The sequence below is a fragment of the Methylolobus aquaticus genome (assembly GCF_054172105.1).
In genome coordinates this window covers 1-461373 of sequence record NZ_JBSYXP010000001.1, presented here as the reverse complement: position 1 = coordinate 461373, position 461373 = coordinate 1, and the positions used below count along the sequence as shown (strand labels likewise).

The 461373-nt window shown below is 62.6% G+C and carries 419 protein-coding genes, 4 tRNA genes and 1 riboswitch (1 of these 424 only partly in view); of the genes, 151 read left to right on the top strand and 272 right to left on the bottom strand.

Translation table 11 applies throughout. The features are described from left to right. The 3 genes from leuD to ACW73L_RS02105 form a co-directional block, all read left to right on the top strand. Positions 1 to 32: the final stretch of a 3-isopropylmalate dehydratase small subunit gene (gene leuD, locus ACW73L_RS02115; RefSeq protein ID WP_498919686.1), read on the top strand. 616 nt of this gene lie to the left of the window's left edge; the window shows 32 of its 648 coding nt (coding positions 617-648); its start codon lies beyond the left edge, outside the window; it ends in the stop codon at positions 30 to 32. A gap of 133 nt (positions 33 to 165) precedes the next feature. Then, a complete protein-coding gene (locus ACW73L_RS02110) occupies positions 166 to 1191 on the top strand; it encodes an aspartate-semialdehyde dehydrogenase (RefSeq protein ID WP_498919684.1) in 1026 nt (341 codons plus the stop codon). A 149-nt stretch (positions 1192 to 1340) separates the two neighbouring features. Then, complete coding sequence (locus ACW73L_RS02105) at positions 1341 to 3938, top strand: FimV/HubP family polar landmark protein (protein ID WP_498919683.1); 2598 nt, start codon at positions 1341 to 1343, stop codon at positions 3936 to 3938. A gap of 59 nt (positions 3939 to 3997) precedes the next feature. Here the strand turns inward: ACW73L_RS02105 and mrcB are convergent, their stop codons facing one another. The 17 genes from mrcB to rpoE all read right to left on the bottom strand — a co-directional run bounded on the left by mrcB (position 3998) and on the right by rpoE (position 20154). Continuing rightward, a complete protein-coding gene (gene mrcB / locus ACW73L_RS02100) occupies positions 3998 to 6322 on the bottom strand; it encodes a penicillin-binding protein 1B (RefSeq protein WP_498919682.1) in 2325 nt (774 codons plus the stop codon). A gap of 152 nt (positions 6323 to 6474) precedes the next feature. Then, the gene (gene hemH / locus ACW73L_RS02095) at positions 6475 to 7470 is read right to left on the bottom strand and encodes a ferrochelatase (protein ID WP_498919681.1); all 996 of its coding nucleotides are present in this window, start codon (positions 7468 to 7470) and stop codon (positions 6475 to 6477) included. Between the two features lie 5 nt (positions 7471 to 7475). Beyond that, positions 7476 to 8021 carry a GTP cyclohydrolase I FolE gene (gene folE, locus ACW73L_RS02090; RefSeq protein ID WP_129882641.1) on the bottom strand — a complete coding sequence of 182 codons (546 nt, stop codon included), beginning with the start codon at positions 8019 to 8021 and terminating at the stop codon, positions 7476 to 7478. A gap of 40 nt (positions 8022 to 8061) precedes the next feature. After that, entirely contained in the window at positions 8062 to 9081 is a 1020-nt protein-coding gene (gene dusA, locus ACW73L_RS02085) for a tRNA dihydrouridine(20/20a) synthase DusA (protein ID WP_498919680.1), read from the bottom strand. Between the two features lie 152 nt (positions 9082 to 9233). Beyond that, positions 9234 to 9926 carry a hypothetical protein gene (locus tag ACW73L_RS02080; protein WP_498919679.1) on the bottom strand — a complete coding sequence of 231 codons (693 nt, stop codon included), beginning with the start codon at positions 9924 to 9926 and terminating at the stop codon, positions 9234 to 9236. Positions 9927 to 10039: 113 nt separating this feature from the next. Further along, positions 10040 to 10807: a pyridoxine 5'-phosphate synthase gene (pdxJ, locus tag ACW73L_RS02075; protein ID WP_498919678.1), complete on the bottom strand. Its 768-nt coding sequence runs from the start codon at positions 10805 to 10807 to the stop codon at positions 10040 to 10042. Beyond that, on the bottom strand, positions 10804 to 11514 hold the full coding sequence (gene recO, locus ACW73L_RS02070; RefSeq protein ID WP_498919677.1) for a DNA repair protein RecO: 711 nt from the start codon (positions 11512 to 11514) through the stop codon (positions 10804 to 10806). Before recO ends, pdxJ begins: the two co-directional genes overlap by 4 nt. A gap of 20 nt (positions 11515 to 11534) precedes the next feature. Continuing rightward, positions 11535 to 12416 (bottom strand): GTPase Era, encoded by an 882-nt coding sequence (era, locus tag ACW73L_RS02065; protein WP_498919676.1) that lies wholly within the window; start codon positions 12414 to 12416, stop codon positions 11535 to 11537. Continuing rightward, a complete protein-coding gene (gene rnc / locus ACW73L_RS02060; RefSeq protein ID WP_129882326.1) occupies positions 12413 to 13105 on the bottom strand; it encodes a ribonuclease III in 693 nt (230 codons plus the stop codon). The genes era and rnc overlap by 4 nt, the downstream gene beginning before the upstream one ends. Further along, positions 13102 to 13512, bottom strand: coding sequence for a DUF4845 domain-containing protein (locus tag ACW73L_RS02055; RefSeq protein WP_165370043.1), 411 nt, complete (start codon positions 13510 to 13512; stop codon positions 13102 to 13104). Before ACW73L_RS02055 ends, rnc begins: the two co-directional genes overlap by 4 nt. A 5-nt stretch (positions 13513 to 13517) precedes the next feature. Beyond that, entirely contained in the window at positions 13518 to 14294 is a 777-nt protein-coding gene (lepB, locus tag ACW73L_RS02050) for a signal peptidase I (protein WP_498919675.1), read from the bottom strand. An 11-nt stretch (positions 14295 to 14305) separates the two neighbouring features. After that, positions 14306 to 16111 carry a translation elongation factor 4 gene (lepA, locus tag ACW73L_RS02045; RefSeq protein ID WP_498919674.1) on the bottom strand — a complete coding sequence of 602 codons (1806 nt, stop codon included), beginning with the start codon at positions 16109 to 16111 and terminating at the stop codon, positions 14306 to 14308. A 4-nt stretch (positions 16112 to 16115) separates the two neighbouring features. After that, entirely contained in the window at positions 16116 to 17555 is a 1440-nt protein-coding gene (locus tag ACW73L_RS02040) for a DegQ family serine endoprotease (protein WP_498919839.1), read from the bottom strand. A gap of 49 nt (positions 17556 to 17604) precedes the next feature. Continuing rightward, positions 17605 to 18030 carry a SoxR reducing system RseC family protein gene (locus ACW73L_RS02035; RefSeq protein WP_498919673.1) on the bottom strand — a complete coding sequence of 142 codons (426 nt, stop codon included), beginning with the start codon at positions 18028 to 18030 and terminating at the stop codon, positions 17605 to 17607. A 32-nt stretch (positions 18031 to 18062) separates the two neighbouring features. Beyond that, positions 18063 to 19016, bottom strand: a complete 954-nt coding sequence (locus ACW73L_RS02030) for a MucB/RseB C-terminal domain-containing protein (protein ID WP_498919672.1) — start codon at positions 19014 to 19016, stop codon at positions 18063 to 18065. A 65-nt stretch (positions 19017 to 19081) separates the two neighbouring features. Then, entirely contained in the window at positions 19082 to 19561 is a 480-nt protein-coding gene (locus ACW73L_RS02025; RefSeq protein ID WP_498919671.1) for a sigma-E factor negative regulatory protein, read from the bottom strand. Positions 19562 to 19581: 20 nt separating this feature from the next. Further along, a complete protein-coding gene (rpoE, locus tag ACW73L_RS02020) occupies positions 19582 to 20154 on the bottom strand; it encodes an RNA polymerase sigma factor RpoE (protein ID WP_129882333.1) in 573 nt (190 codons plus the stop codon). Positions 20155 to 20403: 249 nt separating this feature from the next. Here rpoE and nadB point away from each other — a divergent pair, with 249 nt between their 5' ends. Beyond that, positions 20404 to 22023 (top strand): L-aspartate oxidase, encoded by a 1620-nt coding sequence (gene nadB, locus ACW73L_RS02015; protein ID WP_129882334.1) that lies wholly within the window; start codon positions 20404 to 20406, stop codon positions 22021 to 22023. A 76-nt stretch (positions 22024 to 22099) separates the two neighbouring features. On the opposite strand, the gene ACW73L_RS02010 is transcribed toward nadB, so the two are convergent. Both ACW73L_RS02010 and ACW73L_RS02005 read right to left on the bottom strand, forming a co-directional pair. Next, a complete protein-coding gene (locus ACW73L_RS02010) occupies positions 22100 to 22786 on the bottom strand; it encodes a TMEM165/GDT1 family protein (RefSeq protein ID WP_498919668.1) in 687 nt (228 codons plus the stop codon). A gap of 11 nt (positions 22787 to 22797) precedes the next feature. Further along, the gene (locus tag ACW73L_RS02005) at positions 22798 to 23721 is read right to left on the bottom strand and encodes a ZIP family metal transporter (protein ID WP_498919667.1); all 924 of its coding nucleotides are present in this window, start codon (positions 23719 to 23721) and stop codon (positions 22798 to 22800) included. Positions 23722 to 23967: 246 nt separating this feature from the next. On the opposite strand from ACW73L_RS02005, the gene surE reads away from it, so the two are divergent. From surE to ACW73L_RS01980, 5 genes are all read left to right on the top strand, one after another. Continuing rightward, positions 23968 to 24723: a 5'/3'-nucleotidase SurE gene (gene surE / locus ACW73L_RS02000; RefSeq protein ID WP_498919666.1), complete on the top strand. Its 756-nt coding sequence runs from the start codon at positions 23968 to 23970 to the stop codon at positions 24721 to 24723. Next, entirely contained in the window at positions 24720 to 25379 is a 660-nt protein-coding gene (locus ACW73L_RS01995) for a protein-L-isoaspartate(D-aspartate) O-methyltransferase (protein ID WP_498919665.1), read from the top strand. The genes surE and ACW73L_RS01995 overlap by 4 nt, the downstream gene beginning before the upstream one ends. 31 nt (positions 25380 to 25410) lie before the next feature. Continuing rightward, positions 25411 to 26049 carry a DedA family protein gene (locus tag ACW73L_RS01990; protein ID WP_498919664.1) on the top strand — a complete coding sequence of 213 codons (639 nt, stop codon included), beginning with the start codon at positions 25411 to 25413 and terminating at the stop codon, positions 26047 to 26049. A gap of 107 nt (positions 26050 to 26156) precedes the next feature. Then, positions 26157 to 28835 carry a bifunctional acetate--CoA ligase family protein/GNAT family N-acetyltransferase gene (locus tag ACW73L_RS01985; RefSeq protein WP_498919663.1) on the top strand — a complete coding sequence of 893 codons (2679 nt, stop codon included), beginning with the start codon at positions 26157 to 26159 and terminating at the stop codon, positions 28833 to 28835. A gap of 20 nt (positions 28836 to 28855) precedes the next feature. Then, positions 28856 to 29335, top strand: coding sequence for a hypothetical protein (locus ACW73L_RS01980; RefSeq protein ID WP_498919662.1), 480 nt, complete (start codon positions 28856 to 28858; stop codon positions 29333 to 29335). A 93-nt stretch (positions 29336 to 29428) separates the two neighbouring features. On the opposite strand, the gene lpxC is transcribed toward ACW73L_RS01980, so the two are convergent. The 19 genes from lpxC to smc form a co-directional block, all read right to left on the bottom strand. Next, complete coding sequence (gene lpxC / locus ACW73L_RS01975) at positions 29429 to 30343, bottom strand: UDP-3-O-acyl-N-acetylglucosamine deacetylase (RefSeq protein ID WP_129882341.1); 915 nt, start codon at positions 30341 to 30343, stop codon at positions 29429 to 29431. 148 nt (positions 30344 to 30491) lie between these two features. Next, on the bottom strand, positions 30492 to 31637 hold the full coding sequence (gene ftsZ / locus ACW73L_RS01970; RefSeq protein WP_129882342.1) for a cell division protein FtsZ: 1146 nt from the start codon (positions 31635 to 31637) through the stop codon (positions 30492 to 30494). A gap of 30 nt (positions 31638 to 31667) precedes the next feature. Then, a complete protein-coding gene (ftsA, locus tag ACW73L_RS01965; RefSeq protein ID WP_139557614.1) occupies positions 31668 to 32903 on the bottom strand; it encodes a cell division protein FtsA in 1236 nt (411 codons plus the stop codon). Then, positions 32897 to 33700 carry a cell division protein FtsQ/DivIB gene (locus tag ACW73L_RS01960; protein ID WP_498919661.1) on the bottom strand — a complete coding sequence of 268 codons (804 nt, stop codon included), beginning with the start codon at positions 33698 to 33700 and terminating at the stop codon, positions 32897 to 32899. The genes ftsA and ACW73L_RS01960 overlap by 7 nt, the downstream gene beginning before the upstream one ends. Before the next feature lie 64 nt (positions 33701 to 33764). Beyond that, positions 33765 to 34691 (bottom strand): D-alanine--D-alanine ligase, encoded by a 927-nt coding sequence (locus ACW73L_RS01955; protein WP_498919660.1) that lies wholly within the window; start codon positions 34689 to 34691, stop codon positions 33765 to 33767. Next, positions 34688 to 35635, bottom strand: coding sequence for a UDP-N-acetylmuramate dehydrogenase (gene murB / locus ACW73L_RS01950; protein WP_498919659.1), 948 nt, complete (start codon positions 35633 to 35635; stop codon positions 34688 to 34690). The genes ACW73L_RS01955 and murB overlap by 4 nt, the downstream gene beginning before the upstream one ends. Beyond that, the gene (gene murC, locus ACW73L_RS01945) at positions 35622 to 37064 is read right to left on the bottom strand and encodes a UDP-N-acetylmuramate--L-alanine ligase (protein ID WP_498919658.1); all 1443 of its coding nucleotides are present in this window, start codon (positions 37062 to 37064) and stop codon (positions 35622 to 35624) included. The genes murB and murC overlap by 14 nt, the downstream gene beginning before the upstream one ends. Beyond that, a complete protein-coding gene (murG, locus tag ACW73L_RS01940; RefSeq protein WP_498919657.1) occupies positions 37064 to 38131 on the bottom strand; it encodes an undecaprenyldiphospho-muramoylpentapeptide beta-N-acetylglucosaminyltransferase in 1068 nt (355 codons plus the stop codon). Before murG ends, murC begins: the two co-directional genes overlap by 1 nt. After that, positions 38116 to 39318: a putative lipid II flippase FtsW gene (gene ftsW / locus ACW73L_RS01935; protein ID WP_498919656.1), complete on the bottom strand. Its 1203-nt coding sequence runs from the start codon at positions 39316 to 39318 to the stop codon at positions 38116 to 38118. Before ftsW ends, murG begins: the two co-directional genes overlap by 16 nt. Then, the gene (gene murD / locus ACW73L_RS01930) at positions 39315 to 40679 is read right to left on the bottom strand and encodes a UDP-N-acetylmuramoyl-L-alanine--D-glutamate ligase (protein ID WP_498919655.1); all 1365 of its coding nucleotides are present in this window, start codon (positions 40677 to 40679) and stop codon (positions 39315 to 39317) included. Before murD ends, ftsW begins: the two co-directional genes overlap by 4 nt. Positions 40680 to 40697: 18 nt before the next feature. Further along, on the bottom strand, positions 40698 to 41780 hold the full coding sequence (gene mraY, locus ACW73L_RS01925) for a phospho-N-acetylmuramoyl-pentapeptide-transferase (protein ID WP_498919654.1): 1083 nt from the start codon (positions 41778 to 41780) through the stop codon (positions 40698 to 40700). Positions 41781 to 41991: 211 nt separating this feature from the next. Beyond that, positions 41992 to 43488 carry a UDP-N-acetylmuramoyl-L-alanyl-D-glutamate--2,6-diaminopimelate ligase gene (locus ACW73L_RS01920; RefSeq protein WP_498919653.1) on the bottom strand — a complete coding sequence of 499 codons (1497 nt, stop codon included), beginning with the start codon at positions 43486 to 43488 and terminating at the stop codon, positions 41992 to 41994. Positions 43489 to 43492: 4 nt separating this feature from the next. Further along, entirely contained in the window at positions 43493 to 45121 is a 1629-nt protein-coding gene (locus tag ACW73L_RS01915) for a peptidoglycan D,D-transpeptidase FtsI family protein (RefSeq protein WP_498919838.1), read from the bottom strand. A 110-nt stretch (positions 45122 to 45231) separates the two neighbouring features. After that, positions 45232 to 45495: a cell division protein FtsL gene (gene ftsL / locus ACW73L_RS01910; RefSeq protein WP_129882351.1), complete on the bottom strand. Its 264-nt coding sequence runs from the start codon at positions 45493 to 45495 to the stop codon at positions 45232 to 45234. Further along, the gene (gene rsmH / locus ACW73L_RS01905) at positions 45492 to 46448 is read right to left on the bottom strand and encodes a 16S rRNA (cytosine(1402)-N(4))-methyltransferase RsmH (RefSeq protein WP_498919652.1); all 957 of its coding nucleotides are present in this window, start codon (positions 46446 to 46448) and stop codon (positions 45492 to 45494) included. Before rsmH ends, ftsL begins: the two co-directional genes overlap by 4 nt. Next, positions 46448 to 46906 carry a division/cell wall cluster transcriptional repressor MraZ gene (mraZ, locus tag ACW73L_RS01900; protein ID WP_498919650.1) on the bottom strand — a complete coding sequence of 153 codons (459 nt, stop codon included), beginning with the start codon at positions 46904 to 46906 and terminating at the stop codon, positions 46448 to 46450. Before mraZ ends, rsmH begins: the two co-directional genes overlap by 1 nt. Positions 46907 to 47591: 685 nt before the next feature. Beyond that, positions 47592 to 49637: an NAD-dependent DNA ligase LigA gene (ligA, locus tag ACW73L_RS01895; protein WP_498919649.1), complete on the bottom strand. Its 2046-nt coding sequence runs from the start codon at positions 49635 to 49637 to the stop codon at positions 47592 to 47594. A 4-nt stretch (positions 49638 to 49641) separates the two neighbouring features. Next, positions 49642 to 50343: a cell division protein ZipA gene (locus ACW73L_RS01890; RefSeq protein WP_498919647.1), complete on the bottom strand. Its 702-nt coding sequence runs from the start codon at positions 50341 to 50343 to the stop codon at positions 49642 to 49644. Between the two features lie 9 nt (positions 50344 to 50352). Continuing rightward, positions 50353 to 53883, bottom strand: coding sequence for a chromosome segregation protein SMC (gene smc / locus ACW73L_RS01885; RefSeq protein ID WP_498919646.1), 3531 nt, complete (start codon positions 53881 to 53883; stop codon positions 50353 to 50355). 166 nt (positions 53884 to 54049) lie between these two features. On the opposite strand from smc, the gene queF reads away from it, so the two are divergent. Then, on the top strand, positions 54050 to 54418 hold the full coding sequence (queF, locus tag ACW73L_RS01880; RefSeq protein WP_498919645.1) for a preQ(1) synthase: 369 nt from the start codon (positions 54050 to 54052) through the stop codon (positions 54416 to 54418). Positions 54419 to 54501: 83 nt separating this feature from the next. On the opposite strand, the gene rnhB is transcribed toward queF, so the two are convergent. The 8 genes from rnhB to prsK all read right to left on the bottom strand — a co-directional run bounded on the left by rnhB (position 54502) and on the right by prsK (position 63905). Beyond that, positions 54502 to 55107: a ribonuclease HII gene (gene rnhB, locus ACW73L_RS01875; protein ID WP_498919644.1), complete on the bottom strand. Its 606-nt coding sequence runs from the start codon at positions 55105 to 55107 to the stop codon at positions 54502 to 54504. Positions 55108 to 55127: 20 nt separating this feature from the next. Next, positions 55128 to 55898 carry an acyl-ACP--UDP-N-acetylglucosamine O-acyltransferase gene (gene lpxA / locus ACW73L_RS01870; protein WP_129882359.1) on the bottom strand — a complete coding sequence of 257 codons (771 nt, stop codon included), beginning with the start codon at positions 55896 to 55898 and terminating at the stop codon, positions 55128 to 55130. Then, positions 55895 to 56335 carry a 3-hydroxyacyl-ACP dehydratase FabZ gene (fabZ, locus tag ACW73L_RS01865; RefSeq protein ID WP_129882360.1) on the bottom strand — a complete coding sequence of 147 codons (441 nt, stop codon included), beginning with the start codon at positions 56333 to 56335 and terminating at the stop codon, positions 55895 to 55897. Before fabZ ends, lpxA begins: the two co-directional genes overlap by 4 nt. Positions 56336 to 56398: 63 nt before the next feature. Continuing rightward, positions 56399 to 56905, bottom strand: coding sequence for an OmpH/Skp family outer membrane protein (locus ACW73L_RS01860; protein ID WP_201276221.1), 507 nt, complete (start codon positions 56903 to 56905; stop codon positions 56399 to 56401). 192 nt (positions 56906 to 57097) lie between these two features. Continuing rightward, the gene (bamA, locus tag ACW73L_RS01855; RefSeq protein WP_129882361.1) at positions 57098 to 59377 is read right to left on the bottom strand and encodes an outer membrane protein assembly factor BamA; all 2280 of its coding nucleotides are present in this window, start codon (positions 59375 to 59377) and stop codon (positions 57098 to 57100) included. Between the two features lie 161 nt (positions 59378 to 59538). Next, a complete protein-coding gene (phoU, locus tag ACW73L_RS01850) occupies positions 59539 to 60279 on the bottom strand; it encodes a phosphate signaling complex protein PhoU (protein ID WP_129882362.1) in 741 nt (246 codons plus the stop codon). 174 nt (positions 60280 to 60453) lie between these two features. Continuing rightward, entirely contained in the window at positions 60454 to 61800 is a 1347-nt protein-coding gene (prsR, locus tag ACW73L_RS01845) for a PEP-CTERM-box response regulator transcription factor (RefSeq protein WP_129882363.1), read from the bottom strand. Beyond that, positions 61800 to 63905, bottom strand: a complete 2106-nt coding sequence (gene prsK / locus ACW73L_RS01840) for an XrtA/PEP-CTERM system histidine kinase PrsK (RefSeq protein ID WP_498919837.1) — start codon at positions 63903 to 63905, stop codon at positions 61800 to 61802. Before prsK ends, prsR begins: the two co-directional genes overlap by 1 nt. A gap of 306 nt (positions 63906 to 64211) precedes the next feature. On the opposite strand from prsK, the gene ACW73L_RS01835 reads away from it, so the two are divergent. Together ACW73L_RS01835 and ACW73L_RS01830 are read left to right on the top strand one after the other, a co-directional pair. Next, the gene (locus tag ACW73L_RS01835) at positions 64212 to 64997 is read left to right on the top strand and encodes a DUF4410 domain-containing protein (RefSeq protein WP_498919643.1); all 786 of its coding nucleotides are present in this window, start codon (positions 64212 to 64214) and stop codon (positions 64995 to 64997) included. A gap of 44 nt (positions 64998 to 65041) precedes the next feature. Next, the gene (locus ACW73L_RS01830) at positions 65042 to 65314 is read left to right on the top strand and encodes a hypothetical protein (RefSeq protein WP_498919642.1); all 273 of its coding nucleotides are present in this window, start codon (positions 65042 to 65044) and stop codon (positions 65312 to 65314) included. Between the two features lie 31 nt (positions 65315 to 65345). Here ACW73L_RS01830 and ACW73L_RS01825 read toward each other — a convergent pair whose 3' ends face one another. Together ACW73L_RS01825 and ACW73L_RS01820 are read right to left on the bottom strand one after the other, a co-directional pair. Further along, positions 65346 to 66134: an ABC transporter permease gene (locus tag ACW73L_RS01825; RefSeq protein ID WP_498919641.1), complete on the bottom strand. Its 789-nt coding sequence runs from the start codon at positions 66132 to 66134 to the stop codon at positions 65346 to 65348. Beyond that, positions 66131 to 67072 (bottom strand): ABC transporter ATP-binding protein, encoded by a 942-nt coding sequence (locus ACW73L_RS01820; RefSeq protein ID WP_498919640.1) that lies wholly within the window; start codon positions 67070 to 67072, stop codon positions 66131 to 66133. The genes ACW73L_RS01825 and ACW73L_RS01820 overlap by 4 nt, the downstream gene beginning before the upstream one ends. 124 nt (positions 67073 to 67196) lie before the next feature. Here ACW73L_RS01820 and ACW73L_RS01815 point away from each other — a divergent pair, with 124 nt between their 5' ends. Then, positions 67197 to 68696 (top strand): Ppx/GppA phosphatase family protein, encoded by a 1500-nt coding sequence (locus tag ACW73L_RS01815; RefSeq protein ID WP_498919639.1) that lies wholly within the window; start codon positions 67197 to 67199, stop codon positions 68694 to 68696. A 20-nt stretch (positions 68697 to 68716) separates the two neighbouring features. On the opposite strand, the gene ppk1 is transcribed toward ACW73L_RS01815, so the two are convergent. Then, positions 68717 to 71044: a polyphosphate kinase 1 gene (ppk1, locus tag ACW73L_RS01810; protein ID WP_498919638.1), complete on the bottom strand. Its 2328-nt coding sequence runs from the start codon at positions 71042 to 71044 to the stop codon at positions 68717 to 68719. 144 nt (positions 71045 to 71188) lie between these two features. After that, complete coding sequence (gene msrB, locus ACW73L_RS01805) at positions 71189 to 71650, bottom strand: peptide-methionine (R)-S-oxide reductase MsrB (RefSeq protein ID WP_498919637.1); 462 nt, start codon at positions 71648 to 71650, stop codon at positions 71189 to 71191. 248 nt (positions 71651 to 71898) lie between these two features. Next, a riboswitch (cobalamin riboswitch) is annotated at positions 71899 to 72102 on the top strand. A gap of 129 nt (positions 72103 to 72231) precedes the next feature. On the opposite strand from msrB, the gene ACW73L_RS01800 reads away from it, so the two are divergent. After that, entirely contained in the window at positions 72232 to 74229 is a 1998-nt protein-coding gene (locus tag ACW73L_RS01800) for a TonB-dependent receptor plug domain-containing protein (protein WP_498919636.1), read from the top strand. 128 nt (positions 74230 to 74357) lie between these two features. On the opposite strand, the gene ACW73L_RS01795 is transcribed toward ACW73L_RS01800, so the two are convergent. Further along, positions 74358 to 74924 carry a hypothetical protein gene (locus ACW73L_RS01795; RefSeq protein ID WP_498919635.1) on the bottom strand — a complete coding sequence of 189 codons (567 nt, stop codon included), beginning with the start codon at positions 74922 to 74924 and terminating at the stop codon, positions 74358 to 74360. A gap of 180 nt (positions 74925 to 75104) precedes the next feature. Between ACW73L_RS01795 and ACW73L_RS01790 the strand changes: the two genes are divergently transcribed. Continuing rightward, entirely contained in the window at positions 75105 to 75434 is a 330-nt protein-coding gene (locus ACW73L_RS01790; RefSeq protein ID WP_498919634.1) for a DUF1820 family protein, read from the top strand. A 22-nt stretch (positions 75435 to 75456) separates the two neighbouring features. On the opposite strand, the gene ACW73L_RS01785 is transcribed toward ACW73L_RS01790, so the two are convergent. The 12 genes from ACW73L_RS01785 to mtnA form a co-directional block, all read right to left on the bottom strand. Further along, positions 75457 to 75843: a ClpXP protease specificity-enhancing factor gene (locus ACW73L_RS01785; protein ID WP_129882648.1), complete on the bottom strand. Its 387-nt coding sequence runs from the start codon at positions 75841 to 75843 to the stop codon at positions 75457 to 75459. Further along, on the bottom strand, positions 75843 to 76463 hold the full coding sequence (locus ACW73L_RS01780; protein ID WP_498919633.1) for a glutathione S-transferase N-terminal domain-containing protein: 621 nt from the start codon (positions 76461 to 76463) through the stop codon (positions 75843 to 75845). Before ACW73L_RS01780 ends, ACW73L_RS01785 begins: the two co-directional genes overlap by 1 nt. 246 nt (positions 76464 to 76709) lie before the next feature. Next, positions 76710 to 77801, bottom strand: a complete 1092-nt coding sequence (gene hisC, locus ACW73L_RS01775; RefSeq protein ID WP_498919632.1) for a histidinol-phosphate transaminase — start codon at positions 77799 to 77801, stop codon at positions 76710 to 76712. Beyond that, positions 77798 to 79111 carry a histidinol dehydrogenase gene (gene hisD / locus ACW73L_RS01770; protein ID WP_498919630.1) on the bottom strand — a complete coding sequence of 438 codons (1314 nt, stop codon included), beginning with the start codon at positions 79109 to 79111 and terminating at the stop codon, positions 77798 to 77800. The genes hisC and hisD overlap by 4 nt, the downstream gene beginning before the upstream one ends. A gap of 3 nt (positions 79112 to 79114) precedes the next feature. Further along, the gene (hisG, locus tag ACW73L_RS01765; protein ID WP_498919628.1) at positions 79115 to 79756 is read right to left on the bottom strand and encodes an ATP phosphoribosyltransferase; all 642 of its coding nucleotides are present in this window, start codon (positions 79754 to 79756) and stop codon (positions 79115 to 79117) included. A gap of 4 nt (positions 79757 to 79760) precedes the next feature. Beyond that, positions 79761 to 81026 (bottom strand): UDP-N-acetylglucosamine 1-carboxyvinyltransferase, encoded by a 1266-nt coding sequence (gene murA, locus ACW73L_RS01760; protein ID WP_498919626.1) that lies wholly within the window; start codon positions 81024 to 81026, stop codon positions 79761 to 79763. A gap of 27 nt (positions 81027 to 81053) precedes the next feature. Continuing rightward, complete coding sequence (locus tag ACW73L_RS01755) at positions 81054 to 81431, bottom strand: STAS domain-containing protein (protein WP_498919625.1); 378 nt, start codon at positions 81429 to 81431, stop codon at positions 81054 to 81056. Beyond that, a complete protein-coding gene (gene mlaD, locus ACW73L_RS01750; protein ID WP_129882381.1) occupies positions 81428 to 81931 on the bottom strand; it encodes an outer membrane lipid asymmetry maintenance protein MlaD in 504 nt (167 codons plus the stop codon). Before mlaD ends, ACW73L_RS01755 begins: the two co-directional genes overlap by 4 nt. Positions 81932 to 81934: 3 nt before the next feature. Then, on the bottom strand, positions 81935 to 82717 hold the full coding sequence (gene mlaE, locus ACW73L_RS01745; RefSeq protein WP_129882649.1) for a lipid asymmetry maintenance ABC transporter permease subunit MlaE: 783 nt from the start codon (positions 82715 to 82717) through the stop codon (positions 81935 to 81937). A 2-nt stretch (positions 82718 to 82719) separates the two neighbouring features. Then, on the bottom strand, positions 82720 to 83568 hold the full coding sequence (locus ACW73L_RS01740) for an ABC transporter ATP-binding protein (RefSeq protein WP_498919624.1): 849 nt from the start codon (positions 83566 to 83568) through the stop codon (positions 82720 to 82722). A 94-nt stretch (positions 83569 to 83662) separates the two neighbouring features. Further along, positions 83663 to 84940, bottom strand: a complete 1278-nt coding sequence (serS, locus tag ACW73L_RS01735; protein ID WP_498919623.1) for a serine--tRNA ligase — start codon at positions 84938 to 84940, stop codon at positions 83663 to 83665. Positions 84941 to 85029: 89 nt separating this feature from the next. Continuing rightward, entirely contained in the window at positions 85030 to 86085 is a 1056-nt protein-coding gene (gene mtnA, locus ACW73L_RS01730) for an S-methyl-5-thioribose-1-phosphate isomerase (RefSeq protein WP_498919622.1), read from the bottom strand. A 193-nt stretch (positions 86086 to 86278) separates the two neighbouring features. Between mtnA and ACW73L_RS01725 the strand changes: the two genes are divergently transcribed. Beyond that, positions 86279 to 86509, top strand: a complete 231-nt coding sequence (locus ACW73L_RS01725) for a hypothetical protein (protein WP_129882385.1) — start codon at positions 86279 to 86281, stop codon at positions 86507 to 86509. Here ACW73L_RS01725 and rlmB read toward each other — a convergent pair. Then, complete coding sequence (gene rlmB, locus ACW73L_RS01720) at positions 86485 to 87252, bottom strand: 23S rRNA (guanosine(2251)-2'-O)-methyltransferase RlmB (protein WP_498919621.1); 768 nt, start codon at positions 87250 to 87252, stop codon at positions 86485 to 86487. The two genes, ACW73L_RS01725 and rlmB, sit on opposite strands and share 25 nt — an antisense overlap. Continuing rightward, a complete protein-coding gene (gene rnr, locus ACW73L_RS01715) occupies positions 87249 to 89486 on the bottom strand; it encodes a ribonuclease R (RefSeq protein WP_498919620.1) in 2238 nt (745 codons plus the stop codon). Before rnr ends, rlmB begins: the two co-directional genes overlap by 4 nt. A 229-nt stretch (positions 89487 to 89715) precedes the next feature. On the opposite strand from rnr, the gene ACW73L_RS01710 reads away from it, so the two are divergent. Then, a tRNA-Leu gene (locus tag ACW73L_RS01710) sits at positions 89716 to 89800 on the top strand. A gap of 11 nt (positions 89801 to 89811) precedes the next feature. On the opposite strand, the gene ACW73L_RS01705 is transcribed toward ACW73L_RS01710, so the two are convergent. The 6 genes from ACW73L_RS01705 to hfq form a co-directional block, all read right to left on the bottom strand. Next, positions 89812 to 91104 carry an adenylosuccinate synthase gene (locus tag ACW73L_RS01705; RefSeq protein ID WP_498919619.1) on the bottom strand — a complete coding sequence of 431 codons (1293 nt, stop codon included), beginning with the start codon at positions 91102 to 91104 and terminating at the stop codon, positions 89812 to 89814. A 151-nt stretch (positions 91105 to 91255) separates the two neighbouring features. Continuing rightward, positions 91256 to 92479 carry an ATP phosphoribosyltransferase regulatory subunit gene (locus ACW73L_RS01700; protein WP_498919618.1) on the bottom strand — a complete coding sequence of 408 codons (1224 nt, stop codon included), beginning with the start codon at positions 92477 to 92479 and terminating at the stop codon, positions 91256 to 91258. 138 nt (positions 92480 to 92617) lie between these two features. Next, complete coding sequence (gene hflC / locus ACW73L_RS01695; protein WP_498919617.1) at positions 92618 to 93478, bottom strand: protease modulator HflC; 861 nt, start codon at positions 93476 to 93478, stop codon at positions 92618 to 92620. After that, positions 93475 to 94668: an FtsH protease activity modulator HflK gene (gene hflK, locus ACW73L_RS01690; RefSeq protein ID WP_139557572.1), complete on the bottom strand. Its 1194-nt coding sequence runs from the start codon at positions 94666 to 94668 to the stop codon at positions 93475 to 93477. The genes hflC and hflK overlap by 4 nt, the downstream gene beginning before the upstream one ends. A 132-nt stretch (positions 94669 to 94800) precedes the next feature. After that, positions 94801 to 96090, bottom strand: a complete 1290-nt coding sequence (gene hflX / locus ACW73L_RS01685; RefSeq protein WP_498919616.1) for a ribosome rescue GTPase HflX — start codon at positions 96088 to 96090, stop codon at positions 94801 to 94803. Between the two features lie 55 nt (positions 96091 to 96145). Further along, positions 96146 to 96397: an RNA chaperone Hfq gene (gene hfq / locus ACW73L_RS01680; protein ID WP_129882651.1), complete on the bottom strand. Its 252-nt coding sequence runs from the start codon at positions 96395 to 96397 to the stop codon at positions 96146 to 96148. Positions 96398 to 96660: 263 nt separating this feature from the next. Here hfq and nagZ point away from each other — a divergent pair, with 263 nt between their 5' ends. Genes nagZ through ACW73L_RS01665 form a run of 3 tightly spaced genes read left to right on the top strand, consistent with a single transcriptional unit; the run spans position 96661 to position 98996 of the window. Then, positions 96661 to 97698, top strand: a complete 1038-nt coding sequence (gene nagZ, locus ACW73L_RS01675; protein ID WP_498919615.1) for a beta-N-acetylhexosaminidase — start codon at positions 96661 to 96663, stop codon at positions 97696 to 97698. Then, complete coding sequence (locus ACW73L_RS01670) at positions 97695 to 98243, top strand: hypoxanthine-guanine phosphoribosyltransferase (RefSeq protein ID WP_498919614.1); 549 nt, start codon at positions 97695 to 97697, stop codon at positions 98241 to 98243. Before nagZ ends, ACW73L_RS01670 begins: the two co-directional genes overlap by 4 nt. Positions 98244 to 98258: 15 nt before the next feature. Continuing rightward, complete coding sequence (locus ACW73L_RS01665; protein WP_498919613.1) at positions 98259 to 98996, top strand: S-methyl-5'-thioinosine phosphorylase; 738 nt, start codon at positions 98259 to 98261, stop codon at positions 98994 to 98996. A 4-nt stretch (positions 98997 to 99000) separates the two neighbouring features. Here the strand turns inward: ACW73L_RS01665 and ACW73L_RS01660 are convergent, their stop codons facing one another. Then, entirely contained in the window at positions 99001 to 99360 is a 360-nt protein-coding gene (locus ACW73L_RS01660) for a thiosulfate oxidation carrier protein SoxY (RefSeq protein WP_498919611.1), read from the bottom strand. A gap of 238 nt (positions 99361 to 99598) precedes the next feature. Between ACW73L_RS01660 and soxZ the strand changes: the two genes are divergently transcribed. From soxZ to ACW73L_RS01625, 7 genes are all read left to right on the top strand, one after another. Continuing rightward, on the top strand, positions 99599 to 99910 hold the full coding sequence (soxZ, locus tag ACW73L_RS01655) for a thiosulfate oxidation carrier complex protein SoxZ (RefSeq protein ID WP_498919609.1): 312 nt from the start codon (positions 99599 to 99601) through the stop codon (positions 99908 to 99910). A gap of 344 nt (positions 99911 to 100254) precedes the next feature. Next, positions 100255 to 100908, top strand: coding sequence for a lipocalin family protein (locus ACW73L_RS01650; RefSeq protein ID WP_498919608.1), 654 nt, complete (start codon positions 100255 to 100257; stop codon positions 100906 to 100908). Positions 100909 to 101064: 156 nt separating this feature from the next. Next, positions 101065 to 102360, top strand: coding sequence for an MFS transporter (locus ACW73L_RS01645; protein WP_498919606.1), 1296 nt, complete (start codon positions 101065 to 101067; stop codon positions 102358 to 102360). A 118-nt stretch (positions 102361 to 102478) separates the two neighbouring features. Continuing rightward, on the top strand, positions 102479 to 103030 hold the full coding sequence (locus ACW73L_RS01640; protein WP_498919604.1) for a hypothetical protein: 552 nt from the start codon (positions 102479 to 102481) through the stop codon (positions 103028 to 103030). 46 nt (positions 103031 to 103076) lie between these two features. Beyond that, positions 103077 to 104255, top strand: a complete 1179-nt coding sequence (locus tag ACW73L_RS01635) for a glycosyltransferase family 2 protein (RefSeq protein ID WP_498919603.1) — start codon at positions 103077 to 103079, stop codon at positions 104253 to 104255. Further along, positions 104234 to 106570, top strand: coding sequence for a cytochrome P450 (locus ACW73L_RS01630; protein WP_498919602.1), 2337 nt, complete (start codon positions 104234 to 104236; stop codon positions 106568 to 106570). The genes ACW73L_RS01635 and ACW73L_RS01630 overlap by 22 nt, the downstream gene beginning before the upstream one ends. 189 nt (positions 106571 to 106759) lie before the next feature. Beyond that, entirely contained in the window at positions 106760 to 108013 is a 1254-nt protein-coding gene (locus ACW73L_RS01625; RefSeq protein WP_498919601.1) for a VOC family protein, read from the top strand. Between the two features lie 123 nt (positions 108014 to 108136). Here ACW73L_RS01625 and ACW73L_RS01620 read toward each other — a convergent pair whose 3' ends face one another. Next, a complete protein-coding gene (locus ACW73L_RS01620) occupies positions 108137 to 108604 on the bottom strand; it encodes an HMA2 domain-containing protein (RefSeq protein WP_498919600.1) in 468 nt (155 codons plus the stop codon). Beyond that, positions 108601 to 108888 carry a DUF5132 domain-containing protein gene (locus tag ACW73L_RS01615; RefSeq protein WP_498919599.1) on the bottom strand — a complete coding sequence of 96 codons (288 nt, stop codon included), beginning with the start codon at positions 108886 to 108888 and terminating at the stop codon, positions 108601 to 108603. Before ACW73L_RS01615 ends, ACW73L_RS01620 begins: the two co-directional genes overlap by 4 nt. Before the next feature lie 478 nt (positions 108889 to 109366). On the opposite strand from ACW73L_RS01615, the gene ACW73L_RS01610 reads away from it, so the two are divergent. Next, a complete protein-coding gene (locus ACW73L_RS01610) occupies positions 109367 to 109762 on the top strand; it encodes a hypothetical protein (protein WP_498919598.1) in 396 nt (131 codons plus the stop codon). 54 nt (positions 109763 to 109816) lie between these two features. Here ACW73L_RS01610 and ACW73L_RS01605 read toward each other — a convergent pair whose 3' ends face one another. The 3 genes from ACW73L_RS01605 to ACW73L_RS01595 all read right to left on the bottom strand — a co-directional run bounded on the left by ACW73L_RS01605 (position 109817) and on the right by ACW73L_RS01595 (position 115339). Then, the gene (locus ACW73L_RS01605; protein ID WP_498919596.1) at positions 109817 to 110755 is read right to left on the bottom strand and encodes a response regulator; all 939 of its coding nucleotides are present in this window, start codon (positions 110753 to 110755) and stop codon (positions 109817 to 109819) included. Positions 110756 to 110757: 2 nt separating this feature from the next. Next, positions 110758 to 114141, bottom strand: a complete 3384-nt coding sequence (locus ACW73L_RS01600) for a response regulator (protein ID WP_498919594.1) — start codon at positions 114139 to 114141, stop codon at positions 110758 to 110760. 403 nt (positions 114142 to 114544) lie between these two features. Further along, on the bottom strand, positions 114545 to 115339 hold the full coding sequence (locus ACW73L_RS01595) for a hypothetical protein (RefSeq protein WP_498919592.1): 795 nt from the start codon (positions 115337 to 115339) through the stop codon (positions 114545 to 114547). A gap of 448 nt (positions 115340 to 115787) precedes the next feature. On the opposite strand from ACW73L_RS01595, the gene ACW73L_RS01590 reads away from it, so the two are divergent. The 13 genes from ACW73L_RS01590 to ACW73L_RS01530 all read left to right on the top strand — a co-directional run bounded on the left by ACW73L_RS01590 (position 115788) and on the right by ACW73L_RS01530 (position 128562). Beyond that, positions 115788 to 117083: a putative porin gene (locus ACW73L_RS01590; protein ID WP_498919590.1), complete on the top strand. Its 1296-nt coding sequence runs from the start codon at positions 115788 to 115790 to the stop codon at positions 117081 to 117083. A 54-nt stretch (positions 117084 to 117137) separates the two neighbouring features. Next, positions 117138 to 118439: an urea ABC transporter substrate-binding protein gene (urtA, locus tag ACW73L_RS01585; RefSeq protein WP_498919588.1), complete on the top strand. Its 1302-nt coding sequence runs from the start codon at positions 117138 to 117140 to the stop codon at positions 118437 to 118439. Positions 118440 to 118507: 68 nt separating this feature from the next. Continuing rightward, the gene (gene urtB / locus ACW73L_RS01580; protein ID WP_498919587.1) at positions 118508 to 120253 is read left to right on the top strand and encodes an urea ABC transporter permease subunit UrtB; all 1746 of its coding nucleotides are present in this window, start codon (positions 118508 to 118510) and stop codon (positions 120251 to 120253) included. A gap of 3 nt (positions 120254 to 120256) precedes the next feature. Then, the gene (gene urtC, locus ACW73L_RS01575; protein WP_498919586.1) at positions 120257 to 121348 is read left to right on the top strand and encodes an urea ABC transporter permease subunit UrtC; all 1092 of its coding nucleotides are present in this window, start codon (positions 120257 to 120259) and stop codon (positions 121346 to 121348) included. Next, positions 121345 to 122169, top strand: a complete 825-nt coding sequence (gene urtD, locus ACW73L_RS01570) for an urea ABC transporter ATP-binding protein UrtD (protein WP_498919585.1) — start codon at positions 121345 to 121347, stop codon at positions 122167 to 122169. The genes urtC and urtD overlap by 4 nt, the downstream gene beginning before the upstream one ends. Continuing rightward, complete coding sequence (gene urtE, locus ACW73L_RS01565; protein ID WP_498919584.1) at positions 122169 to 122864, top strand: urea ABC transporter ATP-binding subunit UrtE; 696 nt, start codon at positions 122169 to 122171, stop codon at positions 122862 to 122864. Before urtD ends, urtE begins: the two co-directional genes overlap by 1 nt. A 104-nt stretch (positions 122865 to 122968) precedes the next feature. Further along, on the top strand, positions 122969 to 123505 hold the full coding sequence (locus ACW73L_RS01560; RefSeq protein WP_498919583.1) for an urease accessory protein UreE: 537 nt from the start codon (positions 122969 to 122971) through the stop codon (positions 123503 to 123505). A 434-nt stretch (positions 123506 to 123939) separates the two neighbouring features. After that, entirely contained in the window at positions 123940 to 125346 is a 1407-nt protein-coding gene (locus ACW73L_RS01555; protein WP_498919582.1) for a DUF6513 domain-containing protein, read from the top strand. Continuing rightward, positions 125343 to 125921, top strand: a complete 579-nt coding sequence (locus ACW73L_RS01550; protein WP_498919581.1) for a DUF447 domain-containing protein — start codon at positions 125343 to 125345, stop codon at positions 125919 to 125921. Before ACW73L_RS01555 ends, ACW73L_RS01550 begins: the two co-directional genes overlap by 4 nt. After that, a complete protein-coding gene (locus ACW73L_RS01545) occupies positions 125918 to 126673 on the top strand; it encodes a (5-formylfuran-3-yl)methyl phosphate synthase (RefSeq protein WP_498919580.1) in 756 nt (251 codons plus the stop codon). The genes ACW73L_RS01550 and ACW73L_RS01545 overlap by 4 nt, the downstream gene beginning before the upstream one ends. A 5-nt stretch (positions 126674 to 126678) precedes the next feature. Beyond that, entirely contained in the window at positions 126679 to 127713 is a 1035-nt protein-coding gene (locus ACW73L_RS01540) for a quinone-dependent dihydroorotate dehydrogenase (protein ID WP_498919578.1), read from the top strand. Between the two features lie 162 nt (positions 127714 to 127875). After that, positions 127876 to 128271, top strand: coding sequence for a hypothetical protein (locus ACW73L_RS01535; protein ID WP_498919577.1), 396 nt, complete (start codon positions 127876 to 127878; stop codon positions 128269 to 128271). An 84-nt stretch (positions 128272 to 128355) separates the two neighbouring features. Continuing rightward, a complete protein-coding gene (locus ACW73L_RS01530) occupies positions 128356 to 128562 on the top strand; it encodes a hypothetical protein (RefSeq protein WP_498919575.1) in 207 nt (68 codons plus the stop codon). A 34-nt stretch (positions 128563 to 128596) separates the two neighbouring features. Here the strand turns inward: ACW73L_RS01530 and ACW73L_RS01525 are convergent, their stop codons facing one another. The 3 genes from ACW73L_RS01525 to ACW73L_RS01515 all read right to left on the bottom strand — a co-directional run bounded on the left by ACW73L_RS01525 (position 128597) and on the right by ACW73L_RS01515 (position 131888). Next, a complete protein-coding gene (locus ACW73L_RS01525; RefSeq protein ID WP_498919574.1) occupies positions 128597 to 129244 on the bottom strand; it encodes a DUF2231 domain-containing protein in 648 nt (215 codons plus the stop codon). Between the two features lie 66 nt (positions 129245 to 129310). Continuing rightward, positions 129311 to 130717 (bottom strand): c-type cytochrome, encoded by a 1407-nt coding sequence (locus ACW73L_RS01520; RefSeq protein ID WP_498919572.1) that lies wholly within the window; start codon positions 130715 to 130717, stop codon positions 129311 to 129313. A 43-nt stretch (positions 130718 to 130760) separates the two neighbouring features. Next, positions 130761 to 131888, bottom strand: coding sequence for a lipocalin-like domain-containing protein (locus tag ACW73L_RS01515; protein ID WP_498919570.1), 1128 nt, complete (start codon positions 131886 to 131888; stop codon positions 130761 to 130763). Between the two features lie 93 nt (positions 131889 to 131981). On the opposite strand from ACW73L_RS01515, the gene ACW73L_RS01510 reads away from it, so the two are divergent. After that, positions 131982 to 132551, top strand: a complete 570-nt coding sequence (locus tag ACW73L_RS01510) for a hypothetical protein (protein ID WP_498919568.1) — start codon at positions 131982 to 131984, stop codon at positions 132549 to 132551. 27 nt (positions 132552 to 132578) lie between these two features. Here ACW73L_RS01510 and ACW73L_RS01505 read toward each other — a convergent pair whose 3' ends face one another. After that, positions 132579 to 133607, bottom strand: coding sequence for a zinc-dependent alcohol dehydrogenase family protein (locus ACW73L_RS01505; protein ID WP_498919566.1), 1029 nt, complete (start codon positions 133605 to 133607; stop codon positions 132579 to 132581). Between the two features lie 43 nt (positions 133608 to 133650). Further along, positions 133651 to 136305 (bottom strand): aminopeptidase N, encoded by a 2655-nt coding sequence (gene pepN, locus ACW73L_RS01500; RefSeq protein WP_498919565.1) that lies wholly within the window; start codon positions 136303 to 136305, stop codon positions 133651 to 133653. A gap of 139 nt (positions 136306 to 136444) precedes the next feature. On the opposite strand from pepN, the gene ACW73L_RS01495 reads away from it, so the two are divergent. Beyond that, a complete protein-coding gene (locus ACW73L_RS01495; RefSeq protein WP_498919564.1) occupies positions 136445 to 136606 on the top strand; it encodes a hypothetical protein in 162 nt (53 codons plus the stop codon). Between the two features lie 10 nt (positions 136607 to 136616). Here ACW73L_RS01495 and ACW73L_RS01490 read toward each other — a convergent pair whose 3' ends face one another. From ACW73L_RS01490 to ACW73L_RS01420, 15 genes are all read right to left on the bottom strand, one after another. Continuing rightward, positions 136617 to 137030, bottom strand: a complete 414-nt coding sequence (locus ACW73L_RS01490) for a DUF423 domain-containing protein (RefSeq protein ID WP_498919563.1) — start codon at positions 137028 to 137030, stop codon at positions 136617 to 136619. 60 nt (positions 137031 to 137090) lie between these two features. Beyond that, a complete protein-coding gene (locus tag ACW73L_RS01485; protein ID WP_162560095.1) occupies positions 137091 to 137249 on the bottom strand; it encodes a hypothetical protein in 159 nt (52 codons plus the stop codon). Positions 137250 to 137462: 213 nt separating this feature from the next. Then, positions 137463 to 138077, bottom strand: coding sequence for a TadE family protein (locus ACW73L_RS01480; protein ID WP_498919562.1), 615 nt, complete (start codon positions 138075 to 138077; stop codon positions 137463 to 137465). Beyond that, on the bottom strand, positions 138074 to 138634 hold the full coding sequence (locus ACW73L_RS01475) for a TadE/TadG family type IV pilus assembly protein (protein WP_498919561.1): 561 nt from the start codon (positions 138632 to 138634) through the stop codon (positions 138074 to 138076). Before ACW73L_RS01475 ends, ACW73L_RS01480 begins: the two co-directional genes overlap by 4 nt. After that, on the bottom strand, positions 138634 to 139824 hold the full coding sequence (locus ACW73L_RS01470; protein WP_498919560.1) for a TadE/TadG family type IV pilus assembly protein: 1191 nt from the start codon (positions 139822 to 139824) through the stop codon (positions 138634 to 138636). Before ACW73L_RS01470 ends, ACW73L_RS01475 begins: the two co-directional genes overlap by 1 nt. A gap of 86 nt (positions 139825 to 139910) precedes the next feature. Then, entirely contained in the window at positions 139911 to 140858 is a 948-nt protein-coding gene (locus ACW73L_RS01465) for a tetratricopeptide repeat protein (protein WP_498919559.1), read from the bottom strand. A gap of 55 nt (positions 140859 to 140913) precedes the next feature. Then, the gene (locus ACW73L_RS01460; RefSeq protein WP_498919558.1) at positions 140914 to 141828 is read right to left on the bottom strand and encodes a type II secretion system F family protein; all 915 of its coding nucleotides are present in this window, start codon (positions 141826 to 141828) and stop codon (positions 140914 to 140916) included. Positions 141829 to 141863: 35 nt separating this feature from the next. Further along, the gene (locus tag ACW73L_RS01455; RefSeq protein WP_129882428.1) at positions 141864 to 142838 is read right to left on the bottom strand and encodes a type II secretion system F family protein; all 975 of its coding nucleotides are present in this window, start codon (positions 142836 to 142838) and stop codon (positions 141864 to 141866) included. 23 nt (positions 142839 to 142861) lie between these two features. Beyond that, positions 142862 to 144313 (bottom strand): TadA family conjugal transfer-associated ATPase, encoded by a 1452-nt coding sequence (locus tag ACW73L_RS01450; RefSeq protein WP_498919557.1) that lies wholly within the window; start codon positions 144311 to 144313, stop codon positions 142862 to 142864. 106 nt (positions 144314 to 144419) lie between these two features. Beyond that, on the bottom strand, positions 144420 to 145601 hold the full coding sequence (locus ACW73L_RS01445; protein WP_498919556.1) for a CpaE/TadZ family protein: 1182 nt from the start codon (positions 145599 to 145601) through the stop codon (positions 144420 to 144422). A 121-nt stretch (positions 145602 to 145722) separates the two neighbouring features. Next, positions 145723 to 146067 (bottom strand): hypothetical protein, encoded by a 345-nt coding sequence (locus ACW73L_RS01440; protein ID WP_498919555.1) that lies wholly within the window; start codon positions 146065 to 146067, stop codon positions 145723 to 145725. 1 nt (position 146068) lies between these two features. After that, positions 146069 to 147697 (bottom strand): type II and III secretion system protein family protein, encoded by a 1629-nt coding sequence (locus tag ACW73L_RS01435; protein ID WP_498919554.1) that lies wholly within the window; start codon positions 147695 to 147697, stop codon positions 146069 to 146071. A 2-nt stretch (positions 147698 to 147699) separates the two neighbouring features. Then, positions 147700 to 148614: a Flp pilus assembly protein CpaB gene (gene cpaB, locus ACW73L_RS01430; RefSeq protein ID WP_498919553.1), complete on the bottom strand. Its 915-nt coding sequence runs from the start codon at positions 148612 to 148614 to the stop codon at positions 147700 to 147702. 109 nt (positions 148615 to 148723) lie between these two features. Next, positions 148724 to 149314: an A24 family peptidase gene (locus ACW73L_RS01425; protein ID WP_498919552.1), complete on the bottom strand. Its 591-nt coding sequence runs from the start codon at positions 149312 to 149314 to the stop codon at positions 148724 to 148726. Positions 149315 to 149370: 56 nt separating this feature from the next. Next, a complete protein-coding gene (locus ACW73L_RS01420; RefSeq protein WP_162560089.1) occupies positions 149371 to 149580 on the bottom strand; it encodes a hypothetical protein in 210 nt (69 codons plus the stop codon). A 190-nt stretch (positions 149581 to 149770) separates the two neighbouring features. On the opposite strand from ACW73L_RS01420, the gene ACW73L_RS01415 reads away from it, so the two are divergent. Then, positions 149771 to 151321 (top strand): hypothetical protein, encoded by a 1551-nt coding sequence (locus ACW73L_RS01415; protein ID WP_498919551.1) that lies wholly within the window; start codon positions 149771 to 149773, stop codon positions 151319 to 151321. 13 nt (positions 151322 to 151334) lie between these two features. On the opposite strand, the gene ACW73L_RS01410 is transcribed toward ACW73L_RS01415, so the two are convergent. The 3 genes from ACW73L_RS01410 to ACW73L_RS01400 form a co-directional block, all read right to left on the bottom strand. Next, positions 151335 to 152819, bottom strand: coding sequence for a glycosyltransferase family protein (locus tag ACW73L_RS01410; RefSeq protein ID WP_498919836.1), 1485 nt, complete (start codon positions 152817 to 152819; stop codon positions 151335 to 151337). A 123-nt stretch (positions 152820 to 152942) separates the two neighbouring features. After that, positions 152943 to 153113 carry a rubredoxin gene (locus ACW73L_RS01405; protein ID WP_498919550.1) on the bottom strand — a complete coding sequence of 57 codons (171 nt, stop codon included), beginning with the start codon at positions 153111 to 153113 and terminating at the stop codon, positions 152943 to 152945. A 79-nt stretch (positions 153114 to 153192) separates the two neighbouring features. After that, positions 153193 to 153693 carry a DUF1269 domain-containing protein gene (locus ACW73L_RS01400; RefSeq protein ID WP_498919549.1) on the bottom strand — a complete coding sequence of 167 codons (501 nt, stop codon included), beginning with the start codon at positions 153691 to 153693 and terminating at the stop codon, positions 153193 to 153195. 210 nt (positions 153694 to 153903) lie between these two features. Here ACW73L_RS01400 and ACW73L_RS01395 point away from each other — a divergent pair, with 210 nt between their 5' ends. The 6 genes from ACW73L_RS01395 to ACW73L_RS01370 all read left to right on the top strand — a co-directional run bounded on the left by ACW73L_RS01395 (position 153904) and on the right by ACW73L_RS01370 (position 159460). Continuing rightward, positions 153904 to 154320, top strand: a complete 417-nt coding sequence (locus ACW73L_RS01395; RefSeq protein ID WP_498919547.1) for a nuclear transport factor 2 family protein — start codon at positions 153904 to 153906, stop codon at positions 154318 to 154320. An 18-nt stretch (positions 154321 to 154338) separates the two neighbouring features. Beyond that, positions 154339 to 155589 carry an NAD(P)/FAD-dependent oxidoreductase gene (locus ACW73L_RS01390; RefSeq protein ID WP_498919546.1) on the top strand — a complete coding sequence of 417 codons (1251 nt, stop codon included), beginning with the start codon at positions 154339 to 154341 and terminating at the stop codon, positions 155587 to 155589. Next, positions 155586 to 156329 (top strand): DUF1365 domain-containing protein, encoded by a 744-nt coding sequence (locus tag ACW73L_RS01385; protein WP_498919544.1) that lies wholly within the window; start codon positions 155586 to 155588, stop codon positions 156327 to 156329. The genes ACW73L_RS01390 and ACW73L_RS01385 overlap by 4 nt, the downstream gene beginning before the upstream one ends. 109 nt (positions 156330 to 156438) lie before the next feature. Further along, complete coding sequence (locus tag ACW73L_RS01380; protein ID WP_498919542.1) at positions 156439 to 157638, top strand: class I SAM-dependent methyltransferase; 1200 nt, start codon at positions 156439 to 156441, stop codon at positions 157636 to 157638. Next, positions 157602 to 158429, top strand: a complete 828-nt coding sequence (locus tag ACW73L_RS01375; protein ID WP_498919540.1) for a DUF1295 domain-containing protein — start codon at positions 157602 to 157604, stop codon at positions 158427 to 158429. Before ACW73L_RS01380 ends, ACW73L_RS01375 begins: the two co-directional genes overlap by 37 nt. Next, complete coding sequence (locus tag ACW73L_RS01370; RefSeq protein ID WP_498919539.1) at positions 158402 to 159460, top strand: SAM-dependent methyltransferase; 1059 nt, start codon at positions 158402 to 158404, stop codon at positions 159458 to 159460. The genes ACW73L_RS01375 and ACW73L_RS01370 overlap by 28 nt, the downstream gene beginning before the upstream one ends. A gap of 32 nt (positions 159461 to 159492) precedes the next feature. Here the strand turns inward: ACW73L_RS01370 and pgl are convergent, their stop codons facing one another. From pgl to ACW73L_RS01345, 5 genes are all read right to left on the bottom strand, one after another. After that, positions 159493 to 160188, bottom strand: a complete 696-nt coding sequence (gene pgl / locus ACW73L_RS01365) for a 6-phosphogluconolactonase (RefSeq protein ID WP_498919538.1) — start codon at positions 160186 to 160188, stop codon at positions 159493 to 159495. Positions 160189 to 160293: 105 nt separating this feature from the next. After that, complete coding sequence (locus ACW73L_RS01360; protein ID WP_498919536.1) at positions 160294 to 161238, bottom strand: GGDEF domain-containing protein; 945 nt, start codon at positions 161236 to 161238, stop codon at positions 160294 to 160296. Positions 161239 to 161386: 148 nt separating this feature from the next. Then, positions 161387 to 162034 carry a retropepsin-like aspartic protease family protein gene (locus ACW73L_RS01355; protein ID WP_498919535.1) on the bottom strand — a complete coding sequence of 216 codons (648 nt, stop codon included), beginning with the start codon at positions 162032 to 162034 and terminating at the stop codon, positions 161387 to 161389. Between the two features lie 52 nt (positions 162035 to 162086). Next, entirely contained in the window at positions 162087 to 162392 is a 306-nt protein-coding gene (locus ACW73L_RS01350) for a hypothetical protein (protein WP_165370055.1), read from the bottom strand. A gap of 65 nt (positions 162393 to 162457) precedes the next feature. After that, entirely contained in the window at positions 162458 to 162991 is a 534-nt protein-coding gene (locus tag ACW73L_RS01345; protein ID WP_498919835.1) for an RNA pyrophosphohydrolase, read from the bottom strand. A 196-nt stretch (positions 162992 to 163187) separates the two neighbouring features. On the opposite strand from ACW73L_RS01345, the gene ACW73L_RS01340 reads away from it, so the two are divergent. Continuing rightward, on the top strand, positions 163188 to 163841 hold the full coding sequence (locus ACW73L_RS01340; protein WP_498919533.1) for a histidinol-phosphatase: 654 nt from the start codon (positions 163188 to 163190) through the stop codon (positions 163839 to 163841). Between the two features lie 30 nt (positions 163842 to 163871). On the opposite strand, the gene ACW73L_RS01335 is transcribed toward ACW73L_RS01340, so the two are convergent. The 9 genes from ACW73L_RS01335 to ACW73L_RS01295 all read right to left on the bottom strand — a co-directional run bounded on the left by ACW73L_RS01335 (position 163872) and on the right by ACW73L_RS01295 (position 174467). Further along, positions 163872 to 164129, bottom strand: coding sequence for a sulfurtransferase TusA family protein (locus tag ACW73L_RS01335; protein ID WP_498919531.1), 258 nt, complete (start codon positions 164127 to 164129; stop codon positions 163872 to 163874). A 75-nt stretch (positions 164130 to 164204) separates the two neighbouring features. Beyond that, positions 164205 to 164972 (bottom strand): cell division protein ZapD, encoded by a 768-nt coding sequence (gene zapD, locus ACW73L_RS01330; RefSeq protein ID WP_139557513.1) that lies wholly within the window; start codon positions 164970 to 164972, stop codon positions 164205 to 164207. 131 nt (positions 164973 to 165103) lie between these two features. Continuing rightward, positions 165104 to 165712, bottom strand: coding sequence for a dephospho-CoA kinase (gene coaE / locus ACW73L_RS01325; RefSeq protein ID WP_498919529.1), 609 nt, complete (start codon positions 165710 to 165712; stop codon positions 165104 to 165106). 10 nt (positions 165713 to 165722) lie between these two features. Beyond that, a complete protein-coding gene (locus ACW73L_RS01320) occupies positions 165723 to 166595 on the bottom strand; it encodes a prepilin peptidase (protein ID WP_498919528.1) in 873 nt (290 codons plus the stop codon). A 14-nt stretch (positions 166596 to 166609) separates the two neighbouring features. Then, a complete protein-coding gene (locus ACW73L_RS01315) occupies positions 166610 to 167824 on the bottom strand; it encodes a type II secretion system F family protein (RefSeq protein ID WP_129882452.1) in 1215 nt (404 codons plus the stop codon). 5 nt (positions 167825 to 167829) lie between these two features. Then, the gene (gene pilB, locus ACW73L_RS01310; RefSeq protein WP_498919527.1) at positions 167830 to 169542 is read right to left on the bottom strand and encodes a type IV-A pilus assembly ATPase PilB; all 1713 of its coding nucleotides are present in this window, start codon (positions 169540 to 169542) and stop codon (positions 167830 to 167832) included. A 122-nt stretch (positions 169543 to 169664) separates the two neighbouring features. Further along, on the bottom strand, positions 169665 to 172433 hold the full coding sequence (locus tag ACW73L_RS01305; protein WP_498919526.1) for a valine--tRNA ligase: 2769 nt from the start codon (positions 172431 to 172433) through the stop codon (positions 169665 to 169667). 88 nt (positions 172434 to 172521) lie between these two features. Continuing rightward, positions 172522 to 172968, bottom strand: a complete 447-nt coding sequence (locus ACW73L_RS01300) for a DNA polymerase III subunit chi (RefSeq protein ID WP_498919524.1) — start codon at positions 172966 to 172968, stop codon at positions 172522 to 172524. After that, the gene (locus tag ACW73L_RS01295) at positions 172965 to 174467 is read right to left on the bottom strand and encodes a leucyl aminopeptidase (protein ID WP_498919523.1); all 1503 of its coding nucleotides are present in this window, start codon (positions 174465 to 174467) and stop codon (positions 172965 to 172967) included. Before ACW73L_RS01295 ends, ACW73L_RS01300 begins: the two co-directional genes overlap by 4 nt. Before the next feature lie 103 nt (positions 174468 to 174570). Here ACW73L_RS01295 and lptF point away from each other — a divergent pair, with 103 nt between their 5' ends. Beyond that, positions 174571 to 175713 carry an LPS export ABC transporter permease LptF gene (gene lptF, locus ACW73L_RS01290; protein ID WP_498919522.1) on the top strand — a complete coding sequence of 381 codons (1143 nt, stop codon included), beginning with the start codon at positions 174571 to 174573 and terminating at the stop codon, positions 175711 to 175713. Continuing rightward, positions 175710 to 176780, top strand: a complete 1071-nt coding sequence (gene lptG, locus ACW73L_RS01285) for an LPS export ABC transporter permease LptG (RefSeq protein ID WP_498919520.1) — start codon at positions 175710 to 175712, stop codon at positions 176778 to 176780. Before lptF ends, lptG begins: the two co-directional genes overlap by 4 nt. 19 nt (positions 176781 to 176799) lie before the next feature. Here lptG and ACW73L_RS01280 read toward each other — a convergent pair whose 3' ends face one another. The 4 genes from ACW73L_RS01280 to ACW73L_RS01265 all read right to left on the bottom strand — a co-directional run bounded on the left by ACW73L_RS01280 (position 176800) and on the right by ACW73L_RS01265 (position 179219). Continuing rightward, entirely contained in the window at positions 176800 to 177240 is a 441-nt protein-coding gene (locus tag ACW73L_RS01280) for an RDD family protein (protein ID WP_498919519.1), read from the bottom strand. 126 nt (positions 177241 to 177366) lie between these two features. Next, positions 177367 to 177576 (bottom strand): hypothetical protein, encoded by a 210-nt coding sequence (locus tag ACW73L_RS01275; RefSeq protein ID WP_498919518.1) that lies wholly within the window; start codon positions 177574 to 177576, stop codon positions 177367 to 177369. A gap of 181 nt (positions 177577 to 177757) precedes the next feature. After that, positions 177758 to 178648, bottom strand: coding sequence for a 4-hydroxybenzoate octaprenyltransferase (gene ubiA / locus ACW73L_RS01270; protein ID WP_498919517.1), 891 nt, complete (start codon positions 178646 to 178648; stop codon positions 177758 to 177760). After that, the gene (locus tag ACW73L_RS01265; protein ID WP_498919516.1) at positions 178632 to 179219 is read right to left on the bottom strand and encodes a chorismate--pyruvate lyase family protein; all 588 of its coding nucleotides are present in this window, start codon (positions 179217 to 179219) and stop codon (positions 178632 to 178634) included. Before ACW73L_RS01265 ends, ubiA begins: the two co-directional genes overlap by 17 nt. A gap of 138 nt (positions 179220 to 179357) precedes the next feature. Here ACW73L_RS01265 and ACW73L_RS01260 point away from each other — a divergent pair, with 138 nt between their 5' ends. Together ACW73L_RS01260 and ACW73L_RS01255 are read left to right on the top strand one after the other, a co-directional pair. Then, entirely contained in the window at positions 179358 to 179741 is a 384-nt protein-coding gene (locus ACW73L_RS01260) for a DUF6394 family protein (protein WP_129882463.1), read from the top strand. A 7-nt stretch (positions 179742 to 179748) separates the two neighbouring features. Beyond that, entirely contained in the window at positions 179749 to 181488 is a 1740-nt protein-coding gene (locus ACW73L_RS01255) for an NAD-binding protein (RefSeq protein WP_498919515.1), read from the top strand. A gap of 278 nt (positions 181489 to 181766) precedes the next feature. Here the strand turns inward: ACW73L_RS01255 and ACW73L_RS01250 are convergent, their stop codons facing one another. Beyond that, positions 181767 to 183401, bottom strand: coding sequence for an FG-GAP-like repeat-containing protein (locus tag ACW73L_RS01250; RefSeq protein WP_498919514.1), 1635 nt, complete (start codon positions 183399 to 183401; stop codon positions 181767 to 181769). Positions 183402 to 184924: 1523 nt separating this feature from the next. Here ACW73L_RS01250 and ACW73L_RS01245 point away from each other — a divergent pair. Next, positions 184925 to 186016: a hypothetical protein gene (locus tag ACW73L_RS01245; protein ID WP_498919513.1), complete on the top strand. Its 1092-nt coding sequence runs from the start codon at positions 184925 to 184927 to the stop codon at positions 186014 to 186016. Positions 186017 to 186189: 173 nt separating this feature from the next. On the opposite strand, the gene ychF is transcribed toward ACW73L_RS01245, so the two are convergent. After that, positions 186190 to 187281, bottom strand: a complete 1092-nt coding sequence (gene ychF, locus ACW73L_RS01240; RefSeq protein WP_498919512.1) for a redox-regulated ATPase YchF — start codon at positions 187279 to 187281, stop codon at positions 186190 to 186192. Between the two features lie 16 nt (positions 187282 to 187297). Further along, positions 187298 to 188770 carry a mannose-1-phosphate guanylyltransferase/mannose-6-phosphate isomerase gene (locus tag ACW73L_RS01235; protein ID WP_129882468.1) on the bottom strand — a complete coding sequence of 491 codons (1473 nt, stop codon included), beginning with the start codon at positions 188768 to 188770 and terminating at the stop codon, positions 187298 to 187300. A 369-nt stretch (positions 188771 to 189139) separates the two neighbouring features. On the opposite strand from ACW73L_RS01235, the gene ACW73L_RS01230 reads away from it, so the two are divergent. Further along, positions 189140 to 192046, top strand: coding sequence for a bifunctional diguanylate cyclase/phosphodiesterase (locus ACW73L_RS01230; protein ID WP_498919510.1), 2907 nt, complete (start codon positions 189140 to 189142; stop codon positions 192044 to 192046). On the opposite strand, the gene waaA is transcribed toward ACW73L_RS01230, so the two are convergent. The 10 genes from waaA to ACW73L_RS01180 form a co-directional block, all read right to left on the bottom strand. Beyond that, a complete protein-coding gene (gene waaA, locus ACW73L_RS01225) occupies positions 191950 to 193299 on the bottom strand; it encodes a lipid IV(A) 3-deoxy-D-manno-octulosonic acid transferase (RefSeq protein ID WP_498919508.1) in 1350 nt (449 codons plus the stop codon). The two genes, ACW73L_RS01230 and waaA, sit on opposite strands and share 97 nt — an antisense overlap. 42 nt (positions 193300 to 193341) lie before the next feature. Then, positions 193342 to 193788, bottom strand: coding sequence for a 50S ribosomal protein L9 (rplI, locus tag ACW73L_RS01220; protein ID WP_129882661.1), 447 nt, complete (start codon positions 193786 to 193788; stop codon positions 193342 to 193344). Positions 193789 to 193841: 53 nt separating this feature from the next. Next, positions 193842 to 194747, bottom strand: a complete 906-nt coding sequence (locus ACW73L_RS01215; protein ID WP_498919506.1) for a hypothetical protein — start codon at positions 194745 to 194747, stop codon at positions 193842 to 193844. A gap of 54 nt (positions 194748 to 194801) precedes the next feature. After that, positions 194802 to 195038: a 30S ribosomal protein S18 gene (gene rpsR, locus ACW73L_RS01210; protein ID WP_129882472.1), complete on the bottom strand. Its 237-nt coding sequence runs from the start codon at positions 195036 to 195038 to the stop codon at positions 194802 to 194804. A gap of 54 nt (positions 195039 to 195092) precedes the next feature. Beyond that, positions 195093 to 195500, bottom strand: a complete 408-nt coding sequence (rpsF, locus tag ACW73L_RS01205; protein ID WP_498919504.1) for a 30S ribosomal protein S6 — start codon at positions 195498 to 195500, stop codon at positions 195093 to 195095. A 140-nt stretch (positions 195501 to 195640) separates the two neighbouring features. After that, complete coding sequence (gene tyrS / locus ACW73L_RS01200) at positions 195641 to 196864, bottom strand: tyrosine--tRNA ligase (protein WP_498919502.1); 1224 nt, start codon at positions 196862 to 196864, stop codon at positions 195641 to 195643. Positions 196865 to 197118: 254 nt separating this feature from the next. Further along, the gene (erpA, locus tag ACW73L_RS01195; RefSeq protein ID WP_129882475.1) at positions 197119 to 197454 is read right to left on the bottom strand and encodes an iron-sulfur cluster insertion protein ErpA; all 336 of its coding nucleotides are present in this window, start codon (positions 197452 to 197454) and stop codon (positions 197119 to 197121) included. Between the two features lie 125 nt (positions 197455 to 197579). Then, a complete protein-coding gene (gene radA / locus ACW73L_RS01190; protein WP_498919500.1) occupies positions 197580 to 198947 on the bottom strand; it encodes a DNA repair protein RadA in 1368 nt (455 codons plus the stop codon). Continuing rightward, positions 198944 to 199714, bottom strand: a complete 771-nt coding sequence (locus ACW73L_RS01185; protein WP_498919498.1) for a class I SAM-dependent methyltransferase — start codon at positions 199712 to 199714, stop codon at positions 198944 to 198946. The genes radA and ACW73L_RS01185 overlap by 4 nt, the downstream gene beginning before the upstream one ends. A gap of 36 nt (positions 199715 to 199750) precedes the next feature. Next, entirely contained in the window at positions 199751 to 200875 is a 1125-nt protein-coding gene (locus tag ACW73L_RS01180) for a PQQ-dependent sugar dehydrogenase (RefSeq protein WP_498919496.1), read from the bottom strand. Positions 200876 to 200970: 95 nt separating this feature from the next. Between ACW73L_RS01180 and htpX the strand changes: the two genes are divergently transcribed. From htpX to ACW73L_RS01165, 3 genes are all read left to right on the top strand, one after another. Continuing rightward, the gene (gene htpX / locus ACW73L_RS01175; protein WP_498919494.1) at positions 200971 to 201861 is read left to right on the top strand and encodes a protease HtpX; all 891 of its coding nucleotides are present in this window, start codon (positions 200971 to 200973) and stop codon (positions 201859 to 201861) included. A gap of 67 nt (positions 201862 to 201928) precedes the next feature. Next, on the top strand, positions 201929 to 202906 hold the full coding sequence (ygfZ, locus tag ACW73L_RS01170) for a CAF17-like 4Fe-4S cluster assembly/insertion protein YgfZ (RefSeq protein WP_498919492.1): 978 nt from the start codon (positions 201929 to 201931) through the stop codon (positions 202904 to 202906). Positions 202907 to 203044: 138 nt separating this feature from the next. Continuing rightward, on the top strand, positions 203045 to 204049 hold the full coding sequence (locus ACW73L_RS01165; RefSeq protein WP_498919491.1) for a COX15/CtaA family protein: 1005 nt from the start codon (positions 203045 to 203047) through the stop codon (positions 204047 to 204049). A 512-nt stretch (positions 204050 to 204561) separates the two neighbouring features. Here ACW73L_RS01165 and ACW73L_RS01160 read toward each other — a convergent pair. The 3 genes from ACW73L_RS01160 to ACW73L_RS01150 all read right to left on the bottom strand — a co-directional run bounded on the left by ACW73L_RS01160 (position 204562) and on the right by ACW73L_RS01150 (position 209757). Next, entirely contained in the window at positions 204562 to 206448 is a 1887-nt protein-coding gene (locus tag ACW73L_RS01160) for a multicopper oxidase family protein (RefSeq protein WP_498919490.1), read from the bottom strand. Between the two features lie 318 nt (positions 206449 to 206766). Beyond that, entirely contained in the window at positions 206767 to 209130 is a 2364-nt protein-coding gene (locus ACW73L_RS01155) for a PAS domain S-box protein (protein ID WP_498919489.1), read from the bottom strand. A gap of 18 nt (positions 209131 to 209148) precedes the next feature. After that, the gene (locus ACW73L_RS01150) at positions 209149 to 209757 is read right to left on the bottom strand and encodes a cysteine hydrolase family protein (protein WP_498919488.1); all 609 of its coding nucleotides are present in this window, start codon (positions 209755 to 209757) and stop codon (positions 209149 to 209151) included. A gap of 351 nt (positions 209758 to 210108) precedes the next feature. Between ACW73L_RS01150 and ACW73L_RS01145 the strand changes: the two genes are divergently transcribed. Beyond that, positions 210109 to 210831, top strand: coding sequence for a response regulator (locus tag ACW73L_RS01145; RefSeq protein ID WP_498919486.1), 723 nt, complete (start codon positions 210109 to 210111; stop codon positions 210829 to 210831). Between the two features lie 89 nt (positions 210832 to 210920). Here ACW73L_RS01145 and ACW73L_RS01140 read toward each other — a convergent pair whose 3' ends face one another. From ACW73L_RS01140 to tusD, 6 genes are all read right to left on the bottom strand, one after another. Beyond that, on the bottom strand, positions 210921 to 211487 hold the full coding sequence (locus ACW73L_RS01140) for an HMA2 domain-containing protein (protein WP_498919485.1): 567 nt from the start codon (positions 211485 to 211487) through the stop codon (positions 210921 to 210923). Between the two features lie 119 nt (positions 211488 to 211606). Then, positions 211607 to 212275, bottom strand: a complete 669-nt coding sequence (locus ACW73L_RS01135; RefSeq protein WP_498919483.1) for a DUF2076 domain-containing protein — start codon at positions 212273 to 212275, stop codon at positions 211607 to 211609. A gap of 138 nt (positions 212276 to 212413) precedes the next feature. Beyond that, positions 212414 to 212743, bottom strand: coding sequence for a TusE/DsrC/DsvC family sulfur relay protein (locus tag ACW73L_RS01130; RefSeq protein WP_498919481.1), 330 nt, complete (start codon positions 212741 to 212743; stop codon positions 212414 to 212416). Between the two features lie 3 nt (positions 212744 to 212746). Next, positions 212747 to 213055 (bottom strand): DsrH/TusB family sulfur relay protein, encoded by a 309-nt coding sequence (locus ACW73L_RS01125; protein WP_498919480.1) that lies wholly within the window; start codon positions 213053 to 213055, stop codon positions 212747 to 212749. Beyond that, a complete protein-coding gene (locus ACW73L_RS01120; protein WP_498919479.1) occupies positions 213055 to 213417 on the bottom strand; it encodes a DsrE family protein in 363 nt (120 codons plus the stop codon). Before ACW73L_RS01120 ends, ACW73L_RS01125 begins: the two co-directional genes overlap by 1 nt. Beyond that, entirely contained in the window at positions 213414 to 213782 is a 369-nt protein-coding gene (gene tusD / locus ACW73L_RS01115; protein ID WP_498919478.1) for a sulfurtransferase complex subunit TusD, read from the bottom strand. Before tusD ends, ACW73L_RS01120 begins: the two co-directional genes overlap by 4 nt. A 65-nt stretch (positions 213783 to 213847) precedes the next feature. Here tusD and ACW73L_RS01110 point away from each other — a divergent pair, with 65 nt between their 5' ends. Continuing rightward, positions 213848 to 215377 carry a beta-barrel assembly-enhancing protease gene (locus ACW73L_RS01110; protein ID WP_498919475.1) on the top strand — a complete coding sequence of 510 codons (1530 nt, stop codon included), beginning with the start codon at positions 213848 to 213850 and terminating at the stop codon, positions 215375 to 215377. Between the two features lie 5 nt (positions 215378 to 215382). Here ACW73L_RS01110 and ACW73L_RS01105 read toward each other — a convergent pair whose 3' ends face one another. Together ACW73L_RS01105 and ACW73L_RS01100 are read right to left on the bottom strand one after the other, a co-directional pair. Next, positions 215383 to 216930, bottom strand: a complete 1548-nt coding sequence (locus ACW73L_RS01105; protein ID WP_498919473.1) for a long-chain-fatty-acid--CoA ligase — start codon at positions 216928 to 216930, stop codon at positions 215383 to 215385. A 38-nt stretch (positions 216931 to 216968) separates the two neighbouring features. Next, positions 216969 to 218186, bottom strand: coding sequence for an FAD-dependent monooxygenase (locus ACW73L_RS01100; RefSeq protein WP_498919471.1), 1218 nt, complete (start codon positions 218184 to 218186; stop codon positions 216969 to 216971). A 284-nt stretch (positions 218187 to 218470) separates the two neighbouring features. On the opposite strand from ACW73L_RS01100, the gene gltB reads away from it, so the two are divergent. From gltB to ACW73L_RS01085, 3 genes are all read left to right on the top strand, one after another. Further along, positions 218471 to 223099: a glutamate synthase large subunit gene (gene gltB, locus ACW73L_RS01095; RefSeq protein WP_498919469.1), complete on the top strand. Its 4629-nt coding sequence runs from the start codon at positions 218471 to 218473 to the stop codon at positions 223097 to 223099. A gap of 115 nt (positions 223100 to 223214) precedes the next feature. Further along, complete coding sequence (locus ACW73L_RS01090; RefSeq protein ID WP_498919468.1) at positions 223215 to 224654, top strand: glutamate synthase subunit beta; 1440 nt, start codon at positions 223215 to 223217, stop codon at positions 224652 to 224654. A gap of 237 nt (positions 224655 to 224891) precedes the next feature. Continuing rightward, positions 224892 to 226349, top strand: coding sequence for a TrkH family potassium uptake protein (locus ACW73L_RS01085; protein WP_498919466.1), 1458 nt, complete (start codon positions 224892 to 224894; stop codon positions 226347 to 226349). Between the two features lie 87 nt (positions 226350 to 226436). Here ACW73L_RS01085 and ACW73L_RS01080 read toward each other — a convergent pair whose 3' ends face one another. From ACW73L_RS01080 to ACW73L_RS01060, 5 genes are all read right to left on the bottom strand, one after another. Beyond that, entirely contained in the window at positions 226437 to 226829 is a 393-nt protein-coding gene (locus tag ACW73L_RS01080; protein ID WP_139555762.1) for a hypothetical protein, read from the bottom strand. Positions 226830 to 227112: 283 nt separating this feature from the next. Next, positions 227113 to 227556: a universal stress protein gene (locus tag ACW73L_RS01075; RefSeq protein ID WP_498919464.1), complete on the bottom strand. Its 444-nt coding sequence runs from the start codon at positions 227554 to 227556 to the stop codon at positions 227113 to 227115. An 82-nt stretch (positions 227557 to 227638) separates the two neighbouring features. Beyond that, the gene (locus tag ACW73L_RS01070) at positions 227639 to 228139 is read right to left on the bottom strand and encodes a hypothetical protein (protein WP_498919463.1); all 501 of its coding nucleotides are present in this window, start codon (positions 228137 to 228139) and stop codon (positions 227639 to 227641) included. Continuing rightward, on the bottom strand, positions 228139 to 230058 hold the full coding sequence (locus ACW73L_RS01065) for an ABC-F family ATP-binding cassette domain-containing protein (RefSeq protein ID WP_498919462.1): 1920 nt from the start codon (positions 230056 to 230058) through the stop codon (positions 228139 to 228141). The genes ACW73L_RS01070 and ACW73L_RS01065 overlap by 1 nt, the downstream gene beginning before the upstream one ends. A gap of 45 nt (positions 230059 to 230103) precedes the next feature. Beyond that, positions 230104 to 230637: a YcxB family protein gene (locus ACW73L_RS01060; RefSeq protein WP_498919461.1), complete on the bottom strand. Its 534-nt coding sequence runs from the start codon at positions 230635 to 230637 to the stop codon at positions 230104 to 230106. A gap of 159 nt (positions 230638 to 230796) precedes the next feature. Here ACW73L_RS01060 and bfr point away from each other — a divergent pair, with 159 nt between their 5' ends. Then, complete coding sequence (gene bfr / locus ACW73L_RS01055; protein ID WP_498919460.1) at positions 230797 to 231264, top strand: bacterioferritin; 468 nt, start codon at positions 230797 to 230799, stop codon at positions 231262 to 231264. 105 nt (positions 231265 to 231369) lie between these two features. Continuing rightward, complete coding sequence (locus tag ACW73L_RS01050; RefSeq protein ID WP_498919459.1) at positions 231370 to 231576, top strand: (2Fe-2S)-binding protein; 207 nt, start codon at positions 231370 to 231372, stop codon at positions 231574 to 231576. 291 nt (positions 231577 to 231867) lie between these two features. Here ACW73L_RS01050 and ACW73L_RS01045 read toward each other — a convergent pair whose 3' ends face one another. From ACW73L_RS01045 to glgC, 18 genes are all read right to left on the bottom strand, one after another. Continuing rightward, positions 231868 to 233337, bottom strand: coding sequence for a porin (locus ACW73L_RS01045; protein WP_498919457.1), 1470 nt, complete (start codon positions 233335 to 233337; stop codon positions 231868 to 231870). A 233-nt stretch (positions 233338 to 233570) separates the two neighbouring features. Beyond that, positions 233571 to 234749 carry a polysaccharide deacetylase family protein gene (locus tag ACW73L_RS01040; protein ID WP_498919456.1) on the bottom strand — a complete coding sequence of 393 codons (1179 nt, stop codon included), beginning with the start codon at positions 234747 to 234749 and terminating at the stop codon, positions 233571 to 233573. A 119-nt stretch (positions 234750 to 234868) separates the two neighbouring features. After that, a complete protein-coding gene (locus ACW73L_RS01035; protein WP_498919455.1) occupies positions 234869 to 235645 on the bottom strand; it encodes a TatD family hydrolase in 777 nt (258 codons plus the stop codon). Positions 235646 to 235696: 51 nt separating this feature from the next. Then, complete coding sequence (locus tag ACW73L_RS01030; RefSeq protein ID WP_498919453.1) at positions 235697 to 236053, bottom strand: PilZ domain-containing protein; 357 nt, start codon at positions 236051 to 236053, stop codon at positions 235697 to 235699. A 19-nt stretch (positions 236054 to 236072) separates the two neighbouring features. After that, positions 236073 to 237071: a DNA polymerase III subunit delta' gene (gene holB / locus ACW73L_RS01025; protein ID WP_498919451.1), complete on the bottom strand. Its 999-nt coding sequence runs from the start codon at positions 237069 to 237071 to the stop codon at positions 236073 to 236075. Further along, the gene (tmk, locus tag ACW73L_RS01020) at positions 237055 to 237681 is read right to left on the bottom strand and encodes a dTMP kinase (RefSeq protein ID WP_129882663.1); all 627 of its coding nucleotides are present in this window, start codon (positions 237679 to 237681) and stop codon (positions 237055 to 237057) included. The genes holB and tmk overlap by 17 nt, the downstream gene beginning before the upstream one ends. After that, the gene (gene mltG / locus ACW73L_RS01015) at positions 237674 to 238678 is read right to left on the bottom strand and encodes an endolytic transglycosylase MltG (RefSeq protein ID WP_498919450.1); all 1005 of its coding nucleotides are present in this window, start codon (positions 238676 to 238678) and stop codon (positions 237674 to 237676) included. The genes tmk and mltG overlap by 8 nt, the downstream gene beginning before the upstream one ends. Beyond that, complete coding sequence (gene pabC, locus ACW73L_RS01010) at positions 238675 to 239508, bottom strand: aminodeoxychorismate lyase (protein WP_498919449.1); 834 nt, start codon at positions 239506 to 239508, stop codon at positions 238675 to 238677. The genes mltG and pabC overlap by 4 nt, the downstream gene beginning before the upstream one ends. A 131-nt stretch (positions 239509 to 239639) precedes the next feature. Next, positions 239640 to 240881, bottom strand: coding sequence for a beta-ketoacyl-ACP synthase II (fabF, locus tag ACW73L_RS01005; RefSeq protein WP_498919447.1), 1242 nt, complete (start codon positions 240879 to 240881; stop codon positions 239640 to 239642). A 79-nt stretch (positions 240882 to 240960) separates the two neighbouring features. Next, a complete protein-coding gene (gene acpP / locus ACW73L_RS01000; RefSeq protein ID WP_129882511.1) occupies positions 240961 to 241191 on the bottom strand; it encodes an acyl carrier protein in 231 nt (76 codons plus the stop codon). Between the two features lie 231 nt (positions 241192 to 241422). Beyond that, positions 241423 to 242160 (bottom strand): 3-oxoacyl-ACP reductase FabG, encoded by a 738-nt coding sequence (gene fabG / locus ACW73L_RS00995; RefSeq protein ID WP_498919445.1) that lies wholly within the window; start codon positions 242158 to 242160, stop codon positions 241423 to 241425. Then, on the bottom strand, positions 242157 to 243107 hold the full coding sequence (gene fabD, locus ACW73L_RS00990) for an ACP S-malonyltransferase (RefSeq protein ID WP_498919444.1): 951 nt from the start codon (positions 243105 to 243107) through the stop codon (positions 242157 to 242159). The genes fabG and fabD overlap by 4 nt, the downstream gene beginning before the upstream one ends. A gap of 20 nt (positions 243108 to 243127) precedes the next feature. Beyond that, the gene (locus ACW73L_RS00985; RefSeq protein WP_498919443.1) at positions 243128 to 244093 is read right to left on the bottom strand and encodes a beta-ketoacyl-ACP synthase III; all 966 of its coding nucleotides are present in this window, start codon (positions 244091 to 244093) and stop codon (positions 243128 to 243130) included. Further along, entirely contained in the window at positions 244090 to 245115 is a 1026-nt protein-coding gene (gene plsX, locus ACW73L_RS00980) for a phosphate acyltransferase PlsX (protein ID WP_498919834.1), read from the bottom strand. Before plsX ends, ACW73L_RS00985 begins: the two co-directional genes overlap by 4 nt. 60 nt (positions 245116 to 245175) lie before the next feature. Further along, positions 245176 to 245367, bottom strand: a complete 192-nt coding sequence (gene rpmF / locus ACW73L_RS00975) for a 50S ribosomal protein L32 (RefSeq protein ID WP_129882516.1) — start codon at positions 245365 to 245367, stop codon at positions 245176 to 245178. A gap of 20 nt (positions 245368 to 245387) precedes the next feature. Beyond that, complete coding sequence (locus ACW73L_RS00970) at positions 245388 to 245909, bottom strand: YceD family protein (protein WP_498919442.1); 522 nt, start codon at positions 245907 to 245909, stop codon at positions 245388 to 245390. A gap of 81 nt (positions 245910 to 245990) precedes the next feature. After that, a complete protein-coding gene (gene malQ, locus ACW73L_RS00965) occupies positions 245991 to 247568 on the bottom strand; it encodes a 4-alpha-glucanotransferase (protein WP_498919440.1) in 1578 nt (525 codons plus the stop codon). Between the two features lie 172 nt (positions 247569 to 247740). After that, positions 247741 to 249015 (bottom strand): glucose-1-phosphate adenylyltransferase, encoded by a 1275-nt coding sequence (gene glgC, locus ACW73L_RS00960; protein ID WP_498919439.1) that lies wholly within the window; start codon positions 249013 to 249015, stop codon positions 247741 to 247743. 145 nt (positions 249016 to 249160) lie between these two features. On the opposite strand from glgC, the gene glgB reads away from it, so the two are divergent. Together glgB and glgA are read left to right on the top strand one after the other, a co-directional pair. After that, complete coding sequence (gene glgB, locus ACW73L_RS00955) at positions 249161 to 251374, top strand: 1,4-alpha-glucan branching protein GlgB (protein WP_498919833.1); 2214 nt, start codon at positions 249161 to 249163, stop codon at positions 251372 to 251374. Next, positions 251371 to 252855, top strand: a complete 1485-nt coding sequence (gene glgA / locus ACW73L_RS00950) for a glycogen synthase GlgA (RefSeq protein ID WP_498919437.1) — start codon at positions 251371 to 251373, stop codon at positions 252853 to 252855. Before glgB ends, glgA begins: the two co-directional genes overlap by 4 nt. A 40-nt stretch (positions 252856 to 252895) precedes the next feature. On the opposite strand, the gene ACW73L_RS00945 is transcribed toward glgA, so the two are convergent. Genes ACW73L_RS00945 through rluC form a run of 4 tightly spaced genes read right to left on the bottom strand, consistent with a single transcriptional unit; the run spans position 252896 to position 256173 of the window. Then, a complete protein-coding gene (locus ACW73L_RS00945) occupies positions 252896 to 253513 on the bottom strand; it encodes an NUDIX domain-containing protein (protein WP_498919435.1) in 618 nt (205 codons plus the stop codon). Between the two features lie 17 nt (positions 253514 to 253530). After that, positions 253531 to 254517 (bottom strand): signal peptide peptidase SppA, encoded by a 987-nt coding sequence (gene sppA / locus ACW73L_RS00940; protein WP_498919434.1) that lies wholly within the window; start codon positions 254515 to 254517, stop codon positions 253531 to 253533. Between the two features lie 43 nt (positions 254518 to 254560). Further along, positions 254561 to 255220 (bottom strand): HAD-IA family hydrolase, encoded by a 660-nt coding sequence (locus tag ACW73L_RS00935; protein WP_498919433.1) that lies wholly within the window; start codon positions 255218 to 255220, stop codon positions 254561 to 254563. Further along, on the bottom strand, positions 255217 to 256173 hold the full coding sequence (rluC, locus tag ACW73L_RS00930; RefSeq protein ID WP_498919432.1) for a 23S rRNA pseudouridine(955/2504/2580) synthase RluC: 957 nt from the start codon (positions 256171 to 256173) through the stop codon (positions 255217 to 255219). Before rluC ends, ACW73L_RS00935 begins: the two co-directional genes overlap by 4 nt. Before the next feature lie 598 nt (positions 256174 to 256771). Here rluC and ACW73L_RS00925 point away from each other — a divergent pair. Continuing rightward, positions 256772 to 259450 carry an Rne/Rng family ribonuclease gene (locus ACW73L_RS00925; RefSeq protein WP_498919431.1) on the top strand — a complete coding sequence of 893 codons (2679 nt, stop codon included), beginning with the start codon at positions 256772 to 256774 and terminating at the stop codon, positions 259448 to 259450. Between the two features lie 156 nt (positions 259451 to 259606). Here the strand turns inward: ACW73L_RS00925 and ACW73L_RS00920 are convergent, their stop codons facing one another. Further along, positions 259607 to 260674, bottom strand: a complete 1068-nt coding sequence (locus tag ACW73L_RS00920) for an AI-2E family transporter (protein ID WP_498919430.1) — start codon at positions 260672 to 260674, stop codon at positions 259607 to 259609. A gap of 384 nt (positions 260675 to 261058) precedes the next feature. Here ACW73L_RS00920 and ACW73L_RS00915 point away from each other — a divergent pair, with 384 nt between their 5' ends. From ACW73L_RS00915 to ACW73L_RS00880, 8 genes are all read left to right on the top strand, one after another. After that, positions 261059 to 262618: an NCS2 family permease gene (locus tag ACW73L_RS00915; RefSeq protein WP_498919429.1), complete on the top strand. Its 1560-nt coding sequence runs from the start codon at positions 261059 to 261061 to the stop codon at positions 262616 to 262618. A gap of 1 nt (position 262619) precedes the next feature. Then, on the top strand, positions 262620 to 263393 hold the full coding sequence (locus ACW73L_RS00910; protein WP_498919428.1) for a ceramidase domain-containing protein: 774 nt from the start codon (positions 262620 to 262622) through the stop codon (positions 263391 to 263393). Between the two features lie 416 nt (positions 263394 to 263809). Then, positions 263810 to 265732, top strand: coding sequence for a PrkA family serine protein kinase (locus tag ACW73L_RS00905; protein WP_498919427.1), 1923 nt, complete (start codon positions 263810 to 263812; stop codon positions 265730 to 265732). A gap of 15 nt (positions 265733 to 265747) precedes the next feature. Beyond that, positions 265748 to 267010 carry a YeaH/YhbH family protein gene (locus ACW73L_RS00900; protein WP_498919426.1) on the top strand — a complete coding sequence of 421 codons (1263 nt, stop codon included), beginning with the start codon at positions 265748 to 265750 and terminating at the stop codon, positions 267008 to 267010. After that, positions 267007 to 268491 (top strand): SpoVR family protein, encoded by a 1485-nt coding sequence (locus ACW73L_RS00895; protein ID WP_498919425.1) that lies wholly within the window; start codon positions 267007 to 267009, stop codon positions 268489 to 268491. The genes ACW73L_RS00900 and ACW73L_RS00895 overlap by 4 nt, the downstream gene beginning before the upstream one ends. A gap of 648 nt (positions 268492 to 269139) precedes the next feature. Further along, complete coding sequence (locus tag ACW73L_RS00890; protein ID WP_498919424.1) at positions 269140 to 270825, top strand: hypothetical protein; 1686 nt, start codon at positions 269140 to 269142, stop codon at positions 270823 to 270825. 83 nt (positions 270826 to 270908) lie between these two features. Next, the gene (locus ACW73L_RS00885) at positions 270909 to 272576 is read left to right on the top strand and encodes a hypothetical protein (protein WP_498919423.1); all 1668 of its coding nucleotides are present in this window, start codon (positions 270909 to 270911) and stop codon (positions 272574 to 272576) included. Positions 272577 to 272710: 134 nt separating this feature from the next. Next, positions 272711 to 274489 carry a hypothetical protein gene (locus ACW73L_RS00880; RefSeq protein ID WP_498919422.1) on the top strand — a complete coding sequence of 593 codons (1779 nt, stop codon included), beginning with the start codon at positions 272711 to 272713 and terminating at the stop codon, positions 274487 to 274489. Positions 274490 to 274555: 66 nt separating this feature from the next. On the opposite strand, the gene ACW73L_RS00875 is transcribed toward ACW73L_RS00880, so the two are convergent. Next, positions 274556 to 274891, bottom strand: a complete 336-nt coding sequence (locus ACW73L_RS00875) for an SMR family transporter (RefSeq protein ID WP_139555797.1) — start codon at positions 274889 to 274891, stop codon at positions 274556 to 274558. A 113-nt stretch (positions 274892 to 275004) separates the two neighbouring features. Here ACW73L_RS00875 and ACW73L_RS00870 point away from each other — a divergent pair, with 113 nt between their 5' ends. From ACW73L_RS00870 to ACW73L_RS00860, 3 genes are all read left to right on the top strand, one after another. Beyond that, positions 275005 to 275247, top strand: a complete 243-nt coding sequence (locus tag ACW73L_RS00870; RefSeq protein ID WP_139555798.1) for a BolA family protein — start codon at positions 275005 to 275007, stop codon at positions 275245 to 275247. Between the two features lie 281 nt (positions 275248 to 275528). Next, a complete protein-coding gene (locus ACW73L_RS00865; protein WP_139555799.1) occupies positions 275529 to 275762 on the top strand; it encodes a hypothetical protein in 234 nt (77 codons plus the stop codon). Continuing rightward, positions 275759 to 276304: a hypothetical protein gene (locus tag ACW73L_RS00860; RefSeq protein ID WP_498919421.1), complete on the top strand. Its 546-nt coding sequence runs from the start codon at positions 275759 to 275761 to the stop codon at positions 276302 to 276304. Before ACW73L_RS00865 ends, ACW73L_RS00860 begins: the two co-directional genes overlap by 4 nt. A gap of 45 nt (positions 276305 to 276349) precedes the next feature. On the opposite strand, the gene alr is transcribed toward ACW73L_RS00860, so the two are convergent. From alr to ACW73L_RS00835, 5 genes are all read right to left on the bottom strand, one after another. Beyond that, the gene (gene alr / locus ACW73L_RS00855; RefSeq protein ID WP_498919420.1) at positions 276350 to 277429 is read right to left on the bottom strand and encodes an alanine racemase; all 1080 of its coding nucleotides are present in this window, start codon (positions 277427 to 277429) and stop codon (positions 276350 to 276352) included. Between the two features lie 2 nt (positions 277430 to 277431). Beyond that, positions 277432 to 278820: a replicative DNA helicase gene (dnaB, locus tag ACW73L_RS00850; RefSeq protein WP_498919419.1), complete on the bottom strand. Its 1389-nt coding sequence runs from the start codon at positions 278818 to 278820 to the stop codon at positions 277432 to 277434. Continuing rightward, positions 278817 to 280241 (bottom strand): bifunctional D-glycero-beta-D-manno-heptose-7-phosphate kinase/D-glycero-beta-D-manno-heptose 1-phosphate adenylyltransferase HldE, encoded by a 1425-nt coding sequence (hldE, locus tag ACW73L_RS00845; protein WP_498919418.1) that lies wholly within the window; start codon positions 280239 to 280241, stop codon positions 278817 to 278819. The genes dnaB and hldE overlap by 4 nt, the downstream gene beginning before the upstream one ends. A gap of 124 nt (positions 280242 to 280365) precedes the next feature. Further along, the gene (gene pip, locus ACW73L_RS00840) at positions 280366 to 281325 is read right to left on the bottom strand and encodes a prolyl aminopeptidase (protein WP_498919417.1); all 960 of its coding nucleotides are present in this window, start codon (positions 281323 to 281325) and stop codon (positions 280366 to 280368) included. A gap of 184 nt (positions 281326 to 281509) precedes the next feature. Further along, positions 281510 to 282445: a hypothetical protein gene (locus ACW73L_RS00835; protein WP_498919416.1), complete on the bottom strand. Its 936-nt coding sequence runs from the start codon at positions 282443 to 282445 to the stop codon at positions 281510 to 281512. 361 nt (positions 282446 to 282806) lie between these two features. Here ACW73L_RS00835 and ACW73L_RS00830 point away from each other — a divergent pair, with 361 nt between their 5' ends. From ACW73L_RS00830 to dtd, 5 genes are all read left to right on the top strand, one after another. Continuing rightward, positions 282807 to 283778: an HpcH/HpaI aldolase/citrate lyase family protein gene (locus ACW73L_RS00830; RefSeq protein ID WP_498919415.1), complete on the top strand. Its 972-nt coding sequence runs from the start codon at positions 282807 to 282809 to the stop codon at positions 283776 to 283778. 73 nt (positions 283779 to 283851) lie between these two features. After that, positions 283852 to 285015, top strand: coding sequence for an ADP-forming succinate--CoA ligase subunit beta (gene sucC / locus ACW73L_RS00825; RefSeq protein WP_129882553.1), 1164 nt, complete (start codon positions 283852 to 283854; stop codon positions 285013 to 285015). A 3-nt stretch (positions 285016 to 285018) separates the two neighbouring features. After that, positions 285019 to 285906: a succinate--CoA ligase subunit alpha gene (sucD, locus tag ACW73L_RS00820; protein ID WP_129882554.1), complete on the top strand. Its 888-nt coding sequence runs from the start codon at positions 285019 to 285021 to the stop codon at positions 285904 to 285906. 65 nt (positions 285907 to 285971) lie between these two features. Beyond that, on the top strand, positions 285972 to 286295 hold the full coding sequence (locus ACW73L_RS00815) for a rhodanese-like domain-containing protein (RefSeq protein WP_498919414.1): 324 nt from the start codon (positions 285972 to 285974) through the stop codon (positions 286293 to 286295). Between the two features lie 9 nt (positions 286296 to 286304). Continuing rightward, on the top strand, positions 286305 to 286751 hold the full coding sequence (dtd, locus tag ACW73L_RS00810) for a D-aminoacyl-tRNA deacylase (protein WP_129882556.1): 447 nt from the start codon (positions 286305 to 286307) through the stop codon (positions 286749 to 286751). A gap of 487 nt (positions 286752 to 287238) precedes the next feature. Here the strand turns inward: dtd and ACW73L_RS00805 are convergent, their stop codons facing one another. The 3 genes from ACW73L_RS00805 to ACW73L_RS00795 form a co-directional block, all read right to left on the bottom strand. Continuing rightward, the gene (locus ACW73L_RS00805) at positions 287239 to 287403 is read right to left on the bottom strand and encodes a hypothetical protein (RefSeq protein ID WP_165370064.1); all 165 of its coding nucleotides are present in this window, start codon (positions 287401 to 287403) and stop codon (positions 287239 to 287241) included. Positions 287404 to 287711: 308 nt separating this feature from the next. Further along, complete coding sequence (locus ACW73L_RS00800) at positions 287712 to 288758, bottom strand: transporter (protein ID WP_498919413.1); 1047 nt, start codon at positions 288756 to 288758, stop codon at positions 287712 to 287714. 275 nt (positions 288759 to 289033) lie between these two features. Further along, positions 289034 to 289489, bottom strand: a complete 456-nt coding sequence (locus tag ACW73L_RS00795) for a hypothetical protein (RefSeq protein ID WP_498919412.1) — start codon at positions 289487 to 289489, stop codon at positions 289034 to 289036. 270 nt (positions 289490 to 289759) lie between these two features. On the opposite strand from ACW73L_RS00795, the gene ACW73L_RS00790 reads away from it, so the two are divergent. The 11 genes from ACW73L_RS00790 (at position 289760) to ACW73L_RS00740 (ending at position 299140) form a co-directional block, all read left to right on the top strand. Beyond that, positions 289760 to 289924, top strand: a complete 165-nt coding sequence (locus ACW73L_RS00790; RefSeq protein ID WP_498919411.1) for a hypothetical protein — start codon at positions 289760 to 289762, stop codon at positions 289922 to 289924. 129 nt (positions 289925 to 290053) lie between these two features. Further along, on the top strand, positions 290054 to 290293 hold the full coding sequence (locus tag ACW73L_RS00785; RefSeq protein ID WP_498919410.1) for a HypC/HybG/HupF family hydrogenase formation chaperone: 240 nt from the start codon (positions 290054 to 290056) through the stop codon (positions 290291 to 290293). 7 nt (positions 290294 to 290300) lie between these two features. Beyond that, positions 290301 to 290702 carry a hydrogenase maturation nickel metallochaperone HypA gene (gene hypA / locus ACW73L_RS00780; protein ID WP_498919408.1) on the top strand — a complete coding sequence of 134 codons (402 nt, stop codon included), beginning with the start codon at positions 290301 to 290303 and terminating at the stop codon, positions 290700 to 290702. A 1-nt stretch (position 290703) separates the two neighbouring features. Then, positions 290704 to 291576: a hydrogenase nickel incorporation protein HypB gene (gene hypB, locus ACW73L_RS00775; RefSeq protein ID WP_498919406.1), complete on the top strand. Its 873-nt coding sequence runs from the start codon at positions 290704 to 290706 to the stop codon at positions 291574 to 291576. Further along, entirely contained in the window at positions 291573 to 292697 is a 1125-nt protein-coding gene (gene hypD, locus ACW73L_RS00770) for a hydrogenase formation protein HypD (RefSeq protein WP_498919404.1), read from the top strand. Before hypB ends, hypD begins: the two co-directional genes overlap by 4 nt. 18 nt (positions 292698 to 292715) lie before the next feature. Next, on the top strand, positions 292716 to 294992 hold the full coding sequence (gene hypF / locus ACW73L_RS00765) for a carbamoyltransferase HypF (protein WP_498919402.1): 2277 nt from the start codon (positions 292716 to 292718) through the stop codon (positions 294990 to 294992). Positions 294993 to 295050: 58 nt separating this feature from the next. After that, positions 295051 to 296070, top strand: a complete 1020-nt coding sequence (hypE, locus tag ACW73L_RS00760) for a hydrogenase expression/formation protein HypE (protein ID WP_498919401.1) — start codon at positions 295051 to 295053, stop codon at positions 296068 to 296070. Between the two features lie 140 nt (positions 296071 to 296210). Further along, positions 296211 to 296582: a small metal-binding protein SmbP gene (gene smbP, locus ACW73L_RS00755; protein ID WP_129882565.1), complete on the top strand. Its 372-nt coding sequence runs from the start codon at positions 296211 to 296213 to the stop codon at positions 296580 to 296582. Between the two features lie 107 nt (positions 296583 to 296689). Beyond that, a complete protein-coding gene (gene ypfJ / locus ACW73L_RS00750) occupies positions 296690 to 297550 on the top strand; it encodes a KPN_02809 family neutral zinc metallopeptidase (protein ID WP_498919399.1) in 861 nt (286 codons plus the stop codon). A 145-nt stretch (positions 297551 to 297695) separates the two neighbouring features. Then, a complete protein-coding gene (locus ACW73L_RS00745; RefSeq protein ID WP_498919397.1) occupies positions 297696 to 298013 on the top strand; it encodes a hypothetical protein in 318 nt (105 codons plus the stop codon). A gap of 131 nt (positions 298014 to 298144) precedes the next feature. Then, positions 298145 to 299140, top strand: coding sequence for an HAD family hydrolase (locus tag ACW73L_RS00740; RefSeq protein ID WP_498919395.1), 996 nt, complete (start codon positions 298145 to 298147; stop codon positions 299138 to 299140). A gap of 52 nt (positions 299141 to 299192) precedes the next feature. Here the strand turns inward: ACW73L_RS00740 and ACW73L_RS00735 are convergent, their stop codons facing one another. The 7 genes from ACW73L_RS00735 to dapC form a co-directional block, all read right to left on the bottom strand. Continuing rightward, on the bottom strand, positions 299193 to 299912 hold the full coding sequence (locus tag ACW73L_RS00735; RefSeq protein WP_498919394.1) for an SAM hydrolase/SAM-dependent halogenase family protein: 720 nt from the start codon (positions 299910 to 299912) through the stop codon (positions 299193 to 299195). Positions 299913 to 300032: 120 nt separating this feature from the next. Further along, entirely contained in the window at positions 300033 to 300803 is a 771-nt protein-coding gene (tatC, locus tag ACW73L_RS00730; protein ID WP_498919392.1) for a twin-arginine translocase subunit TatC, read from the bottom strand. After that, positions 300796 to 301134 carry a Sec-independent protein translocase protein TatB gene (gene tatB, locus ACW73L_RS00725; RefSeq protein WP_498919390.1) on the bottom strand — a complete coding sequence of 113 codons (339 nt, stop codon included), beginning with the start codon at positions 301132 to 301134 and terminating at the stop codon, positions 300796 to 300798. The genes tatC and tatB overlap by 8 nt, the downstream gene beginning before the upstream one ends. Positions 301135 to 301140: 6 nt before the next feature. Then, on the bottom strand, positions 301141 to 301353 hold the full coding sequence (tatA, locus tag ACW73L_RS00720) for a twin-arginine translocase TatA/TatE family subunit (protein WP_498919389.1): 213 nt from the start codon (positions 301351 to 301353) through the stop codon (positions 301141 to 301143). Between the two features lie 117 nt (positions 301354 to 301470). Further along, a complete protein-coding gene (locus ACW73L_RS00715) occupies positions 301471 to 301878 on the bottom strand; it encodes a hypothetical protein (RefSeq protein ID WP_498919388.1) in 408 nt (135 codons plus the stop codon). 76 nt (positions 301879 to 301954) lie between these two features. Then, positions 301955 to 302770 (bottom strand): 2,3,4,5-tetrahydropyridine-2,6-dicarboxylate N-succinyltransferase, encoded by an 816-nt coding sequence (dapD, locus tag ACW73L_RS00710; protein ID WP_498919387.1) that lies wholly within the window; start codon positions 302768 to 302770, stop codon positions 301955 to 301957. Positions 302771 to 302775: 5 nt separating this feature from the next. After that, positions 302776 to 303975 (bottom strand): succinyldiaminopimelate transaminase, encoded by a 1200-nt coding sequence (gene dapC, locus ACW73L_RS00705; RefSeq protein ID WP_498919386.1) that lies wholly within the window; start codon positions 303973 to 303975, stop codon positions 302776 to 302778. A gap of 422 nt (positions 303976 to 304397) precedes the next feature. Between dapC and ACW73L_RS00700 the strand changes: the two genes are divergently transcribed. Further along, positions 304398 to 304979: an FxDxF family PEP-CTERM protein gene (locus ACW73L_RS00700; RefSeq protein ID WP_498919385.1), complete on the top strand. Its 582-nt coding sequence runs from the start codon at positions 304398 to 304400 to the stop codon at positions 304977 to 304979. Positions 304980 to 305159: 180 nt separating this feature from the next. Here the strand turns inward: ACW73L_RS00700 and ACW73L_RS00695 are convergent, their stop codons facing one another. The 13 genes from ACW73L_RS00695 to ACW73L_RS00635 all read right to left on the bottom strand — a co-directional run bounded on the left by ACW73L_RS00695 (position 305160) and on the right by ACW73L_RS00635 (position 317201). Continuing rightward, positions 305160 to 306335, bottom strand: coding sequence for an MFS transporter (locus ACW73L_RS00695; protein ID WP_498919384.1), 1176 nt, complete (start codon positions 306333 to 306335; stop codon positions 305160 to 305162). Between the two features lie 28 nt (positions 306336 to 306363). After that, positions 306364 to 307464, bottom strand: a complete 1101-nt coding sequence (aroC, locus tag ACW73L_RS00690; RefSeq protein WP_498919383.1) for a chorismate synthase — start codon at positions 307462 to 307464, stop codon at positions 306364 to 306366. A 25-nt stretch (positions 307465 to 307489) separates the two neighbouring features. Continuing rightward, positions 307490 to 308449, bottom strand: a complete 960-nt coding sequence (gene prmB, locus ACW73L_RS00685; RefSeq protein WP_498919381.1) for a 50S ribosomal protein L3 N(5)-glutamine methyltransferase — start codon at positions 308447 to 308449, stop codon at positions 307490 to 307492. Beyond that, positions 308446 to 309477, bottom strand: coding sequence for an N-acetyl-gamma-glutamyl-phosphate reductase (argC, locus tag ACW73L_RS00680; RefSeq protein ID WP_498919380.1), 1032 nt, complete (start codon positions 309475 to 309477; stop codon positions 308446 to 308448). Before argC ends, prmB begins: the two co-directional genes overlap by 4 nt. Positions 309478 to 309575: 98 nt before the next feature. Then, entirely contained in the window at positions 309576 to 309998 is a 423-nt protein-coding gene (locus tag ACW73L_RS00675) for a secondary thiamine-phosphate synthase enzyme YjbQ (protein WP_498919379.1), read from the bottom strand. A gap of 97 nt (positions 309999 to 310095) precedes the next feature. After that, complete coding sequence (locus tag ACW73L_RS00670) at positions 310096 to 310422, bottom strand: integration host factor subunit alpha (protein ID WP_129882582.1); 327 nt, start codon at positions 310420 to 310422, stop codon at positions 310096 to 310098. Positions 310423 to 310426: 4 nt separating this feature from the next. Next, positions 310427 to 312805, bottom strand: coding sequence for a phenylalanine--tRNA ligase subunit beta (gene pheT, locus ACW73L_RS00665; RefSeq protein ID WP_498919378.1), 2379 nt, complete (start codon positions 312803 to 312805; stop codon positions 310427 to 310429). 30 nt (positions 312806 to 312835) lie between these two features. Then, positions 312836 to 313834, bottom strand: a complete 999-nt coding sequence (gene pheS / locus ACW73L_RS00660) for a phenylalanine--tRNA ligase subunit alpha (RefSeq protein ID WP_498919832.1) — start codon at positions 313832 to 313834, stop codon at positions 312836 to 312838. Between the two features lie 122 nt (positions 313835 to 313956). Continuing rightward, positions 313957 to 314304 (bottom strand): 50S ribosomal protein L20, encoded by a 348-nt coding sequence (gene rplT / locus ACW73L_RS00655; RefSeq protein ID WP_129882585.1) that lies wholly within the window; start codon positions 314302 to 314304, stop codon positions 313957 to 313959. A 36-nt stretch (positions 314305 to 314340) separates the two neighbouring features. After that, positions 314341 to 314538, bottom strand: a complete 198-nt coding sequence (rpmI, locus tag ACW73L_RS00650; protein ID WP_129882586.1) for a 50S ribosomal protein L35 — start codon at positions 314536 to 314538, stop codon at positions 314341 to 314343. 28 nt (positions 314539 to 314566) lie between these two features. Beyond that, a complete protein-coding gene (gene infC, locus ACW73L_RS00645) occupies positions 314567 to 315094 on the bottom strand; it encodes a translation initiation factor IF-3 (protein WP_129882587.1) in 528 nt (175 codons plus the stop codon). Between the two features lie 19 nt (positions 315095 to 315113). Beyond that, on the bottom strand, positions 315114 to 317036 hold the full coding sequence (thrS, locus tag ACW73L_RS00640) for a threonine--tRNA ligase (protein WP_498919377.1): 1923 nt from the start codon (positions 317034 to 317036) through the stop codon (positions 315114 to 315116). Between the two features lie 88 nt (positions 317037 to 317124). Next, positions 317125 to 317201: transfer RNA gene (locus ACW73L_RS00635), tRNA-Val, on the bottom strand. 169 nt (positions 317202 to 317370) lie between these two features. On the opposite strand from ACW73L_RS00635, the gene ACW73L_RS00630 reads away from it, so the two are divergent. Continuing rightward, positions 317371 to 318078, top strand: coding sequence for a glutamine amidotransferase (locus tag ACW73L_RS00630; RefSeq protein ID WP_498919376.1), 708 nt, complete (start codon positions 317371 to 317373; stop codon positions 318076 to 318078). A gap of 41 nt (positions 318079 to 318119) precedes the next feature. Here the strand turns inward: ACW73L_RS00630 and uvrB are convergent, their stop codons facing one another. Next, the gene (uvrB, locus tag ACW73L_RS00625) at positions 318120 to 320171 is read right to left on the bottom strand and encodes an excinuclease ABC subunit UvrB (RefSeq protein WP_498919375.1); all 2052 of its coding nucleotides are present in this window, start codon (positions 320169 to 320171) and stop codon (positions 318120 to 318122) included. Positions 320172 to 320357: 186 nt separating this feature from the next. Here uvrB and ACW73L_RS00620 point away from each other — a divergent pair, with 186 nt between their 5' ends. Both ACW73L_RS00620 and mtaB read left to right on the top strand, forming a co-directional pair. Then, on the top strand, positions 320358 to 321542 hold the full coding sequence (locus ACW73L_RS00620; RefSeq protein WP_498919374.1) for a pyridoxal phosphate-dependent aminotransferase: 1185 nt from the start codon (positions 320358 to 320360) through the stop codon (positions 321540 to 321542). Positions 321543 to 321588: 46 nt separating this feature from the next. Further along, entirely contained in the window at positions 321589 to 322914 is a 1326-nt protein-coding gene (gene mtaB / locus ACW73L_RS00615) for a tRNA (N(6)-L-threonylcarbamoyladenosine(37)-C(2))-methylthiotransferase MtaB (RefSeq protein ID WP_498919373.1), read from the top strand. Positions 322915 to 322984: 70 nt separating this feature from the next. Here the strand turns inward: mtaB and epsI are convergent, their stop codons facing one another. The 11 genes from epsI to ACW73L_RS00560 form a co-directional block, all read right to left on the bottom strand. Beyond that, positions 322985 to 323668 carry an exosortase-associated protein EpsI, B-type gene (gene epsI, locus ACW73L_RS00610; protein ID WP_498919372.1) on the bottom strand — a complete coding sequence of 228 codons (684 nt, stop codon included), beginning with the start codon at positions 323666 to 323668 and terminating at the stop codon, positions 322985 to 322987. Beyond that, positions 323665 to 324555, bottom strand: coding sequence for an exosortase B (xrtB, locus tag ACW73L_RS00605; RefSeq protein ID WP_498919371.1), 891 nt, complete (start codon positions 324553 to 324555; stop codon positions 323665 to 323667). Before xrtB ends, epsI begins: the two co-directional genes overlap by 4 nt. Positions 324556 to 324593: 38 nt before the next feature. Then, positions 324594 to 325487, bottom strand: a complete 894-nt coding sequence (gene epsG, locus ACW73L_RS00600; RefSeq protein WP_498919370.1) for a chain length determinant protein tyrosine kinase EpsG — start codon at positions 325485 to 325487, stop codon at positions 324594 to 324596. Between the two features lie 140 nt (positions 325488 to 325627). Then, on the bottom strand, positions 325628 to 326500 hold the full coding sequence (rapZ, locus tag ACW73L_RS00595) for an RNase adapter RapZ (protein ID WP_498919369.1): 873 nt from the start codon (positions 326498 to 326500) through the stop codon (positions 325628 to 325630). A gap of 85 nt (positions 326501 to 326585) precedes the next feature. Further along, complete coding sequence (gene hpf, locus ACW73L_RS00590) at positions 326586 to 326882, bottom strand: ribosome hibernation-promoting factor, HPF/YfiA family (RefSeq protein ID WP_129882596.1); 297 nt, start codon at positions 326880 to 326882, stop codon at positions 326586 to 326588. 38 nt (positions 326883 to 326920) lie between these two features. After that, the gene (locus ACW73L_RS00585) at positions 326921 to 328378 is read right to left on the bottom strand and encodes an RNA polymerase factor sigma-54 (RefSeq protein ID WP_498919368.1); all 1458 of its coding nucleotides are present in this window, start codon (positions 328376 to 328378) and stop codon (positions 326921 to 326923) included. A gap of 144 nt (positions 328379 to 328522) precedes the next feature. Next, positions 328523 to 329248: an LPS export ABC transporter ATP-binding protein gene (gene lptB / locus ACW73L_RS00580; protein WP_129882598.1), complete on the bottom strand. Its 726-nt coding sequence runs from the start codon at positions 329246 to 329248 to the stop codon at positions 328523 to 328525. Between the two features lie 12 nt (positions 329249 to 329260). Beyond that, positions 329261 to 329767, bottom strand: coding sequence for a lipopolysaccharide transport periplasmic protein LptA (lptA, locus tag ACW73L_RS00575; RefSeq protein WP_498919366.1), 507 nt, complete (start codon positions 329765 to 329767; stop codon positions 329261 to 329263). A gap of 22 nt (positions 329768 to 329789) precedes the next feature. Further along, positions 329790 to 330437, bottom strand: coding sequence for an LPS export ABC transporter periplasmic protein LptC (gene lptC, locus ACW73L_RS00570; RefSeq protein WP_498919365.1), 648 nt, complete (start codon positions 330435 to 330437; stop codon positions 329790 to 329792). Further along, positions 330434 to 331000, bottom strand: coding sequence for a KdsC family phosphatase (locus ACW73L_RS00565; protein ID WP_498919364.1), 567 nt, complete (start codon positions 330998 to 331000; stop codon positions 330434 to 330436). Before ACW73L_RS00565 ends, lptC begins: the two co-directional genes overlap by 4 nt. 42 nt (positions 331001 to 331042) lie before the next feature. After that, positions 331043 to 332056, bottom strand: coding sequence for a KpsF/GutQ family sugar-phosphate isomerase (locus ACW73L_RS00560; protein ID WP_498919363.1), 1014 nt, complete (start codon positions 332054 to 332056; stop codon positions 331043 to 331045). A 244-nt stretch (positions 332057 to 332300) separates the two neighbouring features. Between ACW73L_RS00560 and ACW73L_RS00555 the strand changes: the two genes are divergently transcribed. After that, positions 332301 to 332717 (top strand): septal ring lytic transglycosylase RlpA family protein, encoded by a 417-nt coding sequence (locus ACW73L_RS00555; protein WP_498919362.1) that lies wholly within the window; start codon positions 332301 to 332303, stop codon positions 332715 to 332717. Between the two features lie 286 nt (positions 332718 to 333003). Here the strand turns inward: ACW73L_RS00555 and ACW73L_RS00550 are convergent. Further along, positions 333004 to 333080, bottom strand: a tRNA-Arg gene (locus ACW73L_RS00550). A gap of 1039 nt (positions 333081 to 334119) precedes the next feature. Between ACW73L_RS00550 and ACW73L_RS00545 the strand changes: the two genes are divergently transcribed. Next, positions 334120 to 335610: an alkaline phosphatase PhoX gene (locus ACW73L_RS00545; RefSeq protein WP_498919361.1), complete on the top strand. Its 1491-nt coding sequence runs from the start codon at positions 334120 to 334122 to the stop codon at positions 335608 to 335610. 137 nt (positions 335611 to 335747) lie between these two features. On the opposite strand, the gene ACW73L_RS00540 is transcribed toward ACW73L_RS00545, so the two are convergent. From ACW73L_RS00540 to nhaD, 4 genes are all read right to left on the bottom strand, one after another. Continuing rightward, positions 335748 to 336893 carry a glycosyltransferase family 2 protein gene (locus tag ACW73L_RS00540; RefSeq protein ID WP_498919360.1) on the bottom strand — a complete coding sequence of 382 codons (1146 nt, stop codon included), beginning with the start codon at positions 336891 to 336893 and terminating at the stop codon, positions 335748 to 335750. Positions 336894 to 337116: 223 nt separating this feature from the next. Then, on the bottom strand, positions 337117 to 338571 hold the full coding sequence (locus ACW73L_RS00535; RefSeq protein WP_498919359.1) for a glycosyl hydrolase family 57: 1455 nt from the start codon (positions 338569 to 338571) through the stop codon (positions 337117 to 337119). 232 nt (positions 338572 to 338803) lie between these two features. After that, entirely contained in the window at positions 338804 to 339202 is a 399-nt protein-coding gene (locus ACW73L_RS00530) for a hypothetical protein (RefSeq protein WP_129882605.1), read from the bottom strand. A gap of 234 nt (positions 339203 to 339436) precedes the next feature. Beyond that, a complete protein-coding gene (nhaD, locus tag ACW73L_RS00525; RefSeq protein WP_498919357.1) occupies positions 339437 to 340837 on the bottom strand; it encodes a sodium:proton antiporter NhaD in 1401 nt (466 codons plus the stop codon). A gap of 264 nt (positions 340838 to 341101) precedes the next feature. Between nhaD and ACW73L_RS00520 the strand changes: the two genes are divergently transcribed. Together ACW73L_RS00520 and ACW73L_RS00515 are read left to right on the top strand one after the other, a co-directional pair. Continuing rightward, positions 341102 to 342757 (top strand): nitrite/sulfite reductase, encoded by a 1656-nt coding sequence (locus ACW73L_RS00520; RefSeq protein ID WP_498919355.1) that lies wholly within the window; start codon positions 341102 to 341104, stop codon positions 342755 to 342757. After that, positions 342744 to 343232 (top strand): DUF934 domain-containing protein, encoded by a 489-nt coding sequence (locus ACW73L_RS00515; protein ID WP_498919354.1) that lies wholly within the window; start codon positions 342744 to 342746, stop codon positions 343230 to 343232. The genes ACW73L_RS00520 and ACW73L_RS00515 overlap by 14 nt, the downstream gene beginning before the upstream one ends. 121 nt (positions 343233 to 343353) lie before the next feature. Here the strand turns inward: ACW73L_RS00515 and ACW73L_RS00510 are convergent, their stop codons facing one another. Beyond that, positions 343354 to 344679, bottom strand: coding sequence for a S41 family peptidase (locus ACW73L_RS00510; RefSeq protein WP_498919353.1), 1326 nt, complete (start codon positions 344677 to 344679; stop codon positions 343354 to 343356). Positions 344680 to 345222: 543 nt separating this feature from the next. Here ACW73L_RS00510 and ACW73L_RS00505 point away from each other — a divergent pair. The 4 genes from ACW73L_RS00505 (at position 345223) to ACW73L_RS00490 (ending at position 347629) form a co-directional block, all read left to right on the top strand. Next, positions 345223 to 345534 carry an ArsR/SmtB family transcription factor gene (locus ACW73L_RS00505; RefSeq protein ID WP_498919352.1) on the top strand — a complete coding sequence of 104 codons (312 nt, stop codon included), beginning with the start codon at positions 345223 to 345225 and terminating at the stop codon, positions 345532 to 345534. A gap of 69 nt (positions 345535 to 345603) precedes the next feature. Continuing rightward, positions 345604 to 346047, top strand: coding sequence for a rhodanese-like domain-containing protein (locus ACW73L_RS00500; RefSeq protein WP_498919350.1), 444 nt, complete (start codon positions 345604 to 345606; stop codon positions 346045 to 346047). A 46-nt stretch (positions 346048 to 346093) separates the two neighbouring features. Beyond that, entirely contained in the window at positions 346094 to 346567 is a 474-nt protein-coding gene (secB, locus tag ACW73L_RS00495) for a protein-export chaperone SecB (RefSeq protein ID WP_498919349.1), read from the top strand. Between the two features lie 51 nt (positions 346568 to 346618). Next, positions 346619 to 347629, top strand: a complete 1011-nt coding sequence (locus ACW73L_RS00490) for an NAD(P)H-dependent glycerol-3-phosphate dehydrogenase (protein ID WP_498919348.1) — start codon at positions 346619 to 346621, stop codon at positions 347627 to 347629. On the opposite strand, the gene ACW73L_RS00485 is transcribed toward ACW73L_RS00490, so the two are convergent. The 8 genes from ACW73L_RS00485 to secA form a co-directional block, all read right to left on the bottom strand. After that, positions 347626 to 348111 (bottom strand): tRNA (cytidine(34)-2'-O)-methyltransferase, encoded by a 486-nt coding sequence (locus tag ACW73L_RS00485; protein WP_129882613.1) that lies wholly within the window; start codon positions 348109 to 348111, stop codon positions 347626 to 347628. The genes ACW73L_RS00490 and ACW73L_RS00485 overlap by 4 nt on opposite strands. A 38-nt stretch (positions 348112 to 348149) precedes the next feature. Continuing rightward, positions 348150 to 350660, bottom strand: coding sequence for a glycogen/starch/alpha-glucan phosphorylase (locus tag ACW73L_RS00480; RefSeq protein ID WP_498919346.1), 2511 nt, complete (start codon positions 350658 to 350660; stop codon positions 348150 to 348152). A 174-nt stretch (positions 350661 to 350834) separates the two neighbouring features. After that, positions 350835 to 352241, bottom strand: coding sequence for a nitrogen regulation protein NR(I) (ntrC, locus tag ACW73L_RS00475; RefSeq protein ID WP_498919345.1), 1407 nt, complete (start codon positions 352239 to 352241; stop codon positions 350835 to 350837). Then, a complete protein-coding gene (gene glnL / locus ACW73L_RS00470; protein ID WP_129882616.1) occupies positions 352204 to 353304 on the bottom strand; it encodes a nitrogen regulation protein NR(II) in 1101 nt (366 codons plus the stop codon). Before glnL ends, ntrC begins: the two co-directional genes overlap by 38 nt. Before the next feature lie 268 nt (positions 353305 to 353572). Further along, positions 353573 to 354982, bottom strand: coding sequence for a glutamate--ammonia ligase (gene glnA, locus ACW73L_RS00465; RefSeq protein ID WP_498919344.1), 1410 nt, complete (start codon positions 354980 to 354982; stop codon positions 353573 to 353575). Positions 354983 to 355144: 162 nt separating this feature from the next. Further along, on the bottom strand, positions 355145 to 356101 hold the full coding sequence (locus ACW73L_RS00460; RefSeq protein WP_498919342.1) for a Nudix family hydrolase: 957 nt from the start codon (positions 356099 to 356101) through the stop codon (positions 355145 to 355147). Positions 356102 to 356117: 16 nt separating this feature from the next. Further along, complete coding sequence (gene argJ / locus ACW73L_RS00455) at positions 356118 to 357317, bottom strand: bifunctional glutamate N-acetyltransferase/amino-acid acetyltransferase ArgJ (protein ID WP_498919341.1); 1200 nt, start codon at positions 357315 to 357317, stop codon at positions 356118 to 356120. Between the two features lie 12 nt (positions 357318 to 357329). After that, on the bottom strand, positions 357330 to 360047 hold the full coding sequence (secA, locus tag ACW73L_RS00450; RefSeq protein ID WP_498919340.1) for a preprotein translocase subunit SecA: 2718 nt from the start codon (positions 360045 to 360047) through the stop codon (positions 357330 to 357332). 223 nt (positions 360048 to 360270) lie between these two features. Between secA and uvrC the strand changes: the two genes are divergently transcribed. Then, positions 360271 to 362112 carry an excinuclease ABC subunit UvrC gene (gene uvrC / locus ACW73L_RS00445; protein ID WP_498919339.1) on the top strand — a complete coding sequence of 614 codons (1842 nt, stop codon included), beginning with the start codon at positions 360271 to 360273 and terminating at the stop codon, positions 362110 to 362112. Beyond that, positions 362109 to 362672: a CDP-diacylglycerol--glycerol-3-phosphate 3-phosphatidyltransferase gene (gene pgsA, locus ACW73L_RS00440; protein WP_498919831.1), complete on the top strand. Its 564-nt coding sequence runs from the start codon at positions 362109 to 362111 to the stop codon at positions 362670 to 362672. The genes uvrC and pgsA overlap by 4 nt, the downstream gene beginning before the upstream one ends. Positions 362673 to 362733: 61 nt before the next feature. Here pgsA and ACW73L_RS00435 read toward each other — a convergent pair whose 3' ends face one another. The 3 genes from ACW73L_RS00435 to arsS form a co-directional block, all read right to left on the bottom strand. Beyond that, complete coding sequence (locus ACW73L_RS00435) at positions 362734 to 363075, bottom strand: hypothetical protein (RefSeq protein ID WP_498919338.1); 342 nt, start codon at positions 363073 to 363075, stop codon at positions 362734 to 362736. Between the two features lie 208 nt (positions 363076 to 363283). Further along, a complete protein-coding gene (locus tag ACW73L_RS00430) occupies positions 363284 to 364405 on the bottom strand; it encodes a methyltransferase domain-containing protein (protein ID WP_498919337.1) in 1122 nt (373 codons plus the stop codon). Then, positions 364402 to 365397 (bottom strand): arsenosugar biosynthesis radical SAM (seleno)protein ArsS, encoded by a 996-nt coding sequence (gene arsS, locus ACW73L_RS00425; protein WP_498919335.1) that lies wholly within the window; start codon positions 365395 to 365397, stop codon positions 364402 to 364404. Before arsS ends, ACW73L_RS00430 begins: the two co-directional genes overlap by 4 nt. A 188-nt stretch (positions 365398 to 365585) precedes the next feature. On the opposite strand from arsS, the gene ACW73L_RS00420 reads away from it, so the two are divergent. Then, positions 365586 to 367733: a dihydrolipoyl dehydrogenase family protein gene (locus tag ACW73L_RS00420; RefSeq protein ID WP_498919334.1), complete on the top strand. Its 2148-nt coding sequence runs from the start codon at positions 365586 to 365588 to the stop codon at positions 367731 to 367733. Next, complete coding sequence (locus ACW73L_RS00415; protein ID WP_498919333.1) at positions 367726 to 368406, top strand: TIGR04283 family arsenosugar biosynthesis glycosyltransferase; 681 nt, start codon at positions 367726 to 367728, stop codon at positions 368404 to 368406. The genes ACW73L_RS00420 and ACW73L_RS00415 overlap by 8 nt, the downstream gene beginning before the upstream one ends. 282 nt (positions 368407 to 368688) lie before the next feature. Here ACW73L_RS00415 and ACW73L_RS00410 read toward each other — a convergent pair whose 3' ends face one another. The 4 genes from ACW73L_RS00410 to ACW73L_RS00395 all read right to left on the bottom strand — a co-directional run bounded on the left by ACW73L_RS00410 (position 368689) and on the right by ACW73L_RS00395 (position 372181). Further along, positions 368689 to 369531 (bottom strand): RibD family protein, encoded by an 843-nt coding sequence (locus tag ACW73L_RS00410; protein ID WP_498919332.1) that lies wholly within the window; start codon positions 369529 to 369531, stop codon positions 368689 to 368691. Positions 369532 to 369598: 67 nt separating this feature from the next. Then, positions 369599 to 369985 carry a cupin domain-containing protein gene (locus ACW73L_RS00405; RefSeq protein WP_498919330.1) on the bottom strand — a complete coding sequence of 129 codons (387 nt, stop codon included), beginning with the start codon at positions 369983 to 369985 and terminating at the stop codon, positions 369599 to 369601. Between the two features lie 26 nt (positions 369986 to 370011). Next, positions 370012 to 370842, bottom strand: coding sequence for a hypothetical protein (locus tag ACW73L_RS00400; RefSeq protein ID WP_498919329.1), 831 nt, complete (start codon positions 370840 to 370842; stop codon positions 370012 to 370014). A gap of 100 nt (positions 370843 to 370942) precedes the next feature. Next, positions 370943 to 372181, bottom strand: coding sequence for a porin (locus ACW73L_RS00395; RefSeq protein ID WP_498919328.1), 1239 nt, complete (start codon positions 372179 to 372181; stop codon positions 370943 to 370945). Between the two features lie 206 nt (positions 372182 to 372387). On the opposite strand from ACW73L_RS00395, the gene ACW73L_RS00390 reads away from it, so the two are divergent. Then, a complete protein-coding gene (locus tag ACW73L_RS00390; RefSeq protein WP_498919327.1) occupies positions 372388 to 372561 on the top strand; it encodes a hypothetical protein in 174 nt (57 codons plus the stop codon). 360 nt (positions 372562 to 372921) lie between these two features. Here the strand turns inward: ACW73L_RS00390 and ACW73L_RS00385 are convergent, their stop codons facing one another. Next, entirely contained in the window at positions 372922 to 373407 is a 486-nt protein-coding gene (locus tag ACW73L_RS00385; RefSeq protein ID WP_498919326.1) for a nucleoside deaminase, read from the bottom strand. Positions 373408 to 373620: 213 nt separating this feature from the next. On the opposite strand from ACW73L_RS00385, the gene ACW73L_RS00380 reads away from it, so the two are divergent. Continuing rightward, positions 373621 to 374136: a methyltransferase family protein gene (locus ACW73L_RS00380; protein WP_498919325.1), complete on the top strand. Its 516-nt coding sequence runs from the start codon at positions 373621 to 373623 to the stop codon at positions 374134 to 374136. Between the two features lie 311 nt (positions 374137 to 374447). On the opposite strand, the gene ACW73L_RS00375 is transcribed toward ACW73L_RS00380, so the two are convergent. The 5 genes from ACW73L_RS00375 to ACW73L_RS00355 form a co-directional block, all read right to left on the bottom strand. Beyond that, complete coding sequence (locus tag ACW73L_RS00375) at positions 374448 to 375914, bottom strand: OmpA family protein (protein WP_498919324.1); 1467 nt, start codon at positions 375912 to 375914, stop codon at positions 374448 to 374450. Positions 375915 to 376145: 231 nt separating this feature from the next. Beyond that, positions 376146 to 376233 (bottom strand) — tRNA-Ser (locus ACW73L_RS00370). 48 nt (positions 376234 to 376281) lie between these two features. Continuing rightward, a complete protein-coding gene (dnaQ, locus tag ACW73L_RS00365) occupies positions 376282 to 376995 on the bottom strand; it encodes a DNA polymerase III subunit epsilon (protein ID WP_498919323.1) in 714 nt (237 codons plus the stop codon). 11 nt (positions 376996 to 377006) lie between these two features. Next, positions 377007 to 377468 (bottom strand): ribonuclease HI, encoded by a 462-nt coding sequence (rnhA, locus tag ACW73L_RS00360; RefSeq protein WP_498919322.1) that lies wholly within the window; start codon positions 377466 to 377468, stop codon positions 377007 to 377009. A 3-nt stretch (positions 377469 to 377471) separates the two neighbouring features. Then, positions 377472 to 378239 carry a class I SAM-dependent methyltransferase gene (locus tag ACW73L_RS00355; RefSeq protein WP_498919320.1) on the bottom strand — a complete coding sequence of 256 codons (768 nt, stop codon included), beginning with the start codon at positions 378237 to 378239 and terminating at the stop codon, positions 377472 to 377474. Positions 378240 to 378284: 45 nt separating this feature from the next. On the opposite strand from ACW73L_RS00355, the gene ACW73L_RS00350 reads away from it, so the two are divergent. Next, positions 378285 to 380051, top strand: a complete 1767-nt coding sequence (locus ACW73L_RS00350) for a transglycosylase SLT domain-containing protein (protein WP_498919319.1) — start codon at positions 378285 to 378287, stop codon at positions 380049 to 380051. Between the two features lie 228 nt (positions 380052 to 380279). Here the strand turns inward: ACW73L_RS00350 and ACW73L_RS00345 are convergent, their stop codons facing one another. Further along, a complete protein-coding gene (locus ACW73L_RS00345; RefSeq protein WP_498919318.1) occupies positions 380280 to 381293 on the bottom strand; it encodes a tryptophan--tRNA ligase in 1014 nt (337 codons plus the stop codon). Between the two features lie 270 nt (positions 381294 to 381563). Between ACW73L_RS00345 and ACW73L_RS00340 the strand changes: the two genes are divergently transcribed. Further along, entirely contained in the window at positions 381564 to 381857 is a 294-nt protein-coding gene (locus ACW73L_RS00340; protein WP_498919317.1) for a PilZ domain-containing protein, read from the top strand. A gap of 89 nt (positions 381858 to 381946) precedes the next feature. Next, positions 381947 to 382408 carry a DUF1249 domain-containing protein gene (locus tag ACW73L_RS00335; protein WP_498919316.1) on the top strand — a complete coding sequence of 154 codons (462 nt, stop codon included), beginning with the start codon at positions 381947 to 381949 and terminating at the stop codon, positions 382406 to 382408. 62 nt (positions 382409 to 382470) lie between these two features. On the opposite strand, the gene ACW73L_RS00330 is transcribed toward ACW73L_RS00335, so the two are convergent. After that, the gene (locus ACW73L_RS00330) at positions 382471 to 383607 is read right to left on the bottom strand and encodes a 5-(carboxyamino)imidazole ribonucleotide synthase (protein ID WP_498919314.1); all 1137 of its coding nucleotides are present in this window, start codon (positions 383605 to 383607) and stop codon (positions 382471 to 382473) included. Next, positions 383604 to 384089, bottom strand: a complete 486-nt coding sequence (gene purE / locus ACW73L_RS00325) for a 5-(carboxyamino)imidazole ribonucleotide mutase (protein ID WP_498919312.1) — start codon at positions 384087 to 384089, stop codon at positions 383604 to 383606. The genes ACW73L_RS00330 and purE overlap by 4 nt, the downstream gene beginning before the upstream one ends. A 117-nt stretch (positions 384090 to 384206) precedes the next feature. On the opposite strand from purE, the gene ubiG reads away from it, so the two are divergent. The 4 genes from ubiG (at position 384207) to ACW73L_RS00305 (ending at position 388542) form a co-directional block, all read left to right on the top strand. After that, entirely contained in the window at positions 384207 to 384974 is a 768-nt protein-coding gene (gene ubiG, locus ACW73L_RS00320) for a bifunctional 2-polyprenyl-6-hydroxyphenol methylase/3-demethylubiquinol 3-O-methyltransferase UbiG (RefSeq protein WP_498919311.1), read from the top strand. A 105-nt stretch (positions 384975 to 385079) separates the two neighbouring features. Further along, positions 385080 to 385454: a thiol-disulfide oxidoreductase DCC family protein gene (locus tag ACW73L_RS00315; protein ID WP_498919310.1), complete on the top strand. Its 375-nt coding sequence runs from the start codon at positions 385080 to 385082 to the stop codon at positions 385452 to 385454. Continuing rightward, on the top strand, positions 385447 to 386988 hold the full coding sequence (locus ACW73L_RS00310; protein ID WP_498919309.1) for a cryptochrome/photolyase family protein: 1542 nt from the start codon (positions 385447 to 385449) through the stop codon (positions 386986 to 386988). The genes ACW73L_RS00315 and ACW73L_RS00310 overlap by 8 nt, the downstream gene beginning before the upstream one ends. Before the next feature lie 102 nt (positions 386989 to 387090). Continuing rightward, positions 387091 to 388542, top strand: coding sequence for a cryptochrome/photolyase family protein (locus ACW73L_RS00305; RefSeq protein WP_498919308.1), 1452 nt, complete (start codon positions 387091 to 387093; stop codon positions 388540 to 388542). Between the two features lie 28 nt (positions 388543 to 388570). On the opposite strand, the gene cysZ is transcribed toward ACW73L_RS00305, so the two are convergent. The 4 genes from cysZ to ACW73L_RS00285 form a co-directional block, all read right to left on the bottom strand. After that, the gene (cysZ, locus tag ACW73L_RS00300) at positions 388571 to 389311 is read right to left on the bottom strand and encodes a sulfate transporter CysZ (RefSeq protein WP_498919307.1); all 741 of its coding nucleotides are present in this window, start codon (positions 389309 to 389311) and stop codon (positions 388571 to 388573) included. A 95-nt stretch (positions 389312 to 389406) separates the two neighbouring features. After that, positions 389407 to 390762 carry a sigma 54-interacting transcriptional regulator gene (locus ACW73L_RS00295; RefSeq protein ID WP_498919306.1) on the bottom strand — a complete coding sequence of 452 codons (1356 nt, stop codon included), beginning with the start codon at positions 390760 to 390762 and terminating at the stop codon, positions 389407 to 389409. Next, the gene (locus ACW73L_RS00290; RefSeq protein ID WP_498919305.1) at positions 390755 to 391450 is read right to left on the bottom strand and encodes a hypothetical protein; all 696 of its coding nucleotides are present in this window, start codon (positions 391448 to 391450) and stop codon (positions 390755 to 390757) included. The genes ACW73L_RS00295 and ACW73L_RS00290 overlap by 8 nt, the downstream gene beginning before the upstream one ends. 19 nt (positions 391451 to 391469) lie before the next feature. After that, on the bottom strand, positions 391470 to 392987 hold the full coding sequence (locus ACW73L_RS00285; protein WP_498919303.1) for a sensor histidine kinase: 1518 nt from the start codon (positions 392985 to 392987) through the stop codon (positions 391470 to 391472). 179 nt (positions 392988 to 393166) lie between these two features. Between ACW73L_RS00285 and ACW73L_RS00280 the strand changes: the two genes are divergently transcribed. Together ACW73L_RS00280 and ACW73L_RS00275 are read left to right on the top strand one after the other, a co-directional pair. Then, positions 393167 to 393910, top strand: a complete 744-nt coding sequence (locus ACW73L_RS00280; protein WP_498919302.1) for an ABC transporter permease — start codon at positions 393167 to 393169, stop codon at positions 393908 to 393910. Then, a complete protein-coding gene (locus tag ACW73L_RS00275) occupies positions 393907 to 394653 on the top strand; it encodes an ABC transporter ATP-binding protein (protein WP_498919301.1) in 747 nt (248 codons plus the stop codon). The genes ACW73L_RS00280 and ACW73L_RS00275 overlap by 4 nt, the downstream gene beginning before the upstream one ends. 79 nt (positions 394654 to 394732) lie before the next feature. On the opposite strand, the gene ACW73L_RS00270 is transcribed toward ACW73L_RS00275, so the two are convergent. Next, on the bottom strand, positions 394733 to 395065 hold the full coding sequence (locus ACW73L_RS00270) for a hypothetical protein (protein ID WP_498919299.1): 333 nt from the start codon (positions 395063 to 395065) through the stop codon (positions 394733 to 394735). A gap of 198 nt (positions 395066 to 395263) precedes the next feature. Here ACW73L_RS00270 and ACW73L_RS00265 point away from each other — a divergent pair, with 198 nt between their 5' ends. After that, the gene (locus ACW73L_RS00265) at positions 395264 to 395683 is read left to right on the top strand and encodes a secondary thiamine-phosphate synthase enzyme YjbQ (RefSeq protein WP_129882941.1); all 420 of its coding nucleotides are present in this window, start codon (positions 395264 to 395266) and stop codon (positions 395681 to 395683) included. A 25-nt stretch (positions 395684 to 395708) separates the two neighbouring features. Here the strand turns inward: ACW73L_RS00265 and ACW73L_RS00260 are convergent, their stop codons facing one another. From ACW73L_RS00260 to ACW73L_RS00250, 3 genes are all read right to left on the bottom strand, one after another. Further along, positions 395709 to 396647 carry a GIDE domain-containing protein gene (locus ACW73L_RS00260; RefSeq protein ID WP_498919297.1) on the bottom strand — a complete coding sequence of 313 codons (939 nt, stop codon included), beginning with the start codon at positions 396645 to 396647 and terminating at the stop codon, positions 395709 to 395711. 6 nt (positions 396648 to 396653) lie between these two features. Beyond that, on the bottom strand, positions 396654 to 397241 hold the full coding sequence (locus ACW73L_RS00255; RefSeq protein ID WP_498919295.1) for a LemA family protein: 588 nt from the start codon (positions 397239 to 397241) through the stop codon (positions 396654 to 396656). Between the two features lie 63 nt (positions 397242 to 397304). Further along, entirely contained in the window at positions 397305 to 398351 is a 1047-nt protein-coding gene (locus ACW73L_RS00250) for an AI-2E family transporter (protein WP_498919293.1), read from the bottom strand. A gap of 146 nt (positions 398352 to 398497) precedes the next feature. On the opposite strand from ACW73L_RS00250, the gene glyQ reads away from it, so the two are divergent. The 7 genes from glyQ (at position 398498) to ACW73L_RS00215 (ending at position 408797) form a co-directional block, all read left to right on the top strand. Beyond that, the gene (gene glyQ, locus ACW73L_RS00245; protein WP_498919291.1) at positions 398498 to 399433 is read left to right on the top strand and encodes a glycine--tRNA ligase subunit alpha; all 936 of its coding nucleotides are present in this window, start codon (positions 398498 to 398500) and stop codon (positions 399431 to 399433) included. Further along, positions 399426 to 401501: a glycine--tRNA ligase subunit beta gene (gene glyS, locus ACW73L_RS00240; RefSeq protein ID WP_498919290.1), complete on the top strand. Its 2076-nt coding sequence runs from the start codon at positions 399426 to 399428 to the stop codon at positions 401499 to 401501. The genes glyQ and glyS overlap by 8 nt, the downstream gene beginning before the upstream one ends. 37 nt (positions 401502 to 401538) lie before the next feature. Next, a complete protein-coding gene (locus tag ACW73L_RS00235; protein WP_498919288.1) occupies positions 401539 to 402315 on the top strand; it encodes a lysophospholipid acyltransferase family protein in 777 nt (258 codons plus the stop codon). 276 nt (positions 402316 to 402591) lie between these two features. Next, a complete protein-coding gene (locus tag ACW73L_RS00230; RefSeq protein WP_498919287.1) occupies positions 402592 to 404010 on the top strand; it encodes a TolC family protein in 1419 nt (472 codons plus the stop codon). A gap of 13 nt (positions 404011 to 404023) precedes the next feature. Next, complete coding sequence (locus tag ACW73L_RS00225) at positions 404024 to 405100, top strand: efflux RND transporter periplasmic adaptor subunit (protein ID WP_498919285.1); 1077 nt, start codon at positions 404024 to 404026, stop codon at positions 405098 to 405100. Beyond that, entirely contained in the window at positions 405100 to 408339 is a 3240-nt protein-coding gene (locus tag ACW73L_RS00220) for an efflux RND transporter permease subunit (RefSeq protein ID WP_498919284.1), read from the top strand. Before ACW73L_RS00225 ends, ACW73L_RS00220 begins: the two co-directional genes overlap by 1 nt. A gap of 47 nt (positions 408340 to 408386) precedes the next feature. Then, the gene (locus ACW73L_RS00215) at positions 408387 to 408797 is read left to right on the top strand and encodes a Dabb family protein (protein ID WP_498919283.1); all 411 of its coding nucleotides are present in this window, start codon (positions 408387 to 408389) and stop codon (positions 408795 to 408797) included. Between the two features lie 27 nt (positions 408798 to 408824). Here ACW73L_RS00215 and ACW73L_RS00210 read toward each other — a convergent pair whose 3' ends face one another. Next, on the bottom strand, positions 408825 to 410063 hold the full coding sequence (locus ACW73L_RS00210; RefSeq protein WP_498919282.1) for a DUF1015 domain-containing protein: 1239 nt from the start codon (positions 410061 to 410063) through the stop codon (positions 408825 to 408827). A 202-nt stretch (positions 410064 to 410265) separates the two neighbouring features. Here ACW73L_RS00210 and ACW73L_RS00205 point away from each other — a divergent pair, with 202 nt between their 5' ends. Genes ACW73L_RS00205 through ACW73L_RS00185 form a run of 5 tightly spaced genes read left to right on the top strand, consistent with a single transcriptional unit; the run spans position 410266 to position 414946 of the window. Next, on the top strand, positions 410266 to 411405 hold the full coding sequence (locus tag ACW73L_RS00205) for an ABC transporter permease (RefSeq protein ID WP_498919280.1): 1140 nt from the start codon (positions 410266 to 410268) through the stop codon (positions 411403 to 411405). After that, complete coding sequence (locus ACW73L_RS00200; protein WP_129882954.1) at positions 411402 to 412172, top strand: ABC transporter ATP-binding protein; 771 nt, start codon at positions 411402 to 411404, stop codon at positions 412170 to 412172. Before ACW73L_RS00205 ends, ACW73L_RS00200 begins: the two co-directional genes overlap by 4 nt. A gap of 1 nt (position 412173) precedes the next feature. Then, on the top strand, positions 412174 to 413097 hold the full coding sequence (locus tag ACW73L_RS00195; RefSeq protein ID WP_498919278.1) for an MlaD family protein: 924 nt from the start codon (positions 412174 to 412176) through the stop codon (positions 413095 to 413097). After that, entirely contained in the window at positions 413094 to 413720 is a 627-nt protein-coding gene (locus ACW73L_RS00190; RefSeq protein WP_498919276.1) for an ABC-type transport auxiliary lipoprotein family protein, read from the top strand. The genes ACW73L_RS00195 and ACW73L_RS00190 overlap by 4 nt, the downstream gene beginning before the upstream one ends. A 44-nt stretch (positions 413721 to 413764) precedes the next feature. Further along, positions 413765 to 414946, top strand: a complete 1182-nt coding sequence (locus ACW73L_RS00185; RefSeq protein WP_498919275.1) for a hypothetical protein — start codon at positions 413765 to 413767, stop codon at positions 414944 to 414946. A 9-nt stretch (positions 414947 to 414955) separates the two neighbouring features. Here the strand turns inward: ACW73L_RS00185 and ACW73L_RS00180 are convergent, their stop codons facing one another. From ACW73L_RS00180 to ACW73L_RS00165, 4 genes are all read right to left on the bottom strand, one after another. Then, entirely contained in the window at positions 414956 to 416299 is a 1344-nt protein-coding gene (locus ACW73L_RS00180; RefSeq protein ID WP_498919274.1) for a POT family MFS transporter, read from the bottom strand. A gap of 518 nt (positions 416300 to 416817) precedes the next feature. After that, positions 416818 to 417507: a DUF1294 domain-containing protein gene (locus ACW73L_RS00175; RefSeq protein WP_498919273.1), complete on the bottom strand. Its 690-nt coding sequence runs from the start codon at positions 417505 to 417507 to the stop codon at positions 416818 to 416820. A 100-nt stretch (positions 417508 to 417607) separates the two neighbouring features. Continuing rightward, positions 417608 to 419575: an asparagine synthase (glutamine-hydrolyzing) gene (asnB, locus tag ACW73L_RS00170; protein WP_498919272.1), complete on the bottom strand. Its 1968-nt coding sequence runs from the start codon at positions 419573 to 419575 to the stop codon at positions 417608 to 417610. A 3-nt stretch (positions 419576 to 419578) separates the two neighbouring features. Then, positions 419579 to 421291: an ArnT family glycosyltransferase gene (locus tag ACW73L_RS00165; RefSeq protein WP_498919271.1), complete on the bottom strand. Its 1713-nt coding sequence runs from the start codon at positions 421289 to 421291 to the stop codon at positions 419579 to 419581. Positions 421292 to 421662: 371 nt separating this feature from the next. Between ACW73L_RS00165 and ACW73L_RS00160 the strand changes: the two genes are divergently transcribed. Then, complete coding sequence (locus ACW73L_RS00160; RefSeq protein WP_498919269.1) at positions 421663 to 423957, top strand: glycosyl hydrolase family 28-related protein; 2295 nt, start codon at positions 421663 to 421665, stop codon at positions 423955 to 423957. 27 nt (positions 423958 to 423984) lie between these two features. Here ACW73L_RS00160 and ACW73L_RS00155 read toward each other — a convergent pair whose 3' ends face one another. The 7 genes from ACW73L_RS00155 to ACW73L_RS00125 all read right to left on the bottom strand — a co-directional run bounded on the left by ACW73L_RS00155 (position 423985) and on the right by ACW73L_RS00125 (position 431057). Next, positions 423985 to 425481 (bottom strand): efflux transporter outer membrane subunit, encoded by a 1497-nt coding sequence (locus ACW73L_RS00155; RefSeq protein ID WP_498919268.1) that lies wholly within the window; start codon positions 425479 to 425481, stop codon positions 423985 to 423987. Further along, positions 425478 to 426464 (bottom strand): efflux RND transporter periplasmic adaptor subunit, encoded by a 987-nt coding sequence (locus tag ACW73L_RS00150; protein ID WP_498919266.1) that lies wholly within the window; start codon positions 426462 to 426464, stop codon positions 425478 to 425480. The genes ACW73L_RS00155 and ACW73L_RS00150 overlap by 4 nt, the downstream gene beginning before the upstream one ends. 23 nt (positions 426465 to 426487) lie before the next feature. Further along, complete coding sequence (locus ACW73L_RS00145) at positions 426488 to 427201, bottom strand: ABC transporter ATP-binding protein (protein WP_498919265.1); 714 nt, start codon at positions 427199 to 427201, stop codon at positions 426488 to 426490. 2 nt (positions 427202 to 427203) lie between these two features. Then, positions 427204 to 428364: an ABC transporter permease gene (locus ACW73L_RS00140; RefSeq protein WP_498919264.1), complete on the bottom strand. Its 1161-nt coding sequence runs from the start codon at positions 428362 to 428364 to the stop codon at positions 427204 to 427206. A 3-nt stretch (positions 428365 to 428367) separates the two neighbouring features. Further along, the gene (locus ACW73L_RS00135) at positions 428368 to 429012 is read right to left on the bottom strand and encodes a CerR family C-terminal domain-containing protein (RefSeq protein ID WP_498919263.1); all 645 of its coding nucleotides are present in this window, start codon (positions 429010 to 429012) and stop codon (positions 428368 to 428370) included. A gap of 179 nt (positions 429013 to 429191) precedes the next feature. Then, positions 429192 to 429584, bottom strand: coding sequence for a response regulator transcription factor (locus ACW73L_RS00130; protein WP_498919261.1), 393 nt, complete (start codon positions 429582 to 429584; stop codon positions 429192 to 429194). Positions 429585 to 430205: 621 nt separating this feature from the next. Further along, positions 430206 to 431057 carry a class I SAM-dependent methyltransferase gene (locus tag ACW73L_RS00125; RefSeq protein WP_498919260.1) on the bottom strand — a complete coding sequence of 284 codons (852 nt, stop codon included), beginning with the start codon at positions 431055 to 431057 and terminating at the stop codon, positions 430206 to 430208. 255 nt (positions 431058 to 431312) lie between these two features. Between ACW73L_RS00125 and ACW73L_RS00120 the strand changes: the two genes are divergently transcribed. The 5 genes from ACW73L_RS00120 to ACW73L_RS00100 all read left to right on the top strand — a co-directional run bounded on the left by ACW73L_RS00120 (position 431313) and on the right by ACW73L_RS00100 (position 439762). Continuing rightward, complete coding sequence (locus tag ACW73L_RS00120; protein ID WP_498919259.1) at positions 431313 to 432857, top strand: lipopolysaccharide biosynthesis protein; 1545 nt, start codon at positions 431313 to 431315, stop codon at positions 432855 to 432857. Between the two features lie 73 nt (positions 432858 to 432930). After that, positions 432931 to 434787: a L,D-transpeptidase family protein gene (locus ACW73L_RS00115; protein ID WP_498919257.1), complete on the top strand. Its 1857-nt coding sequence runs from the start codon at positions 432931 to 432933 to the stop codon at positions 434785 to 434787. A 132-nt stretch (positions 434788 to 434919) separates the two neighbouring features. Then, the gene (locus tag ACW73L_RS00110; RefSeq protein WP_498919255.1) at positions 434920 to 438363 is read left to right on the top strand and encodes a PAS domain-containing hybrid sensor histidine kinase/response regulator; all 3444 of its coding nucleotides are present in this window, start codon (positions 434920 to 434922) and stop codon (positions 438361 to 438363) included. A 103-nt stretch (positions 438364 to 438466) separates the two neighbouring features. Continuing rightward, positions 438467 to 439207 (top strand): secretin N-terminal domain-containing protein, encoded by a 741-nt coding sequence (locus tag ACW73L_RS00105; RefSeq protein WP_498919254.1) that lies wholly within the window; start codon positions 438467 to 438469, stop codon positions 439205 to 439207. 51 nt (positions 439208 to 439258) lie between these two features. Then, the gene (locus tag ACW73L_RS00100) at positions 439259 to 439762 is read left to right on the top strand and encodes an MOSC domain-containing protein (protein ID WP_498919253.1); all 504 of its coding nucleotides are present in this window, start codon (positions 439259 to 439261) and stop codon (positions 439760 to 439762) included. On the opposite strand, the gene ACW73L_RS00095 is transcribed toward ACW73L_RS00100, so the two are convergent. Genes ACW73L_RS00095 through ACW73L_RS00060 form a run of 8 tightly spaced genes read right to left on the bottom strand, consistent with a single transcriptional unit; the run spans position 439759 to position 447212 of the window. Further along, complete coding sequence (locus ACW73L_RS00095) at positions 439759 to 440451, bottom strand: type 1 glutamine amidotransferase domain-containing protein (protein WP_498919252.1); 693 nt, start codon at positions 440449 to 440451, stop codon at positions 439759 to 439761. The genes ACW73L_RS00100 and ACW73L_RS00095 overlap by 4 nt on opposite strands. Before the next feature lie 34 nt (positions 440452 to 440485). Continuing rightward, positions 440486 to 441223: a type III pantothenate kinase gene (locus tag ACW73L_RS00090; RefSeq protein WP_498919251.1), complete on the bottom strand. Its 738-nt coding sequence runs from the start codon at positions 441221 to 441223 to the stop codon at positions 440486 to 440488. Beyond that, the gene (locus ACW73L_RS00085) at positions 441220 to 442230 is read right to left on the bottom strand and encodes a biotin--[acetyl-CoA-carboxylase] ligase (RefSeq protein ID WP_498919250.1); all 1011 of its coding nucleotides are present in this window, start codon (positions 442228 to 442230) and stop codon (positions 441220 to 441222) included. The genes ACW73L_RS00090 and ACW73L_RS00085 overlap by 4 nt, the downstream gene beginning before the upstream one ends. After that, a complete protein-coding gene (locus tag ACW73L_RS00080) occupies positions 442220 to 443542 on the bottom strand; it encodes a replication-associated recombination protein A (RefSeq protein ID WP_498919248.1) in 1323 nt (440 codons plus the stop codon). Before ACW73L_RS00080 ends, ACW73L_RS00085 begins: the two co-directional genes overlap by 11 nt. Further along, a complete protein-coding gene (lolA, locus tag ACW73L_RS00075) occupies positions 443539 to 444201 on the bottom strand; it encodes an outer membrane lipoprotein periplasmic chaperone LolA (protein WP_498919246.1) in 663 nt (220 codons plus the stop codon). Before lolA ends, ACW73L_RS00080 begins: the two co-directional genes overlap by 4 nt. Further along, complete coding sequence (gene purB / locus ACW73L_RS00070; RefSeq protein WP_498919244.1) at positions 444191 to 445561, bottom strand: adenylosuccinate lyase; 1371 nt, start codon at positions 445559 to 445561, stop codon at positions 444191 to 444193. Before purB ends, lolA begins: the two co-directional genes overlap by 11 nt. 41 nt (positions 445562 to 445602) lie before the next feature. Beyond that, positions 445603 to 446721 carry a tRNA 2-thiouridine(34) synthase MnmA gene (gene mnmA, locus ACW73L_RS00065; protein WP_498919242.1) on the bottom strand — a complete coding sequence of 373 codons (1119 nt, stop codon included), beginning with the start codon at positions 446719 to 446721 and terminating at the stop codon, positions 445603 to 445605. Continuing rightward, complete coding sequence (locus ACW73L_RS00060) at positions 446721 to 447212, bottom strand: NUDIX hydrolase (protein ID WP_498919241.1); 492 nt, start codon at positions 447210 to 447212, stop codon at positions 446721 to 446723. Before ACW73L_RS00060 ends, mnmA begins: the two co-directional genes overlap by 1 nt. Positions 447213 to 447591: 379 nt before the next feature. On the opposite strand from ACW73L_RS00060, the gene clpS reads away from it, so the two are divergent. Then, positions 447592 to 447912, top strand: a complete 321-nt coding sequence (gene clpS / locus ACW73L_RS00055; protein WP_498919240.1) for an ATP-dependent Clp protease adapter ClpS — start codon at positions 447592 to 447594, stop codon at positions 447910 to 447912. A 27-nt stretch (positions 447913 to 447939) separates the two neighbouring features. Further along, positions 447940 to 450213 carry an ATP-dependent Clp protease ATP-binding subunit ClpA gene (gene clpA / locus ACW73L_RS00050; protein WP_498919239.1) on the top strand — a complete coding sequence of 758 codons (2274 nt, stop codon included), beginning with the start codon at positions 447940 to 447942 and terminating at the stop codon, positions 450211 to 450213. Positions 450214 to 450241: 28 nt separating this feature from the next. Here clpA and infA read toward each other — a convergent pair whose 3' ends face one another. Next, positions 450242 to 450460, bottom strand: coding sequence for a translation initiation factor IF-1 (gene infA / locus ACW73L_RS00045; protein WP_129882982.1), 219 nt, complete (start codon positions 450458 to 450460; stop codon positions 450242 to 450244). Between the two features lie 316 nt (positions 450461 to 450776). On the opposite strand from infA, the gene ACW73L_RS00040 reads away from it, so the two are divergent. The 6 genes from ACW73L_RS00040 to ACW73L_RS00015 all read left to right on the top strand — a co-directional run bounded on the left by ACW73L_RS00040 (position 450777) and on the right by ACW73L_RS00015 (position 459263). After that, on the top strand, positions 450777 to 451724 hold the full coding sequence (locus ACW73L_RS00040; RefSeq protein WP_498919237.1) for a PliI family lysozyme inhibitor of I-type lysozyme: 948 nt from the start codon (positions 450777 to 450779) through the stop codon (positions 451722 to 451724). Positions 451725 to 452066: 342 nt separating this feature from the next. Continuing rightward, positions 452067 to 452474, top strand: a complete 408-nt coding sequence (locus ACW73L_RS00035) for a hypothetical protein (RefSeq protein WP_498919235.1) — start codon at positions 452067 to 452069, stop codon at positions 452472 to 452474. 258 nt (positions 452475 to 452732) lie between these two features. Further along, positions 452733 to 454178, top strand: coding sequence for an efflux transporter outer membrane subunit (locus ACW73L_RS00030; protein ID WP_498919233.1), 1446 nt, complete (start codon positions 452733 to 452735; stop codon positions 454176 to 454178). Further along, positions 454150 to 455349: an efflux RND transporter periplasmic adaptor subunit gene (locus ACW73L_RS00025; protein ID WP_498919231.1), complete on the top strand. Its 1200-nt coding sequence runs from the start codon at positions 454150 to 454152 to the stop codon at positions 455347 to 455349. The genes ACW73L_RS00030 and ACW73L_RS00025 overlap by 29 nt, the downstream gene beginning before the upstream one ends. Before the next feature lie 11 nt (positions 455350 to 455360). Then, positions 455361 to 458639 (top strand): efflux RND transporter permease subunit, encoded by a 3279-nt coding sequence (locus ACW73L_RS00020; protein WP_498919230.1) that lies wholly within the window; start codon positions 455361 to 455363, stop codon positions 458637 to 458639. A 321-nt stretch (positions 458640 to 458960) separates the two neighbouring features. Continuing rightward, positions 458961 to 459263: a Bor family protein gene (locus ACW73L_RS00015; protein WP_498919229.1), complete on the top strand. Its 303-nt coding sequence runs from the start codon at positions 458961 to 458963 to the stop codon at positions 459261 to 459263. A 1064-nt stretch (positions 459264 to 460327) separates the two neighbouring features. Here ACW73L_RS00015 and ACW73L_RS00010 read toward each other — a convergent pair. Both ACW73L_RS00010 and ACW73L_RS00005 read right to left on the bottom strand, forming a co-directional pair. Beyond that, entirely contained in the window at positions 460328 to 460936 is a 609-nt protein-coding gene (locus tag ACW73L_RS00010; protein WP_498919227.1) for a hypothetical protein, read from the bottom strand. 237 nt (positions 460937 to 461173) lie between these two features. Further along, positions 461174 to 461373: hypothetical protein (locus ACW73L_RS00005; RefSeq protein ID WP_498919225.1), on the bottom strand; the 200-nt coding region annotated here is incomplete at its 5' end.

Genomic DNA, 461373 nt, shown 5'->3' with positions numbered 1-461373 from the left:
CCTGGCTGTTTCCGGACACGGTACCGACCTGAACACGTAGCCAATGCGGCCCCGGGGCGTCGCAGGACAAATCGCCCTTGCCGGGGTGGACGTCACTACTCCGTGCGCCCCCCCCGGCCAAAGCGCCAGCTACGCACAACTCTCGAACGACTCTGACCCAAAGCGATGAACAAGACCGTTAATGTGGCCGTGCTGGGTGCTACCGGCGCCGTCGGCGAAACAATGCTTTCGATCCTCGCGCAACGGAATTTTCCTGTCGGTGAGGTTTATGCGCTCGCAAGCGCTCGGTCCGCCGGAAAGCGAGTCGAGTTCGGTGACGAGACCCTGACGGTCACCGACGTCGAGCAGTTCGACTGGACCAAGGCGCAGATCGGGCTGTTTTCGGCTGGCGCCTCCGTATCGGCGGAATTTGCACCAAAGGCGGCGGCAGCCGGCTGCGTGGTGATCGACAACACCTCTTGCTTCCGTTACGACGACGAGATTCCGCTGGTCGTGCCCGAAGTCAACCCCGAGCGCATCGCAGATTTTCGTCACCGCGGCATCATCGCGAATCCGAACTGCTCGACCATACAGATGGTCGTTGCTCTGAAACCGATCTTCGATGCCGTCGGGATTGCCCGGATCAACGTGTCGACGTACCAGGCCGTATCGGGGACGGGCCGGAAAGCCATCGAAGAACTCGCCGGCCAGACCGCCAAGCTACTCAACGGACGCCCGGTGGATCCAGCGGTCTATCCCAAACAGATCGCCTTCAACGTCCTGCCCCAGATCGACGTCTTCATGGACAACGGCTACACCAAAGAAGAAATGAAAATGGTCTGGGAGACCCGTAAGATTCTGGGCGACGACACGGTACAGGTGAATCCGACTACCGTTCGGGTACCCGTGTTCTATGGGCATTCGGAGGCCGTGCACATTGAAACGCGACGGAAAATCACCGCCGACGAGGCCCGCGCCCTCTTGTCCGCCGCGCCCGGCGTCATCGTCATCGACGAGCCACAGCCAGGCGGCTATCCCACCGCCGTGACCGAAGCCGCGGGTCATGATGCCGTCTACGTGGGTCGCATCCGGGAGGACATTTCTCATCCCATGGGCTTGAATTTGTGGGTCGTCGCAGATAACGTTCGAAAGGGCGCCGCCCTCAACAGCGTGCAGATCGCCGAGATGCTGCTCCAGCGATTTCTCGCCTAGCACGGCGCGTTGGTCCCGCGCTCGTTCCGAGTCGGTTAAATACAGCGTGGCCGCCGCGTGTGGTCGCACTGTGACCTAAGTTTGTGTGAGGGGGACCGCCCACCGCGGCTTCCCCTTCTCATTCATCGCTTGAACCGGAGATTGGCCGCGTGCACAGTTTTTCGAAAGCACTCGTCATCGTCGGATTGCTGGCCCCCGGCAGTGGACAGACGCTCGGCGTTGGCGAAATCAAACTGCATTCCTTTCTGAATCAACCCCTCGACGCCGAGGTGCCACTGGTTCTGTCCGGCGAACAACTGGATCAAATCCGCATCGGCCTAGCAGCACCTGCGGAATTCGCGAAGGTCGGTTTGACCCGCTCGCCGGCTATCGGCAAGCTGCGCTTCGATGCGGTGCAGCGGCGCGATGGGAGTTTCGCGGTTCGCATCCGCTCTCTGGATGTCATCTCCGAACCCTTTCTCAGCTTCCTGATGGAAGTGACCTGGCCCCAGGGCCGCATGCTGCGCAGCTTCACGGTCCTGCTGGACCCGCCCGATGCGTTGGCAGCGCCCGTAGTCACGGCACGCCGGGAACTGACGGCCGAGTCGGGAGGCGACTGGCAGGAGACCCGCCCCGTCTCAGGGGTTTCCGCGGATGCCGCCGCCCAACGCATGGCTCCGCGCCCTACGGGGCAAATCTATGGTCCTGTTGCTCGCAACGAGAACCTCTGGAAGATCGCCGAGCGGCTAAAGCCCGATGCGTCGATTCCGACCGAACGGATGATGACGGCACTCTTCCGTCTAAATCCTCAGGCCTTTTCCCGACCAAGCGTCAATGCCTTGAATGCCGGCACTTACCTGAGGGTCCCCGGGCAGGACGATCTCTTCGGCTCGGGAGATCCCGTACAGTCGCGACAATCGACAGAGGAATCTCCGTTTCAGCCCGAGCGACGAAATCGGTCAGCACAACATCGAGTTGCAGCATTAGCCACCTCGCCGGATGAAGCCAGCGGGGCTGCTCAGCCGAACCTTAACGGTCGTGAGTCCGTAACAGCCGGAGCCTCTTCCCAGGTACGCACACCCGACAATCCAGCTTGGCCTGCTATCGAAAAGCTCCGGCGCGAGAATGAACAGCTACGCAACCGGATGACCCAGTTGGAGTTGCGGGTGACGGATCTGACCCGTCAGCTTGAGGCGCGCGACCGCAGTGCCAGCGCGCCGGCACCAGCGGCCCCAGCCCCTGCCATCGTGCCCGCCGCGGCGTCAGGACCTGTTGTCGAAGCGGCGTCAACCACTACTTCTGCCTCGGGGACACCTGCGTCACGCGACGTGGAAGCCGCGTCGCAGCCCGTCGACGCAACAGGTCCCGCAACGGTCGCCGTGCCTGCACCGGCAGCGACTCCCACTCCCGCCCAGGTGCCAGCCGCGGACGGTGCGCGACACGTAACCGAGCCCGAAGGCGCGGGCACTGAATCAAAACCCGCGAACATTCCGATCCCGTCTCACAGACCTTCCGCACCGCTATCGGCGCGCCAGATGCAGGCCACCGCCGACGACGGTTTGCAACCCTGGCTCATGGGTCTCGCGGCAGCTCTGGTCGCAGCACTCGTCGGAGGCTACGCGCGGCGACGTATTGAGTCCCGCCGCTCGCGTCAAATGGTCGACGACGAGAATGCGTTGGCGGTGACTGCAAGCAAATCAACGGCTCGCTCGGCGCCGGCCGGACTGATCAATGCGGGGGTAACCGAACCGCCGGCCATTGCAGCCAACGCACGCCCAGACACCACTACGGTACAAACAGCGCCGGAATTTGCCCGGAACGAACCGCTGGAAGGAGACGCGTTGTTCGAGGCGGAGATCTATCTGTCCTATGGCAAATTCCGCCAGGCCGAGGAGTCCATCAGGCGCGCGATTGAACTCGCCCCCGAACATCCCGAGCCCTACCTCAAGCTTCTTCAAGTCTACGCGGCCACGCAAGACCGCGACGCCTTTCGGCTTTTGACCGAAAAGCTAAAGACGGAACACCCGATCGCCGACCCTGAGTTCTGGGCTCGTGCCGACGCCCTGGCGGAAAAAATAGGTCTGCCCTTGGGAACGCTCGAACAGACACTGTCGGACAGTGAGGACGACAGCACCCCAGCCAACGCAGCGCCTGACGAAACCGATCAATTGATTGCCAAACTGAAGCATTTCAGTTTGGAAAGCCGCATACTGGACGAGGAAATTCCGAGCGCCACGCTTGACGATGCAAGTCAGGGCAAGGGAACCGTCCCTCCCCTGTCATCGACGACTGACGGAACGGCCGGCCAGTTGCAGAGTGCCGCTTCTCCAGAAGAGGCGCCGACCGAGTCTACGACAGGTACCGGCGAACAGGCCGAGGATGCGCACGTGATTCCCTACACGCCCATCCCGTTTTCCAAAGAATCGGCACACGAAACGGTCGAATCGGCTCTCGACACCGATGCTGCGCGGTCGATCGAGGACCTGCTTAAAGAGCTGTCGGCCATGCATTTCGAGGAACACCTCGCCGCGGCCCCGGACGGCATGAGTCCTGCGGTGACCAATCGCTCGCTCGCTGCCCAAACGAACGATGGCAGTCATCCCGCCGCAACTGAAGTCGAAGATCTCGAGTCGAAGCTGGATCTGGCTCGGGCCTATGCCGACATGCAGGATGTCGTGCAGGCCCGCATCATCTTGAATGCAGTCATTACCGCTGGAACGGCAGAGCAACGCCGGGAAGCACAGGCCCTGCTGACGCGCCTTGGTTGAGGCCTGCAGCTTGCCGTGACACGAGCCCGTCCGTTGCCCCTCGCGGCGGAAGGCAAGCGTCAGAACAGACTGTCACTTACGGAAGGGGCCGTCCTGGCGGTTGCACCACAGGCACCACCGTTAGGCGGCTCCGAGCCCTTTATGAACGGCATGCGGGTCGCCGTGGGGCAGCCCGACTCGGAGCGCAGCCCCGTTTCGCGATCTATCCAGACCTCCGCCACGTTCTGCGGCCGCGCCAGGGTCACCGGTTCACGCGCGATTTGCTTCATGGTCAGCCCCCAGATCCGCATCGCGCCCTGCGCGCCCGTGAGTCGAGCCGGCTGGTTGTCGTCGCGCCCCACCCATACCACACCCAGATAATCGCCGGTAAACCCGGCGAACCAGCTGTCGCGGAGATCGTTCGTGGTGCCGGTCTTCCCTGCCACATTGAAGTGCCGCGGCAGGAGCGCATAAAGCGACTTCCCGGTGCCTTGCGACACGGCTTCCTGCAACACGGTATTGACCAGGAACACCGCCGACGTATCGAGTTGCTGCCGGGGCTTGAGTGCGTGGCGCTGCAATACCTTGCCGTCGCGTGAGGTGACCGCTCGTATGGTGGTCAGCGGCATCAGGAAACCCTCGGCAGCCAGCGTTTGGTACGCCTGCGCCACCTCGATCGGCGTCATGCTGACGGCACCGAGCAACACCGACGGGAACGTGGGCCCCTTGCGCGACACGCCCATCCGCCGCAGCGTTTCCAGAGTGTGTTCGACACCGACACTGAGGCCAAGCCGGATGGTCGCCAGATTATAGGATTGAGCAAGTGCCGTGCTCAGCAATACGGTCCCATGCTCCTTGCCGTCGTAATTGCTCGGAAGCCACGGCCGACCACCTTCGGCCTTCAGTCGCAGAGCCCGATCCGACAGCGGCGAGGCGATCGTATAACGCTTCGAGTTTCTCAGAGCGGTCAGGTACACCACTGGCTTGTACAGTGATCCGATCTGCCGCTCGGCATCGAGCGCACGGTTGAAACCTGCGGACAGCGGATTCCGCGACCCGACCAGCGCGACGATCTCGCCGCTGTCGCGGCGCGTAACAATCGCGGCCGTTTCAAGTCCACGACGACCTGCCCGCTGTTCCAGTTGCTTGATACCGTCGCCCACGGCCGCTTCCGCGGCACGCTGCGCATCGACCTCGAGAGTCGTAAAGATGCGCAGCCCCTCCGATGTCAGATCCTCGTTCTGATAGTCCTTGGCCAACTGGCGTTTGAGCAGATCGAGAAAGGCCGGGTACTGGCTGATCGGTTGATGGGGATCGGCGAGGACGTCGAGCGCCTTCGCCTTGGCCTCGGCGGCTTGGGTGGGCGAGACGTAATGCTGTTCCGCCATCGCATCGAGCACGACATTGCGGCGCTTCACGACGCGATCCGGCGCCTGGAAGGGATCGTAGTAGGAAGGGCCTCGCACCAAACCTACCAACGTCGCGATATGCTGCAGCTGCAGTTCACTCAGCGAGCGACCAAAGTAATACTGGCTGGCCAGAGCGAAACCGTGGATCGCGCGTGCACCGTCCTGCCCCAGGTAGATCTCATTCAGATAGGCTTCCAGGATCTGCTGCTTTGAGTAGCGCGCCTCAAGGATCAGCGCCATGAAAGCCTCGTTGATCTTGCGCCACCACGTGCGCTGCGATGTAAGGAAGAGATTCTTGACCAGTTGCTGGGTCAGCGTGCTGCCGCCCTGAACGATGGACCCCGAGCGGGCGTTGACCCAGACCGCTCGCAGGATGCCTCGCGCTGATATTCCCGCATGCTGATAGAAGTCGCGATCCTCCACGGCAAACAATGCTTTCAACAGCAGGTCGGGAGCTTGGGCCAGCTTGATGAGAATGCGATCCTCCTTGATCGTCGGGTAGAAGCTACCGACCTGCAGCGGCTCCAGGCGCAACACCGCCAGGCTGCGCCCCTTGTCCAAATCGGTCAGCGCCGAGATGCGATCACCGTCGAAGTCGACGCGAACGGTGCGGGCGGGCTCGGCCCTATCGGGAAAGCGGAACGCACGAGTCTTGACCAGTAGCGACGTTCCGCGTCGCGCATAGCTCGCGCGTGTCGCGAGGAGCGGATCGGGCCGAAATTTGAGGTCCGCAAGGCGCTGCTCGAGACGCTCAGGCCCGCTTCCGGCGCCGACGAACAATTCCATCGGCGCTGCGTAGATCCGCGCCGGGAGGGACCACTTCTTCCCCTCGAATTCCTCCCGAATGCGGTAATCGAGGTAGGCAAGGTAGGCCCCAAAACCAACCACGAGAAAAGGCAAGAAAACGAGGATCTGGCGCAGCAAAAAGCGACGGAACCGTCCGCCGCGCGCGCGTCTGCCTTTCGGTGGTACTCGCTTGCGCTGCTGGCGTGTCATCGCGCTCGAACCGGCATCGCTAGAAAGCAGCCAAGTGCGAACTCAGCCCACCAAAGAATCGCGCGCATTTCCACCGAACGATCACCAGAGCTCGCGGATGCCGCTGTGCAACGGCGCCGGCCGGGGCCGTGCCGATGTCCGGAGTTCGTCCGTCAAGCCCCTCGTGCAACAAGGTCGGCAATGACCGACGCGTGCTGTGGGCTGGAGTTCAGGGCCGGAATGTAGCGATACTGGGAACCTCCTGCACCGAGGAAGACTTCCCGGTTGGCCACGGCAATTTCCTCCAGGGTTTCCAGACAGTCCACCGCAAAGCCAGGGCAGACCACATCGACTGCGCTGACTCCCTGTTTTGGCAACTCCGCCAAGACCTCGACACAGTAGGGCTTTAGCCACTCCATCGGGCCGAAGCGCGACTGGAAGACCAGTCGCCAGCGGGACTCGTCCAACCCGAGGCGACCGGCAATGGCCGATGCGCTCGCGACACATTGATCATAGTAGGGATCGCCCAACGCCCGGCTCCGGGCCGGCAGACCGTGAAATGAGAACAGCAACATACCGGAGGGCTGACCGTGGCTCTTCCAATACTGGCTTATGCTGCTCGCAACGGCATCGGTATACGCCGGCTCGCGGAAGTAGTCGGCGATGAAGGCATGGGACGGGACGTGTCGCCAGGTGCGGAGCACCTGCGTTAGCGCGTCGTAGGTCGAGGCGGCCGTGGCTGCCGAGTACTGGGGATACAGCGGCAAGATGACCAATTCCTCGACGCCCTCTGCTTTCATGGCATCGAGTTGACTCCGCACACTGGGATTGCCATAGCGCATACCCAACCGGACGAGATACCGTGTCCCATTAACGGCTTCGCGCTCCAGATGCTCCTGCACCGCCGCGGCAAGATCGGACGAATGAAAAAGGAGCGGCGAGCCGCGCTCGGTCCACACCGTAGCGTAAGCGTGGGCCGACTTCGGGGCGCGCAGGGGCGCGATCACCAGATTCAGTACGAACCACCAGATCGCTCGCGGAATCTCCACGACCCGCGGATCGGCCAGGAACTCGCGCAAGTAGCGCCGGACCGCAGCCGGTGTGGGGGCATCGGGCGTACCAAGGTTGACCAGCAACACCCCGACTTTTCGCTGTGACTCAGCCGTCATGGCACTCACTTCCGGTTGATCAAGCCAAGAAACTCGGATCGCGTGCTGATCTGGCGCCTGAACAAGCCCAGCATCGAAGAGGTCGTCATCACCGAGTTCTGCTTCTCGACGCCCCGCATCATCATGCACAGGTGTTTGGCCTCGATCACGACGGCCACGCCAGCCGGCTGCAACGCAGTCTGGATGGCATCGGCGATCTGCTTCGTCAGGCGCTCCTGAATTTGCAGTCTCCGCGCATACATCTCGACGATGCGCGCCACTTTGGACAAGCCGATGACTTTACCCTTGGGCAGATAGGCAACGTGGCACTTGCCAATGAACGGTAGTAGATGATGTTCGCACAACGAGTACAGTTCGATATCCTTGACGATGACCATGTCCTCGGTATCGGCCTCGAACAGGGCATTGTTCAGCACGTTGTCGAGAGATTGGGCGTACCCGCTGTTCAGGAACCGAAATGCAGCGGCTGCCCGCTTCGGGGTGTCGATCAGGCCCTCACGGGTCACATCCTCGCCGAGTTCCTGGATCAGGTCAGAAAACACGGCTTCCATTCGCTTGCTCATGGCTCAGTCTCTTCGGAAAGTCGAAAAATTACCCGGCGGCTCCGGTCGGTGAGGTCAGCGCCGATTCGGAGCACAACCGCGCGGCTTCGATCAGCGCGGCCGCGCTCGCTTGCCGGCCGGTGGCGTTCTCAGTCAAGTAGCGCCGCCAGCGGCGTCCACCGGGTGCTCCGTGATATAGACCGAGCACATGGCGGACCATTGCATGTAAAGGTGTACCCGCGCTTAGCTCGCGTTCGACGTAAGGGAGCCATTGGTCGATAACGCTGCGTCGCGTGACGGGTGGAGTCTCGGCGCCGAAGATTTGCTGATCCGCACGGGCCAGCAGGAAAGGGTCTCGGTACGCCGCGCGGCCAATCATGACACCGTCGAAGCTGCGCAACTGCGCGTTCGCCTCTTCGAGCGTGAGAATTCCGCCGTTCAGAATGATCTCCAGATCCGGTCGATCCTCCTTGAGTCGCGCGACCACGTCGTAGCGGAGTGGCGGCACCTCTCGATTTTCCTTGGGGGATAGTCCCTTCAACCAGGCTTTCCGCGCATGCACGACGAAAACACGACATCCCGCCGAAGCCACCGTATCGATGAATGCCAACAGCTCTTCGTAGGAATCACGCTCGTCGATACCGATCCGGGTCTTGACCGTCACCGACAAGCGCGTGCATGCCCTGATGGCTGCAACGCCCGCCGCGACCAGTTCGGGCTCCGCCATTAGGCAGGCACCGAAACGGCCGTTCTGCACCCGGTCGCTGGGGCAGCCGACATTCAGGTTGACCTCATCGAACCCGGCCGCGTCGGCCATCGCGGCGCAGGCTGCCAAGGCCTCGGGATCACTGCCTCCGAGTTGCAACGCCAGCGGCTTTTCCTCCGGGCTGAACGCCAACAGGCGACCGCGGTCACCGTGCAACAGCGCCGACGTCGTGACCATCTCGGTGTAGAGCAAGGTGCGTTTGGACAGCAGCCGCAAGAAAAACCGGAAGTGGCGGTCGGTGCGATCCATCATCGGCGCGACGGACAGACGCCTATCCAGAATGCAGAAAGGTTCAGTGGTCATTCAGCACGGGTGATGGATTGTAGGCCGGGTTGCCGGGAGCCTGCCCGAGCGCCCCGTACGGCGCGCTTTCAGGATGACGGAGTAGGGATCACACCCAGGATCGAGCGGCCGGCCGGGGCCTCGTCATCACGGCAGCAGCACAGGTGGTCGGCTTAAGTGCCCCGCTGGTTTTCGCGGCTCGGACGCATCGCCGGCAATTGGTGACGGGGAGACGCGGAAATCATTCTGACCTGTCTCGAGGTGCTGAACCACAAACCGACCGCCAAAAGCAGCAACAGCGCTACGCAAACCACCACGGCATAAACGATGGCACGCAATTCCTCGACCTGCCCTAGGGCATCCGTCCCCGTAGCGGTCGCAGGGGCCTGGACGGAACGATATCGGGGATGCTCGGTGGTACGATCTTGCCCCATGCCGCCCTGTGGCTGAGAACGCAGGAGCCTTAATTCACCCGCTGCCGCCTCGAGCAGTTGCAGATCCTCACCGCCGAGCGTACCCCTTTCCACACTCTGCTCCAGTCGTCGTAGCTTGCTTTCGACCGAGGCGCTCAGGACGCGCGCCAGACGGCCCTCCAGCGTTTTCACTTCCGGACTTGGCTGTGGTTCTTGGCCGATGGCTGCGAGAGCCGGAGCGGAAATCCCGCCTTCCAAGCGGGCAAGCGAGGATTGTACGCGGTAAAGCCACACGACGATCAGGAACATCATGGCAATGATCCCGAGTGTCCAGATCAGCTGCTGCAAGCGCAGCAACCATGCTGGCATGGCCCGCGTCAGGTGATGACGGTCGCCCTCTATCGTGTACAGAGCGCGCCGATATGCCGCATCGTCCGGAGGTAAATCAGCCATCGAATGCTCTCATCGGCCGCTGCCCAGGAAATCAGCCCCCCGTCAGCCGGCTTACGGAAACGCTCGGACCATCCTGAGAAAAGATATCAATATGGCAGATCGCGGCTGCCCGGTCAATTCCGCCCGCAGGTCGCACCGCCGACCAACAAGGCCTTCATCTCCCGGACGGCCGCATCGATTCCACAAAAGACGGCGCGGGCAATAATGGAATGCCCGATGTTCAATTCGCGAACGGCCGGGAGGCCGCAGATAGGCCCGACATTGTGGTAATGGAGGCCGTGCCCGGCGTGCACGGCCAATCCGGCCTCGGCCGCCGCTTGTGCCGCGCGTTCCAGGCGGTGCAACGCCAGGTCACGTTCGGCGTCGTGCGCGGCATCCGCATAGGTTCCGGTATGCAACTCGACTGCGGGTACCCCAATTCGAATCGCCGCATCGATTTGACGCAGATCGGCCTCGACAAACAGGGAAACCTGGATATCGGCCGCGCTGAGTCGTGAACACGCAGCCTGAACCGCGGCAAAGTGCCCCTGCACATCGAGCCCGCCCTCCGTCGTCAACTCCTCCCGCCGCTCCGGAACCAGGCAGACAGATGCCGGACGCACCCGGCAGGCCACCGCGACCATCTCGTCGGTAACGGCCATTTCCAAGTTCAGCCGGGTCGACAGGTGCTCCTGTAGCGCGTCGATATCACGGTCCTGTATGTGTCGCCTATCCTCCCGCAAATGGGCGGTAATGCTGTCCGCACCTGCCTGCTCGGCGGCAAGTGCCGCTAGCAATACGGAGGGGTAGCGCGTACCGCGCGCCTGCCGCAGCGTCGCGACATGATCGATGTTGACGCCCAGTGCAATGGACTTTCGAGCTGTGGAGTTCGTCGTACTCATGTTCGCGAATATTTGAAGAGCTCCCTACTTTTCAACGAACGCCCGCCCAAGTGATGGGCTATCACACCCCGCATCAGCCGCTTGGCGTCCTTGAGGTCGGAAGCGCTCGAGAAAACGCCCGTCCGCAGCGCGATCAGCGCCGATCCCCGGACGGCCCCGGCCTCCGGCAAGGCTGCGATGGGGCCTTGTTCAACGACATAGCGATAGTATCGGCTCGGATCCAATCCATCGCCCGTGGCGATGTCGCATTCCAGCGGCAACTCGTAGCCGAGCTCCGCGAGCAACAAGACTTCAAAGTTGCGCAGCACCGCTTCCCGTTCATCCGCCGCTGCGAGCCGATGCAGCGCTTGACCGTAGACTTCGAAGATCGGCGGATGTGGATCATGCGGCGCCAACAGACGAAGAATCAGCTCATTCAGGTATAAACCACAGGCGAGCGCCGTGGCGTCCGCCAACGGCTGAGCAGCGACGACTTCGACATCGGTCAAGATCGGCAATTCGCCCCGGGCTGACCATGAAACACGCAGCGGCGCGAACGGAAAGAAAACCGCACTGGCAGCGCCCTTTTTTCGGCGCAATCCCTTGCCGAGCACCGAGACCCGGCCGTGCTCGCGGGTCAGGAACTCAAGAAACAGGCTGGTTTCACGATAACTCGTCCGATGCAGCAAGTACGCCGGTTCGAGCAGTATCCGCCCGGTGTCTGTCATGTTCCCCGGGGCTTGCTGGTTCAGTCCGAATAACCGAAGCGTCGCAACGCTGCGGCGCTGTCGGACCACCCTTCCTTAACTTTCGCCCAGAGCTGGAGATTGACCTTCTTCTCGATCATGGCCTCCAACTCGCGCCGCGCAGCGGTGCCGATCGCCTTGAGGACCTCTCCCTGTCGCCCGATGACGATAGCCTTCTGGCCTGGGCGTTCCACCCAGATGGTTGCGTGTATCGTCACCAGACCCGGGGTTTCGGTGTATGACTCGATCTCGACGGTCAACGCGTGCGGCACTTCCTGACCGACCCGGTACAGCAGCTTTTCACGGATCAGTTCGCTGGCAAAGAAGCGCATCGACCGATCGGTCACCTGATCGCCCGGGTATATGGGATCACCTTCCGGCATCAGTGCGATCAGGCACTGTTCCAAAGCCTCGATGTTGATGCCCTTGGTCGCAGAAATCGGGATGATCTCGTGAAACTCACGACCCTCATTGGCGCTTCCCAGAAAGGGGAGCAAACTCGTCTTGTCGGTCACCCGGTCAATCTTATTGATCGCCAGCAGGATGGGTGCGGACACATCGGCCAGCCGCCGGCGTACGGGTTCGTCCGAAGGCTTCCAGCGTGGACCGTCGATGAGCCAGACGACCGCGTCCGCATGACTCAGCGCCGACTCGGCAGTCCGGTTGAGCGCTTGATTGATGCCGCGTCGTATGCCCGCGTGGAGTCCCGGAGTATCGATAAACACCAGCTGCGCGCGAGGTGTCGTCTTGATGCCGAGAATCCTGTGGCGTGTCGTCTGCGGTCGAGAGGAGACGATACTCAGCTTCTGCCCCACCAGACGGTTGAGCAGCGTTGACTTGCCGACGTTTGGGCACCCAACCAGCGCAACGTAACCGACTTTCATGCGGACGCCTTGGTTCCCTCGGTAAGCTGCCTCAGCATTTCCTGCGCCGCCTGCTGCTCCGCCCGCTTGCGCGAACTGCCAGTGCCGGTGGATGGCTCGGCCGACAGCGGAATCCGGCACTCAACGACGAAGCTCTGGTCGTGCGGGCGTCCCGTCAACGACAGGAGACGGTATTCGGGAAGATCCAGCCCCCTGGCCTGCATCAACTCCTGAAGTTGGGTCTTCGGGTCCTTTTTCCAATCGGCTACCGTAAGGCGCTCGAAGGACTCTCCAAATAGCCTCAACACCAGATCGCGGCAGACTTCATATCCCTGGTCGGTCAACACGGCGCCGATGATCGCTTCGAAAGCATCTGACAGGATCGAGTCACGCCGGAAACCGCCGCTGCGCAACTCTCCTGCCCCCAGAATCAGATAATCACCAAGCTCCAGCGTCCGCGCAATCTGGGCCAGTGAAGTCTGGTTGACCAGCGCGGCGCGGAGCCGGCTCAACACCCCCTCATCCGCGCTGGGAAAACGGTCGAACAGGGCCTGAGCGATCACGAAACCGACGACCGAATCGCCAAGGAACTCCAGTCGTTCATTATTGATGCCGCCGGCGCTGCGATGCGTCAGCGCCGACCGCAGCAGCCTGGGGTCGGTGAAGCGCAAGCCCAGTTTCTGGGCCAGCAAGTCTTCAGGGTGCCTCATGGCTTCAGTTCGATGACGACCACGTCATCGAAGCGCGCGACCACATCGAGATTGCCCAGCACGTGCCGTACGACGTCGTATTGCAACCTCAGTTTCAGGTTCTTGTCGTCCCTTTCGAGCTTTACGTTGCCGGTGGTGACGTCTTCGACGTTATTGATCTCCCAGCGCCGCCGCAGCAAATCGAAGATCTCTTCGCGCGACTTGTTGCCGAGATCGCGATCACTCTCCAGTGATTGCAGAGTGGAGCGGATCATGTAGTGCTCGAAGTAGATCGGCGCCACCCTGACCAAGACCACGGCGCATAGGCCGAGGAACCCCAACAAGAGCAGAAAGCTGATCAGCGTCATGCCGCCCTGCACGGTACGCGCAGACGCGAGATGACGCCGTTGTGAGTCGGCGCGCGTCACGGCGGTCACTGCAGGCTATCGCCCAAACGATCCAGAGCCACGCCGTGGTTGTCCCAATCCCAGTTCATCCAGATCAGAAAGGCCTTACCGACCAGATTGGCTTCAGGTACCGTGCCCCAATAGCGACTGTCATTGCTGTTGTCGCGATTGTCGCCCATGACGAAGTACTGCCCCTCCGGCACTCGAAACTCCCCCTGGACGCCGGGCTGACCCTCGCGAATCAGAATATCGTGCGTCACGCCGGTCAGGTCTTCGTTCAGCAGTGCGGCACCGCTCATGCTTGCGCCCTGACCCACCCCGACGTATTCGCCGAGGCGCGTCTGCGGAACCGGCTTGCCATTGAGGTAAAGCTGCTTGTTGTAGTAAGCGATACGGTCACCGGGCAAGCCGATGACGCGCTTGATGTAGTCGACCGAAGGATCCTGCGGGAACTTGAAGACGACGATGTCACCGCGACTTGGCTCACCCATGGCGAACACCTTAGTTCCGAGCACCGGGAGCCGGATTCCGTAGGTGAACTTGTTGACCAGAATGAAATCGCCGATCAACAAGGTCGGCATCATCGATCCGGACGGAATCCGAAATGGCTCGACGATAAACGATCGCAGCACCAGTACGACGAACAGTACCGGGAAGAAGGAGTGCGCATATTCAACCAGCCAAGGTTCCTTCGCATCGCTCGTCGGAGCGCCACCCCATCGCTGCCATAGCAGATAGCCACCCCAGATCACGCCGCTCGCCAGCGTCGCGAAGACCAGCACGAACTCAAAATCGACATCCATCGCGCGCCCTCTCAGGAATCCTTGCCTACCCGCAACACCGCGAGGAAGGCCTCCTGCGGAATCTCGATCCGACCGACCTGCTTCATGCGCTTCTTGCCGGCCTTCTGTTTCTCAAGCAGTTTCTTCTTGCGCGTGATATCGCCACCGTAGCATTTCGCAAGAACGTTCTTGCGCAACGCCTTCACCGACGAGCGCGCGATGATTTTGGAACCGATCGCTGCCTGAATCGCGACTTCGTACATCTGGCGCGGGATCAAATCCTTCATCTTATCGACGAGATCCCGGCCACGTGTCTGACTGTTGTCGCGATGGACGATCAGCGACAACGCATCGACCTTGTCGCCATTGATCAGCACGTCGAGCCGCACTAGCGGCGCCGCCTGGAAGTGCTTGAACTCATAGTCGAAGGAGGCAAAGCCCCGGCTGACCGACTTGAGCCGGTCAAAGAAATCCAGCACGACCTCGCTCAACGGCAGGTCGAAGCTCAGCGAAACCTGACCGCCGATGTACTGCATGCTCTGCTGAACCCCGCGTTTTTCGATGCACAAGCCGATGACGGCACCGAGATGCTCCTGCGGTACCAGGATGTTGGCACGGATGATGGGTTCGCGAATCTCGGAGATCTCATTCAGGGGCGGCAGTTCGGATGGATTGTCGACCGCGACGACCTCTTCGTTGGTCTTCAGTACCTGGTAGACGACGGTCGGCGCGGTCGAAATCAGGTCCAGGTCATACTCTCGTTCCAGCCGCTCCTGAACGATCTCCATGTGGAGCATGCCCAGAAAACCGCAGCGAAATCCGAAGCCCAGCGCCTGGGACACTTCCGGCTCGAAGTTCAACGCGGCATCGTTCAGTCGGAGTTTGTTCAGCGCTTCGCGCAGGTTCTCGTAGGCGTCCGACTCGACCGGATATAACCCCGCGAACACGCGCGGCTGCACCGTTTGGAAACCCGGCAGCGCCGTTTGCGTCGGATTGTCAGTCGCGGTGATCGTGTCACCAACTGGCGCACCGAAGATCTCCTTGATCCCGGCGACAACGAAACCGACTTCGCCCGGCCCGAGGCTCGCCTTATCCAGAGGCTTGGGCGTGAATACACCCAATTTCTCGACCGTATGGCTCTTGCCCGTGGACATCATCGTGATGCGTTGACGCCGGGCAATGCGGCCGTTCATCACCCGAACGAGCGACACCACGCCGAGGTAGTTGTCGAACCAGGAATCGATGATGAGCGCCTGGAGCGGCTGATCCGGGTCGCCTTCCGGCGCCGGAATCGCTCCGATCAGTTGTTCGAGCAGATCATTGACCCCGAGGCCAGTTTTCGCACTGATCCGGATCGCGTCCTGCGCCGGCAGACCGATGATTTCTTCGATCTCGCGCGAGACTCGTTCCGGCTCGGCGGAAGGCAGATCGATCTTGTTCAGGACCGGCAAGACTTCCAGCCCCTGCTCGATGGCGGTATAGCAGTTGGCAACGCTCTGCGCCTCGACCCCCTGGGCCGCATCGACGACCAGCAGGGCGCCCTCGCACGCGGCCAACGACCGGGAAACCTCGTACGAGAAGTCGACGTGCCCCGGCGTATCGATGAAGTTCAACAGATACTCATCGCCTGCCTTCGACCGATAGGTCAGAGTGACACTCTGCGCCTTGATCGTGATGCCTCGCTCCCGCTCGAGATCCATCGAGTCGAGAACCTGTTCAGCCATCTCACGATCGGCGAGGCCACCACAGATCTGGATCAGACGGTCGGCCAGAGTCGACTTGCCGTGATCGATATGCGCGATGATCGAAAAATTGCGAATATGAGTCCGATCAGTCACGCAGTCATTCCTTGATCTTCATCGGCAGAAACAGCGAGTTGCCGCCCCTCAGCACGAGCACGGCCACCGTCTTGCCCTTGGCGAGTCCCTTGGCAAGGTCCTGCAGATGGGCGACGTCCCTTACCGACTGGTCCTGCAGGCGCTGGATCACGTCTCCCTTCCGCAAACCCGCCTCGAAAGCCGGCGAGCGCTGCACGACATCGGTGACCAGTACGCCGAACTTTGTCACTTCGAGCTGTTCGCGCATTTCTGCGGTGAGGTTGGCCACGCGGACACCCAAGCGGCTCACCATTTGCCCTTCGAGTTCGCCCTTGGCGAGCACGGGCTCGTCGTCATCGGTCGGCAACGCACCAATCTTGACCACCAGTTCCTTATTGGCACCCTCGCGCAACACCTTCAGTGTTGCCGTCTCGCCGATCTTGGTCATACCCACCAGAGGGGGCAATGCGCTCGAGTTGGTAATTTCGGTCCCGTTGTAGGCAAGGATGATATCGCCGACCTGAATCCCGGCGGCCTCAGCAGGGCTCTTGGGCAGGATCTTGGCGACGAGCGCCCCCTGCGGCTTCTTCATACCGAAGGATTCCGCCAGTTCCCGGTTCACGTCCTGAATGTTCACGCCGAGCCAGCCGCGCGACACCTTGCCAGCGGATTTGAGCTGGGCCACGACCTGCGTGGCGACTTCCGTCGGGATCGCGAAGGAAAGCCCCATGAAGCCGCCGGTGCGACTGTAGATCTGCGAATTCACGCCGACGACCTCGCCGTCAAGGTTGAACAGAGGGCCACCAGAATTTCCGGGATTAATCGCAACGTCGGTCTGAATGAAGGGCACGTAATTGTCGCTCGGCAGACTGCGGCCCTTCGCGCTGACAATGCCGGCCGTCGCCGAGTGCTCGAAACCGAATGGAGAGCCTATAGCCAGCACCCATTCCCCCACCTTCAATGCCTCGGAGGAACCGAGCTTTACGGTGGGCAAGTCAACGGCATCGATCTTCAGCAGCGCGATGTCGCTTCGCTTGTCTGAACCGACCAGCTTGGCGACGAGTTCGCGACGATCCTGAAGCCGCACAATGATTTCGTCGGCGCCCTTTACGACGTGATGGTTGGTCACGACATAACCATCCGAGGACAGAATGAATCCCGAGCCCAGGGATTGGGCCTCGCTGGGTTCACCGCCACCACCACCACCGCCCTCGCCAAAGTAGCGCTTCAGAAAATCGTCGAAAGGGGTGCCCTCGGGAATCTCCATGCCCTCTGGGAGCTGAGGCTCGGACGCGGCAACCTTTTGCGTAGTGCTGATATTGACAACCGCCGCATTGTTTCGCTCGACCAGCTCCGTAAAGTCCGGAAGCTGCGCTAACGCGTTGTTCGACAGCCAGAGCGACAGTCCCATGCCGACCACCATGAGACGGACGACGCGAGGCACCTCGACGCAAAAATGAGGCATGATCTTCATGGAAAACCCTGAGAAGAAAAATATGACTGACCTGACATACTCAGGTCACGAGACGCCGGGAAATAACCGGCGCCGAGGCCAGTGATTCGATGAAACCCCATTTCTTGGCTGTCCACAAGCCCAGCGAAAAGGCAAGCGCACCTCCACTTAGCGCGCCGAAATCGACCGCCGGGGGCCAGATCCTGCCCACGGCGAAGTGGCCAACGGAAGCTCCGATGAAGAGCGCCAGCAGCGACCCCAGGTAAAAGACTCCGGCCGCAAACATGGTCCGACGGGCCGAAAGACTTACGACGACATGATCTCCCAGCTGCAGGTCGAACTCTGGTTTACGAATGGTGAGCTTGCGCGAAAGCCGCTCACTGCCAGCCGCGCAGCGGGTCTGACAACCACCGCATGCGTCTGCAGCACCGAGTTCAACGACGCACGAATCGCCGTCGACCGCAACGATGATACCGACTTCCTCCACCGTAAGGCAGCTACAGGGCTCGAACGCCGCCGTCAATCGGCTGACGCGCCACGATGCCGTATGCCATTCGCGATGGCCTGCGCGGTTCTTGCCGGAATTTCACCGATTGCGGTCACGAGGAAGTCATCGATCTTGCGAGAAAAGGAGTGAATCGCGCCCGATGCCGTGGGTTGGCCAACTACCAACTTCTCACCGACCTCGTCGAAATAGACCGAGACCGAGGTCAGACCATCGCTGAGCAACAGATGTTCGACAGGCCGGTTCATCGCCCCGTTTCTAATCCGACGAAATGACGCGATCTGAAAACCGACCGGAACTCCATGTAGGGTCCATCGCAATGAATCGATCGGCAGGCCCACTTGTTCTCGAGTCTCCCAATCGTTTGGCCCTGTTTTCGTCGAGGGCTCAAGCTGCTCGGCAGACACGGGCGTCGCAAGGTCCAGCGACGAAAAAACCATCTGCTCCACCACGGTATCCGTACCATCGATGATTTCGACCTTGAGAGGCAGATTCGAAGAGGAATCGACCCACACGCGCCGTCCGTAGCGCATGTCATCCCTCGCGATAATGGCAACGGCTTGCGCATCCCGCTGGGCAATGCGATCCCGTCCGCCCAGGATGAATATGTAGTTCGGACGAAGCTGTTGGAAGTTGGCCGGCAAATCGAACAAATCTCGCCCGGCCGTCCTCGTCTCGACCAACACGGTGCGGCTGTCATGGAGGTAGCATCGAACTTCCTGTCCTTGCCGGATTACCTCGCGCATGGGCCCGCTGAGCGACACGAGCCGCTCATGCTCCACTCCGTTGCTGACCGCGTGAATGAATTCGATGTTTTCGACTTTGTTATCGCGGGAATATGCAATTATGCCGCGATATTGCAATTCGCTCATCGCCGTCCGCATCTTTTCCAGTAGCGCGACGGCGACATCGGCCTCGTCCCCGCCCTGTGTCAGATCCGTCGCCAAAGCCTGGAGACAGCATGCCATCGCAAGGAAACCAAGGGACCAGCGGCGGAGCCGTGTCGCCGCGAGGAACAAGCGGATCACGCTAACTACCGGCCTGCTCTGTCGCTACTGACCACACGCAAATAGGGCATAAGGCCACCATTGGCTGCGAGGTAGGCCGTTTCGTTGTGCGTCACCAGATAATCATGCAACTGGGCTGTCGAGGCGGGGTCCGTGGAGGCCACGGTCATCGGGTTCGCTTCCCGCTCCTGCAGTACCGAACCGCCCACAAATACGGCCAAACCGGCCAGAGTGGCCGCCAACGCAAGCGTAATCGCCTGATCACTCACGCGCTTCCGCCAATCGGGGACGACAATCGCAGGTTCGTCTTCTATCGCCGCGTGCACGCGCGATACGAAGTTCGCATCAGCAATCACAGGCTTTCGCGAGCGCAACACTTCCTTCGCGAGAAGGAAGCGGGAAAACTTTGCGGCATCTTCCGCACTCGATTCCAGCCCTTTCATGAGCTTCGTTGCCGCCGCTACGTCCATCTGGTCATCGACCAGCAGCGACAGCTTTTCGGACATGTCATCTCTCTTCATTGCAATCACCCCAATACAGTTTGCATTTTTTTGTCGATGGCTTCGCGAGCCCGAAAAATACGCGACCTGACCGTTCCAACGGGACACTCCATGACAGATGCGATCTCTTCGTAGCTAAGCCCATCGAACTCACGCAGGGTTATGGCAACTCTGAGTTCTTCCGGAAGTTCGTCAAGTGCCGATTGTATCACGGAAGCCAACTCGTTACTCAGAGCCAAGCCCTCGGGCGTCTCCAGATCCTTTAGACGCGAGGCGCTCTCGAATTGTTCCGCCGCATCGATGTCGATTTCGTCGTCTGTAGGACGGCGAGCCCGCATTGCCAGGTGATTCTTTGCGGTATTGATCGCGATCCGGTAGAGCCAGGTGTAGAACGCACTTTCACCACGAAAACTCGGTAGGGCACGGTAGGCTTTGATGAAAGATTCCTGGGCGACGTCAAGCGCTTCGTCGGCATCCTTGACGTAGCGATTGATCAATTGCGTGATCTTGTATTGGTACTTCCTGACCAGACTGTCGAAAGCCTTCTTGTCACCCTTCTGTACGCGTCGGACCAGTTCTTCATCCAGGAGTTCGTTCATGCTTTGTTCTTTACAATGTCGGTATCCGACCCGACCACGGGGAGGGGCTGTTACTGGTCCGGTCGCCGAGCGAGCCGGCCGCCACCTCGCGCCAGGAACGCGTTCTTCGAAGGACGGTCCCGGAATGCGGATGAAGTCTGATTTGCGCCGATTATGGATTGTCGCCCCGAAGCGTTCAATCCCGCTGGCTTTTTCGGTAGCATCGTAATCACTCTGTAACTGGTCGATACTCCTGCAACGACAAGCGCGATGTCTCCTTCCTTCGATGTCCTGATCATCGGCAGCGGCGCCTCCGGTCTTAGCCTGGCGCTGCGGCTGGCCGACCACTGCCGGGTCGCCGTCGTGTCGAAAGTCGCGCTCAGCGAGGGCAGCACGATCTATGCCCAGGGCGGCATCTCAGCCGTGCTCGACGCCCGCGATTCCGTCGAGTCTCACATTCAGGACACGCTCGTCGCGGGTGCCGGGCTGTGTGATCCCGAGATCGTCCGCTTGGTGGTCGAGCGCGGAAAGACATCGATCGATTGGCTGCGACAGCGGGGGGTACCCTTTACCGAGGTGGAAAACGATCAGGGCACGTCGGAACTGCACCTGACGCGCGAGGGCGGCCATACCCATCGGCGCGTCGTGCATGCCGCGGACGCTACGGGCAGGGCCGTAGAAACGTCCCTGGAGCGCCACGCTCGGGCACATCCGAATATCGAGTTGTTCGAACATCACAACACCATCGACCTGATCACAACCCGCAAGCTCGGCGACGCGTCCGACCAGCGGGTCGTCGGCGCCTATGTACTGGACACGCGGCGGCAACGCGTCCTGACCTTCCGAGCGCGACTGGTTGCTCTGGCCACCGGCGGCGCAAGCAAGGTGTACCTCTACACGAGCAACCCGGACGTCTGCACGGGCGATGGCATCGCGATGGCATGGCGTGCCGGCGCGCGCGTGATGAACATGGAGTTCATCCAGTTCCACCCAACCTGCCTGTTCCATCCCGAGTCTCGTTCTTTCCTGATCAGCGAGGCCGTCCGCGGCGAGGGCGGACGCCTGCTGCTGCCCGACGGGTCACCTTTCCTGAGCCGTTTCGACCCGCGCGCGGAACTGGCGCCGCGCGACATCGTCGCCCGCGCGATCGACTACGAGATGAAACGGCTGGGGATAGACTGCGTCTACCTGGACATCACTCATAAGCCGGCTGATTTCGTGCGGAGTCACTTCCCGACGATTTATGCGCATTGCCTGAGCTTGAATATCGACATCACACGCTCTCCCATCCCGGTCGTTCCGGCAGCGCACTACACCTGCGGCGGAATCGCTACAGACCGGGATGCCCGCACGGACATTCCGGGCTTGTACGCCATCGGGGAAGTGGCCTGCACGGGACTTCACGGCGCAAACCGCATGGCCAGTAATTCGCTTTTGGAATGTCTGGTGTTCGCCGAGCAGGCAGCCCATCACATGCTTGCGGCCCTGCCGGCCACGCAGCCTCCCGCGGAACTGCCAACGTGGGACGAATCGCGTGTCACGGATTCAGATGAAGAAGTCGTCGTGGCACACAACTGGGACGAGGTGCGGCGATTCATGTGGGACTATGTGGGCATCGTCCGAACCAACAAGCGCCTGGAGCGGGCGCTCCGACGGGTGGAACTGCTGAAACAGGAGATTTCCGACTACTACGGACACTTCCGCGTGACGAGCGATCTGCTCGAGTTACGGAATCTTGTGATCGTCGCCGAACTGATCATTCGATCTGCTTTGGCGCGGCACGAAAGCCGCGGCCTGCACTTCACGCTCGACCATCCCAAACCGGACGACACCCGCGCTCCGCTGAATACCGTGCTGGCGCCGGCAGACTTCGCCGGGCGCGAGGGATGATATCCAGGCGACGCATCCTCGCCTGCCCGGACAAGCCCCCGACACCGACACAGCCCGCGCAAGACCAGCACCGTAGCTAAAACGCCCGGGGAAACAGTTGATGCAGGAAAGCCGTGACCCTGACGTCGGCCAACCCGCTCGCCAGCGCGTAGCCTGCCAGCATCAGGAACATCACTCCACTGATGCGATGCAGCAGGCGTAAGGGGATGCGCTGCAAGACGGTGCGCCCCGCGTAGATCCCAAGCGCAGAGGTAAAGCCAAGCCCCAGCGTCGCACCGGTCCAGACCGGCAATGGCGCCGCACCGACACTGAGCCCGGCCGTCGCCAACTGCGTCTTGTCGCCGAACTCGGCCAGCACGAGCATCAGGAACGTGGTCGCAAACACACCGTGACCCCGCATTTCGCGGAACTCGTCGGCCGCTTCGTCCTCACGCGACAGCAGCGCAATGGCCCCGAAGACAGCGAACAGCGCCGCGACGCCGAACAGCAGCAAGGGCCGCGGGATCCACTCCGCGATCGCAGCCCCGAACACGACCGCCATCAGGTTCAGCAGCGCGAATGCCGCGAGGGCACCGAGCATCACCGGCAAGCCCCGGTGGCGTGCCGACAACATCATGCACACGAGTTGGCTCTTGTCGCCGATTTCCGCGGCCGCGATCACCAGGAAGGTCGTGGCAACCACAGTGAGCCAGCGCCACACCTCTGCATCGAAAACTTGATCGTGCAGCCAGCTATGGAGTTCCGTGGACAGGGGGCACGCCATCGCCGACGCAATCAGCCCAGCAGGTTGTCCAGAACCATCATCACGACAAAGCCGAAGACAAAGGCGAAGGTCGCGGATCGCGCCTTACCCTTCGATTGCGTTTCGGGGATGATGTCATCGGCAATCACGAACAGCATCGCGCCCGCCGCGAAAGCCATTCCTATAGGCAACAGAGGAAAGAAGAAAGACACGGCAGCTACCCCGAGCAACCCGCCGAGCGGCTCAACCAGCCCGGTCAAGGTGGCGATGAAGACGGCCTGACTGCGCGGATAACCGAGCCCCACCAGCGGAAGTGCGACGGCCAGTCCTTCGACGATGTTCTGCAGTCCGATCGCGATCGCGATGACGAGACCGTTGTGCCAGTCGCCGCCACCGAAACTGACGCCGACGGCCATGCCCTCCGGAAAATTATGCAGCGTGATGGCGGCGATGAACAGCCAGACCTTACGCAACGAGGTGATCAGGTCGCCACGATCCGCGAGAAAGCGTTCATAGGGCAGAAAGCGATCCGCGAGTTCCAGAAACCCCGCTCCCGTCAACAAGCCTCCGGAAACGATGAAAATCCCCTTCCCCGGCCAGATCTGGTTGCCGTACTCGATCCCGGGCACCAGCAGGGAGAAAGCGGTCGCCGCGAGCATGACGCCGGCCGCGAAGCCCAGCATGATGTAAAGCAGGCGCTGTGAGACCTGCCGGAAAAACAACGCAGGCAATGCGCCCAGACCCGTCGCGAGCCCTGCTGCGATGCTGGCCACTGCGCCGACCGCGATGACGGGGCTGACAAAAAAATAGACGATGGCGAGCGCTGCCGTCAGCACGGTCGCCAATGCGGCCACGACCGCAAGGCGCTGCGCCAGCAACGGCAAGGCACGGAACCTTTGGTACGCAGTGCAGGCGCCGAGTCGTTGCACGACCGCCGCCTTGATAGTGTTCAGCATGAAGGCTTACTCAATTTCAGGACAGATCGTTGGGCGCATTGCGCGATCCGGGCGACAGCACACTACCCTCAACATACGCTGGCATCGCACAACGGACGCGACATCCTAGCGATCCACCGTCAGCGCGGCAAGGTTGACTCGAGAGAATGGCCCTACGCCGGGTCCGGACCGCCACGAGGGTGAGCAAGCGGCAGGGGAAAAGCGCCTGCGGTGTGGTACCATTTGGTCTTAGAACCTGCCCCACCGATGCACATTCTGCTAAGCAACGACGACGGTTACGCTGCCCCGGGTCTGATTGCGCTCGCGGAGGCACTGCGTCCGCTGGTGGACCTCACCGTCGTGGCGCCCGAACGCAATCGCAGCGGCGCCAGTAATTCGTTAACCCTCGAGAGACCACTGCGCGTCGCCGCTGCACCCAACGGGTTCATCAAGGTCGACGGCACCCCGACCGACTGCGTACATCTCGCGATTACCGGCCTGCTGGAGCGGGAACCCGACATGGTGTTCGCCGGTATCAACCATGGTGCGAATCTTGGCGACGACGTGATCTACTCCGGCACCGTCGCCGCTGCGACCGAAGGGCGCTTTCTCGGTCTGCCGGCGGTCGCGATTTCGCTCGGTTCGTCGAATCCGACGCACTTCGACACAGCGGCCCGGGTTGCGGTGAACCTTCTGGAACGCGTCCTGAAGGATCCACTACCGCCGGACACGATTCTGAACGTCAACGTCCCCGATATTCCTTACGCGGAACTCAGAGGATTCCAGGCGACACGTCTCGGCCAGCGTCACAAGGCCGAGCCCGTGATCAGGTCGCTGGACCCTCGCGGCCGCGAAATCTACTGGGTTGGATCCGCAGGCCCCGAACAGGACGCGGGACCGGGCACCGACTTCTTCGCGGTGCGCAGTCATTACGTGTCCGTTACGCCGTTGCAGATCGACCTGACCCGTTATGAGCGCGTCCCTTTGATCGCGGAATGGCTGTTGGCGGGGAACAACTCTTGAATCTGCGGCTGGAGGGTAGCGGGATGACGTCGCGCCGGACGCGCGAGCGGATGATTCGGCGCCTTGAGGACCAGGGCATCAAGAGCCGCATCGTCCTCGACACGCTGCTCGCCACACCGCGGCACATCTTCGTGGAAGACGCTTTTGCAAGCCGAGCGTATGACGATACGGCGTTGCCGATCGGTTTCAATCAGACGATTTCCCAGCCCTACACCATTGCCCGAATGACCGAGTTGCTGCTGGAGCGGCGCACACCCGAGAAGGTGCTGGAGGTCGGTACCGGCTCCGGCTACCAGACGGCCGTGCTCGCCCAGTTGGTCAAACGGGTCTATTCGGTGGAGCGAATTTACCCCTTGCAGCAACGCGCCCGGCGCTGTCTCCAGGACATGGGACTGCGCAACGTGCGCCTCAGGCACAGCGACGGCGCCTGGGGCTGGGATGATTACTCGCCGTTCGACGGTGTGCTCGTCACCGCCGCGCCCACCGAAGTCCCTCAAGCCTTGCTCGACCAACTCGGCCGGGGTGCCGTGATGATCGTGCCGCTCGGAGCGGGGCGAGAGCAGATGCTGCACCGCATTACCAGAACGGAAACCGGATTCGAGATGGAGGCGATCGAGCCCGTGACCTTCGTGCCGCTCGTCCCGGGTACCGTCTAAGTCTGTTCCAACCACCAAGGATGCTCCGACTGTGCTGCATGAACTGATCAACTGGCTTGTCACCACCATCGGCTCCATGGGCTACTGGGGGATCTTCCTCCTCATGGCCATGGAAAGCTCGGTGATTCCCATACCCAGCGAAATCGTCATGCCGCCAGCGGGTTACCTGGTACAGCAAGGCCAGATGAATATGACGCTGGTGATTCTCAGCGGAACGCTCGGCAGCCTGGTAGGTGCATACGCCAACTACTTCGCTGCGCGTTATCTGGGGCGACGCCTGCTGCTCCGCTACGGCCGATACGTGATGATCACCGAAGAGCACTTCGCCAAGGTCGAACGCTTTTTTCGCGACCACGGAGAGATTTCGACTTTTGTCGGACGCCTGCTCCCGGTCGCGCGGCATCTGATCTCGCTGCCCGCCGGTTTGGCACGGATGGATCACTGGAAGTTCACCCTGTATACGCTGGCCGGCGCCGCGCTGTGGGTTTCCGTACTCACCTGGATCGGCTATTTCATCGGAGCCAACCAGGATCTGATAGAACGCTACTCAAAAAACGCGGTCATCGACATCCTCGCGTTCAGCGCCCTCCTGATCGCGGTCTATGTGATGTTGCACCGGAGGAAGCTCGCGCGCGCCGCTCGCGAGACTACGGCAGAGGACACGGATTAGGAATCCCTAGCGGCACCTTTCCGGCCGCGTCGGAAATTTCCCCGGATCGGTATCGGCGGCGGCGCCCCGTCTCCTGCGTTCCGCGGCCAAACCAGGGAGTACTCGACATGAGCCGACATTACCTGGAACCCCTGTTCGCGCCACGATCGATCGCGGTCTTCGGTGCGAGCGAGCGTGCCGACGCCGTCGGCACCCGTCTCTACGCCAATCTCCTGGATGGGGGGTTCGGCGGCCCCATCTTCGCCATCAACCCGAGATACACCGAGGTCAGGGGTATGCCCTGCACACCCTCGATCGAGGCGCTGGGACAAGATGTGGATCTGGCAGTCATCGCGACCCCCGCCTCGACGGTGGTCCCGATCCTGCGCGCCTGCGGGGAACGCCACGTCCGCGCCGCCGTCGTCCTGTCTGCGGGCTTCGGCGAGCGCGACGCCGCGGGCAAGCGCCTGGAGCTGACAGTCGCCGAGGAATGTCGACGCGCTGGAATTCGGCTGCTCGGCCCGAACTGCCTCGGGTTCATCCGCCCGAGCGCTCGGCTCAACGCGACCTTCAGCAATAACGTCGCCGAACCCGGCTCCATCGCATTGATATCCCAATCCGGCGCAATCTGTACCGCCATTCTCGATTGGGCCGGCGCGCACGGCATCGGCTTTTCTCTAATCGTTTCGATCGGCGACGCGGCCGACGTCGGTTTTGGGGAGGTGCTGGATTACCTGACGCTCGATCCCAAAACCCGCAGCATACTAATGTACGTCGAAGGCGTCACGAACGCCCGCCCCTTCCTCAGCGGCCTGCGCGCCGCAGCGCGCCTCAAGCCGGTCATCGTGATCAAGTCCGGGCGTCATGCCGAGGGATCTCGCGCTGCCATGACTCACACGGGAGCACTGGTCGGTGCGGACGACGTCTTCGCAGCCGCGCTCGAGCGCGCCGGTGTCGTCCGCGCCGCCACGATAGAGCAGTTGTTTGCGGCAGCCCAGTTGCTGTCGTCGCCGCCGCGGATTCGCGGCGACCGATTGGCCATCGTTACCAATGCGGGCGGACCGGGTGTCATGGCTACCGACTGGGCCATCGACAAGGGACTCGAACTCGCCGTTCTCGGTCCCGACGCGCTAAACACTCTGAACCAGCAACTGCCCGAAAACTGGTCTCGGTCCAACCCGGTAGACATCCTCGGCGATGCGTCACCGGAACGGTATCGCACAGCGGTTGAGACCTGCGCCCTGGATCCCGCTGTCGACGGACTCCTGGTGATGCTGACACCGCAGGCCATGTCGCAGCCAGCCGAGGCCGCAGAGGCGGTGATCGCGGCCGCAGGCCGCACGGACAAGCCGCTCCTGGCCTGCTGGCTCGGCGAGCGCCAGGTTCAGGCGGGCCGGGCGCTCTTCCGGGCCGCGCAGATTCCGGATTTCGTCAATCCCGAGACGGCGATCGAGGCTTTCGGATACCTGGTCGAGTACCGACGGAACCAGCGCCTTCTGATGCAGGTGCCTGGGCCGCTAGCCGAGTTGGAACGACCCGATCTCGCCGGTGCCCAACTGATCATTGATGGCGCACTGGCGTCGCGGCAGGGGCTGCTGACCCCACTCGAGACACGAGCGGTCCTGGGCGCCTTTCATATCCCAACGGGCGCGGCGATCGACGCACGGTCACCTAACGAGGCGCTGGCGGCTGCCGAATGCCTGGGCTTTCCCGTCGCGCTGAAGATCCGGTCCCCCGACATTGTGCACAAATCCGACGTCGATGGCGTCCGGCTGAATATCGACAGCGCCGCATCGATCCGCCACGCTTACTCCGACATGCTGTCACGCGTGCAGGCGTTGCGTCCGGAGGCCACACTGCTCGGCGTCACCGTCGAGAGTATGTACCAGCCGGCGAGCGGGCGGGAACTCTTCGTCGGCGTCGTCCAGGACCCGGTATTCGGTCCGGTCATCAGCTTCGGAGCGGGAGGCACTGCAATCGAGGTCCTTCGGGACCGGGCCATTGCGCTACCGCCGCTCAACGAGGATCTCGCTCGGAATCTGATCGCCAAAACCCGAATTTCTCGGCTACTGGGCCAGTTCCGTAACCTTCCGCCAATCAATCTGGACGCTCTGATCCATGTGCTGCTGCGGATTTCCGAGATGGTTTGCGAACTGCCGCAGATCGAGGAACTGGACATCAATCCACTGGTCGCCGATGAGGATGGCGTTCGCGCGCTGGACACACGCATCATGGTACGCCCGCCCATTGCCGGTCGACGTCACTTCGACCACATGGCGATTCATCCGTATCCGAGTAACTGGATCAGCCGCTTCCAGTTGCCGGAGGGACAGGACATCACGATCCGGCCGATCCGGCCGGAAGACGCCGCGATCGAGCGCGCCTTCGTACGAAAACTGTCCCCGGAGGCACGCTACCTCCGCTTCAACCAAGCCCTGAGGGAGTTGAGTCAGGAGTTGCTGGTGAGGTTCACCCAACTCGATTACCACCGGGAACTCGCTCTAATCGCAACCACCCCCGTCGCGGGCGAGGAAACCGAAATCGCAGTCGCCCGTTTTTTTCCGAATCCGGACGCGCGCAGCGCCGAATTCGCCGTGGTCATCGCCGACGACTGGCAACGGCATGGCCTGGGCACGCGACTGATGAATCAGTTGATCGCAGCGAGTCGGGAAAAAGGCTTCGAAACACTGGAGGGCGAAGTGCTAGCCCGCAACACGGCGATGTTGCGCTTCACGGAGAAGCTTGGCTTCCGGGCGAGCGAAAAAGAGGATGATCGGGATGTACTCCGTGTCACACTGGTGCTGTGAGCCAACAATACCACCCGCGCATGGCTGAGCGACCCGCACAGCCAACCAAGCGCCGCCGGCGCGGGCGCGAACTTGGCCAAATCGTTTCGCAAACACCGGGTCTGGCCGACTTCGTCGCACGCTGCCAGATTCACGCTGCAATCGAACAGGCCGTTCGCTCGTCAATACCCGAGCGTCTTGCGAAGCACTGCGTGCATTGTGTCTCACACCACGACCATCTGGTCGTGTTCGCTGACGCGGCGATCCATGCCACCGCGCTCCGTTTCGCGCTGGCGCCAGCGCTCCCGACGCTGAACCACCGGTTCGAGTCGCGTTGGCGACATGTACAGATCCGCGTTTTTCCGGCCTGGCAAATCGACCGGAGGCTCCGCGACCTTGCACTTCCGACCCGCGCGATCGCCGAGCAAGTCGAAACGGCGGCCAGATACTCTCCAAGCGACGAGATTCAGGCCGCGCTGGCGCGTTTGGCGAAGACGCTCCGCGACCCGGAACGCCGCTAGCGCCGGCTTCCCGCAGCGCTAGCTAGCGCTGCGGGAAGGAAGAGAACGAGGGTTGCGAGCGAATAGCGCCGCCCCCGTTCCGCAAGCATGGGATCAGCGTGCGACCTGGGCCGGACGCATATAGGAAATCGGCAGCGCCTCGTCGTCACGGAACGTGATCATTTCCCAGGCATCCTTCCGGCGCAACAGTTCCATCAGGAGCTTGTTGTTCAGCGCATGCCCGGACTTGTAACCCACGAAGGCGCCGATCAGACTGTGGCCGAGCAGGTAAAGATCCCCGATGGCGTCGAGAATCTTATGCTTCACGAACTCGTCCGCATAGCGCAGGCCGTCTTCGTTCAGGATCCGATAGTTGTCCACGACAATGGCATTGTCCATGCTGCCGCCCAGGGCCAGTCGACGCTTGCGCAACGCCTCGATGTCGCGCATGAAGCCGAAAGTGCGTGCCCTTGCAACTTCCTTGACGAAGGACGTCGAGGAAAAATCGATGCTCGCCGTCTGGCTGTCGGTGTGAAAGGCAGGATGATCGAAGTCGATGGTGAAGGTCACCTTGAAACCGTCGTAGGGCTCGAACCGGGCATACTTCTCGCCATCCTGAACCATCAGGCGACGCTTGATGCGGATGAAGCGCTTCGGCGCTTCCTGCTCCTGAACGCCCGCTGACTGAATCAGAAACACGAACGGGCCAGCACTTCCGTCCATGATCGGGACCTCCGACGCACTGACGTCCACGTAGGCGTTGTCGATGCCGAGCCCCGCAAACGCCGACAGCAGATGTTCGACGGTCGAGATGCGGACATCGCCTTGCATCAGCGTCGTCGACAAGGTCGTCTCCCCCACATTTTCGGGCCTGGCCTCGATGACCACGGGCTCGGGCAAATCGACCCGACTGAATCGGATACCGGTATTCGGTGCCGCGGGACGGAGGGTCAGATAGACCTTTTCGCCCGTATGCAGGCCGACGCCAGTCGCCCGAATCATGTTCTTCAGCGTTCGTTGTCTGATCATCTGACTCTCCTCATTGTGACGGGAACGTCTGCCCCCACCGATGTCGAACGGCGTGCCGCGCCGCGGCAGGGCGGCACGTCGAATACGCCGGTGTCTCTCTTGCAATCCTTGGGTCGGGCACGGATTGCCGCGTAGCAAGCGGCGGGCATCAGTCCGCTTGGCGCCGCAGGAACGCGGGGATATCCAGGTAGTCCATGTCCATCTCCTTCGCCGTCTCCGCACGCGGCTCATGCTTCGGTTGGCGCCGGTGGACAGCCGGTCGCTGCAACTGCTCGTAGTCAATCTCCCCGGTGTTTTTCTGCACCAGTTTCAGAGCGGTCTCTCCCGAGGCGTGTGAACCGGTCAGGCCTGTGGCGACCACCGTCACGCGCACTTCATCGACCAAGTCGGGGTCGATCACGGTACCGATCACGACGACGGCGTCGTCGGATGCGAACTCCTTGACCTTGTTGCCGACTTCGTCGAACTCGCCGATGGCCAGATCCAGACCACCGGTAATATTGACGAGAATGCCGCGCGCCCCCTGCAGGCTCGTATCTTCGAGCAGCGGGCTCGCGATCGCGCGCTCCGCCGCCTCGCGTGCCCGGTTCTCACCATTGGCAACACCCGTCCCCATCATCGCCATGCCCATCTCAGCCATGACCGTCCGAACGTCGGCAAAGTCGACATTGATGAGGCCGGGGCGGGTGATCAGGTCGGCGATACCCTTGACGGCCCCGAGCAACACGTCGTTCGCAGCGGCGAACGCCTGCATCAGACTGACATCCTTGCCAAGGACGGGTAGCAGTTTGTCGTTCGGAATCGTAATCAAAGAGTCGACGAACTGGCTCAGTTCCTCAACGCCTTTGTCCGCAATCTGCCGCCGTTTGCGTCCCTCGAACATAAACGGCTTGGTGACAACCGCGACCGTCAGGATACCGGCTTCCTTGGCGATCTCCGCGATCACTGGCGCAGCCCCCGTACCGGTACCACCACCCATTCCGGCGGTGATGAAAACCATGTCCGCGCCGTCGAGTACTTCCTGGATCCGTTCGCGGTCATCGAGTGCCGCCTGGCGGCCGATGTCCGGATTGGCGCCGGCGCCCAGCCCCTTGGTCAGAGCGCTACCCAACTGGATTACGGAGCGCGCATTGATGCTCTTGAGCGCCTGGGCGTCCGTGTTCGCGCACAGGAACTCCACGCCCTCGATGTGGTTAGTGACCATGTGGTTGACGGCGTTGCCACCGCCTCCGCCGATACCAACCACCTTGATCACGGCATTCTGACTGTATGAATCCACGAGCTCGAATTTCATGCTCAATCCCTCACGTTCGGTTTGATATGCCTAAAAACTCCCACTGAACCAGTTCCGCATCCTGGTCCATACGCCCTTGAATCCCGGCCCCGCCACGAACTGCCGGTCTCCTCCGCCCTGATGCTGGCGAGCGAACAGCAACAACCCGGCACCGGTTGCATAGATCGGGTTGCGCACGACATCGGTCAGACCCGTGACATGCTGCGGCACCCCGACGCGCACCGGAACATGGAAGATCTCTTCCGCGAGCTCGGTCAGACCTTCGACGCGCGCACTGCCGCCCGTAATCACCAAGCCCGCTGCGATCAAATCTTCAAACCCGCTGCGCCGCAACTCCCCCTGCACCAGCAGCAGAAGTTCCTCATAGCGTGGTTCCACGATTTCGGCCAGATTCAGGCGCGAGATCTTGCGCGCCGGACGGTCGCCAATACTCGGTACCTCGATCGTATCTTCGAGTTTGGCCAGCTGAGTCAGCGCGCAACCGTGGCGAAGCTTGATGTCCTCGGCGAACTGCGTGGGCGTGCGCAGGGCCACGGCGATGTCGTTGGTGACCTGGTCCCCGGCGATCGGAATGACGGCGGTGTGGCGGATGGCGCCATCCGTGAATACGGCGATGTCGGTGGTGCCGCCGCCGATGTCGACGAGACACACACCGAGATCCTTCTCGTCCTCGCTGAGCACCGCGGTGCACGATGCCAACTGATCGAGAATGATGTCCTCGACCTCTAGGCCGCAACGCCGTATGCACTTGACGATGTTCTGCGCGGCGCTGACCGCGCCGGTGACGATGTGCACGCGGGCTTCCAGGCGGATGCCGGACATGCCGATCGGCTCGCGGATGCCCTCCTGGCGGTCGATGACGAATTCCTGCGGCAGGATGTGCAGAATTTTCTGGTCGGCCGGTATGGCCACCGCGCGCGCCGAATCGATCACGCGGTCCACGTCGGCCTGCGTGACTTCCTTGTCGCGGATGGCCACGATGCCATGCGAATTCATGCTCGTGATATGGCTTCCGGCGATGCCGGCATAGACCGAATTGATTCGGCAACCCGCCATCAACTCGGCCTCCTCGACCGCCCGCTGAATCGAGAGCACGGTCGTTTCCAGATTCACGACGACACCTTTCTTGATGCCCCGCGACGGATGCGTGCCGATGCCAACCACCTCGATATCGTGATCGCCGTTCAGTTCGCCGACGATACAGGCGACCTTGGACGTTCCGATATCCAGGCCGACGATCAAGTTTCTGTCTGCTTTTCTTACCATTGAAGCGCCGCGAGATGTGAGTTTGGACGTTGCATGAACGGCTGGAGAGAGGCACCCGTACCCTCAGCTGCGCCGTTTTCATCAGGCGCCGGCGCCGGTTCGGTTGCCAGACCCCAGACCACGGCAAAACCGTTGCGGTAGCGCAGGTCGACTCGCTTTACCAGGGCCCCGCGCCGCCGCTGTAGGCTCGGCAACCACCGCCGAAGGCGCTCGAAGCTGGCTACCGGATCCTGCCGCCCGATGACGATTTCCTGGCCGTCGGAAAGCGTCGCGGTCCAGCTCTGTCGGGCGGTCAATTGCAGCCTACCGACGCGGACGTTGTCGCCCTGGATCATCGCATTCAGCTTGCTAAACACCGCGAAGACTTCGCGTTCCTGCCCTTCGGGCCCGGACAGGACGGGCAATGCATCGAATCCTTCGCGGCTCGCCGGGGTAAAGCGGAAACCACGGTCGTTCAGGAGGCTCCCCTGATTCCAGCGCGCGCTAGGACGATGCTCGCTGACGTTAACGATCAGTGTATCCGGCCATTGCCGCACCACGCGGAGGTCTTCCACCCAGGGGAACGACCGGCCAACCGACTCGATTGCCGAAAGGTCCACGTCAAAAAAACCCCTCTGCGCCAGGGGTGAGATCGCCGAACTGAGCTCGCTCTCGTCGAGTTGGAGAATCTTGCCTTCGATTCGAACGTAGCGGATCGGATAGGCATGGCGCAAGCTCTGATCCCAATAGGCCCACGCGCCGCAGCCAATGACGCCCAGCAGCCCGAGACTCACCAACGGCGGCAGCCAGCGTGCCATGCGCGACGAACGCAGGCTCTGTTGCGGCGCTCTGCGCCGCGTCACTGCTGTTCTGGGTCTCATATCAACAGCTGGTTTCCAGAATCCGCCAGACGAGTTCGTCGAACGGGATTCCTGCCGCCTTGGCGGCCATGGGCACCAAGCTGTGGTCAGTCATGCCAGGGACCGTGTTGACCTCGATCAGCCAGGGCTGACCATTGCCGTCGACCAGCAGGTCGACGCGCCCCCAACCCTCGACGCCGACGGCCCGACATGCCCCCAAAGCCAACTGCTGAAAACGACGCTCAGTCGCCTCGTCGAGCCCGCTGGGGCAGTGGTAGCGCGTCGTATCAGCCCGGTATTTCGCGTCGAAGTCATAGAACGCGTTGGGCGTCTCCAAACGAATCAGCGGCAGCGGCTCGTCATCCAGGATCGCGGCCGTGTACTCCCGGCCCTCGACCCACCGCTCGGCGAAGACGCGACAATCGAAAGCCGATGCCGCCTGCCAGGCGGCCTGCAGCTCGCCGAGCGTCTCCGCACGACTCATGCCGATGCTGGAACCCTCGGCGGACGGCTTGACGATCACCGGGAAGCCTATGGTCTCGGCACAGCGCTGCAAATCGGACTCGTCGTCCAGCGCGCACCATGCCGGGGTCGGGATGGACGCTCCCATCCAGCACAACTTGGTCCGGAGCTTATCCATGGCCAGGGCCGATGCGAGCACCCCGCTGCCGGTGTACGGCAGGCATAAGGACTCCAATGTACCTTGCAGCACTCCATCTTCGCCGCCCCGTCCGTGAATGATATTGAAGACACGGTCAAAGCCTTGATCAAGTACGCTGGCAACGAGATTCCCCCGAACATCGACTCCGGTCGCCCGGATCCCTCGCTGTTGCAGGGCGGCCAACACCGCTTGTCCGCTCCTCAAGGATACCTCGCGCTCGGCGGCCGTACCGCCCATCAGCACGGCGACGTGCCCGAACTCCTCAGCCTGCCGCACCCGATACTTCACTTGCTACGCCCTCCCGTCGCCCCCAGCCTCTCCCCGACGATCCGCACTTCCGGATGCAGGGTCACGCCGCATAACCGGTTAACTTCAGATTGAACATGCAAGATCAACCGCTCGATATCCTCTGCCGTGGCATTCCCCAGATTCACGAGAAAATTTGCGTGCTTGGTCGAGACCTGAGCACCGCCGACCTGGAAACCCTTAAGTCCGCAGGCTTCGATTAGTCGGCCGGCGTGATCGCCGGGAGGGTTGCGAAAGGTGGAGCCGCAGCTAGGCAGATTCGTGGGCTGGGTACCGGCACGCCGCGCGAGCAATTCCCGAATCTTGCTGCGCGATGCCGAGGCATTGCCCGGCTGCAGGCGTAACTCGGCGCCGATGAACCATTCATCCACCGGAAGCCCGACCACCGAGCGATAGCCCACCGTGAACTCGGCCGCCGCGCGCCACCGGCAGACGCCTGTGCGATCCATGGTCTGCACGCGTTCGACCAGTTCCCACGTCTCGCCACCGAAAGCACCGGCGTTCATGGCCAATGCGCCGCCCACGGTGCCGGGGATGCCGGCGAGGAACTCACCGCCACCGCACGCGGCATCGGCGCAGAAGCGCGCCACGTGCGCACAGGGGACGCCGCTCTGGACGAACACGCGCAGGCCATCGCGACGTTCAATCGACTTCAACCGATTTTTCGTACAAATCACGACACCCCGGATACCCCCATCCCGAACCAGGAGGTTGCTTCCGAGACCCAGCCAGAAGATAGACTCCGTCGGCGCGAGTGTCTGCAGGTAAAGGCTGAGATCGGACGCATCGGCGGGCAGATACAGCCGGTCGGCTGGTCCGCCAACGCGCCAAGAGGTAAAGTCGGCCAACGGCGCATTGAAAGCCTCGGTACCGGGCGGGCCAGCCCGCCCGGCCGGGTGCTCCACGCCGAAACTAGCGGTCGCCATGCCACCTCTCCGCAAGCGCTTTCGGCAGCGCAGCCGCGGCCGCACCGATATTTCCAGCACCCAGCGTCAGGACGACGTCACCCGGTTCGATCAGGGGGGCCAGCACTTCCGCCAACTCGTCCAACTCTTCGACGAAAATCGGGTCGATCCGCCCTCTGACACGGATGGCGCGGCTCAACGAGCGCCCGTCGGCACCCGCGATCGCCGCCTCGCCGGCGGCGTAGACGTCAAGCAGGACCAGAAGGTCAGGCTTCGAGAGCACCCGGACAAAGTCTTCGAAGAGATCGCGGGTACGCGTATAGCGATGAGGTTGGAAGACCATCAGCAGCCGGCGGTCCGGCCATGCTTCGCGCGCGGCGTCAAGGGTTGCCGCCACTTCGCGCGGATGATGGCCATAGTCGTCGACGAATGTAACGCTCCGTTCGCCCCGCGGGACTTCGGCGTTGATCTGAAAACGGCGGCCGATACCGCGGAAGTTGCGTAAGGCCCGCAGAATAAGGTCGTCCGGCACCTCCAGTTCGGACGCGACCGCAATGGCGGCCAGCGAATTCTGAACGTTGTGCCGCCCGGGCAGATTGAGCGTGACGTCGAGGTGCCCCGTCCGCCCCTCGCGCACGAGTTCGAAATGACTCGCCAACCCGACCTGACGGATATTCTCGGCACGCACGTCTGCATCTTCAGAGATGCCATAGGATCTCACGGGCTTGCTGATGCGGGGCAACGCTGCCCGAACGCCGGGATCATCACGGCATAGTACCGCGAGGCCATAGAACGGCAATTGATGTATGAATTCGATGAAAGTGTCCTGGAGCTTGCCGAGGTCCCCACCGTAGGTCTCCATGTGGTCCTGATCGATGTTCGTGACAACAGCGATCATCGGCTGTAGGTGCAGGAAGGACGCATCGCTTTCGTCAGCCTCTGCGACCAAATACTGTCCTGCCCCCAACTGGGCGTTGGTGCCTGCGCTATTCAGCTTCCCGCCGATAACGAATGTCGGATCGAGCCCTGCCTCGGCCAATATACTGGCCGTAAGGCTGGTCGTCGTGGTCTTGCCATGCGTGCCTGCGACGGCGATCCCATAGCGAAACCGCATTAGCTCGGCCAGCATCTCCGCCCGCGAAATCACCGGGATACGTTGCTCACGCGCAGCAACAACCTCGACGTTCGCCGACGCCACGGCGGTGGATGTTACCACGACCTGGGCGCCTTGGACATTCGCGACGGCGTGGCCTATCGCAATTTCCGCCCCCAAATGGCGCAGATGCACGGTGGCAGGACCTTCTTTCAGATCAGACCCCGACACCTGGTATCCGAGGCCCAGCAGCACCTCGGCAATCCCGCTCATGCCGGCACCGCCAATACCGACGAAATGGATACGGCGAATCCGACGCATGGGCGAACCGCTCAGCGGGGCCTCGAAACTGGTCATCATCGTGCCTCCTTCAGAGCGATATCCGCTACCCGTTGCGCCGCCTCCGGCTTGGCGAGATTGCTCGCCTGGCGGCCCATTGCCACCAACGTCTCGGGATCGGCGGCCAGTTCACGAATCAGCGCAGCTAGGCCGGCGGCGGTTAAGTCGTTCTGAGGGACACAGCGACCGGCGCCTCCTTTCTCGAAAAACCGAGCGTTGGCGGTCTGATGATCATCGATCGCGTACGGATAGGGCACCAAGATCGCCGGCAAGCCGACGACTGCCAGTTCGCTGACGGTCATGGCACCGGACCGGCAGACCGCCAGATCCGCCCAGCAATAGGCACTGGCCATATCGTCAATGAAGGCAACGACTTCCGAAGCCACCCCCAGACGACGGTACAAGGCAGCCGTCTGATCGCGCATCGCTGTCCCGGTCTGATGCCGGATCTCGCAAGGGAGGTCAAGCTGGGCCAAGGCCTCCGGGACAATCTCATTCAGGGCTTGTGCGCCGAGGCTTCCGCCGAAGACGAAGATGCGGAGCGGAGCATCAGGCAGTCGGGATGCGCGTTGCGCGGCAATCTCGAGCAGGGCCCGCCGCACCGGGTTCCCGGTGCACTCCGCTTGCCGCTCCTTCGGAAAACTGCCGGGAAAGGCTTCCAACACCCTGCGGGCGCTTTTCGCAAGCCAGCGGTTGGTGGTTCCGGGGATGCAGTTCTGTTCATGTATCACGAGCGGGACGCCCAACAAACGGCTCATTAGCCCGCCCGGGCCCGAGACGAACCCGCCGAATCCCAGCACCACTTGCGGCCGATGGCGTCGAAGGATGCCGATGGCCTGCAGACAGGACTTGAGCAACAAAAACGGCCCGGTGACGCGTTCGCGCCAATTCTTGCCGCGAAGACCTGCGACACTCAGTGTCTCCAATGCGAACCCAGCGGACGGCACGACACGCGACTCCAGGCCTCGTTGCGTCCCCATCCAGACCAGCTTGCACCCGCGGCTGCGCAATTCCTCCGCGACGGCGAGCGCCGGGTAGACATGTCCGCCGGTACCACCGGCCATGATGACTACGCGCGTGCCCATGTCGTCCGGATCCGGGGTCCGCCGAGTCGCCGCTCGACGGCTTCTGAGCGCACACGCAGCAATAGCGCCAGCGCCGCGCAGGTCACTATCATACTGCCGCCGCCGTAGCTCATAAGGGGCAAGGTCAGGCCCTTGGTCGGCAGCATACCCATGTTAACGCCCATGTTGATAAAAGCCTGCAGGCCGAACCAGATCCCGATGCCATACGCAAGATAGGCACCGAAGCGCAAACCCTGCTGCTCGGCCAACCGACCAATCGCGAAGGCCCGCCACACGACGACGGCGAACAGCAGGATCACGGCGCAGGCGCCCAGGAGACCCAACTCCTCGCCGATTACGGAAAACAGGAAATCCGTGTGGGCCTCCGGCAGATAAAAGAGTTTCTGAACACTCGATCCCAGTCCCACGCCTGTCCATTCCCCACGGCCGAAGGCGATTAGCGCCTGAGTCAACTGGAATCCGGTGTTCAGCGGATCCGCCCACGGGTCCAGAAAGCTCAACACGCGCTTCAGGCGATATTCTGCCGTAACGACGAGAGCGACCGCTGAAACTACCACCAGGCCGGCCAAAACCCCGAAAGGCCAAAGACGCGCACCCCCGATGAACAGCATGCCCAGCGCCGTCGCCATGATCACCGCGGAAGCTCCGAAATCGGGCTCCATCAACAGCAAACCGCAGGCGATCGCCAGCAAACCAAGGGGGTACACCATCCCGAGCACGGACGAGCGGACAACCTCCAGATGTCGCGTCAGATAACTGGCAACGTAGACGACCGCGATGAGTTTGAAGATCTCGGAAACCTGGATCCGGACGCCGAACAGGTTAAGCCAGCGTATAGCACCATTGACGCGGGTGCCCAGCCCTGGAATCAGCACGATCAGCAATAACAGAATGCCGAAACCAAATAGAACGAATGAGGACTTCTGCCAAGTATCCAGTTTAACCGTGGCGACCGTCACTGCCAGGAGAAAGCCGGCAAGGATATGGGCCAACTGATGCTTGGGAAAAAAGAAGCTGTCGTCCGCAAATTTATCGCCCAGATGGAGCGAAGCCGACGACACCATGATGAAACCAAGAATCAGCAAGCCACTCGCCGCGAGCAGGAGTAAGGTATCGACGTAAAAACGATTCTGCCCCCAGGCCAGGACCACCCCTTGGCTGCGTTGCGCTACGACCGCATGCTTCATGCCGGCAAACTCCGAACGGCTTCCACGAATACCTGACCCCGATGCTGATAATCGCGATACTGATCAAGGCTGGCACAGGCCGGGGCGAGCAAGACCGTATCCCCGTCCTGTGCCAGAGCCGCGGCGGCGGCGACCGCCTCATGCATCGTGTTCACTCGAGAGACCGGCACCACGTCACACAGGGCCCCTTGCAGCAGCGCCGCATCCTTGCCCATCAACACCGCGGCCCGTAGGTGTTTGGCCGCGGCGTCCCGCAGGATGCTGAAGTCGGCACCCTTGCCGTCCCCGCCCGCAATCAGCACGGCCTTTCCGGTCAGGCCCGAAAGCGCCGCCAAGCAGGCTCCGACGTTGGTTGCCTTGGAGTCGTTCACGTAAGTCACCCCGTGCCGCTCGGCAACCCACTGCATCCGGTGTTCCAGTCCGGGGAAGGTTTGCAAGGCGACGATCATGGCCTCATCGGAAAGCCCCGCAGCCGTCCCCAGGGCCAGCGCCGAGAGCGCATTGCTCAGATTGTGCTGCCCGCGAATCCGAACCTCGCCCGCCGGCATCAGGAACTGCTCACCCCGGGTCAGCCACGCCTGTCCCTCGCGCTCCTGGAGACGGAAATCAGCCGCGCCGTTCAAGCCAAACCAGACGACCCGGCGGCCCGGCTGCGCCATAGCAGCCACGATGGGATCATCCTGGGTCAGCACCATGACACCGTTTCCATTGAAGATGCGCGCTTTGGCCGCCGCGTAGGCCTCCAGATCCGCGTAGCGATCCATATGGTCGGGCGTGACGTTCAGAACGGTTGCGGCGAGCGGCTCCAGCAGCGACGAGCGTTCCAGCTGAAAGCTCGACAACTCCAACACATAGAGATCGGCTTCGTCGTCCAGCAGATCAAGCATGGGCTCGCCCAGGTTGCCGCCGACCCGGACTCGGCGTTGGTCGCGCTCTGCCATCAGCCCGAGCAGCGCCGTCACGGTGCTCTTGCCGTTCGAGCCGGTAATGCCAACCACCGGCGCGTTCGCGCAGCAGGCAAACAGGTCCACATCACCCAGGACTCGCGCCCCCCTGGCAGCCGCCGCCGCGATGGGAGGAATATCCAACGCCACGCCGGGATTCACGATCAGATGCGTCGCGGCGGCAAAGGCCGCTGCGGCGAAATCACCAAGGAAAACCCCGACGTCAGGGAATGCTTCCCGCAACGCATTCAGGCCCGGAGGGTCGGAACGGCTGTCGACCACGGCGAAACGGATACCTTTCCCGGCCAGGAAACGGGCGACCGACAAACCGGTCTTGCCGAGACCGACGATCAGCGCCCGCGAATCGGGGCTTAGCCCGGCGGCAGCCAGACGGGAATCGGTCGGATTACGGGTCAAGGCGGACTCCCTTTTGGCTCAGCGCAGTTTCAGGGTCGCCAGACCGGCGAGCACCAGAATGACGGTGACGATCCAGAAACGAACGATCACGCGTGGCTCCGGCCAGCCCTTAAGCTCGAAATGATGATGCAGCGGCGCCATGCGGAAAATTCGCTTTCCGGTCATCTTGAAGGAGGCGACCTGCAATACGACCGAGACCGTCTCCATCACGAAAACGCCGCCCATGATCATCAGCACAACTTCCTGGCGGACGAGGACGGCCAGGACGCCGAGTGCCGCGCCGAGAGCCAGCGCGCCCACGTCGCCCATGAAGACCTGAGCCGGGTAGGCATTAAACCAGAGAAACCCGAGACCCGCACCGACCAGTGAGCCGCAGAACACAACCAGATCGCCAGCCTTCGGTACGAACGGAATACCCAGATATTCGGCAAAGCTCGCGTGCCCCGACGCGTACGCGAAAATACCGAGCGCCCCTCCGACCATCACGGTTGGCATGATAGCAAGACCATCGAGGCCATCGGTCAAATTCACGGCATTGCTAGTACCTACGATGACGAAATAGGTCAGCAATACGTACCCTGGACCGAGATCGATCACGACGTTCTTGAAGAACGGCACGATATATTGTGTTTCGGCTGGCGTCGACGCCGAATGATAAAGGAACAAGGCGGCTGCCAGCCCGAACACCGACTGCCAGAAATACTTCTCACGAGCCAGGAGCCCTTTACTGTTTCGCAGTACCAGCTTGCGGTAGTCATCGACGAAGCCGACGATGCCAAACGCAAGTGTGACCGACAGCACGGTCCAGATATAACGATTGGTCAGGTCTCCCCAAAGCAGGGTGCTGGCGGCGATTGAAACCAGTATCAGTGCCCCGCCCATGGTGGGCGTGCCGGCCTTCGAGAAATGGCTCTGCGGACCATCCTCGCGAATGCTTTGTCCGATCTTGTAACGGCTCAGCCGCCGAATCATCGCCGGCCCAACCAGGAACGAGATCAGCAAAGCTGTAAGTACCCCAAGAATCCCCCGGAAGGTCAAATAGTTGAAAACACGAAAAATGTCAAAATAGTTTTCGAGCCAGCGGGTGAGAGTCAGAAGCATGGTGAGCTCCAGCGGCGAATACCCGCGGCAAAACGACTCGATGACCCAGGTCCCCGAGGCGGGCGAGAACCCGGATGTCGCGGTAAGTCACGTTTTATTTCGTCTTTGTAAAGCATGAAACCTCGATTGGTACCGACGGTCGCGTCCTCGAGTCGTGCACCCGTATTCAAGTCGCTTCGCCGTCGCCCCGCCGGCTTGCACCACACACTATTCACTGCAGTAACTCGCGCGCTACCACGCGGTCATCGAAGGGTGTTTTGGTCCCGTTGACGTCCTGCACGACCTCATGGCCTTTTCCGGCGATCAAAACCACGTCGCCCGCGGCGGCCGCCTCGATTGCGATCTGCATGGCCTGGCGCCGATCACGCTGAACCCGGACGTCGTTTCCAACGCACCCTGCCAGGATATCGGCGACAATGGCGTCACCGTCCTCGTGGCGGGGATTATCGTCTGTAATCACGACATGGTCTGCGAGTTCTCCGGCGATGCGCCCCATTAATGGTCGCTTTCCCCGATCGCGTTCACCACCACACCCGAAGACGACCCAGAGATCGCGGGCGCAGCCGCGACGGAGGCTCAGCAGAACACGTTCGAGCGCATCCGGCGTGTGGGCATAGTCGACAACGATGTTGGCACCGGCGGCGCTGCGAAAATGTTCCATGCGACCGGGAACCGGTCGCACGTTCCCGAGACGCTCCACGGAGTCGGTAAGCCCGAAGCCCAAGCCGAGCATTACCGCAAGAACACCAAGAATGTTCTCGGCGTTATAGTTTCCGAACAGGGGCACGACGAGCTCGGCATCGCAACCGGTATATTCGACCGAGAGGCGCAGGCCGTCGTCGCGCTGTTCGATTCGCCGCGCCACCACGCCGGTGGGCTCAGCCGTCTTGCTCCCCGCCACACTGAAGGGAATCCCGACCACCCCTGAGGGCAGGCGCTCGCCAACGTGGCGGGTTACCGGGTCATCCGCGTTGAAGGCGACGGTCTCCAGACCGGCAAAATCCAGCAATCGCATTTTCGCGGAAACATAGGCCTCGTGCGTGCCGTGGTAATCGAGATGGTCCCGCGTGATGTTGGTAAACAGGGCAGCCTTCGCCAAGACCCCGTTGAGCCGACCCTGCGCCAACCCGTGCGACGAGGCCTCCAGTGCCACGGCCCGCACCTCTCGTGCCCTGAGCTCCGCGAGAATCGCGTGGATACCGATAGCGTCCGGGGTTGTCTGGTCGGTGGGCATCAGACGACCAGGAACTCCCCAACCCAGCGTGCCGATCACGGCCGCAGGATCACCATTGGTCAGCGCATTGGCCAGAAAATGGGTGCATGAGGTCTTTCCATTCGTGCCAGTCACGGCAATGACGTCCAGGTGCGATGAGGGATGTCCAAAAAAACGGTCGGCTATGAAGCCGACCTTTGGGAGGAGTCCTTCGGCGGGAACGCAGACCACATCTCGCAGCGCCCCGGCGTAAGCCTCACCGCCCCCCGCCGGATCATACAGGATGGCGCGAGCCCCTCGTCGAACCGCTTCGGCGCTGAACTGCATGCCATGTTGCTGATGGCCTGCTACTGCGACGAAAAGGTCCCCCGGACGAACGGCGCGACTATCAAGGCACAGCCCACTCACTTCCACCGCGCCGCCAACGCTCGCCGGAACGAGACCACCGAGCAATTCGCTCAGCGGAATCGACTGCCGGCCCTTTCCGAGAGCCATCGACTCAGTCCCCCTGGGCTGTCAGCAAGGGAAAGCTTGCCGGTTCGTCAGGGACGACGTTCAACAGCCGCAACGCTCCCTCCATGACGCTCGAAAAAACCGGCGCCGCCACGGTGCCGCCGTAATACTCACCGGCCGAGGGCTCGTCGATCATGACCACCATGACGAGGCGGGGGTCACTGGCCGGTGCCAGCCCGGCAAAAACCGCCGAATGTGCAGCCGACGCATAGCCCCGTCGCCCCATCGCCTTCTTGACGGTGCCGGTCTTGCCTGCGACGCGGAACCCAGGAACGGCGGCGCGCAGCGCAGTCCCCTCCCGCGTGACGACCTGCTCCAACATGGTGCGAACCGAAACCGCCGTCTTCGCCGACATCACCTGATAGCTTTTCGATGCCTCGCGCTGAGCGACGAGGTTCACGGATGGAACGCGCCCCTCGTTGGCGAAGGCGAGGTACGCACGCCCCAAATGGAGCACCGAGGTGGAAAGCCCGTAACCGAAGGACAGCGTGGCCTGCTCGAAATGGTTCCAACCTCGGTGATGCGGCAACCGCCCCTGTGCCTCTCCGGGGAATCCCGTGTGGAGAGGCTGGCCGAAACCGAGATTATTGTAGAAGGCGTAAAACTTCGCTGAAGGAATAGAAAGTGCGATGCGGCTCACGCCAACGTTGCTGGACTTTTGAAGAATGCGGGTCACGTTCATGACCCCGTAATTGTGCATGTCCTTGACAACATTGGTGCCGACACGCAGGGAACCCGGATTGGTGTTAATCACCGACTCGGGCCTAAACAGGCCGAGCTCGAGTCCACAAGCGACGGCGAATGGCTTCATGGTGGAGCCTGGCTCGAACAGATCCGTGATCGCACGATTACGGAACAGATTTCCTTTCAAACCCTGCCGGCTGTTCGGATTGAAAGAGGGCTGATTGACCATCGCGAGAATGTCGCCATTGCGCGCGTCCAGTAGCACCAGGCTCCCCGACTTCGCGCGGTTTTTCTGCACGGCCGCCTTTAGTTCCCGGTAAGCAAGGTACTGGAGCCGCTGATCGATCGTCAGCCGGACATCCTTGCCTGCTACCGGTTCTGTGACTTCGTCGAGATCCTCGATAATACGTCGACGGCCGTCACGGATGATTTTCCGACCACCCTCAACACCTCTCAGGGAGCGGTCATAAGCCAGCTCAATCCCCTCTTGGCCGCGGTCATCAATATCGTTGAAACCGACGACATGAGCGGCAACTTCGCCACTCGGATAATAACGCTGATACTCCCTGTCGGCATATACGCCCGCGACCCCGAGAGCCAGAACGCGATCCGCCAGCTCCGGGCTCGTGCGCCTCCGCAGAAAGGCAAAAGTACCGTCGTCCTGCCCCGTGACATGCGCTCGCACTCCCGTCACGGGCAAGCGCAGAATGCCGGCAATCAGCCGCAACTGCTCCTCGGTCGGATTGAACTCCCGAGGATTGACCCATACCGACTTCACGGGAGAACTGATGGCGAGTAATTCGCCATTGCGGTCGAGAATGCGCCCGCGATGCGCCGGAATCGGCATCACGCCCACATGGCGTCGATCACCCTCGTTCTGCAGAAATTGCCGGTTCAGCACCTGGAGGTAAGAAGCACGCACCATAAGCACGAGCAAACCTGCCAGTATCAGGAACAGCAGAACCTGCCACCGCACCGCGTATTCATCATCGTCGAGGCGCTTCGAGGAAGTAGGGTAAATCATCATGATCGTAACCCGCGCTATTGTCCGACGTGAAGGTAAATGATCGATTCCCGGGACGGCAGGATCATGCCGAGCCGTGTATGGGCCAGCTTCTCGATACGACTGTGCTCGGCCCAAGTATTCTGTTCAAGCTGCAACTGACCCAATTCGACATCGTAGGCCTCAAGCGACTGTTCCAGCCGCTGAACCTCGGTAAACAACATCCGCGATCGGTACTTCGCGTAGATGACCCCCAACGCTGAGGCCACCAGCACGGCAATCAAGATGGCGACCACTTTCACGACGGCAGCCTCTCGGCAATGCGCAGCACCGCACTGCGCGCGCGCGGGTTGGCGGCGATTTCGCCGGCCCCGGCCCGAATCGCCCGCCCCACGCGCCGCAGCCGCGGCGCCTGCCAACCCGTCATTGCGGGCCAACCCAACGCGGCGTCATCAGCATGCCCGCCTCGACTCTCGTCACGCAGAAAACGTTTGACGATACGGTCCTCCAAAGAGTGGAACGCGATGACGACCAGACGCCCGCCGGTCGCGAGCACGTCCACCGCCTGTTCGAGTACCGCCTGAATGTCGTTCAGTTCCTGGTTGATATGGATACGAATCGCCTGGAAAGTACGCGTTGCGGGATGTTGACCTTTCTCCCGTCGCGGCATCGCGGCCGCGACCAGGGAAGCAAGCTGCGCCGTGCTCACCAGAGCACCTCGCGCGCGGCGTTCCACAATGGCGCGCGCAATCCGGCGAGCATAGCGTTCCTCTCCATATTCCTTTATCACCCGGCAAAGTTCCGCTTCACTGACCACGGCCAACCACTCTTCAGCCGTCATCCCCTGGCTCTGGTCCATACGCATGTCGAGGGGCCCATCCCGCATGAAGCTGAAGCCCCGGCCGCCGTCGTCCAGTTGGGGCGACGAGACGCCCAAATCCAATAAGATGCCCGATACACGCCCCGCCCAACCGGCCTCAGAGGCAAGCGCGCCGAGTTCGCCGAACCGCGCATGCGCGATGCGGAACCGGCGATCCTGAAGCAATCCCCACGCGCTGACCGAACCCACAGCTTCGGCATCGCGGTCCAGCGCCAGCAGCCGACCGGACTCGCCAAGGCGGTCAAGCACGGCCGCGCTGTGCCCGCCGCGCCCGAAGGTGCCGTCGATGTAAAGGCCGTCGGACTGGATCGCCAGACCTTCGATACACTCTTCCAGCAAGACCGGGGCGTGGCGGAACTGATGTCCGGCTGCCATCAAAAGGTGAGGGATCCAAGCTCGGGAGACAGCTCCCGCAAGTCATCGAGGCTAACCACCCCATGCCATTGTTCGCGGTTCTGATGCCAAGACTCTTCGTCCCAGATCTCGAACACGTTGCCCTGCCCAACCAGCGCAACCCGCCTGGATATACCGGCAAAACTTCGGAGCAGCTCAGGCACCAGGAACCGACCTTGCCCATCGAGTTCGCATTCCGCCGCGTGCCCGATCAGCAGCCGTTTCACGCGCTGCACGCGGGCATCCATCATCGGCAGCTTCATCAGCTTGCGTTCGACGTCTTCAAAGGTCGGCAAAGGCAGCAACAGCAGGCATCGGTCGAAGCCAATCGTCAGGATCATCTGCCCGTCACATGACTCCGCCAATTCGGCACGGTAGCGGGTCGGAATTGCCATCCGCCCCTTCTCGTCCAAATTGATGGCGTTGATGCCCCGAAACAAAGCCCCCCCTTACACCACTGTTCCCCATTTCTCCCCACTTTTCCCCACGCGCACGACTATAGAAACCTGCCTGATGCAAGTCAAGGAGAAGTTTCGACAAGGTTTTGTGGCGGAGACTGCGGTCAGACACGAAGGCGGGTTCCATCCGGTAACGGCAATGGGCGACGCAGAAATAACATCTTTTATTTCAGAATCTTAAACAACCAACCAAACACAACACGCCTTGCCACAGCGCAATCACGCTGATTCTTCCGAGGTCTCGAGTGGGTTAATCGCGGGCGATTCACCGGGCGCAGGGAGGTGCCTGCCCAGATACCCGAATGGAAAATTCGTTTCGGTCGCATCGGACACTCCCCACAACTGGTTGCTCTCCAGGAGTTCCTCCGAATACCGGCGACTTCTTTAAGCGTCACTATAAAATGTGGTCATAGATATCGTCAAGCACAAGATACTGTATAGATTACGATTGATGGACGCTGTTGAAGCGTGTCGGGACGGTGCCGCCATCAGGGACAAACCTGGCGCAGATACCGCGATTTCGGGTTGTCCCCGATGAGTTGGGTTGTTCGAGTCGGACGTTCGCGGCTTATGCACGCGCGTCTAGAGAATGCGTCGACAGATCAGACCCAGTGGGGTATGAAGCACGAAGTGCGGCCCGACGCAGTGCGCGGACTACGCAAGGGGCTTATTCGGGGGTCATGCCGCCCGCTTCGGCACGGCTGAGAAGAGCGATGAACGCAGGTTCCAGGAGGATCGGAATCCCGAGGGACTCTGCTTTGGAGTGCTTGGAGCCCGGGTCTGCGCCGACAACCAGATAGCTGGTCGCCGAAGAAACCGAGCCGACGACCTGTCCCCCGAGCGCCTCAATGCGCCGTTTGGCCTCGGCGCGAGGCATCGACTCCAGCGTTCCAGTCAGCACGAAACGTTGTCCGGAGAGGGGACCCGCACCCGCAACAACCGTTTCATCGGGCCAATGCACGCCGGCCGCCCGCAGATGCGCGATGACGTCCCGGTTGCTCGGCTGGGCAAAAAAGGTCTCTATGTGAGCCGCCACCGTCGGGCCGATGTCACGCGTTGCCATGAGGCGCACCCGGTCCGCCGCCATGATCGCCTCGAGCGTGCCGAACTCCCGCGCCAGTATTTGCGCGGTGACCTCTCCGACCTCGCGTATACCCAGTGCGTACAGGAAGCGCGCCAAGGTGCTCGACTTGCTGGTCTCGAGCGCTGCGATGAGGTTCTGCGCCGACTTGCGCCCCATGCGGTCCAGTGACTCGAGATCCTCGGTCGAGAGGCCGTAAAGATCGGCGACGGTGCCAACCAACTTCCGACCCAGTAACTGGTCGATCAGTCTGTCACCGAGGCCGTCGATATCCATGGCGCGGCGCGACGCAAAGTGCTTGATGGCCTCCTTATGCTGCGCCGGGCAGTACAGCCCTCCACTGCAGCGGGACACTGCTTCCCCAGGGATCGTTTCGACCACTGACCCACACGCCGGGCAAGACTCCGGCATCACGAACTTGGGCGCACCCGGCGCGCGCTGTTCCGGCAGAACCCTGACGACTTCAGGGATCACATCGCCGGCGCGCCGAACGACTACCGTATCCCCCACACGAACATCCTTGCGATGCACTTCGTCGATGTTGTGCAGGGTCGCATTGGTGACCGTGACGCCCCCGACGAACACCGGCGACAGACGCGCGACCGGAGTCAACGCGCCAGTGCGCCCGACTTGAACCTCGATCGCCTCAACCCGAGTCGTAGCTTCCTCGGCCGGGAACTTGTGGGCGATGGCCCACCGGGGGGCGCGGGCAACATAACCGAGCAGGGTCTGATAGCGGTATCGGCTCACCTTGTAGACAACCCCGTCTATCTCATACGGCAGCGTGGGTCGCTTTGCGGACAGTCGCTCGAAGTAATCAAGGCAGCCTGCAATGCCCGACACTTTCTCGACTTCCGGACAGACCGGTAGTCCCCAGGCCTTCAGCGCAGCGAGCAACTCGTCGTGCTCCGCCGGCAATGCGTCGCTGGGAAAGAGGCCGAGCCCATAGGCGAAAAAGGCCAGCGGCCTGGCTGCGGTAATCCGGGAATCGAGCTGCCTCAGGCTCCCGGCCGCCGCGTTGCGCGGATTCACGAAGGTCTTTTCGCCTGCCGCGCGCGCCCGTTCATTCAACCGGCGGAAGCCTTCCCTGGGCATGAAGACTTCGCCGCGGACTTCGAAACGGTCGGGAACGTCGGGACCGCTCAGGCGGGCTGGAATCTCCTCTATCGTCAGCACATTCGTGGTGATGTCTTCGCCGGTTCGTCCATCGCCCCGGGTCGCACCCCGCACCAACCTGCCCCCTTGGTAGAGCAGACTCACAGCCAGACCGTCGAGCTTTGGCTCGGCGACGTAGCCCACCTCCGCCGATTCCAGTTCCAGACGCTCCCTGACGCGGCGATCGAAAGCGGTCACTTCGTCCGCAGTGAAGGCGTTGTCCAGTGACAACATGGGCACGTCATGCTGCACTGGCGCGAAGGTTCGCAGCGGCGCTGCACCGACGCGTCGCGACGGCGAATCAGCCGTTACCAGATCGGGAAATTCGGCTTCGAGGTCGCGCAACTGACGCACGAGTTGATCGTACTCGGCATCGGTGATCTGCGGGGCATCGAGCTGATGATATTGCCGGTCGTGAAAACGGATCTGCTCACGCAGATCCGTGGCGCGCCGGCGCGCCGAGTCGGGTGCTGGCACCGGGTCAGCCGCAGGCCGCTTCGACCCGTTCGCGCAGGGCCCGCACGCTCTCTTCGGTCAGCGGCTCCCGGTGCTCGTCCCACTCGATGCCGTCGAGCTTTTCCGCGAGATCTCGGCTAGTCTCGAACAAGTCATCGAATACTGCGAGCGGATCCGGCACTTTGGTGGGCTGAAAAAAGAAGACGACCCCTGGGCAATCGAAGGCCTTCATGTCGTCCATAGGGAAGGTACCGGGCTTTACCAGGCTCGCGACACTGAACAACGGCTCCCGAAAGCTGCGGTCGTAGCGGTGGAAGATATCCATTTCGCCGTGCACGAGCCCCAGGTCCAGCAGCGCATCGCGCAATTCCTCGCCGGAGAAGGTCTCGCCACGCCGGGCGACCACGCTGGCCTGAATCAGGAAAGGAGCGCCGACCGCATTGTCCTGCGTCAGTCGCGAATCCTCCTCCGGCTCCGTCGAAGGCACACTCTCATTAAACCCATCGCCACGCTCATCGTCCGCCGCTTCATCGTAAACGTCCGCGGCCGACCAGTTCTCGGCGTTCGCGCCATCACCGCCGGACCAGTCCGCCGGCAGTTCCCCCAAACCATCGGACGAGCGTCGATGGCGCCCGAGCATCGAGCCGTAGCGACCATGCAGATAAATGGCCGCGATCACGACGACTCCGATGATCAGCAGAATAAGCCTAACCGTCTCTCTGTCCATCCTGTTGCCTCATGCGTTCGCCAGTTCGACCGCCGCTTCGATATCCACGGCAACGATGCGCGATACGCCCGGTTCCCGCATCGTGATTCCGGCCAGATAGTCGGCAATTTCCATAGTGACCTTGTTATGCGTGATAAACAAAAATTGTACCCTCTCCGACATTTCCTTGACCAACGCCGAAAAGCGGCCGACGTTCGCATCGTCGAGCGGCGCATCGACCTCGTCCAGCAAACAAAACGGTGCCGGGTTCAACTCGAAGATCGCGAACACCAACGCAACCGCCGTCAGGGCTTTCTCGCCCCCGGAGAGCAGGTGAATGGAGCTGTTGCGCTTGCCGGGCGGACGCGCGATCACGCTGACGCCCGCTTCGAGCAGATCGCGCTCGTTGAGTTCCAGATAGGCGTTGCCACCGCCGAACAGCTTCGGAAACATGAGCTGAAATCCCGAATTGATACGTTCGAAAGTCCCCTTGAACAGCGCGCGGCACTCTCGGTCGATTTTCTCGATGGCCTGCATCAGGATCTCCAGCGACTCGTTGAGATCGGCACGCTGCTGCTCGAGGAGATCGAGGCGCGCCTTCTGGTCGGCAAACTCTTCTACGGCGACCAGATTCACCGGGCCGAGCTTCTCGATATCCTGAGCGAGCCGGCTGATGGCCTGCTGCAGCTCCGCTTCCGTGCCCGTTTCAATGGGAAGCCCACCCTCCACCGCGTCCGGACTCACTTCCACAGTGAGCCCCAATTCCGTCAGCTGCTCTTGCAAGCCGTCCTCGCGCACCTGGTGTCCCTCGAGCTCGATCCGGGTCCGTTCGAGGCGTTCCTTGATCCGCTCGATCTCCCGTTCATGCCGGAGACGCTCTTCCGCTGCCTCGCGTGCCGCCTTGTCGATATCGCCCAACCGGCCACGATGGTCGGCCAGCAGGCCTTCGAGCCGTTCCCGTTCGCTCCTGAGCTCAGCGAGTCGTTCCTTCTCCGCCTCGACCAGCGGCTGATCTTCGAAGCGTTCGCGCAGATCCTTCAGGCGCAGGTCCGCATCGGTGGCATGGGCTTCCGCACGCTCCAGGTGACTCGCGGTCAATCGCTCATTCGAGCGCAGGGATTCATCACGGCTCTCCAGACGACGGAGCTCATCCTGGGCCAGCTGCCAAAGCCGCTCCGCTTCGGTCCACGCCTTTTCGGCGTCCGCGAGCAGTTCCCGACACCCCGTGACCTCCGCCGTCTGCGCATCCATGGCAGCCCCGGTCTCGCGGAGTTCCTGGCCCGCTTCGGCCCGCTGCTCCGCCAGATCCACCCGCAGCGCTTCCGCTTCCTCCAGTTCGCGCGTGACCGCGGCGAGACGCTTGAGCGCCTGCTGCTGGCGTGCGTTCAGTTGATGTTCCGCATTGCGCAGTTCGAGCACGCTACGTTCGAGTCGACGTCGTTCCTGTTCGTGTCGGAGCCGCTCTTCCTCGGCCGCCGACAGCTCACGCTCCAGTGTTGCGATCTTGCCGGCGAGGTCGCCTTCGTCGGCCAGCAAGCGCTGCAGCGCATCCTTGGCCTGACGCATCTCCCGCTCACGCCGGATGACGCCGCTTCTCGCATCCTCGGCCTTCTGTAACCTGACCCAACCGCGCCCGAGCCGCTCGCCCTTTTGAGTGACGACCGACTCGTGGTCGTCGAGCCAGGCGCCGGCCGCCACTGCCGCAGACAGATCGGGCGCGCAAAATACACCGGAAAGCAATGCTTCGAGCCGCCACGGAGCAGCCACCTGATCCAGCAACCGCGGTAGCGCCTTTTCCTGGGGAGAGGAACGCGGCACAGCATCGGATGTCTCGAAAAAGGCCAGAGATTCCTGCGGTGGGCTTGCCACCAATGCATTCAGATAGGGCTGCATGCTGTCGATGCACAGGGCTTCGAGATGCTGCCCCAACACTTCCTCCACCGCGGCCTCCCAGCCGAGACCGACATCCAGGCGTTCGGCCAGCCGCGGCGCCTGGTCCAGCGAGAGCTCTGCCAGCCAAGCCTGGACGGCCGCACGGTCTTTACCCATGGCGTGCTGCTGCAACAGCTCGAGAGAACTGAGGCGACCCTGCGCCGTATGGATTTCGGCGCGCACCGAGTTCAGACCCAGCCGCTGTTCTTCCAGCCGCGTCCGCCCCCCCTTCAAGGCCGCCGTCAATTCCTCGACCCGCGCGGCATGCTCCGCGACCAGCGCCTCTTCTTCGGCGATGGTCTGGCGCAGCGACTCAAGTTCATCGCCTTCGAGACCCGCTTCCAGGTCCCGTCGTTCGTCAGCCAGCCGCTGCCAGCGGACGTCGGTCTGACGCTGCTGCTCTCCGAGTTGGCGATCGCGCGCGCGAATGATCTCGGTACGGCTCGCTGCCTGGGCTAGTCGGGACTGCACGGCCTCGAGTTGTATCCGGGCCGCGCGTACCCCCTGGCCAGCGGCCTCCTTCCGGGCGGTCGCTGCCTGTGCCGTCGACCGCGACGCATCGAGAATTCTGGCGAGTTCGACAAGCTCCCGCCGAACCTCGGCGAGCTGCGCCCGATCGTGCTGAAGTTCCGCATCGGCCCGCTGCGTCTCCGCTTCCAGACGCTGAAGGTCCTTAACGGTCTCTTCCCGCGACTTCTCCGAACGGCGAATCAGGTCCTCGAGGCGGCCGATATCGGCACCGACCTCGTAGAAACTGGCCTGGACTTCCTGCATCTCGGACTGCCGACGCTCCCGCGCCAACTGCCACTCGGCCGCCTTCTCGCCACTTTCCCGGCCCGCCGAGACGGCCTCCCGCAGAGCGGCGCCCAACCCCTCCAACTCGGTATGCAACTGGGCCATGGCGGCGCGTGAGGCCTGCCAACGCAGTTGCAGCAGGCTGATCCTCGAGCGGCGCTCCTCATCGCGCAAGGCCAGGTAGCGCTCCGCCTTCTTGACCTGCCGCTGCAGGCTCTCGACCTGTTTCGTCAGTTCCCCGCGCAGATCGTCGACACGTTCCAGATTCTCCCGGGTGTGACGCATCCGGATCTCGGTCTCGTGGCGTCGTTCCTTGTAACGGGATATGCCGGCCGCTTCCTCGACGATCCCCCGGAGTTCGTCCGGCTTGGCTTCGATCAAGCGGGAGATTGTTCCCTGCTCGATGATCGCGTAACTGCGTGCGCCCAAACCGGTGCCGAGAAACAGGTCGGTGATGTCCTTGCGGCGACAGCGCGAACCGTTGAGCAGATAGGTGGATTGTCCATCACGGCCAACCTGCCGCTTGATTGCGATTTTCTGGTAGCCTGCGTATTCTGCCGTCGCGCGGCCGTCGGTATTGTCGAACAACAGCTCAACGGACGCGACGCCAACCGGTTTGCGCGTGCTGGACCCGTTGAAGACGACGTCCGCCATCGTGTCGCCCCGCAGATGTTTGGCTGAGCTCTCGCCCATGACCCATCGGACGGCGTCGATGATGTTTGACTTCCCACAACCGTTGGGACCTACCACCCCGACCAGGTTACCGGGCAAGGGCAGTGTGGTCGGATCCACGAATGACTTGAATCCGGCCAGCTTGATTTTTTCAAGCCGCATCGCGCCAAGCCTCTGCGGAATGTGGACTACCCGGGCATCGCCCGCGACACGGGAACATGGTGCCCATGCAACGACTCAAACTCGGGAATTCGCGGCGCCTGTCGTCGAGCTCGGGAGCCGGCGACACGCAGCGCACATCTGAGTTATCTGCCCAAACAAAACACCCATGATCGAAACTTTTGAAAATCCCCGAACCGACCGCGACTACACGATCCGCATCGAGATCCCGGAGTTCACCTGCCTCTGCCCCAAGACCGGCCAGCCGGATTTCGCGACGATCGTGCTCGAATACGTACCCGACGGACTCTGCATCGAATTGAAGGCGCTCAAACTCTACATCTGGAGTTTTCGCGATCAGGGCGCGTTTCACGAAGCGGTCACCAATCGCATACTGACTGAACTTTGCGACTGTTGCCGGCCACGCTTCATGCGAATCACGGCTCGCTTCAATGTGCGAGGCGGGATCTATACGACCGTGGTAGCCGAGCATCGAGCCCAGGACTGGATTCCCAGCCCAGCGGTACAACTTCCGTAAACCGCGGGGACCTCGCCGGGCGCCGCTCGCACAGTGCGCCGCTGCGGGGGAACAACAGGGTTTTCGGCCCCTCTCAACATATGTCACGAACTTGACGGCCCCTCGGCGCAGGCCCGGACGGGGGCAAATGTTCGCCTATGGACTGCGCAAGGCCCGTAGGCAAGCAAGCGCTGCCTGTGTGCGCGGGTCGGGTAGCCCTTGTGCTGGAGAAATCCGTAGTGTGGATAGAGCGCGTCCAGCAACACCATTTCCCGATCCCGAGCGACTTTCGCCAGGATCGATGCCGCCATGATCGCGGGGATGGTGCCGTCCCCACCGACGACTGCGCGGCCGTTGCAGCCCAACGGCGGAAAGCGATTGCCATCGACGAGAACCTCGTCGGGCACCACGGTCAGGGACCGATAGGCGCGTTCCATCGCGAGCATCGACGCCTCTAGCACGTTGACCCGATCAACTTCGCCTGCTTCGGCACGACCGATGGCCCATGCCACTGCACGGTCCTTGATCAGACCTTCCATCACTTCACGGCGCATCGGCGGCAAGCGCTTCGAGTCGTCCAGACCTTCGATCGCGCCCGCGGCGGGATCCCATAGCACAGCCGCGGCAATCACGGGACCCGCGAGAGCGCCCCGCCCCGCCTCATCGATTCCCGCAATGAGTGGCCCAGATGAAACGGAACGAACGACCATAGGGACCCGACGCGCGCGAATCAGCGCATGATGCTGCGGCCGGTGGTCTTCAGGAAATCCACCAGCGGCACGATCTCCGGATGCTCGACGGTAACTTCGTCCAGTAGCTTGATGGCCTCATCCAGCTTGAAACCGGCCTTGTAGATGATCTTGTAAGCCTTTTTGATCTGGCGCAGGGCTTCCGAACCGAAACCATTGCGCTCCAGTCCGACCGAGTTGATCCCGTAGGGCTTCGTCGGCCGCCCGCCGACCATGACATAGGGAGGGATATCGCGCGAGATGACGCTCCCCATCGCAGAAAAACTGTACTGCCCGATCCGGCAGAATTGATGCACCAGGCTGAAACCGCCCAGAATCGCGAAGTCATCGACCTCCACGTGCCCGGCCAAGGAAGCCGCGTTCGCCATGATGATGCGGTTACCCACCACGCAATCGTGGGCGACATGGGTGTAGGCCATGAAGAGATTGTCGCTACCGATCCGCGTAATGCCCCGATCCTGAGCCGTGCCGCGATGGATCGTGGCGAACTCCCGAACCACATTGCGATCGCCGATTTCCAGTGTGGTCGACTCGCCGCCGTATTTCTTGTCCTGCGGGTCTTCGCCGACGGACGCGAACTGGAAGATGCGATTGTCGCAACCGATGCGCGTAGGACCACGGATCACGACATGCGGCCCGACCTCCGTGCCGGAACCGATCGAAACCTCCGGGCCGATGATCGAAAAGGGGCCGATAGACACACCGTCCGCGATCTGCGCCGACGGATCGACGATGGCGGAGGGATGAATCAAGTCTCCTGCTCCGCGGCCGCGCACATGATCTCCGCACTGGCGACCAATTCACCTTCGACCTCGGCACGGCACGAGAAAGCCCAGATATTCCGCTTGTGCCGCAGATAGGTTGCCTCCAGCGTCAAGCGATCGCCAGGCACGACCGGGCGCTTGAAACGAACCTTGTCGAGACCCACCAAGTAGTAGGTCTTGCCCTTGCCCAGCACGCTCGGTGCAGTCTCCGCGGCCAGTAAACCCGTGGTTTGCGCCAGCGCCTCAATGATCAGCACACCCGGCATGATCGGCTGCTCGGGAAAATGTCCTGTGAAGAACGGCTCGTTGTAGGTAACGTTCTTGTACCCGACGAGACGAACGCCCGGTTCGCAGGAGACCACGCGATCGATCAGCAAAAAAGGGTAGCGATGCGGGAGGTACTCCTTTATCTGTTGAATATCCAATGAGAATTCCTGCAGTTAAAAGCCTATAGGGAGCGCATGGAGCAACTAGCTTCCCGACGCGGGTTAGCGCTTGAAACTCGCCTGCAGTTTCTGCTCAATCTTATTGGTGATATCGATGCTTTCCTTCGCAAAAACGACACCGTCTGTCAGCAGCAGATCATAGTTCTCTTCCTTGGCCAGGGACTGAATCGCCTCAAAGATGGACTTCTGCAATTTGCCGAGTTCCTCGTTGCGGCGGAGGTTGAAGTCCTCCCTGAACTCATCTTGTACGCGCTTGGCATCACGCTTGCGGTTCATCAGGTCGCGCTCTAGTTTTTGCCGCTCGGCTTCGTTCATGACAGCCTCGTCCTTAGCCAGCTTTTCCTCCAACGCCTTGATTGTTTTCTGCTCGCTTACCAATTTGGAGTCCCGTGGCTTGAATTCCCGCTCGAGGTCCTTCTTGGCGGCCTCGGCCTGGGGCGCCTTTTCCAGCAGCCGCGCCACGTTGACGAAGCCGATCTTGAGGTCGGCAGCAAAGGAAGGGCTCGCGAACACGAACACCACGAAAACGCTCAGCAATCTTCTACGCATGATTAAAGGTCCCATACCTACTTTATTGAATCCTGAAGCTCCGCTAGACTCCCGCAAAAAAAATCGGGAAGCATAGACTCCTGAAGCAGTGGTTTCGACTTGGACGCCGCTCCGCCAAGTGCGCTGACAGCTCGGCAATCTCCGGATTATACAAGAACTCCCCGAACGGGAGCGACTGTACAGGTCCCTCACTCAGAATCCGGAGCCGAAATTGAATTGGAAGTTTTGGATGCGGTCGCCCTGCTTGGAATTGAGTGGTTGGCCCAGACTGACCATGATCGCACCGAACGGCGACAGCCAACGGGCGGACAACCCCGCGGAAACGCGGATTTCGTTGAAGTCATATCCCCCATCAAATACGTTACCGGCATCGACGAAGGCGCCGAGACGCAGGTTCTTGCTTTCCTTGATCAAGGGCACCGGGAACAGCAATTCGGCCGAACCGATCAACTTACTGGAACCACCGATCGGACGGTTGTTCGAGTCGCGTGGACCCAGAGTGTTCTGCAAGAACCCTCGAACCGAGTTCGGACCACCGGCGAAATAGTTTTCGAAGAACGGCAGTTGGCTCGTATTACCATAGCCGCCGCCATAGGCGATTTCCCCCCCGAGCAACAGCGTGAGGTCCTGCGCGAGCGGAAAATAGTGCCGCGACCGCAGACTCGCCTTGTAGTAGTCCAGGTCGGAGAAGGGCATGGCGCCGAGCACCTGCAGCGTGTGTGAACCGCCCTGTGTCGCAAAAATCGCACGATTCAGGGTGTCGTGGGTGTAACCCAGAGCCACCGTGTACTCGTTGAACGCGTTACCGTTTTCGGAGATGAAATCCAAAATCTGCGTAGGCGTCTGGTTGGTCGTCTTTAGGTTCGTATACTCGTAATCGAGGTTGGTGCGGAGGCTGTCGAATTCGGTAAAGGGCACGCCGACGTTGACACCGACGGCGCCAACGTCAGTCAGGTACTGCGCCAGATTTGCCTGCGCGAAGTTGGTTTCCCGATAGGATGCGTCGAATCCGCCGCTAATGCCGTCCAAGGTCAGATACGGGTCGAGATAGCCGAACTGGTAAATGGTGTTGACCTGGCTGTTGTTGAAGGTCAGATTGACCCGCTTGCCCGTACCGAAGACGTTGTCCTGGGTCACCGCGGCATTGACGATGATGCCTTGCACCTGCGAGAACCCGACACCGGCGGTGATATTCCCCGACGACTTCTCGACGACGCTGTAGTTCACGTCGATCTGGTCCGCGGTGCCGGGAACGGCCGGCGTCTCGACATTGACCTCCTGGAAGTACCCCAAACGCTCCAGGCGCATTTTCGACCGCTCGATCTTCGTGGATGATGCCCAGGCCGCTTCCATCTGCCGCATCTCCCGCCGCAGCACTTCGTCACGTGTCTTGGTATTTCCCTGAAAGTTGATGCGGCGGACGTAAACCTGTTTGCCGGGATCGACGAAGAACGTGATATTGACCGACTTCTTCTCTTCGTTGATGTCCGGCACCATATTGACGTTGGCGAAGATGAACCCTTCCTCGCCCAGACGATCCGAGATGCCCTTCGATGTTTCGGTCGCCAGCTTGCGGGAAAAAGTGTCTTCCGGTCCGATCTGCACCAGCGGCATGATCTGGTCCGGCGGTACGATCATTTTGCCGGTCAGCTTCACCTCATTGACCTTGTAGACGTCACCCTCCCGAACGTTGACCGTGACGTAGATCTCTTTCTTGTTGGGCGTAATCGAAACCTGTGTGGATTCGATCTCGAACTTGATGTAGCCGCGATCCAGGTAATACGAGCGCAGTCGCTCCAGATCTGCTGAAAGTTTCTGCTTCGAATATTGGTCGTCCTTGGTGTACCAGGACAGCCAGTTGCTCGTACTGAGCTCGAACTCGTCGATCAAATCCTCGTCTTCGAAGGCGGCATTGCCTACAACATTGATCTGCTTAATCTTCGCTACCTTACCCTCGGAGATCTTGATCGTGACGGCGACCCGGTTCCGATCGAGATCGGCAACTTCCGAGTCGATTTGCAGACCATATTTCCCGCGGCTGTAGTACTGCCGCCGCAGTTCCTGTTCTACCTTGTCCAGAATCTGTCGATCGAAGACCTTGCCTTCGGAGAGGCCGATCCCTTTCAGCGCCTTCAACAACTCTTCCGAACTCAGATCCTTGTTGCCCTCGAGGGTGATGCTGGCGATGGCAGGACGCTCTTCCACCAGAACCACCAATTGACTGCCATCATGCTCCAGACGCACGTCCTTGAAGAAACCGGTCTTGAACAGCGCCTTGATCGATTCGGTCGACTGTTTCTGGTCGAAAACGTCGCCCACCTTGACCGGCAGGTAGTTCAGTACCGTGCCCTCGGACACCCGCTCGAGCCCTTCGACGCGAATCGAGTCGATCACAAACGAATCAAAGGCCCAGACCGTCGTTGAGGTGACCGCCAATAACAGCAACGCGGCCGCCAGTCGCAAACGCTTCATAGGGTGGAATCAGAGACTGCCGGGGGGAGGACAACAAAGCGGAAAACGATAACCGCTTCGGCACTGCAGATCCGTATTGTATTGATCGGTGCACAAAAGCGCCACTGGGCACGAGCCGGGCGCCGATTCGAAGCCGCCGCTGCAGCGTCGAGCAGGGACACCTAGTCCCGGCGTCCGCGGCCCAACAAATCCTGCTGCACCTGCTCCAGGCTGATATGCCGGATGTTCTTTCCCTTGACGTAGTAAATGACGTATTCACAGATATTGCAGGCACGGTCGCCAATGCGCTCGAGTGAGCGCGACGACCACATGATGGCCAGACACACCGGAATCAGACGCGGGTCCTCCATCATGTAGGTGATTTGCTGCCGCATGATGTTTTCGTAAACGCTGTCGACCTGCCTGTCCTGCTGCGCCACCTGAAGCGCCGAATCGACGTCCATGCGCGCGAACGCGTCCAGCGCCTGGCGGATCAGAGCGCGCACCAGTCGCGCCAACTGTTCGACCTCGGTCAACTGGTTGCGCTTCGGATAATGCGAGGCCAGGTCGATCCCGTGCCGGGCAATCCGTTTGGCTTCGTCACCGATGCGTTCCAGATCGGTAATGGTCTTGATGACCGCAACCACCAGCCGCAGGTCCCGAGCGGTCGGTTGTCGCAGCGCAAGAATCTGCGTGCACTCCTCGTCGATCGACACCTCCAGCGAGTTGACCTTGTAATCGTCCGCAATCACTCGCTCGGCCAGCGGAACGTTGCCTTCCATCAAGGATTGCACCGCACTCGCGATTTGTTCCTCGACGAGCCCGCCGAGACTCAGCACGCGGCTACGGATGTCGAACAGTTCGTGGTCATACTGTTTTGAGATGTGGCCGTGGGTATTTTCAGGATCCGAGATGGTCGTCATGTTGGCCTGCTGAAATGGGGCTTCACCGGCAAGGAGACCGCTGTTGCTGGTTGCTGTTCGTGACTGCGAACGCATCGTGACCGCTGGGGGCAACGTCACCGACTGCGCATTATCGGGCCTTCGCACGGCGGCGACCACCCCACGTTGACCCGGAGCGTCATCGACCTCGACGCGTCAGACCTTTAGATTGAATCGGTTCAGCAACGCGTACAGCGTCGGACGAGTGATTTCAAGCAGCTCCGCAGCCTTCGAAACGTTCTCACCCGCCTCGGTAAGCGCCGCGCAGAGGGCTTTGCGCTCCGCTGCTTCACGCGCCTCACGCAAGGGCGTGACGCGAGGTCTGGTCTCGCCCTCCGACAATTCGAGATCCTTGGGCTCGATCAGTGGCCCCGCACCCATGACCACCGCCCGCTTGACCTTGTGCTGGACTTCGCGGACGTTTCCCGGCCAGTGGTAGGCCTCGAGCGCGGCCAGCGCGCTGTCGGAGAAGCCCAGGAGGTTGCGACTGAACTGTTTGTTGAAGGTTTCGAGAAAGGCGTTTGCGAGCACGACCGCATCCCCGGTTCGTTCGCGCAGCGGCGGGATATTGATGATCATCTCATTCAGACGAAAGAACAAATCCTCGCGGAACAGGCTCTGCTCGATCAGTCGGGTAAGATTCTGGTGCGTCGCGGCAATGACCCGCACATCGACCTTGATTTCCTGCCGGCCGCCAACCCGTTCCAGGACCCGGTCCTGCAGCACGCGCAGCAGCTTGGGCTGTAGCGATAAAGGGATGTCGCCAATCTCATCGAGAAAGAACGTGCCGCCATTCGCAAGTTCGAACTTGCCCTTGGTCTGCTGCGCGGCGCCGGTGTAGGCGCCGCGCTCATAACCAAAGAGTTCGCTTTCGAGCAGCGTCTCCGGGATCGCGGCCGCATTTACCGCGATAAATGGCTTGTTCGCCCGGGGGCTCAGCCGATGCAGCGCCCGGGCCAGCACCTCTTTGCCGGTACCGCTCTCGCCGAGCAGCAGCACCGTCATGTCGGTCGGTGCCAGGCGCTCGACCATCCTGCACATCTCGTGCATCTCGGGACTCGCGGCGACAATCCCCTCCAGTGGATTCGTGATGTGCAGGCGGGACAGCTTCCGGTTCTCCTCCTCGAGCGCACGCAACCTGAAGGCACGCTCGACCACGAAAGCTAAAATCTCCGGATCGATGGGCTTCTGGTAGAAATCGTAGGCACCCAAACCAATCGAACGGGCCGGATTGACCTTATCGTCGTTGCCCGTGATCACGATGACCTTGGTATGCGGCGCAGCGGACAGGATCTCCTGCAGCGTCGCGAAGCCTTCGGAAACGCCGCCCGGATCCGGAGGAAGACCGAGATCGAGGGTCACGACGTCAGGCTCATGCTTCCGAACGGCAGCCAACGCCGATTCCCGGTCGTCTGCAACACAGACCTTGTAATCGGTAAAACTCCACCGTAACTGGCTCTGCAGACCCGGATCATCCTCAACGATCAGCAATGTCTGATCCATCACGCCAGTGCCTCCACACGCTGTTCCTGCCGATTTTCGGCGTTCTGTCTGGGGATCACGATGCGAAACGTCGTGCCCTTCCCCAGTTCGCTGGTAACCACCATTTCGCCCCCGATTGAACGCACATACTCGCGCGACTCGTAAGCGCCGATGCCCATGCCGGTCAGACCCTTTGTCGTATCGAAGGGCCGAAACAGGCGGGTCCGGATGAACTCTGCGCTCATGCCCGGTCCGTTATCTTCTATCTCTATAGCGACGCTGTCCGGTGCCGGATGCATCACGCGCAACTGTACGCGACCGTGTTTGCCAGCAGCATCCTGTGCATTGTGTACGATGTGCTCGAAGGCGGAAAACAGGCGATCGCGATTCGCCGTCACCACGACCCCTTCCGCACCGTCCTGGAATAGCGGCCCCGGCACCTGCGAAGCACGCGCGGTCGTCACCTCAGCGAGGAGCCGTCCGACATCGACAGCTTCCGATACAACACTTGGACCCGCGTTACGCAACTGGTTCATCAAACGATTCATGCGTTCCACGACGTGGTCCAGGGTCTTGAAGGCGTCGCGTACGAAAGCCGGGTTGTCGTGATGGCGTTCGGCATTCCGCAACACCAGCGTCAACTGCGCTATCAGATTCTTCAGGTCATGGATCACAAACGCCGACAGGCGGTTGAAGCCTTCGAACTGGCGCGCCTCAGTCAACTGCCGGCCGGCATCATCCAGTGCCAGGTAGCTGGCCGCCACGGTACTGGCCGTCTTCAGCAAATCAAGCACTTCCCAGTCCCATTTGATGGGCGCCCGCGGCTTCGACAGCAGCAACACGCCGTACAACCGCCCTTCGTCACGGAACATCGGCAGCAGCAGCCATGCGTTGCTTTCCGGTTTCAGCCACATGGGGGGTTGCAGCCCGTCATAGGCTTCGGGCATGGACTCCATCTCCGCCAGATTCACGATCCATTCGCGCTCCACCATGTATGCTACCACCGGATCGTCGCTCTCCAGGCGCGCGACGTCCACTTGAGGCGCGCCATAGCTGGCCCGCCAGGCCAATGCCCCGGTCGAGTCCCGCCACCACAGCACGCCGTTCTGGCTTTCGACCAGGCGCCCGATGGCGTAGATGACCCGCTCCTCGAGGCTCAAGCCCGAAGCGGCATCGGCCAGCGTACGGGTCAAAGTAAGCCACTCCTCGCGATAGTCGTAGGCGTAGTTGAAAAAATTCTTGGTCAGGTAGACCCTGACACGCGCCCGCGTCTGCGCGGAAAAGAGCAGCAACACCAACGCCAGCGAGGCCGCCGCGACGAACACGATCTGTATGACGGGCCCCCATTCTCCGCCGAACACACGGATGTAGTAGCCGACAGTGCCCATCGAGAGCAGATAGATGCCGGTCCCCAGGAGCGTTGCCGAATGGAAGACGATACGCCGGGAGATGTACAGATCGAGATTCCATTCTGGATTCTTCGCCGCCGAGGTGGCGATCAGGGGAACGATGATGCCGGCGAGGGCCCCCCGCGCCGCCCAGAGGTCGGGATTGATGCGATCGAACAGCAGCGCGTCGGTGTAGAGATAGAAGTCGTAGGCGAACATTCCCCCCAGCGCGAGACAGATCAGCTTGATCCGCCACCGCAGGTCCGGCCGGGTGTTGCGGTACACCTGCTCGACCAGCGCCAGCCCCAGAATGGACAGTGCGACCAGTCCGAACTCCTGCCAGGACTTGCTGAAAAATTGCGGAAAACTTGTTTGCAGATAGGGAGTAAGCCACGCGTAGAGCCCCATGCTCAGCACGGCCACCTGCACACTGGCGCGAACCGCGCCGATACCACGCTGCCTCGGTGGGTACGCAACGCCTTCATGCTGGCCCAGCAGCTTTCCGAAGAAAGCCAGCCAGACGTAATCGCGCAGGAGTTCGATGGTCCAGATCAGCGCGGCAGGCAGGACACCGAACGCCTCCTGTAGCGCCAGCAAAAGACACCAGACGGTCGTGACCGTTGAAGACAGGATCAGCCAGCGACCCCGCAGGCTCTGCGGTCGGCGGAGCGTCAGCAGGACTGCCAGAAACAGTTGTGCCAGCGCGCCTGAAAGGTAGCTGAGCGTACCGACGGCCATCACGGCCAACGCGCTGAATCGATGAACACCATGTTCTCCTGGGAGGGGATCGTCCTTTTGACCGAACAATAGTTGCGCGTCATCGAAGGTCCGTCAAGGTTTTGCGTAGTGCATGACCCACACGCGGCCACAGCTCGCCCGCGCCTCTCGTCGATCTCAGCCGGCGAGACAAGCCCCACCTGGCGAACACCTGCATGTTAAGATCGAGACGCGCAAGCCGTCAGAGCAAGCCGGCGAATCGGAAACGACCGCCAGACGGGCACGCGCCCCGGCTTTATGGGGTTACCACAAGAGGGACTGCGGCGGATGTTTGTTTTCGATCGCTATCGTGTGCTGGCGGGGCTTTGCGGCGCCATGTTGGCGGCTTCGGGCACCGGTTGCCGGCTTGCCCAGGAACATGCCGGGCACGGACTCAGGGGCGGTGTCGAGCTGAAAGGCGAAACGCTGGGCACCAATCCTCCGCAGCAGGGACCGCGTCAGGTCTACGTCGCGGACTTTGCTCTCGACTCAGGCGACTTCCAGGGTGATCAGGGTGTCCGAGGCATGCTTCCGGAACGTGCCCAGCAAGGTCTGCTGGGACAGGTGGGGGAGCGCCTGCCGCATCACTTTGCGACTACCGACCCCGCCGCGCGAGCCCGGGAAATCGTCGACGCGATGGCCACTTCACTGGTGAACAGCCTGCGTGATAAGGGCTTCCCATCCCAGCGTTACCAGGGATCGGACAGCGCTCTGCCGAACGACGGCTGGCTGTTGCAGGGTGTGTTCACCGAGGTTGGCGAAGGTAACCGCTTCAAGCGCGCCATCATCGGTTTCGGCCAGGGCGCCTCGACGATGGAGGTTCAGGTGGGCATCAGCGATCTTGCCGGCGCCCATCCGCGCGAACCGTTCATGGTGTTCGGCACCGTGAAGGATCCGAGCAAAATGCCGGGGGCCGCAGTGACAATGAACCCCTACGTCGCGGCCGCGAAATTCATGATGGAAAAGGATGCTACGGGTAAGGACGTGCAGAAGACCGCCGACCAGATCGTCAGCGAAATGTTGAAGTACGAAGACAAGATCCGGCAGGAAGCGCTGAACCGCAAGGCGCGCTGACCGACGAGCGTCACCGCTTCCACTGGCAGAAAAAGAGCAACCGCATGACCCTATTGACCATCGAATCCCGCGACGCGCGCACCTTCCAGGTCACAGTTCAGGGACCCAACCCAACGACCCACACTGTCGCGGTGGCCCCCGACTACGCGAGCCGCCTCACCGGCGGACGCCTCTCCTCCGCAGAGCTCGTCCGCCGTTCGTTCGAATTCCTGCTCGAACGCGAACCCAACACCAGCATTCTGCGGAGCTTCGAACTGCCCGTCATCGCGCGCTACTTCCCGGAATACGAGACGACGATTCGATCGGGGCTGGACTGACCGGAACCTCTTTGGTGATCGCAGCGCGCGGTTAACTCTTGATACCCGTGCCCCGGCGCAGCAGCACGTAGGCCCAGGTCAGCAGCAGGACAATCAGGCCGCCGATCAAGGCGAAGGCCACGTCCAAACGCACGTCCGACACCCCGACGAAGCCGTAGCGGAAGGCATTGACCATGTAGAGGATGGGATTCCCCATCGAGACGGTCCGCCACCAGGACGGCAGCAGTTCGATCGAGTAGAACACGCCGCCCAGATACACCAGCGGCGTCAGCACGAAGTTGGGCACGATGGAGATGTCGTCGAAACTGTTCGCATAGACGGCATTGATGAACCCCGCCAGCGCGAACAGCGCCGCTGTCAGCGTGCCCATGGCGAGCAGCACGCCAGCATGGGCGACCTGGAGTTCCGTAAAAAACCCGGCCGTGGCGACAACGACAGCGCCGACGACGAGCCCCCGCACCACGCCCCCGCCCACATACCCCGCCAGCACCGCCCATTCGGAGACCGGCGCCGTAATCAACTCCTCGATGTGCCGCTGGAACTTGGTCGAGTAGAACGAGGACACGACATTGCTATACGCGTTGGTGATGACGGACATCAGTGCAATGCCCGGCACGATGTAGTCAAGGTAGGCGATGCCGTGGATCGGGCCGATGCGCTGCCCCATCAGCGCACCGAAGATCAGCAGGTACAGCGCATTGGTCACCGCGGCAGGCAGTATGGTCTGCGGCCAGATCCGGAAGAAGCGGCCGATTTCCTTGAACAGAATGGTTTGCAGCGCAATCCATTGGCCTCTACCGGACCACCCGCGTCTCCTCATGCGGCGGCGCCTGCCCCATCGCGATCTCCCGATTCCGCGATCAAGCGCATGAAATACTGCTCCAGACGACTCGACCCATTCCGGATGCCCTGGACTTCGATGCCCTGAGCCGCCAGTCGCGTGAACAAGCCATGCACGCCGCCCTCGGGCGGGACTTCTGCGATCAAGGTATACGGATCCTCCCGCTCCACCGCGTAGTCTTCGATGATGGGCACTTGGCTGATCGGATGCTTGAGTTCGAGGGTATATCGTTGCGTCTGAACTTCAGCGAGCAGTTCCTGCATCCGGCGGTTCACGACGATTCGGCCGTGATCGATGATCGCGATGTGCCGACACAGATTCTCCGCTTCTTCCAGGTAGTGCGTCGTCAGAATGACGGTCGTCCCCCGCCGATTGACCGAACGCAGAAACTCCCACATCGAATGGCGGATCTCGATATCCACCCCCGCCGTGGGCTCGTCCAGGATCAGCAGCCGCGGATCGTGCACCAGCGCCCGAGCGATCATCAAGCGGCGTTTCATGCCACCCGACAGTTGCCGCGACACCACGTTGCGCTTGTCCCACAGGTCGACCTGACGCAGGCAGCGCTCGGCCCGGACGGTCGCTTCCCGGCGAGGGATTCCGTAGTAACCCGCCTGATTGATGACAATATTCGCGACCTTGTCGAACTGGTTGAAATTTACCTCCTGCGGCACGAGCCCGATACAGCGCTTGGCGGCTTCACGGTCCCGATCGAGATCGTAGCCGCAGACCTCGACACGACCGCTCGTTTTGTTGACCAGCGAACTAACGATGCTGATCAGGGTCGACTTGCCGGCACCATTGGGACCGAGCAGTGCGAAAAATTCGCCTTCCGGAATTTCCAGATCGACGCCTTTCAGGGCTTCCAGGCGGTTGCCGTAGGTCTTGCGCAGATCCCGCAGTAGCAGTGCTGACATCGGGTTTTTTCGACAGGCATTGTTTAGAATGGCGGGCATCAGCCACCCGCAGCACAAAGCTTGCGCATTCTATCAGACCGACGACGCGGCCTTCCGTCACGTCGCACCGATTCCGAGGCTCCGCGTGACCGTAACTCCCCAATCCGATTTGCTCGCCGCCGTCGACCTGGGATCGAACAGTTTCCATCTGCTCGTGGCCAGCCACCGCAACGGGAATCTCACCGTCGTCGACCGGCTTGTGGAAATGGTCCGTCTCGGAGCAGGGCTGGACGCACAAAACAACCTGACGCCCGAAGCGCAGATCCGGGCTCTCGAATGCCTGGAGCGTTTCGGGCAACGGCTGCGCAACCTCCCACCCTGCAGCGTCCGCGCCGTTGGCACCAACACCTTCCGCATGGCCCAGAACGCACAGCCCTTCCTGCACCGGGCCGAGCATGCCCTGGGCCATCAGATCGAGATCGTGTCCGGCATCGAAGAGGCTCGTCTGATCTACCAGGGCGTCGCCCGGAGTCTGGCGCCCGACGGTACCCGACGGTTGGTCATGGACATCGGCGGCGGCAGCACGGAGTTCATCATCGGCGTCGATCAGGAACCGCTGCACAAGGAGAGCTTCCGGATGGGCTGCGTGTCGATGAGTCTCCGTCACTTTCCCGGCGGAAAGATTTCCGCCAAGCGCTTCAAGCGGGCCGTGATCGCCGCACAACGCGAACTGGAGCCCATCGAATTGGCCTTCCGCCGCGGCCAATGGTCGGAAGCCGTTGGGGCATCCGGCAGCCTGCGCGCGATTCAGAAGATCATCCTGGCTGCCGGCTGGAGCAAGGAAGGCATCAGCATTGCCGGCCTGGAGCGTCTGGCCGAGGGCATGATCGCCGCCGGCGACGTCGCGAAGCTGCAGTTTCCCGAGTTGAATCCCGAGCGCGCGCCGGTGCTCCCCGGCGGCGTGGTGATCGTCTATGCGGCGTTCAAGATCCTCGGCATCGAACTGATGAAAGTCGCCGATGGCGCCCTGCGCGAGGGTCTGCTGTACGATCTCGTGGGGCGGTTACACCATGCCGACATCCGCTCCACGACAGTCGAGACGCTGGCGACGCGCTACCACGTCGACCGCGATCACGCCGAACGCGTGCGGGAAACCGCCAGGGAGTTCGCGCGCCAGGCATTGGGGAAGGAAGCGGTGGATCTGGCAACGGTGGAGCAATGGTTGGGCTGGGCCGCGGAGTTGCATGAAATCGGCTTCGACATCGCCCATAGCGCCTATCACAAGCATGGCGCGTACATCGTCGAGAATGCGGACCTGCCCGGCTTCTCGCAACAGGAGCAAAAGCTGCTTGCGACGCTGGTCCGCGCTCACCGCCGCAAGTTCCCGGTCAAGCTGTTCCGGGACCTCGCTCACCCGTGGGACGAGCTCGCGCCGCGCATTGCCATTGCCCTGCGGCTCGGGGTGTTGTTGAACCGCAGCCGGCACCCTGCCCCACTGCCCGCCGTCGAACTGCAACTCCAGGACGTTCAGGTTACGCTCCGTTTCCCGGACGGCTGGCTGACAGATCACCCTCTTACCATGGCCGACCTGGAACAGGAAGCTGAGGTCCTGCAGGCAGCGGGACTCGCCCTAAGGTTCGCGTAGGCCCTCGCAGCATCGCCCCCTCAGACTGCGCGTCGAAACTGCTCGAGCAAGTAGGACTGCGCCTCGACTCCTCCGGTCGCGTTGGGTTCGGCGCGGCGATAATGACCATCGGATTGCTGTATCCAGGCCTGGCTGTCGTCGCGCAGGTAAAGATCCAGCTCGGCTCGAATGCGGTCTGCCAGCTTCCGGTTTTCGATCGGAAAGCAGGTCTCGACGCGGCGGAACATATTCCGCGACATGCAATCCGCGCTGGAGCAGAACAGTTCCGGCTCCCCATCGTTCTCGAAACTGTACACGCGGCTGTGCTCGAGAAAGCGGCCCACGATCGACCGGACTTCGATCGTCTCCGAAAGTCCCGGAACGCCCGGCCGCAGACAGCAGATTCCGCGGACGATCAGCCTGATCTCCACCCCCGCCATCGAGGCGCGATACAGCGTTTGAATCAGCACCGGCTCGACCACCGAATTCACCTTGATGACGATGCGCGCCCGCTTGCCCTTGCGCGCGTGCTCGATCTCCCGCTCGATCTTTTTGATCAGCGTTTTATGTAGCGTGAACGGCGCCTGCAGCAGTTTGTTCAGGCGCCCCACCTTGCCGAGACTGGTCAGTTGTACGAACACGCGGCGCACATCTTCGCCGAGATCCTTGTCGGCCGTCAGCAGGCTGTAGTCGGTATAAAGTCGCGCCGTCTTCGGATGGTAGTTCCCGGTGCCCAGGTGGGTGTAGTAGCGCAGGTGCTTGCCCTCGCGACGCAGCACCAGCAGCATCTTCGCATGGGTCTTGTAGCCGACGATTCCGTAGACCACCTGCACTCCGGCTTCCTGCAGCCGGGTTGCCAGCGAGATGTTCGCCTTCTCGTCGAAGCGCGCCCTAAGCTCGACCACGACCGTGACTTCCTTGCCGGCACGCGCGGCCTTCTCCAGGGCTTCGACCACGGGTGAATTGGAGCCGGTCCGGTACAGGGTCTGCTTGACCGCAACCACCTGGGGGTCCTCGGCAGCCTGCCGGACCAGCTCGATGACCGGATTGAACGACTCGTAGGGATGGTGCAGCAGAATGTCGTGCTTGCGTATCGCCTCGAACAGCGACTTGGGATCGTTCAGCTGAGACGGACAGCCGGCAGTAAACGGTGGAAATTTCAGCTCGGGCCGGTCGATCAGATCGCAGACCTCCCGCGAACGGCTCAGATTGACCGGTCCATCCACCCGGTACAGGCGGTCCTTGGTCAGTCCAAACTGACCGAGCAGGAAGTCGACGAGATCATCGGGACAATTTGCGGCCACTTCAAGCCGGACCTCGTCCCCATAGTTCCGACTGGCCAGTTCGCCCTCGACCGCCCGCAGCAGATCGTGGATTTCTTCCTCATCCAGAAATAAATCGCTGTTGCGCGTGACGCGGAACTGATAGCAGCCGCGCACCTTCATGCCGTGGAAGAGATCATCGATGAACGCATGGATGATCGACGACAGAAACACGAAATCGTGCGGCCCGCTCTCGGTATCGGCTTGCGGGAGCTGTATGATCCTTGGCAGCGCGCGGGGCGCCTGCAGAATGGCCAGATCCAGATCCCGGCCGAATGCATCCTTGCCGGACAAGGAGATGATGAAATTCAACGCCTTGTTGAGGATGCGCGGAAAGGGATGCGTGGGATCGAGACCGATCGGGCTGAGAATCGGCAGCAATTCATCCGTGAAGTAGCGCCGTAGCCATGCCTGCTGTGATTCATTCCAGTCGGAGCGGCGGATGAAACGGATGTTCTCGATGGCCAGGGCGGGCAGCAAGGCTTCGTTAAAGACGCGGTACTGCTCCGCGACCAGCGCGTGCGCGCGACTGCTGATTTCCGCGAGGACTTCGGTCGGCGTGAGCCCGTCGGCCTCGGTCTGCAGCGAGGCCAGTTCGGACCTCTGGATCAAGCCGGCGGCTCGAACCTCGAAGAACTCGTCGAGATTCGAGCAGGAGATGCACAGGAAGTTGAGCCGCTCCAGCAAGGGAGTCCGCGAATCCTTGGACTGTTCGAGCACGCGGCGATTGAACTCGAGCAGACTCAGTTCCCGATTGATGTACCACTGCGAATCGTCGAGTGCGCGGGCGAGAATCTCACCGGACGCGGGTGTACTCCGGCCGGGACTGGCCGGCACCACTTGCGCCAAATCCGCCACCGCATCGCCCTCCCCGACCAAGTGTTTAGCTGCGCGAATCATGCGCTGAGCTTTTTGCCGGCTGAAACCCGGGATGAGAATCAACCGTTCGACGGCGACATTCGCCAATTCTTCGACCGAAAAGATGCCATGCTCGGCCAGGCATGCGCGCGTCGACTTGCTGATGCCCTTCACGTCGCTGATGATCAAACCGGATCCTCCAAAAAGCAGTCCATCCGCATTGCCTCCGGCGGAAGCAGCGAAACGGTCGGGCGATTGCGGCGAAGTCACCCTGACCGCTTACCGACATGCGCCGGAAGCCACCATTCTAATTTCCGAAGCGGAGTATCGACCTCAATTCTGCTCAAAAATGCTCAGGTAATCGCCGTAGCCTTCCGCGGCCATGTCCTCCTTAGGGACGAAACGCAAGGCGGCCGAGTTCATGCAATAACGTTTTCCGGTGGGTTCCGGACCATCGTCGAAGACGTGCCCCAGATGCGAATCGGCATGTCGGCTCCGGACTTCGGTCCGTGTCATCAGGAATGAACGGTCCGAGCGCTCGACGAGGTTGGCCGGTTCCAGCGGCTGGGTGAAACTGGGCCACCCCGTACCCGAGTCAAACTTGTCGAGAGAACTGAACAAGGGTTCACCGGACACGACATCGACGTAGATGCCCTCGCGATGATTGTCCCATAGCGGGTTCTGGAAGGCGCGTTCGGTGCTATCGCGTTGCGTCACGGCGAACTGCTCGCAGCTCAGCCGCTGACGCAACTCGTCTTCACCGGGTTTTTTGTAGCTTGACGGGTCCCAGGCCATTAGCGGTCCTCCTTCATTCAGTTTGTTCCAGATCTGGTGGTTCTTGTTCGTTGCCTGGTCGCCCGGTCATGACACCCGATCCGGGGGCGGACTACCGTCCTCATGGCGACCGATCCGAGGACGGTCAATATACGCAACTTAACGCGTTTGCGGCACTGGGGCGCAACCCGCATCGCTGCTCGCGAGTTGGATGCGCGACCGCCGCGCGACAGGCCCACTCGATTCAGCGGGCTCCCTGGGTTTGGGATAAAATATGGCCTCCTTGCTGGTGCCTGAGAACCGTTCGGTTCGAGGGTTAAACGGGAAGCCGGTGCAAGACCGGCGCTGCCCCCGCAACGGTAAATGAGTCAAGGCGGATCTCGACAAAGCCACTGTGCCATCGGCATGGGAAGGCGATCCGCCGGACGCTGTCGCTCATGAGCCCGGAGACCGGCCGCAAGGCACATTCCATCGTCGCGGAGGGCGTCGACAGGGACCGCCGCGACGTGCCTGTCGCGCGCTTTTCCCTTTTGCCTCGCGATGCATGGCCCACGAAGCCGCCGTACGGGTGGTACGGCCGAGCCCCGCAGAGGCAGTAACGCATGCACAGCCCCCTCACCCGCCTGACTGCGACCGCAGTGTTGGGCACAGCCATTGACGCGCACGCCGCCGGCCAGGAGCCGGTAGCTCGCCAACTCGACGAAGTGGTCGTCACCGCGGCCCGCACCCAGACGCCGGTGAACCAGATCGGCAGCAATGTGACCGTAGTCACCGCCGAACAGATCGCGGAACGACAGTATGTCGACGTCGCCGACGTGCTGCGCTACGTCGCCGGACTCGACGTCATTCGCAATGGCGGAGTCGGTCAGACCACGTCGGTGTTCATGCGTGGCGCGGACGCCCGCTTCTCGCTGGTCCTGATCGATGGCATCGAGGCCAACGACCCGGCCAATCCGGGCGGGCAATTCGACTTCGCGAACCTGATGGTCGACCAGATCGACCGCATCGAAGTCGTACGCGGCGGAGAGAGTGCGATTTACGGCTCCGACGCGATCGGCGGCGTCATCAACATCATCACGAAGAAGGGAGAAGGGAAACCGCAAGCCCAGATCTCGGCGCAGGGTGGCACTTATGATGAATTCAAGGTCGGTGGCGACAGCAGCGGCAGCCTGGGCCCGGTGAACTACCAGTTCAGCGCGAGCCGCTTTGAGAACCGCGGCTTCTCGGCCGCGGCACGTGACCTCGGCAACGGGGAGCGCGACGGGTATCGGAATACGACCGTTACGGCCGGCCTGAGCGGCAAGCCGCTCGACAACCTGGACCTGGACTGGACACTGCACTACAACCAAGGCCATACGAAGCTCGACAACTGCGGCGGACGCGGCTGCGACGATCCCAACAACCGCAGCACGACCAGTCAGCTATTCACGCGCGGCCAGGGCAAACTGTCGCTGTTCGATGGCCGCTGGCAGCAAACCCTGGGCGTCGCACTGAGTTCGACCGACCGTCACCTGCTCAATCCCTATGACCCGCTGAATCCGTTCGTGTTCGGCAGCAACTTCGACGGACAGAAGGTCAAGGTGAGTTGGCTGAACGATGTTGCCGTGACGGACAGGCAGGTGCTGACCTTCGGTGGCGAAGACGAACAGGACGCGATCACCAGTGACTCCACCTTTCTTCAAGGTAGCACGACGTCTGCCGAGGGCCCTTTGGACAAGAGCATGAACACGGGCGGCGTATTCCTGCAGCACCGCGCCCGTATCCAGGACAACTGGTTCAGCACGGCGGGCATTCGCTACGACGACAACAACATCAGCGGCAGCAAGGTGACCTGGCGGACCAGCCAGTCGATCGCCGTCGACCGGATCGGACTCCGCATCAAGGGGAACTACGGCACCGGCTTCAAGGTGCCGACGCTGTACCAGTTGTTTGCACCGCCAACAGTGTTCACGGTCCAGGGGCAGGAGCCGATCGTGTTCCCGGCGCTGGGCAATCCCAACCTGACGCCGGAGCGCAGCCGCAACTGGGACATCGGGCTGGAGCAGACCCTGTGGCAAGACCGCGCGCTCGTCGGCGCCTCCTACTTCCACAACGATTACTACAACCTGATCGAGGTACTGGATTTCAGCGAGGGCTACGTGAACGTCGGGCGGGCCAAGGCGGATGGGGCCGAGGTCTTCCTGCAACTGGATCCCTGGGACAGGCTGAGCCTGCGCGGGCAGTACACCTATATGGACACCGAGCAGCTACCCGATGCCGCCAATCCTCAGGACGATTTGTACGGCGGCCAGTCGCTGCTGCGCCGGCCGCGCAACAAAGGGACGTTCGAAGCGATCGTGCGCCCGACGGAGGCATCGACGGTCAACCTGAACGTGGTCGCGGTTGGACGCAAGGACGATATCGACTTTGCCGTCTTTCCGGCCCAACGCGTCACGGTTCCGGGGTACGTCATCTTCAATGCGACCGCGCGCTACTCCGTAAACGACCACGTCGAGCTGTTCGCTCGCGCGATCAATCTGCTGAACAAAACATATCAGGAAGTCTACGGCTACGGCACGGCCGGAGTTTCGGGGTTTGCCGGCTTCAACCTGCGCTTCTAGCGGGAGGGCGACCGGAAAGATGGATCACACGGAAATCGGCTTCGGCAATCCGACGTGCCGGAATCATGCCCCCAAGTGCTGCATGCCTTGGGGGCCGCGGGGCGGTCTAAAGCGACGAGCGGAGAGGTTCAAGCGGGTGATGGCGATGCGCGCCGGCTCTGTGACGACCAGAGTACAGCCAGCAGCACCGGTATCAGATAAACCAAGGCATCGCCGGCGTAAGCCGGGAAATAGCGGCCCACCGTCTCGGCGTAGGCCCATCCGCCGAGCCCCGTTGCTGCTGCCGTCGCTGCGTAAAAGCCCGCGTTCGACACAATGAACGCCGCGCTTAGGCCGAGCAGGGCCCAAAGCATCGCATTGGTCAGCCACAGATAGCCGATCGGCCCGCACTTTCCAGTCAGCCGGCCAGCGCCCCATACCAGGCCGTAAGCCGGCACCAGGAAAACATAGGCCGGTGTCAGACAGGACCAGGGTGCCAGGCCCGTCTGGAACGCGACCCAATCAGCCAGGAAGGCCACGAGCAGCAACCAGCCGAACGACCGGGGCTGCGCCAGAGCGAGGCCCCCGAGGAAGAAGGCAGCCAGAGTGGCATCCGGCAATTGGAACGAAAAAATGCCCGGTATGCGCGTCAACGCGATGGCCAGTGCCAGACCCAGAGCGAGCCGGTCATCGAGCCTACGATTCGAAAGTGTCATGGGTTTACCCCGCAATCTCTGTTGGCGTGATAGTCAAGCGGCCACGGCACCGCATGCGATGTTGCATTGTCCCGAGCGGCACGGTGACCCGCCCCGGTACATCAAGGGTTTCTGATATGATAGGGGCCTCAGACAAACCCCGCGCTGGCGCGCGGTGCCCGTTCCGCCATCCCCTCACGCATGAGCGACAACTTACTTTATCGAGTCGTTTTCGTAAACCAGCAGCAGGTTTACGAACTTTATGCGAAGCGCGTCTACCAGGCTGAGCTGTTCGGATTCGTCGTGATCGAGGATTTTGTGTTCGGAGAAGCCAGCTCGATCGTCATCGACCCGGCGGAAGAGAAGCTCCGGAGCGAATTCGAAAACATCAAGCGGTCCTTTGTGCCCATGCACGAAATCATCCGCATCGACCAGGTCGAACGACGCGGAACCGCGAAGATCATCCCGCTGGATCGCGACGCGGCGTCGGCGGGCAAGATCGCTAAATTCGCCTACCCCGACAAAGCCTGAGGCCCGACCGACCGCGGCCGCGTCACTTAACAACGCGCAGCGCCGGTTTCCCCTTCTTAGGACTTGGCGCCTCCGGCTCGGGCGGGGGCGTTTCAGGGTCCTCATCGCTGTCGAAAACCATGCCTTTGCCGGTTTCTTTGGCATAGAGCGCCAGCACCGCAGGCAACGGCACGGCAACCTGTGTTGGCGTTCCCCCGAAGCGCGCGCTGAAGGCGATGGTGTCATTGCCCAGCGACAGCCCGACCACTGCTTGAGGATTCAAATTCAGAACGATCCGACCATCCTGCACGTATTGCCGCGGCACGACGACATCCGAGCGGTTGGCGTCGACGAGCAAAAAGGGTGTCAACGCATTGTCGACGATCCAGTCGTAGATCGCCCGAACCAGATACGGCTTAAGTGGCACCATCATATGGCCCTGGCCGCGGCGGCGAAGGTGACCAGTTCCCGCTCGTGCTCGCTGAGGCTGGCCTGAAAGGCTTCGCGCTCGAATACCCGGCGCGCATACCGGCGGATCGTGTCACAAGAGCTGGGCAAGTCGACCCCGAGAGCTCCGAGCCGCCACAACAAGGGCGCGAGCACGCAATCGACCAAGGAATAGTCCTCACTGAGGAAGTACGGTTTGGCACCGAATACCGGGCTGGCGGCGATCAGGCTTTCGCGCAACCGGCTGCGGCCGTGAGCCGCGCTCGGCCCGTCCCCGGCCTCGATCGGCTCCAGGTAAGGGTACCAGTCGCGCTCGATCCGGTGTACCAGCATGCGCGATCGCGCGCGCCCGACCGGATCCGTCGGGACCAGCGGAGGGTGCGGAAACCGTTCGTCCAGGTACTCCATGATGATACGGGCGTCGTATAACACGAGATCCCGGTCGACGAGAGTCGGCATCGAACCATAAGGATTGAGGTCGATCAGATCCTCGGGGGGGTGCGCAGGATCAATGAACTCAACGCCCGAGTCGATCGCTTTCTCGTTCAGCACGATACGGATCTGGTGACCGTGAGCGCACGAGGCGGCGCAGAAAAGTGTCATCGCGGCCTTGCGGCCAGCCGAACTAGCCACGCGTCACCCTGTCGAGCCGCGAACGACGGAGATGCGGCACGGTCCGCAGCGGCCTGTCGGTTCGTTCATGCCTGTATGGATTGCTGTGCCTGATGCCGTCTATGTGTTCGCGAGCGGGCCGGACCGACGAGCCCTGGCCTACTCCCGTGACGGTCGGGCAGTATAACACGCAACCCGGGTGTCCGGCTCAGGCAGGTCCCCACAAACCGCGCTGGTTCACTGGTCCAGCGCCGCGGCCAGAGCCGCCAGGAACCGATCGTTTTCATCCGGCTTGCCGACCGTCACGCGCAGACAACGGCGCAAGTGACCACTGCCGGCGGCGAAGGCCTTGACCAGAACACCCTGTGTCTTCAGCGACTCGAAAACCGCGCGCGCATCCTGCGAGAGGAGTTCGAACAGGATGAAATTCGCATTGCTGGGAAAGGCCCGAACGGCAGAGAGCTCGGTCAAGGCCCGATAGAGCCGCTCGCGCTCTGCGAGAATTCGCTCGACCTGAGCGGCAAACACGTGCGGCTTGCTCAGCGCGAACTCGGCGCTGATCTGGGTCAGGATGTTGATGTTGTAGGGAAGACGGAGTTTGTCGAACTCCCGTATCCAGGCCGGCGCCCCAACCAGATACCCCAGTCGCAGGCCCGCCAGCCCGAGTTTGGACAGGGTCCGCATGACCAGCAGTCCGTCGTGGGCACCTACCCTCGGCAAAAAACTGGTGCCGGCGAAGGGCAGATAGGCTTCATCCACGACCACCAGCCCAGGTGCCAGTGCCAGCAGTTCCTCGATCTCTTCCGCGGCATAGAGATTCCCGGTTGGATTGTTCGGGTAGGCGAGAAAAATGACCGCAGGCGCATGCTGTGCTACGGCTTCGCGCATCGCCGGCATATCGAGGGAAAAGTCGTCTAGCCGCAGCGGCACGCCGACGAATCTGAGGCCCAAGCCTTCGGCGAGTTGCCGGTACATCACGAAGGTCGGCTCCGGTGCCATGATGACCGCTTCCCGACCGGCCACCGCCATCAGGATCAACTGAATCAGCTCGTCCGAACCATTGCCGAGCAGGATATCGGCATCGGCCGGCACGTCGGCGGTGACCCGCAGCGCCTCGCGCACCGCGTCGGCCCCCGGGTCGGGGTAACGATTCAGGGCCGCCTCGCGCAAGCAGCCCAGCCACTCGTCGATCATGGCCGGGGGCCAGGTATAGGGGTTTTCCATGGCGTCGAGTTTCACCATCCCGACGGCGGGAGGCACGTGATAGGCGGCGAGCCGCGCCAGTTCGGGGCGCAACACCCAGCGGAGCCGGTCGTCCAAAGCGCTCATCCGTCCTTCGGGATCCGATACTCCGCGGAGCGCGCGTGTGCGGTCAGCCCTTCACCACGGGCCAGCCGCGAAGCGGTTCGCCCGAGACCGGCGGCACCGTCGGCCGAGCAGAAAATCAGACTCGAGCGCTTCTGGAAGTCGTACACCCCGAGCGGTGACGAAAAGCGCGCGGTACCGCCGGTCGGCAACACGTGATTCGGCCCGGCGCAATAATCGCCCAGAGCCTCGGCCGTGTACCGCCCCATGAAGATCGCACCGGCGTTGCGGATCTTACGCACCAGGCTCCGCGGATCGGCAACGGACAGCTCCAGATGTTCCGGAGCGACTCGATTCGCGACCGCGGCCGCCTCATCCAGGTCGCGAACCAGGATCAGTGCCGCCCGCGACGACAGGGAGGCGGCGATCACGGCCGAGCGTTCCATGTCTGGCAGCAGTCGCTGTATGCTCGCTTCCACCGCATCGCGATGGGCCGCATCCGGGGTGATCAGGATGGCCTGCGCGTTCTCGTCATGCTCGGCCTGCGAGAAAAGATCCATCGCGATCCAGTCCGGATCGGTCAGGCCATCGCTGATGATCAGGATCTCGCTGGGCCCGGCGATCATGTCGATCCCCACTTGCCCGAAGACGAGTTGCTTGGCCGTCGCCACATAGATGTTGCCCGGCCCGACGATCTTGTCGACCCGCGGCACCGTCTCGGTCCCGTAGGCGAGCGCGCCGACCGCCTGGGCGCCACCGATCCGGAAAACGCGGTCGACGCCGGCCAGATAAGCGGCGGCCAGCACCCAGGGATTCGTCTCGCCGCCCGGCGTGGGCACGACCATGACGATCTCCGGCACGCCGGCCACCTTGGCGGGCACCACGTTCATCAGCACCGATGAAGGGTATGCGGCCTTGCCACCCGGCACGTAGACACCGACGCGGTCCAGCGGCGTGACCTGTTGCCCCAACACAGTGCCGTCGGGCTCCCGGTACTCCCACGATTCCATGGCCTGCCGCTCCGCATAGGCGCGGATGCGCGCCGCCGCTGTCTCCAGCGCCTCGGCACCCTCCGGGGACAACCCTTCCCAAGCCGCTTGCAACTGGCTTCGCGGAATCTCGAGCTCGGCTGCGGACGCCACGTCACACCGATCGAACTCGCGCGTGGTATCGATCAGGGCACTGTCGCCTTCCCGCCGTACGCGCGCCAGGATGGCCGTCACGCGCTCATGTATCTCACGATCGGAGGTCTCGTCCCAGGCCAGGAGGTCGTCGAGCGCATGATCGAAGTCGGAACTGCCGCTGTCCAGTCGTTTGATCGTGATGTTGACCATCGCCTACTCCGAATGCTTGCCCTGCCGCGCGACCGCCTGACCGAGCAGGTCGACGATCGCACAAACGGCCCGGTGTTTCATCTTCATGGCGGCCTTGTTGACCACGAGCCGGCTGCTGATCTCCATGATCAGCTCACGCGGTTCAAGACCATTCGCTCGCAGCGTGTTGCCGGTATCGACCAGATCGACGATGCAGTCGGCCAGCCCCACCAGGGGCGCAAGTTCCATGGAGCCATAAAGCTTGATGATATCCGCCTGTATGCCCCGTCGGGCGAAATAACCCTGCGCCGTACGGACATATTTGGTCGCCACGCGCAGACGCCGCCGACTCGCGACACCGCCGACCGGCGCCGCCGTCATCAAGCGGCAGCGAGCGATGTTCAGATCCAGCGGTTCATATAACCCTTCCGGGCCGTATTCCAACAGCGCATCCTTGCCGGCGATGCCGAGATCGGCGGCACCGTATTCGACATAGGTCGGGACATCCGAGGCGCGGACGATCAGCAACTGGACGTCCTCTCGATTGGTCGGGATGATCAGCTTGCGGCTTTTGTCGGGGTCGACGGTTGGCACGACGCCGGCTGCCGCCAGCAGCGGCAGCGCCTCTTCGAAAATTCGCCCTTTGGAGACAGCCAGGGTCAGCATGGCGTCACTGCGGCACGCGACGAATGGTTGCGCCCAACTGCGACAACTTCTCCTCGATACATTCGTAACCGCGGTCGATGTGGTAGATGCGCTGCACGACGGTCTGCCCTTCTGCCACGAGGCCCGCGAGCACCAGGCTCGCGGAGGCACGTAGGTCGGTCGCCATGACAGGCGCCGCCGTCAGCATCGGGACACCGCGGATGATCGCCGTGTTGGACTCGACCTCGATATTCGCGCCCATGCGCTGCATCTCGTGCACGTGCATGAAGCGATTCTCGAAAACCGTCTCGGTGATCACGCCGACGCCCTGGGCAATGCTGTTCATCGCCGTGAACTGCGCCTGCATGTCGGTCGGGAAGGCCGGATAGGGCGCGGTGCGGAGCGAGACGGCCTGCGGCCGCTGTCCCTTCATGTCGAGTTCGATCCAGTTTTCGCCGCAGGTGATTTCGGCACCGGCCTGACGCAGCTTGACCAGCACCGCGTCAAGCAGATCGGGACGCGTATTCTTGAGTTTAACCTTGCCCGCGGTCATTGCCGCCGCGACGAGGTAAGTGCCGGTTTCGATCCGGTCCGGCAGAATGGAGTAGTGGAGCCCGGCACCCGAGAGCGATTCGACGCCCTCGATCTCAATGATATCGGTGCCGGCACCATGGACCTTAGCGCCCATTTCATTCAGGAAGTTTGCAAGGTCCACAACCTCGGGCTCCCGGGCGGCATTCTCGATCACGGTCGTGCCACTGGCCAGCGCAGCCGCCATGACCAGATTCTCGGTACCGGTCACGGTCACCTGGTCAAGGACCAGCCGACAACCGCGAAGTCGCTTCGCCTCGGCATGGATGTAGCCGTTGCGGACGGTGATGTCCGCACCCATCGCACTAAGCCCCTCAAGATGCAGATTCACTGGTCGGGAACCGATGGCGCAACCACCGGGCAGCGACACATCCGCTCGTCCGAAACGCGCGACCAGCGGTCCGAGCACCAGAATCGAGGCTCTCATCGTCTTGACGAGTTCGTAGGGCGCGTCGAAGTTCTTGATGGTATCGGCGTTCGCCTCGATGTTGAGTTTCTCGTCGATCAGCAGCTCGACACCCATGCGCCCCAGCAACTCCATCGTCGTCGTGATGTCGTGCAGGTGCGGCACGTTGCCGATCGTCACCGGGCCTTCCGACAACAGCGTCGCCGCAAGGATCGGCAGCGCGGCGTTCTTCGCGCCAGAGATCCGCAGCTCGCCCGAAAGCGGCTGACCGCCCGTTATCAGTAATTTATCCATTGGCACCTAGCAAAAGATTCACGATTTTCAACGGCCCTTGTCCTCGCGTGGCAGCATCTCGTCGACGCCGGACACGACAGCCAGCGCCTCGACCTGCGCGGGCAGGTTACGCAGACGCAAACGCACGTCACGCTGGCACGCCAGCCGCATCGCCTCGATCAGCAACGCAAGCCCGGCGCTGTCAGCCCGGGTAACTTCCCCCAAATCCAGCAACACGTCGCCGCGTTCGCCTTCGATGACGTCCCCGATAGCCTTGAGAGCGGCACGGGCATTCAGAAAGCTCAGCGTTCCGGCAATGTGATAACAACCCTCGCCCATGCGTCGCACGGCAAAGCGCACCTCGTCATCCGCCACTTGCGCGCGCCCGGGAGCGTCGCGACCGGAACGGAACGGCGCGGCGTTCATTTCGATTCCGCGGCAGCCGATGCGTCGGCCTTCTTATCACCGCCCTCGGCCTTATTGAACAGGAATCGGCTGATCAACTGTTCGAGCACCAGCGCCGACTGCGTCAGCTCGAGTTGGTCACCGTCCTTGAGGTACGTCTCCAGCGCTCCGGCCGTCAGGCCGATGAACTGCTCCCCAAGCAGACCGGCGGTCAGGATGCTGGCGCTGGTATCCTCCGGCAAGGTGTCATATTGCGGATCGATCCGCATCTCGACCACGGCATCGTAGGTCGCTTTGTCGAAGCGGATCGATTTTACCCGCCCGATCGTCACCCCAGCCATCGAAACCGGCGCGCGTACTTTCAGATTCCCGGTGTTTTCGAATCGGGCAAAGAGCGTATATCCCTCGCGACTGGAGCTCAGCTCCCCAAGATTGCTGACCTTCATGGCCAGAAAGAACAGCGCGAGGAAACCAATCCCGACGAACAGTCCCACCCAAATTTCCACGACCCGCGAATGCATCAATCACTCTCCTCTGAGCATCAGGGCGGTCAGTACGAAATCCGATCCCAGCACCGCAAAGGCCGAGTAGACGACCGAGCGCGTCGTCGCCCGACTGACGCCCTCAGCCGTGGGTACCGCATCGTAACCTTCAAATACCGCGATCCAGGTCACTATCAGGCCGAACACCAAACTCTTGATGATGCCGTTGATGATGTCTTCCTCGAAGTCGATCTTGGCCTGCATCTGGGCCCAGAAGGCGCCCTCATCCACACCCAGCAAACCGACGCCAACGAAATAGCCACCGAGCACCCCCACCATGCTGAACAGCGCTGCCAGCAAAGGCATCGACAAAAGACCCGCAAAGAACCGGGGCGCCACCACCCGCTTGATCGGATCGACCGCCATCATTTCCATGCCGGACAACTGCTCGGTGGCCTTCATTAGTCCGATTTCAGCGGTCAGAGCCGACCCGGCCCGACCCGAGAACAGCAAGGCGGTGACCACGGGGCCCAGTTCGCGCACCAGTGACGCGGCGACCAGTACGCCCAGGCTCTGCTCGGCGTCGAATTCGGACAGCACATTGTGCCCTTGCAAGGCCAGTACCATCCCGACGAACAGGCCGGATATGGCGATCAGCAGCATGCTGAGCACGCCGACGACATACATCTCGCGCACCAGCAGTCGCAAGCGCAGCAGCAAGCCCGGCAAGCCCAAGAGCACGTGCGCCAGGAAAATGTGAGCGCGGCCGATGCGCTGGACGCCGCCGAGCGCCCAGATACCCCAGCCCTGCAACACGTCAAGCATCCTCAATGGCGGGCTCCCGGCCGGCGCCTTACCGGTCCCATCAAGTCGCCCGCATAGTCGGCGTCCGACGGGTAGTGGAACGGAACCGGTCCGTCGGCAAGACCATGAACGAACTGAGCCACGAACTGCGAAGCCGAGCGATCCAATTCTTCCGGCGTGCCCTGTCCCACGATCTTGCCTTCCGAAATCATATAGATGTAGTCGGCTATCGAGAGTGTCTCGTGCACGTCATGGGAGACCAGCACGCTGGTCAGGCCAAGACTGTGATTCAGATCGCGGATCAGCTTGACCAGCACGCCCAGCGAGATGGGGTCCTGTCCGGTGAACGGCTCGTCGTACATGATCATCATCGGATCCAGCGCAATCGCCCTGGCCAGCGCGACGCGACGCGCCATGCCGCCCGACAGCTGCGCCGGCATCAGATGACGGGCGCCGCGCAAGCCCACCGCCTGCAGCTTCATCAAGACCAGTGTCCGAATCATCGACTCAGGCAGGCGGGTATGTTCTCGCAGGGGGAAAGCGACGTTTTCGAACACGTCGATGTCGGTGAGCAGCGCGCCCGTCTGGAACAACATGCCCATTTTTCTGCGCAGCGCATACAGATCACGCAAGCCCTGCTCATGCACGACCTTGCCGTCGAAGACGACAGTACCCCGATCCGGCCGCAGCTGACCGCCAATCAATTTCAGCAGAGTCGTCTTGCCGGTACCGCTGGGCCCCATGATTGCCGTGACCTTGCCACGACGAATGTCGAGATCGATACCGTCAAAGATCTTTCTTTCATCCCGGGAAAAAACGAGATCGCGGATGGAAACCAGGTTTCCATCCCCCGAACGGTCGGCGATCGTCATGGAGGCGAGTGATTCAACGCTGCGAAAAACCGACTATTCTGATCGGCTGAGCCGGCTGGCGTCAACCTCAGAGATCGGACCTGCACGCACGACACTACTCACCGATGGTGCGTAGTCCACCCATATAGGGCCGCAGGGCATCGGGCACCACGACGCGTCCCGCCCCGTCCTGATAGTTTTCCATGACCGCAATCAGCGTTCTTCCTACCGCAAGGCCCGAACCATTCAGGGTGTGCGCCAGTTCGGGCTTGCCGGTGTCAGGGTTACGCCACCGCGCACGCAGGCGCCGCGCCTGGAAATCCCGGAAATTGCTGCACGACGATATTTCGCGGTAGGCATTCTGCCCGGGCAGCCAGACCTCCAGATCGTAGGTCTTGGCCGACGAGAAACCGGTATCGCCCGCACACAGCACGACGCGACGAAAGGGCAGATCCAGCTTTTTCAGTATCGCCTCGGCATGGGCGGTCAACGCTTCATGGGCAGCCGACGAGTCTTCGGGTCGCGTGATCTGTACCAATTCAACCTTTTCGAACTGGTGCTGGCGAATCATGCCGCGGACATCCTTGCCGTAGGACCCGGCCTCGCTCCGGAAGCATGGCGTGTGGCACACCCACTTCAGCGGCAAACGGTCGGCTTCAACGATCTCGTCCCGGACCAGATTGGTCACAGGGACCTCCGCCGTCGGGATCAGATAATACGGAGGATCGCGCACCAGCTTGAACAGGTCCGTTTCGAACTTCGGCAGTTGGCCGGTGCCGCGCAGGCTGTCGGCGTTGACCATGAACGGCACGTAGGCCTCGACGTAACCATGCTCGGCCGTATGCACGTCGAGCATGAACTGGGTCAAGGCGCGCTGCAGACGAGCCAGCGGGCCCTGCAAGGTCACAAAACGCGAACCGGTAATCTTGACCGCCGCCTCAAAGTCCATTCCGCCCAGTGCGGTGCCCAGATCGAAGTGCTCCTTTGGCGGAACCTCGAAACAACGTGGCTCGCCCCAGCGGAACATCTCGCGATTGTCGGCATCGCTCGCGCCATCCGGCACGTCCCCGTCCAATACATTCGGGATGTTCAGCAGCAGGTCCTCGAGTTCCCGCTGGATCGCGTCGAGTTGCTGCTCGTTGCGCTTCAACTCGTCGCCGAAGCCCTGCATCTCGGCCAGCAACGGGGTAACGTCCTCGCCTCGGGCCTTGGCCTGTCCGACGCTTTTCGAACGGGCGTTCCGCTCGCTTTGAAGTTCCTGAGTACGGCTCTGGACCGCCTTGCGGCGGGCTTCCAGTTCGGCGAACGCCGCTGTGTCGAGTTGAAAGCCCCGGCGCGCGAGTTGCTTGGCCACGGCATCAAGGTCGGTGCGAACTAAACGCGGATCCAACATAGTCGGGTCTAGGCTCCTTATCCTGATTCGAAAATCTGAAGGCTGTCGCGGCGAAGCATGTAACGCGGCGTGCCGCGGGCTACCATGGTCTACAGAACAGCCTGCATACCGCTGTTCGCCGGATTCCGCACCGCGCCCCTCTCCGTCACGATGACGTCGATCAGCGCAGCGGGCGTCACATCGAAAACCGGATTCCACGCGCTGATCGTACTGTTCGACCCGATGAAACAGGGCGGAAGGAATTCCCGTGGATTGCGCTCCTCGATTACGATGTCCTCGCCGGACCGGCAATTCCGATCGACGGTCGAGGTCGGTGCGACGACCATGAATTTGACCCCGTGTTGTCGAGCCAAAACGGCCAGCGAGTAGGTACCGATCTTGTTGGCCGTATCCCCATTCGCCGCGATTCGATCCGCGCCGACGATCACCCATTGCACGCCTTGGCGACGCATCAACAGGCCCGCGGCCGAATCGGCGATCAGGGTCGCCGGTATACGGTCCTGTGACAATTCCCAGGCCGTCAGCCGCGCGCCCTGCGACCAGGGACGGGTCTCGGTCGCGTACACGTCCCGCCGCGCGCGCCGGCAGAGGCTCCGAATCACGCCCAGTGCCGTGCCATAGCCACCGGTCGCCAGCGAGCCGGTATTGCAATGGGTCAGCACACCGGCAGCCTCCCCGATCAGATCGGCCCCCAGCTCGCCCATGGCCCGATTCGCCGCGACATCTTCGGCATGGATGGCCTCGGCCTTAGCCAGAAGACCCGGGACAGGCGACGTGCCCGCCACCGTTGCAGCAATGACGGAGTGCATCTGGTCAAGCGCCCAGAACAGATTCACCGCCGTCGGACGGGATGCGGCAAGAACCTCCAGGTCCGTCGCTATCGTCTGCTTCCAGTCATCGGGACTCTGCGCATATCGGGCGCGCGCCGCGAGAACCACGCCATAAGCCGCCGCTATGCCAATCGCCGGGGCGCCGCGAACCTGCATGGTGGCAATGGCTTCGGCCACACCCATGGCCGTCGAATGGCAATGGTAATCGCAGTTGTCCGGAAGCCGCCGCTGGTCCAAGACCAGCAAGCCCTCATCGGACCAACGCAGCGCGCGCACGCTATCCTCGACTGCCTCGTGGTATGGATTCGACGTCATGGAAAATACGAACCGGGGAATGAAATGACGAACTTTTCAGTCAGCGCCAGAGTCTGTTCTCGGGAGGGTCGATGGTCAGACCGATAATCTCAAAGACTGAAACCCGAGCGCCGAACGATGAAGGCGCATATTATCTTGCGGACACCCAAAACGAAATGACCCTTCACTCTAACCGGCGATGTGAGGTGCGCGCGTGATTCTCGAACTTTATCTGTGGCTATGGCCGCGCATGCAGCTGCGGTACTGTCTGCGGCGGGGCGGGTATCTTCTGGGTTTGGCGCTTCTGTTCATCGGACCGTTGATTTATGTCAACGTCGACCTGATCCGCAAGGGATTCAAGCCCTCGCAGGCGGGTTTGATGATCGAGGGCAGTCATGAGCAAGTCCAGGTCGACGGGCATTATCTGCCCGAAACGGAAGACTGAGCGGAACGCTGGCGTACCGCCTCGTAAAGCAGCACGCCGGCGGCAACCGATACGTTCAGGCTCTCGACGCTGCCCGCCATCGGGATGCGCACCAGGAAATCACATTTCTGCTCGGTCAGGCGCCGCAGGCCACGGCCTTCGGCGCCGAGCACCACGGCCAGCGGGCCGGTCAACTCGGCGCTGTGCAGTGTCTTCTCGGCGCGCCCCGAAGCTCCGACGATCCAAAGCCCTGCTCCCTTGAGCCGATCCAGACAGCGCGCGAGATTCGTGACGCGGTAGACCGGCACCGTTTCAGCAGCGCCCGAGGCCACTTTGGCCACGGTCGCCGTCAGGCCAACGGCCTGGTCTTTGGGGACCACCACGCCACAGCACCCCGATGCATCCGCCGTTCGCAAACAGGCGCCGAGATTGTGGGGGTCCTGAACCTGATCCAGCACCAACAATAACGGCGAGGCCGTCGCTGCGGCAAGGCGCTCGAACAGTTCCTCCTCACCCTGCTCTGCCGGCAAATTCAGCTCGAGCACGACTCCCTGGTGATTGCCACCGCCCGCCATACGGTCGAGTTGCCCACGGGCGACTCGTTCGATGGCGATCCCCGCCGCATCCAGGGCCTGCGCCAATCGGCCCAGGCGGGCGCCGTGCCGCTGCGCGTCAAAATAAGCCGCGAGGATAGGCACACCACCGTGCTGCTGCAGCGCGGACTCCGCCGCGTGCAGCCCGAACACACGCCGGGCCTGTTTCAACGCCGCCTTCTCTTCTTCACGCCATCGTCCTGACGACTGGCCTTGGCGGCCGGCTCCAGGTCGATCTTGCGGTCGTCGAGATCCACGCGCACCACCGTCACGCGCACCGGATCACCGAGCCGGTAACGCACGCCGGTGCGCTCCCCGACCAGCCGGTGCCCTACCGGATCGTAATGGAAGTAGTCCTTGTCGAGGCTGGAGATGTGCACCAATCCTTCGATGAAGATCTCGCGCAGTTCCACGAACAGGCCAAAGGACGTCACGGCCGAAACGACCCCGTCGAAGGTCTGGCCGACCTTGTCGAGCATGTACTCGCACTTCAACCAGCTGACGACGCCACGCGTGGCCTCGTCGGCGCGCCGCTCGGTGCTGGAGCACTGCTCACCGATCATCAGCACGTCGTTCAGCGCATACTCGAAGGTGTCCGCCTTCCCACCGTCAATGGCATGCACGATCGCACGATGGGTCAGCAGATCGGGGTAGCGCCGGATCGGTGATGTGAAATGGGTGTAGGCGGGCAACGCCAAGCCGAAGTGGCCCTTTTTTTCCGGACTGTATACGGCTTGCGACAGGGATCGCAGCAGAACGGTCTGGATCAGGTGTTCGTCAACGCGGCCGACGATCTTGTCCAGCACCTGAAAATAATGGATGGGCTCGGGGCTGTCACCGCCTTCCAGCGACAGGCCGACCTCCCCCAGAAAGGCCCGCAGGTCGGCGAGCTTCTCGGCGGAAGGGCCATCATGCACACGGAGCAGATGCGGCAATTTCGAGCGCGCGAGGAAGCGCGCCGCGCATTGGTTGGCCAGGATCATGCATTCCTCGATCAGGCGATGCGCGTCGTTGCGCTCCGCCGCGACGATGCTATCGATCTTCTTCCCTTCGCCGAAAATGATCTTGGACTCACGGCTCTCGAAATCGATGGCGCCGCGCTCCTCGCGGGCCCACCGCAGGCGCTTATAGAGCGCAAACAGTTCCTCCAGGTGCGGTACCAGCTGTCGGCGCGCGCGCCGCAGATGCTTGTCGCTGTCGACCAGGATCTTCGCCACCTCGGTATAGGTCAGACGCGCCTGCGACCGCATTAGCCCGCGGTAGAACTGGGAACGGATGACGGTGCCGTCGACGTTGACGCTCATCTCGCAGACCATGCAGAGCCGATCCTCGTCGGGATTCAGCGAACACAGCCCGTTCGACAGGATCTCCGGCAGCATCGGGATGACCCGCTGCGGAAAATACACCGAGTTGCCCCGCAATAGCGCCTCGTTGTCGAGAGCGGAACGAGGTCGGACGTAATGCGACACGTCGGCGATCGCCACGTATAGCTTCCAGCCCTTGGGGGTCCGCTCGCAGTACACTGCGTCATCGAAATCGCGCGCATCCTCGCCATCGATCGTCACGAGCGGCAGATGCCGCAGGTCGACCCGCGCCGGATGAGCATCCTGCGCAACCTGCCCTTCGAAGGGCGCGACTTCCGCCAGCACGGCCTCCGACCAGACATTCGGGAGATCGTAGCTGCGAATCGCGACCTCGATCTCCATGCCGGGCGCCATGTGGTCGCCCAACACTTCGATCACGCGACCGATGGGCTCACGGCGCAGCGTCGGCTGCTCGATGATCTCGACGACGACGATCTGGCCGTTCCGGGCTTCGCCGACGGCCGACTCCGGGATCAGGATGTCATGGTTGATGTTGCGCTGTTCCGGCACCACGAACGCGATACCGCGCTCGATGTACAGGCGGCCGACGACCCGTTGCGTGTTCCGCTCCAGGATTTCCACGACGGCACCCTCACGGCGCCCACGCCGATCGATGCCGGTCACGCTGGCCACGATGCGATCACCCGGCATCAGGGCGCGCATCTCCCGCGGCGACAAAAACAGGTCTTCGCCGCCGTCGTCGGGACGCAGGAAGCCGAAGCCGTCGGCATGACCGAGCACCCGTCCGGCTGTCAGATCCTTGCGATTGACCACACAGTAGCGCTCGCGCCGGTTGCGCAGCAACTGACCATCGCGTTCCATCGCCTGTAATCGTCGCCGTAGCGATTCGAGATCGTCCTCCTCGGTCACGCCGAGCGCCGCCGCCACCTCGTCGAGATTCAGCGGTCGCGCCTGCTCCTTCATCATTTCCAGAATCAGTTCGCGACTCGGAATGGGGCGCTCGTACTTTCCCGCCTCACGCTCGGCGAAGGGGTCCTTGAGTTTGAATTTGGCGGGGTTCGTCGAAGAGGGGTTAGTCATCTGCAAGCAAGAAGGTTGAGCCGGCCGGGATAGCCACGACCGAAAAAAGGATGGGAGATCAGATTAGCTGCGCGCCACGCGGAGTCAGGCCGCCTGTCAACCGCGGGCAAGTCGCGGTCTCTAGAACCGACATGGCGCGCGGAATACGGAAAAAATGGAAACATGGTTGACAGGTTGGCCGCGAGTCATTATTCTTTGCGGCTGTTCGAGAGCGTCAAGCGCTCGACATGCCGAGGTGGCGAAATTGGTAGACGCGCATGATTCAGGTTCATGTGGGGAGACCCTTGGAGGTTCAAGTCCTCTCCTCGGCACCACCCTTCCCCGTTCACGCGAACGGATCCCGCAAGACGATCGTATCCTGACGATCCGGCCCAGTCGAAAGAATGTCGACCGGCACCCCAACCAGATCCTCGATGCGCCGGATGTAACTCCTCGCATTGGCGGGTAATTCGTCCATCCGTGTAATCCCGGCCGTCGACTGCGACCAACCCGGCAGCGTTTCGATTACCGGCTCACACCGGGCATAGTTCTCTGCACCCTGCGGCACGACATCGATCACGGCCCCGTCGTGGCGATAAGCGACGCACAGACCGATGCTCTCCAGCCCATCCAGCACGTCCAGCTTCGTCAGACACAAGCCGCTCAGGCTATTGAGCCGGGCGGATTTACGCATCAGCACCGCATCGAACCACCCGCAACGCCGCCGCCGGCCAGTGGTGGCACCAAACTCCGCGCCGCGAGACGATAAATGCTCACCGGTCTCGTCGAACAGTTCGGTCGGAAACGGGCCGTTGCCGACTCGGGTCGAATACGCCTTCGTGATGCCGAGTACGTAGTCGAAATCGAGCAGCCCGACGCCGGTGCCGCACGGAGCCCCGCCGGCGGTGGTGTTGGACGAGGTCACGAAGGGATACGTACCATGGTCTATGTCCAGCATCGCGCCCTGGGCGCCCTCGAAAAGCACGTTGCGACCCGCCGTTTGCAGGCCATACAAGGTTTCCGCGACGTCACCCAACATCCCGCGAATATTCTCGCCGACCGCCATGACCTCATCATGCATGCGGTCGAAGTCGATGCCAGGCTCCTCGAAATACCGCGTCAGCACGAAATTATGGAGTTCCCATAGTTCGCGCAGACGCTCGCTGAACAAGGCCGGATTCAGGAAATCGCCGGCGCGAATGCCGCGCCGTGCCACCTTGTCCTCGTAGGCCGGACCGATGCCCCGCCCCGTCGTCCCGATGGCCTTGCTGCCTCGCGCCTTCTCCCGGGCCGTATCGAGTGCCACGTGCAGGGGCAGCACGATGGCGCAGGACTGGCTGATCTGCAGACGTTCGCGTACCGCCACACCAGCCTTTTCGAGCACGTCGATCTCACTGAGCAGCGCTTCGGGCGACAGAACGACGCCGTTGCCGATCAAGCACTGCACGCCTGCCCGCAGGATCCCCGAGGGCACCAGATGCAGTACGGTCTTCCGACCGTCGATCACCAGCGTATGTCCGGCATTGTGACCGCCCTGGAAGCGCACCACGGCATCCGCGTTTTCGGTCAGCAGGTCGACCAGCTTCCCCTTTCCTTCATCGCCCCACTGCGTGCCGATGACGACGACGTTTTTTCCCATGAAAACACTCTCTAGCCAATCAAAATGATGTAGGGGCCCGGAGGCTTCCGTCGGGCAGCACCCGAGCGAGCTTCACCGCCGGGACGGGGGTGTTTAAGTCCCCGCGAACCGGCGCCGGAACAGAATAGAAACCCCTGCTATGCAGACCGAATCAAGCCGGTCCGTCGAACTCCGCCACCGGTGTCAACTGCCATGCGCCCGCCCGCGACTCCAGTCGGTGGGTGCAGCCCATGGCCTGCGGCGAGGCTGCCTGACCGGGAAGCTCACAGATCACGGTGCGCCCGCCGGCTCTCAAGCGACGGATCTCGATATGCAGCGACTCGTCTTCCACGGAAGGCGCGAAGACCGTGCCCTGAAGGTCGTCACCGGCGGGCGATTGGACTCCAAGGCGCGCGAGTACCCGCAGATCCGCGCTGAATCCCGTTGCCGGTCTGGCATGACCGAAGACGCGACCGATATCGTCGTAGCGTCCCCCACGCGCGATCTCACGGCCATAGCCCGGCACGAAGGCCGCGAACACGACGCCGGTCTGGTAATGGTAACCCCGGAGTTCAGCGAGGTCGAAATGAATCGGGAGACTGGGGAAACGCCTCTGCACGGCGTGGGCGATGCTCTCCAGCTCGTCCAGCGCCCGATGCAGTGCGCCGTCGCCAGCAGCGAGGCGCTGTCGTGCCTGCGCCAGCATCTCCACCCCCCCATTGAGATCGATCAATGCGGCAAACTGGTCGGCTACCGTCGGCGGCACTGCGGCTGCGGTCAGCCACTCGCCCATTTCCGGGCGCGCCTTCCGCTGCAGGATCTCGAACAACTCCCTTTCGGTGATCGAATCCAGCCCGGCGGCTGCTGCCAGCGAGCGATAGATACCGACGTGCCCGAGGTCGAGGTGCACGCTGGAGATCCCTGCGACGGCCAGCATCTCCAACATCAGCGCCACGACTTCAAGGTCGCTGGCACCGCCAGCATGGCCGTACAACTCGGCGCCGACCTGCATCGGGCTGCGCGAGGACTCCAGCCGATCGTTGAGCGTATGCAGCACGGTTCCGAGATAGCACATTCGGGATGGCACGCCTTCTTCCGAATGGCGGGCATCGATCCGCGCCACCTGCGGTGTCATATCCGCGCGGACCCCCAACAGGCGGCCGCTGACTTGATCGATCAGCTTAAAAGTCTTGATGTCGAGATCATGCCCGGTTCCCGTCAGCAGGGACTCCATGAACTCGATCAGCGGCGTCACCACGAGGCGATAGCCCCATGTGGAAAACAGATCGAGCACTTCTCGACGCATACGTTCCAGACGCGCCGCGTCGTCGGGAAGTATTTCCTCTATGCCCTCAGGGAGCAGCCAAGTATCGTCGTGGAGGCTGGGACGAGTCATGAGATCGGCAATTGACACGGCGTTGCGCCCGGACACCGCTGCGGTGGGCCGGGCGCTGGAATGATACAGGATGGCATCTCGGTCATGAGACCGCGGCAGCGCCCGGGGATCGGGCTGCCGGGGTCCCGGTCCGGAAGTCTAGCGGAGCTGCTTGAAGTAACGGAAGAACTCGGAATCCGGATCCGTCACGATCGTATTCCCTTCGCCCTGGAATGAGCCCTTGTAAGCGCTCAGGCTGCGGTAAAACGCGAAGAAATCCTTGTTCTTGCCATAGGACTGCGCATAGGTTTCGGATGCCGTGGCATCGCCCTCACCGCGCTTCAGTTCCGCATCCCGATAGGCTTCGGCCAGGATGATCTCGCGCTGCCGATCCGCATCGGCGCGAATCCGCTCGGCGCTCTCCGCGCCGCGGGACCGGAAATCACGCGCCACGCGAGCCCGTTCGGCCTCCATTCTCCGATAGACCGACGAACTGACCTCGCTGGGCAGGTCGACGCGCATGATACGTATATCAAGGATCTCGACACCCAATTCCTCGGCCTTGGGTGCGAGCGCCTTTACGAGGATGTCGCGTAATTCGTTGCGTTCCGAAGAAAGCATCTGCCCGATCGTGCGGCGACTGAACTCGCTACGCGTGGCATCCTTGATGTTCTGGTCGAGGCGGATGTTGGCTTGCGCGATATCTCCCGAGACTTTTTTGTAATAAGTCGCGACATCCTTGACTCGCCATTTGGTGAAGGCGTCGACGATGACGTTCTTCTTTTCCGAGGTCAGGTAGCGCTCCGGACGGGACTCCAGAGTCAGCACCCGTGCATCAAACTTCTTGACGTTGTTGATCAGCGGAATCTTGAAATACAAACCCGGCGTGTAGTCGGCCCGAACGATTTCGCCCAACTGGAATTTGATCGCCTTTTCGGTTTCCGACACGGTGAACATCGACATCGACGCCAAAACCAGCAGAACGATACCGATGAGTGAAATGGTCTTTATCTGTGTCATTGCTGGCTCCTTCCCTCGCGACCACGCGCTGCAGGGCGTACGATTCTCGCGCCACTATCGGACGAATCCTGAAGCTGAGAGATTCTGTCCTCCTCCGCCATCGAGACGGCGGGAGCGCTTGCCGCTCGCAGCTTGTCGAGGGGCAGGTAGAACATGTTGTTGCCGCCCTTGACATCGACCAGCGTGACGTTCGAGCGGCTGTAGATATCCTGCAGCGTTTCGATGTAGAGGCGCTCGCGAGTGACGTCCGGGGCCTTTTCGTATTCCGCGAGCAGGCGACTGAAGCGTCCCGCTTCACCCTGTGCCCGAGCGATGACGCGCTGTTTGTACGCCTCAGCTTCCTCGGACAGGCGCGCCGCCGCGCCTCGTGCCTTCGGAATGACTTCATTGGCGTAGGATTGCGCCTCGTTCTTCAAACGCTGTTCGTCCTCGCGCGCCTTGATGGCATCCGCGAAGGCGGGCTGCACTTCCTCGGGAGGCTGGGCATCCATCAGGTTGACCGACAACACACGGATGCCCGTGCCATAGTCGTCCAGCATCCTCTGGACTTCGTTCTTGATTTCCTCGGCAACCTCGCTGCGGCCCTCGGTTAGCACGAAATCCATCGTGCTCTTGCCGATCACCGCGCGCTGGGCGCTCTTGGTGGCCTGCTTCAGCGTGGCTTCCGGGGCAAGTACCGAGAAGAGATACTCCTTGGCATCCTTGATCTGATACTGCACGGTAAGGTGCACGTCGACGATGTTCTCGTCCTGCGTCAGCATCAGAGATTCGCCGGACGCCATGTCTTGCGAGGAGCGACCACTCACGCGAGTGCCGACTTCGGTCACACGCTGTTGTTCGACATTCACGATTTGCACGCTCTCGATGGGAGCCGGAATGTGCCAATGCGGGCCGGGCATCGTGGTCTCTGCGTACTTGCCGAAGCGCGTCACGACGCCACGGTTACCTTCCTGCACGATGTAGATACCGGTCAGAATCCAGATCAGAACGAGACCGCCTGCGGCCAGTCCCACCAGCTTTCCGGGATTCCCCATGCTGCCGCCCGGGCCTGAACCGCCGCGGCCGCCGAACAGGCGGTTGAACCGGTCCTGCAAGGACCGCAGCACTTCTTCCAGATCCGGCGGAGATTCCTGCTGGTCGCGCCCACTCCAGGGGTCTTTCTTCGGGCTGCCCGGTTCGTTCCAGGACATTAGTACGCTCCTCATAAACAATCGGTGGCTACGGCCGATCCGCAAGACCGGCGATTATCCGCAAAAAACGGCGTGCTGACAAAATTAAACGCCGGCGCGGTGAGCGCGGACGCGATGCGGGGGAACTGCGTACTAGGCAGCAGCCTCGGCCACGTCGGTGCGCGGCATGACGAAACCGGATGATTCGAGACGCCGGAGTTCGAGGGTAGGTAGTTCCACCACCAGGTGCCACCCCCCGCCGTCATCGTCACGCTCTTCTAGGACTCTGCCGAGCTGATAAAGTTTGGCTCTCAAAGCGGACTCGGCCGGCGCCAGGCGCAGCCGGAGCACGGTCAGATCGGTGGTGAAGTGCTCCTCGAACGCCTGATCGAGCCATTCAAGGCCATCCCGCGACCGCGCGGATAGCCAGACTCGGGCCATGCGCCCTTCCGGATCCCGCTCGTAACGGCTACTCTCACCCTCGATCAGGTCGATTTTGTTGTAGACCTCGATCCGGGGTACCGACTCCGCTCCGATCTCTGCCAGCACGGCTTCGACTTCCGTGTACTTTTCAGCGGCGTGTTCGTCACTGACGTCGATGACGTGAAGCAACAGATCGGCACGACTCGCCTCGTGCAGTGTCGAGCGGAAAGCCGCGATAAGTTCGTGTGGGAGGTCTCGGATGAAGCCGACGGTGTCGGCCAGAATGACCGCCAGATTGGGACCGATCGGGCGCCGCCGCAGGGTCGGATCCAGCGTCGCGAACAATTGGTCGGCGGCATACACCTCGGACTGCGTCAAGGCGTTGAACAAGCTGGATTTACCGGCATTCGTGTAACCGACCAGACCGACGACGGGAACCGCGTTGCGCCGACGTGCCTGACGCCCCTGATCGCGCTGTTGCTCGACCTTGTCGAGCTTTTTCCGGATCTGCCGAATGCGATTGGCGATCAGCCGCTTATCGGTTTCCAGCTGCGTCTCGCCGGGTCCGCGGAGTCCGATACCGCCTTTCTGCCGCTCCAAGTGGGTCCAGCCGCGAACCAGTCGCGTGGACAGGTGCCGGAGCTGGGCGAGTTCAACCTGGAGCTTTCCTTCGAAGGACTGCGCGCGCTGCGCAAAGATATCGAGGATCAGGGCGGTTCGGTCGATCACCCGAACATTCAAGGCCTTTTCGAGATTCCGTTCCTGACTTGGCGTCAGCGAGTTATCGAAAAGAACGAGCTCGGCCTCGTGCGCCCGAACCACCTCGGCGAGTTCGGTCAACTTACCGCTGCCGATACAGTAGCGTGGATCCGGGCTGTGTCGCCGCGTCCGCACCGCCGCCACCGGATCGGCACCCGCCGAGACCGCCAACTCTTTCAGTTCGTCAACGTCGCTGGGTACCGGTGCCAGCTGAACGTGGACCAGGACGGCCCGCTCGCCCGCACTCGGCCTATCAAACAATCATCTGCCCCGGCGGCGAGAGTTGGACTGCCGTAAGATTCAGACCCGTGGACACTCAAGCATCCTCGCCTTCGCCCTCTGCATCGTCGCCGTGCGGAAGACGGACTTGTCGAGCGGGTACTATTGTGGAAATGGCATGCTTGTAAACCATCTGGCTGATGGTGTTTTTCAGCATGATCACGTATTGATCGAAGGAATCGATCTTGCCCTGCAATTTGATACCGTTCACAAGATAGATAGATACGGGTACATGCTCTTTCCGAAGCACGTTCAGGAAGGGATCCTGCAGATTTTGCCCTTTCGACATCCTATTTCCCCTTATTTTTAGTTCTTGCTGCGGCACCGCTCGCATCACCAAACGTCCACATTTAATCAGAAAACGCCGTTTTCCGCCATCGCGCGCGCCATTGACGCAGCGCTTCCGAACTCGCGCGACCCCTCGCTCAGCGGCGTTCATTCGCCGACACGCCAAGCCTCCCAGTGCAAGTTCGCCACTGCCGATGGACGGCGCCATCGGTCTGGCGAATGGGTTAGAATCCTTTGCCCGTAACTCGTTCCCTTAAGGCTATCGTGAAGACCCACGCGCATCTCGGACCCGTCATGATCGATCTGGCCGGCATGACGCTGGACGCGACCGAAGTTCGCCGACTGCGACACCCGGCGACCGGCGGCGTTATTCTGTTCTCGCGCAACTACGAGAATCTCGCCCAGCTCCGCTCGTTGATTGCCGCTATCCGGGACGCGAGACCCGGAGTACTGATCGCCGTCGACCACGAAGGCGGCCGCGTACAACGCTTTCGAACCGAGTTCACACGCCTGCCCGCGGCGGCCGCCTATCGCACCACCGGGTCAGACCCCACGGCGGCACAAGCCGCCGAATCGGCCGGCTGGCTAATGGCCAGCGAACTACGCGCGGCGGACGTCGACTTCAGCTTTGCGCCCGTGCTGGACGTGGAATGCGGTATCAGCCAGGTCATCGGTGACCGGGCATTCTCCAACCAGCCCGGAGAAGCCGCCGCACTGGCTGCTGCTTTTTTCCGCGGCATGCAGAGGGCCGGGATGGCAGCCGTCGGCAAACACTTCCCTGGCCACGGTGGCGTCAGCGCGGACTCCCACCTCGCCCTCCCGATAGACCACCGGGCCTGGGGGGAGATTGACGAAAGGGACCTGATCCCCTTTCGCGCGCTGATCGAAATCGGCATTCAGGGCATCATGCCGGCACACGTCCTGTTCCCCGCCTGCGATGCCTCACCGGCTGGATTTTCCCGGTTTTGGATCGAGGAGGTACTGCGCCATCGGCTCGGGTTCACTGGGGCGGTGTTCAGCGACGACTTGTCGATGGTCGGTGCCCAGGTCGCCGGCACACTATGCGAACGAGCCCGGGCGGCCCTGGACGCCGGCTGCGACATGGTGCTCGTGTGTAACGTCTCGGAAGCGGTCGAACCCGTTCTGGACGCGCTCGCCGACGATGACCCGCCGGAGCGCCAGAGGCGGCTGGAAGCGATGCGCGGCCGATTTCCGGTAGTCCGGACTGAGCTTGCGGAGAGCACCGAGTGGCGCGAAGCAACGACGGCGCTGCGCCGCCTCGACAAGGCGCCGACGGCATGACGACCCTCGCGCACCTGGCCGAAGTCCGTGCGACCGCCGAATTGCTGTACTCCGGTGCCGAGGTCGAGTCAGCCATCTGCCGCGTCGCCGACGAACTCTCCCGGAGGGTCGCGGCCAGCAATCCGCTCGTCGTCACCGTCCTCGATGGCGGCATCATTTTCTGCGGCAAGCTTCTGCCGCTGCTGGATTTCCCGCTGCAGCTCGATTCCGTCAGCGTCAGCCGTTACCGCGGCGAGACGCAGGGCAGCAGCCTCCAGTGGCGGCTGCACCCCAGGACACCGCTCGCGGGCCGAACCGTCGTGCTGGTTGACGACGTGCTCGATGAGGGCCACACGCTGGCCGAGTTGCAGCGCTACTGCGTCGAACAAGGCGCTGCCGTCACGCTGATTGCCGTGCTGATCGAAAAGAGGCTACCGCGCGCCAAACCCTGTCGCGCCGACTTCGTCGGCCTCGAGGCGGACGACCGTTATCTGTTCGGGTACGGGATGGACTATCGCAATTACCTGCGCAATTCCGCCGGAATCTATGCCTGCACCCACCTGTAGCGGACGACGCAAGCCATGACTGTCACGGCAATTATTGGCGGAACCGGACTCGCCCGCCTTGAAGGGATCGACATCACCGGGAGCGAGCGTATCGCGACACCATTCGGCGAGCCGTCCTCCGAACTCCTGCAGGGCCGCCTGCACGGGAGTGAAGTGATTTTCCTTGCGCGGCACGGAAACCCGCACTGCACGCCCCCGCATCGAATCAACTACCGCGCCAATATCTGGGCTTTGCGCGCGGCCGGCGCGACCGAGGTCATTGCAGTGGCCGCCGTCGGCGGCATCACCGATGCCATGAGTCCGGGCCGGGTCGTCATCCCCGACCAACTGGTCGACTACACGCACAGCCGTGCGGGAACCTTCTTCGAGGACGATCTCGCCGAGGTCGTCCATATCGACTTCACCGAACCCTATACGGCGGATCTGCGCCAGCGACTGCTCGCTGCTGCCGATCGGGCTAAGGTCGCGGCGGTGGATGGCGGAACCTACGGCACCACCCAGGGACCGCGCCTGGAGACGGCTGCCGAGATCCGCCGCATGGAGCGAGACGGCTGCGATCTGGTCGGCATGACGGGCATGCCGGAAGCCGCGCTGGCACGCGAGCTCTCTCTGGCTTACGCATGCTGCGCAGTCGTCGCAAACTGGGGCGCGGGAAAATCTGAGGGCGAGATCACAATGGCCGAGATCGAGCAACACCTGGGCCGCGGGATGAAAGACGTGGCGCAGCTGCTGCGCGCGTTCTTGAACGGCTGAGCGCTCAGCCGCAGCCCCCCACGACGACGCGTACGGGCCTCTCCGTCACGAAATAGCGGCCGTTGGCCCGCGCCAAAGCGACGACGCGGCCGGTTGCATTCAATTTGACCCGCAGCGTCACGAACGGCACAGCCGGCGCCGCAAAGTCGAAGGCAGCGAGCAGTGGGAAGGGGTTCTTCTCGGCCAACAGTACCAGCCGATCGGTTTGGGCGATCCGGCTTTCCAGGCTGACCGGTACCACCGCACCGTCCTCGGCAACCGACGGAATCGTGAAGCTCAGCAGCGAGGTGCTCTCGATCTCGGCCGGCCCGACTTCACGTCGCAAGGCGAGCGCGAACGGATCGTCAGGGTCGTCCGTCGCCATACGGGGTCGCGTTCCGGCACGAGAGTCTTTTGCGGCGCAGACCAGAAGGGCTGCATCGACGAGCCGATGCAGAAAGTCTCTCCGACTGCCGGGTTGCCCTGGGTTCATGCGCATGCCGACGCAGCGGTTTGTCTGGCCATGCGACTAGGGATACTCTAGTCGCCGGTATCAAATCAAGCCCGCGGCCAACTTGGTCGTTCACGTCGGCGTGCCCCCTCTTCGAGGCACCTCATCCAGCATGGTCCCGATCAAGATTCGAACCAAACGACTCGACGGCATGACCGAGGTGCGGCTGTTGATCACGCATCCGATGCATACGGGACGTCAAAAAGACCCATCGAGCAACGCGCTTATCGCGGCGCACTATCTGCGCGAACTGCGCATTGAGCGAAACGGCCAGTTGTTGGTGGACTGTACACTCAGTACCGCGGTGTCGCGCGATCCCTATCTGTCGTTCCGGTTTGAGGGAGGTGCGTCCGGCGATCGCCTCACGGTCCACTGGTCGGACAACCTTGGCGGCGCCGGCACCGAGCAGATGCTGTTACCCTGAATGAACCCCCGAGCGTGATGCCGCCGGGCTTCTTCGACGCTCGCCGGGAACAGGGCATCGCGCCTCGACACACCGCATGAGTGATCCCCCGGGGGCAATCGCATGGAGGCCAAGGGGGCTTGCTGAAGCGCAGCTCCGCCGAGGGATTAGCGGAAGATCGCCTCTGCGGTGGGGCGTTGCGTGCGCACGAAATCACTGCGCTGCAACGCGGGATGCACCAGAACCCGACGCAGACCCTGACCGGCGCTACGCTCAAAACCGGGATTGGCCGCGCGTAAGCTTCCGGGTAAAGTAAAGTGGAAATTTTGCCTGGCAATGCGCTCAACCCATCCCGTTTCGACGCCATGATCCGACATCTCGCGACCGACTGCCTCCCTCAACTGGCCCGCCGGTTGGCGCCCTTGCTGGTCCTCGTGGTGCTAACGACCTTAGCGGCATGTACCCGCGTCCCCGAAGGACTGCAGCCTGTCACCGGCTTCGACGTGAATCGGTATCTCGGCACGTGGTACGAAATCGCACGCCTCGACCACAGTTTCGAAAGGGGGCTGCAAAACGTCAGCGCCGAATACACATTGAAGCCCGACGGCGACATCGCGGTGCTGAATCGCGGCTACAACACCGAGGAAAGGCGCTGGGAGGAAGAGGAAGGCAACGCCCGCTTTGTCGGGGACCCGCATGTGGGCAGCCTCAAGGTGTCGTTTTTTGGTCCGTTCTACGGCGGGTATCACGTCCTCGCCCTCGATCACGACTACCGCTATGCGATGCTGACCGGACCTTCACGCAAGTATTTGTGGATCCTGTCACGCCAGGAAACGCTCCCGGAAGACGTGCTTCAAGGCCTCCTGCATCAGGCGAAGGTCTGGGGCTTCGACACCGACAAGATCATTCGGGTCAGCCACGCGCCACCGGCGGAGGCAGGTTCGCCGGTCGGGGCGACAGTTCCCACTCCGCCCACCCAACCGGCCCCGTCCCCCGCCCCGGCTCCCGCGAAACCCTGACGACGAGACCGTTCGCGATGAGCATGCCGTCCAGGATCACTTCCACACCAGCGCCCGCAGGAGCAGGGCGAGCATGAACACCGAATGGGTGGGTGCTGGCGGCGGAGCGCGCCAGGCCGCCCGGTGTTCAGCCGTTCCGCGCCCGAAGCGCTGCGCATGTCCGTAAGCCACACCCGCGTGCTCGTGCCCGGCGTCCGGACCATAGAGGTCTGGGCCTGGGCGATGTACGACTTTGCGAACTCCAGCTATACCACGGTCGTCATCACGGCGCTGTTCAATGCCTACTTCGTCGGCGTCGTCGCCGAGGGCAAGGCCTGGGGTACTCTGGCATGGACCGTGGCGCTAGGGCTTTCCTACGCGCTGATCATGATCACCGGACCACTGCTGGGTGCCTACGCCGACGCGCGGGCCGCCAAGAAGCGTGTGCTGCTGGCGACCACGGCGGGCTGCGTGCTGTTCACGGCGGCGCTGAGCCTCGTCGGGCGCGGTGACTTGGCGTCCGGCATGGTGCTGATCGTGCTGTCGAACTACTGTTTCGGCAGCGGGGAAAACATCATCGCGGCGTTCCTGCCGGAACTGGCCACCGAAACCGGCATGGGCAAGCTGTCCGGTTGGGGATGGAGCCTGGGCTACCTGGGCGGACTGATGAGCCTGGTCGCCTCGCTCGCCTACCTGAACTGGGCCGATCAGCAAGGGATCGGTTCCGATGCTGCGGTACCCGCGACGATGCTGATCACCGCCGCGATTTTCGCCGCGGCGAGCCTGCCGACCTTTTTGCTGCTCAAGGAGCGTGCGCAACCGCTCGGCGGTGCGCCGGACTGGTACGCCGCGACGTTTGGACGACTGGCGGCGACACTGCATCAGGCTCGACGGTATCGGGACCTATGGCGCTTCCTGATCTGCATCGTGTTCTACCAGGCAGGCATTCAGGCCGTCGTCAGTCTCGCCGCAATCTACGCACAGGTCGCGATGGGATTCACGACCAAGGAAACGCTGCTGCTGCTGGTCGTGACCAACATTACCGCCGCCATCGGCGCGTTTGCCTTCGGACAGGCGCAGGACCGGTTAGGCCATGTCGCAACCCTCGCCATGACACTGGTCGGCTGGTGCGCCGTGGTCATTATCGCCTGGCTCGCGCAGGGGCCGTTGTTGTTCTGGATTGCCGCCAACCTCGTCGGACTGTGCCTCGGTTCCAGCCAGTCCGCTGCGCGCGCACTGGTCGGCTATCTGTCACCGCCCCAGCACGCGGGCGAATTCTTCGGACTGTGGGGTCTGGCGGTCAAGCTGTCGTCGATTCTCGGCCCGATGACCTATGGCTTGGTCACGTGGATCTCGAACGGCGATCATCGGATGGCGATGCTGCTGACGGGGTCATTCTTCATCGCGGGTCTGCTGCTGCTGCGCGGTGTGAATGCCCAGCGCGGCCGCGCAGCGGCGATCGCGACGCATTGATCGCTGAACGCACCTGACGCGCTGCGCCCCGCGCGCTGCGTCTGTTAGACTTCCCGGTTGCCGCCGTGGCCCGACCGGGCGCCGGCTTTCCCGACATATCATCACGGAGCGAACCACGATGCATTGTTCTGTCCCTTATTCCAGCGGCTTCCGGCTCTTGACCGCGATTGGACTCGGCAGCCTGCTGCTGTCCGGCTGCGCGACGACCGCAACGCCCTACCAGGTGCTCGGCGGCAACCCGCATTCGGCCGAGGTCGAGTCAGCCTACAAGAGCGCACTCGAGGATCTCGACCAGTCTCGGGCACTCGAAGAGGGACGGCGGCGCAATGTCGTCGGTGAGGTCATGGACCTGACGCCAGACGAGCAAAAGCGTTTCTGGCCCGTTTACACCGCCTATCGTGGCGAGATGTCGGCTCTTGGCGAGCGCATGGCGCGGCTCGTGGCCGACTACGCGGCGCGCTTCGGCAAGTTGCAGGATCAGGATGCCTCGGCGATGACGCGCGAATACATGGACATCGATCAAAAGGCGCTCGACGTCAAGAAAAAATACCTGCCGAAGTTCGACGCGGTATTGAATCCCAAGCAGGTCGCCCGCTTCTTCCAGACCGATCAGAAACTCGATGCCGGCATCAAGTTCGGCATGGCCAAGGGCATTCCCTTGATGGAGTGACGCGCGGCGGGCTGCCCCCGAGGCCAGTCGCCCACGCCTTCACGCGGTGAGCTGGACAGTCTTTGCGATCATGGCCGGTGTCATGATCGGCGCCCTGTCGGTTCTGGCCGTGGCTCTTTTCCGGCGCGGCCTCACCCTACCCGTTGCCGTTCCGGACGCAGCCGTCACCCTGGTGATGGCGTTGACCGGGCGCACCGACGGTTTGCCGGGGCTGCTAGCGGCGCTCCAGTCGCAGACACTCAAGCCCCGACGCCTGCTGATCGCCGTCGAATCGACCGACGATCCCGCTTACCGGTGCGTTTGCGAGGCCATTCCGACTTGCTCGCTACCGATCGAGCTCATCGTTGCGGGTCTCGCCCAGGGGGCCGGTCAGAAATGCGCGAATCTGGCCGCCGCGCTCGACCGGCTCCACGCCGCGGACGAGTTCGTGGCCTTCATCGACGCCGACATCCAGCCCCAGCCATGGTGGCTATCGGCGCTGGTTTCGCCGCTGAAGAACCGGGGTTATGGCGTGGTTTCGGGTTACCGCTGGCCGACGATCGCACGCAATACACTAGGCGCACATCTGATCTTGGCACTGGACCGCGGCATTGCGACCCTGCCTCGCCTCGGCTGGGCTCAAGCCGTCTGGGGCGGCTCGACCGCGATGCGGCGCGAGACCGCCGATCGGCTTGCCCTGGCAGAGCATTTCCGGCGCCGTTTGTCGGACGACCTGACGATCGGCGAGCTCGCGCGACAAGCGGGCATTCCTGTGTTGTTTCGCCGCATACTGCGAGTGCCTTCGCCGCTCTCATGCAAGCTGGGCGACGCCTGGCGGTTCGGGCGACGCCAGTATCAGATGGTCCGGATCTACCGGCCACAGCTCTGGCTGTTGGCGCTGACGACCGCCACAGTGCAACTTGCGTGCTGGGTAGCCATCGCCTTCGCCTTTCGCCAACCCCTGGCCGGATTCGCTGCCGCCGTCCTGTTCGGCCTGGCACTGAGCAAGACGCGGCTTCTCGACCGGATCGGCGTGCAGCTTGGCCACCATGATCAGGCCGACATCCTCCCGCTCCAACTCCTGCTGTGTGTCGCCAAGCCCCTGGTGGATACCTTTCACTGGAGCATGATCATCGCCGCCGCCCGGGTCCGGTCGGTTACCTGGGGGCACGTGACCTACCGCGTGGGTGGTCCCACCGCTATCGCCGTCGTTGCGAGAGGCGCATGGCCCCCTTCCGAACACTGATCTGGCGCGCCGTCGGGCGCTCGACGCTGCTGACCCGAGCCCTGCGCCGGATCGCACCGAGCCCATTCCGCTTCATCGCAGGCAAGCCGCTCGAACGCTGGCTGCTGACTTACGATCTCGGCCGCCGGTCGCTCGCCCTGGCCAACGATCCCGCCGTGGTCGAAACCGTCATGCAGGATCGCGCCGGCACTTTTCCGAAAAGCGCTGCGCTCGGCGCGCTGTTGCGCCCCTTGATCGGCGCGGGCGTCTTCGGTCAGCCGGGCGGACCGGAAGTCAGGGAGACGCGGAAGCTTTACTCTCGGGCGCTGGCCGCGATTCCGGATGAAGTAGTCGTCGAGGTCACACGCACCGTAACGGAACGTTATTTCCAGCGCTGGCTGCGCTCCGGCGCCCTGGAACGACTTTCCTTCTGCACCGAGATGTCCCGGATGACCGTGGACATCGTCGCGCTGTGCACCCTGGGCGCGACCTTCGACCCCGAGGAGTCCGAACGCTTCGCCGAGCTGTTTTTCGAATATCACCAGCGAGCCGTTCCATTGCTGCTGCTGCCGGTTGCGGACGACTCCACGTTGCACGCACGCATCGTCGACCACATGGAATTGGCAACGATCGGTTCGGCCATGCGGATGCTGATCCGGGATCGCTTCGTCACGCCGCTGCTCAACGGGGATCACAGCGTGCGGGCCGCACCGTTCGCCACGCAGCTCCTCGAGGCCGGGTTGCTGAATCCCAAATCGGATACGGCGGAGCGAGCAGTCGACGAGATCGCGGTGATGTTGCTCGCCGGTCACGAGACGACGGCATCGGTCCTCAGTTGGCTATTCTGGGAACTTGCCCGGTCGCCTGAGCGACAGGCTGCAATCGCAAGCCTGCTCCCGGCGGAGGACGACGAAGCCGTTGCGTCAGAGGAAGCCGAACAAGCGGTGCAGGCCCTCATCAAGGAAGCGCTGCGCCTTTACCCTCCGATTGCCTTCTTCCTGCGGGATGCCGATAAGCCGACGACCTTTCGCGGCAAATCCATCCTCAAAGGCAGCTTTTTCGTCATTGCGCCGTGGACTCTGCACCGCCACCGCAAGCTCTGGGAAGGACCCGATGAATTCCGGCCCGAGCGCTGGCAGGGTCAGGGGCCGGGTTGCCCTCGGGCAGCCTACATTCCGTTCGGAATGGGCCCGCGCACGTGTCCCGGCGCGCGCTTCGCGGAACTCGAATCGCAGCAGATCGTCCGCTTGCTGCTCGAACGCTTCCGCTTCACGCCCTCGATGTCGGATCAGCCCGAACCCCTCGGCAGTCTGACCTCCCGCCCCGACCGTGAGATTTACCTGTCGCTGGCACGGCGTGTCAATGAGGCGGCGGACGAGCGGGATGAACCGCGTTGCCCCATCACCGGGGAAGCGCCGCGACGGCGGATTCAGGTGCTCCGCCGCTCGCTGCTGCGCTCGCTGTGGCGCGTCGGCACCGGGATCGATGTCGCCCGCCTGTTTCCGGGTCACACGCCACTCGGTCTGTATGAATCCAATGATGGGCTGCTGTTCTTCCACCCTGCCATCGAGGGGGATGCCCGGTTCTATTCGGAGTTTTATTCCCGCGTAGATATGCACGAGCGTCTAATCCGGGAATTGCTCGCCCGGGTCGAGTACCGCCGGGCAGCGCGGCATGTTCGCCCCGGCGATCGCGTGCTCGACATCGGTTGCGGTGTTGGCGCATTCCGCGCCCATGTGCCCGATGCCCGCTTTCTGGGGCTGGACCCCTTTGCTCCGGCCGAAGCGGATTCGCTGGTGCTGAGGGAAGACGCCGAACAGCACTGTCGAGCACATCCCGCCACCTATGACATCGTGACGGCATTCCAGGTTATCGAGCACCTCGCAGAGCCGCGGCGGCTCGTCGCATCCATGGTGGAGGCGCTGAAGCCCGGAGGCCTTTTGATCCTGTGCGCCCCGCTGCACCCCTCACCGATGACCGCCCTACCGAACTTTCTGCTTAATGCACCGCCACACCATCTGTCGTGGTGGAACCGACCTGCCTTTGCAGCGCTCGCTGGGCACTGCGGGCTCGAGGTCATCGAACTGGCCGAGCTCGGCGCCTCCCCTCACGAAGGCATGATCCACTGGATGGAACGCCTGTGCGCGAGCAAGACGGCACACGACCGAGACGGCCGATATTTTGCCCATCGCTGGGACTGGCACCTCAGCCTGGGACTGGCCTGGGGACTGGCTCATCTTGCCCATCGGATCCGTGCAGTGCCTCCGCGCAGCCGCCCGGTGTCGGTGCTCCTCGTGGCGCGCAAGCCAGGCCGAGCCCCCGACGCGACTCCCTGACCTTGACGCCGGCGGCCCCGACAGCGGATCATGTCGGCTGATTACGCTCCGCGCCCAGTTCCTCTTTCGAACCCGCCGTGGCCCGCGCCTCCTCTGCCCTGCCCGTCAACCCACCGCGTTTCCGCCGGCTGGCCAGGGCTCGCTCAACATCTGAAGACCGCAACATCCGAAAGTGAAAGGAGTACTCCGATGACCTCCCTATCGCTGAGTTTCCAACGAAACGGCGACAAACAGAATTCCGCATTTTTCGAGGAATACCTCGAACGCCTGCTTGAAGAACGCGATCGCGTCGGCTTGACCGAGATGATCCGCGAAATCGACGTCATGATGATCACGGTCGAACCCGGCTGTTCGGCCGCGTATGTCGGCGAGCTGTGCCTGATGTCGCCGTACCACTACCTCGTCACGCTGGAATCCGAATCGCACCACACGCACGTGCTGCGAGTGGACATGAACGCGCCGGACATTCTGGTGCGCGAAGTTAAGGACCCGAACACGCGCGGCGTCTTCCGCAGCCTCAACGAGGTCTATCCGATCGGGGCGCACAAACCGAACTCCCGCTACATGGGCGAGGTCTTCCGCGTCACGAATCTGCACGAAGTCGTCGAACAGCAGCAGGCGCGCGAGATCCGGTTTTTCACGCAGGACCAGATCCGCAAACTGGAGTTGCCGGGCAACATGGCCGTGGTCAAGCCGTCGCCGTATACCCACAACATCCTCGGCTACTGGGAACGACCGCTCGACCAATTGCGCGTCTATTCGCTGGGCATCAGCAGCATCCGCAGCGACGTGCAGGAATCCTACCTCGCCGCCAAGGAACTGCAGAAAAAGCTCCAGATCGAGGATCTGATCCTGCCGATCGATCACCTCGCGACACGCGTCTACAGCCAGAACCGAGAGGCGGCGATACTCGAGTTCCTGAGCCTGTCGAGCTATTACTACTGGGGCTCCTACGACATCGTCGACCAGAATTCGTCGACGAACGTGACGAAGAGCGTTCACCATTCAGAGGAGCGCGTGAGCCCGGCCAAGGTCTTCACGGCCGCGAACTACCCCTATTTCGTGAATCACCTGCTGCAGCTGCCGTCACCCACCGAGAACTTCGTGCGCAACTACGGACCGCGGCTTCATCACATCGCGTTCGCCGTGGCCGACGGTGAGCGGGCCGGAAAGACCAACATCGACTATGTCGTGGACTCGATTCGCGAAGCCGGCAAGGACTTCCTGCTCGAGGTGATCGGCTCGCAGGAAGAGGGACTCAAGCAGATCTTTTCGAGCGCCTCGGAGCACTCCTCGCTGATCATCGAGTACGTGCAGCGTTTCAACGACTTCCGCGGATTCTTCACGAAGCAGAACGTGTCCGAACTGACGCACGCCGCGGGCGTCGAGGAAAGCCTGCAAGCCCTTCAGGCTGAAGCCTCCAGCGCCGTATTGGATACTTGATTCTCGGCAGCGATCTGGCCGCCGGTTCCGAATGACCTGGCCGAACCGGCGAGCCTCACGTTCTACACGAAAGCGTCACCCATTCGTCTGTGCGGCAGCGAGTCGGCAGGCGGTGGCCTCGGCTCACTCCATCATCAGGTTCAGCGCGTACCACAGGAACGTGAATCCGGGCACCATGAACTGGCCCTTGTAGATCTGTCGTCCCGCGAGCAGGAGCAGCGCGATGAAGACGCCGGACCTGACGTCGAGATATCCGCCTGTCGCGCGCAGGAACAACCCGTCGACCCCATGGAGTCCCGCCGCGGCCGTCACTAATGGGCTGCGGCCACCCAGGGGCTCCGGTTCACGCAGGTCGAACAGCGCGAGCTTCCGGGCCGACAAGGCCAACTCGTCCGGCTTGAGCCTGACGGGGACCCGGAGCAGCACGCTGCCGGTGACCGCGTTCACCGACGCATCGCCGATCCGTTCGCGCGACAGTACCTGTGCCAGACCGGCGAAATAGGCGACGTCACCGCGTTTGTGGGGGATTCTCAGACGAATGCGCCCGGGCAGCGCGTGAACAAGGTAGGCCGAAACCAGACCTTCGGTCATTCCGGCTGAACCACCTCGGCTGCCGCCTCGGAGACCGTCTCGGCGACGCCAAGGCGTTCGGATGCCAGTTCCGCCTTCACCTCCGCGACGATGTCCTCAAAGGCTTCCCCAGCCTCGGCAACGACCTCACGCCCCTTCTCGAAGGACAGGATGGCGGTCTTCAGCACCGCACGCGCGACCGGGCGCACCGCCGGCAGCAGGAATGCTCCCGCCGCGGCAACACCCACGCCAATCGCGACACCGCGGGCAATATCGTTTTGAATCAATTCAGAAATTTTAGGCATGCTCAACACAGCTCAAGCGTACGGATCGCGTAAGAGTAAACCAGAAAAACCGGCGGCGGCATAGCGCGCAGGACCCGTTGCAGCCCGGATCTGGTCGGGACCCAACGCACCTGGGCCGCCCTTCCAAGGATGGGGCCGGAGACGCAAACGTCTTCATCTCTCGATTCCTGACGCAGCGGAAGCGTGCGGCCGGCCGGTAACGGTAACCGCCGGGCGTTACGGTTTCGTGACGTGCAGCCCTTGGCGCCCGGCGCACACGCCCCGGCAACCGCGCGCAACGCCTGGGCCACAATCGGGAACGGCCAGCGGGGCGCACGGCCTGTCCTATCCTTTGCGGTCAGGCTGGCTCAGCCGACGATTCGCAGCGATTCGAAGGCAACGCACCATCGTTCTCGGGATTGCCATCGGAACCGCCAGGGTCTCCCGCATGTCAAAGCTTCGGTGCGCCAGTTGACGGTCCCGTCATCAGGAGAGTGCAATGAAGAAAAAAAGTTACCAACGCCAGTCAATCATCGTGGCGCTATTGGCCACGTGTTCGGCTACCACGCCGATCGCTGATATGCACGTGCGGAATTCGCCGGTGGCGACCACGCAGGAAAGCACAGTGTTCTATGACTCCTTCGCGGTCAATTTCGGTTTACACGGGTACGCCGGAGCACTTGCCCCGACGGCGATCGAAAGTCCCCAAATTTCCTACCAGAGCCTGGCCTACGGTCCCGCCATCCATAGCTATCCGCAATTGGGCGAGCAACCCGCGGCGGCCTTGAACGTCACTTACGTGAGTCCGGCCTACGGGCAGTTCATCTACGGCTACCCGGCGGCTGGGGCCGAGCCGGACGAGTTGGGCAAGCTACCTTCCATCGTCATCGAGTAACTCGAAACGAGAGTGGTCGGCCGCGGCGCGCCGCCGATCGCCCTTTTGGCGACGTCACCGGACCTGCTGTAGCTGATCCAACACCAAGGCAACGGCGGCACTCCGGGTCTCCACTCCGAGTTTGTAAAACACATGCTCGAGATGCTTGTTGACGGTGCGCGGGCTGCTTCCGAGTATCTGTCCGACGTCACGGTTGGTTTTGCCGCGGGCGATCCACATCAGCACTTCGGTCTCGCGGAAGGTCAGGCCGAGGCGGTCCTTGACGGAATTCAGGTCCCACTCGCCCGAACGACGTTGCAGCAACACCAAATGCTCACCTTCGATCCGTCCATCACCCATGCGGGCCGTGAAATGGTCACCGCGCTGTCGCAAGCTGAAGGGGGACTCTTCGCCTGCCTCGATTTGTTGCCGCGCCCAGGACGACAGCGGCTCCGGCAAACGCTCGAAAAAATCCGCTGCATCGGCCCCGACCGGGGCCGCAGCTACCGCGCGCAACCAGTGGCGGGCTGAGGGAGTCAGCCAGGTGATCCGACCATACCTGTCGATCGCCACCGCTGCCAAGTCGTTGTACTCCAGCGCCTGCTCTGCCCTCCGGGCGATCCGAGCCTGCGCGACGTGAGCACCGACACGCGCGATCACCTCGTCGTTTCTGAGCGGTTTGACGATGTAGTCGATGGCGCCTTCGTCGAAACCGCGCAGCAAATGGTGCAGGTCGCCCAGAGCGGTCATGAATATGATTGGGATATCCCGGGTGGCCGGATCCAGTTTCATGCGCCGACAAGCTTCAAAGCCGTCCATTCCCGGCATCACGCCATCGAGCAGGATCACATCCGGTCTGACACAGCACAGTTGCTCCAGCGCGGAGGGGCCATCCGTTGCTACCAGCACACGGTAACCCGCATCTTCCAGCGCGTCGGAGAGTAAGGCCAGATTGGCCGGTGCGTCATCGACGATCATGACGGTACCGGCGCTGCGGGGGTGCAAACTCGCCATATTCAACCGCCGTTGAGGAAACGCTTGATGTCCCCCAATCGAAAGTCCTTCGCGAAGCTCTGGACGCGGTTGACGAACGGCAGATACCGGGCATCGTCAGAGGCGAGCACGCGCAAACGTTCCGTCAGCGCGCGGAGGTCACCTATTCGCGCGTCGGCTGCCAACCGCGCCAACTGGATCGAATTGGGCATGAGCATGGGTTCCTCCGTAGCCTGCGCACTCACGCTGGGAGGGATGTCTACCAAGGCGTCGGACTCGGCGATCCAGTCCAGGTTGAGGTGCAGCTTGATCTGACACAGGAGTTCGCGAATCTGGATTGGCTTCGCGATGAAATCGTCGCATCCAGCCGAGATCGCCTCACGGCGGTCGCTCTGGTAGGCGTTGGCACTGACGACGATGATCGGCATCTTGTTCCCCGAGCTTCGCAAGCGGCGGGCCACCTCGACACCGTGCAGGTCGTTCAGCACCAGATCGAGCAAAATGAGGTCCGGTCTGTCGCGGCAGGCTTGGACCAGGCAATCGGCTCCGGACGCCGCCTCACTCAACACGAAACCCAGGGGGGTCAGGATGGAACGGAGCAGAGCCCGATGCTCCGCCTGATCATCCACGATCAGAATACGTTGGCGCCGCCCGGCATAGCCCACGACGGCGGCCTCCTGCTCCGGCGCGCCATGGTGTTCGACGCAGGGCAGAAACAGTTTCATCGAAAAGGTCGTGCCTTGGCCGACATCGCTTTGCAGGCTCAGTTCACCGCCCATGATCTCCGCGAAGATCTTGCTGATGGTGAGCCCGAGGCCGGTACCGGAAGCGGCATTCCCGTGTTGGCTATTCAAGCGCTTGAACGGTTCGAAGATCACTTCGAACTGATCGAGCGGAATCCCCTCGCCCGTGTCCACGACGTGTATCGTCACCACTTCCCCAGTGCAGCCGATCCGCAACAGGACTTCCCCCGAAGCCGTGAATTTCACGGCGTTGCTGAGGAGGTTGATCAGGATCTGTCCGACCCGCTTCTCGTCCCCCCGAATCCGGCGCGGCAAGGGGTCGACGATCTGACATCGGAAGGCCAGACCCTTGGCTTCAGCCACCGGCTTGAACATGCGCACCATTTGCTCGATCAGCGCCGGGAAATCGAACACGCTACGCTTCAGCTCGAATTTCCGGGCTTCAATGCGCGCAATGTCCAGAATGTCGTCGACCAGGCGCGACAGGTGTTCACCGCTCCGCCCGATGATTTCCACCGCATCGCGCCGGTGTTCTGGTATGCGCGGGTCCTTCTTGAGCAATTGGGCATAGCCCAGGATGCTGTTCAAGGGCGTGCGGATTTCGTGACTCATATCGCTGAGAAACCGGCTCTTGGCCTGGTTTGAGCGGTCAGCCAGTTGTCGGGCCTGCTGCAACTCCGCGTCGGTCTTGCGGTGCTCGTCGATCTCCCGCAGCAAACGCCCCGTTTGGCGATTGGATTCCTCCTGGGCCACGCGCCGGCTCTCATTGTTCAGTACCAGCCACCAGGTGCCGAGTCCCAGGAACACCAGCAAGGACGAGTAGACCTTGATGAAGTTGCTGTAGAGCAAAGAGACCGAGGTGTCCTGCCGGTCGGCCAAAGCCAGTATGTCCTGGTAGTAGATGACGCCGATGAACAGCCCCATCGTGCCGGCCAGAATGGGATAGAGCATCAGGAACTGGCTCAGGCGATACTTGAACTCTGGCGAGAGGCGTCTCGGAAGCCAGCGCTCCGCCAAGCGGCGCAACAGGTCTTCCAACCGCGCACCGGGTTTGCAGGCATCGCGGCAGCGGGCATCCAGGGTACAGCACAGCGAACAGATCGTACCCTGGTAAGCCGGACAATAGGCCTTGTCCTCGGCTTCGAACTGGTTACCACAGATGCAACAGGCAGCCTCCGGGCTGGCCGCCCCCCAGTGACCCCGGTCGCGTGCGAGGTAGTAGCGGCCACGCGTCAGTTTCGCGATGACCGGAGCCAGTGCAAACGCAGTGCCCAGAGCAATGAACGCGGAGAATGCCTGGGGGATGTCACCGAACAATCCGAGGTAAGCGGCAATCGACAGGGCCGACGCAAACAGCATCGACACGACACCGACCGGATTGATGTCGGGCAGATAGGCCCGCTTGAATTCGAGCCCGGCGGGGCTGAGACCAAGGGGCTTGTTGACGATCAGGTCGGCCACCAGGGCACCAATCCAGGCGATCGCGACGTTCGAGAACAGGCCAAGCACTCGCTCCAGCGCACCGAAGACGCCCAACTCCATCAGCAACAGTGCGATGGCGACGTTGAACACCAGCCACACCACGCGACCCGGATGGCTATGGGTCAGGCGCGAGAAGAAGTTCGACCATGCCAGCGAACCTGCATAGGCGTTGGTGACATTGATCTTGATCTGTGAGACCACCACCAGCGCCGCGGTCGCCGTCAGCGCGATCTGGGGATTGGCGAATACAAAGCCGTAGGCGATCAGGTACATCTGGCTGGGTTCGTGTGCATGATCCGCGCTCACGCCGTGCTGTATCGCCAGGTAGGCCAGAAACGCCCCCCCCAACTGCCGGATGATGCCGAACACGATCCAGCCGGGACCCGCGATGATGGTCGCGGCCCACCAACGCCAGCGGTTGTTCCGCGTCTTGTCCGGCAGAAAGCGCAGGAAGTCGATCTGCTCGCCTATCTGCGCCACCATCGAGAACGCCACGGTGCTCGCGGCCCCGAACTTCAGCCAGTCAAATGCCGCCGGGTGCTCCCCATGACCTCCGAACGCGCCAAGACCTTGCAGCGCACCAGGCTCGCGGAGGAAGACCGCGACGAATGGGAGCGTGAGCAACAGCAACCAGATCGGCTGCGTCCACAACTGCAGACGGTTGATGTTGGTGATGCCGTAAACCACCAGGGGGATAATCACCAGGGCGCTGATGACGTGAGCCAGCGCGATGGGGATGTGAAAATAGAGTTCCAGCGCCAGCGACATGATCGACGCTTCCAACGCGAATAGCGTGAAAGTGAAGGCCGCGTAGATCAACGAGGTCATCGTGGACCCCAGATAGCCGAACCCCGCGCCGCGCGTCAGCAAGTCCATGTCGATGTTGTGCCGCGCCGCGTAATAGGCGATCGGCAACCCGGTCAGGAAAACGATCAGGCCGACGGCGAGGATGGCACTGCAGGCATTGGTGAAGCCGTAGCTGATGGTCAGCGAACCGCCGATCGCTTCGAGTACCAGAAATGAGACGGATCCGAAGGCCGTGTTCGCGACCCTGAACTCCGACCATTTGCGGAACGAACGCGGTGCAAAGCGGAGGGCATAATCTTCGAGGGTCTCGTCCGCGACCCAGGCGTTGTAGTCGCGGCGGACTTTGGCTACGGACTGCTGGCTGAATACCCTCACGAAAAGGTTCCTGGACGGTGGATGGTGCCGGGGGTTCGTTCCGGGCGCTGGCGTTGTGACCGGCCTGAGTCAGTTCCCAAGCCCCGGACCTCAGCCCGTCGGCGGATGATGCAGCTTGAGCGCTGGCGAGCGTCGCCACAATTTGTGGCAAGCAAGTTACAGGCCCGCGACCGTCCTGGCGACGCTATCGGCCCCGCGCCTAATCCAAACCCCAGTCACTGACTCAACAAATAGTCGGCTGAGTTTGCGCAGACTCTCGCGGCGGCGACTCCCCGGGTGTCGCCGCTGGCCCGCACTCTCAGGTCCTGCACTACCTCAGGTCAGGGAACCTCCTGATTCGCACCAAACCGGTTCAGCCGCTCGGCTGAGGCGACCGGAAAACGCCCCACCCCGGACGATGGGCTTACTTGCGCTCGTAGCCGAACTCGAGGATGACCGGGTTGCCGCGGCTGTGGATGACGACCTGCTTGCGATCGCTGATCTGCGGTGTCCGGACCTCGGTCTTGACATCATCGGAGGCCGATACGGGTGCCGCCGCCGGCACGGCGACCTGATTGACCGGCACCGGGGTGGGCTCGGCCGTTGCGGTGGGAGCCGGGGATGAAACCCAGGGCAGAACGTCGTCATCGACGCTACCCGGCTTGTCCCGGACCTCGACCCGCACCTCGGGCGTCCAGGGCGCCTGGGTCGCACTCTCGGGCGTTGGCGCCTTCAGGATTCCCAGATTGGCCAGCAGATTCAGACAAACCGTGCCGATACGATCGGTATAGAACGCCATCGAGGCGGGCGCGCGGCGCGCCTGGAGCCAATTGCCGAGCCCCACCTCCAGCGCGAAATCACCTTTCAAGGTGACCGCCTCGTTTGGCTTCTCGACGGAGCCCAGCAGGCAGGTGATCGACACCACGTCCGCTTTCTGGAAATCGAGCGCGCGCGGATCGGAGCTGCCGAAGGTAAACGACAGCCCCGGCGGGGTGCTGCGCTTCTCGGGCGCCGAGACGCGCGCGCCCATTACGTGCGTGTACGCGGCATGGCCGCCCCGGACAGGATCATCGTCGTAAACCGGGTAGCCGTGAGATCGCAGATTGCGGCCAATCGCCGCGGAAAGCTCGCTGGTCCGGCCCAGTGCGGACGCGGGCCCCAGTTGCTCGGAAGTCAATTGCAGGCGAATACTCCTGACGGAGTTGGGCAGCGGGATCATGCCCTCAGGCCGGTTCCCCGTCGCACAGGACGTCAGGACGATCGCCGAAAGAAGCGGAGGAATTGCACGCATAAGCACTCTCTTCTTTGATGTTCACGCAACAGCCATGACCTGCGCCAGCACGATTCGAGCCGTTCCCGGATCGGGGTCGCGGGCAGTCCGTGGCGTTCCTTCCCGCGACCTCAATCCCGGGAAGGAGCGCCTTCGCGCCACCGCCTCGCAGCAAGTAGCCGTGTATTGGACACCATGCCGATATCGTCTCCCATACGTCATTTGACGTATTGAGCGGCGCCCGTTGCCAAACTCTAATTAGCCCCGTACGAACAAAGACTTAAACCCGTATCGGTACGTTCCTTCCGGTGCCTTCCGACGCCGGACGGCGTCTCGAAGCGGGTTCCATTCTGGGTTCGGCACTGACTGTCAATCTGTCGACCAAGGGGTTATCGCAATGACAAAAGTCCGATACTTCGGCGCATCAATCAGAGAGCGGATGAAGCCGACGGCGCTGCTGTCGGCAGCGCTGGCCATGGCATCGCTGGGACACTCGCCCACCTCACAGGCCGGGGCCACATTCAAGATTGACGACACCAAGTGGATCAGTATCGGCTTGGGGCTGAGAACCAGTTTCAGTTCGCTGTCGGGCGGGTCCGGGCTCACCGACAACAAGTCATCGAACAACTTTAACATCGACAACATGCGTATCTATTTGAATGCGCAGTTGCACGAATACTTCAAACTGGAGTTCAACACCGATTGCCAGACCTGTAACGACGGGGGCGAAGTCCGCGTGCTCGACGCCATCGCCAAATTCGATGTGCATCCCCTGTTCAATGTCTGGGTCGGCCGCATGCTGGTTCCGGCCGAGCGGCGAGAGATGAACGGACCGTTCTTTTCTCCGACCTATATGCCCTTCGCTTCGGCAGGCGATTCCTCGCAGAACGGCTTCATCACCGGCACGCCTTTCATCTCGGCCGATTTCTTCCCGGTGTTCGCGGGCGGCGGTATCTCCGCCGGTTCATTCGGTCGCGACGACGGTGTAACGGCCTGGGGTGAGTTCTACGAGAAGCGCCTCAAATATGCCTTCGGGTTCTTCAATGGCTTGAATGGCGGCGCCAACCACGATGCCAATCTGCTGTACGCGCAGCGTGTCGCCTACAACTTCCTCGACGTCGAGAAGAATCCCGCTTACTACACCTCGGGCACCTATTACGGTAAAGGCGGCGACATCCTGACACTCGCGGCCAGCAACCAATACCAGGAGGAAGGCGCCGGCAACCGGCTCAACCCGGGCAACCTGCGTGCCACCTCGGTGGATCTCCTGTTCGAGATGCCTTTCGACAAAGGCGACTCGGGTGTCATCACCTTCAACGGGGAGTACAAGAACTACGGGATCCACGGGTACGACATGGCGGCGCGCCTGGCCGACAAGGCTAATGGCTACGCGAACTCGTTCCCGATGTTCGAAGGTAACGCGATCGACACCAGCCTGATGTATCTGATCCCGAACAAGGTCTGGATCGGGCAGTTCCAGCCGTATGTGCGGTATGTCGAGGTCGCGCCGATCAACAGCCCGGATCGCAACATGTTCGAAGGCGGCGTGAACTATGTCATCGATGGCCACAACCTGCGTATTTCCCTGCTGGGACAATACGGCAGCCTGCTGACCAAAGGCCTTGACTACACGACCACCGCGACGGGTGGCAATTCCACGGCTATTTCGCTGGGCTTTCAGATGCAGATCTGACCGCTCTGGCATCCCAACCTCATCAATACCATCGCAACCAGGAGCATCTCATCCATGACGAGAATCACGTCAATTCGCGGAGCCCTGTCCCGCTTCGCCCTTGTTTCGCTAACCACCATATTGCCGGCTACGGCGCCCCAGGCCGCAGAAACCATCAAGGTCGGCGTTTTGCATTCACTGTCCGGCACGATGGCGATCAGCGAGACGACGCTGAAAGACACGATGCTGATGCTGATCGAGGAGCAGAATAAGAAGGGGGGACTGCTGGGCAAAAAGCTTGAGGCAGTGGTCGTCGATCCCGCATCAAACTGGCCGTTGTTCGCAGAAAAGGCACGGGAGTTGCTGTCCAAGGAGAAGGTAGCCGCGATTTTCGGGTGCTGGACTTCGGTGTCGCGCAAGTCCGTGCTGCCGGTGATCGAGGAGTTGAACGGCCTGCTGTTCTATCCGGTCCAGTACGAGGGTGAGGAATCGTCGAAGAACGTTTTCTACACCGGGGCGGCTCCGAATCAACAGGCGATCCCGGCGGTCGACTATCTGATGAACGACCTGAAGGTGCAACGCTGGGTCCTGGCAGGAACCGACTATGTCTATCCGCGCACGACCAACAAGATTCTGGAGGCCTATCTGAAGGCCAAGGGAGTGAAGCCCAAGGACATCATGATCAACTACACCCCGTTTGGTCATTCTGACTGGCAGAGCATCGTCGCGGAGATCAAGAAGTTCGGCTCGACCGGCAAGAAGACGGCGGTGGTATCGACCATCAACGGCGATGCGAACGTTCCGTTCTACAAGGAACTCGGCAATCAGGGCATCGCGGCCGACAAGCTGCCGGTGGTCGCCTTCTCGGTCGGCGAGGAAGAGCTTTCCGGCATCGACACCAAGCCGCTGGTCGGACACCTCGCGGCGTGGAACTACTTCATGAGCGTCGACACGCCCGAGAACGTCGATTTCATCAAGAAGTGGCAGACCTTCATCAAGAGCGCCAAACGGGTGACGAACGACCCGATGGAAGCGCACTACATCGGCTTCAACATGTGGGTCAAGGCGGTCGAAAAAGCCGGATCGACGGCGACCGACGCCGTCGAGAAGGCCATGATCGGCACCGAGTTCCCCAACCTCACTGGCGGCATCGCCAAGATGAACAAGGCCCATCACCTCTCGAAGCCGGTGCTGATCGGGGAGATTCAGGAGGATGGCCAGTTTCAGACCGTTTGGCAGACCAAAGGCCTGGTGGATGGCGATGCCTGGTCCGACTTCCTGCCGGAGAGCAAAGCCATCGTGGCCGACTGGACGCCGCCGATCAGCTGCGGCAACTACAACACCAAGACCAAGAAGTGCTCCGGTCAGAAATACTGAGACGGCTCGCCCCACCGCCACCGGACGGGCCCTCCGTGGCCAGCCGGGTGGCGGCGAGCGGCCACACGATGAAATCGGAACCTCGAATCGGGACCAAGGAGGCCGACATCTTGACGTATCGCACGACTTTTTCACGGTTTCCCGCCAGTGTTGGCGGTGGTCGCCCTTCCCCACCTCCTCGACGGCGGTCCTGGGGGCTGGGACTCTGGATCATCATCGGCTGCTTACTGACTCCGGCGCTGGTCAAGGCCGAGTCGGAATCGACCGCCTTCGTCAATGCCCTATCGCGTCTGAAGGACGCGCCCACGGTGGACTTGCCGGAAGCGATCGAGCGGTTGGCCACGGTCGATGATTCGCGCGTCCTGGCAGCTTTGAATGCACTGCTGGAGAACCGCCTCTATGTCGTCAAGGCCAGCGGCCGCATCGTCTCCGGCACCGCGACTGGCGATGGTTTCGATCTGACCGACCTCGAATCCGGTCAATCCGCGGGCAGCGCTGGCCGCTTCGATATCAAGAAGATCGCCATCAACAACACGCTCCGCAACGCGGTGAAGCGGCTGATCGCGCGACGCGAACTGGGCGCCGAGGATGCCGGGCAACGCCTGCAAGCCGTGCAGGCCCTCACCGAACAGGCGGATGTCGAGTCGACTAGCCTGCTCCGCGCACGCTATCCATTGGAGAAGGATGCGGGTGTTCGTACCGCGATCGGCACGGCACTCGCGCTAGCCGACATCGGCAGCGCGGACAAGGCAACGCGCCTGCAGGCCATCCGCGCCTTGGAAGGGAATCTCGACCAGCAGGTTCGCAACAAGCTCGCCGAACTGGTGGAGACACGAGAGGACGGCCGCTTTATCGAACCGGACGCCGATGTCCGCAATCTTGCCGCCGCCGTGATCAGTAACCTGGAACTCAAGCTCCAGCTCAATCATCTGGCGGAGACGCTGTTCTTCGGCCTCAGCCTGGGCGCCGTGTTGTTGCTGGCAGCCATCGGACTGGCGATAACGTTTGGCGTCATGGGGGTCATCAACATGGCCCACGGCGAATTGATGATGCTGGGCGCCTACACCACCTATGTTGTGCAGTTGTTGATGCCCGAGCACCTCGATTGGTCGCTGTTCGTGGCGATCCCGGCGGCCTTCGTGCTCTCCGGCCTCGTCGGCATCGGTATCGAACGCGGCATCATCCGCTTCCTGTATGGGCGGCCTCTCGAAACGCTGCTGGCGACCTTCGGGGTCAGCCTGTTTCTGCAGCAGGTGGTCCGGTCTATCTTTTCGCCGCTGAACCGCAGCGTGGCGACGCCCTCGTGGATGAGCGGCTCGGTTGAAATCAACGGTGCCCTGTCGCTGACGCTGAACCGCTTCTACATCATCGTGTTCGGCCTGCTGGTGTTCTGGGCGCTGTTGGCGATCCTGAAGAAGACTCGTCTGGGGCTGGAAGTGCGAGCGGTCGCCCAGAATCGATCGATGGCCAAGGCCATGGGAATCCGTACCGATCGCGTCGATGCCATGACCTTCGGACTTGGTTCGGGCGTCGCCGGCGTCGCCGGTGTGGCCCTCAGCCAGTTGACCAACGTCGGCCCCAACCTCGGGCAGGCCTACATCGTCGACTCCTTCATGGTGGTCGTGTTCGGTGGCGTCGGCAATCTGTGGGGGACGCTGGTCGGCGGTATGACGCTGGGCGTTGCCAACAAGATCCTCGAACCCTTTGCCGGGGCTGTGCTCGCCAAGATCCTGATCCTGATCTTCATCATCGTATTCATCCAGAAACGCCCGCGGGGACTGTTCCCGCAGAAAGGGCGCGCGGCGGAGGGCTGAGACATGGGTATTTCCGTATTGCTCGGACGCGACGCCGGTGGCCGGGTCTTTCTGACGCTACTGGTGCTGGTCGGTGTGTTTCTTCCCGCGCTCCATCTGCTGCTGCCGGAGACATCGCCCCTGCATATTTCCGCTTACACGCTGGGCCTGATCGGCAAGTACCTCTGCTATGCGCTGCTGGCATTGGCAGTGGATCTGGTCTGGGGCTTCGGCGGCATTCTCAGCCTGGGCCATGGCGCGTTTTTCGCACTGGGCGGCTATGCGATGGGCATGCACATGATGCGGCAGATCGGCGACCGCGGCGTCTATGGCAATCCGCTGCTGCCGGATTTCATGGTGTTTCTGAACTGGACGGAACTGCCTTGGTACTGGTTGGGCTTCGACCGGTTCTGGTTCGCCGCGTTGATGGTCCTGCTCGTGCCCGGTTCGTTGGCTTTCGTGTTCGGGTGGCTGGCCTTCCGTTCCCGAGTCACTGGTGTTTATCTGTCGATCATCACCCAGGCCCTGACCTACGCCCTGATGTTGGCCTTCTTCCGCAACGAAATGGGCTTCGGCGGCAACAACGGATTAACTGATTTCAAGGACATACTCGGTTTCAGCCTGCAGGCTGACGGCACGCGAGTGTTCCTGTTCGTGACGACCGCCCTGTGCCTTGGGCTCGCGTACATCGCCTGCCGCTTCGTCGTGAGTTCGAAACTGGGCCGGGTCGTCGTGGCGGTGCGCGACGCCGAATCGCGCACCCGTTTCATCGGCTACCGCGTCGAGTGGTTCAAGCTCTGGATCTTCGTGTTCTCCGCCGTGCTCGCCGGCCTCGCGGGTGCCCTGTACGTACCGCAGGTCGGCATCATCAATCCCGGTGAGTTTTCCCCGCTGAATTCGCTGGAACTGGTGATCTGGGTAGCGGTCGGCGGCCGGGCGACGCTTTACGGCGCGGTGCTGGGCGCCATCCTGGTCAACTACTCCAAGACCGTGTTCACGGCAATTCTGCCGGAAGTGTGGCTGTTTGCCCTGGGTGCGCTGTTCGTCCTGGTGACCCTGTTCCTGCCGAACGGGCTGATCGGACTGCTGAGCCAGCGGCGCGGAGAAAGAGCATGACCGGCGCGCACGTACTGACGACGAACCCGGCCGGCCCGGCGTCCGCCACCGATGGCGTGGCGGATCCTCGCCTGGATACCACGCACGGCCCAATTCTTTACCTCGAAGACATCAGCGTCACCTTCGACGGGTTCCGCGCACTGAACCAGCTCACGCTCTACATTGACGACGGTGAGTTGCGGTGCATCATCGGGCCCAACGGGGCCGGGAAGACGACGATGATGGACGTGATCACCGGCAAGACACGGCCCGACCGCGGCACCGCCTTCTTTGGGCAGATCATCGATCTGCTCGAACTCGACGAACCCGCGATCGCCCAGGCCGGCATCGGGCGAAAATTCCAGAAACCCAGCGTGTTCGAGGAACTCAGTGTCTTCGAGAACCTGGAGCTGGCGATGCGTACGGATAAACGCACCTGGCCCACGCTGTTCGCCAAGCTGAGCGGGGCGCAACGCGACGACATCGAAGACGTGCTCCAGACGATTGGTCTCCCGGAACAGCGCCGGCAGCGAGCGGGATCCTTGTCCCATGGTCAGAAACAGTGGCTGGAAATCGGCATGCTGCTGATGCAAAAGCCGAAGCTGTTGCTGGTGGACGAACCGGTCGCCGGCATGACACACCAGGAAACCGAGCGCACTGCCGAGCTGCTGCTGTCACTGGCGGGCAAGCATTCCGTTGTGGTCGTCGAACACGACATGGAATTCGTCCGTTCCATTGCTCGCAAGGTCACCGTGCTGCACGAAGGCTCCGTGCTGACCGAAGGGTCGATGGATGAAGTCCAGCAGGATCAACGGGTCATCGAAGTCTATTTGGGGGCCTGATGCTAAAAGTCACAGGATTGAACCAGTTTTACGGCGAGAGCCACATTCTGTGGGATCTCGACCTGACCGTGTTGGGGGGGGCATGCACCTGCCTTATGGGCCGGAATGGCGTCGGCAAGACCACACTGCTGAAATGCATCATGGGGCTCTTGCCGACAAAATCCGGAACGATGGATTTGCTCGACCAGAGCCTGACCAAGGTCAGGGCTGAAGCCCGTGCCAGCCTGGGTATCGGGTACGTACCGCAGGGACGGGACATCTTTCCGCTGATGACGGTAGAGGAAAACCTGCGGATCGGCCTGACGGCGCGAGCGGACCGCCGGAAGACGATACCCGACCAGGTGTTCGAGATCTTTCCGGTATTGAAGACCATGCTGCACCGGCGCGGGGGGGACTTGTCGGGCGGACAGCAACAACAGCTTGCGATCGGTCGCGCGCTGGTGATCGATCCGAAGCTGCTGATCCTCGACGAACCGACCGAAGGCATCCAGCCCAACATCGTGCGTGAGATCGGGGACGTGATCATCCGGCTCAACCGGGAAATGGGGGTGACGGTGTTGCTGGTCGAACAGAAACTGCCGTTCGCCCGCCGCGTTGCCGACCATTTCGTGATCATGGAGAAGGGTCGGAACGTTGCGTCCGGACCGATGGGCGACCTGAACGATGACATCGTGCAACGGTTTCTGTCCGTTTGACGGCGCCCGGCTGGCCCCGCCGAGCGCGGGCCGATGAAAAGTGCCGGGACCGCCGCCGGACAAGGACACGTGCTGAACCTGACTTACCGGGATGACTACCGAAGATGCTGAAGCTGACCTGTTTTGCCAGCAACGGGGCCCAGGCGAGCGACACGCTCACTCTCCCTTTCGACGAGCGTCAGCGCAGCCGCTTCCTGGCGCAGCTCGACAGCGGCCGTGAAGTCGGTGTGGTGCTGGCTCGGGGTTCGGTGCTGCGCAACGGCGACTGCCTGCTGGGCGACGAGGGTCTTGTGGTCCGGGTGCGCGCGGCCCGCGAAGCGGTTTCGATAGTCCGGATTGACGATGAGGGCCTGCTGGCACGGATCGGTCACCAACTGGGCAGCCGCCGTGTGCCACTGCAGATCGGCACCGGCGAAATACGTTATCCCTATGATCACCTCTTGAACGAGCTGTTGCGCTCGATGGGTCTGGAGGTCCGCGAGGAGACCGCGCCGTTCACGCCGGAACCCGCGCCTCCGACGGTCGTCGAGACGCCTCCCTACCGCAAACCCTCGAATTGGGTCGGGCTCTCCACCATGGGTCGCCTTGGCGCCTCTGCTCGGCACCGAGCGGGCTTTCCGGGTTCGGCCCAACGCTTGTGAGGCCGGCCCCAGCCGCTTGATGCCCCACTGCAGACAGTGCGGGCAGGATACGGTCAGGAGAGCTTTGGTCGGGGGAGCTTTATCGAACGAGAGCAAATCCCTGCGTAGACGTCCGCCCCGGTAAAGGGACGACACAGCAATCGGCCGGCACCGCGTACCCGCCTGCAGCAACTACAGTAAGGCAGCGATGGGCAGCGGCCGGTCTGTTTTGATACCATCGCGACATAACGCGGTACTGCGCCACGCCACGGATCACCCGTCGGGGTGAGCTGCGAGCCGTTTCCCTACCCCCTGCCCGTTCCGATCGGCGCCGCATCAGACCGGACGGCAATCGCCGGATATCACGGTTTCATGAACCACCCCGGAACCACGGGCCTGCCCGCTCCCTGCAAGGACACGGGCCTCAAACCGCAAGCAAGACCTTGCTCGCGCCGATGACCGGCCATGTCCTTTTTTTGACCGGGAAGCTGGCTGAACCACAACTCCGGAAAGTGCTGGCCGAGATCCAGCCGGAATTCACCTACACGGTGCACCAACTCGGCGTCAGTGTTGCCGCGCTGATGACGGCCGACATGATCCGGCGACGGCTGAAGGACACCTTCGGCGCCGACCGCGTGCTCGTGCCCGGCCGCTGTCGGGGCGACCTCGACCAGCTGTCCGCTGATCTCGGCATCCGCTTCGAGCGCGGTCCCGAGGAATTGCGCGATCTGCCGGAATTCTTCGGCCGTAAGGCCCGCAAGCCGGACTTGAGCCATTACAGCCTGCGGATCTTCGCCGAAATCACCGACGCGCCCCGGCTCTCGGTCGAGGATATTGGCCGCCGTGCCGCAGCCTATCGCGCCGACGGCGCCGACGTCATCGACCTCGGTTGCCTGCCCGAAACCCCTTTCCCCCATCTCGAGGAGTCGGTCCGGGCACTGAAAGCGGAGGGGTTCCAGGTGAGTGTCGACTCGCTGGAAGACGACGATCTGCTGCGTGGCGGTCGCGCCGGGGCCGATTATCTGCTGAGCCTGCACGAAAGCTCGCTGTGGATCGCCGATGAGGTTGCCGCGACGCCCATCCTGATACCGGAGACCCACGGCGATCTCGACTCGCTGTCGCGGGCCGCAGCCGCACTCGAAGGCCGCGGCCGGCCGTTCATTCTCGACCCGATCCTAGACCCTATCCATTTCGGTTTCACCGACTCGCTGGCGCGCTACAGGGACACGCGCGCGCGGCACCCGGACGCCGAGATCATGATGGGGGTCGGCAATCTGACCGAGCTGACGCACGCCGATACCGCGGGCATCAATGCTATCCTGTTGGGCGTTTGTTCCGAGCTCGGGATCAACCAGATCCTCGCGACCGAGGTCAGCAAGCATGCCCGACGCGCAGTCGCCGAAGCCGACCTTGCGCGGCGCATCATGCATGCGGCCGCCGGCCTCGGCACACTGCCGAAACTCATTGACGACGGTCTGATGGCCTTGCACGAACGCTCGCCCTTCCCCTACTCCGCGGACGAAATCCGCGCCCTGGCGCAAGCGATTCACGATCCCAGCTACCGTATCCAAGTCAGCAGCGAAGGCATGCACATCTTCAACCGCAACGGCCTGCACACCGCCACTGATCCGTTCGCGCTGTTTCCCGAACTCGGGGTCGAACAGGACGGTGGGCATGCCTTCTACCTCGGTGTCGAGCTAGCCCGCGCCCAGATCGCCTGGCTGCTCGGCAAGCGATACACGCAGGACGAGCCGCTGCGCTGGGGCTGCGCTACCAACGACGACACCTCGACCGGCGTGGATCTGCATGCCTACAAGCAGGCCGGCACGACCCTGCAACGCAAAGCAAAGGACGACGAATGATCCTCGAAACCATCGTCACGAGTCAGGTACCCGGCGGCGCGTGCCACATCGCCCCGATGGGTGTCCATGTCGTGGACGCGGGCTACCTGATCATGCCCTTCCGCCCTTCGACAACCCTCGAAAACCTGCTTGCGTCCGGCTGCGCGGTCATCAACATGACCGATGACGTGCGTATCTTCGCCGGCTGTCTGACCGGACGGCGGGACTGGCCGCTGGCCCCGGCCGCTCGGATCGCGGGCAGTCGCCTGCGCGACACGCTGGCTCACATCGAGGTCGAGGTCATCGAAATCGGAGACGACGACACACGTCCCACGCTGTTGTGCCGTGCCGTGCACGAAGCTCATCACCGGGCATTTCGGGGTTTCAACCGCGCCCAGTTCGCGGTCCTCGAGGCCGCCATCCTGGTCAGCCGCCTCCGCATGTTGCCCGCGGAGAAGATCGAGCGTGAGATGGCCTATCTGCAGATCGGCATGGACAAGACGGCAGGCCCGCGCGAACGTGAAGCCTGGGGCTGGCTGACGGACCGGATCGCCGAGCACCGGCGGCAGGCGGAAGGCAGTGCGGTGTCGGCATGACCGGTTTTCTCGCCAGCGTCCGGAACCTCGAAGAAGCTCGGATCGCCGCGGCCGCTGCGGTCGATATCCTGGATCTGAAAGCGCCCCAGCACGGCGCCCTTGGAGCACTGGACGTCGCTGACGTGACGGAGATCGTCCGCCGCCTGGGAGACTCCCAGTGCATCAGCGCTACCATCGGCGACCTGCCGCTGGAGCCTGCGCGCATCCTGACGGCGACACGCGCCATGGCCGCGACCGGCGTCGACTACGTCAAGCTCGGCTTCTTCCCTGGCGGCGACCTCGCGGGCACGCTCTCGGCGCTGGAGCCCCTGGCCCGATCCGGCCCACAGCTGGTCGCGGTACTGTTCGGCGATCACCCCCCCAGCGCGGAGCTTCCCCGAATGCTGGCTCGGGCCGGCTTCGCCGGCTGCATGCTGGACACGGCCGACAAGACGCGCGGTTCCCTGACCGAGATCTGCTCGCTCCAGTCGCTGTCGCGCTTCGTCACGGAAGTGCGAAGCCAAGGCCTCCTGTGTGGGCTGGCCGGTTCGCTACGCACCGAGGACATCCCGGCGCTGTTACCCCTGCAGCCCGACTATCTGGGCTTTCGCGGCGCGCTGTGTCGCGGACATCAACGTACACAGCGCATCGACCCTGGCCTGCTGCAAGACATCGGGATGGCCGTGCGCGGCAACATCGACAAGCCTTCAGAACGGACCCGCGGCTTTCCCGTCATGGCCCCGGCATCGCCCCTATCCCCCGTCGAGATCTGAGACCCATGCACCCGAAGCTCCTGTCCGCTGCCTATCGACTCTCCCGGCCGCTGTTGTTCCAGCTCGCTCCCGAGACCGCCCATCACTGGAGCCTGGCCAGCCTGCAGGCACTCGCCGCGCTCGGATCCTTGAATCCGGTGAGACAGCGCGTGCCGTCGTTGCCGCGCGACGTCATGGGTCTGCGCTTCGACAATCCGGTCGGCATGGCCGCCGGGATGGACAAGGATGGCGACTGCATCGACGGCCTCGGTGCGCTGGGTTTCGGCTTCATCGAACTCGGCACCGTCACGCCGCGTCCCCAGCCCGGCAACCCACGGCCCCGCCTGTTCCGGCTCCCGCCGGCCGAGGCGCTGATCAACCGGATGGGTTTCAATAACCAGGGCGTCGCACAGCTGGTCGGACGTGTCCGGAAAACCCGATACCCAGGCGTGCTCGGCATCAACATCGGCAAGAACCTGTCGACGCCGGTCGAAGAGGCGCTCGGTGACTACCTGACGTGCCTCCGCGAGGTGTATCCGGTGGCGGGTTACATCGCGATCAATATCTCATCCCCCAATACACCCGGCCTGCGGGACCTGCAACGCGGCGCGCATCTCGACCGACTGCTGGCCGGCTTGCGGGCGGAAAGGGAAGCGCTGGCGATAGCGCACGGCCGGACCGTCCCTATCGCCGTGAAGATCGCCCCGGATCTCGAGGTGCCAGAACTGCGTGAATTGGCCGGCGCAGTCCGCAAGCACGGACTCGATGCGATCATCGCCGGCAACACGACGTCATCCCGTAGCGGCGTCGAAGGTCTACGCCACGGGGAAGAAACTGGCGGGCTCAGCGGCCGGCCGCTGCGGGAGCGGTCGACCGCGATCGTCGCGCAACTGGCCGATCTGCTCGGTGGAAGCCTACCGATCATCGCCTGCGGCGGGGTGTTCTCGGGCGAAGACGCGCGCGCCAAGATGGAAGCCGGCGCGAGCCTGGTCCAGGTCTACAGCGCGCTGATCTACCGTGGCCCGGCCATCGTCAGCGAAATCGTCGCGGCGCTGCGCTGAAGCGCGCCGCGCTCGCAAGCCGGACGGGTTGGGGAACCCTTGGCCCACCGTATTCTCAAATTAGACGTTGCGGGAATGGATAGTGAGCAGGAGGGGGGACCTCCTGCGCACTATCCCCCCGCGGTTACCGTCGCGCCGTTAGCCAGCAAGAGGAGATCAGGCATGTTTACTCCGCGCCGTATTCTTTCTGTCGTCGCCCTGTTGGGCACTGTAGGGTTTCAGAGTGCCGCATGGTCCTATGGTGGAGGCGGTGGCGGCAGCAGCGGCTGTGATGATCCGAAGTTCCTGAAGCCAGTGCCGGTTGACGGTTCGACGGTACCCTCCCTGTCGGAGTTCGCTTTCCTCGCTTCCGACACCGACGCCAGTACCTTGGTGGTGGAAATCAATGGAGCCGCTGTGCCGACCCAGATCACACCGCTCCGTAGCGGTGATCTGCAGGTGAATGTGCTACCCCCGGCACCGATCAGCCAGGCGGGCAAGGTTCGCATCACCGCCAAAGGCCAGAGCCCAGGAGGATGCGCGGGGTTCACCGCGTTCTACATAAACGTTCAGCCTTGACAGCGAGGTGAGTCATGGTGGGCTGATGCCTTGATGATCGAGCCAAACCCGACCTGAATGGTCGAAACCGCGGAGAGATAGGCTATGCTCAGAGACTTCCTCAGCCGTTTCAACGCCTACCTGGCGGGTCATCCCGGTTTTCTTGCCAAGCTCAAGCTGCTTTTCTGGATCAAGTATTGGGCCCTGACCGGGTTGATGGGCCTGTTTCTCTACCTGATTTACCGCGAGCGTGGCTGGCGTCGTAAAACCCCGATGCCGTCCCGTACCGCGGGACACAGCTTCGAGGCCTAAGCGTGTCGCTGCACTCCCGAGAATGGCCCCCTTCTCAATGTTTATGTTGGTGCGTATGCCCGTGACCGTGGGCATGTGAGTGGGAATGGCGGTGGCCGGCGGCTGGCGGCTGAGGCGTTGCCCCGGCCGCATCCCGGGGCAACGCCTCAGCCGGCGCATCCCCGGGCGGAAGATCTGGGAGCATGGTCCACGCTGAATCCTCGACGGGCTGATCCGAGCGGGTCACTACGGCGACCCCATGGCCGTAGACCATCATCCCACCAAGATCGGCTCCGAGGCTGATGAGCACCAGCAGCCCGCAGCCACCAACGAGTTCGAGAACACGCCCCCACCGTGCGGGGCGCCGGCCCACCCATACGTTCCACAAGCAAAGCAGCACCGCCAATCCCAACACGGCGAGTCCGAAGCGCTCGTGCGCCTCCATCAGTTCGTGCACGGTTTCGTCGTGTTCGACGCTACCCGCTGCCAGCAACCCCGTCACCACCGTAGCGGCAGCCCCGAGGGTACCAAAGTACAGCATCCACACCGCGGCATTTCGCAGCGATTCCTTTCCGGTCACCAGCGCCAGCAGCGCGGACACGACATAGCCGAACAACAGCGCGATCGGTAGATGGACCAGCACCGGATGCACGTTGGCCATCGCATTCAAGCCGGGCATCCACTCTGCGATCAGATCATTCATCGGGCCTGTCTCTGGGTTGTGGGGCTGGGTTGGCGCCCGGGGATCGCCCGGCGGGTACTGACCGGGTCATAAGGTCTTGAGGTATTCGAGCACGGCGCGCCGTTCGTCAGCCGTCAGCCCATCGCCGAAGGTATGTCCCGCATTCGAATACCCCGGCAGCGTCGTGTCGTAGATTCGCTTGCGTTCTTCACGATCCTCGGCCCCAGCCTTGCCGTGCGACAATTCGCGGAAGCGCCAACCCAGGGTCGCTGGGTCGTAATCCTTCGAATCGAACGACCGCGTCCAGTAGGCGGGGCGGCGCGGGCTATCGAGCAGCAGCTCCAGCGTAGGCACCGAACCGTTGTGGAGATACGGTGCGGTCGCCCAGACCCCGTCCAGCGGTGGGGCGATATATCCCATCGCGGGCGCCGATTCCGCCACTTCGCCGTAGTAGGAGCCGTTGAACCAGCGGCTGAACCGATCGCCCTCGCCGCCGGCGGCGAAGCGGGCCATCGCGGGATCACTACCGATAGTCGCCAGATCCACAACGAGGTTCGGATACGTCGGTGACGCGCCATAGGTTCCATGGCAACCGGCGCAGGTCCGCTCGAACACGGCGCGACCGCGCTCGGCGAGTTTCCCCTCGACGCCGAAGGGCCACTGGGGTGGCTTCAGACTGACCAGATAGGCCCGGATGTCGGGTGCGTAGGCGTCGATGGCCTTGACGGTCGCGACATCGTCCGCGCACAGCAACGCGCCCAGCATCATGATGCGCGCCTGATCGCCGCGCCCCTCGGTGTTGTAGAACATCGCATGCTTCTTGCCCATGCGCCACCAGGGCGGCACGCTGGTGGCCGCCGGTGTCGGCGGCGGCGGCGCCATTAACGGCGTGTCCGACCAGGCGAGCGTCTTTGGATCGCGGTGCGCCAGCAAGGCCAGCGTCGCCGAGATGGCCGGATTCACGCCAACGGTATCGGTCGTCGTGTAGGGCGCCGTCGCCCGCAGGACATTGACCCAGCGTTTCCATTCGGCGACATCGGCTGCGGCCTCCACGTAGGCACCGGCCGCCTCCGCGCGTTCGCTCACGTCTTCGGTGAAATCAAGGTTCTCGTTGCCCAGGCCGACCACGAGTTGGCCATTGAAGAACGACGCATGGCAGGCCAGGCAGTTGCTGACGACCAGATCTGCGCCCACCGGCGTGCGATGGCGCGTCAGAGAGTACGGCAGTTCCTCGTTGCCCGGAGCACGCCCCGGCAGCCGCTGTTCCGGAGGGGCGGGGCCGAGGGTCTTACGCCAGGCCGCGGTCGGCATGCCGCAGCTGATATAGGCTTCGTTGACCAGTGCCCGGTAACCCTGGTCCGGACTGCCGGCCCGCTGCGGCGTCGCGGGCACTATTCCTGTAGGCGACGTACGCACCGCGGGTTCTTCCGGGGCGCAAGCGGACAGCAGCAGAACCACCGCCATGATCGAGGTTGCTCGCCCAGTTGCGTTCACGATGCCCTCCGTCAGAATTGAGTCCAGGCCATGGAATTGCGGCTCAGGGTGAGCCGACGTCAATGACACCCCATCCGGCCACCGGCCGCCCGTCATGCTGACCTTCCACACGCACGGGGATCGACATGCCCTGGTCGGTGGCCGTGTCGTCGGTTGACTTCGTCGTCGCTTCCAGCTTTAAACGGGTCCGGCCATCCGGCGTCATCAAGCTCCAGGCGTCGGGACGACGCATGCCCGTCTTTACCTGCGCCACAGGGCGATCCAGCGTTCGAATCTGGCCGTCCGCCGCGATCCAGACGACGCGTGACGATGGGGGGGCACTGCCGTCGCGCCGCCGTGTCTGCACCAGGACCAGGGCATCCCCTTGGTCGAATTGCAACAGCCAGCGGTCGAAGCTCACCTGCCCACCAACCGGCGGCACAGGACCCCAGTTGTGGGTAAACCAGCCGGTACCGAGCACCGGCCGTGCTCCGTCGGCCGTCGTGAGTTCGCCGGATACCGCCATATGCGGATGCAGGTAGCCCGTCCAGGGCCCTCCCGGCAACTCCGTATCCCCCGACGTCACCCGTGGCGGTGCCAACGTCAACTGCAACCTCGCCTGCAGTTCGCTCTCGTGCAGCACCAGTTCCCACTGGTCGCCGCTGGCGTCGGCACGAACCCACGCCAGGCGGTCGCCGTCGATCCAGAGTTTCGGCGGGTCGCTGGCCCGCCCCGCGATGCCCAGAGCGACGCGGCTGTTCCGGACCACATGCACCGATGCGGCAGGTGCGCCAGCAACCAGTGTCAGCTCGGCCCGCAGGAATTCGCTGGCTGCCCAGGCCGAGCCTCGGTTCGGAGCGCGCGCAGCGGCGGCTAGACGCACGAAGCGCACGCGGAGCCAGAGCGTGCCCTGCTCCGACGTCAGCCGCATGAAGGTGTCCCAGACTTCGAACGGGACGTCGTCATGGACGCCGTGTTCACGCGGAAATCGCAATTGGCCGCGCTCGGAAGCCGGTTTCGGAAAGGCACCAGCGGTCTCCCGGTCCCACGCTCTCAACACGGCGGACAGATCACCCCTGGCTGCCGGCGGCTCAGGCCCCCAATGGGAAAACGACACCCAGCCGGCCACGACGAGCGAGGCGGCCAGCACCCAGCGTGCAGGGTGGCGCGACCAGTTAAGGTTATGGCTCACCGATTCGTTTCCGAAGCCCGGAGCAAGCGGCTTGCCAGCGTGCCCGACGGCGGTTTAACTTCACACTACGCTACGACAGCAAGGGGCCGAGAAATGTTCGAAATCCCGTCCGAAGACGCGCGTATCGCGGCCTTGTTCAGCGAGGAGCGCCTGATGGCGCTCGGACCCGGCCGCCCGAATGCCGAGGCACGTCCGTTGCTTGAGCAACTGGACCTCGCGACGGCTTTCGGACCGAAACCCATCGTCGACCGCGCGATGGCGCAATGCTGTCTTGCCGGTATCTGGCTTTATCACGACTTCCTGGACGAAAGCCACCGGATCAGCCAGGACATCGCTACCCCGAGCGGCAGTTACTGGCATGGCATCCTACACCGCCGCGAACCCGATAGTTGGAACAGCCGGTACTGGTTCGACCGGGTGGGAAAACATCCGATCTTCCCCAAGCTCCGGCAGATGGCACGTGACCAGGCACTGGCCGAGGCTGAGCAGCCCGAGGCGAGGTTTCTCATCGAACAGAAACAATGGGACCCCGGCGCCTTCATCGACCTGTGCGAAGCGAGCCGGCTCGGCCGCGCCCCAACGGAGATGCTGTGTCGGAAAATCCAGCTCCGGGAGTGGCAACTGCTGTTCGATTACTGCTTCCGGCGTGCGCTCGGTGAGTAGTCGTCGTCCCAGCGGCCGGCATGGCGTTCAGGCGATCCGCAGGACCTTGGCGCCGCGCACACGCTTCAGCTTCAGGTCGATCAGCGCCCGGTTCGCATCGACGACATCGTAAATCTCCACCTCCGGACGCATCGGAATCGTCGCTGCCAGGTCCAGGAACTCGCGCACATCGGCACGCGTAACGTTGGCGACGCTCTTGATCTCCTTTTCCAGCCACAGGTCCCGCGGGTAATCGAGCCGGGTCAACTCGGCCTTGTCCCCCTCTTCCTTGCGGATCGCGTTGATCACGAGGCGCCCGCCCGGCTCGAGGTTTCGCAGGGCCTGCACGACCGGTAGCCAGGCCGGCGTCGTGTCGATGATCGCATCCAGCCGGACCGGTGGACGGTCCAGGGTATCGCCGGCCCAGACCGCGCCCAGCTCGAGCGCAAAGGCACGCTCCTCCGGCCTGCGGGCGAACACGTACGACTCGGCGTTGGGAAAGCGATGCCGGACCATCGTGAGTACCAGATGCGCCGACGCGCCAAAGCCCGTGAGCCCGAGGCGACCTCCGTCACGCAGGCCGGTCAGAGCCAGGGAACGGTATCCGATCGCACCGGCACACAGCAGCGGCGCGGCTTCCTCATCCGAAAAGACCGGTGGTATGCGATGCGCGAACGCCGCCGGCACCGCGATGCACTCGGCATAGCCGCCATTCGCGTCGCGGCCGGTCGCCCGAAACTCGGAGCAAAGATTCTCGGCGCCGGCCAGACAATGCGCGCACTGGCCGCAGGCCGAGTAAATCCACGCGATGCCGACCCGGTCACCGACCGCCAGATCACGAACTCCGATGCCGCACGCAGCGACCACGCCAACCGCCTGATGCCCCGGAATGACCGGCAACGATGGCGGAGTCAGACGCCCTTCGATCTCATCGAGTTCGGTGTGGCACACGCCGCAGGCCGACACCCGCACCAGCACGTCACCGGGCCGCAGTTCAGGCTCGGCCACCTCGCGCCAGGCCAGCGGCCGACTGTCTGGGGTCACCTTCCCAACCCGATCCAGCACCATCGCCCGCATCGCAGATGCTCCCGCGCGAAACCGCTCCGCCCTGAAACCGGTGCTAAGCCAGCCCCTTGGAAGCCACCTCGTAGACATCCTTCGAGATGCCCGGAGTCCCGGCGATCCGTTGCAATTGCGCCCGCAGCAGCGTGGCGCGTTGCTCGTCGTACCGCCGCCACTGCGTCAGCGCGCCGGCCAGTCGCGCAGCGATCTGCGGGTTCAAGGCATTCAGTGCGATCACGTGATCCGCCAGGAATTCGTAGCCGCGGCCATCCCTGGCATGGAAATTCACCGGGTTAGCCTGGGAAAACATGCCGATCAGCGATCGCACGCGATTGGGCACCTTCAGATCGAAATCCGGATGCTGCAACAAACCCACGACCGCCGTCAGCGTATCCGGCAGCGAGCAGGACGCCTGGAGCGCGAACCACTTGTCGATCACCAGCGCCTCTCCCCGCCACTGTTCGTAGAAGCGCTCCAGCAGCGGCCCACGCTCGGGATGATGGCTGTTCACGGCCAGCGTCAGCGCGGCAATCTGATCGGTCATGTTCGTTGCGTCATCGAACTGGGCAGAACACAGTCGATAGGCAGCGTCGGTCTCGAGTGCCATCAGATAACCGAGACAGGCATTCTTCAGGCGCCGCCGGCCGATGGAGCTGGCATCGGCGGGGCCGGACTCGATGCAGTGATGCGCCGCGTAAAGACGCTCGAAATGCGCGCCCAGATCTTCGGCCAGCCGGCGTCGCAAACCCTGCCGGGCGGCATGCACCGCATCCGGATCCACGCGTTCGAGCAGCGAACTCACATAGTCTTCCGACGGCAGCGTCAGCAGCAAGGCCCAATAAGACCGGTCGTCCAGCTCTCCCGCGGCGACCCGGCCCATCGCATCGACGAGACAGGCGTCGAGCGTCTGCGTTCGCGCGCTGTCCCGCCCGTCCTGAATCCGCGCGATGATCGCTCGTGCTGCCAGTTCCTGGGCCGCATCCCACCGATTGAACATGTCGCTGTCATAGGCGAGCAGAAAGGCCAGTTCTTGCTCGCTGCGCGGCATGTGCAGTCGCACCGGCGCGGAGAATCCGCGCAACGGCGACAACACCGGCGCTGCCGGCAGACCGACGAAGCGAAAGCGCTGCACCGGCTCGGTGACCGATAAGACCCGGTTGGTCTTTCCCCCGTCGGTTCCCTCCCCCTCGAGGATGATCGGGAGATCGGTCCCGTCGGGTCCGACGAGGCCCAGCGCGAGCGGAATGTGAAAGGGCTGCTTGACCGGCTGACCCGGCGTCGCCGGGCAGCTCTGGCGTACCGTCAGTTCCAGCGCCTGAGCCTTGGCATCGTACTGAGCTTCCAGATGTAACTCCGGCGTACCGGCCTGGCTGTACCAGCGCCGGAATTGCGTCAGGTCCACACCGGTGGCGTCCTCCATGCAGCGCACGAAGTCCTCGCAGGTAACCGCCTGACCGTCATGCCGCGCGAAGTACAGATCACAGCCCTTGCGGAAGCCCTCAGACCCCAGCAAGGTCTGGATCATCCGCACGACCTCGGCCCCTTTCTCATAGACCGTCAGGGTGTAGAAATTGTTGATCTCGATATAGGACTCGGGGCGTACCGGATGGGACAGCGGTCCCGCATCCTCCGCGAACTGACGGATGCGCAGCTGATTCACATCGTCGATCCGCTTCACCCCGCGCGAGGTGTGGTCGGCCGTGAATTCCTGGTCGCGAAACACCGTCAGGCCTTCCTTGAGGCTCAGCTGAAACCAGTCGCGGCACGTGATGCGGTTACCGGTCCAGTTGTGGAAGTATTCGTGCGCGATCACGCCCTGAATGTGCTCGTAGTCCGCATCGGTCGCGGTGTCAGGCCGGGCCAGCACGTACTTCGTATTGAAGATGTTGAGGCCCTTGTTTTCCATGGCCCCCATATTGAAGTGGCCGACCGCGACGATCATGTACAAATCGAGGTCGTACTCGCGGCCGAAGCGCTCCTCGTCCCAGCGCATCGCCCGGTGCAGCGACTCCATCGCATGCGAGCACTTGTCGCGGTCGTGCGCCTCGACAAAGATCTGCAGGGTGATGTCCCGTCCCGACATCGTCGTGAACCGGTCCTCCAGGCAGTCCAGCCTTCCGGCCACCAGCGCGAACAGATATGACGGCTTCTTGAACGGGTCTTCCCAGCGGACCCAGTGACGGCCGTCGGGCAACTCGCCGCCCTCCACGCGGTTGCCGTTGCACAGCAATACCGGATAGCGGTCGCGGTCACCGGTCAGCGTCGCGGTGTAGCGAGCCATCACGTCCGGGCGGTCGAGAAAATACGTGATGCGGCGGAAACCCTGCGCTTCGCATTGGGTACAGAGCATCCCGTTCGACGCATAAAGCCCCTCCAACGCGGTGTTGGCACCGGGATTGATGCGGGTGACGACTTCGAGTTCGAAGGGCGCATCCGGTACGCGAGACAGGACGAGGCTCTCTTCTCCCACCGCGAACTCGTTCGGCGCCAACAGGCAACCATCGATTTTCACCGATTCCAGCACGAGTTGCTCGCCCGCCAATTCGAGCGCCGGACGACCGCCGGCACCGGCCGGATTCCGCCGCACTGCCAGCCTGGACGTCACCCGCGTGTCCGCCTCGTCGAGATCGAATGCGAGATCCACCGTGTCGATCAGGTAATCGGGTGGCGTGTAGTCCTTCAGGTAGATCGCTTGGGGCGTCGCTTCGCGCACGGTAACAACCTCGGAGGTGAATTGCAGCTATTATACGGGCCGGCGTCGGACCTCGTGCCGCAGCCTGACCGGCCACGAACCCGTTGGGCCGAATGGCGCAGTACCGTGCCGGCTTCCGCGTGTCAGGACAGGTTTATCCATGAGCACCCGACTGAAGTGCCTTGTCGTTCTTCTGCTTTTGATGGTGCTCGACATTCTGCCGTTCCCCATCGTCGGCTTCATCGGCCTTTATGTGATCCTGCAGCGACCGTCCTGGTTCCTGGAGGTCGTGCAGCGGCTGTATGCCGAACGGAAGCGGTGAACGGCTCGTTCTAGGGGACGGTGCGCGACAGGCGCAGGCAGTGACGAGCCAGCAGCAGCCAGCCCAGCATGAAACTGACGCCGCCGAACGGCGTGACCGCGCCCAACCAAGGTTGCTCGGTCAACACCAGCACGAAGAGGCTGCCCGAGAACAGCACGATGCCGGCGGCCATGGCCGCCGCGCTCCAGCGCAGCAGGCTCGAATCGGGGGATCGGCACCACAGTGCCGCGATCAGCAGCAAGGCCAGCGCGTGCCAGAACAGATACTGAACTCCGGTCTGAAACGCCGCCAGCAGTTCAGGCTCCCGCTGGCCACGCAGGCCGTGGGCGCCAAAGGCCCCCATCGCCACGCCGACGAAGCCGGTGATGGCCGCAAACAGCCGCACCCGCCATGGCCAGACGTCGTCGATGCCGCCCGGTCCCATTGCGTTATTGCCCTGATTTAGCAGCGCTTGACGGGATCGAGCCAAACCGGTCGGCCATGGCTATTCGCTCTTCGGGAAGAACCGGCGGAAGTGGTCGAAAATGAAGGCAGCGAGCCAGATCACGAACATCACGACAACGGCGATCAGGAAGTTGTCGTTGCTGTCGAGATAGGCGTAGAGGCCAACCAGAAAGAGGCCAATCGGGAAAATGACGTTCATTGGGGATCAATAGCGAGGCCACTGTCGGTCGGAACCGCGGCGGCGCTGACAAATGGGCGAATGAATTAGGCTTTCAAAGATACGTAGGGAAACGCTTATAGTCAATCGCGAACCGTGTGCGGACAACGTTCCCCGGCTTTCCTGCCGCCGCGTGCGGCCGGTCGCGATGCTACGGACCACACCGATTCAGACCGTGGCCTCGCAACAGCAACATCAGGGGCACGAGGCGAACGCACCGCGCCCATCCGCACCGCCCTCAGGATTCCAGCCGAGGCTTTCGGCGGGCAATGTCGTCTCGAAGCGCCGCAGGAATGTCTCCGGTGGGCGAAGCAGGCCGCGCCCACCGTCGTCCCGATCTTCCCAGGGGAACAGCAGCATGAACGAGGGTGCATAGTCCCTGATGCCAACCCGAACGAAGATTTGCGGAGAGTCGTGGATGGCGGCCTGCTGGTCCGCAGCCGGAGGCTGACCCGAGCTGAAAGCGACTTCGTTAAAGCCGTCACAGCTGGTGCTCATTGGGGCCGAGGGGACGCAATACCGATAGGTCAGGGCGATGTTCCCCGCCTGCAGACCGAGCCCGGGCAGGTCCGTGGCCGCACGATAGATCGCCGGGGAATTGATGTCGCACACGGCCGCCACGCGGGCCGCCCGTCGTGTCGCCTCGCCGAGCAGGTTCCACATCCACAGCGCCCGGATCAACTCGACGAGGCCCACGAGAATCACGATGAACGAAAAAAAGGTCAGCGCAAAGTCGACGGCCTGGGCCCCACGCTGGCGATTGGGCCCCGACCCGCGGGCCACGCGGGGGTTGCCCCTATCGTTCGTCACCGCTGACACGCCGTGCCCGCGCGGTTGTCCCCGGCCAACGACGCGATACGCGTCATGGCACTGGCGCGCAGCGTGATCGACTCTCCGAAAACCGTCCTCAAGCGCTCCGGCCACAAAGTGAACGGATGGGGATACTCCGCTTGCACGATGGCGTAGCTCAGACCGTCGTGATCACGACAGAATTCGGCAGTGACCTGTGACTGCCCATCCGGCGGGTTCGCGCATGGCGCTTCGCGACCACAATGGACCAGATTGGCGACGATTTGCTCCAGTGACCCGCCTCCATAGGCCACGCCCAGTGCAGTGGAGGTCGGCAGCCAGGCGGCGGTGGCTGGGTCGATTGCCTGGCTGCTCAGAAATTGGGCCGCGTCGCGCACGTTCTTCGTTAATCGGTTGTAATCCAGCAGCAGCAAGGTCAACTCGACCGTTCCGACGAGCAACACGAACAGCGTCAACACGACGAAAGACAACTCGATGAAGGCGGAGCCCGATTGCTGCGCGCATCTGCAGCGAGAGCCGGCGTCCACTCGCGGCGACAGTGGAACGCGTGCGTGCATCAGGAGTCGCCAGCGCCTGGGGTCTTGTACAGCACGATGCGCCACAGCGGGGGTAGCCGCCCGTCCTGGGGCGGCCGAGAGTCCACGCGGCCGATTATGGGACCCGCGCCGCAAAGTCCCTGCCTTGATCCGGAATCAACCACACGCAGCGTCACTGCCTCCGCCTCGCCCTTGAGCTCGACACAGAGGTAACCGATCAGGGGTTCGCTGAACCCGGCTTCACCGCCGCACGAGAGTACCGGAACGACCATCCACGGAACGTTTTCACGCCGGCTCCGCAAAGCCTCGGACAACTGTGCCTGGACATTAAGCTCGACCAGGGACATACGACCATCCGCCGTAGGATAATTCGGGTAAGCGCCCAGCACACCAGCCATGGATTGCAGCCAGGTGAACCCTGCAGCGACCGGTAGAGAGCGATTCTGGGCCTGACGAACTATCCCGTCACAAACCGTGGTGCCGACGGGATCGCTCGATAGTTCGCAGTCGGCGCGCTTCACGTAGCCGTAGCTGCAGTCGCTCCCTTCGACGCCTGATCCGCAACCTGCGATCGGCCCCGACGCACTCTGGTCACAAACAAACAACGGTACCGGAAAGAAACGGTCACCCCACACCGGCGCTGCCGCCGCCGGGCCGGCGACGGCACTGCCGGAAATCCGCAGATCGTAGCGTTCATCCACCAGCCAGGGCTGGATGATGCCCATCAGGAAGTCACTGAATCCGATGGGCGTGTCGATCGGCTGCCTCAGCCGGATGCGTACATAGATCGGCTGGGAGGAATCCGTCTGCGGACAGGCCGTGGAGAACGCGCCCGAGCTCAGGCTGGTGGCGTACTGGATGATGACATCCTCTTCGGCAATCGCGGCGCCCAACGCCTCGTTGCCCGGGGTGGCCGCCGTATACAGCAGCACGTTCAGCACGGCGCGACGCACACCGAGCACACCGGTGGGTGGACTCACCGGCGGGGCAGCGCACTTGTCCTGCTGATTCGGCAAAGCGCGGGCATTCATCATGTTGACCTGAGCAGCCCCGGCGAGGGCCATCGCATCCAGCAGGTTCTGCAGCTTGCTGCGATCGGTGAAGGCATAGCCGGAGGTCAGCGTCAGGCCGATCAGCCCGAACAGGGCGATCAACACGAACGGCACCAGCACGACGTAGACGCCCCGCTGCGACGATGACGTCCGGGGCACCCTGAGGCGGGTCCTGCACTCGGCTAAATCCAACACCGCCCGCTGCCGATCAGACCGACTGCATTTCCGACCGCGCAGCCGCCGGATCAGGACCCTTGCGCGGCCGACCCCGTGAGAGTCCGCAGTTGCTTCAGATTGTCGTGCGCCCGCTCGTAATAGCTCGGTGCCAGCGCTATCGACTCCGAGAAAAATTTCTCCGCCTGCGGGTAGTCGCCCTTCATCATGCAGACATAACCGACATTGTTGTAGGCCGCGTGCGGCCGCATGACCTGCGACAACAGGCCGATCGCCGCCTGATAGTGTCCGTCCCTGGCTTCCACCAGGCCGAGATTGCGGGCGGCGCGCCCGTACCGCGGGTCCAACCCCAAGGCCTGGTTCAGATACTCGCGCGCGCGGCGCTGATCGCCCGCCAGATAATGCGAATAGCCGATATTGCTCAGCAACATCGGGGACTCCGGCACTACGGCCGCGGCAGCGCGGTAGTGGGCAATCGCGGCGCCGTGGTTGCCGCGCAGGTCGGCGATGATCCCGAGTGCATTCATCGAGCGCCAGCGCCGTCGATCGGACGCCAGAGCGCGCTTCAGATAGCCCTCGGCCTCACCATAGCGCCGACCATTGAGCCGGCTCAGCCCCAGGCTCTCGTTCGCTCCCGCATCGTTGGGCGCCGCCTTGAGCATCGCCCGGTAGGCGAGATCCGCCAGACGGGTATCGCCACGGCGGACGTAAATCGCCGCCATCTTCCGCAGCGAGTCGAGGTTCCGGTTGTCGAGATCGTAGGCGCGCAGGTAGTAGACCAGCGCCAGCTCCTCCTTGCCCTCCCGCAGACTGCCATCCCCGAGGGCGAGTGCCTCCGGTGCCGACTGCACCGTGGGAAACAACTGGTCGAGCAGGCTTTTCTGCGCACTTCCGGAGAACTGCTCCGATCCGTTCGATGGCTTGGGAGGCAGCTTCCCCTTGTCGCCGGCACAAGCGTTCAACAATGCGCCGAGGCACACAGCCAGCAGCGCGACACGGGCACAAGGCATCTTCAACATCATCATCTCCCGTCGCTGCGGACCCTGCCGCCCGACGCAGTGAAACGCACGCTGCTCATCCCATCGACTTCATCGCGACGACCAGCGACAGGATCGCGGCCCCCGCCGTGATGATCAAAAAACCCGGCATGAAGCAGACACCAAGCGGCAAGGCCATCTTCACCGTCAACTTGGCCGCCTGTTCGCGGGCCGCCTGCATGCGCTTGGTCCGCAGTTCCTCGGAGTAGTAGCGCAAACTCTCGGCGATGCTGGTGCCAAACCGCATGCTTTGGGCCAGCGTCATCACCAGCGCCTGGATGTCATCCAGACCGGTGCGCTTGCCGAGATTGCGCAGGGCTTCCATCCGGTCGACCCCCGCCCGAATCTCCGCGATCACGATCGTCAACTCGTCCATCATCTCCGGGTGGCTGACATCCATGTCCCGCGTCACGCGCTGCAATCCGGCATCCAGGCCGAGCCCTGCCTCGGTGCAGACCACTAGGAGGTCGAGTGCATCCGGCAAAGCATGACGAATGGCGACCTGCCGACGTTTGATCCGCCGGTCGAGCCAGAAACTCGGGCCAACGTAACCGATGCCGAGCAGCAGTACCGCCGGGACGAAGACGGCCCGCAAGCCACCCGGCACGAACAGCCCGATCAGGAGCATGAACAACGGCAGTCCCAGAGCCAGCGCGTAGCGCACCGTGAAGAAGGCGGACATCGCGTCCCGCGAGCGAAAGCCCGCATGGAACAGACGCTCGCGGATCCGCAGTACGGCTTCGCGGTCGCGAGGGGTCACCCATCGTCCCATCCGCTCCAGCCAGGGGAACCGGGACGCGCGGCCCAGACGTTCCGTGTTGTGGATCCGCCCGAGGCGCCGCCGGATCGGGTCCTGCGACCGCAGTAACCATTCCATGATCGCCAACACCAGCAGAAAACACGCGGCGCCGACCAGCAGCACGGGCAGCCACAAACCGAACGATCCGGCCACTCAGGGGTCTCCACGCTCAGATCGGTCGCACACGTTCACACCTCGATCTTCACGAGCCGGCTGATCCACAGCATGCCGACCAGCAGCAGCACAACCGCGACCCCAAGCAGGTTGCGGCCCGCCGGGGTCGCCAGCATCTCCTGGTAATACCGCGGATTCATCCACTGGATCAGGCCGGCCACAAACAACGGCATCAGGCACAAAACCCAGGCCGACATTCGACCCTCGGCAGCCAGCACGCCGATCTCGCGCTCGAAAACGAAGCGCTCACGCAGCAGCCGCGCGATCTTGTCGAGGATCTCGGACAAGTTGCCGCCGGTCTCGCGTTGGATCAGGATCGCCGTGCTCATCGCCATCAGGCTGACGCTGGGCACCCGCAGCAGCAGATAGCGGAAGGCATCGGCCAGATCGCGACCGTAGTTGATCTCGTCGAACACGATCGAAAACTCGTCCGACAGCGGCGAGTCCATCTCGCGGGCTGCGTAGGACAAGGCCACCAGGAAGGGGTTACCGGCTTTCAGCGCCCGAGTGATGATGTCCAGCGCCTCGGGCAGTTGTTCCTCGAACTTCTTCAGCCGTTTGCGCCGATCGCGGGCAACCTTTGCATAGGGGGCGAGCAGCGCGAGCACGGACAAAGCGGCGGCGGCTCGCGCGTCGTGCAATGCGACCCAGCCGGCCAGCCCGAACACCGCGGCCAGCACCAGACTTCCGAGGACCAGCCGATAGGCCGGAAACAGGCGGCCTGACTGCTCGATCATGATGTCCAGCGCATCCATGCCTGCCAGGCTATCCATCCAACGCTCGAACGGCGACAACTCCTTGAGGTACTTCTCTCGCACCAGAGAAACACTGGCCTCGCCACGATCGCCCGAAAGCTGCCGCAGGCGGCGGCGGATTCGTCGGCTGTCCGCCGCCGCACTGCCCAGCACGGGAATCAGGAACAGCTGCAGCAGTAGCAGCACCGCCCCGAAGACGAACAGCGTGAACAGCAGCAACAGGCTATCCGGCATGGCGTGCTCCGGTACCGTCCACCTCAGTCGCGGTACTCGGCGTCGAAGGTCGACATGTCCACCGGCACACCGCGGCGCTGCAGGATCTCATTGAAGCGCGGCACGATGCCGGTCGCCACGAAGGCACCTTGTACGCGGCCATGTTCGTCGATCCCGCGCCGCTCGAAACGAAAGATCTCGGCAGTCGCAATTTCCCCCTCGAAACCGCTGATTTCGTGGATGCTGGTGACCCGCCGGACGCCATCGGTCATGCGCTCGAGTTGCACGACCACGTGTATCGCCGAAGCGATCTGCGCCCGTATCGTCCGCAGCGGAAAATCGAAGCCCGCCATCGAGATCATGCTTTCGATCCTCGATAGCGCATCGCGCGGACTGTTGGCGTGGATCGTCGTCAAAGAACCGTCATGTCCGGTGTTCATCGCCTGCAGCATATCGAAGGCTTCCTCGCCGCGAACCTCGCCGACCACGATGCGGTCGGGCCGCATTCGCAGACTGTTGCGAACCAGATCGCGCTGCGTGACTTCCCCCTTGCCCTCGATGTTCCGCGGCCGGGTTTCGAGCCGGATCACGTGATCCTGCCGCAGCTGCAGTTCGGCCGAGTCCTCGATCGTGATGATGCGCTCGGAGCGCGGAATATATTGCGACAACGCGTTCAGCATCGTCGTCTTGCCGCTGCCGGTACCGCCCGAAATCAGTATGTTCAGGCGCCCGGCCACGGCCGCCTTCAAAAAGGCCGCCATGGGCAGGTTCAGCGAACGCGTCCGCTGCACCAGGTCGTCGAGCTGCATCCGATCCTTCATGAAGCGCCGGATCGACAGGATGGGGCCGTCCAGTGCCAGCGGCGGGATGATCACGTTGACCCGGGAGCCATCCTTGAGTCGCGCGTCGACCATCGGGGAGGACTCGTCGATACGACGCCCCACGGACGAGACGATACGGTCGATGATTTTCAGCAAATGCTCGTTGGATACGAAACGCAGCGGCGTCGGCTCGAGGCGACCGAAACGCTCGACGTAGATCTGACGACACCCATTGACCAGGATGTCCGACACGGTAGGCTCAGACAGGAGCGGCTCCAGCGGCCCGAGGCCGAGAATGTCATCCTCGATCAACTGGCAGACACGAATCCGCGACTGGGCACTCAGGGGCGCGGACTGTTCGTCGAACAACCGCAGCGCGGTCTCGCGGATCTGCTTGCGCGCCTGCGACGGTTCGACCGTGACGATCAGCGACAGGTCGAGAATCTCCAGGAGCCGCTGGTGTATGCGCTCCTTGAACTCGAGTTCGCGGTCGCTCAGAACGGGCAGGTCGAGGCCGTAGCCCTCGACCGGCGCCGAGGGATCCGCCAAGGCCCGCGTCGGTGCATCGTTATCGCGCGCACTCCGCCGCGGCGACACGGCACGGGACTTGTCCGGGTCCGGTTTGGACTGCCCGAGGAGCCCGATTCTACTGCGTAAATCCAGCGGCGAATTCATCGAAGTCAGGCAGGCCGTTGAGTCCTTGGGGATCCTATGCTAACCGATCCACGGTGTGAGGGCTCTCCCATCCGCATGGCTGCCATAACCGCCCCCGGTTCCAGTCTCAATCCAGAAACGGAAACAGGCGCTGGATGAGGTTTTTCGCGGGACGACGCTGCCGCCCGGTCAACAGTTCGGCCAGCGAGATCAGACCGCGGGAAATCTCGGCATTAGCGGCAAATTCGAGCAGGGGCTGACCGATGTTCGTGGACTGCGCGACATTCTGGTAGTCGTTCGGCAAGGCATAGACATGGTTGAAGCGGAGCGTCTGCTTGAGCTCGGCCAGCGACATCGATGAGCGTTCCGAATAGCGATTGACGACAACGAGCAGCCGCTGGTCCGGCACATTCATGTCGTTCCGGAGAATCTGCAGCAGCCGTTTGGTATCCCGGACGTGCGCGACGCTCTGCTGCATGACCAGGACGAACCGGTCGGCCTCGTCGATGACCCGCGCCAGCACGGGATCGAACAGCCTCGGGATGTCGACGACGATCTGGTCGAACAAGCGGCGCGACAGTTCGATCAGGCGTTTGACCTTGGCCTCCGGTATCTCGCCGGGCAGTGAAATTTCCTGGGAGGAATGCGTCAGCACGCTCAAACCGCTGCGGTGCTTCGACATGTAGGCTTCGAGCGCGACCAGATCGACCTCGTCGATGTCGCTGATCACGCCGGCGGTGGTGTGCGTCGCATGCAGATCGAAATTGAGCCCAACCGATCCGAACTGGAAGTCGAAATCGAATAGCGCCGTGGCGATGCCCAGCTCCGCACTCATGATGTGTGCCACGTTGGAGGCAATCAGCGTCGCGCCGGAGCCACCCTTGGCGTTCATGAATACGTTCAGTTGCCCGTAACGGGAGCCTGATTCCAGCTTCTCCTTGACGACCCGGCGCAGCGCGGCCGCCACCTCGTTGGCATCCGCGGGCCGCACGAAATAGTCGCGCACGCCCGCCTGCAGCGCCTTGCGCATCAGGACGGTGTTGTCCGGCGGGCCGATCAGAAAGATGACGGGGCGCAGATGGAGTGGCGTCTTGCCCAGATTTGCGAGCTCGGCGTCGGGGTCGACCCCGAGTTCCAGCACGACGATGTCGGGCCGAGTGGTCAGATAGCCCAGAGGGTCGACCTCGACCGCGGGAATCCAGAGGCTCTCGATCACGGCATGCGGTATGCCCTGCAGCTCCAGCTGCAGCTTTTTCAGGCTCAGCTCGGAGCGCCCGGCAAGGAATACGGTCAGCGTCTGCTGCGTCATCGATCAGTTGAATCTCGAACGGTCCACGCGAAGCATCGAGGGTGTGGCGCCATGGCCGACCGTGGGAGGAGCCTCGAGGCTGTCGGTGCTGCGCTCAGGATGCGGACATGGGCCCGGTGTCTCATTGCCCACCGCCTCCGCCGCCACCACCGCCGCCGGTGAACTGGCTGCTGTTGGTGACGCTGAAGGTTCGAATGTTCTGCCTCTGGAGAACCGTCAGGCGATAATCCTGCAGGGAGTTGTTGGCCTTGTAGCCGTCGAACCGGGTCACCGGATTCGGATCCGGGTGCGCCGCCGCCTCGGGATCGTAGATCTGTGCCACGAGCGTGTGCCGGGCCGACGCACCCAGCGGGTCGTCAAGCAGCAGGGGATCCACGCTCCACACCGGCGAGCAGCCCGCCGAGCTCGCGGCCGCCGCAGCCAGAGCCAAACAGACCGTCAGACTTCTCTCGCTGGGCGTCGCCATGTCAAGGCTCCTGTTCAGGTTCATCGTCGAGTTGCAGGCCGACCGGCCCTTCGAGTCCGCCCTTCCCTCCTGAGCCCAGGGTTTCCATGAATCGGTTCAGGCTGGTTCCGCGACGCACGGCCCCGTCCATCTTGCCCATCAGATAGAACTCGATATCGTCGGGCTCGACGAAATTATCGACCGGCAGCCGGATCTCGCGCGGATCGATGGGTCGGGTCAGATGTGGCGTCACGAAGATCACGAGTTCGGTCTGGTTGTTCTGGAACTCCTGGCTCCGGAACAAGGCGCCAATGCCCGGAACGTCACCCAGCCACGGAAAGCGGGACGACGCCTCGCGCGTCCGGTTGTTGATCAGGCCGGCAATACTCATCGTCTGGCCGTCATTGAGTTCCAGGGTGGTCGATGCCTGACGCGTGTTGAGCGACGGGATCACGAACTCGTTGCCGGTGGTGCCGACCGCCACTGCAATCGCCGCATCGCTGGATATGTCCGACACCGTCACGTTGGTCTTCAGATTGATGCGCTGTGGATCGAGCACGATCGGCACGAACTCGACACCGACACCAAAAGGCTTGAAGTCCACCGAGATCGCATTGAAGCCGGCGCCGCCGCCCTGACTGACCGGCACGGGAAACTCGCCACCCGACAGGAACGAGGCTTTCTCACCGCTCTGCGCGGTCAGATTCGGCTCGGCCAGAATCTTCAGCAGGTTCTGCGTCTTGGCGATGTCGAGCACGACGTTGACCAGCACATTGTTCCCGAGAAAGTTGAACACCCCGCCGCTGGCGATCGTCTCCAGGGCCTGAGTCCCGACGTTGCGCGAACCGCCGAAGGCGCCGCTTGCCGGCAGTATCGCCCCGCCCGGAATCAGTGCACCGGGCACACTGCCGCCCCCCTGCCCGACCAGGCCCGCCAGAAAATCGCCCTGGCTGCCGAACGTTCGAAAGCGAACATCCATGGTCTTCAACAGGTTCCGGTTGACTTCGGCGACGATCACCGACAGCATCACCTGCTGGGCACCAGCGACGGTCAGCAGGTTGATGACGTTCTGATTCCATTCGACACTGCCCTGGCCGCCCTGGCCGCCTTGCACGGCACCGCCGCCACCCGCAGCGGCACCTCCACCGCCGGCGCATTGCTTCGCGGTCTGCACCGCAAAGCTCCCGGCGATCTTCAGCGCCGCATCCATTCTGGCCAGGCTGGAGACTTGCCCCTTCAGCACGATCCGGCAGGCCGACACGTAGATCTCGATCCCGCGCTCGTCGGGCAGCGCCTGAAACAGCTTCTGCTTCAGGGTATCGAGGTCGTAGATCACCTCCAGATCGAGTGTCTTGAAAACCTGACCCGCCGCGTTCCACAACAGCACATTGCTGCTGCCGAGTTTGTTGCCATGGATCAGTACTTCCCGCGGATTCAGCACGATCAGTTCAGCCACTTCAGGATCGGCCATCGAGATGCGGGCGACGCCTTGCTCGGTCGAGATCACGCGCGCCTTGCGATGGGGGATCTCGATGTGGTCGGAATCCACGTCGCGCATGACGACGCGGCCCTGGGCAACGCCAGAGAGTGCCCCGAGCAGCAGCGACAGGGCTATCCCGCGCCAGAACGACCCCGCGTTGCCTAATGCCACGTTCACTCTATGGCCTGCCCGACCGCGGAAATCGAGTTCAGCAGTTCGGCATGCGGTGCCGCCGGCGTCGGGAGCGGACTGCCACCGGACGAGGCTCGACCACCGCAAGGCCATTGAGTGCATCGCTCCACGACGACCTGACCTTTGCCGGTCCACTCGATGACGGTCAACGCGGGCGGCGTCGGAGCTTTCGGCGCCGGCGCGACACGCGGCGGCGAAACGGTCGCGCGTGGCGCGGCCGGCGGCACGGGGACAGCCGGCACTCGCTGCAGGGGCTGCTCGTCATGGGGATTGCGGAGCGTAAAGCGGAGCGGGCTGCGATGTCCCGCCTGGTCGAGCAATTCCGCCTGCTGCGGGGATACTTCGACCGTCAACGCCCGCACCAGGGCCGGCTGGTTCTTCTCGGGGGAGGCTTCCTGGTCGACCGCAAGCACGTTGACGCCGGACAGCACCGTATAGCTGTCCTTATCTGGGAGGGTACCCAGGATATCCACCTTGTTGCCGGGCAGAATGAATCCGGCAACGCCGGCGACGTCATCCACGCGGAGGCTGATCGCCCGCATCCCCGGCTTGATCATGGCCGACAGGGTACTGCCGCCAAGATAATCACGCAGACGCTCGCGCGTCACGGGCTCGTCGCGCACGAAGCTCCGCTGCGCCACCTTGCCTTCCACCTGCTTCAGATCGGACACAGCGCCGGCCGGCATGGACTGACTGGGCCAGGCGATCAACTTCACATGTTTCGGTTCGATCTTGGCGGCAAAGGGGATGTCGCCAGCCGCGACAACGACCGGCGTCGTCGCAATCTGGACGGGAGCAGGCGCTGCCCGCTGCTCGATGTAACGTTTCGCCATCCATGAGGCGATGCCGGCCATGAGGACCGCCGCCACGAACATGCTCAGGAGTCGCCCGTTCACGTGCGCGTTACTCGCCAATCGCAGAAGCGTAACCGGGCAACCCGCGAGGCACGAGCGCCGAACTCAACCCGCGGCGTCAGCGCCGTGTTCCAGGGATTGGTCGATAGGGTCAGGCGGTGCATCGAATCAGGTCCAGCAGTTCCCGGATCGCGAATATGCGCGCAAAGTCAGCCGACTGCAATATCACGGCCAGCACACCCAAGGTCAACGCCGGCGCCATGGGCATGCGGCGTTTACCCGGGTCGGCAGCGTGGACACTCGCCGGCGATTGGGGCGCCAAGCGCAGCAAAGCCGCCCAGCGCCTCAGTGTCAGCATCCGGTCTGGCGACGCGCCCACGGCCAACACGGCAACTGCCCCGGCCATCAGGGCCGCCCAAACGGCAGCCGTGACAGTGTGGATAGGGCCCAGGAAGGCGCCGGCAGCCGCGAGGAGTTTGACATCGCCGCCACCGAGGCCGGCAAACAGGTAAAGCGGCAGGCTCAGCGCCAAGCCCATACCCATGCCCAAGACACTCGTTACGAGTCCATCGGGACCCGCGAAGCAGAACTGGAATCCGCACCCGCCGAGGAAGATCACGACGTTGAGTCCGTCGGGAATGCGGCGGCTGCGGCAATCGGAACGCGCCGCCGCGGTCAACGCGGCGAGCGTCAAGCAAAGACTGAGAGCGATGGCGGGATGCGCGGGTGGTACATGAGGCAAGCAGGCCTTCCTTGGCCGCAGGTCAGGTCCAGCGACGTGGAACCTGTATGGGTGGACTACGGCGTACCACCGCCACCGAGGCCTCCGGTTGCCCCGGACACGTAGGCGCCGATGTTGCTCAGCGCATTGTTGGCGGATGTTCCGAGGAAGCTGAGCCCACCGACGATTGCAACGACCAGGACGGCGACGACGATCACCCACTCGACGGTTTCCGCGCCCTCTTCGTCGCGGCGCAGCGCTCGCAGTTTCCGGACCAAGGATTTCATTGATTACCCCTCACAAAAAGCTATCATGACCAGCCGGCGCTGCGGAAAGCCACTCAACGCTTTCCCTTTCCGGCGTTGTACCCGCAGCGGCACTCGTTGTCGGACACGCTGCGCCCGCCCCGTCATCGTTCCAAGTGCGCAGTATACATTCTAACTTCATAAACAGAAGGGCTGCGGGAGACTGCGGTCGATGACGCCCGCGCGCACAGCGAGTACCCCGACGCCGAGGTCGGAACGGCGTTTCGCGCTTCCCCTCCCGATCCTGGCCCTGCTGTTCTTCTTCGCGGCCCTGCTGACACACTTCGCTCACGACGGCGACGTTTTCTGGCATATCGCAACAGGACAATGGATCCTGTCCCACGGGCACGTCCCGCATACGGACCCGTTCTCGTTCTCCCGGTTCGATGCCCCCTGGATCGCCCACGAATGGCTGGCTGCCGTCGCCTTCGCACGGGTATTCGATGTCGGCGGCTGGCCAGCGCTGCTGATCCTCGTCGCCTTCTGCGCCGCCCTGTCCTACTCAATCCTGCTGCGTTTCCTGCTGCAGCATTTGCAACCAGTCTACGCCGTGCCATTGACGGCCCTCGCCTTCTTTCTGTCGGTCCATCATTTTCTATTGCGCCCCCATGTGCTGGTCATGCCGTTGCTGGTGGGATGGGTCGGGGCGCTGGTCCACGCCGCGGATGAGAGCCGCCCCCCCCCTTGGGCAAGCCTGGGGATACTGTGGATCTGGGCAAACCTGCACGGCAGTTTCACGTTCGGACTACTGCTCGCTGGTGCGCTGGGGGCAGAAGTGGTGCTGTCCGCGGCAACGGGGCCGGCCCGCAACCGGCTCGCCGGGGCGTGGCTGCGCTTCCTGATTGCCGGCCTGGGCGTGGCACTGCTGACCCCTTACGGCATCCGGGGCATGCTGTTTCCGGCGCTGCTCTATGGCCATCCGTACCTGCTCGACATGATCACGGAATGGCAGTCTCCCGACTTTCACGAACCGCAGGCGCTGGAATTCTGGTTACTGTTGCTGGTGGCCTATGCCTTAACGCAAGGCCTGCGTCTGGCGCCGCTGCGCCTGATCCTGTTGCTGGCTCTGATCCACATGGCACTGCACCACATCCGACACGTCGCGCTGCTCGGGTTGATCAGCCCGCTGCTGCTGGCCGGCCCCCTGCGCGATCAGGGCGCGGAACCGTCTTCGGGCCATCAGGGTCCCGGGTCGTTCAATGGCTTCTGCCGACGGTTCGCCCACGGGCTCAGCCCTCGCTCGGCCGCTTTGGCCAGCATTCTGCTGCTGGCCCTGATCGGCGGCACCTATCGGGCGAACCCACATCCCGACGAGCGGCTGGGTGTCTTCAGAGCTATCGACGTGGCTCGCCAGCACGGTGTCACGGGCAATGTCCTGAACAACCCCGGTTTCGGCGGCCCTTTGATCTTTCGCGGAATCCGGCCGTTCATCGACGGTCGTCTGGATTTGTACGGCGAGGACTTCCTGCGGCGCTATCTGGCTGCGATCAACCTTCAGGACGCCGGCGTCCTTGCCGCGCTGCTGGACGAGTACCGGGTCACCTGGACCCTATTCGATCCCGGGCGGCCGCTGGTTGCCTGGCTGGAGCAGAGCGGCCATTGGCAGCGACTGTATGCCGACCTGTTTGTCGTCGTTCACGTGCGGCGTGGGACGCTTCCCCGAGCTTCTCCGGACGCGACCCGCGATTTGCGTGGCACGCCCGGCATCGGTCCTCCCCGATGAGTCGCCGGGGCCCTCAGCGACAGTTGCCGGGTAGGGCTCGGTGCACCCGCAGACCAAGCAGGGCCTGATCGACAAAGCCATCGGCCGGTGCGTAAGGTATGCAGACCGGTCGTAACGAGCCCGCTCCCGACGAGCGGCGCCAGATTTCCAGGGCACCCAATGCAGTCTGGAGCGTGAAGCCCTCGACTGCCGGAGCGTCGGCCGGCCCCAAAAAATGCGTGACGACGTCGCGGAACGAAGCGGGCGTTTCGCCGGCCGCGCGGAGCTCCGACGGAAAATAAACCGGAACGCGCCGGTGCAGGTAGTAATACCCGCCAGTACCCAAGACTGGCGGCGCAAAGCGTCCATCCTCGTTCGACAGCAGCGCGCCGAGCCCGTGCGCCTGCGACAAGGCCAGGTAGGCGTCGAGATTCGGCGATCGGCCGAGCAAGGGGCCGGCGTCGTAGACCCGCACCTGCCCCGGCAGACGGTAGGTCAGGCCCAGAGCGGAGACGGCGAAGAACACGGCGATCGCCATCAGGGCGCCGCGCCGATCGAGCAACCGTGTGGCAAGAGCGCGTTCCAGCAGGACCGCTGCGGTCAGCCACAGCAGCGGCAACGCCCCCACGACGAAACGGTACTCCTTGTGCGCGATCAGGCTGTGAGTCGCCAGCACGGCAGCCGCACAGACCACGGGCAGCCTCGACACCGATAGGCGCCGAACCCAGCCCAGCGACAGCGGCAGCCAGAGCAAGCCGGCCGAGGTCGCGGAGATGGCACCGGCGTACCACAAGGTAGGCAGCGTGCCGAACCACTCGCTGACATGCATCACTGCGTTCAGGCGGTAGCTGACGATGAATGTCTCGAACCATCCCCCCCAGGTCAACCGGTCGACCGCGCCGGCCAGCAACACGGCCGCGAACCCGGCCGCCGCGGCTGAAGCCGTCGCGCGCACTGGCCATCGGAACAGTCCATAAAGGCCGATGATCCCCACGCAAGGCGCATACTGTGGCCGCAGCACCACGGCCAGCCCAGCGAATAGGCCATACCAGAAGGCCTGCCGCTGCACGGGGCGGGGCTCGGTTGCGAACGCCAGGGACGCCACCAGCGTATAGGTCGCCACGGCTTCGGTCAGCGGCTTGTGAGCGAAGTAGATCAGCTCGTACCAGCCGGCGACCAGCAAGGCCGCCAGCAGGCCGGCCCTCGCTCCGGCAAGATTCCGTCCGGTGCGATAGGCGCTAAAGATCAGCGTGGTCGACAGCGCGCAGAAGACCAGCTTGATGAAGGGAACGTAGAAGCTTGGGGCGTCGAGCTGGGCGGTCTTGCAGAGCCACAGCCAAAACGCGATGAACCCGGGCAACAGCCACGAACGGGCCGCATACCGGAACTCCCACGGAATGTAGCCGTACCCGAAAACGGCCCGATGGCCTTGCTCGAGATACTGGAATATCTCGTCCGGCCAGAGAATGTTTTCGGAAACCAGGGCGACGGCGGCCCGCGCGACGAAACCGCCGAGGATGATGGCCGTCAGGACACGTCGTTCGAGGCCTCCCTGCGCCGAAGCCGGCCAGCCTTGCGCCGAACCGTCACCGGTGGCCGGGGTCGAGGACCCTCGGCCTGCCGCCGCCGTGTTGGACAGCGGTCAATCCAGTGGATCGAAATAGCTCTTGTCGACCCCGCATTCCGGGCACACCCACTCGTCGCTGATGTCCTCCCAAAGGGTTCCCGGTGCGACACCCGAATCGGGATCGCCTTCGGCCTCATCGTAGATGTAGCCGCATGCAGAGCAGATGAATTGTCGTGTATCCGCCATGTTGACTCCTCAGGTCGTAGGGCAGCACCGGGCCAATTGACCGCCCGGAACGTTGAGAGTTGTGGGTTGTGGTTACGCGTCAGTCGACCTTTTGGCCTTCGATCACGGCCCGCAGGTCCTGTTCCTGATCCTTGGACAAGGAGCTCTGCATGACGCGGGCGCGGCCCGTGAACTCGCGCAAGCCCTCGATCAGCTTGTCCGCGGTCACCTTTCGCAACAGGACGAACAGCGCCGAGGTCCCCGGTTTGAGCCCGTCGCCAAGGTCCTTCATGAAATCGTCGTTGATCCCGATGTCGGTCAGCGAAGCGCTGATCGCGCCGGCTCCTGCCCCCACCGCCGCACCGAGCAGCGGGTTCAGAAACAACAGCCCGATGAGCATGCCCCAGAATCCGCCGCCAACCGCGCCCTGCGCGGTCAGGTTGACCGCCTGGTCGAGCCGGACCTTGTCATGTTCGTCCTTGTGGACGACCACGACATCTTCCATCTCGATCAGATAGCTTTGCTGCATACGGCTTAACGCAGCGCGCATGGCATAGGCAGTCGTGTCATCATCAAAGGCAAAGACGATCAGTTCGCTCATGTCAGGGAAACTCCGTGGCTATCGTTTCCGGCATCGGGCCGGCGGGGCGATTATCGCAAATGCCGCGCGCCGTGCACACGCCGCAAATGCGGCGCGGCCACCGAACTTTTCTGCCTGCTCAGGGGTCTGCACACTTGGCGACGCGCTTGACGCGCGCGCTTGCGAAGTCCACCGCGGTGACTCCCATAACAACAAAACGCAGCCCCGCCGATGAACCATTTGTTACCTCGCGTTAAAGACGTGTTCAACCGTCTGAACGGCGACAATTTGGATCTACTCCAGTCAATCTACGCTCCCGATGTCGAATTCGAGGACCCGATGCACCGACTTCAGGGGCTGCCGGCACTAACCGGCTACTACCGTCGCCTTTACGAGGGCGTGAAGACCTGTCGCTTCGATTTCGATCAGACGATCGAGCAAGGCAATCAGGCCGTCCTGACCTGGGTCATGCACGTCGAGCATGAGCGCTTTCGCCGTGGCGAGATCATCACCCTGGCCGGCGCGAGCCACCTGCGCTTCGACGCGCGGATCAATTACCACCGGGACTACTTCGACATGGGCGAGTTCCTCTACGAACGGATCCCGGTGCTATCCGCCGTGATCCGGCACATCAAGCAACGGCTGTAGGCACCGGCGGAGCGTATTTTGAGAATAGCGATCATCGGCAGCGGTATTGCCGGCCTGACCTGCGCGCACGAGCTTCATCCGCGAGCCTCCGTGACCGTGTTCGAGGCGGCCAGCTACGCCGGCGGCCACACCCGCACGGTGGACGTGATGACCGGGCAGGACCGCGTCGCGATCGACACTGGCTTCATCGTGTTCAACGACCGGACTTACCCCAACTTCGTCCGACTAATGAACGAGTGCGGCGTGGCCTCGCAGCCCACCGACATGGGCTTCAGCTTCAGCTGCGCCCAAACCGGCCTGGAGTACAACGGTCACAGCCTCGCGACCCTGTTTGCACAGCGGCGCAATCTTTTCCGCCCGTCGTTCCACCGGATGATCGTGGACATCCTCCGCTTCAATCGGGAGGCGCCGCGGGCCCTGGAACAGCCGGCCTCTGATGCGACCCTCGGAGACTACCTGGCCGAACAGGGTTACCACGGCGAATTCATCGACCACTATCTGGTCCCGATGGGATCGGCCATCTGGTCGGCCGAACGCGAGCGCACGCTGCAGATGCCACTCTCGTTCTTCGTCCGTTTCTTCGTGAACCATGGCCTCCTCTCACTGCGAGACCGCCCACAGTGGCGCGTGATCCGAGGGGGCTCGCGCGAGTACGTGAAGGCTTTGTCCGCCCCGTTCGCCGATCGAATCCGCTTGAACTGCCCGGTGCGCACCGTGCAACGATCCAAGCGAGCGGTGACGGTCACCACAGCCGCGGGCAGGGAAGCTTTCGACCAAGTGATTTTTGCGTGCCACAGCGATCAGGCACTGCGGCTGCTAGCCGATCCAACCGATGCCGAGCGGTCGATACTAGGTGCCCTGCCTTACCAGACCAACGATGCGGTGCTGCACACTGACCTGCGACAGATGCCTCGCCGAAGCCAGGCGTGGGCCGCCTGGAACTCCCGCCGGAGCGCCGGCGCGCACCGATCCTTCGCGGTGACCTATGACATGAACCGCCTGCAGGGCATCCGCAGCCCAACGCGCTACCTGGTAACGCTGAACCCAAGCGACGACATCGAGCCGGACCGAATTATCGATCGCGTGACCTTCCACCACCCGCTGTTCACGCGCGAGGGCATGCGCGCCCAGCAGCGCTGGTCGGAGATCAATGGCGTGCGACGCACCTGGTTTACCGGCGCCTATTGGGGCTACGGCTTTCACGAGGACGGAGTCTCCAGCGGCCTGCGGGTCTGCCGCGCGCTCACCGGCCTCGCTCCCACAACATGAACAGCTGCCTCTATCGCGGCACCGTCATACACCGGCGTTTCGTGCCGAGCCGGCATGAGTTCCGCTACGGTCTGTTCATGCTGTACCTGGATCTCGACGAGATCGATCGCATCTTCGACGACTATTGGCTTTGGTCTGCGTCGCGTCCCAATGTGGCTTGGTTTCGGCGGTCCGATCATCTGGGCGACCCCGGCGAGCCGCTGGCCGAGACGGTGCGTCGAACCGTCCAGGCGGCTACCGGACACCGGCCCGAAGGGCCGATCCGTTTGCTGACCCACCTTCGCTACTGGGGCTACTGCTTCAATCCTATCAGCATCTACTACTGTCTCGGGGCCGACGGTCAGTCGCTGGACGCCGTGCTGGCCGAGGTTACCAATACCCCCTGGAAAGAGCGCCACGCCTATGTGATCGTGCCTCCGACCGAGGGCGAACCGGCGCGCCGGCGCTTCGCCAAGGCGCTGCATGTGTCGCCCTTCCTGCCGATGACCGTCGACTACCTGTGGCAGAACAACCGGCCCGACGACAGACTCACGGTGCATATGAAGGTGTGTCGCGACGCGACCGTGTTGTTCGACGCAACCCTGGCCATGCGCCGGGAACCCATCGACGCCTGGAGCCTGGCCCGAAGCCTCTTGCGCTTCCCGCTGATGACGCTGCAGGTCATCGGTGCGATTCATTGGGAAGCGGCGCGACTGTGGCTGAAGGGAGTTCCGGTCCACACCCATCCGGACAGAATCTAGCCCGCCCCTGACTGACCCGCGTCTACGGACCCAAACCCCTATGCACAATACCCCTGGACTTACCGCATCGGCCGCCGGCGGCACGCGGCGGAACACTTGGTTTCGAGGCTTGTTGCACGCCCGCCTGCGCCATTTGACCGACGGCCAGCTCCGGCTCGAAGACGACCGTGGCTGCGTGGAATTCGGCCAACCGACCGAACGGTGCGGGCTCCGCGTGACGGTACGGGTGCACGACCTCGCAGCCTACCGCCGCATGGCGCTGCGTGGCACGATAGGCGCCGGCGAAAGCTTTATGGATGGCGAGTGGAGCAGCGACGACCTCACCGGTCTGATCCGGATTCTGCTAGTCAACCGAACCGTCATGGAGGGTATGGAAAAGGGCCTCGCGCGCCTGGCTCATCCCCTTTTCAGGGCATACCACTGGCTCCACCGCAACACGCTACGAGGCAGCCGCAGCAATATTGCCCAGCATTACGACCTCAGCAACGAGTTCTACCAGCTCTTCCTCGACGAAACGCTGATGTACTCCTGCGCGGTGTTCCCGGCCCCCTCGAGCACTCTTTACGAGGCTTCGGTGGCCAAGAATGATCTGATCTGTCGCAAACTGCAGTTGAAACCGGGAGACCATCTGCTCGAAATCGGCACCGGCTGGGGTGGCTTTGCTCTCCATGCGGCCCGGCATTACGGCTGTCGCATCACGACCACCACCATTTCGGAGCGGCAGTGGGACCTGGCAACCCGTCGTATCGCCGAATCCGGGCTGTCGGATCGCGTGACGGTGCTTTTGCAGGACTATCGGACACTACAGGGACGTTACGACAAGATCGTCTCGATCGAAATGCTGGAAGCAGTGGGCCACGCCTATTACGACACCTACTTTCGCCAGTGCAGCGAGTTGCTGGCACCCGATGGCCTCATGCTGCTGCAGACCATCACGATCGCCGACCGCACTTTCGAGGCGGCGAAGCATCGCGTCGACTTCATCCAGCGCTACATTTTTCCGGGGGGCTGTCTCCCCTCGGTCGCCGCGATTACGCAGTCGCTGGCCCGACACACCGACCTTGCCGTGTTCCATCTCGATGACATCGGTCCGCATTACGTCACAACCCTGCAGCGCTGGCGTGACCGCTTCATGGATCGGCTCGACGCGGTCAAGGCCCTGGGCTTCTCCGATCACTTCATCCGCATGTGGCTCTTCTATCTTGGGTATTGCGAAGGCGGCTTTGCCGAGCGCGCGATCAGCAACGTCCAGATGTTGCTGACGAAGCCTGAATGCCGCCGCGCAACGCTGGCAGCGGTCGCGCCGTGACGGACTTGCCCTATAGCCAGCTTGCTACCGCCTGGCTGGTATGCTCACTGGGCTTCACCGCGCTGTGGTGGCACCAGCGCCGCACGGCCAATGCCAACGCAGTGGACGTCGGCTGGGCAATCGCGATCGGCACGCTCGCGGCGATGTATGCGCTGCTGGGCACCGCTTCCGTGCCGATGCGGGCGCTGGTCGGTGTGCTGCCCGCATTGTGGGCGATGCGGCTCGCCCGGCACATTCACCAACGTTCCGGCCATGCCGTGGAAGACAGTCGATACCGCTATCTGCGCGCCCACTGGTCCGAACGGACCCAGGCGAGGTTCTTCGTCTTCTACCAGTTTCAGTCACTGGCCGCCGTGCTCTTTTCCCTACCATTTTTCGCGCTGGCCAACCAGCCCGGAACCTTGCAGCCGGGGCAGTGGCTACCGGCGATGGCGATCTGGGTCATAGCCGTGACCGGGGAAACCATCGCGGACCGTCAACTCACCGCGTGGCGCGGCCAGCCCGCGAAGGCGGGATTGACCTGCCGCGCCGGACTGTGGCGGTATTCGCGCCATCCGAACTACTTTTTCGAGTGGCTGCACTGGTGCAGCTACGTACCGCTGGGACTGGGCACCGCTGCTTGGTGGGTACCGCTCGCCACCCAGGCGCTGATGCTGCTGACCCTGCTTCACGGGACAGGGATCCCCCACGCCGAGCGTCAGGCCGTGCTCAAACGCGGCGATGACTACCGCGCTTATCAGGCAACCACCAACGCGTTCTTCCCATGGTTTCCGAAATCCAGACCCCGCTGACGGCTTTCGCCATCGAACTGATGGAACGTAGGCTGCTCCCCGAGACCGCGATCCGCGCCGGGATACGTCGTCTGCTCCGTCAGCGTCTCGCCGAACTCGCCCGAGAAGGCACCGACGGGCAGCAGCGACTGCTCAAGGCCTTGTCGAGCGGGCCCATTGCGGTACACACGGACGCGGCCAATGCCCAGCATTACGAGGTGCCGGAGACCTTCTTCGAACACGTCCTCGGCCCGCATCTCAAATACAGTTCCGGCTTTTGGCCCGAAGGCGTCGGCGGGCTGGCGGCCGCGGAAAGCGCCATGCTGAAGCTGAGCTGCGACCACGCCGCCATAGAGAATGGCATGGACGTGCTCGAACTGGGGTGCGGATGGGGATCCCTGACCCTGTGGATGGCGCAGCAGTACCCCGAGGCGCGCATCGTCGCGATGTCGAACTCCGACTCGCAGCGGCGCTGGATCGATGCTCAAGCCGCCGGCCTGGGTTTGTCCAACATCGAGTGCATCACCGCGGACATCAACGATTTCGACTGCGACCGCGCATTCGATCGGATCGTCTCGGTCGAGATGTTCGAGCATGCCCGCAATTACCGGCTGTTGTTGCAGCGGGTCGCGGGCTGGCTGCGGCCCAAAGGGAAGCTGTTCGTGCACGTCTTCGCCCACCGCGACTGGGCCTATCGTTTTGGCGCGGAAGGCACCGATGACTGGATGGGGCGCTACTTCTTCACCGGCGGCACGATGCCGTCACATGCGCTGCTGCCGACCCTGGCGGCGCCGCACCTGACGCTCGAAGGCGAGTGGCGGCTCAACGGGCAGCACTACCAGCGCACGCTGGAAGCCTGGCGACAGCAGCACGAAGAACACCGCAATCGAATTCTGCCGGTCTTCCGGGCCGTTTACGGTACGGACGCGCAGCGGTGGTGGCAGCGCTGGCGGATCTTCTTCATCGCCTGCTCCGAACTGTTCGGCTACCGCAACGGCGAGGAATGGGGAGTCTCCCATTACCGCTTCGCGCGCCCGTCGAAGGAGCGCTGACCCATGCCCCGCGGCTGGGACGACGGCTCGCTTCAGCGCCAGGCATCCGTCGTGATCAGCACATCGACGCCGGCGTCGGGAACGATGGCCGCGATGGGCAGACGCTCCCCGGACCGCCATGCCGCGACCGCATCTGCCTTGCCAGCGCCGTTGACCAAGATCATGACCTCGCGCGCATGCGACAGACGATTGGCGCTAACCGAAACGCGCTCCGGCGGCGGCTTCGGCGCTCCGCGAACCGCCAGCGCCATCGGGTCGTCCATCCGCTGCCCCCAGTTCTGCCCAGGAAACAGGCTCGCGGTATGACCGTCTTCGCCCAACCCGAGCAGTACCAGGTCGAATGAACCCACATGCTTCAATACTTCGTCGTAGGCACGGGCACCCAGATCCGGCCCGAGTTCCGCCGGAATCGGGAAGATCCGTTCGGCACGCAGCGGCACGTGCGTCAGCCACGCGTCCCGAGCCATACGGCTATTCCGCTCGGGATCATCGACTGGCAGGCAACGCTCGTCACCGAAATAGACGGACCATCGGCTCCAGTCGGTGACGAGGGGCACAAGCCGCTTGTAGAGCGCCTTGGGGGTGGTGCCACCGGCCAGTACGATGCTGAACTCACCGCGCGCGAGAATCGCGTGTTCTGCCATCCGGTGGATCGCACTGACCGCACGGTCGACCAGTTCCGCCGTGTCTGGATAAAGGTGCCAACGAAGGGTTTGACTGGTTTGCATAGACCTTCCGACTTGCTGTGAAAAGGGATGATCAAACGGCGAGAACGTGACCACGCTGCATCGGTGTCCGCCCAGTCCGGCCGATCAGGACACGCTGCATCGACTCTAGCCGCGATGGCCATCCGGCAAGAGCGACTCCTCGGCCAACTGGAACCCGTCCCTGCCGGCCTCTTTGGCTCGGTAAAGCGCTCTGTCTGCCATGGCCACCAAATCGTGGGGGGGCAGGCTGGGATCGCAATGGCGCACCGCGACACCCAGGCTAAGCGTCACGCGAGTGGAGGTGTCGGCGGTGATCGCCGCGGCATCCAGCCCTCGCACCGCCTCGCACAGACGCTCGGCATGCTGCATGGCCTGCGGCATCGACAGCCCCGGCAGGATGACCGCGAATTCCTCGCCCCCGTAGCGCGCGACGAGATCGCCGGGGCGGCGGCTATTCAGCAACAGCAACGCACCGACCGAACGCAGGCACTGATCGCCGGCCGGGTGGCCGTAACGATCGTTGAAACGCTTGAAGTGGTCGACATCGGCCATGATCAGCGCCAAGGTGTCGCCGGTGCGGCACGCACGGCGCCACTCCTCCTCGAGATGCTGATCGAAGGCCCGTCGGTTGGCCAGGCCCGTCAGCGGATCGATCGCCGCCAGGCGTCGCAGCAGGTCAGCCTGACGCTTGATCGTCAGGTGCGCCGAGACCCGGGCCAGGACGATCTCGGGCTGAAAGGGTTTGGAAATGAAGTCGACGGCGCCCGCCCGGAGCGCGGCGACCTCGGTCTCCGCGCCGCTGTGCGCCGTGACGAAAATCACGGCCGGTGGCACCGTCGGGGCATCCTCACCGCGATCTCGCAGTGCCGAGCACACTTCGAAGCCGTTCATGCCCGGCATTTCCATATCCAGCAAGACCAGATCCGGCCCCCACTCGCGCACGATGGAGAGGCCCTGCGATCCGTCGATGGCGTGCCGTATCTCGCCCTCCGTCTTCAGCAGGCCGCTCAGGATCTTGATATTCGTGATGTCGTCATCGACGACCAGGATGCGGGCGGGGGAATCGAACATCGGTTTCGCCGTCACAAACCCTTTTGACATGCCAGTACAGATGCCGAATCGGTGGCGCTAGAAACGGGCGGGACGGCGGGCGCCGAGCCCACGCGCCGCCGCATGCCCCGCGTTGAGGCGATGCCGAGGATCATCTTCCTCGCGTGCATCACCGGTCGACCAGGATCAAACGCCGGTTTCGGTCGTCGATCGTCACCGTGAACCGACTCAGGAAACTCATTCCCAACAGACGGAGATCGCCGAGGCGGCGGTCCTCGACGAAGGAGACGGCCACGTCCTGCGCGAGCTTGGCACCGACAGCCACCGCGGGCAGGGTCGCCAGCTTCACGGGCACGGAACCGCTCGCCGTCTGCGAGCGGGCGTCGGCCAGATCCTGCGCCCGGAACCCCAGCGCCTCGATCATCGACGACGGCAACACGAGATTGCTGGCGCCGGTGTCGATGATCAAGGTCGTGTCGATCACTCGGCCGTTAGGCCCCGTCAGGGACGCATCGACCCGATGATGGACGCCGTCGCGCCGCAGCGTGACGGCGGGTGCGGACTCCGCCGCCGGAGCTTCCGGCTTCGCACCGATGATTACCACCTTCTCGATCCGATGGGCTTCCGCAGAGACCAACAGATAGTTGTACCGCTGCAGCAACTGGCGAATCTGGCCGGACAGGTCTCCCGTGGGCAGTCCGTCAACGGCATCGCCCGGCGCAAGGTTTTCCAGCCCCTGGAGGGCGAACTGATGACGTCGTGAGAGCGCTTCGAGCACTGTGCCGAGTTCGGCCGCCGGCGCCGGCACCGCGACCATCAGACACCATACGACGACCGGGAGCAGCGGGTAGCGACGCCGCGAACGACCGCTAGCGGGTCGCGGTGGGACGGGCGGCATAATCACGTTCGTTGCGGTTCCAGACGGAACGGCCGTAGAGATAGCCTACGTAAGCCCAGACGATGGCCGCCAGTATCACGCGGAAGGTCGCATTACCCTCTAGGCTCCATGGGCTCCCGAACTGCCGGTAGTGGAATACGGCCAGCGAGAAGCAGCACATGAAACCACCCCAGCGCAATACACCGTAAGACCAGATGAAGCGGCTACGCCCCAGTGTTCTCAGGCGCGCCCAGTGCTCCAGGCGATTGCCACAGGCATTGTCCGATCGATTGAACATCAGGCTGTCATACGCCGGCGGACGGAACCCGTTGCCCGCGACATTCCACATGGCGAAGACACTGGCTACTGTTCGGCCGGACGACCGTGGAGCAGAAAGCCGGACGCGTCGATGCGGGGGCCGGTTGCCGACAACAGGAAACCACCGAGTTCCGTTAGCGCCTGGCGATAGATCTCGCGCTTGAAATAGACCACATCATTGATCGGAAACCAGTAGTCCACCCAGCGCCAATCGTCGAACTCGGGACGCTCCGAACAATCGAGCCGTATCGACGAATCGGGTGAACGCAGACCCAGGACATACCAGATCTGCTTCTGCCCGATGCAGAGCGGAGTCGAGTGCCTTCGCACGTAACGTTCCGGCAGTTGGTAACGCAGCCAGGAATCGGTCCGGCCGATGATCTCCACGTCCTCGTTGCGCAGTCCCACCTCTTCGTAGAGTTCGCGAAACATCGCGAACTCGGGCTCCTCGTCCCGTTTTATTCCGCCCTGCGGAAACTGCCACGAACGCATCCCGGCGCGCCGGGCCCAAAACACGCGCCGGTCGCCGTTGCACAGCACGATACCGATGCTGAGGCGGTAGCCTTCGCAATCGATGATGTCCTCACCCAAGGCCAGGCGCCGCTCGTACTGGTAGAATTTGCCCCGCGAGGCTTGACTTCGCTTCATCTGAACACTGTCGTTCCGGCGAATCCCGTCGCGACCATTGCAATCGACTGCTGATGGCCGATGCATCGCGACAGATCCGTCAGCAAAAATGCACTGTTGCATAAACCCATGACTCTATAGGAATCGCGTGAGCCTCGCAATATTCGACCTTGACAATACCCTACTGGCCGGCGATAGCGATTACCTCTGGGGTCAGTACCTCGTTGAACAGGGTGTCGTCGACCGCGATGCCTACGAGGAGGCGAATCTCCAGTTCTATCTGGACTATCAGGCGGGACGGCTCGATATCGAAGCGTTCCTGGGATTCGCCCTGCGACCGTTGGCCGAGAACGATCCGGATGCGCTGCGCAGTTGGCGCCGCGAGTTCATCGAGCAGAAGATACGGCCCATCCTGTTGCCCGAGGCCCACCGAATCATCGCTAGGCACCGGGAACAGGGCGACCTGCTGGTCGTCATCACCGCCACCAACCGCTTCGTCACCGAGCCCATCGTCGAACTGTACGGTATCGACCATCTCATTGCGACGACGCCCGAGTTCCTCGACGGCCGTTACACGGGGCGCTTCGTCGGCACGCCCTGCTTCCGCGACGGCAAAGTGACACGGCTGCGGGCCTGGCTCGAGGAATTCGACCAGGACCTAACCGGAAGCTGGTTCTACAGCGATTCACACAACGACGAGCCGCTGCTGGCGCTGGTCGACAACCCGGTGGCCGTGGACCCGGACGAGCACCTGTTGGCCTTGGCGAACGAGCGCGGCTGGCCGGTGATCAGCCTCCGCTGAGCGACGCGGGAGCCGGCCAGGGGCCGGCCGTCAGGCTTTGCGGATGAGATAGGATAGGGTTCCGGATTCTTCCCGGCGATCGAGTAGCGTGTGCCCGGTCTGCTCCAGGAATACGCCGAAGTCGAGCACGGAAGCCGGATCGGTCGCCCTGACCCTGACCACCTGCCCCGCCTCCATGGCGACCAGTGCCTTCTTCAGACGCAACAACGGCAGCGGGCACATCAGACCGCTCGTATCCAGTTCGCAATGGACCTGAATCATCGCTGCGGAGCGCTCTTCAAGCCCCATGGATCCACTCGGCACCGGTGGAGCGGGGACACGCGTCGAGCCGCAACGCGTCGGCGGCGGGCAGTCGCAACGACGTCATAGCACGCAGCAGGTCAGCCGGAAATCCACGTCTTCCTTGAAGGGTGTCGGGCGATCGCTGTCGACCTGCGTCATGAAACGGATCGTGAAGCGGTGCTTGCCGCCACTGATCTCGGCAAAACACGGATAGCGGCGATCGACCGCCACGCGCAGCAGTTGAAACGGCAGATTGTGGTCCAAGGTCTTCTGGAAGAACCCGCCATCCGCTGTTTCCGTCGTCGCAGTCGCGCTGGAACGAAGAAAACCCATCAATAACTGGATGGCGGACCGAATGCTCGCGAACGGCTCCAGCCACAAGGCCAGATCTGCCTTGCGCGTCGCGCCGTCCTGTTCCAGCCAGTAGTGAAACAAGGGCAGATCGAACGAACAGGTACCGCCCGCGATCGACGTCCGCTGAGCGATGCCCTTGAACAGATCGGCCTCCATCAGCGACTGTCCCAACTTGCCGGTATTGCGGTAGAGCTGACTGCCGATTTCCTCCAGCGCGGACAGGATGTTCCTGACCTTCGGCTGATCGACATGGGGATTGTCGAGCAGCTTGCCGAGCACCTGATTGTGCCGGTCGATCTCCTTCAGCAATTCAGAACGCAGGTCGAAGCGCGAAAAGATGGTCAACACTTCGATCAGACGCCCGACCACGACGCGCGAGTCCTGCGCCGCCGCACCACGGTTGAAGTAGTCGATCTCCTGGAACAGGCGTTCAAGACGCATGAAGACGCGTATCCGCTCATTCAGCGGGAACTCGTAGAGAATGCTGTCGCTCAAGGGGCTATCGGAAAGTGGGTGGTACGGGGGTCGCTTCGGCGAAGCGGAGAGCAAGTGTGCCGGGGAATTGTGACGGATGGCGACATTTAGTCAATAGCCGTAGGCCTCGCCCAACAGCAGCGCGGACACGGTCACCGCGCCCGCCGTGCCCACAGCCGGTAAACCGCGTCCAGGCGCTCGACACTGCGTTCCACCGCTGCCGGCTCCCCGTCGTTGAGGATGACATCATCCGCCGCCGCGAGCCGCTCCTCGCGACTGGCCTGACGCGCGATGATGCGCCTGATCGTGTCCTCCGAACTGCCGTCACGGCGCATGACCCGTTCGATCTGCAGCGCCACCGGACAATCCACCACCAGCAAGCGGTCGACGAAATCGCGGCGGCCCGTCTCGATCAATAGCGGAATGCAAAGAATGCCATAGGGCTCGTCGGACAGCTGCCCGGCCTGAAGCGCCAGTTCGCGAAAGACCAGAGGGTGCAGGATGGCTTCCAACTGGAGCCGCTTGCGGTCATCGTGAAAAATCACCTCGCGCAGCGCGGCCCGGTCGAGTTGCCCGCCCCGCAGCAACTCCGACCCGAAAGCCGCCACGATGGAACCGATCGCCGGCGTCCCCGGCTGAACCAACTTGCGGGCGATTTCGTCCGCATCGAGCACGGGTACGCCGCGCGCGGCAAACGCGCGGGCGACCGTCGACTTGCCGCTACCGATGCCCCCCGTCAAGCCGATCCGCAGCAGGCCCAACGACGCGACCTCAGAAACCCGCGTGGAACCAGCCGAGATACGCGTCGATCAGGGCCTGTCCCCAGCACAAGTGGATGAAACCCGCTGCAGCCAGGTAGGGACCGAACGGCAGCGGCTTCCCGCGCTCATGGCCGGCGAACAGGATCATCGCCGACCCAACCACCGCGCCCAGAGTTGACGAGACCAGCACGATCACGGGGATCGCTTGCCACCCCAGCCAGGCCCCGAGCAGCGCCAGCAGCTTGAAATCGCCAAACCCCATCCCCTCCTTGCCCGTCGCCAGTCGAAAAAGCTGATAGACGCCCCACAGGGCCAGATAGCCGGCAGCGGCGCCGATGATGGCATCGCGCGGTTCCACGAACCAGCCCGTCAGGCTGAGCAGCAAGCCCAGCCACAGCCCCGGGCCGTTGATGGCATCCGGCAGCAACTGATGCTCCAGGTCTATCGCACTCAGGGCGATCAGCATTCCGCTCAACACCAGCGCCGCCAGGCCGGGCCAGGAGGCGCCGAAGCGCCAGGCCACGAGCACCGCGATCCCGGCCGTCAGGGCCTCGATGACGGGGTAACGGAGAGGGATACGCGCACCGCAGGCGCGGCAGCGTCCTCGCAGCAACAGGTAACTGACGACGGGGATGTTCTCCCAGGGTCGGATCGGTGCTCGACACGCTGGGCAGAAAGAGTTCGGCCACAGCAGATTGATGTCCGGCCCCGTTTCTGCTGCCGCCTCCAGACCGAGGTACAACTGGCAATCGCGTCGCCAGCCACGCTCCAGCATACGCGGCAACCGGAAGATCACGACGTTCAGGAAACTGCCGACCAGGAGCCCGATCGCTCCGGCCAGCACCAGCACCGCCGCCTCCGGCAACGCCTGCACTTCACTCATCATTGCATCGGTCCCTACACCACCGAGCCCAGTTTGAAGATGGGCAGGTACATCGCTACCACGAGGCCACCGACGACGATGCCGAGGAAGGCCATGATGAATGGCTCGATCAGGCTGCTAAGCGCGTCCACCGCATTGTCGACTTCCTCCTCGAAGAAATCCGCGACCTTGGACAACATGCCGTCCAACGAGCCGGATTCCTCGCCGATGGCCACCATCTGGATGACCATGTTGGGAAACAGATTGGCCTGGCGCATCGCGAGTTGGAGCTGATGCCCCGTCGCGACTTCATCGCGGATGTGCAACACGGCATCGGAGTAGATCACGTTCCCGGTCGCTCCGGCAACCGACTGCAACGCCTCGACCAACGGCACCCCGGCTGCCGACATCGTCGACAAGGTCCGGGCAAACCGGGCGACCGCCGCCTTGTTCAGAATCACGCCAATGATCGGGATCTTGAGCACGAGCCGGTCCAGCGTATGGTTGAACGCGACCGAGCGCCGTTTCAGCCGGACGAACACGAAACCGACGGCGGCGATCACCCCCAGCAGTACATACCACCACTCCTGCAGCCATTTCGACAGATCAATGACCATCCGCGTGAAAGCCGGCAGATCCGCGCCGAAGCCCTTGAACAGCTCTTCGAATTGCGGCACGACGAACAGCAGCAGGATCGTCGTGACGATCACGGCGACGACGATCACCGCGGTGGGATAGAACAGGGCCTTCTTGATCTTGCCCTTAAGCGACTCCGTCTTCTCCTTATAGTCAGCCACCTTGTGCAGCAGGGTCTCGAGCACACCCGCCTGCTCACCGGCATTCACCAGGTTGCAGAACAACTCATCGAAATGCTCAGGAAACTTCGCGAGCGACTCGCGCAAGGTGCTGCCGCCTTCGATGTCCGCCTTGATCGCGAACAACATGTCCTGCATGCTCGGGTTCTCGTGACCACGCCCCACGATATCGAAAGCCTGCACCAGCGGCACACCGGCACTCAGCATCGTGGCGAGTTGTCGGGAAAACACGGCGATGTCCTTGGGCTTGATCGGCTTCTTGCGCGGCCCGAACAAAGGCTTGGCCTTCTTCTTCGCCTTGATGACCTTGATGCCCTGCCGCCGCAACTCGGCCTTCACCAGTGCCTCGCTGCGACCGGGCAGTTCGCCCTTGATCCGGGCCCCGTTGCGGTCGATGCCCTCCCAGGCAAACAGGTCGAGCGTTTCCTTGGCCATACCGGTCACTCCCGTGTCACGCGTTCGATCTCTTCGAGACTGGTCATGCCGGACTTGACCTTCCGCAGCCCCGACTGGCGCAGCGTTGCGACCCCTTCGCGGGCGGCCTGCGAACCGATCTGGATCACATCGCCCCCCGACAGAATGATGCGGTTGATCTCGTCGGAAATGGGCATGACCTGGAACAGACCGACGCGCCCCTTGTAACCCTTGATGCAGCGGTCGCAGCCGACCGGGCCGTACACCGGAAAGCCGTCCAGCTCATGCTCGGCGAAGCCGGCCGCAATGAGGATTTCGTGCGGCAGCGTCAGTTCCTTCTTGCAGTGGTCGCACAACCGCCGGGCAAGGCGCTGCGCCATGATCAGCAGCACCGATGACGCGATGTTGAACGGCGGAATCCCCATCTGCATCAGCCGGTTCAGAGTCTGCGGCGCATCGTTGGTATGCAGGGTCGACAACACCATGTGGCCGGTCTGCGCCGCCTTGACGGCGATCTCGGCCGTTTCGAGGTCGCGCACCTCGCCGACCATGATGATGTCCGGATCCTGTCGCAGGAAGGCGCGCAGCGCCTCGGCAAAGGTCAGCCCCGTCTTGACGTTGACATTGACCTGGTTGATGCCGCCGACGGTGATCTCGACCGGATCTTCCGCCGTCGAGATGTTGCAGTCCCCGCGGTTCAGAATGTTCAACGCGGTATAGAGGGTCACGGTCTTGCCGCTGCCGGTGGGTCCCGTCACGAGCACCATGCCATAAGGCTTGTTGATCGCGGTCAGGAAGGCCTCCTGCTGGGCCGGCTCGAAACCGAGTCGCTCGATGCCGATCTGGGCCTGCGCCGGATCGAGGATGCGCAGCACGACCTTTTCACCGAACAGCGTGGGGCAGGTGTTGACGCGGAAATCGATCGCGCGCGTGCGCGACACCGACATCTTGATGCGGCCGTCCTGAGGCACGCGCCGCTCGGCGATATCCATGCGTGACATCACCTTGAGCCGGGCGGTGATTCGCGATGCGAGGTTGGCCGGAGGACTGGCGACTTCATGCAGCATCCCATCGTGGCGGAACCGGATCCTGAAGAACTTCTCGTATGGCTCGAAGTGAATGTCGGACGCGCCCTTCTTGATCGCGTCCACCAGGATCTTGTTGACGAAACGCACGATCGGCGCGTCGTCGATTTCGTTCGGTTCGACGTCGCCTGCGGGGTCTTCGTCACCGGCCGAGATCTGAAGATTGTCGAGGTCGCTGTCCAGAAGATCGGCGATACGCGTATCGGCCGCATCGAGCACGGCCTCGACGAAACGCGACAGCTTTTCCTCTTCGACAACCACGCATTCGGTCGCCAGGCGCGTCTGAAACTTGACCTCGTCCAGACCATGGAAGTCAGTAGGGTCGGATAGCGCGACGAACAGGCGGTTGCCACGTCGGTAGAGCGGCAGGATGCGGTGCTGCCGGATCAGCCGCTCGCTGATGAGCTTGACGGGCGCCATCTCCACCAGAAAGGCATCCAGGTCCAGCAGCGGCAGGCCGAATTCACGCGACACGATCTCGGCAATGGTGCGGCCTTCAAGGCGCTTGCTGCCGACCAGATACGAAACCAGCGACATCTTCTGTTCTGCCGCCTCGGCGCAGCAGGCCTGCGCCGTCGCATCGGTCAGCACGCCCTGGCGGACCAGGCATTGCGCCAGCCCGCTAAGCGGCGTTGGTGGAGTCACGACGGTCATGTACGCAGTCTCTGCAAGGCCTGAAATCCGTCCGGGCGCCGACGATCAGAACTTAAGCATAGAGAGCACCTGAAGAGGTACACCGCCCTCCTCCGTGCACCGGCCTGCGGCGCACCGTCCGCTCACCGCAGCGCGCCGATCTTTTGCTTCTGGGCCTCCAATTCGGACAGGCTGGCCTGGAGGTCGCGCAGCCGGAGTCGCTCCTTCTCGACCACCGCCGGCGGCGCCTTGGCGATGAAGGAATCATCGCTCAACTTGCCTTCCAGCCGCGGCAATTCCTTGCCGATCCGGGCAATCTCCTTTTCCAGCCGCGTGAGTTCGGCATCCACATCGATCAGACCCTTGAGGGGTATCAGTACCTTCATGTCACCGACCAGGGCCATCGCGGCTTCCGGCGCCTGGGTTTCCGGCTCAAGCCAAACGATGGTCTCGAGCCGCGCGACGCTCTCGATGGTACGACGATGTCGCTCGACACGCTCGCGGTCGGCGCCCTGCGGGCTCTGCATCAGCACGGGCAAGGGCCGGCCCGGTGCGATGTTCATCTCGCCGCGGATGCGCCGGACGCCCATGACTACCTCCATCAACCAGGCCAGTTCGTGTTCGATCGATGGATCGACCAGCGCCGGCTCCGCTTCGGGGTACGGTTGCAGCATGATCGTCGCACCGGTCTTTCCCGCCAGCGGTGCAACCCGTTGCCAGATCTCTTCGGAGACGAAAGGCATGATCGGATGAATCAGCCTCAGTGTGGCTTCGAGTACGCCGACGAGGGTCCGCCGCGTCGCGCGCGCGCTCAGCGGGTCTTCACCCTGCAACTCGATCTTGGCGAGTTCCAGATACCAGTCGCAGAACTCGCTCCATACGAAGTCGTACAGCGCCTGGGCCGCGAGATCGAAGCGGTAGCTGCCGACCGCCTCGGTAACCGCCTGAGTCACGCGCTGTAGTCGGCTGAGGATCCAGCGGTCGGGGGCACCGAGCGCAGTCCCGGGCGGGAGATCGGCAAGATCCTGCCCTTCGGTATTCATCATCACGAAGCGGGCCGCATTCCAGAGCTTGTTGCAGAAATTGCGGTAACCCTCGACGCGCTTCAGATCGAAGCGGATGTCGCGACCGGTCGACGCGAGTGAGGCAAACGTGAAACGCAGCGCATCAGTCCCGAACGACGGGATGCCGTCGGGATAATCCTTGCGGGTCTGCTTCTCGATTCGGGCCGCCATCTGTGGCTGCATCAGGCCTTGGGTGCGCTTCGCGACCAGCGCGTCGATGCCGATGCCATCGATCAGGTCGATCGGGTCGAGCACGTTGCCTTTCGACTTGGACATCTTCTGCCCTTCGGCGTCGCGGACCAGCCCATGGATGTAGACCTCCCGGAACGGCACGTCGCCCATGAACTCGATGCCCATCATCATCATCCGGGCGACCCAGAAGAAGATGATGTCGAATCCGGTCACCAGCACCGATCCGGGGTAAAACGTGTCCAGTTCCGGGGTCCGCTCCGGCCAGCCCAGGGTCGAGAACGGCCACAAGGCGGACGAGAACCACGTATCGAGCACGTCTTCGTCCTGCCGCAGCGCGACGTCGGGACCGAGACCATGGGACTGGCGCACGGCATCTTCGCTGAGACCAACGTACACCTCGCCATCGGCATCGTACCAGGCGGGAATCCGGTGGCCCCACCAGATCTGGCGGGAGATGCACCAGTCCTCGATGTTGTTCATCCACTGGAAATAGGTGTTCTTCCAGTTGTCCGGCACGAAGCGCATGCGTCCGTCATGCACCGCGGCGATGGCCGGCTCGGCCAGTGGCTTGGCCTTCACGAACCACTGGTCGGTCAGCAACGGTTCTATCACCACGCCCGTGCGGTCGCCACGCGGCACCATCAGCTTGTGGTCGACGATGGCCTCCATCAGACCCAGTTCGTTCAGGTCGTGCACGATGCGGTCGCGCGCCTCGTAGCGGTCCAGGCCGTGGTAGCGCTCCGGAATATCTGCCAGCGGCAGGATCGCCGCGCTGGGATCGAGCACGCTGATCATGGGTAGCCCATGCCGCACGCCGATCGCGTAGTCGTTGAAGTCGTGGGCCGGCGTGATCTTCACGCAGCCGGAACCGAATTCCGGGTCGACGTAATCGTCGGCGATGACGGGAATCTCGCGGCCGGTCAGCGGTAGCCGGATGGATTTCCCGACCAGATGTCGGTAGCGGTCGTCGTCGGGATTCACGGCGACGGCCGTGTCACCCAACATCGTCTCGGGGCGCGTGGTCGCGACCACCAGATGACCCGAGCCATCGGCCAGCGGGTAGCGCATGTGCCACAAGTGGCCGCTTTCCTCCTGAGAGACGACTTCCAGATCGGACACCGCCGTGTGCAACACCGGATCCCAGTTGACCAGACGCTTGCCTCGATAGATCAAGTCCTTCTCGAACAGGCGGACGAAGACTTCCCGGACGGCCTGGGACAAGCCCTCGTCCATCGTGAACCGCTCGCGGGTCCAGTCCAGCGAGGCGCCCATGCGGCGCAACTGCTGCGTGATCGTGCCACCGGACTCGTGCTTCCACTCCCAGACCTTGGCGACGAAAGCCTCGCGCCCCAGGTCGTGTCGGGACTTGTCCTGTTGGGCCAGTTGCCGCTCGACGACCATCTGCGTCGCGATACCGGCATGGTCCGTGCCCGCCTGCCACAACGTGCGGCAGCCACGCATGCGGTGGTAACGGATCAGCGTGTCCATGATCGTGTCCTGGAAGGCATGCCCCATGTGCAGGCTGCCGGTCACGTTCGGCGGCGGGATCATGATGCAGTAGGCGGGCCCGTCGCCTGCCGGTGCGAAGTAGCCGCTGTCTTCCCAGCGCCGATACCAGGCTTTTTCGATGGCGTGTGGTTCGTAAGTCTTTTCCATGGATTGACTGTTCGGGTGAATTCTCGTTGTCGTAACGGAGTGCCTGGCCATCGACGCATCGGGCTCACAGCCTTCCGGCCGCGGGCCCTCAGGCTGGATCGTCCTTGTCGGCGAGTTGGTGCGTTACCGGCGTATGGCCGCGATCACGGTAGAACCGATAGCGGCGGCGCCCGGCATCCCGGCATGCCGCATCCGCATCAACGATCTCGGCGATGCGCTCGAAGCGATCGTACGCGTCCGGAATGGCTTCGGCGAGGTGGATCAGGACATCCTCGCTGAACGGCGGCGCAGGACGATGCCCCACCAGCACGGGCACCTCCGGGGCGCCCTCGCCCAACCAGCGGGCGTGCGGCACGAAGCTATTCTGCTTGAAGGTCCACAGCAGTTCATCGACTGCCACTTCGTCCTGGGCTGTCGCGGTCTGCAGATACACCCGGTGACCGGCGCGATAGGCCTTCTCGGCCAAGCGGCATGCGGTCAGCTGCCGGGCGTGGGAGGTCGCGCTGGGCAGCACGTAGAAATCGATGCGCGTCATGCCGCGCTTTCGATCAGGTATTGCATCAGCAGCGGCACCGGCCGGCCGGTCGCCCCCTTGTCCTGACCGGTCTTCCAGGCCGTGCCGGCGATGTCGACATGCGCCCACGGGAAGTCCTTGGCAAAGCGCGACAGGAAGCAGCCGGCCGTGATCGCGCCGCCGTCCGGACCACCGATGTTCGCAAGGTCGGCGAAGTTGGACTTGAGCTGTTCCTGGTACTCATCCCACAGCGGGAGCCGCCAGACCCGATCCCAGCAACGTTCGCCGGCCTGGAGCAGCGCCTCGCACAACGCATCGTGATTGCCCATGAGTCCGCTGGGATGACGTCCGAGCGCGACGATGCAGGCACCGGTAAGGGTCGCTATATCGATGACGGCGGTCGGATTGTATCGCTTGGCATAGGTCAACGCATCGCAGAGCAGCAAACGTCCTTCAGCATCGGTGTTCAGGATTTCGATGGTCAGGCCCGCCATGCTCTCGACGATGTCCCCGGGCTTGTTTGCATTGCCATCGGGCAGGTTTTCGGACGCGGGCACCAGACCGATGACATTGAGCGGCAACTGCAGCTTTTCGACTGCGGCCAGCACACCGATCACGCTCGCTCCGCCGCACATGTCGTACTTCATCTCGTCCATGTTGGCAGCGGGCTTCAGCGAAATGCCGCCGGCATCGAAGGTCAGGCCTTTTCCGATCAGCACCACCGGCTTCGCCTTGGCCGGTCCGCCATGGTATTCCATCACGATCAGCCGCGGCGGCTGGCGGCTGCCCTTCGCGACCGACAGGAATGCCCCCATACGGAGTGCTTCGAGCTGGGTCTCGTCCAGCACCTCGACCTTCAATGCCGGGTGATCGCCCACCAGCTTCGCGGCTTCCGTCCCGAGGTAGGTCGGCGTGCACACGTTGCCCGGCAGATTGGCGAGGTCGCGGGCGAGGCGCATACCATAGCCGATGGCCTCGCCTTCACGCACGCCACGCTCGGCCGCGGCCTTGTGGGCTTTCTCGGTCACGAACGTGACAGCGCCGAGACGCACCGGCTTGTCGTCGGCTTCCTTCTTCAGTCGCGCAAAACGATAGGTACCACTCTCGATAATCTCGACCGCCAGCCGAACGGTCGCGCGTGCATCCAGCACCCGCTCGCCGATGCTGAGCTCCGGCAACCATAGCGCCGCATTCTTGGCCTTGCTATCGCGCAGGACCTTGACTGCCGCGACAAGCGCCTTGCGGATCTTCGCGATGTCGAGCGCCTCTCGTTTCCCGAGCCCCAGCAACAGCAAGCGCTCGCAGCGGGTGCCCTCGACGCCGTCGAGCGGATTGATCAGCAGCGTCTCGCCTACTTTCCCCTCGAAGTGATCGCGTTTGGCCAGCTTCACGATGCTCTCGGCCAGGCGTTCCTCAAGCGCGCCGAGCGTCGTGGGCCACTTGCGCTCTTCGTAGCAACCCAGGACCAGGCAGTCGCTGGGGACGCGGTCCGGGGCATCGGTCTTAAGGTGATAGTCCATGATAAAATCCGTGATCGAGGGTTTCAGATGAGCCGTAAGCGAGTTCGGGTTGCCGGCCAATCGCGGAGACCCCGGATCCGGCCACAAGCTGTTTAGCTTACTTATGAAATCCCTGCCCTTCAAACCGCGAGCTCGCCTGCGCCCGCAGTTGCCTGCGCTGCTCGACCGGATGCTGCTCGCGGATTTGGCCCGCACCCTGGCGGCCATCCTCTCGGTCCTGGTGATCATCATCGTCAGCCGCAAGTTCCTGGGCATTCTCGCGCGGGCCATCGAAGGCGAGGTGTCGGGCGGAACGCTGTCCACGCTGCTCGCGCTGAAGATTTTGTCGGCGACCTCCATGCTGTTGCCCCCGGCCTCGTTTCTGGCGGCCCTGGTCGTCTTGGGGCGCCTCTACCGTGACAACGAGATGGCCGTGCTGGCCGCGGCCGGCTTCGGCCCGGCCCGCACCTACCAATCACTGATGTGGTTCGTACTACCGGTCTCGATCCTGGGAGCCGTCCTGGCCTTGCAGGTCATGCCCTGGTCGGAGCGTCAGGCCCAGGCCCTGATGAAACGCGATGAGCAAGGTGCCGATCTCAGAGGCATCAAGGCCGGCCGCTTCAACGAGTTCAGTCGGGGCGACGTGATCCTCTATGCCGAGGAACTGGCAGACGATGGCTCGATGCGTAACATCTTCGTTCAGAGTCGCAGCGGCGAGCGCACCGGCGTCGTCATCGCCGAGCAGGCGCGGCTGACGACCAACGACAATGACGAACACTTCGTGCTGCTCAGCTACGGGACGCGCTACCAGGGCGTCCCCGGCCGCGCCGACTTCGTCGTCAGCGAGTTCGAACAGTATGCCGTGCGCATCGACGATCCGAATCCGACCAGCCGCGGCACCGAGCGGGAAGGCCGGGACAGCCTGAGCCTGCTCCGGTCAGGGACACCACGGGAACTCGCCGAGTTGCAGAAACGGCTGGCGATACCCCTGGGCATCCTGACGCTGGGCCTGCTGGCCGTGCCGCTGGCCAAGGTACCGCCACGCGCGGGCGCCTGGGGCAATATTCTCAAGGCTTTCCTGATCTACATCGCCTACGAAAACCTGCAAAAGATCTCCCACGGCATGCTGATCTCCCAAAAAGCCCCTATCCCGGTTGCGTTCGGAGCAGCCTATGTCGCGGTTGGACTGTTGACCCTGGCCATCCTCATGCGCCAAGTCGGCTGGCGCTGGTTCCTGTCGAATCTCGGGTTCAGGATCAAGGCATGAAGATACTTCACCGCTACATTGCGACCCAGGTAGTCGGCGGCTCCATCCTCGCGACGCTGATTCTGCTAGCACTTCTGAACTTTTTTAGCTTCACCGACGAACTCGGCGAACTCGGCGACGGCGACTACGGCCTCGGTTCGGTCTTTCTCTATCTGACCTTGACCTCACCGCGTAACTTTTACGAGCTCATTCCTTCGGGCGCGCTGCTCGGCAGCCTCGTTACGCTTGGCGCCCTGGCGAACAACCGCGAACTCGTCGCCATGCAGGCGGCCGGGGTCTCGCGCCCCCGCATCATCTGGGCCGTATTGCGCGGCGGGATCATCATCGCCTTCGTGACGGCGCTGATCGGTGAGTACGTGGCACCGATCAGCGAGCGCACCGCGACCGAACTGAAGGCCGCCGCCCTGCGGCAGCAGATTGCGTCACGCACCAAATACGGCTTCTGGCTGAGAGACGGAAACGTCTTCATCAATATCCGCGAGATCGCCCGGCAGGAGAATCTGGGCGACATCAACATCTTCGAACTCAGCCCCTACGGTCGCCTGGACTCCGCGTCACATGCCAAGCGCGCGATCTATGACGGGGAGAAATGGCGCCTGAAGAAACTGAACCGAACGCAATTCGGCCTGGACGAAATCAAGGTCGATAGTACCCCCGAAGCGGACTGGTCATCGGTGCTGGCGCCGGACCTGCTGAACGCCTTCGTCATCCGGCCGGAAAACCTGTCGGCCGTGGACTTGTCGAACTACATTGATTATCTGCAGGAAAACGGACAAAAGTCCCTGGCGGTGGAGCAGGCGTTTTGGGGACGCATCGTGAACCCGCTGGTCACGCTGGTGATGCTGTTGGTCGCGGTGCCGTTCGTGCTCGACTATCGGCGCGATGTCAGCGCCGGCCAGCGGATCGTGATGGGTGTGACGCTCGGTATCGGCTTCTACCTGTTCGACAAGGTGTTCGGTCACCTCGGGCTGATCTACGACATGAATCCGGTGTTCTCGTCCGCGTTCCCGGCAACGCTGGCGCTGGGCCTCGCGCTGTTCGCGATCTGGCGGACCTCGACCAGTTGAGTCCGACGAGATCGGCGGCTCAGGTGCGGGACCGCACCTCGCGCGACGACCGGGGTTCGAACTCGATCCGGGTGCCCGACAGGCGGTCGTGCCAAGCCAAGCCATCGCGATCGACCATGATCCACCAATAGCCCAGCCCGAAGCACGCGAACGACAGCAGGGCGGAACCGAAACGGAGCGCGGCACGCGCCCATCCCACCGCCATCCCGTCTGCGGTGCGGAGGCGCAAGTGCCAAGCCTTCATGCCCAGCGTCTGCCCGCCGTGCGTCCAGAACCAGCCCACGAAACCAAAAGACACGAGTCCAAGATAGACCGGGTAGGCCCATTGCCCCGAGCCGAAAGCGTGCCCCCCATTCAACGGCAGGATCAGCGCCGTCGCAACGAACAATACCGCGAGCAGCAGCAACAGATCATAGACCAGGCCGGCGAGCCGCCGCAGCAGCGACTTCAGTTTCCACATGGGTGGGTCAGTTGCCTTACCGCCCCTGCCCAGGCTCGCCGAACCGGTGTGGCGACCACGCGCACTGCCGTCTGGCCGGCGCGTCGCCCGCTAACGGAAACGGCGTGGTCACCGCCAGTCGACCGATTACGCCGACCCGGCGGCATCAGTGGGCCGCGGCGTTGCGAAGGTCGCGCCGAAGAACATGGACAGATAGATCAGGCCCGCGATCAGCACGATCGACAGCAGCACGGGCGGGCGCACGATCGGCAGGAACATCAGGATCCCGACGTCCGCCACCAGCAGGCTCGTCAGGACCGGGTGTGCCAAGAAACCTTCGAGCCTGATTTTGAACATCGTTGCAACCCCCGCTCCGTGATCTTTTCGTTATCGTCGGTGTGACCGCCTGGATTCGGCGGCCGGCCTCATTTCCCCGTCAGGGGCATGGTCAATTTACCAGACGATGCGGGCTCCGGAAAACACCCAGCGCCGGGGACACGTTCCCCGCGCCCCACGCCTTAGGGCACATGGACCGCCGTCACGACCGCAGCAGATAGTCAGCAACGAGACTTGCGAATACCACCGCACCCAGCCAGTGGTTGTTCAGGAAGGCGGCGAAACAGCCCGCGCGCTCTCGTTTGGCGATCAAGACCTGCTGATAGACGCTGAGGGCTGCGGCCACACCGAGACCGGCGAGATAGCAAACCTGCAGGCCCTGCTTCCGACCGACGGCGTAAAGCATCAGCAGCATGAAGGCCTGCAACATCGCGATCGTGATCCGGTCCAGATCTCCGAACAGAATCGCCGTCGACTTGACACCGATCTTCAGGTCATCCTCGCGATCCACCATGGCATACATGGTGTCATAGATCAGCGCCCACAGAATCGTCGCGCCGTAGAGACTCCACGCCACCTCGGGCACGGTGCCGGTCTCGGCCGCAAAGCTCATCGGCACCGCCCAGCCGAAAGCAAGCCCGAGGTAGGCCTGCGGGATGTAGGTGTAGCGTTTCATGAACGGGTAACTGGCCGCCAGAAACGCGCCGGGGAACGACAGGGCGACCGTCAACGGATTCGTCGTCAGCACCAGCCCGAACGCGATCAAGCACAGGGCAACGAACAGATACAGGGCCTCGCGGGGCGACACCAGGCCAGCAGCGATGGGCCGCCCCTGGGTACGCTCGACATGGGGGTCGATTTCACGATCGGCATAGTCGTTGATGACGCAACCCGCCGCACGCATCAGCACGACGCCGGCCACGATCACCGCGACGACCGATGGCTGGGGCCTGCCTTCGCCGGCGATCCAGAGGGCCCACATGGCCGGCCATAACAGCAGGAAGATGCCGATCGGCCGATCGAAACGCATCAGACGCCAGTACAGCCGAATGCGTTCGAACGGGCGCCGGCTGGCTTCAGCCCGAGTAACCATGCGCCTCATCCTCCAGGCGAAACAGGGGGGGGAGAAAAAACTCGCAGACCAGCAAGCGCTGGCGGCCGATCCGATACAGCGCACGCCGCCCCCACACCGCAGTCCCGCCGGCATCGGCCAACGGCGGCAAGCCGTGCCATTGCTCCGGCTGGACCCGCGCGAATTCGAGTGCGAGACGGGTCAGATCGGGATTGGTGAACAGCCAGTCACCAAGCGGGCGCTGACCCAGCCGGATCAGCGGTGCATGCCGGCCGCGCAACATCCCATGCGGCATCAGGCTGCGCGCGACGATCAGCGGCCGGTCCCCGGCGAGCAGTGCGACCTCGCGGGTCCAAACCCGTCTTCGCGGATGACTGCGGAGCCGTGCGGCCTCGCCATGGAACGGTTGCCGCCAGGCTTCGCCCAGTACGGCAACCCGGAACGAGGGGCCGCACAGCGCGCGCAGACGACGGGTCAGCGAACCTTGTTCCTGCAGCCAGTTCCTGAGACTTGGATGCTCCCTGGCCGACAGGCCGGAGAGGGTCACGCCGAAGCGCGGTTCGGACTTCAGCAGCAGACTTCGGTGACGCAAGGTGGCTAGGTCCAGCGAAAGGCCGCGAGTATACCAAAACGGCACCGCGCTTCCGTCCAGCCGCCGCGCCATCTCGTTCGAGTGCAGACGCGATGTCCGCTACAATCGCCGCCATTCCCTTCCGGCCAAGGCAGCCCCATGAATCTGGAAAAAGTCGTATTCGGTTTCTTCATCGTGCTCGCGGCGACGCTGAATTTCGGCTTTTTCATCGGTGATATCGATCACCCCGAGCATCACGAAGTGAATATGCTGTTCGCGACGATCGTCGTGAACCTGATCGCGACGGTGCTGAAGCTTGGCGATCGCACGCAGATCGGTGCGATTCATTTGTCCACCAGCCTGGTGGCCGATCTGCAGCTTATCGCAGCCGCAGTGGTCTGGGGTATTGCCGTCCACGTGCATCAGACCGGGTTCACGCCGCAAACGGCCATATCGGTCGTGTCGCTGTCGGGCGGCGCCTTGCTCGCCAACATCATTTCGGTCGTGCTGCTGATTTCGGAAACCATCATGCTGCGACGCTAGGCACACGATGCCGCCCTCTTCCCTGTTCCTGGTTCTTCGGCGCCTGCGCGCGCCGCTGATCGCGCTGATCCTGATCTACGCGTTGACGATCACCGGTCTGGTGATCATTCCCGGGGCCGACGAACTTGGCCACCCGGTACGCATGGATTTCCTGCACGCCTTCTATTTCGTCAGCTATACCGCGACGACGATAGGTTTTGGTGAGATACCCCATGCCTTTACGGACGCGCAGCGCTTGTGGGTCACGTTCTGCATCTACCTGACCGTGATTGGCTGGAGCTACGCCTTCGTTAAGCTGCTGGCTCTGCTACAGGATCCCTGGTTTCGTCAGGCGTTGCTGACGCAGCATTTCAGGCTGCAGGTTCAGCGACTGACGGAACCGTTCTGCATCGTCTGCGCCTACGGCGACACGGGCAGCCTGTTGTGCCGTGCGCTGGACGACCTGGGACGCCGCTTTGTCGTCATCGACCTGGAAGCCGCCCGCGTGGCAGAGGTCGACGTTGCCGGATACCGCATGGACGCGCCCGCGCTGACAGGCGATGCGTGCAACCCCGAGATACTGCTGACGGCCGGACTCCGCCATCGCTGCTGCCACGCCGTGCTGGCACTGACGAACGATGACCGGGTCAATCTGGCCATCGCCGCAGCCGCCCGACTGCTGAATCCGGACATCACTGTACTCGGTCGGGCCGACAAGCCGGCTACGGCTGCCGATATGGCGCTGTTCCGGGTCGACCACATGATCGATCCACACCGGAAATTCGGGGACTACCTGGCGATGGCCATCGAGTCGCCGGGCTCGTACCAGCTCCAGCAGTGGCTCACCGGGATGCCCGGCACCAGCCTGGGCCGTCAGACGGAACCGCCACGCGGGCACTGGATCGTGTATGGCGAGAGTCTGTTCGCGGATGCGGTCACGCAACGCCTGCAAAGTCTGGACATGACCGTGGTCAGCCGACTGACCTCACGCGGCGCGCGCACTGCCGGCGTTCCAGCCCCCCCCCATGGGTGGACCGACGCCGCCGCAAGCGCCCGCTCGCTGTCCGATCTGATCGCTTCAGCGGATATCGACAGCGCCCGCGGCTTCGTCGCCGGCAGCGATGACGACATCCGCAATCTGTCGATCGTCGTCGCTGCGCGGCAAATGAAGCCAGACCTGTTCTTCGTCGTGCGCCAGAACCGCGAAATCTCGCAAGTGCTGTTCGAGGCCTTCCAGTCGGACATCACGGTGACCTCGTCCGCGGTCGTGGTGCATGAATGCCTGGCGCGCCTCAACACGCCCCTGTTACCCCGCTTCCTGAGCCATGTCGCCACGCAGAATGACGCGTGGGCGGATGCGACCTTGCTGAAACTACGCACACACGTCTCGCACGAAGTGCCTACCATCTGGACCATCGCACTGACTGATTCGGCCGCACCGGCCTGCGTCGATCTCCTCCGCCGACCCTCTATCGTGCTACGGCTGGACCACCTGATCCGCGATCCGGATGACCGCGAGGCGCATCTACCCAGCGTCGCCTTGATGATCACCCGCCGTGACGGGACCGAGTTGGTGATGCCGCCATCCGACACGGCGCTGGAAATCGGCGACCACATCCTGTTCGCCGGCACGCCCACCTGCGAGCGCCGTCAGGCCATCGCGGTGTTGAACGTCAACGTGCTGCAGTATGTGTATTTCGGTCGGTACGTACCAACGGGTTGGGTCTGGCAAAAAGCCCTTAAAGGCTGGAAGGGCGCGTCCGCCTGAACGCGGCGCAAACCCGGGCGGCCAGAGGCAACCTCAGTGGAGAGAGTGCCAAACAGTACCTGGGGAAAGAGGCCGTGGAGTCAGGCCTGGACCGCCGGGGTCCGCCCCGTCGGGGCCAGGTAAGCGTCACACGAGCAGACGATCTCGGGGAACGACAATTCGTATGTGACTGAAAGCCCGGGCGCAAGCAGCGCCCCGTAAGGAACTCTCCTATGGCGCGGAAAGAAGGGCCGCGCGCGGCGTGGCTTTGCTGCCCGCGCCGCGCTGTGCGAAGAACGTCAGGGAGTCTGGGTCACCTCGACCAGCGAGAAATCGTCGACCCAGACCGTTCCGCCGGGCCCGTTCCACACCTGCACCAGGACGGTGGCGGCATTCGCCGGCGTCACGAACGTTAGGCTGCGTTCCTCATATTCCGTGCCGAAAGGCACGAGATTCCTGTTCGCACTGGGGATCTGATTCCACTGCGCATCACGGTATCGGATTCCAGCAGCCGCCCAATGCGCCACATCCACCCGACCGACAGCCCGGAGTGTATATGTCGTATTCGGCTTGACGGGAATCGTCTGCCCGCCGCCCTGGACCTTGGTCACCCGGCCGACCCAGCTGCCGCCGCGCAACTCGTCTTGTACCAGTTCGAGAGAGCTGGCCCAACTGTCCCAGGGGGCCAGCGTGCCCGTCTCGAAGTCACCGTTCACTACCAGATTCGAGGGCGGAACGACGATCGGCGCCGGGTCCTCGAAGAACTGCACCGGCCCACCGGGACCGACACCGCGGCTGTTGACCACCAGGAAGCCGGAACGGCCGTCGAGATCGTGGTCGATGGCAGCAACGCGTCCGCCATCACCTTCGGCCGACGAAGCGACGGCTTCGTGTACGAAGACGCCGGCCCCGTTGTTTCGCAGCAGCATGTCGGGCAGGTTGGGCCTGTCGATCGGATTCGTGGTCGAGACGTAAATGTCCAGATCGGCGTCACCGTCGACATCGGCCGCGACAGCGTCGTACATGTTCGTACCCCCGATGACCTGGGGCTCGCTGAAGCTCCATCCACCCCGGCCGTGGAAAATGCTGACCGTTTGCGGGGTGACGACGACCAGATCCGGCTGCCCGTCCTTGTCCACATCGGGCGCCAACACGCTGCGGGTGTATTTGTCCAACCCCAAACCGGCCGCCATTTCCGCGAAACCCGTACCGGCCGTGTTGCGGAACATGTAAAGTCGACCCCCGCCGCAGACCAGCAGGTCATCGAAACCGTCCTTGTCCATATCGACGGGGTAGACGCAATAGCCTCCCAGCTCAGCGGTAAAGCCCGGGATTTCCAACTCGGCGAAATGGGTTCCCGCCTGGTTCACATAGAGACGGTTCGCGCTGGGAATGCCGTCGGCTCGCGGGAAGTGATTACCGACGAACAGATCGGGAAATTCGTCGCCGTTGAAGTTGAACCACCCGACGGAGCGCCCGCGACCGTAGGGGTCGATCGCACCCCAGGCAATTCCCTGCTCCTGAAATGACCCATCGGCCTGCTGTATCCAAAGCTGGTTGGCCTTCATGGCCGTGCCATGCGATGCGCCGCGCGCGCAGTATAGATCCAGGCGACCGTCCACGTTCGGGTCGCCCCATTGGCAATCGAGGCGGTCGCGGATGCCGAAATTGATGCTGAGGTCCTCGACAAAGCTTCCGCCCACATTCTTGTAAAGGCGGAACGGTACAGCCCAGCGACGATTCAGCAGTATATCCGGCCATCCGTCGCCATTGTAATCGGCGACCGCCATGTGATAAGCAGGGGTATTCTCGGCAATACCCGCGTCGGCAGCAATGTCAACCAAACCTTCATCCGCCGCAGCCAGAAGCGGCATGCCTGTCGCCCACAACCCGGCCAGAATGGCCATTCGTTCGCGTCTTTTCTTCGCTTCCATCAATACCAGCCCCCCAATCTCTTGATAAACAAATACACCCAACCACACTGCCGGGCCTACAACTCAATGCACGGGCAGCCTCCGGACAATCCGAGAGACTGAGGCACCGTTTGAGCACCCCGATCCGTTCCCATTAGGACCCCAGGTCCCGACCAGGAGCCTCTTAAGCAATGTCCGCGCCAACGCCAGAGATTGGCATGGACCATCATCTGCATATCTGTCACCGTGAATTGGCTTGCTGGCTAATGAATCGGGCCTCGGACCTATCACCGTGATTACCGTCGGTCACACCCCAGCACTGATCGCGCCATGTCAAAAGGGGTGCACGGCTCGCTATCGAAGACACAGCAACCCGTCGATATACCTTTTGCCGCGCGTTGGCGGATCAATGCCATTGGCAGCAACGTAAGCCTGAACCGCCGCCTCATTTGTTGACCCGGCTGGGGCGAAAATTCGGCGATGACTCCGCAATCCGAACGCTGGAAGCACGGCTCGGCTCGCGCTGACATGCCCGGATGACATGCCCGGATGAACGCGAACCGGCGGAAAGCCGCGGCTACTACTTTGGGTGGATGATAACCCGAGACGATAGATCGGAAGCAATTACGCATCAGGAAACAGCCTGCTTACCGCGTTGGTAAGACGGGCATTCACCTAGAGGCTTAAGCCTCACCTCGCATACCCATGTCGCCAAACCCCGACAGCGATCCCAGCTGCGCGCGGTGGCCATTGGTTATCTCAACGCTCGCCTCCGCGCGGCGGTTTGCTACGTTCTTTGCAAAACATCCAAAGCGAGTGAGTCACTGGACGGCAGGCTAACTGCATGTTCCCGACGCTCCCTGACACGAGCCGAGCGGGCGCGCGTCGCCTTTCCACGACATTTTGGGATCTTGACGATCGCGGAATGATCCGAAAACCACTCAGTAACCTCTGCAAATCAACGCCACAACGCGAACAGGTGTGCTTTTTGCTTACCTCTTTTGGTGTATGCCTGGCACCGGAAGCGGGGCCCAGGCCCAAGCCAAGACCGAGGGGGTACAGGCGACTTGGAGTCCCTCGCAAGCCTCCATCATCGCATCACAGGAGCGAAAGGCTGAGGCGAGCTTGCCCGACATAGGCGGCCGGGCCGTTGGATGAGTCCGCACTGAACTTAGCGAAGTCACGGAGGCAGAGTATTCCTAGCAAACAAGACGACGCCGGATTGGGCCACTTCCATCTTTCACGATCCATGTAACCTGGGGGGGTTATACAGCATGAGTCTAGTTCGACGACTGCGTTTATCGCTGTTCTCTCTTTTCATCCTTTCGCCCGTCACGGGCGCCGTTCAAATATCGGTAGCGCAGCTGGATTTTGGCAGCGTCGCAGTGTTCGGCACGAGCCCTCAAAGGACGATCACCTTCACCAATACCAACGCGACCAGGCGCGAAAGAGTCTCGAGCTTCACTATTTCAAGGGGCGACTTCAGGCGAGTCTACAGCAACTGTCCTGAGTTTCTTCAGCCGCTGAGGAGCTGTTACTGGCAGTTGGCTTTCACACCCTTCGACCTCGGCCAAAGGTCTGCAACGATCACGCTGTGGACGAGCTTCGGAACCTATCGTAGCGCGCTTACCGGGCGCGGTGTCATCGCGCCATCGGCAAAGTTTGGCCCAAAGAAATGGCATCCAGGCCACTACATGCAGATCCCGGGAAGCCGGAGCCCGCAATGGCTCCAATCAATCATCCAGGTGCCGGAAATGCGGGGTGCGCTGCTGCAATATGACTGGTCCGCACTGGAACCGTATCAGGGCGTCTACGATTTTTCGGCGATCGAGAGTGAACTTGCGATTCTGAAAGCGAATGGCAAGCGCATGGCGATCATGATTACCGACAAGGAGTTTAGAGGGCGAACGGATTGCGTTCCTATCGACATGCAGACCGACCCGACCTACCAGGGAGGCGAAATGTTCACCTACGATTCAGCCGGAGAAATAACGGGGTGCATCGCAAAACGTTGGATACCGGCGGTGATGGACCGCTTTATCGCACTGCACCGGGCACTGGGCCAACGCTTCGATACCGAGCCATATTTCGAAGCCGTGACGACAGAGGAAACTGCCGCGATCGATGGTCCGGTACTGGATGGGTTGAGTAACCGCGAATATGTCGACCAGTTGAAGCGCCTGGGCTCGGCCATGGCAGAGGCCTATCCGCATACCCTGGCAGAGATCTGGGTGAACTGGACGACCGAACCCTACACCACGGAATTGGTGAACCATCTCTACCATAACGGCATCGGGATCGGGGGACCAGACACCACACCGACCCGGCGTACACAAACGATCCCGGTGTTGACGGCGCAGTACGCGGGTCGTATGCCGATTCTGACGGCGGTACAACCGACCTGGCTGACGTGGAAGATAAATCCGATCGGGACGGGTGCGCTGACCCTGGGCGAGGTATACGACTTTGCGATATCGCGCACCGGTGCCGCCGCTACACACTTGTACTGGTGGTATTTCGAGAAGGCGGGCACCAACAATTCGTACGACTTCTACGACACCGTGAATCTGATCCGCGCCCGGGGCGGCGCCATCAACCGGAACTGCCCCGCTGACCTGATCTGCGATACCGACTGAGCAGGGCCGCAGCCGCGGTCATCTCGCCAGGCATCGTCCGGAAATCGATCGACCGGGCGATACCTGGCAAGGCTCTGCAAGCGATTGGGCCTCGGTAAGCGCGTACCGGGCTCAACCGTCAGCGGCGGGATCGAAGCGGGGGCCGGTCGGTGACCGGCGGAGTCGCGGCAGCATCAGACGTTGAAGCGAAAATGCACGACATCCCCGTCGCGCATGACGTAATCCTTCCCTTCCAGCCGCCACTTCCCTGCTTCCTTGGCGCCCTGCTCGCCGGCGAACTGAATGAAGTCGTCGTAGGCGATGACCTCGGCACGAATGAAGCCCTTCTCGAAATCGGTATGAATCACACCAGCCGCCTGAGGCGCGGTCGCCCCTACCGGAATCGTCCAGGCCCGAACCTCCTTCACTCCCGCGGTGAAGTAGGTCCACAAGCTCAGCAGGCGGTAACCGGCACGGACCACCCGGTTCAGGCCTGGTTCCAAAAAGCCCAGCGCCTGCATGAATTCCTCCCGCTCGGCATCCTCGAGCTGGCTCAACTCGGCCTCGACGGCAGCACACACAGGCACGACTTCTGCCCCTTCCTGAGCCGCCAGTTCGCGGACCCTTTCCAGGAGCGGGTTGTCCTCGAAGCCATCCTCCGTCACATTGGCGAGGTACATGGTCGGCTTCGCGGTCAGCAAGTGAAGGTCGCGGATCAGGGCGCGCTCGGCCTCTGACAGCTTCGCCGCCCGGACCGCGACACCGCGATCGAGCTCCGCCAGCAAATGCTCCAATAGGGCCTTGCGCGCAAGTTCGTCCTTGTTGCCCGACTTCGAGGCTTTGACGGCCCGCTGCAGGGCTTTGTCCAGAGTTCCCATATCAGCCAGCGCAAGCTCGGTGTTGATCACCTCGATGTCCGAGGCGGGATCGATGCGGCCGGACACATGGATGACATCGTCGTCTCGAAAGCATCGGACGACGTGCCCGATCGCATCGACCTCGCGGATATGCGCCAGGAACTGGTTGCCGAGGCCCTCTCCCTTTGAGGCTCCTGCGACCAGACCCGCGATGTCGACGAACTCGATCGTGGTGGGGATCGTCGCCTGCGGCCTGACGATCGCCGCGAGTGCATCGAGGCGCGGATCGGGAACGGCGACCACTCCGACATTCGGATCGATGGTGCAGAAGGGATAATTTTCCGCGGCGATGGCGGCGCGCGTCAGCGCGTTGAACAGCGTGGACTTGCCGACATTCGGCAAGCCGACGATTCCGATATGGACACCCATGTTGTTGTCGGTTTCCTCAGTCCTTGGGCGCGCGCCAGTAGCGATCCTCGAAGCGGACGATATCGTCCTCCCCCAGATAGCTCCCCGACTGCACCTCGATGATTTCGAGCGGGATCGCTCCCGGATTCTCCAGGCGGTGTCGGACGCCCACAGGAATGAACGTCGACTCGTTCTCGGTCAGCAGAAAGGTTTCTTCGCCCCGCGTAACGCGGGCCGTACCCTTGACGACCACCCAGTGCTCGGCACGATGGTGGTGCAATTGTAACGACAGTGTCGCGCCCGGCTTCAGGCTAAGGCGCTTGACCTGATAACGGGTGCCGTTGTCGATGGATTCGTAATTACCCCAGGGCCGATGCACCTGGCGATGAAAAACGTGCTCGTGGCGCTCGGCCACCTTCAGATACTCGGTCACGACCTTGATGTCCTGAGCCTTGTCCTTGTGTGCGACCAGCACCGCATCAGTCGTTTCCACCACGACCAGATTCTCGACTCCAAGCGCCGCCAGAAATCGCCCCTGAGCATACAGCAGGCAGTTGCGGGAATCCTTCGCGAACACGTCACCATACGTCACGTTGCCGTCCGCGTCGCGCGCCTTCAAGTCGCTGATGGCGGACCACGAGCCCAGATCCGACCATCCGACATCCAGGGCCAGAACGGCGGCGGTGCGTTCCCGCTCGGCCTCGTCCAAACGTTCCATCACCGCGTAGTCGATCGAGTCGCTGGGGCAGGCCGCGAACAGCTCGCGATCCACTCGGATGAAGTCGCCCTCCCGACTTGCCTCGGCGAAGCAGAGCCGGCACTGGGCATCGATATCGGGACGATGCCGGGCGATCGCATCGAGCCAGACGCTGGCCTTCATGACGAACAGACCGCTGTTCCACAGATAATCGCCCGAATGCAGGTAGCCGGTAGCCGTCTCCAGGTCAGGTTTCTCGACGAAGGCATTCAGCACGTAGGCATTCTGCCCGAGCGGGCGGCCCTTCCGAATATAGCCGTAACCTGTTTCCGGACGGTCGGGCACGATGCCGAAAGTCACGAGCATTCCATTCGCCGCCAGTTCTACCGCCGCGGCGACTCTCTTACGAAATTCCGCATCCTGCTGGATGTGATGGTCCGAAGGCATCACGATCAGCACCGGATCGCTGCGCCCATCCGCCGTCGCCTGCAAGGCAGCCAGTGTCATGGCGGGCGCGGTATTACGGCCCAAGGGCTCCAGCACGATCGGCGCCGACTCGAAGCCAATCTCGCGCAACTGTTCGGCCACGAGGAAACGGTGCAATTCATTGCAGATCACGAGCGGCTTCCCAACCCGGATCGGCTGACCCGTAGCCGCTTCGTCGAGCGTTGCGATGCGCGCTACCGTGTTTTGCAACAGGGTCTGATCGCCGATGAACGACAAGAACTGTTTCGGAAAAGCCTCACGGGAATATGGCCAAAGACGGGTCCCCGAACCGCCCGACAAGATCACCGGGAAGACGTCTATCGTCATGAACAGCGACTCCTTTACGCGACGAATAAGCCGGAATTGTAACCCAGCCGCAGAGTGCCCGCGCGCAGCGGGCGCCCCCCCCCGTTCCCGACCCTCGTCACTGACGGACCGGGTCGGCGCAATGATGTCCCGGCACGCAGCAGTTGTCCGGGGGTGAACCCCCCCGAAGTATCGCCCCTTGGTTATAATGCTTGCGCGAACCAAAGCGACAGGCTGTGCGAAGCGTGGCCCCACACCGAAACCGATGTCGATCGATCTCCAGGGAACGATACGGGGATGATGCGATTCAAGGCTGCCGATCGGAGCCGCCGAATGTGCGCCGGATGTCGCGCCGCGGTCCGCACCCGATGCCGCTTCCCCCGAGCATGAATGTCTCCCGCGCAGTGGGATCAGACGCACGTGCGTGACCAACACCGGCATCGTTTCCTTAGCCTGTTCTGGAAGGGTTTTCTGTTCCTGAGCCTGCTGATGGTGGGAATCGGGGCCTCGTTTGCGATACTCAATCACCTCCATCTCGAGCGTCAGTTCGAGGAGCAGCAGAAACTCGACAAGGCGCTATTGAACCGGCAGCTCAATGATCTGTTGTCGCGTTCCCTGACCCGTTTGCAGCAGATCGGACCGGTACTGACTTCGGTCGGTAATGTGGCCGAAGCCTTGCGCAAGAAAGACCCACGGCTGCTGCGTTCTTCAGCGTCGATTTACACCACGATCCAGCATGACCTGGACATCGAGCACCTGGAGTTGTTCGACGCATCCGGAAGCGCGTTCTGGCAATGGGGCCTGAAGGCCTCCACCGAGCTCGATTCGGCGCAGGAAGCGACGGCGATCCGCACCGTCCTCGAGCGGGAAGAACCGTCCAATCTGCTGGTCTGCCGCACCCACTGCGCCCTACGCGTCTATTTGCCGGTACTGGTTGATGGACGCCTTGCCGGCGCCTTCGCGTTGAGGCAGTCCATCGCACAGCTCGTCATCGAGTACCAATCACTCACCGGCGCAGACATCGCCATCCTGATTCCGGCCGCACCCGCCGAGACGGCCAAAGGGCCGCTCGCCTGGGGCTACAAGCTGGCGGCGCTGACGCATTCGACTGCGCTCGAACCGCTGATCGCCGAGTTGTCCGCGCGGAATCCAGACGAACTCTCGCATGTGACCGAGGTCATCCAGAACTGGCGGGGCCGGCATTTCTCGGTGCACAGCATCCCGCTACAGGCGATCGTGCATGCCGAGGCCGCGGCCCTGATCATCGCCGAGGTCACTGACCAGATCGATCAAATCCACAACGCTACCCGCAATGGCATCTTCCTCGCGTCGGTCGCGCTGCTGATCGCCGAGTTGCTACTGTTCCTGATGATGAAGTTCCCGCTCAGACATCTGGGCCGACTGGCCGAGTCGCTCCCGCTGATGGCACAGGGCGCCTATGCGGAGGCGCGGGAGCATCTGATAGCAGCCAAGCGAACGACGCGCTGGCAAGATGAGGTCCTGATACTCGACGACGCTGCGCTCCAGCTTTCGCAGCAGCTCGAATCGCAGGCGCGGGCGATAGCCCACAAGACGCGGGAACTCGCCGCTGAGCGCGACTTCGTGCAGGGGCTACTCGACGCCGCTCAGGTCATGATCCTGACGCAGTCGAGTTCCGGCCGCATCCTGACGGCCAATGAGTTGACGCTGCAGGTCACCGGGTTCGAGCCTCGTGAACTGCGCGGGCGTCCGTTCCGGTCGTTAATCCTGGAAACGAAGGTCAGCGAGGAGTTCGAAGAGCACTTTGCCCAACTCTGGTCGGGGCAACGTGAACGGCTGCAGCACGAGACCGAATTGCTCTGCAAGGAGGGCACGCGACGCAGTGTGGTCTGGGTACACACGCGGCTCAAGGATCAGAATCCGAACGATGTGGCCGTGCTCTCGGTCGGACTCGATGTCACCGAGCGGGTCGAAGCGGAAACCCGCTACATGTGGTTGGCGAATCATGACCCACTGACCGGTCTGTACAACCGGCGCGGCTTCCACGAGGAACTGGAACGGATCTACGGCGAGGTCGAGAAAAGCCAGGCACGCGCCGCGTTGATCCTGTTCGATCTCGACCATTTCAAGGATATCAACGACACGGTTGGGCATCTTGCCGGCGACGAACTCCTCGGCAAGCTGGCCTCCGAGCTCAAGACGCGGATTCGCAAGGCAGACATCGCTGCGCGCCTGGGCGGTGACGAGTTCGCGATCCTGATGCCTCATCAGGGACTTGAAGGGGCGATGGCGTTCGCCAATCTGCTCAACACACGGCTGAAAACACTACCGATCACCGTGCAACAGAAGCTGTTTCACGTGTCCGCGAGCATCGGTGTCGCGGTGATCCCGGACCACGGAAGCAATATCGAAGACATACTCGCCAACGCCGACCTGGCCATGTATCAGGCCAAGAATAGCGGCCGGAGCCGGGTGCATCTGTTCTCCTACAGCGACCACGCGCGCGAACGCATATCCGATCGCAGTTACTGGAAGCAAACGATACAGAATGCTCTGCTGCAGCGGCGCTTCATCTTCCACTACCAACCGATCCTGTCACTGGCCACCGGAGCCATCCCGTACTACGAAGCGCTGGTACGCCTGCGCGGCGACGACGGCACACCGATCCCGCCGAGCGAATTTTTGGAGTATGCGCAACTCACAGGCTTGATCCGCGAAATCGACCGCTATGTGGTGGAGGATGCGATCCGCTTCCTTAGTAAATATCGGGATTCGGGCCGCTTTACCGCCATCCACGTCAACCTGTCCGCTTCGGCGCTATCCCACCGCGACTGGACGGAGCCGCTCAAGCTGGCCTTGAAAAACCGTGAGATTCAGCCGGAACGACTGATCTTCGAAATTACCGAAACGGCCGCCATTGCCGACTTCGGAACGGCCAAGGACATCATGGACGAACTGGCGCTGCTCGGCTTCCGATTTGCGATCGATGACTTCGGTGTGGGATTCGCGTCCTTCTCCTACCTGCGCCACCTGCCTGTGCAATTCGTCAAGATCGACAAGAGTTACGTGACCTATATCTCCGGCAACGTGCGGGACGAAGCGTTTGTGTCGGCAATCACGACACTGGCACACGGCAACAAAATGGAAGTCATCGCCGAAGGCGTGGAGGATGCCGAAACGCTGGAAACCATTCGACGACTGGGGGTAGACCTGGCACAGGGCTACTTCATCGGACGACCCGCACCGTTCGAAGTGTTCGAAGAAGCCCCATCAATTGAGGCCGAGGACAAAACCACTGAAGCGTCCGTGCCCAGATAACCGCCCAGGACGGCCGTGAGGCGGTTCAGAGCCCCCCGGTTCCTGAGAACGTAGGCCTGGGCACGTTCGCCCATCCCCGCCCGCGACGCCGCATCCTCCAGCACGCGCTCCAAGGCCGCCGCAAGCGAAGACTGCCCATCGGTCGCGATAGCGCCGCCGGCCTGCACCAGCGCAGCGCAAATCGCCCGGAAGTTGGCGACATGTGGGCCAAACATGACCGGCAGTCCCGCCATGGCCGGTTCGAGCACATTGTGGCCCCCCACCGGAACCAGGGAACCGCCGACGAAGGCGATGTCCGCCGCGGCGTAGAACGTGCGCAATTCCCCAATCGTATCCAGCACGAACACCTCGTCCGCGCCACTGCAGGGAATACCGTCGCTACGCCGCACGGTGCTAAAGCCCGCCGCTCGCGCCAGAGCGGCCACCGTCGCAAAGCGCTCCGGATGCCGCGGCACAAGCATCAGCAGCAACCCGGGGAACCGCTGCCGCAAACCGCTAAAAATGGACAGCAGACGTTCCTCCTCCCCGGCATGGGTGCTGGCCGCGATGATCACCAGCCGGCTGCCGAACAGTTCCTTCCGCAAACCCCGACCGCGGGCGACAAGCTCCTCACCGTAATCCACATCGAACTTGATATTGCCCGTCACGGAGATTTTCGACGGGTCCGCGCCGATTGCGGCAAAGCGCTCGGCGTCCTCTGGTGTCTGTGCCGCAATCGCACTGACCGCGGCCAGCGCCGGCCTGACCAGGCCCCCGATGTACCGGTATCGGACGGCGGACCGACTGGACAGCCGAGCATTCGCGACCACTAGAGGAATCCTGCGGGCTGCACAGGCACCGAACAGATTCGGCCAGATCTCGGTCTCCAGGATCACTGCCAAACGGGGCCGGAAACGACCGAAGAAGCGAGCGATCGGACCAGGAAGATCGTAGGGGAGATAGCAGTGCTCGACGGAACTGCCGAACAGGGCCTGCACGCGTGCCGAACCGGTCGGCGTCGTCGTGGTCAACAGCAGCGGGATATCGGGGTAGCGGTCTCGTAGCTGATGGACCAGAGGTGCGGCGGATTCCGTTTCGCCGACCGAAACGGCGTGAATCCAGATGACGTCGCGACGCGGTGTCGCCGCCCCATAAGCACCGAATCGCTCGCCGATACGGTCGCGATAACCGGGGTTGCTGCGGCCCCGCCAAAACAGGCGCAGCACGATGAGCGGAGCCGCCCCGTAAAACAGGGCGGTGTAAACGAACCGCATGTCTACGCAGAGACTGCGGCCAGCCGCCGCGGTAGGCTCGCCTTATTCGGGGACGATGTGAACGGCCAGCTTACCGACGACATCGCCATGCAGCTGCACCGCGATCTCATAGTCACCAGTGTGACGGAGAGGACCCGACGGCAGGCGGACCTCCGCCTTATGCAGCTCAACGCCAGCTGCGGTCGCCGCATCGGCGATGTCCTTGGTGCCCACCGATCCGTACAGGCGCCCCTCGTCGCCCGCCTTTTGCGCGATCGTCACGGACAACTGCGCCAACGCATCGGCCCGGGCCTGGGCTGCGGCCAGTTCGCCCGCCGCCTTCTTTTCCAGTTCCTCGCGGCGTTGTTCGAACTCGGCGAGCTTCTCTGCGGTGGCCGGGACGGCTTTGCCCTGGGGCACCAGAAAGTTCCGCCCATAACCGGGCTTTACGGTGACCTTGTCGCCCAAGTTGCCGAGATTGCTGATCTTTTCAAGAAGAATGAGGTCCATCGATTTTACCCAGTGATTCGTTTTCGAGAGATTGATTGGTGCACCCGAGCACACTAACCGGAGAGCCAGCGCCGCCGCCAGTCCATCCAAAGGTCGGTGACCCCCAGCAGAGCCAAAGGCCCTAGCATCTGCGGCACGAACAGAGCCAGCACATAAATCCCCACCAACCAGAACCGTTGGCCGGGCCGCGATGCGAAGACACGGTGCAGAATGGCAAAGCCCAGCACCACGAACAGCACGCCCAGTATCAGCAACAGGTTCGCGAACAGCTCCGCTACCCGCCCATCCAGACCTACGGTCGCACCAGCGCACACCAAAGCCAGATAGTGCGTCACCGGATGCATACGCAGGGCGGTAAACTCGGCGGCGAAACCGCCCGGATTGAATAACCGCGCCTGCCACCACCTGGCCAGGACGAGACTCAGGATCAGGCTGAGCACTGAACCCGCCGCAATGAGCCCGGTAAGGTATGGGGCGAAGCCCTCGCTGAGCCGAGCGAACGGGGCAGCGTCGGGCGGTGAACCAGCGGCAGTCAGCGGCTCCAGGATCTGCCGAAAACGCTCGGCCCACATCGCGGCCGGATCGTCTACAAAGGCGTAGACCAGTCCAACCGCCAACAGCCCCAGAGCCCCCGCGGCTTCCGTCGCCCAGCCAAAATTTCGCGCCACGCGCAGCACGACGGCCACGAGCCAGGCCGGCACCCACATCATCCCTGCGTACGCCAGCGCCGTCAGAACGGAACCCGTCAACGCGACACCGATCACGCCGACAACCGACGACACCAGTGCGGTGATGGCGAGGCCTTCGCTACTTCCCTTGCGGAGTGTGACCAGCGCGACCGAAGCCGAACTCAGCAAGCCGACCAGGGGAAAGAACAGCGAGAGCAGCGCGAATCCGAGCACGACCACACTGGCCTGCACTCGACCCCGCAACGCGTAGGCTGCTGCCCGCAGAAGCATTGTTGCGGTCCCCGGTCAAATCGCCAACGGCAGCCGCCGGATCAGGCGACCGGTTTACTGCGGATGCGAATCGCAGAACGGGATCAGCGCCAGGAACCGCGCCCGTTTGATCGCCGTCGCGAGTTGCCGCTGATACTTGGCCTTCGTTCCGGTGATGCGGCTCGGAACGATTTTGCCGGTTTCGGACAGGTACTCTTTGAGGAGATCGAGGTCCTTGTAGTCGATCTCCTTGATGTTCTCGGCCGTGAAACGGCAAAATTTTCTGCGTTTGAACTGACGTACGGTAGACATGATCGTGCGATTCTCGCTGACGGGATGAGAGATAAGGGATCAGAAAGCCGCGACTCAATCCGTCTCGGCGGACTCGGTGGCCGGAACGCCGGGTTCGGCGGTCTCGCTGCTGGCATCGTCGCTGTCCCCGGCACTCTCGGAGTGACCCGAGCGCGCCATCGGGGAAGGTTCCGTGACTGGCTCATCCCGCTTCAGCGTCAGACTCCTCAGCACCGCATCGTTGAATCGGAAGCCGCTTTCCAGCTCCTCCAGCGTCGGCTGATCACATTCGATGTTCATCAGCACGTAGTGCGCCTTCAAGACCTTCGCGATGGGGTAAGCGAGGTGGCGGCGGCCCCAGTCCTCGAGGCGGTGAATCGTGCCGGCAGCGCCTTCGATGATCGAGCGATAGCGCTCGATCATGGCGGGAACTTGAGCACTCTGATCCGGATGGACCAGCACGACGATTTCATAATGGCGCATGAAAACTCCTTTCGGAAAATGAGCCTCCCAGCCCGGCTGGACGGGTGAGGCAAGGAGAGGCAACCGAGAAAAACTGCGGCTGCCGGATAAAACCGGCGATGATAGTACAATAGGCTCAGCCTTGGCAACCGAACCAAGCTTTACGAGGGTACCCCGTTCCCTGCGTCCACGGGATCAAGCTGCACCTTCCCGATTTTCCGCCGGCCCACCTGCACGACGCGGGGCGGGCCTGCGGGGATCCGACACCGCGAATCACTGACCCGTTCGCCGTCGATCCGGACAGCGCCCTGATCGATCATTCGCAGCGCCTCGGAGGTGCTGGCCGTGAGCCCCAGATCCTTCAGCAGGTTCGCGACGGGGTAGCCTGCCGCATCGACTCCCAGGATCGTGACCGGCAGGTCCGTGGGGATCTGACGGTCACTGAAGCGGCGCTCGAACGCCTCGACCGCACCCTTGCCGGCCGCGGCGCCATGAAAGCGGGCGACGATTTCCTCGGCAAAGCGCACCTTGTAATCGCGTGGGTTGGCACCCTCGGCGCAAGCTTGCCGCCAAGCCTCGATCTCGGCCACGCTGCGCGCACTCAGCAGCAGCAAATATCGCCACATCAGGGTGTCCGAGATCGACATCAACTTACCGAACATGTCGTCCGGCAAATCAGCGATGCCGACATAATTGCCGAGCGACTTCGACATCTTCTGCACGCCGTCCAGACCTTCCAGGATCGGCATGGTCAAGACAATCTGCGGCTTCTGGCCGTGCAACTCCTGCAAATGCCGCCCCATCAGCAGGTTGAACTTCTGATCCGTGCCGCCCAGCTCGACATCGGCCTTCAGTGCCACCGAATCGTAGCCCTGAATCAGCGGGTACAGGAACTCGTGAATCGCGATTGGCTGGCCGGATTTATATCGGTTGTTGAAATCCTCGCGCTCCAGCATGCGCGCCACCGTCTGCTTCGCCGCCAGCCCGATCAGTTCGGCCGACGTCAGCGCGTTCATCCAACTCGAATTGAACATCACCAGGGTGCGCTCGGGGCACAGCACCTTGAAGATCTGCTCCTCATAGGTCTTGGCATTCTCGATGACCTCATCGCGGGTCAACGGCTTCCGGGTCGCGTTCTTGCCGGTCGGGTCGCCGATCATGCCGGTAAAGTCGCCGATCAGAAATATGGCTTCGTGACCATGGTCCTGAAACTGCTTGAGCTTCGTCAGCAGCACCGTATGCCCCAGATGCAGATCGGGCGCGGTCGGATCGAAGCCGGCCTTGATCCTTAGCGGACGCCCCTGCTGCAGGCGCTCCTGCAGTTCCTGCTCTTTCAGGACCTCTTCAGCCCCGCGCCGCAGTTCATTCAGGGTATCGTCAAGCATGCCAGCCTCTTGGAATCGGTTGCGTGAAATCGCAGCGCCCGCATTCTAAAAGCTGCGCTCGCCCCTGACCAGCCGCAGGACTCCCCGGCATGAGCGGAAATGCACGCATGAATAGCGCGAATGTCGCGGGTCGCGGCTGTGGAGGAGCGCGCGGGGGAAACGGTCCCGGACGAACAGCACGTCGGGCCGGTCACGACCGGGCTAACGCGCGCGTGGATGCGAAGCGGTGGCGCCCGGAGGCGCCACCCGGCCTGTCAGACCGAGAAGGAAGAGCCGCAGCCGCAGGTCGTGGACGCGTTCGGGTTGCGGATGACGAACTGCGCACCGCTGACGTCTTCCTTGTAGTCGATCTCGGCACCCCGCAAGTAATCGATGCTCATCGAGTCGATCAGCACGGTTACGCCGTTCTTTTCGATCAGCGTATCGTCGTCGTTCGCGGCCTCGTCAAAGGTGAAACCGTATTGAAAACCCGAACAGCCGCCGCCGGAAACGTAAACACGCAGCTTGAGTTGCTCGTTGCCTTCTTCCTGAATGAGCTCGCTGACTTTCGTAGCGGCATTGTCGGTGAAATGGATGGCTTCTTGACTCATCTGGAAACCCTGCGCAGTTCTTCAAACACTTTTTTGAGTATGACTATTCCCACCCACGCGGTCAACTTATCACGGCTTTCGCATCGCGAAAGCTGCGGCAACTGCCGGTTACGGACAAAGCCGGCTCACAGTGCCGCAAGCGCGTCGCGCAAGGTTCGGACCGGCGTCACTTCCATGCCCGCAGGGAGATTCTTGGGGGCATTGGGCGCGGGCACCAGGGCATGGCGGAAGCCTTGCTTCTGGGCTTCGCGCAAACGCTCCTCGCCGTTGGTCACGGGACGGACCTCACCGTTCAGGCCGACTTCGCCGAAAATGACCCAGTCTCGGGGCACCGGCTGGTCACGGTAACTGGAGGCGATCGCCATCAGCACCGGCAGGTCGCCCGAGGTCTCATTGAGGCGCAGCCCGCCCACCAGATTGATGAACACGTCCTGGTCCATTACTGGCATGCCCCCATGGCGGTGCAACACCGCCAGCAGCATGGCGAGCCGATTGGCCTCCATGCCGACAGCCACCCGGCGCGGCATCCCGGTGCGGCAATCGTCGACCAGGGCCTGAACCTCCAGCAGGATCGGCCGACTGCCTTCCCGCATGACCATCACGACACTGCCCGGCAGATCCTCATCGTACCGCGACAGAAAAATTGCCGAGGGATTCCGCACTTCGCGCAACCCCGTTTCGGTCATCGCGAAGACACCGAGTTCGTTGACGGCGCCGAAGCGATTCTTGAAGGAACGCACCACACGGAACCGGCTGTTGCTGTCGCCTTCGAAATACAGGACCGTGTCGACCATGTGCTCGAGCACGCGCGGTCCGGCCAGCGCACCTTCCTTCGTCACGTGCCCGATCAGGAATACACTGCATTGCAGCCGTTTCGCATACCGCACCAGGTGCGCCGCGCATTCCCTGACTTGCGCCACCGAGCCCGGCGCCGACTGCAGCGCTTCGCTGTAGATCGTCTGGATCGAATCGATGACCAGGATCTCCGGCAAGTGACGACGTGCGGTATCGAGGATACGCTCCAAAGCCGTTTCCGCCAGGATCAGCACGTTGTCGCAGGCGAGATGTAGCCTCCGCGCGCGCAGGCTGACCTGCCCCAGCGACTCTTCGCCGGTGATGTAAAGGGTCTTTGACTGGCCTCCCAGCGCAGCGGCCGTCTGGAGCAGCAGCGTGGACTTGCCGATGCCGGGATCCCCCCCGAGCAGCACGGTGGAGCCTCGCACGAGTCCGCCGCCCAGCACGCGGTCGAGTTCGCTGAGCCCGACTTCCTGCCGATCCAGCAACTCGCCCTCGACCTCGGCCAAGGGCACCGGTTCGCTGCGGTCCTGTTCCCCGGCATACCCGAGATGCCGACGTGCCGGGGTTGAGTCCTCGATGCTCTCGACCAGCGTGTTCCAGACACCGCAGCCGGGGCATTGCCCGCCCCATTTGTTCTGAACGTGCCCGCACTCGGTGCACCGATAGACGCTGCGCTGGGCCTTTCCCTTCGTCACGCCTGTGGCTTTTCTGCGCTGACGACCGCGTTGTTCCGGTAGCGTTCATGCACGCGGACCGGGTCGAAACCGACCCCCCGGTAAAGCGCCAGCGCCGGCTCCAGCCGCATGACATGTTCCGGCGCTTCGTCGCTGAACAGATGCAGCGTCCAGTCCTCCAGCAGATCCGGCCGCTTGAGTTCGGCGAAGACGCGGAAATACTGGCGTAACTCGTCCTGTATGGCGCGCGTCTGCTCGATGGTGTCGTCCAACGCATACCGGTCGCCATTGATCAGCACGCCGCCCGGACGCAGCACCCGGTAGATCTCGCGCACGACTTCGCACCGGTAGTCGTCGAGAAAATTGTGAAAGGCATAGCCCGACGCAACCACCTCGACGCTGTCCGTCGGCAGCCCCTTGACGAAGCCCAAAGCATCGCTCTCGACGAAATGCACCCGCCCCGCTTCGCTCCAGGCTGCCAGATTGGCTTTCGCCTGGGCCAGCATGGGCGCAGCGATGTCGACGGCCGTCATTTCGATGTCGGCGCGCGCGTGCAGCAATGCTGCCGTGGTGATACCGGTACCACAGCCGATCTCAAGCACCTTCAGACGCCGCCCGGCCACGGCGCCGGGACACTGCCAGCCGGCCAGAAAAGCCCCCACCTGCCGGCTCATATCCGCCGCGGCCGGGCAGATCAGCTTCAGCATTTCATATTCGGCGCCGATCAGTCCGCTGAAAGCTTGCTCGGAGGCCGGATCCGCTGCCCGTTCCAAATTTACCGTTGCCATGCGAGTTTCGTGATCCCTGAATTGACGTTGCCAGACTCAATCCTGATAACTGATGCGATAGATCGCGCCGCGCTGATCGTCCGAGACCAGCAGCGAGCCATCGGCCAGCTGCAGCACGTCGACCGGGCGACCGAGCACGGTCCCGTCGGGCTGCAGCCAGCCCTCGGCGAAGCTGCGTTCCGCCACCGGAGATCCGTCGCGGAACTGCAGCACGACGACCCGGTAACCTTGCGGCTTGGTTCGATTCCAGGAACCGTGTTCGGCCACGAACAGCCGGTTCCGGTACTCCTCGGGAAACTGCTTTCCGCTATAGAAACGCATGCCGAGCGGCGCGACATGTGCCGCATACTTCCACACCGGCGCGACGAAATCGGTGCACGGCCGCTCATCGCCGAACTCAGGATCGCCGATGTCGGCCCCATGACAGAACGGGTAGCCGTAATGCCGGCCGAGTTCGGGAGCGACGTTCAATTCGTCCGGAGGCCGGTCGTCGCCCAACTCGTCCCGACCGTTATCGTTGAAGAACAGCTTGCCGGTCTCGGGGTGCCAGTCGAAGCCGACGCTGTTGCGGACCCCTCGCGCTACGATCTCCAGATTCTTGCCATCCGGGTCCATGCGCGTCAGCGTCGCAAAAATCTCATTGGGCGACAAACAGATGTTGCAGGGAGCGCCGACCGGCGCATAGAGCTTTCCGTCCGGTCCGAAGCGCAGATACTTCCACCCGTGGTGCAACTCACCGGGAAACCCGTCGTAGACGACGGTGGGAACCGGAGGATTGTTCAGCCGGCTGCCTATCCCGGCGAATTTGACGATACGCTGGACTTCGGCCACGTAAAGATCGCCGTTCCGGTACGCGACGCCGTTCGGCACATTCAGACCGGACGCGATGACCTGCACCGCCTCAGCCACACCGTCACCATCCTGGTCGCGCAGCGCATACACCTTGCCAGCCTTGGTGGTGCCCGCATACACGGTGCCATCATCGCCAACGGTCAGGGAACGCACATTGGGGGTCCGGTCGGAGAAGATTGCAATCCGGAATCCGCCCGGCAACCGGATTTTATCCAGCCAAGCGCTGCCGGGGGCTGCCGACACAGTCGTCACTGCCGACGACAGCAGCAGCCAGCCGATCGAAGCCAGCCTGTTATTCGCCCGTCGCATGTTCATCCTCCAGCAGCCAGAACTTTCGCTGTCTTGATTTTTCATCAGGGGTGCCCAAGTATGGTAACACTGAGATTTAACCGAGAGCCGACCCCATGCGCATCCTGCTTTTCCTGTTGACCAATGCGGCCGTTCTGCTGCTCATCAGCCTGATTTTTCAAGTTTTGGGGCTGGGGCAATTCCTGGATCAGCAAGGCGTACACCTGAATCTGCAAAGCCTACTGATTTACTCCGGCGTGATCGGCATGACGGGTTCGATCATGTCGTTGGCCATGTCCAAGTGGATGGCCAAGCAGTCAATGGGCGTTCACGTCATTGGCCAGCCGGGTAATGCGACAGAGCGCTGGCTCGTCGACGTCGTCGCCCGTCAGGCGGAAAAAGCCGGCATCGGCATGCCCGAAGTCGGGATCTTTGAATCCCCGGACCCCAACGCCTTCGCTACCGGCATGAGCAAGAATGATGCACTGGTCGCCGTGAGCACGGGCTTGCTGCAGGCCATGAGCGCCGACGAAGTCGAGGCGGTGCTCGGCCATGAAATGAGCCACGTGGCGAATGGCGACATGGTAACCATGGGCCTGCTGCAGGGCGTGGTGAATACCTTCGTGTACTTCTTCGCGACCATCGCCGGCCATCTAGTCGACCGCGTGGTATTCCGTTCTGACGACGATCGGGGCGGCTACGGCCCTGCATACTTCATCACACAGATGGTGGCCCAGATCCTGTTGTCCATCCTTGCGACGATGATCGTCATGTGGTTCTCGCGCTGGCGCGAATTCCGGGCCGACGCAGGCGGGGCGCGACTTGCCGGCAGGCAGAAGATGATCGGTGCCCTGCGTGCATTGCAGCGCGCTCACGACCCTCAGGAATTGCCGGGCGAGTTCGCTGCCTTCGGTATCGGCGGCGGCGTGAGCGGGATGTCGCGGCTGTTCTTGAGCCACCCTCCGCTGGAGGAGCGCATCGAAGCCCTGCAGCGCGCGCAACCGTAGACGCGCCAAACGGCGGCCGCGCCGGTCCTGCCTTGTTCACCTTACCCCGACTTCTCGAACGCTCCGCATGAACCCCAACGGCTCCACTGGCCAGTCCGGTTTCGGGCTGGCCACGCTGGACAATCACGCCGTTCTGGCGATCGAGGGAGCCGACGCCGTCGGCTTCCTGCAAGGGCAGACCACCTGCGACGTCAAAGCGCTAAAGCCGGGCCAGATGACACTGGGCGCGATCTGCAATCCCAAAGGACGCACCCTTGCGGTCTTCCGTTTACTGCGAGTCGAAAGTGGCTGCCTGCTGGTGCTGCCCAAGGATAGGATCGATGCCGTCAGGCGCCGCCTGATACCCTACGTCTTGCGCTCGCAGGTACGCATCACCGTGACCGTTGACGCTGGAGAGTGGTCCCTGCTGGGCGGATTGGGGTCAATCGGTCCCGAAGCCGGCGCAGTGCTTGGAATGACTGGCGAACCCCAGCCCGGCCAAGCGCTGCTGATGTCCACGGGCGCCTGGGTGCTTGCCCTCGAACGCAGCGGAAAGTATCTGGTCGCGGGACCGTCCGCGGTCACGGCGGCGCTCCGTGACCGGTTGCTCGCGGACGGCCTGGCACACGAGATCACGAACGAACTCTGGCAGTGGGCCGAGATCGCCGACGGGATTCCCAGCGTCACCGACGCGACGGCGGAAGAATTCATCCCACAAATGCTCAATCTGGATCTGCTCGGGGGTATCAGCTTCAGCAAGGGCTGCTACACCGGGCAGGAAGTCGTCGCGCGCACTCACTACCTGGGCGCGGTAAAGCGGCGGATGCATCGGCTGCGGACGCAGTCGGACCACCGTCCTGAAGCCGGCATGCGCATCGCGATGGGTCCCGACGACACCTTGGCCGGCCAGGTACTTATCGCTGCCGACACACCGGAGATGCCGGGTTGCTACGATCTGCTATCCGTGCTGACAGCCGAAGGAGCGCAAGCCCAGGAATTGCGCCTCGGTTCGCCTTCCGGCCCGCTGCTCGAGCGGGCACGCCTCCCCTACTCGCTCGAAACCTGAGGACTCTTTTTCCGACTACCGCAGTGGTGGTGCGATGCAAGTGCAACGGCGAGCCAGATTCCGGGTCGGAGCCTTGGAGATCAGGGTGCCCAGTGATAGCATCCGAGCGATTTTTTCACCCCTCCCCCGAGTATCACCATGATCGACGAGACCGCAACCCGCCGTTATTTCAGGATCGGCCTGATCACCGTCGCGGCGGTCTACTTCCTCATCATGGTCGGCGGTATCGTCCGTGCGTCGGGCGCCGGCATGGGCTGCCCGGACTGGCCGACCTGTTTCGGCCAGTGGATCCCACCGACCTCCGAGGCCGAGTTGCCAGCGAACTATCAGGAGATTTACGCCCAGCGCGGCTATGCCGACACGCGATTCAATCCGCTCAAAACCTGGACCGAGTACGTCAATCGGCTGATCGGTGTCACGATCGGCGCGCTGGTCATGTTGACCCTCGCCTGCTCGATCCCGCTGCGCAAGCTCGATCCTCCGGTGTTCTATCTTTCCGGCGCCGTGCTGTTGCTTGTGGGGTTTCAGGGCTGGCTCGGCTCGGCGGTCGTCGCCAGCAATTTGCGTCCAGCGATGATTACGGCCCATATGATCGTGGCCTTTGTCATCGTTTCCCTGCTGCTCTATACGGTGATCCGTTCGCAGCGCACACGCATCCGGAAAGCAGATTTTGCAGCGCTGCCTCCGCGATTCGGCACCGTGCTGATCGCGGCCATGGTCATGACCCTGCTGCAAATTGCCATGGGGACCCAGATCCGGGAGTCGGTCGATGTTATTGCCACGCTGTTCCATGCCGCCGACCGGCATCTCTGGCGTGAGGAATTCCCGACCGTGTTCTACATCCACCGCTCGTTTTCGTCGATTATCCTGTTGACGAACCTGTGGCTCGCCTGGACCCTGCTCAAGTGTCTGGGCCACCGGCATTGGTACACCCGGTTCGGAATGGCCCTAGCCGGCCTAGTGGTCGCAGCGATCGCGGCTGGCGTCGGGCTGGACCGTTTCGGCTTCCCCGCCGTCGTGCAGCCGCTGCATCTGTTATTGGCCAATCTGATCTTCGGCATGCAATTCGCGCTCTTCTCGATTTACCGCTACGCGTCGAACACGCCAGCGCAGGGCGCGGAGCTTACCGCCAGCTACCCCTGAGCCACGCCTTGCGGACCCGAGACCCTGAACCCGACGGGATTCTCGCCTTGATCACCGACGACCTGATTCGGCAAATCGCACCGCCTCCCAGGCCCTGTTGATGGGGGCAAACACCTGCGCTGCTGACGGCTGGCGATCGGGTCGAGCGAAATCACGCGTGACTGCGCAACCGATCGCTGTGGCAAACATCGTCCGTTGGCAGGACGGTCCGATGCGCGGAGACCACCGCGACGAAGCGCGCCCCCCAACTCGAGATGGGATGGTCGCGTGCTGGCACGAGAAGAACACGTGGTACGGCGGTGACATCGGGCGGGAGAGTTGAACCCGCCGACACAATGGTCTTCCCCTGATCCGCGATCCCCCCGAGGTTACCCCGAATTCGGGCCCCGTCTGAAGCGCCTCATCCCGCCCCTTCGTCGGCTGGGCGTCCGTCTGACGTCGGCGCCTCTCCGCTATGAACCTCTACCACCGCCCTTGAGCGGGATGCCCGAAAGCATCCCGCAGCGACAGGGCTACTCGACCAGGAACTCGCGCATCATGCCCATGTCCTCGTGCTCGAGGTTATGGCAATGCACCATGAAGACGCCCTTGTAACTCTTGTAGGGCTTGATGATCCGGACCTTCTCGCCGGGCATCACCAGCACGGTATCCTTCCAGCCGCTGTCGATGAAACCTTCCTTGACGGTCGCATAGTCCTCCGCTTCCTCGGCACCGATGCTGCGACTGATGATCTGGAACGGTTCTTCGTGCAAGTGGATTGGATGAGCCATGGACATCATCATCCCCATGCCTCCCATGCCACCCCCGCCTGATTTTCCCTCGCCGCCATGCTGCATTCCGCCCATTCCGCCCATTCCGCCCATTCCGTGCTGCATTCCGCCGCCGGGCATCTGATCAGGCTTACTGTCGCCCGCATGGCCACCGGGTTTCGCCTCGCCGCCCGACGCACCGCCCCCGTGACCGCCCTCGCCACCGTGAGCGTGGAAGATCTGAACCAGTTGCAGCGTGTTGAACGGGATACGCTCGCTGGGCAGGAAGTCGTTGGGGGCGTAAGGCCGTCCGTTCAGCAGCATTGCACCCGGTGCCTCGGAAATTCCGAGTGGGACGGGGTTGTTTGGATTTGCGGTGTCCTCGATGCGGAGATGGGTGAATTTGCTGAGTTGTGTCGGCAGGCTCGGGCTCTCGCTGACTTTGCGGGTTACCCGCACGGTGAAAATCGGGTAATCGCTGCCGACCGGAAGCTGGCTCCCCATCATGCCCATGCCACCGTGCATGCCACCCATGCCCATTCCGCCACCCATACCGTGGCCGCCACCGTCCATGGATTTTCCGTCACCGCCGTGGCGCATGCCGCCCATCATGCCCATTCCGCCGCCCATCCCACCCATCATACCCATTCCCATCTTGGGCAGGACACCGGTGAAGGGCCGGCTCCGCATCACGAGTTGTGAGCCCACCGGGCGTCCGCTGAAATCGGCCCAGATGTCGAGCCGTTCGCCGGGGCCGAGCATCAGATAAGGCTTGGTCTCCGGCGTCTCGAGCAGACCTCCATCCACACCGATCACTGTCAACGGAGATCCGTCGTCCCAGGCGAGCTTGTAAATGCGAGCATTCGACCCGTTGAGGACGCGAAGCCGATAGGCTCGGGTGGCGACGTCGACACTGAAATCCGGCCTTCCGTTGACCAGGATCCGATTGCCGTGGAAGCCCATCATGCGGTCATGCATGCTGCGCGCGTAAACCAACTGGTTCTGATCGTCAAACAGCCGGTCCTGAATCACGATTGGGATCTCGTATTCACCTGCCGGCAGTCCCAGCTTCTGCTCCTCGGGATCGCTCACCAGCATCGCGCCGGCCAGTCCCTGATAGACCTGTCGCCCAGTGATGCCATGGGTATGCGGGTGATACAGAATCATGCTCGCACGGTTGCGCATTTCAAACTCGTAGACGAAGGTCTGTCCCTTGTCCAGTGCGTAGACCGGGTGACCGTCCATCAAGGCCGGCACATTCAAGCCATGCCAGTGCGTGATCGTTGGTTCGTCGAGTTCGTTGCGCAGATGGATCCGGATCTTCTGCCCATTCTGGAAGCGCATCAGCGGTCCGAGGTATGACCCCGGCAGCACGGCCAGCGAATTCTCGGGGCCGTTCACCAGCCGACCGATGTATTGCTGTACGCGGGTTGCCTGCCCGGGCAGGATCGATACCGTACCGGGCCGGCAGAGCAATTCCAGTTCCACATCCGGCTTGAAGTCGGGCGAAGCCCGGTTGGGTGCCATTCTGGGCATGTCGCCCATACCCTCCATGGCGCGGAGCCACGTTGGCAGGCCGGCATAAGCCATCAGGCCGAGACCGCTTTGGTACAGGAAACGGCGGCGGGAAACACTGTTGGGATTGCGCATATAACCTCCTCGGACGTCATCGTCTCTTTTCGGTGGCCGCACCCCATGGATGGGGTCCGGTGTCTGAAGTCCTTCTCGGCCGCGATCGCCGCCGGAGAGAACGACTGTTGGAACCTGACGGCGCAAGTATTAGCCTGAACTTATGCCGTGTCCATACCCGCCGTATCGGCGATCACGCGTGACCCGCGCGTGGAATCCCCGGTTGTCGGATGCCCCGTTCGAAGCAAGCGAAGAGCCGAGATTCCGTGGAACCCGGAACCCGTCCAGCGGGGCCGGCTCGATACAGACCGTCCGCCAGCGAGCGACGACCGAATGTCATCACCGGGGCTCGGCGTAGTCGCCGCCACCACATTCTCCGAGCCCAAGCCAGCGCGAAAGGGCCAAGCGCAACTGCTCTCCGCGCACCGGCTTCGTCAGGTAATCATCCATGCCGGAGGCGAGACACCGCTCGCGGTCGCCCGGCAAGGCATGCGCCGTCAGCGCGATCACCGGCACTGCGTGATCGAGCACGCGGGACCCGGGATCGCGAATGATTTGCGTCGTCTGGTAACCGTCGAGCTCGGGCATCTGGCAGTCCATCAGGATCACGTCATAGCGGCGCTGCGCGAGTGCCTCGAGGCACTCGCGGCCATTGATGACGGCGTCGACACGATGGCCCAGACGACCCAGCAGCGCCAGCAACATGGTCCGATTGACCGGATTGTCTTCGACGAGCAAGACCCTGGCAGACGGGAGCGCGCCGTCTCCGTCCGGCTTCTGCCGGTCGCCGAGCAAGGTGGCTGCGGCCGCCGCCCTGTTCCTGCCGAAGGTCGCCGTGAACCAAAACGTCGAGCCGTGCCCCAAATCGCTGACAACGCCGGATTCGCCCTGCATCAGGGTGACCAGTCGACGACTGATCGCCAAGCCCAGACCGGTCCCGCCGAACCGACGGGTCGTCGAGCTGTCGACCTGCACGAACGGGCTGAAGAGGGTCGCCAGCCGGTCGCTCGGTATGCCTATACCCGTGTCCGAAACCGTAAAACGGAGTTTCACCGAATCATCTGCTGAGGACTCCAGGCTAACGCGCAACACGATCTCGCCCTGCTCGGTAAACTTGATCGCATTGCCGATGAGATTCATTAGAATCTGCCGGAGACGGACCGGATCGCCGACCAGTTGATCGGGCAAATCCGGCTCCAGGTCGCAACGCACCTGCAACGGCTTGGTGGCTATCTCGACGCTGAACAGGCGAAGCACGGCAAGAGCCTGCTCGCGTGGCGAGAAAGCGACATGCTCGAGTTCGAGTTTGCCGGCCTCGACCTTCGAAAAATCCAGGACATCGTTGACCACGGCCAGCAGCGCCTCACCGCTGGTCTGGATGATGTCGAGATACTCCCGCTGCGACGGCAGGATTTCGCCCGCCGCCAGCAGTTCGGTCGCACTCAGGATCCCGTTCAGCGGCGTTCGAATCTCATGGCTCATGTTCGCCAGGAACTCGGACTTCGCAACACTGGCTTTCTCCGCGGCTTCCTTGGCCCGATGTAGGGCTTCCTGGGTCCGCCACCGTTCGGATACGTCGACGATGGAGCTCAGCACCATCGGCCCCGCGTCGGTCTCGATCGGGTTCAGGCCGATCTCCACTGGAAACGTCGACCCATCCTTGCGCTGCGCGAACAATTCGCGACCGCCGGCATTCATGGGCCGGACGGCAGGCCGAGCCAGATAGGCCTCGCGGTTCCGTGCGTGCTGCGCTCGCTGCATCGTCGGCACCAGCATGTCCACGGCATGCCCGACCAGTTCTTCGCGCGAGTAACCGAACCACGACTCGGCCTGCGCGTTCGCCAGTTGGATAACACCCTTCGCATCCACCAGCAGCAAGGCATTCGCCGACGACTCCACGACCAGGCGAAAGCGCTGTTCCGCGCGTTTGCGCTCGGTAATGTCGCGGCCCTCGGGTAGAAGATACGCAATTCGACCATCCGTGTCGGCGATGGGGGTGAGCGAGAACTCGATATGGCGAATCGCACCATCGGCCGCCGGGTGTGTGGTCTCGAAGCGGACGGCACTGCCGGCCCTGGCCTGCTCGATGGCCTCGTCGAGCTTCGCCTGCTCATCGATCGAATGATCCCACCAAGGCGTGTCCCGGAAAGGTATACCCAGCACCTGTGTGGCCTCGACGCCGGCAAAGCGCAATGCCGTCCGGTTGACGTCCACCAGACAGCCATCCAGATCGAGCAGACCGATAAAGTGCGAACTGTTGTCCAGGATGGCTCGGTAACGCATCCGGGCTTCCCGGCGCTCCGCCTCGGCCTGCTTGCGCGCGGAGACGTCGTGCAGCGAACCGACCACCCCTCCCGAACCGAGGCGCGATGCAACCGCTTCGAAGACTAGCGCCGTACCGGAGGCATTCGAGACGCGGATCTCGGCATGACCCGTCGCGGGGGAGGGGTGGGAAGATAGCGCGTGCCACAGGCTCCGATCGTTGTCGACGACGAATTCCGTAAGAGCGCGGCCGAGGCAAACGTCCCGGCGGTGTTTGAGGATCCGCTCCCAGGCTGCGTTCAGAAACACGATCCGCCCCTGGGCATCGGTCTCGAAAACGATTTCCCGCAATTGGTCCAGACGCGCGCGGGCGGCGTCCTCGGCCGCCGCGAGTGCCTCGATGAGCCGGTGTCGGGCCTGGATCCCCAGTTCATCCTGCATGGCAATTCCCAGGCAGCGCTAACGGACGTGCAGCAGTTCGCCGACCAGTTCGCGGCTGGTCATCACGCGCGCATAGAGAGGGTAAATCTGGGTGACGTAAAAATCCTGCTCGACCAGGGTACGTCCGGACACGCAGTCGGACAGCACGGTCACACGATAACCCCTTTCGAAAGCGGCGCGGCCGGTGGAATCGATGCAGATTGAGGCCACGACCCCGCACAACACGACATCGGTGATCCCTCTTGCGGCGAGTACCTCGTCGAGTTCGGTGTTGGAGAAAGCGTTCAGACCTCGCTTTCCGGGCACCTCGAGCAGCCGGTCACCATAATGGAGCAATTCCGGGATGGTGGCACCGCCGGTCGAGCCAGCCCGAAAGGCGCCCGCATCCCGGATGGTCCGCAGGATACCGACGGGCTCGATCAGTTCCTCATAGTCCGGAGTAAACAGGATCGGCGTCGTGATCATCAGCGCCCGGCTAGCGGCCAGGGCATCGATCACGAACAGCGTGTTGTCGAGGGTATGTATCACCTGCGCCGGCTTCTCGATGACCGCATGCAGCGCACCATCCGGCGAAAAGTAGTCATTCTGGTAACCGACCAACAGGATGGCGGTCGTATTGGCATCCATGGCAGTACCCCGTTCGGCTGTTATGGCGTGGGTGCGGCTTGCGCGATGCAGAACCCAGGCCCTGTTGTACCGCGGGGCGCAAACGCCACGATTATGGGTCGCGCTCCCGGAGCGGTCAACGGTACCTTTCGGCGCCCCCTTGACCCGTCCCATACCCGCCAACGGCAGCAGAACCGCAGGAGCTTCCGGTGCCGAGTGGCACGGACCATTGGACTTGCAAGCGAGATGAGGGAGAACGAGAGGGGTCGATCCCGGGCACCGCCCGCTGTGCAAAAGGGGTACCTCGGTAGCAATGAAAATGGATTGCGGTTAGGGTAGGTTAGGCGTCTCCCTGGCCGCTCCGAGTCACTCATGCGCATTCTTATTATCGATGACCATCCGGTTTTTCGGGCGGGCCTGGAAACGCTGCTGCACCAGTTGGATCCATCGGTCGAGGTCATTCATGCCGGGAACTGCAGCGACGGACTCCGGGCCAGCCGGAACGGCGCGCTGAACCTGGCGTTCCTCGACCTGAACTTACCCGACGGCCGGGATCTCGGCTGCCTGCGGGCCCTGAAGGCTGCGCGCCCAACACTGCCGTTGGTACTGATCTCGGGGGACCGAACCAGCCGCGAGGTAATCGAACAGGCCCTCGAACTGGGGGCCATGGGCTTCGTCCCGAAATCCGAGGATGCCGATGCGATCATCGCCGCGCTTCGATCAGCCCTGGCCGGCGGGGTATTCCTGCCGGCGCATCTGGTCTCCGGCCAGCTGGAGCACCCGCCGCACCGCTGCATCAGCCCCGGCCCGATGCCGAGCCACGGTTCCATCACCGCTGCGGTCGACCCGGTCCACTTCGGCATCACCAAACGTCAGGCAGAAGTGCTGCGTTATGTCGTGCAGGGCTGGCCCAACAAGCATATCGCCAACAAACTGGGCATTTCCGTACCCGTCGTCAAGAAGCACGTCAGCGATCTGCTAGCGCATTTCCGGGTGGTCAGCCGCACCCAGTTGGTCGCGCTGATTGCAGCACAGGGCGTAACGTTCGGCCCGCCAGAACCAAGCGATGCCCGGGATGAGGCAGCGGCCCGCTGAGTGTCCCGGGTCCACTTCTTGGGACGCGATTCGGGTTCGGCAGCGACCGCGGCAACCCGATCCCGGACGCAACAGACTCTCAGGCGACGCTAAACCGCCTTTTTGTCGGTCGCCGGAGCTGAGGCCTCAACTCCGGCATGCTCTGGCGGGTGTAGCTTGACGAACACGTCGAACGCAAACCATAGGAAAAGCCAGCCCGGGACGGCCTCCACCATCAGGCCCTTTCGAGCGGTCGACCACAATCCAGCCGCGAGAAAGAGCAGCGGCAGTAACACCTTGATGTCCAGTGACAAACCGGTCCAACGGCGAATGCGGCGGTTCAGATCCTCGGCGGCGCCGATGAAACCGGCCTCCGATATCCCCGAGCCGTCCACTGACGGAAGGTGACCGATGGACTCGACCATCACGTCCAGATCTTCCAGCAAACCGAGCACACCCGCCGTACCGTGGCGTCCGTGGTCGTAATGCAAGGTCAGACTGCCACTGACGGGATTGACCTTGACCTGATGCACGCCGTCGCGCTCTTCCAAACGGCTCTTCAACCGCTGCAGCAAGCCAGCCAACTCATCACCACGCCTGAGTTTGATGCGCAGACGCCCCGGCACCAGACTGGCAATGCGAGCGGAATGACGGCGAGTGAGCGGTGCTGAGGTCATCTGGCATCTTCCGTTGGATATGTTCCAGCCGCGACTAACCCGGCAAGCGAACGCGCTCACTTCGGCCAGAACACATGGCGCGCGGAACGCCCCGACAGCTGGATCCCGCAACTGCAGGATCAGATCCAGTCGGAATCACTGGCACCGTCGTCCATGTAGGGGTCGTCGGTGTCGTTGGCAAAAAATTGACTTGCCTCAGGCTCCGACTGCTGCGAATCCGCAAACTCGGAGCTATCCGTACCGTAGTAGTTGTTAATGACCGTCTGTTCCGTCAACTGCTCGCCCGTCCGGTCCAGCCATGAGGAACCCATCCCGTGATGGTGTCCGAGCAGGCCTTCGAGCCCCTGGAACAAAAACGACCCGGCGACGACACCGGCCGCCGTTGTGGCCACATTGCCAAGAAAGCTGCCGCCACCCGCCATCGGCGAGGCGGTGACGCCCACGGGGCCCGACGAAGGAACGCGATAGTGGCCGGCACCCGGGACCGCCGCACGGTCAGATGCCGGCTCGGCTTGAGGCGCCCAGGGATTGCGCCCACCCAGGAAGCTGTCCTCGCTGGCAACGGGTCCCGCGCGTCGCGCCCGCTCCAGTTCGGTGATTCTCGCCTTGGCTGCATCCAATGCCTGCTCGACCAGCATTGCCCGCTGCACCAGCAGATAGGCCGCGTCGGGCTGTTGGGCGGTCGCCTCCCGGATCAGGGAGTCGGCGTCGCGATCCTTGTCTGTCAGGCGCACTTCCGTCAACTGCTCCAGAAAACGGGACAAAGCTTGGCGCTCTTGGGAATTCATACGGTCTCCGATTGACACGTTCTGCTGGGGATGGCTCGCATCGTTGGGGCGCACAGGAGAAAAATCAAGCTCACGGAGGCCGAGGCGCCGGATTCATGGTCTAGTTGAACACCCGAACACGGAGTGCCGCCCCGCGTTTCATATACAGGAAGGCGGCTTAGGGAGACCGCCGATCCGGCACGCCAGCTTTAGCGGCCCGTCCGGAAACAATCGGTGAAGATAACGGCTGTTACCCTTATCGTCGCCCAGGGTCTTCTGGATCGCCTTGACGAACATCCGCATATTCGGCAGGTGGCGGTAACGCTGGTAATAATCCTGCATGAACTGGATGATCTCCCAATGGGCGTCGGTCAATTCGATCGCCACGTCGGCGGCGAGCGCCGCAGCGACGCCGGTATCCCAGTCAGACGCATCGAGCAGAAAGCCGTCGTCCGTGGTCGCGATCTCCCGCACACCGACCATAAGCATCGTTCAACACCAGGTAACCGAGGTATCGCAAACGACCGTCAAATCGACGAAGCCCGCAAAATCGACCAACTTGGCACGGGGGATCAGTTCCGATCCGGTCTGTCCCGCCGCGCTGGCGGGCTCAGCCAATACGCAGACCGCAACGTCCGCGGGCAGCGTTTCCAGCCGCGCCGCGTCGGCATGTCCGCGCCGTGCCGCCTCTGCAGCGCCGTCTATCAGCAGCAGCGCATCGCCGTGGTTCAGGCTGGCCAGACACCGAGCAAGCGGCGCATCTGGCTGGCTCGCCTGCGCCACGATATGTAGCACCCGCATCAGGCCACCTGTATCCGTTCGTGTTGTGCCATCAACTGAGGAATCCGATCCTCGGCCAACATCGTCGCCGCAATCCGGCAATCGCGCTCCGAAAATCCGCGAGCCTGCAGCGACTCTACCCCCACGAGAACCTCCTGCACATCGTACAGATCGAGCGCACCCAGCATCGCCTGGGCCCGCTCATCACACGCGCACGCCGGTGTCGACAGCAGGTGCCTTACGCCGTCGTCAAGGAAAACGAGACGGACCGGCTGATCGAACGCCGCGAAGGTGAAGACCATGTCGAGCGTCTCCGCCAACGTGGAGCCGTCGCCCGGTCCAGTCCGAATCACGAACAGGAACTGGGGCGCCGCTGGCATCATGCGCCGAACACGACGCAGCGGTCCGCACGAACGCAGGCATCGACCCACTGCCCGAGTCCGCCGGTGACGAACCCCGGCGCCAGCGCGACGTCTCCGGACCCTGACGGGTCGAGACCGCGGCGTTCCGCGGCCGATACGCACAAAATCAGTCTGAGCCCGCGCCGGGCCGCCAATTCCGCCCACTCGCCCGCGGTCGATCCAGCCGGCGAGTGGGCCGCCAGCAGGCCGGCGCAGACTCCGTCGTAGTAGAAAAAGACCAGTGAGATCTCATGGCCTTTCGCCAGGGCGGCTCTGATAAACTGTAGAGCATGCACCGCGGCGAGGGAAGTCTCAGGGGCACCGTTGACTTGAATCGCATACCGCATGGCCCAATTTTAAGGCATACCATCGAGGCGGCACAGGTCTTCAGACCTGCCTTCCCCCCTTCACCATGGCAGCCGTACCGCGACAGCCGCTTCAGCAGCGAAAGATCCAGGCCCCGCAGGCCCAGGTGCCGATGATCAAATCCCGACCCTTCATCCTGTCCGCCCTGCTCGCAGCGCAGCTCTGTTGCGTTCCGCAGGCGCGCGCCGATGAACCACTGAATCTGCAGTTGCCGGATATCGGCGATCCGACCGGCACGAGCTTCACGCCGCTGCAGGAGCAACAACTCGGCGAGGCCTTCTACCGCAACCTCCACGCTCAGCTCGAAATCAGCCAGGACCCGGAGGCCACGGACTACATCCAGAATCTCGGCCAGCGCCTGACCACCAACAGCGACAAGCCGGAGCAGCCCTTTCATTTCTTTATCGTCAACAGCGCCCAGATCAACGCCTTCGCCGGGCCCGGCGGATTCATCGGGGTGAATTCCGGCCTGATCCTGGCGTCCGAAACGGAAAGCGAACTGGCATCGGTCATGGCGCACGAAATCGCGCACGTGACGCAGCGCCATTTATTCCAGGCCTTCCAGGACTCGTCGCGACTGTCGCTGCCGATGGCCGCGGCCATGCTGGCGGCGATGCTGGTCGGCTCGCAGTCCGCGCAGGGCGGACAGGCCGCGCTGCTGGCCACGCAGGCAGCGATGGCACAGCATCAGATCAACTTCACCCGCGACAACGAAGCGGAAGCCGACCGGGTCGGCATGCAGATCCTGTCGAAATCGGCCTTCGATCCCCGCGGAATGCCGACGTTCTTCGAGCGATTGCAGCAATCCACGCGTTTCTCCGGTCACTCCGCGCCGGAATTCCTGCTGACCCACCCGGTCACGACCTCACGCATCTCCGATACACGTGGCCGTGCCGACAGCTTCCCCTATCGCCAATATCCCGATTCGATCGTTTACCAGTTGATCAGGGCCAAGCTACGGGTCGCCTCGACGCGCGACGCGAAGAATGCCGTAAGCTACTTCAAGCTCATCGAGGGCCAGGGAACGACCGAGCAACAGGATGTCGCCCGCTACGGCCTGGCGCTCGCGCTGATCCGCAACTTCCAGACCCGAGAAGGGCAAGACCTGTTGCGCCAGCTAATCCGGAAATACCCCGACCAGCCGTACTTCGTCAGCGCACTGGGCGAATCGCAGATGGAGGCGAAGGACTATGCTGCGGCCGAGCAAACCTTCGAAGCCGGGCTCAAGCGCTTTCCGGACTACCGTTCCATGATGCTTAATTACGTGCGTACTTCGTTGACGGCGCGCAAACCGGAGCAGGCCCGAAAGCTGCTCCAGCAGTACACGCTGCGCAACAAGCCGGGCCCGGGCATTTACGAGTTGATGGCCGAGATCTACGGGCAGCTCGGGCAGGAGGCCGAATCCCACCGTTTCGTCGCGGAGTATTACTACGCCTCGGGTCAGACCCGCGCCGCCATGCAGCAGCTGGTTCTCGCGCGACGCGCGGCCGGCGACAACCATTACGTGGCGGCGGTGATCGACGAACGCCTGAAGGAACTGCGCGAAGAAGAAATGGACCGGCGCAAGGAAGAGTGAGCGACTCAGTCCGGTCGTTCGAACCCGCGTTCGACCTCGCCGGCACGCCGCAACTCCCGTTTCAGAATCTTGCCGGCGGCGTTCCGCGGCAGCGCTGCGACAATTTCGATTTCGCGCGGCACCTGATGCCGGCCGAGATGCTGGCGACACCAGTCACGAATCGCCGCCTCCGTCAGCGAGCCGGGCTCGTGCAGGGCCACGAAGGCCGCGGGAATCTCCCCATGCAGACGGTGTGGCTGGCCGACCACGGCCACTTCCCGGACCTGCGGCAGTCGATGCACGACTTCCTCGATCATGCGCGGATAGACGTTCATGCCGTTAACGATGATCAGATCCTTCTTCCGGTCGACGATGCTGAAGTAGCCGTCTTCGTCACGCATGCCGAGGTCGCCGGTCAGGAACCATGAGCCGGAAAACGAGGCCGCGGTTTCGTCCGGCAGATTCCAGTAGCCCTTGAACACATTCGCCCCGCGCACGGCGATCTCGCCGACCTCCCCGTCCGGCAATTCGTGGCCATCCTCATCCAGGATCCGCATCTCGACGCCGGGCACCGGTAACCCGACGGTGCCCGGTTTGGCCTTGCCGCCAATCGGATTCACGCAAGTCACCGGGGAACATTCGGTCGGGCCGTCGCCTTCGTAAACGGGTATCCCGAACATCCCCTCGAACTGGGCCAGCACAGCCATCGGCAGGGCCGCACCACCCGAGACGCAAAAGCTCAGCGACCGCAAGCCGCTGCGACGATCCTCCTTCAGCTTGAGAAACATCGTGAACATGCTCGGCACGCCCAGGAAAATGGTCGCCCCCGTCGCCTCAATGACCCTCGCAACCTGATCGGGGTCGAACTTTGGCACCGGCACCAGCGCGCAACCGCAGGTGAGCGGCGTCAGCAGGCCGACAGTCGCCGCGAACGCATGAAACATGGGCAACACGACCAGCACGACGTCATCGCCCGGGCGCCAGTGCATGGCCGCGTGGACGCTGCGCGTGTTGGCCAACAGGTTGCCGTGACTCAGCATCGCCCCCTTCGGCCGGCCCGTAGTCCCCGAGGTGTAGAGGATCGCGGCAAGGTCCTCGGAAGTCAGCGGCGGCAGCGCGGTCGGAACCTGCCTGCTGGCCAGCACATCGCTCCAGGCGAGCGCACCGTCTTCTGCGTCACCCGTACTGATGCATAGACGCAGACTGGCAACCGACGCCATCAACTGACGACCCGCAGCGGCCAGCTGCGGATGGACGATAAGCGCCGTGGCAGCGGAGTCGTTCAGTATGTACGCGAGTTCCTCGTGCGAAAGCAGCAAGTTGCAGGGAACGACGACGGCACCGGCTGTCACGATGCCCAGGTAGGCGACCGCGAACTCGGGGCAGTTGGGACAGTACAGGCCGACACGGTCGCCCTTGCCGACCCCGCGTGTTGCGAGCGTCGCGGCCAGAGCCCCGCAGCCGTCGCTCAAGGTCGCGTAGCTGAGCGGGTCCCGGTCGGGTAGGATGATGGCCGGCGCGTCACCGTGACGCTCGACCACGCTCTGAAAGGCTTCTCGCAGGGAGTCGGACATAGCGCACCAGCGTGATTGGGACCTGTGAAGCCCGAAAACTAGACCGGCAGGGTCTGGCCGCGCGCCAGCTTCGGAAGCTTGCCCTCCAGCCCCATCGCGTAGCGCATGAAGTAAGTCTTCGCGGGTCCGAAGCGCTCCGCGAATCCAAGCCCCAGGTTTCGCACCACCTTCAGCGGTGCATTCTCATTGCCGAAGGCTCGGTAGAACAAATCCATTGCCGTCATCATCATCAAATTGCCGCTACGGCGCATGCGCTCGTACTCGCGCAGCACCTCCATCGACGCAATGTCGCGACGCTGGCTTGCCGCTCGGACCAGCACTTCGGCCAGCGCAGCGGCATCCAGCAAGCCGATGTTGACGCCCTGCCCCGCCAGCGGATGAATCATGTGCGCCGCATCGCCGATCAGCGCGATCCCCGGCTTGACATAGCTGAGTGCATGCTGGCGTCGCAGCGGAAAACTGCCTCGCGCGACGATGCTCCGGATTTCGCCGAGACAGTCAGGGAACGCGGCGTGTACGGCCGCGAGCAGTTCGGCATCGGGCAAGGCCTTGAGTCGCTTGACCTCGTCGGGCGTGTGGTACCAGACCAGCGAAGCGTAAGACCCGGTCAAAGGGAGGAAGGCGCGAGGCCCGGTCGGGGTGAAATGCTGCCAGGTGATGTCCTGCTGCCCGTAACCCGTCTCGACGGTGAGCACCAGCGCCTGCTGCTCGTAGTCCCAGTGGCTGACCCCCATCCCGGCAACCTGACGCACCCGTGAGAAACCGCCGTCGGCGGCAATCATCAAACGGGAGGATAGCGTCCGCCCGTCGTCGAGCGCCACGGTCGAACCATGCGGGTCGTAGTCGATTGCGCGGGTGCTCGCCGGGCAGAACAGTTCGACATTCGAGAAGGCCGGAATGCAGTCGAGCAAAGCGAGCTGGATTACCCGGTTTTCGACGATGTAGCCAAGCACGGATTCATTGATGTCCTCACTGCGAAACTCCACATCGCCCCGCTCTTCCCAGACCCGCATACGCCGAAAAGGACAGGCGCGGCGTTCGGTGATGCCACGCCAGGCACCGACCGTGCTGAAGATGCTGGCGGAGGCAATGCTGACGGCCGACACGCGCACGTCGCGCGGTTGCTCGGCCGAAAAAGCCGGCGGCCGCTCACCCTCGACCACGGCGACGCGCAACGAACTTCCGCCCAGCGCACAGGCCAGCGTCGCGCCGACCATACCGCCGCCGACGATCACCACATCATATTCTTGAGTCATCTTGTTCCCCATCGGCGGCGCTCCACACAGGAACGCGCTTCGCCCATCGCTTTCATTTTGTCGAATTCAAATTTTACCCCAGGAACACAGTCCCCGGCTTGAAAACGCGACAGCCAGCGCATATGCTTTCTAGCCATTTTTGTCTTTGGCGACAGCCTCATCCGCCGCCCTCCTGCAACGCCTGACGCGGTGGAACGCTGCCGGACTGCGGCAGCGGGTGAGGGCCACTCGGCAACAGCCGGGGGCTTGAGATGCATGCTGCAGCGGCCAACTCGAGGAAATCCATGAGTCATTTTGCGCTACCGACGAAGCAAGGGCTTTACGACCCCCGTCACGAACACGATGCCTGCGGTGTAGGATTCATCGCACACATCAAGGGGAAGAAGAGTCATCACATTATCCAGCAGGGCCTGGAGTTACTGCGCAATCTGACCCACCGGGGCGCGGTCGGTGCCGACCCGCTCGCCGGCGACGGCGCCGGTATTCTATTGCAGATCCCGGACGCTTTCCTCCGCGCCGAGTGTGCCAAGCTCAAGATCGAACTGCCGCCCGCAGGCCACTACGGCATCGGGATGGTGTGCCTGCCGCAGGATGCTGCCAACCGCAAGACCTGTGAGCAGATCACCGAGGAAATCATCCGGCGGGAAGGTCAGATCGTGCTCGGATGGCGTGACGTTCCAGTCGACAACAGTCCGCTGGGCAAGAGCGTGCTGCCGGTAGAACCCGTCAACCGCCAGGTCCTGATCGGTCGGGGCACGAACTGCGCCGACCAGAACGTTTTCGAGCGCAAGCTGTTCGTGATCCGGAAACAGATCGAGAACACCGTCCGGCAGTTGAACCTCAGCGACGGCTCAATGTTCTATTTCCCGTCGTTTTCATCCCGGACACTGGTCTACAAGGGCATGCTGCTGGCGGATCAGGTCGGCGTGTATTACCGGGATCTGCAAAATGAAACGATGGTCTCGGGCCTCGCGCTGGTGCACCAGCGCTTCTCGACGAATACCTTCCCGACCTGGGACCTCGCTCATCCCTTTCGGATGATCGCCCATAACGGCGAGATCAATACCATCCGAGGTAACATCAACTGGATGGCGGCGCGCCGTCAGTCGATGTCGTCGGAGTTGCTGGGCGAGGATCTGGAGAAAATCTGGCCGCTGATCGCCGAAGGCCAGTCCGACTCGGCCTGCTTCGACAACGCACTGGAACTGCTGGTCGCCGGGGGCTATAGCCTGGTGCATGCAATGATGCTGCTGATCCCCGAGGCCTGGGCGGGGAACCCGTTGATGGATCAGAAGCGACGCGCTTTCTACGAATACTACTCCGCGCTGATGGAGCCGTGGGATGGCCCCGCGGCAGTCGCCTTCACCGATGGCCGACAGATCGGTGCCACGCTGGATCGGAACGGACTGCGCCCGGCCCGTTACCTGATTACCGATGACGATTACGTGATCATGGCGTCGGAGATGGGGGTCCTAACGGTCCCCGAGCACAAGATCATCAAAAAGTGGCGTCTGCAGCCCGGCAAGATGTTCCTGATCGACACCGAGGAAGGCCGCATCATCGACGACGCGGAGATCAAGGCGTCGCTCGCCGAGCGCGCGCCCTATCAGCGCTGGCTCGATCAAACCCAGATCCATCTCGAGGACCTTCCGCCCGAGGTCGCAGCCATGCCTCCCGACCCGAAGACCCTGCTGGATCGCCAGCAAGCCTTCGGTTACACCCAAGAGGACATCAAGGTCTTTTTCCGGCCGATGGCACTCAGCGGGCAGGAACCCGTCGGGTCGATGGGCACCGACGCGACCCTGGCTGTGCTGTCGAACCGCCCGCGATTGCTCTACGACTACTTCAAGCAGGGTTTCGCGCAGGTCACCAACCCGGCCATCGACCCGATTCGTGAAGAACTGGTCATGTCACTGGTCTCGCATATCGGGCCGCGCCCGAATTTGCTGGCGCTGGGCGCCGGCGGCAACAACATGCGGCTCGAGGTGCACCAACCCATCCTCAGCAACCGCGACCTCGAGAAGGTGCGGCGCATCGAGGCGCGGACTGGCGGCGCGTTCAAGACCAAGACGCTCAGCATCTGTTTTCTCGCCGAAACGGGTGCCTCCGGCATGGAGCCGGCGCTGCGGGCCTTGTGCGAGAGCGCGCAGCGCGCGGTCGAGGACGGCAACAACATCCTGATCCTGTCGGATCGGCAGATGGATGCCGAGCATGTCGCAATTCCGGCACTACTCGCCACCTCCGCGGTCCATCATCACTTGATCCGCGCCGGGCTTCGTACCGTGGCCGGACTGGTCGTCGAAACCGGCGAGGCACGCGAGGTGCATCATTTCGCGTTATTGGCCGGCTACGGGGCCGAGGCCTTGAATCCTTATCTCGCATTCGACACGCTATCGGATCTGCGCCGTCAATTGCCCGAGTCCATGTCGGAAGAGGAGGTCCACAAGCGCTACACGAAAGCGATTGGCAAAGGTCTGTTGAAGATCATGTCGAAGATGGGTATCTCAACCTATCAGTCCTATTGCGGCGCGCAGATCTTCAACGCGATCGGCCTGAGCGATGGACTGCTGGCGGCGTATTTCACCGGCACCGACTGCACAACCGATGGTGCGGGTCTGATCGAGATCGCGGAAGAAACCGTGCGCCGACACCGCCTCGCCTTCAGCGATGCCCCGCTTTACCGCGGCGCGCTCGACGTCGGTGGAGAATTCGCCTATCGGGTGCGTGGCGAGGACCACGCCTGGACGCCCGACACGATCTCCAAACTGCAGCATGCGACGCGCAAGAATGACTGGAACCAGTACGTCGAGTACACGAAAAGCATCAACGAGCAGAACGAACGCCTGCTGACGCTGCGCGGCTTGCTCGATTTCAAGCTGGCGAAGGAGCCGATCCCGCTGGACGAAGTCGAATCGGCCAAAGATATCGTCAAGCGTTTCGCGACCGGTGCGATGTCGTTCGGGTCGATCTCTTATGAAGCGCATACGACCCTCGCCATCGCCATGAACCGGATCGGCGGCAAGTCGAACACCGGTGAAGGCGGCGAGCTGCCCGAGCGGTTCATACCGCTGCCGAACGGCGATTCCATGCGCTCGGCGATCAAGCAGGTGGCGTCGGGACGATTTGGCGTCACCGCCGAATATCTCGTGAACGCCGACGATATTCAAATCAAGGTCTCCCAGGGGGCAAAGCCTGGCGAAGGCGGGCAGTTGCCCGGTCACAAGGTCGACGCCGTCATTGCCAAGGTACGTCATTCGACGCCGGGCGTGGGCCTGATTTCGCCGCCACCCCATCACGACATCTATTCGATCGAGGATTTGGCGCAGCTGATCCACGACCTGAAGAACGTGAATCCGGCTGCTCGCATCAGCGTCAAACTGGTATCCGAAGTTGGTGTCGGTACGGTCGCCGCCGGTGTGGCCAAGGCCCATGCGGATCACGTCACCATCGCCGGCTACGACGGAGGCACCGGGGCCAGCCCGATCACCTCGATCAAACACGCCGGTCTGCCATGGGAAATCGGCTTGGCCGAAACACATCAGACGCTGGTACTGAATCGCCTCCGCGGGCGTATTTCGGTTCAGGCCGACGGTGGCATGCGGACCGGCCGCGACGTCGTGATTGCGGCACTGCTCGGTGCCGACGAGTTCGGTTTTGCGACGGCACCCCTGATCGTCACCGGCTGCATCATGATGCGCAAGTGCCATCTGAATACCTGCCCGGTTGGCGTCGCCACGCAGGATCCCGAACTGCGCAAACGGTTCTCCGGACAGCCGGAACATGTCGTCAACTTCTTCTTCTTCATTGCCGAGGAAGTGCGGCAGTGGATGGCCAAGCTCGGCTTCCGCCGCGTCGACGAGATGATCGGTCGTTCGGACCGCCTCGATATGCGGAAAGCGATCACGCAATGGAAGGCATCGAAGATCGACCTGTCGCGGATGCTCTACACTCCGCCGGCTGGGCCGGATGTCGCGATTTACAATTGCGAGCACCAGGACCACGGACTGGAACAGGCGCTGGATCACCAGTTGATTGCGCAGGCGAAGCCAGCCCTGGAGCAGCGTCAGGCCGTGCAGATCGGCACCGAGATCCGCAATTTCAACCGCACAGTGGGCGCCATGTTGTCCGGAGAGGTCGCGAAGCGCTACGGCCATGCCGGCCTGCCCGACGACACGATCTACATCAAGGCGAAAGGCATTGCAGGACAAAGTTTCGGCGCCTTCCTGGCGGCTGGCGTAACCATCGAACTCGAGGGCGAAGCCAACGACTACGTCGGCAAGGGCCTATCGGGCGGACGACTGGTCGTCTATCCGCCAAAGGAGTGCCCCATCGTTCCACACGAGAACATCATCGTGGGTAACACCGTGCTGTACGGCGCGATCAGCGGCGAATGCTACTTTCGCGGCGTTGCCGGAGAGCGCTTTGCGGTGCGCAATTCCGGGGCGATCGCCGTCGTGGAGGGCGTCGGCGACCATGGCTGCGAGTACATGACCGGTGGCGTGGTCATCGTCCTCGGCGAAACTGGGCGCAACTTCGCGGCCGGGATGTCCGGCGGCGTGGCCTACGTGCTGGATGGGAATGGCGACTTCGCCGCCCGTTGCAATCTGGCGATGGTGGAACTCGAGCCGATCCTGGCCGAGGATAGCGCCCTCGAGAAGGCCGAGCACCAGGGCGGCGATCTCGAAATGCACGGCCTGGTGGACCTGTTGCGCGACATGACCCGCAATGACTTGCAGCGCATTCGCACCCTGGTCGAGAAACATCTCCACTACACCGGTAGCCATCGGGCACGTGAGATTCTCGACAATTGGTCCGTCTACTCTGGCAAGTTCATCAAAGTCATGCCGGTGGATTATCGCCGTGCACTGGAAACCATGCAGGCGTCCAGCGCGCGCTCCGAAGCGCACCACTAGCCGCCGCCAAATCGCGCAGCGATGCCGACCCCTCGGGCGGGTGGAAACTCGCCCCTGCGGACCACCATGACAACAATGCCCGACCCCAGCGCCGGGCCAAGAGGTAAGCAAGCAGATGGGTAAGCCCACCGGTTTTATGGAGATCATGCGGCAGGACCGCCGCTACACGCTGGTCGCGGATCGCGTCAACAACTACCGCGAGTTCACGGTCCCACTGACCGACGAGGAGATCTCCCGCCAGGGCGCACGCTGCATGGACTGCGGCATCCCCTACTGTCACCAGGGCTGTCCCATCAACAACATCATTCCGGACTGGAACGATCTCGTTTACCAGGGCAATTGGCAGGAAGCCATCGAGGTATTGCACAGCACCAACAATTTCCCGGAATTCACCGGCCGGATCTGCCCCGCCCCGTGCGAAGCGTCCTGCACGCTGAACCTGACCGATGAGCCGGTCACGATCAAGACGATCGAATGTTCGATCATCGATAAGGCCTGGGAGAATGGCTGGGTGCAGCCACAAATCCCGCAGCACCGGAGCGGCAAGCGAGTGGCCGTGGTCGGCTCGGGCCCGTCCGGACTCGCCTGCGCGCAACAACTCGCGCGCGCCGGCCATAACGTCGTCGTGTTCGAGAAATCCGACCGGATCGGCGGCTTGTTGCGCTACGGCATCCCGGACTTCAAGATGGAAAAGCACCTGATCGATCGCCGCATCGCCCAGATGCAGGCCGAAGGCGTGATCTTCCGACCCAACACCACAGTCGGCCAAGACATCCCGGCCCAGAACATTGTCAATCACTTCGATGCAGTGGTCCTCGCTGGCGGGTCGGAGAAGCCACGCGACCTGCCCGTTCCCGGCCGTGAACTCGGGGGCGTGTTCTTTGCCATGCAGTTTCTGACACAGCAAAACCGCCGCGTCGCCGGCGACACCGTAGCGGACGACATCGGCATTCTCGCCACCGGCAAACATGTCGTCGTCATCGGCGGGGGCGATACCGGCTCCGACTGTATCGGCACCTCCATCCGCCACGGTGCGGCGAAGGTCACGCAGATCGAAATCCTGCCCAAGCCCCCGGAGAAGGAAGACAAGAGCGTCACCTGGCCCAACTGGCCGAACAAGCTACGGACCTCTTCCTCTCAGGAGGAAGGCTGCGAGCGCATGTGGTGCATTGCCACCAAGCGGTTCGAAGGCGAAGACGGCCGGCTGACCCACATGGTGTGCGCCAAGGTGGAATGGGTTCAGGACAACGGGCGTTGGGTCATGAACGAGATTCCAGGGAGCGAGTTCACCCTGAAGGCCGATCTCGTCCTGTTGGCCATGGGCTTTCTTCACCCCGTACATGAGGGCTTGCTTCAGGAACTGGCGGTCGCGACCGATGAGCGCGGAAACGTCAAAGCTGACACGCTCAGCTACCGCACGACGCTGGACAAAGTCTTCGTCGCCGGTGACATGCGGCGCGGGCAATCGCTGGTGGTATGGGCAATACGCGAGGGGCGTCAAGCCGCCCGGGCAGTCGACGAGTATCTGATGGGCCGTTCGGAACTGCCTCGTTGAACCGTTGCTGAACTGCTTCCGGAGGCAAAGCGGGTGCCCGATTGGCAGTGTCGGACCCGCCCCGCAGCCACATCTGAAGCAGACCTCACTTGAGTCACCGGCGTTCCGACGATGATGGCGGCGCGCCGGAGCCGCCCTCCCCGGGCGAAGCCGCTCCGCGATGAGCCGTAATCGGAAGCTGATGAATCCCGCGCGCAAGTACCTCCGCAGCCTTTCCCAACTGGCGGTCCCAAAGGCGTGACCCGCACACTGACACTGATCCGTGTATTCGGGGCGATGTTGCTGGTCTACAGCCTCGCCGACCTGCCGCCGATTCTCGTGTCGCTGGCCTATCGGGATGGCATGACCTCCCACTTCGTGCAGGACATGACGGTCACTGCAACCGCGGGGCTGATCTTCTACCTCATCGGACGGCCGTTCGAACGCGAACTCAAGGCCAAGGACGGCTTCCTGCTGGTCGTCATGGCGTGGACCGGAGTCGCGGCATTCTCCACTTACCCGTTGATGTCTGCCATCCCGGGACTTTCCTTTACGGACGCGTATTTCGAGGCGATGTCCGGCCTATCGACCACCGGCGCAACAGTGTTGACCGGCCTTGATCAATTGCCAGCCTCGGTTAACTTCTGGCGTCACGAGCTCAATTGGCTGGGCGGAATGGGCATCATCGTCCTTGCGGTTGCCATCCTGCCGGTCCTGGGCGTGGGTGGTCGCCAGATGTTCATGGCCGAGACGCCCGGACCAATGAAGGATAGCAAGCTGACACCGCGCATCACCGAGACCGCCAAGAATCTCTGGCTGATCTATGCAGGGATCACCTTGGCCTGTTTGCTCTCTCTGAAGCTGGCGGGAATGAACTGGCTGGATGCGGTCTGCCACGCCTTCTCGGTGATGGGACTCGGCGGCTTCTCGACTCACGATGCCGGCATCGGTTATTTCGATTCGCCAGCCATCGAGTTCGTTCTGATCTTCTTCATGCTGATCGCGGGCATGAACTTCGCCACCCACTTTCTGGCCTTCAATGCCCGCAACCTGAATCCCTACCGCCATGACATCGAAGTCACACCGTTCCTGGTCCTGGTCTTGGGCAGTTGCGCCGGCATCGCGATCTACCTGTGGCAGCAAGGGACCTATGCCAGCGTCTGGACCGCGCTGAGGTACGCCAGCTTCAACCTTGTGTCCATGGCGACGGATTGCGGCCTAGTGAGTACCGACTTCAACCAGTGGCCCATCTTCGCGCCGCTCTGGATGCTGTTCCTGAGTTGCATCAGCGTCAGCACCGGCTCCACCGGAGGCGGAATCAAGATGATGCGGACTTTGATTCTGCTGAAGCAGAGCCAGTTGCAGATGTTCCTGCTGACGCACCCGTCCTCGGTAAATCCGTTGAAGCTGGGGCACATGGTGATTTCCGAGAACATCATACTGTCCGTTCTCGGCTTCATTTTCGTCTATTTCATGAGCATCGTGATCTTGACGCTGCTCCTGATCGTCAGCGGCCTGGACCTGGAGTCGGCCTTTTCCGCCATCCTGGCCTGCATCAACAACGCAGGTCCTGGGCTCAACAAGGTTGGCCCTGCGACGAACTATGCGATCCTCACGGACTTCCAGACCTGGATCTGTGCCCTCAGCATGTTCCTCGGACGCATCGAGGTGTTCACCGCCCTCATTATCTTCACGCCGACTTTCTGGCGAAAGTGACGTCGTAGCGAGGACTGTGCCGCCCTGGCGCAGCGTCTCCTTGACCGGAGGACACCGCACCGGGGGGGGTAAAAGGGTCTGTCGGATTTACCGCTTCAGACCCGCAGCGATCTGCTCGTGGATGTGAGCCAGATACACGTGACGATCGGCAGCTTCCTGATAGCTACGGGAGGCCGCATCAGCATGTTCGATCAAGTCGAGCAGGTTCGGATCACGGCCGTAGACGTCGTGCTTGTGCTCCTTATAGGCCAGCGCCTGGTTGCGCAGTTGCTGCGCCTTCGCGCTCTCGGCCTTGGCCTCGTCCGAGTACATCGCGGCAATCTTCAGGTGATCAGCCTTGGTCTTGGCCGTCGCGATCAACACGTCGATCTGCACATCCTCTGCACTCTCCCGACGGACAGGTTCTGCGTCGGCCGCAAACAGGACATTACCAGCGCCAAGCGACGCCAGGGCCAGCGCTACGATGGACCATTTTTTCATTAGTGCTCCTCAAAAATGTGATCGGTACCGAAAACCGCAGGACACGCCACGTAGCTGGAACAACCCGCACTACCCGTTGCGATGTCAACCCGCATTGTTGCAGCACTTACCCTCTTTTTCCATAGAGGTTACAGCCTTATTAACGATTGGAAACAGTATTTGAAACGCCTTGCGGCGGACCGGGAAGCCTACCGGACAAACATCTGGCCCGCGGCCTGGGCGAGTTAACAACCCGCGAGAGCCGCGGTTCCGCTCGAAGGAGAACCCATGATCGCGAACCGTATCACCGGTCCTTCAACCGCACCGCCAATACATCGCAGCGGGCGTGGTGAATAACGCTCGTCGCAGTGGATCCCAGGAGGAGTTTAACCCCATGCCGGCCGTGCGAGCCGACGACGATGAGATCGATACCGCGCTCCTGTGCGATTCGGACGATCTCCGTCTTCGGGCTCCCCAGCTCGATCAGCCGACGGTCTTCCGGCACGCCGAAAGCCTGTCCGGCCTGATCCATGCGCGAGCGGGCCGCCTCCAACATCTGGTCCGTCAAATCGATTTCGAACGGCATGACGGGACCATAAGTTGAATCAACGACGGGGAGGCTCTCGACCACGTGCACCAACGTTAGATCGGCCCCATAGCGATCGGCCAGATCTTTTCCATGCTCACACACAAACGTCGCCGACTCGGAGAAGTCGAGGGCAACAAGAACGTGACGGTAGGCCTGCATGATACGTCTCCTGTTTTTGGCGAACTACGCACCGACCACTCTGCCCCGATGATACACCCTGTCGCCTGAAGTCGACGGACGTTCAGGCCGGCAGACCGAACAGCATCGTCATGATCGTATAGGTCACGCCAACATAGGTGAGGGCAAGTATCACGCCGAAGGCGAGCGGCTGCGACACCGCCAAACGCAGCACCTGTGCAATCACGGCGAGGTGCCACACGGTCAGCGCCACCAGACCGAACTGTAATCCGGGAGCGTCCGGCCGCGACAGCCACCATGACAGCAACAGTGCGCCCGGCAGACTGATCAGTGCATCCGTCGCCAGCAGAGCTGTGACCGTCTGCAACAGCCGCGGCAGCCGGTTTGTGACCCTTAACAGCACCCAACAGAACATGAGCAGCAACAGCGACTCGGTGACTGCTTGACCTACGGCTTCCAGCCAGTCGTTCTGTAGACTCAACAGCGCGATCCCGACCATCCAGTAGGCAACCAGCGCGAGCCCGAACAGCAGCCGGGAAGCCGGCACATCCTGTGGCCCTTTCTTGAACAGACAGATATCCACGAACAGCACGATCAGTTCCATCATCTGTCTCCGATGGGCTCGGGTAGCGCCTCCTCCAGCTCGGCCAGTTCCAGAGCCTCGCTGTGCGACAGCCATTCCGTCTCCGCCGCCACCAGCGAGCGAGCGATACGGTCACGCTCGCTCGACAGTGCACCGAGCCGGGCTGCCCCGGCCGGGTCCTGATACAAGCCGGGATCCGCCAGACCCTGTTCGATTTCCAGCATGCGAGCATGCAGGCTTTCGATCTCCAGTTCAGCCTTTCGGACCGCGTTCTGCAGCGGCCTCAAGCGGGTCCGGCGCTCAGCCGCGGTACGACGGTGGTGGCGCGCTGAACCTACGGCATTCGTCTCGCCGCCCGCACCCACGCCGCCGCCCGGCCGTTCCCGGGACCGTTGCCGGTAATCGTCCAGGTCGCCCGGAAAAGGTGTCACACACTGATCCTCGACCAGCAGGAGTTCATCCGATACCGCCCGCAACAGGTAACGATCATGGGAAACCAGCAACAGTGCGCCGGTGTAGTCCTGCAACGCACGCGCGAGCGCGAAACGCATGTCGAGATCGAGATGGTTGGTCGGTTCGTCGAGCAACAGCAGGTTGGGTCTCTGGTAGATCAGCATCGCAAGAACCAAGCGCGCCTTTTCCCCACCCGAAAAGGAATCTATCGGCTCGAAGACGCGGTCGCCCGAAAAACCGAAGCCCCCAAGAAAGGATCGGAGGTCGCGCTCTGTCGCACCGGGATCCAGCGCCGAGATGTGCGCGATCGCCGAGTCGCCAGCATGCAGTTGTTCCAGCGCATGTTGGGCAAAGTATCCGATCGACAGATCGGGTGCGGGTCGCCAGTGCCCCGTGTCCGGCGCATACTGACCCGAGAGCAGCTTCATCAGGGTCGACTTACCGGCTCCATTGCGCCCTACAAGGGCGAATCGATCGCCTGGCATCAGGCTCAGATTCACTTGATCGAGGATCACCTGATGACCAAGTACGACGCGCGCCTCTTCGACCTGCAATAGTGGCGCAGGCAGCTTGGCCGGGCTCGCGAAGCGGAAGTCGAGCGGCGAATCCACATGTGCCTGGGCAATCACCGTCATCCTGGCCAGCGTCTTCATCCGACTCTGTGCCTGTTTGGCCTTGGTTGCCTTCGCCTTGAAACGGTCGATGAACGACTGGACGCGGGCGATTTCGCGCTGCTGCTTCGCTGCTTCGGCGTTACGCTGAGCGAGCATCTCGGCGCGCTTCGCCTCGAAGTCTGAATAGTTGCCCGTATACAGCGTGACAGCCGAATTCTCGATGTGGAGGACGCGATCCACGACGGCGTCCAGAAAGTCGCGGTCGTGCGAAATCAGCAACAAGGTGCCTTCGTAACCCGCAAGCCACTCCTGCAGCCAAATGACGGCGTCGAGGTCGAGGTGATTCGTCGGCTCATCGAGCAGCAGCAGGTCGGAGCGGCACATAAGGGCGCGCGCAAGATTCAGGCGCATCCGCCAGCCGCCCGAGAATTCATTCAGCGGCCGCTCTGCATCCCCTGCAACGAACCCCAGGCCACTCATCAAGCGCGCCGCGCGCGCGCGCGTCGCATAGCCTCCTATCGCTTCGAACCGAGCCTGCGCCTCGTCCAAACGTCGACCGCCGGCGGCGAACCCCCGATGCAAGACTTGTTCAAGTTGACGAAACTCGGCATCGCCGTCCATCACGTAGTCGATGGCCGCCCTTCCGCCCGCAGGGGTCTCCTGGGCGACATGGGCAACGACAGCATTCGGGATCAGGGAGAACTCGCCTGAGTCCGTTTCCAGTTCGCCAAGAATCAGCCGCAACAGGCTTGACTTGCCGACGCCGTTGGCACCGATCAGGCCGATCTTGAAACCCCGGTGGACGGTGAAGCAGGCATCCGAAAACAACAACCTGCCGCCGCAACGGAGAGCCACGGCGTCGAAGCTCAGCATAAACGAGCGCGAAATGGTAGCGTTAAGTCCAGCTGCCGCCCGACGTCAAGCCGAAACGGAATCGGCCTGTGAGATGCGCTCGTCTGCTGCCTTGATGAACTCATGCAGGTTACCCTTGGAAATCGTCGCCCTGGGAACGATCAGGGCGGCGCGAGGGCCGACGAAGACGAAGGCGTACTTTTTCGTTACCTCGATGCGCAGGACATCCTGCCACGGAGTGAAGGACTCACCGGTTGCATTGACCTCGACGAGATTCGCGGGGTCGACCCGCAGCGAAAACTTGCCCAGTATCGAGGCTCTGTCATCGGAGGAGTAGAGGCCGCGTATCTGCCGACGCAGGCTCCACTTCATGTAGGCAGGCACTCCGAAGCCCCAGGCCAGCGCGATGACGGCCACGTAGATCGCAGAGAGCGAATCCTTGTAGTAGAACCACAGGAGCAGCGATACCAGAACCATGAAACCCGGGACTTGGGCCTGGTGTCTTCGGAATTGCTTGCGCAAATCGTCGGATTGCTGGGCGAGATGCTCATTGAAGGCGATCAGGTCGCGTTCCCGGACCTCATAGGAAATTTCTGTCATGACGTTAGCAAGATTTAGTAAGCGGATCCGGCGCGGTGCGAAGCGCAACCAGCAAAGCGCATCGTTCGCGAAATGGCGTAGTATACGCAATATTGCGGGAGGCTAGTCTGTAGGCTGCCGCCACCCCGCCCGCTCACGACTGACGGCAGGAGAATAACGATGAAAGGCGATTCCGGGATACTGCACAAGCTCAATGCGCTACTCACCGGCGAGCTGACGGCTGCGGACCAGTATCGCGCCCACTCCAGGATGTACCGGGACTGGGGCTACACGAAGCTATTCGAACGCATCGACCACGAGATGCAGGAAGAACTGGCCCATGCCGATGCCTTGATCGAACGGATCCTGTTCCTGGAGGGCGTTCCAGACCTCGGATCGCGATTGCCCCTCAATATTGGCCAGACCGTACCGGATATGTTTCGGAACGATCTGCAGGTCGAATACCGCGTCGTTCACGAACTGCGTGAAGTGATCAAGGCCTGCGAGAGCGCTGGTGACTACCGGACCCGCGAGGTCCTTTTGGGACTGTTGCGCGATACCGAAGAGGATCACACCCATTGGCTCGAAACCCAACTGGGGCTGATCGACCAGATCGGTTTACGGAACTACCTGCAGTCCCAGTGCTGACTTGGGAACCGCGCAGAGCCGGCCGCAGCAAAACTACGACTGCCTATTGATAATTATTCTCACCCACCATAAGATACGGGCGGAATCAACAAAGCGTCCCGTGTCATGTACGTTTGCATCTGCAAGAAGGTTACTGATAGCCAGATCCGCCGAGCGGTTGCCGAAGGCGGCGTGTACAACATGCGCACCCTGCGCCGAGAGGTCGGCGGTTGCGACCAGTGCGGTAAGTGCGCCGCCGAGGCCAAGCGTATCCTGCGCTCTAGTCTGGAAGAGAACGCAAGCTTCGAAAACTGCGCGACCGCGTCGTCCTGAAGCCTTCCGAAGGCCCTCGGGGTAATGGCCCTCACGCCGCACCCCTGACGAGTGACGGTCGGATCCCCCTCCGCGATCCTCCTGCCTTACTCACCAAGGCCGACATCTACGCTCAGTTAGACGTGGAGTGACGAGGCGAGGGCCCGGAAGCTGTTCGCATTTCTTTCGACCACAAGTCTTTTGTAAGTCATCAAGAAAAAGAGGGCCCGTGGGCCCTCTGTAAATGCGACATCCCTGTCGTTCTCGCCAATCGACCGATAATCAATCCGCGTGCGCCAAGGCACGCCAGGATCAGAACGTCACAACGACGTCCGTGGAGAACAGGAGCTGATCTTTGCGGTTGCCCTGGTAGCCAACGTCGGCGCCGCCATTGTTGAAGGCGTTGACGCTATCCGACCAGTCGTAGCGGATGTTCGGCCGCACCATGACCCACTGCAGCGGCTTCCAGTTCAAGCCGAGCGTCACTTCGTAATAGCTTGCTGGCTTGTTGAATCCAAAGGCGTTTGGCTGGATCTGGCCGAGCGTACGACCGGGTGAGAACACGCGGGTTCCGTCGTCATCGCGGAACCACTCACCACGGATACCCACGCCCAAGGTGTCGGTCATGTCGTAGAACAGATACGAGTTGATGCCATACCAAGTGGCGTTCTGGACCTTGCCGGATGCGTCGATCGCCGCCTGATCGGCAAAGCCATGGTCATGCTGGAGGACAAAGTGCAGGTCCTCGGTGATATCCTGCTGCGCGACGAGGCTGTAAATACTGACGTTGTTCGGGTTCTTGCCGTTGGCGTCGCCAGCCGTACCGGTGGCGGCCAGGGTCGTGCCCCAATCGGTGTTTTTGTAGGTCAAGCCGCCAAGGAAGGCCCAGTTGTTCATCCCCTGATCAAAGCCGCCGTCCCAGCCACCGAACTGGCTGCCGGTCACGCCGCCGCCGGTGAAGGAAAACTGGTCGTCGATGTTGTAGCTGAACAGCACGCCGGTATGCGTGAACGGTTCGCCGTACTGCATGGTGTACGCATGCGAGTAGAAGAAGTTATCCGGCGCGGTCACGACTTCGTAACCGATGATCGTATAGAAGTGACCGATCTTGGCCGTGATGCCGTTGCCGAACGGGGCGTAGACTTCCAAATAGGCCTGAGGAATCGCCGTGCCGAGGAAGCGCTCGTTCCATAGGTTCAAGTCCCAGTGTCCCTGCGGCGCGCCGTAGGCCTGCGTGAAAATGGCATCGGTACCGAACATGAAGTCGCCGCGGAAACCCACATCCCAGTCGTCGCCCTCGCCGGCGACCTCACGCTGGATATAGAAGTAGGTCTGGTTCAGCTGCAATTCACCGGTCCGGTCGCCAAAAGTCACCGGGCCGTTGAAACCGCCGGGGGAGTTGTTGAAATTCGTGCTGACACCCACGTTGATCCAGGCGCCGATCTTCAACCCCAGATTCTTCATGAAGTCGCTCTCGTTCGGATCCCCGAACGCCCAGTCGGCGAATCCGGTCGTCTCGCCGATATCTTTCGCCAGCCCGGGGACCGCGATCGCGGCGGACAGCAGCCCGCAGATGATTGGGGCCAAGCCTGAGACAGCGTTTCTGTTTTTTGTCATCGAAAACTCCTTACTTTCCACGCTGTTGTATGTTGCACGCCCTATGCCAAAAGCCAGTCGACTGTTTTGTATAGCGATCCATGACAAGCAGAAGACAGAGACGCACCATTCTAGGGCGGTTTGTCCTATTTTCGCACCAGTACAACAACTTTTGCAAAAATGCACCGCGGGAGTAAGGGCTATCGGTCTGGAACATGCTCACCGAAGGCTCGCACGGTTGGTCGAAGCTTGGAACACATCCCCTGGATGCGACACACCAAGCGAGACGCCCAGCGTATTTCAGGCCAGCGTGACCACTCGTGGGAGTCGGCAGGAGCCGCTAGCGACACAAACTGGGCGATGCACGGCACAGCGCCTGCGAGACCTGCGCACCGCGCGACGCAGACGGGAGGTAAAAGTCAGGCGGAACCGCACCGATTCAGGGCGTCGACGCAGGCGTCGAGATCGACATGGCACCGGTGCACCCATTCTTCGCCCCAATAGAAGTTGCAACTCGTCTCGGCGCGCAGCAGGCGCCACCAGGCTTCGTCGAGGGCGCTTCGATCAAGCTCCGCTGCTGGTGTCTCGTTGTTCGCAGCGCGTTCCAAGGCTGTGTTTACGAGCAGGCTTACCGCGTTGACACGCGTGAGAGCGTCACGCTGCGATTGGGAACCGGTCCACTGCGTGAAGTCCCGACCGTGGTGCCAACCGGTATTCCAGGCTCCCGTCTTCACGTGCACTTCGCCATGCGCACCAAAACGGTTCAGATAGTCCGTGATGAAGGTCGGGCGGATCAGCCCGACGGACTTTGTGTGTTCGAGCAACTCGGCGTAAAAGGCACCCCAGAAGTTGGCGGCCATGTTCGTGTTGCGAAACCAGCCACCGTTTTCGCCATCCGTGCAGGTCGTGACCAGCGGCGGGAAGTCGCACCAACGGGTGCGCTCTTCCACTTCCCGCAGAAACCACGAGTACTCCATGCCCGACTCCTGGGCATCGGACAGTTCCCGATCGCGCACGATGACCACGATCGAATCGTCGCCATGGGTCGCGATATGGGGTCGATAGCGCACCTCCTCCCAACGCATGTCCGTCAGCGGTTCGACATGCTCGCTGTCGACGATCACATAGCGGTAGCCATACCGTTTGAGGAGCGGAATCAGCTCCATCGAGAACGCCATCTCAGGCGGCCAAAAGCCATCGAAGCGCTCCCGCCAGAACAGGTGGCGGGCCGTTGCAAGCCAACGTGACAAATGTTCGCCCCGGTCCTGCTCCGGGATCAGCGGCAACACCGGGTGGTAGTATCCGGTCCCAAGAATTTCGAACAGTTCGCGATTTTGTAGGTGCCAAAGAACCGAACCGCAATCGACGATGCCGTAGGTCCGGGACTGGAAATCCGGTTTTGCAAGGTCTTCGAGCAGGGTACCCGAGAGCGACAGATGAACGCGCGCGAGCCCTTCGTAGTCCCACAGGGCGCGTGCCATCCGATCGTAGGCGAACAAGATTTCCTTGGCCTCCCAGGGCGCCTCGGACAATAAGTAGTCGAGATTACCGGGGGGTTGATGGAGATTCAGAACGAGTGCGTGGTGTATCGTCGACATGGCGGCAATGACGGCTGGTAAAGCGAACGCAACGATCGAACCGCACCGGCAGAGCGCAACCGGTCCGGGGTTTCGGTCCGGGGGCCACACGCCTTGGAGTGCCGCCCCCTCCCCGAGGGTTAATGTCGGGGTTTGAACAAATCGTAATAATTTGCGGCCGACTCCTCGGCAACCCGGGCCACGGTCACTCCCTGAAGTCCGGCAATGAAATCGGCCACATGGGCGACATAAGCGGGGTAGTTCGGCTTGCCACGCATCGGGACCGGAGCGAGGTAGGGCGCATCCGTCTCGATCAGATAGCGATCGCGCGGCACGCGTCGCGCCACCTCCTGCAGTACCCGGGCATTCTTGAACGTTACGATGCCTGAAAACGAGATCAGGAAGTTCTGATCCAGTGCCTGACGGGCTTCAGCCCAATCGCCGGTGAAGCAATGGAAAACACCGCCGACCGAGCCGGCGTTCTCTTCGCGCAGAATCCTCAGGGTATCTTCGGCCGCGTCACGGCAATGCACGATCAGCGGCTTCTGGAGCGCCTGCGCCGCCCGAATGTGGGCGCGGAAGCGCTCCTGCTGAACGGCCGCCGGGCAGTCCTGCCAATGGTAGTCGAGCCCAGTCTCGCCGATGGCGACAACCCGCGGATCGGCGCCGAGCGCCAGGAGTTCCGCCTCAGTGGCGGCAGCCGTCTCGCCTTCGTTAGGATGGACGCCGACCGACACATCGATCTGCATCCAAGCGTCGATGAGTTGACGCATCGGCACGTAGTCGGCGAGATTGATCGAGACGCACAGCATACGGCCGAGACCGGCCGCGTGAGCGTGCTCGATGACACCCGAAAAGTCTCCGCTGTAGGGCGTCAGGTCCAAACGATCGAGATGGCAATGGGAGTCAACGAACATCGGCGGTGCTCATACAGCGTTGGCAGTGCGGGGCTTCGATGCCCCGCCGCACTACATCGTAAAGGTCGGACGGTCAGCCTCGACGATACCGGCCAGGTAATTCTCGATGCGGCTGCGGGTCGCGCCACCGTCGTTTTCGCCGAATTGTACTCCGACACCGGGCGTGCGATAGCCTTCGGCCGCTTTCGGCGTGACCCAAACGACCTTCCCGGCCACCGTAACGCGTTCGCTCTCGTCCATCAGCGAGAGGATCAGAATCACCTCGTCGCCGACTTGATAACTCCGGTGGGTTGCCACGAACAAGCCACCATTCCGCACGTACGGCATGTAGGCCGCGTAAAGCGCACTCTTGTCGCGGATCGTGACCGACAGAATACCGACGCGGGCGTTGTCGTTCTCGTCGCTCATCGAACGCAGCGCGCTCCACTCACCGGTCGCCGCAAGCCGTGCGGCAGCAGGCTATCGCGAGTTCTTCAAGCATCAGCGTGCGGTTTGCCTGACCGGACAAAGCGCGCTTGGCACCGAAAGCAAGATCGAGCACGCGGTACAGTGCACGCAGGCGGAGTCTGGCCGCGAGCGCGCCCAGGCCTGAGCCAAGGTCCGGATTGTGCACTGCACGGGAACCCGGCGCGATCTTCAGGCGAATGAGATCCTCCAGCCAGGAAATCAAGCACGATACCAACTCCTCAGGGCCGAACTTTTCCCAACGGCCCGCGGCCTGTATGGGGTCTGCGGCGCCAGTAGCCAGCGCTTCGAACGATGTCAGGATATCGCGGCGCGCGACCAGACGGGAGGGCTCCAGGCTGCGTGCGAGCAGCGGAGCACCTCGCGCGACGATGACGCGCAGTTGCGCCTCTTCCGCCGGCACGTGGTTCCGCAACCACGCCTCGGTCGCCGCACGCGGCGGCAAGGTCACCGCCACCCGCTGACAGCGACTCCGAATCGTTGGCGGCACGGCGCCGGGCTGTTCCGCCAGCAACACGAAACAGGTTTGCAGATCCGGTTCCTCCAGGGTTTTCAGCAAGCTGTTCGCGGCGTAGCGATTCAACCGGTCGACCCTTGGCAGTACCACCATTCGATTATGTGCGTATTGTGGACGAAGCGACAGCGACGCAATGATGTCGCGGACGAGATCCGTCTTCACCGCCTTGCCCGGTTCCGGCGACTCGACGATCACGAAGTCCGGATGCGTCTCCGCCTCCAGCAGGCGACAGGATCCGCATTCGCCACAGGCAAACTCGCCCCTTTCCGAAGGACACAACCGGCGCGCGGCGAAAGCTCGCGCCAGTTCCATCTTGCCCGTCCCTGCGGGGCCATGCACCAGCAGCGCGTGCGGCACACGTCCGTCGGCAATGTAGGTGCGCAGCGCAGACCAGGGGCCTTCCAGCCATGGCAAGGCGGTCAGTAAATCAGAACCAGGAAGCACAGCGTTGCTCCAGTGCTGCGAGGAGGTGGGATCGCACTGCGTCGGCCGGACCCGAGGCACCAATCACGACGATGCGCTCCGGGAATGCCGCAGCCCGCTCCAGATAAGCATCACGCACCCGCTCCTGAAAAGCGAGCGCCTCGGACTCGAAACGGTCCGTGCCGCCGCGGGCGAGCACACGTGCCCTTCCAACCTCGACCGGCGCATCCAGCAACAGTGTGAGGTCCGGCTGCAGCGCGCCCGGCAAGAGCCGCTCCAGAAACCGCAGAGTCGCTGCAGGAACCCCGCGACCTCCGCCCTGATAGGCATAACTGGAATCCGTGAAGCGGTCGGAGACGACCCAGCAACCCCGCGCGAGCGCAGGCCAGATGAGTTCCTGAACGTGCTGCACACGCGCGGCGAACATCATCAGCAACTCCGCCTCGACGGTAACGTGTTCGCTGTGCAACAACAGCGCCCTCAGTCCCTCCCCCAGTTGCGTGCCGCCAGGCTCGCGTGTCACGACAACCTCGCGGCCCCAGGCCCGGATCCGTTCGGCAACGGCCTCGATGCAGGTCGTCTTGCCAACACCCTCCCCGCCTTCCAGCGTGATGAAGCGCCCGCTATTCATCATGCCGTTGTTTCTTTAAGAATGCCGCTACCGCGCGCTGATGCTCGGCCAGCGTGCTGGAAAACACGTGAGACCCGTTACCCGCGGCAACGAAATACAGGCTGTCGCCCGCATCCGGGTGCAGCGCCGCCTGCAGTGACGCCAACCCCGGCATCGCGATTGGCGTCGGCGGCAGACCGGCCCGGGTGTACGTGTTGTAGGGAGTATCAGAAAGCAAGGCCTGCCGTGTGATGTCACCGCGGTAAGCGGCCCCCATACCGTAGATCACGGTGGGGTCGGCCTGCAATCGCATGCCGCGGCGCAAGCGCCTTACGAACACGCCCGCGACACGGGGCCGCTCGGCATCGATCGATGTTTCCTTTTCGACGATCGATGCCAGCGTCAAGGCTTCCGTCGGCGTCGCGTAGGGCAGCCCGTCCTGTCGCTGGCGCCATTCCGTTTCGAGCACCGAGGCCATCTTCTCGTTGGCCCTTCGCAGCAATTCGGTATCCCGATAGCCCTTGGCGAACAGATAGGTATCCGGGAAAAAACGTCCCTCGGGATGTTCTCCGGCCAAACCGATGGCGGCGAGCAGTTCGTCGCGGCCACGACCCGCCAAGGCGTGCTCAAGGGCCGGATGGGCCTGCACCGCATTCAGGATCTGATCGAAGGTCCAGCCCTCGACAAAGGTGATCGCGTGGCGACGGGTTTTCCCCGATGCCAGCAAGGCGAGCAACTGTTCGATCGAGACATGGGGCGGGATCACGTACTCACCGTACTTCAGATTGCGCGCCACGCCTTTCCAGTAGGCCTGGAAAACCAGCCATTTCGGCCATTCGGAGATCCCCTCGGCGCGAAGGCGCCGCGCTACCCCGCGCACGCTCTCGCCCTTGCGGATCTCAAAAATGGTCTCGCTGGAATTTGCCGAAACGGCCCTCACTGCGCCGAGAAACTCTGCCGCAAGGAACAGCAGGCCAACCAGCAGGATGGCGACACCCGCCCAGCGCCAGCGACTCACACCGTGCCCCCGGTTTCGGCCCGAATGCGGGCCTCGAGCTGCCGGTGAAGGCGCTGCGTCACCGGACCTACTGTCCAGGCCAGGTTGTCCAACGCCACGACAGGCCAGATCCGGATCAGGCTGTTGGTCAGGAATACCTCACTGGCCGCACCCAATTCATCGACGGCCACCCGCCGAACTTCGGTTCCAATCCCCTCAGCCGCTGCGAGCGCCAGTACGACCGAACGCATGACACCTGCCACACCGCATCCAGATAGGTCGGGTGTCACCAAGCGCCCTCCGACAACCAAGAAAACGTTGGACATCGTCCCCTCGATCAGGGCCCCTGCATTGTCCAGCATCAGACCCTCGCGAATGAGCGCATCGTCCCACTCGCTGCGGGCCAGGATTTGCTCGAGCCGGTTCATGTGCTTGATTCCCGCGAGCGCGGGATTGACGCCGAGGCGGGACCGACAGAGCCTCACACGAACCCCCTGTTCCGAAGCCTGGCATGAGTGGCTGACGTGCTCCTGCAGACTCAGCACCCGCGTCGGCTGTGTGTCGGCGGTCGGCCGGTAGCCGCGTGGACCGGCCCCGCGCGTGATCTGGATCTTCAGCACGCCATGGCTCTTGACACGACACAATTGCCGGACCTCGGGCTCCAGCACGGAATCCGTGGGAAACGGGATACCGAGCCGGCCACAGTCCCCAGCCAGACGCATCAGATGAAGCGGGAGGAAAATCGGGTGTCCGGCCAAGACCGGCAAGGTCGTGAAGACGCCGTCGCCGTACTGGAAGCCCCGGTCTGCTGCCTCGATGCAGTGACCGTAACGGCCGTTGATCAACAGCATGGCACTCATCATTCTTGCGAATCGGGCGCGACGCGAGACACGTCTTCGCAGCGGCTCATGCAATCCTGCCGGGATAAACCGGGCTGCACGCCGCGCCGACACCATGGTCGGCTTCAAGCTGTCTGGCAGGCTCAGCGCCAGCGCTTGAAAATCAGCGTGCCGTTCGTGCCGCCGAAGCCGAACGAGTTGGACATTGCAACCTCGAGCGGGGCTTCGCGGGCCACATGCGGGACGTAGTCCAGATCGCACTCCGGGTCAGGGTTATCGAGATTGATGGTCGGCGGGATTACCTGATCCTGCAGCGCAAGAACGGAAAATATCGCCTCCACTCCGCCTGCAGCACCCAACATGTGTCCGGTCATTGACTTCGTCGAACTGATCGGAACCCGGTAGGCATGCTCGCCCAAGGCCGACTTGATCGCTTGCGTTTCGGCAAGATCACCGGCCGGTGTCGAGGTCCCGTGCGCATTGACGTAGTCGATCGCATCGGCGTTAAGGGCAGCATCACGCAACGCCAGCCGCATACATCGGGCAGCACCCTCGCCATCCTGCAATGGCTGAGTCATGTGGTAGGCGTCCGAACTCGTGCCATAGCCGATGAGTTCGGCGTAGATCCGCGCTCCGCGCCGCCGGGCATGTTCCAGTTCCTCGAGCACGACTACGCCGGCACCATCGCTGAGTACGAAGCCGTCACGGTCCCTATCCCAGGGTCGACTGGCCTTCGCCGGATCGTCATTGCGACGGGATAGCGCGCGCGCTGAAGCGAACCCGCCCAGCGATGTCGGAGACGTTGCCATCTCGGCCCCGCCGGCCACCATCGCGTCCGCATCGCCATACTGGATGATCCGCGCGGCCTCGCCGATGTTGTGGGTACCGGTCGCGCAGGCGGTCACAATCGCGATGTTCGGGCCCTTCAGTCCGTATTTGATGGACAGATTTCCCGAGATCATGTTGATGATGTTGCTCGGCACGAAGAAAGGCGAGATCTTTCGCGCGCCCCCTTTCAGGAAGGCGTTGTGACCTTCTTCGATCCCGGTGATGCCACCGATGCCCGCGCCGATCGCGACGCCGATCCGTTCCGCATCGTCCCGTTCGGCCGTCAGCCCGGAATCCTCCATTGCCTGACACCCGGCAGCCAGCCCGTAATGGATGAATACATCCATTTTCCGTGCTTCCTTCTCGGGGATGTAGCGGGCAATATCGAAGCCCTTGACGCTGCCTCCGATGCGGGTCGCGAAACCCGAAACGTCGAAGCATTCGATGGGGCCGATACCGCCGCGTCCCTCCCGGACGTTGGTCCACGACTCGGCAGCGGTGAGGCCGACAGGCGACACCATGCCGAGCCCCGTGACGACGACACGTCGTTTGGTCAAGGGTCTACCTGCTTGGTCGAAAAGATGGAACGCCCCGGGGCTGCCCCGGCTGCGGAAATGGCAGGAGGGTCGTGAAGACTCAGGAGTGGCTTTCGATGTAATCGATGGCCTGCTGGACTGTGGTGATTTTCTCGGCGTCCTCGTCCGGAATTTCGCATTCGAATTCCTCTTCGAGCGCCATGACCAACTCCACGGTATCCAGAGAGTCAGCGCCAAGGTCGTCCACGAAGGAGGCTTCGTTGGAAATCTCGTCCTTCACCCCAAGCTGCTCGGCAACGATCTTCTTGACACGTTCTGCAACGTCGCTCATTTCAAATCCTCGATTGTTCTCATTGTCTGTGAGGCGCACATAGTAAAAGGGAACATTCATCAATACAAGACGACGGATGTACCCCTCTACCTCCACTGAAAACTCGCCCGCCGCGGCGCAAACGGCGTTCGATGAACGTTCCCCCGGTCCGCACTTCGAACCGCGGCAAGCTCCACCCGCCCGGTGTACCGACGGCTCCCGCCGCGGGACAGACCGAACCCGCAGCCCACGTTAGGGCATCAGCATCCCACCATTGACATGCAGGGTCTCACCGGTGATGTATGCCGCCTGATCGGAAACGAGGAAGGCGACAGCCGCCGCGATATCGTCGGCCTGGCCGAGACGTCCCAGCGCGATGCTGCCGATCAGCGCGGCCTTATGTTCCTCGGGCAAAGCGTCCGTCATGTCGGTCGCGATGAATCCGGGCGCAACGGCGTTGACCGTGATGCCACGGGACCCGACTTCCCGGGCCAATGATTTCGTGAATCCGATCATCCCCGCCTTGGACGCCGCATAGTTTGTCTGTCCGGCGTTACCCATCGCGCCAACGACGGAGCCGATATTGACGATGCGCCCGGTCTTGGCCTTCATCATCCCGCGGATACAGCCCTTGCACAGGTGGTACACCGAGCTCAGGTTGGTCTGGATGACCCCGTCCCACTCTTCATCCTTCATCCGCATCAGCAGATTGTCCCGCGTGATGCCGGCGTTGTTCACCAGTACGGTCGGTGCGCCGAATTCCTCGGCGACCGACTTCAGAAAGGGCTCGATCGAAGACACATCGGAGACATCGAGCACACGACCGACGCCGGACAAGCCCGCGTCGGCGAACATCGCGCCGATACCGTCAGCCCCGGAGGACGTCGTTGCGGTAGCAATTACCATCAAACCGTCGGCGGCCAATCGCATCGCAATCGCGCGCCCGATGCCGCGGCTGCCTCCGGTCACTATTGCAATCGTCTGGCTCATACCAACAACTCCCGTGCCACAGCGAAGCTCTCCAGATCGTGGATCGACACCGACCGGCAGTCGGATGCTATTCGCTTGTTCAGACCGGTCAACACTTTCCCGGGCCCACACTCGACGATGTGTGTCACACCATGACCGACCAGATGGCGGACCGTCTCGGTCCACCGCACCGACTCGTGCAACTGCGCGGCCAAGACGTCACGGAGGTCGTCGGCCTCAGGGTGCTCGCCCACATCGACGTTGTGAACGACGCGCACGACCGACGGAGCGATCGATAAGGACGACAGCAAGGCGCGCAGTTTGCCGGCCGCGTCACTCATCAGCGCGCAGTGCGAAGGCACGCTGACCGGCAACATCATGGCCCGTTTCGCTCCGGCCTGTTTCGCCTGTTCCACGGCGGTCGCAACGGCTGCCGCATGCCCGGCAATGACGACCTGACCTGGCGCATTGAAGTTCGCGGCGGCGACCAGCGCATCGGGGGTCGACAGTTCCCGACACAGGTGCCCGACCTGCTCGTCGGTCAGGCCCAGCAAGGCCGCCATCGCACCGACACCTTCAGGCACGGCTTCCTGCATCAGCTTGCCGCGCATCCGGACCAGCTGCACTGCGTCAGCGAAGGCGATGCGTCCAGCGCACACCAAAGCGGTGTACTCGCCCAGGCTGTGTCCGGCCATCCAGGCCGGACGCGCGTCCGACTCGGCCTGCCAGAGCCGCCAGACCGCGACGCCAGCCGCGAGCATGGCCGGCTGTGTGTTCTCGGTCCGATTCAGTTCCTCGGCCGGACCTTCGCTGACGAGCCGCCACAGATCGAAGCCCAAGACCTGCGAGGCCTCTGCGAAAGTGCTGTCGACCTCGGGCCGGACCTCGGACAGGCTGCGCAGCATCCCGATGGACTGGGAGCCCTGACCGGGAAACACGAAGGCCAACTGCTCGGACGCGACTGTCATGTCTGCTCTGTCTCCGTCGTTCAATACCGAACCAGCGCGGAACCCCAGGCGAACCCACCGCCGAAGGCCTCCATCAGGATATTCTGCCCCGGTCGGATGCGTCCGTCGCGAACCGCGGCATCCAGCGCCAGCGGAACCGAGGCCGAAGAGGTATTGCCCTGCTTCTCGATGGTCACGACCACGCGATCCATCGACATCCGAAGCTTCTTCGCCGTCGCCGTGATGATCCGGATATTGGCCTGATGCGGCACCAGCCAGTCGATATCCGACTTTTTCATGTGGTTCTGGGCCAACGTCTCGTCGACGATCCGACCCAAGGTGTTGACGGCGACCTTGAACACCTCGTTGCCCTGCATCTGCAGAAAACCGGACTCATCCCCGTTGCTACCGGGTGCCGAGCGACTTGGCAGGAAGAGCAAATCCTGATACTGGCCATCCGAGTGGATATGCGTGCTGAGGATCCCCGGCGTGTCCGAAGCCTCGAGCAAAACCGCGCCGGCCCCGTCACCGAACAGAATGCAGGTACTCCGATCGCTCCAGTCGACGATACGCGAATTGATCTCGCTGCCGATCACCAGCACCCGTTTGGCGTGTCCCGAACGGACATACTGATCGGCGACGCTGAGTGCGAAGATGAACCCGGAGCACGCCGCCTGCACGTCGAAGGCCGCACAGCGCCGTATGCCGAGTCGCTGCTGCACCAGACAGGCAGTACTCGGAAAGACGCGGTCGGGACAACTGGTTGCAACGATGATCAGGTTGATGCTGTCGGGATCGATATCCGCCATTTCGATCGCGGCGCGGGCCGCGTTCTCGGCCATGCTCGAGGCGGTTTCCCATTCCTCGGCCACGCGTCGCTCGCGAATTCCGGTCCGCTCGACGATCCATGCATCCGAGGTATCTACACTCTTGGCAATGTCGTCGTTGGTGACGACCTTCGCCGGCACGTAGCCGCCGGTGCCGACGATGCGGGCGAACCGGGTCAAGCGGATTTCCTCTCCGCGAAGATACTGGCGATCCGTTCCTCGATACGCATCGGTACCGCCTTCTCGACCTCCTTCGCAGCGATCATGATGGCATTCGCGAAAGCGAGGCGATCGGCGTTACCGTGACTTTTCACGACGATGCCGCGCAGCCCGATCAATGTGGCGCCGTTGTATTTGCGGGGATCGATCCGGTCCTTGAACGATTTGAGCACGGGCACCGACGCCAGCCCGACCAGCTTCGTGAGCCAGTTTCGTCCGAATTCCTGCCGCATCAGCTGGCTGATCATCTTGGCCAGACCTTCGCTGGTCTTCAGCGCAACGTTGCCAACAAAGCCATCGGTTACAACGACATCGATAGACCCGGAATACAGATCGTTACCCTCGACATACCCGGCAAAGTTGATATGCGAATCGGCGATCAGGCGCGCGGCCTGCTTCACCTGTTCGTTACCCTTGATCTCCTCCTCGCCGATATTCAACAGCCCGACGCGAGGATTATCCTTGTCTTCAACTGCGCGGACGAGTTCATAGCCCATGACGGCGAACTGCAGCAAATGCTCGGCCGAGCAATCGACATTCGCGCCGAGATCTAGCACATGGGTATGTCCGGCCACCGACGGAACGGCCGAGATGATCGCCGGGCGATCGATACCCGGCAGGGTCTTTAGCACGAACTTGGCGATTGCCATCAGCGCGCCGGTGTTGCCGGCACTGACGCACGCGTGTGCGGTCCCGTCCTTGACCAAGTTGATTGCCACGCGCATCGACGAGTCTTTCTTGTTCCGCAGCGCCTTCGACGGCAGCTCGTGCATTTCCACGCGCTCCGAAGCGTGATGCACGCGCAGCCGCGCGCCGAGACGCTGCTCAGCGTCCGCCACGAGGGGGGCCACCTGAGCCTCATCGCCGACGAGAATCAGGCTCAGCGCCGGATTGGCCGCCAGACACTCCAGCGCGGCCGGAACCACGACCGAGGGACCGAAGTCACCCCCCATCGCATCGAGAGCTATTGTTGTGGGCGAGATCACGCGCACCTACCTGCAGCGTGTGGACGAGAATGCGGGGAGGGCGTCGACGCGGCGAGCCTACTCGGCCTCGACCTCACTCTTCGGCGTAAAGATGCGACGACCGCGATAATAGCCATCCGGGCTGACGTGGTGGCGCAAATGCGTTTCGCCGGTCGTGGCTTCCAGCGACAGAGCCGCAGGACGCAGCGCGTCGTGCGCACGACGCATGCCGCGCTTCGATCGAGTTTTCCGGTTCTGTTGTACGGCCATACCTTGTACCTAGCTCCTACCTAATTCTGCTTCGTATTGGATGGAAACAATCCCGCCAGATCGGCAAACGGCCGCCGCCTTACGTTCCCGTCGGCTCCGGCTGCGACCGCCTCTTGCCCGACAGTTTCGCAGACCTCATGCCGCGGCACCTGAGGAATCGACAGCAGGATCTCGTCTTCGACGATTTCGGCGACACGTAGCACGCGCGGCTCATCGAGAATCACGGGTTCGAAGGGTTCGGGCAGCAGGTCCGCTTGCTCGATTGAGCCGACGAAGCCCAGGGCCACTTCCCGTTCGATGGCGTAAGCCAGATCGCCGAGACAGGATTGACATTGCAAGACCACTCCGGCCTCGACGCGTCCACGCGCCCCTACCACGACGCCCTCTTTCCCAAACTCCAAACGGAAGCGAACCTCCCCTGAGGTCGCAACCATTTGATCGCGCAAGCGCTCCATCGCACCGAGTGGGATCGCTCCGGAGACGACCCTGCCCTTCTCAGCAAAGTCGACAGGATCGATGATGTCCGGTAGCCCCTTCGACATAAGCGCGGGATGATAGCGCGAAGCGGAAGCGGATGTCAAAAACAGATGCCCCACCGAACCCCGCCCAAGCGCCCCACAGGCTCAGATGCATGGGCGCGCAACGGGCTTCAAATCAAGGCGCTGTTCCTGCTGCGAAGCGAGCGGTTCTTCCTCTGATTCGCCAGCCCGCCCGTAGAGACGGATCCAGTCTGCCACGATGGCCGACGAGCGAGGAGAAAGTTGCGGCCATGCGAAGCGCCAGCGCCAGTTGGCGTCACTGAGCGTGCCGGGCGTATTCATGCGATGCCCCGCGCCCAGACCCAGCAGATCCTGCATCGGAATCATGGCTAGGCGCGCGTCCGACGCCAGCGCGCTGCGAATCAAGGCCTCGGGCATTGGAATCTCCGGAAACCCGAGATACGCGTAAACGTGTTGCTGCTCTTCCGGCTTGAGCCCGGCGAACCACGACACCGTCGTATCGTTGTCGTGCGTACCGGTGTAGACGACGCAATTCGGCGGATGATTATGCGGCAGGTAAGGATTTTCCGGTCCGCCATCGAATGCGAATTGCAGAATCTTCATGCCCGGCAGCGCGAAACGGTCGCGCAGCGCATCAACCTCCGGGGTGATCACCCCGAGGTCTTCCGCAATCAATGGCAACGCTGCGCCGTCCCGGGCAAAGGCCCGCAGTGCTGTCTCCAGCAGACGCTCTCCCGGCGCCTTGACCCAGCGCCCCTCAATCGCGGTTGCGGCATCCGCAGGTATCTCCCAGTAGGCTTCGAATCCGCGAAAGTGGTCGATGCGCACCCAGTCGTACAGCGCGAACTGACTGCGCAGCCGACCGAGCCACCATTGGAAGCCATCCGCCTCCATGACCGCCCAGTCGTAGTGCGGGTTACCCCAGCGCTGACCGGTTGCCGAAAAATAGTCCGGCGGCACACCGGCCACGACGCGCGGGTGGCCCTCGGGGGTCAGATCGAAGTATTCGCGGGAGGCCCACACGTCGGCACTGTCGCCGGCGACAAAGATCGGCATGTCCCCGAACAGCAGCACACCTTTCTGTCGTGCGTAGTCCCGCACGACGTTCCATTGCACATGGAAGACGAACTGCTCGAATTCAAAGCGCGACACGTCCGCGGCCAGACGGCGCCGCGCCACGGCGAGAGCGGCCGGCCACCGATCACGCAGCGAGGCCGGCCACTGCTGCCAGGGGTCCTGACCGCATTCTTCGCGCACCGCCATGAACAGCGCGTAATCGTCGAGCCACCATTGATGGTCGGCCACGAATTCCCGGAATGCCACGCGCTCGGGCGTGCTTTCTGGCAGGGCCAGAAAAGTCTTGAAGGCATCGGCGATGGCCTGCCGCCGGGCCCGCTCGGTCTCGAGCGGCGTAGAACCCGGATCGAATCGGGCCAGCCATCCCTTCTCGACGAACCAGCGCGGATCAATCAGCAGCGGACTGCCGGCGTGCACCGACAAACATTGGTAGGGAGAACCGTCGGGATGGGTCGGGTTGATCGGCAAGGTCTGCCAGATCGAAAGCCCCAAATCGGATAACCAGTCGACGAACCGAAGGGCATCGGCACCGAGGTCGCCGTTGCCGGCCCCGCCGGGGAGAGAAGTGATGTGCAGAAGAACCCCGGCACGGCGGCGATCGAGAATACTGTTTGCCTGTGTCACGCTGGACTGATATCCCCCTTGCGGATCAAATGGCGCGAGCACGGAAACCCGTGCTCGCGGTTAAGACCCCGGAGGCAGGACCGCCCCGCCCCCCTGAGTCGGCTGACTGCCCCCAACCAAAAAGCGTACCGCAACGCGTACCCGGAATACTCAAGACGTCGCGGCAGCGGTCTCACCTGGCGTAGTGCAATTTTTGGCCCAGGTCATCGGGGGTAACCAGCACCACACCCCCCGGACTGACATGGAAGCGCTTCGCATCCTCCGCCGGATCTTCACCAATCACTGTGTTCGGCGGAATATTGCAGCCCTTGTCGATGACCGCCTTGGTAATCCGGCAGTGCCGGCCTATGTTGACATCCGGCAGGATCACGGAATCTTTCACGACACAGAAGCTGTTGACGCGAACGTTCGAAAACAGCAACGAGTGGCGTACTTCCGAACCCGAAATGATGCAGCCCCCGGAAACCATAGAATCGACCGCCATACCTCTCCGGTCGGGATCATCGAAGACGAACTTCGCCGGCGGCGTCTGTGCCTGATAGGTCCAGATTGGCCATTCATTATCGTACAGGTTCAGTTCAGGGTCGACATCGATCAGTTCGATGTTGGCGGACCAGTACGCATCCAGGGTGCCGACGTCCCGCCAATAGGCCTGAACGCCGCTCTGCACGTTACGGAATGGATATGCGAAAACGCGGTAGTTCTTAAGCACCGCCGGGATGATGTCCTGACCGAAATCGTGGCTGGAGCCGACCGTATCGGCATCCTTGATCAATTGCTCGAACAGGAAGGCGGTGTTGAAGATATAGATTCCCATCGAGGCCAGCGTGTAATCCGGCCGCCCCGGCATCGGCGGCGGATTCAGCGGTTTTTCGATGAACTCCCGGATGCGGGAGTCATCACCCACATCCATGACGCCGAAGGCGCCGCTGGCCTCTTCGAGCGTGACTTCCATGCAGCCGATCGTGAGATCGGCCTGATTCTCGACATGGGCGGCCAGCATCAGACCGTAGTCCATCTTGTAGATGTGATCACCGGCCAGCACGACGATATACTCGGGCGCCCGCTGCCGCAGGATGTCGAGGTTCTGATACACGGCATCGGCAGTACCCGAATACCAGGTATCCACCAGGCGCTGCTGGGCCGGCATGATGTCGATGAACTCGCCGAACTCGGCCCGGAGGAAACCCCAGCCCTGCTGGATATGACGGATCAGCGAGTCGGCCTTGTACTGGGTCAGCACCCCAACGCGGCGAATACCCGAATTGAGGCAGTTCGACAGCGCGAAATCGATGATACGGAACTTGCCGCCGAAGGGCACCGCGGGCTTGGCCCGCCATTCCGTGAGTTTGTGAAGTCGGGAGCCGCGTCCTCCGGCAAGGATCAAGGCCATGCTCTGCCGGGTGAGGCGACTGACGAAACGCGATGAATGGCTTGATCCTGGCATGTGCAACTCCCGATGCAAGTGGTTCACGGCCCCTTGAGCGCGGGCAATAAGGGCTCAAATTTGTTACCATCGCCGGTCAACTGGTAGGCCTGTTGTCGGCTGCTGGGCGGACGAATTGTACTATTAGAGGATCGATCAAGTGAACCTGAGCGAAGGGCAAGCCCACCTCCATATCCGCTCCGACCTTCCCGAAGACCTCGTCAGACTGATCGAAGCCCGGCACCATGACCCGTTTTCGGCGCTCGGCCGTCACCGCCGCGAAGGCGCCGACCTGATCCGGCTGATTCTTCCGCAAGCCGAGCACGTCACGCTTGGCGACGACGGACCCGAGGTCCCGCGGATCCCCGGGACCGACCTTTTCGAACTGGACATCAGCGGCCTCGAAATCCCCTACCACTACCGGCTGCACTGGCTCGACAAGCAAGGCCAGCGACAGAATCACATCGACCCCTACACGTTTCCGCCGCAGTTGTCCGACTTCGACCTGTACCTGTTCGGCGAAGGGCGTCATTGGCACATCTACCGGATTCTCGGCGCGCACCCGCACACGATCGACGGCATCCCCGGTACCTTGTTCGCGACCTGGGCTCCGAACGCCGAGCGCGTCAGCGTCGTCGGCGATTTCAACGAATGGGACGGACGCCGGCACCCGATGCGGATCCACGGCAGCAGCGGAGTCTGGGAGCTTTTCATTCCCGAGTTGCCGAGCGGCACGCTCTACAAGTTCGAGATCCGCAACCGCCAATACGGCAGCATCCTGCTGAAGACGGACCCCTACGGACAGGAATTCGAGCTGCGTCCCAACACGGCATCGATCGTCCGCAGCGGCGAACCCTACCCGTGGTCCGACGCCGCGTGGATCGAAGCCCGTCAGGGCTGGGACTGGCTGCACGAGCCGCTGTCGATCTACGAGGTCCACCTGGGCTCCTGGCGCCGCACGGCAGACGGTGAGTTCATCGGCTATCGGGAACTGGCGGCCCAACTGGTTCCGTACGTCAAGGCACAGGGCTTCACGCACATCGAGCTGCTGCCGATTACCGAACACCCTCTGGACGCCTCCTGGGGCTATCAGACCACCGGTTATTTCGCCCCGACCCGCCGCTTTGGCAATCCGGATGACTTCCGCTACTTCGTAGACTACTGCCACCAGCACGGCGTGGGCGTGATGCTGGACTGGGTGCCGGCGCATTTCCCGAAGGATGCACACGGCCTGGCGAACTTCGACGGCACCGCATTGTACGAGCACGCCGATCCCCGGCTGGGCGAGCACCGCGACTGGGGCACGCTGATCTATAACTACGGCCGCAACGAAATCCGTAACTTCCTGATCGGCAGCGCCCTGTTCTGGCTGGAAGAGTTCCATCTCGACGGCCTGCGTGTCGATGCCGTGGCGTCCATGCTCTACCTCGACTATTCCCGACAGCCGGGCGACTGGATTCCGAACAAGTATGGCGGCAACGAGAATCTCGAGGCGATCGCCTTCCTGCGCGACCTCAATACCGTGACTCATCAGCAGCATCCGGGCGTGCTCATCATGGCCGAGGAGTCCACGGCCTGGCCCCAGGTCACACGCCCCACCTGGACCGGTGGTCTCGGCTTCTCGATGAAGTGGAACATGGGCTGGATGCACGACTCCCTGGTCTATATGGGGAAGGACCCGGTGCACCGCCACTACCATCACGACATGCTGAGCTTCGGCCTGTTGTACGCGTTCACCGAGAATTTCATTCTGCCCTTCTCGCATGACGAGGTTGTGCACGGCAAACGCTCACTGCTGCACCGGATGCCCGGCGACGAATGGCAGCGCTTCGCCAACCTGCGCGCCCTGTACACCTACATGTTTACCTACCCGGGCAAGAAGCTGCTCTTCATGGGCTGCGAGTTCGGCCAGGGCGAAGAATGGAACTTCGACCGCGAGCTCGACTGGTACGTGGTCGATTATCCACTGCACAAAGGCGTACAGCGACTCGTCGCAGACCTGAACGCCCTTTATCGTGAGGATTCCGCACTGCACTATCACGATTTCGAGGGCCAGGGCTTCGAATGGATCGACTGCCACGACGCAACGCAGTCGGTGCTGAGCTACCTGCGCCGCAATGGCGAAGAGTTCACGGTGACTGTTCTGAACCTGACCCCGGTGCCGCGCTACGATTACCGCATCGGCGTCCCGCTGGACGGCCACTACCGTGAGGTCCTGAACTCCGACGCCACCGTGTATGGCGGCAGCGGCACGGCCAATGGCGAACTCGAGGCCGAAACTCGGGAATGGATGGGCAGGCCTTACTCCATACGTCTGACCTTACCGCCGCTGGCGGGCATCGTAATCCGGCCGGTGACGGCGGAAGGCTCGGAACCGTGAAGAAAATCCTGTTCGTCTCCAGCGAGGTCTTCCCTCTGATGAAGACCGGCGGGCTGGGGGACATCTCCAGCAGCCTGCCGGGCGCATTGCACGCACTGGGGCAGGATGTCCGCGTGCTGACGCCGGCTTATGGCGACACGCTCACGGCCTTGGCACACACCCGCGAAATCACCATCGTTCAGGCCGGGACGGAACTCCGCCTCGTCGAGGGGACGATCCCTGAGACTTCGGTGCCGATCTGGCTGCTCGTTCATCCCGACTTCTCCGAACGCCCCGGCAACCCGTACCTGGCGCCGGACGGCTCGCCGTGGCTCGACAACGCGGAGCGCTTCACGTTTCTGTGCCGGGCCGCCGTCGACATCGCGATGGACCGTGTGGGTCTGGGCTGGAAGCCCGAACTGGTGCACTGCAACGACTGGCAAACCGGGCTGATTCCGCCCTTGCTGGCCGATGAGCCGGCGCGCCCGGCAACCGTCTTCACGGTTCACAACATGGCCTATCAGGGGCTGTTCCCACACGACGTCTTCCTCCGGCTGGGCCTACCGCGCTGGCTCTGGTCGCCGGACGCCCTGGAGTTCTACGAGCAGATGTCGTTCATCAAGGGCGGGCTGGTGTTCTCCGACCGGATCAACACCGTCAGCCCGACCTATGCCGAAGAGATTCAAACCGACGAATTCGGATGCGGTCTGCAAGGCCTGCTGAGAAAGCGCCGCAACGACTTGCGCGGGATCCTGAACGGCATCGACGACGGACACTGGAACCCCGCCAGCGATGCGTTGATCGAGGCCCGATTCGACGTGACATCACTGGATCAGAAAGCCCTCAACAAAACGGCGTTGCGGCGCGAATTCGCGTTGCATGACGCACCGGACCGCGCCCTGGCGGTGCTGGTCGGGCGTCTCGTGCAGCAGAAAGGCATTGATCTCGTCGTTGAGGCGATCCCGGACCTGATCGAAGCCGGGGTGCAACTGGCGGTGCTCGGAACCGGCGATCCGGTCTACGAACAGCGGCTGCTGCAGGCCGTAAGACGCTATCCGGGCCAGGTCGGCGTACGGATTGGCTATGACGAGGCGCTCGCTCACCGGGTCGAGGCCGGCGCCGATCTGTTCCTGATGCCGTCGCGCTTCGAGCCTTGCGGCCTGAACCAGATGTACAGCCAGCGTTACGGTACCGTGCCTGTGGTCCGGCGCGTCGGCGGCCTGGCCGACACGGTCGAGGATGCCAACCCGACCAATCTGACGCTGGGCCGGGCCAGCGGCATTTTGTTCCACGAACCGACACCGGCGGCCCTGGTCAAGGCCGTGCAGCGGGCACTGGTGATTTATCGTCAGCCGGCAGTCTGGCGGAAACTGCAGTGTACCGGCATGTGCAAGGATTTCTCGTGGCGGCAAAGCGCCCGGCAGTACCTGGAGTTGTATCGCGCTGCGGTGCTTTCCTGCCAGCAGGCGAAGGAATCGGCCGGAGCACATTTCCGCAATTGAGTCAGGCACGGCGCAACGCTGTCACGCCAGTCAACGGAGTTCAGAGCTCGGGATCGTTCAGCGCGCCGTAACGCGTTCGGAGTTGGTCCCGGTTCAGCGCGAGCCATTGCAGGGCCACGATCGGGATCGCCGAATCGATTTTGCCCTGCGCAAGCAGATCGATCGCGTCCCGGTAATCGACGACTCGGACCCAGATGTCCTCCTGTTCCTCCGCCAGTCCGTAATGGCCGCCGATCTGACTCGCATCGACGATCCCACAGAACAGCGTCAGCTTTTCGGAACACCCTCCTGGCGTCGTGAAGAACTCATAGACCGGAATCAGCTCTTCGAGCGTGCAGCCGGCTTCTTCCAGGGCCTCACGGTGCGCGACTTCCGGCGGCTCCTCGCCCTCTTCGATCGCCCCGGCGACGATCTCCAGCAACCACGGATCCTGCTCGGTCTTCATCGCGCCCACGCGGAACTGCTCGATCAACACCACTCGATCCAGTTTCGGATCGTAGGGGATCACCGCGACGCAGCGCCCGCGATGAAACAGCTCGCGCTCCAGGACCTCGGACCACCCTCCGCGATACAGCGTATGGCGGAACCGGTAACGAAACAGGCTGAAGAAGCCCTGGTAGACGGTTTCTTCCTCCACGACCGAAAAGGCTTTGTCCATCGGGACAGCGTCCTTGCTCAGCGCAGGGTTGCCGTCAGCAACTGGTTTTTCCACAGCAACCCGGCAAACGTGGTGCCGACACGCTGCGACAAACGCTCGAACCAGTCCTCCGTCTCGGTAAAGTCGGCAAGCTCGGCGGCTCCGATCTCTTTTTCCGCAACCGACCGCACATCACCATAGCCATCGACCAGCCCCAGCGCGACAGCCTCGGGGCCGCTCCAGATCAAGCCCGAGAACAGCTCGGGGTTGTCCTTCAGACGCGCACCCCGACCCTCCTTGACTGCTGCAATGAACTGCTGATGGATGCCGTTCAGAACGGTCTGCACGTGCGCCTGCTCGGTCGGCTGTATGGCCCGGAACGGATCGAGCAGCGCCTTGTGGTCTCCCGCCGTCAATGCGCGCCGTTCGATGCCGAGCTTATCCATCGCGCCGACGAAACCGAAACCATTCATGATGACGCCGATGGAACCGACGATGCTGGAAGGGTTCACGAAGATCTTGTCTGCCGCCGCGGCGATGTAATAACCGCCGGATGCACATAGATCGGTCACGACGGCATGGACCGGCAATTTCGGATGATCCTTTTTAAGGGTCCGAACCGCCTCAAACACATAGGCCGCCTGAACCGGCGTACCCCCGGGCGTGTTCATTTTCAGGATGATGCCCTTGGTGCCCGCGTCCTCGGCCGCCCCCTTCAGCGCCCGGATGATCGCGTCGGCATTGGCGCGACTGCCGTCCGCAATCAGCCCCTCGATCTTGATGACCGCGGTATGAGCCTTGCCGGCCCCTGGACGCGCAGACGAAAGCGGCTTGAACGCGGCCCATAGCGCGATCCCGATATAAGCCAGGAACGCGAGCTTGAAACCGATATTCCAACGCCGCGCGATCCGCTGCTCGCGGATGGATTCCAGCAGCACTTTCTCAAGCACACCGCGCTCCCAGGCGCTTGGCTCCGTTCCACTGGAGGTCTTGTGAGTATGGGTCGGGGCGATTTCCTCGTTCATCGTATTCCGTGTCGGGGTTTGCGAAGTGGACCGGGCGTAGGGCTCAGCCCGCGTGGAGAATTGCCGGCAGATCGACCACCCGGTTCAGACAGCCTAACGGGTTCATTTCGGTCAGCTCGGCGCGATTGTTGGCGCCGCTGGTAACGGCAATCCCGGCGATCCCGGCGTTGGCTGCCATGCGGAGGTCGTGGATCGAGTCACCGATCATGACGGCCCGATGCGGCGCAATGCCGGTGACTGCGAGAATTTCGTGCAGCATCGCGGGATCCGGTTTGGACGCGGTCTCATCGGCGCAGCGCGTCGTCTCGAAGAACGGGCCAACCCCGGTCTGCTCCAGGGCGTGATCCAGCCCCCGCCGAGCCTTGCCGGTCGCGATTGCGAGCCGGAAGCCCGCGTCCCGCAATTCTCCCAGCATATCGGATACCCCATCGAACAGGTCCGCTGCTGTCAACTGACGGGTGAAGAAATGTCGGCGGTAGGCCTCCATCAACGGACCGATGCGCTCGCCGTCCATTCCCGGGAAGGCCGCCTTCAGCGCTTCGTCCAGACTCAAGCCGATGACCGACCGGGCCACGGGATCGGTCGGCACCGGGAGACCGGACTCCAAGGCCGCATTCTGCAGGCACTCGACAATCCAATCGACCGAGTCGAGCAATGTACCATCCCAGTCGAAGACCAGCAGATCGAACCGTCTCACCATCATGGACACCGTTCCAGGAAGGCCTGCAGCTCGGCATCGAGCGGGGCCTCCACCGTCAGCGGCTGGCCCGACCCCGGATGCACGAATGTGAGCCGGGAAGCATGCAGGAAAAGCCGGCGCAGACCCTGTTGCCGAAACGCGCGATTCCGCTCCGACAAACCGTAACGCTCATCGCCGGCAATCGGATGCCCCATGAACTGGGCATGCACGCGGATCTGGTGGGTACGACCCGTGTGCGGCTCCGCCGCAACGAGCGTCGCCGTCTGGAATGCCCGCAGTCGGCGGAATGTCGTCGTGGCCGCTTTGCCGGCGGCGGAGGCCTTGACCATCCGCTCGCCTCCCTGCAGCACATTTTTGTCGAGAGCCGCGTCCACCGTTCGAAATTTCTGATTCCAGGCGCCTGTCAGTAACGCGGTATAAATCTTTTTGACGGCATTCTCGCGGAATTGTTCGTGCAGACCGCGCAGCGCACTGCGTTTCTTGGCGATCACGAGACAGCCGGAGGTATCGCGATCCAGCCGGTGGACGAGTTCCAGAAAACGCGCCTCGGGCCGCAACTTCCGCACGCCTTCGATAATCCCGAGGACCAGACCGCTGCCACCGTGCACGGCGATGCCCGCCGGCTTGTTGATGACCAGCAGTTCGGAATCGTCGATCAGGATCCGCGGCGCCAGCCGCTCTGCGAATGCGTCGACGGCACCGGAGGGTGGCTCATCGGGGCTGGCCGCCACTTGCAGCGGCGGGATGCGGACCAGATCGCCACGGGCGATGCGCCGCGCGGCATCGATCCGTCCGCCGTTAAGGCGGACCTGCCCGGTGCGCAGTATCCGGTAGATGTGGCTTTTCGGAACGCCCTTGAGCTGTGTCAGAAGGAAATTGTCAATGCGCTGTCCGGCGTGTTCCTCGCCGATACGAACAAGCCTGACCGACGCAGGAGGCCGGAGTGTTTCAGTCATTCTCGAATAATAACAAGTTCGTTCGCGAAATTGATGCTGAATGACAAGCTTGTTATAGTGACGACAGTTCAATGCAGAGTTTTCGGGGCGACCTGAGAGACCTCCAGACCGGACGATGGGAACAACTCCGGGTGCAATCGAGATCGGGTAGCGGGCTGGTTCGTGACCGAGCGACAGTGGTCGCGGGGTTCCCGTCGCCGCATTCCGTGAGTGGCTACCGAGCGCCGGCTTCCCTCATTGCGACCGGCCGCAGCTCGACGCGACTGATCGATATCCCAGAACGAACCGCGCGCCGGACCGATCTCCCCGGTTTCCCTCAAGCTTGAGCTCGCATTCGAACTGCCTCGTGCCGCATAACGAACAGGGTTTTCTCGCTCGACCCCAGATGAGCGAGTCGTCTTCCGTCGCATCGTTTTCCCGGAGCGTAGAGCCCCGTGGGATGCGGACTGATGTCGAATGGCAGCGCCGGCCTCAGAACAGCGCGGTGCCATATCGATACAGGCCGATCACCCAAGAAAGAGGCCCATCCTCATGAACGAAAAAGCAGGCGCGTTCCGCGCCGGGAAATGGTCGGCGGCGACACCGAAGGACCTAATAAATGAGAAGAATGCTGATCAACGCGACGCAGCCGGAAGAGCTGCGCGTAGCGCTCGTCGATGGACAGAAACTCTATGATTTCGACATAGAGGTCCCCTCCAAGGAACAGAAGAAGGCCAATATCTATAAAGGCACCATCACCCGAGTAGAGCCGAGCCTCGAAGCCGCGTTCGTCAACTATGGCGCCGATCGCCATGGCTTCCTGCCGTTCAAGGAAATCACGCCGGAAAACATCGCGCGGAACGGTGAAGAGGAGTATACCCGGCGCGACATCAAGGACCTGATCAAGGAAGGTCAGCAGATCATCGTCCAGATCGAAAAGGAGGAACGCGGCAACAAAGGCGCCGCGCTGACCACCTACATCAGTCTGGCCGGCAGCTACCTGGTGCTGATGCCGAACAACCCCAAGGCGGGCGGCATCTCCCGGCGAATCGAGGGCGACATTCGCTCCGACATGCGCGAAGTCATGGCGCAGCTGACGATTCCCGAGGGTATGGGACTGATCGTCCGGACTGCCGGTGGCGGTAAATCGCCCGAGGAATTGCAGTGGGATCTGAACTACCTGCTGCAGCTGTGGGAGGCGATCGAGCGCTCCGCGACCGAAAAGCCCGCACCGTTCCTGATCTTTCAGGAAAGCAACGTCATCATCCGGGCGTTGCGCGACCATCTGCGCGGCGACATCGACGAAATCCTGATCGACAACCCGGCGACGCACAAGCTGGTGCAGAGCTTCCTGCAGCAGGTCATGCCGCAGTTCATCGAGCGCGCGAAGATCTACGCGGACACGGTCCCGCTGTTCAGCCGCTACCAGATCGAAAGCCAGATCGAGCGCGCTTATGCCCGGGACGTGCCGCTGCCATCGGGCGGCGCCATCGTCATCGACCACACCGAGGCGCTGACGACCATCGACATCAACTCGGCGCGGGCGACCAAGGGCGGCGATATCGAAGAAACGGCGCTGAACACCAACCTGGAGGCGGCCGACGAGATTGCCCGGCAATTGCGACTGCGCGATCTGGGCGGCCTGTTCGTGATCGACTTCATCGACATGATGGCCTCGCGCAACCAGCGCGCGGTGGAGACACGCCTGCGCGATGCCGTCAAGAGCGATCGGGCGCGCATCCAGGTCGGCCGGATCTCGCGCTTCGGCCTGATGGAGATGTCGCGCCAGCGGATCCGCCCGTCATTGGGAGAGTCCACTCTGCTGACCTGCCCTCGCTGCAAGGGACAGGGATCGATCCGCAGCGTCGAGTCGCTGTCGCTGTCGATCCTGCGCATCCTCGAAGAGGACGCGATGAAGCGGAACACCGACAAGATCATCGCGCACGTACCGATCGAGGTCGCAACCTTCCTGCTCAACGAAAAGCGCTCGACGCTGGAGCAGATCGAACAGCGGCACGATGTCGGCATCGTCGTGATCCCGAGCAAACACCACGAAACGCCATCTTACGACATCCAGCGCGTGCGTTCGGCCGCCGGCAGCGCCGACGACGAGACGACGACCCGACCGAGCTACGGGATGATCAAGGATCCCGAGACCGCCCCGGCTGCGGCGAAGCCCTCCCGCGAACAGTCGCAGGCGACCCAGGAACCCGCGATACGGAACTTCCTGCCGGCCCAGCCGGCACCCGCCGGCGTTCCCGACAAGGCTCCGGCAGCGCCAGCCCCCAGCGGCGGTTTCATCAAACGCTTTCTGAATATCCTGACCGGTGGTCGGCCGGAGGACGAGGAGGAAAATGCCGAGCCCACTACCGAACGCAAGGAGCCGCCTCGATCGGGCAGCCCCTACGGTTCGGTTCCCAGGCCGACCGAACGCGCCGCGGAGCCCCGCCGCTCGGAAAGCAACAACCACTCGTCGTCCGCGACCCGTGAGGAGAGCGACTCGCACGGGGAGCCGAAGCGCGAGCCCTCGAAGCGGAGCAGCCGCCGCCGGCGCTCCCGCCGCAGCGACGGCGACTCTCGTACACCTTCGAACGGCTCGAGCCCGACTTCGAATTCCCCGCGCGACGCGAGCGAGCCGCGCGAAGAGCGCCGTAGCCCGGAGCGCGCTCCGGAGCCCGTCGTGCGCGAGGAGAGCGCTCCAAGCAATGACATCAGGTCACCCAGCGAAGAAGCTTTCGTAACCTTCGACACGGAAGAAAGCGCAGCGCGGGCAATGGCCGTGGTCTCGTCCCATCCGAAGAGCCGGAACTACCGCGAGCCACGGGAGCCGCGCGAGCGGTCAGCACCCGTGCGCGATGACAGCCCAGTTGAGCGCAGCGATGACGAACCGGTCCTGACTGTCGATGGCGTCGAAGGCGCCACGGAATCGGCCGAGACGCCGCCGCCGCGTTCCAGCCGACGTTCGTCGCGTCGTCGCGGGCGCGGCCGCCGTGGTAGCGGCGGCGGTGACCGCTCGGCGTCCACTGGTAGCGCCTCACCCGACCAACAGGAAGGCGGTGGCGACTTCTCGCCGGCTGAAGGTAATGACTACGACAGCACTCCGTCGCAACAGGCGGAGCCGACCGGCGCCCCGTCGTTCAGCGAAGGCTTTACGCCCCGTGCCGAACCCTCGGCGCCCGAGCCCGCACCTCTGCACGTCGACCATCAGCCTGCACCGCCCGTGTTCGAGGAGCCGCGTCCCACACCCTACCCGAACGGCAACGGCACCAACGAGACATCGGCACCGACGTCGGACTGACTGCGCGCCATTGGGGTCGCCCGCAGCGACCCCGCGGCCGCAAACTGATGCCCCAACGGCGTGGGCCGCCTTGACCGAACGGTCACCCCATTTGCAGCGGAGGGCTCGGTACCCCGACGCCAAGTAAGGCTCTTCCTGCAGAGTTACCCTGGCCGACTACCCGGGCGCTGGATCCTTAACGGGCGAGCCCGTTTCCGGCGCTCCCGGGCCCAGCAGGATCGCGATCGGGCGGGTATGCGGGCTCGCGTCGAGCGCAATGACCAGGGCCGTCGTCAGTGGCACGGACAGGAACATGCCGGTCGTGCCGAACAGCCAGCCCCAGAATAACAGCGCGATCAGGATGGTTAGTGCTGAGATGCCGAGGCCCTTGCCCATGATCCGCGGTTCGAGCACATCGCCGATGACGACATGGATGGCCAGAAAACCTCCCAGGACCAGCGCGGTCGTCTGTAGGTCGGTCTGCACCAGCGCCAGCAGGACCGGCGGAATCATCATCACGATGCCGCCCACCACGGGCACGAAGTTCAGAAAGAAGGCCAGCACGCCCCAGAGAACGGCAAAATCGATCTCCAGCAGGTGCAGCAAAAGCCAGGCGCAGACTCCCGTGGCGAGGCTCATCGCCGTCTTGATGAGCATGTAGTGGTTGATGGAACCAACCAGCTTCTTGAGCCGCGCATCGCCCTCTTCGGTCAGATGGAAGGCGGCCGAGAGCTTCGCGGGCAACGCGGGCGCTTCCAGCAGCATGAAGATCACGATCAACAGCACCATAAGTCCGGTGGCCAACAGATCGCCTGCATTGGACAGCAGCAAGCGCACGACACCGACCACCTTGTTCGGGTCCATAAGGTCAGGCACCGCTTCGCGCGAGCCGCCGATCCCGACGCTCTCGGCCCACCGGCCGAATTGGTCGCTCAACAACAGGAAGCGCTCCTGATAACTCGGCAGGCTTTCCCGGAACCCTTCGAGCGCTCCCGTGGTGATCAGGGCGAACAGGCTGCCGAGGTCTAGTAGCACGAAGACAATCAGCGCCAAGGCGCCCCATTTCGGCACCCCGTGACGCCTCAGCCAGCGCAGCGCCGGCGTGGCGACGATCGTGATGAACACCGCGAGCAGAATCGGGGTCAGTATCGGCGCCGCCAGCTTCATCAGGCCGATTACGAGAGCGCAGGACCCGGCCACCAGGATGGCCCTGGCAGGTGGACTGAAGAGCAAGTCGGACCTCATTCGGGCACTCCCACTGATGGAATGATATGCGGACCGGGACGAAAGCCCGAGCAGTGGCGGACGTTCGCTTGAACCGCGGGCAAAGGATGTGACCCGCGAGATCCGGTGTCAACACGCTGAGGCTGGCACTGGCCCGTCATTCGCCGGCTCGATGCGAACCTCCGCTCCTCGCTGAAGGCAAACGCCATTCCGCCGACGCCGGGTAACGGTAGACGCGCGCGAGGAAGGCGAGTCGCCTTGCGGCGCGAACAGCCCAACACGCCGCAAGTCCGCCTATGGCAAAATGAAGCATGAGGCCCGCGGTCATTCGCGACCGCTTTCTGCCTGATCCGTCATTTCCGGTAGCCGACACTACGCTGCAACCCAGTCGACAGTTTCCACCGCATGCCACTGCCCCAATTCACCCGCGGCGACCTCGACGGCTTCTTCGGATTGTTCATCGACAACCTGCTGCAACTGATGCTGATCGGGCTGCTCGGTCCTGTGGTCTGCGGCTTCACACCGGAACTGATCGCCGAGCGCATCCTGCCCGGCGCCGCTCTCTCGGTGCTGTTCGGCAATCTGTTCTACGCCCGGCAGGCGCGGCGCCTCGCGGCGCGCAGCGGGCGTGCCGATGTCACCGCCCTGCCCTATGGCATCAACACGGTCAGCCTGCTGGCCTTTATGTTCCTGGTCATCGGGCCCGTGTACCGCGAGACCGGCGACCCGGTCCTGGCCTGGAAGGTCGGGCTGTTCGCCTGCTTCGTGAATGCCGGCATGGAACTGGTCGGCGCGTTCGGCGCGGACTGGCTGCGCCGCAATACCCCGCGCTCGGCACTGCTGTCGGCCCTGGCCGGCATTGCGCTGACCTTCATCGGCATGGGCTTCGTGTTCCAGATCTACGCGACTCCCGGCATCGCGTTGCTCCCGATGATGCTGATCCTGGCGGTCTACGCCTCGAAGCGGTCGCTGCCGCTCGGGCTACCGGGCGGCCTCGTCGCGGTGCTGAGCGGCATGGTCATCGCGTGGGTACTGCATGCGGGCGGCTGGATTGCCGCGGCTCCGGTCCCGCCAGCTGCGCCGATCGGCCTGCACCTGCCGCAGCCGGTCATCAGCGCCATGCTGGAACTGATCGGCTCGCCGCTGGGATGGAAATACCTTGCGGTGATTTTCCCGATGGGCCTGTTGAACATCATCGGCTCACTGCAGAACCTGGAAAGCGCCGAGGCAGCCGGCGACCGCTACGAGACGCGCCCGTCACTGCTCGCAAACGGCGTCGGCAGCCTGGTCGCGGCCTCGTTCGGCAGCGCCTTCCCGACGACGATCTACATCGGTCATCCCGCCTGGAAAACTATGGGCGCCGGTACCGGCTATTCGGTTCTGAACGGGTTGGCAATGAGCCTCTTGTGCTTCACGGGCGCGTACGCCTGGGTACTGCGCATCGTGCCGGTCGAAGCCACGCTGGGCATCCTGCTGTGGATCGGCCTGATCATCACGGCCCAGGCCTTCCAGGAAACGCCGCGTCGGCATGCGCTGGCAGTCAGCTTCGGCATGGTCCCGTCGCTGTCGGCCTGGGCGCTGCTGCTGATCGAGACCGCGCTACGCGTCGCCGGCAGTTCGTTGTTCACGGTGGCCGACCGTTTCGGCGGCGATCTGCATATCTATGGCTTGATCGCGCTGAGCCAGGGCTTCGTGTTCACGTCGACCATCCTGGCCGCCGTGCTGGCCTTCATCATCGACCGGCGTTTCGATAGGGCCGCCGCCTGGACGCTCGGCGCCGCCGCACTGTCTTTCTTTGGCGTGATCCACGCTTACACGCTAACCCCGCAGGGCGTGCAGAACCGCTTCGGACTCAACGCGGCACCGGAATTTGCGCTGATTTATGCGCTGTGCGGGCTTATGTTGTGGGTCTTTCACCAAAGGGAGTCGCGACTGGTCGGCATAGCTGTCGCGCCGGAGTCCTGACGTGGTTCAGCGATCGGCCATGCCACTGGTACTGATCACGGTCGTCGCTGCGATTGCGGCCGCGCTGCTGCCGCCTATCGCGCAGGATCCGGCCTATCACGCGTTCGCCGACCGGCGCACTCTGCTCGGCATCCCGAATTGCGCTGACGCGCTCAGCAACCTGCCCTTCATCGTGGTGGGAGCACTGGGACTGCGCTCCCTGTCATCAGGCTATCCGCCCGGCGGCCTGACCGAACTGCTGCCGGCTTATCGCGCATTTTTTGCCGGGATGGTGTTGGTCGGAGTCGGCTCCCTGTACTACCACCTGGATCCGACCAACGCGACACTGGTCTGGGACCGGCTGCCGATGACGATCTCGTTCATGGCTTTTTTTGCGGCCGTCGTCGGCGAGCATCTGTCACCAGCACTCGGACGGCGGCTGCTATGGCCGCTCGTCGTCCTGGGTCTGGCAACCGTGCTGTACTGGCATCTGACCGAAACCGCCGGCCGCGGGGACCTGCGGCCCTATGCCCTGGTGCAGTTCCTGCCACTGGCGCTGATGCCGCTGATCCTGCTGCGCCATCCTTCGCGGCTGCAGGGCACACGCTACCTGTGGGCGGTGCTCGCGGCTTATGCACTGGCCAAGGGCGCCGAAGCGGCCGACGCATGGATCTTTGGCGCTACGGGTTTCGTCAGCGGCCACAGCCTCAAGCATTTGCTTGCTGCGGGCGGAGGTTACGCCTTTCTGTTGGCCTTGCGACAGCGACATCCGTCAAACTGCGACCTTGCAGGATGAGTCTCCCGCGCCCGATAGGCGCCCCGGTGCACTCGTCCACGGCCGACGCCCTTGCTGCGATGGAACCTTCCTCCCTCCGTCCCGTCCCATTGTCTGGGCAGCGCTAGGACATGATGCCGCACGGTTCCCATGCGCACGGGAAGGAACGGCGAACCACCTGCATCACCAATTGCCAACTCTGACAGCGGGGACTCTTTGCTCTGTGGTAGGCTATTCCCATGGCCAAACCGTTGACCGGCGCCGTGCCCGAGGTCCACTGCCAGCGATCTTCAGCGAACGTCGATGACTGCCGCACTTCTACCCGCTCCGACGCGGTTTCACGCGACCCACCGGTCGTCACTGCGCCCCGCGTGTTGCTCATTCGGCGACGCTGCTCCAGCCACAACGCGCACTCTCTCATCTACCGGTAACTGACCATGGCACTATTCGACCGTTATCAGACACGCTACGAAAAGAGCAAGCAGGAGGAATTGAGCCTACAGGAGTTTCTGGAGATCTGCCGCGAGGATCCGTCCGCCTACGCCAGCCCCGCGGAGCGCATGCTGCTCGCGATCGGCGAACCGGTGATGGTGGACACCCGCACCGACGCGCGCCTGAGCCGCGTGTTCGCCAACAAGATGATCAAGCGCTACCCGGCGTTCTCCGACTTCTACGGGATGGAGGAAGTCGTCGAACAGATCGTCGCGTATTTCCGCCACGCAGCCCAGGGGCTGGAAGAACGCAAGCAGATTCTGTACTTGCTCGGGCCGGTCGGCGGCGGCAAATCGTCGCTCGCCGAAAAACTGAAATCGCTGATCGAGAAAGTGCCGTTCTACGCGATCAAGGGATCGCCGGTGAACGAATCGCCGCTCGGCCTGTTCTCGCCGGACGAAGACGGCGCGATCCTCGAAGAGGAATACGGCATCCCGCGTCGCCACGTGAACGGAATCATGTCGCCGTGGGCGGTCAAGCGCCTGCATGAGTACAACGGCGACATCACGCAGTTCAAGGTCGTCAAGCTGTACCCCTCGATCCTGGATCAGCGCGCGGTCACCAAGACCGAACCGGGTGACGAGAACAATCAGGACATCTCGTCGCTGGTCGGCAAGGTCGACATCCGCAAGCTCGAACGCTATTCGCAGGACGATCCCGACGCTTACAGCTTCTCCGGCGGGCTGTGCCTGGGCAACCGCGGCATCATGGAATTCGTCGAGATGTTCAAGGCGCCCATCAAGGTGTTGCACCCGCTGCTGACCGCGACGCAGGAAGGCAACTACAAAGGTACGGAAGGGCTGTCGGCCATCCCGTTCGAAGGCATCATCCTGGCGCACTCGAATGAGTCCGAATGGACGCAGTTCCGCAACAACAAGAACAACGAAGCCTTCCTGGACCGCGTCTATGTGGTCAAGGTGCCGTATTGCCTGCGCGTCAGCGACGAAATCCGGATTTACGAAAAGCTGCTCGCACACAGTTCGCTGTCCGAATCGCCGTGCGCGCCGCACACGCTGAAGATGCTCGCGCAGTTCATCGTGTTGTCGCGGCTGAAGGAACCGGAAAACTCCAACATCTACTCGAAGATGCGGGTCTATGACGGCGAGAACCTGAAGGACACCGACCCGAAGGCCAAGTCCTACCAGGAGTACAAGGACTACGCCGGCGTCGACGAAGGCATGGAAGGCCTGTCGACCCGCTTCGCGTTCAAAATCCTGTCGAAGGTCTTCAATTTCGACCATTCCGAGGTTGCGGCCAACCCGGTCCATCTGCTGTACGTGCTGGAACAGCAGATCGCGCAGGAACAGTTTCCGCCCGAAACACAGGAGCGTTATCTGCGTTTCATCAAGGAATACCTGGTGCCGCGCTACGTCGATTTCATCGGCAAGGAAGTGCAGACCGCCTACCTGGAATCCTATTCGGAATACGGGCAGAACATATTCGACCGCTATGTGACCTATGCCGACTACTGGATCCAGGATCAGGAATACCGCGATCCGGACACCGGCGAAAACTTCGACCGCCGCGCACTGAACGAGGAACTGGAAAAAATCGAGAAACCGGCCGGCATCAGCAACCCGAAGGACTTCCGCAACGAAATCGTCAACTTCGTGCTGCGTGCACGCGCCAGCAACGCCGGGCGCAACCCGGCCTGGACCAGCTACGAGAAACTGCGCGCGGTTATCGAGAAGAAGATGTTCGCCAACACCGAGGAGTTGCTGCCCGTCATCTCCTTCAATGCGAAGGCCTCGGCGGACGATCAGAAAAAGCATGAGGATTTTGTGAACCGCATGGTGCTGAAGGGCTACACGCCGAAGCAGGTGCGGCTCTTGTCCGAATGGTATCTGCGCGTCAGGAAGTCCTCCTGAGGCAGGGCCCAGCCTATGTCCAGCTTCGTCGATCGCCGGCTGAATCCGAAGAACAAGAGCGCCGTCAACCGTCAGCGCTTTCTGAAGCGTTTTCACACGCAGATTCGGCGGGCGGTCGCGGATGCGATCTCGAAACGCTCGGTCACCGACATCGAAAGCGGGGAGAAAGTTCGCATTCCATCGCGCGACACGTCCGAACCCTACTTCAAGCACGGACCCGGCGGACGGCGCGAGATGGTCCATCCGGGCAACCAGAAGTTCGTCACGGGCGACCGCGTCGCCCGACCCGAGGGCGGCGGCGGCAAGGGCGGCGGTCAGGGTGACGACTCCACCGAAGGCACCGACGATTTCGTCTTCGAACTGACGCGGGAAGAATTCCTCGATTATTTCTTCGAAGACCTGGAACTGCCGAATCTGGTCAAGACGCAACTCGCGCGCGAGGAAACCCCAAAGAGTGTGCGAGCCGGCTTCACGTCCGATGGCGTGCCCGCCAACCTGCACGTGCTGCGCTCGCTGCGTGGCGCGCTGGCCCGTCGCACCGCCCTGTCCGGTCCTCACCGACGCGAAAAGCTGGCGCTCGAAGAGGAACTGGAGGCGCTGCTGCCGGAGACCGACGGTAACCGGACACGCATCGCTGTGTTGCGCGAGGAGATCGAGGCCCTGCAGCGAAAAATCGACGCCGTACCGTTCATCGACACCTTCGATCTGCGCTATCGCAGCCGCGTGCAACTGCCGGCGCCGACCTCGAAGGCCGTCATGTTTTGCGTCATGGACGTCTCCGGCTCGATGGATCAGGCCAAGAAGGACTTGGCGAAGCGCTTCTTCCTGCTGCTGTACCTGTTCCTGCGCCGCAACTACGACCGCATCGACGTGGTATTCATCCGCCACCACACGATCGCCCAGGAAGTGGACGAAGAAACCTTCTTCTATTCCCGCGAGAGCGGCGGCACGGTCGTGTCGAGCGCGCTGAACCTGATGCGCGACGTGATCCACGAGCGCTATCCGACGCGCGAGTGGAACATTTATGGTGCGCAGGCCTCCGACGGCGACAACTGGCCGGAGGACTCGGGGAAGTGCCACACGATACTCAGCGACGAGATCATGCCGTCGGTGCAGTACTACGCCTACATCGAGATCAACAACGACAATCGCCAGGGGCTTTGGGCCGAATACGAAAAGGTCGAGGAAGCCTGGCCGAACTTTGCGATGCGCGCAATCTACGACGCCTCCGAAATCTACCCCGTGTTCCGCGAACTGTTCCAGAAACAACAGGCATGAAGCCGCTTTCCGAAGGCTCCGAGTGGACGTTCGAATTGCTCGAACGCTACGACCGTGAAATCGCGCGCATCGCCGCGGAATTCGGTCTGGACACGTATCCGAACCAGATCGAGGTCATCACCTCCGAACAGATGATGGATGCCTATTCGAGCACCGGTATGCCGGTGTTCTACCATCACTGGTCGTTCGGCAAGCAGTTCCTCAGCGTCGAGAAGAGTTACCGGCGCGGGCAGATGGGCCTGGCTTACGAACTGGTCATCAATTCGAACCCCTGCATCGCCTATCTGATGGAGGAGAACACGATGACCATGCAGGCGCTGGTCATCGCCCACGCCTGCTACGGGCACAACTCTTTCTTCAAGAACAACTACCTGTTCAAGGCGTGGACCAGCGCCGACGCCATCGTCGACTATCTGGTCTTCGCCCGTAACTATATCTCGCAGTGCGAGGAACGCCACGGCCAGGAGGCGGTGGAGGACATCCTGGACTCCTGCCACGCCTTGATGAGCTACGGCGTCGACCGATACCGGAAACCACCACCGCTGTCGATGGAAGAGGAACGGACCCGCCAGCAGGAGCGCGCCGACTACCTCCAGTCGCAGCTGAACGACTTGTGGCGCATCACAGTGCCGTCCCGGGCCCATGCCGGCGCGCAGAAGCATGAGCGTTTCCTGCCGGAGCCCGAGGAAAACCTTTTGTATTTCATTGAGAAAAACGCGCCGCTGCTCGAAACCTGGCAGCGCGAAATCATCCGTATCGTCCGCAAGGTCGGCCAGTATCTGTACCCGCAGCGGCAGACCAAGGTCATGAACGAGGGCTGGGCCACGTTCTGGCATTACACGCTGCTGAACCGGATGTTCGAGGAAGGTCTGGTGACCGAAGGCTTCATGCTGGAGTTCCTGTCGTCGCATACCAATGTCGTGTTCCAGCCGACTTATGACAAGCCTTACTACAGCGGCATCAATCCCTACGCGCTGGGCTTCGCGATGATGAGCGACATCCGCCGCATCTGCGAGCGACCCACCGACGAAGATCGGCACTGGTTTCCGGAATGGGCCGGCTCCGATTGGGTCAAGACGCTGGACTGGGCGATGCGGAACTTCAAGGACGAGAGCTTCATCGCGCAGTTCCTGTCGCCGCAGGTCATCCGCGACTTTAAGCTATTCAGCGTCCTGGACGACGAGGACGATGACGAACTGGAAATTACCGGCATCCACGACGAGGCCGGCTACCGGGCGGTGCGCCAGCGCCTGTCCGACCAATACAACCTCGGCAACCTGGAACCGAACATCCAGGTCTACGACGTGGACACACGCGGCGACCGTTCGCTGACCCTACGCCATTACCGCCACAACCGCCGCCCCCTCGCCGACAACGCCGACGAGATGCTGCGCCATGTCCGCCGCCTCTGGGGCTTCACCGTGTTCCTCGAATCGGTCGAGCCGGACGGCCGGGTCGTCGACACCTTCGAGACGGATTGAGCGAGGAGCGACCCCACGCGCCCAGCGACCTGGGGCCAGCCTCCGCACTACGCTGAGTTTGCTCCCGGCTTTACCCCGGCCACTGATCCAAGAGCGACAGGTATCGCTGACAGCCGGGATACGTGTCGCGGGATTGAGGCACCTCCAGCCTATCCTCGCGGTTGTCCGACAGCGTCCCAGGTGCCAGCCGGCCACAGCCGTCCCTGTTCGCTGCACATTACAGGACGAGCTCCCTGCCCCGACTGCGCGCGCGGATGCCCGGCCTGGCGCTTCAGGCGCCGCGCACCTCAGGCCAAGCCGCGATCAAGTCTACAAGAAGAATCTGATATAGTGATGTCGGCGTCGGCTAGGCCGACATAGTGCTTCGACAACAGGCGGCCGCAAGGGCATGCCTGTCCGGGAGGGGTCGGAGCATGGATGCCGCTCGGTTCGGGGGATGGCGAACCGGCTTTTGGGGGGATTATCGATAACCCCGCAGCGGATTGTCAGGAGACACCCATGGGTTCGATCACGTTTTCCCGAGCGCCGTCCGCCTCGGCCCGGCCCGCCGTTCGTCCGCCGAGCGCTCATCATTCGCACCCGCGCCACCCGTTACCACCGTTCTCATCTCAGCCGCCTGCCGCGGCGACAGGTCGCTACATTTACCTGATGCTGATCCCGTTGCTGCTGATGGCGGCGGCAAGCGCGACCGCGAGCGGCGAGACGACCCGGATCAGTGAACGTTCGGGCAGCAGCGTCGGGTTGTCGAGCTACGAGCGACCCGGCGTTTCTGCTGATGGGCGTTATGTCGCCTTTGCTTCGCGATCCAGCGACGTGGTGGCTGGCGATACGAACGGGGTATCGGATGTGTTCGTGCGCGACCGGGCCACGCGACGAACCATCAGGATCAGCGTCGGCTCGGATGGCAGGCAAGCTGACGCGATGTCGGATGCACCGTCCCTGTCCCCCAATGGCCGCTTCATCGCCTTCCGTTCATCCGCCAGCAATCTCGTGCCCTCCGACACGAATGGCGCCGCGGATGTCTTCGTCCATGATCTGAAAACGGGTGAGACGACTCGCGCCAGCATCGACTCGAGCGGAACGCAGGGCAATCTTTCTTCCGGTCCCGAGATCGCCCTCTCCGCTGATGGTCGCTTCATCGCTTTCAGTTCGGCGGCGTCGAATCTCGTTCCCGGCGACACCAACGGCGAGCGCGACTTCTTCGTCCACGACCGAAACACGCGCGAGACCAAGCGCATCAATGTCGATTCCCGGGGCAGACAATCGACGTTGGCCTACAGCGACAACGGTTTGGCCATCTCGGCCGATGGCCGCTTCGTGGCCTTCACGTCGAGTGCCAATGCGCTGGTCCCCGGCGATAACAACGACAGAGCCGACGTCTTTGTCCATGACCGGCAAACGCAGGAAACCACCCGTGTCAGTGTCGATTCGGCTGGCGCCGAGCAGAACGGATCGGTGTTGCGGGGCATAGACCTGTCGGCCGACGGGCGGTACGTCGCATTTTCTTCCGGGGCGGACAATCTCGTACCCGACGACACCAATCGCGTCTACGACATTTTCGTGCACGATCGATCGAATGGTATGACCACTCTGGCCAGTGGACGGTCCGGAGCCGCCCCGCCGTTTGGCAATGCGCTGGAGCCCAGGCTCTCGGCCGACGGCCGCTTCGTCGCATTCGGTTCGCTCGACCCGAACTTCGCCTCCGGTGACGCCAATCGGGCCGGCGACGTCTTCGTCTACGACCGCCTGACGCGGCAGACCCAGCGGATCAGCAGCAATCCGGACGGAGTTGCCGGCGACGCGGGCTCGTTCGTTCCTGCGTCGATATCCGCCGACGGGCGCTTTGTCGCGTTCACCTCGGATGCCAGCGACCTGATTGACCACGATACCAACGGAGCCACCGACGTCTTCGTCCGCGACCGGTTGGTGGACCGTGCCGCAATGGCCGACCTGGCCGTCACGCAGACCGTCAGCCCGAGTGCGTTCGAGCCGCTCGCCCCAGTGACGTACACCGTGACGGCCGTGAACCACGGGCCCGATCCTGCCACCGAGGTCGCGCTCGTCGATCGCCCGCCACTCCTCAGCGCGAGCGTAAGCAGCGCGATGCCCAGCCAGGGCCATTGCAGCCAAGGCACACCAGTCGTCTGCTACTTCGGTGTGCTCGCGCCCGGCGCCGAAGCCACCGTCACACTGACCCTGCAACCCCGATGGCAAGGCACTCCGAGCCTGTCGAACACCGCCTCCATCAGCGCATCACCCGTCGACCCGGACAACGGCAACAACCGTTCGGCGGTCCGGGTGGATGCAGCCTCTCAAGCCACAACCACACGCTGATGCATCCGATGCGGTCGACCCGACAAAGGCGCCCTGCCCCCTGTACTTGAACGAACTCTATTGAAATCAACGGAAAACAGACCATGACGGCACCGCCCCGTTCCCCTCAAGAAGCCCGCAGGGCAATGTGGCCCATCTTTCGCTGCCCGCCACTCGTGCTGGTCATGATGACCGATTACGCGCTGGCCGCCGGCGAGACCACGCTCGTCAGTGTGTCCCAAACGGGGCAGCGCGGTGACAAGTCCTCTCGCGAGAGCGCCCTGTCGGCCGACGGACGCTACGTCGCTTTCATTTCAGGTGCCGGCAATCTGGTTCCGGATGACACCAATAACGCCTGGGATGCCTTCGTCCGCGATCGAGTGTCCGGGAAAACGACCCGCGTTAGCGTCACCTCCGACGGCCAGCAAAGTGAGGGAGATACGTTCATCGGTCTGCGAGTGGCAATTTCTGCGAACGGCCGTTACGTGGCTTTTCGGTCTTCTGCCCGCGACCTCGTCCCGCAAGACAACAATCGCGCGGCCGATATCTTCGTGCACGATCGGAAAACGGGTCGCACGGAACGCGTCAGCGTCGACTCCTCGGGTAATGAGGGTAACGCCAATTCGGCTTGGCCATCCATTTCCGCCGATGGTCGGTTCGTGGCCTTTTGGTCCGTTGCCAGTAACCTGGTGCCTGATGACACCAATGACCGGAATGACGTGTTTGTGCACGACCGGGTCACCGGCCGGACGGATCGTGTCAGCGTCGATTCGGCTGGCAATCAGTTTCTGCGTGCCGATTCGATGGACTGCGCAATATCCGGCAACGGCCGTTACATCGCGTTCAGCAAGGGTTTCAGTAATCCCTTACTGGGTATACCAGCACCTCCGGATGGGGGTATCTATCTGCATGATCGTCAGACGCGCGAGACGGTGCTGGCCAGTTTCGACGCTGCCAACAACCCGGTCTTTGAAGCCGGCTTCGATCCGGTCGTCTCCGCAGATGGCAGGTTCGTCGTGTTTGCTACCGGAATGCCACTTGTGCCGAGCGACACCAACGGAACTACTGACGTCTACATTCGGGATCGGCAGGGCGAACGAACCATCCTCGCCAGCGTCGACTTCGCAGGAAGGCCGACCCGGGACGGCGGCTCGCGTCCCGTGATCTCCTCCGATGGGCGCTTTGTTTCTTTTCTATCGGCGACCGTACAACTCTACGACTCGACGACCGGCCGATCAGCCTTGGTGACCGATGAGCTACCGGGCCCCACGGGCTTCTGCCGCAACGGCGGTGTATCGGCCGACGGCCGGGTTGTTGGCTTCGAATGCACCACTAATTCCGACACCGCGCAGAAATTTGACACCTTCGTTCGCGACCGCCTGCTCGATCGCTCGGCGACGGCCGACCTCGCCGTCACACAAACCGTCAGCCCGAGTGCGTTCGAGCCGCTCGCCCCGGTGACGTATACCGTGACGGCCGTCAACCACGGGCCCGATGCCGCCGACGAAGTCTCGCTCTATGACAGCCCAGCGCTGCGCAGCGCGACCGTGAGCAGCGCCACGCCCAGCCAGGGCCACTGCAGCCAGGGTGCACCGCTGGTCTGCTATTTCGGCGCGCTCGCGCCCGGCGCCGAAGCCACCCTGACGCTGACCCTGCAACCCAAGTGGCGGGGCACCCCACGCCTGTCGAACACCGCGCGCATCAGCGCCGCTCCGGTCGATCCCTTGTCGCGGAATAACGCGACCACGCTCCGCATCGATGGCGCGCCATAGGAGACAGGCGCGCGGCAAACACCAACACCGCGCGGTGCCGGCTTGCCGCTGCCTGCCCGCCAGTGCAGGAGCGGCAAGCAACCGACTTTCAACACGACGACGTTTTGACTGACTTTCAACCGCGAGAAACCACCATGAACTCCCCGATCCCAGGGAATGGCAGTCCGAATGGGTGCCTGCGCCAAGGCGACAGCGATCCAGCAACGGCAGCGGCAGCGGCCGGACACCAGGCACCGACGGCAGAGACTCACCCGCGCACCGCAGCCCTACGTGTGGCGCCACTGATGTTCGCGGCGGGTTTGACCCTGGCCACCGCGGTCCACGCGGTTGGCGAGACCACCCGGGTCAGTGTCGATTCCACGGGTGAACAGGGCAATCGCACATCGCTGTATCCGTCGCTCTCCGCGGACGGGCGCTTCGTGGCGTTTGTGAGCGATGCCGATAATCTTGTCCCGAACGATACCAACCGCAGCGGCGATGTCTTTGTTCATGACCGGCGCACGAGACAAACGACCCGCGTCAGCGTCGCCTCCACGGGAGAACAAGCGCAAAGATCCAGATACAGTCCCCTCCACACGGCACTTTCTGCCGACGGCCGCTTCGTGGCCTACGCGTCCTCCTCGACCAATCTCGTCCCTGGCGACACCAATGGAACTCAGGACATCTTCGTTCACGATCGGCTGAGCCATCAGACGACGCGTGTCAGCGTCGATTCCCTAGGCGAACAGGGCAATAGCGTGTCATCCGATCCGAGCCTCTCCGCGGATGGGCGCTTCGTGGCCTTTTCTTCATTCGCTTCCAATCTCGTTCCCGGCGATACCAACAACCAATACGATGTCTTCGTGCATGACCGCAAGTTGCATCAGACCATCCGCGTCAGCGTCACTTCTGCCGGCTTGCAGGGACGCGACCATTCGATCGAACCCGCCCTTTCCGCCGACGGGCGTTTCGTCGCGTTCACGTCCTTCGGTACCGACCTCGCACCTGGCGATGGCGTCGGGGGGGAATTTATCCTTGTTCATGACCGGCAGACACATGAGACCACTCGCATCACCCACTATTCCACGACCGGCATTGCTTACTCCGGATTTCCGTCGATATCGGCTGACGGACAGTTTGTTGCCTTCGCTTCCACGTATCGCTTTGTCCCGGACGACACTAACATCAAGGAAGACATCTTCGTTTATGACCGGTTGACGCGTCAGACGAGCCGAGTCAGCGTCGCTTCCGACGGCAGTCAAGCGAACGGCACATCCTCCTACCACTCCAGCCTCTCGGCCGACGGACGGTTTGTTGCCTTCAGTTCCGAAGCGACCAATCTCGCCCCCGGCGACATGAATGGGGCCCTCGATATCTACGTGCACGACCGGTTGAGCCGCCAGACGACCCGCATCACCGGGGATTCCTCGGGCAAGGATATTGCGGCGTTTCCGAGGCTTTCCGCCGATGGGCGTTTCGTGGCCTTTCTCTCTGGCGTCAGCAATCTCGTTCCAGGCGACACGAACGACGCCCCGGACTCATTCGTTCACGACCGCCTGATCGATCGCTCGGCCACGGCCGACCTGGCCGTGACCCAGACCGTCAGCCCCTCGCCCTTCCCGGCGTCCAGTCCGATCACCTACACCATCACCGTAAGCAATCACGGCCCGGACGCCGCCAACGACGTCACGCTGATCGACGGACCGTTGAAGGCCTCAGCGGTACCCAGCCAGGGCACCTGCAGCGCCGGAGCTCCCAAAGTCTGTTACCTGGGAACGCTGGCGGCCGGTGCCGAAGCGACCGTCACCCTCACCCTGCGTCCCCGCTCGCCCGGCACGACTCGGGTATGGAATTCCGCGCGGGTCGATGCCGCCCCGGTCGATCCGAACCCGCGCAATAACAAGACCGGCCTGCATGCCAGCGCCGCGCCCTAACCCGTCCAGCAGTTTCGATGCGCCCGCAGGTGTCGTCCGACTCGCGGCGCATGCTGGGGGTAGCCCTCAGTGCCGCACGGCATTCGAGTAGAGGTTGATCACGATTACGCCGGCCACGATCAGCGCGACGCCGATCAAGGCCGGCGTATCCAGTGCCTGTTGGTAAAGCACCCAACCCAGCAGCGACACGAGGACGACGCCGACGCCGGACCAGATCGCATAGGCGATGCCGACCGGTATCGAATCCAGGGTCAGCGACAGAAAAAAGAACGCGACCGCGTACCCCGCAAAAACGAGCAACGAGGGCCACAGCCGCGTGAAACCCTCCGCCGACTTCAACGCCGAGGTCGCCACGACCTCGGCGGCGATCGCAATCCCCAGATACACGTAATCCCAGCGCATGTTTCAAACCGGCAAGGTTTCCGACACGAAGCGGTAGACTATCACGCCCGGCCGATGGCCGCGCCGGGACTGGAAAAGCCCCTTAATCCCACCAAAGATGTGAAATCGTCGTTATGCAACCATCCGAAGTTCGCGACCTGATTCAGGTCGTCCTCCCCGAGGCGCACGTTGCCGTCGAGGGTGAAGGCTGCAGTTTCTCGGTCATCGTCGTCAGCGAGGCGTTCGAGGGCCTGTCGCTGGTCAAGCGGCAACAGCAGGTGTTGAGCGCAGTTCAGGATCCGCTGTCTACCGGCGCCCTGCACGCGATCACGATCAAGGCCCACACACCGGCGGAATGGCAGGCCCGGCAGGGATAGCCGGCGACGGAGTTGAACGCGCCGACCTCCCCGGCTTGACGCGAAACGCCCGATTGCCGAGTGACGCGCGGCGCAAGGCACTTGCACAATCGGCCTAGCCCCTGCATCCTTCGGCAGTCGCGGTCGGCCAGTGGTCTGTCACCTGATGCGTCAGTGCCGGAAGCCACTAGTCGACGGGCGAGGCGAGTTCGGGGCTGCCCGGAATCGGCCTGGGAATCACCGCCGCGACGATGATCATGTTCAACCGTTGACCAGGAACGCTCTGGAAGGAGATGTCAGCCGTGTCCGAAAGCCCAGTGATGTCCGCCGTACACTTCACGATCGACTGGATCCAGGCGCGTCTGCGCGAGCGCACTTCGTGGGATGGGTTCACCATCATCATCATATGCCTGATGGTGCTGGTCGCCTCCCCACTGGTTCGCTACGCGGCCTGGGGCGGCTTGCTCTACGGGGCCTGGACGCTGTGGCGCAAGGAGAAACGAACCCCGACCGCCGTAAAATCCGCCGTGAAATGAGCCTTCGCACCCCAGGCTGCACCGCCGGACCCGTTGCGGCGGTTCTGCTGTCGCTCGCCGCTGCCCTGCTCACGGGCTGTGCCGGCGACGGCAAGACGCTGACCCAGGAGCTGGACCCGGATGCGGACCAGCGGATCACCCGCCAGGACGAAGTCGCCGTGGAGGTCGTTGCGGTGGCCGGCCTGGACGTCGGTGCTCTTGATCTGCGACGGCTGGCCAAGACCCTCCGCGACCGGATCGACCGGCGGAAAGCCGCGATCCCGTCACCCCGCCCCGCTCGCCGCTTCGACCTGTCGCTGACGATCACCCGCTATGACGGCGGCCAGGCCGCGGGAGCGCCGGGCGCGGGGCAGACCCATATCGATGGCTGGCGCCTGCTGACGAATCCCGACATCATCGCCCGCGCCCACCGTTACCGTGACCGGGTCGTCGACCGACAGACCTTTGACTGGGGACGTGCCTATGCCTCACCGACACCGGTGGAAACGGTCGAGGGCGACTTCGCGGACGCGGTGGCCTCGGATCTGTTCGACGCTCAATGACCGCTTGAGCCGGTCGCGGGGCGAACCCCTCGGGAAGCCTCGCGCTCAGCGCTGCTCTATCATCCGGACGCGCTGCGTGACGTTGCACAACAGCACGTAGGGGATCGTGTTTGCGTGGCGGGCGACTTCCTCGACCGGCAGCCCCTGCCCCCACAGCGTGACCGTATCGCCGACGCGGGCCTGCGGGTGCTCGGTCAGGTCGACTGTGATCATGTCCATCGATACGCGGCCGATCAGCGGCGCGCTCTGCTCGTTTACGAGCACCGGCGTGCCCGAGGCGGCACTCCGCGGATAGCCGTCACCATAGCCGATCGACGCGATGCCCATGCGGGTCGGATGGGGGCAGATCCAGTCGCCGCCATACCCGACCGGATCGCCGCGCCGCAAGTTCTTGATCGCGATCAGCCGCGTCTTCAAGGTCATAACCGGCCGGAAACCGTCCTTAGCGCCCGAGCGGAACGGGAATGGGGAGACGCCGTACAGCGCGAGGCCCGGTCGCACCCATTCCGCGTGCGACGCCGGCCAGGCGAGCAAACCGGCCGAATTGGCGGCGACCCGCTCGACCGGATCGGAGGCGACGCCGTTGAACACCGCCAGCTGCCGTTCGGTCGTCGTGTCGGTCACGACGTCGGCGTTGGCCAGATGCGTCATGATCGGCAGGGGATTCTTCAGGTGAGTATTGCCGGACAGCCGCTGATAGCAGTCCCGGAACTCGGCCGGATCCAGCCCCAGCCGATGCATCCCGGTGTCGAGCTTGACCCAGGCGCCGAGCCGCGTGTCCCGCGGCGGGTGTTGCTCCAGGAGGTCGATCTGATGCACCGAGTGGATGACCGGCTCCAGGTCGAAGCGCGCGTGCAACTCCAGTTCTTCCGGGCAGATGAACCCCTGTAGCACCACGATCCGTTGCCGGATTCCGGCTTCCCGCAAGGCCACGCCTTCATCGAGCCGCGCGACCGCGAAGGCATCGGCGGTCGGCAGCGCCGATGCGACGCGCACCATGCCGTGGCCGTAGGCATTGGCCTTGATGACCGCCATCACCTTGGCCCTGGGCGCGGCCTCGCGCAACCGCGAAAGATTGTGTTCCAGAGCCCCGAGATCGAGCTCCGCGAATGCCGCCGGCGTCATGCTCAGAAGCCCTGGTCGGAATACGGATCGGCGATGAAATTCTCGAAGCGCGTGAACTGACCGAGAAACGTCAGCCGGGTCGTTCCGATCGGGCCGTTACGCTGCTTCGCGATGATGATCTCGGCCGTGCCCTTGTCGGCCGTATCGGGATGATAGACCTCGTCGCGATAAATGAAGACGATCAGGTCGGCGTCCTGCTCGATCGAGCCGGATTCGCGCAGATCGGACATCACCGGCCGTTTGTTGGGGCGCTGCTCCAGATTGCGGTTGAGCTGCGACAGTGCGATGACCGGCACGTTCAGCTCCTTGGCCAGCGCTTTCAACGAGCGCGAGATATCGGAGATTTCGGCGGTACGGTTCTCGCCACTCCCGGGGGACTGCATCAGCTGCAGGTAGTCGAGCACGACCAGACCCAGCTGGCCGTGCTCGCGGTGCAACCGGCGGCAGCGCGCGCGAACTTCCGTGGGCGTCAGTGCCGGGGTATCGTCGATGAACATCGCCGTCTCCGCCAGGATGTTGATAGCCGACGTCATCCGCGGCCACTCGTCGTCCTCCAGCTTACCGGTACGCACCCGGTGCTGGTCGATGCGTCCCAGCGAAGACATCATGCGCATCGCCAACTGCTCGCCGGGCATTTCCATGCTGAACACCGCGACCGGCACCTTCTCGCGTATGGCCACATGCTCGGCCAGATTCATCGCGAACGTGGTCTTGCCCATGGAAGGACGGCCGGCGACGATGATCAGGTCGGAGGCCTGCATGCCCGAGGTCATCTCGTCGAAGTCGGTGAAGCCGCTGCTGACCCCGGTGATGTGTCCTTCCTGCTTGAACAGCGTGTCGATGCGATCGATCGCCTTCGCCAACAGCCCCTTGATCGAGTTGAAACCGCCCGCGCCGCGCGAGCGCTGCTCGGCGATCTGAAACACGCGCTGCTCCGCCTCCTCCAGCAGGCGCTGGATCGGGCGTTCGCCGGGCTGGTAGGCCGAATCCGCGATTTCGGTACCGACGTGGATCAGCTGGCGCAGCACCGAGCGCTCGCGCACGATGTCCGCATAGGCCGCGATATTGGCGGCACTGGGCGTCTCCTTGGCCAGCAGCGCCAGATACGCCAGCCCGCCGGCGGCTTCGAGGTCACCGACCTTTTCCATCCACTCGGACAGCGTGACCGCATCGAAGGGGGTCTGTGTCTCCGCCAGCTTCCGGATCGCACGGAAGATGGTCCGGTGTTCCTTGGTGTAGAAGTCCTCTTCCCCGACCCGGTCCGCGACGGTGTCCCAGGTTTCGTTGTCGAGCATCAAGCCGCCCAGCAGTGACTGCTCCGCCTGTACCGAGTTCGGCGGCACCCTGATGGCAGCGACCTTCCGGTCTTCCTGGTAGGCGGTATCCGTCATGTTCCTTCCCGTATCGCCGCAATCAGGCGGCTGGTCGAAAAGCCCTCGACATAGTCCAGCAACTGCACCGTCCCGCCATGCGCGAGCACGCAATCGTGCCCGGCCACCGCGCTGACGTCCCGGTAATCGCCGCCCTTGACCAGAACGTCGGGCAGGATTCGGCAAATTGCCTCGCGCGGCGTGTCGTCGTCGAAGAAACTGACCCAGTCGACGCACTCCAGCGCGGCGAGCATGTCCATGCGGTGGTCAAGACCGTTGACCGGCCGCTCTTCGCCCTTGAGTCGCCGGACCGAGGCATCGCTGTTGACCAGTACGATCAGCCGATCGCCCAAGGCTCTGGCCTGGCGCAGATAGGTCACATGTCCCGGGTGAAGGATGTCGAAACAGCCGTTGGTAGCGACGATCCGCTCGCCACGCGCCTTGGCCGCGGCCACGAGTCGCAACAATTCGTCGACGCCCACGACCCCGTGGTGCTCGGCCCGCGGACCCTCGATAGCCGTCCCCAGTTCGTCCACGCTGATCGTGGCCGTGCCGAGCTTGCCGACGACGATACCGGCTGCGAGGTTGGCGAGGCGGGTCGCATCCGCCCAGGACTGTCCGGCCGCACGGGAGGCCGCCAGCACGGACAGCACGGTATCCCCTGCCCCTGTCACATCGAAGACCTCCTTTGCGTGGGCCCGCAGATGCAGCGGCTGCCGGCCGCGCTCGAACAGCGTCATGCCGGCCTCGCCGCGAGTCACCAGCAATACCTCCAGGTCGAGTTCCTGGAGCAGCGCCGCAGCCTTCGCGCAAAACCCGGCCTCATCCTCGGAGCGACCGACGACCGCTTCGAACTCGCTCAGATTGGGCGTCAGGACGGTCGCATGGCGGTAACGACCGAAATCATTGCCCTTGGGATCCACCAGCACCGGCTTGCCGGCGCCGCGCGCCCGGGCAATCAGAATCTCGATCTGGCTCAAGGTGCCCTTCGCATAATCCGAGAGCACCACCGCGTCGGCGTCCGCCAGATCGGCGGCGAAGCGATCCAGCAGCACGCTCGGTTCCTCCGGCATCAAGGGTTCCTCGAAGTCAAGCCGGATCAGTTGTTGATGCTGGCTGATGATGCGCAGCTTGGTGATCGTCGGATGGTGCGGCAGTTGCTCCAGCCGGCAGCGCACGCCGGATCGTTCGAGCAGGCCCGCCAACGCATCGCCGGCCTCGTCGCGGCCGCGATAACCCACCAGAGTCACGGAACAGCCCAGACGGGCCAGATTCAGCGCGACATTGCCGGCGCCCCCGGCACGCTCCTCGTACTGCTGTATTCGCACGATCGGAACGGGAGCTTCCGGCGAGATGCGCGTGGCGGGCCCGAACCAGTAACGGTCCAGCATCGTATCGCCGGCGACCAGCAGGCGAGCGGTGGAGAATTCGGGGAGATTCATGAGAAAGGTGTCGAAAACGCGGCTAGCGTACCACAGCAGCAGCCGGATACGGGGCACGGCCGCACCGACCGCGCCGCCGGGTCCGCGAACCCGCGACGAGGGCATCGCTGGCCTGCGCAGCGGCTCAGCCCCCGTCTTGGAGCCGATCGAGCAGCCGTTCTACCGCACTCACCAGGGCATCCACCATCTCGTCTCCGGCCGCCAGGTGCCCGGCGTTCGGCAACATCGTCAGTTGAGCGTCCGGCAGATGGCGCTGCAAGGTCAGTGCGGCCTCGGGCGGACAAACGAGGTCGCGGCGGCCATGGATGAGGATCGCCGGACGATCCCGAACTGCAGCGCAGGCATCCAGCACCTGACCCTCCGCGACGAAGTAACGTCGGCGGGCATAGTGCAACTCGATGCGCGCGCGGTGGACCGTGGTCAATGAGACATGTTCGACGCCCTCGGCGGCGGGCCGATACGCTTCGCCCAGCGCGACGCGACTGGACCAGGCGTCCCAGTCGCGCGCCATGCGCCGCTGCGCCAGTTCGTCAGGACCATGCAGCCGGGCTTCGATTGCGGCCAGCAGATCGCTGCCTCCTCCGGGCGAAAGGCCCGCCGCCAGTTGAGCCCAGGCCTCGGGGTAAATGCGCGGGGCACCATCGCGGATGAACCACTGCAGATCCTGCTCGCGTGCCAGGAAACTTCCGCGCAGGATCAGTCCCGCGACCCGCTCCGGGTAACACTGACCATAGAGCAAGGCCAGCGCCGCTCCCCACGAGCCCCCGAACAAGATCCAACGAGGTATGTCGAGCGCGATACGGATCTGCTCGAGATCCTCGATCAAGGCCGAGGTGGTATTGTGCTCCAGCCTGCCCGACGGCAAGGAACGGCCGGCACCGCGCTGGTCCACCAACACCGCGCGGCAGCGGGCGGGATCGAAAAAACGCCGATGTTCCGCCCGACAGCCCGAACCCGGCCCGCCATGCAGGAACAGCACAGGGACGCCGTCGGGATGACCGCACTCCTCGAAATAGACCTGATGACCCTCGCGCTCCAGGGTGTGGGTCGAATAGGGCTCCAGCGGTGGATGCAGAACACGCATCGCGTGAGGAATCGGGGGTCCGAGGCCGTAATTGAAGCGAAGACTTGGGAGCGGATACTAGCCGCTGTCCGCCCCCTGACACAATGGGGTAAGGCATGCATTCGCCTTGCGGATCGCGGAGTGGCAGCCCACAAAAAAGGGGGATGTTGCCATCCCCCTTTTCGCGCTGCGATGTCGCCTGAGCTTAGAAGCCGAAGCCCAGAGTACCGCCGACCATCAGGCCGTCGATGTTGGTCTGCTTCAAAGCGACCGCACCGCCGCCGGGCAAGCGCGCGCGGTAGTTGAAGTCGCCGCCGGTGAAGTTATACCGGAAGTCGACGCCCGCCCACAGGTTTTCCCAGAGACGGTACTCGACACCTGTACCGAGCATCAGGCCGGGATTCAACACCGTGACGCCGCTGGATGGCGGGCTGATGACGTTGATCGACAGACCGAACGGGATGATCCACGGACGCAGGTTGCCGTCGAGCAGGTTGAACTTCAGCTTGGGCGAGGCGCTTATTGTCAACTGGGTCAACTGATTCTCGATCTGCAGCGGTGCCCCGACCACACTCGCCGCGTAATTTCCGACCAGAGCGTTGTAGCTGGTGCCGAAGTTCATGTACTGGAACATGACTTCGCCGTCGACCGCCATCAGGTCCGTCATGCCCCAGGTATCGTCCGTCAGGCGGTGATCGAAACCGGCACCCACGTACCAGCCGTCGCCGTTATTCGCCTCAAGCGGGCCAGGATTCAGGAGCTGATTGTTCAGCAGCAATTCGCCGTCGCGGTTGCTGGTCATGTGCGTGAAGCCGCCGCGGAAGAACAGCAGGCTCTTCGGCTTCTTGACCTTGTCCTCGTCCTGGGCCAGCTTCTGTTCGGTCTGGACCTGGCGCTGCTCGGTTTGCTCGAGGCGCTGAGCGCTCTCCTGAGCGGCTCTCTGCGACTCGGCCTTCGACGCCGCCAGTTCCGAACGGAGTGCCTGCATCTCCGCTTCCATTGAATTCAGACGGCTTTCCAGCAGTGCGGTCGAACTGGCGCTGTGTCCGTGGGCCTCGGCAGAGCCCGAAACTCCGCCCAGGACCGCGACAGAGGCGGCAATTGCGGCCGTAACGGCCGCGGTATTCTTGGTCTTTTTCATCGCTACTCCCCTCCAAACTGTTGTCACTGTTGCGGTTGCATACCAACAACAAATAGTTGTTCAGCGTTCCAACATTACCACAAAAATCATCTGTACAACAACTTGATTTCCACAGACGATCTACCGTGTCAACGAAATAAACCAAGCAAAGCGCAAGTGATTTTATATAATTGCCGGTCAATTTTGATTCGTATCGGATTTCGCGCGCGTCTGCAGCCCTCGACACCGCCCCTCAGGCGGACTTGTTCCGCTGGCGCTCTCCTCGACGGCAGTCACCCGACTGCTGCATTAAAACAACAAGGAGTCAGCGAGCCATCGGATCCCAGGACCGAACGACCGGCATACATCAAACAGGATTCAAATGGCCATCAAAAACCGTCTGCACCGGAGTGAACTGGCAGTACCCGGCAGCAACAAGCGCATGCTCGAAAAGGCACCGACGTCGGGAGCCGATATCGTGTTCCTGGATCTGGAAGACGCCGTGGCACCCGATGACAAGGCGCAAGCGCGCGCCAATATCATCGAGGCCCTGTCGATTTATGACTGGTCACGGTGCGCCGTCTCCATCCGTATCAATGGACTGGACACTCACTTCTGCTATCGCGACCTGGTCGAGATCGTCGAGGCCTGCGGTGACAAGCTCGACACGATCCTGATCCCGAAGGTCGGCAGCCCGGAGGACGTCTATTTCGTCGCGACCATGCTGTCGCAGATCGAACAGGCCAGGGGCTTCGCACCGATCAACATTCACGTGCTGATCGAGACCGCCATGGGCATGGCCAATGTCGAGGCCATCGCGCGGTGCTGCCCCGAACGCATGGAAGCTATGGTATTCGGCGTCGCCGACTATGCCGCATCGGTCCGCGCCCGCACCACTCAGATCGGGGGAGCCAACCCGGAGTACGGCATGCTGACGGACCCCAACGATGGCGGCGAGCGCTTTTTCCACTGGGGCGATCAATGGCATTTTGGCTTGTCCCGAATGGCGGCCGCCTGTCGCGCCTACGGCTTGCGCCCGATCGACGGGCCGTTCGGCGATTTCAGCGACCCCGAAGGCTTTCGCGCCGCCGCGCGCCGAGCGGCAGCGCTGGGCTGCGAGGGTAAGTGGGCGATCCATCCGTCCCAAGTGGCACTCGCCAACGAAGTCTTCACCCCGACCGAGAAGGAAGTGGACCGGGCGCACCGCATCATCGCGGCCATGCAGCAAGCCGCTCGGGAAGGCAAAGGCGCCGTGTCACTCGACGGGCGACTGATCGACGCGGCCTCGATCCGCATGGCCGAAAACGTCGTCACCCAGATAAATCAGATCGAATCCCGCCGGAACGTCCAGTAAGCCCGCGGAAGACTCGAACGCCGATCCGCCGGTACACCCGCGGCGCAAATGCAATCGATCAGGAGAGCACACCGTGAACATCCATGAGTATCAGGCCAAAGAACTGCTGAAAACCTACGGCGTTCCCGTCCCCTTGGGCGGAGTGGCCTACTCGGACAAACAGGCGGCCAACGTCGCCGAAGAAATCAGCGGCGACCGCTGGGTCGTCAAGGCGCAGATCCATGCCGGCGGCCGTGGCAAAGCCGGCGGCGTCCGGCTGGCCCATTCGATCGGCGAGGTCCGGCAAGCGGCAGACAACATGCTGGGCCGTCGGCTCGTGACCCATCAAACCGGTCCCGGGGGGTCTTTGGTCCAGCGCATCTGGATCGAGCAAGCCAGCGACATCGCCAAGGAATACTACCTCGGCTTCGTGATCGACCGCGGCTCTCAGCGCATCACGATGATCGCCTCCTCCGAAGGGGGTATGGACATTGAGGAAGTCAACCGGACGCACCCGGAAAAAGTGATCAAGGAGACGGTCGATCCGGCCATCGGGCTGCGCGACTTCCAGTGCCGCAAGGTGGCCGCCGCCATGGGCCTGCGCGGCAAGCTGATGCCGCAGGCCGTCAAGATCATGAAGGCCATCTATCGCTGTATCCGCGACAAGGATGCGTTGTTGGCGGAAATCAATCCGCTCGCAGTCAACAGCAATGACCAGCTCGTCGCACTGGACGCCAAAATCACCTTCGACGACAACGCGCTGTATCGCCAGCACCAGATCAATGAAATGCGCGACTTCGACGAGGAAGACCCGAAAGAGGTCGAAGCGTCCGGCCACGGTCTGAATTACATTGCGCTGGACGGCAGCATCGGCTGCATCGTCAACGGCGCGGGGCTGGCGATGGCCACCATGGATGCAATCACACTGCACGGCGGACGGCCGGCCAATTTCCTCGATGTCGGCGGCGGCGCCTCTCCAGAGAAGGTAACCAATGCCTGCCGCATCGTATTGCAGGACCCGAATGTCAAGGCGATCCTGGTCAATATTTTCGCCGGCATCAATCGCTGCGACTGGATCGCCAAGGGCCTGATCCAGGCCATGGAAAGCCTCAACATCACCGCTCCGATGGTCGTTCGGCTGGCCGGAACGAACGTCGAGGCCGGCCGGGAACTCCTCGAGAGTTCAGGGCTTTCGTTCATCACCGCACAAAACCTCGACGACGCCGCCGCGAAGGCTGTCGCTGCTGCCCAGGACTAAACCATGAGCGTATTCGTCAACAAGGATTCCAAGGTCATCTTCCAGGGCTTTACCGGCGAGCACGCCACCTTCCATGCTCAGGATGCGATCAAGATCGGCACCCAGGTCGTCGGCGGCGTCACGCCGGGCAAAGGCGGCACCCGCCACCTGGGCCTGCCGGTATTCGATACCGTCGCGTCAGCCGTCAGGGAGACGGGTGCCGATGTCTCGGGAGTCTTCGTACCGCCGCCATTCGCCGTAGACGCTGTGATGGAAGCCATCGATGCCGGCATCAAGGTTGTCGTCGTCATCGCCGACGGCGTGCCCGTGCAGGACATGGTCCGGTTGCAGCGGTACCGGGAAGGGAAGGACTGCATCGTGATCGGCCCCAACACACCGGGTATCATCACACCGGGCGAATGCAAGGTCGGCATCATGCCCGCGAATATCTACAAGAGGGGCCGGATCGGTGTCGTATCGCGCTCCGGCACCTTGAACTATGAGGCCACAGAACAGATGTCGGCACTCGGCCTCGGCCAGAGTTCCTCGGTCGGGATCGGCGGCGACCCCGTCAACGGCACGGATTTTGTCACCGTACTGCGCGCCTTCGAAGCGGATCCTGACACCGATTTGATCGTCATGATCGGTGAGATCGGCGGACCGCAAGAGGTGGCGGCGGCCCAGTGGGCGAAAGCCAACATGACGAAACCCATCGTCGGCTTCGTGGCTGGCGTCTCGTCGCCGCCCGGGCGCCGGATGGGCCACGCGGGGGCCATCATCGCCGGCACTTCCGACACGGCCAACGCCAAGATGGATGCAATGGAGGAGTTGGGGCTGTATGTGGCGCGCAATCCCGCACACATCGGCCAGGCCGTCATGCGCGCACTCACGGAAAGCGGCATCAAGTACTGACGATAACGCGCATCCGTCACTCCCCTGCCCCTGTACGTAGCCTGTTGCCGAGCGAGATCTTCCCGATGAAGCAGATCACCCCCACCCAGTTGCACCAGTACTTGCAGTCGGATGATAAACGTTCCGTCGTCTTGCTCGACGTTCGGGAACCGCTGGAATTTCGGCATGCCCACATCGCGGGTAGTGTCCATATCCCGATGCAGGAGGTTCCGCGGCGTCTGACCGAACTCAGTCCTGACGCGGAGATTGTCGTGATCTGCCACCATGGCATGCGCAGCGCCCAGGTCGCAGGATTCCTCGAGGGACGCGGGTTCAGCAACGTAACCAACCTGAGCGGGGGCATCGATGCGTGGTCGGTGCAGGTCGATCCCAGTCTGCCCCGCTACTAGCCACGGACGGTGATCGCCGTCATCCAGCGTGTGACCCGCGCCTCCGTCGACGTGGCCGATGAACGCATCGCGACCATCGGCCGGGGCATGCTGGCTCTCGTCGCTGTCGAAAAGGGCGACGGGGAAGCGCAGGTGGAGCGGTTGGCCGAGCGGTTGCTCGGCTATCGTGTCTTCCCCGACCCGGAAGGACGGATGAACCTGAGTCTTGACGAAATCGGCGGTGAACTGCTGCTGGTTTCGCAATTCACTTTGGCCGCCGACACGGCAAAAGGTCGGCGGCCGAGCTTCACCCCGGCAGCAGAACCGGCACTCGGTGCAGCGCTGTTCAGCGCGCTGGTCGACGAATGCCGGCGGCACCTCGGCGAAGGGCGCGTTGCCCGTGGCCGCTTCGGCGCGGACATGCTCGTCTCGCTGGTCAACGATGGTCCCGTTACGTTCATCCTGAAGGCAACTTAAACCGCAGTACCCCCGCTCCACTGCCGCGTGCGTTGCCAGGGGCTGGAATGCCGGGAGCGGCCACCTCCAGAAGAAACGGGTAAGCGAAAGGCTGGTGGTTGGCGAAACGATGGCGGGCCGTCGCGGTAATGCGAGGCCAGATGTGATGCGCGCTAAATACCGCCCCTGCGCGACAAACACAGCGCGCCGGGCCACGCTGTATGGCAGCGGCTCAGGATAGGTGGACTGGAATCGTGATCGCCCTTCGCGGGTCCGGCAGGGCGATGCGGATGGCGTGGGCCAATGGGACTTGCCGGAGAAAGGTTTGTTGCAGGGCTGACGTTTATCACCAGCTCTGCAACAAACCCGAATAGTTGCTCCTCCTGAACTTTCGTTCCATTGCTGCATTTCATGAGGCGCGGGGCCCAGATTTGCAGCCTGCTTCTTATTATTGTTGTTTGCGGGTTTTCTTATTGTTTTTTGTAATCGAAAAAGCCGAGCTGGCCTACTACTTGTTTCTCATGATCTGGCGCTCGACCTCAGCTTTCGTCTCTTCGAAAGCCTTGACCGGAACGCTTTCCATCTCGCGGCTCTTCAGCAGAAACACGAGCACGACAGCCAGAGCAATGATGCCGCCGATGTAGAGCCAGAAATTGTCTTTTTCGTTTTCCATTCTTGTACCTCAACAGAACGCAGATCATTCCACTAGTTCAGCCCACCGGTAGGGCAGGACTAGCACCAAACGCGGTCCTTGACCGCGTAGCGTTGACCGGGAAACGAGACGCTAGCTTCCCAATCACCGCGATTATTCTAATTGCGGTTGACAGACATGTTCAACACCGCAGGGAATTTTTTCTCGTATTTTTCGTATCGCACCCGCCGAGTCGGCGCGATCGCGTGGGAGAGAGCCCTTTACAGCCGCATGATTGCTCTTTCGAAACAGCGGGTTATGCACGAACGACAGCCAGACCGCCAGTACTCTCAGAATGCGGCAGCGAAACCCAGCATCCCTATGGTGGACGGCGTGGACGCCGTGGTGCCGCCGCTCATCTGGCCATAGATCGCCAGTCGCTGATCGACGGTCCAGATGAAACCCAGACCCACCGCGTTCTGTTTGGCTTCACCCAGTTGGGCTGACGTGACGCGGACGTTAGGCAGGCGGGGCAACGTCATCGCGTTGTAGAAGCCGTGCACGAACAGCGCAAGGTCCTCGACGAAAAAATCCCGCTGCAAGGCCCACTGGAAGCTCTCCTCCCAGACGTTCTCGCCGGATGCACTCTGCATACGTGTGGCGCCCAGGTTGTATTCGAGATCGATCTCGAATGGCAGAGATTGGTCAAAATTGAGGGTGATCGACGGCTGCGTGCCGCCGTTGAAGGGGCGACTGCCGAACCACTGTGTCTGCAGATAGGCTTCGGCTGCGGCAGCCGGCAGGTACCAGTCCGGCTTTTCGGTCCACAGCTGGATCTTCGTATCGAAAGCAATCGGCGCGAAGCCCCAGGCCGATGCCGCACCGCCGGACCAGCTCACGCCATTGCCGAAAATGCGGAACTCGACATCGTCGGTCAAGCCATAGCGCAGGAGAAACTCGGCGTTGTATTGGGCGGGCGCGCCTTCCGCGCTGCCGTAGTAGGTCAGGGGCGAGACCTCGACGTAGGCCCGACCGGCCGGAAGCGTGAACGCGCTATTCGGAAAATTGGCGAGATCAGGCCCCGGATTGGCGATATCGACCCGCTGGCGCCAGAGCGCGATATTCTCGGCCAGGCGCGCTCGCGAACGGTCGTAGCGCCCGCGAAAAAAACCTTCCTCGAGTCGCTCTGCCTGCGCGTGCGCAAAGCGGCGCAGCGGCACCTCATCGCTGCCGGCCCTCGGCTGAATGGCGCCACGACCGGTCGGACCCGAGGTCTGTGCGATCGCCCCGCCCGGCAGGCCGGTACCCTGTTGGCTGAAGAAGGCATCGCTCAGCCGGCCCGCCTGGCGGTGAGCGAGTGCGTGCACGCGTCCGCTGAACCGTTTAAGTTCTTGCATCGCATCATCGGGAGTCGGCCTGACAGTCTGACGCTGGCGCGACGAACTCGCAGGAAACGTCCTGGGGTTGGCTTGCATGGCGCCCCGCAAGCGATACGAGGGACCGGTATGTGGCAGCGTTCGGCTCTCTGCGGCACGCTCAGCTGCCGCGCCGTCCACGACCGCGGACATCAGCCCGGCGACCAACACGCTGGCCCACCGGAATGTACGCCGAAACTTACGATCACGACACGCAACCCCCGGATCCGCGCTGGCGCCGGCAATACAGCCCGAGGTCATTGGATCAGCGGTATCTCGATGGCTGTTTCGGCGCTGACCGCGGCATGAATTTTCTCTTCAATCTGATAGTAACGTGCCACCTTCCGGGCTGGCAGCACTTTCTGGAAAGACGGCAGATACTGGCGCATTAGCCGGATCCGGCGCTCTTCGTGCTGCAGCAGTTCCTTGGTGTACTCGAGTGCCAGCGCATCCGTCATGGCCGCATAGTCGCGACCGTAGTTTCTAAGGTGCTCCTCGCGATCGCTCTGCAGCGCCCGCCACTCGCTCTGCAGACGTTCGTACAGCGGCCAGAAGCCCGAGGCTTCGGCCGTGCTGAGCTGCAGAAAATCGCCTACCAGTTGCCGCTTGTCGGCCTGGTCGGCCAAACCCTCTGGTCCCATCACGGGAGCGGCGGACACCTTTGAGCCGGCCTCGATGACGAACACCAGTAACGCGGTCACCCCTCGCCGCATGGCCACTCCTGTCTTGAATCATCACCGTGCCGCGCTGGCAGCCACACCGCAGCATGCGAACGGCACCTGTCCCGAAGGTTCGCCGAAAATACCGGCGGATGCAAGCCATCGAGCCCTGCCACCGTGCGGGGATCCTCCTGTCATCAAGCTGACACACATCGTGATGATACTGAGCGCGCTTGAAGACCCCGTCTGCGCGGCATTGACAAGGAGAGCGTGACAACGCCGACAGCAGACCGAACGAACCCTGATCTGACAGCGGAGCCCCCCGTGTACGAGAAGCGCGTCATCGAAACCAGCGACAGCTTTTGCTGCGAAATCTCCTACAAGACACGCCAGGAACCTGAATCGGCCATGCCCCGGATTCGTTACCGGCACGTCAGCCACTTCATGCAGGCGCTGCAAGCGGTCGTGATCGTGCTGGGAGTGCTATAGTCCCGACAGCGACCGACACCAACCCGGCGATCGCGGCATCCGCAAGCCGGCGCCCTGACCGCAAGCAATTCCCTACCTTTCCGCGTTAGAATACGGGCGTTTCCGGCCACCTTCGGTGTGTGTTCGCCCATGTGTCTCGCGATCCCGATGCAGATTGTCCAAATCGACGGGCACAATGCCGTCTGCAGTGTGCAGGGTGTCAGACGGGAAGTCAGCCTCTCTCTCGTTCAGGATCAGGCCCTCGCCGTCGGCGATTTCGTGCTGGTGCATGTCGGCTATGCGATCCAGACGCTCACGCCCGAAGAGGCGCAAGCCTCGCTCGATCTGTTTGACGAACTGATGACGGCGGACGCCGTCGACGCCGAGTGATCGTCGTATGCATGAGCTGTCGCTCTGCGAGGATATCATCGAACAGCTGACTGCCCTCACGCGGCAGCATGGCGCGAAAGCGGTCGCGCGGGTCTCGGTTCGGATCGGCGCCCTGGCCGGGGTCGAACCCCTGTTGCTGGAACACGCTTTCCGCAGTGCCTGCATCGACACCGTCGCCGAGCGGGCCGAGTTCCATACCGAGTGGGTAAAGACCCGTGTGAGCTGCCTTGCATGTGGCATGCATGCCGAAACAACCCCGAACGATTTGCGCTGTCCCGCGTGCGGCAGCCACGATACGAAACTGACGCGCGGCGAGGAATTGACGCTGGCGTCGGTCGAGTTGCTCGTTCCCGAACCCGAACCCGATCCCGTTTCGCTGGACCGCGTCCCTGCGCCAAGAGGTCACTAGCATGTGCAATACCTGCGGCTGTAACCTGACCCCCGGCAACCGCCACTTGCTGCATCCGCTTGCCCAGCCGTCCAAGGCGGCCGCAGGCCCCGAAAAGATCCTCGGCGAGCTGCTCGCCGCGAACCGCCGCCAGGCCGAGGCTAACCGCGCCCGACTCGACGCCCACGGCATCCTGACGATCAACCTGATGTCCTCGCCGGGGTCGGGCAAAACGGCGCTCCTGGAAGCGACGATCAGAAGCCTGCCGACGGGACTGCGAATTGCCGTCATCGAAGGCGACCTCGAAACCGAGAACGATGCCGAACGCATCCGCGCCCTCGGCGTGACGGCCCACCAGATTACCACCGGCACCGCGTGCCACCTCGACGCGCACCTCGTCGCACTCGGCCTGGATCAACTCGATCTGGACGCGATCGACATCCTGTTCATCGAGAACGTCGGGAATCTGGTCTGCCCGGCCAGCTTCGATCTCGGCCACCATCGCAATGTCACCCTGCTATCGGTCACCGAAGGCGACGACAAGCCGGCAAAGTATCCGGTCATGTTCCGTGCCGCCGACCTCATGCTGATCACGAAGAGCGATCTGCTGCCCCATCTGCCCGAGTTTTCGCCCGCGCGCGCGGAGACCTACCTGCGCCGGCTGGCGCGCGATGCGGAAGTAATCACCGTGTCGGCGAAAGCTGGCGATGGGATACCCCTTTGGCACGAATGGCTCGCTCGCGAGCGAAGTCACTACCACGAACTGCGCCGGCAGCAACGGAGCCTGCACCCCCGTATCCAGCCCGACGGCGCGCGGCTGCACACCTCGGCCACACCCGATATTCGCTTCGTCCCCGTCGCTGCGGGCATGGCCCCGGGCCGGGCCGGCCCATGAGCACCGCGCGCGATCAGTTGGCCGCCATCCGCGCGCTCCCGCTGTCCGGCCCGGTGCGGATCATGAACGTCTGTGGCGGACATGAGCGGACGATTTCGATGGCCGGTCTGCGCACGGCGCTTCCCAACGACATTCGGCTGATACCGGGGCCCGGATGTCCGGTCTGCATCTGCCCGGAGGAGGACATCTATCAGGCGATCCGGCTCGCACTGGACGAACGGGTCATCCTGGCCAGTTTCGGGGACATGCTGAGAGTTCCGGTCAACGTACCGCGCGGCGCGGTCCGCTCGCTGGATCAGGCGCGCGCGGCAGGCGGCGACGTGCAACCGATCGCATCACCGCGGGATGCCGTCCGTATCGCCCGTGAGCACCCGGGGCGGCCGGTGGTGTTCCATGCCGTCGGCTTCGAGACGACCTTGGGACCGATCGCCGCCATGATCGAGGAAGGCCTCCCCGACAATCTGTCGCTTTTGGTCAGTGGGCGTCTCACATGGCCCGCGGTGGCGATGCTGCTGGAGTCCGGGCAACCGGGTTTCGACGCGCTGATCGCGCCCGGTCATGTGTCGACCCTGATGGGCCCGGAAGAATGGACCTTCGTACCGGAGCACCACGGCCTACCGACCGCCGTCGCCGGCTTCACCCCGGAGAGTATCGTCGCAGCGACGCTGTCAGTGCTGACGCAACGTCTGGAAGGGCGCGCCGTGCTGGACAACTGCTATTCCGCAGCGCGCCCGGGTGGGAACACGGTCGCCCGCGCCGCGCTCGAGCGCTGCTTCGACATCGTTCCCGCAATCTGGCGCGGCATCGGCTCCATCCCCGGATCGGGTTTCGCGTTGAAGCCGCATCTGGCCACACACGACGCCCGACAGCGTTTTCCCGGCTACGCTGACGAGGCGCGGAGGAACGCCGGCGCCATGCCGCCGGGCTGCGACTGCGCCCGCGTCGTGCTCGGCAAGATCCTGCCCTCGGAGTGCCGCATCTACGGCTCGCCGTGCACGCCACGGGCTCCGGTGGGTCCGTGCATGGTCTCGGACGAGGGCGCCTGCCGGATCTGGTGGTCCAGCGGGATTCGGGAGCGCTCTACGGAGCGACGCGCGGACTCAGCCGCCGCCCTGGCCTGACGCACCCCGACCGCCGCCATGGGTGAGTTGCTCGCCCGTCTAATCACGGTCGAAGGACGCGTCCAGGGGGTCGGCTTCCGCCCCTTCGTGGCCCGCCTCGCCCGTCAACTCGAAGTCACCGGGTGGGTACGGAATCGCGCCGGGCGTGTCGAGATTCACGCGGAAGCGTGCGCGGGAGTGCTCGACCTCTTCGTGCGGCAACTGTCCGAACGTGCGCCACCGCTGTCCCGGGTCATGCCGCCCGCGGTCGATGAGGCGGCCACCCTGGGCTTTCGAGAGTTCGAGATACAAGCCAGCGAAGTTAGCGACGGCGCTGCCGGCCGGATTCCGCCGGACTATTTCGTCTGCGAAGACTGTCTGGCGGAAATGCGCGATCCCGCCCAGCGGCGGTATCGCTATCCGTTCATCAACTGCACGCAATGCGGACCACGCTATACGCTGATCGATCGGCTACCGTACGACCGGCCGAACACCGCGATGGCCAGGTTCGCATTCTGCCCCGATTGCCGCGCCGAGTATCTGGACCCTTTCGACCGCCGCTACCATGCCCAGCCCCTCGCCTGCCCCAACTGCGGCCCCAGCCTTTCGTTTCGCGCCCGCGGGGCACACAAGGTCGTTGGTAACGAAGCCGCGCTTGCTGCCTGCCTGGCCGCCGTGCGGTCGGGCGCCATCGTTGCCATCAAGGGCGTCGGCGGCTATCACCTGCTCTGCGACGCGGCCGACGAAGCGGCGGTCGCGCGGCTGCGCGAACGCAAGCAGCGGCCCGCGAAGCCACTTGCGGTGCTGGTGCCGTGGCAGGGGGCGGATGGGCTCGACCGCGTCATGGAGATCGCGCACCCCGATGCGAGCGAGCAGCGAATACTGGTGTCGCCGCTGCGGCCCATCGTGCTGGTCCGCAAGCGGAGCCCGTCGCCGCTGGCACCGAACATCGCTCCCGGCCTCACCGAGGTCGGTGTCATGCTGCCCTACAGCCCGCTGCACCATCTGTTGTGCGAGGACTATGGCGCTCCGCTCGTGGCCACTTCGGGGAACATCAGCGGCGAACCGGTGCTCACCGACTGCGATGAGGCCGAGCAACGTCTGGGATCGGTCGCGGACGCGTTTCTGCATCACGACCGGCCGATCAGGCGACCGGCCGACGATGCGGTCTTTCGCCGTATCGCCGGAAGCCCGCGCCCCTTGCGGCTCGGCCGAGGAAACGCTCCCGCCGAGTATGCCCTGCCATTCGCGCTGGCCGAACCAACACTCGCGCTGGGTGCCGATCTGAAGAATACAGTCGCCCTGGGCTTCGGCGACCGCGTGGTGATCTCGCCGCATGTCGGCGACCTCGGATCGCCCCGGAGCGAAGCCATTTTCGAGCAGGTCATAGACGCATTGCAGTCGCTGTATGCGCAGCGCGCGACACGCATCGTCTGCGATGCCCATCCGGGGTACCGCTCGGCACGCTGGACACGTGCCAGTCACCTGCCAGTGGAGCGCGTATTCCATCATCACGCGCACGCTGCGGCCCTGGCGGGTGAATTCGGTCTGTCGGAGGACATCCTGGTCTTTACCTGGGATGGCATCGGTTACGGCGAGGACGGCCGTCTATGGGGCGGCGAGGCCCTGCTGGGCCGGCCGGGCGCCTGGCAGCGTGTCGGCACGCTTCGTCCTTTCCGATTGCCGGGCGGCGAGCTGGCCAGCCGCGCACCCTGGCGCTGCGCCCTGGCACTGTGCTGGGAACAGGGGCTCGACTGGCACGCCTGCCCGGAGCCGAGTGGACTGCTGCGACAAGCCTGGGAGCGCGGGATGAACAGCCCGATCACTCATTCGGCCGGCCGCTTGTTCGATGGCGCCGCCGCATTGCTTGGAGTGTCCACGACGACCAGCTACGAAGCACAGGCCGCGATGACGCTGGAGGCGCTCGCCGCCCCCACGGACGAGCGTGTTGCGCTGCCGTTACAGCCCGATCGGGAGGGCGTCCTCGTCATCGACTGGGCACCCCTGATCCCGCGGCTTGTCGATCGAGGCAGAAGTGCGTCGCAGCGTGCCTCGCTGTTCCATTCCAGCCTCGCACAGGCCATCGCCGAACTGGCTTGCGTGGTCCGCACGCGGCATCGCATCGGGTGGGTGGGCCTGACAGGCGGCGTCTTCCAGAATCGGCTGCTGACCGAGCAGGCGACTTCCCACCTGACTTCCGCCGGCTTCGAAACACTGCTGCCGAAAGAGATTCCCGGCAACGATGCCGGGATCGCCTATGGGCAGATCATCGAGGCCGGTGCCCGCAACAGGGCGCTCCGCGCCAGCCCGGTCTGACCAAAGCGAATGGCTCATCGACGGCGCGGCGACTCTCACTGACACTGCTGAGCATCTCATGACAACGACACCCGACGGCAGCTTCATCACCATGGCCCATGGCAACGGCGGGCGACTGATGCGCGAACTGATCGAACAAGTCTTCGCGCCGGCCCTCGGGAATCCCGACCTCGACACCAACGCCGACGCCGTGCGGTTGCCTGACTTATCCGGGGATGGCGAGTGGTTGATCACGACGGATGGCTTTACGGTCGATCCGCTGGAATTTCCGGGCGGCAACATCGGCAGCCTGGCAATTCACGGCACCGTCAACGACCTCGCGGTGTCGGGTGCGACCCCGTGTTACGTGACGCTCAATGCATTCATCGAGGAAGGACTGAGCCTGTCGACACTGGAGCGGCTGGTTCACGGTATCGGTGAGGCGAGCCGGGAAAGCGGCGTGCGTATCGTGGCCGGCGATACCAAGGTCGTCGGACGCGGCCAGGGCGGTGGACTCTATCTGGCAACGACCGGGGTCGGGCTCCGACCCCATGGCTTGCAGTTGGGCCTCGACCGGATCCGTGCCGGCGACATCATCCTGATCAGCGGCCCCGTCGGCGACCACGGCACGGCGGTGCTGCTCGCGCGCGAGCAGTTCGGGCTCAGCGGCGACCTCCGGTCGGATGCAACCAGCGTGCTGCCGATCGCTCAGGCGCTGATCAAGGGCCCGGGACTGCGCTTCATGCGGGATCCCACGCGCGGCGGCATCGCCACGGTCGCCCACGAAATCGCCCGAACCACGGGCCACACGGTACGACTCCAGGCAGCACGGATTCCGGTCCGCCCCCCGGTGCGGGCGGTCTGCGACATGCTGGGCTATGATCCCTGCTACCTGGCCTGCGAAGGTCGTGTCGCGGCGGTAGTCTCACCCGAAGCGGCAACGGCGGCACTGGCCGCGCTGCGTAGCCTCGGGCACCGGCATGCCGCGATCATCGGAGAGATCGCAGCCGGGCGTCCCAGCGTCGTGCTGGAGACGCCGCTGGGCGGTGAGCGCATCCTGGAAGAACTCGAGGACGACCCGCTGCCGCGAATCTGTTGATGTCAGAACCGCGGCGCGGCGCCGGCGTGGCGCTGGCTCCTCACCCACCTTCGGACATATGATCATGCCCGGCTTCCGACCTGCATCCCGACGCAGTGGGAGGAAGCCGCGACGCACAACGACGAACCGAGGAGGTCGAGATGAACACTGCGCTTACACTCACCGGCACCGCCCTTATCCTGCTGGCGGGACTGTCCAGCGCCACCGCGGCGGAACACGCCGAGGAAGCCCTGAAGCATGCGCAGGATGCGGCAAATGCACCCGGTGACTCGCTATCGATCCGGGAACATGCCTCCGAGGCGCTGAAGCACATCGAGGCGGCGAAGGAAACACATGCGCAGCAACCAGAGGTCATCGAGCACCTGGAAAAAGGCGAGGCGGAACTCAAGAACGCGATCGACCATGCCAGCCATTACAATGCGACCAGCGCGACCGATACGGCATCGGATGCCAAGGCGCACCTGGAACGGGCGCACGATGCGGCTGGTGCAACGCCCGCTCCAGTCCCCTAGCCGACGACCGATCGCAGAACAGGCCCACGGCAGAGCGGTTGCCAATACGGCGCGCCTGAGCGATCCTGCCGCGTCACAGACATTCAACCCGACCGAGGTAGCGAAGGATGCGACTGGAAGATGAATCCGAAAGTACGAATGTGGAGGACCGGCGCGGTTCCGGGCCGGCGACCGGCTTCGGAAAGCGCAAGCTTGGCATCTGGGCGATCGTCATTGCCCTCGTGGCGGCGTACTTCGGGATCGATCCGCGCCTGATCCTCGGCTTCCTGTCCGTCGGCGGACAGGTCGTCGAGCAACACTCGACCGCGGCGACGCCAGCTCGTCCCGGGCCCAAGGATGAGGCCTCGATCTTCGTTGCCAAGGTGCTGGGCAACACCGAACGCGTCTGGGAGCAGATCTTCGACGAGTTGGGCGCACGCTACAGCAAACCCGCCTTGGTGCTCTATACGGGCGCCACTCCGTCGGCCTGCGGCCTCGGGCAGGGAGCGATGGGGCCGTTCTATTGCCCACTCGACCAGAAGGTCTATGTGGATCTGCGTTTCTTCGATGAACTGCAACACCGTTACGGAGCCCCGGGCGACTTCGCCCGAGCCTACGTGCTGGCGCATGAAGTAGGCCATCATGTCCAGAAATTGCTGGGAATTTCGGACAAGGTGCAGTCTTTGCAGCAGCGATCCGGGGAGGCCCAGGCGAACCAACTCTCAGTCCGGCTGGAGCTGCAGGCCGACTGTCTGGCGGGCGTCTGGGCGAATCGGGCCCATGAGTTGCGAAACATCCTGGAACCCGGCGATATCGAGGACGGACTGCGCGCTGCAGCGGCGGTCGGTGATGACACCCTGCAACGCCGGACTCAGGGTTACGTCGTTCCGGAGAGCTTCACTCACGGGAGTTCCGCCGACCGGGCCAAGTGGTTTCGGCTCGGTTTGAAGGAAGGCCGTCTGCAGGCCTGTGATACCTTTGGGCGTTGACTTTGTGGGCTTCAGCCACGCATCCAGAGCAAGCCCGCCATACGAGGCCGTGGCCGGCGGTGCCGCGACGGCAGAGCCAGGAACCCTGGCCTATCGTTACGGGCGTGCGTCATGCCCCCGGCCCCCGAACACACGGAGAAGTCCCATGACTACGCATTTCTCGAATCTCGCGGCCTTGATCCTGACCGGCTGGGTCATTTCCACCTCTACCGAGGCCTGTACGCTCGTAGACAAGCGCCCGGCCCAACTCGGAACGGATCGAGGTGTACAAGGCCGCTGTGCCAACAACGGCGGATCCATCACCTGCACCATCGCCGACGACGGGGAAGGGATCAACTGTTCGGGACCCTCCGGCGAGTTCTCCGGGGACAATATGGTCAATCTGGTCAGAGCCGCCTGCGGCTGCTCAGCTCCGCAACAGGATCCACAGAATTTGCAGCAGCAGCTCGACGCATATCCCTGAATTCAGGCCGGGGAACCCGCCGACCGCGGTACTCCGGAGATGTACCTGCTGCCGGCCAGGCGGCGGTTCGGCGACTCTGACGGACCGCTGACGCCTGTCGGCTCGAAAACACGATGGATAGGAAAGCCAACATGCCGTTTCGATGCCTGATGTTCCTGTTGCTCAGCCTGAGCCTGCCGCCTGCGTGGGCGGCAGAGACTGGCGCAGTCGATCCGCTACCGGCCTGGACTGCGGGTGTGAACAAGCAGGCGATCATGGCCTTCGTCGAACGCGTGACACGTCCGAACAGCCCCGATTTCGTGCCCGTTCCAGAACGCATTGCGGTGTTCGATCACGATGGCACACTCTGGGTCGAACAGCCCATCTACCCCCAATTCGTTTTCGTACTAGAGCGCTTGCGCACGCTCGCTCCACGTTTTCCCGGATGGCCCAGCAAGCAGCCATTCAAGGCCGCCCTCGAAGGGAATTACGCCAGCCTCGCCCGCCAGGGACCCATCGCACTGCAGCAACTGACGATCGCTACGCACTCCGGCCTGACGACGGATCAATTCGATGCGGCGGTGAAGGACTGGCTCGCGCACGCTCGGCACCCGCGTTTCGGTCGACCGTACAGCGAACTTGCCTATCAGCCGATGCTCGAATTGCTGACCTACCTCGAGGGTCATGAGTTCAAGAACTGGATCGTGTCCGGCGGCAGTGCGGATTTCATTCGGGTTTGGTCCGAGCGGGTCTACCGCATACCGCCGGAGCGCGTGATCGGCAGCAGCGTCAAACTGAAATTTGAGATGGCGGAGGGAAAATCGCTCCTGGTTCGCCTGCCGGAGATCGATTTCATCAACAGCCACGCCGCAAAGCCGGTCGGCATCCAGCAACAGATCGGCCGCCGGCCCCTCATGGCATTCGGCAACGCCGACGGGGATCTACAGATGCTGGAATGGACTTCGGGCGGCTCGGGTCCGCGCTTCGTAGGTTTGATTCGGCATACCGACGCAGCCCGCGAATACGCGTACGACCGGGAGGCCAGCGTGGGTCATCTCGAACTGGCGCTGGACGAAGCCAAACGCCGGCGCTGGCCCGTCGTGAGTATCCGGGACGACTGGGCGAAGGTATTCGCGTTCGACCGATGACATCCACGGCTCTGCCCGGCCGGCCGTCGTCACAGGCCGGCTGGGGACGGCATCACGCCAAAACCACCGCCATACCCAAAGACAGATCGAGAACTGCCCTCGCGGAACCGCGATTGACGGCGATCTCGATCAAGCCGATCGAGTTGCAGTACCAGAACGCCGTGCCCGCCTCCACCGCAGAGAAGGTACGCGCCTCCTCCAGCCAGTGCGATCCGACACGAAGTCTCCGTCCACCGAACGTCGGGAGGTAACGCCGTCCGGTCATGGCGTTACCGTAGGCATCGAAGTAAATCACGCGATCGAATTCGTCGGGCCAGGCCGTCAGATCGGGACCCGCATAGGGCGTGTGCGCCCAGGTAAAATCCCGCTGCGCGATGCGGGCCGCGATCGGCGCGAACAGGTCGCGCCCATGGAAGGTCGGCGTCAACAACCCGGGGCGCCAGTCGATGCGAAACCAGGCTGGCTGTCGGCAGCGGGCCGCTGCGGTGTTGAAGAGGCCATTGTCGGGACCGACGAACCATCGGCCATCCGCCTCGAGCGCGACCGGGGACCGTTCGCCGCCCACCCCTGGATCGACGACTCCTAGAATCACGCTCGACGGCGGGGTGAAAGGCACCAGCGCAGCCAGCAGGAATGCGGCGGCGGCCGGGTCGAACCGCGGGGCATCGTTCATCAGGCGCACGATGTCCCGATTACCGTGTTGCAGGAGGACCGACTCCATCTGGCCCAGATAGGGTCCTTCGTCGCCGAAGTCGGTGAACAGGAAAATCATGCGCGGCGGCGAGGCCGGTCGCATTGGTCCAGCGAAACCCTGGACCGCGGTCTCGTTATCCGGCTGGTTTCAGGCTCCGGGAAATTCGCCGCACCCAGATCGGCGCCTCCCCTCCCCGAGTCAGCCACCGCCGATCTGCACGGAGTCGTCAACGGTGCGGGCGGGAACGAAGAAGCGCGAGAACACCAGGCCCAGTTCGAACAACAGCCACATCGGAATGGCCAGCAAGGATTGCGAAACCACATCCGGGGGAGTCAGCACCGCACCCACGATGAACGCGGCGACGATGATGTACGGGCGCTTCTCGCCCAGGCTCTTGCGATCGACGACCCCGCTCCAGACCAGCAGGATCGTTGCGATCGGGACTTCGAACGCCGCACCGAAGGCGACGAACAAGGTCAGTACGAAATCGAGATAACGCGTGATGTCAGTCATCATCGTGACCCCTTTCGGTGCGGCGGCAGTCAAGAAACCGAATAGCAGAGGGAACACGACGAAATAGGCGAAGGCGATGCCGCCGTAGAACAACAGCGTACTGGCTACCAGCAGCGGCAACATCAGACGGCGCTCATGCCGGTACAGACCCGGGGCAATGAAGGCCCAGGCCTGGTACAAGACATAAGGGATCGCTGCCAGGAAGGCGACCACCAGCGTCAGTTTGAATGGCGTAAAAAAGGGCGATGCGACTTCGATCGCGATCATCTGCGTACCGGCCGGCATATGCTTCAGCAGCGGGCCAGCCAGAAAGGCGTAGATGTCGTTGGCGTAGTAGGCAAGGCCAAGGAAGATCAGCAGGATCGCGACAATGGATCGCAGCAGACGATCCCGGAGTTCGACCAGATGCGAGACGAAGCTCTGCGCGGTATCGTCCGGTGTATGGCCATCAACCATCGCGCGTTACCCCCTCGACGCGGGATGGCTCGGGGGTAGCGTCGACCCGCCCAGACTCGACTGGAGACTGTGGCTTCTCGACTGACAAGCGGTCCACCAAACCGTCGATGGTGACGTTGCTCAGCGCCTTCCGCTGTTTGTTCAGAGATTCGCGAAGATCCTGGACCTGCAGTTCCTGATCGATCTCCTGTTTCACCGACGAAACCATGGATCGCGCCTTACGGACCCAGAGGGCCGTCTCGCGCGCGACACGCGGCAGCTTTTCGGGACCAAACACGAGGAGCCCGACGATTCCGACCAGCACCATCTCCCAAAAGCCGATTTCGAACATCGCCGGCTAGGGGCTCCGCGGTTTGTCGGAATCCTCCTTGACCGCTTCGGCATCTATCGTGCGGCCCGATTCGGCCTTGTCCTCGCTCTCGCTCATTGCGCCGCGAAAGCTGCGGATGGCACCACCCAGGTCACCGCCGATGTTGCGCAACCGCTTCGTACCGAAGATCACGAGAACGATCAGAAAGATCAGTACCAATTCCCAGACACCTAAACCCATGACATCACCTTGGTAGACGTTAGCTCGGTGCGGCAGCGATCGTTGACCGGAACGAAATCCCGAACTCGCCAGCGAGGCCGACCAAAGCCAGATAGAAATCCACGCAAAAACGGGCGACTATTTGATTTTCAGCAATGACTTCCCTTCGGAATCAAACTTGCAGAAGTTGGCAAGGAAGTAGCGGCACTCTTCCGACTGCCTCGTCTTTGCAGCATCGCCATCCAGCGTGATTTCGACCGAACAGTAATGCGCCTCGCCGGGGATCTGCTTCTTCAAAAGGATCGTCTTGTCGCCGGTTTTCTTGGCCTCCCCCTCGACATCGACCGAGCACGGTTTGACGCCACGCGCGGCTTCCTCCGGATTCGGTTCGAAATCCACATCCATGGCGGCATTGATCTCGTCACCGATCGTCGTGATCTTCAGGTGCTGCACGTGACCACCGTCTCGGCGGAGGTAATGGTCGGTCGCGGCATAAGCCTGGGAGGCTGCCATCACCGCGAAACTCAGGAACATCGCCCGTTTCATCAATCCTATCCCTCTCGGTCAATTTCGTTATTGTTCGCCGCAACCGGCATGCAATCTACGCCAACCGGCGCAAAGACTAATCTCGGAGCAATTCGTTGATCCCCACTTTGCCGCGGGTTCTTTCGTCAACTTGTTTGATGATTACAGCACAGTACAAGCTGTGACTACCATCCTGGGCAGGCAGGTTGCCCGAGACGACGACGGAGCCGGCCGGGATGCGCCCGTAGCTAACCTCACCAGTCATTCGATTATAAATCTTCGTGCTCTGCCCGATGTACACGCCCATGGAAATCACCGAGCCACGCTCGACGATGACGCCCTCCACCACTTCCGAGCGTGCGCCGATGAAACAGTCGTCCTCGATGATAGTCGGCGCGGCCTGCAGCGGCTCCAACACGCCCCCGATGCCGACACCACCGGAAAGGTGCACGTTCTTGCCGATCTGCGCACAGGACCCGACCGTGGCCCAGGTATCGACCATGGTGCCCGAATCAACGAACGCGCCGATGTTGACAAACGACGGCATCAGCACGACGTTCGGCGCGATGTAGGCGCCCTGCCGGACGGCCGCCGGCGGCACGACCCTAGCTCCAGTCCGGCGGAAATCATCAGGGCCGAAACTACCGAATTTGGGCTCTACCTTGTCGAAATAGCGCGTCTCGCCACCATCCATGACTCGGTTATCGTTGATCCGGAATGACAGCAGAACGGCCTTTTTCAGCCATTGATGCACGACCCAGCCGGCAGGCGTCGGTTCCGCGACCCGGGCCCGCCCGCTGTCCAGCAGCTGCAGCGACTCCCCCACGGCCTCACGGAGTTCCGGGGACGCCGTGGCCGGCGTAATCTCCGACCGCTGTTCAAAGGCCTTTTCGATGATGGTTTCGAGGGACATAAGACTCATCCGCGACTGTTGACAAAGTGGGCGATGCGATGCGCCGCGTCGACGCATTCATCCAGGGACGCCACAAGGGCCATTCTGACGTACTCGGCGCCGGGGTCACGACCGTGCGCTACCCGAGACAGGAAACTTCCCGGCAGCACGGTCACATTCTGTTCCGCGTATAGTTCGCGGGCAAACTGTTGGTCACTGCCGGGGGTTCGGGTCCAACAATAGAACCCCCCCTCGGGCTGCGATACATCCAGCAGTTCCCCGAGCACGCTGCGGAAGGCCGCGAACTTCTCGCGATACAACCGCCGGTTTTCCTGCACATGCGATTCGTCTTCCCAGGCGGCGAGGCTGGCATGTTGCACCGGCAAAGACATCGCACAACCGTGATACGTTCGGTAAAGACCGTATTGGCGAATGATGTCCGCGTCTCCCGCCACGAAACCGGAACGCAGGCCGGGCGCATTCGAGCGCTTCGACAAACTGTGAAATACGACGCAACGCCGGAAGTCGGTGTTGCCCATCGCAGCCGCCGCGCTCAACAGGCCGGGAGGCGGGGCGTTGTCGTCCCGATAGATCTCCGAATAGCACTCGTCCGATGCGATCACGAAGTCGTGGCGATCGGCCAGTGCGATCAATCGCTGCAAGGCTGCGGTACTCAGCACCGCACCGCTCGGGTTTCCCGGAGAACAGACATAGAGCAACTCGCACCGCTGCCAGACCACAGCCGGCACCGCATCGAACTCCGGCAGAAAGCCCGCTTCGGCTCCTCCGTTGACAAAGTACGGCGTCGCGCCTGCCAACAGAGCCGCGCCTTCATAGATCTGGTAGAAGGGGTTGGGCATCACCACCAACGGTCGCCGCGCCGCATCGACCACGGCTTGCGCGAACGAAAACAAGGCCTCGCGGGTACCGTTGACCGGTAGCACGTGTCGCTCCGGATCGACGGCCTGAGTCGGCAGCTCGAACCGGCGGGTCAACCACGACGCAATCGACTGTCGCAACTCTGGCTGCCCCCTGGTTACCGGATAGCGACTCAGACCACCCAGATTCGCAACCAGTGCATCCTTGATGAGCGTGGGCGTGGGATGCTGGGGTTCGCCGATGGAGAGCGCGATGGGCCGCAATCCCGCAGGCGGTGTCACGCCTTGCCTGAGCGCACCGAGTCGTTCGAAGGGATAGGGCTGAAGAGCGGACAGTCGCGGATTCATGTTGAGGCAATGATCAGCCGCGCGCAGCGGGCGCGAAATCCCGGCTCAACCGCGGCAGAAGGGGGCCGGTTACCTGCAGGGCCGCAAGTATAGAGGATCGCACCAACGGGTTCCATGGCTGCGGATCTGCCGAACGCGCGGCAGGAAACTGCTACGACGGAGAGGTCGCTCGGGTACCTGTCCTCGCAGCCCCCGGGCTCGCCTTCCGGGCGTTACCTGCGCTTTTCGCGCAGGGGCTGTTCGAAAACTTTACAGTCAGGGCGTTCGCAAGGCCCATCTCGCCCAAATACCGAACTTGTGTACTGTCTTATATAGAGTTTTTAACGTTGGCACATTCCTCGCTGTATGGTGCGCAACGGTGCCAGATGCAACTCAAGGTGCCTAAAAAAAACGTTCATCAACCCGCGAATGTGGAGAAATTCATGAAGCACGCGTTCCTCGGAAAAGCGTTCATCGTTGCAACTGCGCTGGTACTGGCGGCACCGGCCAGTGCCAAGGTTTACCAGATGGGTGACCTGTTGTCCCCGAGCACAGTGGGTACCGCCTCCGGCAACACAGGGCGTCATGTCGTCAGGGCCAACAAGACCCACGGCAACTTCCGTGACACTTTCAAGTTCGACCTGTCGAAGGATGCGGACGTCAATCTGACCCGGATGTTCGGTGGCGGCAAGCTCGGTAAGCAGGTCCAGTGGAGCAGCGTCCGGATGAAGCTCCTGGACAACGAGAACAACGTGATCGCTCGTGTGCGTGGCGGCCGACTTGCGAGTTTCGCCGGCAACCTGGACGAGGGCTCGTATCAGGTTCGCATCAGCGGCAAGCTGAAGCCGAGCTTCGGTCGCGGCGCCTATAAGTTCAGCGCCGGCGCAATTGCCGCTCCCGTGCCAGAGCCGGAAGAATGGGCGCTGATGATCCTCGGCGCCGGCCTCATGGGCTATCAGGTTCGTCGCAAACAGCGGCAACTGGCAGTCGAGAGTAAAACCCCGCTGACCGCCCTGCCCGCCTGAGGCGAAGGGTCCGACCCGGCGCCCGGAGTTACTCAACCCCGGGGGCTGGGCTGGCGCAGGACCGGATTGATCAGCAACCGACGGTCGTGGATATGCGCGCCGTCGGTTAACCGGGAATCGCGCCCTCTAACCCGGATGGAATCGAAACCCCGTATAGATTGGGACTTCGATTTCTCCCGATCACCGTGCAGCCGAGAAGCCCGGCCTCCGCCGATCCACCCATAACCAGGCGATCAGCCACGCCAACAAGCATGCCGCCGCGGCACCCGAAAACACGCTACCCGCGCCAAAAGGCCCCCAGGCCTCGCCGCTGAGCAGGCTTCCCAGGGCACCGCCCAACCCAAAGCTCGCACTGCTATAGAGCGCCTGTCCCTTGTTGCGATGACGGCCTGAAAAGTAGGACTGCGTCAGCTGGATGCCGACTGCGTGCGTCGCACCGAAACTCGCGCCATGTAGCAATTGGGCCAAGCAAAGGAGGGCGACATTCTCGACCGCCCACCCGATCAACAGCCAGCGGATTACCCCCAACAGCAGGCTCGCCAGCAGGATTCGACGCAGCGTGTAACGTCGTAGCAAGCGTGGTGCGGACACGAACAAGGCGATCTCCGCTAGAACGCCCAGCACCCAGAATTGTCCGATCTGCTCCGGATCGAAACCCCGATCTTCGAGATAAATCGAGAAGAACACGTAGTACGGTCCGTGCGAGGCTTGCAGCAGCATCACAACGCCGAAAAACGCGACCACTTCCCTGCGCCAGAGGGTCCTTACGAAGCGGTCACCGTGCCGCGAAGCCGGAGCGCCGCGGTTCGGGATCACGAGGCTGGCAAGCCACTCGCAGCCGAGCAACAGGCCCACCACGATCGGCAACTGCGCCAGCGTCAGCCGATCATGGCTGAGGGCCGATCCGAGCAGCATGACCGCCAGAATGAACCCGATGGAGCCCCAGACGCGAATCTGGCTGTAGCGCTCCACCTGACCCGCCAGTTGTCGCAGCGTCAGCGCTTCGAACAACGGCAGACAGGCATTCCAGAAGAAGCTGAAGGCCAGTGTTATCCAGAACAACCACCAAAAGCCGGCGCGCCACGGGAGCGCCGTAAAGGCGAGGACGGTGGCAAAGCCCGCCCATCGGATCAGCCGCAGGTCGGCGCCCGTCCGATCCGCCAGCCAGCCCCAGATATTCGGCGCAATGACCTTAGTTCCAGCAACCAGCGCCATGAGTTGCCCGATCTCCGCGGCCGAAAAGTTCAGCGCGGCGAGATACAGGCTCCAGTAGGGCAGGAACGCCCCGAGCGCGGTGAAGTACCAGAAATAGAAGCCGGAGAGGCGCCAGTACGGAAGCGCCTGCGGTCCGGTCATCCGCCGCCGAGAAGACTGCCCGGAACGGTCACGACCGGCCGGCCGGGACCGCCTGCAACGGGATCTCGACGTCGGCATTCTGTGCGCGATGGCGCAGCCAGTGATCCATCAGCACCAGCGCCATCATTGCCTCGGCAATCGGCGTGGCGCGGATGCCGACACAGGGGTCGTGGCGACCGGTCGTGACGACCTCGACCGGCTCGCCACGAACGTTGATCGTCTGACCGGGCAGCCGCAGGCTGGACGTCGGCTTCAGCGCGATGCTGGCAACGATGTCCTGACCCGTGGATATGCCCCCTAGCACACCGCCTGCATGGTTGCTCAGAAAGCCTTCAGGGGTGATTTCGTCACGAAACGCCGTACCCTTGGTATCGACGCAAGCAAACCCGTCGCCAATTTCGACGGCCTTGACGGCGTTGATGCTCATCAGCGCATAGGCAAGCTCGGCGTCCAGCCGGTCGAAGATCGGCTCACCCAGTCCGGGCGGCACCCCCGTCGCGACGACCGTGATTCGCGCACCGATCGAATCGCCCTCCTTGCGGAGCCGGTCCATGTAGGCTTCGAGCGCCGGAACCTGATCCGGGTCCGGGCAGAAGAACGGGTTGTTTTCGATCTCATCCCAAACGACACGCTCGGCCCGAATCGGGCCAAGTTGCGCCAGATAACCGCGGATCTCGATGCCGAGGCGCGTCCGAAGGTACTTCTTGGCAATCGCACCGCCGGCCACCCGCATCGCGGTTTCCCGCGCCGATGAGCGCCCGCCCCCGCGGTAATCGCGCGTCCCGTACTTCATGTGGTAGGTGTAATCGGCGTGGCCGGGCCGAAAACTTTCAGCGAGATTGCCGTAGTCCTTGGAACGCTGGTCGACGTTCTCAATCAGCAGCCCGATGGGCACCCCGGTGGTCTTGCCTTCGAAGACACCCGACAGGATCTTCACCTCGTCCGGTTCACGCCGCTGCGTCGTGTGGCGGCTCTTGCCCGGCCGCCGGCGCTCCAGCTCGACCTGCAAATCCGCCTCGGTCAGCGGCAGTCCGGGTGGACAGCCATCGACGATACAGCCAATCGCAGGACCGTGGCTCTCGCCAAAGGACGTGAGCGTGAAGAGCTTGCCGATCGTGTTGCCGGACATCAGAAATTCCGTGGTCGCGAGTGATTCATGGACCCGGCGTGCCCCCGCAGTGCTGCGCGCCGGACTCGAAGACAACCCGATGTTCCGCGAGTTCCCGGGCAGTGAGCAGGAATACACCGTCTCCGCCGTGCTCGAAGTCCAGCCAGGTGAACGGCACTGTCGGATACGCCGCCATCAGGGCTTCCGCACTACTGCCGACTTCGACGACGAGAACGCCCTCGGGGTTCAGATGATGGATTGCCCCGACGAGGATCTGACGCACGCAATCGAGTCCATCTTCGCCCGACTCAAGCCCCAGGCGAGGCTCCGCGTGGTACTCGGCTGGCAAGGATTCCCACTCGCCGCGGCTGACATAGGGCGGGTTACTGACAATGATGTCGTAGCGAGCGGCCCCTAGACCGGCAAACAGATCGGAGTCGATCAACTCGACGGCGTCCTCGACGCCGTGGCGCTGTACGTTTTCCCTGGCGACGGTGAGGGCTTCCTGAGATACGTCCACCGCATCGATGGCTGCCTCCGGGAAGACATGCGCACACAGGATCGCAATACAGCCAGAGCCTGTACATAAATCGAGCACCGACTGGATCTGCGCGGGATCGACCCAGGGCACGAAACGATTCAGGATGAGTTCGGCCAGTGGGGAGCGCGGCACCAGCACGCGCTCGTCGACTCGGAAGGCGAGTCCGCCAAACCAGGCCTCGCCAAGCAGATAAGCCAGCGGCTTGCGTTCCGCGATGCGCTGCTCCACCCGATCGACGATGCACGCGCGCTCGTCCCGCGTCAACGCCGCCCCGAGGTAGATCGCCGGCAAATCATGTGGTTGGTGCAGCGTATGCAGGACCAGCGCAGCGGCTTCATCGAATGCGGTCGCAGTGCCATGGCCAAAACACAATCCCGCTTCGGCGAAGCGGCTGGAGGCCCACCGAATGTAGTCGCGAATCGTCGCCAAGGTTCCGACGACCGTCGTCCGAGAGTCGTTCGTCATGGGTACAACCCGATACCGCGCAGACCGAGATCCTCGCCCCAGCCCAACGCCAGATTCATGCATTGCACTGCCTGGCCCGCGGCTCCCTTCACGAGATTGTCGATCACCGCCAACACCACGACGGTGCTGCCCCCTTGCGGACGATGAACGGCGATCTGACAACGATTCGAACCCTTGACGTTACGCGTATCGGGATGGGAACCAGGCCGCAGTACGTCGACGAAAGGCTCGTCCGCATACCGGGTTTCGAAGACCTGCTGAAGATCAGCGGCCGAATCGGCGAGTTGGGCATACAGCGTCGCGTGGATACCACGTATCATGGGCAACAGATGCGGCACGAACGTCAAGCCGACCGGCGCGCCGACCAGTCGCTCCAGGCCTTGGACGATCTCCGGCCAGTGGCGGTGACGCGCCGCGCTGTAGGCCTTGAAGCTCTCCCCGGTCTCGCTCATCAGCAGGGGCAACTCGGCCTTGCGCCCCGCACCGCTGACGCCTGATTTGACGTCTGCGATGAGTCCATCGAACCGGATCAGGCCCGCCTCCAACAACGGCAGAAAGCCGAGCTGAACCGCCGTCGGATAACAACCTGGACACGCGATCAGGCGAGCGGCGCGGATGGACTCCCGATTGACCTCGGGCAGACCGTACACGGCTTCAGGCAATAGCTGCGGACACGCATGCGGCTCACCGTACCAGTCTGCCCAGGTGTCAGGGTCGGTAAGACGAAAATCCGCCGCGAGGTCGATGACGAGGATGCCGCGTGCCAGCAGTTCAGGCGCCATCCGCATGGCGGTGCCATTGGGCGTGGCGAAAAACACGACATCGCAATCCATCAGCGACGCGACCTCGGCCGGAACGAAATGGGCATCGACCGCACCGCGAAGATTCGGATAGGCCTCCGCCACGGGGCGGCCGACATCGGCGCGCGACGTGACGGCGGTGATGCGGATTTGCGGATGCAGCGCAAGCAAGCGCAATAATTCGACGCCGGTGTACCCGGTACCTCCGACGATGCCTATGTCGACCATAGTCGTTGTTCGTTCTAGCTAATGTTTCCGCGTCGTGAAGACCGGGCGCACAGAGGACCTGTCTGCAGCCGCAACAGGACACGCGCAACGAAGAGACATCAGCCGCTCGATCCGCACCGGTCGGAAATAACCGTGCAGACGATCGTGCGCTCCGAGCGCGGCCCGTCGAACTCGCAAAAGAAAACGTTTTGCCAGCGTGACAGGCCCAGCCGGCCATTGATGACCGGAATGGTCTCCGAGGGCCCCACAAGCCCCGCCTTCAGATGCGCATCCCCATTCCCGTCCTGCTGGTCATGCTGCCAGACACCCTTGGGTATAAGACGTCGCAATAGGCTCAGGACATCACGCGGAACGCTGTCGTCCCAATTTTCCTGGATCATGATCGCGGCCGTGGCGCCCTGAGCGTAAAGGACGACGATACCATCGCGGACCGCGCTTTGCGCGACGAGATCGCTCACCTGGCGGGTCACGTCGATCAACTGTTCCCGGGCCGTCGATTCCAGCCGGAGCAGCGCCCGCATGCTAACGACTAACCGCGACAGTCACCGAACAATTCGCGTGCGTGCTCCACTGGGGCGCGCCCTCCACGACCGGCTGGAGCATGGCCTGGCATCGCTGTCAGCCCGCGCTCTCGTCACGCTGGTGCGGGGGCGGTTCGAGTCGGGATTGCTCGACGCGGGCCTTGAGTTTCTGGCCCGCCTTGAAGGTGACGACACGGCGTGCGGTGACCGGGATTTCCTCGCCGGTCTTCGGATTCCGGCCAGGTCGTTGCCGCTTGTCGCGGAGATCGAAATTCCCGAATCCGGACAGCTTGATCGGTGAGCCCGAGGCGAGTGCGCTCTTTATGGCTTCGAAGAACTCGTCAACAAGTTCTTTCGCGTCCTTCCGACCGAGTCCGACCTCGGTGAGCAGTTTTTCGACCATATCGGCCTTTGTCAGTGCCATCGGTTCAAGCCCTCAATTCGGCAGCCAGTTCAGTAGTTAACCGCTCCATGACCAGTCCTACGACCTGGTCGACGCGCGCGTCCGTCAATGTCTCATCGTCCGCCTGGAGGATCAGGCCGAACGCGATGCTCTTCTTCCCGGCCGCTATGCCGGTGCCCTGATACACGTCGAACAGTACGACGCGGCGGATGAGATCTTCCCCGGCGGCCCTCACGCAAGCCACCACGTCTGCGCTCGTAATGACCTCATCGACGACGACGGCCAGGTCACGGCGAACGCGTGGGAATTTCGACAGTGGCGTGAAGCGGGGTACCCGACGCCCCAGACTCTCGCCCAGTTCGAGTTCGAAGAGGAAAACGTTCTGCCCAAACCCGAGCGATTTCTGCAACGCCGGGTGCAGCATCCCCAGACAACCAGCACGCTGACCTGCAATCAGAATGGCGGCCGTCTGCCCAGGGTGCAGTGCCGGATGTTCGGCCGTAACGAAGCTCAACTCGATGGCACGGCCAGAAAGGACGAACAACGCCTCGAGGTCACCCTTGACGTCGAAGAAATCGATTTCACCCGCCGCCTCGGACCATTGCTCTGGCAGTCGCGGCCCCATCGCCAGACCGGCCAGGACGTTCGGTTGCCGCAAGCCCTCAGGGGCGTTGATGAACTTCGTGCCGACCTCGAATAGCCTCACGCGCGATTCCTGGCGTGCCTGATTCTTCAGCGCGACATCCAGCAAGCCCGCCCACAGGGTCGTCCGCATCACGGCCATTTCGGCGGAGATCGGGTTCTTGACCGCCAGTGACGGAACGTCCGGCTCCAGACGCTGCAGCAGCGTGGGCTCCACAAAACTGTAAGTGATCGCTTCCTGATATCCGCGGTCGACGAGCGCATCCCGAAACCGGTCGGCGTCGAGCCGGTGTTCGGTGGCCGGCTGCATCGTGGCGGGTAGAATTGGCGCCCGCTGCGGAATGCGGTCGTAACCGTAGACCCGCCCCACTTCCTCGATTAGATCGATCTCTCGGGTGATATCGAAGCGGAAACTGGGAGGACGGACGCTCCATCCATCGCTGTGCCTCGACACCTGCATCGACAGGCGTCGCAGGATGCTCTCGACCAAATCTGCGTCGATCGCAAGCCCAAGCACCTTTTCGACTCGATCGGCGCGCAGGACGATTTCGTCGCGCACCGGCAAACTGCCGGGTTCACTGACGTCGAACACCGGACCGGGCTCGCCGCCGACCAGATCGATGATCAACTGCGTGCAACGCTCAATCGCCCGCATCTGGAGTTCGGGATCGACGCCGCGCTCGAAGCGATGCGATGACTCCGTCGCCAAGCCGTAGCGACGCGCGCGCCCGCTGATCGCCGTCGGTGCAAAGAAGGCACACTCGACGAACAGGTCGCGCGTCTCGGTCGTCACGGCGGAATCGCGACCGCCCATGATGCCGGCCAAGGCCAGCGGGCGCTCGCGGTCGGCAATCACCAGCGTGTCCGGATCGGGCTCGACGGTCTGGTCGTTCAGCAAGGTCAGACGGTCTCCGGCGCGCGCAAAGCGGACCTCGATCCCGCCCTTCAGTCGGGCCAGATCGAAGGCGTGCAGCGGCTGCCCGAGTTCCAGTAGGACATAGTTGGTCACGTCGACGACGGGATCCAGCGATCGTACCCCGCAACGGCGCAAGCGCTCCTTCATCCACAGCGGCGTGACGACGCCGCCACGAATGTTCCGGATGATCCGGCCCAGGTAACGGGGGCAGGCTTCCGGCGCCGTCACGACAACCGGGAAGACCTCGCTGCCGACGGCCGGGACGGATGGCGACACCGGCTCCGGCGCCGCCTCCCCAAAAAGCACGGCAACCTCGCGCGCAATGCCTTCCACGCTGAGGCAGTCGGCACGGTTTGGGGTCAGGTCGACTTCCAGGACCTGATCGTCGAGGTCCAGGTAATCACGGAAATCCTGGCCGACTGGGGCATCAGCGGGGAGTGGCAACAGGCCCGACGCACTATCCTCCAATCCCAGTTCCTTGGCCGAGCAGAGCATGCCCTGCGATTCGACGCCGCGGAGCTTCGACCGGCCGATTGCCATGCCGCCCGGTAACCGGGCACCTTCGACAGCCAGGGGTGCGCGCATGCCCACCGCCACATTCGGTGCACCGCAGACGATCTGCAGGGGCTCCGCCGCACCGATGCCGACCTGGCAAACTTTGAGTCGGTCCGCTTGCGGGTGCGGTGCGATCGCTTCGACTTCCGCCACGACGACACCGGAAAACGCCGGCGCTGCCGGGACTGCGCTGTCGACTTCCAGACCGGCCATGGTCAACTGGTGCACCAGTTGGCCACTATCCGCCGCGGGGTTCACATAGGTCCTGAGCCACCGTTCACTGAGTCGCATGATACCGTCCGAAAACTGCTGGCAACGCCGCTAGAACGGCGGAAACTGTCGAAGGAACCTCAGATCGTTCTCGAAGAACAGGCGCAGGTCGTTGATCCCGTAACGCAGCATGGCCAGGCGCTCAACACCCAGCCCGAAGGCGAAGCCCGTATAACGCTCGTGATCGATGCCGACGAAGTCGAACACCCGGGGATGGATCATCCCGCAGCCCATGACCTCCAGCCAGCCGCTCTCGCCGCAGACGCGGCAACCGGCGCCATCGCACATGACGCAGCCGATATCGACCTCGGCCGAGGGCTCGGTGAAGGGAAAGTAGGACGGGCGGAACCGTATGGCGATCTGCCGCTCGAAAAACAGGCTCAGGAACTCGTACAGAATTCCCTTGAGGTCGGCAAAACTGGTCTGTTCGTCGACCCAGAACCCCTCGACCTGATGAAACATCGGCGTGTGGGTCAGATCCGAGTCGCAGCGATAGACCCGCCCCGGCGCGATCACACGCAACGGCGGCTGGTTCGACTCCATCACACGGATCTGCACCGGCGACGTGTGGGTGCGCAGCAACGTGTGCGCATCGAAATAAAAGGTATCGTGCATCGCCCGCGCCGGGTGATGCGCTGGGATATTGAGGGCCTCGAAGTTGTGATAATCGTCCTCGACCTCCGGTCCCTCATGGATCTCGAAGCCCACACTACGGAAAAGCCGGGAGATCCGCCGCATCGTCAACGTGACCGGGTGCAGACCACCCGTCTCGCTGCCCCGGCCGGGCAGAGACACATCGATCCGCTCGCTGCGAAGCCGCGCTGCGAGTTCACGCTGCTCGAGCGCCTCGCGGGCGTTCTCCAGGTCGCTCTGCAGGCGGTCGCGGATTTCGTTCAACTGCCGTCCCAGATCGCGCCGCTCGGCGTCGGTCGCCTGACCCAGGCCCTTCAGACGCTCGGTCAGCAGCCCCTTCTTGCCGAGGTACTGAACCCGGATCTGCTCCAGTTTGCCTAGGGATTCGGCCGACTCCAGCGACTGCCGGGCCTGCAGGTAGAGATCATCGAGGGATGGATGCACCGCCCTGCTCTCTGGGGGTCTGGTTGAATCGAGAAGGAAGCGCACACGGGGCGAACGTCAGTGCGCTCACCCGCTGCGCGAGAAAGAAAGGAAGGTCAGCCTTGGGCGATGCGCGCCAGCTCCGCGAAGGCGGTCTTGTCGTGCACGGCGATGTCAGCCAGCACTTTGCGGTCCATGTCGACCGAAGCCTTCTTCAAGCCATCCATGAAACGGCTGTACGACAGTCCGCATTCACGCGCGGCGGCGTTGATGCGGGTGATCCACAGAGCACGGAACTGCCGCTTGCGCTGACGGCGGTCGCGATACGCGTATTGACCGGCCTTGATGACCGCCTGTTTGGCGACGCGATAAACGCGGCTACGGGCACCGTAGTAACCCTTGGCCGCCTTCAGGACCTTCTTGTGTCTGGCTCTCGCGGTGACTCCGCGCTTGACTCTAGGCATACCGCCTCCTCAGAAATTCGCTTCGAAAATAACGGGTCAACTGTACGGCAGGAGACGGGCTGCAGACTTGCTGTCGGAAGCGTGAATCGTATACGCCTTCCGCAACTGGCGCTTCCGCTTGGTCGTCTTCTTGGTCAGGATGTGCCGACGGTGCGAATGGTTGCATTTGAAACTGCCGGAGGCAGTCCGCTTGAAACGCTTCGCCGCGCCGCGATTCGTCTTCATTTTGGGCATGATCGGTCTCTCAATCGTTTTCGGTAGCTTACTTTTTCTTTTTCGGCGCCAGCGTCATGATCATCTGCTTCCCTTCCATCTTCGGATGCTGCTCGACAGTTGCGTATTCCACCAGGTCGTTCTCGACCCGTTGCAGCAACTCCATTCCCAACTCGCGATGGGCCAATTCCCGACCGCGGAAGCGGCAGGTCACCTTGGCCTTGTCACCCTCGGTCAGGAACCGGGTCAGGTTCCGAAGCTTGATCTGATAGTCGCCTTCGTCCGTTCCGGGACGGAACTTGACTTCCTTGACGTGAATCAGCTTCTGCTTTTTCTTCGCCGCCGCCAGCTTCTTGTTCTGCTCGAAACGGAATTTCCCGAAATCCATGACCCGGCAAACCGGAGGGTCTGCGGTGGGGGAAATTTCGACCAGATCCAACTCAGCATCGTAGGCAATCTGCTGGGCCTGCCGTACCGGCACGACACCGGCCTGATTGCCTTCCGCATCGATCAGACGCACCATCGGCGCCGTGATCTGTTCGTTAAGGCGCGGATCCTTTTTATCGTGGGCAGTGATACTTATTCCTCCAGCGCTGTCATTCTCCGGACGGTCCGTGTTTGTCGGCCGCCTCTTTTCTGAACCGTTCAGCCAAGTCGCTCAAGACCAAGGCACCGAGATCGGCGCCATTCTGAGTGCGGACGGAGACCGTTTCAGACTCTTCCTCTTTGGGCCCGACGACAAGCAAATACGGGACCCGTTGCATCGAGTGATCGCGGATTTTAAAGCCGATCTTCTCATTTCTCAAGTCCACCCGGACCCGAAAGCCTTGAACTGCCAGCGATTCGACCACGCGGCGCGCATAATCGGCTTGGCGGTCGGTGATATTCATGACCACCGCCTGCACCGGCGCGAGCCAGAAGGGGAAGAAACCCGCATGATGCTCGATCAAGATTCCGAGGAAGCGTTCCATCGAACCGAGGATCGCCCGATGCAGCATCACCGGCGTACGGCGCGAGCTGTCCTCGGCCACGTAGACGGCACCCAGACGCTCCGGCATCGAGAAGTCCACCTGTATCGTGCCGCATTGCCAGATCCGCCCGAGGCAGTCCTTGAGCGAGAACTCGATCTTTGGCCCGTAGAACGCGCCCTCACCCGGCTGTAGCTGCCACTCGAGACCTTTGGCATCGAGCGCCTGCGCCAGGGCCGCCTCGGCCTTGTCCCACACTTCGTCGGAGCCCACCCGCTTTTCCGGGCGCGTCGACAGCTTGATCAGCACCTGATCGAAACCGAAGTCCGCATAGACGCGGAATAGCAGGTCGATGAACAGCGACACTTCCGGCTGAATCTGGTCGTCCGAGCAGAAGATATGGGCATCGTCTTGCGTGAACGAGCGCAGCCGCATGACGCCATGCAACACGCCGGACAATTCGTTGCGATGACAGGAGCCGAACTCGGCCAGGCGCAGCGGCAGGTCGCGGTAGCTCTTCAAACCCTGGTTGTAGACCTGCACGTGGCACGGGCAGTTCATCGGCTTGATCGCATAGTCGCGCTCATCCGCCTGGGTCGTGAACATCTCGTCGGCGAATTTGTCCCAGTGACCCGACTTTTCCCAGAGACTACGCGACACCACCTGCGGCGTCCGAATCTCCTGGTAGCCGTTGTCGCGAAACACGTCGCGCATGTACTGTTCCACCGTCTGCCACAGCGTCCAGCCGTTCGGGTGCCAGAACACCATGCCGGGCGCCTCTTCCTGCAGATGAAACAGCCCCAACTGCTTGCCGAGCTTGCGGTGATCGCGCTTCTCGGCCTCTTCCAGCCGATGCAGGTAGTCGTCGAGACTTTTCTTGTCCGACCATGCCGTACCGTAGATCCGCTGGAGCATCTCGTTCCGGGAATCGCCGCGCCAATAGGCGCCGGCGACCCGCATCAGTTTGAACGCCTTCAAGTGCCCCGTGTGCGGCACGTGCGGACCGCGACACAGATCGACGAAGTCACCCTGGGCGTACAGCGAGATGACCTCACCTGCCGGGATCTCCCGGATAATCTCCGCCTTGTAGCGCTCACCCAGTCCGCTGAAGTAGTCGACCGCCTCGTCCCTGGGCATGACCGATCGCGTAACCGGCAGCGCTGCCGCGGACAACTCCGCCATCTTCCGCTCAATCGCCTCGAGGTCTTCTGGCGTGAACGGGCGTTCAAACGCGAAGTCGTAATAGAATCCGTCCTCGACCACCGGACCGATCGTGACCTGAGCCGACGGATACAGCGACTTGACCGCTTCGGCGAGTAGATGCGCCGTCGAATGACGGATGATCTCCAGACCTTCAGGCTGTTTGGCCGTGATGATTGCCACCTCGGCGTCGTGCTCGATGAGGTGCGAGGTATCGACCAGACGGCCATCGACCCGACCGGCGAGAGCAGCCCGAGCCAGTCCCGCACCGATCGATTCGGCGACCTGCATGACACTGACGACGCCTGGGAATTCCCGGCGGGAACCGTCCGGCAGCGTGATGACGGGCATGATCCGCTCTAGCCTGAGGTGTGATGAGAATTCGTGCCGCGAGAAACAAAAAAGCATCGCCGAGCGATGCCTGTTTCCTGCAGCCATTTGGTAGGCGCGATTGGACTCGAACCAACGACCCCCACCATGTCAAGGTGGTGCTCTAACCAACTGAGCTACGCGCCTGCACTGCCCGTGACAGGGCAAGCGCGCATATTACCGGGAGTTCAGGCCTCGGGTCAAGCCCATCGAGATGCGGCAGGGCAGCCACCTTACATCCACCCTCCCGCAGGACCGTGGTGCGAAAAATCATGTTAAATGTACCGAATCCCACTTGATCACTGACATCATCGCGATGAAAACAGCCCATGTCATTCGCCACGTCCCCTTCGAAGACCTCGGCAATCTGGCGCCCGCGCTCGCCGCTGCGGGCTTCACCATGGAGTATCGGGAAGCCGGCCTCGACGATCTAGCCTCTTTCGATGCGGCGGACCCGGACCTTTTGATCGTGCTGGGCGGCCCGATTGGGGTTTACGAAGAGCGTGCCTACCCATTTCTTGCCGATGAGCTGCGGCTGCTCGAGCGACGCCTCGCGGCCGACCGCCCTACGCTGGGCATTTGTCTCGGCGCGCAACTGATTGCCGCTGCGCTCGGCGCCCGCGTCTATCCCGGCGCACGGGGCAAGGAAATCGGCTGGTCGACACTCCATCCCGGGTCCGACCTCACAGCTGCTTCTCCCCTGGCGGATCTCGTCGCCGACGGCGTCGAGGTACTACATTGGCACGGCGACACCTTCGATCTGCCGGAAGGGGCGACGCACCTCGCCGCAAGCACCCGGTACCAGAACCAAGCCTTTGCCTGGGGCAAACGGACGCTGGCGCTGCAGTTCCACCCGGAAGTCACCCGCGCCGGCCTCGAGCGGTGGTATATCGGCCATGCCTGCGAGCTGTCTCAGGCCGGCCTGGAGCCGGCTGCACTGAGAGCGGAAAGCGGCATCAAGGCACCGCGCCTCGCCCAGGCAGCTGCGCCTTTCTGGCAGGCCTGGCTAACCGATAGCTGCTGAGCTTGCCCTCCGGAAAACGACCGGGCGTGCCGGAGCCGACTTCAAGCCTCGAAGGACACCGAGCGGATCTGTTGGATTTGGTCTCTCAGCCGCGCCGCTTCCTCGAACTCCAGATCCCGCGCATGGGCATACATCTTGTCCTCGAGCTGTTTGATAAGGCGCGCCGCTTCCTTCGGCGGCATCGGCGCGTATTCCGCCGGCGTTTCGGCCACGCGCTTGCGGCCGGGCTTGCTGTTCCGCGCAAACCCCACACCCGGAATCGGCACCTCCAGGATATCGGTGACCGCCTTGCTGATGCCGCGCGGCGTTAGCCCATGGAGCTCGTTGTAGTTGCGTTGTTTGCACCGACGCCGTTCGGTTTCCTCAATCGCCCGCTCCATGGATCCCGTCATCCGGTCGGCATAGAGGATCGCCTTGCCGGAGAGGTTGCGCGCAGCGCGTCCGATCGTCTGAATGAGCGATACGGTCGAGCGCAGAAAGCCCTCCTTGTCTGCATCCAGTATCGCGACCAGCGAAACCTCCGGAATATCCAGCCCTTCGCGCAGCAGGTTGATGCCGACCAGCACATCGAAAACACCGAGGCGCAGGTCGCGAATGATCTCGACCCGTTCCACCGTGTCTATATCGGAATGCAGATAACGCACGGCAACGCCATGTTCGAGCAGATATTCAGTCAGATCTTCTGCCATGCGCTTGGTCAGCGTCGTCACCAGCACGCGCTCCTTCCGCCCAACGCGCTCACGAACCTCGGACAGCAGATCGTCGACCTGCGTCGTAGCCGGCCGCACCTCGACCTCGGGATCTACCAGACCCGTCGGCCGCACGACCTGCTCGACCACGACACCTGAGTGTGTCTGCTCATAGGGACCCGGCGTGGCCGAGATGTAGATGCGCTGCGGCGAGCGCAGTTCAAACTCCTCGAATCGCAGCGGCCGGTTGTCCAGCGCCGACGGGAGGCGAAAACCGTATTCGACCAGCGTTTCCTTGCGGGAGCGGTCACCGCGGAACATCGCGCCGATCTGCGGGATCGTCACATGGCTTTCGTCGATGAACAGCAGTGCATCGGGCGGCAGGTAATCGAACAGCGTTGGCGGCGAGTCGCCCGCGGCCCGCCCCGAAAGATACCGGGAGTAGTTCTCGATGCCGGGACAATAGCCAACCTCCAGCATGATCTCGATATCGAACAGCGTCCGTTGCTCGAGTCGCTGCGCCTCGACAAGCTTGTTCATTGAATACAACTGTTCGAGCCGTTCTTTCAACTCGACCTTGATTTCCTCGACAGCGGCGACGATCTTCTCGCGCGGCGTAACGTAATGGGTCTTCGGGTAAACCGTATAGCGGGCAATACGGCTCAGCACCTCCCCCGTTAGCGGATCGAACAGCGACAGGCGCTCAATCTCGTCATCGAACAACTCGACCCGCAGGGCTTCCTTCTCGCTCTCCGCCGGGTGGATGTCGATCACATCGCCTCGCACCCGGAAAGTACCGCGTCGCAACTCGGTCTCGTTGCGGGTGTACTGCAGCTCGGCGAGGCGCATCAACATCTGGCGCTGGCTGATCATGTCGCCGCGGACCAGATGCAAGACCATCGCAAAATACGAGGCCGGTTCGCCGAGGCCGTAGATGGCCGAGACGGTCGCCACGATGACCGTGTCGCGTCGTTCGAGCAGCGCCTTGGTCGCCGACAACCGCATCTGCTCGATGTGCTCATTGAGCGACGCGTCCTTCTCGATATAGGTGTCGGACGACGGCACGTAAGCTTCGGGCTGGTAATAGTCGTAATACGAGACGAAGTACTCGACGGAGTTCTCCGGAAAGAACTCCTTCATCTCGCCGTACAACTGCGCTGCCAGGGTCTTGTTCGGCGCCAGAATCAGCGCCGGGCGCTGCACTGTCGCGATAACATTGGCCATCGTGAAGGTCTTGCCCGACCCGGTGACACCCAGCAGGGTCTGGTGGACCTCCCCGTCGGCGAGCCCCTCCACGAGCCGCCGGATGGCCTCGGGCTGATCGCCCGCAGGCGCGAAGCTGCTGTTAAGGCGCAGTTTCTTATCTTTCAGCGGATACAGATTGCTGGTTTGATCGGTTATCATATCGGGCTTTTTCAAGGTTTCAGCCGCATCGCGAGACAAAGCCGGCTGTGGAAATCCCTGTTTCGATTGTGTTTCGTATCGGGCATCACCGCGACGCGGTCCCCCTCGCTACGCAAGGCTTTCCATTCCGCCCATCCGGGCGGGCGCTTTGTTCAACTGTCTGACTTCCAGCTTCGAGCCTACCCCATGAGCATCCGTCTTTCCGATCGCGTTCAAGCCATCAAGCCCTCCCCGACACTCGCCGTCACCGCACGCGCCGCCGCCATGAAGGCCGCCGGCAAGGACATCGTCGGCCTAGGCGCCGGCGAGCCGGACTTCGACACGCCGGAGCACATCAAGGAAGCGGCGATCAAGGCCATACGCGACGGCTTCACCAAATACACCGCGGTCGACGGCACGGCGGGCCTCAAGAAGGCCATCGCCGCCAAGTTCAGCCGCGAAAACGCGCTCGAATACCCGACGAACCAGATCCTCGTGTCGTGCGGCGGCAAGCAGAGCTTCTACAACCTCGCGCAAGCGCTGCTGAACCCCGGCGACGAAGTGGTCATCCCGGCACCCTACTGGGTATCTTACCCCGACATGGTCATGCTGGCAGGCGCCACGCCGGTGATCGTCACGGCCGGACAGGAGCAACAATTCAAGATCACCGCGAACCAGCTTGAGAGTGCGCTGACCCCGCGCACCCGCCTGTTCGTGATCAACAGCCCGTCGAATCCGACCGGCATGAACTACAGCGAGAGCGAACTGAAGGCCCTGGCCGACGTCCTGCTTCGCCATCCGCAGGTGGTCATCGCAACCGACGACATGTACGAGCACATCCTGTGGAGTCGCGGCCCATTCAAGAACATCCTGAATGTCTGCCCGGCGCTGGCCGACAGGACCATGGTCCTGAATGGCGTGTCCAAGGCCTATTCGATGACCGGCTGGCGCATCGGCTATGCGGCTGGACCGAAGCCCCTGATCGAGGCGATGACGAATATCCAGTCGCAGAGCACATCGAACCCGACATCGATCTCACAGGTCGCGGCCGAAGCCGCGCTGAACGGCGACCAAAGCTTTATAGAAACCATGGTGTCGGCCTTCAAACTGCGCCACGACTTCGTCGTCAGCTCGCTGAACCAGATCCCGGGCGTCGACTGCCTGGGGACCGACGGCACCTTCTACGTGCTGCCGAGTTTCCAGGGCGTCATCGACCGGATGCCGGCGATTGCCGATGATCTCCAGTTGGCGGAGTACCTGATCGAGCAGGCCGGCGTGGCAGCCGTGCCGGGCTCGGCCTTTGGCGCCCCGGGACACATGCGCCTGTCCATCGCAACCAGCATGGGGAATCTCGAAAAGGCCGTCGACCGGCTCCGGACGGCACTGGCGTGAAACCTTGCCCCATCGGATAGCGAACCACCGGACCTAATCCACGCGCATGCGAGTCGCCCTGCAGACACTCGGCTGTCGCGTCAACGAAGCGGAAATCGAGCGGTGGTCCCGAGAGTTTCGCGCGGCGGGACATCAGGTCGTGCCGCCATCCGAGGATCCCGAACTGGTCGTTCTGAACTCCTGCGCCGTCACCCAGGAAGCGGTGCGCAAGTCACGCAGCCTGCTGCGCCGGATCCACCGCGAGCACCCTGCAGCCAAGCTCGTCCTGAGCGGGTGCTACGCGACGCTGAGCCCGTCGGCAGCGGCGGCCCTGGGTGTCGATCTCGTGGTCGCCAATAGCGAGAAGGATCGGCTGCTGGAGCGGGTAGAGCAGGAGTTGGCCGTCGCCACGATGCCGGCCATGGCTGCCGATCCGGACCAGGGTTCGCTGCTCTTGCCGGTCAACCGCCACCGCGCCTTCGTCAAGGTGCAGGACGGCTGCCGCTACCGCTGCACCTTTTGCATCGTCACGGTCGCGCGCGGCGCGGAACGCAGCCGGCCACCCGCTGACGTGGTCGACGAGATCAATACGCTGCACGCAAGCGGAGTGGAGGAGGTCGTACTGACGGGAGTCCATCTCGGTGGCTACGGCAGCGACCTCGGTCAAGGTTTGGACCAACTCGTGCGCACGGTGCTGGACCGGACTGCGATCCCGCGCCTTCGCTTCGGCTCGATCGAGCCCTGGGATTTGCCCGAGGGCTTCCTTGAATTGTGGCGCAGCCCACGACTGATGCCGCACCTGCACCTGCCACTGCAGAGCGGCTGCGACGCGACGCTGCGTCGCATGGCTCGCCGCTGCAAAACCAGGGACTACCGGCAGCTTGTCGACCAGGCGCGCGAGGCCATTCCGGCGCTCAACATCACGACCGACGTCATCGTGGGCTTTCCCGGCGAAACCGATCAGGAATGGCAGGCAAGCCTGGCCTTCATTCGCGACTGCGGCTTCGGCCACGTGCACATCTTCCCCTACTCGCCGCGCGAGGGCACCAAGGCTGCCGAGTTGCCCGGCGCCGTCCCCACGGAAACGCAGAAGGCACGGGCCCTGAGCCTGCGCGAGGCGGCGATGGAGGCGCGCCGTGCCTTTCAGGCAAGCTGCGTCGGGCAGTGCGTGGAGGTGTTGATCGAGGGTGACCTCAAGACGGCGGGCGCCGATGAAATCCGGAGCCTGTCTGGTTATTCGCCGAACTACCTGCGGGTGGGAGTCGAAACATTTCCACCGCCGACAGCCGGGAGCCGGATCATGACCGTGGAGATCACCGGCACCGATCCACAGCGGGACACACTCCTCGGACGCAGCATTCCGGCATCCGATCAGCGATCACCCTTGGCCTGATGTCGGGCGCGTACGCGCGCCGCGAACGGGAACGAAAACCCCACCCGTTCCCACCACCCGTTTTGTGCACTCAACCGGCAGGCTGACCGAAAATTCGAGCTCGCGCCGCGCCGTCGAGCGCCTTCAGCAAGTCGTCGACGAAGCGTTGCTCAATTTCGAAGGCACTGTCGTTGTCGTTGTCGATACTCGAAACTCGCACCAAAAAGCCGTCCGGCACGACTCCGGACAGCGCAAAGTGCAGCCGGACCAGCTTCGCGTCCCAGCCGGACTGGACCAGCCGCCCACCAATGACCATCCAGTACGTCACGGGCTCGTTGCGGAGAGACTTGCGGGCAACGAAGCGCATGACCGGCAGATCCCCGGCCAGGGTCTTCAGCGTCGCCTTGAACGGCTCGACAACTGCGAAGCCCTGAGCCCGATAACAGACCTTGGGTTCATGCAGACGCAGGCTATCGCTTTGGGCCGCGCCGTAAGCGATCGACAGCATCACCTGCCGGCCGTCGGACGCGACGTAAGAGCGCGCGATCGTTTGCGAATAAATCCGCTCCAACTCGGCCTGCGCGTTGGGCTCGGGCACGACCGGCAAAATGCTGGGATCCTCGCGCCAGTCGCCGAAGGCCGCAGGAATGGTGGCGGCCAGATCGATCGCGTTGACGGCCGGGATTGCTCTCGGTCGCAGCGCCGACGCGGCCGCGACGCTGGCGATCATCAGCAGCGCGACGACTACGGCCCTGGCGCGCGGACCCGAAATCATGCCCTGTGGCCGAGGTTGAAACCCAAGCGCCGCGCCACCGGCATCAGCACACCGTCCAGGGCCATCACCAAGCTCAACGCAACGGCGAACAACAACAGACCGGCAAAGGAATGCACGAAACCCTGCCCGGCCTCGTCGCCAAAGTGATAAGTCACGAGGACCAGCACGACCACACGGACCACGTTGGCGGCAATCGCGATCGGCACGGCGCAGGCTAGCAGCATCAAGTTGTAGGACAGACTGCGGTAACGCATCAGGTACAGGTAAAGCGCCGTCAGCGCTACCAGCGTAAAGATGGAATTCAAACCGGAGCAGGCATCGGCCACGAGCAACTCGTAGGGTCCGACGCTGAGGATCACTCCGCTGCGCGCAATCGGATATCCAACGGCGTAGAGCAGATTCTCCGCGATCACCGAGACCAATTGCTTCAACGGGCCGGTCAGTCCGCTGATGACAAAGTCCGGGAGCGGAATCAGGAATAGGAGAAAGAAGACAGGGAACCAGACCGGACGCAACGACGGCCAGCCACGGATCGCCAGTATCGCGCCGGGAAACACCAGCAACTGCGACCCCAGGCTCAGCATGTAGATGTCCTGCGAGCGGCCGAGGGCATAGAACATCAGACCGACAACGAGCGCCACCCAGCCAATCACACGTCCGGCAGGGTCATCAGCTGGGGCCGAGGAGAAATCACGCCGGCGCTGCCATGCCAACCACAGGCAAACGGCAAGAATGATCGGGCCGTGAAAATCGTCCTCTATTGGCCACACGTCCTGGGCGAGGCCGATGTAAACCGGTAGGTAGAGTGCCGCGACGCACAAAAAAACCAGCAGGTAGGGCCAGGACGGGCTGTCCAGCCAGCGCCGTTGCTCCATTGAAGCGCTCATGTCACCACGTGCAGGACTACCCGCGGGAAAACACCCGATCAAGCGTCGATCAGCACGGACCCGAGCACGTTGACCCCCACCTGGCGCAGCGTTTCAGCGACGTTGCCAACGCCCGACAAACTGGTCTTGCCCTTCTTGGCGATGACCAGAGCCGCTCCGGCCGCCGCTGCGACGATATGCACGTCGGCGATGCCCTCGGCCTCCGGAGTGTCGAGTATGATCACATCGTAATCTTCACGCAGTTCGTTGATGCGCTTGTTGAAGGCGCCGCGGGCCAGCAGTTCCTGAGGATTGGGGGGCTTGGGACCGGCCGGCAGGACCCACAGGTCGACCAGATCAGGTATGTGGCGGATAGCGTCGTTCCATGAAGCGCGCCCCGATAACACCGAGGACAATCCGACCGACGGATCGAGTTGAAAGAGGTCATGCTGGCGCGGATGACGCATGTCCGCGTCGATCAACAGGGTTTTCTCGCCTACTTGGCAAAAGACAATCGCCAGATTCGCAGCGAGCACGCTCCGTCCCTCACCGCGCGCGGGACTGACGATGACCAGCGCCCGGTGACCCGGCTCGCCGGTGAACCACCGCAGCATGATGTGGCTGCGAAGTGCGCGCAAGGCTTCGGCTCGCTGGCCGTACGGTTCGAAGGCCGCGACCAGTTCGGGTGACAATAAGCTGGATTCGCGCGCGAGATAGGGGTAATTGAATTGCCTCGCCAGCGCGTACTGGATATCTTCGGGCGTCAGCACCCCGATCGCGATGCCGGCCTCGCCGAATTCGAGCCCCTGGTCCTCCTGAACGTCCCGAATGCGGTCGAGATCCTCGGGCGAAAGACGGCCCGTCTCGATCAGGATCGCACCCAGCGACAGGTTGTATCCGGGTTCGCCCACGTCGTCGGCCGACGGAAGATTCATCGTCCTTTCTTTGGTCATCGGTCCAGGCCTGAGTTATGAGAGATACGTGACGAGCCCCGCTAGAATACCAGAAATGCCCGAGTCACTGGACTTCGGGGCACTGACCGATTGACCGGAAGGGTTCGTCTTTTGCAACCGCTGCACGGCCGCCGGCGACGTTACAGGACCCGCGTATCGCCAACCTCGCGATGCCTGACCAGCACATCCCAGGCGCTGGATTCGAAGCGGCGGGCCAGCGTTTCGGCAACGTAGACGGAACGGTGCTGCCCCCCCGTACAGCCGATGGCGATCGTCAGATAACTCCGGTTCTCTGCCTGGAAACGGGGTATCCACCGGCTCAGAAACCCCGTCAGATCGTCGAGATACCCGCTCACATCGCTGCTGTTCGATAGAAACTCGGCCACGGCAACATCCTTGCCTGTCATGGCGCGCAACGTGGGCTCCCAGTAAGGATTGGGCAGGCAGCGCACGTCGAACAGGAAGTCCGCGTCGAGCGGTACGCCATGTTTGAAACCAAAAGACAGGAAATAGAGTGACATGAGCGGCTTCCGGTCGGTATCGAAGCGCGCCCGCACCAGTTCCCGCAATTGCCGTACGTTCGTGTGCGTCGTGTCGATCACGACATCCGCACGACAGGACACCGGCTCGAGCAATTCCCGCTCGAACACGATCGCCTCCCCGAGAGGCAGTCCCGACCCCGTCAGCGGATGCTTGCGCCGCGTTTCGCTGAAGCGCTTCAGCAAGGCGCCGTCCTCCGCCTTGAGAAATAAAACCCGTGCATCGATGCCGAGCTGTCTGGCCAGTTCCAGACTGCCCGGAAACTGGTCAAGGCTGACCTGCTGACTGCGGGCATCGATACTGATCGCCGTGCGCCGAAAGGCGTCTTGTGAAGATGCCACCGCCTGCGTAAGGAAGGACTCCAGCAACGTGACGGGCAGATTGTCGATGCAGTAGAAGCCACAGTCCTCCAGCGTTTCCAGCGCAACGCTCTTGCCGGAACCGGAGAGTCCGCTGACAACCACCAGCTTCATGTCGTCCCCCCGTGTGTAGGTCGCGCAGTCCGCCACGGCACCACCTGAGCGGCCGACTGTACCGTTATTCGAAGCGGTCTTCGAATCAGCCCCGATTGACCAGCTGAGTCTTTTCCTTATGGCGCAGCACCTGACGATCCAGCTTGTCGATCAAACCATCGATAGCCGCATAGAGGTCCTCCTGCACATCCTCGGCATGGATCTTCGCACCGTTGAGTTGCACGGTTGCTTCGGCTTTCTGCTCCAGCTTCTCGACGGTCAGAACGACATGCACGTCGATCACGTGATCGAAATGACGCTCGATGCGGCTGAGCTTTTCGGACACGTAAGTGCGCAACGCATCGGTAAGATTCACGTGGTGGCCGGTAATACTGATTTGCATGGCTGTCTTCCTTAAGGTGTCGTGGAGTTGGCAGGCATTCAGATCACCTGCCTGCGCTCGTTGGAAGGCGGTATGGCCAGCGCCTCCCGGTACTTGGCGATCGTGCGGCGTGCCACGTTGATACCCTTTTGCTTGAAGATATCCGCTATGGCGTGATCGCTCAGGGGCTTTTCGGGATTCTCGGCATCGACGATGGCGCGCAGGTGCGCCTTTATTGCCGTCGCCGAACACTCGCCGCCAGCATTCGTCGACACGTGGCTGGAGAAAAAATACTTGAACTCGAATATGCCGTTGGCGGTGTGCATGTACTTCTGTGTGGTAACCCGCGAGATCGTCGACTCGTGCATACCCACCTCCTCGGCTACATCCCGCAGTACCAACGGCTTCATGGCCATGGGTCCCTGCTCGAGAAAATCCTTCTGGTGCTCGACGATGGAGCGCGCGACCTTCAGCAAGGTTTCATTGCGACTGTGCAGACTCTTGATGAACCAGCGTGCCTCCTGCAGGTGATTTTTCATGGCGACATTGTCGGCGCTGCTGTCGGCCCGGCGCACCATGCCCGAGTAGAACGGGTTGATGCGCAGCTTCGGCGCGATATCCGGGTTCAGGTTCACCACCCATTGCGATCCGATCTTCGACACGAATACGTCGGGAACGACATACTGCGATTCCCCGGTCTGCACCAGACGCCCCGGTTTGGGCTCCAGCGTACGGATCAGCGCGACGATTTCCGCCAGCTGGGCATCGTTAACGTCCAGAACGCGCTTCAGGCGCGCCAGATCCTTTTTGCCGAGCACCTCGAGATAGTGCTGGACCAACTCCAAGGCCTTTTTGCGATGCGGTGTGGCCTCGGGCAGCTGACGGAGCTGGATGGCGAGGCAATCGGCCAGATCCGCTGCGGCCACACCCGCCGGGTCGAGATTCTGAACCAGATGCAATACCGCGGTGACTTCCTCCGGGTCCAGTCCGTCCAACTGCATCTGCAACGATTGAACGATGTCGTTGATCGGGCTGCTCAGGTAACCCTCATCGTTGACCGCATCGACGATGGCAAGGCCGATAGCATGGTCTCGCTCGCTCAACGGCAGCATGTCGAGTTGCCAGCCCAGATGATCCCGCAAGCTCTGTGGTTGAGCCCGCTGGAAGACGAAATCGTCGCCATCGCTGTCGGGGAGCGAGTTGGAGTAGGACTGCAGTCCTTCATAGACCTCATCCCAGGAGGAGTCGATCGGCAACTCCTGAGGAATGTCGGAGGCTTTGTCGAGGTCAGGCAGCTCCTGAAAATCCGTCGTGGCCGACTCCACGGGAACGGTGTCGGACGACTCCGGGAACGCACCGTCATCCTCTGCCGCCTCGAGCATCATGTTGGAGTCCAGAGCCTGCTGTATCTCCTGATGCAGTTCGAGGGTCGACAACTGCAGCAGCTTGATGGCCTGTTGCAGCTGGGGCGTCATCGCCAGCTGCTGGCCCAGACGGAGTTGGAGGCTTTGTTTCATTGGGCAATCGAATCGCGCTGAGCGAAAAAGTCTACTGCTGGACGACCTTGCCCGAGGCTCTCGGCGCGTCGCCGGATCGGGCGATGACATCGCCTCGCCCCACCTGAGCACCACCCGTCAAAGTTCGCCGTCATGCCACAGTGCCTACATTGAGAAATTTTCACCCAGATACACCTGGCGCACTTCGGGATTAGCGACAATCTGCTCGCTGTCCCCCTCAGCGATCACACGGCCACCGGCCAGGATATAGGCACGGTCGCAAATTCCGAGGGTCTCCCGCACATTGTGCTCGGTGATCAGAATCCCGATACCCCGATCCTTCAGGTGATTGATGATTTTCTGGATGTCGATGATCGAGATGGGGTCGACACCGGCAAAGGGCTCGTCGAGCAACATGAAGCGCGGCTCGCACGCCAAGGCGCGAGCGATCTCCACACGTCGCCGCTCGCCGCCGGAGAGTCCCATCGCCTTCTGCGCATGAAGGTGTCCGATGGCGAATTCCTCGAGCAATTCTTCGATGATCAGTTCTCGCTGGCCATTCGTCAGTTCGTCGCGCAATTCGAGCACCGCACGCAGATTCTGGCGGACGGTCAGCCGCCGAAAAATCGACGGTTCCTGCGGCAGATAACCAATGCCGAGCCGGGCTCTGGCGTGCATCGGCAGGTGAGTCACGTTTGCCTCATCGATCGCGATGCCGCCGCTGTCCGGCCGGATCAGGCCGACGATCATGTAGAAGCTGGTGGTCTTGCCGGCGCCGTTCGGACCCAGCAGGCCGACAATCTCCCCGGACTGTATGGAGAGGCTGACGCCGTCCACCACCTTCCGTTTATGGTAATCCTTGCACAGATTGACGGCGGACAGTACGGTCATCGGTCATTCACGCTATTTGTCTTTCGGCTGCAGCGTCACATGGACGCGCTTGCTCGCGGATGCGGGGCTGCCCGCTTTAGCGACGCCCTTCGCACTGTCGTACTCGATCCGATCGCTCTCCGTCGTCATCGTGCCTTGGGTCACCACGGCCCGCTCGAGCAGGATCAGAATGCCGGTTTCCGGAAAGTATTCCATGCGCTGGGAGACCCCGTTCAGTTCCTCGCCGCCCCCCTCTGGCGTCTGTTTCAGGCGGACCGGACGGCCTACCGCGACGACCTTGTCAGTCTTTGAATCCTTCTGGTAGACGGTCATCTGATCGGAGTTCACGACCAGACTACCCTGCGTAGCCTGAACATCGCCGATGTAGACGGTCTCCCCGGTCGTCTCGTCGAACGTCGCCTGATTGGCCTCGATGAAGATAGGCTGGCTGGAGTCGCTGTCCAACGCCAGCGCCGGGGACATCCCCAGCGACCCTGCCCCCAGCATCAAACAAACACGACGCAAGACCCGAATCGTCAACATAAACTCAGCCTATTTTCTTTTACCGGTTTCTTTTACCGGCCTGCTGCGGCCGCACCTTGCGTCGCGGCCGCGTGTCGGGCGCGCGGACCACATCGTGCCTGCGCCGCACCGACGACAGCACCGTCACTTTGAAAGCCTTCCCGAAATGCGCCTGCATGCCCACGCCTGACAACTCGTCGGGGGGGCTTACGATCTGAACGAAATCGTCCGTTTCCCCATACTCCTCGTCGGGCAGGATCTTGACGTTGGAGGCTTCCGCCCGGACCGTGCGTCCATTGCGGTCGGCATCACGCAGAACCAGCACCGGCCCCTTGAGAAAGACCTCGCTGCCGCGAGACGACACGGTACCCTGTTCCCCGTGTACGACCCAGGGCGGCCCGTCTCCGGAGAACATCGTCAGCACCGGCTTTTCCAGCTCCGAATGGTCATCGTTGTCGTAATGCGTCAGCTTTTCGGCGTACAGGATATTCTTGGTCTTACCCGCTTCGTCGGCAATGGTGCGCAGCAGGTTTACCGCATAATAGTCGACCGTGCCCTTGGGCTTAGGTTCGATCGGCTCAGCGGGTGGCGCCAACCACTGGGCCAGCCAGCCCGTGCCGCCGACGATCAGCAGCAGCACTCCATACAGCAACACGCTCCGCGGCGACGCGGACGTCGGGAACTTCATGCGTAGCGCTCGACGACCCCAGGCAAAGTCCCTTGCGCATACATGACGAGATCACAAACCTCGCGCGCCGCCCCGTGCCCGCCGGCTTGCCGCGTCTGCCAGTGCGCGATGGCAAGCAGCGTGAAATGTGCATCGGCCACGGCAACGCCAAGCCCCACTCTCCGCATGACCGCCAGATCCAACAAGTCGTCGCCGACATAAGCCACCTGATCGAGGGACAGCGCCTGCTGTGCACAGAGAACCTGCAAGACCGGCAGCTTGTCCTCGATACCCTGAAAGACACGATCGATCCCGAGGTTTTCCATACGCCGCGACACCGACTCTGACTTGCGCCCGGAAATCACAGCAGTCTCGACCCCGGTCGATCGCAACAGCTTCAGGCCATGGCCATCCCGCGCATGGAAGGCCTTGTACTCCCTGCCCTGCTCGTCGAAAAAGAGTTTGCCATCGGTCAGGACCCCGTCGACATCGAAGACCACGAGCCGGACCTTCGCGGCCCGCGCCACCACGTCGGCAGCGACATCAAGCGCGATGGGTGGCAGAGGTGGAGGAAGGCTGTGCATAGAAGCAGGCTCGGCAAAGGCGTTCTATCGGCTCACAGGTATCTACATCACTCCGGCGCGCAGCAGGTCATGCATGTTCAAGGCTCCCAGCAGGCGGTGCTCCGAATCAACGATCAGCAAGGCATTGATAGACAGCTCTTGCATCAGGCGCAAGGCTTCCGCCGCAAGCACATCGGGGCCCAGCGTCCGGCAACCCCGGGTCATGACGTCGGCGATCGGCGTGGCATGGATGTCATGGGCCTTTTCAAACAGGCGACGCAAATCGCCATCCGTGAAAATGCCGCAAACCCGGGCTTCGGCATCGGCTACCGCCGTCATGCCCAGTTTCTTGGCAGTCATTTCCAACACGGCGTCGCTGACCGCAACAGTCGGTGGAACCACCGGGATCTCATTGCCCTGATGCATGACGTCGCGAACCCGTAGCAGCAGGCGCCGGCCAAGGCTGCCGCCGGGGTGGGACAAGGCGAAGTCTTCCTGCGTGAACCCGCGCGCTTCGAGCAGCGCTACCGCCAAGGCATCGCCGATTACCAGTGCCGCGGTCGAACTCGAGGTTGGCGCCAAACCGAGCGGGCAGGCCTCGACCCTAACGCTCGCGTCGATGTGGGCATCTGCCTCCCGGGCCAGCGTGGACCCTGGGTTGCCGGTAATGGCCACCAGAGGGACGCCCAAACGCTTGATCAAAGGAAGGATAGTCAGTAACTCTTCGGTGCAGCCCGAATTCGATAGCGCCAGCACGACATCCGCGGCGGTGATCATGCCCAGATCCCCATGGCAGGCTTCGCCAGGATGAACGAAGAAGGCGGGACTGCCCGTGCTGGCGAGGGTCGCCGCAATCTTTCCGCCCACATGCCCTGATTTTCCCATGCCGGTCACTACGATGCGTCCGGCACACTCCATCAAAAGGCGGCAGGCATGAGCGAATTGCCTATCGATACGCGCCTCAAGCGCCGCTACCGCTTCGGCCTCAATCGCAATCACCCGCCGCCCCATGGCAAGGAAGGTGTCGTCAGCGGATGACTTGATTGCAGCCAAAGTGGCAGCCGATGGTTTGCTCATTTCAATAATTATGCCATGAACATTCCCGGCTGTACCCGTCACACTGATCCGGAAGTGCCTCAGAGGTATTGATGAACTCGTCGGAACGGCATCGAGGAGGCCTCGGGGGCCACGAGGAGGAGCGTCGTGCTGGACGCGGATCCAAGGCCCTGGTAATAAGCGAACGAGGGGGAAGTTTGACAAATCATATCTGTTGCTTATCATGGGATCGCGGAGGCTTTTCCGCCAACCGAAGGAGGCCCGCGTGGCTTTGTCAACTAAAAAGTTAAAGTTCCTGTTTTTATTTATTTTTTTTGGTGCTCAGGCAATAAGCTCCATGGCTTCGGCGCATCAGACGGCGGTAGGCACGGCGTCGTTCTACGCAGAACGCTTCCACGGCCGGAAGACTGCCAGCGGCGAACGCTATAACATGCACGACCTCACCGCCGCGACCGTGCACTCGCGCTATCCGTTGGGTTCCATTCTGCGGGTGACGAATCTTGGCAACGACCGTAGCGTCGAGGTACGCGTAAACGATCGAGGGCCGTTGCCGCGCGGACGCGTGCTCGACCTGTCCAAGCGCGCCGCCACGGAGCTTGGCTTCTTGCACGCCGGCCTGGCCCGTGTGAAGGTGGAAGTCCTGCGTTGGGGCAGATCGGAATCTGGAAACGAACCGTCCTGAGAGGATAGACGGAACCTCTAACATCGGAAAACCTTGGAGCTGACCGAAGTTTTCGGCGATGTTACTCGACTAGCACGCTCCGCAACGGCAGCGTGCCGTTACCGTGACCTGAAGCGGATCGCCAGTAAGCGTCACCCCGCCCCATGAGGGCGACCCCGGAAGCGGACTGGCGATTCGCTCCCTCCTTAAAGGACGCCCCAGTACAACGGGACGCCCCGGCACAAAGACGGCGCAGGTTCCAAAAACGGCGCTTGCAATTATCGCCGCCCCAGAGAACCTAAAGAGTTGGCGCGCCCGGAGGGACTCGAACCCCCGACCACCTGGTTCGAAGCCAGATACTCTATCCAACTGAGCTACAGGCGCTTCTGGGACGCTATTCTACGGAGACCGACGGCGCGCGTCACCTGGGCGCGATTCCGTCTGGCGATTTCATACGAGCGGGAAGCCTCGCTGAACGCGGCTCGCGGGCACGCTTCACAATGACGAGAGCCTTGATTCCCTCCCCGGCCGTGAGTGGCATCCTTGGTCAGCCCCTGCAATGGAGGGCCCTGCCTGATCACCGCAAAGGCTAACTGACCAGCACCCGATTAGCGCTATCGCGGAGATCGAGGGTCCCTCGGAACAGCGTTTTTGGCTCGTTGATCCAGATCTTGCAGGCATAGACGGAACCGCCTCCGATGTTGCCGCTGACGAGACACGGCTTGTTGAGCCCTCGGGGCAGGTTGAAATGACCACAGTGCCCTTCCTGAGTGGGGAGAGCTACGTCTGTTCCCGACTGATCGAGGGTTCGGCGAGCACCAAAGGTGATACTCGTTCCGCTACCGTTGAACACTTAACAGCAAGCCTTGACCTCCGAGGGTCCACTATAGGATCCCCCGACCGCAAGCAGGGATGCCGCGGCCGACGGCATACTTCAGGCCAGCAGCATTGTGCCGAAAGTAAGGGATAGCATGTTCTTCATGGCACCCTCAGTTCAAAACTCTCTCGAGCTGTTGTCGGTCACTCTCTCGCCGGCCCTCTGTCGCCGCTGATGGGGCAGGTCGTTTAGCTGAACCATACCCCGTGCCCAGCGAACTCCCGATCACCGCGTCGCTACGGTCGAGTCGGCCGGACCTCAACACCCCACGACCGTCGCAGAATCGAGTCCATAGGCAGGACTGCCTAAGCCGAAACAAAGCTTGCCCCCGCCCGCGACTCGGCTGGTGTGATCACATGCCCGCTTGCCGGCCGCGTTAGGTGCTTGACAGCGAGTTCACGGCGAGATCCCCAACTATGAACCGCAACGGTAACGCTACCGTAAGTAGCACGACACATCCGCCGGATATCGTCGCGCCGCCGATACCCTCTCGGCCATCGCCCATGCGCGATGCAAACCCAAGCTGACTTTCTGTTAGGAAACACCATGAGTTTGATGCTACGACAAGTGATCACGTCCGCGCTGGCTCTGACTTCTAGCGCTGCTTTCGCGGCCGGCAACAGCCCAGACTTCGGCCTGCGCGTCCAGCGCATGCTCGGCAACGCCAGCCTGAATTACTTCGGCGTCGAAGCACCCCTGGCAAAATCTGCCGTCGATCCGAATGGGGAGGACACGCCTTCCCGAGATCCCGGCCAATCCGCACCCAGCCTGATCACCCTGGCCGATGGATTATCCGCCCGCTATCTGACGCGATCTGCAGCCGACAGCACCGACATGATGGCCTTCTGGCCCAGCGACAATGCCCCGACGCATATCATCAGTTGCGTCGAAGGCGGTCTCGAAACGCTGGAAAACGGTCTCAAGAATCCTTCCGTGCAACGCATTCGGCTGTCCGACGGCAAGGTCGACACCATTCTGCGCGGCATGGAGGGTTGCGACGGCATACGGCTGACGCCTTGGGGAAGCATCGTGGCCACGGAAGAAACCGATGACGGCGCGGCCTACGAGATCATTCGCCCCACGCTCATCAACGATTCGACGATCACCGATCGCACCACTGGAACCATCGTCAAGGCGGACGAGTCGGTAGAAACGCGTATCGCCAAACGCCCGGCTTTGGCGAAGCTCCGTTGGGAAGGTCTCCAGGTGTATCCGAACGGCGTCGTCTATTTCGGCGATGAATTGCGACCTGGCGACCTGGAGGATGCCAGCGGCAACAAGATCGCTGATTCCGACGGCGGCGCGATGTATAAGTTCGTACCCACTAACCCGCGCACCGGTGCAGAACGGATCAACGCCCTCAGCGATTCGCCCCTGGTTTCGGGAAACAACTATGCCATGCGCCTGTCCTGTCTCGAAAGCGGCGTACAGTACGGCCAGGGCTGTGAGGTCGGTAGAGGGAGTTGGGTTCCGGTTAGCGCCACCAATGCAGCCGTTGACGCCGCCAAGGCCGGGGCCACTGGCTATTACCGACCGGAAGATCTCCACGGCGATCCGCTTTACGTAGCGCGCAAGTCAATGCCCAACGCCGTTCGTTTTTGTTGGACCAATACCGGCCGCGCGGACAACGCCCATTACGGTGAGGTGATGTGTGCCGAAGATGTCGATTCCTCAGCCGCCGACTCGAAAGTCACGACTCAGCGCCTCCTGGAAGGAGACCGTCAACTGAATCAGCCAGACAACCTCGCATTCCAGCCTGTCACTGGCAACGTCTACGTTATCGAGGACAATCCCAATGGCGATGTATGGGCCTGCCTCAGGGACGGACGCGACCGGGACAACAAGAGCGATGGCTGCGTGCGCATTTTGTCGGTGGTCGATGCCTCGGCCGAACCGACCGGGTTCTTCTTCAGCACTGATGGCACCAAGGCCTACGTCTCGATACAACACTCGGCCGACGACAACATGCCGCAGGTAGACGGGTACGGCACTGACGACGTACTCGAAATCAGCGGATTCAAGATGACCTCACCCTAAGCTCGGGGAAGCTTAGGCCGCGGTGGCCGGGGACGCAACGAAGCGCGAGTCCCGGCCACCACCGCTAGGGAGGACGCTCCGGCGATCTTCGCCAAGGCCCGGAATGAACAATGGGGTCGAACCCTGGAGTCGTGACACTATTTCGACTTCCACGTGTAAATCGATGTGACGGCATAGTTCCAGACCGCACCGACCACGATGCCCGCAATGGCTGACAGCACCCAGAAGGCTCTCTCTTCTTGGAAGAGATAGGTCGCAATCCCGACGTTGGCCAGCGCTCCGATGCTGCAGGCCAGCACGAAGGTGAGCCAACCCCAGAGCCAACCCCAACCCGACAGGCGGCGGTCGCGGTACGTGAACACGTTGTTGACGATGAAGTTGAACGTCATCGCCACCAGGGTCGCCACACTTTGCCCCGACAGGAAGCTGCTTCCCGCCAGCTTGAACATCCAGGTCAACACGGCAAGATGCACGAATACGCCCAAGCCTCCGACCATCATGAACACGACGAAGCGCACGGGTATGAATCGCCCGAGCGTCTTGTCGAGAATCAGCATCAGATAGTCCCAAGCGACCTTGGAATCCAGCTTGCTCTCACCCGCGATCCGTTCCCGGAACTGATAGGGCAGTTCCCGGACGCGCAGACCTTGCGCCGAGGATGCGAGAATATCCAGCAGAATCTTGAAGCCAATGGCCGACAGGTGGCGCACGGCGGCATGCAGGACATTGCTACGCAGCGCGAAGAACCCGCTCATCGGGTCGCTAAGAGGCACCTTGACCGCAAAATGGGCCAGCCAGGTGGCAAACCGGCTCTTCCGGAGTCGGGAGGCGTTCCAGTTGCCAACGCCACCGCCAGCGACATAACGGCTGCCGACCACGACATCCACGTCGCCCGTACGCAGCGCACGCAGCATGTCGGGCAACAGGCTTTCGTCGTGCTGCAGGTCGGCGTCCATGACCGCGACGTAGGGTGCGGAACTGGCCAGCATACCCTCGACGCAAGCCGACGACAGTCCACGCCGCCCGACTCGCTGCAGACAGCGTACACGCCGGTCAACACGGCCGAGTTCCCTTACCGCATCAGCTGTCCCGTCGGGCGAATCGTCATCCACGAAGATCACTTCCCAGTGGATCCCGGCCAGCACGCGCCTGAGCCTCGCCACCAGTTCGGTGACGTTCGCCCTTTCCTTATAAGTCGGGACTACGATCGAGAACTCGGGCCCGTCTGCGGCGAGTTCAATGCGGCTGCCCTCGGCGCTCAGCCCGTCGCTATCCACCAGCATCAAGTGAAAAACTCCATCGGATAATCAGGTTGGTCATTGCATCGTCAAGACTGTCGACGCAACACGGAGCGACCAGGAGGGGAAGATCACAGGGCAGGCCCGAGGGACGCTTGGCGTCGGCGACTCACCGCAGCGCGTCAACCGTCCGCATCATCCATCGTGCCCCGCGCCCGGTGCGCGAGGCCGATGTCACCGGCTGTGACGGCAGCCCAGCCCGCGAACGTCAAAGATCATGCCGCAGAATGTCGGAGACCCGGCGACACAATTCACGGCCGTAATCGGTCCAGAGCCCCTGCCCCCAGTAACGGTAACAGCTTGTCTGGGCGGTCATCAGGTGAAACAGCGCATTGCGGAAGCGCGGATCGCTATTGGGGACACCGGGCTTGATCGCCCGTTCGTAGAACAGTGCGCTGGCCTCATCCATCGGACGCAGAACGTCCTCATATCCGCGCACCCACGAGATGTCGTTGGTCCAGCTGCCGCCCTCCATGTGGAAGTGCGGCACTTCCTGCTTCAACTCCTCGATTAGCGCGGCCATCTTCTCCGGACCCTCTCCGGGACTGAAGCGGTCCCAGATGGGTTTCTGGAGAATGGGTTGCAGCACCGGAAGATCGTCCGGTGTAACGCCGGCCGCATAGAGCAGTTCCAGATACTCGCTGACGTTCATCAACGGAGTCGGCGAACCGCTGGCCTCGCGCACGACCTCCATGTACTTCCCTGGAAATTCATTCATCATGACACCGCCGTTCTCCCCATCGGCGATCTGGGTCACCAGCGGGGGCAACTGCCGGCCAGCAAGCGCCTGTCGCTCAAGACTCTTGGCTTCGTAATACGGCTGCATCTGCGCCACTAGCTTGGTGTCGCTGCCCTGCGTCTTGATGATGGCGATGATACTCGCCGACTCCCCATGGGAATTCGTGCAGACCAGCCGATGAGGCAAATGCTTGAGGGATGGCCCTTGTCCCGTCTCGGGGTTCTCGACCGTGTGCTCCTGCACCAGCACCCACTGGTAGCCGCAATCGCGAAGCGTCTTCACGAACTCGTACGCAACGTCGGGGTGGTTCGGCAAAGCCATCTCCGAGGGCGAAAAGCCCCTCACCCGCGTCAGAGCCTCGAGCCCGAAGATCGCCGCGAAGTGGTGCTGCCAAGCGCGCACGTGCAAACGATAGTCCTGCGTCGGCGTCGAGGGCGCAACCGCATGACCCCACGGTGCACCCAACCATTCGACAGCGCGTTGATAACGCGGCTCGCATGTGACCACCCGCAAGGCATCGAACACGTCATGGAGGCCCATCTTGCGGAGACCGTGGAACAGCGTTCCGGAGTATTCCAGCATGACGCGGGGCTCCTTGCCCTCGTCCATCAGTTGCGGAACGATCTCGCCCATCCGCTTGTAGCACCAATGAAAACCGGGGGCGTTGTGGTTGTCACCTACCCCCTGGTTCTCCATCATGTACTGCAGGTTGCTGATCAGCTCGGCGGTCGCAAGATCCTGCCCGCCCGCCGGAATCAGGGGCTGATGCATGTGCAACGCGACCGCACAAGCGCTCTTGATGCTTTCGAGGGCAGGCGTGCCCGGCGTCTTGTAAATCCATTGGCGACCCTGCGCGAGAGCGTTCCCGATCTCGGCCTCGGAACCGCTGATATTGGGCAAACCGTCGACGTACTCACTGAGCATAAGTCGGAAACCTCATCCTATTGAATAAACTCTCAAGGGGGTCGGTATCCTCGCCCTGAAAGACGCCACGCACGGGTTCAAGAGGTCATGCACGAGAGCGGGCTCCTCGTCACTCCCAGCGTGCGAAGACCCTGCCGATCGGCATACTCAGGAACCCGGGCGACGCACGCGTCCCCTGCTTGCAAGATCCGGGAGCTTAGGCGCATGCCTCACCCGATAGCGGACGGCGGCGCTAATCTGCCGCGTCGTCACTGTAGGTCGCCAGGAGACCTGCAAAAGCCGCGAGGAAACCGTTGACCATCATCCAGAAAGGCAGTCGCGCCAGTTCCGGAAACGGCGCATCCATGGTGACCGACCACAGCGCTGCGGCGAGGGCAGATAGCAGGGTTCCCAGAGCACCCACGCCCAGGCCGTAGAAGAACCCGTTCTTGCCAGAAACCGTTGCCGCTACGTACCCCGACGCCATACAGGTCGCCAAGCCGAGGAACTGATGCACGCCGAATACGATCGACTCGGCATCACCTTTTGCAAAGGCCTTCGACAGCCACGGCAGGATCAGCAAATGAATGCAGTACAGGGCGATGAATACCAGCGTACCCTGGACCAGCGCTCGAACATTGATCTGTTTCATGACGTCTTCCAGTTCCGACGAAACTGCCGTTCGTTGAGGGGTTTGGACGAGCCCGTACGACGCAGGACTCGCGCGTCGTCGAGACTCAGCTTGCGCGACGCGCCCGAGTGCAGCACCGGGCGCTTCATCGTCAAACAAAGTCCTAGACCCTATGCGGGCGCCAGCGTTCCCCCAGACTCGCGTCCTCGACCCGTGCCGTGGCTCCCTCGCCCCCGACAGAGATCCGAACGGATCCTAGCCGTTGATCCAGTAATGCGTCAGGATGCTCGCGGCGTAACCGGCCGCAACCGCGGGAGTCCATTTGATGTGACTGAAGAAGGTGTACATCCCGCGCGAAGTCCCCATCAGTGCGACGCCGGCCGCCGATCCGACCGATAGCATCGAACCACCCACACCCGCCGTCAGCGTAACCAGCATCCACTGATACAGGTCCATATCGGGGTTCATGTTCAGCACTGCGAACATGACCGGGATGTTGTCGACGATCGCCGACAGGATGCCGATCAGAATGTTGGCTGTCGTTGCGCCGAGCCCGTCGTACATCGCGATGGAGGCCAACTCGAGATATCCGATGTAGCCCAGACCACCGACCGCGAAGACCACCCCGAAAAAGAACAGCAGCGTGTCCCACTCGGCATCGCGCACGTTGTTGAACACATCGAACCGGTCCTCGGCATCGTGAAAAATCATCTTCAGGCGGTAGCCGAAGAACATCAGAATCGACAGGCCAACCATCATGCCCATGAACGGAGGCAGGTGAAGAAACTGCTTGAACGACACCGCGATGGCGATCGTCAGGATGAACAGACCACAAATCACGAGGGCCCCGGGCTTCATTTGCACCTGATCTTCCTCGGGGAAACTCGGCAACTCGTCCGGGATCGCAAAATGCATCATGGCGGCCGGCACGACGAAATTGACGACCGACGGGACGAACAGCATGAAGAAGTCGAAGAACTCCGCGCGGCCAGCCTGCCAGACCATCAGCGTGGTAATGTCGCCGAACGGGCTGAAAGCGCCACCGGCGTTCGCGGCAATTACCAGGTTGATAAAACCCAGACTGACGAACTTGGGGCTGTTGGCCCCGACGGCCATGACCACCGCGCCGACCAGCAGGGCGGATGTCAGGTTGTCGGCGACCGATGACAGGAAGAACGTGATGACGCCGGTAATCCAGAACAGTTTCCGGTAACCGAACTTGCGACTGACCAGCCAGGACCGCAGCGCCTCGAACACGTTGCGCTCGGCCATCGCGTTGATGTAAGTCATGGCCACTAGCAGGAACAGCATCAATTCGGCGTATTCCTTCAGGTCATGCTCGAATGCCTGATGGACCTGTTCCGACGGGACGTTGCTGGTGCTCGCCATGTAGGCGACCTGTGCCCAGATGATGCCCGCCGCCAGGATGACCGGCTTGGACTTGCGCAGGTGCGTAAACTCCTCGGTCATCACGAAGGCGTAGGCGATGACGAAGATCAGCAGACAGTAGATGCCGCGTTGAGCGCCGGTCAGTCCAAGATTTTGAAACTCTTCAGCGAACGCCACCTCCGGCAGGAGGAGCGACAGGGACAGGAATACAAGCGCGCGTGCCAAGTTGAAACCCTCTTCTTTCTCGATGCGGTGACTGGAACCCATCACACCAACGGCCGCTCATTGTGCGGCGTTGGCCACTCCCAAAAAAACCCGCCGATTATATAGGAGCGTCTTCGGCTTGGACACCTCCACGCCCATGCCATCCCCTTTCGGGCAGGGCATCGGGGACAGCGCGTTGTATCCCCGCGGCCTCGCTTGACGTAAGAAGTTATAAGGCTAGCATTTTTTATCACTTCCGAATGGGATGCGCACCATGTTAACCTGACTGGGAGAGTAGGCTTTACCCGATGTGCAACAGAGCTTTCCATGTATCAGTACGATGAATTCGATCAGCGGATTGTCGACGAGCGGGTGCGGCAGTTCCGCGACCAAACGGCACGTTTCCTCGCTGGACAACTGACAGAGGACCAGTTCCGCCCCTTACGGCTGATGAACGGCCTGTACCTGCAGCGGCACGCACCGATGCTGCGGGTGGCGATCCCTTATGGCCTGTTGTCGACGAGGCAACTGCGTATGCTGGCGCACATCGCCCGCACCTATGACCGGGGCTACGGGCATTTCACGACTCGGCAAAACGTCCAGTACAACTGGCCGGAACTGAGCCGAGTTCCCGACATTCTTGCGGACCTCGCCTCGGTCCAGATGCATGCGATCCAGACCAGCGGCAACTGCATCCGTAACGTCACCAGCGACCCTATCGCCGGCGTGGCCGCCGACGAGCTAGAAGATCCGCGCCCCTACTGCGAGATCATCCGCCAATGGTCGACGTTCCATCCCGAATTCAGCTATCTGCCGCGCAAGTTCAAGATCGCCGTCACCGGGGCCGAACAGGATCGCGCCGCAGTACAAGTGCACGACATCGGACTGCGCCTCGTTCGGAATGAGGCCGGCGAAGTGGGTTTCGCAGTGCTGGTCGGGGGCGGCCTGGGTCGCACCCCGATCATCGGGGAAACGATACGCCCGTTTCTCGCGAAGCGGGACCTCTTGTCCTATCTCGAAGCGATACTCCGCGTATATAACCGCTTCGGGCGGCGCGACAACAAATACAAGGCGCGCATCAAGATTCTACTGAAGGAGACCGGGGTCGCTGCCTTCACGGCGCAGGTGGAACAGGAGTGGCAACAGATCAAGGATGACCTGGTGCTCGACGACACCGAGATCGAGCGCGTGAAAGCCCACTTCACCGAGCCGCCCTACGACACCCTGCCCGCGGAACTGCCGGGGGCCGTGGCACAGCTGACCGAATCCGATCCGGCCTTCGCGGCCTGGTTCCGCCACAACACCTTCGCGCACAAAGTGCCCGGCTATCGCATCGTGTTCCTGTCGCTGAAACCCCCCAAGGTACCGCCCGGCGACCTGGACCACCGACAGATGGACGCCATTGCCGAACTGGCCGACCGCTACAGCTTCGGCGAAATCAGGGTTACGCACAACCAGAACATGATCTTCGCGGATGTGCGGGCGTCGGAGCTCCACACGCTCTGGTCCGAGCTTCGCGAGTGGGGCGTCGCAACCCCGAACATCAACAAAGCTACGGACATCATCTGCTGCCCCGGGCTGGATTTTTGTTCACTCGCCAATGCCAGCTCGATCCCGATTGCCGAGGAAATATATTCACGCCTCGATAATTTCGACTATCTGTATGACCTGGGTGACCTGCGTATCAATATCTCCGGCTGCATGAACGGCTGCGGCCATCATACCGTGGGGCACATCGGTATCCTCGGCGTCGACAAGAAGGGCGAGGAGTGGTACCAGCTGACCTTGGGTGGCTCATCCGCGAACGAAGCCGCTCTGGGCGAGCGCCTCGGGCCCGCCATCGCCAAACCGGACGTCGCCGACGTGGTCACGACCATCTTGAAGACCTACGTGGAACTCCGCGCACCGGACGAATCCTTTCTGCAAACGGTGCGCCGGATCGGCATTACCCCCTTTCAGGAGCAGGTTTATGGTCATCGTTAAGGATGGTCGGGCGATAACCGACGAATGGCTGCACCTGGACGATCAGGCGGCGATACCGCCGTCCGGCCAGGTGACCGTGTCGCTGCTCCGCTGGCACGCAGAGCGGACAGCACTGATGGCGAGGCCGGACCCGGTCGGTTTGCGTCTCGAAGCAGGGGATGCGCCTGACACGATTGCCGACGACCTGCAGCGCTTCCCACTGATCGTACTGAGCTTTGCCACGATGGCCGATGGCCGCCTGTTCAGTCTGGCTCGCCTGCTGCGCGAGCGCTTCGGATTCGCCCGAGAATTGCGGGCCCGGGGCGACTTCATCCTGGACCAGATCTTTTTTCTGAGTCGCGTTGGTGTCGATACCTTCGAGCCGACCGAAGACATCAGCCCGGAAGCGGTAGGGCAAGCGATTACGACGTTTTCAGTCCTCTATCAGGCAGCCACCGACGAGAAACAACCGTTGTATCGTCGAGCACGCAGATAAGTGCCGGCGGTGAGACTCCCGGCAGCAGGCGAATGGAAGGCGGCAATAGCCTCGGCGAACGATCGGGAAGACGCCGTCGCAGCCGCCTTGCGACGTGGCTTGCTAGCACAGTTCGTGAGCCTTACTTCTTCGCGAGCCCTTTGCTGCCCGTATGCCGCATGATGTTGATCCCCTTCAGCAAGTTCAGGGCCTCGTTCAACGGAAAATCCTGAACCGCCAGAGCATCGTCTTCCTTCGCAGCATCATCGCCTTTGCCGTCGTCTCCGACGGGCGCTTTCTCGTTGGTCAGATGGTTAGCCAAATCGGCCTCTTTGATCGGCGCAAATTCCGACTTTTCCGCCATCTGGAGCTTGACCTTCGAAATTGGAACGTCCGGGGCAATCCCCTCGGCCTGTATCGAGCGGCCCGACGGCGTGTAGTAGCGGGCCGTCGTGAGCTTTACGGCACCGCCATTGCTGGTGGGCATGATGGTCTGCACGGAGCCCTTGCCAAAGGTCTTCTCGCCCATGATGACGGCGCGCTTGTGATCTTGGAGCGCCCCGGCAACGATCTCCGAAGCCGATGCGGAACCGGCATTGATCAGCACCACGATCGGCGCCCCCTTCAACACGTCGTTCGCGGTCGCGCTGAACTTCATCTTCGAGTCCTCGATGCGACCATCCGTGTAGACGATCAGACCGCTCTCTAGGAACGCGTCGCTGACCGCGACGGCAGCGTTGAGCACGCCGCCGGGATTATTTCGCAAATCGAGCACCAGCCCCTTGATCTCGCCCTTCTTCCTGAGTTCGTCGATGGCCTCGACGACACTGTCACCGGTTTGCGACTGGAAGCTGGTGATGCGGACGTAGGCGTAACCGTCCTCCAACAGGCGGCTCTTGACGCTTTTGATGCGAATCACGTCGCGGGTAATCGTGATCTTCAGCGGCTGCTGCACACCCTCGCGGACGACGGTCAGCACGATGTCGGTGCCGGGCTCCCCGCGCATCATCTTCACCGCGTCATTCAGCGCCATACCCTTGACCGGACGGTCATCGAGACGAATGATAAGGTCGCCCGCCTTGATACCCGCCTTGTCGGCCGGCGTATCGTCGATCGGCGCGATGACCTTGACGAAGCCATTCTCCATACCGACCTCGATACCCAGACCGCCGAACTGTCCGGTCGTACCCACCTTCAGTTCGTTGTACTGCTCCTGATCGAGGTAAGCCGAATGCGGGTCAAGACCCGTCAGCATGCCTCGAATGGCATCTTCGAGCAGCTTTTCGTCGGGAACGGATTCGACATAGTCCTGCCGGATTCTCCCGTAGACTTCCGAAAAGGTTCGCAACCCCTCGTAGGGAATCGCACCCACTCCCGGCTCGGGCTGCTTGTCGGCCGCCTGCGGAGCCGTACCGCTCAGCAGCGTTAGGATCGTCAGCCGAGTAGCGAACTGGCGTGTGCTCAACATCAAAATCTACCGGAAGAAAAACGGGGAAAGGGACGGGCGGCCCCGGGAAACCTATGGCCTTCACGCCGCCGGGACATTGGCGGCCTGCCGCGCTCGCGCCGCAGGCGGATCTCCCGCACCTCTGACGCGGACCCGGTCAGCTGAGAGCGCTCGGTTGATGCGCGGCGGACAGGGCTCTGCGCATTGCCCTAGGGCTTTTACCCGAACTCAGGCCGTGGCACCAAAAACCGCGCGTTCGAAGGGGCCGTAGCGACGCACCGCGCACCGCCGCAGTAAGCCGTGCACCAGCGACCGAACGCGCAATATCGCACACGTAGCGTGTCCGAGACCATGACTGGCCCGCGCCCGCCGCGGAGACAAATGGTGTGGCAACCGAACGGTTCAACGTATACTGCAGCAATGCAACTGGACCTTGGGATCTCAGTGGCCACCACCGGCCACCATTTAGGGTGCACATCGACAATAGCATGATTGTATCTTTTTTGAGAGCATAAGTCGTCGCCCGACACGAGCCTGTTCCCGGAAACGCAGCGTAGCCCCGAGATGACCGACCCCAAGAACCTGCTGATCGCCGACGACGCCGACATTCGGCGCGCTGCACATTGCCTGAAGGCCATGTCACACCCCTTGCGGCTGAAGATCCTGTGCACGCTGGGTCACGCAAGCATCAGCGTACAGGATATCGTCGACCGCGTCGGAACCACGCAGAGCAACGTGTCGCAGCACCTAGGGATCCTGCGAGAGAAAGGGATTCTGGCTTGCAGGAAGGACGCAAACCGGGTGTACTACTACGTCGACGACAAGCGGACACTGCAGCTGATCGAGATGATGAAAGAAGTGTTTTGTCCGCACTGAGCCCGCTACCTGTGAGCGGCCGCTTCGCCCTCCTAGCTCGTTTCCCCGTCAAATTTCAAGGCCCGTTGTATGGATCTGGATCGTATTTTCGAATTTCTCGGCAACCATTGGATCATGGTTGGAGCGACCGTCGTAGTCGCAGTGTTGCTGGCCCAGGATCTCATCGAGACCATGCTGCGCAAGCACAAACTGGTGACGCCCGCCGGGGCAGTTGCGCTCATGAATGGCGAACAAACCATCGTGATCGATGTCCGGGAACCTCACGAATTCTCGGCAGGGCACATTGAAAATGCGCGCCACATACCCCTCGGCAAGATCGATGACCGCGCCTACGAGCTGCAGGAATCCAAAACCTCCCCGGTGATCGTCGCCTGTCAGTCGGGTACCCGCTCACCGCAGGCATGCCGCAAGCTTGCAGCGCTCGGATTCACCGACGTATACGAACTGCAAGGCGGCATGGTGGCCTGGGAAGAGGCAAAACTGCCGATAAGCCGCAAGCGTTCGAAGAATTAACGCTGACCCTCATCAACCCTACAATCACTTTCACGAAGGTTCTCGGATGGCCGACGAAGGCAAGCAACCCGAACGGCAGCTCGCGCTGCAGAAGCTCTATGTCAAGGATGTCTCGTTCGAGACCCCCAACAGCCCCAACGTGTTCACGCTCAAATGGGAGCCAGCGGTTGAGTTCAACCTCAACACCAATGCCACCACGCTGCAGGAAGACCTCTACGAAGTCACCCTGACGGTGACCGTCACCGTCAAACTCGAGGACAAGACCGCTTATCTCGTGGAGGTGTCTCAAGCCGGCATCTTCGCAATGATGGGTTTTTCCGCGGCAGAACTCGGCCCGCTGATCGGTAGCTATTGCCCCAACATCCTGTTCCCGTTCGCGCGCGAAGCGGTCTCGGATTTGGTCATCAAGGGCGGATTTCCACCGATGCTGCTCGCGCCGGTGAACTTTGACGCGCTTTATGCCCAACACCTGCAACAGGCTCAGGAGGCCTCGCCCGACGCCTCACAGCGCAGCCATTGACCGCAAGCCAAGCTGCGGGATACGAGGCTTGAGGGCGATAAGCCGGGTTAGATGACGGGATCGACGATCGCAATCCTGGGTGCCGGTTCGTGGGGTACCGCTCTGGCGATCCGGCTGGCGCGCAACGGCCATCGCTGCATGCTGTGGGGCCACGATCCGGCCCATATTGCTCGGCTTCGCGCCGACCGCAGCAACCAACAGTATCTGCCCGGCATCCCTTTCCCGCCGCAACTCGATGTTTGCGAGGACCTCCAGGCAACCGTCGCTGGTGTCGGATTGGTCGTGCTCGTGCTGCCCAGCCATGCGTTTCGGTCCTGTCTGCAAACCGTCGCACCGTGGCTGGCTCCGGACGTCCACATCGCGTGGGCGACCAAAGGGCTCGAGCTGACCACCGGTCGACTGCTGGATGACGTGGTATCCGAGCTCCTCGGTCCGACCACGCCAGCCGCCGTGATCTCGGGACCCACCTTCGCCGCTGAGGTCGCAGCGGACCTCCCCACCGCCGTCACGGTCGCCTCTCGTCAGCCCGGGTTTGCCCAAGAAGTCGCTGCGCGGCTGCATAGCGAGCAGTTCCGCGCCTATACCAGTGACGACGTGATCGGCGTACAGGTTGGAGGCGCCACGAAGAACGTGCTCGCGATCGCCGCTGGAGTCGCCGATGGTATCGGGTTCGGAGCCAATGCCCGCGCCGCCCTGATCACCCGCGGCCTGTCGGAAATCATGCGGCTCGGCCTGGTCCTGGGCGCGCGTAGCGAAACGCTGATGGGTCTCGCAGGCCTGGGCGATCTGATCCTGACCTGCACCGACAATCAGTCGCGCAATCGGCGGTTCGGACTGGGCCTGGGGCGCGGACTCCGCAGAGAAGACGTTGCCGCGGAGATCGGACAGGAAATCGAAGGAGTCGTCACGACGCGACTCGTCTATCAGCGCTCACGGGAACTTGGTGTCGACATGCCGATCACCGAGCAGGTATACCGTATGCTCTACGAAGATCTGCCCGCCGTCGACGCGGTGAGGAATCTGCTGCTGCGCAGCCAGAAGGCGGAGACGATGGGCCGTTAACCAGCGGTCCCCGTGACGACTGGATCGCTCACGAACCCGCATTGTCGCCAGGCCTCGTACGCGACCACCGCCACACAATTCGACAGGTTCATACTGCGGGAACCGGCCGCCATCGGCACCGACAAGCGGGAGCCGGCATCAAACGTATCGAGCAGGCTCCTGGACAGGCCGCGCGATTCCGGACCGAACACCAGGCCATCGCCGGCTCGAAACTGAACCTCGGCATAGCAACGCTCGCCCTTCGTAGTAATCGCGAAAGTCCGCTGCGGACGAACTGCCTCGACGAAGCCCATCCACGACGCGTGTTCGCTGACTCGAGCCAGATCTCGATAGTCCATGCCGGCCCTTCGCAGCTGCTTGTCGCTGAGTTCGAACCCCAGCGGGTGAATCAGGTGCAGATGCGCCCCCAAGTTCGCGGTGAGGCGGATTATGTTGCCCGCATTGGGCGGAATTTCCGGCTCGACGAGCACGATGTGGAACACGCACCGCCTCCCAGCCCGCGAACGAGTGCGTCCGATAGCTAGAGCGCGGCCCGCGCCGGGATTGGTCTGAGCCTCCAGATATCCCGGTTGTACTCGCTGATCGTGCGGTCCGTTGAAAACTGCCCGCTGGCAGCCGTGTTCAGGATGCTCATGCGCGTCCAATCGTCCTGATCCCGGTAGGCCGCTGCAGCCTGCTGCTGCGCCAGCACATAGCTCGCGAAATCGGCGGCCGTCATCCAGGGATCGTAGGCGCTGCGGACCGAATGCACTATAGGCTCGAAAATGCCCGGCTCATACTGGTTGAAGTAGCCGCTCTCCAACAGATTCATGACCCGCTTCAGGTCATCGTCACCCTCGATGATCGAAGTAGGGTCATAGTAGGCTCGCGTCGCTTCGACCTCTTCTGCCGTCAAGCCAAACAGGAAGAAATTCTCGGCCCCGACTTCGCGGCGGATCTCGATATTGGCACCATCCAGCGTGCCGATCGTCAAGGCACCGTTCATCATGAACTTCATGTTGCCCGTGCCGGACGCTTCTTTACCAGCCGTGGAAATCTGCTCGGACAGGTCGGTACCCGGACAGATCACTTCCATCGCGGATACGCGGTAATTCGGCAGGAAAGCGACGCGCAGCAAATCCTTCAGCGCCGGATCGCGATTGACGACCGTCGCCACATTGTTGATCAGCTTGATGATCAACTTGGCCATTGCATAGCCGGGCGCCGCCTTGCCACCAAAGATAACGCAGCGCGGCGTCCAGTCGCCCCCCGCATCACCGCGCTTGATGCGGTCGTACAAGTGGATCACGTGAAGGATGTTCAGGAGCTGGCGTTTGTATTCATGGATCCGCTTGACCTGCACATCGAACATCGCGAAACGATCGACTTCGAGACCCAACTCCCGTCGCTTGAAATCGATCAGTCGATCCTTGTTCTCCTGTTTGACCTTGCGCCACCGCTCCCGGAATGCCCGGTCTCCGGCAAAGTCGCGCAGGCGGCTCAATTGCCCCAGGTCCGTGACCCAGCTGTCGCCAATCGCCTCCGTGATCAGCGCGTTCAATCCGGGGTTGCAGCTGGCCAGCCAGCGCCGCGGCGTGATGCCATTGGTCTTGTTGTTGAACCGCTCCGGCCATAGCTCATAGAAGTCGCGGAACAATCCCTGCATCAGCAGATTGGAATGCAGCTCCGCCACACCATTGACGGAATAGCTGCCGACGATCGCCAGATAGGCCATGCGGACCTGCTTCTGGTACCCTTCTTCGATCAGCGACATACGGGCCAGGCGATCGAGATCCCCGGGCCATCGATTCGCGACTTCACCGAGAAACTTGGCGTTGATCTCGTAAATGATCTCGAGCAAACGAGGCAACATCTGCTCAAATAGTCGCACCGGCCAGCGCTCCAGTGCCTCGGGCAACAGCGTATGGTTGGTGTAGGCCATGGTCTGATTGGTGATAGCCCAGGCCTGGTCCCATGACAGATCGTGCTCGTCGATCAACAGGCGCATCAATTCGGCAACGGCAATGCTCGGGTGTGTATCGTTGAGTTGAAACGAGTTTTTCGCGGCGAACTCGGTGAAATCCTGGCCATGCTTCAACACCCAGTTCCGCAACACGTCCTGCAGACTGGCCGAGGCCAGGAAATACTGCTGTCGCAGCCGTAGTTCCTTGCCGTTCTCACTGGCATCGTTCGGATACAGAACCATCGTGATGTTTTCGGCGAGATTCTTGGCACGCACCGATTCGGCATAGTCCCCGGCATTGAACTCGTTCAGGTCGAACTCATCCGTCGCTGCCGCTTTCCACAGGCGCAACGTATTCACGGTACCGTTGCGGTAGCCGGGAATCGGCACGTCGTAGGGGACGGCCAGCACGTCGTGCGTGTCGGTCCAGCGTACCCGACGCCGGCGATCCTGTTCCGCATAGTGTTCGACGCGCCCGCCGAAACGGATGCGCAGCGTCAGCTCCGGCCGCTCCAACTCCCACACATGGCCGTTGCGAAGCCAGTGATCCGGCTCCTCGACCTGAAAGCCGTTCTCGACATTTTGGCGAAACATGCCGTATTCATAGCGGAGCCCGTAGCCCATGACCGGCAACTGCAGCGTCGCGCAACTGTCGATGAAACACGCAGCCAGCCGGCCGAGACCGCCATTGCCGAGGCCCGCGTCCTGTTCACACGCGACCAGTTCTTCCAAATCGACCCCGAGTTCGGTCAGGGCTGTGCCGAGAGGCCCTTCGACACCGAGATTCAGAATTGCATTACTCAGCGCGCGACCGAGCAAGAACTCAAGCGACAGATAGTAGGTCTTGCGGCTATCGGCAGACTCGTAGGCATACTGTGTGTTGCGCCAGCATTCCATCAATCGATCGCGCACGGCCAGCGCCAAAGCGGTGTAAGCGTAGTGAGCCGACTTGCAGTTCTTGTCCCGTCCCAACGTGAAGTTGAAATGGCGGCGAATGTCACCGCAGAACGCCTCGGTGGACTCACCCAGGATCGGTGACTCGCTAAGCCGCGGAGTCGGACTGGTTTTCGTCAGTTTTGTTGCAGGCATGGCTCAGATTGGAATCGGGTATCGGAATGTATTGAGACTGTCTCGACGGCCAGGGAAGAGAAATGGCCGGTCATCTTGTGAATTCAGGGGCTCTCGCCCCAAGCGCCACGGCAACATTATCTCACGCCGCAAGCGACGCGGCGAAAGCTGCCACCCACCAAGTAAACCGCGACACTAGACGTCGAGGTTAAGCTCGTTGATCTTGCGGGTCAGAGTGTTGCGACCGTAGCCGAGCAGTTTGGCGGCTTCCTGCCTGCGCCCGCGGGTAAATTGCAGGGCTGTGGCAATCAGGATGCCCTCCGCGGAATCGATCGCGTCCTTGGCGACATTATGGTCACCGCGCCGCAGCCGGTTGTCGACCCACTGCCGGAACGTTTGCTCCCAGGTTTCGGCAAAAGCCGTGGACTCGGGCTTGATCTGCAGCAGCTCCGGGGGCAAATCGTCGAGGTGCACTTCCTTACCCGCCGCCATCACGGTAATCCAGCGACAGGTGTTCTCGAGTTGGCGCACATTGCCGGGCCAGTCGAGCTGACAGAGATAGTCCTCCACTTCCGGCAACAGAATCTTGGTTTCGACGTTCAACTCGAGACTCGCTTCGGCAAGGAAGTGCCGCAGCAGCAGCGGGATGTCCTGGCGACGCTCCCGCATCGGCGGAATATGGATCCGAATGACATTGATGCGGTGGAACAGGTCCTCGCGAAAGCGGCCTTCGGCGACCAAGGTCTCGAGATTCTGATGGGTTGCCGCGATGATGCGGACGTCCACGCGGCTCGGCGTATGGGCCCCGACCGGAAAGAACTCACCCACTGCGAGTACGCGGAGGAGGCGGGTCTGCAACTCGGCCGGCATGTCACCGATCTCATCCAGAAACAGCGTTCCGCCATCCGCCTGTTCAAACCGACCCGAACGCCGTGCCTGGGCGCCAGTAAAGGCGCCGCGCTCGTGCCCGAACAGCTCGGACTCCAGCAAATCGCGCGGAATCGCCGCCATATTAAGCGCGATGAAGGGCTTGTCAGCACGCGGGCTGTGGCGATGCAGGGCCCGGGCGACCAGTTCCTTGCCAGTCCCGGACTCGCCGTTGATCAGCACCGTGATGTGTGATCGCGCCAGACGCGCAATCGCCCGGAATACCTCCTGCATTGCCGGCGCCTCGCCGATGATCTCGGGCGTTCGGCCCGCGACGGCAGGTTCGATCGCGGCATCGCGACGACGACTGTGGGCACAGGCCCGCTGCACCAGATCAACCGCTTCATCGACATCGAAGGGCTTCGGCAGATACTCGAAAGCCCCGCCATGAAAGGCGGACACCGCGCTCTCGAGATCCGAGTGCGCGGTCATGATGATCACCGGCAACTCGGGGTAGCCGGCCTGAATATTCTTCAGCAGCTCGATGCCATCCATGCCGGGCATACGGATGTCGGTTAGTATCGCATCGGGCTTGTCGAACGAGAGCGCATCTAGCAGAGCGTTACCATTCGTGAAGCTGCGCGTCTCCAGTGAGGCCTTCTGGAGCGCCTTCTCCAATACCCACCGGATCGAACGGTCATCGTCGACTACCCAGACCTGGGCTGCGCTCTTCATGCTCCTTCTCCAACGGCAAGAAAATCGAGAATACCGTGTGCCCCGGGGAACTGCTGCATTCCACCAGACCACCATGTTGATTGATCAGGGACTGGGCGATTGAAAGACCGAGACCCGTACCTTCGCCACGCCCGGTGACCATCGGGTAGAAAATCTGCTGCAGCAACTCGGGTTCGATACCGGGCCCGTTGTCGACGATGTCGATCCGAATCGCCAGCGGGCTGCGCCGGTGACCAATGGTGACCTGCCGATGGATGCGTGTCTGCAGCACGATCTCGCCGCTGTCGCCCACCGCCTGCAACGCATTGCGCACGATGTTTAGGATGGCCTGTATCAGCTGGTCGCTGTCACCATAAACATCGGGAATGCTGGGATCGTAATCGCGGACGATACTGACGCCATCCGGAGCTTCCGCCTGCACGAGTTGGCGGACACGCTCCATGACCCGGTGAATGTTCAACAGGCTCTTCCGTGGCGGCTTGTTCGGCGCGAGCATCCGGTCGACGAGCGACTGCAGCCGGTCCGATTCCTCGATGATGATGCGCGTGTACTCGCGCAATTCCTCTTCCGGCAATTCCCGGTCGAGCAACTGGGCGGCGCCCCGCAAGCCGCCGAGCGGATTCTTGATTTCGTGTGCCAGACCCCGCAGCAGCATCTTGGCCGCGTTCTGCTGTACCAGCAAATGTTCCCCCATCGACACTCGCAGGTGTCGATCCACCTGCTGCACCTGCAACAACACGCCCGGCGTCTTTCCGATAAACAGCGGCGTGACGTTGACGTTGACGGTCATGGACCGGTTGAGCTGCGACAACAGGATATTGCGCTTGGTCAGCGATATCCCGGAATCCACGACATGTCGGAATTCGGCTTCCGACAGCTGGTCCTCGGCGAAGAGCACGTTCAACAGCTTGGTGTCCTGTACCTGCCGCGAACTCAATCCGAACATCATCTCGCCGGCGGAATTCATATAGCGCAGGCGCAGGGCATCGTCGAAAAGGAGCACGGCATCCGACAGGTGATCCAGGATCTGTCGATAGAAGGAAATCGATCGCCTGTCACTCATAGGTCATCTGCAAGCAATACACGAGCCAATATTCAAAAACCCCATCAGCTTCACGAGGCATCACAACGCGCCGATGATCTCCCCGGGAAGTCGTATCGCCAGGGCGACCACTGGCACGCCGAATCGCAACTCCGCGGACATCGCTCCGGCTGCCCTGAATTCCGGACAACTGCTTGCTATCGACTGCCACTCTCGCCCCGGTGCCTTCCGGAAAAAAAAAGGGGCGCCCCATATTGGGGCGCCCCTTCGGTCAGCGTCGCTCGACGAACTACAGGCTGTAGTACATATCGAATTCCACCGGGTGGGTGCTCATCCGGAGACGGGTGACATCCTGCATCTTCAGATCAATGTAGGCATCGATCACGTCGTCGGTGAACACACCGCCACGCTTCAAGAATTCGCGATCCTTGTCCAAGGCTTCCAGCGCCTGATCGAAGGAGTAGCAGACCTGCGGAATGGCCTTCTCTTCTTCCGGCGGCAGATCGTACAAGTCCTTATCCATCGCATCGCCGGGATGGATCTTGTTCTGGATGCCGTCCAGGCCAGCCATCAGCATCGCGGCGAAGGCCAGATACGGGTTCGCAGTGGAATCCGGGAACCGCACTTCGATACGGCGTGCCTTCGGGTTGGTCACGTACGGGATGCGGATCGAAGCCGACCGGTTACGCGCCGAGTAGGCGAGCATCACCGGCGCCTCGAAACCTGGCACCAGACGCTTGTAGCTGTTCGTCGACGCGTTGCAGAAGGCATTCAGCGCCTTGGCATGCTTGATGATGCCGCCGATATAGTACAGCGCGGTTTCGGACAGGCCGCCATAAAGGTCGCCGGTGAAGAGGTTCACCCCGCCCTTGGCGATCGACTGGTGCACGTGCATGCCGTTGCCGTTATCGCCAACCAGCGGCTTCGGCATGAAGGTGAGGGTCTTGCCGTAGGCGTGCGCGACGTTCTGCAAAACATACTTGAGGATCAGGACCTCGTCGGCTTTTTTCACCAGGGTGTTGAACTTCAGGCCGAGTTCGCACTGCCCGGCAGTCGCAACCTCGTGGTGGTGCACTTCGACGACCTGTCCCATCTCCTCCAGGGTGTTGCACATCGCCGCGCGAATGTCCTGCAGCGAGTCGACCGGCGGCACCGGGAAGTACCCACCCTTGACCGACGGCCGGTGTCCGATATTGCCGTCCTCGTAGACCTTCTCGGAGTTCCAGCCAGCTTCTTCGGAGTCGATCTTGAAAAACGACCCTGCCATCGACGCGCCCCAGCGAACGTCGTCGAAGACGAAGAACTCGTTCTCCGGACCGAAGAACGCCGTATCACCAATACCGCTGGATTGCAGGTAGGCTTCAGCCCGCTTCGCGATCGAACGCGGATCCCGCTCATAGCCCTGCATCGTCGACGGCTCCACGATATCGCAGCGCAAGATCAAGGTTGCGTCGTCGAAGAACGGGTCCATAACGGCAGTGCTCGGGTCAGGCATCAGGATCATGTCGGATTCATTGATGCCCTTCCAACCGGCGATCGACGAACCGTCGAACATCTTGCCGTCCTCGAACAAGTCCTCGTCGATCGTGTGCACCGGCACGGTGACGTGCTGCTCCTTGCCGCGGGTGTCGCAAAAACGGAAGTCGACGTACTTGACTTCCTTTTCCTTGATCAGTTGCAGGATCTCTTTGGGTGTCATTATTCTCCCCTCTTGGGACGTTTGTACAAATATCGGCCAAATAAGTTAGCAGAAAACATACCAACCACTAAGTGGACCTACCTCGATATTTCGCCCCCCTTCTCGCCGCCAGCCAACACGAATGACGCACCACTTTAGACCATTAAGCACCAGACAGGTGCGTCACGACAGAAAGGCACGGATGGCAGCAATTCCCCGTGCGCCAGAATGACGCGCTCTGGCAAGATCGATCTCAGCCAGCCCGCCCAGCGCATACACCGGAAAGTTCACTGCGTCGACCAACTCCGCAAAACGCCCCCAGCCGAGCGGAGTCATGCCGGGGTGGGTCGTCGTCGCCGCCACGGGCCCGAGCACCGCGAAATCGACACCAATGCGCCCGGCGTGCTGCAACTCCGCCGCATCGTGACAGGATGCCGCGACCCAGAAGGCGTCGTTACCCGGCCGTTCGCGAAGCTGCATCAGACGCTGTGAAGTCAGGTGCACCCCATCGGCGCCCAACGTGTGGGCCAGCGCCGGCTCGGCGTTGATCAAGACCCGGATACCGCGAGCCCGACAGAACTCGACGACCTGCCGCGCGAACGCCGAGAATCCCGGCTGAGCCTGCAAGGCCTTCGCGCGACACTGAATCAGGCGGATCCCGTTTTCGGTCAGGCGCCGGAGATTCGCCAACAGCAGTCCGGGATCGGGGCTGTCGGCCTCGAGGATTGCGTAACGCTCGGGTAACCGGGCCGCCGTGGCAATCGGGCGATTCGCTGCCGGGAACCTGATGCCGCTCAGGGCCTCGGCGACGACCCACTGCAGGGGTTGGCCTTGCTGCCCCTCCGGCCGGCCCGCAAACGCCGTCACCTCCCATACGTCGAGCAGCACTCGGCGCTCTGGGTAGTCGTGCCGGATCCGGAGCAGCGGCATCGCTGCGGTGACCGCGATCCCGAGCTCCTCTTGCAACTCACGGATCAGGCCGCTAAGCGGCGTTTCCCCCGGCTCGAGCTTACCGCCGGGAAACTCCCAGAGCCCCGCCAGGTGCGTCCCAGCGAGCCGTTGGGCTATCAGGATCTCACCGCGCGGGTTGCGGATGACGCCAACCGCGACGTGAATGGCATCCGGCAGCTTGCCTGGCACGGCGGAAACGCCGCCGTTACGTCCGGTAATCGGCGTTGATGCGGACATAGTCGTAGGACAGATCGCATGTCAGCACGGTCTGTACCGCCTGTCCTCGACCGAGCGCAACCCGCACCGTAATGTCGCTCTGCGCCATGACCGCTTGTCCGGCCTCCTCGGTGTAATCGGGCGAGCGCGCCCCGGCAGCGACGATCGCCACATCGTTCAGCCAGACGCCGACTCGATCGATGTCGAGTTCATTCACGCCGGCGCGGCCAACTGCGGCCAAGATGCGCCCCCAGTTCGGATCACTGGCAAAGAATGCGGTCTTCACCAGTGGCGAATGGGCAATCGTCAATCCCACGGCTCGCGCCTCCGCGGAGCTTGCCGCCTCTTCGACGCGAATGCGCATCAGCTTAGTGGCTCCCTCGCCGTCGCGCACGATCGCCTCAGCCAGCTCACCACACACGGCCGCGAGTGCCGCTTCGAAACACTGGAGGTCCGGGCTTCCGACGGCGAGTTCCGAGCCGCCGGACACCCCACTGGCGACGAGGACGCAGGCGTCGTTCGTCGACGTGTCCCCATCCACAGTGATGCAATTGAATGTGTCGTCCGCGACGCGCGCCAGACAAGCCTGCAGCACCGGCTGGGCTATCCTGGCATCCGTGGCGATGAAGCTCAGCATCGTCGCCATGTTCGGGTGGATCATGCCAGCTCCTTTGGCGATGCCGGTGATGGTCAGACGGTGTCCGGAGACCTCCACCGAGCGCGACACCAGTTTGGGGCGGGTGTCAGTGGTCATGATCGCGCGCGCAGCCCTGCCCCACGCGTTCTCGTCGAGGCTGGCCAACGCAAACGGCAGTGCCGCCTCGATGCGGTCGACCGGCAGATACTCGCCGATGACGCCGGTCGAGAACGGCAGGACCTGCACGCCAGCCGCACCGGTCAGGGCGGCTACCGCTTCGCAGGAGCGGAGTGCATCGGCCATGCCGCGCTCGCCGGTGCCGGCATTGGCGTTGCCGGAGTTGACCAGCAGCCAGCGCGGCGCGTGGGTCAGATGACCACGCGCTACTCGCACCGGCGCGGCGCAGAACGCATTGCGCGTGAATACGGCCGCGACGCTGCCGCCCGGTGCAACTTCCATCAGCAACACGTCGTCACGATCGGGCCGCTTGATGCCTGCGGCCGCTGTCCCGAGGCGGATGCCGGGGACCGGCGCGAATGGCAGTTCGGTCATGGCAGGGGTCCGTCAGGCCAGCTTGCCATGGCAATTCTTGTACTTCTGACCGGAACCGCAGGGGCAGGGCTCGTTGCGACCGACCTTGCGCTCGTCGCGGACGAACGGCTTCGCCTCCGCCTTCGTGGGCGCCTCATCGGGGACTGCCTCCGCTTCCGGTTCGAGTGCGCTGACGTCGGCATGCTGGTACTGCATGTCGTCGATCGCCGGCTGATTCTGCTCCTCGATGACGCGGATGTCCTCTTCGCCTCGTACCTGGACACGCGACACGATGCCGATGAACTCGTCCTTGATGCCTTCCAGCATCGACGTGAACATCTCGAACGCTTCCCGCTTGTACTCCTGCTTCGGATCCTTCTGAGCATAGCCGCGCAGATGGATCCCCTGTCGCAAATGGTCCATGGCCGCCAGATGTTCCTTCCAGGCGTTGTCCAGCACCTGCAGCAACACCGACTTCTCGAACGGATGCATGACTTCCGGTCCGATCGCCTCGACCTTGCCGCGGTAAATGGCTTCAGTGGACTCGATGATTCGTTCCCGCAAGGTCTCCTCGTGCAGATCCGGGTGCTCGTCCAGCCACGCGCCGATGGGCAGCGCCGCGCCCAACTCCCGATCCAGGGCTTCCTCCAACCCCTTGACGTTCCATTGCTCCTCCATCGTCATCGGCGGGATGTACTGATTGATCAACGTGGTGAGCATGTCGGCGCGCATGCTGGTGACGGTCCCGGAGATATCTTCCGCTTCCATCAGTTCCTCGCGCATGTGGTAGATCACCTTGCGCTGATCATTCGCGACGTTGTCGTATTCCAGCAACTGCTTGCGGATGTCGAAGTTCCGCGCTTCGACTTTCCGCTGTGCGTTCTCGATCGCCCGTGTCACCCACGGATGCTCGATTGCCTCGCCCTCCTGCATCCCCAGCTTCTGCATCAGCGCCGACACCCGCTCGGACGCGAAAATGCGCATCAGAGGATCTTCCAGCGCAAGATAGAAACGGGTGGAACCCGGATCGCCCTGACGGCCCGAGCGGCCGCGCAACTGGTTGTCGACGCGACGCGATTCGTGACGTTCGGAGCCCACCACATGAAGCCCCCCCGCCTCGATGACCTGCCGGTGACGCTCCTGCCATTCGGCGCGCAGACCCGCGATGACGCCGGGGTCGTCGGTGCCGGCCCGCGCGATATCCTCTTCGAGGCTGCCGCCAAGCACGATGTCGGTACCGCGGCCGGCCATGTTCGTCGCAATGGTCACGGCGCCGGGACGCCCGGCCTGCGCGACGATATGGGCCTCCATCTCGTGCTGTTTGGCGTTCAGCACGTTGTGGGCGATACCGGCTTGCCGTAACAGACCCGCCAGCAGTTCCGAGTTTTCGATCGACGTGGTGCCGACCAGCACGGGCTGACCGCGTTCGACGCAATCCTTGATGTCCTCGATGATCGCCAGGAACTTTTCCCGCGTCGTCAGGTACACGACGTCACCCAGGTCCTTCCGGACCATCGCCTGATTGGTCGGAATCACCACGACCTCGAGGCCATAGATCTGATGGAATTCCGGTGCCTCGGTGTCCGCAGTGCCGGTCATACCGGACAGTTTGTTGTACAGACGGAAATAATTCTGAAAGGTGATCGATGCCAGCGTCTGGTTCTCATTCTGGACCGGCACGTTTTCCTTGGCTTCGATCGCCTGATGCAGCCCCTCGGACCAGCGCCGACCCGGCATGGCGCGACCCGTGAACTCGTCGACGATGATGACCTGATTGTCCCGAACGATGTATTCGACATCCTTCTGAAACAGCACGTGCGCTCGCAGGCACGCATTGATGTAGTGCATCAGGCGGATGTTGACGGCGTCGTAGAGGCTTTCGTTCGGGCTCATCAACCCGTTGCGCACGAGCAGGTTCTCGATGCGCTCGTGCCCGGCATCGGTCAGGTGGACCTGCCTGGCTTTCTCGTCGACCGAATAGTCCCCTGGACCGTCCTCCTTCTCCTGTTTTGTCAGCGACGGGATGATGGCCGTCATCTTGTGATAGAGGTCGCTGCGGTCCTCGGTCGGACCCGAAATGATCAGGGGCGTCCGGGCCTCGTCGATGAGGATCGAGTCAACCTCGTCCACGATTGCGAAAAACCGCCCCCGCTGGACCTTCTGATCCAGCGTAAAGGCCATGTTGTCGCGCAGATAGTCGAAACCGTATTCGTTGTTTGTGCCATAAGTGATGTCGGCGGCGTAGGCGTCACGCCGCTCTTCCTGGCTGAGCCCGGCAACGATGACTCCGGTGGTCATGCCGAGAAAGCCATAGATCTTTCCCATCCAGGCCGCATCGCGACGCGCGAGGTAATCGTTGACCGTCACGACATGGACGCCTTTGCCGGGCAGTGCGTTCAGATAAGCCGCCAGAGTCGCGACCAGCGTCTTGCCTTCACCGGTCTTCATTTCGGCGATCTTGCCATCATGCAGCACCATACCGCCGATCAGCTGCACATCGAAATGGCGCATGCTCAGCGTCCGGCGCGAGGCCTCGCGAACCGCGGCGAACGCTTCGGGCAGCAGCTCGTTTAGAGCTTCACCGGCTGCCAGCCGCTCCCGAAACTCGACGGTCTTCTGGCGCAGCGCGTCATCCGAGAGTGCCGTGTAGGTGGGCTCGAGCTGATTGATCTTCTTGACGATCCGCCGCTTCTTCTTGATCAGTCGCTCATTGCGACTGCCAAGGATGGTCTTGAATAGCTTCTGGAGCATCTTGGCGATAGTTCCGTGGCGACAAATAAACCGGCGATGATAGCGCAAATGTGCCCGGCGGTAATCATCGGCTCCCACCCGACCGCCCCGGCTCGGTCGGCGGCCGCGCCCCCCTGTGCTCCGGATCCCACCAACGAACGGCAACGCGCTTTAATGCAGACGGGCCGCCTTTCAATGCGGAACCTTACATATAATGGCGTGCCCGTGAACCACGTCCCCTTGAATGAACACGCCCGACACCAACCCTCTACCGTTCGACGCACCGTCCTTTCTAGCGACACTGACGCAGCGGCCGGGTGTCTATCGGATGCTCGACGAAGAGGGTGAAGTGATCTATGTCGGCAAGGCCAAGAATCTCAAGAAACGTCTGGCAAGCCATTTCGGACAGGGCGACGCGTCGAGCAAACAGCGGGCGATGATCACCCGAGTCCGCAACGTGCAAGTCACGGTTACTCATACCGAGCGCGAAGCCCTGTTGCTCGAAAGTCAGCTGATCAAGGCACACAAGCCGCGTTACAACATCAACCTGCGGGACGACAAGAGCTACCCCTACATCACCGTCTCGACCCACCAGGAATTTCCCCGAGTGTCGTTCCACCGCGGCGCGCGCCCCAAACAGGGCCGCCACTTCGGCCCTTTTGCCAGCGCCGGGGCGGTGCGCGAAAGTCTGAAGCTGTTGCAGAAGATTTTTCGGGTACGGCAGTGTCGGGACTCTTTTTTTCGGAATCGGAGCCGGCCTTGTCTACAGCATCAGATCCAGCGCTGCACGGCCCCATGTGTCGGGCTGATCGACGCGGCCGGGTATGCGGAAGACGTCGCGGATACGGTGATGTTTCTGGAGGGCAAGGGCGAACGGTTGATCGGGCAACTGATCGAACGTATGCAAAAAGCGTCGGAACGACAGCACTTTGAACTGGCCGCCCGCTATCGCGACCAGATCGCCAGCCTCCGAACCGTGCTGGCGACGCAGGCCGTGACCGGCGAAACCGGCGATCTGGACATCATCGCCGCGGCCTGCCACGGCGCAATGGCCTGCGTCCAAGTGGTTTTCATTCGGACCGGGCAACTCGTCGGAGACCGCAGCTTTTTCCTTCAGGCACCCAGCGATACCGATGCCGCAGACCTGATTGAGGCGTTCATCCCTCAGTACTACCTCGACCGACCGGTGCCGCGCGAACTCATCATCAGTCACGAACTTCGGAACGAAACCTTGCTGGCAGAGTTCCTGACCGTTCAGGCCCAGCATCCGGTCGGAATCTCCTCCCGTGTTCGGGGCGAACGCCTGAAACGCCTGCAACTGGCGATGACAAATGCCGAAAGTCTGTTGAAGTCCAGGCTGTCCTCGCGCATGGACCTGCGCGACCGCTTCGATGACCTCGGCCGCGCGCTGGGATTGACCCAAACGCCGAACCGGCTCGAATGTTTCGACATCAGCCATCTGCAGGGAGACCAGACGGTTGCGTCCTGTGTCGTTTTCGATCGTGACGGACCGCTGAAAACAGCGTATCGTCGCTTCAACATCGAGGGCGTGCAGCCCGGCGACGATTACGCCGCATTGGCCCAGGCGGTGGATCGACGCTACCAACGCATTCGCCGCGGCGAGGTGGAAGCACCCGACATCCTGTTCATCGACGGCGGCAAGGGGCAGGTTCGCGCGGTCCAGGATGCACTCGATGCGCTCGGCATGGGCGAGATCGCGGTGCTCGGCGTCGCCAAAGGACCCGATCGTCGCGCGGGGATGGAGGTCCTGTTCCGGCCAGATCAGGTCATCGGCATTGAACTGCCCGCAAGCTCGCCCGCGCGTCTGCTGATCCAACACATCCGCGACGAGGCGCATCGCTTCGCGATCACCGGACATCGCCAACGGCGCCGTTCCGGCGCAACGACTTCCATTCTGGAATCGATCGAGGGACTCGGTCCCAAGCGACGGCAGACCCTGCTGCAACACTTCGGTGGGCTGCGTGAAATCGGGCGGGCCGGCGTCGATGCTCTGTGCAGTGTTCAGGGCATCAATCGCCAGCTTGCCCAACGCATTTATGAGACCCTGAACGAGCGGGATTCCTGACCATGGAACTCAATCTGCCTACCGCCCTGACCCTGTTGAGGATCGTACTCATCCCCTTCCTGGTCCTGGCGTTCTACCTGCCCTGGAAGGGTGCGCACATCATCTGCGCGGTCATCTTCCTGATCGCTGCAATCACAGATTGGCTCGACGGCTATCTGGCACGCAAGATGAGCCAGACGACACTGTTCGGGGCGTTTCTGGACCCCGTGGCGGATAAACTGATGGTCGTCGTCACACTGGTGCTCGTGGTGCAGGCAGACCCGAGCCCCTATGTGGCTATCGCCGCGGCGGTCATCATCGGACGGGAGATCACCATTGCGTCACTGCGCGAGTGGATGGCGGAAATCGGTCAGCGCAACCGCGTCGCGGTAAGCTGGCTGGGTAAATGGAAGACGACCACGCAGATGGTTGCGATCATCACCCTGCTGTTCAGCATGGACGTGTGGGAACACCCGCTGAAACCCATTGGCCAGGCACTCCTTGCGATTTCCGCTGTCCTGACCCTCTGGTCAATGATTTGCTATCTTAAAGCGGCCATCCCTGCACTCCGGGAGCCGTGAGCGGACTAGCCGCAGTCCGGCCGATCAGCAAAGCCCCGTCCGCACTTGCTGTCTCGGCCGACTACTTGGTCGTCAGCGCCTTTTCGAGCTTGTTCTGCAGAATACTCGCTTCCTGGGCATCATCACTGGCGACGAGGATCATCACGAAGACGCCCGTGTCGATCTTTAGACACTCCACGATCCCGGCCGTCTTTTCACTCCAAGAACGCACCGAATCGTTGTCCTTGACGATCCGCCCGGTCTTGTCGCCCAGCATGACGGCCTCGGCCTTGCTCAGGCAATCCGCCTGATTCAACACCGTATGGACGTGATGCCAATAGACGTTGGGCGCGGCGTTAACCCCAGCCGGACCACCCATCAGCAGCGCACCGACCGCCAGATACGATAAACGCTTTACAGACATGGCATTGCTCCCTTGCTTTGGCGGAAATGGAACCGGCGACGGACTGACTCGCGCCCTTCCCAAGGTTGCGGGATACGACCGGCGCACTTACCGCTGCCGTGGGCGCACCACCCGCCGCGACAAGATCATACACGCATTTTGAGCGGGGTCATCAAGTGCGGCAGCGAGCCGGCACCTCGTCCCGACCTGCCCCGAGCCGGACATTCGCTCAGCAACAGCCGCCGGATTGACCGCTGTCAGCCACCTGCCGTCCACCCTTGGTTTCAGCCGGAGTCCGCCGCGTGCCCGCCGGCGCGCACCAGGCCTGCGGCTCGGCCAGGGTCCGAGGGACAATCCCGATGAAGTCGCCGCGGTTCGGACCCTCGGTGAGCAAACCGAAAGTCCGCTCACAGACGGCGATGCGCTCGCCGCGCGGAAACACATGGCCTTCCTCATCGCGCACCTCGGCGTAGGGACCGCGATAGAGCACCGCATGTCCGCGATCCACGCATTCGGACCCGCGACCTTTCACGGCGCAGACCGTCACCGCCCGAAACTCGATCCCGTCGATCACCTGCCACGGATCGACGGCCCACTGGTCGATCCGGATCGCGCCGAATCCTGCCCTGGCGAAGGCATCGACGAACGCGTGCTCCTGAAATGCCCCGGCAATGCAACCGCTCCACAATTCGGGTTGTGCCTTAAGCTCCGGCGGGACCGGTTCGTCGCAGACGATGTCCGAAATCGCGACCCGTCCACCCGGCTTCAGCACCCGAAAAATCTCGCTGAACAAGCGGAGCTTATCGGCATCGCCGACCAGATTCAGGACACAGTTCGAAATGACCAGATCGACCGACTCGTCCGCCACCAACGGCCGACATTGCCGTTGTTCATCCTGCCAGGCACGCAGCGCGTGCCACGACTTCACGTCATGGACCGGGTGCTCGCTCAGAAAACGCTCCATCGCCTCGACGTCGAGCGCCAGATCCTGGATGTATCCCTTGCGGAAACTTACCCGATTGCCGCCTAAGGCTGCGGCCATCTCGGCCTCGTACTTTCGGGCCAGCGCCAGCATGTCGTCATTCATGTCCACGCCGATCACATGCCCCTCTGCCCCCACGAGCTGCGCGGCAATGTAGCAGACCTTGCCGCCACCCGAACCCAGATCGAGGACATGATCCCCTTCACGCACGTAGCGCGATGGATCGCCGCAGCCGTAGTCCTTTTCGATGATCTCCGGCGGCAGCTGCTTCAACAGCTCACGGTCATAGTCCACCGGGCAGCAAAGCGACTCCTCGCGTTCGCGGGCGCCCTGGCTGTATCGTTCGATGACCGAATTTTCTACATTCATTGGGAGTTTTCCTTCAAGGTCGTGGGGACGGATCGGTCGAGACCCAGGGCTCCGCCGCAACTGCTGCCGGGACCGGCAGTGCAGCCGTAGCAGTGGTTGGCCGTCGCGACGGCCGCCCCAATCAGACGGCCTGGGTCCAGCTGACTAATGTGAACGCGCGCCCCGCCGAGTGGGAGACCCAGCATCTGGTTGAAGTCGCAGTCGTAGAGGTAGCCGCGCCAGTCGATGCTGATCAGGCTGCGACACATCACGCTCCCCAGGTTACCTGGTCGGTGCGCGTTGCGCAGAAGGCTCATATATGCGTCGAACTCCCCGCGGGACACCAGCGTACTGCCGAAGCGCTGGATAGGCATGTTGGTCAGTGCAAACAGCTGATTGAAGCGGATGCCGTAGCGCGCGGCCAGTTCCCGCCGGTAGTCCGCTTCGAGCTCCCGCTGGGGCGGTGGCAATACCGGCCCCTGTGGATTGAACACGAGATTCAACGCCAAGCCCGACCCCTCCTGGCCATAGCCCAGTGCATTGAGCCGGTGCAAAGCGCGCACGCTGGCTTCGAAGACGCCGCGTCCGCGCTGACGGTCGACGTTATCTTCCAGGTAGCATGGCAACGACGCGACGATCTCGACCGCACAGTCGGCAAGAAAATCGGCCAGGTCGCCATAGCCGGGCTCTTCCAGAATCGTCAGATTGCAGCGGTCGATGACCTTGACTCCCAGCCCCCGGGCAGTTGCGACAAGGTGTCGAAAATGCGGGTTCATTTCCGGGGCACCGCCGGTCAGGTCGAGGGTCGCTGCTCCGGAGGCCCGCAGAAACCGCAGCACCTGCTCCACGGTCTCACTTACCATCACCTCCCGGCGCGTCGGTCCGGCGTTCACATGGCAGTGAACACAGGCCTGGTTGCATTGATACCCGAGATTGACCTGAACGACCTCTAAAGCAGCCCGGTCAATTGGAGGGAAATCGCTATCGTGCAGCAGAGGCAAGGTGGCATGCATTGCAAATCTCGGCTAGTGGCGGGGTCGGTCGGGTCGGCTGGCTGCGGCAATGGCGCACTTGCCGATGAGACCGCGTCTTATCGGGACGGTTCGACGCCGACGCGAGCGCTGCCGCACACTCCATGGTACGTTACCGTTCGCGCACCGCGTTTTCAAACACTCACCAGCCACGGCGAGGCCGCACCCGGATGCAACGTTCCCGTCTCCTCGTGTTTCTGATTGCCGTCGCATGCGTTGCCGCCTTCTTCGCGCTCGGCCTGGACCACCTGCTGACGCTGGAGGCACTGCACGCAAGACAAGCCGCTGCGATCGCATACCGCGAGGCTCACCCCCTGCTGGCTGCCGGTGCCTACGCGGCCATCTACGTGGTCGTAACCGGACTCTCGCTACCCGGCGCCACTGTCCTGACGCTGGCCGGCGGCGCGCTGTTCGGGCTTCTGTGGGGCACGGTGATCGTGTCCTTTGCCTCGACCATCGGGGCCACGCTGGCCTTCCTCGGCGCGCGGTTTCTATTTCGCGATGCCGTTCAGGCGCACTTTGGCGAACGCATGCAGATCATCGACGCCGGTATCGCGCGCGAGGGTCTGCTCTACCTGTTCACGCTGCGGCTCGTGCCGCTCTTTCCGTTTTTTGTGATTAATCTGCTGATGGGCTTGACGGCCATGCGTCCGCTGAGCTTCGCAGCGGTCAGCCAGCTCGGCATGCTCGCCGGCACGGTCGTTTACGTCAATGCGGGCACACAGCTCGCTCAACTCGATTCCCTGGTCGGCGTCCTGTCCCCGCGGCTGTTGTTCGCCTTCGCCTTGCTTGGCGTCTTCCCGCTGTTCGCACGCCGGGCCGTCGACCTGCTCCGAGCACGCAAGGTCTACCGCGGATGGTGTAAACCTGCGCGCTTCGACCGCAACGTGATTGTGATCGGCGCCGGCTCGGGCGGGCTCGTCAGCGCTTACCTGGCGGCCGCCCTAAAGGCCAGGGTGACCTTGATCGAAAAGCAACGGATGGGAGGCGACTGCCTCAATACGGGCTGCGTGCCATCGAAGGCGCTGATCAGAACCGCCAGACTCCTGGCACAAATCCAGCGAGCCCCCCGGTACGGGATCCGCCGAGCCAGCGCGGACTTCGACTTCGCGACCGCCATGGAACGCGTACAGGAAGTGGTCCGCGCGATCGCACCGCACGACTCGATCGAGCGCTATGCCGAACTGGGGGTCGAGGTCATTCAAGGCACCGCGCAAATCGTCAGCCCGTGGGCCGTCTCCACCGAGACCGACGGCGGCCGCATCACGCTGACGACCCGCAACATCATCGTTGCGACCGGCGCGCGGCCGGTTGTCCCGCCGTTGCCAGGACTCGCCGAAGCCGGCTACCTGACCTCAGACACGATCTGGGACCTGCGCACCCTGCCCGAACGCCTGCTGATCCTCGGCGGCGGCCCGATCGGCTGTGAACTGGCGCAATGCTTCGCCCGCTTCGGCAGCCGCGTCAGCATCGTCGAACTCGCACCGCAGCTGATGGTGCGCGAAGACCCGGATGTGTCCGAATCGGTCGCCGAACACTTGCAGGCGGATGGCGTTGATCTGTACTTACGGCACCGCGCGCTGCGGGTCCTCAACGAGAATGGCACCACGCAACTGGTAGCGGATCATCAAGGTACCGAGATCCGGATCCCATTCGATGCGGTGCTGGTCGCTGTCGGCCGGATCGCCAACACCACCGGCTACGGGCTGGAGACGCTCGGCATCCCGACCAGTGCCCGGGACACCATCGAAGTCAACGCATTTCTACAGACGCGCTACCCGAACATCTATGCCTGCGGCGATGTGGCCGGGCCGTTCCAGTTTACCCATGCCGCCGCGCATCAGGCCTGGTACGCCGTGGTGAACGCCCTGTTCGGAAGCCTCCGACGGTTCCGCACCGACTATTCGACGCTTCCCTATGCCACTTTCACCGACCCGGAGATCGCCCGCGTCGGACTCAACGAACAACAGGCACTCGCCCGTGGCATCCGGTACGAAATCACGCGCTACCGGCTGAAGGAACTGGATCGAGCGATCATCGACAGCGTCGCCGACGGCTTCGTCAAGGTTCTGACCGCACCGGGCCGGGACCGCATCCTCGGTGTCACGATCGTGGGCGAGCATGCCGGCGAGCTGATCGCCGAATTCGTCATGGCGATGAAGCACGGGATCGGATTGAACAAGTTGCTGGGGACCGTGCACATCTATCCGACGCTGGCAGAAGCCAACAAATACGCGGCCGGCGTCTGGAAGCGGACCCACGCGCCGGCGCGCCTGCTACGCTGGGTAAACGGCTACCTGGCCTGGCTCCGTGGCTGAGACCCTCTCCATCATCATCCCCACGCTGAATGAGGCGGACCGGATCGACAGCCTCCTGGCTTCGCTCGCCCCGCTGCGGGCTCAGGGCCACGAGCTCATCGTCGTCGATGGCGGCAGCGTCGACGGCACGGCCGAGCGCGCACGATCCGGTGCGGACCGGGCCTGCTCGGCCCCACGGGGACGCGCGCTGCAGATGAATGCCGGCGCCGCGATCGCCGGCGGCTCAGTGCTGTTGTTCCTGCACGCGGATACGGAACTGCGACCGACTGCCGCTGAGGCCGTGCTCGACGGACTGGGAAGAAGCGGCCGGGACTGGGGCCGTTTCGACGTGGACATCGCAGGGCGGCATCCGATGCTGCGGGTCATCGCCTGGTGCATGAATCATCGCTCCCGACTTTCCGGGATTGCGACAGGGGATCAGGCGCTATTCGTCCGTCGGGCGACTTTCTGGGCAGTGGGCGCCTTTCCCGACCAGCCGTTGATGGAAGACATCGAACTGTCGAAGCGCCTGCGGCGTGTGAGCCAACCGCTGTGCCTCCGAACGCGGATCACCACCTCGGGTCGACGCTGGGAAGCGCACGGTGTCTGGCGAACGATCGGGCTGATGTGGCGGCTGCGCTGGCTCTACTGGCGCGGCGTTTCGCCGGAGCGGCTTGCCAGCCGGTACCAATGACGTTCCTCGGTCTGTCCGGGCGTTGTGCAGTGTGCGCATTACCCGACCCCTCGATCAAGAACGCGGGCCGATCTGATGCTGCATCGGAGGAAAGCGGACTGAATCACGCGAGCAGCAAACGCAGCAGTCCTTCCTCTGGCAGGGACTGCAGCCGTGTTGTGCCGCCTGGGTATTCGAGAAGAACTGGCACGCATCGGTCGGGAACTGCGCCCGTTCGGCATGCCCACAGCGGGGACAAACGACGATGAACTCCAGCACGCCGTCGTTCACGGGGATGAGGTTTCAGGCCGCGCTGGCCCTCATCGGACGGAACTGGGCGAACACCTGCCCGGTACCCTCGGGTGAACTGTCGTCGTAATACATCGAGACGAGCTTAAGGTGTCCTGCAGACCCGAGCTCGGGCCCCGGCAAAAGCGTACGGAAGGCCTGTCCACCGAGCAACTGGTGCGTGGTCGTCTGAAACAGCCGCGCCAGACACCCGTCCCGCAACATGGTATCGAGCATGTGAGGGCCGGCGATCAGATAAGGCCGACGGTAACCTCGCTGCCCCAGTGCGCGAATCAGCGCCGTACCTTCGACCATCTCCCCATCCCCCGTTACCAGAACGTCATAGCCCTTCGCCTGCCACGCCGCGATCTTCTCTGCATCGGCACCGGCGCCGGTCGCGATGCAGCAGCGCTGGCCATGGTGGGCCAGCGAGTCGGGCATCGGAAAGTCGAGGCTCGCGCTCGCGACGACGACATCCGGCTGTGGGGGCAATCCATTTGCCACGCGCCAGGCCAGCAGATCGCGATGGGGTTCGGCCAAACCGATCTGCAGAATGTTGCCCAGCCTGCCTTCTGCCAGGGAGCGCAGGTAGCCGCCGTGCGTGATCAGGCAATCCGACTGCGCAGCCAGCTCGAGGAATAAGCGGAAATCGTCCGGCGTTGTCAGCGTTTTCGGCAAATAGGTCTGACCCGTGGCGTCCTCCAGCGCGATCCGTCCATCGAGGCTGCACAAAAAATTCGCGTAAACGAAGGGCTCGACAGGGGTTCCAAGCTGATGAAGCGCCAGATCGAGATACAGTCCCTTTAACGGAACGCACTCGGCTGGGGAGGGGAATAGTCGGAGAAGTTGCTTGGACACGAATCGGAGGTGAGCACGCTGTGTCGCTGCGGCGCCGCGCTCCGTCTCGGCTCCGGCACCCGGGGATTCAGCCTGTTGGAAAATGTACGGCTAACCAGATCGCGGCCGGATGACTTGACGTCCACTCGACGCGATGCCGGCAGCCCGCCGGAATCGTCAGGAAGTCGCCAGGCTGCAGCGCTCTCAGCCCCTCCCTTTCGAAACGCAAGGTCGCTTGCCCCTGAAGGAGAACGACCCACTCCGTGTCCGGCTGATCGTACCACGTCCCGGGCGGCGTGACGTGCCCGATCGATATGATCCGCAGGATTCGGGTGTCTGCCGAGGCCGCCAGACATTCGATCCGCTCGTCCTGCAGCACTGCCGGCACGCCGGAAAACAGATTGCCCCAACCGATCGCATGGTCATCCGGTTCTGCACCATGGGTGTCAGCAGACATCGTGAACGGGGCGGGCATGTCCGGCATCACCAGCGGTAGACGGCCTAGCAGAGGGCCGCGGGGGGCAGCGCAGCCGCAGCTGCCGAACACTCCGCCTGCTGTAGTGGACGCGCCACCAGCAAGCGGGCAACGCGAACCTCCGAGTTGTAGATAACCGCCGCAGTGACGTCGCGTGCCTCGACCGTCGCCACGATCCCGATACCCTTTGCGAAGAAGCGGTACTGGACGTCGCGCAGGTGCGCCGGCCCGACGTTGCCGTCAAACACCGACCGCGTCAGGATGACATCATGGACGCCGCTCGGCGTATTGATGCGGTAAGCACCCAGGTAGCGATGAGCCAGTTCCAAGGTGCCTCGGTGCATGACCTGTGTCGCATCGGCTGGATCGTAGACTTGCACCTCCATGCGCCGCGTACGCTCCTCGCCGGGAACCATCCCTTTCACCAGCAGCGGCTCCGCCGGCGTGTAGCGGGTCAGGGCCTTCTCCTTCAAATCCTCGATCCCGGAGATCTCGAAGCTGCCGTCGGGCGTGCGTTCGACCAGACCGGTCTCGGAATCCCCTGCCCGATAACGCCAGGTCGTTTGCATGCTCTGCATGCCGGGAGACTCCCAGCGATGAGTCTCGTCAATCTCACCGTTATCGCGGTCACGTACGCGGTAAACCCGCGGTGCCGCATCCAGTTCGAGGAACTGAGCCGGATTCGATAGACGGGGCGCGGGCAATGCCGCGACGATAAGGCCCGCGCCGGCCACGTCTTCAATGGCCTTGCGGTCGCGGGCCGGCAATTCGAGCGTCGGGTCGGAGGGACCAGCCGCAACGGCCCCGGCCCAGAGCAGGCCACAGACCGCACGAGCGAAAACGTAGGGTAGCTTCAATCGAGACTCCGTAGATTCGGGCAGCAAGGCATTCGTGGCAGGTTCGGATCAAGAACCGCAGCCGCGGGCGAACTCGGTCCGATGAGGGCAGTTCTTGCCATCAGTACTGCACAATGATGTCGGTCGCGAACATCAACTGATCCTGCCGCTTGCCGGCATCGAAAGCATTGGCCTGGTCCGCCCAGTCATAGCGCAGCTCTGGCCGCACGGTAACCCACTTCAGAGGCGACCACCGCGCACCCAACGTGAATTCGTAGTAACTGGAGCCGATCCCGGGGGCTGAGCTTGCCGGTCCGACTGCATTGATGGGCGCGCTCCCGGGGCGATCGTTGTAGCGGACACGCACGCCGTCCTGGTCACGCAGCCACTCGCCCCGCAAGCCGAAAGCCCATTCTTGGTCAACGTTGTAGAACAGATAGCTCTGAATGCCGTACCACGACGTGTCCTTGCCGTTGCGTATCGGATCGTTCTGCTGTATGCCGTTCGTCCATTGCAGGACACCTTCCCAGTCGGTCAAAAACTTGTGCTCGATGCGGAACGTGTAGCGGGTCAGGTTGTCGAGGTTCGGCTGATCGCCGGTGATGATTGCAAAACTGGCGTTCGTGCCCTTGTCGTCGCTAGTCCACGCGAATTTTCCGAGAAAGTTCCAGACCGACATGTACGCGTTGACGTTGTTCCAGCCCATCACGCCACCTGCCGTCAACTCGAAGTTGTCGTCGATTTGGTAGGTTGGCAACACGCCGGTGTGCGTGAAGGGACCATCCCACATGAAGCTCATGCTGTGGGAATAAAAGAAATTCTTGGTCGCCATGACCGACTCGTAGTTGGTCAGACCATAGAAGTGGCCGACCTTAGTGGAGAGGCCGTTGCCAAGCGGCGCGTAAACTTCGGCGTACAACTGAGGCAACGCGAGGTTGTAGAAGCGCGACACGCTGGTCGGAATCAGGCCCTTGTCCCAATTGTTCGTGGACTGAGCGATGAAGGCATCGGTACCGTAGAGGACGTCGAATCGCCCGCCGATGTCCCAGGCGTCGCTTTTCTTGACGAGGCGCTCGAGCACGAAATATAGCTGGCTGATCCGCGGCTCCGCGGTGCGGTCGATCAGACCAACCGGGCCATTGAAATTATCCGGCGAGGCGTTGAAGTTCGTCGCGATACCGGCGTCGATCCAACCTCCGAAGGTCAGATCGAGATCTTTCATCCACTGTGGCTTCTGAAAGGTCGGGAAAGCGGCTTCCCAAGCGTTCTCGGTATCGCGGAGCGCTTTCGATTCCGCCGCCGAGCAGACGAGAAGCCCGACGAAGGATAAAGCGACCGCAGTCCTGGTATGTCGTGTCATTTAAAGCGTTCCTTGTTCCTGTCGGAACAGATGATGGAGCCGATACAGCACGTGTTGCACATCGGACATTTGCTGATGTTTAAAGTACACAACATGTTGCTTGTTAGCAAGTGTTGTGCATCGCGCCACCGGCCTATGCCGTGGCCGAGGGCGTTGCCAGACCGTACTGGAGACATCCACAGCCCCTGTTCAGCGAGGGCCACCAGATGAGCAGTGTCTCCGCAGCCTCGACCTGCCGACTCCTGCCCTTCTGGCCCATACTGCCATTCCGTGGCGACCTGTTCGCGAGCAAGGTTGTCACCTGTGTCGCCGAAGGTCACCGCGACGCCGCGAGGCAGGGCGGAGAGAAACGGGATTCGCACGGAAAATGCATCGGCTGACGAACTTGATGCGGCGGTCTGCGCGGCGAGCCTGCGCAACCATGGCGAACCCCGGCAATCGCCGGACGCGCTGAGGTGGCTGGGAAAAGCAACTTCGGGGCGGAGTTAAGCCGCGCGATCTCGACGGCGCACCGAGTTGTCCGCACCGGTCAACGGTGCGGCAGTAACGACCTGTGCGCTGTCGCCCGACCGTTCGTCCTGTACCCAGCCTGCTCTGCGGAGGGACACCCCCAAGAAGGGCGCCACCGACAGGAGGGCCGCGTGCGCGGCAACCGCGCGTAGGCCTGGTTCGGAGGACGCGCGACACCCAACCTGCCTCCCCGAATCATCCAACCCGAGGCATGCACGACGGTAACGTAGCTAAACGCCAATGTCCTCGTGCCAGAGCGCTGGAGCACGCTCGATAAATTCTCGCATCAGCTGTATGCACTCCGCGTCCTGCAGTACGTCGAGTTCGACGTTCTGCGAACGCAGCCAATCTTCGGCACCGAGGAAAGTCCGGTTCTCGCCAATCACGATCTTTGGAATCCGGTACAGCAGTGCGGCGCCACTGCACATGGGACAAGGCGAGAGCGTCGTGTAGAGCACGCACTCTCGATAAACCTTCGCAGACTGGCGGCCCGCCGCCCGGAAGGCACTCATTTCACCGTGCAGCAGTGGATCGCCATTCTGCACTCGAAGGTTGTGGCCTCGTCCAATGATCTTGTCGCGGTATACCAGCACGGCGCCGATCGGGATACCGCCTTCGGCCAAACCCCGCTTCGCCTCATCGACTGCCGCCTGGAAGAATGCATCCCGGTTCATCGCCAACTCCCACATCAAGCCCTCGAAGCAACGGCGCAGCATTGCGGTCCGCCCCTCCTAGCGTAACCGTCTCCCGCTCCGCTGGATGCAGATCAGGGCCATGCTGCTCGCCTCGCAGCGCCCATCGACGCTGTCCTCCGCCTCCACCGCGTTTGACAGAGCCGAACCCGGCGCGCATGCTGGCCCGTCCGGGCAAGCGAACGCTGCTCGCAATTCCGTTCCCGAATCACTCACGCAACCGGTAAGCGCTGAGCCATGAATCCACCGCGCAACCCGGCGACAGCGATCAATCGCCCATGGTATGGAACCCGAGGCGAAGTGCTCGTCGTGCTGCAGTTCTTGCTCGTCGGCACCTTTTTCTTCGCCCCGCCGTGGAATCCCTGGTTCGCTCCGGACGCTCTCGCCTCGACTGGCATTGCACGCTCGGCCGCGCTATCGATCCTCAGCGGTACAGCGGCTGCGATGGCAGCACTCGCCCTGATAAAGATCCGCCGCTACCTGACGCCCCTGCCCCACCCCGTTGCTCATAGCGAACTGGTGACCAGCGGCATCTACGGATGGGTCCGCCACCCGCTCTACAGCTGCCAACTCATCGCCGGCCTGGGCTGGACGATCTACACCCTCAGCGCATTACATCTCGGACTGCTCGTAGCCGGCTTTCTATTCTTCGACTATAAGGCCACGATTGAAGAGCGGTGGCTCACTGAACGGCATCCGGGCTATCCTGCTTACGCCAACCGGGTGCGAAAGCTCTTGCCATGGTTGTATTGACAAGCGAAGCCACTCGATACCCAGTCCAGCGACGGCGTTGAACCAAACCCTCCCATCCCACATCCCGGGTGTCGGCATGGTCCACTGCCCCGCGAGCTTGCGGCGGTGCTAGCGGGTGCACGAAGCCGGCGAGCCACTCCAACCGAGGGTTCGGCAACGCCGGACGGCGACAGAAAGCCTGGCGAATCCGAACGGCTGAACCCATCGCATGCCCCGCGTGCAACAGGCAGGTCCAGAAACGACAAACCCGCCATGCGGCGGGTTTGTCCGGGCCCTTCCGTGGGCCTGATTCTGTCCTGACCCGTCAGGCGTTATTCGCCCATCCAGACCAGTTCCACGCGACGGTTAACCGAACGCTCTTCCTCGGTGCGGTCCGGCGATACCTTCGGGTACATCTCGCCATAGCCCTTCGGATACAGGTTGTTCGGCACGCCCTTCATCTTCAGGTAGTCGACCACCGACGCCGCGCGACGCTGCGACAGCTTCATGTTGTACTGGTCGGTACCCTCGGTGCTGGTGTGGCCCTGCACTTCGATGTCCTTGGTCTCACCCGAGGCGATCAGACCAGTCGACACTTCGTCCAGGATGCCCTTCGCCGTCTCGGTCAGTTCCGCCGAGTCGTAGTGGAAGTTCACACCGCGCAGTTCGATGCGGACCAAGCAGCCGTATTCGTCGACCTTGGCGCCCTTCATCGTGCCCGGGCACTTGTCGTCGCAGTCGTTGACGCCATCGCCGTCGGAATCCTTCGTCGAGCAGTCGTCAACCGCCGCCGGCGCTGCCGCCGCTACCGGCACCGGCTTCTCGCCCAGCGGAATCACGAAGCCCGCGTTCACGACCAGGTCGTTGAACACGTCCGCGTTGCCGACATTGTTCGGCACGCCCGTGCCGGGCATCCGGTACTGCATGTTCGTCGGAGCGGTCTGCAGTTGATAGCGAACATCGGCCCGCAGCAGGAAATTATCAGCCAACTCGACCTCTGCCCCGAGACCTGTCTGGAACAGGAACGCCGAATTCTGCGACCCATAGCCCTGACCGGTGCGCCAGCTTTGGTTGACGCCACCGACCGCCGCGACCCAGTAGGGCGAGAACACATCGCGGTCAAAGAAGAACAGCGCATCGAACGTGCCGCCGGTCAGATCGGTTTGGCCACCCACGTCCGGGATGTTGTTAGAGTAGTTCATCCACAGGCCGCGGACTTCGAGGTTCAACCATTCGTTGATCATCTTGCCGATGCCCATGCCGCCGCCCCAGCCGCCGAAGGCCTTGCGGTCACCGCCGGGCTGCATGAACGTGCCGAACGGGGACAAGTACCAGCGATCATCGACGCAGCGCGAGTCGGCCGACGGTATGGAGCTACCGTCCGGACAGGTGTAGGTCGAGGTCATCGCTGCCGCCGCCGTATCGGCTTCCGCCGGCACCGCCTCGGTCGCCGTCGCCATCGGATCCGCGACCGCCGGGTCGGTGGCACCGCTCATTGTCGTGTCGGGCGCGACCGCTTCGGTGCCGGTCGCCATCGTGTCCTGCCCGTACTCCGCTGCCTGCGCGCCGGGCGCAAGCACGCCGAGAAGTGCGGCCGCGTACAAAAAATATGTCGCTCTCATTTCCGTCCCCTCCCACAAAAAAACAACAGTTCTGCGCGAAACAACAACATCATACGCGCCTGACTTGGCGCAGGAAAGCATCCTGTGTTCACGGCATCGTCTTGAAACAACAAGCGCCTCGCCATCGGCCGGCGAAAGCCATAACGGTTCAGCGTCACACCGGGCGTCGGGACGCAAGTTGCGGGGGCCGTCGACCCCGGCTACGGAAAAACAAGGCCCCGGACAAGCTTCTCGGAAAGTACTAGTAGCGACGCGGCACAGTCGACGAGGATGGCTGAGGAGATGATCGAGTGGACTCGATTCAGGGCAACCGGGCCAATCAGGAGAGCCTGTAGTGGTGAGGCCTACCGTGCGAAGACCGACCGAATAATGCCGTTATAGGCTGGAAGGGGAACTTTATGACCACAGTGGCGGAGAGGGAGGGATTCGAACCCCCGGATGGTCTCCCATCAACGGTTTTCAAGACCGCCGCTTTAAACCGCTCAGCCACCTCTCCCGGTCATGACGCGGGAAGGTTACCGAAAAAGGCCACCCTTTACCAGAACTAACGCCGCCAGAGACACACGCCACCACTGGCCTTGTCGAGGGCGTCAAGTCGCGCTTCATGCGCAATGGCCTCCGCATCGTTGCAGTACGCCACCCGCAGCGCACGACCGAATCCGGAGCGGCGCTGAGCCCCAGCAGCAGCGCTCACATCCGGATTGACGGCCACGTCTTCATCGAGGCCGAGGGCGATCTGCCCACCGGTCATCAGCAGATAGACTTGCGCCAGAATCTCGGCGTCCAAAAGCGCGCCATGCAGATCGCGGTGGCTGTTGTCCACCTGATAGCGCTTGCATAAGGCATCAAGACTGTTGCGCTGTCCCGGGTGCTTCTTCTTGGCTAGCGCCAGCGTATCCGTGATCGCACAGTAATCGCGCAGGGGGTTGAACGCTTCGGCATTCGACAGACGCAACTCGTGATCAATGAAGCCGACATCGAATGGCGCGTTGTGGATGATCAACTCGGCACCGGCGATGAACGCCAGAAAGTCGTCCACGATGTCGGGAAACAGGGGCTTATCGGCAAGAAACTCGTTTGTGAGCCCGTGCACCTCGGCCGCGCCGGAGTCGACCTGCCGCTGCGGATTCAGGTAGACGTGGAAGCGTTGACCGGTCAGCATCCGGTCGATGAGTTCGACGCAACCGATCTCGATGATCCGATGCCCTTCCTCGGGAAACAGGCCGGTCGTTTCGGTATCGAGAACAATCTGCCGCATCACCCTACTGCCTACTGCCGGACCAGACCTGACGCCTCGAGCGCTTCGACCAAACCCTGATTGGCCAAGCTGTCGGCCCTTTCGTTCTCGGCGTGGCCTGAGTGGCCCTTGACCCACTGCCACTCGACCGTGTGTATCCGCTGCGCGGACACCAGGCGTTGCCAAAGGTCCGCATTCTTGACCGGCGTTTTCGCGGCGGTCTTCCAACCGCGTCGCACCCAGTTCGGCAGCCATTCCGTGATCCCCTGGAGCACATACTTCGAATCGGTGCAAATCGACACCGCACAGGGGCGGGTCAGCGTTTCGAGCGCCTGGATGGCAGCCATCAATTCCATCCTGTTATTCGTCGTGGCGAGTTCCCCACCGCACAGTTCACGCTCGCGGTCGCGGAAACGCAACACCACCCCCCACCCACCGGGACCGGGGTTGCCTCGGCAGGCCCCATCCGTATAGGCGAACACCTTTTCAGTCATACCTTAATCTGTTTGGTTGAGAACACGCGACATTTCGGCTCCCTGCCCTGCCAACATGGCGGGCGCCTTGGCCCAGGATGGCTCTATGGGGATCACGGTATAATTCCGCTTAATGGCCCGCGTGGCGTAGGCAAGCGATACGAAGGCCTGGGAACGCTTGAAGAAGCTTTCGGGTGACTCGATGATCTGGGCGGTCGTGGCGTCGAAAGCGACGTCGAACTGTGCCTCGAATTTCAGGAGCCTGAGCCAGTCCAGCAGTCGCGCCGCGGGAACGAACCCCTGCCCGCGAAAGGCATCGCGGCGTGCCAAGCGGCGAACGATACCATGGATGCTGAAGGGGTTGAACGTCAGGAGCACCAAGCGGCCCTCCGGCCGCAGGACGCGTTCGACTTCCCTCAACACTGCGCGAGGGTTTGCCTCGAACTCGATGACGTGGGGCAGTATCAGTAGATCGATCGATTCCGAGGCGATCGGCAAGCTAGCGGGCTCGGCCTCCACGTCCCGACCGCGCAGCTCGCGGCAGTCGCTGCCGAGCGACAACACGATTAATTGTTGCCGGAATTCATCAGGTATGTATCGTTGTTCACAACCCAGCGACCCAACTTGTAATATCCGTTGCTTATAAGTAAGCTGTAGCGAGTCTTTAAGATAGGACACCTCAACTTCCTGGAGGATCCTTCCCAATGTCGCAGAGCGATACCATTCGATGAAGAACTCGCGCCCACGCGGGCTTGCGGTGTTCTGGTCCCCTCTAAACAGGTTGAGCAGCATAGTTGGTCGGTCGCTCAGCAGGCATGAAACCGTGAGGTGCACGCCATGAAATTCGGTAAAAACAACCCCCGTCTCCTTTGCTACATGTCGGCGGTTGCGCTTTCCTTAGCGGGTTGTAGCCAGCACACGACAAAGACGAAGCCGTCGCCCGTCTCAGTATCGGACGATGCGCCAGAACCGGCGACCGTTGTCAGTTCGGTCACTTCACCGCAGTCCGAAGCGCGCCTCTTCCACTTTTCGAAGAAAGGGGTTCGTCAAGTCAACGTTACGGACACGAATCGCACCAAGCGAGTTCAATACGAATACGCAAATCTTTGGGAACGGCTATTCGACAACTACGCGCTGCCCGACGTGCAAAATCGTGCAGTTGATCGAGAACTGTCCTGGTTCGTGAACCATCCGACTTACCTGCAGCGAGCGCAACAGCGTGCCGAACCCTTCCTCTACAACATCGTACAACAGATCGAGCGCCAGGGCGTACCGGGCGAACTGGCCCTGTTGCCAGTCGTGGAAAGCGCGTTCCAGGCACAGGCCGTGTCGCCCGCAAAGGCCGCGGGTATCTGGCAGTTCATTCCGACGACCGGCCGCAACTACGGCCTCAAGCAGAATCATGCTTATGATGGACGCCGCGACGTTTACGCTTCCACGAAGGCGGCCATCAAGTACCTGAAGAAACTGAATCGCCAATTCCATGGTGACTGGTTCCTTGCGGTAGCGGCCTACAACTGCGGGGAGGGCGCGGTGGAGCGTGCGATTCGACGCAACGCCTATCAGGGCCTGCCCACCGACTTCTGGTCACTGGACCTGCCTCAAGAAACCAGAGCGTACGTGCCTCGACTGCTCGCCGTATCGCGACTGTTCGCCGGTGCGGACCGTTACGGCCTCGACCTCCGCGACATTCCTAACGAGGCAAAATTCAAGACGGTGAAGGTCAGCCACCAACTTGACCTCGCCGTCGCGGCAGATGCCGCGGACATGTCTCTTGAAGCCTTTCGCGCCGTGAATCCGGGCTTCAAGAACACCTTCGTAGACCCGGACGGATCGGTCCGGCTCTTCGTGCCGGCACACAAGAGCAAGACGTTCAAAAAGGAGCTTGCACGGCTTGCCAGTACTCAGAGCGACTTGTTGCGCCGCGAGTTCGAGAGCCGTCCGCTACAGTCCGAACCTGATCGCTACACGGTGAGCTCCAGCGATTTACCCCAAACCGGGAACTCAACGGAGCAGCCTCGGTACTCGTCCATGAGGGTTAGCGCTCTGAGTGAAGCTCTGAAGGAGCCCACCCGGCAGCCGACGACCGCTTCACGCTCGACATCGTTCAGCGAGCAGCCATTCCAGGCGGAGACCGACCCCTTCAAGCCGACGTCGTTCGCCACAGATCCCGAGCCGGCGCCCGCCCCGCGCCGTTCCTCGGCGCACAGCAAGGAGCGGAGCAGTTACGCGGCGCCCCGCACCAACACCCACAACGAGGCAAGCGCACGCGCGCGCTCGGCGAGCACGACGGGCAAGGCACGACCCACACCGACCTCGAGCAGCGAGCACCACGCGTCGACGAAGTCCAGCCGGACCGCGACTCCGGCCCCGACTCGCGCCACAAACCACGCTGAGCGAGTGACGGCCGATTCGCGGAAGTCAGGCAAAGTCGCCACAGCCACACCGCAAAAATCCGTGACGAAGGGAAAAACCGAGCGCTCTTCGACGCTCGCAAGCCCTACATCCAAGACTGTGGTGGCAAGGAGCAACGAATCGCGCAAGGGGGTGGAGAAGATCGTAACGGCCAAAGCCGATACGGTACGGCTTAAGCCGAAGCGCTGAACCAACACCCCGTCTTCGCCAGCAGTTGCCTCCCCTTCAGCCGTCGGGGAGGCTTTAACGCGATGTGCTGAAACGGGTTCGCGTATCGCGCTGCCTCGAACGGATCCGAGTGGGGCGTCAGGGCCCGCGGAGCGGCATCTGCGCTCATCGGGCTCGCTGGGCCGCGACGCGCCCATCTGACGTGCCTGCGTCAAACTCACCGTCCCTGTCTTCGCGGTGCCCGCTCACTCAGGCCAGGGGCCGAATCCCGACGCTGGCCCGCAACGCCTGCATGAAGGGCCGCGCCTGCGCTCGCGCCTTCTCAGCACCGTCCTGCAAGGCCTGTTCGATTTTCTCGGGCGTTTCGATCAGGGCCTCATAACGCTCTCGGCTCGCTTCGAGGTGCCGGTTCAGGTACTCGAACAGAAAGGTCTTCATTTCACCCCAGGCAATTCCCTCTTCGTAGCGCTTTCGCACTTCCGCCGACTCTTCGGCGGTCGCAAACGCCCGGAAGATCCCAAACAGGGTGCATCCTTCGGGATCTTTCGGTTCGCCCGGGAGCAGCGAGTTGGTCTTGATCTTCATGATCAGCTTGCGCAGCGCCTTCTCCGTGGCGAACAGTGGAATGATGTTGTCGTAGCTCTTGCTCATCTTGCGGCCATCGAGCCCGCATAGCAGAGCGGATTCCTCTGAAACCTGCGCCTCAGGCAGCACGAAATGCTCACCGTAGATATGATTGAACCGCGCCGCGACATCTCGCGCCATCTCGATGTGCTGGATCTGGTCGCGTCCGACGGGAACCCGGTTGGCGCGGAACAGGAGGATGTCCGCAGCCATCAGGATCGGATAGTTGTACAGGCCCATGGTGACCCCTTTGTCAGGATCGGCTTCTCCGCTCTCCTGATTGGCCTGAACCGCCGCCTTGTACGCATGCGCCCGGTTCATCAGGCCCTTGGCCGTCACGCAACTCAGGATCCACGCCAACTCACCGATTTCGGGGATGTCTGACTGTCGATAGAACACGGCATTGGCTGTATCGAGACCGAGAGCCAGCCAAGTGGCTGCGACCTGTAATGTCGACTCGCGCACCCGTTCCGGATCCTGACACTTTATCAGCGCATGATAGTCGGCCAGGAAATAGAAGGGTTGCACATGCTGGTCCATGCTGGCCTCGATGGCCGGACGTATGGCACCGACATAATTGCCGAGATGCGGGGTCCCTGTAGTGGTAATACCAGTGAGTACGACAGATTTCTTGGTCATTCGGGGATCCGCTTGCTGAGTTTGGATACGTCCTGGCAGACCCTTGGCTGGTCTGGCACAGTCTGCGGAGTTCCACCGCAGTCATTCACGGGTTGGCTGCCATCGAAGCCCGAGGCTCCTATCCGGTAGCCGGGACGCAAAGTGCCGCAATATGACATAAATCAACCGTCGAGCCAACGACCGGCCGGAACCCACGTTTCCGCGAAACCTTGCGGGTTTGGTTTAGAATAATGGGGTCTGGTTTCACACCACGATCAACGAGGCCCGCAGTTGGAACGTCAAGAGCGGCGAGACTCCCCGCGTAACCGAATCGACTGTGCCATGAGTTTCCGACTGGCCGGCAAAGACGTGTCGCACGAGGCGTTTTGCATCAATATCAGTGGCTCTGGGGTCTTGTTCGAGGCCGACGATCCTCTGACGACCGGGACGGCCGTGGAGATACACCTGGTCCCCCAGCGCGGCGTCGCTGCGCCCCTGACAGCCTTTGTCGAAGTGGTGCGTTGCGTGGCCACCGATGCCGGTCCGTACCGCATTGCCGGAGCGATCAAGGGCATCAAGAGTTGACTTAACCACCCGGCCTGGACGTCCGATCGGACAGCTCATCCTGCCGCCATCGCCGAGTTGCACCGGACCCGCGCGGTCCCTAACAGAAAATGAGCCAATTCCGACCCCGAAACCGATCCTACTGGCTGGCACAACTGTGTGAGTCCAATTTCCGTCAGCTCTGCGAGTTGGTTCCGGACCTCACCACGCTATCCGATGACGCAACTGCCCGCGCCCACGGCAAACCGCCGCTCCACCTGAAGGTGATCGAGCGCTCGCCTTACACGCTGACACTGGAACTCAGTCACTGTTTCGGGCCAGAAGTCGACCGGCGCTTCGAGCCCAGCGTTTGTGTGCGTGTCTACCTCGACGGCCGCTGCGCCGAGGCTCTCCCCCCCCACCGACCACCGCTCGCCTCGCGCCGTCACCAAACACGCGCCGGCGGCGCTGAAGTGCTCGATGAAAAGTGGAGTTCGAACTATTTTCTGCAGCGCTGGCTAGAGCATTGTCTGCGCAGCCAATACCGTTTCGGGCTCTCGGCTGGCGTTGCCGGACCGCCCGCCCTCGCGTGACCGTCGCAGCCGGTGCCTCATTCGGGCGAAACCGGCGTGCCGCTCCGTTCAGCTGAACCGGCTCAGCTGCCAAGAATGAACTTGAGTTGCTCCGCCTGACTCAACGCCGTCTCCACGTTCGCGGCCAAGACATTGAAATGACCCATCTTTCGACCGATACGCGCCGCTTTCTTGCCGTAAAGATGTAACTTTACGTTACTCTCGGTCAGCAACGCGTCCCATGCCGGTTCATCGTCACGCCAGATGTCGCCCAACAGGTTAACCATGACGACCGGCGTCAGCAGCCGCGTATCGCCGGGGGGCAATCCGCACATTACCCGGACCTGCTGTTCGAACTGGTCGGTCGCGCATGCATCTAGCGTGTAGTGGCCGCTGTTGTGAGGGCGCGGGGCGATCTCGTTAATCACGATCTCGCCGTCCTGCAGCACAAAGAACTCAACGGCCAGCACGCCGACATAGTCCATGGCGTCCGCCAGCATCAGTGCCATATCCCGCGCCCGTTCCGCCGATGCTTGGTCGACGCGAGCCGGCACGATGCTGACATCGAGTATGCCCGCGGCATGCTGATTCTCAGCCACCGGAAAGGTGCGAACCTCGGAAGCGGACGTGCGGACGACAATAACGGACAGTTCCTTGTGCAACGGCAATTGCCGCTCCAACACACACGACTTGCCACCAAGTTCGGCGAACGCGGAGCGACATTCGGCCGGGCTCGCGACCCGCAACTGCCCCTTCCCGTCGTAGCCGAAGCGCGCCAGTTTCAAAATGCCCGGTAGCAGCGGTTCCAGATCACCCGCCAGGGCCGCTTCCGTTTCTACCGGAATGAACGGAGCGACGGGCAGGCCCGCACCTGCGATGAAACGCTTCTCCCGAATGCGGTCTTGAGCGATCGCGACGCTCTCGGGAGCCGGGGATACGCGCAGGGAGGCGCCGAGATAGATCAGGCTCTCGGCGGGGACATTTTCGAACTCGGTCGTGACAGCGGCGCAGCTGGCAATCATCCGGTCCAGTGCCGCGCGATCGTCATAGGCCGCACGCAGATGCACGTCGGCGATCGACCCCGCGGGGCTTTCGACGTCGGGGTCGAGGACGGTCACACGATACCCCATGCTGCGCGCAGCGATGGTAAACATGCGCCCCAACTGTCCGCCACCGAGTATGCCCAGCATCGCATTGGGCAGGATATGGCGCACACTCATGGCAGCGGCAACTCCATGTTGAGCACCGACGCGGTCTGTTGGGCGCGAAAGTCGCGCAGGCGCGTCGCGAGGCTCTCATCCCGCGTCGCCAGTATTGCGATGGCGAACAATGCGGCATTCGCGGCCCCGGCCTCACCGATGGCAAAGGTCGCCACGGGGATCCCCTTCGGCATTTGCACGATGGAATACAAGGAGTCCAGACCCTGCAGATGGCGGCTCGGCACCGGCACACCGAGCACCGGCACTTCGGTCTTTGCCGCAAGCATGCCCGGTAGATGAGCGGCGCCGCCGGCGCCGGCGATGATACACTTCAAGCCACGCGCAGAGGCGCCGGCAGCATATTCGAACAGCAGGTCCGGCGTCCGATGGGCAGACACGATCCGTGCTTCGAAAGGCACACCGAACTCCTCGAGCCACCCCGCTGCGTGCTGCATGACATCCCAGTCACTGCGGCTCCCCATGACCAGACCGACGTCAATCATACGGTACCTTTCTGGCGAGAAAAACGCGTAGGATAGCGCGTTTTAGCTCAACGGTGGGTCCCGGCCGCGCGCGTCCCGATCGCGGTGATTCGCCCGCGGCAACGGTAGAGGAAAAAAATGCCATCATCGAACCAGAACACCAGTCCTGCGGCCCGCAGCGTGGACCCCGCCGAAGCGGCCTATTTCGAAGCCTTGGCCGCGAAATGGTGGGACGCGGAGGGTCCCTTCTGGCCCTTGCATCGCCTGAACGGCGTGCGGGTCGACTACCTTCGCGAGGCGCTGGTGCAGCGATTCGGCGCCGCAGACGACCCGATTGCCCCGCTCTCCGGTCTCCGGATACTGGACATCGGCTGCGGCGGCGGCATCCTCAGCGAGTCGCTGGCGCGACTCGGCGCCCAGGTCCATGGCGTCGATATTGTCGAGAAGAACATCCATACCGCGCGACACCACGCCAGAACCAGCGGACTCTCCGTCCGCTACGAGTGCGGCAGCGCCGAGCGCCTGGCAGAGGAAGGCGCGACCTACGACGCCGTGATGAACCTCGAGGTCGTCGAACACGTCGCCGATCTCGAAACCTTTCTTTCCGCGTGCTGCCAGTTGATCCGGCCCGGCGGGCTGATGGTCATCGCGTCATTGAACCGCACCGTCCTGTCGTTTCTCGGCGCGATCGTGATGGGCGAGTACATCCTGGGCTGGCTGCCACGCGGCACGCATCGCTGGTCCCGATTCCCACGCCCCGAGGAACTGGAACGCGAGTTAAACAAGCAAGGCCTGGAGGTCACGGACCGCGTGGGCGTCCGGGTCAATCCTTGGACCCGCCGTTTCAGCTTAAGCCGCTACTACCCCATCAATTTCATGCTTACGGCGGCCAAACCCGCCGTATAGAAAGCGACAATCCAACGGAAGGGGGCCGCTCCCTTCCGGCCTGGGCCAGGGAACTCATCGGACGACCCCGGTTCCAACGGTCAGTCAACGCTCAAGGCGCACAGAATGAATAACGACCTGACCGTATTTTTCGATGGCGGTTGCCCGCTATGCAGCCGCGAAATCGCTCACTATCGGCGCCTAAAGGCGCTTGAATCCATATGCTGGATCGATATCATCCGTGAACCGTCAAGGCTGGACCGATTCGACGTCGATCCACGGGTGGCGCTCGCAGCCTTTCACGTGTGGGACGACAGCGCCGCGCGCATGTACACCGGAGCGGCTGCATTCGTGCGACTCTGGTCATCGCTGCCGGGCTATCGATGGCTGGCCCGGTGCATCACCAAGCTGCACCTCACGGCGCTGCTGGAGCTGGTATACCGTCGTTTTGCGCGCCGCCACTTTCTGAAGCGCTGCCGCGAAGGCGCTTGCAGTGCCTGAGGCGGCGATCCGCCGGCTGGTCGTGATACTTGGCGACCAACTGAATCGAGACTCCGGCGTTTTCGACGACTTCGACCCGGCTCAGGACCGGGTCTGGATGGCCGAAGTCGCGGGCGAGGCCAGTCATGTCTGGTCGCACAAGGCCCGCATCGCGCTGTTCTTGAGCGCGATGCGCCACTTCCGGGAGACCCTCATCGCGGAGGGTGTTCCGACCATCTACCACCAACTCGGCAACCATTCCTTCGCGACTTTGTCGGACGCCCTATCGGCTGACCTCGTCGCCTTGAAACCGTCTGCGATATTGATGGCCCGGGCTGGAGAGTTCAGGCTTCAAGAAGCTGTCGCGCGATGTGCAACCGATCATGGCCTGCCGCTCTACCTGGCTCCCGATCGTCACTTCATGATGTCGACCGGCGACTTCGCGCTGTGGGCGCGCAATCGGAATATACTGCGGTCCGAACATTTGTATCGTTTGCTGCGGCGTCGCACGGGCATCCTGATGGTGGATACCGAGCCTCAGGGAGGGCGGTGGAACTACGACGCCGAGAACCGGCAGGCATTTGGACGCCGGGGTCCGCCCCCAGTTCGACCACCCGCGAGGTTTCCGCCCGACGCCATCACTCGGGAGGTTCTCCGCGACGTCGAGACGCACTTTCCATCGCACCCGGGGCATACCACTGATTTCGACTGGCCGGTGACCCCGACCCAGGCGAAGTCAGCGCTGACCGACTTTCTGGACCACCGCCTCGCCCAATTCGGTCGCTACCAGGATGCGCTATGGACCGGAGATCCTTACCTGTTCCATGCACGGCTGTCGCCTGCCTTGAACCTCAAGCTGCTCGCGCCCAACGAAGTCCTCGCGGCGGCCATGGAGTCCCTCGATGCCGGCAATGCGCCGCTGGCCGCCGTGGAGGGCTTCGTCCGTCAGATTCTCGGCTGGCGAGAGTTCATCCGCGGCATCTACTGGACGCAGATGCCCGCTTATCAGGACCACAACGCACTCGAGGCGAGGAATCGTCTGCCGGACTTCTACTGGACTGCCGACACGGACATGGCCTGCCTGCGCGAAGTCATCGGACAAACCCTGCGGTACGGCTACGCGCATCACATACAGCGGCTGATGGTGGCCGGTCTGTTCGCACTGCTGCTCGGCGTCGAACCGCGGCAGGTGCATGAGTGGTTTCTTGCGGTTTATGTCGATGCGGTCGAGTGGGTTGAACTACCCAACACCCTGGGGATGTCTCAGTATGCCGACGGCGGTCTGGTCGCCTCGAAGCCCTATGTGGCGAGCGGGCGCTACATTCAGCGCATGAGTAACTACTGCGACGGTTGCCGGTTCAAGCCGGATCAGGCAATCGGCCCAACAGCGTGCCCGTTCACGACGCTCTACTGGGATTTCCTGATCCGTCACCGGGCACGGTTTGCGCACCACCCGCGCACCGCGCTGCAATGGCGCAGCCTCGAGCGCTTTGACGAACCCACACGAGTTGCGATCGGTCGTCAGGCGGCGGAACTACGCACCCAACTGGCTTAGCTCCAGAAAATCCCCGGTAGCGTCCCAGGCTAACGTGAGCTGCGACAGTTCACGGGCAGGGGTGCCAACTCCTTTGAGAACGCTTGGTTCCAACACATTGCAATGAACGCTTCCCTAGTCTGGTTTCGAAGAGATCTGCGCCTGAGCGACAATCCGGCGCTGGCGGAGGCCATCGAAGTCGGCGGCACCGTCATACCGGTTTTCGTTGACGACAGCGCCGACGGCCTGCCCTGGCCTCCCGGCAGCGCCAGCCGGTGGTGGCTGCACCATAGCCTGCAAGCCCTGGACAGAAGTCTCAACGCGCGTGGCTCTCGCCTCATCATCCGCCGTGGGCCAACGGCCATCGCGCTGCAACAGTTGATTGCCGAGACAGGTGCTACCCGGATCCTCTGGAACCGCCTCTATGAGCCCGCCTACATTGCGCGGGACCAGACGTTGAAATCCCAGCTGAGGAAAGAGGGACTGGACGTTCGGTCGTATAACAGCGCCCTGCTGTTCGAGCCCTGGACCGTGGCGACGCAAAAGCAGGAACCCTATCGGGTTTTCACGCCCTTCTGGCGCTCGGCCCGCGGCATCGGTTTCCCCGCCCCAAACCGCACGCCGGTCGAACGGCTTCCTTCGGTATCACCGACACTGCCCAGCCTCGATGTCGCCGAGTTGGGACTGCTGCCACGAATCGCCTGGGACGCAGGATTGAAGGCAACCTGGACCCCCGGCGAAGACGCTGCGACCCAGAGCCTCGAAGATTTCATCCGGCAGCCCCTGGCCAGCTACGCCGACGACCGCGATCGCCCGGACTGCGTTGGCACGTCCCGCCTGTCGCCGCATTTGCATTTCGGCGAGATCGGGCCACGACAGATCGTGGCTGCCCTCCAGCATGTATGGGACCGGCAACCAAGTACCACTGTTCAGCGGCATCTCGAAACCTTTGTCCGCGAGATAGGCTGGCGCGAATTCGCCTACCACCTCCTCTATTATTTCCCCGCGACGACCGACGCACCGCTGGATCCCCGCTTCGTGGATTTCCCCTGGGCCGACGGCGATCAGGCCGAATCCCTCGCGCTCTGGCAGCGGGGCCAGACCGGAATCCCCCTGATCGACGCCGGCATGCGCGAGCTATGGCATACCGGCTGGATGCACAACCGCGTCCGCATGGCCGTCGCGTCATTCCTGACGAAGAATCTCCGCCTGCCCTGGCTGGCGGGAGCGCGATGGTTCTGGGACACCCTGGTCGATGCCGATCTCGCGAGCAACACGCTGGGCTGGCAGTGGAGCGCCGGCTGCGGCGCCGATGCCGCGCCCTATTTTCGAATCTTCAACCCCGTTCTGCAGGGGCAGCGGTTCGACGGACGCGGCGCTTATATCCGGCGCTGGGTGCCCGAATTGGCGCAACTCGACGACAAGGTGCTGCACGAGCCGTGGACCGCCGATCGCCAGCGGCTTGCCGCAGCCGGTATCGAACTGGGCCGGAGCTACCCCGAGCCGATCATCGATCTCCGCGAAAGTCGCCAACAGGCCCTTGCGGCCTACGCGACCCTGAAGGAAAGGAACTGAACAGGTGACGGCTCGCCGGGACCAACGCTCACGCGCTTCTTCGCTCCCGCTCGACCACGGCAAGCGAAGCGGCCGCCACCGCGGCCGGCGGCACCAGAACGTTGAGTAACGGCACACTCAGACCGACTTGCACCGTCAGGCCGAACAGCAATCGCAGCAGGCCCAGTTCCTTGAGCCGGGATTCCTGCTCCGCGAACGTCAAGCCCAGGGTATCCAGTGGATAGGAGAAGTAGTTCCGGGTGATGTACCACGCCGTGACGCCGAGCCATAGCGGCGGCGCAATCATGTTGATGCCCGGGATCACGAACAGCACAAAAACAGGCAAGGCGCGCAGCAGGAATCCGAGAACGCGCCGTAGCTCTGCGGACATGCTGCGCCAGGTCGAGCGAACGATGCTGTCGCGGCGAGCGCGATCCAGCACGCCGGCCTGGCCAAGCAAACGATCGGCCAAGAGTGCATGGAACGGGGCCCCGAGGACATTGGCCACCAGCGTGAACGTGAAGAACACCAGCAGCACGAACAAGGCCCCAAATACAGGCCATAGGATCCAGCGCAGAAAATCGAGCCAGGTTGGCAGAATCCACTGCAGGAAGAGTTCGAAATAGTGCCCCGCGACCCACAAGGCCACCGAAAATACGACGAGATTGATCAGTAACGGTGCGATGACCAGCAGACGGATGTCCCGCTGCCCGAGCCGGGTGAAACCCCGGAGCAGCAGCGTGGCCCCGGCCAGCGCATTCGGCTTGTGTTGCTTGATGGCTGATGACATGAGCTTTCGGATCGAGTTCTGCGTATGTGCGGCATGACCGCGGCGACACCGCCTTACGCTTCGTGGCACTAAACCCTGGGGCGAGGCATCAGGGCTCAGGATTCGGAGGTTTCCTTGAAGAAGCCGGGGTTCATACCGTAGCGGCTCAGCAGACGGTAGAACTCCGTCCGGTTCCGTTTGGCCAGTTTGGCGGCCTGTGAGACGTTGCCGTTGGTGCTTTGGAGCAACCGGGCAAGGTAATTGCGCTCGAACTGTTCCTTGGCCTCCTGCAGCGGGAGGAAGGTCCCGGGTGCGTCGCGCAGCGCGTTCTGCACCAGACTCAGCGGAATCAGCGATGTCGTCGACAGCGCCAGGCATTGCTCTACGACGTTCCGCAATTGCCGAATGTTGCCGGGCCAGTGGAACGAAACGAGCACCTCCATGGCCTCCGGCGAAAATCCCCGGACATCGGCCGCATATGTTTCCGCAAGTTCGCGCAGGAAATGTTGGGCGAGCAGCGTGATGTCCTCGGGGCGTTCCTGCAGTGTCGGCAGCGTCAGTGTGACGACGCTGAGACGATAGTAGAGGTCTTCCCGGAACTTCCCCTCGGCCATGGCCTGTTCCATGTCCATATGCGTCGCGCAAACGATACGCACATCAACCGACTCATCCTGCACGGCCCCGATCGGCCGCACCGACATCTCCTGCACCGCGCGCAGCAACTTGGCCTGAAACGGCTTCGGCATGTCGCCGATCTCGTCGAGGAACAAGGTTCCGCCGGAAGCCGCGCGGAACAGTCCATCGTGGTCTCGCAGCGCACCCGTGAAGGCGCCCTTCCGGTAACCGAAGATCTCGGCCTCGAACAAATTGTCGGGGATCGCGCTGCAATTGACCGCGATGAACGGCCCTTCGCGCCGCGGGCTTGCCTCATGGATGGCGCGCGCCATCAGTTCCTTGCCGGTGCCGCTCTGCCCGCTCAGGAACACATTCGCGCGTCCCTGAGCGACCCGGAAGGCCTGACTCAGCAATTCCTCCATCAAGGGGCTCTTGGTGAGCACCGCCCGTCGCCAGGGCTCCACGTCCTCGGCCACTTCGGACATGCCGTTGTAGCGCGTGGCCTCGTTCAATTTCTCGATCAGTAAACCATGGTTGACCGGCTTCGACACGAAGCCGAAAACCCCTTCCCGCGTGGCGTCCACCGCGTCCTCGATGGTACCGTGCGCCGTCATGATGATGACAGGCAGCGTCGGGTACTGTTCGCGGAGAATCTTGAACAGACCGATCCCGTCGATGTCGTCCATCCGCAAATCGGTGACCACCACATGCGGGCGGAACAACACGCAGCAAGTCAGGGCTTCCTGACTGCCGGAAACACTTTCAACAGTAAAGCCAGCGGCCACCAGGCGCAGCTTCAGTAGACGCAGAAGATCCGGGTCGTCGTCGACCAGCAGAATTCGCTTACGACTAATCATAATCTTCCCGCCTCTCGGTTTCGTTGATCTCCCGCTCGATGGACTTCAGCGCGTCCAGCTTCTCCTTCAGTTGCCGGGCCTCCGCATCGCGCGACCTGACCGATTGACTCAGGCCCTGCTCGACCGATTTCAATTCGTCTACGCGTTGTTTCAGTTGCCGCGCCTCCGCATCGCGCGACTTCATCCGCCGGTAGGTGTCTCGCACCTGACTGATCGACTGGCGGTGCCGTGACATGGATTGTTTCAGGTTATAACGCGCTCGACGAAGCGCGCGTTCAAGTTCCTGCCGCTCGGCGGCAGCCTCGACCCGTCCCTCGGCAGCAAGTATCTGGACCGTTAGAAAGTTTCGAAGCATCGGATCGGTGACGACGGCCCGCATGGCCTGCACTTCGCGCGTGGTCGCACGTAGATCGCCGCATCCGGGCGGCGCTGTCTGCGCAACGAACAGGTGGAACAAGACCGGCAGCTGACGATCACCCCGATAGATGCTCAGCACCCGTTGGCACTCGAAGGCACGGCCAGCGGCATCAAGCACCGCCAGCGAGGCCCCGTAGGCCACCAGCGCACTCGCGCTGGCCTCACGGTACGGTCCCGCAGATGCAGGAGGCAGGTACGGATCTTGAGCCCTCGGCGGGTCGAAGCCGGCACAGGACGCAAGCCCGAAAGCCGCAGCGAGGCAAATCGCCATGGTCGCCACAGCGCTCAAATCATACCTGCGGATCGATCGGCATCCGCACGCGGAAGACCGCGCCGGATTGGCCGGATTCAGCATCGGAAACGTCGATCTTCCCTTGATGGCTGGCCACGCACTCGCGGACAATTGCCAGTCCGAGCCCGCTGCCCTTGACCCCGGCATCGCGTCCCGATGATGACCGATAGAACGGCTCGAAAATCAAGCCTCTCTCATCGGGCCTGACCCCCGGACCGTCGTCGCGGATTTCCAAGTGGAGATAGCCATCCCGCTCGGCCAGCAGAATGTCTATCGTTCCACAGTCCTTCACGTATTTAACCGCATTTGATAACAAGTTATCAACGACGAGGCGCAACTGGGCACGATTGCCGGACATCACCACGGGGCTCAGGCGCTGAACCAGACTGACCGATTTCGCCCGCAGCCGCAGTTCATAGTCGCGCACCACGGCGCGAACCAACTCCCGCATATCCACACGCTGGAACTTGACACCCTCCCGGGATGCGCTGGCGGAACCGTAGTGGATCAATTCGCTGATCAGATGCTCGAGCCGGCTGGTGTTGCTCAGCATGATTTCAATGATGCCCCGCTGCTCCGAGTTGATTTCCCCGACGATCTGGTCAGCCAGCAGGGTGGCACCCTCATGAATGTTCGCGAGCGGTGTCTTGAGTTCATGCGAAACATTTCGGACGAACTGCTGTTTCGCCCACTCCAGCGTCGTCAACTGATCGCGCAGCCACTCCAGACGCTGGCCGAGGTAACGAAGGTCGCTGGGTCCGGAAACGCTGATCGTGTCCTGCAGGTTGCCGATCCCCAGTTGCCGGATGGCACGGTCGAACTGTCGCACGGGATGGGTGATCAGATGGATAAAGACCGCAATGACCAGCAGCGAAACGGGGACCAGGATTCCCGTCGTTAGAAGTATGCCGTTCTGTACGTCCGACGCTTCGAGTTCGAGTTCAGCGACCATCCGGTCGATGGATGCAGCCGCCGTCAGGCCAATCTCTTCCCCGAGTTCGTTCATTTTGTCGAACAGCGCGTCCGGGAGCTGATTCAGTGCCGGCCTAGCGGCTTTGACTGCCGCCGCCTCACGCTCCGGCGCCAGCGACGCATTACCGGTTCCCGGCAGCGAGGCCAAACGATTCACCTCGCGAAACAGGGTCTCGCTGAGATTTCGCAGCGACTGCAACTGAACATGCAGCCCGGGGTCATCCGTCTGTGTGACCAACTGGGAGATGATCTGATTGACCTGTCGATGGGTCACCCAGGAGGCCTCTTCCAGCGCCGGCTCCTTCAGTACCAGGAACTGCTTGACCTTGCGCTCATTGGCTAGCAGGCGTTCGCGCAGGACCTGCGTCTTTTGCGAGATCTCCGCCACCCGATACGCCGTGCGCTTGGAATAGCGGGCGAATTCCTCCAGCGCCGCAAAGCTGAAGGCGACCGCCAGCACACTGGGCAGCACACTCAACGCAAAGCCCGCAATCACCAGGCTTCGCAGCGAGAACCGGGAGACCAGCGTGGTTGAAAGTGACATCGCGATGAACGCGCTTACCGGGAACACGGCTCTCCTGCTGAATGTCCGAGGGGACGGTCAGGAATGCCGGCTGTTGAACCGGGGACGGAAGTCCTTCGCCGTGCCGCCGGCGCGTTACAATTCGCCGCCATGGCTTTCACCCTCAGACTGACCGGGACTTATTCATTGCATCGCTCGATATGAGGCCTGAACGCTGGTACCCGTTCGCCGCCCTCGTGCTGCTCGTGGCGTCATGGCACGCCGCCGCGCTATGGGCCACTTCCCCACTGCTGCCTACGCCGGTGCAGGTGCTCAAGGTATTCGTCGTCGAAGTGGCAGAAGGAGCGCTACTGTACCATCTGGGTATTACGATGGCCCGGCTGGCAGTCAGTTTTGTGCTCGCCATGACCATCGGCGGCACGCTCGGCGTGATGCTGGGCCGGTACCGGCATCTCGACCGCTTTTTTGATGTCTGGTTGACGCTGTTCCTGAATATTCCGGCACTCGTGACGATCATCCTGTGTTACGTGTGGTTGGGGCTGAGCGAGGCGGCAGCCATAACGGCCGTGGTCATCAACAAGGTTCCGAGCGTCGTCGTGACCCTGCGCGAAGGAACTCGGGCACTCGATACGGACCTGCTGGAGATGGCTCGGGCGTACCGCTTTGGACGCTGGAAGACCCTGCGCCACGTAATCTGGCCCCAATTGCTGCCGTTCATAATGGCCGCCTCACGCACGGGCCTCGCTCTGATCTGGAAGATCATCCTGGTCGTCGAACTGTTGGGACGCAGCAACGGAATGGGCTACCAACTGCAGCTGTTTTTTCAAATGTTCGACGTTTCGGCCATTCTCGCCTATACCTTCGCCTTCGTGATCGTCGTGCAGACGGTCGAATTTTTCGTATTCAAGCCGCTGGACCTTCGTTCCAGACGCTGGCGCCGATGACCACTCAAGTGCGGATCGAGGTTTCCCGCAAAACTTTCCCGGCAAGCGCCAATGGCATGCCGCTGACCGTGCTTGCCGGGCTCTCCTTAACGCTGGATGCAGGCGAGTTCGTCTGCCTGGTGGGACCTTCCGGATGCGGCAAGAGCACGCTGCTCAACATCGTCGCCGGTCTCGACTGCAGCTTCGAAGGATCAGTGGAGTTCGGCGACAGCACCGAGCCACATCGCGTCGGTCACGTTTTCCAGGAACCGCGGCTGTTGCCTTGGCGTACGGTAAGGCAGAACATCGAACTCGCGCTTCCGGCCGAGGATGCCGATACCGATCTGGTCGATCATCTGCTCGATGTCATGGAGCTTTCGGCATTTCAGCATCAGTACCCGGAGCGCCTCTCGCTCGGCATGAGCCGGCGCGTCGCCCTGGTTCGCGCGTTCGCGATCAAACCGACACTCCTCATCATGGACGAGCCCTTCGTGTCGCTGGACGCGCCCATCGCGCGCCGGATCCGCGAACAACTGGTACGAGTTTGGCACGAGCGGCCCCACACCGTGTTGTTCGTCACGCATGATCTCCGCGAGGCAATCGCTCTGGCCGACCGGCTGGCATTCCTGTGCGCGCCGCCGGCACGCGTCGTGGCAGAGGTCCAAGTCGACCTACCGCGCGATGATCGCGGCCGGGAGTCTGCCATCGAAGCGTTCCGGAAACGCCTGACAGCGGACCATCCCGACGTGGCCCGGCTGGTCTGAGGTAGGATAGGTAATCCTGCAATGGATCCGCTCAGCCGGCGCACGCAGGGGCGGTCGCCGTATTCGGCCTGAAGCCAGGTCAGTAGCTTTCGTAATAGGCTCGGAACGACGCGGACACCGGCCAGAATACCGTCTCCGCCGCGGCCGTGACGGGCAACACCAAACCCGCGACGACGCGCTCCGCTGTCGTCGGCGTGGTCTGCATCGCGAATTCGCTATGCAGGGTCTTCCGGTCGTCCGTTACCAAGGCGTACTGCAGGCGCGTATCGTGGAAGCTGGCCGGAGTTTCGCCGATGTCGCGCACGGGTGGGGTGGTGCAGGCCGCCAGCGTCGACAGCGCGATACCAGCACCCGCCACCGTGCACCGCACCATCACCGACCTGTCGGCACGCGGGACATGGCTGCCGATCATCGACGTGAGACCTCGCTGCAGAATCGTCCGAAACAATGCGTCGTCATCGGCTTTCCCGAGCCGGCGAGCCGGGCTCCTGTGTGACCTCGACCAGACTTCGAGGCTATCATTTCGAAACGCTCTGGCTGCGCCGCGCCGGTGCGGCGACCACACGCCAAAGCCAACTTCAAAGCCTTCTCAGCGTCCGTCGGAGCAACCATGAAAAGTTACCGTAAGGAATTGTGGTTCACTGTGCCAACCCGCATGGGTTTCGTCAACATCACCCCCGAGATCGAGGCGTGCCTCGCCGAAAGCGGCGTGCGCGAGGGCTTGGTACTCGTCAATGCCATGCACATTACCGCCAGTGTCTTCATCAACGACGACGAACGGGGCTTGCATCATGACTACTCGGTGTGGCTCGAGCGCCTGGCGCCGCACGAACCGATTCGCCAATACCGCCACAACGACACCGGCGAGGACAACGCCGATGCGCACATGAAGCGGCAGGTAATGGGACGCGAGGTCGTCGTCGCGATCACGGAGGGTCGCCTCGACTTCGGACCGTGGGAACAGATCTTTTATGGCGAATTCGACGGTCGCCGCAGAAAACGCGCGCTGGTCAAGATCATCGGCGAGTAAGGGGCACGGCCGGCAAGGTGGCCCCTCAGCCGGCGAACCGGATGACGAGCGCGGTGACCAGCGCCAGGGACGACAGGAGCAAACCTACGGCGCTGGCAAGCGCATGGCGGGAATAGTCGGCAGTCAGGCGGGGAAACGGACGGCAGGACAGGAGGAAGGGATGGCCATCTGCAGGGCAGTCCAGCACGTACACATCGCGCGGCGCGTCATCGTCCGTCGCACTCTCGCTGACGGCCGTCTCGGCCGCCTGCTGCGCCGCATCCCACTCGTTCAGGTCGATCGCGCCATCGTGGTTGCCGTCGAAACGGCGCAACAACGCCGGCTGGTCCTTCTTCCATGCCGACAGCAATCGCGAGACCTGTAGATTCGCATCGAGAAACCCGCCGCCTTGCACCGTCCGGAAGTGTCCAGCCGCCCACAACCGCTGGCCGGCCTGGATACGCGCTTCCCGATAACGATAGACGCCCCGGTTACCGACATGCCGCAGCCGCGGTGAATCCGGAGCGAGCCCGCCCGGCCGGCGATAGCGGCCGCGCCAATAGTCTTCGCGCTCCGCGTAAACCTCGGCGCTGTCGGGATCGACGACACATAGCGCAGTGCCGTCGTCAAGCCCGAAGAGCCCGTCGCTGATACCCTGTTCGATCGGCTCGGCGCCCTCAAACAATCCGTCCTGATCGGGGTCGCGTGCCGTCTTTTCAACGGAGTAGCGGTACCAGACACAGGGCAGACCACTGAGTGGCGCGATGATGGGTTCGCCCGCAAGCATCCGCACCACACCTTCCAGTTCAACGTAACCCTGAGCTGCTGAGCGAATCCGAGAAGTGGGTGTGTCGGATAGCAGACGTGACCGGTGTATCGACCTGAACAGGTGGACCAGGCTGGCCAATGCCACGATGGCCAATACGCCGAAGGCGAGCCAGAATTGGTGCGGATCGCTAGCTCTGATCCACCCTGCGATGGACACGGCGGATCAGGCGAAGAGTTGGCGCAGATCGACGTCGGCGAGATCGTCAGCGTCGAAACTCAGCAGTTCCATGGGCTCGAAACCGAAAACACGGGCGATGATCAGGTCGGGAAACTGCTCCAGACGGATGTTGTTGCTATTGACGCAGTCGTTGAAGAACTCCCGGCGATCCGCAATCGCGTTCTCCAGATCCACGATCCGCGTCTCCAGGCGACGGAACGACTCGTCGGCCTGCAGTACCGGATAGGCCTCGACGGCGGCAAAAACGCTGGACAGGCCCTGCCGCAGCTGTGCCTCGGCGGCTCCGAGGCGGGCCATGTCGCGCGCGTCGCTCGCCTCCGCCACTGCCCGGCGCGCGCGGAGCACTTCGACCAGCGCGGCCCGCTCGTGCGTCATGTATTGCTTGCAACTTTCGACCAGCTTCGGGATCTCGTCATGACGCTGCCGAATCAGCACGTCGATGTTCGACCACGCCTTCAAGGCCTCGTGCTTCAGACGGACCAATCGGTTGAAGATCAGCACGAGATAGGCCGCGACGACCGCCGCAAAGAGTAGGAGTACGAATGCGCCTCCGAAGACAACGAGACTGAACATGGCGATGAACCCTCACGCCGACGCTACCTGGTCAGCAGTATAGGACCGGAGCCGCGGGGCGAGTCAGCCTGTGGGCACATGGTGTGCCTGCAGCCATTCGCGCCAGACGGCGAGCGCCATCGCCAGAATGACCGGACCCGTGAACAGCCCGATGAACCCGAACGCAGCGAGTCCGCCCAGCACCCCGAACATCACCAGCACGAAGGGAATCCTCGTCGAACTGCTGATCACCAGCGGGCGAATGATGTTGTCAACCCAACTGACGACCAGCGCGCCCCATAGCAACAGCGAAATCCCTGCCCATGTCTCGCCATGGATCAGCAACCAAGCACTGGCGGCGACCCACACGAAAGGCGTTCCGAAGGGAATCATCGCAAACAAGGTCGTGATGATCGCTAACAGGATCGGCGCCTTGACGCCGACCAGCCAATACCCGATACCGGCAATGGCACCTTGCGCCAAGGCGGTCAGAACGATGCCGTAGACGACGGCCTTGACCGTCGTTTCGATCGTATGCAGGTAACCCTTCGTCCGTTCCCCGAGCACCGGATCGAACACGGCCCGGACCTGCTCAACGACGACCGCACCGTCCCGGAACAGAAAAAACATCGTGAACAGGGTCAATATCAGGACGAGCGCATTCTGGCCGATGTCTGTCATGACCCCGAGTGCGGGCGTACCCAGACGCTTGAGCCAAGGAATCCCGTGTTCCTTCAGCAAACCGCGCAGGTCGTCGAAAGGCTCGAACAGCGCCGTCAACTGATTGCCGATATAGGGCAGGCGGGAAACGAAGGGCGGTACCACCGGCTTCTGCTCCAGCCACTCTGGCAGCACTCCGACCAGGTCCACGAGTTCATGCTGCAGCAGCACGGTCAGCCAGATGAAGGGAGCGAGCAGTATCGAGGCCAGGGCAACCGTCGTCAGCAGCGCGGCGGCCGTCCGCTGCCGGGTCACGGCCTGCCTGATCCAGCGATAGAACGGCCAGGCAACGTACGAAATGATGACAGCCCAGGCGACCGGCAGGATGAAGGGGCGGATGACGACATAGGTGAGAGCCAGGAGGCCGCTCAACAGCAACCCGACTGTAATCAGGCGAAAAGTGCGATTCATAAAGGTCGTGAATGGTAGGGCGATTCCGAGACCGAGCAACGGGCCACTTGCAGCGTCCAGAATAACGCGGCTCGCTGCCGGCGCCGGGAGAGGGCGCGATTATCGGCTATAATCGCGGCCCATCAAAAGCACCGATCGAGGCTGTAGTGGCGAATTCCATTTCGCAGGCCCCCGATGTTTCGACCTTCCAGGGACTGATTCTCGGCCTGCAACAATTCTGGGCAGCCAACGGCTGCGTGATTCTGCAACCGCTCGACATGGAAGTGGGCGCCGGTACATTCCACCCGGCCACCTTCCTGCGCGCGCTGGGGCCCGAACCCTGGAACACGGCCTATGTCCAGCCTTCCCGCCGCCCCACTGACGGCCGCTACGGCGACAACCCGAACCGGCTGCAGCACTACTATCAGTTTCAGGTACTGCTGAAGCCCTCCCCCGACAACATCCAGGATCTCTACCTGGACTCGCTGCGCTTTCTCGGGCTGGATCTGCTCGAGCACGACATCCGTTTCGTCGAGGACAACTGGGAGTCACCCACACTCGGCGCATGGGGACTGGGCTGGGAAGTGTGGTTGAACGGCATGGAAGTTACGCAGTTCACGTATTTTCAGCAGGTCGGCGGCATCGACTGCCGCCCCGTATCCGGGGAAATCACCTATGGCATCGAGCGGATCGCGATGTATCTACAGGGAGTGCAGAGCGTATTCGACCTGACCTGGACACGCGGCCCGCACGGCCGGGTGACCTACGGTGACGTTTATCACCAGAACGAGGTGGAAATGTCGGCCTTTAACTTCGAACTCGCCGACACGGAAGGTTTGTTCCGCTCCTTCGACCACTACGAAGCGCAATGCCGGCGTCTGGTCGAACGCGCCCTCTCGCTGCCGGCGTACGAGATGGTCTTGAAGGCATCGCATACGTTTAACCTCCTCGATGCCCGCCGCGCGATTTCCGTCACGGAACGCCAGAGCTATATCCTCCGGGTGCGTGAGCTGGCGCGTGCGGTGGCTGAATGCTACTACGCCGGACGCGAGCGACTCGGCTTCCCGCTGTTGAACGCTTCCGGGGAGACGGCCTATGTCTGAGCATCGCGATCTGCTGTTCGAACTGGGTACCGAGGAACTGCCGCCCAAATCGCTGCGCGTACTCTCGGAGACGCTCACCGGGAATGTGACCGCGGGGCTTGCGGCGGCGGGCCTCGAACACGGCATGGTGCGGGGCTTCGCGACGCCGCGCCGGCTGGCCGTGCTGGTCGAAAGTCTCGCCACGGTCCAGGGGGACCGCGTCATCGAACGCCGCGGCCCGGCACTGAGCGCCGCGCGTCAGGCGGACGGCAGCCCGACCAAGGCCGCGGAAGGTTTCGCCCGCAGTTGCGGCGTCAACGTCGACGATCTGATCGTGATCGCCGGCGACAAAGGGGAATGGCTGGGCTTCCGACAATCGGTCAGCGGCGCCGAAACAAGCAGCTTACTGCCAGATCTGATCAATCAAGCCCTCGCCAACCTGCCAATCGCCAAGCGCATGCGCTGGGGCTCCGGCGACACGGAGTTCGTCCGGCCCGTGCATTGGGCGGTCCTGCTGTTCGGATCCGACGTCGTCGACGCCATCGTTCTCGGCGTCCAAACCGGTCGGACCACGCGTGGACACCGCTTTCACTGCCCTGAGCCTTTCGAACTCTCCGCGCCGGCGGATTATGCCGACGCGCTCGAACGCAAGGGCAAAGTCATCGCACGCTTCGACGACCGCACGGCCGCTATTCGCCAGCGGGCAAACGAGCTGACCGTGTCAGTCGGCGGCACGCCGCATCTCGATGCCGATCTGGTGGACGAGGTCGCGGCGCTGGTCGAATGGCCGGTACCGGTCATCGGTCGCTTCGATCCCCGCTTCCTGGAACTCCCTGCCGAAGTCCTGATCACGACGCTGCAAGGCAACCAAAAGTATTTTCCGATCAAGAATGCCAGTGGCGCGCTGCTGCCCTACTTCGTGACCTTCAGCAATCTCGAGAGTCGCCAGCCGGCAACCGTCAGCGCCGGTAACGAGCGCGTCGTGACGCCCCGGCTCGCCGACGCGGAATTCTTCTGGAAGCAGGATCGTCGGCGGACGCTGGATAGCCGCGTCGCGGACCTTGGCGCGGTCACTTTTCAGGCCAAGCTCGGTTCCCTGCTGGCCAAGAGCGAGCGCCTGCAGCGTCTGGTGGAATCGATCGCCGCCGCCACCGGTCACGACGCCGCCCTCGCCCTGCGAGCTGCCCGGCTCGCCAAGGCCGATCTGCTAACCGAGATGGTCGGCGAGTTCCCGAACCTGCAGGGCATCATGGGCCGCTACTATGCCCTGGCCGAGGGCGAGCCGGATGAGGTGGCCGCGGCTATCGAGGAGCATTACCGGCCGCGCCAGTCGGGCGGTCCCCTGCCTGACACGAGTGCCGGACGGATCCTGGCGGTCGCCGACAAGATCGATACGCTGGCGGGCATTTTCAGCGTCGGACTGCTGCCTTCCGGCGATCGGGATCCCTATGGCCTGCGCCGGGCCGCGCTGGGCACCCTACGTATCATCATCGAACGCCAGCTCGATCTCGACGTACCGCAACTCGTCGATCAGGCGCTCGGTCTGTATTCCCACCCCTTCGACGCCGGCAAGACCGCCGCAGCGGTGATCGAATTCGTCACCGAACGATTACGCGGGCACTTTCTCGAACAGAAATGGCGCCCTGACGAGATCGACGCCGTACTCAGCCTCGGCCTCTCGCGGCCACTGGACGCCGAGCGGCGGCTGCGCGCCGTGGCGGATTTCCGCCGGTTGCCGGCGGCCGAGAGCTTGGCCGCTGCCAACAAGCGGATCCGGAATCTGCTGCGAAAAGCCGACGCCGAAATCGTCGCCAACGTTGACCCTGACCTGCTTGTCGCGGGCGCCGAGAGCGAGCTTTTTGCCGCCGCGCGGCGAGCTCAGGAAGACGTCCTGCCGCTGCTGCAGCGCGGCGATTACGGACCGGCTCTGGCGCGCCTGGCCGAACTAAGGGACCCCGTAGACCGGTTTTTCGACGACGTCCTCGTCATGGCCGACGACGCGGCAATTCGGCGCAACCGGCTAGGGCTGCTCGCGCTGGTCGAACGCCTGTTTCTGAATATCGCCGATATCGGCCGGCTACAGCCGTAACTCTCCGGCATCCCGGCGCAGTTCGTTCGCTTTCGTCATGACCCGATCCGACGGTCCCTTGCCCAACGCGCTCGGACTCTACCTGCGCTCGAGCCTGTTCTTCGTGACCATGGCGACCTCGGGCATTCTGATCGGACTGCTGACGGTGATCGTCTACCCACTCGGCTTCGCGACGCGGTATCGGGTCGCAAGTCAGTGGGTGCGCTTCGTTCTTTGGTCTTTGCAGAAGATCTGCAAGCTTGGCTTCGAGGTCGAGGGACAGGAGCACATCCCAGCGACCAACTGCATCGTCTTGTCGAAGCATCAGTCGACCTGGGAAACAATCGGGTTGCAGACCGTCTTCCGCCCCGTCTGCTTCATTCTGAAAAAGGAGTTGCTGCGCCTGCCGTTCTGGGGTTGGGCGATGGCCTCCCTGGAACCCATCGCGATCGACCGTTCGGCCAGAACGGCGGCCATCAAGCAGATCCTCCGCGACGGCGAAGCGCGTCTCAGGAAAGGCCGCTGGCTGATTCTGTTCCCCGAGGGAACCCGCGTCGCACCCGGTACGAAGGGACGCTACGGCGCCAGTGGCGGAACCCTGGCGAAAAGGTCCGGGTACCCCGTCATCCCGGTGGCCCACAACGCCGGCGAGTTCTGGCCCCGGCACGGTTTCCTGAAGCGTCCCGGCACGATATCCGTGCGTATCGGGCCGCCGATCGACCCCACGACGCTGACGGCAGCCGAGATCAATGAACGCGTCGAGACGTGGATCGAGGCAACGATGGACGAGATCACCCTGACCCGCCCCCCCGCCCCGTCGGCTCAGGACTCATAGCCTCCGGCTCCTCAGCCGACATCACCCGCGCTGGCTGCATAAGGCACCACCGACGGTCCAGCTCCGGTCTTCTGCACCGGCATCACCGACTACCCAACGCGACCGCTACGCTCCCGCAGCCCGTGAACCTTGCCAAAAACATCAGCATTTTCTAACATTCGCTCAGTACTCGAGGATCCGCAGTGCGCAGAGGGAGGCCACGACGCCTGAGTCGGGCGTGGTATAGTTCGCCGGGTCGCGAGTGCTGGTCCACAACAAGGAAAACCAAACCGCTTCATGAACGGCGCGAATTTTCGTCCGGCGCGCGTGGCCGCCTGCGTCATTGCGATCCTGGCGATCGCCATGCCCCCGGCCAAGGCCGCGCGAGAAGCCCGCAAACCGCTCGCGCTGGCCGCGCCGGAAGCCGAAACGCTACACAAAAAGCCGACTGTCGGCAGCCAAGGTCTAACGCTACAACAGGCCATCGACCTGGCCTTCGAGCGCAACCCCAGCCTGCGCGCCGCGGCCGAGCGCTATGGCGAAGCCCAGGCGAAGGTAGAACAATCGGTCGCCGCATTCTATCCGCGTGTATCGGCACGAGTCGCGTACAACTACACGGACAACCCGGCCGAGGCATTCTTCTACATCGTCTCGCAGCGGCGTTTCAACGAGTCCCTGAACATCAACGATCCGGGATGGGTCGAGAACTTCCGGCCGGAGGTCGTCGGCGTCTGGTCGCTGTTCCGGGGCGGGCAGGACTTCTACAAGCGCAAGGCCGCGGAACTCGGCGTCGAACAGACCGAACTGGAGCAGTCTGCGCTCCACAATCATTTAGCCGCGGCGGTTACCTCAGCCTACTACGCCCTGGCGATAGCGCCGCGCCAGGTGGAAGTTGCGCAGCGTTCGCTCGAAGCCGTGACCAGTGAGTTGCTGCAGGCGCGTGCACGCCATGCAGAAGGAACCGGTCTGAAATCCGACGTGCTTTCGCTCGAGGTGCGCCTTGCCGAGGCCCGCGAGTCCGAAGTGCAGGCCCTGAATGCCGTCGAATTGGCCCGATCGGGCCTGATGGCGCTGCTCGGTGGCAACGACGGCAAGCCTCTTGCGATTGCGGACACCGAGGGTCCGGAGCCCGCCACCGGTGTCGTTGACCTCGCCAAGGTGCTGGAGGAAGCTCACGCTCGGCGCCCCGAACTGCAGGCCGCCGACCGGCTCGTACAAATGCGGGTTTCCGAACTGCAGGCCGAACGCGGGGCTCACCTACCGCGCGTGAATGCCTACGCCGCATACGGGCAGAACTTGCGGTCACCCGGCTTTTCCACGGCCAAACAAAATACCAGTATCGGCATCAGCGCCGAACTCGATCTGTTCACGGGCGGAGAAACGACTGCGAAGGTTTCCGCTGCTGAGCGCCGCGTCGCGGAGGCCGAAGCCCAGCGCGAACAGAACCGCTTGGAAATCGAGAAGGAAGTGCGCGATGCGCACACCCGGATCAAGGATGCGATGGAGCGTCTGAGGGTCACGCGTGCCGCGGTCGCAGCAGCCGAAGAAGCCCTGCGGCTGGTGCATGAACAATACCGGGGCGGCACCACGACGGTCACCCGCTATCTCGAAGCGGAAGCGGATCGGGCCGGCGCCCAGGCCCGTTCCCTGGCCGCACGCTACCAGGCCTACGTCACCGAAGCGAACCTGAAAAAAGCGGCAGGCTACTGGCGTTGAGGCAAGGGGATCCATGAGCGAACATTCAGACGGCACAGGCCGACGCACACTGATTTACGGCACGCTTTCCGTCGCGGCGCTGATCCTGCTGCTCGTTTGGCTCGAAGGGGGATTCCGGGACAAGGTCCCTCCCGGCGAGGCCTCCGTGCCGGCCAGCAGCGGCGTTCCCACCGTGACCACCGCGGCTCGCCTCCAGGACATCGGCGAAGTGGCTTCCTGGCCTGGAACGGTGAGCGCACGCACAGAGGCCCAGTTGTCACCGAAGATCGCCGCGCGTATCGAGACAATCCAGGTCCGCGCCGGTGACCGGGTCAGCCGCGGCGACCTCCTCGTGACTCTGGACGATCGCAGCTTGAAGGCCAAACTCGAGCAGGCACGCTCGGCGCTGATGGCGGCGCAGGCTGAAGCGACCCGCTATCGGGCCGATGCGCAGCGCACCGAGGCTCTGTTCCGCAAGGAAGCCGCCACCCGCCAGTCCTTCGACGCCGCCCTGGCCGCTACCAAGGCCGGCGATGCCCGCGTGCGCGAGGCCGAAAGTGGCGTCCGGGAAATCGAAACCCTGTTCTCGGAAACGGCTCTGCGCGCCCCATTCGACGGCGTGGTTCAGCAGCGGCACCGCGATCCGGGCGATACCGCGCTCCCCGGGACGCCGATTCTGACGATACTCGAGTCCAGTCGACTGCGGGTCGAAGTGCCGATTCCCGAACGCTGCGCCGGAAGCTTGCGCGTCGGTAATCCGCTGACCCTGGTCGAGCGCGCCACATCGCGACGACTCACCGTCGAGGTATCGGAGATCGCCCCGTCAGCCGACCCGCAGACCCACACGGTGCTGATCAAGGCCAACTTGCCGTCCGGCTCGTCGCTTAAACCGGGGACGTTCATCTGGGTCGAGCAAGCCTGTGGTCAGCGCCGCGTCCTGCTGATCCCGGCGTCCGCCGTCAGGCGCGTCGGGCAGATCGAAAGCGTGCACCTCGTCCGGGAAGGGCGCGCCGAGTTGCGCCATGTGCGTACCGGACAATACTACGGCGATGCGGTCGAAGTGCTGTCCGGTCTCAAGGAAGGTGACTTGATCGCAACGAGGAACCCGTAATGGCGGACATTGCCGAACGCGGCTTCACGGCGAAGATCGTCCACCTCTTCATCACCTCCAAACTCTCGCTGCTGCTGCTGATCGCATCGCTACTACTCGGTGTCGCGGCGTTGCTTCTGACACCCCGCGAGGAAGAACCCCAGATCATCGTGCCGGTAGCCGACGTCCTCGTCCGCGCACCGGGAGCCTCAGTCGAAGAGGTCGAAAAGCTCGTCGCGACGCCGCTGGAGACGAAGCTGCGCGAGATCGACGGTGTGGAGTACGTCTACTCGGCCTCGCGCGCGGGCGAGGCACTCGTGACCGTTCGGTTCTACGTTGGCGAAGACCGCGAGGACAGCCTCGTCAAGGTATGGAACAAGGTGATGTCGCACCGTGACATCATCCCGCGTATCGTGACCGACTGGTCGGTCAAGCCGGTCGAAATCGACGATGTGCCCATCGTCACGCTGACACTGTCCTCAGCCGACCCCACCTACGACACCGCGGCGCTAAGACGGCTTGCGGACGAACTGCGCGACAAACTCAGTGCCGTCGACGACACCGGCCGAATCACCGTAACTGGCGGCGAAACCCGCGGTGTGCTGCTTTATCCCGATGTGGCGAAGATGTCAGCGCACGGCGTGACCTTGCTGGACCTGCTCGGGAGCGTCGGCCGCGCCAACGTCAAGCTGCAAGCGGGGACCTTCGACCGGGCCGGTGAACGGGTGCGCCTGGACGTAGGCCGCGACTACGTATCGGCCGACGAGGTCACACAAACCGTGATTGCCAGTCCTTCCGGACACCCGGTGTACGTGCGTGATGTGGCCCAGGTCATTGATGGTACGGAGGAGCCGGAATCCTACACACGAATCGGCTTCGGCCAGGCAGCGGCCCAAAGCCGTGAAATCGGCGAGTCCACAGAAGCGCGCGTCGGTGACGAACGTCAAGCCGTCACGTTGGGCATCGCCAAGCGAAAGGGGGCCAACGCCGTTACCGTCGCAGAACACGTGATCGAGACCATGGAAGGACTCAAGGGGAGTGTGATCCCCGAGGACGTCACCGTAACACTCACGCGCGACTACGGTGAAACGGCGAACCACAAGGTCAACGAACTGGTCAAGCATCTGTTCATCGCCATCGCGACGATCGTCGTGCTGCTGGCGTTGACGCTCGGTCCCAAGGAGTCGTTCATCGTGGCCTTGGCCGTGCCGATGACGCTGGGCATCACGCTGTTCTGCGACCTGCTGTTCGGTTACACGATCAACCGCGTGACGCTGTTCGCGCTGATCCTGTCATTGGGTCTGCTGGTCGACGATCCGATCGTCGACGTCGAAAACATCTTTCGGCATTTCCAGCTGCGGCGCGAGCCGCCGCTGGAAGCCGCGCTGACCGCCGTCGATGAGGTGCGACCGCCGACGATCTTCGCGACCTTCACTGTAATCGTGTCCTTCCTGCCGATGTTCTTCATCACCGGCATGATGGGGCCCTACATGGGCCCGATGGCCTTCAATGTCCCCGTCGCGATGCTGATGTCGCTGCTGGTGGCCTTCACGGTCACGCCCTGGGCCAGCTACCACCTGCTGCAGAGCGAGTATGGCAAACATGGCGACGAAGGCCTCGACATCAAGTCCAGCGGCGTGTACCGCTTCTACGAGCGGACGCTGGGTGGATTGATCAAGACGCCGGCGCGTTCCGGCTGGTTCTTGCTGGCCATCGTCGCGGCCCTGGTTGCATCGAGCCTGCTCGCCGTGACGCGTCTGGTCCCGCTGAAGCTGCTGCCGTTCGACAACAAGAACGAGCTGCAACTGGTCCTCGATCTGCCCCGCAACACGACGCTCGAGGATACCGACGCGCTGGCACGGGATCTCGGTGATTATCTGGCTACCCTGAACGAGGTGACCGATTACGAAACCTATATCGGCATCGCCTCGCCGATGGATTTCAACGGCATGGTTCGCCACTACTACCTGCGTCATGGCGGCCACGTCGGCGAGATCCGCATCAACCTATTGCCTAAGGAGCAGCGTGAGCAGCGCTCGCACGAAATCGCGCTGCGGATCCGCCCGGAGATCGAGAAAATCGGCAAGCGGCATGGCGCGGTCGTCAAGATCGTCGAAAGCCCGCCGGGTCCGCCGGTGCTGTCGACCTTCGTGGCAGAGGTCTATGGGCCGCTGGAAGCCGACTACCGCGATCTCGCCCGCGTGACCGAGGCGGTACGCAGCGAAGTGACGCGAATTTCGGGTATCGCCGACGTGGACGATTATGTCGACGATCCCCAGACCACAGTGCAGTTTCGCCTCGACCGCAACAAGGCCGCGCTGCTCGGCGTCAGCGTTGCCGACGTGGCAGAGACCTTGCGGGTCGGCATGGCGGGCACCGCCGCCGGCACCGTGCATGCCCCGCATGAACGTGAACCGATGGACCTGACTCTGCGCCTGAGCCGCTCCGACCGATCGGCGCTGACGACGCTGAGCAGCCTTAAGCTGCGCGGCGCCTCTGGCCAACTGGTTCCGGTTAGCGAGCTCGGCCACTTCGTCGAAGAGCCGGCGGACCTCACGATCTACCACAAGAATCTCAAACGGCTGAACTATGTGATCGCCGAAATGGTTGGCCGCAGCCCGGTCGAGGCCGTTTTCGACTGGTGGGATATCGAAACTGCGAAGCCGCTGCCGCCGGGTTACACCGTCGATCTGTCCGGCGAGGGTGAATGGAAGATCACGGTCGACGTGTTCCGCGATCTCGGACTCGCGTTCGGCGCGGCGCTACTGATGATCTACGTGCTGCTAGTGGCGCAGACCGAATCGCTCGGAATGCCCTTGATCATCATGGTTGCGATCCCATTGACCGTGATCGGCATCATGCCCGGCTTCTGGGCGCTCAACGTGTTCTTCACCGAACCGGTTGCCGGTTACGACACGCCCATCCTGTTCACGGCCACCGGCATGATCGGCATGATCGCGCTGGCCGGCATCGTCGTCCGGAACTCCATTATCCTGATCGATTTCATCGAACGCCTGCGGGAGCAAGGCGCACCGCTCGCCGATGCGCTGATTGAAGCGGGCGCCACCCGCCTGCGCCCGATCTTCCTGACCGCCGGAGCAGCCATGTTCGGTTCGTTCGTCATCACGCTGGACCCGATCTTCTCGGGACTGGCCTGGAGCTTCATCTTCGGCATCTTCGCGTCGACCGCCTTCAGCCTGCTGGTCGTTCCGGTCGTCTATTACCTGATCTATCGGAAATCGGCCGCTGCGAGTGCATAATTCGGTCGCCGCGAGCCCGCGGTATCGACTCCCGCAGGATGAAGACCATGCTCAGTAAAACCCTCCGGACACTTGCCCTCCTCTGCTGCACGTCCCTACTACCCGCCGGGGCCGCCTTTGCGGAGCTCACTGCCCCGGCGCCGGTAGCGCGAGTCCATCACGTCGTGATCGTCTGGCTCAAGGAGCACGGCAACGCGGATGCGCGACAGCGCTACATCGACATCAGCCGTGCTCAGGCCAAGCTGCCGATGGTCCAGCGCTATCAGGTCGGCACCGCTGTGCCCGGCGGACGGGAGGTCGTCGACAGTTCCTACGATATCGCGATCGTCGCCAGCTTCGAGAATCAGGAAGCGCTGGCCGCGTACCTGCAGCATCCCGAACACAAGCGCGTAATCGAGGAAGGGCTCAAGCCGCTCGTGGACCGTTTCGTCGTGTACGATTTCGCGGAGGCGCCCTGACCGGCGCCACCGGCATTGACGAAAGGTTCAATCCAGCAGATGCGACACCATGCCATCCGCCAGCTTGGGCTCGAACCAGGTGCTCTTGGGCGGCATGACCTCGCCGGCATCGGCGACGGCCATCAGGTCAGCCATGCTGGTCGGGTAGAGCGACAGCGCCAGCGCCATCTCCCCTGAGTCGACCCGCCGCTCCAGTTCCGCCATGCCGCGGATCCCGCCAACGAAATCGATTCGTTTGTCGCGGCGCGGGTCGGCAATCCCGAGGACCGGCGCGATCAGGTGGTCCTGCAACAGCGAGACATCGAGCCTTCCGACAGGATCGTTCGGCACGCGGTCCGGGTGAATCCGCAGCTTCCGCCAGCGGCCGTCCAGATAGAGACCGAATTCCCGCAGGCTGGCCGGTTGATAGCACGCCGGAACCTCCTCGACCGTGAACGCCGCAGCGACCCGCTCCAACAACTGTACCTCGGTCAACCCGTTGAGATCCCGGATTACACGGTTGTAGTCGAGAATCCGCATCTGGTGGTCGGGGAAGCTGACCGTCAGAAAGTAGTTGTAATCCTCGGCTCCGGTCGCAGACGGGTCGGCTTTCCGGCGTGCCGCCGCGACGCGCGAGGCGGCCGCCGCGCGGTGATGACCGTCTGCGATGTACAAAGCCGGCAGCGCATCGAAACTCGCGGTGATCTTTGCGATCACGCCTGCATCACAAATCGTCCACAAACTGTGGCGGACTCCCGCCTCTGACACAGCATCGGCTTCCGGCTCGGTGGCCGCGACGGCTGACAGAATCGCATCCACTTCCGGGCAAGCGGGATAGGCAAGCAGCACCGGTCCGGTCTGGGCCCCGACCGCCTCGATCTGACGCACGCGGTCGTCTTCCTTGTCGGGTCGAGTGAACTCGTGTTTCCGAATGCGGTTCAGATCGTAGGCCGCGACGCTTGCCGCCGCCGCCAGGCCGACCTGAGTGTGTTCGCCCATGACGAGCCGGTAGGCATAGTACAACGGCTGCTCATCACGCCGCAGAACCCTATCCCTAACCAGCCGGCCCAAATTTTCGGCGGCCTTGGCATAGACCTCGGGGGCATACAGGTCGGTACCGGGCGGCAGATCGATCTCCGGTTTCGAGATATGCAGGAAGCTGCACGGCCGACCCGTGGCAAGCCCAAGCGCCTCCTCGGAACTCAGGACGTCGTAAGGCGGGGCGATCACGTCGGGAGCGCGGCCCGGCGCAGGCCGCAGCGCGGCGAAGGGGCGTATCAGGGACATGAGATAATTCCTGCGTAAAGGGACACAATTTTAGCATTCCTCACACAGCACTCCGGCGCCCGGTGACAGCGTGGCGACCGACGCCTCAGGCCGATAGCGGAAAGCCACGTCCCGTCTGGAAAAGGACGTACCATAGCCGGATAATCGAAACTTGTAGCCCGCGCTCACCTTCTTCGGACACGGCCGTTCACTCATCTCCCCGATGATCACACCCGACCCTGCGAACGGTTCGCGCGCCGTGCTCGAACTGCGCGAAACGGATGGCGGCCCGTCGGTCACACTCACGGGGCATTGGAACCTGCGCGGTCTGGCCGCCGCCGGGCCCGGCCTGCATCAGGCGCTTGCGGCAATGGTCGGGAGGACCGAGCTGGAATGGGATCTGACCGGGATCGAAAGGCTGGACAGCGCCGGCGCTCTGGTGTTGTGGCGCGCGTGGGGCGCGGCTCTGCCGCCGCGGCGTCGGCTTCGGTCCGAACAGCAATCGGCCTTCGCGCGCTGGGAGAACGGCAAGATCCCATCCATGCGCAATGCTTCCCGGCCGGCACTGCCGCTGCCGCAGCGACTGCAACGCCTCCTGGCAGCGCTGGTCGACCATCTGCTGTCCTTCATCACCATGCTGGGACAGTTCGTGCTGGACAGCTTGCATCTGTTCCGCCGTCCCGGCGACATCCCACTGCGCGAGATTTCCGCGATGATCCATGAGACCGGCGGCCGTGCGCTCGGCATCACGGCGCTGGTTGGCTTCTTGATCGGTGTCGTCGTGAGCTATCTGTCATCGTTTCAACTCCAGACCTTCGGCGCACAGATCTATATCGTCAACATCCTGGGGCTTAGCATCATTCGCGAACTCGGGCCGCTGCTGGCGGCCATCCTGGTGGCGGGACGCTCGGGCTCCGCGATGACGGCCGGCATCGGTGTCATGCGCGTGACCCAGGAACTCGACGCCCTCGAAGCCATGGGCATTTCCGCATCGCTGCGATTGATTCTGCCCAAGGTCATCGCGCTGAGCCTCGCACTGCCGCTGCTCGTCGTCTGGACCGACATCATTGCCCTTGCCGGCGGTGCGACCTCGGCCCAGTTGGAACTCGACATCGGCTTCCACCAGTTTTTCAGCAAGCTGCCGGAAGCGGTGCCGGTTGCAAATTTCGCGATCGGACTGGGCAAGGGTGCTGTCTTCGGCCTGTTTATCGCGTTAATCGCCTGCCATTTCGGCTTGCGCATTCAGCCGAACACCGAGAGCATCGGTCACGAAACCACGAACTCGGTCGTCGCCTCGATCACGTTGGTAATCCTGGTCGACGCCGTGTTTGCGATCGTGTTCCGCGGCGTGGGCATGCCGTGACTACCGTACCCGTCATCCGACTGGAACACGTCTGGACGCGCTTTGGCGACAATCTGGTGCATCAGGACATCAGCCTGGAACTCGGTCCCGGGGAGATCCTGGGGCTGGTCGGCGCGTCGGGGTGTGGCAAGACTGTCCTGATGCGGGAAATGATCGGGCTCCAGGAGCCGACCGAGGGACGCGTCTACCTGTTCGGCGAACTGCTGCAACAGGCGGGCATCGAACTCCGCCAGCAATTGCGGAACCGCTGCGGCGTGCTGTTCCAGGGCGGTGCCCTGTTCAGCGCACTGAACGTCTTCGACAATATCGCTTTCGGGCTGCGCGAGCTGAGGGTGCACGACGAAGACCTGATCAGCCAGTTGGTCTGCATGAAGTTGGCGATGGTCGGCCTGACCGCCAATGACGCGTTGCTGATGCCGGCCGAGTTGTCGGGCGGCATGATCAAGCGCGCTGCGCTTGCGCGCGCGCTGATCCTGGAACCCGAACTGGTGCTACTTGATGAGCCGACCTCGGGCCTGGATCCGGTACTCAGCGAGGAGTTCGTCAATTTGCTCGGGGCATTGCAGCAGGAACTCGGCTTCACAGTGGTCATGATCACCCACGACCTGGATACGCTTGGGGATCTGTGCACGCAAGTCGCCGTGCTCGCGGAGCATCAGCTCGTCGCCCATGGACCGCTGGCCAGCGCATTGGCCTGCCCGCATCCATTCACGCGGCAGTTCTTCCACGGCAAACGCGCCCAGCGCGTTTTCGACCGGACCGGCTGACATGACGAAGGAAAGTTACGCACTGCTGACCGGCCTGTTTGTGATCGTCCTGGGGGCGGCGCTGATCGGGATCAGCACCTTCCTCGGCAGCTACGGCATCGTCCGGGACACCTACATCGTCGTGACCACGGACACGGTCTCCGGGCTGAATGCCGAGTCGACCGTGATTTACCGCGGCGTGGCAGCCGGCAAGGTCACCGCCATCGATTTCGATCCGCAGGACGTGCGCAACATCCTGGTCAGGATCGAAATCAATCGGGGGCTGCCGATCACGCAAGGGACCTTCGCAACACTGCGGACCCAGGGCCTCACGGGCCTCGCTCAGGTGGAACTGAACGACAAGGGAGAGAACCCCGAGCCACTGCAGACGCGGCCCGACGATCCGGCCCGGATCCCCCTGAGACCCTCGCTGCTCGACCGATTGACCGAATCGGGCGAGGATCTGCTGCCCAAGCTGACCCAGCTCGCGGACCAACTCAACAGCGTCGTCGGTGCAGAGAACCGCGGTCGCGTGCAGGCGATCCTCACCAGCGGCGAGATCGCCGCGCGAGATCTGGTTGCGCTGGAAAAGCGGGCTAACGACGCGCTGACCGGTATTCCGGCACTGACGCGGCAAGCCGGGCAGTCGCTGAGCGAAATCAGCGCGTTGACCGACGATTTTCGAGTCACCTCGAAACATGTCCGCGACGCGGCGGATTCGACCGCATCCTTCGCCCAGTCCGGTCGCGCCACGTCGGAAGCGATGCAGACGATTGCCAAGCAATTGCTGCCGCGCGTCGAAACCCTGATTGGCGACCTGCAGCGAACCACGGATCAGATCCGACGCTTCTCGGCCACAGTCGAGAACGATCCCCAAGCGCTGCTGCTCGGTCATCCCACACCGAATCCGGGGCCGGGTGAACCCGGTCACGAGGAGTCACCATGAACTGTCGTTCCACCCGGATCTGGAGCGCCCTGATGCTCGCACTGACCAGCGCGAGCTGCTCCGTGCTGCCCGACCGCCCCGCACCACCCGCCGTTCACGACTTCGGCCTGCCGGCAGCGGACAAGCGCTCGGCAACCGGCGCATGGACGGCGGCAACAGTCACTGCGCCCGACTGGCTGCGCGATCCAAGACTGCGTTACCGGCTGTTGTACCGGCAACCGACCCGTATCCAGTTTTACGCACTGGACCGCTGGATCGCTCCGCCGCCCGATCTGCTGGCGCAGCTCCTTTCGGCCGCCGCCGGCCCCGCGGGCTGCCCGCTGCGAGTCGACCTGCAGACCTTCGAGCAGGTGTTCTCTCAGCCGGGCCAGGCACGTGTCATCGTCGAACTTCAGGCCCGTGCGGCAGCACCAGGCGCCATCGCAGACCAGCCGTTGGCCGAGCAGCGCTTTGCGCTCAGCCGCCCCTGCCCGACCCCCGATGCGGCCGGTGCCGTCGCTGCGTTCTCACTGGCGATGGACGATGCGGTAAGCCGGTTGGATACCTGGCTGCGGACGCTGCCCGCGGGCCTGGCCGGCGCCTGCCGCGCCGCACAGCAAGACTCCGGAGCATCCGTTCACTAACCACCTATTCGCTGCGCGTCTGGCGCGCTTGGGCTCTGCTTTCCATGAAACCATCACGCATCCTGACCGTGATCCTGCTTTGCCTACTGCTGGTCCCCGCGCAGGCAGGGACCCGCGAAGTCCCGGTCGATGCAGCGATCGATGCCGAACTCGGCTACCTGTTGGGGCTGGTCGGCACCGGTAGCCGGAACGCCGCCTCGTTCCGGGCGGAACGCCTCGACAAGACGCTGCAGTTCCTCCTCGGCCCCAAGGACGCCGCCACGCTCCTTTATGCCAAAGACCGGAACGGGGCACCGTCCGCCTATCTGCAACTGGACCTGCGCCGGCCGATGGCCGACGTGCTGCGTCTGACTTACGACACCGCATTGCCGGCTGTCGTGACCTCGCCATCGACGGTGAGAACAGCCCGATGGAATCGCATCGATTCCTCCGACGGACGCCTGCCGCCGTTCTGGGAGCGCAGGACAGACGCGCCGGAGACGCTCATCGCCACCGGCATCGAGCATCTGATCAACAGCCCGGACGCACATACCGGAGCCTATTACGAGTACGACCTGGACCGGACCCTGATCCTGACGCGTTGGCGGGACCGTCCGCTGTTCATCAGCCTGTCGGCGCAAAAAGGCCGTTCCGAGGTTGGCAAGCAGGGCCTCATACTCGGCGACGACAGTCGCTGGACCTACCTCTACTCCGGCATCCCGGGGCTTGTGTGGCCCGGTTTCGGCTGGGTCGATTCCTACCTGTATGATTCCTATTCGGTCGTGTTCTATCTAGGCACCGCAACCGGTGATGCTCCGACACGCTTCGGCATCTTCAAGTGGATCAGGGCCGGCTGGGTCGGCATGAACATGGCGCAAAGAGCCCACATCCACGCCGGCCTCCGACGCTATGCCGACGCGTTCAAGCTGATTCTGGAGAGCCCCAGAACCGGGGACGTGACCAGCATCATTCGCCGGTTCAGCGCGATACGCGAAATGCCCGCCAACCAGTTGGCCGCCGTGACGGCCCGCTATCTGGCTGCGCTGCGCACCGAACTCAACGCCGCACCGAAAGCCGACGGCGCCGACCGGGCACTGGAATGGCTGGGTAACGGCCGTTATCTGGAAACGATCGGAACGGAAGAGAGGATCTCCATCGCCAGCCTGGAGCAACTGAAAGCGCTGCTGGGCAAACCCCACCATGTCACGCTGAACCCTGCGCCAGAGCGCCTGCGGCATCGTCGGTGACCGGCGGCCTCACGCATCCGCACGATCCGGCTGCAGATAGGAGCCGGCCCGATAGCGTCGTGCATAAGCGGCGAAGACCAGTACCGTGACGGCCATCAACACACAAAAGAACCAGAAATAGGCCGCGCCCGCCAGGCGGCTCCCTCCGTCCGGCGTCGAAATCAGGAAGTTGATGCCACTCGTGAAGACGTTACCCAGTGCGACCGAAGCCATGTAAAAGGCCATGACCAGGGACTTCATCGTCAATGGTGCCTGCGTGTAGGCGAACTCGAGCCCGGTCACCGACACCATCACTTCGGCCGAGGTCAGCAGCAGATAGGCGAGCAACTGCCACGCGATGCTCGGCCTGGCGCCATGATCCACCGCGTTCTGGATCATGGCGACGACCGCGAACGATGCCGCCGCGAGGGCCATGCCGAGACCGATCTTTCGCAGCGATGTCAGCGACATCCAACGCTCCAGTGCCGGGTAGACCACACGCCCGAAGAGCGGTACCAGCAACAGGATCAGCAGCGGGTTCGCAGCCTGGATCTGCGAGGGCAGAATCTCGTGACCGGCTATTTCCCGATCCAGCTTGGCGGCCTGCAGCACCCAGGACGAACCGGTCTGGTCGAACAACGACCAGAAAATGGCGATCAGGCCGTACAGCACCACAAGCTGACCGAGGCGGCTCAACTCTCGGGCTTTCAACGCCTCCCGCAACACGCCCAGTCCGGCCGGCGGCACGTGCGCGAACTGCCAGCGTCCGAGCCAGAACAAGGTCGTGGCAACCGCCATCAGCACACCGGGTACGCCGAAGGCCACCGCGGCGCCGAAGCGCACCAGAAGCCAGGGCGTGACCAGCATCGACACCAGGGCGCCCAGATTGATTGCCAGGTAGAACCACCCGTACACCCGTTCGAGCAGGTGCCGGTTGTGGACGCTGAACTGATCTCCGACGTGGGACGAGACGCAGGGCTTGATCCCGCCGGCGCCGAGAGCAATCAAGGCTTGCCCGACCAGGATGCCGCTGCGCGTGTCGTCCATGGCCAGGGCGAGGTGCCCCGCACAATAAACCAGCGATAGCAGGATGATGGTTCGATACTTGCCGAGAAAGCCATCGGCGAGGAATGCACCGAGCAGCGGGGTGAAATAGGTCGCCGAGACGAACAGGTGAAAGTAAGCCTGCGCCTGGGTTTCGCTCATCGTGTCAGGTCGGCCGGCGGCATCCATGAGGTATTGCGTCATGTAGACGACCAGGATCGCCCGCATCCCGTAATAGCTGAAGCGCTCGGCTGCCTCGTTGCCGATGATGTAGGGCAGGCCCGGCGGAAGCCCAGGGCCCGGTAGGGGAAAACTGCGATATCGGCGCATGCGCGGTATCCGTCAGGGTGTCAGCGAGTCAACGCGACGCTGGCTTCGGCCAGGCCGCCGGAATGAAAGGCCCTCGAAAACACTTCAATCGTTTCCCAGCATGCACTAAGCTCCTTTCGAAACAGTCCGAGCGCCGTGAACACAGGCTGCCGCGAAAGGCTGGGCCGCCGCAACGTCATGGTCTGACGGGACAATCGTAGCGACCTCCATCGCAACTGCTCGAACGAGGCGCTGCGGTTTGGGCAAAGACAGCACATCGTGGTAGCCTCGCTTTCGCCCGTCGACCCGATCGGCCGCTGGGGAGAACAAGAAAAATGATGAATGACCCCAACAGAAAAAGAACCTGGATCGAGTTCACCCAGTCGGTGACGGTTACAGCCAGTTGGATGATAGGCTGGACGGCGCTGCTCATCCTATTTGGGATGGGCTGGATCGGCTAGGCGCCGTGTCAGCATCGTCCCGCCCTGGTCCACGGGATGATCCGCCCGGATCAATGATGCCCCTGTCTCGGAACGCCGCTACCCGACGCCAAACACCCACGCGAAGGCCTGGTTCATGAAGGCGTTAAATGCCCGTCCCAGGGCAGTGACCGAGAAATCGTGTAGGGCCAGCATCACCCACAGCGCCCCGTGACCCGCGATGATGCTCCAGAAAACCCGCTGGTAGCTGTCCTTGGTGAGCTTGTGCCGAAAGTTGGTTTGGGCCAGCAATGCACCGGGCCACCCCCCCATGAACTCGATCAGGTGCAAATAGAACTCGGGAATGCGCCAGCGGTGGGCCAGCGCGCGCCGCTTGTCCGCGCCGTAGTACAGAATGGCCAGTGTACTCATGAACACATAAACCAGCAGCGGAATCGGGTTATGGTGCTTCCAGAGCACCCAGCAGGACAGCAGAATCGGCAGCCGGATCAGTATGTAGACCATCCAGGCGTACGCGCGGCGCCATTTACGCCCCGTCTCCGGCTCGACCGGCCGGACGGCCACGCCCTCCAACACGGCCTGGGCGATGCGCTTCTTGTCCGGAATCTCGCGCGCTAGCCGGTAACGAACCGCATCGCCGATTTCAGGCCGGCGGCTCAGCCCCCTCCGGAAAGCACTGATGTGGACGAAAAAATCCTCGCCTCCGGCCTCCGGGCGCACGAAACCGAAGCCACGGTCGTCATTCCAAAGCACCAGGGTGCCGCGTTGCCATTGCGGTGCGCCAGCCATCAGTGTGTAACCACCCACCGGATTTTTCGGCGCAGACCGACGGCCCGGACGCGCGCGGGCTGATCGCCGGCGCCGCGCATATCCAGCCCCACCGCAACCATCACGACAACGCGCAGGCGGACGCCTCGCGCCAGGTCTCGCCACTGCTGCCGACCATCGGCTCAGCACTATCCGGCGCCGCTGCATGAATTCCCGACGCCGGCGGCAACGACCGGAACAGCCCTGTATCGACGGTTTCCAGCCAGATGTCGAGCACCGCCAGAGCCCACAGCGTGCGCGTATGGTCCGCGGCACGTGACAGGTGTTCCTCCATGATCCGGAACGGAACGTCCCGGGCAATGCCGACGGACGCCAGTCGTCCGGAGCCGAGTCGCCCGGCCATCCAGTCAGCCAGCGGGCCGCGCAGCCATTTGGTGAGAGGCACGGACAGGCCGCGTTTGCGACGCTCGACGATATCCCGCGGCAGATAACGGACGGCATAGGACTTCAAAAAAGCCTTGGTCTTCAGGCCGCGAACGCGCTCATTGCCGGCCAGGGCGGCCGAGAATTCGAGCACCTTGGAATCGAGGAACGGGGTCCGAATTTCGACCCCGGTACTCATGCCTGACCGGTCGGCCTTGGTCAGCAGACCCTCGCCCAACCCATGCTCCAGATCGTAGCGCTGCACGCAGTCCAGGGCTTCCCCGACAAAGTCGGATGCGGCGACGGGCCAGGAATGCGAGCCGATCAGTGCCTCAAGCACAGGCGGCGGCGTGTGCGAGGTCCACAGACGATGCCGCTCCGGGGGCGGGAGATTGATGCCCCGCAGAAAGCGCTTCACTAGATAGGAAACCGGCATTTTCTTGTCCGAATCGGGCCAGCGTTCCACCACTGCCGAGATGCCGCGTTGCAGCCAATGAGGCAGCGCCAGGAAGCCGTTGGCCAACCCGATACCGGCATAGGTCGGATAACCGCCGAACAATTCGTCCGCGCCTTCGCCGGCCAGCGCCAACTTGATCTCCGCCGAAGCGGAACGCGCGCACAACGCCGCCGGCGCCCAGGCCGGATCAGCCAGCGGCTCGCCGCAGAGCCGGACGAGCCGCTCGATTTCGTCCCGGATCTCGTCTGGACCGACCCAGATGTCGCGCTTGTGAAAATCGAACAGCGCGGCCACCCGGTTCGCGTAGTCGCCCTCATCGTAGGACTCTTCCCTGAACCGGATCGTGTAAGCGGTAATCGATGACTGCGGGCGCAGCGAGCGCAACACCGCGGAAACCAGCGACGAATCGATGCCGCCGCTGAGAAAGACCCCATAGGGCACATCGACGTCACTCTGCCGATCGACCGCGGCCCTGAACACCGCATCGAAAGCGTCAACCGATCCGCGCTGCTTGGGGCGTTCGACCACTGGCCAGCGCCAATAACGGCGCGTCTCGCGCTGCGCATTGGCCAGGTCGAAAGTCATGATCTCCCCCGGCCGCAACTTTTCAACTCCCACAACGGGCGTATCCGGCGCCGTGAAGAAGCCGAAGGTCAGATAGCGGGCCACGGCATCCGGCCGGCATTCAGGCGTTTCGAACTGACTCAGCACTCCGGACAATTCGCTGGCGAAGCCGATCATGCCGTCGTTCTGCCAGTAGAACAGCGGCCGCTCGCCGGTCAGATCGCGGGCAATGATCAGTTTGCCCTGCCGGGGATCGTAAACTGCGCAGGCAAAGGCACCTTCCAGCCGTTCGACAAATGCCGCCCCGAGTTCGAGATACAGCCCGGGGATGACGGCCACGTCGGTGTCCTTCAGCACGGGGCGCCCCCGCTGTTCCAGCCAGGCTCTGAGTTCCCGGTGATTGTCGATTTCGCCGTTGCAGACGGCAACCACGCCGCTGTCCGCATCGACAATCGGCTGCATCCCGTTCAGCAAGCCACGTATGGTTAGCCGGCTGGCACCGAGTGCGCCATGCGCCACCGGCAGCGTCGCTCGTCCGTCGGGACCGCGATGCCCCATCACCTGCAACATCGCGGCGACCCGGGACTCGGCCCCATCCCGGCGAGAACCCGGACCCGTCGACAGCAACCCGCAAATTCCGCACATGCTCTACATCTCCTTGGGCAGGAGCAAAGCCCCCGCAAACTCGTCCGTCAAGGGGCCAATTGTTGCGCCACGTTCGGCCAACAGCGGACCGATTTCGGGCGCGTCGGCGCGTTTGGCGAGGATCATGGCCGGCACCCCGAGCGTCGCCAGCCAACGGGGAAAATCTCTGTCCCGAATCATACGTTGCGGCCATACGTCGGTCCCCTGCAGCGCGAACCGGATGTAGTTGCTCTGCAACTCATAGCCCTCGCTCGCCGTCACGACAGTCACCAGTTGTTTGGAATAGAAGGACCACCCGTTGGGATAACAGCGGAAACAGACCAGGACGGTTTCGGATGGCAGCGGCGGCAGGCTCTCCATCAGGGCCTTCGCGGAGCGATGCTGCACGTAGGGATTCATGCCGGCCGTCAGAACCGGCACCAGCACCACAGGAAAGAGCATGAACGTGAGCACGGCCAAACGCATATCGCGCCGCAGGAAGGCCGTCAGTCCAGCCACGGCGGCTGCCGCGAAGACGGTAGCGAGCCAGGCCAGCTGGGTCGCCAGCGTCCCGAGGTAGCGGCTCGGACGAGGCGCTACGCTCGCGACCCAGTCGGGCGCGACGACCGGCACCGCCGCCGCGGCTGCACAAACGATCGCGGCGCAGGCAAAGGCCAACGTGCCGTGCCGCAGCACGACGGACCGCAGCCGGTCTGCCGTCAGCCCGAGCGCGGGGGCGAGCAGACGCGCGACCAGCACGCCAAGAGCGACCGCTGCAGTCAGGATGTAGCCCGGCAGTTTCGACTGCGATAGCGAGAAAAAGATGACCACGACCACCGCCCAGCTGACGAACAGCCGATCGGCCGGCCGCAGTTCTCGGTGCTGCCGCCACACCCGAACCACGGCTTCGGGCACGAGCAGGCTCCATGGAAACAAACCCACCAGGACGACGACGGCGTAGTAATAGAATGGCGCGGTGCGCCGAAACTCATCGGTCGTGAAGCGCTGGAACGACTCCTTGACCAGGCCGTAATAGGGGAAGTCGGGATGCTGCAGGCTGACGCCAACGAACCAGGGCACGACCAGCGCCAGAAAGGCCAGCATATTCCGCCATGCAAACGCGTCGCGCCACCAGTTCCGCGAGCCCTGCCAGGCATGAAAGACCCACAGCACCAGCGTCGGCACGATGAACCCCACGGGACCCTTGACCAAGGTTGCGGCTCCCGCGCAAGCCGCCGACACGGCGTAGAGGCGACACTTCACGAGCCCATCGGACTCGGCGGCACGATAGGCTGCGAGGATGGCTCCGGTCACGAAGAAGGCCAGCGTCATGTCGAAGATCACGAACCGCGCAAAGGCGAAAAACAGCGGCGAGGTCGCGATGACGAGCAGGGAAACCCGCGCGGTGACGTCGTCATACACGCGGTGGCAGAATGCGTAAACCAGTCCGAGGGTGCCCAATGCGAAAAGCGCCGAGGGCAGGCGCGCCGCCGTTTCGGTTTCGCCTAAGAGACCGAGCGACAAGGCGACGGCCTTGAAGAAGAAGGCCGGCTTGTCGAGATACGGCAGGCCATTGTAAGTTGGCACCAGCCACCGGCCGGATTCCAGCATTTCTCGGGCGATCTCGGCGTTGCGCCCTTCGTCCGGCTGCAGCAGCGGATACGAACCCAGGCCCCAGAACAATGCAATGAGGACGCCTGCCGCGGCGAGACCGGACAGTGTGCGGGGCGAAATCATGCCGTCAGGGACATCGACATGCGACCCGGGACGACAGGGGAAGACTCCAGGTTGAGGGGCAAAGCGAGGAATTCCGACAAAGCGCCATGGTGCCATATTCCCCTGCCCCTGCCCAGTCTCCGCCCGGGTCCACCAGGCCCACGTTACGGCACGTGGAAGCGTCCGGTCGGACGCCTCCTCGGACGCGGGATGGTAAAGGCTGCGATAATCAGCGAGCGGGCCCGCAGCCGGAAGCTGCGCCGACGACGTTCCTCGCCACGAACTGCAGCCAGCTAGGGGCACACGGCGATCGTTACTGCCGTGGTTGCGTGCGGGATCACCGCCCAACGCCGGAATCGGAAAAACACTGACGCAAGGGAGACCCCACCGCCATGACGCCAACTCCGCCGGACTCCGGCGCCTCTGCCCGTGGTCAGTCACGGCAGCACGCGCCGGCTTGCCGACAGCTTGTAATCTGGGCGACCACCCTACTGCTCAGCCTGTCCGCGTGTGCCACCACCCGGCACGGCAATTCGGCCGCAGGGGGACCGGGTAGTCTGCCGATCCCGCCGGGCATTGCGCGGGATAATGCCCTGTTGCGGGCGGGATTCCTCGACGCGACGCTGTACCACAATCGCAAGGGCGCGGACCGCCCGGTCGACCCCAAGGGCGTGCAGGACTCGACCCGCGGCCTGCAGGACGCGCTCGACGATGCCTACGAGTACGGCCTCACCCTGTATCTGCCCCGCGGTACCTATCTGGTATCGGACACGCTGCGACGAGACCAGGTCTGGCAGCATCGGGGCTGCGCCGAACAATTCGCCAGCGGCAATGGTCCGGGCGCTTACGGAACGCCATATGCCATGCGCAAGGCCCCAGCGATCGTCGGTCAAAGCGGTGGAGCTCGCCCAATGATCGTGCTGCGCGACGGAAGCCCTGGCTTCGACGCCGCCACTGCGAACGGCGCCAAACCCATCGTCTATCTCAGAAACGCGGGCGAAGGCGACGAGCGCGAAACCTGGACCGGTGACGACAGCTGTGGCTTCGGACTGGTCTTTCGCGGTGTCGACATCAAGACCGGCCGCAACCGGGGTGCCGTGGCCCTCCAAATCCCGGCCGCACAGTACAGTTACGTCGAGGATGTCCGGATCGATGCCTCGGGCGGCTATGCCGGCATCCGCGGGCTGCCCGGCCGAACCAACTCGGCCACCAATGTCGAAGTCGCCGGCGGACAGTTCGGCATCATTGTCGAGAATGGGCGCGGCTTCAATCTGGTCGGCATCGATCTGCACGGGCAGACGACCGCCGCGCTGAGCATGCGCATCGGGGAGATGGTCGCCGTCACCGCCTTCCGCTTCGCACCCGCGGATGGCGGAGTCGCGGTCGACATTCCCCGCCCACGCAACGGAGTGTTTCTTCAGGACGGGTTCATCGCGATGCCGAAAGGAACGCGGCAACCGCTCATCCGCAATGCCGGAGAGGGCGGGTTTGTTATGCGCGATGTGACCGTGCAGACCGACGGCGTCATTGCAGCTCAGGACGCCGCCGGGCAGCTGCGCAAGGCCAGCGGCCAACCGCAGCGGATCGACGAATATGCTTATTCGCCGGATACCACGGCCATGGCGATGGTGGTGAACGGCCAACGCGGCAAGGACCGGGTCAGGCTGTCGGTCGCGGACGGCCAGGCTGAGCGAGCTGCGGCGCCGGTGACGCGGCGGTCTTGGCAGACGCTGCCCTCGTTCGACGAAGCGGGCGTCGTCAACGTGCAGACCCTCGGCGCCAAAGGTGACGGCCGTGCCGACGACACGGCGGCCATCCAACGCGCCATCGACCGAGCCCCCGACGCCAAGGTGTTCCTGCCCCGCGGCGACTACAGGATTACCAAACCGCTCGTGCTCGGACTGCGGACCCGCTTGTTCGGCGTGCCGGGATACCGCTCCCGCGTCGCAGCCGACTTCGAGTCGGCCACACCCGAATATGCAATCCGCACGGTCGCGGATCCCGCCGGCACCGCGTCGACCTATCTCGGCGACATCTCGATCCTGCTGCTCAACAATACCGAAAACCAGACGAGCATCGGCGGCGTGCTGTGGCAAGCTGGCGGTACCTCGCTCGGACGGCAGGTCGCCGCCGGCAGCTTCTGGCGCGCCGATCCGAAAACTCGGGCGCGGCATTTGCTGAAGATCTCCGGACCGCGAGCCGGAGGAAACTGGTTCGGCTTCATCGCCGGACCGTCCTTCATCGCGGTACATCCCGATTACCGGGGCATCCTGATCGAGGATACCGCGGGACCCGTGAATCTGTACGGGCCCAACGCCGAGCGGAGCGGCGGACGCTTCAATGTCGAAATCAACCGCGCGTCCAACGTAAGCATCTTCGGCACCAAGACCGAAACCACCAACTGGCCCGGCAAAGGTGAGCTATGGCAAACGCCATTTGCGCTGGTACAGAAGTCGTCGAACGTCGTGCTCGGCGGCTTCACCGGCACCAGTATCAGGACGAAAGGCCGTACTTCTCCGATGGATACCTTTCAGATCATCGACTCGAGCGCGGTGACCGCCGCGGTGATCCACTGGGCAGAGAAACAGAAGTCCACCGCGCAAGGCGCGATGCTGATCGAGGAGCGCGGAGGCCAGCGCCTCGCGATCCCGGGTTCGCAGAACGTCGTCCTTTTCCGACGCGACTGATGAGCCTAAGGCCGCGTGGCGCCGCGGTCAGGGCATGACCAGTGACGGCAGCGGCGCGGTCGTCGCTGCATTCACGGTCGCGGCCAGTTGCGGGTCGACTTCCCAGCCGCCGCCGAGGGCCTTGTAGACCGCGACCAGATTCTCCGACACCAGGCCGTAGCTGTTCGCGAGCTGGCTCTGCGTCGTCAACAGCGCACGCTGCGCGACCAGCACCGTCAGAAAACTCTCGAGACCGCGCAGATAGCGTTCCTGCGCCAGCTTCACGGCCAGCTGATCGGCTTCGAAAGCCTGCTGCAAGGACTCAAGACGCTGTTGCTCGGTCGCGTACTCGACCAGGGCATCCTCGACTTCCCGATAGGCGTTCAACACCGCGGTCCGGTAGCCGAGCAGCGCCTGCCGCTGCCCTGCTTCCTTCCCTTCCAGATTCGCCATGTTGCGACCCCAGTTGAAGATCGGCGCGGTCAGCGTCGAACCGATGGACCAGGACTTCCCGAGCAGCGTGAAGTTCGTCGGATCGTTGTTCTGGAAACCCAGGAAGCCCGACAGATTCAGCTTGGGATACAACTCGGCGGTCGCGACACCGACCTGCGCCGTCGCCGCAGCGAGTTCGCGCTCTGCGAGACGGATATCCGGCCGCCGTCGAAGCAGTTCCGACGGCAGTTCGGCAAGCACGCGCGGCGGCGCGAAAGGAATCGGCCGGGGTTGCAGCAACAACCGGTCGAGTCCGCTCGGCGTGCGGCCAAGCAATTCTGCCAACGCATGGGTCGCAACCTGGATGCGTGCCTCCTGCTGCGGGATCTCGGCCTCCGTGGTCGCGACCTGCGAGGACGCCTGGGCCACGTCGAGTTCGGAAGTCAGGCCGGCCTGATTGCGATGCCGCGTCAGGTCGCGGGTATCGGCCTGCGCGGCGAGATTTTCTCGCGCAATCGCGATCTGCCGCTGGGCCAGCCGCAACTCCAGATAGTTGCGCGCCACCTCTCCCAGCAGCGTGACCATGATGTCGCGGGTGTACTCGATCTCGGCGTCGATGCCGGCATTCGCCGACTCGATACCGCGCCGGATACCACCGAACACGTCCAGTTCCCAGCTGGCGTCGAAACCGAGTTGCAGAATGTCGATGTGCTGGCTGCTCAAACCGAATCCGCCGGTCGTGCCGATGACCGTGCCGCCGGTCTGCCCGGTGAAATTGTTCTGGCGGCGATTGGCAAAGCCATGGCCGCTGATGATGGGCAGGCCCGCGGCGATGGCGATGACGCGCTGGGCCCGGGCCTGGACGATGCGTTCCTTGGCCGCCTTGATGTCGAGGTTGAAGCCGATCGCTTCGGCAATCAGCGCATTCAGCACCGGATCACCGAAAGACTTCCACCAATCCGCCGTCGCCCGGATGCGCCTGGCATCCGCCGTGTGCGGCTGTTCCGACCAGGTTTTGGGCGCTTCCGGAGTGGGGGCGACGTAGTCCGGGCCGACCATGCAGCCGCCGAGCAACAAGGCAACCAGCAGCAACCCAAACGCCCGTCGACTCACGGCGCCCCCCGGGTTTCTGGTGGCGGTCCGTCGGCGGCAGTCTGGGGAATCATGTCCGGCGCCTCGATGAACACATCCATCTGTTGTCCGACGTAGGCCGCGAGTTGCGACGGATCGAAGCGGTACAGCACCTGCAGGACCCGCGTATCGACCCGTTCTGTGCTGTCCCCGGTCAGCGAGCGCTTCGGGATCACATAGGGTTCGACATAAGCGAAGCTCAGCTCGGTCTTGAGGTCCCGGTTTCCACGCAGATAGGCCACCGCCTTCGCCTCCTTCCGAAAGCGCCAGGCATCGTTCTCATCGATATCGACGCGAATGCGCAGTTCGGTCAGATTGCCCAGCACGAGCAACGGGGGGTTGGTGATGCCGGCCATCGCGAACTCGCCCGGATGGACGTTGACCTTCAACACCTCGCCATCGATGAGCGCCCGCACGCGCAGGCGGTCCAGCGTCGTGCGCACCGCAGTCAATTCGGCTTCCGCCTGGCCGACCTGCGCCTTCGCGCTGTCTAGCCGCGAGCGCGCGATCGCATGCGCATTGCGGCGCCGCTCGAGTTCCTCGAGACTGATCGCGCGGCGGTCGTCCACGCTTTCCGCGAGCTGCAGCAGGATGGCAGCCTCCTTCAGGGACGCTGCGGCCTCCTCGACTCCGGCACGGGCGCGGGCGGTCGCCGCGCGACGCACGCCTTCCTCGGCGCGCGCCTCCCGGTCGTCCAGTTCGAACAGGATCTGGCCGGCCTTGACCCGCTCGCCGGCCATCACCGCGACGCGCGTGACCACGCCCGGCAGCGGCGTTCCAATCGCGATGTTCTCGCTGCGCGCCTCGACCAGTCCGGAGCCTGCGATGAAGCTCGCAAAAGGCGCCTGAGCCGGCTGGGCGACCGCCTCGGCGACCGGGATCGGCTTGTTGCCCGTCACGACCATGTAGACGCCGAACAGGAAACCCGCGAGCGCCAGCAGCGGCAACAGGTACCGGGTAAACATCAACGGCCTCCGCGGAATCGGGTTCAGTGGACCTGGGAGGAATTCGCGACGACGCGGACCACCCGACCGTCGTCCATTTCGGCGATGCGGTCGGCGAACTCAAAAATGCGTGCATCGTGCGTAACGATCACCAGCGTGCGGTCGCGCCCCATCGCAATGCCCTTGAGCAGTTCCATGACCTTGTGGCCCGTTTCGTGGTCCAGCGCACTGGTCGGCTCGTCGCAAACGATGAGCCGGGGCTCGTGGATGATCGCGCGAGCGATCGCAACACGCTGCTGCTGGCCGCCGGACAACTGCGACGGCAGCGAGCGGGTCCGCGTGCCCAGACCGACTTGTTCCAGGACCTGCTCAGCCTTTTTTAGGGCCTCCTTGCGCCCGACCCCATTGATCAACAGCGGCACGGTCACGTTCTCCGCCGCTGTCAGCGTCGGCAACAGGTTATAGGCCTGAAACACGAAACCGATGTTTCGAGCGCGAAAGGCGAGCTTGGCGTGGTTGCGCAGATGCATCAGATCCTGCCCGAACACGCGGCAGTCACCATCACTCTGGTCGAGAATCCCGGCCATGACCGAGATCAGCGTCGTCTTGCCGCAACCCGACGGCCCAACCAGCATCATCAACTCACCCTGCCGGACGTCGAGATCGACGCCTTGCAGTGCGGTCACCATCGCTTCGCCGGTTCCATAGGTCTTCAACACGCCGCGGCAATGCACCGCGAGATCCTTATCCGCGGCCATGCTCAACTCTTGAATACCACGGCGGGCTCGAGTGTGATCACGCGGCGAATGCTGATCAGCGCTGCAAAGGCGCAGATCAGCGTGACGCCGATGCCGCTGAACAGCAGCAGGTACCACGGAAACTTGAAGGCAAGGATGGTGTTCCGCATCGCCCAGCCGAACAACGAGGTCAACCCCACGCCGAGGCCGTAGCCGATCATGCCGACCAGCGTCGCCTGCAGCAGGATCATGCGGAGTAGCGTCCAGTTACTCGTACCCATGGCTTTCAGCACACCGAACTGGCGGAGGTTCTCGCGCGTGAAGCTGTAAAAAGTCTGACCGGCGATGGCCGCGCCAACGATGAAGCCCAGCATTACCGACACGCCAAAATTGATCGGAATCCCGGTGTTTTTCAGAAAGTAGCGAAAAGTCACGCCCATGAACTCTTCGCGGCTGTAGGCCGCGAGCCCGGTCGTCGCCCGGATGCGGCGCGTCACGTCCGCCACCGACTCCTCGGACGCCGCCTTGGCTAGGATGAACGACAGCATCTTCCGTTCGCGCGGCGCGAACTGCTTGGCCCGGGAATAGGTCGTGTAGAGCACCGGCTGCGACAGGATCGTGCGCGTGTTCTTCGAAAAGCCGACGACGACGGCCCGGTGGTCGTTGAGTTCCAGGGTATCACCGACCTTCAGCTCGACCCGCTTGCCGCCGGGCACCGCCGGCGGCTGAGACAGCTTTTCCCGAGCGCCATCGATGTCGATGATGACGGCATCCGCGCGGCGCAGGTCGGCGAGTCGGCCCTCCACCATGCGCGGCGGACCGCCGACCAGCGTTGCATCGTCCAGACCGACGACGATGCAGGTCTGGAACATGCCATTCGGTAGGCGCGCCTTCAGCAAACCCTTGTACAAGGGCATCGCCCAGGCAACGCCGGCCACACCGCGGACGCGATACAACTCGGTGTCCTGCAGCGGCTTGATGTCATCGACCCATTGCACCTCCGGATCCATGACCCAGATGTCCGGCAGTCCCAGGTCCGTGATGAAGCTGTACGAACGCATGATCAGCCCGACGAAGATCGCAGGCTGCTGCGTCATGATCAGCGACGCGAAGGTCAGGCCCATGATGATGCCGAGATACTTGCCGCGGTCGCCCATCAGCATCTTCAGCGCGATCCGGTACATCGCTCAGATCCCGGGCGTTGGCGCCAGGTGCGTCAGCGCCGCGACCACGAAGCGGAACACATGCTCGGCCGTGGCCTCGCGGTCCTCCGGGCCAGCGACGATCTGCGGGCGCATCTGATCGATCACCGAACGGGCGTGCCGGTAGACCAGACACTGCCCGAAAATGCTGAGCACGCAGCGCTCCAGACTGTCGTCGTCCAGCGGGTGCGGAACCAACTGGATCACTATCCTGCGAACGGCGTCGAAACGCGGCTTCATGATGCTGTCGACGATGGGCACCAACGCTGCGGTCGGCGACAGGATCTCACGTGTGATCAGTTTGCCGTGCCAGCCCAGATGCGTGTCGTCGAGCAGGCGCATCAGGAAGTTGCGAATGAAATGGCGCAGGCGCTCGGCCGGAGTTACGCCCTCGCCTTCCGGGCAATCGAAGGGGTAACGCTCTTCGGCCTCCGCGAACGCGAAGCTCAAGGCTTCGAAATACAAGGCCTCCTTGTTTCGGAAGTAGTAGTTGACCGACGCAACGTTGACCCCGGCCTTGCCGCAGATATCCCGCACCGTCGCGTCGCGAAAGCCGCGCTCCGCGAACACCTCACCGGCGGCGCGCAGCACGCGCTCACGGGTGACTTCGGCAAGCTGGGAAGGGATCATCGAGACGGCTCAATCAAGCGTTTCAAACGATGCTATTAAACATTCGTTTGAAACGCAAGGCAGCATTGTGGCAAGGGCGCACGAAAGCGCCGCTTCGACGTCAGGATCGAGTGAGGAGACACGGACCACGGCCTGGCCGCCCCAGAGGATTGGGGCCGGCCGCGGCCGTGAGCGGAAGCTTAGTGAGATTTGCGGTCTATTCCCGAACTGCCAGCGGCGGCATAGCGCAGCACCGACCGGATCCGTGCCGTGACTTGCCGCGCCACCCCCGATGCGGGAGTCTCGCACCGCGGATCGACCGAGCCTTGCCCATCGAGGAAAAACAGCACGGGAATCCTATCGCTCGCAGGATCGTCCGCCAGCAAGCGCTGCAGATCCTTTGCCCCAGAGCCACTCACGGGTGTGGCCCAGATGACGGCGTCAGGGTGCCGCTGGCGGACAAACTCCAGACCGGCCCAACCATCGCAGGCCGTAATAACCTCGAACCCCGCATGCTGCATGGCATCACTCAGTTGCGCCAGACCAGCCGTATCGTCGTTGATAAGGAGCACTCGCAAGATTCTATCCCCCATGGCCATGTCCCTGCCGCGGCTTACGCCAAGATTCAAAGGTTCCCGAGGGATCACCGATTTCCCCGCGGGCCAGGGCGGTCTGGCCAACACAGCGTGTTCACCATCCTCCTTGAATTCGACGAAGCAGGAAATCTGCCAATCGCCTCGGCCAGCGCGGCGCCCAGGTAGAACCCGGTACCCGAGCACACTTAACCCTCAACATAACAGCAGCTTGTAGAAAGGACAGACGATGGGGACCGGCGGGCTATCAGGTCGACGAAGCCCCGCTCACCCTGGCGTGTTAAATGGATTGACACCCGGGCAGCGTGTCCGGGGATGGCAAGGGCGCGTGGCCGCGGCTCGGCCCAGACCCCGGAGCCGGACCTGCGAGTCGCGGCTCGCTTGCAAGACCATCAGCCTGCATCCCCCGCGGCGCGATGGGGAGACGCCGGCCGGTGATCGAAGGCCTGTGCCGCAATCGCGCACCTCAAGGGCTTCCGGTGTGCGCGCAATGCTGCGGCAATGGTTCCAGGTCATCACGCACCAGCCGCCGGGATGCTTCCCGGAGCGGGAATGGTGCCCACTGAGGGGATTTGGTGAGTGCTGGCAGAGGCGCCCCAGCACGGGCGCCGGGGAGGATGTTCAGGCGACGGTTTTCGTCAGCAGGAAATACGCGTAATTGCGGTCATTGATCGCGGGGTCGAGTGGAACCAGGGAGACCATCCGGGGCGTGAAGCCGAGTTCCTGAGCCTTGATCCAGAATTCCTCGATCTCGTAGGTGGCATGCCAGTTGAGGTTACGTTCATAGGCCCAACGCCGCGTCGCATGCCGCCGCCGTGACCCCGGATACTTGATCTGAATCAATGCCATACCCCGATCGGACAACAGGTTCCGCGCGATCTGCAGCACACGCAAACCGTATTCGGGTGTAGGCAGCAACTCAAAAACGTAAGTCGAAAGGAACAGATCGCAGGGGCCACCGATCTGGTGCACTGCCGCTTCTGGGCACGATGAGTCGATCAACACCGGGCGGAAGTTGCTGAAGCCGGAGGCGGTCATTTGCCGTCCGCACTCGGCCAGACTCTCGGGAGAGATGTCGACACCACAGTAATCGGGAGTTGCCGCGGCGAAGTGCACGGCGTTCATGCCCCCACCACACCCCCACTCGACGATGCGTTGCAGCGGCGACGTCAAGCCGACTGCCGCGGCGAACTCCGTGTAGAGCCGAATATGCCGGCGCCCGAGTTCGAGCCAGAGCGCATCGTCAGCGAAAACACCCTGACCGCGCCAATGAGAATTCTCCTTGAAGGCTGGAGCGCCGGCATCCTTCCAGAAGTCCTGCGCATCGCTGACCAGCTTGTCCTCCGGCTCGTTGAGGCCGATCAGCTGGCGCAGGTTCAACTCCACGCCTGCCGCCAGCCCGCGGAGCCGGCTCGCGAGTTTCGTCAAGGCACCTGATTCGCCCCCACCACGCTGGACGTCTGGTTGTTGCATGCCGCTTTCTCCGGACCAAAACCTCGGCTGGGGCGACACTCGCGCTCGCGTCCCGATCTTCTGTCGAACACCTCGGTGGCGCGGAGAATACCACGCCGTGCTCCCGGCCCGCAGCGTACGCATCGGCGACATCCGCCCGGACATGTAAAATAAGCAACTTAGGGGGATGCCCGGCGGCTCGACGGCACGGCGCGCTCCCGAGACCCCACACCGGTTCGTCCCGGCCACTCCCCCAGTTCAAGAGGCCCCCGCAGCGTGCTCGACGTCAAGAAGATCGCCTTCAACACGGCCATCATGTACGTGTGCCTGATCGCTCAAACCCTGGTCACCTTGTACATGTCGCGCGTGATCCTGCAGGCCCTGGGCGTCATCGACTTCGGCATCTTCAATGTCGTCAGTGGCGTTGTGTTGCTGATGCAGTTCCTCAACAACACGATGTCCGGATCAGTGCAACGGTACCTGAGCTTCGAACTGGGCAAGGGCCGGCCGGAAAACGTGACGCGCTTCTTCAATGTCGCGATCACGGTGCATCTCGGCATCGCGCTGCTGGCTTTCATCCTCGGTGAATCAGCCGGCTTCTGGTTCCTGCGAACCTATTTGAACATCCCGCCCGACCGAATGGTCACCGCGGAATCGGCGCTGCACTGCGTGATCGCAATCTTCATGTGCACGGTCATGACCGTTCCCTGCACCGGACTGTTGAATGCGAAGGAGAACATGGTCGCGGTCTCGCTGCTGACCCTGGCCGGCGCGGTGGCAAAACTGGCGGCGGCCTTTGCGCTCATGGCCTTCGAAGGCGACAGACTGGAGTTGTACGGAGTCTATCTGCTGCTGATTGCCGCGGCGACGCTGATCACGAACTACATCATCTGCTGGAGCCTTTATCCGGAGGCGCGGCTGCGGCTCGTGCGCGAAAAGCGCATCTACCGCGAGTTGACCGGCTTCGCTGGCTGGGGCCTGGTCGGCGATCTGGCCAGCATCGCCAAAAACCAGGGCACGACGATCCTGTTCAATATCTTCTGGGGTCCGGCGGTCAACGCTGCCAATGGCATTGCGGCCCAGATCAGTGGACAGGTCCAGACCTTCTCCACCATGCTGATCGGGCCAACTGACCCGCAGATCGTCAAGAGCTATGCCCGTGGCGATAAGGACAGCATGTTCAAGCTGGTCTTCCAGACGACCAAGATCTGCTTCTTCGTGATGTATACCGTCTGCCTGCCCCTGGCCTTCGAGATGGAATGGGTGCTGCGTCTATGGCTGGCGCAGGTTCCCGAGTACACGCCCATCTTTGCCAGACTCGTGCTCGCCGACGGTCTGGTCCTGATGCTGTCATCGCTGCTGCCGACGGTCGCGCGGGCTACCGGCAAAATCGCAGGATTCCAGCTTATCGTCGGTCTGATCATCTTCATCAATCTGCCGTCCGCATACTTGCTGCTGGCCAGCGGATTTCCACCCTACACGGTGTTTCTGGTCAGCATCACCGTCTCCTGCATGGCGCTGTTCGCCCGTCTGCTGCTGCTCCGGCCGATGGTCGGCTTGAGCCTGAGCGCCTTCGTGCGCCAGGTGTTGATTCGCCTAGCATTTCTGGTCATGGTCACAGCCGTGCCGATGATTGCGCTCGACCAATACATTCCGGATGGACTGGCGCATACGGCGGCCATCATTTTTTCTGCTCCCGCACTTTCCGTGCTGGCCATGTGGCTTTTCGTGCTGACAGCGGCCGAACGCCGTTATGTGATCGCCGGCCTGGGCAAGCTGATCGCCCGCCGTAGAGGTGATCCGGCCAGGGCCACGAGCTGATGGAACCGAGCGGCACCAGCCCTCCGATGAGCGTTTACCGGTTTCCCCCCTCGTTTTGTCGCCCTCTCGAACCATGCTCGTGCGCCCCACCGCCCGCTTAGCCCTGCCGCGCATGCGGCTTCGGATCCTGATCCTGATCGGCACGGCTGCCGCCACGGGTTCCGCAGCCCGCGCGGCTACCGAGCCCACTGTCGCGATGCCTGAGCTCGAGAAGAAGCTGGCCGAGTTGGCCAGTCCCGCCGCCGAGACGCCATCCGAACCGGACTGCGGCAGCGAAGTGGCCCGGGCATATAGCGCACGCAAATTCACATCCGCCTGGTTGGCAAGCACCCATCCGTCCTCCCGCGCCGCTGCGCTGCGGAGCGTGCTGGAGGCTTCCGGTGACGAAGGATTGTCCCCGTCCCGTTATCGCACGGCCGACATGGCGCGCTGGTGGGCCAGAACCGACACCACAAGTCGGGCGCGACTGGAAATCGCTCTGACGGAAGGCCTTTGCCGCTATATTCGCGACATCACACTGGGCCGCAGCGAACTGCGCAGCGTCGAACAAGCCACGACAGGCGCGAACGCCGCGGGTGTCAGCGCCCTGCGAGTGCTACTCCAGAAGGCACTCGACACAAGCTCGCTCGAAGCATTGTTGCGCCAGCTGCCACCCCAGGATGCGGAGTATCAGCAGCTCAGGACCGCCCTCCGCAATCTGCGCCAACGTCTACGCGAGGGTGGCTGGAAGGACGTCGTGGCCGGCCCGCTCCTGAAGCCGGGCGCCAGTGACCCGCGCATCCCGGCGATACGGCAACGACTCGCTGCGTCGGGCGATTTTTCGGGCCCACTATCGAGTTCGACCTCCTACGACGCCGAACTCACCAAGGCCGTTCGTCGGTTCCAGGGCCGTCATGCACTACCGCAGGAAGGCATCATCGGCGCGGCCACGGTGAGCGCTTTGAATATCCCGGTCGAGCAGCGGGCACGGCAGATCATCGTCAATCTCGAGCGCCGTCGCTGGAATCCTTCCCGCAGCGCCGGGCGGCAAATCGTCGTCAACATTCCCGGCTTCGAACTGGTTGCGCTCAGCGACACGAAGACCGTCCTGGAAATGCCGGTCGTGGTCGGCAAGGCCTACCAGCAGACACCGGTCTTCGACGAAAAGATGGAGTATCTTGAGTTCAATCCGGACTGGCTGGTGCCGCCCGCGCTGGCGGCCACCGAGTTCCTGCCCGAACTGCAACAGGATCCGACCCGTCTGGCGCGTAAACATATCCGCATCTTCAAGGGCCTGGGCAAGGACGCGCCCGAAGTCGACCCGAAGTCGGTCGACTGGAAGACGATCACGCCGACCACGATGGTCCGTTATGCCTTTCGCCAGGATCCGGGACCTTGGAACGCGCTCGGCCGGCTGAAGTTCATGTTTCCCAATCCCCACAATGTCTACCTGCACGACACCTCCGAGCCGCAGTTCTTCAATGAGCGCCAGCGCACCTTCAGCCACGGGTGTATCCGGCTGAGCCGCCCGGAGGAACTGGCCGCATGGGTCCTGGAGGGGCTGGACCCGCCCTGGGATCGTTCCCGCATCCGCGCCACCGTAGCGGGCGGCCACCCGTTAACGGTCCCGCTGGCGAAGCCGATTCCGATTCGGCTCGCCTACCACACGGTGTTCTTCAAGGACGATCCGCTGCTGCACTTCCTGCCGGATGTCTATGGCCGCGACGCGGCGTTGGAACGATTACTCCTCGGCGAAGACACCGGAAGCGAACGCGCGCAGAAGCCGAAAGCGGCGACCACCACGGCGGCTCCCGCGAACCGGCAAGGCTCTGGTACCGTTGCAACGCCTGCGCCCGCTCGCACGCTGCCACCGAAGACTCCAGCGGCGGTGCCCGGCGGGCCAGGTTCGAAATCTCCGGCATCGGTCGGTACCCGCATGATGATGCGATAGACTATGCTGGGCTGCCGGTTCCCCAGGCCGCTGAGGACGACCTGATCCGGGGTGTCGTCGAGAAGGCCCCTATCGTGCAGACGCGCCGAGTCGCCTTGCGACAGTCGCTAACGATCGAAATTTGGACGGGGCATGAAGAAACCCGAAGACAGCGGCATTGGGCAAGGCGAGGGGCAACCCATGACAACGCCCGGTCGGAAACGAAAAGCCACCGCGCACAAAAAGAACCGGTCCACTCGCCTGCGTGAGCTGCAGCGACTCCGGCGAGCGCTCGCGGAATCGCGGCAGCGCTGCTCGACACTGCTGGAACTCGCGCCTACCGGCTGCCTGATCATCGGTCCCGATGACAGGATACGGGATGCCAACCCCGCCGCAGCCCGGCAACTAGGCGTCTCAAGGTCGGATCTGGCCCGGCAGTCCCTGTCGCAGTTCATCCTACCGGAGGATCGCGAGCCCTACGATCGGTGGCGACTGGCGCTGTTCTCGGGGTGTGCGGTGCCACCGTTCGAGCTTGAGTTCAAACCGCGCGACGGCGCGTCGACACGTTTGAGACTGGAAGCGGCATCGCCGCCAGCCACCGGCCGGCCACCGTCGGAAGCCTATCTGCTGGTGACTGGCCCTGCCACGGGCCGGTCAGCGAACGACATTGAACAGGATGTCACCGAGCACTTCCGTCTGCTGTACGAGGAAGCGCCGGTGCCCTACCAGTCCCTGGATGCCGAAGCCAGCATCCTCCATGTCAACCACGCGTGGCTGAAGCTGCTCGGATATCAACGCGCCGAAGTCATCGGCCGTTGCATCAGTGATTTCCTGAGCCCACAGCACGTAGAGCGACTGGCCGCGCGATTCGCCCGCTTCATGGAAGAAGGCCAATTGCACTGTGCCGAGGTCGAGTTCGTACACAAGGATGGCAGACGCATCCTCGTTGAAGCCTTAGGGCGGATCTGCCGCGATAGGGGCGGCCGCTTTCTCCGGACGCATTGCGTGCTGTTCGACGTCACCGAGCGCAAGCAGGTCGAGCAGACCCAAGCCTTCCTGCTGACCTGCGGCGTACCGGGCAGCGGCGAGGACTTTTTCCTGTCCCTGGCCCGCCACATCGCCGCTAGCCTGGAGATGGAATACGTCTGCATCGACCGTCTGGAAGGCGACGGCCTCAGCGCAACGACGGTAGCCGTGTACAACGACGGTCAATTCGAGAGCAACGTAACCTATACGCTCAAGGACACACCCTGCGGTGCCGTGCTCGACGAAAGCGTCTGCTGCTTTCCGCGCGACGTACAGCGGTTATTCCCGAGAGACACGGTGCTGACGGAGCTGCGAGCGGAGTCCTACATTGGCACCATCCTCTGGGACTCCAGGGGACAGCCGATCGGCCTCATCGCCGTCATCGGACGGCGCCCCCTGTCGGGTTCGCAACGTGGCGAGGCCCTATTGGCGCTGGTCGCACCGCGGGCCGCAGCGGAACTGGAACGACGGGAGGCGGAACGGCTGCTGCGGGAAAGCGAGGAACGAACTCGGCTGGCGCTGCAAGCCACCCACGACGTTATTTGGGACTGGGATGCGGTCAGCGACCTACAGCGTTGGAACGCGACCGGAACCGAGGTGTTCGGATGGTCGGACATCGTCACGCAACAGAAGAGCGCGGCCTGGTGGCTCGATCGGGTTCACCCTGTGGATCGGTCCCGCGTCGCGGCGGGCTTCTACCAGGCGGTGGAAAACCCTTTCACAACGCATTGGGAGGATGAATATCGGTTCCAATGCGCCGACGGCCGCTGGGCGCTGGTATATGACCGTGGCTACGTGTTGCGTGATGCTGATGGTCGCGCGCAGCGGATGATAGGCGCGATGCAGGACGTCACCGCCCGCAGACAGGCGGAATCCGAACTGGAACGCTATCGCCATCACCTGGAGGAGTTGGTGGAGCAGCGCTCGGCCGAATTGCTCGCCTCGGAGGCCAAAGCGGCTCAAATCCTTCAGTCCAGCGCGGACGGACTGTTCGGCATCGGCCTCGATGGCCGCACGACCTTCATCAATCGGGCGGCGTGTGAGATCCTCGGATACCGGGCCGAACAAGTCATCGGCCAATCGGCCCATGACCTCTTCCACGGCCGACACGCCGATGGCAGCCCTTATGCCGCGGCCGATTGCCCCAGCCTCCGGTGCCTCGCAACCGGACAGCCGATGCGCGTGAATCGCGAAGTGTTCTGGCATGCGGACGGACATCCGGTTCCGGTGATGTATGCGAGCCATCCCTTGGTTCAGAATGGGGAGATCACGGGCGCCGTGGTCAGTTTCGTCGACATGACGGCACGTCAGGCAGCAGAACAGGCGCGTGAGGAGGCGCTGGCCGCTGCCGAGAATCTGGCGCGTGCCCGACGGGAGTTTCTCGCGAACATGAGTCATGAGATCCGTACGCCATTGAACGGCGTCATCGGCTTCGCCGAGATCGGACACCGTCATTGCCAGGACAGTGAAAAAGCGCGCCTGGCATTTGAGAAAATTCTGCAGTCCGGACGCTTGCTGCTGGGGGTCGTCAATGACATCCTTGATTTCTCGAAGATCGAGCAAGGCAAGCTGATCGTAGAAGCCATTCCGGTGGATCTTGTCGCACTGATGCGTGAAGTGCTGTCGCCCTTTGAGGAAACGGCCCGCAACAAGGGGCTGGCGCTTCACGTCAGAAAGGCCACGGATCTGCCGCGGGAGTGCATAACCGATCCCCTGCGGCTCAAGCAGATCCTGATGAACCTGATGTCGAACGCTGTCAAGTTCACAGCGACGGGCAGCGTGACGCTGTCGGTGCGACGGGAGAAAGACAACCTGGTCTGGGTGGTCACCGATACCGGGATCGGCATGACTGAAGATCAACTCGAGCACCTGTTCGAGCCGTTCGAACAGGCCGACAGTTCCACCACCCGCGAATTCGGCGGCACCGGACTGGGTGTGGCCATCACCAGCCGGCTGGCCAAGTTGATGGGGGCCAGCCTCCGCGTCGAGAGCACCCACGGCATCGGCAGCACCTTCGAGTTACGCTTACCTTACCGGGCTGTGACCGGCTCCTCCGCGCCGACGCCTGTTGCGGCAACGTCGTCCGGGAACTCCGTGCTCCCGCTCGCAGGACTGTCGATCCTCGTGGCAGAGGACAACGAAATCAATCAGCAGATCATTGAAGGCAATCTCGTGGATCGCGGCGCGCGCGTGGTCATCGTCGGCAATGGGAGCGAGGCGGTGAATTACATCGCCGAGCACGGTCCGCACGCATGCGATCTGGTGTTGATGGACGTGCAAATGCCCGAGATGGACGGCTATGAGGCCACGCGCCGAATCCTCGCCCTGGCGCCCGACCTGCCGGTCGCCGGACAGACCGCCCATGCCTGCGAAGAGGAACGGGCCAAATGTTTCGCCGCCGGCATGATCGATCACATCGCGAAACCGATCGATGTCGGCCGACTCATCGACTTGATCCGCCGGCATACGGATCAGCGCGCCGCCGACACACGTCTGATTGACGACGCCGGCACTACGCCCTCCAAGGTTGGAGCAACCGCCATGGCCCCCGATGACGCCGACCGCCACTGACCTGACCCATCGCCAGCTCCCGGCCCCCGCTGCGCGACGCACCGCGACGAACGAGTGCGCGCGACAGTCGCGTAATGGCCGAACAGGATCCCTCCGGCGGGTCATGGCGCCCAGAATCTGCCTCGCCGTCTTGTACCTGCTTGCACCGCTGGTCGTCACGGGTGACGAGATTGCGGTAATCCGCCTGCAACACCGAACTGTGGATCAGGTCGTGCCAATCTTGCAACCGCTCGTCGATCCGGGCGGCGCGTTGTCGGGTATGGACGATTCGCTGATCGTGCGTTCCAGCCCCGAGAATATCGAGCAGATACGGCAGGTTCTATCGGCCATCGACACCGCAGCGCGGACGCTCATGATCTCGGTGCGTCAGGGCGGCCACGATGCCACCGATCGGCGTGGCGCCGGCGTCGATGACCGCATCGGCCGCGGGCACGGCGACGTGCTGCAACGTGTGAAGACGCTCGAAGGCAACCCCGCGTATATCGCGATCGGCCAGTCGGTCCCGGTCCCATCCGGTTACGCGGCGGTGGCACCGGGCGGTGTCGTGATCCGGAACACCGTAACGATGCAGGACTACGCCACCGGCTTCACCGTCGTGCCGCGGCTCAGCGGCGATCGGGTCACGCTGGAGATCGGCGCGGCGAAAGACCGGCCGATCGGCTATGGCGGCGCCGGCCGCCTACAGGGTCTGGCGACCACGGTCGGCGGCCGGCTCGGAGAGTGGATCGATCTGGGCGGCGTCGTGCAGTCGGTCGCCCGCGACGAACGCTCGATCACCTCCGGGGCGACAGAGACACGCAGTCGCGCGGCAACGATACAGGTGCGGGTGGATGAGGTACGGTAACGGATCGAAGGGATTGGGAGGCACCGCGGCCGTGGCGACGCGGCCGCCATCATGAGCGTGCGGTGGGCCCCCGGAGCTTCCCGGGCCGGACGGCTGGTCTGGATCGGGCTACGGCCGGAGCGGCTGGCGCCGCTGACGACACCCGACCAAGCCGATCTCGACGTCGAGACGGGCCTCGCCGGCGACCACTATACCGGGCGGAGCCAGCGCAAGCGCCAGGTTACCCTGCTGCAGTACGAGCATCTGGCTGTGATCGGGTCCTTGCTGGGGCGCGAGGTCACACCGGCACTGCTGCGGCGCAACCTGGTCGTCGCCGGCATCAACCTGCACGCGCTGAAGGATCAGCCGTTCGAGATCGGCCCGGTGCTGTTGCAGGGTACCGGCTTCTGCCATCCCTGCTCGCGGATGGAGACGGCATTGGGACCGGGCGCATATCAGGCCATGCGCGGCCATGGCGGCATCACGGCTCAGATTCTTCGCGGTGGTACGATCCGGCTTGGCGATACCGTCCGGCCTGCGCAGACGGATCTGTTCGCGAGCAGTGACCGCGACTAGCCCGCCGCGGCGGGCGTCAGCGCGTCAATAACTGCCCGCGCGACCGGCTCCGACGAGGCCGGATTCTGTCCGGTAATCAGCAAGCCGTCCCGGATGCAGAACGGCTGCCAGTCGGCGGCGTGCTCGTAGCGTGCTCCGTTCGCCTTCAGCATGTCCTCGACCAGGAACGGCACGACCTCGGTCAACCCGACCGCGGCCTCCTCACTGTTGCTGAAGCCGGTGACGCGCTTGCCCGATACCAGCGGCTTACCGTCGGGCGCGTGCGTATGGCGGAACACCGCCGGCGCATGACACACCGCCGACACCGGCTTCCCCGCTTGCAGGAAAGCCTCGATAAGCGCGATCGAGTGGGCGTTCTCCGCCAGATCCCACAAGGGGCCGTGTCCGCCCGGGTAAAACACCGCGTCGAAGTCTCGCTCGGAGATTTCGCTGAGCTGCCGCGTGTTGGCCAGCGCGGTCTGGGCTGTAGCGTCCTGCCCGAAGCGCCGCGTCGCCTCGGTCTGGAAGGCCGGGTCGCTGCTCTTCGGGTCGAGCGGCGGCTGCCCTCCCTTGGGCGAAGCCAGTGTCAGCTTCGCACCAGCATCGGCGAACACGTAATACGGCGCCGCCAGTTCCTCCAGCCAGAAGCCGGTTGGCTCGCCGGTATCGCCAAGGCGGTCATGCGAGGTCAGGACGATCAGGATCTTCATATGCGGTATTTCCATAGTCGGGATCGAAGGGAGTTCAGCCGCAGCGCGCCAAGCCCTGCAGCACCAGGTCGGGCACCGTTGCGTGGCGGACCGACAGCCACGAAGAAACCGCGTTGGCGTCCCCGCCCGTCAGCACCAGTGTCGGCGGCGCCCCAAGGTCCTGTTCGGCCTGTCGCACTGCCCGCTCGATCAGGGCCGTGGTCATCTGCGACACCCCGCTTTCGAGGCAGGCACCGGAATCACGCCCCCAGAATGCGGAACGCTCCACGTCGGCCTCGGGCCTGACGCCTTCCGCCCGTTGCAACACGCTATCCTTCATCAAACCGAGACCTGGCGCGATGAGTCCGCCACGGTGGCGACCATCGGCGTCGACCAGATCGACCGTCACCGCGGTACCGAGGCTAACCACGCAAACCGGCAGGCCGAACAGCGCCACGGCGCCGATCAGCGCGACCCAACGGTCGGCACCGAGCCGTGACGGATCGGCGTAGGCGTTGACGATGCCATGTGCCTGCGGCGCGCTGCGAATCAAGCGGGGCGCCATGCCCCAGAGCCGGGTGCACCCGTCGGTCAGGATAGGCTCGATTTCCGCCGCCTTGACATTGCAGACCCACACCGAGGACGGACGTTCAATCCCGCCCCAGTGCCGCTGCAGTTCACCCGGCAGCGCGTCGATGTCGCTCGGAAAGCTCGTGCCGGCGATGAGATGACCCGAGCCCGCATCAAAGGCCCATTTGACCCGAGTATTGCCGATGTCGACCAGCAGCCTCATGCCGAGACCGGACGTAGTCTCACATCCCCCGAAGCAAACTCCCGGCGCACTCCGTCATCGCAGTCGAGCAGCAGGGTGCCGGATGCCGAGACACCGGCGATGCAGCCCTCGATCGCCGTCGTGTCCAGTTCCAAGCGGGCCCGGCGCCCATTAAACACGTGATAGCGCCGCCATTCCTCGACATGGGCGCCGAAGCCGCTTTCCTCGAAGGCAGCGAGCATCGGCAGCAATTCTCCCAGCACCGCCGCTACCAGCTGATTGCGCGAGGGCACGCGCTCACCCAGGATGCCGCGCAGATCGACGACCGCCTGATCGATCGCTTCCGCCTCCCGCGCGGTCAGATGGCAATTGAGGCCGATGCCGATCACGACGGCGACTCGGCCGTGCGTCTCGCCGGTCACCTCGACCAGTACACCGCCCAGCTTGCGCTCGTTCCAGAGGATGTCGTTCGGCCACTTGAGACCGGCCTCGGCGACGCCGGCCGCGCGCAACGCCCGGATCAGCACGGCGCCGACCGCGAGGCTCAGCCCGCCCAGCACCGATGAATCCGAGAACGACCACAGCACCGATAGGTAGATGTTGCCGGCGAACGGTGAGCGCCAGATTCGCCCGAGCCGGCCGCGGCCCTTGGTCTGCATTTCCGCCAGACAGACCGTGCCGCGCGGCGCGCCCTCACGCGCAGCCGCCAGCAGTGCGGCGTTCGTAGACTCGATACACTCATGCACCCGGATCTCGCCCGCCAGCGGCCGGGCATCAGGCGTCAGCGCTCGGCGGATCACCTCCGCATCCAGCAGTTCCAGCGGGGCATCCAGGCGATAACCCGCGCCCGGAACGGCATGGACTGTCAGGCCCAAGGCCTCGAGCTGGTGGATCGCCTTCCAGATCGCGCTGCGGCTCAGACCCAGAGCCGCGGCGAGGCGACTGCCGGAATGCGCCCGACCGTCGGCCAGCAAGCCGATCAGCGCTCGCTGGAGGGCAGTCAGGGCCGGTGCGGCGTCATGACGCATCGGTCTTCGGGGCGATCCCGCTGGCCGCGCGCAGCGCCGCCAGCTTCTCGGCAATCTTGATTTCGAGCCCGCGCGGCACCGGATGGTAGTAGGTGCGGCCCTGCAGTCCCTCCGGCAGATACACCTCGCCGGCCGCATAGGCGTCGGGTTCGTCATGCGCGTAGCGGTAGGCCTTGCCGTAACCCAGCCCGCGCATCAATGCCGTCGGCGCATTGCGCAGGTGCAGCGGCACCTCCAGCGTACCCGTCGCCTCGGCCTCGGCCCGCGCCGCCTGGAAGGCGCGGTAGACGGCGTTGCTCTTCGGCGCGCAGGCCAGGTAGGCGACGGCCTGGGCCAGCGCCAGATCGCCCTCGGGACTGCCGAGCCGCTCCTGGGCATCCCAGGCATTCAGCGCCAGCGCCAACGCCCGCGGATCGGCATTGCCGATGTCCTCCGAGGCAATCCGAACGATGCGCCGCGCCAGATAGGTCAGGTCGCACCCGCCGACCATCATGCGGCTCAACCAGTACAGCGAGGCATCGGGGTCGCTGCCGCGCACCGACTTGTGCAGGGCGGAGATCTGGTCGTAGAAGGCCTCGCCCTGCTTGTCGAAGCGCTGGCTCAGGCCGCCGGCCAGCACTTGCTCGGCCAGTTCGCGCGACACGACCGGGGCCGCGGCGTCGGGCATCAGGTCAGCGGTGATTTCAAGAAAACCGAGGAGTCGACGCGCATCGCCACCAGCTGCGCGCGCATACCAGCGGCGGATCTCCTCGGGAAAGTCCCAAGCGGCGACGCCGGGCGGCGCCAGTTCGGTCTGCAGGGCCCGCTCCAGCACGGCCAGCAAATCGTCTTCATCGATGGCTTTCAGCACATAGACGCGCGCCCGCGACAACAGCGCGCCATTCAACTCGAACGAGGGATTCTCGGTGGTCGCGCCGATGAAAAAAATCGTGCCGTCTTCGATATGCGGCAGGAAGGCATCCTGCTGGGACTTGTTGAAGCGATGGACCTCATCGACGAACAGGAGGGTCCGCCGACCGTAGCCGGCCCGCGCCTGGGCCCGGGTGATCGCATCGCGGATGTCCTTGACGCCCGACAACACGGCAGAGAGTGGCTCGAACTCGGCGTCGGCCTGCTGCGCGACCATCCGTGCCAGCGTGGTCTTGCCGGTGCCGGGCGGCCCCCACAGGATCATCGAATGCAGACGCGCTGAACGCACCGCCTCGTATAGCGGCTTCCCGGGCGCCAGCAGATGCCGCTGCCCGCAGAACTCGTCGAGCCTGGTGGGCCGCAACCGGTCGGCGAGCGGGCGGTAGTCGCTGGAACCGGTCAACGGCTCTTTTCGTCGAAAACGTCCACGCCGGCCGGCGGCGTGAATTTGAACAGATCGGGCGACAGGCGCAGGCCGCGCTTGACGTTCGAGAAATAGATGCGCGTGACTTGCCCGAAATTGTCGTTCAGCTCCATGCCCCGCAAATCGTCGCCGACGAGTCCGATCAAGACGTATTTGAAACCGCTCTCCTCCGATTTGGGCAACAGGCGGATCCAGGCCATGCCCTCGTCGGTGCCCTGGTCTTCGATCGTGAAGTTGGTCTCGATTGCGATCTCGCCGCTCAGCAGCAGCGCCGGAGTGGAACCGATGGCCTCGTTCAGTTGCTTGACGGTCACCTGCTCCAGGTCCGCGTCGTAGAACCAGACCTTGTTGGCACTGGTCACGATTTCCTGATGGAACGGCTGCGTGTAGTTCCAGCGGAACTTGCCCGGCCGTTCCAGATAGAACACGCCGGAGGTCTTCTTGCCCGAGGCGTTCCCCTTGGCATCGATCTGCACCTGGGAAAAATCCGCCTGCAGCGTCTTCGCGCCGGCCAGGAATGCCCGCAGCCGGTCGACCGGTGCGGCCGTCGCCGCCGTGACGCCGGCAGCCCATAACAGCACGGCGCCCATCAGGGGACTCCAAAACGACACGCAGCCGCGCTGCGATTCAGATTTCATGCGCAAGTTGCTCCGCATAGCCAAGATAGGTGTGAGGGGTCAATGCCAGCAGTCGGCCCTTGGCCTCGGGCGGCAGGCCGAGGCCTTCGATGAATACGCGCAAATCGTCGGCCCCGATACGCCGCCCGCGGGTCAGTTCCTTGAGTTTCTCATAGGGCTTCGGCACACCGTAGCGCCGCATGACCGTCTGGATCGGCTCGGCGAGGACCTCCCAGTTCTCGTCGAGATCCCGCTCGAGCGCCGCGCGGTCGATCTCCAGTTTCGACACACCTTTCAGCGTCGATTGCAGTGCGATGAGCACATGCGCGACGGCCACGCCGAGATTACGCAGCACGGTGGAGTCGGTCAGATCGCGCTGCCAACGCGAGATCGGCAACTTCTCGGCGAAGTGGCTCAGCAGCGCGTTCGCAAGACCTAGGTTACCCTCCGAGTTCTCGAAATCGATCGGGTTGACCTTGTGCGGCATCGTCGACGAGCCGACTTCCCCCGCGACGACTCGCTGCTTGAAGTAGCCGACCGAGATATAGCCCCAGATGTCGCGGTTGAAGTCGGTAAGAATCGTGTCGAAGCGCGCCAGCGCATGGGCCCATTCGGCGATCCCATCGTGGGGCTCGATCTGGATCGTGTAGGGGTTCCAGACCAGCCCCAGCGACTCGACGAACCGCCGCGCCAAGCCCTGCCAGTCGACCTCGGGATAGGCCACGACGTGGGCATTGAAATTGCCCACCGCGCCGTTGATCTTGCCCGTCAGACTCGCCATGGCGAACTGGTCCCGCTGCCGGCGCAGGCGTGCGACGACGTTCGCCCATTCCTTGCCCATGGTCGTCGGACTTGCCGGCTGGCCATGGGTCCGTGACAGCATCGCATCGGCGGCATACTCATGCGCCTTGCACCGCAGCGCCTCGATCACGCGATCCATCTCCGGCAACAACACGGTCGAGCGGGCGTCGTTCAGCATGCAGGAGTACGCGAGGTTGTTGATGTCCTCGGAGGTGCATGCGAAATGAATGAATTCACAGATCCGGCTGAGCTCGGCCGAGTCGGCCAGACGTTCCTTCAGGAAGTACTCGACGGCCTTGACGTCGTGGTTGGTCGTGCGCTCGATCTCCTTGACGCGCGCCGCGTCCTCCGGCGCGAACTCGGCCGCGAGGCGCTGCAGGCGTTCGGCCGAAGCGGCGCTGAGCGGCGGCACCTCAGCTATACCGGAGTCTGCCGCAAGGGCTTCGAGCCAGCCGATCTCGACCTTCACGCGGAAGTGGATCAGGGCATATTCGCTGAACAGGGACCGCAGACTCTCGACCTTATCGGCATAGCGGCCGTCGACAGGCGAAATGGCGGTCAGGGATGACAAAGGCTGCATGCGTATTCTGCGCGTGGTTGGAGTGAACGGGGTGCAAAGGCTCAGGCTGCGGCGACGGCCGGCGCCTGGGCGAGCATATTCTGGTTGTAGGCGTTGGCGATGATACCGCCGCCCAGGCACTCGTCACCCGCGTAGAGGACGACCGACTGACCGGGCGTGACCGCGCGTTGCGGCCGATCGAAACTGACCCGCACCCGCCCCTCGGCAAGCGGTTGCACGAGACAGGCCTGATCCGGCTGGCGGTAGCGGGTTTTCGCGGCACAGCGCAAGGGCTGCCGCAGCGGCTCGCCCAGCCAGTCGAGGCTGTCGGCTTCCAGCGTGTCGCTGTACAACAGCGGGTGATCGTGTCCCTGGCCCACGATCAGCGTGTTCGTCGCCGTGTCCTTGGCCAGCACATACCAGGCATCGCCGCCACCATCCTTGCGACCACCGATGCCGAGGCCCTGCCGCTGACCCAGCGTGTAATACATCACGCCACGGTGCTCCCCGACGACGGCCCCGTCGGGCGTTCGCATCTCGCCGGGCTCACTGGCCAGGAAGCGGGCCAGGAATTCCCGAAAGCGGCGTTCGCCGATGAAGCAGATGCCGGTGCTGTCCTTCTTGCGATGGTTCGCGAAGCCGGCCCGCTGCGCCATTGCCCGCACCTCGGACTTGTGCAACTCGCCGACCGGGAACAGCGACTGCTGCAGCGCAGCCTGCCCCATCGCATACAGAAAATAGCTCTGATCCTTGCCGGCGTCCCTGCCCTTCAGCAACGTCCGTCGACCGCCAGCCCCTCCGACGCGGGCATAGTGTCCGGTCGCGATCCGCTCGGCTCCGAGATCCAGGGCGTGCTCCAGGAAGGCCTTGAACTTGATGTGCTTGTTGCACAGAATGTCCGGGTTGGGCGTTCGTCCGGCCTGGTATTCGCGCAGGAAAACCTCGAAGACGTCGTCCCAATACTCAGCGGCGAAGTTGACCGTGCGGAGCGGGATGCCGAGCCGTTCGCAGACCTGGCTGGCGTCCTCCAGATCCTGCTTCGCGGTGCATAGGCTGGTGCCGTCGTCCTCCTCCCAGTTCTTCATGAAGAGGCCGGTCACGTCGTAGCCCTGCTCGAGCAGCAGCAACGCTGCCACGGCGGAATCGACGCCGCCCGACATGCCCACGACGATGCGTTCCATTAGCTGGCTACCGGCCCGTGAACGACCTTGATCAGGCCGATGGGATAACGCTCACCCGCCAGGTAATCGGCGACCACGCTGCGGACCAGCGGACTGCGCAACTGATCGGACCTTTCGCTCAATTCGTGCCAGTCGAGCCACAACACGTCTTCGATCCCCTCGTCCAGTTGCGGAGCTTCGTCACGCACGGTGACTTCACCGCAGACCGCGAAACGCACGTAGTTCGGACCATAGATCGAATGCTGCCACTGGTAGACGCCGACCACGGCCTCAGGGACGAAATGCCAGCCGGTTTCCTCGCGGGTTTCGCGGACCACGGCCTCCATCAATGACTCATCGCGTTCGAGATGGCCCGCGGGCTGATTGATCACGAGTCGCCCGTCGGCCGCACGCTCTAAAACGAACAGGAAGCGCGAGTCGCGCTGCACCACGGCGGCGACGGTTACGCGCGGTCGTTCCCGGGTCCCAGACGCCATTTCGCGTTCGTACATGCAGTCTTCACCGTCGGTCCAATTGTATTGTCGGGACGCCTATGCTATCAAAATGCCGTAAGAGATCTGGAGCGCGATCCCTATGGGTGGCAGGGAATCTGGCGTCGCGATGTGAACTCCGATATCGCGGGTAAAGGCCGGCATTCTACCCGATGTCCGCGGCTGACGAAGCGGCGTTTCCGATGCCTGACGGATCGGCGAGGTTCACTCAAGCTGCAACCTAATGGCCCCGGCGCCGTCCAAGGCCGCGAGGCTATCGGGATCCTACGCCGAATGCGTATATCACCCCGGCGCGGCGCAGACTCTCCGTGGTAAGCTGGAATCCGGGCCGCCGATGACCCGGCAGGATATGTAGTTGATTGCAGAGCAGGTTTGACAGATGGCACAGTTTCCCGACCGGGTTCCCGGCGATGACTTCCTGGTTCAGGAGGTCAAGCCGAAACTCAAGCGGCCGCCGCTGTTCAAAGTCATTTTGCTCAATGACGACTTCACGCCAATGGAATTCGTCGTGGATGTCTTGATGAACTTCTTCGGCATGGACGAGGAGAAAGCCACGCAGGTGATGCTGCACGTGCATACGCGCGGCGTGGGCGTGTGCGGGGTGTTTTCGAAGGATGTCGCGGAGACGAAGGTGAAGGTCGTGACCGACTATTCACGGCAACATCAGCATCCGCTATTGTGTACCTTGGAAGAAGCTTAACGAGCCCTCCTAACCCAGGCCATTCTTATGCTCAGCAAAGAACTCGAATATTCGTTGAATACGGCGTTTCGGATGGCCTACGAGAAGCGCCACGAATTCATCACGGTGGAGCATCTGCTGCTAGCCATGCTGGACAACTCGGTGGCCGTGGAAGTGCTGAAGGCCTGCGGCGGCGACGTCGACGGTTTGCGGCGGGAACTGAACGAATTCCTCGACGAGACCACCCCGCAGATTCCGCCCGGCGTCAAGCGCGAGACCCAACCGACCCTCGGTTTTCAGCGGGTGCTTCAACGGGCGGCCTTCCATGTCCAATCGTCCGGCAAGAAGGAAGTGACCGGCGCCAACGTGCTCGTCGCCATCTTCAGCGAACAGGACTCCCATGCCGTCTACCTGCTAAATAAGCAGGACGTGACGCGACTGGACATCGTGAACTACATCTCGCACGGCATCTCGAAAGTGCGTGACGAGAGCGAACCGTCACCCCGAGGTGCCGCGCCCGAGGGCGACGATAGCGAAAGCCCGGTCGGTAACCCGCTCGAGAAATTCGCCGCGAACCTGAACGAAATGGCCCGCAAGGGCAAGATCGACCCGCTGATCGGTCGCAAGGACGAAATCGAGCGGACCGTGCAGGTGCTGTGCCGCCGGCGCAAGAACAACCCGCTGCTGGTCGGCGAGGCCGGCGTCGGCAAGACCGCGATCGCCGAGGGTCTGGCGAAGAAGATCGTCGAGAACGACGTCCCCGAGGTGCTCAAGGACTGCGTGATCTATGCGCTGGACCTGGGGGCCCTGGTCGCCGGGACGAAATACCGCGGCGACTTCGAAAAGCGTCTGAAGTCATTGCTGGCGCAGTTGCGGAAGGAACCCAACTCAATCCTGTTCATCGACGAGATCCACACGATCATCGGCGCCGGCTCGGCCTCGGGCGGCGTCATGGACGCATCCAACCTGATCAAGCCCGTGCTGGCTTCGGGCGAACTGCGCTGCATCGGATCGACCACCTACCAGGAGTTCCGCGGCATATTCGAGAAGGACCGCGCTTTGGCGCGCCGGTTCCAGAAGATCGACATCCACGAACCGACGGTCGAGGAAACCTACCATATCCTGCGTGGGCTCAAGTCGCGCTTCGAGGAACACCACGACGTGAAGTACTCCCTGGCCGCGCTCAAGACTGCGGCCGAGCTGTCCAGCCGTTACATCAATGACCGTCATCTGCCGGACAAGGCCATCGACGTGATCGACGAGGCTGGGGCGAGCCAACGCCTGCTGCCGCCGTCACGCCGACGCAAGCTGATCGGAACACTGGAAATCGAGGACATCGTCGCCAAGATTGCGCGAATTCCACCGAAGACCGTGTCGACCAACGACAAGGACAAGCTGCGTGAGCTTGAGAAAAACCTGAAACTGCTGGTATTTGGACAGGACGAGGCCATCACGACCCTGGCCTCCGCGATCAAACTGTCGCGAGCAGGTCTGCGCGAGACGCAAAAACCGATCGGCGCCTTCCTGTTCGCGGGCCCAACCGGCGTCGGCAAGACCGAGGTGACGCGTCAGCTGGCCCGCGTGCTCGGCATCGAGCTGATTCGTTTCGACATGTCCGAATACATGGAGCGGCACACGGTGTCGCGCCTGATCGGGGCTCCGCCGGGCTACGTTGGTTTCGACCAGGGCGGCCTGCTGACCGAAGCGATCAACAAGCATCCCCACGCTGTTCTATTGCTCGACGAAATCGAGAAGGCCCACCCGGATGTCTTCAACCTGCTGCTGCAGGTCATGGATCACGGCACGCTCACGGACAATAACGGCCGCAAAGCCGACTTCCGGAACATCATCCTGGTCATGACGACCAATGCCGGAGCCGCCGAAGGCGGGCGTCCTTCGATCGGTTTCACGCAGCAGGACCACACGACCGACAGCATGAAGGCGATCGAGCGGCTGTTCTCGCCCGAGTTCCGCAATCGGCTCGACTCGGCGATTCAGTTCAAGCCGCTGAACATCGACATCATCGGGCAGGTTGTGGACAAGTTCATCTTCGAACTCGAAACGCAACTGGCCGAGAAAAGCGTATCGCTGGCCCTCGAGCCGGAGGCGCGGCAATGGTTGGCGGAGCATGGCTTCGATCCGCGAATGGGCGCACGGCCGATGGCGCGCGTCATTCAGGACAACATCAAAAAGCCGTTGGCGGAAGAGATTCTGTTCGGAACGCTCAAGGCGGGCGGCATCGTTCGCATCGCCCTGGCCGCGGACGGCGCGGGGCTGACCCTGGACGTGAGGAATACCGAACGGGCAGTGGAAACGGTGTAGCGACGGGTGGCGCTGATGCGCCCTGCCCTTAGCGCTGACGGAAGGTGATTCGGCCTTTCGTCAAATCGTACGGAGTCATCTCGACTTTCACGCGGTCGCCGGTCAGGATGCGGATGTAGTTCTTGCGCATCTTGCCGGAGATGTGGGCCGTAATGATGTGTCCGTTGTCGAGTTGGACCCGAAACGTCGTGTTGGGCAGGGTCTCGATGACCTTGCCCTCCATCTCCAGATGATCTTCTTTCGCCATGAATGAGCTTTTGCAACCGTAGAGCAATGCAGCCGCGGAGTATAGCACGCATCCGCGCACGCTCCGAATTTGGCGCCAAATGCAAGCGGGCGTCGTCAAATCGCGCCGTTACCCCCGTCCCAGCGGTGCCGAACATTCGGCCCGGTGACCTCGCAGCAGGGCGCTGCGCTCCGTAAGGCGCAGACCGCGTTCGCGGGGCACATGGAGCGGATTCCCGCTCTTTGCTGGCAACTCGACACCCGCAACCGGTATCCTGTCGCCGGCCCAATACGCGCCTGTCGTTTGGCAATCCTCCACTCGCCTCGGAGATTCCGCCGTGAAGCCAGCTTTCAAATGGACCCTGCTCGGATTCCTGGTCGTCGCAGCGCCGACCCTACTTGCCGCGGAAATGATCCGCCGGGTACCCATACATTTTGCCAAGGGCGCCACCGGCACTAGCGTCAAGGGCACGCTCAAGGGCGACCAGACCGTCGACTATCTGTTGCAGGCCAAGGCCGGCCAGTCGATGACCGTGGACTTCAAGCCGAGCAATGCCTCCGCTTACTTCAATGTTCTGCCGCCGGGCTCCGAGACGGCGCTATTCGTGGGATCGACCTCCGGCAACCATTTCGTCGGCGAGTTGCCCTCGGATGGTCAGTACACTGTCCGGGTGTACCTGATGCGCAACGCAGCGCGACGTAACGAAACGGCCAGGTATTCGCTCGACCTCGCGATCGGGGGCGCCAAGACAACTGCCGGAGCGGCGACCACACCCGCGGCGAGCGGCGGATTCGACCGCAAATTGGAACTGAACGGCATCCATTTCAGCGTCTCCAGCAACAACGACGGTTCCCAAAACACCCTTAAGATCAAGCCATCCGGACTGGAAATCGACAATACCCCTATCGTCCGAACCATTGACGGCACCGTGACTGGCGCGGAAGTTGCCGACATCAATGCCGATCGCTCGCCCGAACTGTATGTCTATGTGACATCGGCCGGCAGCGGCTCTTACGGCACGCTCGTCGCCTACTCCGCCAATCGTCGCAAATCGCTGAGCGAGATTTATCTGCCGCCCGTCGCCGAGGACGCAAAGCTGGGAAAGGGCTACATGGGGCATGACGAGTTCGCCGTGGTCGAGAGTACCTTCGTCCAACGCTTTCCCGTTTACCGGGAGGGTGACAGCAACGGCAAGCCCACGGGCGGTACTCGGCAGATTCAATACAGACTCAAGCAAGGCGAGGCCGGCTGGCTGTTGAAGATGGATCGGGTCGTCGAGTACTGATTAACCCGGCGAGCGTAGCCTCGGGCCATGTCGTCGGCCCGACGCCGGACTCGATCACCCGGACCGACGGCCGGGAGCTATCCCCCTCCTTGCATTTTCACAGCACGATCTGCCGGCTCCGACGCGACAGGCGGCGGCTTATCGGGTGGCTTCGTGGGTATGTGATCTGCCTACACGGCGACCGAGCGATTCTCCACGCGACCGTCAACTTTAGCGGCTAGTTCGGAAGGAATGGCGGCCCTTCCTGTATCATACGGCTTAGGCAGTTTATTGGGACCGTTTCGGTCCGATGCGGACTGACACCCGCACCAATCCCCTTAATCACACACTAGGAAGAGATCCGTGAAACGATTCGCCCCACTCGCGTTGGCGTGCCTGAGCCTGTTGGCCTCGCCCACCTGGGCCGACAGCGCCATCCAGCAGAAGACGGTGCAGTTTGCCAAAGGCAAGGACAACGTCTCGCTGAAAGGTCACATCAAGGGCGACCAGACCATAGACTACAAACTCGTGGCGCGGGAAGGACAAACCATGACGGTGACGCTGAAGTCCAGCAATCGCATGAATTATTTCAACATCCTGCCGCCGGGCGCCGACTCTGCCCTGTTTGTCAGCGCCGATTCCAGCAACCACTATTCCGGGGCACTGCCGAAGAACGGAAGCTATACCGTACGCGTTTACCTGATGCGCGCCGCAGCGCGGCGGAACGAGGCCGCCGACTACAGCCTCGACATCCGCATCACCGGGCATTGAGCAATGACCGGCGGGGGACCGGCGACCATCACGACAAATGGCTCCTGTGCCACTTGCGTGATCACGCGGCTGCGGCCCATGGCAACCGGTGATCGCTGACCGGGCTACCGGGTCAACCTGAGGAATGGTCTGAACTGTGGGAAAAGCCACCGGATCGCACCAAGGGCAAGTTCCCCGACGGCTGGAGCAGTCTCCTGATCTGCTCCCGCACGAACGCAATTCCCGATTCCAGTGAGGCCTGGCGGCAACGCAAAGTCGATGCGATCGTATCTGTGCCTGTTTGGCGCGGCCACATTGAGCGGCTGCAGCTTGTGGGGACCCGACTACCAGGAGCCGCAAAACCAGGCGCCCGGCGCGTGGCGCTCCCAGGACGCCTACGCGAAGATCGGCGCCGAACGGATTCCCGAGATGGCATGGTGGAACAAGTTCCGCGATCCGTTGCTGCAGCAGCTGGTCGACAAGGCCCTGGAGCGCAACAACAACATCCAGTCTGCGGTGGGAGGGGTCTACAAGGCCAAAGCCATCCTGCAACAGATCGAGATGAATTGGGTGCCGACGGTCAATCTCGGCGCCGGCTACATGTCGACCCAGCACGACCGCAATGACAGCACCTACACGACCCTGCCATTCCCCGGTGCATTTTCGGCGGGCTTCGTGCCCAACTACTCGCTGAACATCCTCCAGCAGCTGCGCAACCAGGAACAGGCCGAGGCGAATATCGCCAGTGCCATCGCAGCCAAGAACGCGGTTCGCCTGGCCATAATTGGCCAGGTCGCGGGGAGTTATTTCAGCCTGCGGGAGGAGGAATACCGACTCGAGCAGCAGCGGCAACTCGTCAGGAACTTGCAGCAAGTCGTCGCGAAATATTCCGAGGCGCACCGGGCCGGGTTGATTTCGCTGTTCACGCTGCAACAGTACGAGGTGGAACTGGCCAAGGCGAACGCCGAGATCCCGGTGATCGAATACAACATCGTCCGGCTGAGCAACGCCATTCACGTGCTGCTGAACGAGAATCCGGGCACCATCCCGCCCGGACAGCCCTTCATGGACCTGCAGTACAAGGGCATCGTCACCGCCAATCTGCCGTCGACGGTGCTCAAGAACCGTCCGGATGTCATCCACGCCGCAGCCGTGTTGAAGCAGGCAAATGCCAATATCGGGGTGAACACGTCCATCTTCTTCCCGACGGTCAAGCTGACCACGCCACTGGGCCTGGCGTCCAACTCCCTGAGCAATCTGTTCACCGCCAAGGACAGCTACTGGCAATACCAGGGCGGTATCAACATGCCGATACTCAACCTGGGCGCGTTTGGCGCCATCAAGTCCGCGAAGGCACAGTACTACGCCGACTTTTTCGCCTACCAGGAAACGGTCAAGGCCGCCTTCGCGGCCGTCGACAGCGATCTGTCGTCGCATCAGAAATACACCGACAGCCTGGACCGCATGCTGGCCTTCTACGGCACCACGGATCAGCGCTACCGCAACGAGCAGCTGCGCCATGAGGAAGGACTCGTCGGGGGGCCACAGGTACTGGCTCTGCGCGTCACGCTCAATCAGGCGGCGATCATGACGGCTCAGAGCAAGCTGGCCCAGTTGTTGAGCATCGTGACGCTCTATCAGGATCTGGGCGGCGGTTACCAGTACAAGAACAACGAAACAGTCCGGGATCTCGGTGATGGACATCGGTTTGGCGACCTTTTCTAGAGCGCGCGAGATGCGGATAACCTGCTTGTTGCTGGCATTAATGGCTCTGTCGACGGCCTGCAAGAAAGAGGAGCCCCCGCCGGACCCGACCATGCACGTCAATGCCCAACAGGTCTACGGGCACGACATCGAATACATCTACGAGTACCCCGGTGTCGTCCAGGGCGTCACCGATTATCCGGTGATCCCGCGCATCAGCGGCGCGATCTTCAAGCAACTCTACAAGGAAGGGGGTTACGTACAGAAGGATCAGCCGCTGTACGAGATCGACAAGCGCCCCTACCTTTTTGCGCTGAAGAGCCTCGAAGGACGACTGCAGAAGGACAAGGCGGCCCGGGACAACTACAAGATCATCTACGACCGCTACGCGAGCCTGACCGAAAAGGATGTGACTTCCATCCAGGACGTCAACACCGCGCTGATCAACTACCAGGCGGCGGTCGGCGATGTCATGACGGATATCGCCAATATCGACAATGCCAAACTCAATCTGGAGTACTGCACGGTGCGGGCACCCGCCTCGGGCTACATCTCGGAACGCATGATCTCGCCCGGCATGATGGTCACGGCCTTCCAGACCCAGCTCAACGTCATCAACTCGCAGGATGCGATGTATGTCGCGTTCTCGATGCCGGAACTGGACCGCCTGGCCATCGAGAACGGAAAGCTGGACAGGCTGTATCAGGTACCTGACGACTATCGCTTCAATGTCGATCTCGAACTGGCCGACGGCACCCGTATTGCAAACGCCGGGCGGGTCGAGTTCAAGGACATCCGGGTCTCGTTCTCCGACGGCGTCTGGCAACTGCGCGCAACGATCGACAACACCCGATTACCCCGCAACAAGCTGTTAGCGGGACAGTTCGTGCATGTCTACCTCAGGAACCTGTACGTCAGGAAGACCTACGCGATCCCGCAGGAAGCCATTTTCCGCGACCGGGAATCCTCGTACGTTTTCGTCAAGGATGGCAATCACGCCCGCAAGCACCGCGTCACGGCCGGCAAGTACCTGACCGACGGAACGCAGCTGGTCGATGCGGGCCTGCAGGACGGCATGATCGTCATCACCAATGGCGGCGTCCGCATCGCCGACGGTGATCCGATCGTCGTGGACGACTTGAAGGGCGACCGCGACCCCAGCCCGTCCACGCCGATGACTGACACCCCATAGGACGCGCACCGTTGATCTCCGAGACCTTCATCAGTCGCCCGGTCCTCGCGATCGTCTGCTCCATCATGATCGTGATCGGCGGCGTGATGGCCGCGTTGAATGCGCCCATCGACCAGTATCCGCTGATCATTCCACCGGTGCTGAACATCAATTCCACGTTCCCGGGCGCCAGTGCGGAGGCGATCGCGAACGCCGTGGCCGCGCCGATCGAAGACCAGATCGCCGGTACGGAGAACATGATCTACATGCAGTCTGCCAGCCAGAATGGCAGCAACAGCGTGTCGATCAACGTCTACTTCAACGTGGGCACGAGCCTCGGCATCGTCGAGGCGGATACCCTGAACCGCTCGCTGACCGCTTCCAATTCGTATATTCCCGAGCAAGCCCGCGCGCAGGGCATCCGCATCCGCAAGATGATCCCGGACCTGTTCCAGGTCATCCCCTTCTACACGGAAACCGGGTCACCCGACCCGCTGTACATCGCCAACTACGTGCAGCGCTACATCTATCCGGTGATCGAGCAGATCCACGGCGTGGGCTTCGTCAACATACTAGGGCAACGTTCCTACGCGATTCGCATCAACGTCGATCCGAAACGCCTGGCCTTCTACAAGATCGGCATTCCCGAGATCATCGAGAAGGTCCGCGACCAGAGCAACCAGTACGCGGTCGGACAAAACGCGATGCCGCCGACCTTCGGACCGGAAAAATCGAACTTCCTGATCACGACCACTGGCTATTACACCGACGTCAAGCAGTTCGAGAACATCGTGCTGCGGGCCAATCTGGACGGCAAGAACGAGGTCCCGCTCAACAACCCGGATCAGGTCGAAGCGTCGAAGTTCAGCCTGGCCGGCAACGCGCAGATCGTCAAGCTCAAGGACGTGGCGCGGGTCGAACTGGATGCCAACAACTACAACAACTACTTCCACGTCCACAAACGGGACGAGAAGACCGGCGAGGTCAAAACCTTCGAGGCCGTCTCGCTGCAACTCTATCTGGTCCCCGGCGCCAACCAGCTCGAAACCAAGGCATCCGTCGCCGCGGCGATGTCGCGCATCGACCAGTTCCTGCCGAAGGGCATCAAATACTTCTATCACTACGACTCGTCGATCTTCGTCTATCAAGCCATCCAGGGCGTGGTCGTCACGCTGTTGATCGCCTTCGCGCTGGTCTTCGCCGTGGTCTATCTGTTCATCCAAAATTTCCGCGGCACCATCATTCCGATCCTGGCCATCCCGGTTGCCGTGATCGGCGCGTTCGCCGGAATCTACGCCAGCGGGTTCATCATCAACACCCTGTCGCTGTTCGGCCTGGTGCTGGCGATCGGCATCGTCGTCGACGACGCCATCGTCGTGCTGGAGAACGTCGAACGCATCATGGAGGAGGACCAGCTGAACTCCTTCGATGCGACGGTGAAGGCCATGCGCGAGGTGTCGGCACCGGTCATTGCGATCGTGTTGGTGCTGAACGCCGTGTTCGTGCCGGTGGCGTTCCTGGGCGGATTCAGCGGCACGATGATGCAGCAGTTCGCCGTGACCATCGCGATCTCGGTCGTGATTTCCGGATTCGTCGCGTTGACGCTGACTCCGGCGCTGTGCGTGATCTTCCTGAAGAACGTCAAGCACGACACCTCGAAGCCGAAGTTTGTGTTCTTCCGCTGGTTCGACGCCGGTTTCGCCAAACTCCAGAACGGCTACATGTCGACGGTCACCTGGCTGATCGACCATTCCAAGTTCGGGCTGACGGTCTGGGCAGTGGTCCTGGTAGCGACCGTGGCGATGTTCCTGCGGATCCCGACCTCGCTGATTCCCCTGGAAGACATGGGCTATTTCTACAACGTGACCCACGTCAATCCGGGCGGCGCGCTGAAATACAGCGTCGACGAAGCGAACAAGATCGCCGCCGAGATGATGAAGCGCATTCCATATCTGGACCGCCTGGTCGTGATGGGCTCACAGGACATCATCGACAACGGCACGTTCAAGACCAACACGTCGACCATCATGGGCGTCCTGAACGACGAGGACAAACGCGACATGGTCCATCAGACCATCGACACGGCCATCGAGGAAACGACGAAGATCAATGGCGAAAACAAGAACATCAACGGCTATGCGTTCAACCAGCCACCGATCCGCGGGCTGAGCCCCTCCGGCGGCGTGACGTTTTACCTGCAGGCGACGCAGCCGGTCTCGATCAAGGAAATCCACGACGATTCGGTCAAGCTGGTCGAATATCTGGAGAAGAACTACCCCTCGGTCAAGCGCGCCAGCCAGTTCTACGAGATCGACACTCCGGAACTGCGCGTCGATGTGGATCCGGAGAAGGCCTACTACTACAAGGTCGATTTCAAGAGTGCCTACAACTCCCTGCAGGGCATCTTCGGCCTGTACTACATCACCTTCTTCACGAAGTGGGCAGACCTGTTCTGGGTCGAGATCACCGGCGAATACGATTACCGCAAGAATCCCGAACTGCTGAATACCGTCTACATCAAGAACTCGGCGGGCGAAATGGTGCCGGCCGGCAACATCATGAAGTTGACCGAGACCACGGGTGCGGAAGTCGTGACGCGTCTGAACGACTTCCTGGCCAGCCAGATCGTCGTCGACCCGGATTCGGACAATGGCCACACGTCCGGTGAGATCATGGACATCATCGAGGACGTGGTGCCGAAGGTCCTGGGCAACCGCTACGACGTGAAGTGGTTCGGACTTGCCTACCAGCAGCAGATCGCCGGCAACCAGTCCGCCGTCGCGCTGTCGCTGGGCCTGATCATGGTCTTCCTCATCCTGGCCGCGCTGTTCGAAATGTGGAGTCTGCCGATCGCGATCGTCATGGCTCTCCCCTTCGCCCTGTTCGGCGCCGCATTCGTGCTGCTCGTGTTCCAGATGCCGAATGATCTCTATTTCCAGGTCAGCCTGCTGACACTGATCGGCCTGTCGGCCAAGAACGCGATCCTGATCGTCGAGTTCGCCATCGAGGGCGTCAAGAAAGAGGCGATGTCCTACCGCGATGCAGCGATCCACGCCGCCAAGCTACGTTTCCGGCCTATCGTGATGACCTCGATCGCGTTCATTCTGGGCGCCGTGCCCCTGGTCACCGCCACCGGCGCCGGCGCGCACGCCCAGAACTCCGTCGGCGCCGGCATCGTCGGCGGCATGCTCGGCTCGACCTGCGTCGCGGTGCTGTTCGTCCCGATGTTCTTCGTCGTGATGATGGGCTGGTCGGGAAAGAACAAGCCCGAGCCCGAGGGGACGCCGGCGCCGGAGAACGTCAGGGGATAGCCGGGGCCGGACGATCGTGGACGCGGAGACATTCTGACGGAATGATGTCAGCGGTTATTCCGAGAGCGACATTGTTGTCGTTCCCGAGAGGATTAGATTCGCGATCGTTCCTGGATCATGCGTTTCCGGCAGCCATCATGCGTAGTGAGTAAACGAAGCACCAATTAGACTACCAATAGGACCAGCAAAAGGATTTACAAGCCGGGCCGAAATTCTATGCGCCCACATGCCTCTCGGGTTCCGGTAGAATTGGGGCCACATTTTAGGCGTAAATTCGAGCATGAATAAATCGAATCGGTAATTTTCCCAAGGCTAGAGGACATGGCGATGAAAGTGATGAGTTTTGTGATAACGAGCGCCTTATTGGCTACTGGCTGCGCAACGCAGACCTTTTACATCAATCCGAGCGCTTCAGCATCATCGGTACCGACAAAGCAACAAGAACAAAGCTTCATTTTCCGCGGGGTCGGTCAAACAGAATCGATAGATGCTGCGAAAATCTGTGGTGATTCCAGTAAAGTCGTCAAAGTAGAAGCAACCTACACGGCAACTGATGGACTTTTTGAGTTCTTGACGCTCGGGATCTATGCGCCGAGGGCAGCAAGGGTTTACTGCGCGAGCTGAATACAGGATAAGCAAACCCGCCCGGATCTGGGGGCGAGTCCGCTCGACTATCGCGGACACGCGCCGCACTCTGTCATTGTTGGTATTCTCCGAGGAGAAACCCGGCGGACAACCCGCAGCGAAGGAGCACAGGAAAGGGAAAGGCGCGACAGCGGACGAGCGGTATACCGCGCCTCCCTGCGTAGTTGCAGAGCCACTTGTGAGGAGAGCGGGGCCAGCGTGAGGTTCGTTTTCAGCCACAGAACTCCGTCAGCCGCAACCTGGATTCGACCCGCCTCGCGGCGTAATTCAATCCGACGTTTTCGTCGTGATGATGGCCTGGTTGGGGAAGGACAACCGGCAGGCCGATAGGTCACCAGCTCGCGTTGCAGCGTGTCGCGATGTTGTTCAAGAGAGAGAATCGCGGGCACAATCCGCTGCATAGGCCGGTCTCGTTTGTCAGGGTGGAAAGCGTCGATAACTTCCCACGATAACAGAGGAGTACCGGCCTTCCTCAACCCCGGATCGTCTCGCCGTGTTAAAGGAAGACTTCTTTCGATCGCCCTGAAACACCAAGAGATGATTGAGCCCTAGCCGACTCAACTACGGAAGGACGGAACACCAAGTCCTTCCGTACGCAGGGTGATGAGCAGGTCGTTCCGAGAGTTGGCCGATTGCTCGCCGCTAACGGCGGAAAGTTGTCAAACGCGGGGACACCTTATCCAGCCCCTGAACCCAAAATCCGCTTTGCTCGCAAGGAAGAGAGGCGCGTCTGGCATCAGAGCCAAAGGCACATCGAGAGAACCGGCGGGAACGACCACCGTGTCGTACGTCTCATAGGGCAGGGCTGATACACAGATAGAACAGAAGCATTTTCTGTGTCGCGTGTCCGGAAGATTGAACGAGGTTGCCTTTTCCGCGCTGGCGGTCCACCGGAGACTAGCCGATTTCAGCATCTTCGTATCGAGCAGTCTGGCATCATGCAACAGTCGGCGCACGATCACGCGATCACCTGCAAGCTTGAACATAAGCTAATCCGAGCCAGGCCCCTTCTCCCTTCATTTCCCTACCGCGACTGGCGAAAGCTACACCTCATCTTCATACCTTATCGGAAAGCCAAGGTCTTCGAGTGCGATGAAGTGCCAGGGAAACGGCTCAAGTGGCAGCATTTCTCTGATTCCGAATAACGTCTTGGCTCTTGAGTCTTCGAAGTTCCATCGGTCTCGAATCTGTTTCGCCCATTCTCGAGTCGGGACGATTAGCGTTGTGGCATCCGGCTCGAGCTCTAGCACGTCTGTGTGAACTCGCCATTCCCGTTCCCACGAGTAGTCGATACCTCGATGCGGCTCATAACGAACATGCCGGTACTTTATTTCATCAGCGAGGATGGAGTATTCGCTTTCCGACTGATAGATAACAGGGCGTCCTCCCCTTTCGAACAACCAAGTCTTGCCCACCATAACACCAAAAGGATGATATCGGCAGCCTAATTGAGACGGCAAGGCGAGCATGAGTGAAATTTTTGCCAGCGGCGCCTCGCTAAAACAAACGCACTTGAAACCGCCTCTTATATCGCGCCCACTTCCGCGCAGACTTCGGTCGCAGAGGATGCTGATGAAATTGTCTTCTGCAGCAGTTGCAGACTTTCCTCGTGTTAGGTGTATCAGACGGTCACTCAGATCATCGCGGAGCATTCGATTTGACTTTAAGATTTAGACTCGGCCTGTGGCCTTTCACAGGCGTCGCTCCCGCAGCAAAGGAGCAAGGGCAAACATCAAGTTGCAGTGGGTTAACGTTATCCGTGCAAGGGTATCAGCTCTCGCATCACAAGCCTTCACACTCAAGGCAACACGCACCACGCTGGAATTAAGCGAAAAAGTGAACCCTTGCCCGCTCCCTGTTGGGCGTATACAGCTATCTTGATGCACCTTTCAATAACTTAGTATCGAGCAGCCGGGGCCATGCAACACTCGGAGCACAATCACGCGATCACCGGAAGTCTTGAAGATGGCCCGATAGTGACCGAACAGTAAATGGCGATATCGCTCGCCTAACAGGATGGTGAAAAACCGCTCTGAAATTCCCCTTACCTTTCCCGCCGAACCAAATCGGCTGGGTGCGGGGTCGGTTT

Bases quoted from the DNA above. Each gene is read 5' to 3' on its own strand.
- ACW73L_RS02110 (WP_498919684.1), top strand. From the start codon at position 166: ATGAACAAGACCGTTAATGTGGCCGTGCTGGGTGCTACCGGCGCCGTC.
- mrcB (WP_498919682.1), bottom strand. From the start codon at position 6,322: ATGACACGCCAGCAGCGCAAGCGAGTACCACCGAAAGGCAGACGCGCG.
- hemH (WP_498919681.1), bottom strand. From the start codon at position 7,470: ATGACGGCTGAGTCACAGCGAAAAGTCGGGGTGTTGCTGGTCAACCTT.
- folE (WP_129882641.1), bottom strand. From the start codon at position 8,021: ATGGAAGCCGTGTTTTCTGACCTGATCCAGGAACTCGGCGAGGATGTG.
- dusA (WP_498919680.1), bottom strand. From the start codon at position 9,081: ATGACCACTGAACCTTTCTGCATTCTGGATAGGCGTCTGTCCGTCGCG.
- ACW73L_RS02080 (WP_498919679.1), bottom strand. From the start codon at position 9,926: ATGGCTGATTTACCTCCGGACGATGCGGCATATCGGCGCGCTCTGTAC.
- pdxJ (WP_498919678.1), bottom strand. From the start codon at position 10,807: ATGAGTACGACGAACTCCACAGCTCGAAAGTCCATTGCACTGGGCGTC.
- recO (WP_498919677.1), bottom strand. From the start codon at position 11,514: ATGACAGACACCGGGCGGATACTGCTCGAACCGGCGTACTTGCTGCAT.
- era (WP_498919676.1), bottom strand. From the start codon at position 12,416: ATGAAAGTCGGTTACGTTGCGCTGGTTGGGTGCCCAAACGTCGGCAAG.
- rnc (WP_129882326.1), bottom strand. From the start codon at position 13,105: ATGAGGCACCCTGAAGACTTGCTGGCCCAGAAACTGGGCTTGCGCTTC.
- lepB (WP_498919675.1), bottom strand. From the start codon at position 14,294: ATGGATGTCGATTTTGAGTTCGTGCTGGTCTTCGCGACGCTGGCGAGC.
- ACW73L_RS02040 (WP_498919839.1), bottom strand. From the start codon at position 17,555: ATGCCTCATTTTTGCGTCGAGGTGCCTCGCGTCGTCCGTCTCATGGTG.
- ACW73L_RS02030 (WP_498919672.1), bottom strand. From the start codon at position 19,016: ATGGCATGCTGTCTCCAGGCTTTGGCGACGGATCTGACACAGGGCGGG.
- ACW73L_RS02025 (WP_498919671.1), bottom strand. From the start codon at position 19,561: ATGTCCGAAAAGCTGTCGCTGCTGGTCGATGACCAGATGGACGTAGCG.
- rpoE (WP_129882333.1), bottom strand. From the start codon at position 20,154: ATGAACGAACTCCTGGATGAAGAACTGGTCCGACGCGTACAGAAGGGT.
- nadB (WP_129882334.1), top strand. From the start codon at position 20,404: ATGTCTCCTTCCTTCGATGTCCTGATCATCGGCAGCGGCGCCTCCGGT.
- ACW73L_RS02010 (WP_498919668.1), bottom strand. From the start codon at position 22,786: ATGGCGTGCCCCCTGTCCACGGAACTCCATAGCTGGCTGCACGATCAA.
- ACW73L_RS02005 (WP_498919667.1), bottom strand. From the start codon at position 23,721: ATGCTGAACACTATCAAGGCGGCGGTCGTGCAACGACTCGGCGCCTGC.
- surE (WP_498919666.1), top strand. From the start codon at position 23,968: ATGCACATTCTGCTAAGCAACGACGACGGTTACGCTGCCCCGGGTCTG.
- ACW73L_RS01985 (WP_498919663.1), top strand. From the start codon at position 26,157: ATGAGCCGACATTACCTGGAACCCCTGTTCGCGCCACGATCGATCGCG.
- ACW73L_RS01980 (WP_498919662.1), top strand. From the start codon at position 28,856: ATGGCTGAGCGACCCGCACAGCCAACCAAGCGCCGCCGGCGCGGGCGC.
- lpxC (WP_129882341.1), bottom strand. From the start codon at position 30,343: ATGATCAGACAACGAACGCTGAAGAACATGATTCGGGCGACTGGCGTC.
- ftsZ (WP_129882342.1), bottom strand. From the start codon at position 31,637: ATGAAATTCGAGCTCGTGGATTCATACAGTCAGAATGCCGTGATCAAG.
- ftsA (WP_139557614.1), bottom strand. From the start codon at position 32,903: ATGGTAAGAAAAGCAGACAGAAACTTGATCGTCGGCCTGGATATCGGA.
- ACW73L_RS01960 (WP_498919661.1), bottom strand. From the start codon at position 33,700: ATGGCACGCTGGCTGCCGCCGTTGGTGAGTCTCGGGCTGCTGGGCGTC.
- murB (WP_498919659.1), bottom strand. From the start codon at position 35,635: ATGGCGACCGCTAGTTTCGGCGTGGAGCACCCGGCCGGGCGGGCTGGC.
- murC (WP_498919658.1), bottom strand. From the start codon at position 37,064: ATGACCAGTTTCGAGGCCCCGCTGAGCGGTTCGCCCATGCGTCGGATT.
- murG (WP_498919657.1), bottom strand. From the start codon at position 38,131: ATGGGCACGCGCGTAGTCATCATGGCCGGTGGTACCGGCGGACATGTC.
- ftsW (WP_498919656.1), bottom strand. From the start codon at position 39,318: ATGAAGCATGCGGTCGTAGCGCAACGCAGCCAAGGGGTGGTCCTGGCC.
- mraY (WP_498919654.1), bottom strand. From the start codon at position 41,780: ATGCTTCTGACTCTCACCCGCTGGCTCGAAAACTATTTTGACATTTTT.
- ACW73L_RS01920 (WP_498919653.1), bottom strand. From the start codon at position 43,488: ATGGCTCTCGGAAAGGGCCGGCAGTCGATTCCGCTGAGCGAATTGCTC.
- rsmH (WP_498919652.1), bottom strand. From the start codon at position 46,448: ATGGCAGCCGGACATCAGTTCCGCCACGCCCCGGTCTTGCTGGAAGAG.
- ACW73L_RS01890 (WP_498919647.1), bottom strand. From the start codon at position 50,343: ATGGACAGAGAGACGGTTAGGCTTATTCTGCTGATCATCGGAGTCGTC.
- smc (WP_498919646.1), bottom strand. From the start codon at position 53,883: ATGCGGCTTGAAAAAATCAAGCTGGCCGGATTCAAGTCATTCGTGGAT.
- queF (WP_498919645.1), top strand. From the start codon at position 54,050: ATGATCGAAACTTTTGAAAATCCCCGAACCGACCGCGACTACACGATC.
- rnhB (WP_498919644.1), bottom strand. From the start codon at position 55,107: ATGGTCGTTCGTTCCGTTTCATCTGGGCCACTCATTGCGGGAATCGAT.
- ACW73L_RS01860 (WP_201276221.1), bottom strand. From the start codon at position 56,905: ATGCGTAGAAGATTGCTGAGCGTTTTCGTGGTGTTCGTGTTCGCGAGC.
- bamA (WP_129882361.1), bottom strand. From the start codon at position 59,377: ATGAAGCGTTTGCGACTGGCGGCCGCGTTGCTGTTATTGGCGGTCACC.
- phoU (WP_129882362.1), bottom strand. From the start codon at position 60,279: ATGACGACCATCTCGGATCCTGAAAATACCCACGGCCACATCTCAAAA.
- prsR (WP_129882363.1), bottom strand. From the start codon at position 61,800: ATGGATCAGACATTGCTGATCGTTGAGGATGATCCGGGTCTGCAGAGC.
- prsK (WP_498919837.1), bottom strand. From the start codon at position 63,905: ATGGCCGTCGGTACGCTCAGCTACCTTTCAGGCGCGCTGGCACAACTG.
- ACW73L_RS01835 (WP_498919643.1), top strand. From the start codon at position 64,212: ATGTTTGTTTTCGATCGCTATCGTGTGCTGGCGGGGCTTTGCGGCGCC.
- ACW73L_RS01830 (WP_498919642.1), top strand. From the start codon at position 65,042: ATGACCCTATTGACCATCGAATCCCGCGACGCGCGCACCTTCCAGGTC.
- ACW73L_RS01825 (WP_498919641.1), bottom strand. From the start codon at position 66,134: ATGAGGAGACGCGGGTGGTCCGGTAGAGGCCAATGGATTGCGCTGCAA.
- ACW73L_RS01820 (WP_498919640.1), bottom strand. From the start codon at position 67,072: ATGTCAGCACTGCTACTGCGGGATCTGCGCAAGACCTACGGCAACCGC.
- msrB (WP_498919637.1), bottom strand. From the start codon at position 71,650: ATGGCCTGGGACCCGTCAAGCTACAAAAAACCCGGTGAAGACGAGTTG.
- ACW73L_RS01800 (WP_498919636.1), top strand. From the start codon at position 72,232: ATGCACAGCCCCCTCACCCGCCTGACTGCGACCGCAGTGTTGGGCACA.
- ACW73L_RS01795 (WP_498919635.1), bottom strand. From the start codon at position 74,924: ATGACACTTTCGAATCGTAGGCTCGATGACCGGCTCGCTCTGGGTCTG.
- ACW73L_RS01790 (WP_498919634.1), top strand. From the start codon at position 75,105: ATGAGCGACAACTTACTTTATCGAGTCGTTTTCGTAAACCAGCAGCAG.
- ACW73L_RS01785 (WP_129882648.1), bottom strand. From the start codon at position 75,843: ATGGTGCCACTTAAGCCGTATCTGGTTCGGGCGATCTACGACTGGATC.
- ACW73L_RS01780 (WP_498919633.1), bottom strand. From the start codon at position 76,463: ATGACACTTTTCTGCGCCGCCTCGTGCGCTCACGGTCACCAGATCCGT.
- hisC (WP_498919632.1), bottom strand. From the start codon at position 77,801: ATGAGCGCTTTGGACGACCGGCTCCGCTGGGTGTTGCGCCCCGAACTG.
- hisD (WP_498919630.1), bottom strand. From the start codon at position 79,111: ATGGTCAACATCACGATCAAACGACTGGACAGCGGCAGTTCCGACTTC.
- hisG (WP_498919628.1), bottom strand. From the start codon at position 79,756: ATGCTGACCCTGGCTGTCTCCAAAGGGCGAATTTTCGAAGAGGCGCTG.
- murA (WP_498919626.1), bottom strand. From the start codon at position 81,026: ATGGATAAATTACTGATAACGGGCGGTCAGCCGCTTTCGGGCGAGCTG.
- ACW73L_RS01755 (WP_498919625.1), bottom strand. From the start codon at position 81,431: ATGAACGCCGCGCCGTTCCGTTCCGGTCGCGACGCTCCCGGGCGCGCG.
- mlaD (WP_129882381.1), bottom strand. From the start codon at position 81,931: ATGCATTCGCGGGTCGTGGAAATTTGGGTGGGACTGTTCGTCGGGATT.
- mlaE (WP_129882649.1), bottom strand. From the start codon at position 82,717: ATGCTTGACGTGTTGCAGGGCTGGGGTATCTGGGCGCTCGGCGGCGTC.
- ACW73L_RS01740 (WP_498919624.1), bottom strand. From the start codon at position 83,568: ATGACGATCGCCGACCGTTCGGGGGATGGAAACCTGGTTTCCATCCGC.
- serS (WP_498919623.1), bottom strand. From the start codon at position 84,940: ATGTTGGATCCGCGTTTAGTTCGCACCGACCTTGATGCCGTGGCCAAG.
- mtnA (WP_498919622.1), bottom strand. From the start codon at position 86,085: ATGACGTCGAATCCATACCACGAGGCAGTCGAGGATAGCGTGCGCGCG.
- rnr (WP_498919620.1), bottom strand. From the start codon at position 89,486: ATGACTAACCCCTCTTCGACGAACCCCGCCAAATTCAAACTCAAGGAC.
- ACW73L_RS01705 (WP_498919619.1), bottom strand. From the start codon at position 91,104: ATGGGAAAAAACGTCGTCGTCATCGGCACGCAGTGGGGCGATGAAGGA.
- ACW73L_RS01700 (WP_498919618.1), bottom strand. From the start codon at position 92,479: ATGACTCGTCCCAGCCTCCACGACGATACTTGGCTGCTCCCTGAGGGC.
- hflC (WP_498919617.1), bottom strand. From the start codon at position 93,478: ATGACACAGATAAAGACCATTTCACTCATCGGTATCGTTCTGCTGGTT.
- hflK (WP_139557572.1), bottom strand. From the start codon at position 94,668: ATGTCCTGGAACGAACCGGGCAGCCCGAAGAAAGACCCCTGGAGTGGG.
- hfq (WP_129882651.1), bottom strand. From the start codon at position 96,397: ATGTCGAAAGGGCAAAATCTGCAGGATCCCTTCCTGAACGTGCTTCGG.
- ACW73L_RS01670 (WP_498919614.1), top strand. From the start codon at position 97,695: ATGACGACCCTCGCGCACCTGGCCGAAGTCCGTGCGACCGCCGAATTG.
- ACW73L_RS01665 (WP_498919613.1), top strand. From the start codon at position 98,259: ATGACTGTCACGGCAATTATTGGCGGAACCGGACTCGCCCGCCTTGAA.
- ACW73L_RS01660 (WP_498919611.1), bottom strand. From the start codon at position 99,360: ATGGCGACGGACGACCCTGACGATCCGTTCGCGCTCGCCTTGCGACGT.
- soxZ (WP_498919609.1), top strand. From the start codon at position 99,599: ATGGTCCCGATCAAGATTCGAACCAAACGACTCGACGGCATGACCGAG.
- ACW73L_RS01650 (WP_498919608.1), top strand. From the start codon at position 100,255: ATGATCCGACATCTCGCGACCGACTGCCTCCCTCAACTGGCCCGCCGG.
- ACW73L_RS01645 (WP_498919606.1), top strand. From the start codon at position 101,065: ATGTCCGTAAGCCACACCCGCGTGCTCGTGCCCGGCGTCCGGACCATA.
- ACW73L_RS01640 (WP_498919604.1), top strand. From the start codon at position 102,479: ATGCATTGTTCTGTCCCTTATTCCAGCGGCTTCCGGCTCTTGACCGCG.
- ACW73L_RS01630 (WP_498919602.1), top strand. From the start codon at position 104,234: ATGGCCCCCTTCCGAACACTGATCTGGCGCGCCGTCGGGCGCTCGACG.
- ACW73L_RS01625 (WP_498919601.1), top strand. From the start codon at position 106,760: ATGACCTCCCTATCGCTGAGTTTCCAACGAAACGGCGACAAACAGAAT.
- ACW73L_RS01620 (WP_498919600.1), bottom strand. From the start codon at position 108,604: ATGACCGAAGGTCTGGTTTCGGCCTACCTTGTTCACGCGCTGCCCGGG.
- ACW73L_RS01615 (WP_498919599.1), bottom strand. From the start codon at position 108,888: ATGCCTAAAATTTCTGAATTGATTCAAAACGATATTGCCCGCGGTGTC.
- ACW73L_RS01610 (WP_498919598.1), top strand. From the start codon at position 109,367: ATGAAGAAAAAAAGTTACCAACGCCAGTCAATCATCGTGGCGCTATTG.
- ACW73L_RS01605 (WP_498919596.1), bottom strand. From the start codon at position 110,755: ATGGCGAGTTTGCACCCCCGCAGCGCCGGTACCGTCATGATCGTCGAT.
- ACW73L_RS01595 (WP_498919592.1), bottom strand. From the start codon at position 115,339: ATGATCCCGCTGCCCAACTCCGTCAGGAGTATTCGCCTGCAATTGACT.
- ACW73L_RS01590 (WP_498919590.1), top strand. From the start codon at position 115,788: ATGACAAAAGTCCGATACTTCGGCGCATCAATCAGAGAGCGGATGAAG.
- urtA (WP_498919588.1), top strand. From the start codon at position 117,138: ATGACGAGAATCACGTCAATTCGCGGAGCCCTGTCCCGCTTCGCCCTT.
- urtB (WP_498919587.1), top strand. From the start codon at position 118,508: ATGAAATCGGAACCTCGAATCGGGACCAAGGAGGCCGACATCTTGACG.
- urtC (WP_498919586.1), top strand. From the start codon at position 120,257: ATGGGTATTTCCGTATTGCTCGGACGCGACGCCGGTGGCCGGGTCTTT.
- urtD (WP_498919585.1), top strand. From the start codon at position 121,345: ATGACCGGCGCGCACGTACTGACGACGAACCCGGCCGGCCCGGCGTCC.
- urtE (WP_498919584.1), top strand. From the start codon at position 122,169: ATGCTAAAAGTCACAGGATTGAACCAGTTTTACGGCGAGAGCCACATT.
- ACW73L_RS01560 (WP_498919583.1), top strand. From the start codon at position 122,969: ATGCTGAAGCTGACCTGTTTTGCCAGCAACGGGGCCCAGGCGAGCGAC.
- ACW73L_RS01555 (WP_498919582.1), top strand. From the start codon at position 123,940: ATGACCGGCCATGTCCTTTTTTTGACCGGGAAGCTGGCTGAACCACAA.
- ACW73L_RS01550 (WP_498919581.1), top strand. From the start codon at position 125,343: ATGATCCTCGAAACCATCGTCACGAGTCAGGTACCCGGCGGCGCGTGC.
- ACW73L_RS01545 (WP_498919580.1), top strand. From the start codon at position 125,918: ATGACCGGTTTTCTCGCCAGCGTCCGGAACCTCGAAGAAGCTCGGATC.
- ACW73L_RS01540 (WP_498919578.1), top strand. From the start codon at position 126,679: ATGCACCCGAAGCTCCTGTCCGCTGCCTATCGACTCTCCCGGCCGCTG.
- ACW73L_RS01535 (WP_498919577.1), top strand. From the start codon at position 127,876: ATGTTTACTCCGCGCCGTATTCTTTCTGTCGTCGCCCTGTTGGGCACT.
- ACW73L_RS01530 (WP_498919575.1), top strand. From the start codon at position 128,356: ATGCTCAGAGACTTCCTCAGCCGTTTCAACGCCTACCTGGCGGGTCAT.
- ACW73L_RS01525 (WP_498919574.1), bottom strand. From the start codon at position 129,244: ATGAATGATCTGATCGCAGAGTGGATGCCCGGCTTGAATGCGATGGCC.
- ACW73L_RS01510 (WP_498919568.1), top strand. From the start codon at position 131,982: ATGTTCGAAATCCCGTCCGAAGACGCGCGTATCGCGGCCTTGTTCAGC.
- ACW73L_RS01505 (WP_498919566.1), bottom strand. From the start codon at position 133,607: ATGCGGGCGATGGTGCTGGATCGGGTTGGGAAGGTGACCCCAGACAGT.
- ACW73L_RS01495 (WP_498919564.1), top strand. From the start codon at position 136,445: ATGAGCACCCGACTGAAGTGCCTTGTCGTTCTTCTGCTTTTGATGGTG.
- ACW73L_RS01490 (WP_498919563.1), bottom strand. From the start codon at position 137,030: ATGGGACCGGGCGGCATCGACGACGTCTGGCCATGGCGGGTGCGGCTG.
- ACW73L_RS01485 (WP_162560095.1), bottom strand. From the start codon at position 137,249: ATGAACGTCATTTTCCCGATTGGCCTCTTTCTGGTTGGCCTCTACGCC.
- ACW73L_RS01475 (WP_498919561.1), bottom strand. From the start codon at position 138,634: ATGCACGCACGCGTTCCACTGTCGCCGCGAGTGGACGCCGGCTCTCGC.
- ACW73L_RS01465 (WP_498919559.1), bottom strand. From the start codon at position 140,858: ATGTTGAAGATGCCTTGTGCCCGTGTCGCGCTGCTGGCTGTGTGCCTC.
- ACW73L_RS01455 (WP_129882428.1), bottom strand. From the start codon at position 142,838: ATGCCGGATAGCCTGTTGCTGCTGTTCACGCTGTTCGTCTTCGGGGCG.
- ACW73L_RS01450 (WP_498919557.1), bottom strand. From the start codon at position 144,313: ATGAATTCGCCGCTGGATTTACGCAGTAGAATCGGGCTCCTCGGGCAG.
- ACW73L_RS01445 (WP_498919556.1), bottom strand. From the start codon at position 145,601: ATGACGCAGCAGACGCTGACCGTATTCCTTGCCGGGCGCTCCGAGCTG.
- ACW73L_RS01440 (WP_498919555.1), bottom strand. From the start codon at position 146,067: ATGGCGACGCCCAGCGAGAGAAGTCTGACGGTCTGTTTGGCTCTGGCT.
- ACW73L_RS01420 (WP_162560089.1), bottom strand. From the start codon at position 149,580: ATGAAATCCTTGGTCCGGAAACTGCGAGCGCTGCGCCGCGACGAAGAG.
- ACW73L_RS01415 (WP_498919551.1), top strand. From the start codon at position 149,771: ATGACGCCCGCGCGCACAGCGAGTACCCCGACGCCGAGGTCGGAACGG.
- ACW73L_RS01405 (WP_498919550.1), bottom strand. From the start codon at position 153,113: ATGGCGGATACACGACAATTCATCTGCTCTGCATGCGGCTACATCTAC.
- ACW73L_RS01400 (WP_498919549.1), bottom strand. From the start codon at position 153,693: ATGAGCGAACTGATCGTCTTTGCCTTTGATGATGACACGACTGCCTAT.
- ACW73L_RS01395 (WP_498919547.1), top strand. From the start codon at position 153,904: ATGAACCATTTGTTACCTCGCGTTAAAGACGTGTTCAACCGTCTGAAC.
- ACW73L_RS01385 (WP_498919544.1), top strand. From the start codon at position 155,586: ATGAACAGCTGCCTCTATCGCGGCACCGTCATACACCGGCGTTTCGTG.
- ACW73L_RS01375 (WP_498919540.1), top strand. From the start codon at position 157,602: ATGCCGCCGCGCAACGCTGGCAGCGGTCGCGCCGTGACGGACTTGCCC.
- ACW73L_RS01370 (WP_498919539.1), top strand. From the start codon at position 158,402: ATGGTTTCCGAAATCCAGACCCCGCTGACGGCTTTCGCCATCGAACTG.
- pgl (WP_498919538.1), bottom strand. From the start codon at position 160,188: ATGCAAACCAGTCAAACCCTTCGTTGGCACCTTTATCCAGACACGGCG.
- ACW73L_RS01360 (WP_498919536.1), bottom strand. From the start codon at position 161,238: ATGTTCGATTCCCCCGCCCGCATCCTGGTCGTCGATGACGACATCACG.
- ACW73L_RS01355 (WP_498919535.1), bottom strand. From the start codon at position 162,034: ATGGTCGCGGTGCCGGCGCCGGCGGCCGAACTCGGCACAGTGCTCGAA.
- ACW73L_RS01350 (WP_165370055.1), bottom strand. From the start codon at position 162,392: ATGTTCAATCGATCGGACAATGCCTGTGGCAATCGCCTGGAGCACTGG.
- ACW73L_RS01335 (WP_498919531.1), bottom strand. From the start codon at position 164,129: ATGGGGCTTGAAGAGCGCTCCGCAGCGATGATTCAGGTCCATTGCGAA.
- ACW73L_RS01320 (WP_498919528.1), bottom strand. From the start codon at position 166,595: ATGAGTGAAGTGCAGGCGTTGCCGGAGGCGGCGGTGCTGGTGCTGGCC.
- ACW73L_RS01315 (WP_129882452.1), bottom strand. From the start codon at position 167,824: ATGGCCAAGGAAACGCTCGACCTGTTTGCCTGGGAGGGCATCGACCGC.
- pilB (WP_498919527.1), bottom strand. From the start codon at position 169,542: ATGACCGTCGTGACTCCACCAACGCCGCTTAGCGGGCTGGCGCAATGC.
- ACW73L_RS01305 (WP_498919526.1), bottom strand. From the start codon at position 172,433: ATGGAAAAGACTTACGAACCACACGCCATCGAAAAAGCCTGGTATCGG.
- ACW73L_RS01300 (WP_498919524.1), bottom strand. From the start codon at position 172,968: ATGACGCGCATCGATTTCTACGTGCTGCCCAGCGCGACCTCCCACGCC.
- ACW73L_RS01295 (WP_498919523.1), bottom strand. From the start codon at position 174,467: ATGGACTATCACCTTAAGACCGATGCCCCGGACCGCGTCCCCAGCGAC.
- lptF (WP_498919522.1), top strand. From the start codon at position 174,571: ATGAAATCCCTGCCCTTCAAACCGCGAGCTCGCCTGCGCCCGCAGTTG.
- lptG (WP_498919520.1), top strand. From the start codon at position 175,710: ATGAAGATACTTCACCGCTACATTGCGACCCAGGTAGTCGGCGGCTCC.
- ACW73L_RS01280 (WP_498919519.1), bottom strand. From the start codon at position 177,240: ATGTGGAAACTGAAGTCGCTGCTGCGGCGGCTCGCCGGCCTGGTCTAT.
- ACW73L_RS01275 (WP_498919518.1), bottom strand. From the start codon at position 177,576: ATGTTCAAAATCAGGCTCGAAGGTTTCTTGGCACACCCGGTCCTGACG.
- ubiA (WP_498919517.1), bottom strand. From the start codon at position 178,648: ATGGTTACTCGGGCTGAAGCCAGCCGGCGCCCGTTCGAACGCATTCGG.
- ACW73L_RS01260 (WP_129882463.1), top strand. From the start codon at position 179,358: ATGAATCTGGAAAAAGTCGTATTCGGTTTCTTCATCGTGCTCGCGGCG.
- ACW73L_RS01255 (WP_498919515.1), top strand. From the start codon at position 179,749: ATGCCGCCCTCTTCCCTGTTCCTGGTTCTTCGGCGCCTGCGCGCGCCG.
- ACW73L_RS01250 (WP_498919514.1), bottom strand. From the start codon at position 183,401: ATGGAAGCGAAGAAAAGACGCGAACGAATGGCCATTCTGGCCGGGTTG.
- ychF (WP_498919512.1), bottom strand. From the start codon at position 187,281: ATGGGTGTCCATATCGGAATCGTCGGCTTGCCGAATGTCGGCAAGTCC.
- ACW73L_RS01235 (WP_129882468.1), bottom strand. From the start codon at position 188,770: ATGACGATAGACGTCTTCCCGGTGATCTTGTCGGGCGGTTCGGGGACC.
- ACW73L_RS01230 (WP_498919510.1), top strand. From the start codon at position 189,140: ATGTCTCCCGCGCAGTGGGATCAGACGCACGTGCGTGACCAACACCGG.
- waaA (WP_498919508.1), bottom strand. From the start codon at position 193,299: ATGCGGTTCGTTTACACCGCCCTGTTTTACGGGGCGGCTCCGCTCATC.
- rplI (WP_129882661.1), bottom strand. From the start codon at position 193,788: ATGGACCTCATTCTTCTTGAAAAGATCAGCAATCTCGGCAACTTGGGC.
- ACW73L_RS01215 (WP_498919506.1), bottom strand. From the start codon at position 194,747: ATGCTTCTGCGGGCAGCAGCCTACGCGTTGCGGGGTCGAGTGCAGGCC.
- rpsR (WP_129882472.1), bottom strand. From the start codon at position 195,038: ATGTCTACCGTACGTCAGTTCAAACGCAGAAAATTTTGCCGTTTCACG.
- rpsF (WP_498919504.1), bottom strand. From the start codon at position 195,500: ATGCGCCATTATGAAATCGTCGTGCTGGTCCATCCGGATCAGAGTGCT.
- tyrS (WP_498919502.1), bottom strand. From the start codon at position 196,864: ATGCTTGACGATACCCTGAATGAACTGCGGCGCGGGGCTGAAGAGGTC.
- erpA (WP_129882475.1), bottom strand. From the start codon at position 197,454: ATGAGTCAAGAAGCCATCCATTTCACCGACAATGCCGCTACGAAAGTC.
- ACW73L_RS01185 (WP_498919498.1), bottom strand. From the start codon at position 199,714: ATGGCAACGGTAAATTTGGAACGGGCAGCGGATCCGGCCTCCGAGCAA.
- ACW73L_RS01180 (WP_498919496.1), bottom strand. From the start codon at position 200,875: ATGCGACGGGCGAATAACAGGCTGGCTTCGATCGGCTGGCTGCTGCTG.
- htpX (WP_498919494.1), top strand. From the start codon at position 200,971: ATGCGCATCCTGCTTTTCCTGTTGACCAATGCGGCCGTTCTGCTGCTC.
- ygfZ (WP_498919492.1), top strand. From the start codon at position 201,929: ATGAACCCCAACGGCTCCACTGGCCAGTCCGGTTTCGGGCTGGCCACG.
- ACW73L_RS01165 (WP_498919491.1), top strand. From the start codon at position 203,045: ATGATCGACGAGACCGCAACCCGCCGTTATTTCAGGATCGGCCTGATC.
- ACW73L_RS01160 (WP_498919490.1), bottom strand. From the start codon at position 206,448: ATGCGCAATCCCAACAGTGTTTCCCGCCGCCGTTTCCTGTACCAAAGC.
- ACW73L_RS01155 (WP_498919489.1), bottom strand. From the start codon at position 209,130: ATGCAGGATGAACTGGGGATCCAGGCCCGACACCGGCTCATCGAGGCA.
- ACW73L_RS01150 (WP_498919488.1), bottom strand. From the start codon at position 209,757: ATGGATGCCAATACGACCGCCATCCTGTTGGTCGGTTACCAGAATGAC.
- ACW73L_RS01145 (WP_498919486.1), top strand. From the start codon at position 210,109: ATGCGCATTCTTATTATCGATGACCATCCGGTTTTTCGGGCGGGCCTG.
- ACW73L_RS01140 (WP_498919485.1), bottom strand. From the start codon at position 211,487: ATGACCTCAGCACCGCTCACTCGCCGTCATTCCGCTCGCATTGCCAGT.
- ACW73L_RS01135 (WP_498919483.1), bottom strand. From the start codon at position 212,275: ATGAATTCCCAAGAGCGCCAAGCTTTGTCCCGTTTTCTGGAGCAGTTG.
- ACW73L_RS01130 (WP_498919481.1), bottom strand. From the start codon at position 212,743: ATGCTTATGGTCGGTGTGCGGGAGATCGCGACCACGGACGACGGCTTT.
- ACW73L_RS01125 (WP_498919480.1), bottom strand. From the start codon at position 213,055: ATGCGGGTGCTACATATCGTGGCGCAGGCGAGCCAGCCAGATGCGCCG.
- ACW73L_RS01120 (WP_498919479.1), bottom strand. From the start codon at position 213,417: ATGATGCCAGCGGCGCCCCAGTTCCTGTTCGTGATTCGGACTGGACCG.
- tusD (WP_498919478.1), bottom strand. From the start codon at position 213,782: ATGCGGTATGCGATTCAAGTCAACGGTGCCCCTGAGACTTCCCTCGCC.
- ACW73L_RS01110 (WP_498919475.1), top strand. From the start codon at position 213,848: ATGGCAGCCGTACCGCGACAGCCGCTTCAGCAGCGAAAGATCCAGGCC.
- ACW73L_RS01105 (WP_498919473.1), bottom strand. From the start codon at position 216,930: ATGTCCGACTCCCTGCGAGAAGCCTTTCAGAGCGTGGTCGAGCGTCAC.
- ACW73L_RS01100 (WP_498919471.1), bottom strand. From the start codon at position 218,186: ATGACTCAAGAATATGATGTGGTGATCGTCGGCGGCGGTATGGTCGGC.
- gltB (WP_498919469.1), top strand. From the start codon at position 218,471: ATGAGTCATTTTGCGCTACCGACGAAGCAAGGGCTTTACGACCCCCGT.
- ACW73L_RS01090 (WP_498919468.1), top strand. From the start codon at position 223,215: ATGGGTAAGCCCACCGGTTTTATGGAGATCATGCGGCAGGACCGCCGC.
- ACW73L_RS01080 (WP_139555762.1), bottom strand. From the start codon at position 226,829: ATGAAAAAATGGTCCATCGTAGCGCTGGCCCTGGCGTCGCTTGGCGCT.
- ACW73L_RS01075 (WP_498919464.1), bottom strand. From the start codon at position 227,556: ATGCAGGCCTACCGTCACGTTCTTGTTGCCCTCGACTTCTCCGAGTCG.
- ACW73L_RS01070 (WP_498919463.1), bottom strand. From the start codon at position 228,139: ATGGAACTGATCGTGCTGTTCGTGGATATCTGTCTGTTCAAGAAAGGG.
- ACW73L_RS01065 (WP_498919462.1), bottom strand. From the start codon at position 230,058: ATGCTGAGCTTCGACGCCGTGGCTCTCCGTTGCGGCGGCAGGTTGTTG.
- ACW73L_RS01060 (WP_498919461.1), bottom strand. From the start codon at position 230,637: ATGACAGAAATTTCCTATGAGGTCCGGGAACGCGACCTGATCGCCTTC.
- bfr (WP_498919460.1), top strand. From the start codon at position 230,797: ATGAAAGGCGATTCCGGGATACTGCACAAGCTCAATGCGCTACTCACC.
- ACW73L_RS01050 (WP_498919459.1), top strand. From the start codon at position 231,370: ATGTACGTTTGCATCTGCAAGAAGGTTACTGATAGCCAGATCCGCCGA.
- ACW73L_RS01040 (WP_498919456.1), bottom strand. From the start codon at position 234,749: ATGTCGACGATACACCACGCACTCGTTCTGAATCTCCATCAACCCCCC.
- ACW73L_RS01035 (WP_498919455.1), bottom strand. From the start codon at position 235,645: ATGTTCGTTGACTCCCATTGCCATCTCGATCGTTTGGACCTGACGCCC.
- ACW73L_RS01030 (WP_498919453.1), bottom strand. From the start codon at position 236,053: ATGAGCGACGAGAACGACAACGCCCGCGTCGGTATTCTGTCGGTCACG.
- tmk (WP_129882663.1), bottom strand. From the start codon at position 237,681: ATGAATAGCGGGCGCTTCATCACGCTGGAAGGCGGGGAGGGTGTTGGC.
- pabC (WP_498919449.1), bottom strand. From the start codon at position 239,508: ATGCTGTTGATCAACGGCCGTTACGGTCACTGCATCGAGGCAGCAGAC.
- acpP (WP_129882511.1), bottom strand. From the start codon at position 241,191: ATGAGCGACGTTGCAGAACGTGTCAAGAAGATCGTTGCCGAGCAGCTT.
- fabG (WP_498919445.1), bottom strand. From the start codon at position 242,160: ATGAGCCAGACGATTGCAATAGTGACCGGAGGCAGCCGCGGCATCGGG.
- fabD (WP_498919444.1), bottom strand. From the start codon at position 243,107: ATGACAGTCGCGTCCGAGCAGTTGGCCTTCGTGTTTCCCGGTCAGGGC.
- rpmF (WP_129882516.1), bottom strand. From the start codon at position 245,367: ATGGCCGTACAACAGAACCGGAAAACTCGATCGAAGCGCGGCATGCGT.
- ACW73L_RS00970 (WP_498919442.1), bottom strand. From the start codon at position 245,909: ATGTCGAAGGGGCTACCGGACATCATCGATCCTGTCGACTTTGCTGAG.
- glgC (WP_498919439.1), bottom strand. From the start codon at position 249,015: ATGCCAGGATCAAGCCATTCATCGCGTTTCGTCAGTCGCCTCACCCGG.
- ACW73L_RS00945 (WP_498919435.1), bottom strand. From the start codon at position 253,513: ATGGACAAAGCCTTTTCGGTCGTGGAGGAAGAAACCGTCTACCAGGGC.
- sppA (WP_498919434.1), bottom strand. From the start codon at position 254,517: ATGAACGAGGAAATCGCCCCGACCCATACTCACAAGACCTCCAGTGGA.
- ACW73L_RS00935 (WP_498919433.1), bottom strand. From the start codon at position 255,220: ATGATGGTGAGACGGTTCGATCTGCTGGTCTTCGACTGGGATGGTACA.
- rluC (WP_498919432.1), bottom strand. From the start codon at position 256,173: ATGACTGAAACACTCCGGCCTCCTGCGTCGGTCAGGCTTGTTCGTATC.
- ACW73L_RS00925 (WP_498919431.1), top strand. From the start codon at position 256,772: ATGAGAAGAATGCTGATCAACGCGACGCAGCCGGAAGAGCTGCGCGTA.
- ACW73L_RS00920 (WP_498919430.1), bottom strand. From the start codon at position 260,674: ATGAGGTCCGACTTGCTCTTCAGTCCACCTGCCAGGGCCATCCTGGTG.
- ACW73L_RS00915 (WP_498919429.1), top strand. From the start codon at position 261,059: ATGCCACTGCCCCAATTCACCCGCGGCGACCTCGACGGCTTCTTCGGA.
- ACW73L_RS00905 (WP_498919427.1), top strand. From the start codon at position 263,810: ATGGCACTATTCGACCGTTATCAGACACGCTACGAAAAGAGCAAGCAG.
- ACW73L_RS00900 (WP_498919426.1), top strand. From the start codon at position 265,748: ATGTCCAGCTTCGTCGATCGCCGGCTGAATCCGAAGAACAAGAGCGCC.
- ACW73L_RS00895 (WP_498919425.1), top strand. From the start codon at position 267,007: ATGAAGCCGCTTTCCGAAGGCTCCGAGTGGACGTTCGAATTGCTCGAA.
- ACW73L_RS00890 (WP_498919424.1), top strand. From the start codon at position 269,140: ATGCTGATCCCGTTGCTGCTGATGGCGGCGGCAAGCGCGACCGCGAGC.
- ACW73L_RS00885 (WP_498919423.1), top strand. From the start codon at position 270,909: ATGACGGCACCGCCCCGTTCCCCTCAAGAAGCCCGCAGGGCAATGTGG.
- ACW73L_RS00880 (WP_498919422.1), top strand. From the start codon at position 272,711: ATGAACTCCCCGATCCCAGGGAATGGCAGTCCGAATGGGTGCCTGCGC.
- ACW73L_RS00875 (WP_139555797.1), bottom strand. From the start codon at position 274,891: ATGCGCTGGGATTACGTGTATCTGGGGATTGCGATCGCCGCCGAGGTC.
- ACW73L_RS00870 (WP_139555798.1), top strand. From the start codon at position 275,005: ATGCAACCATCCGAAGTTCGCGACCTGATTCAGGTCGTCCTCCCCGAG.
- ACW73L_RS00860 (WP_498919421.1), top strand. From the start codon at position 275,759: ATGAGCCTTCGCACCCCAGGCTGCACCGCCGGACCCGTTGCGGCGGTT.
- alr (WP_498919420.1), bottom strand. From the start codon at position 277,429: ATGACGCCGGCGGCATTCGCGGAGCTCGATCTCGGGGCTCTGGAACAC.
- dnaB (WP_498919419.1), bottom strand. From the start codon at position 278,820: ATGACGGATACCGCCTACCAGGAAGACCGGAAGGTCGCTGCCATCAGG.
- hldE (WP_498919418.1), bottom strand. From the start codon at position 280,241: ATGAATCTCCCCGAATTCTCCACCGCTCGCCTGCTGGTCGCCGGCGAT.
- pip (WP_498919417.1), bottom strand. From the start codon at position 281,325: ATGCGTGTTCTGCATCCACCGCTGGAGCCCTATTCGACCCACACCCTG.
- ACW73L_RS00835 (WP_498919416.1), bottom strand. From the start codon at position 282,445: ATGAAAAAGACCAAGAATACCGCGGCCGTTACGGCCGCAATTGCCGCC.
- ACW73L_RS00830 (WP_498919415.1), top strand. From the start codon at position 282,807: ATGGCCATCAAAAACCGTCTGCACCGGAGTGAACTGGCAGTACCCGGC.
- sucD (WP_129882554.1), top strand. From the start codon at position 285,019: ATGAGCGTATTCGTCAACAAGGATTCCAAGGTCATCTTCCAGGGCTTT.
- ACW73L_RS00815 (WP_498919414.1), top strand. From the start codon at position 285,972: ATGAAGCAGATCACCCCCACCCAGTTGCACCAGTACTTGCAGTCGGAT.
- ACW73L_RS00805 (WP_165370064.1), bottom strand. From the start codon at position 287,403: ATGGAAAACGAAAAAGACAATTTCTGGCTCTACATCGGCGGCATCATT.
- ACW73L_RS00800 (WP_498919413.1), bottom strand. From the start codon at position 288,758: ATGCAAGAACTTAAACGGTTCAGCGGACGCGTGCACGCACTCGCTCAC.
- ACW73L_RS00795 (WP_498919412.1), bottom strand. From the start codon at position 289,489: ATGCGGCGAGGGGTGACCGCGTTACTGGTGTTCGTCATCGAGGCCGGC.
- ACW73L_RS00785 (WP_498919410.1), top strand. From the start codon at position 290,054: ATGTGTCTCGCGATCCCGATGCAGATTGTCCAAATCGACGGGCACAAT.
- hypA (WP_498919408.1), top strand. From the start codon at position 290,301: ATGCATGAGCTGTCGCTCTGCGAGGATATCATCGAACAGCTGACTGCC.
- hypB (WP_498919406.1), top strand. From the start codon at position 290,704: ATGTGCAATACCTGCGGCTGTAACCTGACCCCCGGCAACCGCCACTTG.
- hypD (WP_498919404.1), top strand. From the start codon at position 291,573: ATGAGCACCGCGCGCGATCAGTTGGCCGCCATCCGCGCGCTCCCGCTG.
- hypF (WP_498919402.1), top strand. From the start codon at position 292,716: ATGGGTGAGTTGCTCGCCCGTCTAATCACGGTCGAAGGACGCGTCCAG.
- hypE (WP_498919401.1), top strand. From the start codon at position 295,051: ATGACAACGACACCCGACGGCAGCTTCATCACCATGGCCCATGGCAAC.
- smbP (WP_129882565.1), top strand. From the start codon at position 296,211: ATGAACACTGCGCTTACACTCACCGGCACCGCCCTTATCCTGCTGGCG.
- ypfJ (WP_498919399.1), top strand. From the start codon at position 296,690: ATGCGACTGGAAGATGAATCCGAAAGTACGAATGTGGAGGACCGGCGC.
- ACW73L_RS00745 (WP_498919397.1), top strand. From the start codon at position 297,696: ATGACTACGCATTTCTCGAATCTCGCGGCCTTGATCCTGACCGGCTGG.
- ACW73L_RS00740 (WP_498919395.1), top strand. From the start codon at position 298,145: ATGCCGTTTCGATGCCTGATGTTCCTGTTGCTCAGCCTGAGCCTGCCG.
- ACW73L_RS00735 (WP_498919394.1), bottom strand. From the start codon at position 299,912: ATGATTTTCCTGTTCACCGACTTCGGCGACGAAGGACCCTATCTGGGC.
- tatC (WP_498919392.1), bottom strand. From the start codon at position 300,803: ATGGTTGATGGCCATACACCGGACGATACCGCGCAGAGCTTCGTCTCG.
- tatB (WP_498919390.1), bottom strand. From the start codon at position 301,134: ATGTTCGAAATCGGCTTTTGGGAGATGGTGCTGGTCGGAATCGTCGGG.
- tatA (WP_498919389.1), bottom strand. From the start codon at position 301,353: ATGGGTTTAGGTGTCTGGGAATTGGTACTGATCTTTCTGATCGTTCTC.
- ACW73L_RS00715 (WP_498919388.1), bottom strand. From the start codon at position 301,878: ATGAAACGGGCGATGTTCCTGAGTTTCGCGGTGATGGCAGCCTCCCAG.
- dapD (WP_498919387.1), bottom strand. From the start codon at position 302,770: ATGTCCCTCGAAACCATCATCGAAAAGGCCTTTGAACAGCGGTCGGAG.
- dapC (WP_498919386.1), bottom strand. From the start codon at position 303,975: ATGAATCCGCGACTGTCCGCTCTTCAGCCCTATCCCTTCGAACGACTC.
- ACW73L_RS00700 (WP_498919385.1), top strand. From the start codon at position 304,398: ATGAAGCACGCGTTCCTCGGAAAAGCGTTCATCGTTGCAACTGCGCTG.
- ACW73L_RS00695 (WP_498919384.1), bottom strand. From the start codon at position 306,335: ATGACCGGACCGCAGGCGCTTCCGTACTGGCGCCTCTCCGGCTTCTAT.
- aroC (WP_498919383.1), bottom strand. From the start codon at position 307,464: ATGTCCGGCAACACGATCGGCAAGCTCTTCACGCTCACGTCCTTTGGC.
- prmB (WP_498919381.1), bottom strand. From the start codon at position 308,449: ATGACGAACGACTCTCGGACGACGGTCGTCGGAACCTTGGCGACGATT.
- argC (WP_498919380.1), bottom strand. From the start codon at position 309,477: ATGGTCGACATAGGCATCGTCGGAGGTACCGGGTACACCGGCGTCGAA.
- ACW73L_RS00675 (WP_498919379.1), bottom strand. From the start codon at position 309,998: ATGCGGGCGCTGCTCCGGCTGGAATCGACGGCCCGGGAACAGTTGATC.
- ACW73L_RS00670 (WP_129882582.1), bottom strand. From the start codon at position 310,422: ATGGCACTGACAAAGGCCGATATGGTCGAAAAACTGCTCACCGAGGTC.
- pheT (WP_498919378.1), bottom strand. From the start codon at position 312,805: ATGCGACTCAGTGAACGGTGGCTCAGGACCTATGTGAACCCCGCGGCG.
- rplT (WP_129882585.1), bottom strand. From the start codon at position 314,304: ATGCCTAGAGTCAAGCGCGGAGTCACCGCGAGAGCCAGACACAAGAAG.
- rpmI (WP_129882586.1), bottom strand. From the start codon at position 314,538: ATGCCCAAAATGAAGACGAATCGCGGCGCGGCGAAGCGTTTCAAGCGG.
- thrS (WP_498919377.1), bottom strand. From the start codon at position 317,036: ATGCCCGTCATCACGCTGCCGGACGGTTCCCGCCGGGAATTCCCAGGC.
- ACW73L_RS00630 (WP_498919376.1), top strand. From the start codon at position 317,371: ATGAAAACAGCCCATGTCATTCGCCACGTCCCCTTCGAAGACCTCGGC.
- uvrB (WP_498919375.1), bottom strand. From the start codon at position 320,171: ATGATAACCGATCAAACCAGCAATCTGTATCCGCTGAAAGATAAGAAA.
- ACW73L_RS00620 (WP_498919374.1), top strand. From the start codon at position 320,358: ATGAGCATCCGTCTTTCCGATCGCGTTCAAGCCATCAAGCCCTCCCCG.
- mtaB (WP_498919373.1), top strand. From the start codon at position 321,589: ATGCGAGTCGCCCTGCAGACACTCGGCTGTCGCGTCAACGAAGCGGAA.
- epsI (WP_498919372.1), bottom strand. From the start codon at position 323,668: ATGATTTCGGGTCCGCGCGCCAGGGCCGTAGTCGTCGCGCTGCTGATG.
- xrtB (WP_498919371.1), bottom strand. From the start codon at position 324,555: ATGAGCGCTTCAATGGAGCAACGGCGCTGGCTGGACAGCCCGTCCTGG.
- epsG (WP_498919370.1), bottom strand. From the start codon at position 325,487: ATGACCAAAGAAAGGACGATGAATCTTCCGTCGGCCGACGACGTGGGC.
- rapZ (WP_498919369.1), bottom strand. From the start codon at position 326,500: ATGAAGCTGGTGGTTGTCAGCGGACTCTCCGGTTCCGGCAAGAGCGTT.
- hpf (WP_129882596.1), bottom strand. From the start codon at position 326,882: ATGCAAATCAGTATTACCGGCCACCACGTGAATCTTACCGATGCGTTG.
- ACW73L_RS00585 (WP_498919368.1), bottom strand. From the start codon at position 328,378: ATGAAACAAAGCCTCCAACTCCGTCTGGGCCAGCAGCTGGCGATGACG.
- lptB (WP_129882598.1), bottom strand. From the start codon at position 329,248: ATGACCGTACTGTCCGCCGTCAATCTGTGCAAGGATTACCATAAACGG.
- lptC (WP_498919365.1), bottom strand. From the start codon at position 330,437: ATGAAGTTCCCGACGTCCGCGTCGCCGCGGAGCGTGTTGCTGTATGGA.
- ACW73L_RS00565 (WP_498919364.1), bottom strand. From the start codon at position 331,000: ATGCACAGCCTTCCTCCACCTCTGCCACCCATCGCGCTTGATGTCGCT.
- ACW73L_RS00560 (WP_498919363.1), bottom strand. From the start codon at position 332,056: ATGAGCAAACCATCGGCTGCCACTTTGGCTGCAATCAAGTCATCCGCT.
- ACW73L_RS00545 (WP_498919361.1), top strand. From the start codon at position 334,120: ATGAGTTTGATGCTACGACAAGTGATCACGTCCGCGCTGGCTCTGACT.
- ACW73L_RS00540 (WP_498919360.1), bottom strand. From the start codon at position 336,893: ATGCTGGTGGATAGCGACGGGCTGAGCGCCGAGGGCAGCCGCATTGAA.
- ACW73L_RS00535 (WP_498919359.1), bottom strand. From the start codon at position 338,571: ATGCTCAGTGAGTACGTCGACGGTTTGCCCAATATCAGCGGTTCCGAG.
- ACW73L_RS00530 (WP_129882605.1), bottom strand. From the start codon at position 339,202: ATGAAACAGATCAATGTTCGAGCGCTGGTCCAGGGTACGCTGGTATTC.
- nhaD (WP_498919357.1), bottom strand. From the start codon at position 340,837: ATGGGTTCCAGTCACCGCATCGAGAAAGAAGAGGGTTTCAACTTGGCA.
- ACW73L_RS00520 (WP_498919355.1), top strand. From the start codon at position 341,102: ATGTATCAGTACGATGAATTCGATCAGCGGATTGTCGACGAGCGGGTG.
- ACW73L_RS00515 (WP_498919354.1), top strand. From the start codon at position 342,744: ATGGTCATCGTTAAGGATGGTCGGGCGATAACCGACGAATGGCTGCAC.
- ACW73L_RS00510 (WP_498919353.1), bottom strand. From the start codon at position 344,679: ATGTTGAGCACACGCCAGTTCGCTACTCGGCTGACGATCCTAACGCTG.
- ACW73L_RS00505 (WP_498919352.1), top strand. From the start codon at position 345,223: ATGACCGACCCCAAGAACCTGCTGATCGCCGACGACGCCGACATTCGG.
- ACW73L_RS00500 (WP_498919350.1), top strand. From the start codon at position 345,604: ATGGATCTGGATCGTATTTTCGAATTTCTCGGCAACCATTGGATCATG.
- secB (WP_498919349.1), top strand. From the start codon at position 346,094: ATGGCCGACGAAGGCAAGCAACCCGAACGGCAGCTCGCGCTGCAGAAG.
- ACW73L_RS00490 (WP_498919348.1), top strand. From the start codon at position 346,619: ATGACGGGATCGACGATCGCAATCCTGGGTGCCGGTTCGTGGGGTACC.
- ACW73L_RS00480 (WP_498919346.1), bottom strand. From the start codon at position 350,660: ATGCCTGCAACAAAACTGACGAAAACCAGTCCGACTCCGCGGCTTAGC.
- ntrC (WP_498919345.1), bottom strand. From the start codon at position 352,241: ATGAAGAGCGCAGCCCAGGTCTGGGTAGTCGACGATGACCGTTCGATC.
- glnL (WP_129882616.1), bottom strand. From the start codon at position 353,304: ATGAGTGACAGGCGATCGATTTCCTTCTATCGACAGATCCTGGATCAC.
- glnA (WP_498919344.1), bottom strand. From the start codon at position 354,982: ATGACACCCAAAGAGATCCTGCAACTGATCAAGGAAAAGGAAGTCAAG.
- argJ (WP_498919341.1), bottom strand. From the start codon at position 357,317: ATGACCGAACTGCCATTCGCGCCGGTCCCCGGCATCCGCCTCGGGACA.
- secA (WP_498919340.1), bottom strand. From the start codon at position 360,047: ATGCTCCAGAAGCTATTCAAGACCATCCTTGGCAGTCGCAATGAGCGA.
- uvrC (WP_498919339.1), top strand. From the start codon at position 360,271: ATGAACACGCCCGACACCAACCCTCTACCGTTCGACGCACCGTCCTTT.
- ACW73L_RS00435 (WP_498919338.1), bottom strand. From the start codon at position 363,075: ATGTCTGTAAAGCGTTTATCGTATCTGGCGGTCGGTGCGCTGCTGATG.
- ACW73L_RS00430 (WP_498919337.1), bottom strand. From the start codon at position 364,405: ATGAATGTAGAAAATTCGGTCATCGAACGATACAGCCAGGGCGCCCGC.
- arsS (WP_498919335.1), bottom strand. From the start codon at position 365,397: ATGCATGCCACCTTGCCTCTGCTGCACGATAGCGATTTCCCTCCAATT.
- ACW73L_RS00420 (WP_498919334.1), top strand. From the start codon at position 365,586: ATGCAACGTTCCCGTCTCCTCGTGTTTCTGATTGCCGTCGCATGCGTT.
- ACW73L_RS00405 (WP_498919330.1), bottom strand. From the start codon at position 369,985: ATGCCCGCCCCGTTCACGATGTCTGCTGACACCCATGGTGCAGAACCG.
- ACW73L_RS00395 (WP_498919328.1), bottom strand. From the start codon at position 372,181: ATGACACGACATACCAGGACTGCGGTCGCTTTATCCTTCGTCGGGCTT.
- ACW73L_RS00390 (WP_498919327.1), top strand. From the start codon at position 372,388: ATGAGCAGTGTCTCCGCAGCCTCGACCTGCCGACTCCTGCCCTTCTGG.
- ACW73L_RS00385 (WP_498919326.1), bottom strand. From the start codon at position 373,407: ATGCTGCGCCGTTGCTTCGAGGGCTTGATGTGGGAGTTGGCGATGAAC.
- ACW73L_RS00380 (WP_498919325.1), top strand. From the start codon at position 373,621: ATGAATCCACCGCGCAACCCGGCGACAGCGATCAATCGCCCATGGTAT.
- dnaQ (WP_498919323.1), bottom strand. From the start codon at position 376,995: ATGCGGCAGATTGTTCTCGATACCGAAACGACCGGCCTGTTTCCCGAG.
- rnhA (WP_498919322.1), bottom strand. From the start codon at position 377,468: ATGACTGAAAAGGTGTTCGCCTATACGGATGGGGCCTGCCGAGGCAAC.
- ACW73L_RS00355 (WP_498919320.1), bottom strand. From the start codon at position 378,239: ATGCTGCTCAACCTGTTTAGAGGGGACCAGAACACCGCAAGCCCGCGT.
- ACW73L_RS00350 (WP_498919319.1), top strand. From the start codon at position 378,285: ATGAAATTCGGTAAAAACAACCCCCGTCTCCTTTGCTACATGTCGGCG.
- ACW73L_RS00345 (WP_498919318.1), bottom strand. From the start codon at position 381,293: ATGACCAAGAAATCTGTCGTACTCACTGGTATTACCACTACAGGGACC.
- ACW73L_RS00335 (WP_498919316.1), top strand. From the start codon at position 381,947: ATGAGCCAATTCCGACCCCGAAACCGATCCTACTGGCTGGCACAACTG.
- ACW73L_RS00330 (WP_498919314.1), bottom strand. From the start codon at position 383,607: ATGAGTGTGCGCCATATCCTGCCCAATGCGATGCTGGGCATACTCGGT.
- purE (WP_498919312.1), bottom strand. From the start codon at position 384,089: ATGATTGACGTCGGTCTGGTCATGGGGAGCCGCAGTGACTGGGATGTC.
- ubiG (WP_498919311.1), top strand. From the start codon at position 384,207: ATGCCATCATCGAACCAGAACACCAGTCCTGCGGCCCGCAGCGTGGAC.
- ACW73L_RS00315 (WP_498919310.1), top strand. From the start codon at position 385,080: ATGAATAACGACCTGACCGTATTTTTCGATGGCGGTTGCCCGCTATGC.
- ACW73L_RS00305 (WP_498919308.1), top strand. From the start codon at position 387,091: ATGAACGCTTCCCTAGTCTGGTTTCGAAGAGATCTGCGCCTGAGCGAC.
- cysZ (WP_498919307.1), bottom strand. From the start codon at position 389,311: ATGTCATCAGCCATCAAGCAACACAAGCCGAATGCGCTGGCCGGGGCC.
- ACW73L_RS00295 (WP_498919306.1), bottom strand. From the start codon at position 390,762: ATGATTAGTCGTAAGCGAATTCTGCTGGTCGACGACGACCCGGATCTT.
- ACW73L_RS00290 (WP_498919305.1), bottom strand. From the start codon at position 391,450: ATGGCGATTTGCCTCGCTGCGGCTTTCGGGCTTGCGTCCTGTGCCGGC.
- ACW73L_RS00285 (WP_498919303.1), bottom strand. From the start codon at position 392,987: ATGTCACTTTCAACCACGCTGGTCTCCCGGTTCTCGCTGCGAAGCCTG.
- ACW73L_RS00280 (WP_498919302.1), top strand. From the start codon at position 393,167: ATGAGGCCTGAACGCTGGTACCCGTTCGCCGCCCTCGTGCTGCTCGTG.
- ACW73L_RS00275 (WP_498919301.1), top strand. From the start codon at position 393,907: ATGACCACTCAAGTGCGGATCGAGGTTTCCCGCAAAACTTTCCCGGCA.
- ACW73L_RS00270 (WP_498919299.1), bottom strand. From the start codon at position 395,065: ATGATCGGCAGCCATGTCCCGCGTGCCGACAGGTCGGTGATGGTGCGG.
- ACW73L_RS00265 (WP_129882941.1), top strand. From the start codon at position 395,264: ATGAAAAGTTACCGTAAGGAATTGTGGTTCACTGTGCCAACCCGCATG.
- ACW73L_RS00255 (WP_498919295.1), bottom strand. From the start codon at position 397,241: ATGTTCAGTCTCGTTGTCTTCGGAGGCGCATTCGTACTCCTACTCTTT.
- ACW73L_RS00250 (WP_498919293.1), bottom strand. From the start codon at position 398,351: ATGAATCGCACTTTTCGCCTGATTACAGTCGGGTTGCTGTTGAGCGGC.
- glyS (WP_498919290.1), top strand. From the start codon at position 399,426: ATGTCTGAGCATCGCGATCTGCTGTTCGAACTGGGTACCGAGGAACTG.
- ACW73L_RS00235 (WP_498919288.1), top strand. From the start codon at position 401,539: ATGACCCGATCCGACGGTCCCTTGCCCAACGCGCTCGGACTCTACCTG.
- ACW73L_RS00230 (WP_498919287.1), top strand. From the start codon at position 402,592: ATGAACGGCGCGAATTTTCGTCCGGCGCGCGTGGCCGCCTGCGTCATT.
- ACW73L_RS00225 (WP_498919285.1), top strand. From the start codon at position 404,024: ATGAGCGAACATTCAGACGGCACAGGCCGACGCACACTGATTTACGGC.
- ACW73L_RS00220 (WP_498919284.1), top strand. From the start codon at position 405,100: ATGGCGGACATTGCCGAACGCGGCTTCACGGCGAAGATCGTCCACCTC.
- ACW73L_RS00215 (WP_498919283.1), top strand. From the start codon at position 408,387: ATGCTCAGTAAAACCCTCCGGACACTTGCCCTCCTCTGCTGCACGTCC.
- ACW73L_RS00210 (WP_498919282.1), bottom strand. From the start codon at position 410,063: ATGTCCCTGATACGCCCCTTCGCCGCGCTGCGGCCTGCGCCGGGCCGC.
- ACW73L_RS00205 (WP_498919280.1), top strand. From the start codon at position 410,266: ATGATCACACCCGACCCTGCGAACGGTTCGCGCGCCGTGCTCGAACTG.
- ACW73L_RS00195 (WP_498919278.1), top strand. From the start codon at position 412,174: ATGACGAAGGAAAGTTACGCACTGCTGACCGGCCTGTTTGTGATCGTC.
- ACW73L_RS00190 (WP_498919276.1), top strand. From the start codon at position 413,094: ATGAACTGTCGTTCCACCCGGATCTGGAGCGCCCTGATGCTCGCACTG.
- ACW73L_RS00185 (WP_498919275.1), top strand. From the start codon at position 413,765: ATGAAACCATCACGCATCCTGACCGTGATCCTGCTTTGCCTACTGCTG.
- ACW73L_RS00180 (WP_498919274.1), bottom strand. From the start codon at position 416,299: ATGCGCCGATATCGCAGTTTTCCCCTACCGGGCCCTGGGCTTCCGCCG.
- ACW73L_RS00175 (WP_498919273.1), bottom strand. From the start codon at position 417,507: ATGGCTGGCGCACCGCAATGGCAACGCGGCACCCTGGTGCTTTGGAAT.
- asnB (WP_498919272.1), bottom strand. From the start codon at position 419,575: ATGTGCGGAATTTGCGGGTTGCTGTCGACGGGTCCGGGTTCTCGCCGG.
- ACW73L_RS00165 (WP_498919271.1), bottom strand. From the start codon at position 421,291: ATGATTTCGCCCCGCACACTGTCCGGTCTCGCCGCGGCAGGCGTCCTC.
- ACW73L_RS00160 (WP_498919269.1), top strand. From the start codon at position 421,663: ATGACGCCAACTCCGCCGGACTCCGGCGCCTCTGCCCGTGGTCAGTCA.
- ACW73L_RS00150 (WP_498919266.1), bottom strand. From the start codon at position 426,464: ATGTTTACCCGGTACCTGTTGCCGCTGCTGGCGCTCGCGGGTTTCCTG.
- ACW73L_RS00145 (WP_498919265.1), bottom strand. From the start codon at position 427,201: ATGGCCGCGGATAAGGATCTCGCGGTGCATTGCCGCGGCGTGTTGAAG.
- ACW73L_RS00140 (WP_498919264.1), bottom strand. From the start codon at position 428,364: ATGTACCGGATCGCGCTGAAGATGCTGATGGGCGACCGCGGCAAGTAT.
- ACW73L_RS00135 (WP_498919263.1), bottom strand. From the start codon at position 429,012: ATGATCCCTTCCCAGCTTGCCGAAGTCACCCGTGAGCGCGTGCTGCGC.
- ACW73L_RS00130 (WP_498919261.1), bottom strand. From the start codon at position 429,584: ATGGGGGATAGAATCTTGCGAGTGCTCCTTATCAACGACGATACGGCT.
- ACW73L_RS00125 (WP_498919260.1), bottom strand. From the start codon at position 431,057: ATGCAACAACCAGACGTCCAGCGTGGTGGGGGCGAATCAGGTGCCTTG.
- ACW73L_RS00115 (WP_498919257.1), top strand. From the start codon at position 432,931: ATGCTCGTGCGCCCCACCGCCCGCTTAGCCCTGCCGCGCATGCGGCTT.
- ACW73L_RS00110 (WP_498919255.1), top strand. From the start codon at position 434,920: ATGAAGAAACCCGAAGACAGCGGCATTGGGCAAGGCGAGGGGCAACCC.
- ACW73L_RS00105 (WP_498919254.1), top strand. From the start codon at position 438,467: ATGGCGCCCAGAATCTGCCTCGCCGTCTTGTACCTGCTTGCACCGCTG.
- ACW73L_RS00100 (WP_498919253.1), top strand. From the start codon at position 439,259: ATGAGCGTGCGGTGGGCCCCCGGAGCTTCCCGGGCCGGACGGCTGGTC.
- ACW73L_RS00095 (WP_498919252.1), bottom strand. From the start codon at position 440,451: ATGAAGATCCTGATCGTCCTGACCTCGCATGACCGCCTTGGCGATACC.
- ACW73L_RS00090 (WP_498919251.1), bottom strand. From the start codon at position 441,223: ATGAGGCTGCTGGTCGACATCGGCAATACTCGGGTCAAATGGGCCTTT.
- ACW73L_RS00085 (WP_498919250.1), bottom strand. From the start codon at position 442,230: ATGCGTCATGACGCCGCACCGGCCCTGACTGCCCTCCAGCGAGCGCTG.
- lolA (WP_498919246.1), bottom strand. From the start codon at position 444,201: ATGAAATCTGAATCGCAGCGCGGCTGCGTGTCGTTTTGGAGTCCCCTG.
- purB (WP_498919244.1), bottom strand. From the start codon at position 445,561: ATGCAGCCTTTGTCATCCCTGACCGCCATTTCGCCTGTCGACGGCCGC.
- mnmA (WP_498919242.1), bottom strand. From the start codon at position 446,721: ATGGAACGCATCGTCGTGGGCATGTCGGGCGGCGTCGATTCCGCCGTG.
- ACW73L_RS00060 (WP_498919241.1), bottom strand. From the start codon at position 447,212: ATGTACGAACGCGAAATGGCGTCTGGGACCCGGGAACGACCGCGCGTA.
- clpS (WP_498919240.1), top strand. From the start codon at position 447,592: ATGGCACAGTTTCCCGACCGGGTTCCCGGCGATGACTTCCTGGTTCAG.
- clpA (WP_498919239.1), top strand. From the start codon at position 447,940: ATGCTCAGCAAAGAACTCGAATATTCGTTGAATACGGCGTTTCGGATG.
- infA (WP_129882982.1), bottom strand. From the start codon at position 450,460: ATGGCGAAAGAAGATCATCTGGAGATGGAGGGCAAGGTCATCGAGACC.
- ACW73L_RS00030 (WP_498919233.1), top strand. From the start codon at position 452,733: ATGCGATCGTATCTGTGCCTGTTTGGCGCGGCCACATTGAGCGGCTGC.
- ACW73L_RS00025 (WP_498919231.1), top strand. From the start codon at position 454,150: ATGGACATCGGTTTGGCGACCTTTTCTAGAGCGCGCGAGATGCGGATA.
- ACW73L_RS00015 (WP_498919229.1), top strand. From the start codon at position 458,961: ATGGCGATGAAAGTGATGAGTTTTGTGATAACGAGCGCCTTATTGGCT.
- ACW73L_RS00010 (WP_498919227.1), bottom strand. From the start codon at position 460,936: ATGCTCCGCGATGATCTGAGTGACCGTCTGATACACCTAACACGAGGA.